The organism is Pseudomonas alkylphenolica (assembly GCF_000746525.1).
GTDB classification, from domain to species: Bacteria; Pseudomonadota; Gammaproteobacteria; order Pseudomonadales; family Pseudomonadaceae; genus Aquipseudomonas; species Aquipseudomonas alkylphenolica.
The window spans coordinates 2,898,664-3,349,076 of record NZ_CP009048.1 but is presented as its reverse complement, the minus strand read 5'-3'; the positions used below and the strand labels follow the sequence as shown (position 1 = coordinate 3,349,076).

The following is a 450,413-nucleotide window of genomic DNA, read 5'->3' as shown; positions in this document are numbered from 1 at the left end:
TCGCCGGGCTGTATGGGATCCGGAAAGCGACGAACAGAAGGCCGATCGGCGTGGCGATGTCTGCAAGCTCTGTCAGGTAGCAACCAGCTTCTTCGGTGATGTGTGCCGTGCTGATTTCCCAGCATCGGCTGTAGAAGCCGGTCTCAAAAGTCAGGTGCCGTACAACTTCCCGCGCGTCCTCAGCGGTGTAGGTATCGCCGATGTGGATGGGCTGCCGGGCATCGCCGCCGAGGACGGCGTAGACCACAGAGCGGACGATGCCTTCGGTTTGGCACTGTGCCTCAAGGTCGTCGCCGACCTCTTGGCCTTCCGTGATCAGCGCGAAGTCGTTGCACAGGATGCAGGGAAACTGCGCGATTTGATCGTCCAGAAGGTGTGCTTGGCTGGGATGAAGTTGCCGCCATACGGGCGGGCTGTCGTCCTCATAGGTGATGCAGAGAGTACGAACGACATGCAGGTTTTGGTAGCCGCGGATAAAAGGATTGGGAGTCTGAGACATGGTATTTCTCCAGCAGAGGTTAGGCGGAGCCCATCCCCAACAGGGGGGCGGGTCCCAGTGGGTGAATAAATGCAGGTGCTTCAGTCGAAGCACTCAGCGTCGGAGGTATCAAGCAGCAGCTGCGCAACGCGCGCTCGCAGGTTCGCTCGAATATGCAGGTCGGAGATGCCGACAAGCAGGCTCACCGTCTCGCGCTTGAGTAGGCACGATGTTTCATCGATCTGGTTCTGCAGCACGGCCTCGCGCAGTTGTTCGCCGAGATTCAGTGCCTGTGTTGAGTCGTGGGTGGAATATCACCTCGTTGCTGATGACGCAGCCATGGCCGCCGAACTCGAACAGTCGTGATTTGCTGCACAGTGCCATGGGAGCCTCCAGAAGACGATGCGCCATAGGCGCGGTGGATTGACTTCGCGTAAGCCGATACGACGGCAGTTCTGAACGGGGCAGTGCCATGCGCGAATGAAGAAACGCGGGGTTGCGCGGGAATGAAGAGCATCGGCGCTAGGTGTGGCGCACGTCCGCGTAAAACGATGCGTAGCGGACTGGATCGGTCTACGTGGAACCTCCACGTCGCAGCCTGGGGACCGTGGCTGCTGGCATGGTGCTGACCGGAGTTAGCAACAGATGGTGACAGAATGGCAAAGCGGCTTCATGGCGTCTGCCGACAATGGGCTTTTTGCGCGCCCCTGTTATTGCAAGACCTGTTGCAGGTGTCGTCCGAGCTAGGCCCAAGGCACGGCCATTGAGTTGCCAATGGCTTTGCAGCGAAGTGCACGCGATACGGCACCAGGGTGTAGTCGTCCGGTATGCCTTAAAGGCGGGGGCACTCCTTGGGCATCACCCGGCGCCCCCGTCATGGGTATCTGTCCGCTGTGCCGGGGTATTCCCGTAGTAGCAGAAATAGGGTTTCGTAGTTCGGCACCGGTATGGGGCTTTTGTCATCATTACCGGTGCTGACGCCTAATGTATGGCGACATGCCACTCTCCCTGTTCGGCGGCCAAGTTCATGACTTGGGTGCGGCGGCACACGCTGCCGTACCGAAGGTGTTGAAGGTGCATGTGTCCATCTTCTGTTCTAGTTGTGGCGAAGTCACCGGGTTCTGGACAGCCCGCAGGCAGACGGCGTTCAAGATGCGGAGAGGAACAAGGCGCTGGAGGCAGTACGCCTCCAGCGGGGGGATAGAGAAACCACCTGTGGCTGTCGCAGGGACGTGGCCGTCGTCAACGCCTGTCGCTGGAGCAGATCGCACCCGACCCGTTTCGTGGTTGGGGTCGATATCTTTCGGCGCACATCCGCGCACAAAAGGAGCCCGTTGTTTCACCGGCGGGCACCGGAGGCGAACACCGTCGTCCCCGAAGGGTCTCCTGGCATCTTGCGCGCAAGGCGCCAGGAGATCCTTCGGGCCGGACGTAGAGAGTGCCGATCAGCAGGCCGTGTATCTGGCCGGGCAGGAAAGCACCTTCAATCCTCCCGGCGACACGAGCCGCAGGAGAGGTACATGCCATTGCAGAAGGCGGGGACATGCTTGGGACGCCCCGCGGGTAGCGGGGCCATGCCTGACAACCGCTGGAAAACGCGGCTGGGGCAGGACGTGTCTGGCAGGCGTCAGGAAGCCCTGGGAGCGGTCCGCCGCTTGCGCGGAGCGGCTCGCTTGCCACCGGACGATTCGATCGCTACGGTGCCTTTACAGTCGGGATAACGGTTGCACGACCAAAAGGGACCGGTTTTGCCGGTTCGCTGGCGTGTAGCGCCGCCGCACAGAGGGCAGGCAGGGCCTTTCGGGATCTGGATAGCCAGGGTGGTGCCGCTGTACTGCTGGATCAGTTGCGTGATCCAGGCCGACTGTTTCGCAATGAAGGTGTCCAGGGTCAACTGCCCGGATTCGATCATGTCCAGTGCCTGTTCCCAGATAGCGGTCGTGCCCGGGTCGGCGATGGCCGCGGGAACAGCGTCGATCAGGGTGAAAGCCGCCTCGGAGGCGCGGACGGATCGACCTTTTTTGACCAGGTAGCTTCGGCCCAGCAGGCCGTTGATGATGTTTGCACGGGTGGCCTCTGTGCCGATGCCCGTGGTTTCCTTCAACTTCTGCTTCAGGCGTGGGTCGGTCACCAGTTTGGCGACACCCTTCATGGCTTTGATCAACTCGCCCTGCGTGAACGGCTTGGGCGGCAGTGTTTTCAGCGCTTTCAAATCGACCGGGCCGACCTGGCAATGTGTGCCCTCGGATAGCGGCGGCAGGATCTGGCTGCGTTGGGCGGGCTCGTCGTCCGCACCGTCGGGTATGTCCGGCCCGCTGTTGATTATCGCCAGGCGCCATCCCAGGACGGCAACCTGCTTACCCATCGCCTGCAGTGTCTGGCCGCTGGCTGACAACGTGGCGACTGTTCTGTCGAACTCATGGTGAGGTAGAAACTGGGCCAGGTAATGCGAACGGATGAGCCGATAAACGGCCAGCTCCTTCTCCGACATGGCAGAAAGGTTGGTCGGCTCCAGCGTGGGAATGATGCCGTGGTGAGCAGTGACTTTCGCATCGTTCCAGGCGCGTGAGCGTTGGGTGCGGTCGAGTTGGTCGATCAAGGGGCGCAGGCCGGGATCGGTGGCAAGCATGGCGTTGAGTACTGTCGGCACTTCGGCCAACATGCTCTCCGGCAGGTAGCCTGAATCCGAACGGGGGTAGGTGGTCGCCTTGTACGTCTCGTACAGCGATTGCGCGATGTCCAGTGTCTCCTGAACGTCAAGACCAAACTGGCGCGAGCAGACCTCCTGCAGCGTGCCGAGGTCGAACGGGAGAGGCGCGGCTTCACGAACTCGCTCGGTTTCAACGGACAATACCTGCGCCTCGCGAGTGCTGCCGATCCGGCCTGCTGCCTGCTGGGCAGTTCGTTGGTCCAGGCACCGACCTGCAGCATCGGTGGTGGAATCGGGCGGCGTCCAGTTCGCGGTGAAAGCATTGCCGGCGTGCGATAGCTGCACTTCGATGGACCAAAACGGAACAGACACGAATCGGGCGATCTCGCGGTCGCGATCAACCACAAGACGCAGCGTGGGCGTCTGCACACGACCGACCGACAGCACGCCTTGGTAACCGGCCTGGCGGCCAAGCAACGTGAACAACCGGCTGAGGTTCATGCCGATCAACCAATCGGCGCGAGAGCGGGCGAGCGCCGAGTAATACAGCGACAGTGTCTCGTTCGAAGGTTTGAGCGCATCCAATGCCTTGCGAATGGAGGCATCATTCAGTGCCGACAGCCACAGCCGTTGAATGGAACCACGGTAGCCGCACAGATCGATAATCTCGCGAGCGATCATCTCGCCCTCGCGATCGGCATCGGTGGCAATCACCAGTTCGGTGGCCTGGCCGAGCAACTGTTTGACGACCTTGAATTGCGCGGCAGTGGAGGCCTTGACCTCGCTGCGCCAGCGCTCGGGAAGAATGGGGAGCTGTTCGATCGACCAGCGTTTGTACTGTTCGCCATAGGCTTCCGGTGGTGCGGCTTCGATCAGGTGACCAATGCACCATGTCACGACAACTCCTGGTCCGTTGTAGCAGCCAGTTCCGCGCTGTTTCGCACCCAGCACGCGGGCAATGTCTTTGCCTTGCGAAGGCTTCTCGCACAGATACACGCGCATGTAGCCTCCCCGGAGTTGGCGTGGTGTTCATCGAATGAGTACCAGCATGTCCGGGGAGAGCGCGAGAGACAGCAAACAAGGTGGACTCGATAATGACCGGTTTTTTGAGCGGGGGATTAAGGTTGCGACAGTTGAGTCCAGGGTCGTTTAGGAGATCGTCAGAGAAGGCGCTTCGTTTTGGTCGCGCGCGGGGAGTTCAGTGGACGTCTATGGCGCTATACCCTGGGTATAGAGGTGTTTGATAGCGGCCGGTGCTTTTCTGGCCGACAGGCTCTGGCGCATTGAAGGCGACCATAGACTGCTACAGCCGCCCTCGGATCAAGCATCGGGTTCTTCACGCCACTTCAGATAGTCATCGCCAGGGAAGGCCCGGTGACGACCGGTGTGCCCGTCGGCTTCATCGAGGTCACCGTCTTCAAATTCGTAATAGGCAGAGCCCTCCTGGTCGTCAGCCTCCCAGGGTTTTGCGGTCCACAGGACATGAAGCTCTTCATCGCTCAGATCCTCGCGCAGCAAGTAGCACAGTGCGTCAGGATGGACCTCTTCAATCTGTACATTGAATAGCGTGGCGAATCGACGTCGTGCAGCCTCTTCGTCGGTCTGGGCTTTCTCATAGGCTTCGATCTCGGCCCAATACGTGGCCTCCTCCTCGTCGTACTTGATCTGCGCTGCGACACGTTGTGCTGTGTCAACCCGGTGCTGCGCCTCGATGAGCTTCTGGTCAGCCTCGGCACGTGTCAGTACCTCCGACCCAGTCGGGTGCCGGGGAGTCGGTGTCAGCCACAGTAAGAAGCGTGTTCTGGTAGTCGATGAAGGCCATGTTTTCGCCAGGAACCGGGTCGACGACGACAGGGTCGTTGCTGACATCTTCGATGGTAGGTGGAAGGCCGCGTTTCTCGCGACCGCTGCCGGCACGGCCGACCAGATAGCGTTCACGCCAGGCCTCGCCGCGCGCTCGCTTTCCATCGCCCTCCATGCTCGTGGTGTACTTCATCAGCCACAGGTGCATGTAGCGCTGGCGTTGCTCGCTATGCTGCAGCGCCAGGTCATGGAAACGCTGATAGAACGCTTCATCATGGCCGCAATCAAGACTGTCGCCTTCGTGGGCGACCTCGTGCTCGATGAGGGTAAAGATGTAGGCAGCGGCCCTGAGCGGACTCGATTTGAGCCGCTTCACAAGGGTGACGTCGATGGCGATGTAACTGCTGCCGTCGGTCCACGCCTCGGCGATGTTGGACTGTCCGAGCAGAATGTGAAGCGATTTACCCTCACGGACCTGTCCCCCGTATGCAGGCCGACCACTCGTGCACAAGGCGGCGTAGTGATGCAGGCACCAGCGCAACGCCGTCCAGGCGCGGCGTGTCTCGCGATCAAGCGCATCCTTTTCCGTCAAGATACGGGTCCGCTCAATGAACGTGTCGCGCAGTGTGGAGAAAGCCAGCAAGTCCGGAACGAAGAGGCCGTTGAGCCAGTACTGTGTGCCGTTCAGTTCCACGTCCTGTTTCAGGTTCGCATGGATTCGCACGATACAGTCGACGAAGTCCTGTGCGCTGTAGCAGCCGAAGCGGTCGAGTGTGGCGGGGTGAATGATCACGGCGATACCTTCGCGGGCGATGGCTTCACCCTTCGGGACCTCGAAGGCGTTATCGACCACCGCGAACCTGCCGCCTTGCCGCTGGTTATGGCTGTAGCGGCATTTGCGCAGAAAGCCCTCAAGCGACACGTGCCGCTTGCCGGGCAGAAGCGTGATGACCTCTTCCCGTGAGTATATCTGGACGATATTGGCATCGCCCGAAAGCAGCGCCCGCGCGGACTTTTCACGACGCGCTTCGGTCTTGCGATGATCGCCAAGGCGGGATGCGATCTGGTCAGCCATCTGGCCGAACTGTTTGGCAATGGCTTTCCACACCGGACAGGTCTTGCGCAGAATCTCGGTGCGAGAGACGTTCAGGCCTACGGCCTGCTTGGATACGATGAGGCCCCCGGCACCCCACATATGCGCGGGGTCGTGACGCACCAGTACGCCCTGGTTGTAGATGGAGACCGCGCCGTCCGCTTTCACGCGATACCAGGCGCACTCATCCTCGGCGTCCCAGCGCTCTATAAGGGGATCGCGGGTGATGCGCTGGCCATTCAAAACCACGCTGACGGGAGTGTAACGCACCAAATCCCGAACCTCCTGGATCGCCGACATCAGTTCTGCATCACTCAGGACTTCGTACCAGTTGCCGGAGATCGAGCAGCCCGGCGACGCGTCCTGGAGGTCGTCTAGGTCGTAGTGATAACCCATCGCACGGGTATCGACGGTCATCATCCAGGCATTGGAGCGCCAGACTGTCGCGGCATGGGCCATGATCTGGCCGCGCCCGAGGCGGAAACGGCCATAGGTCGCATCGCCTTCATCATGTGGCGTGCCGAACCGGCCGAAGTAGCAAACGACATCTTCGCGGCTGGCAAAGCCCTGGCCGTCGTCGCTGCAGCTGAAGCCGGTGCGCGACAGCGACAGATGCACGGCACTGGCGCTGGCATCGACCGAATTCATCAGCAACTCGATGAGGGCTTTGCCGATGGAGCCCGCCTGGCTGTAAATGATGTGGTGGATGATCTGCGGATCGAGCTCGAAGGGCAGACGCATGGGACCTCCTCATGACTTCAGGTCAACACTGGGATAACTGCACCGTCCCTGGGAGAGGAGGGACACGGGATCATTGATGCCTGCGATCAGCGTATGTGTCGAAAACCAAACCGAACCCCTGTTGCGCCGTATTCAGCGGGAGTGGGCGTGATCGGTCGACGTTTGCGCTATGAAAGGGTGTTTTCAGACGCGTCGAGCAGGTCGTACGTCAGAGCCGCGACCGTATCGTCACGCATCGCTTCAGCGACCGCAGTGGACGTCAGTGGAACAACTTGACATGATTCCGAGATAGTTAGGGCGCTATGCAACCGGATGAGCGTCAGTTCAAAAATGACCTGCAATGAGACTGAGGTGATGGCGAAGACGCTTACCGATGCATACCTGGTGCTGCTGTTGGCGGCGACTATTCACGGCACCGATGCAGCCGTGCGTGATACGGCGAAGCGTTGTGCGAAAACGTTGCCCAGAAGCAAGCGGGATGTGATGTACCAGATAGTCGACAGCAAGGAACCGCTCAAGCTTGTATTCCATATCGCGGAGAATCTGGACTGATGTGGCAATCGAGGAGAGTCTGCAAGAGTAGCTGGAAGCCATGGGGCAGCGAATGGAGGCCGTAGGTTGGTTCTCCGGGAGCTTCTCCATGTGCCGCGAACTGCGGATCTCAGTGGAACTCCATGGACGCTGGCTGTTGCCCGGTGAGCGACTGGTGGTTGGCGCAATCGCTCAACGGGAAAGGTGCACGCAGGGCGGGAATGATCACTCGTTCTCGGCTGGCTCCGCTGCAGGAGGCTTGGCCCCGAGCACGACAGACTCAATGCGATAAGGCAGGATGCCAGCGCGGCGCGCTTCGATCTTGAAGGTCACACGCTCGTTTTCATCCGCATCCTCCCAATCGTCTTTCACCGCCCGACCTTCGACCAATACGCGCATACCCTTCTGATACAGCGTTGCCCAGCGTTCGGCATCGCGATGCCAAATCTCGACCGGTGCCCAGAACCCGCCGCGATCTTCAAAGCCCTCCTTGGTAGGCACGGGGTTGTCGAAATAGACATTCAGGCGCAACAGCCGTCGCGGCTCGTTGTTGCCGTTCGAAAACTCGCGAAAATCTGGCGCAGAGCCGATATTGCCCTCGCCGTAGAAATGCGTGCTCATGAGTGTGACTCCTTGGGGGGGATGGCGTGGATACGCCGTTGGTAAGCCCCCTCGATGTGGACCAGTTTGCTGGCGCACTCCGAGGTTTGCCGGGCGATGCTGTGGGTGAGGCTGATTTGCAGGTTCAGCACGATGCGCTGCACCTCGATGGCGAAGAGATCGTCGATCAGCGATGCCGGTGTGCCGGGGCTGGCAAGCTGTTCCTCCCACAGCGTTGTGCCCATGCGCGAGCGATCGAGGTTGCGCCAGCGCAGAAAGGACGTGCCTGCGCCAGTGGTTTGCTGGGCCAGTTGCACGGGAAGGAGGTTGAAGGGGTGGCTGCGGGCCTGCGACAGCACTTTGCGCTGCGCCAGTCCGATCAGATCGTCCCGCAGCGCTTGGCACTGGCTGGCCCAGGTCGCGAGCTCCCCATTACCTTTAAAAGGCTTTAAAAGGCCTTTAAGGTAGCCTGCGTGTTCCAGCCGCTGGAAGTCCGCCTGTTCCAGTGCCAAGAAGCGGTTGGCTGCGGTCATGCTGGTTCATCCTCACTGTCGACAGGCGCAGGCGTGTCGTCGTCCTGGTTCTCCTCGTTTGATGCGGCTGGATCAACGGTGCCAGTGTCGTTGGCTGGCGTAACCTCTGAAACCGTCGACGTGCCTGGCGCCGATGCCAAAGGGGCGCGACGGATGAGCGGTGGCGCAAAGCGTGAACGGCGTGTGCCATCGAGCACGTCCTGCGGTAGTTCACCGTATTTCTCCAAGGCGGCACGCGCCGCGGCATTGTTGGCAGCGAAGTCGTCGCGCTGGGTACCGGAGTAGCGGTACTGCTGCGCCAGGCTGAAAAGGCTGCGCAACGCGTGCGCGCCTTCATTGAGCCAGCGTTCTAGGGTGCTGCGGTCGATCAGGGCGGTGTGGTGCGCCAGGATCAGACGCCGGGCTAGGTCGTCGTAGTCGGCGAGCAGATAGACCGCCATGAAGCCGAGCTGTGAGGCCACGAACAGCGGCAGCTTTACCGGCTGGACGTTGAGGTTCTCGCCCAGGCTGAGTGCAGCCGGCACATCGGCCAGCGCCTGATCAACCTGTTCGCGTAAGGCCTGAAGCTGTTCTTTGGTGGTGCTGAGCTTGTCCTCAATGCGCAGCATCCACCAGTCGGAGTAGGGATCATCCTGCTCGGCGCCGCGTTTGAGCTTGGTCATGATGGCGACAAAGCCGTTGAGCCCGACAATACCGGGTTTGCCCTCGGAGGGCGCGCGTCCGTGCCAGATGCGGGATGCATGATGAGTGTGCAGCGTCAGCGACATCGCGCTGCGCAATGAACCAATGTTCAACTGCAGCGAAGATTCGGGTTCGGTGGCCATCGTGACGACTCTCGGTAAGGAAACGGGTCGCCAGCATCGGCATTGACCGGAAGGGTGTCAGTCATCAAACCGCACCGCATGAATACCTGTTTAGGCGTTCACACGGCTGCCGTGAAGTCTTGCGCTTCGCCGGGGCTGATCGGCTGCGAGATGTATATCGTGACCATTGCCCTTCGCAGTTTCTGGAAGGCTGCGTGATCAACTATACCCGGGGTATAGGCGACCATGGCTTTCGGTGGACTTTTCCTGCAGTGGATCCAGGGGCTGCAGGTGATGCGTTGCAGGGAAGGCAGTCTGTTCAGCTATACCAGTGGTATAGGCGACCATGGCCTTCGGTGGACGCACGCGCAGGCCGCCGCAGCGCTTGGGCAGATCGAGCCATGGCATCCTGGACATCCAGAAGATCCGGGGCGGCTGCGTTCAGGGCAGGCGCATCAGTGCCCGCAGACGGGCGATATGCTCCTGTGCCACGGCGGGGTCCGCAGGTGGCGGTGATTTCGGGGGTTGCGACTCTGGTGCTGTCGTGACGCTGGCTGTCTTCTGTCCAGCCCAGGCGCGGAACTCGCCACGCATGGCTTTCTGGATGATGCCGAACAAGTACCCGGCGGGATTGTGTACCGTGCTGGCTTGGCAGCGGGCATCCCATTCGTCGAGGACAGCCTGATGCAACTGCGTATCCACGGGCTGTAGGGCGGCGAGTGCGCCTGATTGCTGCTCTGCTTTGAGTGACAGGAAGCGCTCGGGGAGCCGAAGCATTCCCAACTTGTGCGTGCGCGGTACAGTACGTACTTCTTTTATTTCTTTTTCTTTACGTACAGTACTATCGGTCCTCGGATTCCGAAGTGAGCCGGATTTACTGGGCTTTTCGCCTGCTTCGGATTCCGAAGTCGGGCGCGGCTGATTCCGAAGAAGGCTTTCTGGCCCTTCTTCGGAATTGTGGGCATCCCCAGGCTGTGGATAAGTCGCCGTCTGAACCCAACCCTGCGCGGCCAGGCGCTGCGACAGTACCTGTAACCGGGTGGGAAGCAGTTGGCCGCTGAGCAACGGATCTTCAGCCATTTCTTTCAGCACATGCACACCGACGCGCTGGATGGACTTGCTGGCGTGGGCCAAGGACCGGCTGAGCAGCCTCAGATAATCGGCGTCGAGCTGGATGGCTTCATAGGGCGTCAGGGGTTCATCGTGCAACACATAGAGGTTACCCAATATCCGTCCGGTCTTCGGGTCACGCCTGCGACGCACCAGGCTGATCCAGCGCGTCAGCCTTAGCAGGGTCAGCGCGCGGGCGACAGTTTCATGGGATGCGCGCGCCGTACACGGTATTGAGGCCAGCCAGGGAGCGAGCTGGTCATAAGTGGGAAAGGCCGTGACCCCGTCATCATTGAGCAGCAGACGGAAGACTTGCCAGGCGTTCCGTTCAAGCGGGGTCAGTCGATTGTCCAGCAACAACGCACGTGGCACGCTGTCATGACGATTGCCACTGAAGATAAATCCATCAGACGGAACTGGTGGTGCCGCTGCCATGGTAGGGGGAGGCGGCATGTGCTGCAGCGCCTGGTCGAACAACTCCCCCAGCGATACGGGACTGGGTGAATGGCGTGGACTGCCCATCAGATCAGTCCTTCATCAATCCACCCTCGGATAGCGCTCCAAATGACTGAGATGGGCAGGCCCGTAGACTCCGCAAGATCGGCTGTAATGGCAAGCATGGCCATGTCGTCGGTCAGCGCAGTGCCACGCTCTTTTACGGTTCCAGACCAGCGATGCCAGAGATCGGAGTCCTGCTCTTCTGTCAGAACCGGATGCCGGCCCTTGCGTTTCGGTAGCCCGATAACGTCGCGCCTGAGGGCGATTTCCTGATGGTTCAGGCCATAAAATCTGCTGATGAGTTCTGTGCTCGCACCCAGTCGCAGGAACCGATCGATCTCCTCGATTTCCCGTAAGAGATTGTCTACCTGGCTCAGAAGGCGTCGCAGCACTTCCGAATTCACGCTCACGGAACACCATGAGACGGTGGCGTTGGCCAGGAGGCTGGCCATGGCCGGATGCTTGAGTGCATCCAGAGCAGCATCGTCAAATCCCATGGACTTGGCCCGGCGCAACTGGCCATTGCGCAAATCGTGGAGCGCTTGCGCGATGACGGCCTGATTGAGCGGATGCGGTTCGGGCATGGTCGGCGCCCTCATGATCCGTTCAGGGTGGCATCGCCATCAGTGATGTCCGCCTCGATGTCCAGCAGTCGCCGGGCGAGTCGCACCAAGCGGAAAAGCTTCACCAGGCTCGTATCGCTCAATCTAGCGGTAGGTTGTGATGAAGGGCTGTGTTCCAGCCCCAGCAGAAGAGCGCCTAAATCCCCGGGCATCCGTAAAGGCGGAGTCCGGTCCGGCTGGTAGGGAACGCTCAGGCTATGCAGCAGCAGTAATGCACCACGGAGATTTGAGTGCGTGTTCTCATCGGTAGATATTCCCGCGCATTTGAAGCCGATGCCCTCGTCGCAGGCGACAATGGCCTCTTCCAGACCCGCTTCGTTGGCGATCTCACGCGCGAACTGAGCGATGTGGACGCGCAGCCGATCCGGCGTATCGAGGCCGGGATCGATGTACCAGACATCCGAGATGGGGTGGAGACCGCCTGCCTGAACAGGGATGGCCTGCAGCACGCTGGTTTCGAAATCAGGTGGCGTCTCGCCGACATGGTCGGTCACCAATCGTTGGATCGACTGTAGGCGCTCGGTGGTCTCGGCAGGTGAGACGATATGCTCCTGAAGTAAGGCCGAGTGATCGTCCTTAGCATATTGATCGTCATTCACGTCGGCCGGAGGATGTGTCGCAGGCCCCTCTTGAATCGAAAGGGTATGGCTTGCCGGTATCCTGGGTGCCTCTGTTACCCGCGGTGTGGATGATGACGTGGGCGGTGCGACTACGGATGGAGATGTTGGCTTGGTCGTGGAGACCGACCCTGTAGTCTCCGTACCTGGCGGTGTGTTCGGTTCACTAGTAAGCAACTGCCAGCGCTTTTCGGAATCGGTGATTTCGAACACCAGCGTGTCATAGTCCACCCCGAGCAACTCGGACATCTGGCCGATCAGCTCATCTTGCACCCGCTGCGCCGTAAAGCTCCCTGGGGAGTCAAATACCATCAGGACATCCTGGAACAGCGTTGCAAAATCAATGTTTAGACTGTTCTTGGTGACGCGCGCATCCCAGATCCTGGAACCGGCTCTACGCAGGTAGGTCAGTTGCTCGACTTGGGGGCGTCCCAAGCCGGCATAGAGCACGCTCGGTATCGCTGGCAGCAGGAACTGGATGGCCTCCTGCATGCGGCTGATGTGGGGCTGGGGTACGGGGTAGCCATCAGCCTTGAGGCGTCGGGCAAGCTCCGATTGCGAGAGCGATTTACCATCCTCCTGTTCATAGAGCTCACGGACTTTTTCGACACCCAGAGCTCGTTCGATAAACGATAGGCCACCGTGAAGTTCGTTCTCGGCCAAATGCCCTGTCAGGGCAACGATCTCGCCACGCTCAGGCCAGGGGCGGAACAGGCAGCCGATACGGAAGAACCGCTCGTCCTTGGTCACGCTCCACAGATCGCGCAGTATCGCCAGGCGCGTGTTCCCGCCGTTACGAATGATGTAGTGGTCGGCACCGGGACGACGGGTGATCGGTGGCGGAGCATCCAGTCCACGCTGGCGGATGGAGGCCTTGATTTCCTCGTACAGCGGATTACGCGTCAGCCTCGGATCCAGCTCGTAGGGGCGCAACTGGTCCAACGTCACCACCATCGCGGTATCGGTGATCGGGTCTGTCAAGGTTTCTGCAACAGGGCCGGTACGACTGAAACCGTCGCTCATCAGCTTGTTGGCCATCTCTTGCGGAGAGACATCAGTCATGGTCGGCTCCCTCTTGATCGGGGTGCTCGACCACGGTGGCGTGGCGTTGTGCGCGATGCAGCATGGCGCGTGCATTGCGTTCTGCCCGGTGATCGCTGGCTGTCGCGCTGGTATAAATCGGCGGTAAGCCCGGCTTGACGAATTTGAGGTGCCCGCCAGGTGTCCGGCAGACAGTCCAACCCTCGCTCAGGGCATGTTCAATCAGCGGAAGTAGTCGCTTGTGGCCACGGGCCAGTTCATGGGCGTTTGACATGAAAGTGTCTCCCCTCAAACTTCCCGGTGATCAGGGCGAACTGTTCCTGCCATTGCGGGCACAACTCGCTGGCCAACCCGCGCACAATGTTCAGTGCGGCTGCAGCGACTCGGCCAGTGGGTCGTCGGTACTCAACCCGATGGACCGGTAAACCACGCGTTGCCGCTCGAGGAAAAGCCTCTATCGCGGGGATCTCGGTACGCAGGACGTGAACCCCTTCCAGATCTCTGAAGATCAAACGCAGTGTCTGCTGGATCAGCTTGGCATTGGCTGACACTGCAGGTACGCGGTTGAGCAGGAGATGAAGGTATGGCGGGTTAATGCCCAGATGCCGATAGGGAGCGATGTCTTCGATCAGCTGCAGAGTGCCTCGGCGCATTTCACGCGCGGCGAGAATTTCGGGCGTGACGGGCGAGATCGCCTGCTCGGAGGCAAGTACGGCCATCTCCAGCAGTACGCTGCGAGCGCCTTGAGTATCGAGTAGCACCAGGTCGTAGTGGGGCTGAAACACCGGGAGCAGGTGCCGCAGTCGAAGCCGCCCATCCGGTGCATGCAGCAAGAGGGTGTTCAACTGCCGATGCTCGTCATTGGACAGAATGACGTCCAGACGGTCTATGACGGTGCGCGATACCAGTCGCGCAATGTCGCGTTCGTTGCATGCCAGCAGCTCATAGATCCCGCACGGCGCGCGACGGGTAAGCTCGTAGTACGAGGACAATGTGGGCTGCATATCCAGGTCGAGCAGCAGGACCCTCAGGCCGGCATCAGCAATGAAACCGCCGAGGTTGGCGGCGACCGTGGTTTTTCCTACGCCGCCTTTGGTCGAGATAACAGAAATCACCTGCATGGCTTGCTCCTCTTCGGCAAGGAATGGGGAGCTAAGTCAGACGCGTTCTTTAAGACGGTCAGTGATCCACTGGTCGATCTCTTCGGAGTCCCAACCAACGGCGCGGACGCCAAGTTTTATGGCTTTGGGGAATTGGCCCGCCTTCATGAGGCTGTAAAGATAGGCGCGCTTGAAGCCTGTCTTGGCCTCAACTTCCGGGCGGCGAAGGATGCGTCGCTCCGGGGCTGGAGCAGGGTTCTGTTCAGACATAGCGGTCACTCCTTAATGCTCAGTGGCACTTCTCGGGTTGACCCGTATTGAATCGCTGCCACCCCTGAAGCACATCAAACAATAGGACGGTACTGACCACCGTATTGATGTTCCGTCATCCGGCTGCGAGGCAAAGCATTACGGCCAACTCTATCCGTGGAACTGACACTGTTAAAAGGTTCGGCGTCTTGATAAATAGTCCGTCTGGCGGGCGCTCGCTGTTTAATCTATGCGCGAGTGAACGCGGCATTTTCTGTCATGCGGGCGACAAAAAATGTCCGTCAGTAACGGTAGGTTGCGATTGACAAGCGCTACAAGCTAGCGCTTGTGCATGAGCCGGTGCACACCAACTGAATTCAAAGGCTATCCCCTTTATCTCGCGACGATGAAGGGGATATTTGGGTCGTGCTCCAGACAAAAATGTATGGAACTTAATGTGAGCGTCCAGAACTGAGGATGGGGTGATCATTCTTGCTCACGCATCGGTCATGCTTCCCCGATTTGTTGCGCTCTTTTAATGAAGCGCTCCAGTTCTGCTGAAATTGGCCTGTCCGGTACAACGATGAATGTTGCGGTGTCGGGGATATCGTCGATAACCTGCCGAACAATGACGTCAGGGTGGTTGTAAATGGAAAGCTGCGATTCCAACCCGATACCAATGCCATAGCCAGCGGCCACCAGCATCATCATGGGCTCATGACCAGAAACATGTTCAGCAATGTTGGGAGAGGGCAGCGAGTCGTCCTCAAACCAATGATTAATGACATTGCGTCCGCCGGCGCAACGTTCAGGATGGCAAAGAATCAGGGGGTACCGGAGTGCTTCCCCAAGAGGCACTTTATCCAGGGAAAGCAGCGGATGGTGAGTGGGAATAGCAATGGCAGGGCGTTCGGCCCAAACCTTAAACTTTGTGAGGCCATTGGTGGCTACTGTGCTGTCGACAGTGAAACCCGCATCCATCTCGTCGTGTAAGAGCGCTTTGTGCATCTCGTTGACGGTCATTTCAACGATCCGAATCTCGGTGGCAGGCTCCTCTTCTCGGCATCGAGCCAGCAGCTGTGTCAGCCGAGGCTGAGCCAGGCTATCGGCGATGCCGGTGCGTACCCGGCCGCGATAGCCCTGAGACGCCGATTGCACTCGTGTCAAGGCGTTATCCATGAAGGCAAGTACGCGGCGAGCCTCTTCACGGAAAATCTCCCCTGGCCAAGTCAGCTGTATACGCCCCTTGGTGCGATGGAGCAGTCGGACACCGAGATAGGACTCAAGATCTCTTATGGCTCTCGACAACGGGGAAGGTTCGATGTGAACTCTGGCCGCCGCACGAGCAAAGCTTTGTTCTTCAGCGACGATAAGGAAATAGCGCAGGTGACGTATCCTCATGGTGCATCTTCCTTGTTGGTTGTTGACATGCTCTTTGACCGCGAGCAGTGCTCTGTTATTCGCGCACTGGTAGTGGTTTCGGTGAGCCGCTGTGTGATGCAGTCCACAAGTTTTGACGCCGCCGAAGTTGACACGCCGCAATCGTGTGACTGCTTCCTGAAGTGTTGATCCTACCGGCGTCGCTGCGTGAACCTGCAGTTGCGACAGGTTCTCGATCGATGGGGCGGCCCGCAGCCGTGCGCGTTGGTGCTTTGCAGAGCGCAGATCGCTGCTGGCAATCGCCGAGACGTTGCGTTACGAGCTGAGCTGGTCTGAGGATGAGGGCTGGCCTGTCATGGCGCCCTCACATGCACTGCCGAGCGACCGTCTCGTTGGGGCAACGAGGTCTTATTGCCCCTCTACGAACGACTCGCCTCAGGGGCGTGCGAAGGGTGAGTCATGGTTGTTGTTGGCTGTCTGTGGCCATCAATGGAAAAAAACTTGGTATAGGACTTGCCAATGGGCCAGAACAAGTCCAGAATAGCGTCCATTCCTGAGGTGGGAATCAAGGAAAACCTTTTTAAATCAAAAGGTTAAAGGCTAGATTCTAGTCCCGTTTCCCGCTCCAAATACAGATCTACAGGGTTCTATAGAAGTCTGTAAGTCCTAGAAAAAAGACGCTTAGGCGTCTTTTTTTCGTTCCAGTGCAGTCTGTCTGAATCCACTGCCAACCACGAATTTCAAGTACATTTTCAAGTACAGCGATTCCGGGTGATTGGCGTAGCGGATTGTTGGCAGAGCTTGGGCTCCGCTATCGATATACATCTCCTCGACCCTACGAGACCGGGAGATGTACATATGGCCTTGGCCGACACTACCTTCACCAGACCCGAAACCGTTGATACCCCGTTGACCAGGGGTCGAAGCGTTCGGGCATATTTCGCCACGCGGCACCCGAGCAAAGCACCCAGAGCACGCTATCAAGCATCAAACGGTCGCTCAGGCTTGGGCGCCCTCTGCCATGGATAGCAGTGAAGAGATCGGCGACCACACTCCAGTCCTCATCCGAGAGTTCGCAACGCTTTGCCATCACAGAATTCCTTTCCGTAAGTGGCTGGAAATTCTACAAAAACCCAGCATTCGAGAGGTGGCGACCGGGTTTCTCGGGGTTTCGCTCGGAACCTAGTATTTTTGCCAGTAGAGGCACTGAGCTGAGGGGCTTATTCTCATACCTCACTTATCAAGGAGGATTCACCCATGGCTGCTACAAGTATCCCTGGGGCTGGCCCCGCCAATGTGATCGCTTCATCCTCAAACGGTACCCAGAGCATCGATGATGAGCTGAAGGACTATGAGAAATACGTTGAGGGTAAGTATGGAAAACCCAAACCAACCGACCTTCCGCGTCCATATGTGTATGATGCCGTACATCCTGCAGCCAGTATTGATTTTGGTATAAGTGATGAACTGGTCGCCAATCAATCTGATAAGGTCACCATTCTCATACCCGCTCACCCATCGCTTAAACTAGGGGGGGGTGGGGGTGAAATGGGGCAAGAAGACGGCCTGGAGTGCGGTTCAGGCAGGGTCTTATACCACCATCGATTTTCAAGGCAAGGATATTCCGGAGGGCGAAGCGAGACTCTCTTATATGCTTTACTATACTGGAAACACCTCGGCCTCGGTCAAAACGCTATTCCGCAAGGGCCAGCCAGGTGTGCAAGGCAACCAGGGTGTAGGCTTGGAACTCCCGGCTCCAGACATCGACTTACCTGTATCTGGTGTGATCGGGCCCAAAGAAGCCAAGGCAAAGGTCAAGGTCACTATCCAGCCTTGGTTGAGCATGAACGAGCATGATGAACTCATCCTCTATTGGGGTGATCAGGAAATCGTGCATGTTGTTACCAACGCGGAACTCAACCAGCCCATCATCATCGAAGTCGACGAAAATACGATCAAGGCGGAAGGCGACAGCAAGACATTACCTGTTTATTACTACGTGGTGGATTTAGTAGGCAACGAGTCTGAATGGTCCAAAGATGCCATTGTCGAAGTCATGCTAACAATCAATACGCTGTCTGCGCCAAGCGTATTGGATTACAACGGCGCGATCATCAGTACAGGAGAAATTGACCTCGGAAACATCAGAGGTGATCATGCGATTGTTCAAGTAATTACGAATTTCCAGGCAACTGACAGTGTACTGTTACACTGGGTGGGTACCTCCCAACAGGGGCAGGCCATCAGCCTGAATTTTGGGCCGTTGGTGGTCACGGACCCCAGCAAGCCTTTGCAGTTCGAAGTGCCTTTCGACGAGTGGGCCAAGCTTGGCGGTGGTGGGGCACAGTTCAGTTACACATTGACGTCGAACAACACCACCCAAACGTCGCAGAAAGGGTATATCAATGTCAAAGGTATGCCGGCGTTGATGCCGCTGGTAGGCGTGCAGGAAGCGAGTCATGACTGGGTGGATGCGGATGAGAAGTTCGCGCATGTAAAGATCCCGCGCAGTACCAATCTGCGGGATGGGGACGAAGTCACGGTACTGTGTAAAGCGACCAAGGCGGACGGTTCGAGTCACCTCTTGCAGGCGCGGATGTTCCGTATCAGTAGCCAGTGGGTGAATAAGGACGTCAACATCAGACTCAGTGGTGCAACCTATCTCAAGCCCTTCGACGGGGGGCACGTCGAAATCTCTTATGAGGTCAAGCGTGGAAAGCGAACCTTTACCTCACAAGTGGGCATTTACTACATAGGTTATGTCACCGAGGTGTTGGCAGCGCCCATTGCAGATCCGCTATTGGTCAATGACCGCTTAGATCCAACCGATAGCCTTTACCAATACGGCCTGGACATCACGATTCCGGCAGGCGTCGAACAGCCTTCTCCGTGCACGATCACTCTGTACTGGGAAACAGACGACGGCGGTTATTATGAAGACACGCAGGTTCTGCAGGCGGGTGATCAGGCCAGTTATTTCACCGTCCCTGAAAGTGAGTTGAAACTCAACGCGAACGCACCTGTCGAAGTGACGGTTTATTACACCATCGAGTGGCCGGGCAAGCCAATTTTGGCGTCGTATGATTACATCTTTACAATGGCAACCGCCGCCATGTTGAAAAGCACCTTGCCCGCGCCGTTGCTACCGCAATCCAATGCAGGCACACTGAAGCTGGTTGACAGAAGTGACAATAAGATGTTGGTGCGAGTTCCGCGTTATTCGGTTCAAGAAATAGGTGATGAATTAATAATCATCGTCGGGAAGTATTCGAGTCAAATGCAGTTTATAACCGTGCTCGGACTCCAGGATGTGTCGCTGCCGCTGTCAACGGTGCTCCAGGCAAATCTACAAACTTCAATCAGCCCCACCGGAAGAACTATTCCTGTATCCTATCAGGTCATTCGTAATGGAACGACGCAGAAAATATACTCGGATGTCTTTGACTTGCAATTGGAAGGTGCGTGGACTTTCGAAGACTTCGAAGGCGAGACTTTGCGGCTTCTGCCGAAGGGAACTGTGTTTGACCTTTTAGGCAGCCGTGCAACGGTGGAAAATGACAACGCTGTGATTCTCAACTCCACTGATCCAAGGTGGTATCCCACTGTCGGTAAAGTGCTAGGTGTTTATCCGTCTGCCTGGGTCAGGTTCGATTTGCGTGGGTTGGCAAAAAGTGTAAGCTTCGATATATCTGATCATCACAAAATTCAAAGTGTCGTGCGTTTCTATACAGCTTCCGGTACTGAAATTGGGTCCATCACGACGCCAGATTTTAGTCACACTCCTGCGGGTTATACCGAGTATTCAACGCGTGTAACCTATACATCACCTAATGCTGCAATCGCGTCGTTCAGGTTAGAAACAGGTGCAGGCGGCTCGTATGTTGACAATATCAGCTATACACCACTGTAGTGGGGTGGCGTTGGTCCAGTGTTAGCGCTAGTCTGGCCTGAAGATAAAAAGCCGGTGTGTTGATGTTTTTGATTGCAACATACCGGCTTTCAATAATCTTCAGATAGCAACTTAAGGGGACCCTCGATCAGCCTCGGTGAAGACCCTCACGGTAGTGTGGTGGGCTTCATAGGCCGAGAACAGACGGCAATGCACTTTCAGCGCGTCATCGTTGATTTTCTGGTCCTCGACACGGATGTCGCCCCAGTCGCCACGGACACGGCGAACCAGCTGCCGGGCTCTGCTGCCCGACACACGAACGTCGAAACGCCGATATTCTGCGTTGTAACCGGGATCATTGATTGTCGCGATGTCGCAAGCAAGAAAGGACGCCCACGGTCCGGTGCTTATACCCATAGGGAAATCACCTTACAGGGAATGGATATTGTGATTTCCTGATCAAACAAAGGGGACTGAAGTAAAAAATTGGCTGTGGTTTCATTGCTTGCAATGGGAATATTCCATGCCGTTGCAAGGCGCAGCAGGGCTTTTACATCAGCGCTGTGCGGCAGGGTGCCCAAAGGGTCCCCAAAAAATATCAAGGTATCTATTTCACTCGCTGCTATGCGGGCGCCAATCTGTTGATCTCCTCCCATGGTGCCGCTCAGCATTTTGTTGACAGGGATGTCTGTGGCGTCTTCGATTAAATGGCCTGTTGTACTGGTTGCATAAAGTACGTGTCGATTCAGCGCTGCCTTATTGTCAACTACCCAGCGCAGCAACGTGCTTTTGCAGCCTTATGTGCAGCTAAAGCAATATTTTTCTGCTTTGAGGTTTTCCGGATAAGCGCTTCCATACGCGATACCCACAGTGTCAATGGTCGGTATGGGTGCACCAGTCAATGCTGAACAATGGCTGGCGACGGTGTTTCAACCTAACGGATGGAGATGGCTTTTCCTACTGGCAGAAATATCAGTAGCGTTGACCGCTGGGCTGATGTGACATGTGTTGCCAGTATGCTGTCACGAGCACAGTTTTCAACCGGGTAGTAGCTATCTAAGCACGCCTGACAACCCTCGAAGCCTAGGCTCGCGTCTTCAGTCATACAGAAGGCACGCGCCATGGAAACCAGCCACAGTCAGGAAGCCGCGGCAGCAGACACGCTCGCGACAGAACAAACCTATCAAGACAGCATTATCGGCAAACGCTTACCAGTCTGGCTGCGCAAGGCCAGTGCCGAGCAACTGAGCGCGCTTGGCGATGCGATGCGCCACAGCCTGGTTGTCCGCCAGCGGCTGAGCAAGGCCTTGACGCGTATTCAGAGTATCGACAGTTTCGCGATCGACGCTTTGGAAAAGGCCATGAAAGAGCGTTTCGCCGACGACTATAACGTACGGCGCTGGAAATTTATCAGCGGGCACCGGGAGCCGGTGATCAATCAACAGCCCGTCGGCGTTCATCTCACCGAAGTTGTGTATGAGGAAATTCCGCTGGTCGAGGCAGCGCTGCGCAATTTTACCGCCGCTGAAAGCGTGGCTGGCGGGCAGCCTAAGGGCAATCGTTTGAGCAACGCTCGAGCGGGCAACCTCCAGACACCCAGCGCCATTGAATTTGCCAGGCTGTGCCGTGATACCGACGTCGGGGGACAGTATCAGCGCCATCTGGACAGCGTCTTCCAGCCGCAAACCAGGAGTGGCACCGCCGATAGCGTAGCGCAGTTATTGGCCAGTTCGCATCGCTACACCATGCTCACCGATGCTTATGAGGCCAGGCTCAAGGGCGTATTGACCGAGAGCGAACTCCAGCTAGTGGCCGGGCTCTGCAGCGTGGGTAGGCTGGACCGTCTCGACGGCGATCCTGTCGTGGCCATGCAACTGAACCTGCTCGGCTGCGCACTGGAGCAGATTGTCGTGCTCAATGTCTTCGATGAAGGCGTGTTGAGCACTACCACCAAGTGCGTGCTGGTGCATATTCCCGGCGATCCGAACGGCGCCTGGACTGTCTGCAAAAGCCTGCGCTACCTCGCCAATGAGTTGGGCAGACGCCTTCGCTCAAGTCAGTATCAACGCTTTTTCAGCCGCTTTGTACGGCGGCGTGACAGCCAGCGTTTCTTCTCCGTGGTCATCCCTGCCTATGCGGACCTGGCAATCTGGGCCAACATCAGCCTCGAAGAACACGTGCTGGCTTATCGGCGGCCACTGTTCGAAAAACTGGCTGAAGCACGCATCCGCCAGATCAAGGACGACGCGGCGATGATTGCGGTGCCGGTGGCCGATCTGGATCGCGAGGTCCAGCACGCGCATGACCAGCGTCTGGCTGCCGAAGGCTGGGCGCTGCTCGGCCTGGCCGGTTTCTTCGTGCCAGCCATAGGCGCGGCGCTGCTGGCGGTCAACGCCTGGCAGCTGCTCGGTGAGGTCTACCATGGCATCGAAGCCTGGCATGCGGGCGATACCAGTGAGGCCTTCGACCATCTGCTGAATGTGGCCATCGATCTTGCGGTGATTGCTGCCACCGCCGTCGGTGTCAGCGTCGTGAGCAGGGTATGGCAGCGGTCCTCGGTGGTGGATGCTTTGGTCCCGGCGCACCTGGAGGACGGCAGCACAAAGCTGTGGAACCAGGACCTGACGCCATTTCGCAGTGCACAGCCAGTGCCGCAAGCGACGCGTGACAGCCTGGGGGTCCATCGTCTGGCCGAACAGTCCTGGATCGAGATGGACGGTCAGTATTATGCCGTGGTCGAGCGGGCCAGCGCTGGCCAGTGGCAACTGCGGCCGAAGGACGGTCACGGACCGCTGCTACGCCACAACGATGCCGGAGCCTGGCGGTTGTGGAGTGATCAACCGGCCGAGTGGGAAGAGACTCATCGCATGTTCCGCCGCCTGGGTGGAGCCTTCGGTGAGCTTGACGCTGAGCAGATCGATCTGGTTCTGAGCATCCATGGTCTGGGTAATGACGACCTGCGCGCTTTGCATGTGTATGCGCAGGCGCCGTCGGCCGAGCTGCAGGACAGCGTGATGCGTATCAGGCTGGACCAGCGTATCCGTGATCTGGTCCGCCGTTTGCGTAGCGGCGAATCGGTCGAGGACATCACCGTGCTGCACCATGCCCAGGGCTTGCCGGGCGCTGCCGGATTGTCCGATCAGGACCTGGCCGAGCTGACCTGGAACGAACGCCGACAGTTGTTCCAGCGCTTGTACGACAGCATGCAGGACAGTAACGGGCCCGGTATTGCGGCATTGCGCCGCGTGTTTCCGAGTCTGCACAGTAGCGCTGCAAACGTGCTCGTGGGCAGGGCAAGCACTGCTGATCGCCAGCGGCTGCTCGACACCGGGCGGGTGGCGTTGCGCCTGGCTGAAGCGGCCAGGGCCAGTGTCCAGCAGATCCGTATGGCCAGGGTCTTTGAGGCGTTCGTTATCGATACTTCGCAAAATGCCGACCTCGCTCGTGTCGCCCTGGGGATGTTCGAGCACCTGCCGGGCAGCGCAGATGTGCAGTGGCGCTTGATCGAAGGACACGCCGGCGGGCCACAGCTGTTAGTGACCGGGGAGGGCCCCCGGGTATTCAGTCTGATCCATCAGAATGGAACATTTCAGCTGCTCGATGGCGATGGTTCGAGCATTGGCGATGCGGGTGAGCTTTTCGAGGTCATGGCAATGGCTTATGACGAACCCCAACGCGAGGCCATGGGCATTGCTGATCCTTTCGCGCACAACGTGCGAGTGCTGCTTGGGCGGCAAGCTGTTCGGCGACGCGAGGAAGTGGCATCGCTACTGAACGCAAGCGGGCGCAATGGCTGGTTCCAGGCGCCGCAACGACTGGCCGATGGTCGAATCGGTTATCCGTTGAGCGGACGTGGCCCGTCGGGTATTACGCGCAGGGGCAGACCACAATCGCTGTTCGCTATGGTGCGCGCGCTGTACCCGACATTTACTGACGCGCAGGTCATTGCCTGGATCAACGATATGCAGCATGCAGGCGTACGGATCGAGACTGAACTGGCCAGGCTCAGCCAGGAACTGGAACAACTGAACAGTTCTCTGCAACGTTGGTCGAGTCTGCCCAACAGCGCCGTGGAGCGGGACGACCGTCGCTACTTCAGTGATTCCCTGGTTAATTGCTGGCAGCGCACGGCAAGCCTTGGGCCAAGTACCAGCGAGCATCTGGTGAACTATCGCTTCACCTTGTATGGCGCGCAGATCGGGGTTTTGCCTGAGCTACCTGCGCAAGTTAGTTTCCCGCACGTCTTTGAGTTAGCGCTATTGGGCATGGGGCTGCGGGAGTTACCCGATGGTTTCATGCGAGCCTTCAATCACCTGCGGATACTGGAACTCCCCGGCAATCGGCTGAACCGGGTGCCACAACAGTTGGCGCAACTCGAACACTTGCGGGAACTGGATCTGTTCAACAATCAGATTGTGCTGGATGAAGCACAGGGGACCATCCTGTCCAATTGTGAAGCCCTTGAGTACCTCAACCTGTCCTACAACCCGTTGGGACGTTCTTTTTCCCTGCGCAGGCTGATCAGGTTGCGTCGTTTACACTTGCGCCAAACCGGGATCAACCGGCTGCCCTATGCGATTCTGGATTGCCCCGATTTGCTGTTGGCCGATTTGCGCGAAAACCAGATCACTGAGTTGTCGGAGCACTTCTATCATTCCCCGCCATGGCTCAGGCGCATCATTTTGCTTGCGGACAACCCGCTGACTGCCCAGGAAGCCCTGCGATTCCAGGCATCACTGTCGGACACCGGAGCAGTTGCGCATCATGCAGCCGCTGCCGAAGATTTTGTGACCATTCGCCAGCGTTGGCTCGATGCGACCGGCAGCCTGACGCGCGATGAATGGTCTGCACGCTGGGAAGACCTGGAGAACCAACCCGGATCGAGTGACTTTTTCGACATGCTCAGGCGATTGCTGGAAACCGCCGATTTCCAGCAGAGCGGTCAAGCCCTGGCCAACCGGGTGTTTACCATGATCAGGGCGATGAACGATCATGCCAGCCTGCGCGAAGCGTTATTGAATCTAGTCACCCAGAATCTGACCTGTCAGGACAGTGTGGCGTTGTGTTTCAGCAACCTGGAGCTGCGCATGCTGGTGTGGCGAGCCGAGTCTTCGGCCGATAACCCGCAGGCCGCATTGCTGTATCTGGGGCGGCAGTTGTGGCGTTTGGACGAGGTCGATCGCATCGCCCTGGAAGATATCCAGGCACGCCGGGCCTCGGGCAGCGATCCAGACCAGATCGAGGTCGCACTGGCCTATCGCCTGGCCCTGCGTGACGCCCTCGACCTGCCGGCACAGCCCAGTGACATGCTGTTCGGCGACGTCGCTGGCCTGGATGCGCAGCGCATCGCACGCGCCCTGGCCCGAGTCGAGGCCGCTGAAACCCCCGAACAACTGGCCCACTCATTGGTGGCGCGGGAGTTTTGGCAGGAACATCTGTTGCGTACGCATAGGACACGTTTCGACACGATCGATGCGCCGTTCCATGACCGTCTCGCCGTGCTGATGGACGCCGAGACAGTTCCGGAAGGTGAGCGCGTAGCGCAGATGAACCGCATCCGGGACGCACGTCTGGCGGCTCAGCGGGCCTTGATGCTTGAACTCACGCTGACATTGCTGCGCGGGACCTCGGGGCATTCCATACCCTAATCAAGCCGGTGCTCCGGGCTGGTGATGTGTGTGAAGGGCGAAAAATAGGCTGCGGCCTGATGCAACTGTGCGCCTAGCAGCATCACCTGTTCCGCCTTCGCGTAAAACTCCTCGCGCGAGACGCTAGTGTGAGGGCGCAAAACACTCAAGCTGCTACGCGTTTGCTGGCTATGAATGGGTTGAACCCAGCCGTGGTGCAGGTCGTAGGCCTGCGCCGCAATCCAGATATCCTCTGCGCTGTCAAAGGTTTCAGCCGCCCACAACAAGGGCAAGCTGGAGGTCTGGCAAAGAGCGGGTATCGGATCCCGAGCGGCATAGCCGCAGCGGTTATAGTGTTCGAGCCAGGAAGCAGGGTAGTTGGTTGTGTAAGTCTGCTGATCGGGACTGATGAAGGTAAATGCGTAGTAGTCAAACCCCAGTTTCTTTACGAGCAACGGCAGGTTGTCGAGCAATCGCTGCGGTTGCGCGGCTGTCCGATTTTTCATCACACCTCCATGTAGGATGAATCAGGGTTCGCTGTAGGCGTCCGAGCCTCTGGCATTGAGCGCAGTATAGAGATGCACCGACAGCGCTTTGTGCTGAAGGTAATTGTTTTTTTCTACTGCGCAGTTGCACCTGATAGGACTGCACACCTGCATCCTTCAGTTTTTGCCTACGCGCAGCATTTCCCCGACCAACCACTCCAGGGCCCGATTCTGTCCGTGCTGTGCCAGGTGCACCAGCTCCAGCTCGAAAGCCTCCAGAGCAAACGGCAGGTCATACAGTTGCAAGGGCAGCAAGGTGGCGAAATACCGCGCCAGTTGCGTCGGCAACACCACGCAAAGGTCTAAAGCCACCACCAGATGTGCCGCCTGCAGGTAGCTGGGCGTGGTGTAGACGATCTGCCGCGCCAGCCCTTGTTCCCCCAGCCATTGATCGACCATGCCGCGGGTCTGCCCGCCGTGCACCCAGAGGTGGCGCAGGCGCAGGAAGGTCTCAAGGTCGAGTGTGCCATTGACCAGTGGATGGTCCTGGCGTACCGCAACCTGCAGGGTTTCGCTACGCCAGTGATGACGGGCGAAGCGCGCCGGGATTTCTTCAAAGCGCCCCAGCACCAGGTCAAGCTGGCCGCGGTCCAGCGCATCGACCGGCAGGCTGGGGGCCAGCGGGGTGATGTCCAGGCGCAGGTTGGGGGCACTGTCTTGCAGGTGCCGCAGCAGCTCGGGCATGCACAGTTGCTCGACAAAGTCGGTCATGGCGATGCGAAAAGTCTGTCGGCTCAAGCGCGGGTCGAAACTTTCGCCGACATTCAGGGTTTGTTCGATCTGCTGCAGCGCCGAGCGAATCGGGCCCTCAAGGGCCAAGGCCTTCGGCGTGGGTTGCATGCGCCGGCCAATACGCACCAGCAGCGGGTCTTCGAGCAGCTCACGCAGGCGTGCCAGGGCGTTGCTGACGGTTGGCTGGCTGAGGGCCAGGCGTTCGGCGGCACGCGAGACATTCTGCTCGCGCAGCAAAACGTCGAGGATGCGCAGCAGGTTGAGATCGAAGTTGGTTATATTCATTTCGCAAATATCACGCATATGAAAATGAAATTTCTCAAATAGTAGGCGGCTGCTTAGGGTGTCGGCAATCCTTCTTTGCTGATTGGGAGTGCCGCTGTGAGCGACGGATTCGAGATACAACAGGCTGCGGTGGTGGGGGCCGGCACCATGGGCCGGGGGATTGTCGTCAGCCTGGCCAGTGCCGGTATCCCGGTGTTGTGGCTGGACGCCAATGCGCAGATGCTCAGCGCTGGCCTGAAAATGGCGGCTGACACCTGGGCCCATCAAGTGACCAAGGGACGTATCAGCCAGGCGCAGGCCGAGCAGAATCTGGCCCGGCTACAGGCGGTGGACAGTTACGCGGCCCTGGCCGATGTCGACCTGGTGATCGAGGCGGTGTACGAGAACCTTGAGCTCAAGCAGGAGATTTTTCGCCTGCTGGACAGCACCCTCAAGCCTGATGCGATCCTCGCCAGCAACACCTCGGCGCTGGATATCGACGCCATTGCCGCCGTCACCTCGCGCCCCGCGCAGGTGCTGGGCCTGCATTTCTTCAGCCCGGCGCACATCATGAAACTGCTGGAAATCGTCCGTGGCGCACACACCTCAGCAGCGGTGCTGGCGCAGGCCAGGCAGCTCGGGCAACGCCTGGGCAAGGTCGCAGTGGTGGCGGGCAACTGCCGTGGCTTTATCGGCAACCGCATGCTCAAGACCTATGCCGACGAGGCGCGCAAGATGCTCCTTGAAGGCGCTTTGCCGCAGCAGGTGGACGCGGCGTTGCAGGCTTTCGGTTTTGCCATGGGGCCGTTTCGTATGTACGACGTGGTCGGCATCGATCTGGAGTGGCGCGCGCGGCAACTGGCCGGGCAGGGCATGGACAGTCCGCTGGTGCAGGTCGACAACGCCCTGTGTGAGCGCGAGCGCTTTGGCCAGAAGACCGGCCGCGGCTACTACCGGTATGCCGAAGGCAGCCGCGAAGCCGAGCATGATCCACAAGTCGATGCGCTGATCGAAAGCATTGCCCGCGACCTGGGCTATCGCCGCCGGGTGATCGACGATCAGGAAATTGTCGAACGCAGCCTGCTCGCCTTGGTCAATGAGGGCGCGAAGATTCTTGAAGAAAACATCGCCGCCAACAGCCAAGACATCGATCGGGTCTACCTCAACGGTTATGGCTTCCCGGCGCAAGTGGGAGGTCCGATGAACTGGGCCGACGCCCAGGGGCTGGCGACGATCGAACAACGTCTGCAGGCGTTACAGCAGCAACACGGTGAACACTGGAAGCCGGCCGCGCTGATTACCCGGTTGGTGGCAGCGGGCAGGGGCTTGGGCAATGTAGGGGAGGGGCGGGTATGAAGTATCAGGCACCATTGCGCGATATGCGTTTTGTTCTGCACGAGCTGTTTGACGTGAGCGGTCATTGCCAGCAACTGGGCAACGGCCTGGATCGCGAGACCATCGACGGCGTGCTCGAAGAGGCCGCGCGTTTTACCGCCGAGGTGGTGGCACCGCTCAACCGCAACAGTGACGAGCAGGGCTGTCACTTGCAGGATGGCGAAGTGACCACGCCTGATGGCTTTCGCCAGGCCTACCAGCTGTTCGTCGAGCAGGGCTGGGCGAGCATGACCGGGCCGGTGGACTTCGGCGGCCAGGGTTTCCCGCAAATGGTCTCGGCAAGTTTCCACGAGATGCTGATGAGTGCTTCGCTGGCGTTTCGGGTTTACTCCGGGCTGACCGAAGGCACCGTCGTCGCCCTGGACCGGCATGGCAGTGCCGAGCTCAAGCAGCGTTACCTGGCGCAGCTGGTCAGCGGCGAGTGGGCCGGCACCATGTGCCTCACCGAGCCTCAGGCCGGGACCGATCTTGCACTGCTGCGCACCCGCGCCCAGCCTCAGGCCGATGGCAGCTACCGGCTCAGCGGCAGCAAGATTTTCATCAGCGGCGGCGAGCAGGATTTAACGGACAACATCATCCACCTGGTGCTCGCCCGCTTGCCTGATGCGCCGCCCGGTGTCAAAGGTATCAGCCTGTTCCTGGTGCCCAAGCGGCTGGTCAACGCCGATGGCTCGCTGGGCGAACGCAACGCCGTGAGCTGCGGGGCGCTGGAGCACAAGATGGGCATTAAGGGGGCCTCCACCTGTGTGATGAATTTCGATGGTGCCAGCGGCTGGCTGGTGGGGCAGCCAAATCATGGCCTGGCATGCATGTTCACCATGATGAACGATGCGCGTTTTCAGGTCGGATTGCAGGGGCTGGGGATCGCCGAAGCAGCGTTCCAGGGCGGTCTGACTTATGCCCGCGAGCGCTTGCAGTCGCGCGCCATCAGTGGCCCGGTGGCGCCGGACAAACCGGCTGACCCGATCATCGTTCACCCGGATGTGCGGCGCATGCTGCTGACCCAGAAGACCCTCAGTGAAGGCTGTCGCATGCTCGCAGCCTACGCCGCCCGGCAACTGGACCTTGAACACAGCGCCAGCGCTGCGCCGCAGCGAGAAGCGGCGACCCGCCGCGCCGCATTGCTGATCCCACTGGTCAAAGCGTTCTTTACCGACTGCGGTCAGGAAGTCGCCAGCCTTGGCGTGCAGCTGTACGGCGGTCATGGCTATATCCGCGAGTGGGGCATGGAGCAACTGATGCGCGACAGCCGCATCACCCAGCTGTACGAAGGCACCAACGGCATTCAGGCGCTGGACCTGATCCGCCGCAAGCTGCTCGGCGACAACGGTGCCGAGCTCAATGCCCTGATCGACGAACTGGCCACCCAGGTGGCGCAAGCCACGTCGCACGCGGAGCTGGCCGAACGGGTCGGGCAGCGCCTGCAAGAGTGGCGGCTGCTGGCCGATTCGGTGCTGCAGGCCTGTCGCCGCGACCCGCAAGAAATCGGCGCGGTGTCGGTGGATTTTCTCGCTTACTCGGCCTATGTGTTGTTGGCGGCGTTGTGGTTGCAGGCGGCAGAGCGTGCCAGTCAAGCACTCGCGGCCGGCAGCGGGGAGCCGGCGTTCTACCGGGCCAAGCTGCAATCGGCGGATTTCTACCTGCGCCGCGTACTGCCACGGGCCAATGCCCATCGCGAGGCCTTGCTCGCCGGTGCCGATTGCTTGATGGCCATGCCGGAGGCTGATTTCGCCTTCTGATTCACGCTGCGGACATTCCAGGCCATGAGCCAACCCCTGCAGGCGGCATTGAGCCGTCTGCTTTGTGACTGATCCCGTTGGAGCACACGACCATGCAAGACGCTGTTATCGTTTCCACCGCCCGCACGCCAATCGCCAAAGCCTTTCGCGGTGCGTTCAACGACCTCAAGTCGCCGTCCATGAGTGCGCTGGCCATTCGTGCCGCAGTCGAGCGCGCGAAGATCGAACCGGGCGAAATCGACGACCTGGTGATGGGCACCGCCATGCAGAGCGGCACCGCATCGACCAACCTCGCACGTTTGTCGGCACTGGCTGCGGGCCTGCCGTTGTCAGTCAGCGGCCAGACCATCGACCGTCAGTGCGCGTCCGGGCTGATGGCCATTGCCATCGCCGCCAAACAGATCATGGTCGATGGCATGCAGCTGACCATCGGCGCCGGCCAGGAGCAGATCAGCCTGGTGCAGAACGCGCATATGCAGGCGGCGGCTGTCGCCGAAGATGCCACGGTGCTGCGCATGGCCGAACACGCGTATATGCCGATGCTGCAGACCGCTGAAATCGTTGCCCGGCGCTACAACATCAGCCGTGAGGCCCAGGACGCCTACAGCTTGCAATCGCAGCAGCGCACTGCGGCGGCGCAGGCGGCAGGGGTGTTCGCTGACGAGATCGTGCCGGTCAATGTGCGCAAGAAAGTCGTCGACAAACAGAGCGGCGCGATCACTTATGAAGACGTACGGCTGACCCAGGACGAAGGCAACCGCCCGCAAACCACCCTGGCCGATCTGCAAAAGCTGGCCCCGGTGCGCGAAGGCGGTTGCATCACCGCCGGCAACGCCAGCCAGTTGTCCGACGGCGCCAGCGCCTGTGTGCTGATGAGCGGCGCTCTGGCAGCGCGCTCCTCTGTGAGTCCGCTGGGCTTGTATCGCGGTATCGCTGTGGCTGGCCTGGCGCCGGAAGAAATGGGCATCGGCCCGGTACTGGCAATTCCCAGGTTGCTGCGTCAGCACGGTTTGCGCGTGGATGACATCGGCTTGTGGGAAATCAACGAAGCCTTTGCCTGTCAGGTGCTGTACAGCGCGCAAACCCTGGGCATTGATCCGGCGAAACTCAACGTCAACGGCGGTGCGATTGCCATCGGCCATCCTTACGGCATGAGCGGTGCGCGCATGGTTGGTCATGCCCTGCTGGAGGGCAAACGCCGCGGCGTCAAGTATGTGGTGGTGAGCATGTGTGTCGGCGGCGGCATGGGCGCGGCCGGTTTGTTCGAGGTGCTCTGAGTTTCCCTGGGGTGGGGCGCGGGCGCAATCCGGATGCCCGGGCCACCCTTCACGGGAGGGTACTGATCACTTTTCTTTGCATAAGCTAGCAATACCCGAGGCCGCCGAAGGCAACCGGGGTGAAGTGCATGCAAAGAAGAGGTGAATGTGGTGTATCGCAAGCTATTTTCAGTGACCGGCAGGCCGCGCCAGCTCGATGGCGGCGCGCTCTTCGGCACCACGCCGCGGCGCACCTGGGGCGAGTGGTTGAGCCCTGACAGTGACAATCAGGTCGAGATGGCTTCGCGTGTCCTGCTGGTGCAACAGGACGGGATGAATATCCTGGTCATGGCGGGCGCCGAGGCGTTGTTGGCACCGTTGCCGCCATCCTGCCGCTGTCAGCGGCCAGCTCCTGGCCTGCTCGACAGTCTGGCGCGGCTGGGGGTGGCAGAAGGGCAGATACACGCTGTGGTGCTCACGCACCTGCATGCGATGCTTGCGCCGGACGTGCGCCGGGCGGTCAACGATGGTGACAGCCCGCGGCTGTTGTTTCCGGCCGCCCGTTACCTGGTCGGCCGCCAGCACTGGATCCGCGCCAACCAACCGCACCCGCGCGATCGAACCCTGTTTGTTGCGCAGATCATCAACCAGCTGCAAAGCAGCGGACGTTTGCGTCTGCTGGACGAGCACGCCAACGACCTGTTGGGCGACGGCTGGCGCTTTCATCTCAGCGACGGCTACACCCCGGGGCAATTGCTGCCGGAAATCCGCATGCCCGGCGGTCCGCTGATTTTCGCCGGCGACCTGGTGCCTGCCATGCAGTGGCTCACCCTTGATCTGACCACGGCCTTTGACCGCAATCCGGAATGCCTGATTGATGAAAAAGAACGCCTGCTCGACCACCTGGTAGCTATCGGTGGACGACTGTTTCTGCCCCGCGACCCCAGTGTTGCGCTGATCAAGGTCAGTCGTGACCGGCAATCGCGTTATCAACCATTTGACCAGCAAGCCGTCCTGCATCGCCTGGACAGTTGAAACAACCCACTCAACAGGAGTGCTCCATGAAAGTAATGGCTGCAGTAAAGCGCGTGGTCGATTACAACGTCAAAGTCCGCGTCAAGGCGGACGGCACTGGCGTTGACCTCGCTAACGTGAAAATGGCGCTCAACCCCTTCTGCGAAATTGCCGTGGAAGAGGCGGTACGCCTCAAGGAACAAGGGATTGCCACTGAAGTGGTGGTGGTGACGGTTGGCCCGGCCACTGCCCAGGAGCAATTGCGTACCGCGCTGGCTCTGGGTGCCGACCGTGCCATCCTGGTCGAATCCGCCGAAGAGCTGAGCTCGCTGGCCGTGGCCAAGCTGCTCAAGGCAGTGGTCGACAAAGAACAGCCGCAGCTGGTGATCCTTGGCAAGCAAGCGATCGACAGCGACAACAACCAGACCGGCCAGATGCTGGCGGCCTTGAGCGGCTTCGCTCAAGGCACCTTCGCCTCCAGGGTTGAAGTGGCTGGCGACAAGGTCCAGGTTACCCGTGAAATCGACGGCGGCCTGCAGACCGTTGCGCTGAACCTGCCCGCGATCGTCACCACCGACCTGCGTCTGAACGAGCCGCGCTATGCGTCGCTGCCGAACATCATGAAAGCCAAGAAAAAGCCGCTGGAAACCGTTACGCCAGATGCGCTGGGCGTTGCCACTTCCTCCACCAACAGACTCCTGAACGTCGAAGCACCAGCTGCACGCAGCGCGGGTATCAAGGTCAAGTCGGTGGCTGAACTGGTCGAGAAACTGAAGAACGAGGCGAAGGTAATCTTATGACTATTCTGGTAATTGCCGAACACACCAACACACAGCTTGCCACCGCGACGTTGAACACGGTCGCTGCGGCGCAGCAGATTGGCGGTGAGATTCATGTGCTGGTCGCCGGTGTTGATATCGAAGGCGCCGTTGCTGCGGCGCAAGGCATCGAGGGTATCAGCAAGGTACTGGTGGCTAACGCCGAGGCCTATGCTCACCAATTGCCGGAGAATGTCGCGCCGTTGGTGGCCAGTCTGGTCATCGATCAGAGTGTGATCTACAGCCACATCCTTGCACCGGCCACCGCCAACGGCAAGAACATCCTGCCACGCGTCGCCGCGTTGCTGGACGTTGACCAGATTTCCGAGATCATTTCGGTGGAATCGGCGGACACCTTCAAGCGTCCGATCTATGCTGGTAACGCGATTGCCACGGTGCAGTCGAACGCTGCCGTCAAGGTGATCACCGTGCGTGCCACCGGCTTTGACGCCGTTGCCGCTGTGGGTGGCTCGGCTGCGGTCGAAGCTGTCGCTGCCGCGCATAATGCGGGCATTTCGCTGTTCGTCGGGGAGCAACTGGCCAAGTCTGATCGGCCGGAACTGACCGCTGCCAAGATCGTTGTCTCGGGCGGGCGTGGTATGCAGAACGGTGACAATTTCAAACACCTGTACAGTCTGGCCGACAAGCTTGGCGCTGGTGTCGGGGCATCCCGCGCTGCGGTCGACGCCGGTTTTGTTGCCAACGATATGCAGGTGGGGCAGACCGGCAAGATCGTTGCGCCGCAGTTGTATATCGCCGTTGGTATTTCCGGGGCAATCCAGCATCTGGCCGGTATGAAGGATTCGAAAGTGATCGTTGCGATCAACAAGGATGAGGAAGCGCCGATCTTTCAGGTGGCTGATTATGGTCTGGTGGCGGATCTGTTTGAGGCTGTTCCGGAGTTGGAACAACAGCTTTGATGCACCTGGGACGATTGGGTTTCGGGGGCTAAGATTTTTGGAGTGGGTTGTTGGGGCTGCTAGCTTATCCATTTTGTGTGGCGACGCTGCCGGCCCCTTCCGCCCTTACGGCGGCCTACTTTTTTCTTGGAAAAAGTAGGCAAAACCGCTCGCTCCTGCATCCGGCCCTACGCTGCGCTCCGGGTCCCTTCGCTCCAGCACCTTCCGGGGCCACGCGGCCTACGACTTGCTTCGCCAAGTCTACGGCTCGCGCTCTTCGGCTACGCCGAAGGTGCTACGCACTGGCCCCTACAGGCACCTCCACTCAGCCTCCTGAAGTCGCAGTCCGCGGCGCCTGAACTTGCGTGCATGAAGAGCAAGAGCAAGGCTTTGAAGCGGGGTTTTCCCGCGATGCGATGTAACTGGCAGGTCGATATCGCGGGGCAAGCCCGCTCCCACCGGGCGACCAATCAACCCGGTGGGAGCGGGCTTGCCCCGCGATAGCATCAGCCTGCCGCCGCCAGTATCTGATTTCGAAGATGCGCCCGTAAAGGCAGAAGGGGCCGGCAGCGTCGCCACACAAAATGGATAAGCTCACAGCCTCGGCTAATGGGGCGAAAAAATCCGTTGTACGCCAAGACCATCAAGCACTGCATCGATCAATGCACGCGCCGTCTCGATGTGCTGACCCGCGCCGCACACCAAAGAGCGGTCGTTGAGCGTGAGATGATCGACCGCATCGCTGACCGTAGCCTCGGCACATTGCAGCAGATGGCAAGCATGCAGCAGTGCTTCTTCGGCGGGAATGCCGGCGCGGACAGTGAACATGCGATTGGTGCCGAACGGGGTGTTGGCGGTGGTGGCGTTGGAAAGGTCGAGACTGGGGGATCGGGGACGAGTTTTTTCATGGTTGACCTCAAGTTATGAAGCAACCACACCTCGCTGCTAAACGAAGGGTGGCAGCTGTACGCGGGTTAGCAGACCGGTAACTCGAGAAACCCGGCGCACCCGAAGGTGCCCCACGTACAACCGCCATATAGCGTTGTGCCGTCGACATCGAGTATTGAACCGGACTGCTAAATCCGATCGCTGGATTTTCCAACGACGGCAGCAGCCTAGGTCCATGAAGGGCTTGGCACAACAGAGCAACGGCGCCGGGAGTATGATTCAGAACGGTCTGACAGAAAACACCTACAATCTCGCGATTTGTCGATGCTGGTTGTGGGGGTGTTCTTGTGGGCGCTATCGCGGGGCAAGCCCGCTCCCACCGGTTACCTCAAATCCCGGTGGGAGCGGGCTTGCCCCGCGATGCTTTCAGACATTAAGCCAGCGCCTTGCCCTCGGGTGCCAAGCGCGCAGCGGGTATGGCGATCAACAGCAACAGCGTGCCCACCACCAGCAGCACCGCGATCAGGTCAAAGGCCAGGTACAGGCTGCCGGTAGCGGTTTTCACCGCGCCGACCGCGGTCTGGCTGAGGACGCCGGCGATGTTGCCGAGGCTGCTGATAATGGCGATCCCACCCGCGGCACCGGACCTGCTCAGCAGTGCGGGCGGAATGGTCCAGAACAGCGGCATCGCCGCCAGCGCCGCCGCGGCGCCCAGGCTCACCAACAGCATCGACAGCACTGCGTGACCCTCGGCCAGGTCGAGCAGCCAAAAGCTCGCAGCCGCCGTCAACAAGGCCAGGCTCAGGTGCCAACGGCGCTCCATGTGCCGGTCTGAGCTACGACCGAGAATGTACATGGCGCACAACGCCGTCATGAACGGCAGGCTGGTCGCCAGGCCGATATGCTGCAAGTCCTGCAGGCCAAACCCCTGCACCAATGTCGGCAGCCAGTAAGAAACGGTATTGGACGCGCTGTAGATGCAAAAGCACACCAGCCCGGCCACATACAGCAGTGGATCACGCAATGCGCCGACGAATCCACTGCGCGCTGCACTAGGGCGTGATTCGCCCGCCAGGGCGGTGTGGATCTGCTGCTTTTGTTCATCGTCCAGCCAGCGTGCCTGTTCGGGGCGGTCAGTCAGCCAGAAACGACCGATCACACCGAGCAATACAGCAGGCAGACCGGTCAGGACAAACAGCACTTGCCAGTCACGCAGCCCCAGCCAGCCATGCAGGTGCGCCATGATGGTGCCGGACAAGGGCCCACAGATCATGCCGGCGACCATGCCGGCCATGAAAAACGAGGCGGTGATGCGGCCGCGTATCGCGGCGGGAAACCAGTAGGTGAGGTAAAGAATCAGACCCGGGAAAAAGCCCGCCTCGGCGATACCCAGCAAGAAGCGCGCGACGATCAGTTGGCCGGGGCTGGTGACAAAGGCGGTGGCCACGGTGATCAGGCCCCAGAGGATCATGATCCGGGTGAGCGTGGCACGCGCGCCGACACGCTGCATGTACAGGTTGCTCGGCACCTCGAAGAGGATGTAGCCCAGGTAGAAAACCCCGGCACCGATGCCATAGGCGGCATCGGTAAGGAGGATATCTTCGGCCATGCGCAGTTTGGCGAACGACAGGTTCAGGCGGTCGATGGCGTTGATGATGAAGGCCAGCATCAGATAAGGCATCAGACGCCAGATAACTTTGGAGTAGGTGCGTTTCAGCTCGGCTGCAGCGACGGAAGTCGCCGGGAAGGAGGGTATGGCGTCGCTCATTGAAGCGCTCCTGGGTTGCCCGATTATTGTTGTAGTGGCGCCGCGGTGGGCTGTTCAGGCGAGTATAAGGAGGTGTTGCCAGGGCAATGTTCCGGATTCGGTGATGCGCTCAACGCATTGGAATACAAGGGAAATAACTTGAGGACAGTGGTCGTCGGCAGGCGGGCTCCGCGTTTGGCGACGACCACGATGTACATAGCGCTTTGTTGCTTAGAAGACCTGCTGGTAAATGGCGTGAATGTCGTCCACGGTCAACTCGCGCGGGTTGTTGCCGAGCAGGCGGGTTTGCAGGCTTGCCTCCTTTGCCAGGATCTCCAGGTCATCCTCGCTGACGCCCACGTCGCGCAGGCGCGTTGGCAGTCCCAACCGGGCTGGCAAGGCCTGCAGATGGGCGATCAGCGCCATCGCCCGTTCAAGGATTGCACCACGGCCATGGGGCAGCAGAATGTCTGCCAGCTCGGCGTACAGCGGCGCTGCGGCTTCCAGGTTGAAGCGCATCACCGGCGCCAGCACCAGCGAATTGGACAGGCCGTGAGGCACATGAAAGCGCGCACCCAATGGATAGGCCAGGGCATGCACGGCAGCGACCGGGGCATTGGCGAAGGCCATGCCGGCAAGGCAGGCGCCGAGCAGCATGTTCTCGCGCGCTTGCGCATCGGCGCCGTGGTCACACACCCGCTCCAGGTTGTCGCCCAGCAGGCGCAACGCCTCGCGGGCGAGGCAGTCGGAAATAGGGTTCTTCAGGTGTCTGGAGGTGTAGGACTCGATGGCGTGGACCATCGAATCGATGCCGGTGGCGGCGGTCACGGCCTTGGGCAGTCCCAGGGTCAGGTCGGCGTCGAGCAAGGCAATATCCGGCAGCAGGGCAGGGGAGATGACCACGTTCTTCTGGCCCTCGCCGGTGGTGATCACCGATACGGCGGTGACTTCGGAGCCGGTGCCGGCGGTGGTCGGCACCAGGATCAGCGGCAAGCGGCGGCCGTTGGTGCGCTCGATACCGTAGATATCGGCCAGCGATTCTTCGCTGCGGGCCAGCAATGCGGTCAGTTTGGCCGCATCCAGCGAGCTGCCGCCGCCAAAGCCGATCACGCAATCGGCGCTGCATTGCCAGGCCGCTTGCACCGCGTCGAGGATCACCGATTCCGGCGGGTCGGCCTGCACCTCGCTGAACACCTGCAGGGCAATGCCCTTTTCTGCGAAGCTTTTTTGCACCGGGGCCAGCAGGCCGGTAGCCCATACCCCTGAGTCGGTGACCAGCAGCACGGAGCGGTGCCCCATGGTCTGGACCTGTTCGGCCAGGCGGGCAGCGGCGCCGCGTTCGATGATGATGGAGCGGGTGGTGTTGAACAGCAGGCGGCGCGTCATGGTGTGGTGTTCCCCGTTGATAGTCCGTTGGACCGGTGGCGTCCCGTGAGGTCAGGAGCCAACAGAGTAGGGAGGCAATGACGCACAGCCCCCCTCCCTTGACGGGGGGGCAAGTCGCCAGCCGCAGCCTTGCCTACCAGGCGTAACTGCTGTGCCTCGTGCACGTCTGACCATGGCAGACCCGGAATAACCCGCTCCGGTTATCGAAAGTAATCAGGAAAATATATATAAAACAGCAAGTTACTTTGATTTTTCGAGTTCCTGAATCCGGAAATGATTTCGCCCTCAAGCCCCCTAAACTGGGCCTGCCAAACAGGCCGTTGCCGCGTAACGGTCAGGGCGCGATCGAGTGAATTCCAGGAGACTGTCCCTTGAAAAAAACAACAGAAGAACAGGTCGAGCTGCTGCTCAGCGACCCGGCAGCCCTGGTCGGGCACAGCTTGCAGGACTGGAAGCAAATGCCTGCCGAGCAGATTGATGAACTGCAACTGGCAGGTCTGAAACGCCGCTTCGGCGAAATGCGCGAGCGTATTGCGGTGCTGAAAAAACTGGCGGACGCCGAAGGCATCGAACACATCGAACAGCTGGACGACGTAGTGCCTCTGCTGTTCGAACACACCTTGTTCAAGTCGTACCCGCCATCGCTGCTGGAAAAGAACAATTTCACCGCCATCAACAAATGGCTGGGCAAGCTGGTGATACCGGCATTGGCAGAAAAAATTGCGGCCGTTGACGTCAGCGCCTGTAAAGGCCTGGACGACTGGTTCGAAACCATGGATGCGCAAATCCCGGAGTTGTGCCTGAGCCACACCTCTGGCACCTCCGGTACGCTTTCGTTTCTGCCCTGCAGCGCCCGCGAGTTTGAAAAAGCCTCCGAAGTACGCAAGCTCTACGCCTGGAACATGAGCGGGCCGGACACCCCGAACCCGGACCTGCATACCGCCTACCCGTACTACCGCAAGGGCTACCTCAGCCATCTGCGCGGCATGGGCTCGCTGGCGCGCGTGCTGCTGCCGGATGCGTCGCATTTCCACCCGGCCTATCCGTCCACCCTGTCCAGCGATGTACTGCGCCTGGGCGCCAGGCTGCGTGCCGCGCACAACAACGGCACCCTCGATCGTCTTGTGGTAGCGCCGGAGCTGCTGGCCAAGAAAAAGGCCTTCGATCAGCAGCAGGCCGAGATGCCGCAGCATCTGGCGGCGTTTTTCGATGACATCGCCAGCCGCCTCAGGGGCAAGCGCGTATACATCGGCGGCACCTGGAACCTGTTGCACAACATGGCCAAGGCCGGTCTGGAGCGCGGCCTGGAATCTGTCTTTGATCCCGACTCCTACATCATCACCACCGGTGGCGCCAAAGGTGTAGTGCCGCCGCAGAACTGGCGCGAGGAAGTCATGCGCTTTACCGGGGTGAAGATGTTGCATGAGTCCTATGCCATGTCGGAGGTGGTCAGCGGCTCGCACCTCAAATGCGAGCAAGGCAACTACCACTTCTCGCATACCGCGATTCCCTTTCTGCTCGACCCCGAGACCAGCAAACCGCTGCCGCGCCACGGGCGCCAGACCGGGCGTGCGGCGTTCTTCGATCTGGGGGCGGACATCCATTGGGGTGGTTTCATCACCGGCGACGAAGTGACCATCGAATGGGATCAACCCTGCAGTTGTGGACGCCACAGTCGCTATGTCGTCGGGGCGATCCAGCGTTACAGCGAAAAGAACGGCGGCGACGACAAGATCACCTGCGCGGCGTCCGAACAATCCCATCGTGAAGCGATGGACTTCCTCAATACTCTGGAGGGCTGAATCATGACCCACCCCATTGCGCCGATGATCATTCGTGGTCAAGTGATCACCGACAACCTGATTGAAGTGGGTGGCCGCGGCGGTGACCTGAGCTTCCTCACCCCCGATGCCAACAAGTACATCGACCAGCTGCCGCTGGGCAATCCGGCCAGGCTTGCGGATCTGTACAGCTTGAGCTTCGAGGACATTCTCGATTTCGCCGTGGCGCTCGGCGAACGCCTGGCCCTGGACAAAAACCGGTACCTGCAGGAAGCCTGCGAGCTGTCGTACCTGACTGCGCCGACCACCCCGAGCATCGTCAAGGGCTCCTACATGGGCCTGCAGCACCTGCTGTCGCGTGAGTTGATCAGAGAGATGGCCGAAAGTACCGTCGGTATCAACTACCTGGAAGGCTGGGTGCCGCAAACCCTGCTCGACGGTACTCAACTTGAAGTGCGCTGCTTCGGTGCGCGTACCCTGCACATCGTCGCCGGCAACGCGGTGTCGTTGTCGCTGTGGACCATCATCCGCAACATGGTCCTGCGCAGCGATGCGATCATCAAGGCACCGTCCAATGACCCGTTCACCGCACTGGCCATCGCCCGCACCATGGTCGACATGGCCCCCGACCATCCGCTGACCAAACACCTGAGTGTCGCCTACTGGAAAGGTGGCGACGAGGCGTTCGAGCAGCGTCTGTACCAGCCGCAGAACCTCGAGAAAATTGTCGCCTGGGGTGGTTTTGCTTCGATGAAGCATGTCACTCGCTACATCCAGCCCGGCCTGGAACTGATTTCCCTGGACCCCAAACGCAGCGCCAGCATCATCGGCAAAGACACTTTCGACAGCGAGGCGAACATGCGCGAAGCTGCCGTGCGTCTGGCGGCCGATATCGGCGCGATCAATCAGAAAGGCTGTGTCTGCGCGCGCGTGGTGTACGTGCAGAGCGGCACGGATGAGCAAGGGCTGGAGCGCCTTAACGTCTTTGGCCAGTATGTCTACGAGGCCATGCTCGGCTTGCCCAACACCCTCAGTACCACGCCCAAGCGTTATGACCAGGGCCTGAAAGCCCATGTCGATGCGCTGCGCCTGGATGACGAGTGGTACAAGGTCATTGGCGGCAAGGCCGGTGAGGGCGCAATCATCTGTTCGCAGCTACCCGAGCCGGTGTCGTTTGCCGCCAGCCTCGATGACCGTACCGCCAACCTGGTGCCGGTCGATGACTTGAGCGAAATGATGAACGCGGTCGATGCCTACACCCAGACCGTCGGTGTCTATCCGGAAAGCATCAAGGACCAGCTCAAGGACGTATTGCCGCTCTACGGTGCGCAACGCATCGTCTCGCTGGGTTATGCCGCGGCGATGAAATTTGCCGCACCACAGGACTCCATCGAGCCGATGCGGCGCATGGGTAAATGGATCTCCAACCAGATCGCCGCGCCGGAAACCAGCGCCGCACCCTGGCTGCGCCCGTCGATCTCGTAAATACACCGACATTCCCCGTTGTGGGAGCGGGCTTGCCCCGCGATAGCGATCTTCCTGTCACATCGCATCGCGGGGCAAGCCCGCTCCCACCGGCCAATAACTGGAGAAACCACCATGACCACTTGTATCGGCTACGGCGCCCATGAAGCCAACGCGCCGCTTGAACCTGTGCGTTTCGAGCGTCGGGTGCTGCGTGACGACGATGTCGCCATCGACATCGACTACTGCGGCGTCTGCCATTCCGACATGCACTACGTGCACAACGACTGGAACACCACACGTTTTCCCTGTGTACCAGGCCACGAGATTGTCGGCCGGGTCACCGCCGTGGGCAGTGCCGTCAGCCGTTACCGTGCTGGCGATCTTGTCGCGGTCGGTTGCCTGGTCGACAGCTGCCAGCAGTGTGCGGCCTGCGAGGACCACCAGGAACCGCATTGCACCCATGGCATGACCCCGACCTATAACGGCCTGGACCGCATCAGCGGCGAAGTGACCCGCGGTGGCTACGCCCAGCACATCGTCGTGCGCGAGCAGTTTGTGCTGCGTGTGCCGCCGGCGCTGGACCCGCGCTTTACCGGCCCGCTGCTGTGCGCAGGCATCACCATGTGGACGCCAATGCGCGCGCACGGCGTCAAGGCTGGTACGCGTCTGGCGGTCATCGGCCTGGGCGGCCTGGGCCACATGGCCGTCAAGCTTGGCGTTGCGCTCGGCGCCGAGGTTACGGTGATCACCACCTCGCCCGGCAAGGCTGATGATGCCCGCGCACTCGGCGCCCATCATGTGCTGTTGTCCGGCGAGCCGCAGGCGATGAAAGCGGCGGCCAGCAGTTTTGACCTGGTGCTCGATACCATCCCGCGCCGCCACAACGTCAACCCCTACCTGATGCTGCTGGCCCGTAACGGCACGCTGGTGCTGGTGGGTGCGCTGGAGCCGCTGGAGCCTATTCATGGTGCATTGCTGGCGGTCAACAACCGCTCGATTGCCGGTTCGTTGATCGGTGGCCTGCAACAGACCCAGGAACTGCTGGACTTCTGCGCTGAGCACCAGGTGCTGCCGAGCTGCGAGATGATCGAGATTCAGGACATCAACCAGGCCTTCACGCGCATGCACAACAATGATGTGAAGTACCGTTTCGTGATCGACATGGCGTCGCTCAAATCCGTCGATATCCAGGACGCGGGGGAGAGCGCAAGGTAAAAAACTACACAGCTGCGCAGCCTTCTCTCGGGGGCTATGCATTGGTTCTGGCGGCGCATACACGCAAAGACTCCGTACTATCGCCGCCTTGAACGACTCCACTCACACCATTGCCTGTCGCCCACTCACCACCTGACCCTGACCCCGAGGTTGCCAATCACCCCGTTCAAATCATTGTCATCGACATCGCTGCTGTAGTCGGCGCTGACGAACAGGGCCACTTTGGGGGTAACGCGCGCCACCAGGCCCAGGCCCAGTTCAACGGTGGTGGAGTTACGCCCGCTGCTGATCTTGTCGACCTTGTCCAGGCTGACGGTGTCGGCGTTGGAAAAGTCGTGCCAGACGTTGGTACGCAGGAAGGGTTCGATGGGCATGCCGCGAACGTTGTAGCGCGCAGACAATTTGGCACCGACCCGGCCAGTCCAGTTTGGCTGTTGGTCGAAGGCTTGCTGGGTGTCGGTCTGGGTCTGGCTGCCGGGGAAGTACTGTTGGTTGATCAATTGCGCTTGCGGCTCGATCGTCCAGTTGGCGCCCAGGCTGATCGGGTAGCCACCTTCAACCGACAGGGTCAGCGCATGCCCGTCGCCATCCAGGCGCTGGCCGTTTTCGCTGCGGCCGTTGACGTCGAAACGGGTGCCCATGGCCACCGCATCCAAGTGCCAGCCCTGATCGTGGGTCATGCTCCAGTACATACCCAGGCTTTCACCTTCGAGGCTGACGTTGGATTTTCTGTCGCCGACCAGGGGTTTGCGCATACCGTCGAAGCCACTGTGCAGGCTGCTGTGACCGACGAAAAAACCGGCACGGTGAGTATTGCCGCTGCTGGTTTCACGGATAAACAGGTCCGGGCTGATCTGCAGGCTCTGGTTGTTGAGTTCCAGGCGCGAGGGCGCCGGTGCACCGTTTCTGATGGGGGTCGGAAAGAATGCGGCCCACTGGCTGGCGATGGTGCCAGAGGCTGACGAAGCATTGCGCTCGGCCAGGCGCTCGGAGAACGCGCTGAGGGTGTTCAGGCCCAGGCCACCGGCATGGACCGGCGTCAGCGAGAGCGCCGGCAAAGTCTGTACCTGCGCTTGCACCAGGGTGTTGTACGGGTCGTTATCCTCCAGGCCCAACGCATGGGTTTCCAACGGGGTTGCAAGAAGCAGCGACGTGGAAACCGCATAGAAAACATACTCAAAGCCAGCAGGATTCAGAGTTTTTTTCATGGCGGATCTCCTCTGTTATAACAGCCAAGGATTCTGGCCTGATGTCACGGGCTGTAAGGCAAAACCAGAGGGCGACCCAAACCAGCAAGACCGGTCTCTTTCGCGCGCTGAAAGGCGCGAGCTAGAGGCCCGGAAAGGAGTCTTGCAATGCTGCATTACATGTAGCTAAGGAGAGGAGTGGGCGTGCGTCAAGAATGTGTTAAGCAACACTTGTCAAGCTATTGGGTCGGGCAATTTGCTGAAATTAAACAATTATTTACATTCGATAGTCGTGATGGCGATTTCAGCCAAAGTGGCTATGCCGAATCATTGCTAAAGCTGCACTTCAACCGCCAGCGGCAGATGATCGGACAGATGACTCCAGGGCTTGTTACCCAGGATCCGAGGCGCATGGCTGTTGGCATTGCGCAGGTAGATACGGTCCAGGCGCAGCAATGGCAAGCGTGCCGGGTAGGTCCGCGCCAGCAGGCCGTGGTGACGCTCGAATGCTTCATGCAGACCCCGGTGCAGGCCCAGGGTGCGGTTGCCGTGCAGCTTCCAGTCATTGAAGTCACCGGCAATGATCACCGGGGCGCCAGCGGGCAGTGAGTCGAGCAAGCGGCGCAGCAACTGCAACTGCTTTTGCCGATGGCTTTCCAGTAGCGACAGGTGCACGCAGACGGCGTGCACGTGAGGCTGGCCAGGCACATCCAGCACGCAGTGGAGCAGGCCGCGGCGCTCGGGGCCGGTGATCGAGACGTCGAGGTTGCGGTGTTCGATGATCGGGTACTTGGACAACAGTGCATTGCCGTGGTGGCCATTGGGGTACACGGCATTGCGCCCATAGGCAAAGTCGGCCCACATGCTGTCGGCGAGGAACTCGTACTGCGAGGTGTGCGGCCAACCGGTGTGGCGCGCGGCGTGGCGGTCATGGCTGCCGAGCACTTCCTGGAGAAACACGATGTCGGCCTGGGTGCTGCGCACCGCCTCGCGCAGTTCGGGCAGGATATAGCGGCGGTTGAAGGCGGTGAAACCCTTGTGGGTGTTGACGGTCAGTACCTGCAGCCGGCGCACGGCCGGCGCCGTCTGGGTGCTTGCAAGGAGAGTGGCGTCCGGTTCGAGTTTCACGGTTGCTCCTGATGACCAAGCCTACTGCATGGGACCGGACCTGAAGGTGTCAGTTCCCGCTGTTCAACTGTCGTCTTCGGGTTGCAGCTCCAGCAGTACCAGCGAACGTCCCTGCACCTGCAACGGGCTGTCGAAGCCATGCCGTTCACCCTTGCGCAATTGTGGTCGATCGGTATCGATCAGGCAGTTCCAGTGTTGCCCCTCAGGGACCTGTGGCAGGGTGAAGGCCAGCGTGTCGTGATGGGCATTGACGATCAGCAATAAGGTGGCATCCGCCCCCGGGCGCGGGATACCGCTGACCTGGGCGCGACCATCCATCAACATGCCCAGGCAACGGCCCTGGCTGTCATGCCATTGCTCGACACTCATCTCGCTGGCGTCTGGCGCCAGCCAGGTGACGTCCTTGACCCCGATCGCCTCATTGTAGTCGCCGACCAGAAAGCGTGAGCGGCGCAACACCGGGTAGGCCAGACGCAGTTTGGTCAGGCGTTTGACGAACTTGAGCAGCGCCGCGCCCTCGTCATCCAGCTGCCAGTTGACCCAACCGATTTCGCTGTCCTGGCAGTAGGCGTTGTTATTGCCGTGCTGGGTGCGGCTGAACTCGTCGCCGGCGACGATCATCGGCGTGCCCTGGGCCAGCAGCAAGGTGGCGAAGAAGTTGCGCATCTGGCGCAGGCGCAGGGCGTTGATCTCGGGATCATCGGTGGGCCCTTCGACGCCGTGGTTCCAGGAAATATTGTGGTTGCTGCCGTCTTCGTTGTTTTCGTCGTTGTCTTCGTTGTGCTTGTCGTTGTACGAGACCAGATCGCGCAGGGTGAAGCCATCGTGAGCGGTGACGAAATTGACCGAGGCATAGGGCCGCCGCCCGCGACGGTTGAACAGTTCGCCAGATGCGGTCATGCGCGCGGCGAAGTCGGCCAGCTGGCCTTCATCGCCTTTCCAGAAGGCGCGCACGGTGTCGCGGAAGCGGTCGTTCCATTCGGCCCAGCCGGGGGCGAAATTGCCCACCTGATAGCCACCGGGGCCGCAGTCCCAGGGCTCGGCAATCAGCTTGACCTGGCTGAGCAGCGGGTCCTGGCGACAGGCCACAAGAAAGCTGTGACGCTCGTCGAAGCCTTCGTGGTAACGGCCAAGGATGGTTGCCAGGTCGAAGCGAAAACCGTCCACATGCATCTCGCCGGCCCAATAGCGCAGCGAGTCGGTGACCAGTTGCAGTACGCAGGGGTGGCTCAGGTCCAGGGTGTTGCCGGTGCCTGAATCGTTGATGTAAAAGCGCTTGTCGTCGGGCCTGAGCCGATAGTAGGAGGCGTTGTCGATGCCACGCATGGACAGGGTCGGGCCCAGTTCATTGCCCTCGGCGGTGTGGTTGTAGACCACATCGAGAATCACCTCCAGGCCGGCATTGTGCAGGTGCGCGACCATCTCCTTGAACTCGGCGATCTTGCCGTTGGCCAGGTAGCGCGGATGGGGGGCGAAGAAGGCGATGCTGTTGTAGCCCCAGTAGTTGTTCAGGCCTTTTTGCAGCAAGTGCTGGTCGTTGACGAAGGCATGGATCGGCAACAGCTCGATGGATGACACCCCCAGCTGCTTTATGTGCTCGAGCAACTCGTCGCACATCAGCCCGGCAAAGGTGCCGCGGTTACTTTCCGGCACTGCCGGATGGCGCATGCTGATGCCGCGCACATGGGCTTCATAGAGGATGGTGCGGTCCCAGGGCACGCCGACACGCTGGTCGCGGCCCCAGGTGTAGGCCGGGTCGATGACCTTGCACTTGGGCACGAACGGAGCACTGTCGCGCTCATCGAAACTGAGGTCGCCATCGGCGTGGCCAATGGTGTAGCCGAACAGCGCTTCGGACCATTTCAGACTGCCCACCAGTTGTTTGGCGTAAGGGTCGATCAGCAGCTTGTTGGGGTTGAAACGGTGGCCGTTCTGCGGCTCATAGGGGCCGTGTACACGGTAGCCGTAGATCTGTCCGGGATGGGCATCGGGCAGGTAACCGTGGAAAATTTCGTCGGTGTATTCCGGGAGCTCGATACGTTCGAGTTCAACCTCGCCGCTGGCGTCGAACAGGCACAGCTCGACCTTGGTGGCATGGGCGGAGAACAGCGCGAAGTTGACCCCCAGGCCGTCCCAGGTGGCGCCCAGCGGGAAGGGCAGGCCTTCACGGATTCGCGAGGGTTCGACGGCAGGGGCGGGCTTTTTCATGGGGCTCCTTGATCGGTTGGGTTAATCGCGGGGCAAGCCCGCTCCCACAGTTCACACCATTGCTCTGTGGGAGCGGGCTTGCCCCGCGAAAAAGGATCATGCAACCGGCGGTTTCTTCGGCGTCCGCGGTTTTTTCACCGCCGCCGGTTTGCTCGGCGGTGACGCCGGTGCAGCCGGTTTGGCCCTGGCCTTGCGCGGCGTCGCCTTGGGCGCCAGGGCTTCGGCTTCGGCGAGTTTGCGTGCCATTTCCCAGTGCCGGGACTCCTGGCCTTCGGGCTTACCCTCCGATTCCCAGATCTGGTAGGCGAACTCTCGAACACGTTTTTCTTCGATACTCATCTCGACGCTCCTGAGGGTTTAGGCATGATCAATCAACAGGTTGACCGGAAACTCCTTGAGTGCAGCGCTGAGTAACAGCTCCTTTGAGGCTGTGACTACGCTGCTGGCAAAAAGTCCCGAGCAATGGGCAGGTGACAAGGCGAACGGCAACAGCAGCCGGGTATCTTCCCAGTGCTGCGGTGCAATCAACGGAACCGGGGTATCACCAAGCAAGCCACAGGCCAGGCGCGGCACAATCACGATCGCTCGCGCAGCGTCACCGATCCGGGCGAAGGCCAGCACCTTGGCGGCGTGTCTACCCTGCACCTGCAGTGGCAGATAGCGGCCCTGGCTGAACAGTTCGGGGTACTGCTGGCGCTGTTCCAGCACCTGGCTGATCAGCGCCTGTTTGATCCGGCCGTTGCGCCAATCCTGGAGCAGCTGCGTCGTGTTGGTGCTGTCGTCCAGCGCCTGGCGCCGGGCAGCAAAGTCCACGGCGCGACGGTTGTCCGGATCGACCAGGCTCAGGTCCCAGAACTCATTGCCCTGGTACAGGTCGGGCACCCCGGGGACGGTCATGCGCAGCAGGCACTGGGCGAGGCTGTTCAGGGCCCCGGCGCAGGCGATCGATTGCGCTGCCTGGGCCAGGGAATGGCGCAGTTGCTGGCACTGCGGGTCTTGCAGCAGGCCATGGGTGAAGGCCTGGCACGCGTGTTCGTAGGCTTCGTTCGGCACGCTCCAGCTGCTGCGTAGTTTGGCTTCGCGCAGGGCCTTGCGTTGCCATTGCAACAGTCGCTCGGCATAGGCCTGCAGCGCCAGCGGATCGCTTTCGTTCAGGTCCAGGGGCCAGCTGCCCAGCAAGGTCTGGTACAGCAGCCATTCATCACCCGCGCTCGGCGCCATGCCATCGGCCAGGGTGCTGCGCAGCGGCGCGGCCAATTCACGCCAGTGCTCGACCCGGCTGACGAACCAGCGACTGCGTTCGCTCAACACCGCCAGGCGCGCGCGGTTGTCTTCACCACGCTTGTGGTCGTGGGTGGCGGTACACAGCAGGTTGTGCGGGAACTGTTGCAGGCGCTGCTCACAGGCCTGGTGAAAGGCTTCGGGCGGTGCGCTGAACTGCTCGGCATCGAAGCCCACGTCATTGCGCGAAAGCAGCAACGCCGAGCGGTAGAAGGCGGTGTCTTCGACGGCTTTGGCGGCTGTTGGCGCGGTCAGCTGCTGAAAGCGGATGCAGGCATGGCGCAGGTGTTTACGCGACGGGCCGGGTGGCAGGCTGCGCCAGGGTTGGCCGCCGAGCCAGCGCTGCAGGGCATCGAGCACCGGCCAGTCGCCTTCGCTGAGGTTTTGCCGGGCAGCCGCCATGGCGTGGCTGAAGAACGGCAGATCTTCGGCGCTGCGTCCGCCAGCATGCAGGTAAGTGCGGTACACCGGGTAATGCTCGACCAGCGCCTGCAGCGCCCGGCGAATCGCGCCCAGGGTCAGGTCGCGGCTCATCAGGTCGTCGCGGGCGACCTGCAACAACGCCTGGGCAACCGATTCGAAATCCCCGGCCAGGCTAGTGCTGAGCACCTGCTGGCGGGCCAGGCGTAGTTCTTCGGCAAAGGCCGGGCGCTCACTGAGGGCACTCCAGGCTTCGTTGAGGATGTCTTCGCCCTCCGGGTCATGCTGCAACAGGCTGACCTGGTTCATGAACTCGTAGCCGGTGGTGCCATCCACCCCCCAGTCACGGTGCAATTGCTCGTTGGCGCCGAGAATCTTCTCGACATAGATCGGCAGGTGCTCCAGCGCCGCATTCAGCGGGCGCTGAGCCAACAGGGTATCGACGCGCCGGCGCAGTTTGCGGCAATAACCACGCGGATCGGCCAGGCCGTCGATGTGATCGATGCGCAGGCCATCGACCAGACCGGTGCGGATCAGCTCGAAAATCTTCTGGTGAGTGGCTTCGAACACCTCGCTACGCTCGACCCGCAGGCCGGCCAGCTCGTTGATGTCGAAAAAGCGCCGCCAGTTGATGTCATCGGCGGCGGTACGCCAGCTGGCCAGGCGATAGGCCTGCTGTTCGAGCAGGTGGTGCAGGCGTTCGAAGCCTGTTGCTGTGCGCCCGTCAAAGGCATCGAGCAGGCTGTCGAGCGAAACTTTTGCGGCCAGCGCCTGCAATTGCTGGTGCAGCAACACGGCCTTGTCGGCGGCTTGAGCCTCGCTGTGCAAAGCCTCAAAGCGTTTGCCCAGGGCGTGCACTGCAGGGTGCTCGCTCAGGCAGAGGATCTGTCCGTAATCGGCCGGGCAGACAGGAAAGCGCTGCTCATGGTGACGGATGTGGAAGCTGCCATCGCTGGCCTGGAAGCTCAACGGGATGTCGCCGGCCTGCAAGGCTGCACCGTAGTCACTGGCGAGAAACGGCAGCAGCAGCTGGCCTTCGAGCAAGGGATCGCTGGAGTGCCACTGGATATCGAAGAACGTGCTGTAGCGGCTGCGCCGGCCCCAGCTCAGCAGGTCTTGCCACCAGGGGTTGTTGCTGCCGACCGCCATGTGGTTGGAGACGATGTCGAGGATCAGGCCCATGCCATGCAGGCGCAACGCCGCCACCAGTCTGATCAGTGCCGCTTCGCCACCGAGTGCCGGGTTGACGCGGGTCGGGTCGATCACGTCGTAGCCATGCAGCGAACCAGGCTGCGCACTGAGCAGCGGAGAGGCGTACAGGTGGCTGATGCCCAGCCGGGCGAAGTAGGGCACCAGCGCCAGCGCGTCATCGAGGGTGAAGCCGGCATGAAACTGCAGGCGCAGCGTGGCATTCAGGCTGATCAACGGTCGCGCTCCCAGGCCTGCTCACGGGCCTGGGCCAGAAGCTCCAGGCGCCTCGCGGCATCGGTATCGTCCAGCAATGTGGTGGCCGGCAGGGAAAAGCGTCGGCGCCAGTTGGGATGGCCGTCGATGGTGCCGGGCAGGTTGGGTTGTTCGTCGATGCCCAGCAGGTCTTCCAGCGGAATCAACACCAAGGGCGCGCGGGTATGTCCCAGATAACGGACGCAGGCGTCGATCAGGCTGTCAGGGTCGGGTTGTACCGCGTAATTGTGCTCAAGGGTCTGTTGCAAACCCTGACGTTCCTGCTGGCGGAGGTCGCGCCAGTGCCGTTCGCTGGTGGCGTCGATCAGCGCCAGGCGCTGGTTCCAGTCGATGTCGCGGGCCTGCAGCCAGCCGGCCAGAGGCGGCAGGTCATGGGTGCTGGAGGTGGCCAGGGCGTTATCGGGCCAGTCGAGGATGGGCTTGAAGTGTCCGGGGCGCTCTTGCTCGAATTGCAGTATGCGCATGCCGAGAATCGCCCGTTGGGCGAGTTTTTCCCGTAGCCCTTCGGGCACGGTGCCGAGGTCTTCACCCAGCACGATGGCCCGGTGGCGCACGGACTCCAGGCACAGCAAGCGCAACAGGTCGTCCAGCGGATAGTTCAGGTAAGCGCCTTCGCTGGCATGCGCGCCTTGGGGAACCAGCCACAGACGCTGCAGGCCCATGACATGGTCGATGCGCAAGCCGCCGGCATGGGCAAAATTGGCCCGTAGCATTTCAATGAAGGCGCGATAGCCATTGCGCCGCAAGCCCTCGGGTGAAAAGGCGCAGATACCCCAGTTCTGCCCCGCGCGGTTGAGGGCATCGGCGGGGGCACCGACATTGAGCCCGGCCAGCAGTTCATCCTGACGGCTCCAGGCCTGGCTGCCGGCACCGTCGGCACCGACCGCCAGGTCCGCGATCAGGCCGATGGCCATTCCATGGCTGCGGGCGGCGTCCTGAGCACGTTGCAGACTGCGTTCGATCATCCATTGGCAGAAGGCATGAAACTGGATCTGCTGTGCATTCTGTTCGGCAAAAACACGCACCTCGGGGCTGTGCGGGTCGTGCCAGGCAGCGGGCCATTGCCGCCAGTCCTGGCTTATCCCCCCAGCTTGCTCCTGCAGTGCTTCAAAACAGCAGTGTTGCTCAAGGGCAATGCCGGCCTGTTCACAGTAGCTGTCGAAATCGGCCCGAAGCGGATCATCGCCGTCGATGAAGTCTTCAAACAGCAGGCGTAGCAGCTGGTAGCGTGCAGCCGCAGCCGTGGGCCAGTCGATCAAGGGTTGCTGTTCGAGCTGCTGGAGTTGTTCCTCCAGCCCCAGGGTCTCGATCGCCATACGCACGGCGCGTTCACCCAACAGGGCGGCAGGGCTGGCGTACACGCTGTTGAGCCACAGGCGGCTGGACGGCGAATACGGACTGTAGCGCCGGGTATCGCTGGCGAACATGGCGTGCAGCGGGCTGATGGCCAAGGCATCGGCACCACGCTCGGCGGCGCTGCGGGCTAGTTGCTCCAGCGCCAGGCAGTCGCCGAAACCGCCATCACCGTTACGGCGCAGGCTGTAGAGCTGGGCGCTGATACCCCAGCACCGGGGTGTCGGGGTGTTCAGGGCGTCCTGCAGGCTGAAGCAGCGTGTCGGGGTGACGGCGAGGGTGAAGTGCCGGTCGCCGATCTCTACGCGGTGATAACCGATCGGTAGCCCGGCGGGGAACGCACTGTGGTCGTCCAGTTGCAGTTGTAGCTCGGTGCCGTCTTCTTGCTGCACTCGGCACGGGCTGGCTGCGGGAAAGTACGCCGACAGATCCAGCGCCTGTTCCACATCGACGGTAAACAGTGGCGGCAAGTGCCGGGCATCATGGGCAACCTTGAGTGCGTGCAGGCTGGCGCTGATCTGTTGGGCATCGTCGGCCGGATGCCCAAGCCCGGCCAGGACCTGGCGCAAGGCAGTATCACTGACGCGTTGCGCGCGGCCGTTGGTATCAATCCAGTCCACGGTGATACCCGCCAGTTCGGCCAGTTGCTGCAGAAGTGCATCAGTCATGGGCAGGCTCCGGCGTAAGGGGGGGAAGCAGGCTGACGAGGGCGGAATAAGCGCCCAGTTGATTGCGGCCCAAAGGGGCGTCTGTACAGAAGTAGAGGTGTGTCGAGGCTTCGGGCAGCTGGCAAGGCACGGCGCTCGCAGCGAGGTTCAGGTCGATGCGCAGCTCGCGGCCGTCGGCCAGACGCCAGCGGGCGGTCAGTGCCTTGTCGGCAATCACCTCGGCGCCCAGTGCACGGCAACCGGGCAGTTGTGCAGTGATGTGTTGTTGACGCAGGTGCAACAGCTGTTGGTAGAGCGCCTGCCACGTTGAGTGTGGGTCGTCAGGCACCTGCGGGCGCGAATCGGTGTAGGTGGCCAGGGCGTTCGGGTCGGGGATTGCCGCCCTTTGGCCGGCGTCGGCGTAGGCCTTGAATCCGGCAAACTCGGCCCGGCGTCCTTCGCGCACGGCATCGGCCAGGGCATCGTGGTGGTCGGTAAAGAACAGGAACGGCTGCTCGCTGCCCCATTCTTCGCCCATGAACAGCAGCGGGATCATCGGTGACAGCAACAGCAGGGTGGTGGCGGCACGCAGTGCCTGCGGCGGGCAGAGCCGGGTCAGGCGCTCGCCCCGGGCACGGTTGCCGACCTGATCGTGGTTCTGCAGGAACAGGACGAAGGCGCTGGGCGCCAGGTGAGCGCTGGGTTCGCCACGGGGACGGCCTTTGCGGTCAGGCTCACCCTGAAAGACGAAACCCTGGCTCAGGCACCTGGCCAGCTTGTGTACGGTCGCCCGGCTGTAGTCGGCATAGTAGGCTTCATCTTCCCCGGTCAGCAGCACATGCAAGGCGTTGTGGCCGTCATCGTTCCACTGTCCGTTGAACACCCCTTCGAGCAAACTCGCCTGATTGTGCTCATTTTCAATTGTCAGCCAGACGTGTCTACCCGCCGCGATGGTCCGACGCACAAGTTGGCTGAATGTATGGAGAAAATCCGCATCATCAATGGCGTGCACCGCATCCAGGCGCAAGCCGTCGAAGCGGTAGTCGTGCAGCCACATCAATGCATTTTCGATAAAGAAGTCACGCACCTGGCGGCGACGAAAGTCGATGGCGGCGCCCCAAGGGATACTCCGCTCCTGATGAAAGAACGCGCTTGCATAGTGATGGAGGTAATTGCCGTCCGGGCCGAAGTGGTTGTAGACCACGTCCAGCAGCACCATCAGCCCATGCCCATGGGCTTGGTCGATCAACTGGCAGAGTTGCTCCGGTGTGCCGTAACTGTGTTGCGGGGCGAAAGGCAGCACGCCGTCATAGCCCCAGTTGCGGTTACCGGGGAACTGGCCAAGGGGCATCAGTTCGATGGCCGTCACACCGAGTGCCGCCAGCCGTGGCAATTGTTCGATCACCTGGGCATAGCCACCCATGAGGCCGACGTGGACTTCGTAGATCACCGCTTGATGCCAGGGCCGGCCTTGCCAATGACGGTGCTGCCACGGGTAGGCAGCAGGATCGACGACCTGGCTGGGACCGTGCACGCCTTCGGGTTGAAAGCGCGACGCCGGGTCGGCCACCTGCAGTTCGCCGTCGATGCAATAGCGATAGCGACTGCCAGCCGTCGCCGGCCACCGCCCTTGGAACCAGCCATCGGCCCCGCGCTGCAACGGCAGGCGCCGGTCGGGCAGCAGGCAGACCTCGACGCTGTGGGCATCGGGTGCCCACAGCGCGAAGCGCACGGTGTTGCTGTCGAGCATCACGGCCCCGTGGGTCGCGAATTGATCTGACCTCAAGGGCATACCTGCCACCTCGTGCTCAGCGTCCTGTCACCTGCGCCCGCTCGACCAGTTCCTCGTACAACCGCGCATAGGGTTCCACCGCCTGGCACCAGTTGAACGGCTGGGTCATGGCCAGGCAGCGCATGGCGCCCAGCAGGTCCTTTTTGCCGTACACATAGAAGGCCCGGCTGAGCGCTTCGCGGTAGCTTTCGACCGTGGACTCGTCGAACAGAAAGCCGGTGACACCGTTTTCAATGGTGTCGGCCAGGCCACCGGTGTTGCGCGCGACCGGCAGCGAGCCGAAGCGTTGCGCATACATCTGGCTCAGGCCACAAGGCTCGTAGCGCGACGGCATCAGCAGAAAATCGCTGCCGGCGAACATGCGCCGGGCATCGGTCTCGTTAAAGCCGATACGCACGCCGATCTGGCCGGGGTGACGCAGGGCCAGTTCGCGCATGGCCTGTTCTTCTTCCGGCTCGCCACGCCCGATGATCGCGATCTGGCCACCCTGGCTGACAATGTAGTCGGCCACCCCCAGCGTCAGGTCCAGACCTTTCTGGTAGACCAGGCGGGAGACCACGGCAAACAGCGGCCCGGTGGAAGGTTTGAGCTCGAACAGCTCGCGCACCTGACGGCTGTTGACTGCCTTGCCGTCCCAGTCATTGAGGCTGAAGGGGTGAGCCAGGTGCGGGTCGCTGGCCGAATCCCAGCTTTCGTCGATGCCGTTGGGGATGCCACTGAGCAGGCCTTGTTGCGCCTTGCTGCCGAGAAATCCGTCTAGACCGCAGCCGAAGGCCGGGGTGGTGATTTCCCGGGCGTAGGTAGCGCTGACCGTGGTGATATGGCTGGAGTAGGCAAGACCGGCCTTGAGGAACGACAGCTTGCCGTAGAATTCCATACCTTCCTGCTGCAGGGCATGGGCGGGAATCGCCAGTTCCGGGCAGCAGGCGCGGCTGACCACGCCTTGATAAGCCAGGTTGTGAATGGTGAACAGGGTAGGGGTTTGCAGGCCGCGCCAGTGCATGTAGGCCGGTGCCAGGCCAGCGGGCCAGTCGTGGGCGTGCACCAGGTCGGGCTTCCAGTGCACCATACCTTCACCGGCAGCGATCTCGGCGGCCGCCAGGCCCAGGCGGGCGAAGCGAATGTGATTGTCCGGCCAGTCACGACCGTTGTTGGCACCATAGGGAGTGCCCTCGCGTTGATACAGTTCCGGGCAGATCAGCACATAGATGACCAGGCCGTCGGCCAGGTCCATGCGCCCGATCTTGCACGGCGGCAATGCCGCATGACCGCCCAGCTCACCGACCAGGTGAATGGGGTTTTCGCTTTCCAGTACCTGCGGGTAACCGGGGATCAACACGCGTACATCATGCAGGTGACGCATTGCTCGCGGCAGGGCGGCGGATACGTCGCCCAGGCCGCCGGTCTTGACCAGGTCAGCGATTTCCGAAGTGACGAACAAGACTTTGCGCTTGTTCGGATTGTGCCGGGAATCGGCGCCGGGTGCCTTGGCTGTCGTGTTGAAGTCCGTGCTCACAGGCGCACGGTTGTCCGGGGTGAAATGCTCTACATGAGGTTCGACAGCGGCACTGATCATACTTCTCTCCGTCCCTATGTGGCGGGTGTGGGCACCCGTTGTTGTGTGTCTGCCAAGCGTCTCTCTGTGTGTGGAAGCAACCTTGCGATCCATGCCCGTAAACCTTGCGCGCAAGCGCTACGCGATGCGGCGATCCAGCCGACGGCGTGGTGAAGCGAAATGGGGTATTTAGGCTTCGCCCGGATGTCCGGAAACGTAGGCCTCATAACTTGCTGACCTACTGCGATTTCAGAAAGTTCGACTTATTTCTGTCGTATTTTCCGGACAATCTCGTGGCCGAATACTGAGTGTAGGAGAGAAATTGTGAAAAATGTGACCCGCTGGTCACTTTACTTTCGCTCAGTGCCATACCGTACAATCGCCGGGCTGTCTCGGCGCTTGCTGGGCGGCACTTTTTGATTAGCCTTGAGGATGACAATGGACGTCGAACAGATCCTGGTGCTGCAAGCCAGCTACAGCAACCCGATGCATGCCGAGGCAATTGGCCTGGTGCTCGACCACTATGCGCGTGACCCCATGGGCGGCGGCCAACCACTCGACCCACAACTGCTTGCGCAATTACCGCAAGAGCTGGCCAGGCGGCCGCATGCGTTCAGCGTCCTGGCCTTTGTCGATGGCCAGCCAGCGGGGTTGGTGAACTGTTTCGAAGGATTCTCGACCTTTGCCTGCCGACCGCTGGTGAACATCCATGACGTGTCGGTGGTGCTCGCACATCGCGGTAAGGGCCTGAGTCACAAGATGCTGGCCAAGGTCGAGGAAATCGCCCGCCAGCGTGGCTGCTGCAAACTGACGCTGGAAGTGCTCGAAGGCAACCCGGCGGCTCAGGGCAGCTACCGCGGATTCGGTTTCGAGCACGCCTGTTTCGATCCGGCCTATGGCGCCATGCAGTTCTGGAGCAAAGCGCTTTAGACAGTCGTACAGATTGCTCAGGCGGGGGTAGCTGGGTTGCCCGCCTGGGCCTGCTGTAACTGTTGGCTCAACTGCGCCACTTGCTGCTGGAGGCGGTCGCGTTCTTCGCGCAAGCGGCGCAATTCATCCCGGTGTACCGTCACATAGAGGGTCTGGGGCGGCATTTTCGGTAGAAGGGTGGCCATTGCATACCTCGCGAAGGGCTGGGATTCGTTACAAGCGTAGCCGCTCGGTCGGGCGCGATTCTGAATTCTTTTCGCCGGTATGGGAACTTTTTTGTTTCGCGCTGTCTTGCCGCTTGTCGTTGAACCAGGCAGACGCAGGCTGGACTAACCTTGAAGGCCTGAACGGTCCATTTTCAACAGTCATGGGAGCATCGGCACATGCAACTGGGAATCGTGGGACTTGGCCGCATGGGCGGCAATATTGCAAGACGCTTGATGCGCGGCGGCCATAGTACGGTGGTGCATGACCGCGACCACAGTGCCGTGAAAACGCTGGAGGAAGAGGGCGCCAATGGCGCGCACGACCTTGGCGCGCTGGTGGCCAAACTGAAAAAGCCGCGAGCGGTCTGGGTGATGCTGCCCGCCGGCGAGCCGACCGAGCAGACCATCGCTCAGCTGGCAGACATGCTCGACGCCGACGATGTGATCATCGATGGCGGCAACACCTTCTACAAGGACGACATCCGCCGCGCCGCGGACCTGGGCAAACGTCAGTTGCACTACATTGATGTCGGCACCTCGGGCGGTGTCTGGGGTCTGGAGCGTGGTTACTGCATGATGATCGGTGGCGAGAAAGCAGTCGTCGAGCGCCTCGATCCACTGTTCGCCACCCTCGCTCCCGGCGTCGGCAGCATTCCCCGCTACCGCGTCCGCCACGGCCCGGCCGGGCGTGCCGGACAGGCTAGCATCCATGCCGGTCCCGCCGGTGCCGGGCATTATGTGAAGATGATCCATAACGGCATCGAGTACGGCTTGATGCAGGCCTATGCCGAAGGCTTCGACATTCTCAAGAGCAAGGGCAGCGAGGCCTTGCCGGTCGAGCAGCGCTTTGATCTGGATGTCGCCGAGATCGCCGAAGTCTGGCGCCGCGGCAGCGTGGTCACCTCCTGGTTGCTGGATTTGACCGCTGACGCGCTGGTCGCCGACCCGCAGCTCGGTGGCTACAGCGGCTCGGTGGCCGACAGTGGCGAAGGCCGCTGGACCATTGATGCCGCAGTGGAGCAGGCGGTTCCCGTACCGGTGCTGTCCAGCGCCTTGTTCGCCCGCTTTCGCTCACGCCAGCAACAGGGCACCTATGCCGACCGGATGCTCTCGGCCATGCGCTTTGGCTTTGGTGGTCACGTCGAGAAGAAAGCCGAATGAGCCATACTCCGATCGAAGCTGCGCCACCTTGCACCCTGTTTCTGTTCGGCGCCAATGGCGACCTGGTCAAGCGCCTGTTGATGCCGGCCCTTTACAACTTGAGCCGCGACGGGTTGCTGGATAAAAACCTGCGTATCGTCGGGGTGGACCACAACGCCGCCAGCGACGCCGAGTTCGCCGCACGCCTGGAAGCCTTCATGCGTGAGCGCGACAAAGCCAGCCAGGGCGCCAACTGTCTGGATGAAAAGCACTGGAGCCGGCTGGCCAAGCGCATCGGTTACCAGACCGGTGACTTCCTCGACGACGCCACCTATCAGGCCATTGCCCGGCGCATTGAGAAGAACCCCAGCGCCAATGCGGTGTTTTATCTGGCTACCTCACCACGCTTTTTCAGCGAGGTCGTCCAGCGCCTGGGCGCAGCCGGGCTGCTTGATGAAAGCACAGGCTTTCGTCGAGTGGTGGTGGAAAAACCCTTCGGCTCGGACCTGGCCAGCGCCGAGGCGCTCAACGCCTGCCTGCTCAAGGTCATGAGCGAAAAGCAGATCTACCGAATCGATCACTACCTGGGCAAGGAGACGGTGCAGAACATCCTCGTGAGCCGCTTCTCCAACGGTATCTTCGAGGCGTTCTGGAACAACCATTACATCGATCACGTACAGATCACCGCAGCCGAGACCGTCGGCGTGGAAAGCCGTGGCGCCTTCTATGACAGCACCGGCGCCCTGCGCGACATGGTGCCCAACCATCTGTTCCAGTTGCTGGCCATGGTCGCGATGGAACCACCGGCGGCATTCGGTGCCGACCCGGTGCGCAGCGAGAAAGCCAAGGTCATCGGCGCCATCCGGCCCTGGTCGAAGACCATGGCGCTGAAGAATTCGGTGCGTGGTCAGTACACCGCTGGCAAGCAAGGGCGCAAACAGTTGCCCGGCTATCGCGAAGAGCCGCGGGTCGATCCAGATAGCCAGACCGAAACCTATGTGGCGTTGAAGGTCATGATCGACAACTGGCGCTGGGTCGGTGTGCCGTTCTATCTGCGCACCGGCAAACGCATGAGCGTGCGCGACACGGAGATCGCCATCTGCTTCAAGCCGGCGCCGTATGCGCAGTTTCGCGATACCGAGGTTGAGCGCTTGCAGCCCAACTACCTGCGTATCCAGATCCAGCCAAACGAAGGGATGTGGTTCGACCTGCAGGCCAAGCGACCGGGGCCGGCGTTGGCGATGGAGAACATCGAACTGGGTTTTGCCTACAAGGACTTCTTCAAGATGCAGCCGTCGACGGGCTACGAGACCCTGATCTATGACTGCCTGACCGGGGATCAGACGCTGTTCCAGCGCGCCGACAACATCGAGAACGGCTGGCGGGCAGTGCAGCCGTTTCTCGATGCGTGGAAGGAGGGTGGGGAGGTTCAGCCCTATGCCGCCGGAGAAGATGGTCCGGCGGCGGCTGACGAGTTGCTGGCCCGCGATCGTCGGGTGTGGCACCCGATAGGGTGAGGGTGAAAAGCATCGCGGGGCAAGCCCGCTCCCACCGGGGTCTGTGGGAGCGGGCTTGCCCCGCGATAAGGGCTCTATAACCAGTAAGTCACCGCCCACCAACCCAACCCGCCCATCACTACGGTGTAAGGCAAGGCCATCCACACCATCCGCCCATACGACAGGCGAATCAGCGGCGCAATCGCCGAGGTCAGCAGAAACAGGAACGCTGCCTGGCCATTGGGGGTCGCCACGCTCGGCAGGTTGGTGCCGGTGTTGATCGCCACGGCCAGGGTCTCAAAGTGCTCGCGGCTCATATGGCCATTGAGGAACGCCTGTTTGACCTCGGTGATGTAAATGGTGGCGACGAACACGTTGTCGCTGATGGCCGAGAGCAAGCCGTTGGCAATGAACAGCATGCCCGGTTGCTGTTCAGTCGGCAGCGCCAGCACCCACTGGATCAGCGGGGTGAACAGTTGCTGGTCATGAATCACCGCAACCACCGCAAAGAACACCACCAGCAGCGCGGTGAACGGCATGGCATCCTGGAAGGCACGGCCCAGGCGGTGCTCGTCGGTGATGCCGGTGAACGCGGTGATCAGCACGATCACCAGCAAGCCGATCAGGCCCACCTCGGCAATGTGCAGGCCCAGGCCGACAATCAGGATCAGTGCGGCCAGGCCTTGTACCAGCAGCGCAGCACGTTGCTGCGAAGTACGCTGGGCATCGTCTTCAGCGGCATAGGCGGCCAGCACCTGACGCACGTTGTCTGGCAGCAGGGTGCCATAGCCGAACCAGCGCAGTTTCTCCAGCAACACGCAGGTCACCAGGCCGGCGGCCAGTACCGGCAGGGACACCGGGGCAACCTTGAGGAAGAATTCACCGAAGTGCCAGCCCATCTCGTGGCCAATCAGCAGGTTCTGCGGCTCGCCCACCAGGGTGCAGACGCCACCTAGCGCGGTGCCGACAGCACCATGCATCAGCAGGCTGCGCAGGAAGGCGCGAAACTGTTGCAGGTCGTCGCGTTGCAGTTGGGCGATGTTGTGATCGCTATCGAGGTTCGACTCTTCCCGCGGGTTGGTGCCCGAGGCAACCCGGTGGTACACCGAGTAGAAACCCACCGCCGCACTGATGATCACCGCGGTAACGGTCAAAGCATCGAGAAACGCCGAGAGAAAGGCCGAAAGAAAGCAGAACAGCAAGGCCAGCAACGCCTTGGAGCGCACCCCGAGAAGAATCCGCGAGAACACGAACAGCAGCAGATCCTTCATGAAATAGATGCCGGCAACCATGAACATCAGCAGCAGGATCACCGGGAAATTGTGCAGCAGCTCGTCATACAGCGCCTGGGGCGTGGTCATGCCCAGCACCAGGGCCTCGGCCACCAGCAGGCCGCCCGGCATCAACGGGTAGCACTTGAGCGCCATGCCCAGGGTAAAGATGAACTCGATCACCAGCACCCAACCGGTGACCACCGGCCCGAGGGTGATCAGCAGCAACGGGTTGAGCAACAGGAACAGGCACAGGGTGGCCTTGTACCAGCGGGGCGATTGCCCGAGGAAGTTATGGGCCAGGGCGCCGGCCAGGGAGCGGGACATGTAAATGTATCCTAATAATTCAACAGGAGCGCAAGGTGCCGGATACAGGCGTTCAGATCAAGGTAAAAGTCCCGGTTTTGGCACAAGCGCGGCCTTCGGCGATGCGGGTGCCTTGATATAGTCCTGCGATTATCCTCGCCGCCTTCAAGGAGAGCACTGTGACTGAGTACCAGGCATTCAAGGTCGAACTCAACGACAACATCGCCCACGTGCAGATCAACCGCCCGGAAAAGTACAACGCGATGAACGCGCCGTTCTGGAGCGAAATCGTCGAGATTTTCAAATGGATCGATGACACCGATGCGGTCCGCGCGGTGGTCATCAGCGGCGCGGGCAAACACTTCTCCGCCGGTATCGACCTGATGATGCTGGCGTCGCTGGCCAATGAGCTGGGCAAGGACGTCGGCCGCAATGCGCGCCTGCTGCGCCGCACCATCCTGCGTATGCAGGCCTCGTTCAATGCCGTGGACAACTGCCGCAAGCCGGTGCTGGCAGCGATCCAGGGCTACTGCATCGGTGGCGCCATCGACCTGGTCTCGGCCTGCGACATGCGCTACTGCAGCAACGACGCACAGTTCTCGATCAAGGAAATCGACATGGGCATGGCGGCCGACGTCGGTACGCTGCAGCGCCTGCCGCGTATCATCGGCGATGGCATCATGCGTGAGCTGGCCTACACCGGGCGTACGGTCGAAGCTGAAGAGGCGCAGCGCATCGGCCTGGTCAATCGGGTCTACGATGACCATCAGGCATTGCTCGAAGGAGTCTTTGCCATTGCCGCTGAAATTGCGGGAAAATCCCCCATTGCCGTGGCCGGTACCAAGGAAATGCTCAGCTATATGCGCGATCACCGAATCGACGATGGCCTGGAGTACATTGCCACCTGGAACGCCGCCATGTTGCAATCCACCGATCTGCGGGTGGCCGTTGCCGCCCACATGAGCAAACAGAAACCCGAGTTCGCCGACTGATTGCAGCGGCGGGCCCGCGCAAGGAACCGGAACATGGCTGTGCGTTGGACCACCGCGGTACTGGACACAAACCTCGCTGGCGGCTGGGCGGTCGCGCGCTGCAGCGAGGGTTTCCTGGTTGACGACAACGGTGCGCTGTTCCCGCGCGACTGGCTCAAGCGTCAGGAACTGGACGTGCTGTTCGAGCACGGCATCGGCCATTTCGATGGTCAGCCGGTGTACCTGCTTGAACTGCGCCAGCCGCAAGCGGTGGCCGGTTGCAGCTGGCGCGGGTTGCGTCAGTTCATGCTCGAAGGCGACTTCGACACCTACAAGATTCTCGGCTATGCGGCGCAGATCGCCACCTGGGCCCGCGAGCACCGGTTTTGCGGCAGTTGCGGCCAGGCCATGAGCCAGATCCACCTGGAACGGGCGATGTACTGCCAGCCCTGTGACCTGCGCAGCTACCCGCGTATTTCGCCGAGCATGATCGTGCTCATCACCCGCGGCGACGAAATTCTTCTGGCGCGCTCACCGCGCTTTGTCACCGGGGTCTACAGCACCCTGGCGGGTTTTGCCGAGCCCGGCGAGTCGGCCGAGGACTGCCTGGTGCGCGAGGTGCGCGAAGAGGTGGCGATTGAAGTGCAGAACATCCAGTACGTCGGTAGCCAGTGCTGGCCGTTCCCGCATTCGATGATGCTCGGTTTTCATGCCGAGTACGCCGGGGGCGAGATTGTCATGCAGGTGGACGAGATTGAAGATGCCCAGTGGTTCCGGGTCGATGCGCTGCCGCCGTTGCCGGCGGGGCGCTCGATTGCCCGGTACCTGATCGATCTCTACGTGGCGCGGCGCTTAGGCCTGGCCAAACCAGTGCTGCCACGCTAGGCGCACGGTCAGGGCCAGGACCACGGTGATGAACACAGGACGGATGAACTTGCTGCCGCCACTGATGGCGGTACGCGCGCCGAAAAAGGCGCCGACCATCAGTGCCGACCCCATCGACAAGCCGACCAGCCAGTCGACCTGCCCGGAAAAGATGAACACCGACAACGCCGCAGCGTTGCTGACGAAGTTCATGCTGCGTGCCACACCACTGGCCTTGACCAGGTCGATGGGGTAGAGCAGCAGGGTGCTGACGGTCCAGAATGCACCGGTACCAGGCCCGGCCACACCATCATAGAAACCCAGGGTCAGGCCCTGGGGCAGCTGCCACTTCTTTTTCACCGGCACATCGGCATCCAGCGGCGCCTTGGGCGTGCCGCCGAACAGCAGGTAGACCCCGCAGAGGAAGACGATGACCGGCAGCATCTTGTTCAGCCACTCAGCCGGCAGGTAGTGCGCGACCACCGCGCCGATCAGGGCGCCGACAAAAGTGCCGCCCAGTGCGTGGCGCCACTGGTCCGGGTGGAACAGTTTGCGCCGGTAATAGGTGAAACCGGCGGTGGCCGAGCCGAAGGTCGAGCTGAGTTTGTTGGTGCCCAGTACCAGATGTGGCGGCATGCCGGCGGTCAGCAGGGCGGGGGTGGTCAACAGGCCCCCGCCACCGGCGATGGCGTCAATGAATCCGGCAACAAAGGCAACGGCGGCGAGAATGGCGAGGGTGGTCAGATCTACGCTAAGTTCGAAAGGCATGGCATGGACTTAATCGGTTGGGCGCAGAAGGGGCTGCGCCCGAAGGCCGACATGGTAATGGAGATCAAGGCTGTCTGTCAGGGCATGCTGCGCTCAGCCGTAGGAGGCATGCATCGGTTTCAGGTTCTTGTCACATTCTGCGACAACGGGCCGCACCCCGAAAATAAAGGGATGCAGACGTACGGGGCAATAGGCGCTGGAACCTTGGCAGAGCGCCATGACAAAATGTCGCGCTTTCTCGACAGGCCTCGTGCGCGAGGCGCAACACCTTCCCGAAAGGATGGTTACATGACTGATTTACTGACCCGGCGCCAGGTCATGGCCGGGATCAGCCTGCTGAGCCTCGGTGTTCTGGCAGGTTGCGACCCCCGCTCCGGTGGTGCGCTCGATTTCAAATACGGCAAGGACATGAGCAACAAGATCCTCGGCCGCTCCTTCAAACTCAAGGACACCCAGGGCAACCCACGTACGCTGTCCAGCTTCTGGGGCTCGATGCCGATGGTGTTCTTCGGCTTCACCCAGTGCCCGGCGGTGTGCCCGACCACCCTGGCGCGCGCGGCACAGATCAAAAAGCTGATGGGCCGCGATGGCGGTTTCCTGCAGGTGGTGTTCATCAGCCTCGACCCTGAACGCGACACCCCCGAGGTGCTCGATGCCTACGTCAAGGCCTTCGACCCTTCCTTCGTAGCGCTGACCGGTACCCTCGAAGAGACCGCCGCGGCCGCCAAGGAATTCGGTGTGTTCTACGAGAAGGTGCCCAGTGGCGACACCTACACCATCTCGCACACCTCGACCAGTTACGTCTTCGATTCCCGTGGCCAGTTGCGCCTGGGGTTGTCCCATTCACTGACCGCCAAAGAGTGTACGGAAGATCTGCTCACGGTCATGGAGGTATGTTGATGCGCAATTCAGTCCAACCGTTCAAACGCACCCTGGCCGCGCTGGCCCTGATCGGCCTGGCGCTGCCAGCCATGGCCGACACCAGCGTCAAAGACGCCTGGGTTCGTGCCACTGTGCCGCACCAGCAATCAACCGGCGCCTTCATGACCCTCACCGCCAGCAGCGACAGCAAGCTGGTGGATGTGCAGTCGCCGGTGGCCGAAATCGTCCAGGTGCACCAGATGACCATGGATAACGATGTCATGGGCATGAAGCAGGTGCACAGCGTCGATTTGCCCGCCGGCAAGGCCGTCAGCCTCGACCCCAACGGTTATCACGTGATGCTGATGAAGCTCAAGCAACAGGTCAAGGAAGGTGAGCAGGTGCCTCTGACCCTGGTGATTGAAGACGCCAAGGGCCAGAAGCAGACCCTTGAGGTCAAGGCGCCAGTACGTGCCCTGAATGCCGAAGCCATGCACGGTCACGAGCACATGCATTGATCGAGCGCTAACCGGCTGCCAAAGCCAGGCTGCTGTCAAGGACGGCAGCCTGGCTTTTTTGTGCACGCCATCAAAATATTGCGTCGCATTAGTATTCTCTTCTCATTTACAAATCGTTACCATTTACATCCTTCTTTACAATCTTTACAAACAAGGAATTCATGGTGGCACTTTCGCGTATTCGCCCGGCTTCCCTTTCTGTGCTGAGCGTGCTGGTTGCTCCAGCGCTGCAGGCCGAAACCCTGGCCATTCCGGCGACCTCGGTCAACAGCAGTTACGAAGAGCAGAGCTACAAGGCCAGTGAAAGCAAAACCGCACTGAAGATCGATGCACCGCTGCGCGACATTCCGCAGACGGTCAACGTCGTGCCGCAAAGTGTGATCAAGGATCAGGGCGCGCAATCGATGGAAGACGTGCTCAAGAACGTGCCCGGCATTGGCCTGTCCAACGGCGACGGCCAGCGCGACCAGGTGACCATTCGTGGTTTCAGCGCCATTGGCGACATGTATGTCGATGGCCTGCGTGACGATGCGCTGTACTACCGTGACCTTTCCAACGTCGAGCGGGTGGAAGTGGTCAAGGGCCCGGCGGCGGTGCTGTACGGGCGTGGGTCGTCCGGCGGCCTGATCAACAGCGTGAGCAAAAAGCCTAACTTCAGCCCGGTACAGGAAGTCGGGGTGAGCTTCGACAGCGAAGGCAAACGCCGCACCCAGTTCGATGCCGGTTGGGCCGACCAACAGCAGGGCGACAAAGCGTTCCGTATTACCGGGGCCCTGGAAGACAGCGACACCTTCCGCGATGACGGCTACATCGACCGCAAGGCCATTGCGCCAACCGCTTACTTCAAGCTCTCCGACGACCTCGACCTGACCGTGGGAGCCACCTACCTATACGACAAGCGCCTGATAGATTTCGGTATCCCGGCCCTGGGCGATCGTCCGGTGGATGTCGACCGCGACAAGCGTTTTGGCGCTGCTGATCCAGACGATGACTACGCCCGTAGCGAAGTCTTCTCCTTTACCGCAGGCGTCGATTATCGCCTGAACGACGACTTCACCCTGAGCAATACCAGCCGTTACTACCACTACGATCTGGACCGTAACAACACCCTGGCTGACTCCAGCCCCACGCGTTTTGTCACCGGTAGCAATGGCGAACTGCTGGTCAAGTTGAACCGCGGCAACGTGCAGCGCACCGAAGACGGCTGGTTCAACCAGACCGAACTCAAGCACCAGGCGCAGTTGGCCGGGATGAACCACAACCTGTTGTACGGTGTGGAACTCGGTCGCCAGGTCAAGGACCAGTCGGTGTTCAGCCAGAACAACGTGGCCCGGGTCCCGGTATTCACTGATGGCCTGGTGGATGTGCCGTTTCAGGCAAATAAACAGACTGCTAAAGGCACCACTACCCAGGACACCGCAGGTTTCTATGTGCAGGACCTGATCGAACTGGCGCCGCAGTGGAAGGCTCTGGTCGGGGTGCGCTACGACGTGTTCGACCAGGAGTATGACGATGACCTCAAGGGTGCCGAGCTGTCGCGTACCGACACCACCTGGAGCCCACGCGTCGGCCTGGTGTACCAGCCGGATCAGATTCACTCCTACTACGTGTCGGTGAGCCGTTCCTACCAGCCGTCTTCCGAAGTGTTCGCCTTGAGCGCCGGCAACCAGGGCCTGGAACCTGAGGAAACCACCAACTACGAGGTGGGTGCCAAGTGGGATCTGCTCGACAGCCGCCTGGCGGTGACCGCTGCGCTGTTCCGCCTGGAACGCACCAACATGAAAACCACCGACCCGGCCAACCCGGCCAATCTGGTGCTGGCGGGTGAGCAACGTACCGACGGTTTCGAGGCCACGGTCAGTGGTCAGCTGACGGACAAGTGGCAGGTGTATGGTGGCTTCGCCTTCCTCGATGCGGAGATCACCAAGTCCAACAGCAAAACCAATGGCGTGCCGAACGAAGGCCAGACGCCGACCCTGACCCCGCGCACCAGCGCCAACCTGTGGCTGGTGCGTTCGCTGAGCGAAACCTGGCGAGTGGGCATGGGCGCCAACTATGTGGATGAGCGCTACACCGCGCTGGACAACGTGGTGGTGATGCCGTCGTACACCACGGTGGATGCAGCCTTGCTGTACAACCAGCCGAAGTGGGACGCGGCGCTACGCCTGCGCAACGTGTTTGACCGTGACTACTATGCCTCGGCCCATGGTTCGGTCGACCTGATCACGCCGGGCGCGCCTCGCACCCTGGAGTTGAGCACCAACTACCGCTTCTGATCGGTAGGAGCGGGCTTCTGTGGGAGCGGGCTTGCCCCGCGATGCGATTTGGCTGACAGACTGCAATCGCGGGGCAAGCCCGCTCTCACAGGTAAGGTGTATCTGTTTTCAGGGTTTGCGACGCCTGCCGGTGACCATCGACAACGGCAGGTTTTCCTTCAGGCGCAGGCTTTCGATCACGGCCGCGGCGATATGCACACAGACCAGCGCCAGCAAGGTGTTGGCCATGTACTCATGGATGTCCCGCGGCAGATCTTCGCCCCAGAAGTAATCCACTTCCTCCAGCAGAAACCCGCTCACACCCAGGCCGAACATCAGCGCCAGCATCAGCACCATGACCAGTGCGCCGAGAGGGGAGTGCCCCAGACGGTGGTAGTCCTCGCCGTTGAACAGGGCATGCAGATGCCGCTTCAGCCGCGCCGGCGTCGGCCAGAAGTCTTTCCAGCGCGCTGCCGGCGTACCGACAAAACCCCAGGCAGTACGAATCAGCACAATGGCCACGGCGTAATACCCCAGCCAGCGGTGCCAGCCATCGCCTTCTTCGGTAAAGAAATAACCACCGACAAAGGCCAGCACCAGCGACCAGTGACAGAACCGCACTAAAGGATCCCAGAGGCGCAGGGTGTCGTTGGTCACCTCAGTCCTCGATTTCTGACTTCACGACTTTGCCATCGACGGGGTTGAAGTAGATCTCGACCTTTTGCTTATCCTTGTTCCAACCGTAGATTTCGTAGCAGTTGCCATCGGTTACTTTGAACTTCTTGATGTCATAGCCTTGAGCCTTGAGGCCTTCCTGAAACTTGGCCTGATCCTGCCATTGGCTCTTGTCGGCAGTGGTGCATTCGGTTTTGGCGAGTGCCAGCGGGCTGGCGACGAGCAGTACGACAAGCAATAGGTTACGCATGACGAGACCTCGTGAGAGTGGGAACACGCGGCAGCACAGCCATGAAGCCTGATTGAGCTTATGTCAGAGCGGGTGACTTCGCGAATGTCTCGCCAATCCTTTCGAGCCTGCAGCCGTTACTCAACGAAACCGCGGCAGGGGGCGGTCAACCTTCAGCGATGTCAGGGTTTTCTTGACCAGGGCTTCGTCGGCTTCCACCGCCTTGAGGCTGGCGCGGATGCGGCCGGCGACCGGTACGTCGCCCTGACGGTCGATCCAGTCGGCAATTTCCTTGCAGGCCGAGGCCAGTGTGGCTTGCCGGTGGTCGATCAGGGTCAGTAGCGTGGTGATGTCTTTTTCGGACATGGTGCAATCCTCCTTTCAGCGAATTCAGTGTAGCAGCGCCGCTGAAATCTGCCCTCGTGCGCCAGGCCAATCGTCCGCAGCGCGGTTGTGACTGGCCGGGGCCTGACGTACTATCCTTGGCAGCAAGCGATACCCCGCATACTTATAACCAATTCCTCAGCGCACACGCTTCCACTCAGGCCCGACGGGCATGGGTGCTTCAGGCTGGGCGCAATGTTGTGCCTGGCGTCTGCAAACGATCTGGAGTAACACCCCCACCGATGAATACCCCCGTGGATACGCGAGCCGGTAGCTGGCTCAGTGTGATCGCCCTGGCCCTGGCGGCCTTTATCTTCAATACCACCGAGTTTGTACCGGTGGCCTTGCTCAGTGACATTGGCAGCAGTTTCGAAATGTCCACTGCCCAGGTCGGCCTGATGCTGACGATCTATGCCTGGGTGGTGGCCCTGGCGTCGCTGCCGATGATGCTGCTGACGCGCAATGTCGAGCGGCGCAAGCTGCTGATCATTGTCTTTGTGCTGTTTATCGTCAGCCATTTGCTGTCGTGGATGGCGCAGAGTTTCGCCATGCTGTTGTTCAGCCGGATCGGGATTGCCTTGGCGCATGCGGTGTTCTGGGCGATTACTGCCTCCCTGGCGGTGCGGGTGGCGCCGCCAGGGCAGCAGGCCAAGGCGCTGGGGCTGTTGGCGACCGGTACGACGCTGGCGATGGTGATGGGTATCCCGTTGGGGCGGGTAGTGGGCGAGGCGCTGGGTTGGCGTATCACCTTTCTGGCGATTGCCGGGGTGGCCTTGGCGACTCTGGTTTGTCTGGTCAGGTCGCTGCCGCTGTTGCCCAGTCAGAATTCAGGGTCGTTGCGCAGTGTGCCGGTGCTGTTCAAGCGCCCGGCGCTGGTGACGGTGTATGGGTTGGTGGCGCTGGTGATTGCTGCGCAGTTTACCGCTTACAGTTATATCGAGCCGTTTGCCTTGAATGTCGCGCAGATTGGTGGCGAGCTGACGACGGTGCTGCTGTTGCTGTTTGGCGGGGCCGGGGTGTTCGGGTCGGTGCTGTTCAGTCGCTACAGTGAACGTTTTCCCAACGGGTTTCTGCTGGCTGCCATTGCGATGCTGGCGGGCTGTCTGTTGTTGCTGCTGCCGATGTCGGGTGACTTTGTCTGGCTCGGTTCCCTGAGTGTGTTCTGGGGGATTTCGATCATGTGTTTCAGTCTGGCGCTGCAGTCGAAGGTGCTGATTCTGGCATCTGATGCGACGGATGTGGCGATGGCGATGTTTTCCGGGATTTATAACATTGGGATCGGGGCGGGGGCGTTGATCGGTAGTCTGGTGAGTGTGCACATGGGGTTGGGCAATATCGGGCTGGTCGGGGGGGCGGTGGCGGTGGCGGGGTTGGTGCTGTGTGGGGTGACCACTTATCGGTTTGCCCGGGCTGGTTGACTGCCAGTGGGAGCGGGCTTGCCCCGCGATGAGGCCCTCGGATTTGCAGGCATATCCATTTGCCAAGGTGGCGCTGGGTCACCTTTCCGCCCTTACGGCGGCTTACTTTGGCAGACGCCCCAAAGTAAGCAAAGGGCTTGCCCCGCCAGGGGCCCTACGCTGCGCTTCGGGTTCCCTCCTTGCGGTGTCGCTACGGGGCATTGCGAGCTACGAGTTGCAAGCAACTCTACGCTTCGCAACTTCGGCTAACACCGAAGGCGCTGCGCGCTAGCCCCTCCACAACACCTCCACTCGGCCCTACTGGTTAACGGGGCCGGTGGATCAAGATCAAAAGCAGATCAAAAGCAGATCAAAAGCAGATCAAGATCAAGATCAAGATCAAGATCAAGATCAAGATCAAGGGCACAATTCGCTGCGCTCTTGCTTTTTGTCTGTGGCGTTAGCCCGGGCGTAGGCCGCGTTCTTCGAAATAGTCTTCAAGTACCTGCGCATCGGCATTGCTGCGGGCCAGGGCAATGTAACCGTCCGGCCTTATGAGGTAGACGGCGTCGCGTACAAGACCCGCGGCTTCATGGGCTTCGCTCCAGATGAAGACGTCCACCGGTATGCCGTGACCACTGCACCATTGCACCAGGCTGGCGCTGACGGCACCGTATACCTGCACTTGCCAGCACATTCGGTTAAGGCAGTTGAAATTGTCACGGCCGCCTTCGGCTACCCAGGGCAGGCGATCGCCTCCCTGGACATGACCGGCATTGCCGGTGCTCAGGGGCATGTAGCGGTAGTTGAGGGTGACCTGTGAGATGGTCCGAAAGAGAAATTCGCGCGCCGTTTTGAATGCCACCAGCCGGGGGATCAGCCGCGGCGCCAGGCGGGTACGCAGCAGGGCGGCAACGCGGCCATCGGCGGTGATGAAGTTGAACACCTGGTCGGTGGTGGACACCAGGCGCTGGGCAAAGGCGCTGCGTTCGATTTCGTAAGTGTCGAGCAAGCCGGGCTGGGCTTTGCCACGCAGGACGCTGGACAGCTTCCAGGCCAGGTTGATAGCGTCACCAATGCCGGTGTTCATGCCCTGGCCACCCGCCGGGCTGTGGACGTGGGCGGCATCACCAAGCAGGAAGGCCCGCTGGCGGCTGAAGTGCTCCGCCACCCGATGATGTACACGGTAGGTGGAAAACCAGTTGACCTGCTGGATCTGGATCTTGAGGTGTTCGATGGCGCGCTGGCCGACGTCTTCGAAACGCAGTTGATCGGGGTGTTCTGCACGTTCGTCGCGTACGGTGCCGATCAGCCGCGCCCGGCCGCTCCCCGCCAGTGGAAAGACCGCGAGGAAGTCCGCTTCGTCAATGTCGACATGCAGCTCGCCATTGAGTGCAGGGCCTGAGGCCTGGACATCGGCAACATAAAACACCTGCTGGTAGGTGCCACCGGGAAAATCAATATCCAGGGCCTTGCGTACGGTGGAACGGGCACCGTCGCAACCGGCCAGGTAGTTCGCCTCACAGTGCTCTTCCAGACCATCGCCATGCCGCAGTTGGGCACTGACACCTTGCCCGTCCTGATTGAACCCCATCAGCTCGGTCTCGCGTTCGACCTCGACACCGAAGCCCTGCAATCTCTCGATCAGCAACTGCTCATGCTCATCCTGGGGAAAGATGTGCAGGAAGGGGTAGGGCGTAACGAACGCGCCGATAACGCTGAAGGGCAGATGCGCTGCGACCTGGCCTTTAACCCAGAGGTTGGCTGCCGGCACCCGGTGGCCGCGTTCGAGAACGGCCGCGGTCAGGTCCAGCTGTCGGTACAGCTCCAGGGTCCGGGCCTGCACGGCCAGGGCCCGCGAGGTCGTGCCGGGGCCGGAGGTCCTGTCGATGATGCGCACCTTGATGCCCAGTTTGCTCAGCCACAAGGCCAGTACCAGCCCGGTAGGGCCGGCGCCAACGATCAAAACCTCACAGCGCTTCATCGCACGCGCTCCTCAGCGCTGGGCGAACGCCAGGTTCAAACCCAGGCCGGCAAAGGATGCCGCAAAACTGCGGCGCAACCAGTCCTGCACCTGCGGCGATTCGATCACCGCACGGCGGAACAGGTTGGCCAGCAGACCGTACAACACGAACACCACAAAGGTCATGAGCATGAACACCCCGCTCAGGCTAAGCATCTGCCCGGTGACTGAACCACCTTGAGGCGTAATGAACTGAGGCAGGAAGGCTAGGAAGAACAGGGTCAGTTTGGGGTTGAGGATGTTCAACAGACCGGCGCGCAGCATCAGGCTGCCGGCGCTGCCGACCTTGGTGTTGCTGTCTACGGCGAACGCCGAACGGTCGCGCCAGGTGGCATAGGCCAGGTACAACAGGTAGGCGACGCCAGCGAACTTCAGCCCCTGAAAGGCCAGGGCGCTGGTGTGCAGAATAGCCGACAGGCCGAGGATCGAGGCCAGCAGGTGCGGGATGATCCCGGCCGTGCAGCCCAGTGCCGTATACAGGCTGGCACGCTTGCCGGCCACCAGCGCAGTGGAAATGGTCAGGATCACGCCGCTGCCGGGAATCAGCACGACGATCAGTGAAGTGATGAGAAAATCCAGGCTCGGCATTGTGGTGCGCTCCGTGCGGTCATGGGTTAGTTGAAGATCGGCTCCGCCGATCAGAAAAGCATAGTACTAACCGCTGTCTGCTGAAGGCAATATTCTGAAGCAAGGTATTAACACAGCTTTTTAATACCTTGGGTGCACATGTAAATGCTGTTTAAACCGTAGGTCGACAGTGCTTGCCTAACGTGGAAAGTGATCTAGGATCCAATATTAGCGGTAGAGTAAATCTTCTCGATATCCACTGTTGTGGCGCCGTTAGTGTAAAGCCTGTGTTACAGGGTATTGGAAAAGTCTGTTGTTTTCGCGGAATCAATAGCAGCTTCTGCTGTTGGTGTGTTTCTGTCTTCGTGTTCTTTTGTGTGGAGATATGTCGAAAGTGCTCGATGGAATGCGTCTTATTTGAATTCAAAGCGATGCCGGAGCACTGAGGAGCAAGGTTATGGATAATGAGCGGGATATAATAGAGCGGTTGCGCAATGGCGATGCTCTTGCATTGGAACGCTTGATCAAAATGCATCATGCGTTTCTTATCACGCTCGCAACACCCTTGGTGGGTCCAGACTCTGCAAATGATGTCGCTCAGGAAACCTGGCTGAAAGCGGTTGCGGCAGTTGATATGTTCGAGGGGCGTTCAAAGTTCCGGACATGGTTGGCGAGAATTGCGATTAATGAAGCCCATTCAATAAACCGAAGAAAAGGACGAGAGATTTCTCTGGACTGGTGGGATGAGGAGCACCGCTCAGTAACTGTTTCAGATTTTGATATTAATGATGGCGCTTGGGTGTCGGCGCCCAAGCAGTGGCATCACGATGGCCCTGAAGAGTTGTTGGCTGAAGTCGAGCTGCATGATTGTATTCGCAAACATCTCTATCGCTTGCCTGGGGCTCAGAGAAGTGTGGTGATCATGCGTGACCTGGGTGGGCTCGAGTACAAGGAAATTGCTACTACCTTGGGGCTGACGGAGGTGAATGTACGCGTGTTACTACATCGTGGGCGTCAACGTATGCAAGCGATGCTCAGTCATTTTCAGGAAGAAGGAAACTGTTGAGTAACTGCAGAGCGCCAGTCTTACTCTGCATCAGGGCACGTCCCTGTGCATTGGATACTTCATACTATTAGCGCACAGGCTCAGTGAGCGCTTCTATATTCTTCTCTGTCTCTGATGATGGGGGAGGTAAAGTTTGGTTCCGGTTCAGTCGTTTGTTGAAGTGGTTCACTTGTTGGCTTTACACCGGAAGCAGTAGGTTGTTCTTTTAACATTTGTACATAACGCTCGCCGGACGGTTGGTCTGGTTGATTCCTTACCAGTGCATTTTGTGAGTGATAGTCCATCAAGCGATCACTACCACCTTCTGCCAGTAGTAATAGGGATGGTTCATTTTTGGCTTGAGGATTGCTTGGGTTTACAGTTCCTGCCGCAAACGTAACGGTGCTAAAAATGGCAGCCGCAACTAGTCCCGACATCGGTAATGTCAGTTTCATGGTGATTTCCTCAGAATGCTCACGAGCTTGAGGCCTGCTATGCATAGACGAATGGCAGGGGGATTTGTTACAGCTATCCGGATTGATGGCATCCTCCCGCGGTATCCGACGGACGTACCTTGTCTACGGCAGGCCATATGCCTTATGGTGCCGACCGAATTAGGAGATCGGCCTGTAGGAACCAACGGTTATTAAGTGAGGTACTGCTTGATAAAACTGCATATCCTTATTTCCAAAAGCATTAAGTGGCCATTGAAGGTTTTTTCTGCTTGTCTACTCGGTTTGGGCGTTATGTGCGGGAGTGCTTTCGCTATACCGCTGTCGCAAGATATGCAGCAGAGCCAGGCGGGCGTGCAACGCGTTAGCGACTGGCGTGCTTTGGTTTCCGAATCGACTCAGCTTTCTGATAGCGAAAAGCTTCGGCGGGTCAATGCGTTTTTCAATCGTACGATCCGTTATGGCGAAGATGCGGATGTATGGCAGCAGGCTGACTATTGGGCATCCCCCCTTGAAACGCTAGAAAAGGGCAGGGGTGACTGTGAGGATTTTGCGCTGGCAAAATACTTTACGCTGCGGTTGCTGGGCATTCCTGAAGACAGCTTGCGTCTTGTCTACGCCACCCAGTCAAAAACCGGACAGGCGCATATGGTGCTCGGCTATTGGGCAGATGCTGGAACAGAGCCGGTATTGCTGGACAATCTTGAAAACGGCATTCGTCCATTCGTGCAGCGTGATGATTTAAAAGCAGAATTTGCTTTTGATGAGCTCAATCTCTACAAATTTGATCACGCAGCTTTACAGTTGGTTGGCAGTGTTGGCCAGTTGCCCAACTGGCTGGCGCTTGTGCAAAGAACCAAACGTGAAGCATCGGAATTAGCCGATGCCACCGCACATGGCGCGCAGTCCGGGCTGCTTCTCTCGGCTGTTAGCCTGGAGCACTGAGCAACATCGCGCCGGCTGCAAGCGCCGATCACTCGGCTTTGGCCCGCACGATACGCCCGCTCTTGATCTCGTCGGCATAGGCATGGAGTTTGTCCGAGTCCTTGTACAGGCGGTTCATCAGGTGCAGTACGGCGACCACATCGACACCGTCGATACGCTCGGCCAGTTTGCTGATCTCCCCGGCAGTGCGCTCCAGGTTGGAGGCGACGCTCTTCAGGTCACGCTTGAGTTCGGCGGAGGATTTTTTCAGGCCCATGGGGGTCTCCGAGGTGTGTACATTGAGTGGGGGCCTATCGCGGGGCAAGCCCGCTCCCACAGGGGCTATCCCCTGTGGGAGCGGGCTTGCCCCGCGATGCTTTCTTCAACCAGGAAACAGAAACGGACTGACCCCACTACGGCCAAACCCCTCACGCTCCACCTCGGCATCCAGCGCCAGGGAGGCAAGGTCGTCGGCCAGCAGTTCCTGGTCGCGGTTCTTTTCCGGGTAAAAGACTTTCAGGTAGCTGTGACAATCGTTGCAGCTTTCGGCTTTGACCGCGGCATCTTGGCGTTCCAGCGACCAGTAGTCCAGCGCGCCGGTGGCTTCGCAGTTACTGCACTTGACCCGGACCATATGCCAGCGGCACTCGCACAGGCTGCATTGCAGGTAGCGCAAGCCCGCCTGAGGACCGGTCATGACCACGCTGGCCACTGGCGCGCTGGCGCACACCGGGCAGTGCTGGCGCTGTTCGCCGAGCGAGGCGCTGGCCGATGCTGGCAGGGCATTGGCCAACTGGGTGAAGTACAGCGACAGTGCAGCCCAGAGGAACAATGCCTGACCGCTGCCAACCGGTTCATAGTCGGCAGCCAGCAATTTACTGGCCAGATGTTCCAATTGCTCTGAAGTAAGCCCGCGAAGGCTGTCCAGCGTCGCGCGTACGGCCGGGTTGGCATCCGGGTACAGCTGCTCGATCAAGCCCTGCAGCAGTTGTTGCCAGTAGCGGTCACGCGGGTAATCGGCACTCGCCAGCGGCGCCTGGCCACTGCTCAGTCGATCCGCGAGCCCGGCCGCCAGCGCCTGGGGCAATGGCACACGCTCAAGCAGTTGTTGCTGGGCCTCGGCCAGCTGTGCGCAGAAGCCCAGGTAATCGCCCATGGCATGCCCCTCGGCCAGCTGGCGCAGGCGCGCGGCGCGCTTGCTGTAGCGGTCTTTGAGCGACGGCAGCAGCACCGGCACGATCTCGTTGACCCCGCCTGTGGGCGTCTGCACCGGGGTCATCTGAATGCTGCTCATGGTTTGCTCCCGGTCTTGTCCTGCTTGTTGATCTGCCGGTACCAGCGATCATGGTGGGTCTTGGCCCAGGCGCGGCTGACGTAGCCTGTGACCATGCCGCGAATCGAACCTTTGACCCAGAACGCCAGGTAGGCATGGCCGATGATCAGCAAAATCAGGCTGATGCCGACAAGCGCATGCACCAACAAGCCGATACGGATGGTCGGGATCGAAAACAGCGGGGCGAAGTACGGGCGCCAGATCACCACGCCGCTGAGCAGCAACAGGGTGATCATGCTCATGATGCCCCAGAACAGGACCTTCTGACCGGCGTTGTATTTGCCGATGTTCAGCGCCGGGTCATGCTTGCCGGCCAGTACCTGTTTGAGGTTCTTGAACCACTGCAGGTCCTCGCGCTCAGGCAGGTTGTAGCGCACGAAGCGTACGAACAGAAACATCAGCAACACGAACACCACGACGCCGAAGAACGGGTGCAGGATACGCGCCAGCTGCGGCGTGCCGAACACCGCGTTAAGGCCGTTGAACGAGGGGAAGAACCACGACAGCCCAGACAAGGCCACGGCGAAGAAGCAGATCACCATGAACCAGTGGCAGGCGCGGTCGATGAAACGGGTGCGCAGGATCAGTTTGTCGGTGTTCATGCGTGGGTATCCTCCTCGCGTTTTTCGTCCTGTTCGTCGACTTCGTTGGGGCCGGTGCCAATGTAATGGAACAGGGTGCCGGCCAGGGTGGCGAAAAACGCCGCGGCGGCCACCGGTTTCATCCAGCCTTTCCAGCCCTGGATGGCACTGCTGATGCGCGGGTCGGTAGGCAACTTGTGGTACAGCTGCGGCTTGTCGGCATGTTGCAGCACGTAGACCACATGAGTGCCGCCCACACCTTGCGGGTCGTAGATCCCGGCCCCGGCAAAGCCGCGGCCTTGCAGCTCAGTGACCCGTTCCTCGGCCTGGTGCAGCATGTCCTGCTTGCTGCCGAAGTTGATCGCGCCGGTGGGGCAGGTCTTGACGCAGGCCGGCTCCTGGCCGACCGAAACGCGGTCTACGCAGAGGGTGCACTTGTAGGCCTTGTTGTCTTTCTGGCTGATGCGCGGCACATCGAACGGGCAACCGGCGATGCAGTAGCCGCAGCCGATGCAATGCTCAGACTGGAAGTCGACGATGCCGTTGGCGTACTGGATGATCGCCCCCGGTTGCGGACAGGCTTTCAGGCAGCCGGGATCGGCGCAGTGCATGCAGCCGTCCTTGCGGATCAGCCATTCGAGCTTGCCGCTCTCGTCTTCGACTTCATCGAAGCGCATCAGCGTCCAGGTTTCGGCGGACAGGTCGGCCGGGTTGTCGTACACGCCGACGTTGTGGCCGACCTCGTCACGCAGGTCGTTCCATTCGTTGCACGCCACCTGGCAGGCTTTGCAGCCGATGCAGATGCTGACGTCGATCAGCTTGGCGACTTGCGCCTGGTGGTCGCGGGTGTGCGGCGCCGGGGTCAGCACGCTGGTGGCCGAGCGGCGGACGATGTCTTGGGATTGCATGGACATGGTTTCGCCCTCAGACCTTTTCAATGTTCACGAGAAACGCCTTGTACTCGGGCGTCTGGGTGTTCGAATCGCCGACGCCCGGGGTCAGGGTGTTGGCCAGGAAACCCTTGCGGGTCGCGCCTTCGTAACCCCAGTGGCAGGGGATGCCGATGGTGTCGACATCCTGGCCATCGATGGCCAGACGCCGGATGCGTTTGGTCACCACCGCCTTGGCCTTGATGTAGCCGCGTTGGGTGCTGACCTTGACCGTGTCGCCCTGAACGATGCCTTTGTCGTTGGCCAGCTTTTCGCCGATCTCAATGAACTGCTCGGGCTGGACGATGGCGTTCAGCCGCGCGTGCTTGGTCCAGTGACGGAACAGCTCGGTGATCGAGTAGGTGGTTGCCACATAGGGGAAATCTTCACGTTTGCCCATGCGTTTGCGGTCGCTTTCGTACACGCGCGCCGTCGGGCTGTAGGTCACCTTCGGGTGCAGCGGGTTGTGCGCCAGCGGGCTTTCGGTCGGCTCGTAGTGTTCAGGGAATGGGCCGTCGTTCAGGGCACCGACCGAGAACAGCCGTCCCAGGCCTTCAGGCAGCATGATGAACGGATTGACCTTGCCACCCGGTGCCGCGGTAACGGCGAAGTCAGGCACGTCGACGCCGCTCCAGCGTTGACCGTCCCAGCCGATCAGTTTGCGTTTCGGGTCCCACGGCTTGCCCTGCGGGTCGGCCGAAGCGCGGTTGTAGAGGATGCGCCGGTTCTGCGGCCAGGCCCAGGCCCAGCCCGGGGTGCAGCCCAGACCACTGTCGGCGTTGTCGCGACGGGCCATCTGGTTGCCTTGTTCGGTCCAGGAGCCGGCGAAGATCCAGTTGAAGCACTGGGTGCTGCCGTCATCGCGCAGTTGCGAGAAATCGTCGAGCAACTGGCCCTTGCGCAGGATCAGCTTGCCTTGTTCGTCGTGCAGGTCGGCTAGCGCGCGACCGTTGGATTCCTTGGCCACTTCCTCGGGTTTGGGGTCGTACGGGTCGGCGTAGTCCCAGGCCATGTTGAGAATTGGCGCCGGGTTGGCACCGCCTTCTTTTTCGTACAGTTCACGGATTTTCATGAACAGATGGCCGAGGATCTTGCCGTCGTGCCAGGCCTCGCCGGGTGGTGCGGCACCGGCCCAGTGCCACTGCAACCAGCGTCCGGAGTTGACGATCGAGCCGTCTTCTTCGGCAAAGCAGGAGGAGGGCAGGCGGAACACTTCGGTCTGGATCGCGGCGCTGTCGACATCGTGCTGTTCGCCGTGGTTCTGCCAGAAACTCGAGGTCTCGGTGGCCAGCGGGTCGATGATGACCAGGAACTTGAGCTTGGCCAGTGCCGCCTGGGCCTTGTTCTTGTCCGGGAAGGCCGCCACCGGGTTGAAACCCTGGGCGATGTAGCCGTTGACCTTGCCTTCGTACATGCGGTTGCTGTAGTTGAGCACGTCGTAGCTGTCGTCCCACTTGGGCAGCCAGTCGAAGCCCCAGTCGTTGTCGGCAGTGGCCTTGTCACCCCAGAGGCTTTTCATCAGGCTGATGAAAAACTTCGGCGTGTGCTTGTAGTAGTTGACCTGATCTTCCAGCAGCGCCGTCGGCGTGGTCTGCTTGAGGTAGCTGGCCAGGGTAGTCTGCTGGTCGGACGGCAGGTTCATGTAGCCAGGCAGGCGCAGCGACAGCAGGCCCAGGTCGGTGTAGCCCTGGATGTTGGAGTGGCCACGCAGGGCGTTGACCCCGCCACCGGCCATGCCGATGTTGCCCAGCAGCAGCTGGATCATGCCCGAGCCACGGATCATCTGCGCGCCGTTGGTGTGGTGGGTCCAGCCCAGGGCGTAGAGGAAGGTGGCGGTGCGGTCCGGCACGCAGGTGCTGGCGAGGATCGCGCAGATCTGCAGGAAATCATCCTTGGGCGTACCGCAGATGTTGGTGACCACTTCAGGCGTATAGCGGCTGACGTGCGCCTTGAGCAGGTTCCACACACAGCGCGGGTGGCTGAGGCTCAGGTCGCGCTTGGCGTAGCCTTTTTCGTCGAGCTCGTAGGTCCAGGAGCTGCGGTCGTAGCTGCGCTTGTTCTCGTCGTAGCCGCTGAACAGGCCGTCGTCGAAGTGGTAGTCCTCGCGCACGATCAGGCTGGCATTGGTGTAGTGGCGCACGTACTCGTGCTGGACCTTGTCGTTGCTGATTAGGTAATTGACCACGCCCATCAGGAAGGTCACGTCGGAGCCGGCACGGATCGGCGAGTAGATGTCGGCCACTGCAGCACTGCGGTTGAAGCGCGGGTCAACGACGATGACCTTGGCGCCGTTGCGAATCTTCGCCTCGATCACCCATTTGAAGCCCACCGGGTGCGCCTCGGCCGGGTTGCCGCCCATGATCAGCACCACGTTGGCGTTCTTGATGTCGACCCAGTTGTTGGTCATCGCGCCACGGCCGAAGGTCGGCGCCAGGGCCGAGACGGTCGGGGCGTGGCAGACGCGCGCCTGGCTGTCGGTGCCGAGAATGCCCAGTGCGCGGGTAAAGCGCTGGTCCAGCGAGCCGGTTTCGCTGCTGGCGGCCGAGGAGCAGAGCATGCCGGTACTCAGCCAGCGGTTGACCGTGGTGCCCTTGGCGTTCTTCTCGATGAAGTTGGCGTCGCGGTCGTCCTTCATCAGGCGGGCGATGCGCTCGATGGCGTGGTCCCAGCTGATGCGCTGCCACTTGTCCGAACCCGGTGCGCGGTATTCGGGGAACAGCAGGCGCTGCTCACTGTGCACGTAGTCCACCAGACCTGCGCCTTTCGGGCACAACGAGCCGCGGCTGACCGGGTGATCCGGGTCGCCTTCGATGTGGAAGATGCGCGCCTTGGCGTTCTTTGCGCCGTCACCCAGGCTGTACATGAGAATCCCGCAACCCACTGAACAGTAGGTGCAGTTGTTGCGGGTTTCCTTGGCGCGCAACAGCTTGTACTGGCGCGACTGGGTGGCCTGGGCCATGCCGGGGGCAAAACCCAGGGTCGCGCAGGTGGCGGTGGCGACCCCGGCGGTACAGAGCTTGAAGAACTGACGTCTGCCAAGTCCCATGGTTATCTCCTTATTCTGGTGGCTGCACAAAGCAGCGGGCATAGGCATGCCCGGCAACAAGGCGTCGCAAGCGCAGTTGGCGTTGGTGAGATCACGATTGGTTGCAGGCCCTGTCTGGCGCAGGGCTCGGATAACGCGGATGAACGGTAGTGTATTCCCGTATGGAATGTAGGACTAATCAAGGGTGTTGATGGCGCTATCGAGCGCCTCTATCGTCAACTGTTTGACCTTGGCAGAGCCTTGTCCTACGCGCCTCGGGCATCGGGCGCTAGTGTCGGGGATTAGACGAAAGTAGCAGGCAGGCGAGGTGAGAGAGTGGGTAGCGTGCTTTCTTTATATTCACTATTGATCTAACAAAATGATTAATTATTCTTTTTTGTTTTTCTCCTGAGCGTGCACTCTGCACCTCAAGCACTGCGCCGCAGTGCATCCCGGAACGAGGAAGCAGAGCATGACCATCAAGGCGATCAACGTACGCAATCAGTTCAAGGGCACGGTCAAGGAGACCATCGAAGGGCCAGTGGTGTCGGAAATCGATGTGCAGACCTCCGCAGGTATTGTCACCTCGGTGATCACCACCCGTTCGGTGCACGAGCTGGAGTTGCGGGTGGGCAGTGAAGTGATTGCCTTCGTCAAATCCACCGAGGTGTCGATCGCCAAGCTATGAGGGTTTGCGCGTCAGCTCGAAGCGACACACCTGTCCACCGCGCAGCATGCATTCCAGGTGCTGCACCTTACCCCCGCCAAGGCTGCCGATCAGCGCCAGGTCGAGCTCACAGACTTCAGGGTGAGCTTCGGCCAGCTGATGAAATACGCAGTTGTGGGCGACGATTTGTGCAGGCGCGCCCCCGGAGCGGAAAAATACTTCGGATTCATAGCCGACATCTTTCATGTGCGCAGCGATCTGCTGTTCATCGAGCCGGGTAGCGCTCAGGTCCGCGGCCATTTTCTCGCCCAGACTGCGCATCAACTGCACCAGCGCTTCGTGGCCGATCAGGCTGGCGACTTCATCGATCAACAGGTTGGCCAGCAAGTGATAGTGGCGCGGGAACAACTCCCTGCCATGCGCGCTGAGGCGATACAACTGCTCGGGGCGGCGGCCAGTGGCGCGCAGATCGCCGCGCACCACCAGAGCGTCACGTTCCAGGGCCGCCAGGTGCTGACGCACCGCCGTGCGGGTGACCGACAGCTGGCTGGCCAGTTCTTCGATGCTCATGCCGGCAGCCGTATACAGCAAGGCTGAAAGCAGATCCTGTTGGGTACGTCCCAGACCTTCGAACATCGACAGACCTCGCTCAGAACTTGTCCGGGAACTGTTTGACCAGTGCCGCCGTCAAGGCATCGGCCAACCCGAGAATATGCTCGCGCATGTGTTGCCAGGTAGCCGCTTCTGCCTTGTAGTCCTTTTTCCCGAGTTCGTCGATCTGCGCAATATGGTGGCCGCCATGGGCGGCGAGCATCGTATTGAGCGTAGCTTCCGGCAAGTTGGGGTTGGCCGTAGCGAGGAATTTGGCCAGGGCCTTGGCATTGCTGCCCAAGTCGTTGACCGCTGCCTGTTTACCCGACGCCGACTGGCTGACACTGGCATCACTGTACTGTTTGACCGCGCCCCAGTGCCCGGCGAGCAGTTTCAGCAACTGGTCGGCGGCGGGCTGGCCGTAGAGTGGAGCGATGCTGTTGGCAATCGCAGTGGCATTACTGACCACCTGCTGGCTGGCGACATCGGCCTGTTGACGATTGCCGGCCTGATTGGCGATGGCGTAATCGCGAATCCAGAAAATATGCTCGACCCACAAGTCGCGCAGGGCCAGGCGCGTGGTCAGGGCGGCGGATTCGGCTTGCGGGGCAGGGGTTTGAGCCGCAGGGCTCAAGGTGGGAAGCGTACATAAAGCTGCAAGCAGCAGCACAACTGACAGTCTGATCTTCATGGCAGTACCCTCGGCGGGTTAAGTGGCCTACAAGATCAATTACAGCATGAAAATATGTCGTTATTGATTGAGGTGCCGAACGGTCGCTGGTGTGCATGGGGCCGGTGGTAGCGAGCGAGGCGGCCGTCGTGTTGCTGCTCTGCTACGCTGCAGCTTTTCAGCCTGAACAGCGGTTAAGCCCATGCCGGAAATAACGCCTGAACCTCAAGCGGTCTGCAGCCCGATCACTCGCAGCGCGATCTTCATTGTCGCCACGCTCAAGCCCGGGCCTGAAGCTGCCGAATGTGTACGCGGATGGTGTGCCGATGTCGCCGGGCTGACCCGTTCGGTGGGCAAGCGCGTGCCGGGCGGCAACCTCTCGTGCGTCTGCGGCTTTGCTGACAGCGCCTGGGACCGCTTGTTCGGTGATCCGCGTCCGGCGGCCTTGCACCCCTTTCGCGAGTTCGGTCCAGAGCAGCGCCGTGCCCTGGCAACGCCGGGTGACCTGCTGTTGCACATCCGCGCCGAACACATGGACCTGTGCTTCGAGCTGGCCACGCAATTGATGGCGGCGCTGGGCGGTGCGGTGACCGTGGTCGATGAAGTTCAGGGTTTTCGTTATTTCGACATGCGCAGCATCATCGGGTTTGTCGACGGCACGGAAAACCCGGTCGGGCGCAAGGCAGAGCACTTCACCCTGATTGGCGCTGAAGACCCGGCCTTCAGCGCAGGCAGTTATGTGTTGGTGCAGAAGTACCTGCACAACATGCAGGCGTGGAACGCGCTGACTGTCGAGGCTCAGGAAGGCGTGATCGGCCGTACCAAACTGTCTGATATCGAACTCGACGAATCGGTCAAACCCAGTAGCTCGCACAGCGCGTTGACGGTCCTTGAGGAGGACGGCGAGGAAGTGAAGATCCTGCGCGACAACATGCCGTTCGGCCGCCCTGGTGCCGGGGAGTTCGGCACCTACTTCATTGGCTATGCGCGTTCTCCCGAGCCGATCGAGCAGATGCTCGAAAACATGTTTGTCGGTAAACCTGCAGGTAACTACGACCGCTTGCTCGACTTCAGTACGGCGGTCACCGGTGGCCTGTTTTTCGTGCCTTCAGCCGATGTGCTCGAAGCGCTTGCCGAGCGCACCGGCTAATCGCTACATGCGCGTTGTCAGTGGCTGTCGAGCAGTGCTTTGACTTCGGCAAAGCACTTCTCCGCGAGGGCCGAGCGCGGTTCGCTACGGCGCAGCAGCAGGCCGATCGGAGCATGCACGCTGGCGCTGGCAATCGGCACGATACGAATGTGCTCGCTCAGTTCATCCAGGCCGCTGTGCAGCGGCATGATCGCGCAGCAGATGCCGGCGCAGATCGCCTGGATCAACTGGTAGGTGGAGTCGCTCTCCAGCACCGGTTGCGGGTGCAGGCCCCGGCTTCTGAAACTCAGGTCGACTGACTGGCGGTAGTGCATGCCCTTGGACAGCATCCCCAGGGGTATATCGCTGACTGCCTCCCACGGCAGTTCGGGCTGGTCAAAGTGGTAGTGGCGCGTGTCGTACAGCAGGCCCATGCTGGTAGCGCCCAGTTCGATGACCTCGAAGAAGCTGGTGTTGATCTGGTCCAGATAGCAGATACCGAGGTCGAGCTGGTTGCGGCTCAAACCATCGATGACCTGTTCCGAGCTCAGTGACGAGAGCTGGAAATGCAGCTCTGGGTAGCGCTGGGCCAGGGGCGTGAGGAAGCTCATCGGGTTGATGCTCGACAACGGCACCATGCCCAGGCGCAGGTTGCCGACGATCTGCCCGCGGCAGCTGGCAGCTTCGGCCTGCAGGCCGTCGTAGGCCGCCAGCAGGGTCCGGGCCCAGGCCAGAATGCGCTCGCCGGCTTCGGTGAAACCTTCAAAACGTTGGCCGCGGGTTACCAGCACCAGGTCCAGCTCGTCCTCCAGGTTGCGCAGGCGCATGGACAGCGTCGGCTGGGTGACGTGGCACAGCGCAGCGGCCTGGCCGAAGTGTCTGGTCTGATCCAGGGCGATGAGAAACTTGAGTTGTTTGATGTCCATGGCGCGGCCTGGCAAGTGGTATGGGGTTGAGCATAGTGTGGTTACGCAACCCTACGCGCAGGGCAAAAGTGCGTCCAATGAGTATGAGTGACCGGCTGATAAGTGCGGTCGATCAAGCGGGTGGTTGTGGTGTTTCGCCAATAGAGGGTGTCGATAGGCTGTTGTGAACTATCGATTGGACGGCTTTTGTTTTAGTCACTAGTTTCCCCGAAGATTACTCTTCGACCCTGAGGCTATTACATGAGTGTGAAAATGGATGCGGTTTTTGTACCGGTCAACATCGCCGTACTGACCGTCAGTGATACCCGCACTTTTGCGACCGACACCTCCGGCGAATTGCTGGCGACTCGCGCCGTGGAAATGGGCCATCGCCTGGTGGCCCGTGAGCTGGTCAAGGACGATGTCTACAAAATCCGTGCGCAGGTGGCGACCTGGATCGCCGACGACCAGGTGCAGGTGGTGCTGGTGACCGGTGGCACCGGTTTTACCGCCCGCGACAGCACCCCCGAGGCGGTGGCCTGTTTGCTCGACAAGCATATCGACGGATTTGGCGAGTTGTTCCGTGCCTTGTCGATCCTCGATATCGGTACCTCCACGGTGCAGACCCGCGCTTTGGCCGGGCTGGCCAATGGCACGCTGGTGTGCTGCCTGCCGGGCTCGACCGGTGCCTGCCGCACGGCGTGGGAAGGCATCCTGGCCGAGCAGCTCGATGCCCGTCACCGTCCCTGCAACTTTGTTGCCCACCTCAAGCCCGGCAATCTGTGTGGGTCGCGTCAAGAGCAATGAACAAGGGTGGGGGATGCCAGTGGGAGCGGGCTTGCCCCGCGATACGATTTGGCTGACAGACCGCAATCGCGGGGCAAGCCCGCTCCCACAGCAAGCCCGCTCCCACCCTATGCCCTCAACTGAGGACGAAGTCCACTGGCTGCAGGGGCGCGGGCAGGTCGGTGTGACCTGCTGCTGAGAGAATTTCCCGTTCGATCGTACGCACCATGGCATCGGTAGGCAGGTCGTTTTCATCGTGCCCGAACGGGTCTTCCAGTTCATCGCTGATGGCGTCCAGGCCGAAGAAGGTGTAGCTGACAATCGCCGTGAAGATCGGCGCCAGCCAACCCAGCGGCTGGGCCATGGCGAACGGCAGCAGCACGCAGAAGATGTAGATCGTGCGGTGCAGCAGCAAGGTGTAGGGGAAGGGCAAGGGTGTGCTTTTGATCCGCTCACAAACGGCCTGGGCTTCGGACAGCCCATGCAAGCGCTGCTCAAGTGCCATGTAGCGCCATTCACTGATGGTGTTTTCTTCGGCCAGACGCGAACAGATCCTGCCTGTCTCTTGCAGGATTGCATCGCTGATGTTGTGAGCGGGCAGGGCGGATACACCAGGCACCCATTTGCGCGCGACGTGCTGTTCGTCTTCGCCTCGTAACCTGGCGTTCAGCGCATGGGCATAACCGCACAGATTCAGCAGCAGGCTTTCGCGCAGTTGCCGATCGGTGATGATGCAGCTTTCGCGAATGAACGAGCGTATTTCGATGATCACCTGACCCCAGGCTTTGCGGCCTTCCCACCAGCGCTCGTAGCAGGCGTTGTTGCGAAAGCTCATGAAAATCGACAGCGAGATGCCGAGCAACGTGAAGGGCGTGGCGTTGACCCGGGAAAACAGCGCCGGGTGCAGGTTCTCGATCAGGACGATCAGCGAAGCCAGTGCGGTGACCATGACAGTGCGCCGGGCGATGCGCTTGGCTATCGAACCTTTGAGGGAGATCAGGACGTTGAGCAGGTTGGGTTTGGGGTGAACGATCATCAGGGTTCCGTTAGCCGCCGGTCATGTTCATGAAGCGCAGGATCTGCACGTCGCCGTTGATGTCGAAGTGGTGACGGTAGGGCTTGAGGGTCATGGCGTCGCGAATGGCCTTGTCCAGCCGGGCGCTGTCGCCGGGGTGCGCGCGCAGCACCTGCTTCAGGTCGCTGGCGTGCTCGTTGCCCAGACACAGCAACAAACGGCCTTCGACGGTCAGGCGCACGCGGTTGCAGCTGCCGCAGAAGTTATGGCTGTGGGGCGAAATGAAACCGATGCGAATCTGCGGCGCTTCGGCCAGGCGCCAGTAACGTGAAGGGCCCTGGGTGGATTCAGCCGATTCGATCAAGGTGAATTGTTCCGCGATGCGCGCGCGGACTTCATCGCTCGAGCAGTAGGACTCGCTGCGCTGGTGCTCACTGATGACCCCCAGAGGCATTTCTTCGATGAAGGAAATGTCCAGCTCGCGGTCGATGGCAAAGCGCACCAGGTCATTGATTTCGCCGTCGTTGCGGCCCTTGAGCACCACGCAATTGAGTTTGGTGCGGCGAAAGCCGGCTGTGTGTGCGGCGTCGATACCAGCGATCACCTGATGCAGATCGCCGGTGCGGGTAAGCGCTTTGAAGCGCTGCGGGTCGAGGCTGTCGAGGCTGATGTTCAGGCGCGACAGCCCGGCATCGAACAAGGGTTTGGCCAGGCGTCCGAGTTGTGAGCCATTGCTGGTCATGCACAGCTCGCGCAACCCCGGCAGCGCCGCGACGCGTGTGCACAGCTCGACAATGCCGCTGCGCACCAGTGGCTCACCGCCGGTCAGGCGGATCTTGCGGGTGCCCATGGCGACGAAACGCTCGGCCACTTGATACAGCTCTTCAAGGGTCAGAATGCGTTGGCGCGGCAGGAACTGCATGTCTTCAGCCATGCAGTAGACGCAACGGAAATCGCAACGATCGGTCACCGACATCCTCAGGTAATCAATCTTTCTATTGAAGCCATCGACCAATGTAGTGTCGTTTGCATTCACGGTTGCGATTACCTCTTTTAATTTCATGTCGGTTATTGCGGTGAACGCATGGGGTGCAAATAAATTAAATAATCAGGGTGTCTTGTATCGAGCATAGGGAGCTGCGGGGGGGACGTCAAATTGCTTTTAGTGACTAATTGATAAGTGTCGTCTATCACTGCTGTGAGCCCCGTATTCTGTGGCTTGTGGCTGTGATAGAGGGTTTTGATCGGTCTGTAATTACTTTCGATTGGACGCGTAGGAATTGGCTCAATAGCCTGAAAGGGTAAATGAAACGGGAAGGCAGTTAGTGTCCGGCTGATTGTTGTTTATATGGCAGCTTGATTTAGCCGTATAGCGGCCCTTGCCTTGAGATTAATTAATCTCTGCGTGCATATTGAGGAATACCCTGATGAGTCAAGACGAACACATCAAAAATTATAATGCCCCGGCAGCCGGTTGGGGCGCGCTGAAAAGCGTTACCAAGAGCTGGCTGGGCAGTGAGAATGCTTTCAAGAACCTGCGGGTGATGCTCAAGACCAACCAGAACGGCGGCTTCGATTGCCCGGGTTGTGCCTGGGGCGAGTCGCCTGACGATGGCATGGTCAAGTTCTGTGAGAACGGTGCCAAGGCGGTCAACTGGGAGTCCACCGGTCGCGCTGTCGACCCGACGTTCTTCTCGCGCTACAGCGTCAGCGCGCTCGCCGGGCAGAGCGACTACTGGCTCGAATACCAGGGCCGCCTGACACACCCGATGCGCTATGACGCGGCCACCGATCATTACGTCGAAACCTCGTGGGAGGAGGCCTTTACCCTGGTCGCGCAACACCTCAACGGCCTCGACTCGCCCGACCAGGCCGAGTTCTACACCTCCGGTCGCGCCAGTAACGAGGCGGCGTTCCTCTACCAGCTGTTCGTACGGGCCTTCGGCACCAATAACTTCCCCGACTGCTCGAACATGTGCCACGAGGCCAGCGGCGTAGGGATGGGCGAAACCCTCGGGGTAGGCAAGGGCACTGTGGTGTTCCACGACCTGGAGGAGGCGGACGCGATTTTCGTCATCGGCCAGAACCCCGGCACCAACCACCCGCGCATGCTCGAACCGCTGCGCGAAGCGGTCAAACGTGGCGCCCAGGTGGTCTGCTTCAACCCGCTCAAGGAGCGCGGCCTGGAACGTTTTCAGCATCCGCAGCATCCTTTCGAAATGCTCAGCAATGGCTCCGAGCCGACCAACACCGCGTACTTTCGGCCTGCCTTGGGCGGCGACATGGCGGTAATGCGCGGTATCGCCAAGTTCCTGCTCAAGTGGGAGCGTGAGGCCCAGGCCAATGGCGAACCGGCGGTGTTCGACCATGCCTTTATCGCCGAGCATACCTCGGGCGTGGATGCCTACCTGGCGCAGGTCGATGCCACCAGCTGGGCGCATATTGTCGAGCAATCCGGCTTGAGCCTGGCCGAGCTGGAACTGGCGGCGCGCATGTACCGGCGTGCCGAGCGGGTGGTGATGTGCTGGGCGATGGGCGTTACCCAGCACCGCCATTCGGTGCCCACCGTGCAGGAAATCATCAACCTGCAACTGCTGCGCGGCAACGTCGGCAAACCGGGGGCCGGGCTGTCGCCGGTGCGCGGTCACAGCAACGTACAGGGAGACCGCACCATGGGCATCGACGAGCAACCGCCCGCGCGGCTGCTTGATGCCCTGGAGCAGCGTTTTCGCTTTCAGGTGCCACGCGCGCATGGCCATAACGCGGTGCTGGCGATCCAGGCGATGGAGGAAAAACGTGCCAAGGTGTTCATCGCCCTGGGCGGCAACTTCGCTCAGGCTACGCCGGATACGCCGCGCACTCACGACGCCTTGCGCAACTGCGAGCTGACCGTGCACATCGCCACCAAGCTCAATCGATCGCACCTGGTCACCGGTCGTGATGCGTTGATCCTGCCGTGCCTTGGGCGCACCGAAATCGATGTGCAGGCTGAAGGCCCGCAGGGCGTTACCGTGGAAGACACCTTCAGCATGGTGCATATCTCCTACGGCCAGCTCAAACCGAGCTCGCCGCTGCAACGTTCGGAGCCATCGATCATTGCCGGTATTGCCAAGGCCACCTTGGGCGACCGGCCGATCGATTGGGAATGGGCCGTGGCCGACTACAGCCGTATTCGTGACCTGATCGCCGACACCATTCCAGGCTTCGAAGATTTCAACGCCCGATTGCAGCATCCCGGTGGCTTCCATCTGGGTAACCCCGCCGCCGAACGGCAGTGGAACACCGCCTCTGGCAAGGCCCAGTTCACCCCGAGCCTGTTGCCGGAGCAGTTGATCAATGAGGCGGTGCTGGCGCGTGGCGACAAGCCTGATCTGGTGCTGCAGACCCTGCGCTCCCATGACCAGTACAACACCACCTTGTATGGCCTGGATGACCGTTATCGCGGCGTGTTTGGCCTGCGTGAAGTGATCTTTGCCAATGAGCAGGACATTCGCCGCCTGGGCTTCAAACCCAACGAGAAGGTCGACCTGGTGTCGCTCTGGGAGGATGACCGCGAGCGCCGTGTAAGCGGCTTTACCCTGGTGGCCTACGACATTCCCTGCGGCCAGGCCGCAGCGTACTACCCGGAGACCAATCCACTGGTGCCGCTGGAAAGCTACGGCGACCGCACATTCACGCCAACCTCGAAGTTCATCGCCATCAAGCTTGAGAAGGCGCGGGACAACAACCGGATTGCGTCGGCGAACCTCTGATCGTTACGCCGTTTGCGTTATTTGACTTGAAGCGTTGAGCGCCCACGGCAGCTCCAGCGGGCTGCCGTGTCCGGGCGTGCGCGCGTCTGCAAGGATTTCCTCATGAACACTCTGGGTGCGTTGGACCTGGCGCGGATTCAATTCGCGTTCACCGTCTCGTTCCACATCATCTTCCCGGCCATCACCATCGGCCTGGCCAGTTTTCTGGCCGTGCTCGAAGGTTGCTGGCTGAAGAGCAATAACCGGGTCTACAAAGACCTCTACCATTTCTGGTCGAAGATATTTGCCGTCAATTTCGGCATGGGCGTGGTCTCGGGGCTGGTCATGGCCTACGAGTTCGGCACCAATTGGGCGCGCTTCTCTGACTTCGCTGGCAGCGTCACCGGGCCACTGCTGACCTACGAAGTACTCACCGCGTTCTTCCTCGAGGCCGGATTCCTCGGGGTGATGCTGTTTGGTTGGGACCGGGTGGGGCGGCGCCTGCATTTCTTTGCCACGGTGATGGTGGCCATCGGTACGCTGATCTCGATGTTCTGGATCTTGTCGTCCAACAGCTGGATGCAGACACCGCAGGGGATCGAGATCATTGATGGCCGGGTGGCACCGGTGGACTGGTTCAAGATCGTCTTCAACCCGTCGTTCCCTTATCGCCTGATGCACATGGCGCTGGCGGCGTTTCTGTCCACCGCGCTGTTTGTTGGCGCCTCGGCGGCCTGGCACCTGCTGCGCGGCAACGACTCGGCGCAGATAAGGAAAATGCTGTCGATGGCCATGTGGATGATCCTGATTGCCACGCCGGTGCAGATCGTCGTCGGTGATGCCCATGGTCTGAACACCCTCAAGCATCAACCGGCGAAAATCGCGGCAATCGAAGGCCACTGGGAGAACAAGCCCGGCGAGCCGTCACCGCTGGTGCTGTTCGGGTTGCCAGACATGGACGCCGAGACCACGCACTACAACATCGAAATCCCCTACCTGGGCAGCCTGATCCTCACCCACAGCCTGGACAAACAGATCCCGGCGCTCAAGAACTTTGCCAAACAGGACCGGCCCAACTCCACCATCATTTTCTGGAGTTTCCGGATCATGGCCGGGCTCGGCATGTTGATGCTTGGCTGCGCACTGCTGGCCCTGGTGCTGCGGCGCAATGGTGCTCTGTATCGCAACAGGCTGTTCCTGCGGTTCGCCCTGCTGATGGGGCCCTCCGGTCTGATTGCCCTGCTGGCCGGCTGGTTCACCACCGAAGTGGGGCGTCAGCCCTGGGTGGTCTACGGCCTGATGCGCACCACGCAAGCGGCGTCCAATCACAGTGCCATGCAGATGAGCGTGACCCTGGCACTGTTCGTGGTCATTTACTTCTCGGTGTTCACCGTTGGCATTGGCTACATGATGCGCCTGGTCCGCAAGGGCCGAAGGCCTGTGCGGCGCATGACGTCACACCTACCGAGACCCTGCTAGCAACTTCCCGCAGACTGCTGTCTGCCGCCGACTGAGAGGGACTGGAACATGGCAATTCAAGGTATCGACCTGTCGATCATCTGGGCAGTCATCATCGCCTTCGGCCTGATGATGTACGTGATCATGGATGGCTTTGACCTGGGGCTGGGCATCCTTTTTCCGCTGATTTCCGACGCCAGCGAGCGCGATGTGATGATGAATACCGTCGCGCCGGTCTGGGATGGTAACGAGACCTGGGCGGTGCTCGGTGCGGCGGCGTTGTACGGAGCGTTTCCGTTGGCCTATTCGGTGATCCTCGAGGCGCTCTATCTGCCGTTGGTGCTGGCGCTGGCCGGGCTGATCTTTCGTGGCGTGGCGTTCGAGTTTCGCTTCAAGGCGAGCGCGCAAAAGCGTCACTGGTGGGATAAAGCATTTATTGGTGGTTCGATCCTGGCGACTTTTTTTCAGGGGGTGGCAATCGGTACCTACATCAGTGGCATCCCGGTGGTCGACCGTCAGTTTGCCGGCAGCGCCCTGGACTGGCTGGCGCCATTCCCGCTGTTCTGTGGCCTGGGCCTGATCCTGACCTACGCACTGTTGGGCAGCACCTGGCTGCTGATCAAGACCGAGGGCATGCTCGAGTCGCGCATGCGTCACTACAGCCGTCCGCTGGCGTACCTGCTGGCACTGGTCATTGCGATCATCTGTGGCTGGACGGCAATGATCCATGACGATATCGCCCAGCGCTGGTTCGCTGGCAGTCACTGGCTGCGTTCTGCTGCCATTGCCGTGCTGGCCGTGGCTGCAGTGCTGGTGATCCAGAAGAGCTTGCGCAAACGTCACTCGCACTGGCCGTTCATTGCGGTGGTTGCCTTGGTGTTCCTCGGCTATCTGGGACTGGCCATCAGCATCTGGCCGAACATCGTGCCGCCCGCGATCAGCCTGTGGCAGGCCGCATCGCCAGCGTCGAGTCAGCTGTTTGCCTTGATCGGGGCGCTGTTCATCATTCCGGTCATCCTCGTCTACACCTTCTGGAGCTATCACGTGTTTCGCGGCAAGGTGAAGGTGGGGGACGCCTATCACTGAGGTCGTTCAGGGCCTTCGCATCGCGGGGCAAGCCCGCTCCCACAGAGGCATGCGCTCCCACCTGAAAATGTCTACCCTGTTGCGAAATATTACAAAACAGGATGGGGAACATGCCGTTAAAGGACTTGCTGCTGGCACTGGTGGTGATCGTTGTCTGGGGCGTCAATTTCGTGGTGATCAAGGTGGGCCTGGACGGCCTGCCGCCGATGTTGCTGGGGGCATTGCGCTTCGCCTTGGTGGCGTTCCCGGCGGTGTTGCTGGTCAAACGACCACAGTTGCCCTGGCGCTGGTTGATTGCCTATGGCGCAACGATCTCGCTGGGGCAGTTCGCCTTTCTCTTCGAGGCAATGAACAATGGCATGCCACCGGGGCTGGCTTCGTTGGTGCTACAGTCCCAGGCCTTTTTTACCCTGTTTTTTGCCGCGGTCTTTCTGGGCGAGCGGCTGCGTGCGGCCAGCGTCCTGGGGCTGCTGGTCGCGGCAGGTGGATTGGCCCTGATCGGCAGCGAGAACGGCGCCAGCGTGCCGTTCTTTGCGTTGCTGTTGACGCTGTGTGCAGCGTCGATGTGGGCCATGGGCAATATCATTACCCGGCGCTTCGGCAATATCGATCTGGTCGCTCTGGTGATCTGGGGCGGGCTGATTCCACCGCTGCCGTTCTTCGCCTTGTCCTGGTGGCTGGAAGGGCCGGCGCTGATCGAAAGCGCCCTGCGCGGGATTGGCTGGAGTTCGATCCTGTCTCTTGCATACCTGGCATTTATCGCCACCATGCTTGGCTATAGCTTGTGGGGGCAGTTGTTGTCGCGCTATCCGGCCGGCAAGGTGGCACCGTTTTCGTTGCTGGTGCCGGTGGTGGGCTTGAGCTCGTCGGCGCTGCTGCTGGGTGAGCGCCTGACGCCCATGCAGGGCTGGGGTGCGCTGCTGGTCATGGCCGGGTTGCTGATCAATGTCTTTGGCCCGCGTTTGCTGGCTGCCCGAATCGCGGCGCAAGGCAACGCCTGAACAGGGCAGCAGCTTGTGCATTGCCCGGTGCAGTCCTAATATCCAAGCTTCAACTTGTGTATTGGGGCTGGCAATCAAATGGATTTGCACACCTCCCTGTGGCTGTTTCAGGCCATCCTCGCGTCGGGTTTGAGTCTCTGGCTGTGTATTGCGGTACTCAACAATCTTCAGGCCTTTCGCGCATCCGTCGGTGCAGTAGGGGCGACCATGGCCATGGCGCCCTTGCGTCAGGAACCGGCCATTGACATCCCGTTGCTCGGCCGCGCCCTGCATTCACCTGGCTGGCACCGCATCGCCTTGCTGCTGGTGCTGGTACTGCAGGTCCTCGCTGCAGGGGCCGCGCTGACCGGCAACTACCTGTTGCTGGTCGAGACCGATCTGATGCAGGCCCGCCCATGGTTGAACCTGGCGCTGAGCGCGTTTCTCGGCTTTACCTTCAGCATGTTGTTGGGTGGCCTTTGGTTCGGTTACTGGATTCGTCAGGAAGGCTTGCAGCTGACCCATCTGGTGCTGGTGCTCTGGGCCTTGCTAGCCTTTGTGGTGTTCAACCTGCCGTGGGCGTAGGGGAATGCCGTGGGCTGACCCGATACACACAACGGCGTTGGCCCGACAGCAGATGTTCACAACGTTCGACCAGCGCCTGTTCGCCGAGCACCGTTTGAAACACCTGCAGCTCCGAGCGGCAGAAACCCTGACAGCGGCTGGCGGCGACGCAAATCGGGCAGTGGTTCTCGATGATCAGCCAGCCGTTGTCGCAGGCCTGCATTTCGGCCATATAGCCGGCCTGTTCGCGCAACTGCACCAGGGTGCGCACCTTGTCTTCCAGGTTGTGCAGTTGGCTGCAGGCCTGTTGGTATTCGGCGCGGTGGGTCGCTTCCATGCGCTGGATCAGTTGCTCGACACCGTCGCTGCCGAACACCTGTTCGACGCTTTCGATCAGTTGCAGGGTCAGCACACTGTGCGCATCCGGAAAGCGCCGTTGCGCGGTCTCGGTCAGTAACCATTTCTGGGAGGGCCGACCGGCGCCGTTGGCTGGCGCGCTGATGCCGCTGATCAGTTGCGCCGCCTGCAGCTTCTGAACGTGTTGGCGCGCGGCCTCGAAGCTGATCTGCAGCAGGCTGGCCAGGTCGGTGGTCTTCAGCGCGCCGCGGGTCTTGAGCAGAAACAGGATGCGCTCGGCGGTGGAGTTGCTGGCGTCGGTGGCGGTCGGGGTCATGGAAGGGCGGTCGTCATGCACATGGAAAGTCCAGGATTGTATTGAATGAGCGCTGAAAATGCCGCTCTGCGCCGCGCATCAGGCCAGGGCCAGGCCGCGGCTGCCGGTGATGCGCCGAACCAGTATCAGGGTCAGCACGGGGGCCAGGGCAAATACGCCGAACAACCACAACGCAGCGTGCTGGGCACCGACCACGCCACCGGGATCGACCAACCCGGCGCTGTTGCTCACCAGCCCGGCCAACGCCGCAGCCAGGGCCGTGGCATACAGCTGCACGGTGGTGATCGACGCCGAAGCGAGGTTTTCTTCGCCAGGGCGTGCGGCGCTCAGTACCCGGCTCAACAGGTGCGGCCAGCCAAGCCCAATACCCAGGCCAACGCCGGCCAGGGCCAGGCAGTAACTGGCAACGCCGAGCACGCTGGTCAGCCAGTGGATCTGGGCGGTCATCCAGGCCAGCGCCAGCAGCGCCGCGACGATCACCGCCGGCCCCAGGCGAATCAGCCGCTCGGCCGCATCGCCCGTGCGGCTGGCGCTGAGCAGGGCGGCGAGGGTCCAGCCAGCGGCCATGGCGGCGGTCATGTAGCCTGCGGCGAGGGGGCCGAGACCATGGATCTGCTGGAGGAAATAGGGCACGAAAATCTCGGTGGTCATGGCCGCAATCAACAGACACATCACCCCATACAGCACGCCCAGGCGGGTGCCCAATGAGTAGGCCCCGGTGGGTAGCAGGCGACGTTCGGGATCTCGGTCAAGGCGGGCGATCAGCACGGCGATGGCAAGACCGGCAGCGATGCCGAGCAGGTTCCACAGCAGGTGACTGGACAGGCTGGCCGCCGAAATAGCCAGCACCGAGGCCACCAGGCAGGCGATCAAACCATAGGGTGGGCGTGAGCTGCTGGAGGTGCCGGCGAGGGTGTTGTTCAGCTGAGTGATGACGATTACCGCCAGCAGCGCAATCACTGGCAGCAAGGCCCAGAATGCCCAGCGCCAATGTCCGCTCTCGGCAAACACGCCGCCGATGGCCGGGCCGCAGAGGGTCGCCAGGCCCCACATGCCGGAAACCATGGCCATGGCGCGCGGCCATAGGCGTGCATCGAACACCAGGCGGATCAGGGCATAGCTCAGGGCAAACAGAATACCGCCACCCAGGCCCTGGACGCTACGGCCAGCCAGCAGCACCGGCATGCTCGGGGCTGCCGCGCAGAGCGCTGAACCTGCTGCGAACACGGCCAAGGCCAGGAGGAACGCGCGCCGTGGTCCAAGGCCTTCGAGCAGCCGCGCCGAAAGGGTCGAGCCGATGATCGAGGTGACCACGAACAGCGTCGTGCTCCAGGCATAGAAGGCCAATCCACCGATGTCGGCAATCACGGTCGGCAGGATGGTGGTGACGATGTAGACGTTGATCGCATGCAGCGCCACCCCGCCGGCCAGCGCAATCGAACGCAGGGCGTTGCGGCCATGCAGCAGTTCGGCCCAGGAGGCGTTTGCCGGCGTAGGCGGTGAGGGCATGTGCGGTTCCTTCGCAAGGTGATGAGTGCCTGGAAGTCTAGGTGCGCCTCTCGTATTACACAAATGATTGCTTGGATAAATAGCCGGTGGACGATCTTCGGCATTTGTTACCATCGGTTTTTTGCCGTGGTCCGGATGGGCTCGGCGTACAACCTGCAAGACCGAAGGGAAGGAGAGCAGCATGATTATCACCACTACAGGCACTGTCGAGGGTCGGCAAATTGCCGCCTACCTGGACGTGGTCAGCGCCGAATCGGTCCAGGGTATCAACGTGGTGCGCGACGTGTTCGCCAGCTTTCGCGACTTTTTCGGGGGCCGTTCGCAAACCCTGGAAAGCGCCTTGAAAGAAGCCCGCGAGCAGGCCACCGATGAAATCAAGGCCCGTGCCCGCAGCCTGCAGGCCGATGCCGTGGTCGGCCTGGATTACGAGATCAGCATGCCGTCGGCCCGTGGCGGGATGGTCGTGGTGTTCGTCACCGGCACCGCGGTCAAGCTTCGGTAGGAGCGGGCTTGCCCCGCGATTGCGGGCTGTCAGCCACAACGCATCGCGGGTCAAGCCCGCTCCTACCGGGTGCGACAAAATGTCCCGGCCATTGGTCGGGCTTTTTTGTTATCCGCCTGCGTGGTCCACAAATGACCGGCTAGTCTCAGAATCACTTGAGCCGATACTTATCTGGGCAATCATCTGCTTGCCGGTATGGGCTCGCTGTCAGAGGGAGACAGGGCATGAGTGAGTTCTACCACGAGGACAATGGCGACGAATTTCCCATCAACAGCCAGGTACGTTGCGGTCAGGCGGATTTCCGTCTGGGTTTTGCCCATATGACCCGGGACGACGCCGAACACGCCAGACCGAGCCATCTGCAGCGCGCCAAGAAAGGCCGCTTCATGCCCAGGGTCCCGCTGAAAAAGTGAACCGGTTCACATCACCCCGCACATTGTTGCGGGGTTTTTTCTGCATTGTTTGACCTTGCTCAACGGTTAGGGCTTGGGCGCTCGCCTGTAGCGCACTTGTATGTCTTACTTGTCCGGCTGCTATCAATACAGGGGGTAACCGATGCGCATCAGGGAAGAAACTTACTGGAGATGGGCGGACGCGCAGCTGCACAGTCGCAGCCACGACGAACAACTCAGTGACGGTACCAGCATTGATGTTCAGGTCAGGTTGTCGCGCACCGGCGCTACACAATTGTTCATCGGTGTATACGCCCGCCATGGCAAGGCGATGGTGGAGGAGTACTACGACAATCGCCCGGGCGAAACCATGACCCGCGCCATGGTCTGGGGTGTGGACCGGGCCCGGGCGTTGCTCACCGGTGACTTTCCCATGGAGCAGGCGCCATTGCGGCGTCAGGCCTGAGCGTGACGGTTGCGGCTGGCCTGGACAATGCGCTGGGCCGGCACGCGCAACTGGCGCAGCAAGTACTCGGCAAACGCCGGTGAGTAACCTTGCAGAGCGATGGCCTGCGCCATGCAGTTCAACCAGATCTCACTGTGGGATTCATCGATCGGCCAACGGGCATGGAAAGCCGGGATGGCGATCGATCCATAGCGTTCGCTGAACAACGCCGGGCCGCCGAGCCAGCCACTGAGAAAACAGGCCAGTTTGTCCCGCGAGCTGTCGAGGTTGTCCGGGTGCATCTGACGCACCGCGCGGGCGCTCGGGTCCTGATCCATGAACCGGTAGAAATCATCGACTAGCCGACGCAGGCCATCAATGCCGCCTGCGGCCTGGTAGGAGGCATCGCCGGTGCCGAATGCGGGAGTGTTCATGCGTGGGCTCCAGGCTAAAAGAGGGCATTGTAGCCGGGTAGGGCGCGAATGAAAAAAGCCCGATCCTTGCGGATCGGGCTTCAATGTATTGCCTGTTGCCTTTTGTTGTTCTCAGCAGAGGCGGTCGATTACCGCAACGCCTGGTTTGTCCTGCAGCTCGGCCCACTCATGTTGCAGGGTCTGCAGAACGCGACCGACATACTGGGTGTCGGCGGCGGCTTTCTTGCCGACGTAGCCCTGGCCGCGACGGTACATCTTCAACCGGGCGCGCATGTTCGGCGTGCGTTGCTCGAACTGCGCTTCATCGGTCAGTGGCCCCAGCTTGTCCAGGCGCACTTCACCGGCTTCGCATACCCAGAGAATGTGGCTGTCGAGTGTGTCCTTGCGCGCGGCGAACAGCCGGGCCAGTTCGTCAACAGTCGGTTGATTGTTCAGATTCATCATAAAGCCCCCTTGACCATTCGTAGTTGAGTTCAAACTCGGCGCACGTCATGTAGCGTAGAAAGAAAGCTGCTACAGCAGCGTCACAACTGGGGGCTTTTACACGCTGCCTTTTGGGCAGTACCCATCCGCATACAGCTCATGGATCCTTCGAGCTGCCTGGAACACCCTTGCCAGTGTCCCCGATCGGGGAGACGGCCTCATCATGCAAGGGCCGACGAATGGCGTCAATAGGTTTTGTAGTGATTTTTTTCGAGCACTACATTCTTGTCCGACAATACTTGATTCGCCGCTGTTGATACGTATCAGTTCGCCGCCATGGCAACTGGCCGATCATGTTCACACATGCATAGTAGGGAGATTCCCATGAGTTCGTCGGCTAGCGCACCGGGTGCACAATCCACCCGGGTCAAGGTTCCGATTGGTTTGTTGTTGGGGATTGCTGCCCTGATTGGCGTGTTGTTACTGCCGCTGCCGGCCGACTTGCCGGTGGCCGGGCAGCGGGTTCTGGCGATTCTGGCGTTTGCCGTGGTGGTGTGGATCAGCGAGGCGGTGTCGTACGAAGCCAGCGCGATCATGATCACCTCGTTGATGGCTTTCCTGCTCGGCACGGCGCCGACGGTGGCCGATCCCTCGGTAACCTACGGCTCCTCCGCAGCCATCAGCCTGGCGCTGACCGGGTTTTCCAATAGCGCCCTGGCGCTGGTGGTCGGTGCCTTGTTCATTGCTGCGGCCATGACCCATACCGGGCTGGACCGGCGTATCGCCCTGGTGACCCTGTCCCGCGTCGGCGTCAGCACCCGGCGCATTTTGCTCGGCGCGGTGGTGGTGACGATCCTGCTCAGCCTGGTGGTGCCCAGTGCCACCGCCCGTAGTGCCTGCGTGGTGCCGATCATGATGGGGGTGATTGCCGCGTTTGGCGTCGACAAGCGCTCCAACATTGCCGCCGGGATCATGATCATCGTGGCCCAGGGCACCAGCATCTGGAACATCGGTATTCAGACTGCGGCGGCGCAGAACCTGCTGACCGTGGGCTTCATGGACAAGATGCTCGGTGCCCGGGTGTCGTGGATCGACTGGCTGATTGCTGGTGCGCCGTGGGCGGTGATCATGTCGGCGGTGCTGATTTTCATCGTGCTCAGACTGTTGCCGCCAGAGAGTGACAGCATTCCTGGTGGTAAGGAGGCCGTGAACAAGACGCTGGCCGAGCTTGGGCCCATGAGCGGAGCGCAGAAGCGCTTGCTCGGGGTGTCGGTGCTGTTGCTGCTGGCCTGGGCCACCGAGGGCAAGCTGCATAGTTTCGATACCACTTCGACCACCTATGCCGGGCTGGTGATTCTGTTGCTGCCGCGCTTGGGGGTGATGACCTGGAAAGATGTGCAAGCACGGATTCCATGGGGCACGGTGATTGTCTTCGGGGTCGGGATCAGTCTGGGGACTACCTTGCTGACTACCCAGGCGGGGCAATGGCTGGGCGCACAGGTGGTGGCCAATACCGGGCTGGATCAGTTGGGCACGCTGGGGGTGTTTTCGATCCTGGCGGCGTTTTTGATTCTGATCCATCTGGGGTTTGCCAGTGCGACGGCGCTGACTTCGGCGCTGTTGCCGATCCTGATTGCGGTGTTGCAGACCTTGCCCGGGGATTTCAGTCGTCTGGGGATGACCATGGCGTTGGGGTTTGTGGTCAGTTATGGCTTTATTCTGCCGATCAATGCGCCGCAGAACATGGTGTGCCTGGGGACTGAGACGTTCAGTGCCAAGCAGTTTGCGCGGGTGGGGATTCTGGTGACGGTGATTGGCTATCTGTTGATGCTGGTGTTTGCGGCGACCTGGTGGCACTGGTTGGGGTGGATGTAAGAGCAAGGGCTGGGAGCGGGCTTGCCCCGCGATGAGACCCCCGAATTTGTAGGCATATCCATTTGCCAAGGTGGCGCTGAGTCACCTTTCCGCCCTTACGGCGGCTTACTTTGGCAGACGCCCCAAAGTAAGCAAAGGGCTTGCCCCACCAGGGGCCCTACGCTGCGCTTCGGGTTCCCTCCTTGCGGTGTCGCTACGGGGCATTGCGAGCTACGAGTTGCAAGCAACTCTACGCTTCGCAACTTCGGCTAACGCCGAAGGCGCTGCGCGCTAGCCCCTCCACGACACCTCCACTCGGCCCTACTGGTTAACGGGGCCGGTGGATCAAGATCACAAGCAGATCAAGATCAAAAGCACAATTCGCTGCGCTTTTGCTTTTGTCAGAAGTTTGCCGGGGTGTTGGCGCTGATGATTTCTGCTTCGTCCGGGCCGATGTTTTTGAAGCTGTGCGGCAGGGTGGTCGGGAAGTAGTAGCCGTCACCGGAGTTGAGGATGCTGACCTGGCCATCCACCCGCAGTTCGATGGTGCCACGGGTCACCAGGCCGCATTCTTCGCCTTCGGCATGGACGATCGGTTCGTCGCCGGAGTCGGCACCCGGTGCGTACAGTTCACGCAGCATGCGCATCTGCCGACCTTCGACGCTGGCACCGACCAGCAGCAAGCGCAAGCCGCTGTTGCCCAGGTCGGGTTGTTCGGTGGAGCGGAACACGAAGCGCTCTTCGCGCGGCGGCTCGTCGAAGCTGAAAAACTCCGCGAGGGACATGGGAATGCCTTCGAGCAGTTTTTTCAGGGAGCTGACCGAGGGGCTGACGCGATTTTGCTCGATCTGGGAAATCGTCGAGTTTGTCAGCCCGCTACGACGGGCCAGCTCCCGCTGGGAGAGTTTGTTGCGTTCACGCACCAGTTTGAGTCGTGTCCCCGTGTCCATAGCCGCCTTATATATCGAAAATTTTTTGGCGGAGCATTAAAGCACATTCCGTGATGCTTTAGCGGCCCGCCTGTACGGACGACTGACGCGGGTGTGGCCACAGTCCGACCAGTAGCAGCAACGCCGCCACGATCAGGTAGGGCAGGCGCGGATCGACGGCGTAGATCAAGGTCCCGGCCAAGGGGCCGATGACTACTCCCAGGCCCTGCGCCGCACCGATGGAACCGGCCGTGGCGCCTTGTTCGGAGGCGTCCATGGCATTGGCGGCCAAGGCCGAAAAGGCCGGGAACACCCAGCCCATGCCGCAGGCCGAAACAAAAAAGCTGGCCCAGAGCATTTCGGCGCTGGTGGCAAAGGCGGCAGCGGCAAAGCCCAGGGCCGAGAGGCTGGCACCGACGCGGATCATCCGCAGCGGCGGCCACTGCAACGCGCGGACCAGCAGTTGCGCCAGGATCAGTGCCACGCCGACCATGGTCAGGGCAATGCCCGCGGCCTGCGCCGCGTCCGCCGGGTTCATGCCCAAACGATCCAGAGCGAAGAAGCCGACGGTGATCTGCGCGACGGAAACGCTGAGCATGGCCACGAAAGCCACCAGCAGCGGTCGGCGCAAGCGCGGATCGGCCAGGCGCACGGGACGCGGCGGTTGCTTGAGGTGTAGCTCCTGGCGCTTGAGTTTGCGCAATAGCACTACAAACGCCAGCATCGGCAGGAGCGCCATCGCATAGAACGGCAGGCTCAGGCTGTGGCGCGCCAGCAGTGCCGCCAACGCCGGGCCGAGCACCAGGCCGATTGCGTTGGCCGCACCCAGCGACGCCAGGGTGCGGGCGCGATGCTGTGGCGGGATGTTGTCAGCGATCAGCGCAGCGCCACCCACCGGCAGGGCGGCGTAGAACGCGCCAATCAAACCGCGGCCGAGCATCAGGCCAATGAAGGCCAGGGTGGCGCCGGGCAGCAGATTCAAGGCGGTATCGATGAACAGGCACAAAGCCCAGTACGCCAGGGTAAAGCCAGCGGTGCCGAGCAACAGCACCCGCCGCCGGCCGAGGCGATCACTGGCCTGGCCCCAAGGCCGCGCCAGCAACATCCAGATCACCCCGGCTACGGTCACCGCCGCCCCGGCCTGCCAGGTGGCCAGGCCCAGGGTGCGGGCAATCGGGCCGATCAAGGAAACAAACGCCATCATCGCCATGGTGCAGGCCATGTTGGCAAACAGCAGCGGTCGCAGGTCGAAGCTGCTTTGCGTGGCGGCAAGCGGGGCGGGTCGGGCAGGGTCCTGTGCGCTGTTCATGGCTATCCAAGGCTTAGAGGCAAGCGTTGCATTGTGCCGCAAATGGCTCGCTGACAGCATCCTTTGATAATAAGAATCGTTAGTCCTGGTCGTTGGCCTGGCGGTTGCGCAAGGGGACCGGCCACATACTGCGCAATACCCCGTCGCGCCGTACCAGGCCATGTACCAGCGCCGCGCCCAGGTGCACCAGCACGGTCGCGAACAGCACGTAGGCCAGCCAGCCATGGGCCTGGCGTAGCGCTGCGTACAACTGCAGGTCATGAGGCAGCAGGGCCGGCAGGTGCAAGGGCAACGGGTAGCCACCGGCCGACAGCATGCCCCAGCCGATCAAGGGCATGGCCAGCATCAGTCCATACAACAGCAGGTGTGAAGCCCCGGCAGCCAGGCGCTGCACCGTCGGCAGATCAGCAGGCAGCGGCGGGTGGGGCACGGTCAGGCGCAAAACAATGCGCACCAGCACCAACAACAGCAAGGCCAGGCCGATAGCCTTGTGCAGGCTGAGCAGCCAGGTGTGGCGCGGCGACAGGTCGCTGATCATGCTCACGCCGACGAACAGCATGGCCAGGATCAGCACCGCCATCAGCCAGTGCAGCAGGCGCGCCAGGGGATGGAAGGCAACAGGGACAGTGCTCATGGTCGTGCTCCCAACTGCGCCGCTTCGCGGCTGCGGCGGTTGAAGGACTCGGCGTACGCGGCCGAACGGGCGGCGAGGATCGGGTCGGCGGAGGGTTCGATGCCGCTGGGCAGAATCAGCGGGTCGAAGTTGAGGTCGCGGCAGGCGCCTTGTTCAGGGCCGTCGACCTGCTCGATCACCAGGGTGCCGGCATCGACGCTGCGGCGCTCTGCGGGCCAGGGCTGGCTCGGGTCGTCGACCGCATCAGCAGCTTGTGCCAGGGTCAGGCGCAGGGTCCAGCGCAGGGGGCCTTGGCGCAGGCGCTGTTGCAGGTCGTGTTGCAGGTAGTCACGGTCGTCGACCTGGCCCTGCAAAGCGGCGAACGGCGTCTGTGGTAACAGGCTCCAGCGCACATATTGGCGATTGCCGGCGCCATCGATCAGGGCAAAGGCATTGATGCTGTTGAAGCTGGAATTGGCAAAACTGTCCGGGGCTTTGTAGTCCTTGGCCCATTGGCGAAATGCTGCACTTTCCGGGTGGGCGGCGAAAAACGCCTGGACCCGCGCCGGGTCCGGTTTGCCGGTCGCCGGGTCCGGGGTCATCGCCAGCACCTGCTGATAGAAGGCTTCAGGGGTGCTCACCGCCAATACCGGTGGGGTGTTCATGCCGGTGCGCCAGACCTGGCCGTCGTCGCTGCTCAACTGCAGCGCCAGGCTGCGGGTCGGCACGCTGGTATCGGCGCTGTAAGGGTTGCTGCCACCAATCGCGAAGCGTCCGATCACCGGCACCCGTTGCTGGCTGAACACCCGCGCCCGGGACAACGATGCGGCCTGGTTACTGCTGAGGAAGTAGCCAGTGACGCATAGTCCCTTGGCGTGATTTTTACGGTAGCCGGGGTAGTGCCCGGCCTGGGCTTCGAAGGTGTCGATGATGCGTTTCGGGGTCAGGCGTTCGCTGCCGATCCAGCCGGCGGCATAGGCAAAACCTGCGGCCAGGGCGCTCAGGCCGAAACCGATTGCAGCCAGGCGCAAGGCGCGGGGACGACCGTGTAACGGAGTGCTCATGGCGGCGATCCGGGTCAGTGAATGAGCCGGTACGACGTTCGGGGCGAAAATTTATTCCTGACCTCGTGGAATAATTTTTTCTCAGCAGCGTCTGCCTCGTACACTGATCGCCTACAGGCCAAGACCCTGGCAATGAACGAACTCGATGACGACCAATTACGCGAGATGCTCGAGCGCCTGCGCCGCTTCGCCCTGTGGCTGACCCGTGAGGCGAGCAGCGCTGACGACCTGGTTCAGGCCACGGTCGAGCGTGCCCTGAGCCGCCGCGGCCAGCAGCGCGAGCACGACAGCTTGCGGGCCTGGCTGTTCTCGATCCTCTACCGGCAATTTATCGACGGCAAACGCCGTGAGCGTCGCCATGCCCGCTGGCTGGCCTGGTTCGGACGCGGCGAAGAGGCCGGCAACGCTACCGAGGACATTGTTCTGGCCCAGTCTGGCCTGGATGCCTTTGCCCGCTTGCCCACCGAGCAACGTGCCTTGTTGCTGCTGGTCAGTGTCGAGGGCCTGAGTTACAAGGAGGCCGCCCAGGCCCTAGGGGTGCCGATTGGCACGGTGATGTCGCGTTTGTCGCGGGCGCGCGTGGCGCTGCGCGAACTGGCCGAGGGCACTACCGCGTCCCCGGTGTTGCGGAGGTTGAAATGAGTCAGTTGATCCCGTCCGAAGACGAGCTGCACGCCTATGTCGACGAGTGCCTGGACCCGGAACGGCGGCGGGCGGTGGAGCTGTACCTGGCCGCCAATCCCGAGCAGGCCTGGCAGGTCGAAGGCTGGCGCCGGGACGCCCGGCAACTGCGCGCGGCTTTGTCGGGCTTTGCCGGGCAGGCCGCCAACCCACGGCTCGATCCGGCCCATGTACGTCGTGAACTGCGTCGGCGTCGGCAGCGGCACTGGGCCAACGCCGCGGTGCTGTTGCTGACGCTGGGTATCGGTGGTCTGGGTGGCTGGCAGGTGCGCGAGAGCAGCCTGGTGGCCAGCAACCTGCCTATGGCCGATGCGCTGCAGGCCCATCGGCTGTTCGCCGATGCCAGCGCTCTGGACCTTAGCGCGCGTGATCCGGCGCGTCTGCAGGCCTGGCTTGGCCAGCATTTCCGCCATGTCGGCAATCTGCCGGACTTGTCGGCCTATGGTTTCACCCCGCTGGGCGCACGCTTGCTGAGCAACGAGCAGGGGCCTGCCGCCTTGCTGGTATTCGAAGATGCCCAGGGTCAGCGGATCAGCCTGTTCCTGCGTTCGCCGAGCGAACAGTTCACCCGCATGCCCAGTGGCGAGCGCACCGATGGCCAGTTGCAGGCCCGTTACTGGTCGCGTGGCGACTACAACTATGCGTTGATCAGTGCCGCCGCCGACAACCGTGGCACCCAACTGCGCAAGGCGCTGGATATCGCTTTGTAGCCGGTCGCCACCAGCAGGCGTAAGCTCGAACTGTTTGACCCGGTAGTTCGTTCCATCACCTGTGAGGTAAGGCGAAATGAAGCGCAAGCAAGGTTTGGTACTGGCAGCCCTGGTGCTGCTGACCGGCCAGAGCGCGCTGGCCTCGGCACCAGAAGTGAAGGATGCGCGTCTGGTTGCCCATGAGCAGGCAGTGCAGGCCTATGCGGCAAGAACCGGCAAAACCGTCCCGGCTGTTCAGGACTACCGCTACGGCACATCGATCGATGTCGCCCGGCTGATCGAACAGACCCCCATGGCCCGCGGCTGCGAAGCGGCGCCGATGTTGATGACCTACGAAGATACGTCCGGGCAGCTGGTAACCCTGCGTTATCGGCTCGAAGGACAGTGCCCGCGGTTTCAGGCCACGCGTTGATACACCGCCGGCAGCGGCGTGGGGGCGTCGCTGCCTGGTATCAAATAAAGCGTGCAGGTCCGCTGATAGCACTTGGCTTGCTCAAGGGTATTAAATAGTATCAATCTCATTTGGTACTTTTCCCGTGCAGGCGCGTTGATGAGTGAAGCAGTGGTCCGTTGCGAACGATGAAGCGTACGAGTAGCCCCGAGTTGCCGCCACTGGCCTGTGCGCGGGCCAATCGCCGCACCTTGCTCAAGCGTGGCCTGGCCTTGACCATGCTGGTGCCTGGTGGCTGGTTACTCAGCCAGCAGTCGCCGCTGGCGGTGTGGTATGCAGACTTGCGCACTGCTGTCGGCGAGCGGCGCGGTGTGCGTCTGGTCGATGGCAGCCTGCTGCAGCTGAACACCGCTACTGCGGTGGATCTGGAGATGGCTGAGCATCGATTGACCCTGGTCGAAGGCGAGATTGCCCTCAGCGTCAATCGCGCACAGCCGATTGACGTCGACTTCGACCTGGGCCGGGTGAGTACGGGGCAAGCGCAGATCAGTCTGCGCCGCGACGCCGACAGCTGCCGGATTTCGGTGCTCTCTGGCACGGTGAGGGTGCAGCCGGTGCAGGGCGTGGAACTGGCGCTGGATTACGGCGATCAACTGACCCTGTATGCCGATGGCAGCGGCGCCATGGGGCGCTTCGATCCGCATATGCCTGACTGGCGTGACGGTGTGCTGAGTGTCAACAAGCAGTCCTTGGGTCTGTTCCTGCGTGAAGTCGCCCGCTATCGTCCGGGCATCCTGCACTGGGAGCCGGGGCTGGAGTCGCTGAAGGTCACCGGCACTTTCCAGTTGAACGACACCGACCGGATCCTTGCCTTGCTGGCTGCCAGTTTGCCGCTGACCGTGCAATCGCGTAGCCGTTACTGGGTCACGTTGGTTCCACGGCAAGCGCCAGTTTGAATCCTTCGGTGGGAGCGGGCTTGCCCCGCGATGCTATGTGACTGACAAGCCGCTATCGCGGGGCAAGCCCGCTCCCACAAGCTCGCCACACCGGCCAGAGGTTCTTGTCCAGTGCCCAATGTCCTTGCCCGGCCAGCAGGCGCACACCGCCGACCCAGCGCTCGGGCGCGTGCTGATCCAGCCAGTAAGCCAGCCCTGCCAATACCTGCTCGCCCAAGGCCGTCAACGTCAGTGGCCGTTTAATCCATTCCAGGTCTGCCCGGGCTTCGGCGATCAACGGAGTCGGCGAATCAATCAACGGTCGCAACAACGCATGAAACATCATGTCGCCCAGATACGGCAGCGGCTCACGCTTGGCCATCAGTTCGGCAAATACCCGTCCGAAGGGGACTTCGCCAAACTCGCCAATTATCTGCAATGACAGGCGCTCGCTCAGCGACAGCCCATCACCCAGTCCGGGTAATTCCTGCAACTGTCGTAACAGGGCACGCGCCAGGAAGGGCAGGGCAAGGTCCTGGCGGTGTGCCAGTTGCGCCCAGGTTTCGGGGGACGGTGCGCAGTACGCCGTCCAGGCCTGTCGCGCCAGTTGCAACATCGGTTCGCTGACCGCCTGGCGTTGCGGCCATAGCCAGGCCAGTACATCCGGCGCCAGCTGGCCGATGCCGATAAAACGCTGGACACCGGGCATGTCGCCGATCTGGATCACTTCCAGGCGTTGTGGCAACTGCTCCAGGCTCGAAAGCAGGCGAATCAGAAACAGTTGATCGTAGGCGTCCGCTTCGCACCAGAGTACGGCCCGCGGACAATCGCCCATTAACGGCAGGTGACTGTATTCATCGAACATCTTGCGCTGCACTTGCTCGCGGTCAAGAGCGTAGGCCTGGCTGATGTAGTCGATGCGCATCGCCTGATATTGCTCGCTCGGCAGGTCGCGTACCGGGCCCATGCACAGTGGATCGGTGAACATGTGAAACGCGCCGGTAAAACCGGCCAGGTGCAAGCTGTGCTCGATGTCATTGCCACAGCGCCAATGCTGGGTGCGGGCTTCATCGTCGGCGACGAACTGAGGGTGGCGTGCGGCAAAGTCGATGGCGTCGATATGCGCCTTGAGTTTGGGCCAGCTGGCAAACCCCAGATCGCGGGCAATCAGCCATTGGGCATCAGCCAGACGTGGTGTGAGGGGCGAGGATTGCAGTTGCGCCAGTTGTTCAGGCGCTGTGCCCGAGCTCAGGCGCTGGAGCAGTTCCTTGGCGCGCTTGCGCTGTTGTTCAAGGTTGATGCGGCCATCATAGGACGGCGACGACAGTCGAGCAGACATACGAACTCCTTGTGCGAGCCTTGTCCGCTGTCAGGCCGGGAGTCGTAGTGAGAATTCCTGGAGTGCTGTCCTGGGCGCAGCCCTTTCCGCGGACGGGTGGCGTGGATGACGCCGGCTGCGACTATAGGCCCGGCCTTGGACAAAAGGCAATCGTCGGCATGGCTGAGCGCACAACTCAATGAAATACCTGAACCACCAGGCCTTCGACGGCATAGCCCTGTTCCACGGACCTGGCCTTGAGGATCAACACGGCATTCGGTGCGCTTCTGAGCACGGCGATCAGGAACAGCTCATCGTCCTTGTCGTTGCCCACCAGCGTCGGTAATTCCTGTGCCCGCGGCGGTACCAGCAATGAGCGCCAGGTTTGATCGTCGGCGGTGATAAAGCCCTGCGCATCGCCAAGGAATTTTTCCGGAGCAAACTCAGCGTCGTCGGCCAGGCCGCGATCGCTCATGCGCAAGCGCAGCAACCTGTCGATGGATTGATCTGCGAGCGTCATCGGGCGGCCGCCAAAAAATGGCGCCAAAGTCTGTGGCAGTTGTTCTGGCGGGCTGGTCAGCCAGGCCTGGAGAAACGCCATGGCCCATTGTCTGGCCTGCGGTGACGACTTGACCGCAAGGCTGCCCAGTGTCGATTGCAACAGCGCATCGGCCTCGGCATCCAGCTGCCAGCCGGTGGTTTGTCGTTCGTAGTCAGGCACAGTGGTTGGCGTCACCGGCTGCTGAGCGGGCGCCGGGCGCAAGTCGATGGCGGGACTCCCCCCAAAGCGTTGTTCACCATCGGACAGGCTGGTGTTGCCGGCAATCGCTCGGGCCTGCGGCACGCTGTGGGTTTGCAGCCATTGAGACTTGGCGGTTCTGGTCTTCAACTGGCAGAAGGCGAACACCTGTGGTTCCAATACCGACCAGTCTTTGGCCGTTGCTGTCAGGTTCATCGCTTGCCGATAGCGGCGCAGAAAGCCGTAGCTCGATTTTGCCGCCTCACGGCAGTCAAAGGGATAGACATAGGTGCGGTCGGCCTGATGCTTCAACGCACCACCGCGATCGATCGCGTGAGTCCAGACCCATTGTTCAGGGCAGGGCGCGCGGTGGTCCGACACGCCATGGTGAGAAAACGAATCCTGCCAGCCATGCAGGGCCTGGCCGAGCTTGAGCAGATGCGCTTGCGGGCTGTGATCCGGCTCGGCGAGCACGCTGTTGATCTGACCCTGGGCAAAGACCTCGGCGTTGTCCACCGGCCGAGCGGGCGGTAATGCCGGCGGCGGGTTCTGGGCGCGAAAGTGCAGGTAGCGGGTGAGCTTGCTGGCGTCTTCCTGGCGCTTGATGCACAGCTGCCAGATGATCGCGTGCTTGGCGTCGAGCAGGCCTGTGTCGGTGAGTTCGTCACCGCGGGCGATGTCGTGGCTCTGTTGATGATCGAAGCCGGCCTGGATCGCCAGCCAGTAGGTCAGACCGAAATGAAAGTCGGATTCGTAGGCGAGGGCGGGCAGGCTGGGTGCCAGCAACAGGAACGGCAAGGATGCCAAACGCACAAGTGCCATGATCGAGGTTGCCAAGGTAGCCGGATAGCAGTGTTCAGTGTAGCGGTTAGTGGCCAGGTGCCATCAAATTTTTGAGACGAACATCAGGCCTGCATACTAAGCTTTATGACCTGATTCTCGAGCCAGATTGATGAAACTGATTGCTGCCTGTTTGCTGGCCTGTTTGCCCGTTAGTGCGCTTGCTGGAGAGCTGCGCTTGCTCACCGATAATCATCGGCCCTTGCACTTCCAGCAGGGTAACGAGTTGGTCGGGTTTGCCGTGGATGTCGTACGCAGCCTCAGTCAACAGAGTGGCGATGTCATCGTACTCCAGCAGATGCCCTTGCGCCGTGGGCTACGCGTAGCGAGCAGCGCCCCGGATACCGCGGTGTTCACCATCTTGCGCAGCCCCGAACGCGAAGCCAGCTATCAGTGGGTAGGCCCCTTGATGGAGGTGCAAACCGCGCTTTACGCGGCGCCAGATAGCCAGCTCGAAGTGCGCGACCTGCAGCAGGCCGCAGCCCTTAAACAGATTGTCGTGCCGCGCAAATGGCAGGCCTATCGTTACTTGCAGGAGCACGGGATGAACAATCTTTATGGCGTGGAAACGCCCGAGCAGATGATGCGCCTGCTGCGTCTGGGGCGTGCTGATCTGGTCGCCGTCGATAATCTCAGTGTGGCTGCCCAGGCCCGTGAGGCCGGACTTGGCCCGTTACGTTATCAGATGCCGTTGACCCGTCAGGGGGCCTACATTGCCTTCTCGCCGCAAACCGACAGCCAACGGGTACAGCGTTGGCAACGCGCGCTGGAGAAAATGCGTCAGGATGGTCGTCTGAAACAACTGGAACAGCACTGGTTGGGGGATGAGCAAAAGCCGTGAAGCGCTGAGAGCAGTAGGCTCCCCTGTCACTGCACGCCGTTGGCGTTTACAGGGTAGCCTTGCGTTCAGGTGTTGTCCTTGATCGTCTTGCTGCTGCCGTTGGTTTTCACTGAAGCAATGCCTGCATCACGCGATTGTGCGGTGGCATACATCTGGCTGCTGCCGATGATCTGGTGGTTGGCGGCTTTGAGGTTGAAGTGAAATTTGCCATTGCTGGCCTCTTTCTTTTCGTAGCGCTCATCCGTGCCGCTGTTGGCCTGGACCGAGGCAATGCCACTTTCGGCAGAGGCCTTGGCCTTGTACAACTCACTGGTAAGAATGACCTCGCCATTGCCCGCCTTGAGAACGAAGCGGAACTGGCCGTCACTGCTGTTACTCAACTCAAACCATCCTGCCATAGGAACTCCTGATTACGCAGATAAGCCTGGGTGCGCTGCTAGCGTGCTCGCTTGCAGTGACAAGTCAGTATGGTGGGCTTTATGCGCTTGTCCAATCGCGGGGGCCGTCCACCCAGCGCAATCCTGACTGCACATGCACATGCTTGTGCCGCACAGGCTCGAACGGTGTGTCCAGTGTCCCCAGCGCGACACTGACCCAATCGGCAAATTTGCCCGCCGCGTCGCTCCAGAACAGATTCGTGCCACAGGTTGAACAGAAGCTGCGACTGACACTGGGCGACGATTTGAAGACGCGTATCGCCTGGTCAGGGTCGCAGACCGTCAGGCTTGTAGCCGGCACGCTGCCATAACTGGCAAAGGCCGCACCATGCGCCTTGCGGCATTGGCTGCAATGGCAATGGCTAACGGCCTTGATCGGCCCGTCAATGCGAAAGGTGACGGCGCTACACAGGCAACTGCCGTGGTACGTCGATGTGCTATCCATCCGTTGATGCGCCCAAAACAGAAAGGCTGAAGATCATACACGCGGCAATTCGCTAGCGTTGCGCGACCGCATGCTGGACACACTGCTCGTAGTAGGTCTGTTTGATCGCTGCCGGCTTGAGCCGCGACTGGCTGTTGTAGGTTTGCTCGGTGATGCCCATGGCGGTCATGCGCATCCACGGTTTGGGGAACTTGCGCACCTGCAGCTTTTTGCGTGCCGAGTACAAGGTCACGCCAGACAGCTTGGACTGTTGTGCGCCAGCGGCGATATCCGATCCCCAACTGCACACATAGCGATCATTCTTGCCGAGTGCTTTGGCCTGTGCACCAAGGGCAAAAGTGGCGAGAAAAAACGTTGCAAGGGTCAATCCATAAGCCCGCATAGTGTCAACCTAAGCTGTTGAAAGGAAAGCAAGTTTGCCAACGAAGGTTGTGGCGGGGGGCCAGCAGTTTGCCTTATTTATCACCTGGCTTTCGGTGTGCCTTGGCAGGTGAGGTTGCGGTGGGCGTCAAGCGGGCCTATGGTCGAAACGAAGCATTGTCCGGGACGGATGCGCTGACCTGGCGCAGGTCGCTTCCCGTTGCGAGGTGCCACCATGTCCAACGATTCCCGCCCAGCCGTACTCGAACTGATCGGCAACACGCCCCTGGTCCGCGTCAGCCGCTTCGATACCGGCCCCTGTACCCTGTTTCTCAAGCTCGAGTCGCAGAACCCCGGCGGTTCGATCAAGGACCGCATCGGCCTGGCCATGATCGATGCGGCCGAGCGCGATGGCCGGCTGCGGCCCGGTGGCACCATCGTCGAAGCCACCGCGGGCAACACCGGTCTGGGTTTGGCGCTGGTCGGCCGGGCCAAAGGCTACCGGGTAGTGCTGGTGGTGCCGGACAAGATGTCTACCGAGAAGGTCTTGCACCTCAAGGCGATGGGCGCCGAAGTGCATATCACCCGCTCCGATGTCGGCAAGGGGCATCCGGAGTATTACCAGGACGTGGCGGCGCGGCTGACCACGCAGATCCCCGAGGCGTTCTTCGCCGATCAGTTCAACAACCCGGCCAACCCGCTGGCCCACGAGTGCAGCACGGCGCCGGAAATCTGGGCGCAGATGCACCATGACGTGGATGCCATCGTCGTCGGTGTCGGCTCGGCGGGCACCTTGACCGGCTTGACCCGCTTCTTTCGCCGGGTGCAGCCGGACCTGGCCATGGTGCTGGCCGACCCGGTCGGCTCGGTAGTGGCCGAGTACAGCCGCAGCGGCGCCCTGGGCACCCCCGGTTCCTGGGCGGTGGAGGGCATCGGTGAGGATTTCATTCCCTCGATTGCCGATCTGTCCAGCGTGCGCCAGGCCTACTCGATCAGCGATGAAGACAGCTTCGATCATGCCCGCCAGTTGCTGCGTGCCGAAGGCATTCTCGGCGGCTCCTCGACCGGGACCTTGCTGGCGGCGGCACTGCGCTATTGCCGCGAACAGACCGAACCGAAACGGGTGGTCAGCTTTGTCTGCGACACCGGCACCCGTTATCTGTCGAAGGTTTACAACGACCAGTGGATGACTGACCAGGGCCTGCTGCAGTTCAAGCACTATGGTGATTTACGCGACCTCATTGCCCGGCGCTTCGAGGATGGCCGGGTGATCAGCGTCGGCCCCGGCGACACCTTGCTCACCGCGTTCCAGCGCATGCGCCTGGCCGATGTCTCGCAATTACCGGTGCTTGAAGACGGCCAGCGGTTGGTCGGGGTGATCGACGAGTCGGATATCCTCGTCGGCATGCACGCCGACCCCACACACTTTCGCCTGCCGGTTGCCAGCGCCATGACCGACAAGCTGCAAACCCTGCCGCCGAGTGCCAGCCTGACTACACTGCAAGCGGAACTCGACCGTGGGTTGGTGGCGATCATCGCCGACGCCTCGGGCTTCTATGGCCTGATTACCCGTGTCGACATGCTCAACCACCTGCGCAGGTCCTTGCCATGAGCCAGCACGACGAAACCACCGCGCCACGCGCCTTCGCCACCCGCGTGATCCACGCCGGGCAAACCCCGGACCCGTCCACCGGGGCCTTGATGCCGCCGATCTATGCCAACTCCACTTACGCCCAGCAGAGCCCCGGCGTGCACAAAGGCCTGGATTACGGGCGCTCGCACAATCCCACGCGCTGGGCCTTGGAGCGTTGCGTGGCGGATCTTGAGGGCGGCACCCAGGCCTTCGCGTTCGCCTCGGGGCTGGCGACCATTGCCAATGTCCTCGAGTTGCTCGACGCTGGCTCGCACATCGTTTCTGGCAATGATCTCTACGGGGGGACGTTCCGTCTGTTCGACAAGGTCCGGCGGCAGAGTGCCGGGCATCGTTTCAGCTTTGTCGACCTGACCGACCTGGAGGCTTTCGAGGCGGCATTGGAAGACGACACGAGCATGGTCTGGGTCGAGACCCCCAGCAACCCCTTGCTCAGATTGACTGATCTGGTCGCCGTTGCCGACATCTGTCGTCAGCGCGGCATTCTCTGTGTCGCCGACAACACCTTCGCCAGCCCCTGGGTGCAGCGGCCACTGGAGCTGGGTTTCGATATCGTCCTGCACTCGACCACCAAGTACCTCAACGGCCACTCCGACGTGATTGGCGGGATCGCCGTAGTCGGCAATCCCGAACTGGCCGAACGCCTGGGCTTTTTGCAGAATGCGGTGGGCGCGATTGCCGGGCCGTTCGACGCCTTTCTCACCTTGCGCGGGGTGAAGACCCTGGCCTTGCGCATGGAGCGCCACTGTAGCAATGCCCTGGAGCTGGCACACTGGCTGGAACGCCAGCCGCAGGTGGCGCGGGTCTATTATCCAGGGCTGGTCTCGCACCCTCAGCATGGTCTGGCACGGCGGCAGATGCATGGTTTCGGCGGGATGATTTCCCTGGACCTCAACAGCGACCTGGCCGGCGCCCGGCGCTTTCTCGAAAGCGTGCGCATCTTTGCCCTGGCCGAAAGCCTGGGCGGGGTGGAGAGCCTGATCGAGCATCCGGCGATCATGACCCATGCCAGCATCCCCGCCGAAACCCGCGCGCAGCTGGGGATCGGCGATGGACTGGTGCGCCTGTCGGTAGGGGTGGAAGACGTCGAAGATTTGCGCGCGGACCTGGCCCAGGCGCTAGCGCGCATCTGACAGGTTCATGACGCTTGTAGGAGCAACTGTCTTGTAGGAGCGGATTTATCCGCGATGGGTCGCAACGCGGTCCCAAAAGATGGGACTTCTGCGCCCCATCGCGGATGAATCCGCTCCTACAGGTTTCGCCGGTGCACAGAATGCCCGCGTGGGACCACACCGGAACACCGCGCCATTTCCACTCCTCAAGTACCTCGGGGTCGGCCTGGTGGATGAGTCTGCGTACCTGGGCAAGGGTTGCCCCGCGCCAGTCGTTGAGCGCGTTGCTTCTGGCCTCGATCAATGCGCCGGCGGATGACTCGGACGTTGTCATGGTTGGGTCTCCTGCTGCTGGTATTGGTCAGCGCTTTTGTAAACAATAGCGCCCGCGAAAAACGCGCTACCCGTTTATTGACCGAGATCCCCATGCCTTCGATCCCTTTCACTGTCGAACTGCTGCAAACCGGCCCCGACCAGGCTGAACTGATCCGCAACCTGTATCAGTTCTATGCCTATGAGTCTTCGGACTGGGAGCAAGAGGATGTCGAAGTGGACGGCCGCTTCTACATTCACGAAGAGCACCTGATCCGCTACTGGCAGGAGCCGCAGTGGAGCGCCAACCTGATCCTGGTCGATGGCTTCATCGCCGGTTTCCTGTTGATCGAGCGGAGCGAGTTCGCGGCACTCAATGCCCTGGAGCTGGCCGACCTGTTCATCCTCAAGCGTTACCGGCGCAAAGGCATCGGCCGCGCAATCGCCAGCCAGGTGCTGATGAGCGGGGAGAGTGACTGGCTGGTGCGTTTCTATGACCAGGACGAAACCGCCCAGGCGTTCTGGCGCGCGGTGCTGGACAACCTGCCGCGGCCGGTGCGGACCATTGAACTGGATGATGAGCCTGAGCTGCTGAGTTACCTGGTTACGCGTGCGGTTCACTAAGCAGGGACTTATCGCGGGGCAAGCCCGCTCCCACTGGGTTCTCCCTGAGCCGGTGGGAGCGGGCTTGCCCCGCGATCAGACCGTCCGTCGCAGCACCCTACCAACCCTGTTGACGTCGAGACGTGCCTGCCTGATTATTTATCAATCGCATGCGATTTAATCGCTAGCGAGACAACTCAAGCAAATCCAGAGGAACTCCCCCATGAGCAAGATCGAAAAAGTCCTGTTGACCGGCAAAACTCAAACCACCCTCAGTGTCGCCGGTACCACCGCGCGTGGCCTGAATATCCAGCTGTCGTCGTCGGGTGCCAGCAAGCCTGCCCACGAATTCAACGCCATCCAGCCGCACCCGACCGCCGAGCAACTGTTCTCCGGGGCATGGTCGGCCTGCTACATCGCGGCGGTGGAACTGGTCGCCAAGGAAATGAAGGTGGCATTGCCAGAAGGTCTGGCGGTCGAGATCGAAGTCGACCTTGGCCAGACCGGCAAGGACTACTTCCTCCAGGCTCGACTGACTGCGCGCTTGCCCGGCCTGGACCCTGAAGTTGCCAACGCCCTGGTGCATGCCGCCGACCAGGTTTGCCCATACTCCAAGGCCACCCGCGGCAACATCGAGGTAACCTTGAAGGCGATCACCGAGTAACGCGACAGGTGGCCAGGCACCTGCTGTCTTGACATCGAGACGCCGGGAAAGGACCATCATCTAGGTCGCATACGATTAAATCGCATGGGATATCAAGCGGGAGAGGCCAGGTGAACGTTTTATACGATCACCTGGCCGTCCCTCGTCCTGCTCTGGTCAACAAGGAATAGCCATGAAACCCACCGACACCGCGATGCCTGCCGGCCTGAAACTCTCGGAGTTTCTGTGTTTTGCCGTCTATTCGAGCAACCTTGCCTTTGGCAAAGCCTACAAGCCGAAACTTGAGCGATTGGGTCTTACCTACACCCAATACATCACCCTGGTTGCGCTCTGGGAGCAGGACGACCAGACCGTCGGCAGCCTCGGTGAAAAGCTGTTTCTCGAATCCAACACCCTGACGCCGATCCTGAAAAAACTCGAAGCCATGGGCTACGTGCAACGCCAGCGCGACCCGGAGGATGAGCGTCAGGTACGTATCCGGCTGACTGACGAGGGCAGGCAGTTGCGCGACGAGGGCTCGGACGTGGACCTCTTCGAGGCCACCGGCCTGACCGCAGAAGAGTTCACCCAGGTTCAGCGGGCGGTGGTCAAGCTGCGCGACAACCTGATCCGCTCGTTCAAAGACAGGGAGTGACGAGCAGTCCAGGCAGTTGAGCAACTGATTTTGCGCAGCCGAGTGAACGAACGGTTCACCCAAAGCCGCAGCTCGGCGGGCATCCGCCGTGGCCGAGGAGAGGCACGCAATGAAATCATCCACCGTCTGGCTGAATAAGGTCCCGGAAGTGACGCTGTCCTTCTGGATCATCAAGATAATGTCCACGACAGTGGGCGAAACCTTCGCCGATTTTCTCGCCGTAGATGTCGGCTGGGGGCTTGGTATCACCAGTGTGGTGATGGCCGTGTTGCTGGCTGGCGCGTTGTTCATACAACTGGGTCTCGTCGACAGGCAACAACGGCCTGGCCCACAACGACGCGGCAAACAGTACGGCCAGAGGTAGGTCGGCGTCAGGCTAAACGTTTTTTCTGATCTGCAAACTGTTTATTTCGTTTGTAACCTGGCAGCCTCAATTGCCGATGAGGCTAGTTTTATATGAGTTTATTACGCACAAACAGGGCTGTTTCTTATCGCTGACGCACGCTGAAACGGTACTGCTAAGTCTCAACTATCGGTGTCCGGTACAGTTTCAACTGTGTTGAAAACCTGCGCCGACGACTTACTGTCTAGATGTCCCGGTGTCGCTTGTAACGCCAGTCGACCATAAAAGGCCAGGGCAGTTACCCAGGTGGTCAGCCAGACAAAAATACCGGCCCAGAATGTATGCGACATGTAGTGCCAGCCCTGCAGCACCCGGGTTGTTCCGTAGACGAAACCGATCAGCAGGATAGCCGCCAGAAGTTTGCGCGCATGTAGCCAGCGGTGGCGCAGGGCTACAAAATACAGGGCCAATAGTGTGAAGCCACTGGAGGCGTGGCCTCCTGGCCAGCAACGGCCGTCCTCGGCCTTTTCCAGCAGGTTGAAGTTGCTAAACCACTCCAGATGCGGATGCGGCCCACCATACAACGTGGTCTCTACGGGACAATACACACCGGTGTGGCTCTTCAGGTAGTGGATCACCCCGGTGGACAAGGCGAAGGCAACGATGATGAACAGGAAGTCACGGCGATAGCGTGTGGTAAAACGCAAGACCGGTGCGATCCGGGTCGCGACCAGCAGACGGGTCAGAGGCGCTTGGGGGGTGCCGGCAACACGGGGCCATACGAACGATAACAGCGCACCGATGATCGACAACTCGCCTGTCCAGTCAGGCAATATCCTGGGCCACTTGTGCGTGACCTTTTCAAACCATTGATCATGCAATAACGGGAATTGTCCCGTCGCCGGGTCAAGCAGCATATTGCTGATCAAAAGGTCCGCTTCTGTGAGGTCAAAGAGCACAAAGGCCGCCAGAGCCAACAGCAGCGGCAAGCCCAGATTGGCCAAATAAAAGCGGGCGCGAGAAGCGGGGGGCATGTTCAGTTCCCTGAGTGAGTGACAAGGTTGCGCAAATTGTCGGCATTTATTTGCCCGAGAACCCGAGCCTTGCCGCTGTTATCCATGGCGAGAAACAGAGCACTGGCGTAGGCGCTTGAGCGTTCGCTGTCGCGAACCTGTAACGTTTGTTCAAGTTGTTCGATACAGCTGCTGTGGGTGATCAGTACCAAGTTGTGCCCAGGCTGTTTGTGGCTGAAGGCATTGCTGGCGAAGCTGCCATCACATTGGTTGAGCCAGTCTTGTACGGGAATGGCCATGCCGAACATGAACCGTGCTGTTTGCTGTGCACGCACCTCTGGGCTGCTTAGCAGGTGGGCTTTGTTCAAACCCAACGACTGAAAGCCTTTGCCCGCCTCTGTCGCTACCTGGCTACCGACAACGGTAATGCCAGCGGGGTCGTTCAGGCAGGTGTTGTGTGAGTGGTCGCAGCGCTCTGCGTGGCGAATCAGGATCATGACATTACCTTTGGCCCATTCCGCGTAGATCCCGCTGCTGACAATCTGCTGTTCACTGACCAGTTGCAGGGCACCTGCCCGCGTGGAGTTCCATGTGCAGAAGAGTACAAACACAGTCACGGTACAGATTGCGATGACCAGAACCTTGGCTGGCAACCCTACATGCAACTTTAAGTGTTTCGACACCATGGGGTGCCTGATGAGCTCCTGCAGCATATGTTCACTCCGAACACAGGATGAGTGCTCGCGGCACAGAGTGACGGCACTGTAGGGAGCGGTGTGTCGGGGAGGGGTGAAATAAATGTAAAAAAAGCCTTAGTAACCGCTTAAAGGTTCATTGGAACTCAACACTCAAACCCATGAACCTGATTGGCCAGGTTGGCACGTTGCCTGCCAGCGCAACCCGCCAAGCCCTGGTCTTCCAGGCCAAACCATGAAAAAAGAGCAGACGCAGCAATGGCCTGCTCTTTTTTCGGCTGTGTGTCGGTCAGGAGAGCTGCGCAACTGTGCGCTCGTTTCGCGCTTTAGGGCTTTAGGGAAACGCCGAACACGTCAGCACGGGTTGCTTGACCTGTGCTGAAAAAACTCTGTGTTCAGACACCTGCAGTAAGCCCATGCCATGAGCCAGATGAGCTTTTCTGACTCGCGTATCCGCCAGACCATTGCCACGACCCAGATAACCCCGTCCGGGGCACTGACCATTTCCATCGGGGTCGCCTGCCGAAGCGCTGAAACACCGAGCCCTGAGTCAATCCTCAAGCGCGCCGACGAGCACCTTTATCACGCCAAGCAGACAGGCCGTAACCGGGTGGTGGCATGACGATTGTGCCGGCTGTTGAGGTCGCTCAGAAGGTTGCCTAGAAGTGTCGGTGTCTCGCCGCTGAGCTGGCACAACCGCGCGCTGATCTCCTCGCCATTGACCGTGCCCTGGGCATGCAGAAACTGTGCGACAGCGCTGACCATCGCCCAGTATCGATGTACCAGGCAGCTGGCACGGGCAATGGCCTGAGGCTCAGCGTCGGGCACCATGCGTGCCGGAAGCAGGCGGATCAATTCCATACTGCGCTGGTGGTCGCCGGCACCGCTACGCTGCAGGCACCTGTCGACCGGGCAGTGTCTGTAAATCGCTTCGGCCATAGGGCCTGCGAAGCAATCCACCAGGTCGCGCTCAATGGCGCTGATCATCGAAGGCAGGTGTTCGGCGATGCCAGGCGGCTCGAAGGCGGGGAGCGGCACCAGGTAGTCGGCTTCGACCAGGCCCTTGACCGCCTGCAGGTTGCCACGCAGATCCACCATCGGGCCGATCAGTGCTTCGGCGCGGGTGCGTACGGTCACTCGCTTGATGCGCTGGCCATTCCACCAGAAGGCCAGGACGTGGCCTGCTTCATGGAAGGCAGTGCAGCGCGGGCGAGTGTTCATGATCCGGGCCTTGTTCGTGCAGGTCGCTGATCACACCATCTTCCTCCCGCCAGGGGTTCGTACAAGAGATTTTTACTATCAGCTGGCAAGAGTGCGGCTATGAGCGGGCGAGGAGAGGGGTTACGCCTCAAAACGCCCGCTGGCGTCTCGATCACGCTGGTAGCGTCTGCTCAGTGCAAACGCCGGCAACCAGGATTCGCGGCGGATAATCCAGCTTTCGTAGGTGGGTATCAGTTGATCCGGGGCATCCAGAGAGCCCAGGTGCACTTCGATTTCGTCGGCGCTGCGGGCGAACACCGAGGAGCCGCAACGGGGACAGAAATGACGGCCGGCGTAGTGCTGCGTCTCGCCTTCGATGGTCACCGCATCCTGAGGGAATATGGCCGAGGCGTTGAACAGCGCACCATGATGTTTTCGGCAGTCCAGGCAGTGACAAAGGCCGACCCGATAAGGGCGTCCCGAGGCGACGATTCGTACGTTGCCGCAGAGGCAACTGCCGGTGAACCGGTCCATGCTGCACCTCCTTTGAAACAGTACTGTTGCAACAGTAGCAATGTGGGAGCGGGCTTGCCCCGCGATTGCGGTTTGTCAGTCGCATCGTATCGCGGGGCAAGCCCGCTCCCACAGAAGCCCGCTCCCACCGGGTCAAGCGAGCCCGGGCGGGTGCATGCAGGCAGCGAGGTCTTCGAGGAAGGCGTGCAGGATCGGTGGCGGTGATACGCCGCGACGGGTGACGACATCGAACGGCGAGGTCAGGTCCAGCGCGCTGGCACCCAGGCGGCGCATCTCGCCGGTCTTGACCCACTGCTCGGCGAAGTGCACCGGCAGGAAACCGATGTAGGCGCCGGAGATGATCAGAATCGCCGCCGCCTCGATGTTCTCGACGGTGGCAGCGGCCTTGGTCATACCCAGTTGCTCCAGGTCGTACTCATTCATGTAACCGCGCACAACGATACGGCAGGCGCGAACGTCCTCGAGCAGACGACCGTTCGAGGCCTTGCTGGCAAACAGCGGATGGCGGCGCCCACAGTAGAGTCCCAGGGCTTCGTTGTAGAGCGGCAGGTAGGACAGCCCCGGTACCCGCAGGGGAAAGTGACCGATGGCCAGGTGCAGGCGACCGTCCAGTACGCGTTCCTCCAGCTCCGCGGGGGCGCCGATGTAGATGTGCAGATGAGCGTCGTGGCCGCGTGAGACAAAACGCTGGGTGGTACGCGGCAGCGGCGAGTCGGGATCGGTCAGGGTGGAGTCGATGATGCCCAGGTTGAGCTTGCCGCTGATGTGCTGTTTGAGCACGTCGGCGTCCAGGCAGAAGCTCTCCACTGCGCTGAGCAGGCGCAGCGTGGCCTCATGGATCGCCACGCCTTGCTCGGTCAGGCGAAAGCCGCTGCGCCCGCGTTGGCAAAGCTTGACCCCGAGGCGGGTTTCCAGGTGCGTCATCTGCTCGCTGATCGTCGACTGGCCAGCGTTCAGCGCGGCCTGCGCGGCGGAAAAACCACCGCATCTGACAATGGTGGTGAAAACCCTGAGCAGTTTCAGGTCGACATCGTGGAGCTGGATCACCATGGCCTCCCGGACGGGCGTCACATCGTGGCGGCTGATATGAACGCACGGGCATTGTTGTTTTTTTCCAAGCTAACCATGTGCATGTTTCAACCGCAATGCCTGGCGTTTCGAAATACAGCCAGGTCGCAGTGGCGCTGTTTTGCGGGCGACTGACATCCGTACGGATACTTCGGCTCCGACGATGTATGCATCTGCACTTGCGCATTTTTCCCTGACCGGCCTGCCGCCATAGTGGCTGCAACGGTGGTCGAGCAGTCGCCCCGTCTCCTGACCAGAACAATAACGTGGAGAAACTCGAACATGGCAAAGCACGGTTATGAATCCGGCCGTCTGAACCTGCCCTTCGTGGGCCATTGCACCTTCGCCAAGTCGCCCATTTGCACCGACTGGGCTGCCATCAATGCTGACGTGGCGATCCTTGGCGCGCCCAACGACATGGGCACCCAATGGCGCTCAGGGGCGCGTTTCGGACCCCGCGGCATCCGCGAGGCATCGACGCTGTTCTCCTTCGGCCATGCCGGCGCCTACGACTTCGAAGATGACGCCACCTACCTGACCGAAGACCAGTTGCGCATGGTCGATGTCGGCGATGCCGATATCGTTCACACCGACATGGAAAGCAGCAACGCCAATATCGAGTCAGCCGTGCGCCAGATCCTCGCGGCAGGCGCCATGCCGGTGGTGCTGGGCGGTGACCACTCGATCCACGCCCCGGTGATCAAGGCCTTTGAAGGGCGCGGGCCGATCCATATCGTGCATTTCGATGCGCACCTGGACTTCGTCGATGAACGCCACGGCGTGCGCTACGGTCACGGCAGCCCGCTGCGCCGCGCTTCGGAGCTGGACCATATCGTCGGCATGACCCAGATGGGCATCCGCAACGTGTCCTCCTCCAACCGCGACGACTACGATGCCGCCCGCGAAGCCGGCTCACAGATCCTCTCGGTGCGCGACGTGCGCCGCCTGGGCCTTGAAGGTGTGATGGCGAAGATCCCCGAGGGCCGCGATTACTACATCACCATCGACATCGACGGTTTCGACCCGTCCATTGCCCCGGGCACCGGTACACCGAGCCATGGCGGTTTCTACTACTACGAAGTGCTGGAAATCATCCAGGCCCTGGCCCGACGCAGCCAGGGCCGGATCGTCGGCATGGACCTGGTGGAAGTGGCGCCGGCCTACGACCCGGCCGGTGTCACCTCGATCCTCGCCGCGCAACTGCTGATGAACAGCATCGGCTTCATCTTCCACGCGCGCGCCAACGCTCGCTGATCCGGAGAATCCCCGTGGACAACAAGGTTAAAGCCTACCTGCAGGCCTTCGGTGTTTCCGAGGCCACCCAGCGTTTTCTCTGCAAACCCCAGCGCATGTTTATCGGTGGGGCGTGGCTTGAGGCCAGTGACGGTGCCAGCGCCGAGGTCATCGAGCCGTCCACCGAGGGCGTGCTGACGCGCATCCCGATGGGCACTGCTGAAGACCTGGACCGTGCCGTGCGTGCCGCACGTGCGCAGTTCGACGGCGGCCCCTGGAGCCAGCTCAAGCCGCTGGAACGCGAGCGTCTGATTCATCGCCTGGCCGACCTGATCGACGCCAATGCCGAGGAACTGGCGCAGATCGAGTCCATCGACATGGGCAAGTCGGTCGTCCAGGCGCGTGCCGTGGATATCCAGGGCACCGTCGATACCCTGCGTTACTTCGCCGGCTGGGCCAGCAAGATCCATGGCCGCACTGTCGAACCCTCGCTGCCCGGCAATTACCTGGCCTACACCCGCAAGGAGGCGGTGGGTGTGGTCGGCGCCATCGTGCCGTGGAACTTCCCGTTGCAGACCATGGCCTGGAAGCTCGGTGCGGCGCTGGCGACCGGTTGCACCGTGGTGGTCAAACCGGCAGAACTGACTTCGCTTTCAGCCCTGCGTTTTGCCGAGCTGGTGCAGGAGGCGGGGATTCCCGACGGCGTGCTGAACATCGTCAGCGGACGCGGCAGCGTGGTCGGCACGGCGATGTCCAGCCACCCGGGCATCGACAAGCTGAGCTTTACCGGCTCCACCCCGGTGGGTTGCTCGGTGGGCAAGGCGGCGATGGACCAGATGAAGCGCCTGACCCTTGAACTTGGCGGCAAGTCGCCGGTGATCGTGTTCGCCGACGCCGATATCGAGGCGGCGGCCGAGGCAGTTGCCAACGGTGTGTTCTTCAACTCGGGGCAGGTCTGCGATGCCGGTACCCGTGCTTATGTCGAGCGCAGCATCTATCCCGAGTTCCTCGCCGCGCTGGCCAGGTACACGGCCACCCTGAAGATCGCTCCGGGCCTGGATCCGGACTGCTTCATCAGCCCCATGGTGTCGCGTCAGCAACAGCAGCGGGTGCTGGAGTACATCGAGCTGGGCAAGGCCGAAGGGGCGCAGTTGTACTACGGTGGCGAGCTGGTCGAGGGCCCGGGTTTCTTCGTGCAGCCGACGATCTTCGCCGACTGCAACAACGCCATGCGCATCGTGCGCGAGGAGATTTTCGGCCCGGTCCTGGTGACTGCTGCGTTCGACACCCAGGAGCAGGCCCTGGCCCTGGCCAACGATTCGGCGTTCGGCCTGGCGGCGGCGATCTACTCCAATGACCTGGGCCGGGTCCACGGGCTGATTCCGCAGCTGCGGGCCGGCACGGTCTATGTCAACGCCCATAGCACCCTGGACCCCTCCATGCCGTTCGGTGGCTACAAGCAATCGGGCTATGGCAAGGACATGGGTGCCGAACAACTGGAGTTTTTGCTGGAGACCAAGGCGGTCTGGATCACCTTGCCCTGAGGTACAGGGCAAACCTGCGTCGCTGACGGTTGGCGGGCGGCGCAGGTTTCACATGCATCGTATTTCAAGAACAAGAACCTATCGAGGTGATGCCCATGAACAGCCAAGTGGATGTAGAGCGTGCGCAAGACCTGGACAGGCGCATACGCGCCTATGAAGAACTGGAGAGCAGGGCGGACTGGCCCGGCGCATTGAGCGCTGGCGATTTTATCGCGCTGACCCTGCTGACGCTGGTGATGGTTGCCGGGGCTTACTTTCTCGGAGGCCATCCATGAGCCAGTCCAGAGAGCAGGAATTTCGCCTGAGCGCCGAACGTGGCGATACGCCGTTGCTGCCCAGCGAACGGGTGTGGGGCTTCTGGGGCTTCGCCTATGCCAACTCGGCGTTGGCGGTGGCCACCTGGGTGTTCCTGATCGGCGGCGCCACCGCGCTGTTCGTCGGGCCTTTGCAAGGCATCAGCGCGATTGTCATCGGTAACATCATCGGCGTTATTCTCGCCGCGTCGTCCACCTGCCTGCCGTGTGGCAAGTACGGTGTCGAGCAGTTCACTTACCTGCGCAGCATGTTCGGCATCAACGGCAGCCGCCTGGTCTATGTGCTGTCGGTGGTGGTGCTGACCATGGGCTGGCTGGCGGTGCTGGGGCTGATGTGCGGGCGGGCGCTGGACAACCTGGAAACCCTGGTGCAGCACAGCCAGCCCGACGGCGACGGCTGGCTGGTGACGGCGGGCGCTTTGCTGGCCATCGTCCTCGCGGCGCTGGTGGCCATGCGCGGGCCGGACATGATCCGGCGGTTGAGCGCGGTGATCGCGCCCAGCCTGATCCTGATCATGCTGGCGCTGATGTACTTCATTTCCCAACGCTTCAGTTTCGCCGAGCTGCTGGCCATGCCACCGTTGCAGCCGCCGTTTACCGATCAGCGCATCAACTTCATGATCGCCGTGGAAATCAACATCGCCGCCGGCTTCTCCTGGTGGCCGTACATCGGCAACCTGTCGCGTTTGTGCAGCAACCAGCGCACGGCCTTCTGGCCCAACCTGGTGGGCATCTTCGGCGCCGCCGCGCTGGGCGAAACCGTCAGCCTGTTCGCTGCCTCCACTCTGGGCAGCAGCGACCCTACCGCCTGGATGCGTCTGGCCGGTGGCGTGGGCTTCGGCGTGGTGGCGTTGGGTTTCCTGGCGCTGGCCAACCTGACCGGCATGGTCAACATCCTCTACACCGCCGTCATCGGTCTGCGCCAGCTGGCCGGAGAGCGCTTGCGCAGCGTGCGCTGGGGGGTATTGATCGGGCTATTCTGCGTGATTCCGGTGCTCATCGTGCTGTGCTTCCCGGGTATCTACGACGGCTTCTTCATCTTCCTGGTCTGGACCTCGGCGCTCAACAGTGCACTGGCCGGTATCGGCATCGCCGATTACTTCTTCCTGCGTCACCAACGCGTCAACCTGCGCCATGTCTATGCCGCGCAAGGTGCGTCGCCGGTGCGGTTCTGCAAGGGTTTCAACCCCATCGCACTGCTGGCGCTGGTGGCGGGGTTCGCGATCTACGTGGTGGTGTTCAACCCGCAGACGCTGGCCAACACCAGCTTCTTCACCTTCGCCAGCGCATCGCTGCCGTCCTGCCTGCTGGCCGGGCTGGTTCACTACGGGCTGACCCGTCTGCTGGCCGCGCGGCTGGGCTGGGGCGCCTACTCCAAAGGCAATGAACGCAACATCGAGGCCGCAGGCTTCGGCGCAAAGGACTAAAACCATGAACAAGCGATACGACTACATCATCATCGGTGCGGGCTCTGCCGGCTGCGTTCTGGCCAACCGCCTGACCGAGGACGCCGGTACTTCGGTGCTGGTCCTGGAGTTCGGCGGCAGCGACCGCAGCGTGCTGATCCAGATGCCCAGTGCGTTCTCATTGCCGATGAACACCAAGAAGTACAACTGGCGCTACGAGACAGTCGCCGAGCCGCACCTGGACGGCCGGCGCCTGCACTGCCCACGGGGCAAGGTGCTCGGCGGTTCATCGTCGATCAACGGCCTGGTGTATATCCGCGGCCATGCCTGTGACTTCGACGAATGGGAAAGCCTGGGCGCGAAGAACTGGGGCTATCGAAATTGCCTGCCGTATTTCAAGCGCGCCGAGACCTACAAGTTCGGTGGCGATGACTATCGCGGTGGCGCAGGCCCGCTGGCCACCAACAACGGCAACAACATGCAGAACCCGTTGTACGGCGCCTGGGTCGAGGCCGGTGCCGAGGCGGGCTACATCAAGACCGACGACTGCAACGGCTACATGCAGGAAGGCTTCGGCGCCATGCACATGACGGTCAAGGACGGCGTGCGCTGGTCCACCGCCAATGCCTACCTGCGCCCGGCGATGACCCGGCCCAACCTGACCGTCGTCACCCATGCCATGACCCGGCGCATCCTGCTCGAGGGCAAGCGTGCGGTGGGCGTGGAGTACGACGAAGGCGGCCTGACCCACAAGGTCTATTGCAACCGCGAGGTGCTGGTGTCGTCCGGCCCGATCGGCTCGCCGCATCTGTTGCAGCGCTCGGGGATCGGCCCGCAGGAAGTGCTGAAAAAGGCCGGTATCGAGGTGCGCCACGACCTGCCAGGGGTCGGCGAAAACCTTCAGGACCATTCGGAAATCTACATCCAGTACGCCTGCAAGGAGCCGGTGACGCTCAACGGCAAGATGAACCTGCTGGGCAAGGCGCTGATCGGCCTGCGCTGGTTGTTGTTCAAGGATGGCCTGGGAGCCAGCAACCACTTCGAGGCGGGCGGATTCATCCGCTCGTCGAAGGGCCTGCGCTGGCCGGACATCCAGTTCCACTTCCTGCCGGCAGCGATGCGCTACGACGGTGACAAACCGTTCAAGGGCCATGGTTTCATGGTCCTGACCGGGCCGAACAAGCCCAAGAGCCGTGGCCATGTGCGGGCGCTGTCGGCCGACCCTTACCAGCACCCGGAAATCCGCTTCAACTACCTGGAGAGCGAAGAGGACCGCGAGGGCTTCCGCCGCTGCGTGCGCCTGACCCGGGAAATCATCGCGCAACCGGCCATGGACCGCTTCCGTGGCGAGGAACTGGCACCAGGGCCGCAGGTGCAGACCGATGAACAGATCGACGCCTTCGTACGCGCCAACATGGAAAGCACCATGCACCCCTGCGGTTCCTGCCGCATGGGTGAGGATGACATGGCGGTGGTCGACTCTTCACTGCGCGTACGGGGGCTGCAGGGGTTGCGGGTGATCGACTCGTCGGTATTCCCCAGCGAGCCCAACGGCAACCTCAACGCGCCGACCATCATGCTCGCCGAACGTGCCGCCGATCTGGTGCGCGGGCGTGAGCCGCTGGCGCCGGCGCAAGTACCGGTCGGTCTGGTCGAGGGTTGGGAAGAAGAACAGCGCAGCCGCGCACCGAAGCGCAAGGTAAGTGCCTGACGACCCAGTGGGAGTAACTGCCTTGTACGGTGGGAGCGGGCTTGCCCCGCGATTGCGGTGTGTCAGCCACATAGCATCGCGGGGCAAGCCCGCTCCCACCGGGCGGGGCGGCACAAACCAGGCCGGACTGAATGCGTTCCATTGGAGCGAAACCGCTACAGTGGGACCAAGCGCAGGGTTTACGACGCTTAAGCGCCAGTGAGCAGCCCGATTAACGCCTTTTCATGGAGTGACTTCATTACAGCCAATCAACACAACCCCGGATAAAACAACGCTTTTTCGCTTGGCATAGACCTTGCTCTTTCATAGGCACTCCGCCGCACTGGCTGAGGTGTTTGAACTTGTGACGTTATAAAAACAATTAAACTAGCAAGGTAAAGCCTAATGAAAAACTCGACGCTGGGTCCGCCTGACAGCGAAGCGCACGAACTCCAACGTAATCTCTCCAACCGCCATATCCAGTTGATCGCCATCGGTGGCGCCATCGGCACCGGCCTGTTCATGGGCTCCGGCAAGACCATCAGCCTGGCGGGACCTTCGATCATCTTTGTCTACATGATCATCGGTTTCATGCTGTTCTTCGTCATGCGGGCAATGGGCGAGTTGCTGTTGTCCAATCTCAAGTACAAGTCATTCATTGATTTCTCCGCGGATCTGCTGGGACCCTGGGCAGGGTTCTTCACCGGCTGGACTTACTGGTTCTGCTGGATCGTGACCGGCATCGCCGATGTCATTGCGATCTCCGCCTATTCACAGTTCTGGTTCCCGGATATTCCGCAATGGTTGCCGGCACTCAGTTGTGTAGGCCTGTTGCTTTCACTCAATTTGCTGACCGTGAAGATGTTCGGTGAACTGGAGTTCTGGTTCGCCATGATCAAGATCGTGGCCATTTGTGCCCTGGTCTGCACCGGCCTTTACATGGTGGTCGCGGCCTATCAGTCGCCTGCCGGCGATGTCGCGTCTCTGGCCAACCTGTGGAATGACGGCGGCATGTTTCCCCATGGCGCCATGGGCTTCTTCGCCGGATTCCAGATTGCGATCTTTGCCTTTGCCGGGATCGAGCTGGTGGGTACCACCGCCGCAGAAACCAAGAACCCGGAACGCAACCTGCCACGGGCGATCAACTCGATTCCGCTGCGCATCATCGTGTTCTATGTGTTCGCGCTGATCGCGATCATGGCCGTTACGCCCTGGCGTGATGTGGTTGCCAACAAGAGCCCGTTTGTCGAACTGTTCGTCCTGGCCGGTCTGCCGGCGGCGGCCGGGATCATCAACTTCGTGGTCCTCACCTCTGCTGCTTCTTCGGCAAACAGTGGGGTGTTTTCCACCAGCCGCATGCTCTACGGCCTGGCGGTGGATGGCGATGCACCTGGCAAGTTCAAGGCGTTGTCCAGCCGCGCCGTGCCTTCCAATGGCCTGATCTTTTCCTGTGTCTGCCTGTCGGCGGGGGCGCTGGTGATCTACCTGGTGCCGAACATGCTCGATGCCTTCACCCTGATCACCACGGTGTCGGCGATCCTGTTCATGTGCGTCTGGTCGATGATCCTGCTGTCGTACCTGGCGTATCGCAAGCAGCGCGAGCACCTGCATCGCACCTCGAAATACCGCATGCCGGGCGGCATCTTCATGAGCTGGGCCTGCCTGGTGTTCTTCGTCGCCATGCTGGCCTTGCTGGCGCTGGAAGAAGACACCCGCAAAGCGCTGGTGTTCGTGCCGGTCTGGTTCGTCATCCTCGGTCTGGCTTACCGCTCGATGCGTCAGAAAAAGTCGGAGGGCGTGCAGTTGTCCTACGACGCGGACTGATAAGCACATTCACGCTTTCACGCGGGGGGACGGCACAAGGGGCCGTCCCCCTGTCGTCTTTGCACAAACAGGGAGTCGTCATGCGCATTCACGTCACCTTTATCGACCGCGTAGGCATTACCCAGGAGATCCTGGCCTTGCTGGGCGCGCGCAACCTCAACCTGGACGCGGTGGAAATGATCCCGCCCAACGTCTATATCGATGCACCGGCGTTGTCACAGGCGGTGCTGGACGAACTTCACCACGCCTTGCTGCGGGTGATCGGGGTCCAGGCGGTGGAGCTGGTCGACTTTCTTCCCGGCCAGCGCCGGCACCTGCAACTGGAAGCCTTGCTCGCGGCGATGAGCGATCCGGTACTGGCGGTGGACCCCGGTGGCCATGTGCTGCTGGCCAATCCGACGCTGGTCAGCCTCGTTGGTCGCGAGCCAGCCGGTGAGCCGTTGTCCAGGCTGTTCGCCGAACCCGATCTGGCGCAGACCCTGATCGACAAAGGCTTTCGCCTGCCGATGTGCGAGGTGAGCCTGCAGGGCCAGGCGCTGTTGCTGGAAGCCACGCCGATCAGCGGCGGTGCCGATGCCTTGGTCGGTGGCCTGCTGACCCTGTATCCGCCAAGCCGTATCGGCGAGCGCCTGGCTTCGCTGCTGCACGATCATGCCGAGGGGCTGCAGGCGCTGCTGGGCGAATCGGCGCCGCTCAAGGATCTCAAAGCACGCCTGCACAAGGTGGCGAGCCTGGAGGCGCCGCTGTTGATCCAGGGCGAAACCGGCACCGGCAAAGAGCTGGTGGCGCGTGCCTGCCATGCATTGAGCGTGCGCCGCGATGCGTCCTTCCTGGCGCTCAACTGCGCGGCGCTGCCGGAGAGCCTGGCCGAGAGCGAGCTGTTCGGCTACGCCGCCGGCGCCTTTACCGGTGCCCAGCGCGGCGGCAAGCCGGGCCTGCTGGAACTGGCCGACGGTGGCACGGTGTTCCTCGACGAAGTGGGCGAGATGTCGCCTTACCTGCAGGCCAAGCTGCTGCGTTTTCTCAGTGACGGCAGCTTTCGCCGGGTCGGCGGTGGCGGCGAAGTGCGGGTGAATGTGCGGGTGGTCTGCGCGACGCACCGCAACCTGGAAAACATGGTGGTCGAAGGCAGTTTTCGCGAAGACCTCTACTACCGCCTCAACGTACTCAATCTGCTGGTGCCGCCGTTGCGCGAACGCGGCAGGGACATCCTGCTGCTGGCCGAGCACTTCCTGCGTCAGGCCTGCGCGCAGATACAGCGCTCACCGTGCCGGCTGGCGCTGGCCACCCATCCGCTGCTGCTGGGCAATCGCTGGGCGGGTAATGTGCGCCAGCTGCAGAACGTGATCTTCCGTGCCGCGGCCATCAGCGAAGGGGAGGTGATCGACTGTGACGACCTGGAACTGGCCGGTACTGCCCTGAACAGCCAGCAGCCCGATACCCCGCAAATCACCAGCCTGGAAGCGGCGGTGCAGGGCTTCGAAAAGTCGCTGCTGGAGACGATGTACGCGGCCTATCCCTCGACCCGGCAACTGGCGGTGCGCCTGCAGACTTCCCACACCGCCATCGGCCAGCGCTTGCGTAAGTACGGCATCGCCAGCCGGGTCTCGTAACCTGGTTCGAATACGCTCCACTGGAGTGATTGTGCTCCAGTCGGGCGTGAGCCGCGGCTTCATTGGCCCGTCCTGTCAGGGCTGGCTGCCGGGCCCGGGCAACGGAGCGATTTCGCTCCAGCGCAGCGTCTTGATGTCGAGCGATTATGTTACGCAACCTGTTGAAATATAAAGGTTTTAACAAGTTGGCATTGCCCTTGCTCTTGTATCAATCAGTCCTGCACCAGGACCCACCTGATAACAAGAGAGGAAGATCCATGACCACGCTGCGTTTTACTCCCGAACACGAATGGCTGCGCCTGGAAGCGACTGGCGAACTGACCGTCGGCATCACCACCTACGCCCAGGAAGCCCTCGGTGACGTGGTGTTCGTGCAGTTGCCGGAGCCGGGCGAATACGGCGAGGGCAATGAAGTCGCGGTGCTGGAATCGGTGAAGGCCGCCAGCAACATCAGCATGCCCCTGAACGGTACCGTAGTGGCGGTCAACCAAGCCCTGGCTGACGACCCCGAACTGGTCAACGCCTCGCCGATGCAAGACGGCTGGTTCTTCCGCATCCAGGTGGCCAACCCTGCCGACCTCGACACCCTGATGGACCAGGACGGCTATGACCGTTTCCTGGCCGACAACGCCTGAGCCAGGGGGCCGACATGAGCAATGCATCCATCCCGCTGACCACCGACAACGAATTCATCGCCCGTCACATCGGCCCGCGCGAGGACGACATCGACGCGATGCTGGCGCTGATCGGCCATGACAGCCTCGACGGCCTGATCGACAGCGTCATCCCGGACAGCATCAAGGGCACCAGCGTGCTTGAGCTGAGCAAAGGGCAGGGCGAAGCCGAGGCGCTGGCCTCGCTCAAGGCCATCGCGGCGAAGAACCAGTTGTTTCGCAATCACATCGGCCAGGGCTATTACCCGTGCCACACACCGACGCCGATCCTGCGCAACCTGCTGGAGAACCCGGCCTGGTACACCGCCTACACACCGTACCAGCCGGAGATTTCCCAGGGCCGTCTGGAAGCGCTGCTGAACTTTCAGACCTTGATCAGCGACCTGACCGGTATGGAGATCGCCAACGCCTCGTTGCTCGATGAAGCCACCGCCGCCGCCGAAGCCATGACCTTCTGCAAGCGTCTGGCGAAGAGCAAGGCCCCGGCGTTTTTCGTCTCCCACCATTGTCATCCGCAAACCCTCGACGTGCTGCGCACCCGTGCCGAGCCGCTGGGTATTGAAGTGGTCATCGGCGATGAGTTGGCACTGCTGAACCAGAGCCTGGAGGGCTATTTCGGCCTGTTGCTGCAATACCCGGCCAGCACTGGTGCTATCGTCGACCATCGGGCTTTGGTGCAGCACGCCCATGCCGCCGGGGCGCTGGTGGCGGTGGCCGCCGACCTGCTGGCCCTGACCTTGCTGACCCCGCCGGGTGAATTCGGTGCCGACGTGGTCTTGGGCAGTGCCCAGCGTTTTGGCGTGCCGCTGGGTTTTGGCGGCCCGCACGCGGCGTTCTTCGCCACCCGCGACAGCTTCAAGCGCGACATGCCCGGGCGTCTGGTCGGCGTGTCCATCGACCGCTTCGGCAAGCCGGCCCTGCGCCTGGCCATGCAGACCCGCGAGCAGCACATTCGCCGTGAGAAAGCCACCAGCAACATCTGCACCGCGCAGGTCCTGCTGGCCAACATCGCCAGCATGTATGCGGTTTACCACGGTCCGCAGGGCCTGGCGCAGATCGCCCGGCGCGTGCATCGGTTGACTGCGATTCTGGTACGCGGGCTGCAGCAGCTCGGGCATCAGGTCGAGCAGCAACATTTCTTCGACACCGTCAGCGTGGTGACTGCACGCCCTGTGGCCGAGGTGCTCGCTGCTGCCAATGGCGCACAGCTGAACCTGCGGCTGATCGACGAGCAGCGGATCGGCTTGTCGCTGGATGAAACCTGCGAGCAGGCCGCCGTCGAGGCCTTGTGGCAAGTCTTCGCCGCGTCCGGGCAGGCGCTTCCAGACTTCGCCGCGCTGGCCGTCGACACGGGTGATTGCCTGCCGTTGCCACTGCTGCGCGAAACGCCGTTCCTGCAGCACCAGGTGTTCAACCGCTACCATTCGGAAACCGAGCTGATGCGCTACCTGCGGCGTCTGGCCGACAAGGACCTGGCCCTGGACCGCAGCATGATCGCCTTGGGGTCATGCACCATGAAGCTCAATGCCGCCAGTGAAATGATCCCGATCACCTGGCCCGAGTTCGGTGCCTTGCATCCGTTCGCACCGGCCGGGCAGTCGTTGGGTTACCGGCAACTGACCGACGAGCTGGAGGCCATGCTCTGTGCCGCCACCGGTTATGACGCCATGTCCCTACAGCCCAATGCCGGTTCCCAGGGCGAGTACGCCGGCCTGCTGGCGATCCGCGCCTATCACGCCAGCCGTGGCGAGGCGGGGCGCGATGTCTGCCTGATTCCGTCGTCGGCCCATGGCACCAACCCGGCCACGGCGCAGATGGCCGGCATGCGGGTGGTGGTGGTCAACTGCGATGAGCGCGGCAACGTCGATGTCGCGGACCTGCAAAGCAAGGCCGAGCAGCACCGGGACAGCCTGGCGGCGTTGATGATCACCTATCCCTCGACCCATGGCGTGTTCGAAGACGGTATCACCCGCATCTGCGACATCATTCATGCGCACGGCGGCCAGGTGTACCTGGACGGCGCCAACATGAATGCCATGGTCGGCCTCTGCGCCCCGGGCAAGTTCGGTGGCGACGTCTCGCACCTGAACCTGCACAAGACGTTCTGCATCCCTCACGGCGGTGGCGGCCCGGGTGTCGGCCCGATCGGCGTCAAGGCGCACCTGGCGCCGTTCCTGCCGGGTCACGCGCACATGGACAACAAGCACGGCGCGGTCAGTGCAGCGCCGTATGGCAGCGCCAGCATCCTGCCGATCACCTGGATGTACATCCGCATGATGGGCGGCGAAGGGCTCAAGCGTGCGTCGCAGCTGGCGATCCTGAGTGCCAACTACATCGCCCGGCGCCTGGAAGAGCACTACCCGGTGCTCTACACCGGCGAGAACGGCCTGGTCGCGCATGAATGCATTCTTGATCTGCGCCCGCTCAAGGACAGCAGCGGCATCAGTGTCGAAGACGTGGCCAAGCGCCTGATCGACTTCGGCTTCCATGCCCCGACCATGTCCTTCCCGGTGGCTGGCACCTTGATGGTCGAGCCGACCGAGAGCGAGTCGAAGCAGGAGCTGGACCGCTTCTGCGACGCGATGATCTGCATCCGCGAAGAAATCCGCGCGGTGGAAAACGGCAGCCTGGACAAGCTCGACAACCCGCTGAAGAACGCACCGCATACCGCCAGCGAGCTGGTCGGTGAATGGCCGCACCGCTATGGCCGGGAGTTGGCGGTGTATCCGCTGGCCGATCTGCGCGAGAGCAAGTACTGGCCGCCGGTGGGGCGCGTGGACAACGTCTACGGCGACCGCAACCTGGCGTGTGCCTGCCCGCCGATGTCGATCTATCAAGACGCTTGATTGCGGTGGGTGGGAGCGGGCTTGCCCCGCGATGCGATGTGACTGACAAACCGCAATCGCGGGGCAAGCCCGCTCCCACCAGAACTATTGCTCCCACAGGTAGCTGTTTCCATTTGCTTGAGCGCTAATAACAAGGAAAACCACCATGTTCCATAAAAGCCTGACCCTCTCCGATTTCGACCCTGCGCTGTCCGCCGCCATCCACCGCGAGGCACAACGCCAGGAAGACCATATCGAGCTGATCGCCTCGGAAAACTACACCAGCCCGCAGGTGATGCAGGCCCAGGGCACCGAGCTGACCAACAAGTACGCCGAAGGCTACCCGGGCAAGCGTTACTATGGCGGTTGCGAGCACGTCGATGTGGTCGAGCAACTGGCCATTGACCGTGCCAAGCAGTTGTTCGGTGCAGGCTATGCCAACGTCCAGCCGCACTCCGGCTCCCAGGCCAACGCGGCGGTCTACCTGGCCTTGCTGCAGGCTGGCGACACTCTCCTCGGCATGAGCCTGGCCCATGGCGGCCACCTCACTCACGGTGCCAAGGTCAGCTCCTCGGGCAAGCTGTACAACGCCGTGCAGTACGGCATCGACGCCAATGGCCTGATCGACTACGACGAGGTCGAGCGCCTAGCCGTGGAACACCAGCCGAAGATGATCGTCGCCGGGTTCTCGGCCTACTCGAAAACCCTGGACTTCCCGCGCTTCCGTGAGATCGCCGACAAGGTCGGGGCTTATCTGTTCGTCGACATGGCCCACGTCGCCGGCCTGGTTGCGGCGGGCCTGTACCCCAATCCGCTGCCCTACGCCGATGTGGTCACCACCACTACCCACAAGACCCTGCGCGGCCCGCGCGGTGGGTTGATCCTGGCCAAGGCCGATCCGGAGCTGGAGAAGAAACTCAACTCGGCAGTGTTCCCGGGCGGGCAGGGCGGGCCGCTGATGCATGTGATCGCCGCCAAGGCCGTGTGCTTCAAGGAAGCGCTGGAACCGGGCTTCAAGGATTACCAGTTCCAGGTCATCAAAAACGCCCAGGCCATGGCGGAAATCTTCCGCCAGCGCGGTTACGACGTGGTCTCCGGTGGCACCGACAACCACCTGTTCCTGGTCAGCCTGATCCGCCAGGGCATCACCGGCAAGGACGCCGATGCCGCCTTGGGCCGCGCGCACATCACCGTGAACAAGAACGCCGTGCCCAACGACCCGCAATCGCCGTTCGTGACCTCGGGCCTGCGCATCGGTACCCCGGCGGTGACCACCCGGGGTTTCCAGGTGCCGGAGTGCCGCGCCCTGGCGACCTGGATCTGCGACATCCTCGACCACCTCGGCGATGCCGACGTCGAGGCCCAGGTGGCCCGGCAGGTGGCCGAGCTGTGCAAACTGTTCCCGGTTTATCGGGCCTGATCCCTGGGTGTGATGGCGGAGGCCTGTATGTCGCTGAGTGTTTTTGATCTGTTCAAGGTGGGCATCGGCCCGTCCAGCTCCCACACGGTCGGGCCGATGCGCGCCGCGGCGCGCTTTGTCGAAGGGCTCAGGGAGCAGGGGCTGCTGGCCCAGGTGGAGGGCGTGCGCGCCGAACTGTACGGCTCGCTCGGGGCCACCGGCAAAGGCCACGGCAGCGACAAGGCGGTGCTGCTGGGGCTTGAGGGTGAGCACCCGGATACCGTCGAGACGTCGCTGGTGGCCGATCGTCTGGGGATGATTCGCCAGAGCGGGACGTTGTCGTTGCTCGGTGAGAAGCGCATCCGCTTCGTCGAGAAAGAACACCTGGCGATGATTCGCAAGCCCTTGCCCTATCACCCCAACGGCATGATCTTGCGCGCCTTCGACGCGGCCGGGCTGCAGCTGTGCAGTCGCGAGTATTACTCGGTGGGCGGCGGTTTTGTGGTGGACGAGGCGGCGGTTGGCGTCGATCGCATCGTCGAAGACCGCACGCCGTTGCGCTTCCCGTTTCTGAGCGGACGCGAGCTGTTGGCGCAATGCGCCCAGCACGGCCTCTCGATCAGCCAGTTGATGGCCGAGAACGAGACCGCCTGGCGCAGCCCGGAGCAGACGCGCCAGGGCTTGCTGCACATCTGGCAGGTGATGCAGGACTGCGTCAAGGCCGGCTGCCGCACCGAGGGCATCATGCCCGGCGGGCTCAAGGTCAAGCGCCGTGCCGCGGCGTTGCACCGGCAGCTGGGCGCCAGCCCTGAAGCCGGCTTGCGCGACAGCCTCTCGGTGCTCGACTGGGTCAACCTTTACGCCCTGGCGGTCAACGAGGAAAACGCCAGCGGCGGGCGGGTGGTCACCGCACCGACCAATGGCGCGGCCGGCATCATTCCGGCGGTGCTGCATTACTACACGCGTTTCGTGCCGGGGGCCAACGAGGACGGGGTGGTGCGCTTTCTGCTCACGGCCGCTGCGATCGGCATTCTGTACAAGGAAAACGCTTCGATCTCCGGGGCCGAAGTCGGCTGCCAGGGCGAGGTCGGGGTGGCCTGCTCGATGGCGGCCGGGGCCTTGTGCGAAGTGCTTGGCGGCACTGTGCAGCAAGTGGAAAACGCCGCCGAAATCGGTATGGAGCACAATCTCGGGCTGACCTGCGACCCGATTGGCGGGTTGGTCCAGGTGCCGTGCATCGAGCGCAACGCCATGGGGTCGGTCAAGGCCATCAATGCCGCGCGCATGGCCCTGCGCGGCGATGGCCAGCACTTCGTCTCCCTCGACAAGGTGATCCGCACCATGCGCCAGACCGGCGCCGACATGAAAAGCAAATACAAAGAGACTGCCCGCGGCGGGCTGGCGGTCAATATCATCGAATGCTAGGAGTCACCCATGTCCACAGAACAACTACAACAAACGCCGTTGCATGGTCTGCACCTGGAACTCGGTGCACGCATGGTGCCGTTCGCCGGCTTCGCCATGCCGGTGCAGTACCCGCTGGGCGTGCTCAAGGAGCACCTGCACACCCGTGAACAGGCCGGCCTGTTCGATGTTTCGCACATGGGCCAGATCCGCCTGCGTGGCGCTGGTGCTGCCAAGGCGCTGGAAGCACTGGTGCCGGTCGACATTATCGACCTGCCGCCGGGCATGCAGCGCTATGCGTTGTTCACCAACGACGAGGGCGGCATCCTCGATGACCTGATGGTCGCCAACCTGGGCAACGACGAGCTGTTCCTGGTGGTCAACGCCGGCTGCAAGGACCAGGACCTGACCCACCTCAAGCAGCATCTGGAAGGGCAGTGCGACGTCGAGTCACTGTTCGACAGCCGCGCCTTGCTGGCGCTGCAAGGCCCGGCGGCGGCCAGGGTGCTGGCGCGTCTGGCGCCTGAGGTCGGCCGCATGACTTTCATGCAGTTCGCCAAGCTGAGGTTGCTCGGTGTCGACTGCTACGTCAGCCGCTCCGGTTACACCGGTGAGGATGGGTACGAAATCTCCGTGCCGGCAGAGGCTGCGCCAATGCTTGCCCGTTCGCTGCTGGCCGAGCCCGAGGTCGAGGCCATCGGCCTCGGTGCCCGTGATTCGCTGCGCCTGGAGGCCGGGCTGTGCCTGTACGGCCATGACATGGAACTGCGCACCACGCCGATCGAGGCCAGCCTGACCTGGGCGATTTCCAAGGCCCGGCGTGCCGATGGTGTACGCGCCGGTGGCTTCCCCGGTGCCGAACGGATTTTTGCCCAGCAGCGTGAAGGTGTGGCCAGCAAGCGCGTCGGCCTGCTGCCCAAAGAGCGGGTGCCGGTGCGTGAAGGGGCGCTGATCGTCGATGCTGACGAGCAAGTGATAGGCCGTGTTACCAGCGGCGGATTCGGCCCGAGCCTGGCTGGACCGCTGGCGATGGGTTATGTGCAGAGCGGCTATGCGGCGGCGGACACCGAAGTCTTTGCCCTGGTGCGCGGCAAGCGGGTGCCGATGGTTGTCACCCGTACGCCGTTCGTGGCGCAACGTTACTACCGTGGCTGATGGCCAGATTGTCGGAGCATGAGCATGAACGAAACCCAAGCTGTCGCCACTCGCCCACAGCCGCTGCAGGCCGGGGTGAAACTGCGCGGCGCCGAGAAGGTGGCGCGTATCCCGGTGAAGATCCTGCCCACCGAAGAAGTGCCGCGCAAGCCCGAGTGGATCCGCGTAGAGATCGCAACGTCACCGGAGGTGGCGCGGGTCAAGGCGCTGCTGCGCAAGCACAAACTGCACAGTGTCTGCGAGGAAGCATCGTGTCCGAACCTGGGCGAGTGCTTCTCCGGCGGTACGGCGACGTTCATGATCATGGGCGACATCTGTACCCGCCGTTGCCCGTTTTGCGATGTCGGTCACGGCCGGCCCAAGCCGCTGGACGTCGATGAGCCGAAGAACCTGGCCATTGCCATCGCCGACCTGCGCCTGAAGTACGTGGTCATCACCTCGGTCGACCGCGACGACCTGCGCGACGGTGGCGCCCAGCATTTTGTCGACTGCCTGCGCGAGATCCGAAAACTGTCGCCGGGTATCCGTCTGGAAACCCTGGTGCCCGACTACCGGGGGCGCATGGACGTGGCCCTGGCGATCACCGCGCAGGAGCCGCCGGATGTCTTCAACCACAACCTGGAAACCGTGCCGCGCCTGTACAAGGCGGCACGGCCGGGCTCGGATTTCGAGTGGTCGCTGGATTTGTTGGAAAACTTCAAGCAGCGCGTACCTGCGGTGCCGACCAAGTCCGGGCTGATGCTGGGGCTGGGCGAAACCGATGACGAAGTGATCGAGGTGATGCAACGCCTGCGCGAGCACCAGGTCGACATGCTGACCTTGGGGCAGTATCTGCAACCTTCGCGCAGCCACCTGCCGGTGCAGCGTTTCGTCCACCCCGATACCTTTGCCTGGTTTGCCGAACAGGCCTTGGCGATGGGCTTCAGGAATGTGGCGTCCGGGCCGCTGGTGCGGTCCTCCTACCATGCCGATCAACAGGCTCAGCTGTCGGTCCCGTAGGGGCGGTGGTTTATTCGCAAGGGCTATATGCATGTATCCAACTGATCTTGCTCCGCATACGCGGGCCCTTGCCGGTTGACCGGGTTGGGTTTTAGCTGGACGCAGGCGCGGGCGCGCATCCTCGGCCCGCCGCCGCAACGTGAACAACCCAAAAGACCAAGGCGCGTTGACCGCCGTAGAGGCTGACGGCCGCGCGGATAAATCAGGTGCAGACAATGAGCACACCTCTGGATTTGAATGCCTTGAAGGCACGCCAGCAGACGGCGTGGGCCAGCGGCGATTACGCGGTGATCGGCACGACCCTGCAACTGGTCGGCGAACGCCTGGCCGAAGCCTGCGACTTGCGCTGGGACGAAAAGGTCCTGGATGTGGCTGCCGGCAACGGCAATGCTACCCTGGCCGCGGCACGGCGCGGCTGTCAGGTGACCTCCACGGACTACGTGCCCGAGCTGTTGAAACGCGGTGAAGAACGCGCACGGGCCGAGCATCTGAACGTAGTGTTTCAAACCGCCGATGCCGAGGCGCTGCCGTTTGCCGACGGCGCCTTTGATGCGGTGATATCGACCTTCGGCGTGATGTTTGCCCCGGATCAGGCTCAAGCGGCGAGGGAGCTTGCACGGGTCTGCCGCTCAGGCGGGCGGATCGGCCTGGCGAACTGGACGCCACAGGGTTTCATCGGGCAGATGTTCAAGACACTCGGCCGCCATGTCCCGCCACCCGCCGGGGCGCTGCCGCCTTCGCGCTGGGGTGACGAAGAACAGTTGCAGCAGCTGTTCGGCGGCAACGTCGGGGTTATCAATGTCAGCCGTCAGCAGTTCAATTTTCGCTACCGCTCGGCGGCGCATTTCATCGACGTGTTCAGGACCTGGTATGGCCCGGTGCACAAAGCCTTTGCCTCATTGCAGAGTGACGCCGCCTACGCATTGGAGCGCGATCTTACTCAACTGCTGAACGACAACAACGTGGCCGGCGCCTCGTCGCTGGTGGTGCCCAGCGAATACCTGGAGGTGGTCATCAGCCGCCGCTGAATCCAGGCCACTGTTCCCCCTGTGGGAGCGGGCTTGCCCCGCGATTGCGGGCTGTCAGCCAATTCGCATCGCGGGGCAAGCCCGCTCCTACAGGGAACTGCTATCCTGCGGCGTGAACCATCAACCGGGGGCCTGCATGTCATTGTCGATCAACACCGAAGTGCTCTGGATAGACACGCCGCAAGGACGGCTGTTCTGTAGTCGATGGTTCCCCGCAGATGGCCCGGGCAATCCGGACAAGCCAGCTATCGTCCTGTTTCATGACTCACTGGGCTGCATCGCCCTGTGGCGAGATTTTCCCCAGCAGTTGAGCCAGGCCACCGGACGTGAGGTGATTGCCTATGACCGGCTCGGCTTCGGCCAGTCCGATGAGTATCCGGGACGCCTTTCGCCGCAGTTCATCCGTGAAGAAGCCGAGTACTTTTTTGCCCATCTGAAGACAGCACTTCAGGTCGAGCGCTTCGTTGCCCTGGGCCATAGCGTCGGAGGGGCCATGGCTGCAACCTGTGCCTCTTTGCATCCGCAAAGCTGCATGGCATTGATCACCATCGCTGCGCAGGCGTTTGTCGAAGAACGCACGCTGCAGGGGATTCGCGCCGCCGAGGTACAGTTCGAACAACCCGAGCACATGGCGCGCTTGAAAAAATACCATGGTGACAAAGCGCCCTGGGTGCTGACGGCCTGGACCCGGACATGGCTTGCAGAGGCTTTCGGCGACTGGACGATCGAAAGCACAGTGGATGCCATTCACTGCCCGGCACTGGTTCTGCACGGTGAGCATGATGAGTACGGTTCGGCGCTGCACCCGGAGCGGATAGCCAGGCTGTCGCAGGGCCCCAGCGAGTACCTGATCCTCGAAGATTGCCACCATGTCCCGCACCGCGAGGCGCCTGAAACGGTGCTGGGGGAGGTGGTTCGTTTCCTGGATGTTGACCATTGAGTGTAACCGGGCACATTCAGGGCGTTCCTAGTGCTGCTCGGTATCCGGCGGTTTAGGGCATTCAAGGGATGCTGAGCATTTGACGTACCAGGTAGCCGCGATCGCCGCCAGAACGACCGCGATAGAAATGGAGTGGAACACCCTGATGCAACAGGGAGAAACAGTCCGGACCACCAGTTTCTTGCCGACCGGGCCGCTACTTTTTGTGGCCAGTTTCACGGCGTCGCTGAACTGCTTGAGCTCCTTCTGGGACAAAACAATGATCCATTGATTGGCGACGGCAAAGAACAGGTAGCTCAGGAATATCAACACATAGGTTGACGTGAACCAGTGTGCCTTTTCGGCGCCAACCGTGTAGCCCAGCACCGCAAGAGACACCGCCTGAAAATAAGTCCAGAGTTTGTGCAGGTTGTCGCTCTGTTTCTGGTAGATGTCAAAAGCTTCTTTGAGCGATACATCGCTGATCGCGTCTTTGGGCTCGGTTGTCGCCGGTTCATCCGCCATCTCAGGGCCACTCGATCTTCAGCGCCCGGGCGGTCGCCGGGCCGACAATGCCATCGGCGACCAGACGGTGAGTGGCCTGGAAGGCAATCACCGCAGCGGTGGTATGCGGCCCGTACTCGCCGTCAATTTTTCCGGGGTCGATGCCCAGGGCCTTCAGGCTGTTCTGGATTTCCTTGACCTTCGCACTTTTGATGTTCGGCTCTTGCAGCCGGATGAACTGCGGTTGCGGCTTGAGGCGCGGCGCCCGTGCTTCGCTGCTGTAGGCGACGTTCGGTACCCTGCAGATATGGTCCCAGACCCGGCCGCTGACATTGCCGGCGCGAACGCCCAGGTTGGTACCGGCTGCCTCCATGGTCTTGCCGTGGCCATCGCTGATGGCAACATGGCCCATCCGCCCGGGCAGGGGCGGTTTGCGGATCAGAATGACCCCGGCGGTGAGCATCGCATCGGATTCATCGCTGGCGATCAGGGTGCCATCCTTTGCGTCCCTGACCCAGGCGCCGGAATACGCTTCAGTGATCGCCGGGTTGCCCTTGTTGTCGATGCAGCCATAGAGCTTTTTGAGCTTCTGGAACAGCACCCAGGAGACGAACTCTGCACAGTCCCACGGGCCGTTCCAGTTCGGGTTGTCCTTGGGGACCAGGACATTGACGTATTTCTGGCCTTTCTTGGTCGCAGCGAGTGCGAACAGCTCTTCTCCGGTGACCATGGCATGACCCTCTGATGACAGTGCAGATAGCCCAGTCGAGTTGCACCGTGTGCGGCGCTGCACCTTCTCCAGCCGGGACATCAAGGGGTAGATCCACGGGTTTGTCGTACTTCAATTGACGGTAGCTTTGGCGGTAAAGGTTGTCCAATAGTGCACGGCACTATTGCCCCCTCTGTGGGAGCGGGCTTGCCCGGCGATGCCCGCCGTTCCCGGACCGCGCAAACCCGATCTTGATGGCCACCAGAATCGGCGCCGCCACTGCGAACAGCAGGGTCACGGCCATGAACGCGGTGTCGAAGGCAATCACTGTGGATTGCCCCACAACCGCTCGGCCCAGCAGGCTGGTCGCGGCACGGCCAGCGCTGACAGCGTCGATGCCTTTGCCTGCCAGCAGGGTGGACAGGCTCGTGAGTCGTTCGATCACCGCGCCTGTACCTGCAGTGACATGGCTGCCGTAGCTGCTGCCTGGATATTTGCGGCGCGCTACTGCAGGCATGGCGCGTCTGCGCCCGACGCCGCTAAAAGCTCAGCAATGGCGCTGCGCAATGCCCCATGGGCTTGCTCCGAGTAAGCGATCGCCGTTTTCCAGTCGTAAAACCACACGGGCATCTGGCGATTGTGTTCCGGCTCTGAGGCGTAGCGAGGGAAAATGTGGCAATGCAGTTCGGGCTCTGTGTTCCCGAGAATTTCGTAGTTTATGCGAACCGCCCCGGTGGCCTTTAAAACGGCATCACCGATGCGGGCCATGTCGAGCAGGTAGGTCGCTCTGGCCTCAGCGTCCAGATCATTGAGGCTCGCAACCACCGGGTCGGGTAGCAACAGGCAGTATCCCGGCAGGAATTGCACATCGCCCATGACCGCCCAACCCGATGCCATGCGGCAAATGACTTTATCGTTGGCGCCAGTGCGTGCCAGCGCTACACGTTGCAAGATCAGCGGCATTCATAGTCCTTGATGATGGTGTGCGTAGCGAGTGGATCGTGACTACCCTTGCACTGGCCTCTACGCAGGTTGGTCAATGTGCGCCACGCTGGCGATCTGATTCAGCTTTTATTGATTCGGATCGGAACCCGCAGTGGGCAAATCGTGATAATGCTTTTTTCAGATTAGAGGAAGGCGTTGATGACCTCCCAGCTTTTCCCGGTTCACGGTCTCGTGAGCTTTACCCTTGCGATCCTCCTGCTGTTCCTCGGCAAAACCCTTGTCCAGCACAGCACCTTGCTGCGTCAATACTGCATTCCCGAATCGGTTGTCGGCGGCTTCGTCTGTGCCGCGGTTACCAGCCTGCTGTACTTCGGTCTGAATATCCAGATCGAATTCGATCTGCAGGTTCGCGACACCTTGCTGCTGTATTTCTTCGCTGGCATCGGCTTGAAATCGGATGTCCGCCAACTGCTCAAGGGCGGACGCCCGCTAGTGATCCTGCTGGTGCTCGCCAGTGTCTTCATCGTCCTGCAAAACACCCTGGGCATGGGCCTGGCCGAGGTGTTTGGCCTGGATCCCAAGGCGGGCTTGATGGTGGGCTCGATTTCCCTGACCGGCGGGGTGGGCACAACATTGGCCTGGGCTCCGCTGTTCGTCGAGAAGCTCGGCATCAGCAATGCACATGAACTGGGCATCGCCAGCAACACTGTCGGCCTGATTGCCGCGTGCGTGATCGGCGGCCCGATCGCCAACCAGTTGATACGGCGCCATAACCTGACGCCTTCCAGGGATGCCGCGCTGGAAATCGGCATTCTCGAGCATCAGCCGAACCAGGGCGTGAACTACTACGACGTGCTCTGGGCATGGATGTGGCTCAACCTCACGCTGATGCTCGGCTATGGCCTCAACCTGCTGCTGGTCGATGCTGGCATCACCCTGCCAAAATTCGTCAGCTGCCTGTTCGCCGGCATCGTCATCCACCACATCGTGCTTGCCGTTGTCGGTGAGAAAAAGCTGAAAAGCTGGAGCGGCGCGAGCCTGGGCCTGGCGTTGATCTCCGATATCTGTCTGGGCATGTTTTTGACCATGGCCCTGATGGGGCTGCAGTTATGGCAGCTCAGCGGGGCGTTGATGTTCATTCTGTGCGCCTTGACCCTGCAGGTGCTGCTGACGGTTCTCTATACCTACTTTGTGGTGTTCCGCTGCATGGGGCGTGATTACGAAGCCAGTGTGGTTGCGTCCGGATTCGGCGGGATTACCCTCGGCTCGACGGCGACGGCGATCGTCAACATGACCACCGTCACGCAAAAATACGGTGCGGCCCACCAGGCTTTCCTGATCGTGCCGCTGGTGTGCGGCTTTTTCATTGACCTGGTCAATGCCGTGATCATCGGCATGTTCAGCGGTCTATAGAGCCCCCGGGGTCTTGAGGGGCTCGCTGGACGACCGGGTTAGCCGAGAATGAAGTAGGTCTTGCGAACCTTCTCGATAATCTCCCATTCACCCTGGGTGTGGGCGGCAAAGTACAGCGAATCACCTGCCTTGAAGTGTAGGGTTTCGCCGCCCTCCGGGGTGAAGCTGCCTTTACCTTCGATGATGTAGCTGAACTCAGCTTGCATGATTGCGCGGCGCAAACGGCCGGGTGAGCATTCCCAGAAACCACTGCAGACGTTCTGCCCGGCGATGTCATGGTGTACAGCGGTGCGCGTCATCGGCACCGGTTCGCCGACGGGCAAGCCCGCAGGCTCTGGCGCGGAGAATTGAGCTTCGTTTTCAAGACGGATCAGAACAGGGGACATGGCGTTTCCTCAGGATTTGTCTTCAAGACCAGCAGGGGCGAAACCGGCCATCATCACGTCGAGCCGGTTTGCCTTGTTGTTACGCAGTTCCGCGCGTTCCTTGCGCAGCACCGAAGCACGGACCATGGCGCCACCGAAGTAGCGCAGCGGCTCGGGCGGGAAGGCTTTGCAGCGGCGGCCGACCAGCGCGCAGCGGCTCCACGGTGGCGTTGCTGCGTTCGAACACCCCCGCCAGGTGCACGGCCGAGCCGGTGCGCCGGGCCACTTCCTGGCGTGACAGGCGCTCGAAAGGCTCGGCACCTACGCGCTTGCAGGCGGCCAGGGTGCCGTTCCAGGCGTCGATATGGGCTTCGCAGGTGGCGGTCCACAGCCAGCCTTTTTGTTTGAAGGCAGCGTCGATGTTGTGTTGCAGGCAAAACTCGCCCAGCTCGCTAATGGCCCGCTCGGCACTGTTGGCCAGAAACAGCGCTTGCTCCGGGGAGCAGAATGAGCCGAGCGATTGAATTTTCGGCCACCACGACATCACGAAACCGCCATTGCGTCCCGAGGCGCCGCCTCCGCAGACGTCCTGCTCCAGCACCATGACCCGGCAATCGGGTTCGTGCTCCTTGATGGTCAACGCCGTCCACAAACCGACGAAGCCGCCGCCGACAATGACGATGTCAGCCGTATGCGTGCCTTGCAGGGCGGGCGAAGGCTGCAAGGAAGGTTCGGCGCACTGCAGCCAGAAACTGCGCTTCAACGGCGCAACGGCGGGGAATTTCATCGGGGTGCTCGTGCGTTGCACGGTCTGGCCCACTGTCATCGAGGTCATGGTGATCTCCAGGGCGTTTGTTTTTATGCCGTCGAAGCTATCGCCAGAAATGTAAAAAAACAACAGTATTTTTTACTGAGAGAAAATATTAACAAGATTTCTTAATTTTGCAGATTTCTCCTGTTTATCGTCATTTTCTTCCTAGCCTGCTGCCCGCGACTGGCCACAGACTTTTCGCCGAAGTCCGGCACAGTACCCGTACAGCCCCCATAACAATGACAAGAGAGGTCGGCGTGAACCTACAACGATTGGGCGGCAACGCCCGCTACAGCCAATGCGTGATCAGCGCAGACAGGATCGAAACAGCTGGCATCGTCGCCCGTGATTTGCGCCAGGACATCGGCGCCCAGACCCGCGACGTGCTGCAGCAACTGGAAGACATTCTGGCCATGGCCAAGGTCGACAAGTCCCACCTCACCCGGGTGCAGATCTGGCTCGCCGACATGGCCGACTTCGATGCCATGAACGCGGTCTACGACGCCTGGGTCGATCAGCAAAACCCGCCGGCGCGTGCCTGCGTGGGCGCAGCGTTGGCCGACAGCCGATACCGCCTGGAAATCCAGGCGTGCGCCGTCAGCTGATGGAAAAAACAAAAACAATAGATGCCTTCAGGAGGTGTCCATGCTGCATGACGTTGTATTCCTCGACCGTGACGGCTTCGCCGAAAGCGTGCGGATCAAGGAGCTGCCTTTTCCCCATCGCTGGACCCTTTACGACTACACCGCACCCGAGCAGATGGTTGAACGCCTGACCGGCGCGACCATCGCCATCACCAGCGGCGTGCCGATCTCGGTGGAGCATCTGGAGCAATTGCCGGCGCTGCAGATGATCTCCCTGGCCATGACCGGCACCGACGTGGTCGATCTCGATTATTGCCGGCGCCGCGGAATTCATGTCAGTAACGTGCCCGGCTACGGTACCCATGCGGTGGCCGAACATGCGCTGGCGATGATTTTTGCGTTGCTGCGCAACGTCGGCCGTTATCACCAGTTGCTGATGGACGTGCGTGCTGGCAAGCGGGCGTGGAGCGGTACCTATTTCGACTATCCGATCCGCGACATTCGCGGCAAGGTGCTCGGCATCATCGGCCATGGTCCGATCGCCCAGCGATTGGCGGAGCTGGCAGGCCGCCTGGAGATGGACGTCTACTTCTTCGATCGCGATGGCCACTACCAGGGTGAGCGCTACCTGACGCTGGAGCAGTTGCTGCGCCGCAGCGATGTGGTCTCGATCAACTGCCCGTTGACCGCACAGACCCGGCACATGATCGGCCGTGAGCAATTCAGCTGGATGAAGCATGACGCGGTGCTGATCAACACCGCACGCGGCGCCGTGATCAACGAGCCGGACCTGATCCATGCCCTGGAGTCGGGCCAGATTGGCGGCGCAGCGCTCGATGTGCTGAGCAACGAGCCGATCACCCTCGACGAGCCGCTGCTGCACCTGGCCGCCACTCACAACCTGATTCTCAACCCGCATATCGCCTGGAGCAGTACCGAGGCCACGCAAGGGCTGATGGATACCGCGCTGGACAACGTTAGCGCTTTCGTTTCGCACGCGTCCTGATCACCGATCCCGCTTATAAAAACAACAAGAGGTAGGTCATGCAAAACGTCGACATAGCCAGTACCCGTTCGTTCGATGAATCACCTGTTCGGCCCCTGCACATCAAGGCGGCCATCGGCGGTGTCGGTGGCCAGTTCTGCGACGGCTACGTGCTCGGCATCATCGGTATCGCCATCAGTCTGGCGACCACGCCGCTGGGCCTGGACGCGCTGTCGCTGGGCTTGCTCGGGGGCGCCGCGCTGATCGGTTTGTTCCTCGGCAGTCTGCTGACCGGGCCGATCGCCGATCGCCGACCGCTTTGGCCGCAAGCATATCTATCGCTGGAACATGGCGCTGTTTTGCGTCGTCTCGGTGGCCCAGTTCTTCGCCCAGAACGCCGAACAACTACTGGTGTTGCGCCTACTGCTCGGGTTTGCCCTGGGGTCGGATTTCGTTGTCAGTGTATCGCTGGTCGCGGAATTGGTGCCGCGGCGTTTCCGCGGGCCGCTGCTGGCGCTGATGGCCGTGGCCTGGACCCTCGGTTTCACCGTGTCCTACATCATCGGCTACCTGATGCAGTCCATGGACGACGATGCCTGGCGCTGGATCCTGTTCAGCAGTGCGGTGCCTTCGCTGTTGGTGCTGCTGGTGCGGCAAGGCACGCCGGAGTCGCCGTTGTGGTTGATGAAGAAGGGCCGCGAGCGGGAAGCGCGCGAGGTGATCGATCGCCTCGGCGGTGGTGATCTGCCGAAGGTAGAGAAGGGCGGGGCGAAAGCTTCCTGGAGCCAGTTGTTCAGCCGCCAGCATCGGCGTAACACCCTGGTGGGTGCGGTGTTCTACACCTGTCAGGTGATCCCTTACTTCGCTATGAGCACCTTCATCCCGCGCATCTTCTCGGCGCTGAAGGTCGAAGATAGTTACACCGGTGGCCTGGTCTACAACATCTTCCTGCTGGCCGGTTCGGTTGTCGGGCTGATGCTGATCAACCTGCTGACGCGCCGGGCGTTTCTGATCGGCACTTTTACCATCAACGCCATCGCACTGTTCGTGCTAGCCACCTGGAGCGGCATGCCGGCGGTCTATGTGGTCGGAGTGTTCGCCGTGTTCGCCTTTGTCATGGCCGGCTCCGGGGTGCTGGAGTTTGCCTACACCTCTGAGTTGTTCCCCACCGAATTGCGCGCATCGGGGGGCGGCCTATCGGTGGCGGCCAGCCGCATCGGCGCGGCGTCCTGTACGTTTCTGCTGCCGGTGGTGATGGAGCGTTTCGGTACCTCGGTGGCGATCGGTACTTGCGTGGCCGCTGCAAGCGCAGCTTGCGCCAGTACTGGGCGGGCGGCTGGTCGGTGTTGAGCTGAAACGCGCGATGCAACTGACGTTCACTGCAATCCAGGCTGATGGCCAGTTCTTTGAGTGTGCAGTGGCTGTCCAGATGCTTGCGCATGTAGTCGATGGCGCGCTGCACCAGCGGGTCCTGGTAGACATGGGTGATGTCGGCGCCAGTGCTGCGCTGGACTTCCTCGTCATCGACCAGCAAATACTCCAGGCCTTTCTGCGCCCGGCGTTTACCGCAGTGACGGCTGATGATCTCTGCCGCCAGCTCGAACGCCGTGCCACCCGGGCAGGTGAATATGCCGTTGTCTTCCACGTAAGCCTTGTCGACAACGATCTGGGTCTCGGGGAACAGCGCCGCAAATTCATCCCGCACCGTGAAGTGCACCGCGCAGCGCCGGCCCTTGAGCAAACCCGCCAGGCCAAGGGTGAAGTAGGAGGCACACAGGGCGATGATCGGGACCTTGCGCTGGTGCAGTTGCTGGATGTAATCGAGCAGCGCGGGGGCAGGGTTCATGACCCCTGACAACAGGCCACCGGCGAGCACCACATAGTCGTAGTGGGCATCCGGGTCCAGGCGCTGGGTCGGGGCGATGGGCAGGCTACAGCTGACGCTGACCGGCTCGCCGCTCACACTCAGCCAGTCCCATTGGCAGAGGATCTGCCGGCTGTCGAAGGAGCGGTCTGCAGCAAAGCGCAACGAGTCGACGAAACCGGCCACTGGCGTCAGGGTGAATTGATCGATGAGCACGAAGGCAACCCGCAGGTCGGGCTTGAGGTGCTGGGCCGGGGTATCGTGCGGGGCTTCGAAATGGCTCTGGGTTTTCACGGTACTGCTCGGGCTATGCAGGACGAAAACGATCCTACGCTGAGCCATTACCCAAGTACAACACAGGCCTGGTGCCAGCATGGACGTTGGTGGCGCTGCGGCTTGCCCGCGATGGCAGGCCTGAACTGCGGATCTGCATCAAGTACTCACATCGTCAACTACTATGGTGGGGCGCAAGAAAACAACGACTGCCGGTGAATCCGCTCAAGCCTTATGCGCAGTTTCGTTGAAACCGATGGAACAGGAGTGTGTACTGTGAGCGAAGATGCAAAAGTCAAAGGACCCGCTTCGTACTTTCCTTCGATTGAAAAAAAGTACGGGCAACCCATCACGCATTGGCTGGAGCTGCTTAAAACCGTCAGTGGTAAAAAACACATGGAAATGGTGGCGTGGCTGAAGATTGAGCATGGTCTGGGGCATGGTCATGCCAATGCGCTGGTTGCCCATTATCTGGCTGCCGGCAAAAACACCTGATCGTTCCCGGTGGGAAAGTGCCTGCCGGTGGGAGCGGTGGTGCGACGACTCGACTTGCCCCGCGATTACGGTATGCCAGGCACATCGCATCGCGGGGCAAGTCGCACCGCCGCTCCCACCGGCAACCTCTTCCTCTGAATCTCTGCTATTCCTAATAGTTGAACCTGTAGTTTCAGGCGTGGTTGGCAAGGCATGAACACACCTGTATGGCAGCCGCCTGCTGTGGCCTCGGCGCCCTGCAGCCAGGCGTGGCGAGCAGGCGCTGATCCCGACCGGGAGGTGCCCCATGCTGTACATCATTCACTGGACCATCACTGCGGAAAACCGCAACGCTGCCTTGGCCCGCTTCGTTCAGACCGGCGGCGTTCCACCCGCTAAACTCAAAGTCCTTGGCCGCTGGCATGCCGTCGGTAGCCGCCAGGGCTTTGCCGTGGCCGAAACCGATGACCTGAGCCTGGTGCTCAAGTGGGTACTGGACTGGAGCGACCTGATGGACATGCAGGTGCTTCCGGCGATGACTGACGAGCAAGCTGCGCCCTTGCTGAAGGCGGTGGTGAGTCAGATGAGTATTTGAGTTTCGCAGGTATTGTTGCGGCAAGAGGACCGGAGGGGGCGGTCCTCGTTGGTGGCCTGGCCAACGGTAAGCTGGATAAGCAGATCGTCTTTGCCGAACTCAGCAGTTGTCCGGTAGAGGGCAAGATTTACGTAGGCCCTTGTAAAAATCGGCTATTTGCCGAGTTCCGCGTAAATGCACGACAGGAACATGGGGCCCGACAGCCAGTCGCATCGCCTCGATAGAGGGGCGATAGTCACGATCAAAAGTCCACACATAGTTGAGAAAGGTCAGGAACGCCCTGTCCAGTTTCTCGCTGCAGCCGGCTGGCATATCGGCGCGCGGCCGGTTCAACACACTGCGCACAATTACCCGGCGAAAGCAGGTAGTGCGTGGTGTATCCAGCCAGATGATCAACTGCGCGCGTGGGAGCCTCAAATCAAAGGTTCGCCGAGAGTAGTTGCCCTCGCAGATCCACGCGTCTGATGAAATTGCGTGGCCAACGCGTTGACGGAACTGTTCGGCATCGGGCTCGATCCAGCCGGGTTCCCAGAACAGTTTATCCAGGTGCACGACAGGCACATCCAGGCGCTTGCCCAACGCGCGCGCCAGGGTTGATTTGCCGCTGCCGGCGTTGCCCAGAATTACAATGCGTTGCATGAAGAAGTCCTTTTCGGCGAACCGGTAATTGTGCAGGTTTTCTGTGGGCAGTAACAGATCACTGCACAAGCGGGTGGTGAGCGGAGCTATTACAAATGAGTAGCTATGCTTGATCTGTTGCCAGGCGCTGGCAGCAACATCGTGAAAGGAGGCGTTTGCAATGCAACTCATCACGTTGAAAATCGATAAGCCGGATGTGACAAACTTCATTTTGGGGCAGACGCACTTCATCAAGTCCGTCGAGGACATCCACGAAGCGTTGGTCAATACCGTGCCTGGCATCCAGTTTGGCGTGGCCTTTTGTGAGGCCTCTGGCCAATGTCTGGTGCGTTGGTCTGGCACCGATAGCGCAATGATTGACCTTGCACAGAAGAATGCCAAAGCCATCGCCGCCGGCCATAGCTTCATCATTTTCCTGGGCGACGGTTTCTATCCGCTGAATGTGTTGAACAGCCTCAAAATGGTTCCGGAGGTCTGCCGTATTTTTTGTGCAACCGCCAATCCAGTTGAAGTGATTCTCGCTGAGACAGAACAGGGACGAGCAATCCTGGGTGTAGTGGATGGCTTCTGTGCCAAGGACATTGAAGGCGACGATGACATCCTGTGGCGCAAGAACCTGTTACGGCAGATCGGCTACAAGCTGTGAACTGCAGCGGGTCAGGCATGCTCCGGGTCGCCCAGAAGCGCTCGAAGGACAGATGCATCGATCCGTTTATGTTCCTGAGCGGCTAAAAACCAGGCTGGAACTGATACCATTCAAGCAGTAAACATCCGAGTAAAAAGAATGAATCGTCAAAAGAAAATCAAACAGCTATTAAAGGCTCACGCCAAAAAGGCCAGCGCCAAGCTGGCGCCGAAAAACAAGCCTAAATACATCAGCAAAGCTGACCGGTTGAAACTGGCCGCTGAATCGACTGACGACTCAAACACGCCTTCTGAGTGAATCGCCACGCATCCCTCAATATTTTTGCACCCACCCCTCAGTTTTTTGAATTACCACCCCCGCATTCATCCCCGTCAAAATCCCCCCAACGCATCATCCGCAAGCCCAGAAAATTCCATCTCCACGGACGGAGCCCATTAGGTATTGCCCCTCGCGATACTCAGCCCAGCCCTTTTGGCCGGGCTTTTTTTACTGCCAGGTAGCTGATTTCCCCATGTCTTCCCGCCGTATGAACAACTGGTTTACCCGGCTGATGCCGGCCCCGCTGAACATCCCTCCTAAAGAATGGCTACGCGCAGGCGTAGGTGCACTGCTTGGCCTGTTTCTGGCTGGCGTCGCCTGCAGTTATGCCTTTGGCAGTAGCGTAGCGCTGCACCTGCTCGGGCCGTTGGCGGCTTCGGCGGTGCTGTTGTTTGCCGTGCATTCCGGGGCGCTGGCGCAGCCTTGGCCGTTTGTTGGCAGCTATGCCTGTGCCACGCTGGTCGGGCTGGTGCTGCATCACTGGTTCGGTTCGGCGTTGTGGGTGGCGGCGCTGGCACTGGGCCTGGCATTGGTGGTGATGTGTATGCTGCGCTGCCTGCACCCACCGGGTGGCGGGGTGGCGGTCAGTGTGGTGCTGGCGGATTCGTCGCTGACGGCGCTGGGCGACAAGCTGTTTGAACCGATCATGCTCAATGCTTTGGTGCTGGTGGCTGTGGCGGTGATCTATAACCGCCTCACCGGGGTGCGCTATCCGAAGACCGCCGCACCGCGCAAGGATCTGCACCACACTGCCGATGTGATTCCCAGTGAGCGGGTCGGGGTCAGTGGCGCGGACCTGGATCAGGCGCTGGAGGAACTGGGTGAGTTTGTCGACATCACTCGCGATGAACTGGAACGGATCATTCTGGCGACCGAGCAGCATGCATTGCAGCGTAGCCTCGGCGGCATTACCGCTGCTTCGGTAATGTCGCGGGATGTGCAGCAGGCAACGCCTGACAGCACCTTGCAGCAGGCCTGGAAGCAGCTGTCGAGTCATCATTTGAAGGCGTTGCCGGTGCTCGATGAAGCGCGGCAACTGGTCGGTATCGTAACCCTCAGCGACCTGGTCGGGGCCGCCATGGCTCAGGGGCGATTCAGTTGGCGCGGGCTGTTTCGGCGCCGCCAGGTGCGGGTCGAGCAGATCATGAGCCGGCCGGTGATTACCGTGCGCAGTGACGAACCTGCGGTGGCGTTGATTCCGTTGCTCAGCGAGCAGGGGCTTCATTGCCTACCGGTGCTGGAGGGGCAGCAACTGGTCGGGGTGATCACCCAGACCGACCTGATCGCCGGGCTCAAGCGGCATCTGCTCAGTGCCGCGTCGCGCTCAGATGACCGGGTCCCAGCGTTGTGACCAGTCGCTGTCACCGTCGGCCACTAGCTGGCGCAGAATTCTGAAGGCCTGCTGCAGGGCTTCGGTGTCGCGCTCGCGGGCGTGTACCAGGTAGGTCGGGTAGGTGAACTCTGGCGCTTGCGGCACGCGTTCGAAAATCCCGCTGTCCAGGTAGCTCTGCACCACGCGGGTGCGAAAGTAGCCGCTGCCACCGTTTTCGAGGATGAACTGCAACGCCAGCGGGCCGAGGTTGAAGCTCAGGGCAGGGCGGGCGCACTCGGGCAGGGCAGCGTCGTGCTGGCGGCGAAAGGCCTGGCCCCAGTCGATGTAAATGTACGGTTCGGGTTTGTCTTTGCGGCGGATGCGGATGAGCTTTTCTTCCATCAACTGCTCGACCTGCAGGCCCGGCCCATAGGTGGGCTGGTAGACCAGCACGGCATCGAGCACACCCATTTCCAGTTTGCGCAGTAAAGACTCGCCATCGCTGACTTCGTTGCGGATGGCATGGCTGGGCATGCTGCGGTGCAGGGCGCTGACCCAGTCGAGCACCATCGGGTTGCCCAGGCTCACTTCACCGCCGATGTGCAGCACCTGGTGACAACCCTCGGGCAGCGGCAGGTCGCGGCGGGCGGCTTCCCAGGTTTGCACCAGCTGATTGGCATATACCACGAAGGCTTCGCCGTCGGCTGTCAGGCTGGCGCCACTGCGGCTGCGGATGAACAGCTGGCAAGACAGTTGCTGCTCCAGCTTCTGCACCCGCGCGGTGATTGCCGTCTGGGTCACGTGCAGACGTTCGGCGGCGGAGACCAGGCTGCCACTGCGGACGATTTCAAGGAAAGTGCGGGCCAGCTCGATATCCATGGAGGTTGCCGGATGGGGAAGGTTGCCCATTCTAGTGGGTTTGCACTGAGTTGGGGCGAGCCGCTGTCTATAGTGAAAGGACATTTTCAGCGAGAGCCTTGCCCATGGAGCTGATCAGCCGCGAACCCTGGTGGCGTACGCCGCCACAGCCCGGTCAACGGGAAGAGGACCTGGAGTGGGGATACCTGGAAATCTACAAGGACGGCCATGCAGTGTTCGTCGAACAGCGTCCCAGCGACAAAGAGCTGGCCGAACGCAAGAGTTGTCGAAACTTCCCCGACGCCGAAGATTAGTTCACTGTGGGAGCGGGCTTGCCCCGCGATTGGGTGTCTCAGCTACATCGTATCGCGGGGCAAGCCCGCTCCCACAGGGTGGATGCTTTGCAGCACTTTCAGGCCCGCCGGCCAAAGGCTGTGCCGAGTTCGTCACCGCAACGGGCTAAAGCGATCAAGCCGGTAAGGCAGGGGTCGGGCAGGCTGGACAGTCTGCTCAAGGAGATGACCATGATCCAACTGACCCTGTCCGAAGCGCGAACGCTTGCCCATTCGATCCTCTTGCACAATGGCTTCACGGCTGACCACGCCCAGGCGGTGACCGACACCATTGTTGCCGGTGAGCGCGACGGTTGCGCATCCCATGGCCTGTACCGGGTGCTGGGTTGCGTCAGCTCGCTTAAGGCCGGCAAGGTGGTAGCCGACGCGCGCCCCGAGGTGATTGATCAGGCACCTTCGATCGTGCGTGTGGACGCCGCCGGCGGGTTCTCGCAGCTGGCGTTCCAGGCCGGCTTGCCGCTGCTGCAAGCCAAGGCACGGAGCAACGGCATCGCGGCCCTGGCGATCAATCGCTGTGTGCACTTTTCTGCCTTGTGGGTCGAGATCGAGCAACTGGCCGAGGCTGGCCTGGTTGCCTTGGCGTTTACCCCGAGCCATGCCTGGGTTGCTCCGGCCGGCGGCCACCAGCCGGTGTTCGGCACCAACCCCATCGCGTTCGGCTGGCCGCGGGTGGGCAAGCATCCTTATGTGTTCGACTTTGCCACCAGCGCCATTGCTCGGGGTGACATTGAACTGCATCGGCGCGCGGGCAAGGCGATCCCTGAAGGCTGGGGCGTGGACGAGCATGGCCAGTCCAGTACTGATCCCAACGTGGTACTGGACCGTGGTGCGATGCTGACCTTCGGTGGGCACAAGGGCTCGGCCTTGGCGGCGATGGTCGAGTTGATTGCCGGGCCGTTGATCGGCGATCTGACCAGTGCTGAGTCGCTGGCCCATGCCGATGGCAGCAAATCTTCGCCCTATCATGGGGAATTGCTGATTGCCCTGGACCCGAAACGATTCCTCGGTGACGCTGCCGATCAGCATCTGGCTCGCGCTGAAACGGTGTTCGAAAGCATCGAAGGGCAGGGCGCGCGGTTGCCTTCACAGCGTCGTTATGCCGCGCGGGCGCGCAGCCTGGTAGAGGGTGTAGAGATTCCAGAAGCCTTGTACAACGATCTCAAGGCGTTGCTGGCATAACGAAAGGACCTTCACGGAATCCTGGGGCGCATGATTTTTGGGTTGGGCTTCGAATGCGAGCTTATCCATTCGGTGTGGTGAGGCTGCCGGCCCCTTCCGCCTTTACGGCGGCCTACTTTCCTCTTGGGGAAAGTAGGCAAAGCCGCCTGCTCCTGCATACGGCCCTACGCTGCGCTCCGGGTCCCTTCGCTACGGTGTCCTCCTGAAGTTGCAAAGTTACGGGCGGCGCCTGTGCTGACGTATCTTCGAAATCTGATTCTGGCGGAGCCAGGATGTCATCGCGGGGCAAGCCCGCTCCCACCGGGTTAATTGGTCTCCCGGTGGGAGCGGGCTTGCCCCGCGATATCGACCTGCCAGTTACCTCGCATCGCGGGAAAATCCCGCTTCAAAGCCTTGCTCTTGCTCTTCATGCACGCAAGTGCAGGCGCCGCGGACTGCGACTTCAGAAGGCTGAGTGGAGGTGCCTGTAGGGGCCAGTGCGTAGCACCTTCGGCGTAGCCGAAGAACGCGAGCCGTAGACTTGGCGAAGCAAGTCGTAGGCCGCGTGGTCCCGGAAGGTGCCGGAGCGAAGGGACCCGGAGCGCAGCGTAGGGCCGGATGCAGGAGCGAGCGGTTTTGCCTACTTTTTCCAAGAAAAAAGTAGGCCGCCGTAAGGGCGGAAGGGGCCGGCAGCGTCGCCACACCAAATGGATAAGCCCGCATTCGAAACCCAGCCCAATCCAGCCCAACCCAGAATCATAGACCCTACAACGCGCGGCGGCTGCTCTGACCGTCCACCAGGCGGGCAATGCCCAATGGATTGGCGTCCTGCAACGCTTCAGGCAACAGCGCATCCGGGCAGTTCTGGTAGCACACCGGGCGCAGGAAACGATCGATGGCCAGGCTGCCAACCGACGTCCCACGCGCATCCGATGTCGCCGGATACGGCCCGCCATGCACCATCGCATCGCAGACTTCGACGCCGGTCGGGTAGCCGTTGAACAGTACGCGGCCGACTTTCTGCTCCAGCAGCGGCAGCAGCTCGGTATGGGCCTGCAGGTCTGTTGCTTCACCGATCAGTGTCGCGGTGAGCTGGCCATGCAGGCCGTTCAGGGCCTGGTGCAGCTCGCCGACATCGGCCACTTCGACCAGCACGGTGGCCGGACCGAAGACCTCTTCCTGCAACAGCGGATCACCCTCGATCAGCAGCTTTGCATCCGCCTTGAACAACTGCGGTTGGGCCTGGTTGCCCTGTTGCGCACGGCCCGCCAGGTGGGTGATGCGCGGATGTGCAAGCAGTGCCTGCACGCCCCTGGTGTAACTGGCAAGGGTGCCGGCATTGAGCATGGTCTGCGCCGCGTGTTCGGCCAGTTGTCCCGCGAGTTGCTCGCTGAAGGCGCTGAACGCGGGGGAGCGCAGGCCGATGACCAGCCCCGGATTGGTACAGAACTGCCCGCAGCCGAGCACCACCGAGGCGGCCAGTTCGCGGGCGATCTGCTCGCCACGGCTGGCCAGCGCCTGTGGCAGTACCAGCACCGGGTTGATGCTGCTCATCTCGGCAAATACCGGAATCGGTTGTGGCCGTGCGGCGGCCATGTCGCACAGCGCGCGTCCGCCCTTGAGCGAACCGGTGAAGCCGACCGCCTGGATCGCCGGGTGCTTGACCAGCGCTTCGCCGACCCCGGCGCCGTAGATCATGTTGAACACACCCTTGGGCATGCCGGTCTGTTCGGCGGCGCGGATGATCGCGTCGGCGACCACTTCGGCGCTGGCCATGTGGCCGCTGTGCGCCTTGAACACCACCGGGCAACCGGCGGCCAGCGCGGCGGCGGTGTCACCGCCAGCGGTGGAGAAGGCCAGCGGGAAGTTGCTCGCCCCGAACACCGCGACCGGGCCGACGCCGAGGCGGTACTGGCGCAGGTCGGCACGTGGCAATGGTTGCCGGTCCGGCTGCGCACGGTCTATCCGTGCCCCCAGGAAGTCACCCCGGCGCAGCACCTGGGCGAACAGGCGCATCTGCCCGCTGGTGCGCCCGCGTTCGCCCAGAATACGGGCATTGGGCAGCGCCGTTTCGCAGGTCACCAGTTGGATGAAATCATCACCCAGGGCATCCAGTTGTGTGGCGATGGCTTCGAGAAATGCCGCGCGCCGCTCCGGTGACAGGCTACGGAACGCTGGATACGCCTGTTGCGCGGCGCGGGCGGCAGCGTCGACTTCTTCGGGCGTGGCTTGATGGAAACGATAGGGCAGGGCTTCACCGCTGCTCGCCGCATGGCTTTGCAGGGTGACAGTGCCAGCGGCGCTGCGCGCGCCGCCGATGTAGTTGTGGCCGATGATGTCCGGCATGGAGCACTCCATATCAAAGGTGGGGTCAGGCCAGCGAACTGCCCTGGCGAACAGGTGCGGCTTGCCCGGCGGCAATGCGCGCGGCAGCTTCGGCGTCGACCGCGTGCAGCGACTTGCCACGAGTCTCGCGGGTCAGGCCGACAGCGACGATCGAGATCAGCGCGGCGCCGACCAGGTACCAGGCGATCGGCGTCGAGCTGTGGTACTTGTTGAGCAGGGTGATGGCGATCAGCGGTGCGAGGGAGCCGGCGAAAATCGGCGCGACCTGGTAGCACAGCGACAGGGCGGTGTAGCGCACATGGGTCGGGAACAGCTCGGCCATCAGCGCCGAGTAAGGCGCGTAGGTCATCGATTCGATGGCCAGGCCGAGGGTGATCGCCGCCATGATCAGCCAGTTGTTGCCGGTGTCCATCATCGGGAAGCCGATAAAGCCCCAGAACGCTGTGAGCACCGCGCCGGTCAGGTAGACCGGTTTGCGTCCGACCAGGTCGGACAGGTAACCCATCAGCGGAATCAGGAAGAAGTGCAACAGGTGCGCACCGAACATCAGCAGGAGGATCTGCGAGGTGTCCTTGTGCACCACCAGCTTGAGGTAGGTGATCGAGAAGGTCACCACGGTGTAGTAGAGGATGTTCTCGGCAAAACGCGCACCGATCCCCACCAGCACTGCCCGCCAGTGATGGCGCAAGACTTCGACCACGCCCAGTTGCTGTTCGGCCTTCTGTGCCTGGCGAGCCTGGGCCTCCTTGAAGATCGGCGCGTCGTCGACGCTGGTGCGGATCCAGTAGCCGATCAGCACCACCACGGCTGAGAACCAGAACGCCACACGCCAGCCCCAGGCGAGGAACTGCTCTTCGGCAAGGGTGCTCGACAGCAGGAGCAAGGCCAGGGTCGCGATCAGGTTGCCCGCCGGCACCCCGGCTTGCGGCCAGCTGGCCCAGAAACCGCGACGGTTGTCCGGGCAGTGCTCGGACACTAGCAGGATGGCACCGCCCCATTCGCCGCCAAAGGCAAAGCCCTGGATCAGCCGTAACAGCACCAGCAACACCGGTGCGGCATAGCCGATGCTGTCGAATCCGGGCAGGCAACCCATCAGGAAGGTGGTGATGCCGACTACCACCAGGCTCAGTTGCAGCAGGCGCTTGCGGCCGAATTTGTCACCGTAGTGACCGAACACCAGCCCGCCCAGAGGACGGGCGAGAAAGCCCACGGCATACAGGGCGAAGGCGGCGATGATGCCGTCGATGGGGCTGTCGGTCTGGCGGAAGAACAACTGGCCGAAGACCAGTGCCGAGGCGGTGCCGTAAAGGAAGAATTCATACCATTCGGCGACGGTCCCGGCCATGGCCGCGGCGACGACACGTTTCAATCCCGCAGGGGTGGTTGCGCTGGAAGGGTGACTGGACATGCTGGCGGTTCCTGTATGGGCGCAAAACAGGCGGGCCGGCCTCCACGTCGGAGCCGGCCCGGTCATCACATCAGAGGCCGACGTCCGGCAGCTGCGGACGGTTGGCCAGGGCCTTGGCCATGATCTGCTCGACGAACACCCGATCCGCTTCCGGCAGGGCCAGGCGCGGCGGACGGGTCAGCGCGCTGCCGCGACCGGCGATGGCTTCGCACAGCTTGATGCACTGCACGAGATCTGCGCGGGCATCCAGGTGCAGGATCGGCATCAGCCATTCATAGATCGGCAGGGCCTCGGCGAAGCGACCGGCCTTGGCCAGGCGGAAGATCGTTTCGCCTTCTTTCGGGAACACGTTGGACATGCCCGAGACCCAGCCCTGGGCGCCGACGGCGATGCTTTCCAGGACCACGTCGTCGAGGCCCGCGAACAGCACGAAGCGGTCGCCGACTTCATTGCGCACGTCGATAAAGCGCCGGGTGTCGCCGGAGGAGTCCTTGAAGCACACCACGTTGTCGCAGTCGGCCAGGGAAATCAGGATGTCCGGGGTGACGTCGTTTTTGTAGATCGGCGGGTTGTTGTAGACCATCAGCGGCACGTCGGCGTGCTTGGCCACGTAGCGGTAGTGCTCGGCAGTCTCGAACGGCTTGGAGCCGTAGACCAGCGCCGGCATCAGCATCACCCCGTCGACGCCGGCCTTGTGCACCGCGTTGGCCACCTTGGCCGCCTGTACGCTGGTGAACTCGGCGACGCCGCAGATCACCGGAACCCGGCCGCGCGAGGCGTCGACGGCGACTTCGGTAACGGCGATCTTTTCTTCGGCGGTCAGCGAGGTGTTTTCACCCACCGAACCACACACCACCAGGCCCGAGACGCCATCGCGGATCACGTTGGAAATCACCTCGTGGGTTTTCTCCAGGTTGATCGAGAAGTCGTCGTTGAATTGAGTGGTGACTGCAGGGAAGACGCCGCTCCAGTTTACGTGCTTGCTCATGGTGTTCTCCGGTTGTTTATTGTATTTCGTATACGATATTAAAAGTGTGTGATGTCGACCAGTGTTTTTTTCGTGTGTCGCGGATCGGGTTTTAAGGGTGTTTGTAAATCAATGGGTTAGTGATCAGGCACCGGGCCAGGTGTCCGACAGCCGGTAGCCTTGTGGCCATGGATCGCTCGGATCGAGGAGCAATTGGTGGGTGCCGGTGATCCAGGCACGCCCGGAAATGCACGGGTAGATGGCTTCCCGCCCGGCAATTTCGGTCTGCGAATCGATGCGGCAGTGGAACTCCGAGCCGATGATCGAGCGACCGATAAAGCGATCGCCGACCTTGAGCAAGCCTTTGGCCTGCATCACCGCCATGCGTGCCGAGCAACCGGTGCCGCAGGGCGAGCGGTCGATCTTGCCAGGACGGATGACCACGGCGTTGGCGCCGGTGGCGACACCGTTCTCGTACTCGACGGGCGCGGCGATCTGGCAGAAGGAGATGTGCGACCAGTCCGGGTTCAGCGGGTGACGAAAACCCAGCTGCTCGTTGGCGGCGTGGGTAATCTTCAGGCCGATCTCGACAATCTCCCGGGCTTCGTCCGGGCGAATGGCGAAACCCAGTTGCCGGGCATCGGCGATGACGAAGCTGTCGCCGCCGTAGGCCGTGTCGACCTGCAGCGAGCCGTAGCCTTCGACTTCGATCCAGGCGTCGAGGCGGTCGGCGAACGACGGCACGTTCTTCACTTCCACCCGCTGCACTTTGCCGTCACGGCATTCGGCGACCGCTTCGATCAGACCGCCAGGGGCTTCGAGCACCAGGCGGGTTTCCGGTTCGGTCATCGGCAGGATGCCGCTGTCGAGCAACACGGTGGACACGCACAATGAATTGGAACCGGACATCGGCGGGGTGTCGGCCGGCTCCATGATGATCCAGGCCATCTGCGCGCGTGGGTCCTTCGGCGGGACCAGCAGGTTGACGTGGCGGAACACGCCGCCGCGCGGCTCGTTGAGGACGAAGTTGCGCAGGGTCTCGTCGCGGGCGATCCAGCGCGATTGCTCCCAGACGGTGGCGCCGGGCGGCGGGGCGACGCCACCGACGATGACGTCGCCGACTTCACCTTCGGCATGGCAATTGACGATGTGGATGATCTTTGATGAACGCATACACGGGACTCCTTGTGTTTGATTGGAGGGCCTTATCGCGGGGCAAGCCCGCTCCCACAGTGTGACCTCGGTGGGAGCGGGCTTGCCCCGCGATGCTGTTATTTCACCGACTTGAGGAATGCCGCCGTCTCCGGCTGCAACGGGTTGCCGATCACCTGGTCCGGCGCGCCGATCTCGTGCACCAGGCCGTTACGGAAGAACGCCACGCGGTCCGATACATCGCGGGCAAAACGGATCTCATGGGTCACCAGCACCATGGTCATGCCGTCTTCGGCGAGCATGCGCATGGTGTCCAGCACTTCACCCACCAGCTGCGGATCGAGCGCCGAGGTGGCTTCGTCGAACAGCATGTAATCCGGCGACATCGCCAGCGCCCGGGCAATCGCCATGCGCTGTTGCTGCCCGCCCGACAGCTTGCCGGGGAAGGTCTTGAGCTTGTCGCCAAGGCCGACGTGGGTCAATTGCTTGACCGCCAGTTCTTCGGCCTGCTCTTTGCTCTTGCCCAGCACCTTGCGCGGCGCCAGCATCACGTTTTCCAGCACCGTCAGGTGCGGAAAGGCGTTCCACTGCTGGAAGACGATGCCGATCTTCTGCCGCAAGCGGTTCAGGTCGGTGGCGCGGTCGTGCACCTCGACGCCGTCGACGCGGATGCTGCCTTTCTGGATCTCCTCAAGGCCGTTGATGCACATCAGCAAGGTCGACTTGCCGGAACCCGAGCCGCCGATGATCGACACCACTTCGCCCTTGTCCACGGTCAGGCTCACGCCCTTGACGACTTCGAGGTTGCCGAAGGATTTGTGTACGTTCTGGATCTCAATCATTTTCTTGCCACCTTCTTTCCAGACGGGCGCCAAGGCGGGCAACCACCAGGCTCATGACGTAGTAAATGAGGCCTGCGATGCACAGCACCAGCAGGGGTTCCTGAATCCGTGTAACGATGGTTTGCGAGGCGCGCAGCAGTTCGACAATGCCGATCCACATCACCAGCGCGGTGTCTTTCATCACCCCCAGCACCAGGTTCAGCCATCCGGGAAACGCCACCCGGGTGGCCATCGGCAGGACGATCCAGCGCAAATCCTGCAGGTAGCTCATGCCCAGCGAGCGGCTGGCTCGACGCACGCTCAGCGACACCGCCAGCACACCGCCGCGGACGATCTCGGTGAAGTACGCGGCGGTGTACACGCCGAGCACGATGCAGCCAACGCTGAAGGCGCTGATGTTCAGTCCGACGATGCTTTTGAACGAGTTGAACAGCACGAACTGGATCAGCAACGGCACGCTGCGAAACACATCCAGCACCCACGCCAGTGGCAGGCTGAGCCGTGGCCAGAGGGCGCGGGCGAGGCCGAACAGCAAGCCGGCGAAGGTGCCCAGGAGGATGGCCCAGAAGGTCAGTTGCACGGTGACCCTGGCCCCGTCGAGCAGGAACATGAAGTCGTTCCAGGTAAAGCTGGTAGAGAACATGCCGGGCTCCTCAGTAGCGGAACAAGCGCCAGGCCATCAGCCGCGCAACTGCGACGATCGCCTTGGCGATCACGTAGTAGAGCGCCGCCGCCAGGGCGAAGTATTCGAAGGTGCGGAAGGTCTTGACGTTGTAGTCCTGGGTCACGCCGGTGAGGTCGTTGTTCAGGCCGACGATCACCCCCAGCGAAGTCATCAGCACCGCCCAGACCATCTGGTTGGTCAACGGGTAGAACACCACCCGCAGCAATTGCGGAATGACGATCATCCGGTAGGTCTGGAAGGCGCTCATGCCCAGCGAGCGCGCCGCACGCATCTGCGTGGTCGGCACGGCCTTGAGGCCGCCGCGAAAGTTCTCCGCCAGGTACCCGGCGTTGTTGAAGGTGATCCCCGCCAGCAGGGCGATCCACGAACTGACATGCAGGCCCATCGAGCCGAGGCCGAAGTACAGGATGTAGATCTGGAACAGCGAAGGGGTGTTGCGCGCGATCGACACCCAGCCATTGGCAAAGCCGCGCAGCAACGGCTGTTTTCCTTCGCGCATCACGGTCAGGGCCAGGGCAATCAACACCCCGAAGATCATCGACAACGCGGCGGTCTCGAAGGTGACCCAGGCACCGCTCAACATGTCCGGCAGGGCGCGCAGGGCCGAACGCCATTGGAAGGTGTAGTCAAACATGCGCGGGGCTCTCCTTGCAGGCGGCAGGTTGCAGCCAGGTTGGCAGGCGACCGCTGGCCTGGCCGCTACAGGCCGATTCGACACATTCGGCGAGGCTGGCGAAATGCACCGGGCGACCGGCCAGGCCCGGCCCGTAGTGGGCGTATTTGCCCGAGTTGGTCATCAGCGTGCGCGCCGCCGGCGGGATCACCGGCTCACCGAGCATGCACCAGCAAGTGTCGGTCACCAGGGTCACGCCGAAGCGTTCGAGCCCGGCGATATGGCCGGCGGCGCGGGCCTGTTCGAGCACTGCGCGACCGCAAGTGATCGCCACCACTACGTCCGGGTGTTTGTGCCGGCCCTGGCACAGGCGGGCAAGTGCGGCGAACTCGCTGAGCGAGAAATGCGGATTGCCCAGCGACACCACATCGACCTGCGGCTCGCGGGCGCTGTTGAGCTCGCGCCAGCTGTGCAGCAGATCCTTCAGGTGCAGGCGCTCGGTCGGCAGGGTTGCGCCGGGTTCGAGCACTTGCGCCGGGTCCAGGGCTTCGGGTGTAACCCCGGCGATATGAAACAGCGGCGCGGCAGAGGTGGTGGCAAAGGCGGCGCCGAACGCCTTGAGATCGTCCAGGCTGGGTTGCGCCTGTTCCAGCCCGCGCACCAGAGGAATCCGCGAACCGGAGAGGGCGCCGATGTGGTAGCCGAGCAGGGGGTAGAAGCTGTCGTCGAGGCCGTCCAGCGGCGGCACTTCAACAATCAGTTGGGCCTTGCGCTGGCTGTCGAGGTGACAGCCGATGCTCGGAGCCCGACCGGTGAGGGCGATGCAGATGTCGAGGTAGTCCGGGTACTTGAGCGTGCGCGCCCCCAACACACTGTTGGCGTAGACCACCGCGTTGGATTCGGCCCAGACCACCTGTTCGCCCAGGGTTGGCGCGCTGTCGAGCAGGTAAGGCGCGCAGGTGAAGCTCAATTGCGCGCCCATGGCCATGTAGGCATCGCCCAGGGCACTGGCCGGCTCGCCGAGCGCCGGGTCGATGCCCAGTTCGCGCCAGCGGCGCTGGTCGACCGAAATGGAATTGAGCGTGGTCGGTACCCGTACCTTCGCGCCCCACTGTACCAGCTGTTCGGCAAAGCGCAGGCTGGCGGGGCCGGTGTAGATGCAGCCGTCGATATGCGCCTGGGTCACGTCCAGCAACTGCTCGGCGCCTTGCAGCTCGGCCATGCGCAGGACGATCTGCATCGCCAGCTGCGCCGCTTTGCCATGGCTGCCATCAAGTAGCGCCTGGTCCTGCGGGCTCAGGTTCAGGGCGCTGTTGAATGGCCGGTCAGCCGGGGTAAACGACGGGGCTTGCCAGTCGGCGGCGGGCGCCTGGGCAAACAGGCTCAGGCGCTCGCCTTCGACCCGCGCAAAGCCTGCGCCGCGCAATCCGGCGAAAGCCTCCTTGCCGATGCACAGCACCGGCAAGGAGCGCCCGAACAGGGTCTGCGCGACCAGCACGCCGAGGGTCAGGATTTCGTCGGCCTCGGCCAGCACCAGTGCTGCCGGTGCGTGGCCGTTGCTGATCAGTTCCATCATCACGCTGCTGCCGGTGCACGAGCCGCGTCCGCTGGGGATCGCCAGCACACGCCCGGCGATGCACTGGCCGCTGAGCGGATGATGGCGGTCGATCACTTCGCCGCTGAACGGGTCGACCCCGCCCCAGAAGCTCAGCCCGGTGTCGGCGAACAGCAGTTCGCCCTGGGCCGCGCCCTCGACCAGGCTACGCCCGGCCAGGGGTTTGGGAGTGCTGGTCATGCTGCCCACCTCAGTAGTAAACCTGTGGCACGGTCAGGTCGGTCGGGGCGATTTCGGTGCCCACCCACTTGGTGAACAGCTCCTTGTAGCGCCCGGTGCGCACCTGCTGGTTGACGAACAGGTCAAGGTAACGCAGCAGACCGTACTCGTTGCGCTTGGCGCCCAGCGATACGTAGTCGATCACGTAAGGCGCATTACCGGCGACCTTGAGGTTCTTGTACTTGCCGGACTTGAGGGTGGCAGCGGCAACGGTGTTGGTGACCACAGTGGCGTCGATATGCCCTTGGGCGACTGCGAGCAGGGTGTCGTTCTGCGACTGGTAGGCGCGGAAGGTGCCGCTGCCCCAGCTCTTCACGTCTTTCTCCAGGGCGATGGCTTCATAGGTGCCGCTGGTGTTGCCCAGCGCCTTGCCCTTGAGGTCCTCGAAGCTGTTGATACCGGTGTTGTCGCGGGTCAGTACGACCATCTGGAAGGCGAAGTACGGCACGGTCAAACCGACCGTCTTGGCCCGCTCCAGGGTGTCGGAGGTGGACGCTACGATCACGTCGGCGCGCCCGGAAACCAGGGCCGGGATGCGATCAGGGAAGGGCGTTTCGACCACTTCGGGCTCGACCCCGAGGATCTTAGCCAGGTCGTTGCAGTAGTCGACGTCGAAGCCGGCGGGCTTGTTGGCTTCGTCGCGAAAACCCATCGGTGGGAAGTCCAGGGTTACGGCGCAGCGCAGCTTGCCGGAGCCGATGATGTCGTCGAGTTTGTCGGCCTGGGCGTTGGCAATAAAGGTGGTACTGAGAACAGCGCTGAGGGCTACGGCAAATGTGCGGTTTTTCATAGATGCCTCGTGGTGGGTGAGTGCTGTTAAATATCGTAGCTGAGATTTCGTATACGATATTTTTAAGTGCAATGGCCGTGCCTGTTTTTGTGTTGTTGCAGGAATTGTTCTTCAGCCCTTGCACTAGGGCGTCTGACAGAAAGGACGGCTGCTGTGGGAGGTTTCAGCGTGCCTGGCCGGGTGTATGACGGGTGTTACATATGGGAGCACTGCGCGTGCGCAGCGCCCCGGAAAGGAACACTCAGCGCTGGCTGTCGCGGTACTGGCTCGGCGAAAGCCCGGTGAGGGCGCGGAACTGGCGGCTGAAGGCGCTGTGGTCGGTGTAACCGCAGCGCAGGGCGATGTCGGTGATCGGCAGGTCGAGGTCCTGCAGCAAGCGCGAGGCTTCTTCCAGGCGTGCTTTGTGGATCATCTGCCGCGGCGTGAGCTGGAAGATCCGTTTGCAATGGCGCTCCAGTTGCGCGATCGAAAGCCCGGCGATGGCGGTCAGTTCGGCAAGGCTGATGGGGCGGCTGAAGTGGCTGCGGATATGCGCATCGACGGCGGCGAGTTTCTGGAACGCCGGGTGGTTGGACTGCGGCAATTGCAGGTCACGAGAGATCCCGGCGAGGCCAACGATGCTGCCGTCGGCATCCTTGAGCGGGCGTTTGTGGGTCAGGCACCAGACCGGCTGGTTGCCGAAATAAAGGTGCAGTTCAAGCTGGTCGGCCAGTTCCCGGCCACTGCTCAGCACGCGGCGGTCCTGCTCGGTGTAGAGCGGGCCGAAACGGGCGGGGAATACGTGTTCGGCGGTAAGCCCGAGCAGCTCGTCACAGTGCTTGCGGCCGCAGCGCCGGGCCAGGGTCTGGTTGACGAAGGCGTAACGCGCTTCGCGGTCCTTGATGAAGAACACCACGTCGTTGAGGGTGTCGAGCAGCGGCGCGATCGGCTGCAGGCTGCTCAGCAGGGTCGGCAGATCGCAGGGGGCGAAGTGGTTGAGCGTGGCGTGCATGGCGCTGACGGTCCGGGGGCGACCGTCGGGATCATAGAGTGTCCCCGGCGCTTATCTCAAGCGCCGGGCGTTTCGTCCAGGCACAGCAGGGTTTCGATGCGCGCCGGGCTGAACGGCGGGCGCGGCGCCGAGGGTTGCCAGCCGAACAGGTGGCGGGTGGCCGCGCCGCAGACCCGGCCCTGACAGGCGCCCATGCCGCAGCGGCTGGCGAGCTTGGCTTCGCGCCAGCTGCCGTGTCCGGCGAGGGCGGAATAGGCGACATCTTCGCAGCGGCACACCAGGGTGTCGGCAGTCGCCAGCGACTTGAGCGCCGGGTCGAGGGCGAAGGCTTTGTTCAGGGCATCGGCGAACCCATGCCAGCGGGCGCGTTGGCGCAACAGCCGCTGCGCCGCCTGGCGATTGCCGACTGCGGCATGGCCAGCAATCGCACCTTCCACCAGGGCCCGCTCGCTGCCGCCGAAGCCGGTGCATTCACCTGCGGCGTAAACGCCGGGCAGCGTCGTCTCCTGCCAGTTGTCCACGGCAACTGCGTCATGCGCCATGGCGCAGCCCAGGGCCTGGGCCAGCTGGATGTTGGGGATCAGGCCGAAGCCGCAGGCCAGCCGGTCACAGGCGATTTCCACGAGCTTGCCGTTTTGCATCAAGCGCACACCCTCCAGGCGATCGCTACCCAGTGCGGCAAGTACATGGCTGGCGCTGCGGTACTGGCGGTCGAACAGGCTGAAGGACTGCAGGAGTTTTTGCGGCCAGCGCGGCAATTGTGCGGCGAAGCCGGCGACGGCGGCGGGCGAAGCCTGTTCGGCAATGCGCAGCACCCGGGCGCCGTTGGCTTTGGCGGTGGCGGCACTGGCCAGCAGCAATGGCCCGCTGCCGGCGATGACGATACGTTGGTTGCGCACCGGCAGGCCGGCCTTGATCAGTGCCTGCAAACCGCCGGCACCGGTGACGCCGGGCAGGGTCCAGCCGGGGAAGGGCAGCAGCAGTTCTCGGGCGCCGGTGCAGAGAATCAGCCGGTCGTAGCGGATCTGCCAGCCACGCTCGGCGTCTTCCACCAGCAGGGTGTCTGGGCCTGGCTGGGCGATCACCCGTGTGCCGCTGTAGCAGTGCACATTGCGGCAGGCGAGTACCTGCTCGCGCAGTTGACGCGCCTTGGCAGGCACCTTGGCCTGCGGGCCGTCGCGCCAGATCTGTCCGCCTGGCAGCGGGTTGTCGTCGAGCAGCACGATGCGTGCGGCACGGGGGGCGGCGGCCAGTGCAGCGGCCAGGCCGGCGGGACCGGCGCCGATGATCAACAGATTGGTGTGTTCGCTCATGGCCGGGTCTCCACTTGCATGCCGTCGCGGCACAGGGTCTGGCAGGCCAGACGCCGGCGGCCGTCGATGTGTACCCGGCATTCCTGGCAAATGCCCATGCCGCACAGCGGTGCGCGGCGCTGGCCGCTGACCGAAGTGCGTGAGCTACCGTCGCCGGCCAACGCCAGGGCGGCGGCCACGCTGGTGCCGTCGGCCACATGCAGCGGGCGGCCATCGAGGGTCAGGTCAGGCATGGGCAAGTGCTCCGAGGAAGCGTTCAGGCAGATAGGGTTGGGCCGCCAGCGGTGGCGTTTCGTCGAACAGTTGCGCGGTCAGCAGGTCGGCGGTCGCCGGGGCGGTGGTGACGCCGAGGCCCTCGTGACCGACCGCGAGCCACAGGCCATCCTGCTGCGGATGGCGGCCCACCAATGGCAGGCCGTCGGGGCTGGCGGCGCGAAAGCCGGTCCAGGCGCGGATGCCGTTCAAGTGGGCGAGGTCTGGCATGTATTCAGTGGCGCGCTTGAGCATGCGTGCCAACATCCAGCCTTCAACGGCCGGGTCGGTGGTGCCGAACTGACGCGAAGCGCCGATGAACAGCTGGCCGGTCGGGCGCGGCTGGATATTGCAGGCGGTGGATGGGCCGCTGGCGTTATGCGCGCTGGTGACATAGCCCAGTTCCACCAAGGTATGGGTGACGGTGCCGGGGTAGCGGTCGGTGATCAGCAGGTGGCCTTTTTTCGGCTCGATCGGCAGCTCCGGGCACAGGTCGGTGGCCTGGATGCCGTTGGCCAGCACCACGGCATCGGCGCTCAGCCACTGGCCGTCGTCCAGGCGCACACGGTTGCCTTGCACCGTGGTGACTTGCGCCCGGCGCTGTTCGATACGCGGCGATTGCAGCATCCAGCGGGCGGTGGCCGGGGCGTAAAGGATGCCGTCGCCGTTGATCAGCAGACCACCTTCCAGCCCCTCACGCAGCGCCGGTTCGCGCTGGCGCAGGGCGTGTCCGGCAACCAGCTCGCAGGCCACGCCCCGGGCTTGCAGCACGTTGAATTTGTGTTCGGCCACGGCCATCTCTTCAGCGTTGGCCGCCAGCCACAAGGTGCCGTTGCTGCGGTAGGCGCAGTCTTCGGGGAGCCGGGGGGCCAGTTCACGCCAGCGTTGCAGCGAATGCTGGCTGAGCGCCAACTCTGCGGCATTGTCGTCGAGCACCAGCAGGTGGCCCATGCCAGCGGCCGTGGCACCGTGCAGACCGGCATCGAGCACCAGCACTTGCAGCCCCCGCGCAGCCAGCGACTGCGCACAGGCGGCACCGATGATCCCGGCGCCGATCACGATCACATCGGCCACGGCACCACGGTTCACGGGCGGATGCCCCAGGCGAACGGGTCGTCTTCCTGCAGGATCAGCGTGGCTTCGGCGCTGATGTGCGCGCGGCCGCGAATGGTTGGCACGATGCGCTCGCCGTCGGCCTCGAACGAGCCTTCGAACTGGCTACCGATCACGCTGGCCTGACGCCACACCTGGCCGGGTTGCAGCTTGCCGTCGGCGGCCAGACACGCGAGCTTGGCGCTGGTGCCGGTGCCGCAGGGCGAACGGTCGTAGGCTTTGCCGGGGCAAAGCACGAAGTTGCGGCTGTCGGCGTCGGGGTCGTCGGCGAACAGTTCGATATGGTCGATCAGGCCGCCATCTTCGCCGCGAATGCCTTGGTTCTCCAGCGCCTGTTGCACGGCGTAGGTATAGGCGGTCAGCGCCTCGATGTTGTCGCCGGCGACGTTCAGGCCGTGATCGGCGATCAGGAAGAACCAGTTGCCGCCCCAGGCGACATCGCCGACCACCCGGCCGATGCCCGGCACCTCCAGTGTCAGGTCCTTGCGGTAACGGTAGGCCGGTACGTTGCGCACGCTGACCGAGTGGTCTTCGTGCAGGGTCGCCTGCACGGTGCCGACCGGGGTTTCGATACGGTGCACACCCGGCCCGATGCGGCCCAGGTGCGCCAGTGACACCACCAGGCCGATGGTGCCGTGGCCACACATGCCCAGGTAGCCGGTGTTGTTGAAGAAGATCACCCCGGCACAGGCGCCGGGATCGACCGGCTCGCACAGCAGCGCGCCAACCAGCACGTCACTGCCACGCGGCTCCAGCATGCAGGCGCTGCGCCATGGATCGTGTTGCTCGGCCAGGCGCTGGCGGCGTTCGGCCATGCTGCCGTTGCCGAGTGCTGGGAATCCGTCGGTGACCAGGCGGGTGGGTTCGCCGCCGGTGTGGGAGTCGATCACGCTGATGCGTTTCATGGGCAGGCCGCGTCCGTTCAGGGAAGTGAACGACAGAGTGGCTTGTCGCCTGGCTTGCAGGCTTGATGCCTTTAAGCCATGAGAACGACGAAATCAGCACAGCGACCGAACCCCGGTGGGAGCGGGCTTGCCCCGCGATGCGATGTGACTGTGAGTCCGCAATCGCGGGGCAAGCCCGCTCCCACCGGGTTCCCGTCACTTGCTCTGCGGCAGGTGCTCGAAGAGGGTCTTGCAGACGCCGGCGATGTGCTCGTCGAGCAGCGTGACGGCACGTTCGACATCCTTGGCCCGGCAGGCATCGAGGATCTCGCGGTGTTCATGATCGGCGCGTTCCTTGCCCGCCGACAGGCTCATCTGCATGCGCAGGTAGCGCTCCAGCTTGTCGTTCACCGAGCGGATCATATTGACCAGAAAGGGCCGCTGCGCCGGCTCGTACAAACAGGCGTGCAGCTCCCAGTTCAGCTCGGCCCAGCGCCCGACGTCGTTCTCGCCGACGAACTCCTGGCAGATCCGTTCGGCACGCGCGAAGGTTGCTTCGGTCATGTTCGGGATTGCCAGACGCAGCGCCTTGTCTTCGAGCAGCATGCGTACTTCGAACATCTGCGCCAGCTCCGGTTCGGAGATGCGCGTGACCATCGCCCCGCGATTGCGCTGGAACATCACCAGCCCCTCGGCCTCCAGGCGCTTGAGCGCCTCGCGCACGGGGATCTTGCTGACGTTGAACTGGCGGGCGATGTCGTCCTGGCGGATCGGTTCGTCTTCGGCGAAGTGCCCGGCAATGATCGCATCGCGCAGGTGATGGGTGATGATTTCCGAGGTCGAAGGCGTATTGCCCAGATCCGGGGCGTTGAGGCGAGGTACGGTCACGGTGGCGTCGTCCGAAGTTCTTTGTGGATATGGTATACGAATTTCGCGGGGCAAGCCCGCTCCCACAGACACCCGGTGGGAGCGGGCTTGCCCCGCGAAAAGCGACTACTTGCGAGCTTCCAGAATCAAATTGAAAGGCGTCTCCGTGGCCCGGCGAAAATGTTTGAAGCCAGCCTCCGCGAACACCGCGCGCAAGCGCGCTTCCCCTGCCTGGGCACCGAGCCCCAAACCGACTTCCTGGGACAGCGAGTTGGGCGTGCAGATAAAGGTCGAAGCGGCATAAAACAGCCGACCAACGGGTGTGCTGTTTTCATCCAGACTGTCGTTGGCAAAGGGCTCGACCAGCAGCACCGTACCGTCGGCCTTCAGCGCGTTATAGGCATGGCGGGCAGCGCCAACCGGGCCGCCCATGTCGTGCAGGCAATCAAAGTAGCAGATCAGGTCGTAATCCTTGCCGGGGAAATCCTTGGCACTGGCCTGGATGAACTGCGTGCGGTCGGCCACACCGCCTTCGGTAGCGCGCTGGTTCGACACCGTGATCGACGGCGCGTGGTAGTCGAAACCGTAGAACTGCGAAGCCGGAAAGGCCTGGGCCAGGATCACCGTCGAGGCACCATGCCCGCAACCGACGTCGGCGACCTTGGCCCCGGCCTGCAGTTTATCGAGCACTCCGGTCAGGGTTGGCAGCCATTCGCTGACCAGATGGGCGCGATAGCCGGGTCTGAAGAAGCGCTCAGTGCCACTGAACATGCACGGATGATGATCGCCCCAGGCCAGGCCGCCATCGCCGCGCATGGCGGCTACCAGTTTGTCTTTGTCGTGATACAGGGCGGCAATCACCGAAGCACCGCCTGCCGCGTACACCGGTGAGTCCTCGATAGCCAGGGCCATGGCCTGTTCCTCGGGTAGGCGAAAACGGCCGTCCTTGTGCTCCATATAGCCCGACGCGGCCTGGGCGCTGAGCCATTCGCGCAGCAGCCGGGCATTGCAGCCGGTCTTTTGTGCCAGTTGTTCGGGGCTGATGAATTGACTGTCGGCCATGGCCCGGTACAGGCCCAGTTCATCGCCGAGGATCAGGTTGGCGAGCAGGGCGGCGGCGCCCATGTCGTTGACCAGCTTTCCCATGAAGTCGTTCAGCTTGGCTTCGTCCATTGCGTGTTCTCCTGCAAGAAGTCCAACGTCAACGGGGTCGTCACGCCAGGCGACGACCTCGGGCCATTTCTCGTGGGGCAATCATTAAGTCTAGTTCAGCGTGCCTGGCCGGATGAGCGTTCGCGCAGGGCTTTGCTGACTTTCGACTGGATCTCGTAAGCCGGTGCCTCGACCGCATCGAAGTCGCGCGAGTAGCGCCGGGCGAATTCTTCCACGCCCCATTGCTGGTATTGCTGCACGTGGTGCAGTTCATGGGCCCAGAGCGCGGCGTTGTCCTGGGCATCGGTTTCGTTGCGAAAGACGATGATGTCGATCAGGGTCACGGCATTGACGTCGGGGTTCTGCAGCAGGGCGTTGGCGCTGTCCAGGGCCTGCTGGTCGCCGACTTTGTAGCGCGCCGCATCCAGCACCTGGAAGTCGTAGTACGGCTCAAGCTGGGCGCGGATGTGCAGGGGAATCGGCAGCACCGTACCGGCCGCCGCGGTGTCGCGTGCCTGTTGCAGGGCCATGGCCAGGGAACTGCTGGCGATGCGTCCGAGATCGTCGAGCACGCTACGGGCCTCGCCCGGATCGATCGGCGAGCAGATGCAACTGCCCAGGCAGATTTCGTACTGGCCAGCAGGGCAGGCGGCGAGGGCGTTGAGCGGGGCGAGCAGGGCCAGACCAAGCAACAGCGGTTCAAGGACTCTCATGCAAGGCCCCGGCGAGAAACTCACGGGAGGCCTTGAGCACTTCCTGCTGGCTGGATGGGTTGGCCAGCATGCGCGCGATCACCAGCGCACCCACGCACTGGCTGAGCAGGGCCCAGGCCAGGTCCGGGTCTTCGAGGGTGTCGGCCCAGGCTTGTTGCAGGGTGCGCAGCCAGTGTTCGGCCTCTTCACGCACCGGCAGCGGCGCCTGGGCGATCTCGGCACCCAGGGCTGGAATGGCGCAACCGCCTTCGGGGTTGTGCACGTGGGCCAGGCTCAGGTAATGGTCCAGGCAGCGTTCAAGGCGCTGGCGGTTCATCGGTTGCTGGGCCATGGGGCTCAGCGACAGTTCGCGGCGCACCACTTCGGTGAACAGGTCGTCCTTGGACGGGAAGTGGTTGTAGAACGCCCCCCCGGTCAGGCCGATGGCCTTCATCAGGCCAGCGACGCCAGTGGCATTGAAGCCGCCGCGCTTGGCCAGGGCGCCGCTGCTCTCCAGCAGTTTCTGCCGGGTTTGTTCCTTGTGGGTGGTGGAGTAGCGCACGCCGACCTTCTCCGTAGCACTGACTTGACGAAGCCTGGATCATAGCATAGCGTTCGTTTACTAAATGATCGTTTACCAATGGAGGCGATGGATGACCCAGGGCAAGAAAGTGGTGTTGGTAGTAGGGGCCGGTGATGCCACCGGCGGAGCGATTGCCAAGCGTTTTGCCCGCGAGGGCTACATCGCCTGCGTGACCCGGCGCAGCGCCGACAAGCTGCAGCCGCTGGTGGACGAGATTCGTGCCGCGGGTGGCGAGGCGCATGGCTTTGCCTCCGATGCACGCAAGGAAGAGGAGGTGGCGGCGCTGGTTGAACAGATCGAAACTACCCTCGGCCCGATCGAGGCGTTCGTGTTCAATATTGGCGCCAACGTGCCGTGCAGCATTCTCGACGAGACCGCACGAAAGTACTTCAAGATCTGGGAAATGGCCTGCTTCGCCGGCTTCCTGACCAGTCAGGCCGTGGCCCGGCGCATGGTGACCCGTGAGCGCGGAACCATTCTGTTCACCGGCGCTACCGCCGGCCTGCGCGGCGCTGCCGGCTTTGCCGCGTTCGCCGGGGCCAAACATGGCATTCGCGCCCTGGCGCAGAGCATGGCCCGCGAGCTTGGGCCGCGTAATATTCATGTCGCCCATGTGGTGGTGGACGGCGCCATCGACACCGCGTTCATCCGCGACAGCTTCCCCGAGCGTTATGCGCTCAAGGAGCAGGACGGCATCCTTGACCCCGCACACATTGCCGACAGCTACTGGTTCCTGCACGCACAGCCGCGTGATGCCTGGACCTTCGAACTCGATCTGCGGCCGTGGATGGAACGCTGGTAAGCCTCCGATAACAACAAGGACTCTGAACCATGAGCAAAACCGTCGAATTCTTCTTTGACCTGGGCAGCCCGGCCAGTTACCTGGCCTGGACCCAACTGCCGGCGCTGTGTGCCCGCCACGATGCGCAACTGCTGTACCGGCCGATGCTGCTGGGCGGGGTGTTCCAGGCCACCGGCAATGCTTCGCCAGCAATGGTGCCGGCCAAGGCGCGCTACGTGTTTGCCGATTTTCAGCGCTATGCCAAGCGCTATGGCGTGACCCTGGCGTTCCCGCCGGGCTTTCCGGTCAATACCCTGGGGCTGATGCGCGGCACCATGGCTGTGCAATTGTTTCAACCTGAGCGCTTCGAGGCTTACCTCGATGCGCTGTTTCCGGCGATGTGGGTGCAGCAACGCAACCTGGGCGATCCGCAGGTGTTGGCAACGGTGTTGCGCGAAGCAGGCTTCGATCCCGAGCAGTATCAAGCCTGGAGCGCAGATCCAAAGGTCAAGGCGGCACTCAAGGAGGCCACCGAAGAGGCCGTGCGCCGTGGCACGTTCGGCGCACCCACATTCTTTGTCGGTGAGCAGATGTTCTTCGGTCAGGACCGCCTGGAGTTCGTTGAAGCGGCATTGGCTTGAATGGGTACAGTCAAGTGATACGGTATTATTTTCAGTAACTGTATGGTCGGCCTAGAGCAGGACTCCGCTAGTGTCAGTGCAGCCCACAAGAAAAAATCTGGATGCCTGCCATGCTCAGCTCAATCGACCTGATAACCGCCTTCGTGCTGTTCGCCTTCGTGTCTTCGATCACCCCGGGGCCCAACAACACCATGTTGCTGGCCTCCGGGGTGAACTTTGGCGTGCGCCGTTCGATTCCGCACGCCTTGGGCATCAGCGTGGGCTTCATGGTCATGGTGCTGGCGGTGGGCTTTGGCCTCGGTGAAGTGTTCAAGGCCTATCCGCCGATCTATACCGTGCTGCGCTATGTCGGCGCGGCCTACTTGCTGTACCTGGCGTGGAAAATCGCCACCTCCGGGCCTTTGTCGGTCAGCAACCCCGAGAGCCGCAAACCGCTCGGCTTCTGGGGCGCGGCGGCGTTTCAATGGGTCAACCCCAAGGCCTGGGTCATGGCGGTGGGGGCAATCACTACCTACACGCCAGCCCAGGGCTACGTCACCAACGTAATCGTCATCGCCACCGTGTTCGCCCTGGTCAACCTGCCCAGCGTGTGCGTCTGGGTGATGTTCGGCAGCGCTTTGCGTACAGTGCTGCAGAACCCGCGCTGGTTAATGCTGTTCAATGTCCTGATGGCGGCGTTGCTGGTGATATCCCTTTACCCACTGCTCTTTGTAGAATCGAGTTTTTCCTGAATGAGTACGCTGGCACATGCAGTTGATTCCCTGGTCCCATGACACAAGTGCCGGCTTTACCTTGCGCGGCTGGCGCTCACCCGCCAGCGGCAAACCCTTGCTGCATTTTCTCCACGGCAACGGCTTTTGCTGTCTGGTCTACCAGCCAATGCTGGCGCGCCTGGCAGAACACTTCGACCTCTGGCTGTGTGATGTCCAGGGCCACGGCGACAGTGACCATGGCGGCCCGTTTCAGGGCTGGAACCGTACCGCAGAACTGGCTATCGAGGCCTTCGAGGCGGGCCGTGGCGAATACGCCGAGGTGCCGCGCTTTGCCGTCGGCCACAGTTTTGGCGGGGTGCTTACAGGGTTGATGCTGGCGTATCGGCCACAGTTGTTCCAGCGCGCGGTCCTGCTCGATCCGGTGCTGTTCAGCCGCTCGATGATGGGCATTATGGGCGCCGCTGCGCTGGTTGGCCTGCACCGTCGTCACGCCTTGGCGCGCAAGGCCGCGACCCGCCGCAGTCATTGGCCGGACCGTAGCGCCGCACGTGCCTCGCTGGAGGGGCGGGGGATCTTCAAGGGCTGGAACGAGCATGCGTTGCAGTCGTATATCGAACATGCCATCGGCGATTGTGGCGAAGGCGTGGTGCTCAAGTGCAGGCCAAGCCGTGAAGTGGAGATTTTCAGTTCATTCCCGCGGCGCATGTGGGCTTCGCTGACCCGGGTGAAGACCCCGAGCCAGGTACTCTACGGCGAAACCACCTATCCCTTCGTGCCACAGTCGGTGCAGCGCTGGGCGCAGGACAATCGGCAGGTCAGCGCCGAGCAAGTGCCGGGCGGACACTGCTTCATGCAGGAAGATCCTGCGGCCTGCAGCGAGCGGGTCACGGCATTCTTGCTGCAGCAATAGGGTGAGGCCGATCGCGGGGCAAGCCCGCTACCACCGGGTTAGATGTCATATATCGGACGGATTTATTCGCCGTAGATGTCAAATTTGAAGTAGTGATCCTGAATACGTTTGTATTCGCCGTTTTCGCGGATGGCTAGCAGAGCCTTGTTGAAACGCTCGACCAAGGTTTTGTCGCCCTTGCGGACTGCAATGCCGACGCCGTCACCGAAGTATTTAGGGTCTCTTAAGGGGTGGCCTGCAAAGGCATAGCCCGAAGCGCCGGGGGTGTCGAGAAATCCGAACTGAACGGCGACGTCGTCACCCTGAACTGCTTCGAGACGGCCGGCAATCAGGTCCAGGTAGGCTTCGTTGAGTGATGTGTAACGGACCACCTCAGCGCCTGCGGGCGCGAGGACTTGCGTGGCAAACCGGTCGTGAATTCCCGCGCGCTGTACACCAACTCGTTTGCCAGCCAAGCCCGAGAAATTGCTACCCAGGTCGGCACCTTCGCGCATCACCAGGCGGCCAGCTGCCTGATAGTAACGATTGGTGAAATCGACGGACTTTTTCCGTTCCTCACTGATGGTCAGCGAAGAAATGATGGCGTCGACTTTCCTCACCCTCAGCGAGGGGATCAGTCCATCGAATTCCTGCTCGATCCACTGGCATTTGACCTGCATTTGCGCGCACAGCGCGTTGCCGATGTCGTAATCAAATCCGGTGATGTCACCGCTATCGGTTTTTGAGGCGAAGGGCGGATAAGCCGCTTCGATGCCTATTCGAAGGCTGTCGACGGCGTTTACTTGTGAAGACAGCAGAAGCGCAAATGCAGTGCTGGATAGCAGAACGGAAAGCTTTTTTATTTTCATGATTTCGCTCCGGGTGATGCACATCTCGCACACTCGCAGTGGCGGCGCGAGAGCAGGGGAGAATCAGGTGATTAGCCTTGCATTGATGCCAGAGCACAGCTGGAGATCTGTGCATCCTGTACAGCCACACCGGTCAGGTCGACCAGCGTGATCTGCTCGTCGTTGTCACGGCCCTGCGCGCGGCCGGCCAGCAAGGCGCCAAGCTCGGCCAGCTGGCTGTCGCGGATCAAACCTGCTTTCAGAGCATGCGAGATCTCGCCGTACTGACTGCACTGATAGAGGGAGTCGACGACGATACGGTCGGCACGTGCGACCAACGCTGCGTCCAGTTCTTGCTTGCCCGGTGCGTCAGCGCCTACGGCCGTAATGTGGGTGCCAGGCTGGACCCACTCGCTCTTGATTAGCGGCTCACGCGATGGAGTAGCGCAGACAATCAGGTTGGCGGCCCGGGCAAGATCTTCCGGGTTACGGGTCTTCTGGACTTCATAGCCCAGAGCACTGGCAAAGGATTGGTATGCTTGAAGTTCGGCATCGTCACGACCCCACACAACGACTTCGCGGCAGTCCGTGACAGCCTGCAGATGCTCAAGCTGCATACGGGCCTGCATGCCGGCACCCAGGATGCCAATTGCCTTCACATGGCGAGGCGCCAGCAGGCGGGCGGCGATCCGCCCGGTCAGTGCCGTGCGGATACAAGTCAGCCAACCCTCATCCTGCAGCAGTGCCAGTGGCTGCCCAGTGGTGGCAGACAACACCATCATCAAGCCGTCGTTACTTTCCAGACCTTTGGCTGGATTGTCATAGAAGCCCGTGGAGATTTTCACGGTGAAAGTATCGCTGCCCTGGACATAGGCAGATTTGACGCAGCAGTCGCCGTTTGCTTCAGCAAACGAAAATGCCTGTACAGGCGGTACCTGCACCTTGCCGTTGGAGAAAGCGATAAAGCCTTCTTCCAGGCGCTTTACCGCCAGTTCCAGGTCGAGCTGTGAAACGATCTGCTGCTTGCCGAAGACTTTCATTGAATGGCTCCGAGGAATTTTTCGAGGAGGATGTTGCGACCGCAAATGACCACCGCCACACGCTTGCCGCGGTATTCCTGCGCCAGTTTCTTCATGCCGGCCACCGCGACACCGGCGGCGCCCTCGATGATCCAGCGTTCGCAGGCTGCGACATCGCGCATCGCCGATTTGATCTCTTGCTCGCTGACCAGCACCGTGCGGGTCAACAAGGCTTGGCAAAGCGCAAAGGTGATGCTGCCTGGCTCGATGCCACCGGCCGTGCCATCGGAGATAGTGTCTTTTTCTTCGATCTCGATGATTTCGCCGGCTTCGAGAGAGCGTTGCAGGGTCGGCGCGTTCGCTGGCCAGCAACCGATGATGTCGATCTTGGGGTTCAGGGTTCGCAGCGCTGCACCAATGCCGGAGATCATGCCGCCGCCACCTACCGCCACGAAAACCGCATCAAGGTCTGGGGCCTGTTCGAACAGTTCGATCCCTATGGTGCCCTGGCCGGCAATGATGTCTGCGTCGTTGTAGGGGGAAACGAAGGGTTTGCCTTGCACAGACGCCTGGCGTGCGGCTTCCAGTTCCACACTCAGCGGATCAAGGTCCAGGCTGATTACTTCTGCGCCGAGGGCGCGCATGGCATCCAGCTTGTAAGCAGAGGCTGAAGTTGTGGTGTAGACGGTTACGGGAACCCCCAGCACCTTGCCGGCAAGCGCGAGGCCTTGGCCGTGGTTGCCAGAGGAAGCCGTGATTACCCCCAGCTGACGCTGCACTTGCGGTAGCAGGCGGATCTTGTTGCTGGCACCGCGGAACTTGAACGAGCCGGTATGTTGCAGGTGTTCGCACTTGAGGTAGACCTCGCACCCTGTCAGGGCGCAAAGCCGTGCGCTGTAGGTCAGAGGCGTAACCGCTACTTCGGGACGCAGGGCCTTATGCGCTTGGGCGATTGCTTCATACAACGACGGCAGACTGTTGGCATCAACGGACATATCGAATCTCCTTGGTGAATCAGAAGTGATTGAGAAGCTGGCCGGATCGGCGATTGGGTAGCGGTTCAACGCCAGCGAGCAGTCCCACGCGTTGTCCCGCGCGAACCAGCTTGAACAGCGGCTGAACCACGACCACCCCATCCACATCACTGAAGATGGGCACTCGAGGTGTGCCGATTGCTGCATCCACCGGCACCAGCTCAGCGATCAATTCCCCTTTGGAAATCGACTCGCCGGGCCGCTTCTTCCAGACCAGCAGTCCATGCCCTGGAGACGGCAAGTGACTTGCTCCCTCTAGCGGATACACCTGTGGCACGCACCGCGCGCGTACCGGGGCGTCGAGGCGAAGCAATCCCTCGCTGGCGAGGAAATCGAGAATGCCCAGGGCATCTTCGCGGGCGAGTTGATCATTCACATCCGCTTGCCCTCGCAACTCGATGCTTGCTGCAAACGGCCGCTCCTCAGCGCTGCACAGGCCTTTCTCAATGAGCCAGTCCCACGGGCGATTGCACGATTCATCGAACGGCTGGCCACCTGCTGACGCCTCAAGAAACACGACCTTGATGTCCATGCACTCGGCCAGCTTCAGGGCTTGATTGCGCTGGGCCTGATTGGCGTAGAGGTGAAGTACACCGGCTGTGTCGCAATGCAGGTCCAGGACCAGGTCGTGCTGCAGTGCTTCGCCCAGCAACGACTGGCGAACGGCGCTCACCGTATCGGACGGTGTCAGTGCTGCCAGAGCGTGTTTGAGCCGTTGTGCAGGTGTCTTCGCCGCAGTTTCAGGGGCGCTGGACTGTGCTTCCAGCAAGGGCACCAGGTCCGGGAAGTTGCGGTTGAAGTTTTCACCGTTTGCCAGGTTGAAACGCCCTGTCCAGAACCCCAGCACGTTCTGGGTCATGCCGACCGGGTTGGCAAATGGACACAGCACGATGCGGCCGAGAATCCTGCCCTGCTGGTGAAGTTCCACCAGCATCTCCTGGAGATGCTGGATGACCAGCAAGCCGGGATGTTCATCGGCGTGCAGGCCTGCCTGGATGTAGGCGCTACGCCGACATCCAGCCCCGCTGAATTCATGGGTGTGCAGGCGGACCGTGTTACTCGGCCCGAGCGGCGGCAAGTCCGTGAAGCGGGTCTGAATAGGCATGGGTGTAGCATCACATTTGTGGAATTGGTGTCTACCGTAGACTTAATATCTCCTTGTGGCAAGAGAACGTACTGAGCCGTAAACCGCCAACTTGCTGGGAGTCAGAGGCACGTAAAAACAGAGAAAAGGCTCTAAATCGCTGGCTGAGTGGAGGCTGGGACTGCCGGGGCAGGGGGTAGACTAAAATTCTTGTGTGGAAAAAATTTTGTCTACCAATGTTGTAGAAGTGAGTAACTCCTTCGGCTGCTGCGGTGTGCGCTAGCCCCGTAGCGCTTTCAGATACTTGTAAACGGTCGCACGCCCCATGTTGAGTACATTGGCGACGTAATCGGCGCCGCTGCGCCCGTCAAACGCACCTTCGGCAAAGAGCGCTTCCACCAGGTTGCGCTTGTCCTTGATCTTCAGGGTGCGCAGCGACAGGTTGTGTTGTTGAAGCCAGGCATGCAGGAAGGTATTGATACGTTCCTGCCAATCATCCTTGAACAGCGTGTCGGGCTGCGGAATCAGGCGGTGAACCTGGAAGAATGCTTCCAGCGCCAGGTGTGCCTGTTCCAGAACAGAGAAATTCAGGTTGATACAGAGCAGATACTCAGCGTTGCCCTGCTGGTCATAGAGCACACTGGTGATGGAGCGGATTTTCTGCCCGTTCCAATTGATTTTTTCATAGGGGCCGATGCTTGGCGTGCTGCGAAAATCGCCCAGCTCCTGGTCCAGTGCCGAGTCATCGCCGAGTTTACGCTTGGAGAAATTGTTCGCTATGTGCACGACCGTCTGGCTCTGCACTTCATGAACGATGACTTCCGCATGGGGGAACAGCAACGTTGCAATACTGTCAGCCACAACCTTGTAGTTTTCGATGTTCTTCATTAGTTAGCTGACTGATTGATTCAGATAGTTGAGTGGCTGTGCACTGAAGACGATTTGAGGTCGCGACGTCGTAGCTGGATTGTCCATGGTGGACTCAAAAACTACGCATTTCAAGGTGTGAGCGAGCACCCGGTGGGGGGGCTCGCCCCGCGATATCAGGTGATATCACTGACCTCAAATTCTTTCGCCAGAAAATCCAGCAAGCTGCGCACGCCTGGCAGCAACCCCCGGCGCGAGGCGAATACCGCGTGCAGCACGCCGCACTCCGGTGCCCACTCAGGAGTGACCCTGACCAGTTGGCCGCTATCGAGTTCATCACGCACCACCACCAACGGCACATGAACCACACCAACGCCAGCCACTGCTGCCTCGCGCAACATCAGCAGATCGTCGGTAACCAGTCGCGGTTGATGGCGCAGGCTGGCGCGAGCGCCATCAGGACCGACCAGCTCCCAGTGATAGTCCCGCTGCGGTTTGCCCCAGTGCAAACTCGGCAGGCTGGCAAGGTCGGCTGGTACCGGACGTGTCGGCAGGCGCTCGCGCAGCTCGGGTGAGGCCACCAGGCACTGGGTGCTGTGGGCCAGGGTTTTCATCACCAGGTCACTGCTTTCCAGCGGCGGCACGCGCACCCGCAAGGCGATGTCGATGCCTTCCTGAATCAGGTCGACCTGGCGGTTGGTGCTTTCAATGTGCAGTTGCACCAACGGGCACTGGACCATGAAGCGGGTCAGCATGGCGCCCACCCAGAAATCCAGCAGGGCAGTCGGGCAGCTCAGGCGCACGATGCCCTGGGGTTCGGCACGGTTGCGCTCGATCAACTCGGCGGCGCCTTCGGCTTCCACCAGCATCGCCACACAGTGGCGGTAATAGGCCTGGCCGATTTCGGTGACCGAAAAGTGTCGGGTCGAGCGCTGGATCAGGCGCACGCCGAGACGTTCTTCCAGCCCGGCGATACGCCGGCTGAGTTTTGACTTGGGCATGTCCAGGGCACGACCAGCAGGGGCAAAGCCACCGTGATCGACGACCTGGGCAAAGTAGTAAAGGTCGTTGAGGTCTTCCACCAGTGTTCTCCATATGGAACGCTGAAGACAGTTTAACTGATCTACCGCCGATGTCGTTGCGCTCGTATGGTTATAGCCATCCACGAGAGGAGACATCTCATGAAAAAGATCCAAGGCGTCTACAGCAGCCCCAACCCGCACTGGGTCGGCGATGGCTTCCCGGTACGCAGCCTGTTCACCTACGACAACCTGGCTCAGCACATCAGTCCGTTCTTGTTGTTGGACTATGCCGGCCCCCACGACTTCACCCCGACCACGGCGCGTCGTGGTGTCGGCCAGCACCCGCATCGCGGCTTTGAAACCGTGACCATCGTCTACCAGGGCGAACTGGAGCACCGCGACTCTACCGGTGCCGGTGGCCTGATCGGCCCGGGCGATGTGCAGTGGATGACCGCGGCCAACGGCATCCTCCATGAAGAGTTCCACTCGCCGGCGTTCGCCGCCAAGGGCGGCACCCTGGAGATGGTCCAGCTGTGGGTCAACCTGCCGGCCAAGGACAAATCGGCAGCAGCCGGTTACCAGACCCTGCTCAGCAGCGACATTCCTGTCGTGCCCCTGGGCGCCGGTAGCGGCAGCCTGCGGGTGATCGCCGGTGAATTCCGTGGCCACCAGGGCCCGGCGCAGACCTTTTCGCCGATGGACGTCTGGGACCTGCAGCTCAAACCTGGCGCACCGGTGCGCCTGCCCAGCGCGGCAGGGCGCAGCACGGCATTGGTGGTGTTGCGCGGCAAGCTGCTGGTCAATGGCGAGCGGGCCGTCGGCCCGGCGCAGCTGGTGCTATTCGACCGTGCCGGTGACGAACTGTTGCTGGAAGCGCAGACCGAAGTGTCGGTGCTGCTGCTCAGCGGCGAGCCACTGGACGAGCCGATCGTCGGTTACGGCCCGTTCGTGATGAACAGCGAGGCGGAGATTGCCGAGGCCTTCGACGACTTCCGTGCCGGTCGTTTCGGCCAGATGAATGGGTCGGGCGGTTCTCGTCACGACAACTAGTATCAATAACCCGAAGGTCGCCCGACGGGTGGCCTTCGACCCGGCTGCGAGCACAACTTGCAGCCAGCCCCCAAGGAGAATGTGTCATGAGTACATTTGCCAACGTTGCCAATTTCAATGGCCAGGTCCCGCGTATCGATCCTGATAACGCCGCGATGCTGCTGATCGACCACCAGAGTGGTCTGTTCCAGACGGTCAAGGACATGCCCATGACTGAACTGCGGGCCAACGCCATTACCCTGGCCAAGGTCGCCAGCCTGGCCAAGATCCCGGTGATTACCACGGCCTCTGTGCCGCAAGGCCCCAACGGCCCGCTGATTCCGGAAATCCATGAAGCTGCGCCGCATGCCAAATATGTTGCGCGCAAAGGTGAAATCAACGCCTGGGACAATCCGGAGTTCGTCAAGGCGGTCGAGGCTACCGGCAAAAAGCAACTGATCATCGCTGGCACCATCACCAGTGTGTGCATGGCCTTCCCGAGCATCAGCGCGGTCAGTGCCGGTTACCAGGTATTTGCGGTGATCGACGCCAGCGGCACCTATTCGAAGATGGCTCAGGAAATCACCCTGTCGCGCATCATGCAGGCCGGTGTAGTACCGATGGACACCGCTGCGGTGTGCTCGGAAGTCCAGCGCACCTGGAACCGCCCGGACGCACAACAGTGGGCTGAAGCCTATAGCGCAGTGTTCCCGCACTACCAACTGCTGATCGAAAGCTACCTCAAGGCGCAACAGGTCGCCAAAGAAAACGAACAACTGGATTCGGCACGCTGATCCCTCATGTCCGGTGCCACTGGGTGCCGGTCTACCCACGCAAGGAGTAACACCATGAGCAAGCCCTACGTTCGTCTGGACAAAAACAACGCTGCTGTTTTGCTGGTCGATCACCAGACCGGTCTGCTGTCGCTGGTGCGCGACATCGATCCGGACAAGTTCAAGAACAACGTGCTGGCTGTGGGTGACCTGGCCAAGTATTTCAACCTGCCCACCATCCTCACCACCAGCTTTGAAACCGGCCCCAACGGCCCGCTGGTACCCGAGCTCAAGGCGCAGTTCCCGGAGGCGCCGTACATCGCCCGTCCAGGCCAGATCAACGCCTGGGACAACGAAGATTTCGTCAAGGCGGTCAAGGCCACCGGCAAGAAGCAACTGATCATCGCTGGCGTGGTGACAGAGGTGTGCGTGGCCTTCCCGGCACTGTCGGCCCTGGCCGAAGGTTTTGAAGTATTCGTGGTCACCGACGCTTCGGGTACCTTCAACGCGCTGACCCGCGATTCGGCCTGGGACCGCATGTCGCAAGCCGGCGCCCAGCTGATGACCTGGTTCGGCCTGGCCTGTGAGCTGCACCGCGACTGGCGCAACGACATCGAAGGCCTGGGCACGCTGTTCTCCAACCACATCCCGGACTACCGCAACCTGATCACCAGCTACAACACCCTCACCAACGGCAAGTAACGCCGTTTCACCTGTCAGCGGCCGGGCACTTGCGTTGCCTGGCTGTTGTCGTTTCTGCCTGCTGAAATCGATACTGGCAAAGCCTGCGGCAATCGGGCGATGATCCACCAATGAATCATGTCCCTGCCATGCACGGTTACCGGCGCCGTTTACGGCCCGACTGTTTGCTGACTTTCTGGCTGAACTACCAGCCGCCTTTGCACTGGCCTTCGCTGCTGGGATTTCTGTCTGCACGCTGTATTGCCGGTATCGAGACGGTGCAAACCGGTGTGTATGCGCGCAGTGTCGTCGTGGCTGGTCGCCACGCGGTGATTCAGGTCAGCAAGGCGCGCGGGCATCGCTTGAAACTGACGCTTAGCGGTGTGCCTGCAGCGGCGCTACCCGGTTTGATCGCCCGGGTGCGGCGGGTGTTTGACCTGAATGCGCAACCTGCGCGGATCGAGGCGCAACTGGGCACGGATCCGTTGATGGCGAGGCTGATCGCTGTTCGGCCAGGATTGCGTGTGCCCCAGGGTTGGGACGGTTTCGAGCAGGCCATGCGTACCGTATTGGGTCAGCAGATCAGCGTGGCCGGGGCGATGACCCTGGCTGCGCGGATGGTGGCTCGCTATGGCCAGCCGTTGTCGTCGCCGGTCGCTGAAGCAGCAGGGCTGAGCCATGTGTTTCCGGTACCTGCAGCCGTGGTCGATGAGGATCTGAGTGTTCTCGGCATGCCCCGTTCGCGCGCCGTGACATTGTCGACCCTGGCCCGGGCATTACTCGATGAACCGAATCTGTTGCGCCCGGGCGCCGACCTGGACAGCTGGGTGCAGCGCCTGTGCCAATTGCGCGGGATCGGCCCGTGGAGCGCTCAGTACCTGGCCTTGCGTCAACTGGGTGCCAGCGATGCCTTGCCGTTGGGTGACGTCGCTCTGGTCAAGGCCTTGCGCCTGCTGGAAGGGCCCGAAGTGCAACTGGCGGATCGCGCCCGGGCCTGGCGCCCATGGCGTGCTTATGCGGCCCAGCACCTGTGGGCGTCATTGAGCTGATTCAACTGGACTGGCGCCATTTAACTTCGGTAATGCCATGACGTTCGGCCAGCGGCTGACTGACTTTCTTCACCTTCTCGCGCCCGTAGCGACCGATACGGCCAACCCCGGCGTCGCAACTTGCCCAATGCCAGGCTTCGGCGCTGTCCATCGTTTCGGCGCGGATGATGAATGACTTGTGATCGCCGTGCAGTTGATAGTCGATGACGAAAAGTTTTGCGTTGTTCATAAGGCTTTAAAGATCCTTTCAGTGCAGTGACCGAGAACATCCCTTCAATGTTGTTAGTGAGTCCTACAAGGCTGGAAAAATTCCATCGGATTGCAACCGCTGGGGCGTTTAACTTCGCTCCAGGTAAGGCTCAAGGCAGTTAGCCTCTGGTTGATTGCTGCACTGCATGAAGGTGCTGGCGCCGGATCAGCATTTTCAATTGGCGGTGAGGGCCCGTTCGGTAGTAACTGAGCAGTCGGAGCCTCCGACACGAGGATCGAACGATGTCACTGATTGGCGTTTCCAACCTTGAATTACGCCAGCTTATCGAGCAGGCGTTTCTGCCTGACCGTTGTGTGGTGTCCTGCACCGACGGTGAACACTTGACCATCCAGTTAGGGCAGGGGGACAGCCTGGATGATTGCCTGACGGTCACCGGCATTGGTGTGCATAGCCTGACCACTTGTCACGAACTGGCGGCCCTGGTTGCGCAGGTGCGTGAAGAGCAACGCCTGGGACGCAGTCACATTCCGTTCCAGTCCCAGACTACTGCCTGAACCGTTGCTGTTGCCCGACCCTGACTGGCCGGGCTCAGCTGTATCCGTTCGCCGTCGAGGTTGATAGAGAAAGCAATAAGCGAACTCAGGTTTGCAGCAACTGCAAGGTCCTGGGATCGGGTTGCGCGTCATAGAACTGCTCCAGCGCGGCCTTGAACAAGGGATGATCGGGTTCGACGCTGGCAAACAAGGTGAGGCAGGAGCGCAGCTTCAGATCGTCAGTGTGACCAAGGATTTGCACAGCGCTTTTGTCCGTGTGCTGCAAGATTGCGGCGATGCATTGTTCCAGGCGGGCACGTAAAACCTCATGGCGCAGATACGCACGGGCTTCGTCAGCAGATTGCAGGGCATAGCGTTCGGCCATTTCGCTGTGACCCAGGCCCTCCAGTTGGGGAAAGATGAACCATATCCAGTGGCTGGTTTTCCGCCCGGCCTGGAGTTCAGCCAGGACCCGGTCAAGGAAAGGGTCCTGGGCGTCGACGAAGCGCTGGAGGTTGAAGAGGGCTGGCATGCTGGTCTCCTGAAGGCGAGGTCGAGACGGATCTGTTCACGCTCTGTGCCTGGGCAGTGGCTACGATCTGTCTCGAAGCGCTTGCCCGCTATTGCAACTCAAGCTGCAACTGCAATCCGCCGTCTTCACATCGTCTGTGATAGTGAATGATCCCGCGATAAGTACGACCTTCCCAGACAAACGCCACGCTATGCGAGCGCTCAAGCTTGGCCGGTACTGGCGCCCGGACTTGCATCCGTAGGCCAGGCAGGCCATTGAGGTTCAACGGCGCCACTTGCACCTGGCACTCGGCACTATGGGCGACAGGGCCGAACAATGTGTCCTGGACAAAATCGAGCCGCAGGCAGGTCGGGCACGCCGGGCTGACCTTTCTCATGTCAGACACCTCCTTCAGTGCTTGCGGTGCGTGTTCTGTAGTTGCCTGGCCACTTCGAGGTGATGCTGCAGGTTCGGCAACTGATTGGTTTTAGTGTGATCCTTGATCATCTGCTCGGCAAACGCCTTTACCGAAGTGGGCGTTCAATCGGCTTGTCCGAACCGCCTCATCCGCGGTTGAGCAAGCGCTGCAAGTGCTGTTTCACCGCTGGCCATTCCGAGTCGATGATGCTGAGCTACTGATCCGCCATGAGCGGATCGGTAGTCAGCAGCGCGAGTCCTGGTCAGCCCGAGGTTTGTCTTTCACGTTCGCGCAGCGCTGTCACCGTCTCACCGCCGACCCCCCAGTTGTCGGTCGGCACTTCCTCGATTACCACAAAGGTCGAGGCCGGTGGCTTGTTCAGCACCTGAAACAACAGCTCGGTAGTTCCTTCGATCAGTGCGCGCTTTTGCTCGGCGCTGACGCCTTCCTGGGTGACCCGAATATGAACATAGGGCATGACGGTTTTCCTCCGATTGCTTACCAGACACCTGTAGCCGAACCACCATCCACCGCCATGACGGTTCCGGTGACGAAACGCGAGTCGCTCAAGTAAAGCACAGCATCGACAACGTCCTGAGGAGTACCGATCTGTCCGGTCGGGGCCAGGGCCTTGAGCGCGTTGCGCACCTGCGGGTCATCGCCATGCAGTGGGGTATCGATGATCCCCGGTGCCACGCCATTGACCTGTACTTGCGCAGACGCCAGTTCCAGCGCCAGGGCGCGTACCGCCTGGTTCAAGCCGCCCTTGATCAGTACCGGCAGCAGCGCCGGTACCTTGGTATTGGGTTGCAGGGCGATGGAGGCGGTGATGGCGATGATCTGCCCGGCGCCGTTTTGAGTCATGTGCCGTGCAGCCGCCTGGGCGGGATAAACGAAGCCTTTGAGGTTGGTGTCGACGATGGCCTCGATGTCAGCCGGGGTGTACTCGGCCACCGGCTTGGCGATGAAGATACCGGCATTGTTGACCAGCACGTCGACCTTGCCGAAGGCTTCAATGGCCTGGGCGAACAGTCTTTCGGCCGTTTGCGGCTGGGAAATGTCGCCTTCCACCAGGAGGAAATTTGCCGGATTGCCCAATTTATCCGCGGCTTCCTGCAAGCGCGCCAGGGTACGGGCGTTGCCGACTACATTGTCGCCGCGCTCAAGGTAGGCTTTGGCGATGGCGAAACCCAGACCGCTGGAAGCGCCGGTGACGATGACGGTTTTGCTGGCTTGCATGATCGATGTCTCCAAAAGGCCGGGCGGTAGGCCCGGTAGGTGGAGCTCACTGTAATTGGCAAGCATCACTTGAAAAATGCTGCTCATGGAACTTGAATAGATACTCCATGTAACTAATCGAGCGACCATGACGCGCCTTTTCGATGATTTTCAACTGGGCAGTATCGAGCTGTTCTGTCTGGCGGCTGAAACCAGCAGTTTCACCGGTGCCGCAACCCAGGCCGGGATCACTCCGGCGGCGGTGAGCCGCTCGGTGGCGCGTCTGGAAGAACGGCTGGGCGTGCGTCTGTTCGTACGTACCACCCGCCAGATGCGCCTGACCGAAGGTGGGCGCGGATACTACGAACAATGCCGTCAGGCCCTGACGCAACTGGCCGATGCCGAGCGAGAGGTCAGCGGTTCGCAGGTGGTGCCGTCCGGTTTGTTGCGCATCAGCATGCCGACACCCTACGCCCATTACCGACTGCTGCCGCGCCTGCCATTGTTTCGTCAGCGCTATCCGCAGGTGCGGATCGATGTGCACGTCAGCAACCGCAACATCGACTTTGCCGATGAGGGCTATGACCTGGCGATCCGCGGGCGCGAACCTGCCGATTCGAACCTGATCGCCCGCCGCCTGGAGGATGCCGAGCTGGTGGTGGTGGCGACACCCGACTACCTGCGCCGCGCGGGGACGCCAGGGACGCCGCAGGACTTGCTCGATCATCAATGCATCCAGTTCGAGCTGCCCAGCAGCGGTCGTCCCAGCACCTGGTCTTTTCGCGTTGGCGGTAAACCGATGGAGCTGCAAACCTCAGGTAGTTACACCTGTCTGGAGGACTTTCTGGCAACCGTCACCCTGGTGAAAAGCGGCGCCGGGTTGATGCAGGCCTATCGATTCACCGTGCAACAGGAACTGGACAACGGGCAGTTGGTGGAGGTGCTCAGCGACTTCGGCGGTGCCTCGCGACCGTTCATGCTTATCTATCCGCATGCCCGGCATGTGCCGTCGCGGGTCAGGGCAATGATCGATTTCCTGTTGCACAACGACGATACGCACTCATCACGCCCGCAGCCATGAACCGGCAAGCCTGCTTTAATGAATCAGACCTTCGTGCCCCTGACTCACTTCACAGAGCATGCGCCCATGGAACGTCTCACTGCCAAAGACTTTGCCCCTGAACTGCTCGAACTCTATGACTACTACGCCCACGGCCAGATCAACCGCCGTGAGTTTCTCGACCGCGCAGCGGCGTTCACCCTGGCGGGGATGACCGCCAGTGCCTTGTTGGCCTCCTTGAGCCCCAACTACGCGCTGGCCCAACAAGTAGCGGCCAACGATCCGGACATCATCGCCGAATATGTCACTTATCCTTCACCCAGGGGCCATGGTCAGGTCCGTGGTTATCTGGTGCGCCCGGCCAAGGTACAGGGCAAAGTGCCGGGGGTTGTGGTGGTGCATGAGAATCGCGGCCTGAACCCCTATATCGAAGATGTCGCACGGCGTCTGGCCAAAGCCGGTTTTGTTGCCTTGGCGCCCGATGGACTGACCTCGGTTGGCGGCTATCCGGGCGATGACGACAAGGGCCGTGCACTGCAGGAAAAGGTCGACCCGCAAAAGCTGATGAATGACTTCTTCGCCGCCATCGAATGGTTGATGAAGAACGAATACACCACCGGCAAGGTCGGCATCACCGGCTTTTGCTACGGCGGTGGTGTGGCCAACGCGGCAGCGGTGGCCTATCCGGAGCTGGGGGCGGCGGTGTCTTTCTACGGACGTCAGCCGGACACCAAGGATGTCGCGAAGATCAAGGCGCCGGTGTTGCTGCATTACGGCGAGCTGGACACCCGCATCAATGAGGGCTGGCCAGCCTACGAGCGGGCGCTGAAAGCGACGGGCAAGACCTTCGAAGCCTATTTTTATCCCGGCGCCAATCACGGCTTTCACAACGACACCACGCCGCGCTACGACGAAGCGGCGGCGAAGCTGGCCTGGGAGCGGACCCTGGATTGGTTCCGGCGCTACCTGGCATAGCGGCTGACAGCTACACATCTGGATACAGTCGACGCTTTGCCAAGCCCTCATCGTTCTGCTGGCATGTCCGCCTCAAACAGCAAGCCACGTCAGGAGACAGGCGATGAGAACCATGGTGGTAGGTGCCAGCAAAGGCTTGGGCAAGGCGTTGATCGAGGGCTTGGGAGAGGTGGGCGACACCCTGATCGGCGTGTCGCGCAGCAAGCCGCAAGGGCTCGACGCCCAACCCGGAGTGCAGGTTCAATGGGTTGCGGCCGACCTGACCCATCCCCGACAAGCCGCGCAGCAGCTGGAGCAGGCGGTGGCTGAACAGGGACTGGACACCTTGATCTACAACCTGGGGATCTGGGAACAGCGTGCTTTTGGCCCCGACTACGACTTTCTCGAAGATGACGAGGAGCAGATCGAAGCCATTGTCAGCTGCAACATCACCGCGACCCTGCTGGTCATCAAGCGCCTGCTGCCGACCCTGCTGCAAAGCACCCGCCCGCGTATCATTCTCACCGGCTCAACCTCTGGACTTGCCCGCAGCGGGCGTCCGGAAGTCACTTTCGGCGCGTCCAAGTTCGCCCTGCGAGGCATTGCCGATGCCTTGCGCGAGGGCTATCGCCAGCAGCACCTGGGGGTTACCTGCCTGAACCTGGGTTATCTGAACACCGATGACGCCCTGGCTATCCCGCGTGAGGTGGCTGAGCAGCAGGGTGAGGGGCAGTTGATCCCGGTACACGATGTGGTCCAGGTGGTGCGCATGGCCCTGAGCCTGTCGTCGGCCAGTTTTGTCAGGGAACTGACCTTGCCGGCGATACTGGACGAGCGCTTCTGACCTGTAGGAGCGGGCTTGCCCCGCGATAGCGGTTTGTCAGTCATATCGCTATCGCGGGGCAAGTCGAGACGTCGCACCGCCGCTCCCACAGGAGATCACCACTGATCCGCCCCTGCGCTCGCCAGGGCACGAAGCACTATCATGGATTGTTGCAACGCTACCAACGAGCGGGCCCCTTACCACTTAATGCAGTCATCCCGTGGCGTCGGACACGCTCGCCGCCCACTTTGCGGGAGACTCTGCCATGAAAGTCGTTGTGATCGGCGGTACCGGCCTGATCGGTACCCAGTTGTGCAACAACCTGCGTGCGAAGGGGCATGCGGTGCTTGCCGCATCGCCGCAAACCGGCGTCAATGCCCTGACCGGCGAAGGCCTGGAGCTGGCACTGGAAGGCGCTGATGTGGTGGTGGATGTGGCTAACTCGCCGTCGTTTGAAGACAGTGCAGTGTTACGGTTCTTCGAAACCTGCGGGCGCAATCTGTTTGCCGCCGAAAAGGCCCGCGGGGTGAAGCATCACATCGCACTCTGCGTTGTGGGCACCGAGCGCATGCTGGAAAGCGGGTACTTCCGCGCCAAGATGGCTCAGGAGGAGCTGATCAAACACGCCGGTGTGCCCTATACCATCCTGCGGGCCACGCAGTTTTTCGAGTTCATGGGCGCGATTGCCTACTCCGGTGCCGACGGCAACTGTGTGCGCGTGACCACCGCTGCACTGCAGCCGGTGGCCTCATCCGACGTTGCCCAGGTACTGGCCGACCTTGTCGACAAGCCTGCGGCCAATCGCACTTTCGAGGTAGCGGGGCCTGACCGTCAGCCGCTGGACCAGTTCGTGCGCAGTTATCTGCAGCACCAACAGGATCCCCGCGAAGTGATCGCCGATCCCCAGGCCGCTTATTTCGGCGCACCGATTGATGATCGCTCGCTGACGCCCGACGTCGATGTGATCATCGGCGGTCTGCATTTCCAGACGTGGTTGAAAAACACACCTGTCCAACACTGACACACAAGACCAGGAGAGCCCTATGCGCATCCAGTCATTGCTTGTGCTTGTACCTTTGATGGGCGTCACGGCTGTTCATGGCCAATCCCCGACAACCAGCGCGCCGCCGCCCACCGTAACCCCGGTGATGACCCAGGCGCTGCCCGACTACCCGGGCAAGGAAGTACTGATCCTGGAGGTGGCGTATCCGCCAGGGGGCGCCGACCCGGTGCACCGTCATGACGCGCATGGCTTTGTCTATGTGCTGGAGGGCTCGGTGGTCATGGGGGTGAAGGGTGGCAAGGAAGTCACCTTGATGCCTGGTCAGACCTTCCATGAAGGCCCGGCCGATATTCACACGGTCGGGCGCAATGCCAGCCAGGACAAACCGGCGAAGTTTGTGGTGTTTCTGCTCAAGGATGCCGACAAGCCGGCGGTGTTGCCGGCGCAGGAGCATCGCGGGGCAAGCCCGCTCCCACAAGGTTGGGTTAACACTGTGGGAGCAGGCTTGCCCCGCGATCATCTCAACGCCGCCAGCGCTGCAGCAGATTATCCAGGCTCAGTTTCCCGGCGCCATTGAGCATCAGCGGCACCAATGCCACCAGGTAGATCAACGGCAGCTTGTAATTGCCAAAGCCATGGTCACTGATCGAGTAGCCCTGCGCCAGCTCTGCCAGTCCCGACCAGTGCGCCGGCCAATGTACCGCGGCAATGGCCACCACGGTGACGATGAACAGCACCAGCGCAGAGAAGCGCGTCGCCAGGCCGATCAACAGCAACAACGCGCACAGCAATTCTGCCCACATCGACAGCTGCCAGTTGAAGCTGGCCGACAGCTGGTTGAACGGGAAAGGAAAGGCCGACTGGAGTTGTTCGAACCAGTTCGCGCCATTCCATTTTTGCCAGCCTGATTCGAAAAATTCCCAGGCCAGAAACACTCGCAAGGCGAGGTCGGCGCTCCAGGCGCCAAGACGGTCCAGGGGCGCGAACGGGGTAGTGATAGCGGTCATGACAAGTTCCTCGATCAGGACGCAAAGGCCACTGCTGCGCGGCGCACACGCAGAGCCAGCTTGGCGGTGAGTTTGAGGGCAATGGCGGCGAACATTGTCGAGAAAGCCAGCACATACCAGGCGCCCATGGGAATGCGTTTGTAGAACGACAGGCAGAACACCAGGGCAATGACCCAGGTACCGACACTGTGCAGTTGCTTCCAGGCCCGCGACCCGAGCAGGCGCATCGGTGCTTTGAACGAGGTCAAGGTCAGCAACAGGATGAACAGGTAACCGAAGGTGCCGGGCAGGCTTGAAGTGACCGTGCGCCCAGCCCAGAAAAGCGCTGGAAACTGCTGCGAATAGCGGTAGATCAACATCCCGTGCACGGTGTGCGAGAAGGCAAATGCCAGGCCCAGGTAGCGCCGCTCGCGCAGCAGCCGACGCGTTGCGTCACCCGGCAGCAGAATGGCCAGGGACGAGGCCAGGAAGGTCAGCAGGAACAAGGCGAACGAGCTGCGGGCGGTGGCGCGGATAGCACTGCGCAGGCCGTCCGCGGCCAGCGGCTGGGCGGCCAGGATCAGCGTGGTCATCGCCAGGGTCAACACGGCCAGCAGGCCGAACAGTTTCCAGCCGGAGGGCAAAGGGGGCAGTTTCATCAAGGGCTCCAGAGGCAGAGGGCACCGTCGGGGTGGCGGCGCCTTATCTGTCCGGGAGTGTTGCAAGGGCAGTTATCTGCAGTGTGTCGTCCACCGCCACTTATGTATCGCTATGTACTGAAAGCTTCAGACGCCACGCGCGGGCAACTCGATCTGTGCGCACAGGCCACCGCCGTCGCGATTGCTCAGGCTCAGACTGCCGCCGATGGCCTGGGTCAGTTGATGGGCGATGGCCAGGCCCAGGCCGGTGCCGCCGGTAGTGCGGTTGCGTGAGCCTTCGACACGGTAGAACGGCTTGAGCACCTCCTCAAGTTCATCGACGGGAATGCCGGGACCATTGTCCAGCACCCGGATCAAGGTACGCCGGCCTGCACCTGACTCCACTTCCAGTTGCGCGGCACCAGCGAACTTGAGGGCATTGTCGATCAGGTTGACCAGCACGCGGCGCAAGGCATGCGGGCGGGTGTCGATCACCGCGCCGGTGCTGGCCTCAAGCAGTACCTGCTGACCGCTGTCCTGGTAGTCGAGCACCAGGCTGTCGAGAAAGGCGTCGAGGTTGACCCGGCAACTGGCTTCGGTGCTGCCGTCGATGCTGCGGGCATAGGCTACGCCCTCGCGCACCAGGTGCTCCATGGCTTCCAGATCGCTCCAGAGTTTGTCTTTCTCGTGCGATGGGTCCATCACTTCGACCCGCAGCTTCATGCGCGTGATGGGGGTTTGCAGATCATGGGATATCGCCGCCAGCAGCTGCATGCGCTCCTTGAGGTAGGCGGCGATGCGCGCTTGCAATGAGTTGAAGGCCACGGCGGCGTAGCGCACTTCGCGCGGGCCGCTTTCATCCAGCAGCGGGCCCGGTGCATTGGGGTCGAGGCTGTCGACGGCGTGGGCCAGGCGGGTCAGCGGGCTGATGGCGGTCTTCACCGCCAGCCACGTGCACAGCAGCAACAGTGCCAGTTGAATCAGCAACACCACCGGCAACCAGGTCGATAACGGTATCGGCGCCGGCGTGACATCCACTGTCAGCGGTTTGCCGTCGGTCAGGCGCAGGTGCACCTGAAAGTGCGGATTCGCGCCGGGGAGGTTGTTGAAAATCAACGGGTACTGATGGCCGATGGCTTTGTCGATGGACTGGGCCGCCATCGGCGCGTCGGCCAATGACAGCGGCTGCCCCGGCTGGCCTTCATCTAGCCGGTAACGGTAGGTACGCCGCTCCAGGCGCGGCAGCCAGGCCTCGCGTTCCGCGGCGGGCAGGCGGTCGAGGATGGCTACCGAGGTGGACACGTCCTGCTCCAGGTTACCGAGCATCATCGAGCGTGAACTGATGTAGCGCTCGTAGAACTGAAAGCTGAACGACAATCCATAGGCCAGCACCAGCCCGGTGAAAAAGATCAGTGCCAGGCGCGAGGCCAGGGTGCGCGGCCAGCGCAGTGTTGCACTCATGACTGCGGCTCGACCATGTGTACGGGCAGCGAGAACACATAGCCCTCACTGCGCACGGTCTTTATATAGGCCGGCTCGCGGGCATCGTCCTGCAGGCGTTGGCGCAGGCGGCTGACCAGCAGATCGATGGAGCGGTCGAAGATATCCGCTTCGCGGCCTTGAGTGAGGTTGAGCAACTGCTCGCGGCTGAGTACTCGCTGTGGGTGGTCGAGGAACACCCGTAGCAAACGGTACTCGGCACCACTGAGGGCCACCAGGGTGCCGTCGCGGTCGAGCAGGTGACGGGCGGTGGTATCCAGGCGCCATTGGCCAAACGCGATCAAACGGCTGCTTTCGCTGAGGGTCAGGTTCGGCGGCAGCATCCGCGTACGGCGCAGCACGGCATTGATGCGTGCCAGCAGTTCGCGCGCCGAGAAGGGTTTGGTCAGGTAGTCGTCGGCGCCCATCTCCAGGCCGATGATGCGGTCGGTTTCGTCGTTGCGCGCGGTCAACATCAGCACCGGGGTAGCCTTGTGTTTACCGGCACGCAGCTCGCGACACAGCAACAGGCCGTCGTCGCCGGGCATCATGATGTCGAGGACGATCAGGTCGACCACGTTGGATTCCAGAAAGGCGCGCATCTGCCGACCGTCAGCAACGATGCTGGTGCGCAGCCCGTTCTTCTTCAGGTAGTTGCCTACCAGTTCTCTGATTTCGCGATCATCGTCGACGATCAGCACATGATCGATATGATCCATGCCCGGCTCCTGTTCAAGCGCATTGGCCTGAAGTGTACAGAGCCCGGTGGCGCTTGCCTGCCGGGGTTTGTATTGCAGTGTATCTGTTGTGCCGGCAGATACCTGAAGAGGCAATCCGGCGTGATCCGGACATATCGGCGATACCTTGGGCGCCTCAAATAGGTCTCAACGGGGAGGGCCCTTCCTCTCCGGCAGAGGGTGAGATTTTCACCCGGGAGACTCGACATGACTATCAAGACCCTGGCTCGCATCAGCCTGTTCGCCCTTTTCGGTTTCGGTGCCTTCAGTGCCTTTGCCGACAGCAGCATACCCGTGCAGAACTATCATTACGGCCAGCATCTGGACGTGAAGAAAGTCCTGTCCATCCACGAAAACAACAATGGCGAGGCCTGTGGCGTGGTCACCGCGAAGATGGACTACCTGGACTCCAAGGGCCAGCCGCACAGCCTGCAATACCAGACCTACGCCACCGGTGCCTGCCACGAAGGCGGTTAAGCACCCTCACGCAGAGAGCCGAGCATGTCATTGTCCACAACGCTGGGCGGCGCCTTGCGCCGCCTGAATCCAACCCGGCGCAAGGTTGGCATCGCCGCTGCGCTGGCCCTTTCCCTGATTGCTGTAGGCCTGGGCGGCCGCTTGCTGGCCGGTCCTTCGCAGCTGGACACCCTCGGACCCATGCCTGAATTGAGCGGCGCAGTGCAGTGGCTCAACTCGCCAGCGCTGGATCGCGAAGCGCTCAAGGGTAAGGTGGTGCTGGTGGATTTCTGGACCTACGACTGTATCAATTGCCAGCGTAGCCTGCCGTACGTCAACAACTGGGCCAAGCGCTACGCTGACCAGGGCCTGGTGGTGATCGGCGTGCACACCCCGGAGTACGACTACGAAAACGACATCGACAACGTGCGAGGGCAAGTCGCCAAGCTGGGCATCGAGTACCCGGTGGCCATCGACAACCGTTATGCCATCTGGAATGCCTTCGGCAATCAGTTCTGGCCGGCGCACTACTTTGTCGATGCCCGGGGCCAGGTACGCTTTGTGCATTTCGGCGAGGGCGCCTATGACACCCAGGAGCAAGTGATCCAGCAGCTGCTGGCAGAGCAGCGCGGGCTTGCCCCTTGATGCCGCCCAGCAATCAGGAGAGGAAGCCGCCGTCCACGTTCAATGCCACACCGGTGGTGTAGCTCGAGGCGTCACTGGCCAGGTACAGCACTGCACCGGCCATCTCTTTCGGGTCGGCTACGCGCTTGAGCGGGATCTGCTGCAGCGCGGTGTTGAGGATGGCGTCGTTCTTGACCAGTGCCGAGGCGAATTTGGTGTCGGTCAGGCCAGGCAGCAGGGCGTTGCAGCGAATGCCGAAGGGTGCGCATTCCTTGGCGAAGACCTTGGTCATGTTGATCACCGCTGCCTTGGTCACCGAGTAGATGCCCTGGAACACGCCTGGCGATACGCCGTTGATCGAAGCGACGTTGATGATGCTGCCGCCGCCGTTTTCGCGCATCAGCTTGCCGGCTTCGACCGACATGAAGAAGTAGCCGCGGATGTTCACATCGACGGTCTTCTGGAAGGCGCCAAGGTCGGTGTCCAGCACGTTGCAGAACTGCGGGTTGGTCGCGGCGTTGTTGACCAGGATATCCAGGCGCCCGAACTGCTCGCGGATAGCTGCAAACACGGCGTTGATCTGTTCCATCTCGCCGATATGGCAGGCAATCGCCGTGGCCTGGCCGCCGGCGGCGACGATGGCGTCGGCGACTTGCTGGCAGCCATCGAGCTTGCGGCTGGAAACGATCACATGGGCGCCTTGCTGGGCCAGCAGGTGGGCAATCGCCTCGCCGATGCCGCGACTGGCACCGGAAACAAAGGCGATCTTGCCGTCGAGGTCGAACAGTTGGGTCTTGGACATGGTCTTTTCCTTGTTGTAGTCGTCAGAGGCTGGACTTGGCGATGACCTGCAGGCTCATGTGCTCCAGCAGTTTGTTCATGTGAATGAACTGGGCGAAGCGCTTGTCCTGGGTCTGGCCGTGGAAGAAGCGGTAGTAGATCTGCTGGACGATACCGGCCAGACGGAACAGGCCGTAGGTGTAATAAAAGTCGTAGTTGTCGATGCTGATTCCGGCGCGTTCGGCGTAGTAGTCGACAAACTGCTGGCGGGTGAGCATGCCCGGGGCGTTGCTTGGCTGACGGCGCATCAGCTGCACCGGTGCCGGGTCGCTGGCTTCGATCCAGTAGGCCAGGGTGTTGCCCAGATCCATCAACGGGTCGCCGATGGTGGTCATTTCCCAGTCGAGCACACCGATGATGCGCATCGGGTTGTCGGCATCGAGGATGACGTTGTCGAAGCGATAGTCGTTGTGCACGATGGCAGGCTTGGGATGATCGGCCGGCATCTTCTCACGCAGCCAGGCGATGACCTTTTCCCAGCGCGGCGCGTCCGGGGTCAGGGCCTTCTCGTAGCGACTGCTCCAGCCCTCGATCTGGCGCTGCACGTAACCTTCCGGCTTGCCCAGGTCGCCCAGGCCGCAGGCGTTGTAGTCCACCTGGTGCAGTTCGACCATGCGTTCGATGAAGCTCTTGCACAGCGCCTCGGTATGTGTGGCATCCAGGCCCAGCTCCGGTGGCAGGTCCGAGCGCAGGATGATGCCCTTGACCCGGTCCATGACGTAAAACTCGCCGCCGATCAGCGCCTCGTCGGTGCAATGCACGTAGGCCTTGGGGCAGTAGGGGAAGCCGCTGTTGAGCTGGTTGAGGATGCGGAACTCGCGCCCCATGTCGTGGGCCGACTTGGCCTTGTGGCCGAACGGCGGACGGCGCAGGACGAACTCGCGCTCGGGGTATTGCACCAGGTACGTCAGATTGGACGCGCCGCCGGGGAACTGGCTGATGTGCGGCGTGCCGCTGAGGCCGGCAATATGCGCCTTCAGATAAGGGTCGATGACAGCGGCATCGAGTTCTTCGCCGGGGCGGACCTGGGTGGACTGATCGGTGAGCGTCATGCTTTTCCCTTATGATTGAAGCCAGTGACTATTGGCTAATCTAATTCTCGCGACAGACCCGAACAAGTCTGGCACAGCCTTATAGGCCAGCGTGTTGCAGGTCGATCAACGCCCCTGATGGGTGACAGCCAGTGGGAGCGGGCTTGCCCCGCGATCGTGATCTCTCAGTCACATCGCATCGCGGGACAAGCCCGCTCCCACCGAAGAGCAGACGAAAAAAAACCGAAGCCGTTCAAGGCTTCGGTTTTGTCTGGCATCAGCGCAGGGCTCAGGCCGGGAACAGCTCGCTCAGCTTCATCGACAGCATCATGTCGCCTTCAACGCGCAGCTTGCCGCCCATGAATGCTTGCATGCCATCGGTGTCGCCGCTGACGATACCTTTGAGGGTTTCGCTGTCCAGTACCAGGGTGCAGTTGGCGTCGGCGTTTTCGCCTTCCTGGATTTCGCAGGTGCCATCCTTGACGATCAGGGCGTAGTGCTTGTCTTCGTCGGTGATGTTGAAACCGAACACCAGGTCAAGACCGGCAGCAGCGGCTGGGTTGAACTTGGCTTTCATCGCTTCGACGGCTTTTGCTACATCGCTCATGGTGTGTTCCTTATTAAGTGATTACGGCAACCGGTGAAGGCTGCCACGGGCCGGGGCTCAACGGTAGGTGATGAGCTCCGGCACCTTCAGCAGCTGCACATGCGCTTGGCTGTTGAAGGAAGCCAGGGCCACCTCGCGGCCACGAAACTTCAGTTGGCTGAGCGAGGTGTTGATGATCTGCCAGTTCAGCTCGAAAGCCTGGCTGGCAGTGATACGGGTAACCAGGTGGAGCAGGGCGGTGATCGTGCCGCCCGAGGTGAAAATCGCAATGTTGTCGCCGTTGCCGGCCTGTTGCAGCACCCGCTGCAGGCCTGCGTCGACACGCTCGACAAACCCCTGCCAGGATTCCAGGCAGTCACTTTGGTGCTCGCCGCCGTGCCAACGCTGGATAAGCAGCGCGAACAGGCGCTGGAACTCGGCGCGGTTTTGCGCCCCGTTGCGCAGGATATGCAGCGCTTCAGGCTCTTGGGGCAACAAGCCGGGCAACAGATTGCGGATTACGGCGTCGGCATCGAACTCGTTGAAAGCGGCATCGGTTTCCAGCTGCGGCACGTTGCCGCCGGCGTTGTGCATGGCTGCCAACGCCAGGCGCGCGGTATCTTGCTGGCGGCGCAAGTCGCCAGCCAGGCAACGATCCAGGCGTACTCCCAGCTGGGCCAGGTGTTCGCCGAGTGCTTCGCTCTGGCGCATGCCCACCGGCGAGAGGACGTCGTAGTCGTCTGCACCGAATGAGGCCTGGCCATGTCGAATCAGGTAGATACTGCCCACGTCGTGCGCCTGCGCTAAGAATGAGGCCGAGGTTAGGATGCCGCTGGCGGGCTGTCAACGAAAAAACATACAAGCGTTTGAAAAGAGCGTTTGAACTGCATTGCTGGAGATTTCCTACGCTGGCAGGGGCAAGGCCGCGTCGGTATGCTTGACTATCGGTTCGCGCCGTTCGGGCGCCGGCATGTTAAGGAGTTACTGTGGAGTTTCTTGCAGAGTACGCAAGCTTTCTCGCCAAGACCGCGACCCTGGTGATCGCGATTCTGGTTGTTCTTTCGGCGATTGCCGGTTTGCGTGGCAAAGGCCGGCGCAAGGCTGGCGGCCAGTTGCAGGTCAACAAGCTCAACGAGTTCTACAAGGACTTGCGCGAGCGTCTGGAAAGCAGCCTGCTGGACAAAGCCCAGCTCAAGGCCCTGCGCAAGCAGCAGGCCAAGGCGCAAAAGCAGCAGAAGAAAACCCCCGAAGACAAACCGCGGGTGTTCGTGCTCGATTTTGACGGCGACATCAAGGCTTCGGCCACTGAAAGCCTGCGTCACGAGATCACCGCCGTGCTGAGCCTGGCGACGCCGCGCGATGAAGTGGTGCTGCGCCTGGAGAGCGGCGGTGGCATGGTTCACAGCTACGGTCTGGCCGCTTCGCAGTTGGCACGTATTCGTCAGGCGGGCATTCCGCTGACCGTCTGTATCGACAAAGTCGCTGCCAGCGGCGGCTACATGATGGCCTGTATTGGCGACAAGATCGTCAGTGCGCCTTTTGCCATTCTCGGTTCGATCGGCGTGGTGGCGCAGTTGCCTAACGTCAACCGTCTGCTGAAAAAGCATGACGTCGATTTCGAAGTGTTCACTGCCGGTGAATACAAACGCACCGTGACGGTGTTTGGCGAAAATACAGAAAAGGGCCGGGAAAAATTCCAGGAAGATCTGGACGTCACCCACCAGCTGTTCAAGGACTTCGTCTCGCGCTATCGCCCGCAGCTGCATATCGACGATGTGGCCACCGGCGAAGTGTGGTTGGGCGTCGCCGCACTGAACAAGCAGTTGATTGACGAGCTCAAGACTAGCGACGAGTACCTGGGCGACCGCGCACGTGAGGCGAATCTGTACCACCTGCACTATGCCGAACGCAAAAGCCTGCAAGAGCGGGTAGGGCTGGCGGCCAGCGGTTCGATCGAAAACACTTTGCTCGGGCTCTGGAGCAAGCTCGGCCAATGGCGTTGAGCAATATGTAACACCACTGCATGGGGGTAACTCGGGTTTCCTGTGGGTCCAATTGACCACAGGAACCCCCCCATGCTGACTTCTCAATCGATCGCGGTCCCTGGCCTGCATGGCCGCTTTTTAGTCGACCGCCTGCCGGACTGGCTCAAGCATGCCACGGTCGCCGACCTCAAGCGCTGGCGCGAAAGCCTGCGTCCGGCCCAGTTGAATCCCTCCGGTTCCAGCGCCTGGTTTTTTGACGCAAGCGAAGACGCCCGCCAGGCGTTGCTTGACGCCCAGCAAAGCAGCCGCCGCTCAGTGCGGGCCTTGGCCACGGCATTGAAAGATTTTCAGGGCCTGGGCGCCTTCGCTGAGCCCTTGCTCAAGGCCAAACTGAAAGCCGACCTGGATGTCGAACTCGACGTCAACACCACCGAGCTGGTAGAGATTCATGAAGAGTCTGTACTGCTGGGTAGCATGCTACGGATCAAGCCACGCCAGCAAAGCCTGCTCCAGGCGGCATTGCAGAATTTTGCCGCCGACAGCGAATTTCTGTCGGGCAGTGCCTTGGCCGCCAAGGGGGATTTTGTGCTGGAGCTGGCACCTGGGCAGGAAGGTGCTTACCCGCGCTTTCAATACCGCTATATCCGTCAGCTGGACATCGAACCCGCGCGCTTTGCCGCCTTGTGTCATGAGCTGGATCTGGGCGGCAAGTATCAGACGCACTTGGGCGAAGTGTTCGAGAGTCCTTCGACTCGGGATGCCGTTCGTACGTTGTCGATCAACGCCTACAAGGACAATTTGCGCCTTGTTGCGCAAACAGCACTGATGAAGGGCGAAATCTCTGCCCCGGCTCAGCAGATGTTCAACGACTTGCTCAAAGGCGAGCGAGCCCCGCTTCTGCATGGCAAGCCTGTCATCTGCCAATCACTGAGCATGTTCCAGTCAGCGCTTGACGGCGTACTGGTGTTCAGTGCCAATCGGGTTGTCAGCGACGAGGTCGAGCCGATTGTCGTCTACTTGCCAGGTGCACCGCTGTACCCGCTCAAAGAGTACGCTTCAGTGGCGGCGTTCAAGCAAGACCTGCGCATAAACCTGCTGACGTCTACTTACCTGGAGCTGTTTCGATCTTTCGTGCCCAGGCATGAGCAAGAACATTTCTTCAAGCGGCTTGATGAGGCGCTGTATGACCGCAGCCTTGATGCCGGTGGCCAACTCAAACCCGAGGCCAATCTGCACCTGCGTGATGTGGCGATTGAAAGTGAGTTGTTTGGCTATGTACAAGACCAGCTGCTCAAACGAATCAAGGCCAATGCCCGCGACCTTGCCGTACCCAGTGCGCAGGCGGATGAAGCGGCGAAGAAGCAACGCCTGGCTTACTGGGAAAGCATTGGTTTCAATCTGCTCAACGCCGCTGCGTTCTTTGTGCCTGTGCTCGATGCAGTAATGGCGGCGGTCGCCGCTGGGCAACTGGTCAAAGAAATTGTCGACGGGGCTCATGCCTGGGAGGCTGGTGAGCTGGATGAGGCGTTGGCGCATTTTGAGTCGGTGGCTCTGAATGTCGTCCTGGCTGTCGGTTTGGGTGCCGCAGGCCATGTTGCCGCACCGTTGCAGGCAAGCGAGCGTGTGGACAGCCTGGTGCGTGTCACCTTGCCCAGCGGCGAGCAGCGCTTGTGGAAGCCTGACCTGACACCCTATGCCCGCAGTGTCGAACTGACAGACATCGCCCCGAATGCTATGGGGGTGTACCGCCTTGATGGCAAATCCTACATCCGCATCGACGGCCAGGTCTTCGAAGTGTTCGAAGACGCTGACGGTGCCTGGTCGATCCGCCACCCGGATGACCCGGATGCCTATCAGCCGACCCTCAAGCATAACCAGGAGGGCACCTGGCAAGCAGTCGGTGAGCAACCGATGCAGTGGAGCCATGAAACGTTGCTCAGCCGCATTGGCGTTGCAGCAGATGGACTACCTGCTGAGGTGCTTGAGCAGGCCGTGCGCATCAGTGGCGTTGACGACGACGTTCTGCGACGCATGCATCTGGATCAGCTAGCGGTGCCGCCATTGCTCAAAGAAACACTGCAGCGTTTTCAGATTGACCGCCGGGTGACCCGCTTGATCGACAGCTTGAAAGAAGGTGTACCCGGTGTGCACGGCTTGGGCCTGGAGCCAAGCCTGAGCCAGGAATTGCCTCGCTGGCCGCAACGGGTCATCGAAGTCTTTGACGAGATCATGCCGGACCGAGCGCCTGTTCGCTATGGTGCCAAGCGCTGGCCCAGCGGGCGGGTGATTCGCATATCGGAAAAGGAGCTGTATGCCAACAAGCTGGCTGAAAAAGTGTTGGCGGATTTGAACGAGACCGAAGCGCTCGAGCTGTTTGGGTCCAGTGTCGAGCCAGATAAGCGACTGGAGGTTTTGCGTGCCCTGATTGCAGATCAGGCGATAAAACGCCGCGCCAATATTTTCAAGATCATGTACGAGCATCAACATCCGCCTCGCTCGACTGAACAGCAACGCCTGCTGCGCGACTTTCCAATGCTGACCGACGCCGCTGCACAGGAGATAGTGGACGCTGCGGACTCTGCAGAGCGTCTGCAATTGCAAGCCAGTGATGGCCGGGTGCCGTTACGTTTGGCCGAAGAGGCTCGGGTGTATCAACGTCAGATTGTCTTGAGTCGGGCAATACAGGGCGTGCATAAAACCACCCTGGCAAGTCTGGACAGCGACCGCCTGGCCTTGGGGCTGTTGACTGAACTGCCTGGCTGGACTAACACGGTTCGTGTGGAAATGCGCGAGGAGGTGTTGTCCGGTCGCTTGCTGGCCAGCGCCGGCGAACCTGGCGGCGAACTGAAGGTGCTGGTGCGCCTGAGAGGGCGCTATACCGTCTATGACGCTCAGGGGCTTGAGCTGAGCAAGGATCAGGAGATTATCGTCTCTCTGCTCAAAGCCCTGCCCGATAGCGAGCGAAGGGCGTTGAACCTCGATATCCATGCCACACAATCCTTGCGTACCGCCCTGTATGCGCTTGCTGTTGAGGATCGTGTGAGGGCGGCGAAACTGCTCGGCCAGCAGCCCATCAGACCGTGGTTTCGCTCACCCTTGCGCCTGGCCGATGGCCGTGTTGGGTACCCCCTGGGCGGATCAGTGCGAAATTGGGCCCTCAAGGCAAAGCTCGGGGCAATGTTCCCGGAGCTGGAGAGCGCGGAGCTTGACGAGTTCATTCGGTCCTATCAGCAGCGCAATCAGACGTTGGGGGATGTTGTTCTCAGGCTAGAGACCGAACAAAGAGTGCTCCAGACAACCCTTGCTGAGTGGGTCGAGGCCAGTGAAGGCCCCTTTCAGCGCGTTGCTCGCGCAAGAACCAGGGGGCAATTGGTGGACGCCTGGCGTCGACTAGGTGGTCGCCGAAGATCGGAGTTGAATCTGCAAGAGCGGGATGCTGGGCATCTTCCTGTATTGACGGCGCGCTTCGAGCATATCCGAAGCTTGAACATGAGCCGAATGAACCTGCAGCAAATGCCCACAGTGTTCCTGCAGTGCTTTCCAAGGCTGCAACGCCTGTCGTTGGAAAGTAACCCGTTGAGCATTATTCCGCCTGATATCAGCGCATTGGTTGGCCTGCGCAATTTGAATTTGAGAGAAGTCCCCCTGAACAGCAGCGATACAATGTTTGATGCGTTGAGGCCATTGGTAAACCTGCGGCGGCTGGAGTTGCAAAGTAACGGACTGGTCAACATCCCGGATGCAGCCCTGGAAACGCTGGCCACATTGCCTGCATTGAGCCATCTGAACTTGCGCTACAACGAGGTGAGTTTGACTAGCGAAGGCTTGGCAATCCTGGCTCGTTTACCCCTGCAGGAGCTGGACTTGAGCAGGACTGGGCTGGAGCTGGATGAAGCAGGCGCCCAGGTCTTCTCAAGGTTTGTCCGCCTGCAGCGTTTGAGGTTAAGCGGCAACTACTTGAGGCGGTTTCCCGAGCTTGGCAACCTTGTGCAGCTGCGGGATTTGGATCTTCAGGGGTGCGGGGTAAGTGAATGGCCCGCCGAGTTGACCACGCTGATGAACCAGAATCCCTATGAGCTGCGAATAGTCGACCTCAGTCGCAACCAGATCATTGAGTTGCCGGACCTGGCTGCCACGCGTTTTGGCGCTGGTCTGCGCGATAATTCACATGCTGCGCAGGGGCTGAATCTGTACTTCAACCCGCTGGACGTCGCGAGCATCGCCCGCCTGGAAGTAATCAGGGTAGGGTTCGAGCCTGAAATCGTCGTACAAGTACAGCCTGAAATTGCCGTACCCGTACAACCTGAAGATCCCTGGCTGCAGGGCGCAGATCAGGCGCAACGCGACCTGTGGCATGACCTGTTCCAGAATGACGGGCACGAGGCGCTGCGTGAAATGCTTGACCGGCTGGCCTCGTCCCGGGAGTTTCAACGCAATGGGGCGGATGTGCGCGAGCGGGTGTGGTCAATGCTCCAGCTTGCCTCGCAGCACACGCAGCTAAGAGAGGAACTGCTCGAAATTGCCGAAGCTTTTCCGGTCACTTGTGGCGATGCCGGTGCCGATGCTTTCAGCGCCCTGGAAATTGCGGTGCTGGTGTTTGAACGAAGCCAGGAAGCCATCACCGGTGAGCGCAGTGCCGAATTGCTGGCTTTGTACAAACAGTTGTTCCGTCGCCATGAAGTCCAGCGTATGGCCGATGTACTGTCATTGGCCCGCAAGCAGCGGCGTCGAGCCTTGAGGGCGAACGGTGCGCTGACCCCGCTGGATCCGCTGGATGACATCACTGATGTCCTGTTGAGGCGTGACGAAGTCGATGACATCGAAATTCGACTGGCCTTGCGCCAGCAGCTGGCGAGTGAGCTGGATTATCCGGAGCCTTCCAGGGGCATGCTTTATCAAGCCACTGCCAATCTGTCGCCGCAGACGGCACAGCGGGTTAAAAGTGCAGTCTTGGCGCGTGATACGGTCGCCAACCGGCAAGCATGGATGGTCGAGGATATCAATTGGACGCGTTACCTGGAGCAGCGTTACGTGTCGCAATTCGATAGTTTCCGGGAGATGTGGGCTGAGGGGCAGGAGTACCTGGACTTCTGCGTTGGTGTGTTCAACGAGGGACCTGAAGCGCTCGATAGTGAGGTGTTGACGTTCCTGCGCACTGCGTTGGGCGCAGAACCCATGAACGCAGAGGGTACGTTGCACAAGATTGAAATCAACGATGGGCAGTATCAGCAGGCGAGCGATGCCCTGAAAAGCGCCAGGAAAGTTGCTGAGGACGCGCTGGTACTGAGGTTGACACAGGCTACAGAGGTTGAACCTGAGGTGTGACAAAAAACAAGGCCCCGCATGCGGGGCCTTGTTTGTTCAACGGCGACGGAACAGCGGTTGCGGTTCGTCGGTTGCGGCCTGGTAGGTCACCGAGAAGTCCTTGAGACTTTCCAGCGCTTCAACCGGGTCTTTGTCGGCCCGCAGGGCGAAGGCGTCGAAACCGCAGCGTTTCATGTAGAACAGCTGGTCGCGCAGCACGTCGCCAATGGCGCGCAGCTCACCGGTGAACTTGTAGCGATCACGCAGCAGACGCGCATTGGAGTAGTTGCGTCCGTCAGTGAAAGCCGGGAAGTTCAGGGCGATAACCTGGAACTCGTTGGCGACGTGGCCGATCTCTTCGGCCTCTTCGTCGGCGTCCAGCCATACGCCCAGGCCGCCGTCGCGGGCCTTGAGCATATGGCCGTGTTCACGCCACAACTGCAATGGCACGATGTAGTCGTCGCAGTTGGTCACTTCGTCGATGTTGAAGTCCTTGGGCAGCAGGTGCCAGGTTTCGTCGACGATTTCGTTGTTCTTAATGATTCGCTGCATAGACGCGTTCCTTGAAAGGGTCGATGCCAATACGCTGGTAGGTGTCGATGAAGCGCTCGTCTTCGGTACGTTTTTCAACGTAGACGTCAATCAGCTTCTCGATCACATCCGGCATGTCGTCCTGGGCAAAGGAAGGGCCGAGGATCTTGCCCAGGCTGGCGTCGCGGCTGGCGCTGCCACCGAGGGAGACCTGGTAGAACTCTTCGCCTTTCTTGTCCACCCCGAGAATGCCGATGTGGCCGACGTGGTGGTGACCACAGGCGTTCATGCAGCCGGAGATGTTTAGGTCCAGTTCGCCGATGTCGAACAGGTAGTCCAGGTCGTCGAAACGGCGCTGGATGGATTCGGCAATCGGGATCGACTTGGCGTTGGCCAGGGAGCAGAAGTCACCGCCAGGGCAGCAGATGATGTCGGTCAGCAGGCCGATGTTCGGCGTGGCGAAACCGTTTTCACGCAGCTCCAGCCACAGCGCGTGCAGCTGGCTCTGCTCGACATCGGCGAGGATGATGTTCTGTTCGTGCGAGGTGCGCAGCTGGCCGAAGCTGTAGCGCTCGGCAAGATCGGCGACGGCATCGAGCTGTTTGTCGGTCAGGTCGCCAGGGGCGACGCCGGTAGGCTTGAGCGACAGGGTCACGGCAACGTAGCCCGGCTTTTTGTGCGCCAGGACGTTGCGGGTGCGCCAGCGGGCGAAGCCTGGGTGCTGTTGCTCGAGTTCGCTGAAGTCGAGGTTGTCCAGCGCCTTGTAGTCCGGGTCGACGAAGTGCTTGGCCACGCGCTGCACTTCGGCTTCGGTCAGCGTGCTGCTGCCGCCGCGCAAGTGGACCATTTCGGCCTCGACCTTCTCGGCGAAGACTTCAGGCGTGAGCGCTTTGACCAGGATCTTGATCCGCGCCTTGTACTTGTTGTCGCGACGGCCATAGCGGTTGTAAACCCGCAGGATCGCGTCCAGGTAGCTGAGCAGGTCCTGCCACGGCAGGAACTCATTGATGAAGGCACCGACCACCGGGGTACGGCCCAGGCCGCCACCGACCAGGACGCGGAAACCCAGCTCGCCGGCGGCGTTGTACACCGGCTCCAGGCCGATATCGTGCACTTCGATGGCCGCACGGTCGCTGCTCGAGCCGTTGATCGCAATTTTGAACTTGCGTGGCAGGTAAGCGAATTCGGGGTGGAAGGTGGTCCACTGGCGAACGATCTCACACCATGGGCGTGGGTCGATCACTTCATCGGCAGCGACACCGGCGAACTGGTCGGTGGTGACGTTGCGCAGGCAGTTGCCGCTGGTCTGGATCGCGTGCATCTGCACGGTGGCCAGCTCAGCCAGAATTTCCGGGATGTCTTCCAGGGCAGGCCAGTTGTACTGCACGTTCTGCCGGGTGCTGATGTGGGCATAGCCCTTGTCGTAGTCGCGCGCGATCTTCGCCAGCATCCGAGTCTGGCGCGAAGTCAGCTGGCCATAAGGCACGGCGACCCGCAACATCGGGGCAAAACGTTGGATATAGAGGCCATTTTGCAGGCGCAGGGGGCGGAACTCTTCTTCGCTCAGCTCACCGGCCAGGTAGCGGCGGGTCTGATCACGGAACTGCTTTACGCGGTCCTCGATGATCCGCTGATCGTACTCGTCGTATACGTACATAGGGGTCCTGTTCTCAAGCTGCTTGCAGCTAATCGCGCGCACGGCCGCGCACTCCCTAAACGGAGCGAAGGAAAGATAGCAGTTTGCGTTTATGCGCAAAAGTGATGTTTTTGCATATGAAAAGAACCATTCGGACTAAGTGAGACTGACTGGCATTTCGCCGTTCGAGCCTCTGCGGTGTTTATAATCAATGGTTTGAATAGCAGGAGCGAATCCGCATGCTCAAGGCCTTGTGCCAAAGCCTGTGCCTGAGTCTGCCGCTGGCTGCCAGCGCGCAAGCCGCGTCGGTGGTTTTTCTCAATCCGGGGTATTCCAATGAAACTTTCTGGGTCAGCTATTCGAACTTCATGCAGGCCGCCGCCAAGGATCTGGGCATGCAGTTGCGCATCGAATACAGCGAGCGGCAACCGGAGCTGGCGCTGAATCAGGCGCGGCAAGTGCTTGAAGGCAAGCAGCGTCCTGATTATCTGGTGCTGGTCAATGAGCAGTACGTGGCCCCCGAAATCATTCGCCTGTCACGGGGGAGCGGGGTCAAGCTGTTTCTGGTCAATAACGGTCTGACCCAAGACCAGGCCGAGTTGATTCGCGCTAACCCGGACAAGTACCCGCCAATGCTTGGCACGTTGGTGGGTAACGATGAACAGGCCGGTTACCAGATGCTCAAGGAACTGATTGCCCTGCACCTGCGTGAAGGCTCGCAGCAGCCGATCGAGTTGCTGGCGTTTTCCGGCCTCAAGACCACTCCCGCCGCGCAGTTGCGCGAGCAGGGTATGCGCCGGGCCCTGGCCGAACATCCGCAGGTACGCTTGCGTCAGGTGGTGTATGGCGGCTGGGGTCAGCAACGGGCTTATGAGCAGGCGCAGCAATTGTTGAAGCGCTACCCGAAGATCGAACTGGTCTGGTCGGCCAACGACGAGATGGCCTTTGGTGCCATGCAGGCGTTTGTCGAAGCCGGCCGCACGCCCGGCAAGGATGTCCTGTTCAGTGCCGTCAACAGTTCCCCGCAAGCACTGCAGGCGCGAATCGACGGGCGTCTCAGCGTGCTGATGGGCGGGCACTTCTCTCTGGGTGGCTGGGCCATGGTGTTGCTGCACGATGATGCGCTGAATCTGCCAATTGATCGGGATGGGCAGCGCGATCACCAGGTGCCGGTGCTGCAGTTGATTGATCCGGTGCGTGCCCGGCGCTGGTTGGCTCTTCACGGCCAGGCCGACTACGGGCTGGACTTCAACCGTTTCAGCGCTCAGGGCCATCCTGCCGAGTACCGCTATCCATTCTTGAGTGCACCGGTCAAATATTGAAATAGCCCTGCTTGAGCAATGGGCATTGCTGGACTTAACTGCTACGGGTGACATGCATTCCCATAACCACCAATAAGAGGCAATGCAATGGGAAACTCGACCAAAGCGGGTAAGAGTGACAGCAGTGTCGACGCCTGGGCGATACTCTGTCTGATCGTCCTGGTTGTTGTGACCGCGGTGTATTGGGTCAGCCACCAGTAATATCACGCGATGGGCAATCATGAACCGCCCGCAGAATGGACATCTGCGGGCGGATTGCGTTTCAGCGCGCGGTGAGGTGCATGGCCAGTTGCACCAGCCCCACCAGTACCAGAATGAAGATCAAGGTGAAGACGGTGCCCAGCGCAATGAAATGGCTGGCCTTGCCGTAGGTGAAGTCGCGGGCGCGGTTCTTGCCGCTTTGCACGCCGAACGCCGCCGCCAGAATGCTTTGCAGCATCTGCCAGAAAGTTGGGGGTTTGCCTTGGGCTGGGTCGTCCATGAGGGGCTCCTTGGGATAGGCATCCTCCTCAGTGTAGACCGGATCGCGGGGCAAGTCGGGTCGCCGCACCGCCGCTCCCACAGGGTTTAGGATCTCCCTGTGGGAGCGGGCTTGCCCCGCGATTTCAGTTAGTTGTCATACCCAAGGTTAGGCGCCAACCAGCGCTCACTTACGCTCAGGTCCTGGCCTTTACGCGCGGTGTAGCTCTGCACCTGATCCTTGTCGACCTTGCCCACGGCAAAGTACTGCGCCTGCGGATGAGCGAAGTACCAGCCGCTGACCGCCGCCGCCGGGAACATCGCGAAGTGCTCGGTGAGGAACACGCCGCTGGGGCCGGTTTCGCCAATGGCGGTGCCATCGAGCAGGCGGAACAGGGTTTCCTTCTCGGTGTGGTCCGGGCAGGCCGGGTAGCCCGGGGCAGGGCGGATACCCGAGTACTGCTCCTTGATCAGCGCTTCGTTGTTCAGGTGCTCGTCCTTGGCGTAACCCCAGTAGTCTTTACGCACCTGTTCGTGCAGCCACTCGGCGCAGGCTTCGGCAAGGCGGTCGGCGAGGGCTTTGACCATGATCGAGTTGTAGTCGTCGCCCTTGTCCTGGTAAGCCTTGGCTACTTCTTCGGCACCGATGCCTGCGGTGGTGATGAAACCGCCGACATAGTCAGTGATGCCGGTTTCCTTTGGCGCGACGAAGTCGGCCAGGGAGAAGTTCGGCTTGTTGTCCGGCTTGATGGTCTGCTGGCGCAGGTGGTGGAGCTGGGCCAGCGGCTGGCCGTCGGCACCATAGACTTCGATGTCGTCGTGGTTGACCTGGTTGGCCGGCCAGAAACCGAACACCGCCCGGGCGCTGATCAGCTTCTCGTCGATCAGCTTGGCGAGCATTTCCTGGGCATCCTTGAACAACGCGGTGGCCGCTTCTCCGACCACTTCGTCGGTGAGGATGCGCGGGTACTTGCCGGCCAGGTCCCAGGAGATGAAGAACGGCGTCCAGTCGATGTATTCGGCCAGCACCTTGAGGTCGATGTTCTCCAGGACCTTGACCCCGGTAAAGCTCGGCACTGCCGGCTGATAACCGGCCCAGTCATATTTCGGCTTGGCCGCAATCGACTGCTCGTAGCTCAGGCGTTCGGTGCGCGCGCTGCGGTTGGCAGTGCGCTCGCGTACTTCGATGTAATCCAGGCGGGTTTTCTCGACAAAGCCCGGCTTGAGTTCCTTGGACAGCAATTGTGTGGCAACGCCCACTGCACGCGAGGCGTCAGTGACGTAGACCACCGCGTCATTGCTGTACTTGGGCTCGATCTTCACCGCTGTGTGCGCCTTGGAGGTGGTCGCGCCACCGATCATCAGCGGCAGGTGGAAGTCCTGGCGCTGCATTTCGCGGGCGACATGGACCATCTCGTCCAGCGACGGGGTGATCAGGCCGGACAGGCCAATGATGTCGCACTTCTGCTCGCGGGCGGTCTGCAGGATCTTCTCGGCCGGGACCATCACGCCGAGGTCGACGATGTCGTAACCGTTGCAACCGAGCACCACGCCGACGATGTTCTTGCCGATGTCGTGCACGTCGCCTTTGACCGTGGCCATGAGGATCTTGCCCTTGGCTTCGGGCTTGTCGCCTTTTTCCAGCTCGATGAACGGAATCAGGTGGGCTACCGCCTGCTTCATCACCCGCGCGGACTTGACCACCTGGGGCAGGAACATCTTGCCGGCGCCGAACAGGTCACCGACCACGTTCATGCCGCTCATCAGCGGGCCTTCGATGACTTCGATAGGACGTGCGCACTGCTGGCGGCACTCCTCGGTGTCTTCGACGATAAAGGCGGTGATGCCTTTGACCAGCGCATGCTCCAGGCGCTTGCCGACCGGCAGCGAACGCCACTCTTCGTTTTCGACTTCCTTGACCGCGCCGCCGCCCTTGTAGTCGTCGGCAATCGCCAGCAGGGCATCGGTGCCTTCCGGGGTGCGGTTGAGTACCACGTCCTCGACCTTCTCGCGCAGGGCAGGCGGGATCTCGTCGTAGATCTCCAGCTGGCCGGCGTTGACGATACCCATGGTCAGGCCATTCTGGATCGCGTGGTAGAGGAACACCGAGTGAATCGCCTCGCGCACCGGGTTGTTGCCGCGGAACGAGAACGACACGTTGGACACCCCGCCCGAGCTCAGCGCGTAGGGCAGGTGATCGCGAATGTAGGCGCAGGCTTCAATGAAGTCGACGGCGTAGTTGTTGTGCTCTTCGATGCCGGTGGCCACGGCGAAGATGTTCGGGTCGAAGATGATGTCTTCCGGCGGGAAGCCGACTTCGTTGACCAGGATGTCGTAGCTGCGCTTGCAGATCTCACGCTTGCGTGCGGCGGTATCGGCCTGGCCGACTTCGTCGAAAGCCATCACCACCACCGCGGCGCCGTAGCGCTTGCACAGTTTGGCGTGATGCTTGAAGGCCTCGACGCCTTCTTTCATCGAGATCGAGTTGACGATGCCCTTGCCCTGGATGCACTTGAGGCCGGCTTCGATCACTTCCCACTTGGAGGAGTCGATCATGATCGGTACGCGCGAGATATCCGGCTCACCGGCGATCAGGTTGAGGAACTTGACCATGGCCGCCTGGGAATCGAGCATCCCTTCGTCCATGTTGATGTCGATCACCTGGGCACCGGCCTCGACCTGCTGCAGGGCGACTTCCAGTGCTTCGGTGTAGTTCTCTTCACGGATCAGCCTGGCGAACTTGGCGGAACCGGTGATGTTGGTGCGCTCGCCGACGTTGACGAACAGCGAGTTGCGATCGATGGTGAACGGTTCAAGGCCCGACAGGCGACAGGCCTTGGGAATGTCCGGAATCGCCCGTGGCGGGTGCTTGGCCACCGCTTCGGCAATCGCCCGGATGTGCCCCGGGGTGGTGCCGCAGCAACCGCCGATGATGTTGAGGAAACCGCTGGCGGCGAACTCCTCGACCACCACGGCCATCTCGGCCGGGGTTTCATCGTATTCACCGAAGGCGTTTGGCAGGCCGGCGTTCGGGTGCGCAGACACATGGGTGCCGGCCTTGTCCGACAACTCTTCCAGGTACGGGCGCAGATCCTTGGCGCCGAGTGCACAGTTCAGGCCCACCGAGATCGGGTTGGCATGCCGCACCGAGTTCCAGAAGGCTTCGGTGGTCTGCCCGGACAGGGTGCGGCCGGAGGCGTCGGTGATGGTCCCGGAAATCATGATCGGCAATTCGACGCCGTCTTCCTCGAACACCTGCTGCACGGCGAAGATCGCTGCCTTGGCGTTGAGGGTGTCGAAGATGGTCTCGATCAGGATCAGGTCGGCGCCGCCCTCGATCAGGCCGCGGGTAGCCTCGATGTAGTTTTCTACCAGCAGGTCGAAAGTGACGTTGCGGTAGCCGGGGTCGTTGACGTCCGGGGAGATCGAGCAGGTACGGCTGGTCGGGCCGAGTACGCCGGCAACGAAGCGCGGCTTGTCCGGGGTTTCCAGAGTCTTGGCATCGGCGACCTGGCGGGCGATGCGTGCGCCTTGCACGTTCAGCTCATACACCAGCGCTTCCATGCCGTAGTCGGCCTGGGAAATCTGTGTGGCGTTGAAGGTGTTGGTTTCAAGAATATCGGCGCCAGCGTCCAGATAGGCCTTCTCGATGGCGGCGATGACATCCGGGCGCGAGAGCAGCAGCAGGTCGTTGTTGCCTTTGACATCGCTTGGCCAGTCGGCGAAGCGCGTGCCACGATAGTCGTGTTCCTCTAGGCGGTAGCTTTGGATCATAGTACCCATGCCGCCATCGAGAATCAGGATGCGCTCTTTGAGTGCTTGCTGAAGTGCTTGGAAACGAGCGCTGCGGTCAGACATAGGACTACCTGGTCGGGCGAAAACAAAAGTTGCGGAATAATAACAAAGCTGCGCGGTTTTTAGACGTGTCGAGCATTTACATGAATTTCATTCATGTTGGCGCGCCGCCAGCACCGGTAGAATCGTGAAGCTATCAATACCCAGGACATTCGGCACATGGTGCATCGCTTACTTGCCGGCGCTTTCGCTCTGTTCATCAGCGGCGTGGCGTTGGGGCAAGCCCCTCAATCGAGCTCGGCTATTTCGTATACCCGGGACATCCAACCGATCTTCACCGAGAAATGCGTGGCCTGCCACGCCTGCAACGACGCGGCCTGCCAACTGAACCTGGGCAGTGCCGAGGGCGCTTCGCGGGGCGCGTCCAAGGTCCCGGTGTACCAAGGTGATCGCAGCAAGGCCGTGGCCCCGACCCGCTTGTTCTACGACGCCACCAGCACCGAGGCCTGGCAGCGCAAAGGCTTTTACTCGGTACTCGACAACCAGGGCAGCCAGGCGGCGCTGATGGCGCGGATGCTCGAACTGGGCCACAAGACGCCGCTGACACCCAACGCCAAGTTGCCTGAAGAAATCGTGCTGGGCCTGAACCGCAACAACCTGTGCCCGTTGCCCGGCGAATTCGACGCCTATGCCGGCGCACATCCCAAGGAGGGCATGCCGCTGGCGGTCACCGGCCTCACCGATGCCGAGTACCAGACCCTGCAACGCTGGCTTGCCGCCGGTGCGCCGGTGGAACACAACCCGATCCAGCCGAGCGCCACGGAAGCTGCGCAGATCGCCGACTGGGAAGCGCTGCTCAACCGTCCGGGCTCGACCGAGGCGCTGGTCGGGCGCTGGCTGTACGAGCACTTGTTCCTTGCGCATATCCATTTTGTCGGCGGCGAACAGGGGCACTTTTTCCAGTGGGTACGCTCGCGTACGCCCAGCGGCCAGCCCATCGACCTGATCGCGACACGTCGCCCCAACGATCCACCGGGTACCGACTTCTATTACCGGTTGATGCCGGTGCAGGGCGTGATCGTGCACAAAACCCACATCACTTACCCGATGGGCCCGCAGAAGCTCAAGCGCGTCAAGCAGCTGTTCTACAGCGGCGACTGGCACGCCAAGGCGCTGCCAGGCTACGGCCCGCGTCACCGCGCCAATCCTTTCGAAACCTTCGAAGCGATCCCGGCCGTGGCCCGTTACCAGTTCATGCTGGATAACGCCGAGTACTTTGTGCGGACCTTCATCCGCGGCCCGGTGTGCCGGGGTCAGATCGCCACCGACGTGATCCGCGACAACTTCTGGGCGCTGTTCCAGGAGCCGGCTCACGACCGCTACCTGACCGATGCCGAGTACCGTGGCCAGGCCACGCCGCTACTGGCCATGCCTGGGCAGATTGATGACGTGGGCAGCATCCTGAGCCTGTGGCATGCCTACCGCGACAAGCGCAACGAGTACGAAAGCCTGCGCCGCGAAGCCTATGCCGACATGCCGGCGCCGAGCTGGTCGACCCTGTGGGCCGGTAACGACAACGCATTGCTGACCATCTTCCGCCACTTCGACAGCGCCTCGGTAACCAAGGGCCTGATCGGCGACGTGCCGAAAACCATGTGGCTGTTCGACTACCCGCTGTTCGAGCGCACCTACTATCAGCTGGCGGTCAACTTCGATGTCTACGGCAACGTTTCGCACCAGGCGCAGACGCGCTTGTACTTCGACCTGATCCGCAACGGCGCCGAGGTCAACTTCCTGCGCCTGATGCCGGCCGAGCAGCGCGGCGCGATTCTCAGCGACTGGTACCAGAACAGCGGCAAGGTGAAGATGTGGATGGACTACGAGGAGATCGACACCGATACCCCGAGCGCATTGCAGCTTGCCGCCAATGATCCCAAACGCGATTTCGGCCTCAAGCTGATCCAGCGCACCGGAAGCCTCAATGCCGCGCCCGACCCGATCAACCGTTGCCAGGGTGCCTATTGCTCGCGCCCGCAGATGAACGAAGAGTTCCGTGACGTCGAGCAGACCCTGAGCCGTCTGGTGTCGCGTCCGGCTGCGGGGCTGAAGGTCATCAGCCAGTTGCCTGAGGCGACCATGCTGCGGATCGAAGGGCAGGGCGGTCAGCGTCAGGTCTACAGCCTGTTGCGCAACCGGGCGCACAGCAACGTGGCCTTCATGCTCGGCGAGGCGTATCGCTACCAGCCGGGTCTGGACACCCTGACCCTGGTCCCTGGCGTGCTGAGCAGTTACCCGAACTTCATGTTCAACGTCCCCGTAGCCGATGTTCCGGAGTTCGTCGAAGACCTGGAAGCGGCCCGCGATGACCCTGACCGCTTTGAACGCGTGGTCATGCGTTGGGGTGTGCGGCGCAGCCATCCGCAGTTCTGGCAGTATTTCCACGACCTCAACAGCTACATCAAGGAAACCGATGCAGTGGAGGCGGGCGTGCTTGACATGAACCGCTACGAAAACCTCTGAGCCGGGTCGCCGGGAAGGTCGCCTGACCTTTCCCGGCGCTGCCAGGCTTTCCCGACAGAATTACTAGGACTTTGTTCGGCGGCCAGGTTGGCGTAAACTGCCGACAAGTCTGTGAGGAACTTCCATGAGCGCCATAACTATTACCGACGCCGCGCATGATTACCTGGCTGATCTGCTGTCCAAGCAGAACACCCCGGGTATTGGCATTCGCATCTTTATCACCCAGCCGGGCACCACTTACGCCGAAACCTGCATTGCCTACTGCAAGCCGGGCGAAGAAAAGCCGGAAGACACTGCTGTGGGTCTGGCCAGTTTTACTGCCTACCTGGACGCGGTCAGTGTGCCGTTTCTTGAAGATGCAGTCGTCGACTACGCCACCGACCGCATGGGTGGCCAGCTGACCATCAAGGCGCCGAACGCCAAAGTGCCGATGGTCAACGAAGACAGCCCGATCAACGAGCGCATCAACTACTACCTGCAAACCGAGATCAACCCGGGACTGGCCAGCCACGGCGGCCAGGTGAGCCTGATCGAAGTGGTTGAAGACGGTATCGCCGTACTGCAGTTCGGTGGCGGCTGCCAGGGTTGCGGCCAGGCCGACGTGACCTTGAAGGAAGGTATCGAGCGGACCTTGCTCGAGCGTATTCCTGAGCTCAAGGGTGTGCGTGACGTGACTGACCACAGTCAGAAAGAGAACGCCTACTACTAAGGCGTTTTATCGCGGGGCAAGCCCGCTCCCACAGGAGCTACTGTGGGAGCGGGCTTGCCCCGCGATGCATTTCAGCGCCACGGTGCACCATTAGCGAACTGCCGCTCGATCCACTGCTTGAACACAGTGGTTGCCGCGGTATTGAAACGAGCACCGGGACGAACCAGGTACACGCCCGCATCACTGTCCAGTTGCCACTCTGGCAACACCCGCTGCAGGCTGCCGCAGTCCAGGTCCTTCTTCATCATCCAGTCGCCACCGGCGATGATGCCGACGCCGGCCCGGGCCACACCAAGCAACGCTTCGTTATCGTTGCTCTGCATCGAACCCTGCACCCTGATGGTCTGCAGCTCACCCTGGCGATACAAATGCCACTGCGGATAAGAGCGCAGTCCGCTAAAGCCCAGGCAATTGTGTGCGCCAAGTTCGGCCGGTGACTGCGGCTGCCCGTGTCGTTCAAGGTAAGCGGGAGCGGCGCAGAGAATGCGCTGGTGATCGCAAAGCTTGCGCGCCACCAAACGACTGTCGCTCAGTTCACCGATGCGGATTGCGGCATCGAAGCCTTCGCCGATCAGGTCGACAAAACGCTCCGAGTACTCGGTTTCCACCGTCACCTGCGGGAAGGCCAGGGCAAACTCGGCGAGCATCGGGCTGAGCCAGAGCCTGCCCATGGAAGAGGGCAGCGCCAGGCGCAAGCGGCCTCTGACCTCAACGGCGCCCCGGGCGGCTTCGCGTTCGGCGTCACTGATCAGGCTGGCGGCATGCTGCAAGCGTTCTACCAGTCGCAAGCCCTCATCGGTAAAACGCAACTGGCGGGTAGTGCGTTCGACCAGGCGGATACCCAGGCGCTGCTCCATGGCGCCGAGGCGTTTGGACAGCACCGAAGGATGGCGTTGCAACTGCCGGCCTGCCGCGGCAAAGGAGCCATGGCTGAAGAGGGCCAGGAGGGTGGCCAGCTCATCGGCCTGGCGACTGTCGAACGGATCCATGTCGGTGCTGCGCCTCGCAGAGGTTCGGTCAGGGGGTGAGGATGATCGCGCCTTGGGAACGTCCTTGCTGCAGGTCGTCGTGGGCGCTGGCCACGTCGGCCAGGGCATAGCGTTGCCAGATCCGCGGCTGGATGATACCTGCCGTCACCGCTGCCAGCACGTCCTGCGCACGTTGCTGGTACTCCTGCGTGCTGGCGGTATGCGCAGCGAGCGATGGCCGCGTGACAAACAGCGAGCCCTTGGCATTGAGGGTGCTCATGGCCAGCGGTTCAGGCGCGCCGGAGGTTGCGCCATAGGACACCAGCACACCGCGCGGCCGCAGGCTGTCGAGCGAAGCCTGCAGCGACACCCGGCCAACCGAATCGTAGACCACATCCACCTTCAGTCCCTGGGTCACCTCCAGTACCTGTGCCGCCAGCGTATCGGCGTCGAACACCAGCACCTCGTCACAGCCAGCATCCCTGGCCCTGGCCAGGCTTTGCGGCTTTGACACCACGCCGATCACAAACGCGCCCAGGTGCTTGGCCCAAGGCACCAGCAATTGACCCAGCGCGCCAGCTGCGCCGTAGATCAACACGCGGGTGCCAGGGCCGACCGGGTAGGTGCTCTTGAGCAGGTACTGGGCGGTAATGCCTTTGAACAGTACCGCTGCAGCGTCTTCAAACGACAGGCTGGCTGGCAGTTTTACCAGGCGTTCAGCGGGAAACAGGCGGGCGCTGGCGTAGCCACCCAGGGGGCCGGTGGCATAGCCCACGCGGTCACCGACTTGCACCGTGGTCACCCCGGGGCCGATTGCAGCTACGGTTCCGGCGCCCTCCAGTCCCAGTCCCGAAGGCAGCGCAATCGGCACATCGCCCTTGCGCTGATTGACGTCCAGTGGATTGACGCCGATCGCCGCTTGTTCCAGCCACACCTCGCCGGGTCCGGGGGCTTGCGGATCGGTGTTGGCGAGCTGCATTACTTGCGAGTTGCCTGTTTGCTCCAGGCGCACGTGCATGACCATGTTCAGTGCCTCGGATCAGTTGTAGGTGGCTGCGAGGATATTTACTGATGGCACGCTCAACAATTACCTGAAAAGGCAGATCAGTGCTGCACACAGTGCAGTAATTGACTCGCGGTGGGAGCGGGCTTGCCCCGCGATGCAATGTGACTGAGAAAATGCAATCGCGGGGCAAGCCCGCTCCCACCGAAGCCCGTGCCCACCACCGGATGTCGGTTGGCCCGCTATGTGCTTTACCCCCTTGAACTGCATGTTTACAGGGATCCGCTGCATGACGCTTGCTCAACCACTCGACCTCGCTGCCCGCGATACCGGCTGGAGTGCCGAGTTGAGACTGCGCTTTGTCCGCCGTGCAGCGAAGACCTGTATTGGTGCGCGGCGGCATTTCGGTCCTCTTTTGGTGCAGCGGCCGTTCTACCCCGAAGGCGCGCCGTGTCACGTCTATGTGCTGCATCCGCCCGGTGGCGTGGTCGGCGGCGACAAATTGGTGCTCGATGTACACCTGGAAGCAGGCAGTCATGCACTGCTGACCATGCCCGGGGCGACCAAGTTTTACCGCAGCGGCGGCGCCACCTCGACCCTGACCCAGCACTTTCATCTGGCACCCGACAGCGTGCTGGAGTGGTTGCCCCAGGGCAGCATCTGTTTTCCGGGTGCCCGTGTTCGCCTGGAAAACCGCTTCAGCCTGTCGCCGGGTGCGCGCCTGCTGGCCTGGGAAACCCTGTGCCTGGGACGACCGGTGATGAATGAGCCGTTCAGCCATGGCGCGCTGGACAGTCGCCTGCAGATCGATGTGCCCGATGACCCCGGTCTGCACGAACGCCTGCGCATCGAAGGTGGCCAGCTGCAGAAGCTCGGCGGCTACCCGTTGCAAGCCACGTTCTGCGCTTACCCGGCCAGCGAAGCACTGCTCGAACAAACCCGCGCCCTGATCGACGACTTAAGCGTACCCGCCGCAGCGACCCTGCTCGGCCAACTGCTGGTAGTGCGTCTGCTCGATGACGATAACCAACGCCTGCAATCCACCCTGCAGCGGCTCTGGCATGCCTTGCGACCGGCCGTGGTCGGTCTGGCGCCATGCCCGCCGCGTATCTGGGCTACCTGAGAGAACGTAATGGAGCTGACCCCGAGAGAGAAAGACAAACTGCTGCTGTTCACCGCCGCACTGCTTGCCGAGCGCCGCTTGGCCCGTGGCCTGAAGCTCAACTACCCGGAAGCGGTCGCGCTGATCAGCGCCACGGTGATGGAGGGCGCGCGTGATGGACGCACGGTCGCCGAGCTGATGAACCTGGGCCGTGAAGTGCTCAGCCGCGAGCAGGTGATGGACGGCGTGAGCGAAATGATTCCCGACGTGCAGGTCGAAGCGACGTTTCCCGACGGCACCAAGCTGGTGACCGTGCACGACCCGATTGTCTAGGAGCCCAGGATGATTCCCGGAGAAGTACAGGTCGCCGAGGGCGACATCGAACTCAATGCCGGCTGCCCGCGCCTCAGTGTCACGGTGGCCAACCATGGCGACCGGCCGGTGCAGGTCGGCTCGCATTATCACTTCTATGAGGTCAACAACGCCCTGGTGTTTGAGCGTGAGCCCACCCGCGGCATGCGCCTGGACATCGCCGCCGGCACTGCCGTGCGCTTCGAACCGGGCCAGGCGCGCACCGTGACCCTGGTGCCGTATGCCGGCAAGCGCGAGGTCTATGGCTTCCAGGGGCGGGTGATGGGCAAGCTGGAGGCGCAAGGATGAGCCGGATTTCCCGCAGGGCCTACGCCGACATGTTCGGCCCCACCGTCGGCGACCGGGTGCGCCTGGCCGACACCGAGTTGTGGGTCGAGGTGGAAAAGGACTTCACGATCTACGGCGAAGAGGTCAAGTTCGGTGGCGGCAAGGTGATCCGCGACGGCATGGGCCAGGGCCAGATGCACGCCGCCGAGGCCATGGACCTGGTGCTGACCAACGCGCTGATCATCGACCACTGGGGCATCGTCAAGGCGGACATCGGCATCAAGAACGGGCGCATCCATGGCGTCGGCAAAGCCGGTAATCCCGATGTGCAGCCCGGGGTGACCCTGCCTGTCGGCGCGGGCACCGAAGTGATCGCCGCCGAAGGCAAGATCGTCACCGCTGGCGGTATCGACTCGCACATCCACTTCATCTGTCCGCAGCAGGTGGAGGAGGCGCTGACCTCGGGCATCACCACTTTCATCGGTGGCGGCACCGGGCCTGCCACCGGCACCAACGCCACGACCTGCACCTCGGGGCCCTGGTACCTGGCGCGCATGCTCCAGGCGGCCGATGAGCTGCCGATCAACATCGGCCTGCTCGGCAAGGGCAACGCCTCGCAACCACAAGCCTTGCGCGAGCAGATTCATGCCGGCGCCGTGGGCCTCAAACTGCATGAGGACTGGGGCTCGACCCCGGCAGCCATCGACTGTTGCCTGACGGTGGCCGAAGAGCTCGATGTGCAGGTGGCCATTCACACCGACACCCTCAACGAGTCCGGCTGTGTCGAGGACACCCTGGCAGCCATCGGTGACCGCACCATCCATACCTTCCACACCGAAGGGGCGGGCGGCGGCCATGCCCCGGACATCATCCGCGCGGCGTCCTTTGCCAACGTGCTGCCATCGTCGACCAACCCGACCTTGCCCTACACCATCAACACCGTGGATGAGCACCTGGACATGCTCATGGTCTGCCACCACCTGGCCCCGAGCATTGCCGAAGACGTGGCCTTCGCCGAATCGCGCATTCGCCGCGAAACCATCGCCGCCGAAGACATCCTGCATGACATCGGTGCGTTCTCCATGACCTCATCCGACTCGCAGGCCATGGGCCGGGTCGGTGAAGTGGTGCTGCGCACCTGGCAGGTCGCCGACCAGATGAAGCGCCGCCGTGGCCCGCTGGCGCCAGACAGCAGCTACAGCGACAACTTCCGGGTCAAGCGCTACATCGCCAAATACACCATCAATCCGGCGCTGACCCATGGCATCGCCCATGAAGTGGGTTCGGTGGAGGCCGGCAAACTGGCCGACCTGGTGCTCTGGGCCCCAGCCTTTTTCGGGGTCAAGCCAGCGTTGGTGATCAAGGGCGGGATGATCGCCATGGCACCGATGGGCGATATCAACGGCTCGATCCCGACCCCGCAGCCGGTGCATTACCGGCCGATGTTCGGTGCCCTGGGCGCTGCGCGCAATGCCACGCGCATGACTTTCCTGTCGCAGTCGGCGCATGAACGCGGCGTCCATCAACAGTTAGGTTTGCGCAGCCTGATCGGCGTGGTCGATGGCTGTCGCACGGTGCGCAAGGGCGACATGGTGCATAACGGCCTGCTGCCGCTGATCGAAGTGGATTCGCATACCTACGAGGTGCGTGCCAACGGTGAACTGCTGGTGTGTGAACCGGCCACGGTGCTGCCGATGGCGCAACGTTATTTTCTGTTCTGAAGGAGCGAGCATGATTGTCTTCACGCGTCGGCTGAATGAGGCCGAGGAGGTAAGCACCACGGTGACCCTCACCCTGGACACCCGGATCAAGAGCCGGGTACGCGTCACCCTCGACGACGGTCGCGAGGCCGGCCTGATGCTTGAACGCGGCCAGTTGTTGCGCGGCGGTGAGCTGTTGGGTGATGAGCTGGGGGCTGAAGTTGTTCGCGTGGTGGCGGCGGCCGAGCAGGTTTCCACCGTGTGCTGCGATGACCCACTGCTGTTGGCGCGCGCCAGCTATCACCTGGGCAATCGCCATGTGCCGTTGCAGATCGAAGGCGGCTTTTTGCGCTATCAGCACGACCACGTACTTGATGAGATGGTTCGCGGCCTGGGCTTGCAGGTGGCGGTGGAGCAAGCGCCGTTCGAGCCTGAAGCCGGTGCCTACCAGAGCGCGCCGCATAGCCATGTGCATAGCGACCATCTCTTTGTACGTGTGGCACAGCACTGATTTTTGATAAGGAGCATCACCATGAAAAACACCCTGGCCCTCGCTTTGTTGCTGGTTGCCGTACCGGCTTTCGCTCACCCCGGGCACGATGCCAATCCGCTGCAGGATGGTCTGCTGCATCCGCTGACCGGCCTTGATCACCTGTTGATGCTGCTCGGTACCGGTGTCCTCGCGGCCTTGACCGGGCGCACCCTGGCGCTGCCGCTGCTGACCCTCTGCGCCATGTTCGGCGGTGCGCTGCTCGGACATCTGTTCGGCGGCGTAATCGGTATGGAACAGATGATCATCGGCTCGCTGTTGGTCGCCGCTGCAGCCTTGTTGTTGCCTGGTCGGCAACTGATGCTGGCCTTGGCCATGCCGCTGTTCGCGCTGTTCCACGGTTGGGCCCATGGTGTTGAAGCCAGCCCCGGCGCGTTCTGGATGTTCAGCGCAGGCTTTGTCACGGTCAGCGGCCTGTTGCTGCTGGCAGGCTTTACCGCAGGCTGCCTGCTGCGCCGGCACCGAGGCCTGCAAAAAGCCTTCGGCGGCGGCCTGCTGGCAGGCGCTGCAGTGGTGCTGGCCGGTTGATGAGCAGCGATCTCAAGCTGCTGCGCCTGCTGCAGCTGGCCAGCCCGAACCTGCCGGTGGGTGGTTTCACCTACTCACAGGGGCTGGAATGGGCGGTGGAAGCCGGCTGGGTGCAAGGCGCCGAAGGCTTTCGCAACTGGCAACGCCAGCAACTGGAGGACACTCTCGGTTACCTCGACTGGCCATTGTTGGCGCGCCTGTACCAGGCGTGCCGCGACGATGATGCCGAGGCGTTCGCGCGCTGGAGCCAGTTCTTGCTGGCCAATCGCGAAACCGCCGAGCTGCGCCTGGAAGAACGCCAGCGAGGCATGGCACTGGCGCGGCTGCTGGACGGCTGGCAGTTGTGCCAGGCGCCTGAGTGGCGAGCCCGTCTGGGTTTGAGTCAGTTGGGCGGTATGGCCTGGCTAGGCGTGCATTGGGATATCCCGCTGCGCGATCTGGCGCTGGGCCATGGTTTCGCCTGGCTCGAAGGCGCAGTGATGGCCGGGGTCAAGCTGGTGCCTTTTGGTCAGCAGGCGGCCCAGAGTCTGTTGCGCGACCTGTGTGAAGCACTGCCCGAGGTGCTGCAACGTGCCCTGCAACTGCCCGACGAGCAGTTGGGCGGTGGCTTGCCGCTGCTGGCGATTGCCTCGGCCCGTCACGAAACCCAATACACCCGATTATTCCGATCCTGAGGAACGCTCCATGCAAAGCTATCAGCAACCCCTGCGCGTCGGTGTCGGCGGCCCGGTCGGCTCCGGCAAGACCGCGCTGCTCGAAGCCCTGTGCAAGGCCATGCGCGATCACTATGAAATCGCCGTGGTGACCAACGACATCTACACCAAGGAAGACCAGCGCATCCTCACCGAAGCCGGGGCCCTGGCCCCCGAGCGCATCGTCGGTGTGGAAACCGGCGGCTGCCCGCACACCGCCATACGCGAAGACGCCTCGATGAACCTGGCGGCGGTGGAGGATCTGGCGCGCAAGTTCGGTAGCCTCGAAGTGATCTTTGTCGAGAGCGGCGGCGATAACCTCAGCGCCACCTTCAGCCCCGAGCTGGCCGACCTGACGGTCTATGTGATTGATGTGGCCGAAGGCGAGAAAATCCCGCGCAAGGGCGGACCGGGGATCACCAAGTCGGATTTTCTGGTGATCAACAAGATTGACCTGGCACCCTATGTGGGAGCGTCACTGGAGGTGATGGAGAAGGACACCCAGCGCATGCGTCCCGAGCGGCCCTGGGCGTTTACCAACCTCAAGACCGGGCAGGGTTTGCAGCGGGTGATCGATTTCATTGTCGAGCGTGGAATGCTCAAGGCTACTCAAGGTTAAGTAGCGCGGCGGTGGGGCCATGTCGATGGCCCCGTTCCTGCCTTCTGTCAATAATCAAGCCACTCAATCGGTCCGATGAGCTGTTTGTTGAGGATGCGCATCAGCACAAAGGTGAGCACCTCAATGTTGTTGTCGAAAGAACCATGGGTCGAGGGTATCTGCTGACCATCCCGGGTGTTGCGCACCCAGGGTTTAGGCCAGATGCGCAAGCGATCAGGCTTCGTCGGCCAGTTGGCCAGCCACCGTTGAATCGCCGGCAGCGTACTGGCGTCCCATTGGTCCTTGTCGTTGGCATACTTCGCATCCAGGGCCCGGGCCATGCCCAGCAGGGGCTGCTTGCGCACATCTTCCAGCGCCCGCGACACCAGATAGAGCAGCGACTTGCCATACGCGGGAAAGTCGGGGGTCGGCAGGCCATCGGCCTTTTCATCGTCATCGCTCAGGACATCGAGCCAGAGCTGCTCCAGGCTGAGTACGCCGTTGGCATGTGCGTTGAGGTAATGCTTGAGCGCAAAGTCACTTGAGCAGGCGGCGGCAAACAACTCGCAGCTCTGCACTTTCAGTAGCGGTTGCTCGGTGGTTTTACCGAGCAGGTCCAGCAGATGGCCGAGCAGAATCGAGCCGGCAGAGTGGCCGAGCAAATGCAGCTCCAGTTTGCCACCTTGGCTTTGCAGGTCCCCAGCGAGCGATTTCAGGGACTTGCTCAGCAGGTCGAGCCCGTGTCCAGGCAGGCTGCTGTCACGGGCATTGCTGCGCATCTGCGACCAGATGCCGGTACCCAATACATGGCCGAGCGCTTCTACGGCGCGGTCCCTGGCGTCGCCGAGGGTGTCGTCCAGGCCGCTGACCCGCAGGTCCAGGGGACCAAAAAGCTTGTGCAGCCAATCCTCTGCCATATTGGCCAGCGTCTCTCCCGGCCCGGTTTTCCAGGTCATGAACAAGGGGTAGATACCGTTGGCCAGGAAGTAGGGCGCCAATACCCGGATACGCTGAATCGACTCGTCTTCGGCGTTCAGCCCGCCGTGGGCGTAGAGCACCAGCCGCAGGGTCTTTTTCTGCGACTGTGTCTGCAGCCAGGCCAGCGGCCGATCATGCACCACCTCTTGCACCAGGCCGGCGCGATCCAGCGGACTACGGGTGAAATCCGTAGGCACGATCTCGCCATCATTGCCGGTGACCAGGGTCAGTTCGTAGGCACGGGGTGTGCTGATCGGCTGATAACGCGGTTCATTGAAGGGGTGGTCGAAAGGCCACGGGTCGTCAACCGGATTGGCCGGCACCCGCGCCGAGCGATCAAGCCCGGTCAGCGAACGCCCCGAGCCGACGCGAAAGGCCGAGGACACCTGATTGAGCAAATCGACCTTGCCGGGTTTGAGTTTGCCCGGGTCTGAAAGCTGCAGCGGCACACCCAGTGCGCAGGCCCAGGCGTCCGTGCCGTGGACTACCCAGTCTTCATAGGGCAGCACGGCGAAACCCGAACGTCCCCAGCGGGTCCCCCAGGAATTCTGCACTACGAATCCGCGGTGGTCGTAGCCAACGATGGCGAACGCGTGCCCGCCGAGCGAACCTGGCGATTGTGGCGGCGGGATCACGGGCAGGCTGTCGAGATTTTTTGGCAAGGCCGTCGCCCGCTTGTGCATGAGGGTTTCCCAGCCGTCATGCACGCTGGCTGAAACGTAGACCGCGCCAATGTTCAGAATCGCCGCTTGCAGGTCCACCACGGCGTTGCGGTTGATTCGGTAGTAAACCCCCAGAGGCCTTGTGGCCGCGTCGGCATCCCAGCGGGGTCGGGGGCGGATGAAGCCCTTGGTGGAAAACGGCCAGTGTTGCTCGCTGCACACGCCGTGCTTGTGCCAGCCTTTGAGGGCGCCGCGGCAACTGGAGCCTTGATAGTCGTCACCAGGCCATTCATCGTAGCGACGCGCCAGTTCGTAGAGCATGCGCGGGCTGACCGCTTCGAAGGCACTCGCGCTGCCTAGCGCCAGGTGCTGGAGCCAGAGCAGGTAATTGACCACGCAGGCCAAGCCGAATCCGGTACAGGCGCCTTCGCTGCCTTGATCTAGCACCAGCCCTTGGGCGACGTAACTCTTGAGGTATTTCGCCAGGTCAGCCTGTGCCGGCGAACACGGCGGCAGAGAGCGCAACGGTGGCAGGTACGGCAGGTCGCGAAAGTCCAGGCGATCGGGGCGGGCGTCGAACAACCGGCCTGCGATCGGGGTGCGGTTGATGGCGGGCTTGGCTTTGGGGAGCTTGACGGCGCCGGCTTTGGTTTTGCTCATGCGCTTCTCCTTGAAGAGGCTTTTGATGGCTAGCAGGGATTAGCGTAGCCCCGGCAGCCGATCGCGGGGCAAGCCCGCTCCCACCGGAATTCAACCCTCACCAAAATGCACCGCCAGCCACACCGTCGCTTGCTGGCTATCGGTCCATTCGACCCGGTGTTTGCAATGCGCCGGAATCTCGACAAAGTCACCGGGCTTCAACACCCGCTCAGCGCTTTCATGTTCAAGCCGCAGCCCGGCCGAGCCACTCAGTACCAGCACCCATTCCCCCTGCGGCTGGTCGTACCAGAAACCTGCAGGGCTCGCCTGGCCATGGGAGACGATGCGTTCTATACGCAAGCCTGGGCGGGCCAGCAATTGATCGAAGTGTTCCTGCGTGGCGGCGGCGGGAAGGGGATTGAACAGGTTGTTGAACATCGCTGCATGACCCTCGTCTGGCATCTCATTGTGGTTTAAGGTGACGTCTGCCACTCATGATAGGGAATCATCATGAAACACCCGCTTTTGCAGCCCCTGTGTGTCGCGATGCTGATGAGCACTTGCCTGCCTGCCTTGGCCGCATTGCCCGGTGCGCCGTCCTACATCGATGATAGCGGCTACCCGGCGGCGGCCAAGCAGCGCATCCTGCCGCCGATGTTCGAGCAGACCCTGGCCAGCACCCGCTATATCGCCAAGGCGGACAACCCGCTGATCACCCAGGCCGAAGCCAGCGGCTTCACCCAGACCAGCGATTACCAACAGACGCGCGATTACCTGAGCAAGCTGGTTGCGGCGTCCGGGGGCAGTATCGTGCTTCACGATTTGCCGGAGAAAAGCGCCGAAGGCCACCCGATGGTCATGGCCATTGCCTCGCTGGAAGTCGACAAGTCGCCGGCTGGCTTGAACGAGTCGGGCAAGCCGACAATCTTCGTCGAGGCTGAGATTCATCCCGGCGAGGCCAACGGCAAAGACGCCATGTTCATGCTGCTGCGCGACATGACCACCGGCGACAAGCCACTGGCCAGCGTGCTGGAGAAGGTCAACATTCTCTTCATTCCCACCGTCAACATCGATGGCGACCTGCGTCGCAGCGCCTACGGGCGGATCAACCAGAACGGTCCGCAGGAGAGCGGTTGGCGGGTCAACGGCCTGAACTACAACCTCAACCGTGACTTCACCAAGCTCGACAGCGCCGAGATCCGCAACGTCGCCTGGGTATTCAACACCTACGACCTGAGCTTCTTCGCCGACACCCATTCCACCGATGGCGCCATGTACCCCTACGACAGCTCCTATTGCCACAACGGCAATGGCTGGTCGCCAGCCAGCAGCGCGTGGATGGATAACGTCATGCGTGCGCCGGTATACAAGGCGCTGGAGGCCGACGGCCATGTGGTGCATGAGTGCATCAGCCTCAACGACAACCAGGACCCGAGCCAGGGCTACTACCCGTACCGCACTGACTACGCGCGGTTTTCCAACCAGTACGGTGACATTCGCAACGTCCCCTCGATTCTCATCGAGCAGCACGCCTTGCATCCCTACCAAACCCAGGTACTGGGTAACTATGTGATGCTCAAAAGCATGTTCCAGGTGATTGGCGAGCAATCGGTATCGCTCACGGAAGCCATCCGCCAAGACCGTGAGCGGCTGGAGAGCCAGCAGGAGGTGATCCTCAGCTGGAAGCCGGGCAAGGCCCAGACCACCCCGTTCAGTGTCGGCGACTACCGTTATGAACAGTCACCGATCACCGGTGCCAAGACCATTGTCTGGAGCAACAAACCCAAGCAACTGACCGTTCCGGTGACCGGTAACACCGAGCCGGACCTGGTGACCAAGCGTCCACAGCAGTACGTCGTGCCCGGCCAGTGGCGCGAGGTCATCGCCCGGCTCAAGGCCCACGGCATCCAGATGACCACCCTGGACAAACCCAAGGCGATAGCGGTCACCCTGTACCGCATGGACGAGGTCAAGGTGGCGGGCGGATTCGAGCCTGATCGAGCGCAAGCCAACCAGATCCCTGGCTACGAAGGACGCCTGCTGGTCAGCGGGGTAGCCAAGCCATTCGAACGGTTGCAGACCTTCCCGGCAGGTTCGATGGTGATCGACCTTGATCAACCGTTGGGTGTGCTGGCGGTCAATTTGCTGTATCCCGAAAGCCCTGATTCGTTCTGGGCCTGGGGGTTCTTCAACTCGACCCTAGTGGTGGCGGAAGAGCCTGAGGAATACGTGATGGAGCCCATGGCGCGCAAGATGCTCGCCGAGAGTCCTGAACTGAAGGCCGAGTTCGACAAGAAGCTCAAGGCCGACAAGACCTTTGCCGCCAGCCCCAGCGCGCGCTTGCAATGGTTTTACCAGCGCACGCCGTTCTATGACGTGAATGCCTTTGTTTATCCGGTCGGGGCGGTGTTCTGAGGAGCATCGCGGGGCATAACCAGTAAGAGAGGGAACAATGGTGGCGGTTGAAGTAAATGGACCACAGCTGTCGATGGCAACGCTCGAAGCGTTCAATCAGTGTGTTCTGCAGCTGGCCAGCCTGGCCCGTGAGCAAGGCAGCTCGCATTTCATCGCCGATGGCTTGCAGGCTTTCCGCCAACTGGTGCCATTTGCCTCGGCCTGGTGGGGGGAAATGTCTGCGAGCGTTTCCAGTGCGCCACTGCAAAGCTGGATGCACGGGCGCATCGACCTGCCGGCATCCTTTGCTACCGAGTGGCGCCACGTCGCAGGCCTGGACAGCTTCGCCCACGACACCCTGGCCAAGCCGGGCAGGGTGATTCGCGACAGCGAGTTCACCGATCCGGTCGAGGCGGTCAACGACTTTGCCCGCCGCTACGACCTCTATCACCTGATGTGCATCACCTTCGAACTGCCGGAGAGCGGTCTGAGCTTTTTCGTCTGCTTGTACCGGGGCGAGGAAGAGCAAGCGTTCAACGCCAGTGAGGAGGGGCTGTTTGCCGCCTTCTGCGCCCACCTGCTGCAATTGTGGCGTTTCCAGGTACAGGACATGATCCGCCTCGACACCGGCAACGGCGCCAGCGATTTCGGTGTCGCCCGTCTGGATGGCAGCCTGCTGTATGTCGGGGCACGGCTGTGCGCGGCGATACAGCGTGAGGTGCCGGGCTGGAGCGGCTCGGTGTTGCCGGCCGAAGTCACCGCGCAGTTGCACCAGGTGCCCTGTGTGATGCGCCTGGGGCGCTGTGCGCTAACCCTGAGCCCCAACGCCGAACATGTAATCCTGTCACTTGAAGCACCGCATCCTGGCGTTGTGCTTGCGCCCCGTGAACGCACGGCGGCGATGTTGTTCGCCGCTGGCCATTCCTACAAGGAAATCGCCCGGATGCTGTCGCTGAGCCCGGCCACGGTGCGTACCTACCTGCGCAATTGCTATGCGCAACTGGGGGTCAAGAGCAAGGTGGAGCTGGGCTCGGCCTTGCGTTCGGCAGCACCGGTGGTGGAAAAATCGTCTGACCCTCCTCATTTGCGGAGGTCCGTTCTTTTGTCGCGCGCTATAGGGTGTGCCCAGAGCCGATAAAAACAAGAGAGCGTTCCGATGCAACGAGTGATCCCCAACCTGTTGGCCGCGACCCTGGCCTTCTCTTCCTGGCAGGCCATGGCCGCCGCTGACCTCGTGTTGGTCAACGGCAAGGTATACACCGCCGAGCCCGGCCAGGCCCTGATGCAAGCGGTGGCGGTCAAGGATGGCAAGATTGTGCAAGTGGGCACTGACGCGCAGATCAATGCGCTGGCCGATGCCCACACGCAACGCATCGACCTGGCCGGCAAGGTGCTGATGCCGGGCATGATCGATACCCACAGTCATCCGGTAGCGGGCGCCTTCGCCACGCTGGGGGCTAACCTTGAGGATCAGGTCAAACCGCTGGCGGAACTGGAGCAATGGATACTTGCCGAGGTCAAGGAGGGGCGCGGGCGTGCCGCTGATGTCATCAGTATCGCCAACGTGAGTTCGGCCTATTGGGAGAAAAGTCGCGAGCTGGGCCAGCTGTTCAACCAGGGCCGCTGGGCGGATCAGCCGTTGGTGCTCAACGGCATCGATGGCCACACCGGCTGGGCCAACAACGCCATGCTCAAGCGGCTGAAGATTGACGCCGCACGGGTCAAGGGCATGTCAGAACAAGACCGCAGCTATGTCGGTCACGAGGCTGACTTCACGCCGAACGGCTATTTTTCCGAATCGCAATGGGACCAGGTGCGCAGCCAGATTCCTGCCGCCAGTGAAGAGGTCATGCTCAAGGCCGCCCGTGAAGCGGTGCGGATCAACAATCAGTACGGTGTGACCGCCTGGATGGACGCCGCCGCCAACGCTGGCAGTGACGATTCGCTGTTTGATTTCAAAGCCACCGAGCAGAGCTACGGCGTCCTGCCGCTTTATCGCACGCTGGCCGAGAAGGGCGAGCTTAGCGCGCATGTTGCCGCCTTGATGATTGCCAACCCCAAGAGCCGGCCAGCGGACCTTGAGGTATTGGCCAGCGTGATGAACAAGTTTCAGGGCGTGCCCAACTTGAGCTTTCCGGGGATCAAGGTCTTCGTTGACGGTGTGCTGGAGTATCCCGGGCAGACTGCCGCGGTGCTTGCGCCCTACAAGAACAGCCAGAAAAACGGCCAGTTGCTGATCGAGCCCGAACACTTTGGAGAACTGGTGGCTGCGGCGGAACAGCGCGACTGGATCGTGCATATGCACGCCGTTGGCGACCGGGCGGTGCGCGAGTCACTGAACGGTGTCGAGTACGCGCGCAAGCTCAACAGCAGCGCCAAGGCGCACAGCATCAGTCATCTGCAACTGGTCGACCCCAAGGACTTCCCACGTTTCAAGCAACTGGGGGTGATCGCCTCGATGCAGCTGCTTTGGGCCACAGGGGAGAGCTACACCGTGGAGCTGGTCAAACCCTACATCAGTGCATCGGCGTACAGCTATCAGTACCCGGCCAACTCCCTGCAACACGCCGGGGCAATGATTGCCGGCGCCAGCGACTGGCCAGTGTCCAGCCCCAACCCGTGGAATGCCATTGCCCAGGCGATTACCCGCAAGGGGCCGTTGGGGGTGCTCAACGCCAAGGAAAGTGTCGACCGTCAGGTCATGTTCCAGGCCTATACCCTCAATGCCGCCAAGACCCTGCGCCTGGACCAGCAGATCGGCTCATTGGCGCCCGGCAAGCAGGCTGACCTGATCGTCCTCGATCGGGATGTGTTCAAGGTCAGCAACGATGAGTTGTTCGACACTCAAGTGCTGAAGACTTTCTTCGCCGGCAAACAGGTCTACGCCCCCGCGTCCTGACCGCTCTCTCTGACGAAGCCTGGTTCCTTGCACCGCGAGGGGCCCGGTTTCGCCTGCACGAATCTACCCGCACATCGATAACAACAAGGGTTTTGTATGAACGCACGTGCCATTTTTTCCCTCGCCAGCTTGTTGCTGGCCCCTTTGAGCAGTCAGGCGCTGACGCTGAGCGAAGACTTTTCCCTGGAGCTGGAACTCACCGCTGCCAGCGACTATCGCAGCCGGGGTGTTTCGCAAACCCTTGGCGATCCGGCCCTGCAGGGCGGCGCTACGCTGATCCACAGCAGCGGTTTGTATCTGGGCAGCTGGACGTCCAACGTCGATTTCGGCGACGACTTCAAGACCCGTCAGGAGCTGGAGTACTACGCGGGTTGGTACTGGCAGGCGAGCGATGCCATCAGCCTTGATCTGGGCTACATCAAATATGATTACCCCAAGGAAGGCCAATTCAACCTGAGTGAGGTGTACGCCATCCTCGATCTTTACGGGGTGCAACTGGGCGCCTACTACTCCAATGACACGCCGAACGTCTTTGGTGAGGATCAGGACACGCTCTACACCTACCTCGGCTATACCTTTGCGCTGCCGGGCGAAGTAGGGCTGGCGTTGCGGGCAGGGCGCAACGATGTGAAAGATCCGGCGTTCTGGTCGGCCACTGGTGATGACCGTAAGGCTTATTACGAGTGGGAGGCGAAGCTTAGCCGTGAGTTTGTCGGGGTTACCTGGGGGGTGAGCTATGTCGACACTGATCTGTCGAAAAGCGAGTGCTTTGGGTGGTATGGGTATGATGATTTGTGCTCGGCGACGGTGGTGGTCAGTGCCAGCAAGACGTTTTGATGGCTGTTGGGGGATCTGTGGGAGCGGGCTTGACCCGCGATGAGGCCTTCGATTGCCCCGCATTTTTTGAACATATCCATTGGCGACGGTGGCGCTGAGTCACCTTTCCGCCCTTACGGCGGCTTACTTTGGCAGACGCCCCAAAGTAAGCAAAGGTCTCGCCCCACCAGGGGCCCTACGCTGCGCTCCGGGTTCCCTCCTTCCGGTGTCGCTACGGGGCATTGCGAGCTACGAGTTGCAAGCAACTCTACGCTTCGCAACTTCGGCTAACGCCGAAGGCGCTGCGCGCTAGCCCCTCCACGACACCTCCACTCGGCCCTACTGGTTAACGGGGCCGGTGGATCAAGATCACAAGCAGATCAAAAGCAGATCAAGATCAAGATCAAGGGCACAATTCGCTTCGCTCTTGCTGTTCGTGAGCGACGGCAATAGCGGCTTTAATCATGTATTGTTCCAAACTACTGCTTTCAGAAGACTGTTCATGCCCCTCAACCACGATCGCAGCCCTTTGCAGGTCTTTCTGGTTTTCCTGCGCCTGGGTTTGACCTCTTTTGGTGGGCCGGTTGCCCATCTTGGCTACTTTCGCGATGAGTTCGTCTGCCGTCGCGGCTGGTTGAGTGAGCGCAGTTATGCCGATCTGGTGACGCTCTGCCAGTTTCTGCCCGGCCCGGCCAGCAGTCAGGTCGGTATCGCGCTGGGGCTGGCGCGCGCGGGTTACCCTGGCGCGCTGGCGGCCTGGCTTGGTTTCACTATGCCTTCGGCCTTGGCACTGATGCTCTTTGCGCTGGGTATCGCTAGCTTCGGTGAGGCCATACCCGCGGGCATTTTGCAGGGGCTGAAAGTGGTGGCGGTGGCGATTGTGGCGCAAGCAGTCTGGGGCATGGCGCGTAACCTTTGTCCGGATGCGCCACGCATATCGCTGATGGCTGTTGCGGCCTGCCTGGTGCTGTTGGTGCCGTCGGCCTGGGCGCAGGTGGGGGTGATTGTCGTGGCCGGCATTGTCGGTTTGTTCATGTTCAAACCGGTACAAACCCTGGAGCACGATCCGCTGTCGATCAGCATCAGCCATCGCGCAGGCGTGTGCTGGCTGACGCTGTTTTTTGTCCTGCTGCTGGGCTTGCCGCTGCTGGCTGAACTCTGGCCCAGCCAGACCTTGAATATGCTGGACGCTTTCTACCGCACAGGCTCGCTGGTGTTTGGCGGCGGCCATGTCATCCTGCCATTGCTCCAGGCTGAGGTCGTGCCCTCGGGCTGGGTCAGCAATGAGACGTTTCTGGCCGGTTACGGCGCTACCCAGGCCATGCCGGGCCCCTTGTTCACGTTCGCGGCTTTTCTCGGTGCATCAATGCACGGGCCGCAGTCCGGCTGGCTCGGCGGTGTGCTGGGACTGATCGCGATCTTTGTGCCGTCGTTCCTGCTGGTATTTGCCGCGCTGCCATTTTGGGAGCAACTGCGGCGTAATGTGCGCATGCAAGCGGCGATGCTGGGCATCAACGCGGCGGTGGTTGGCCTGCTGCTGGCGGCGCTGTATCGACCGGTATGGACCAGCGCCATCTTGCAGCCAATGGACTTCGCCTTGGCACTGGTTGCGCTTGTGGCGTTGATGGCCTGGAAGCTGCCGCCATGGCTGGTGGTGATCGGGTGTGGCGCTGCCGGCTGGTTGCTGTAGGCGCGGGCTTGGCCCGCGATAAGGCCTACAACCCAACTGCCAGATCTGACTCAGCGCTCATCATTTCTAGCAGATAAGTTGAACATATTCGAAGCTCTTGTCTGTTACCAATACCGGAATGGATCTATGACGGTAAATGGTACTGAATACATTACCTGCAGGATGTCCATGACCGTTGGTGGTACCTACCGCGATCGGACAAATTACGGGGTGTTGCAACAATGCGCCGGCATGAAAGCAAGCGCTTGCACCATGATGTGGAATTTGCAGGGTGCCTACATGATCCCAGACACGGGAAAACACCTGCTGTACCGCGACGCTGTTCAGGTCACCGTCACCCGTATAAAGACAGCCAGGCTTATTGAAACTCCAGTGCCAGGGGTATAGCAGCGAAGGGAAATCAATGGTTCGCGGTTCATGGGACTGTGGAGGATGAATGAAATCAGCAAAGCCATTGAACGGTAATACGGGAAGGTGATTCAGATTTCGAGGAGGTGTGCTGGACAGTGCTGAGAATTCGCGTCTTGCCACCCAGTAAGAAATGAGCTTCAGCGATGTTGTCGTCTGCTCCGGGCCAGAGTACACAAAAAGCGAGTTCTGGTTTATGCCACCTGGAAGACCGTTGTAAATTGTTTTGAGTTGAGCGCGATTGTATATCGCTCTGTCCAGGGTGTAACCCGGGTTTGTTCGCAGGCTGGTCGGGTCGTAATGGGCGGCGACCAGTGCTGTTTCCAACGCGTTTCGGCGGGAGGCGCAACGGTGGTTGTGAGGGATGAAGGTCCAGTCATGCCCAGCAGGTGCCGAAGGCAGGCCGATTCTGATACGGGTACCACTGGGCAGTTGCCCGGACGGTGTTTGATCGGTGAATGTAATGGGGTCCCGAGGGTTACCGTCAACGCCATCAGAGGGTTCGATCTGAATGATCCGGGTGTCTGGATCAAAGAACTTCTGCGGATGGTTTATCAAGGTGAGAATGTTGTGGCCCAGCGCACGAAAAAGATTGGTCAGTAATATCCTTTCGTCGTCATGTAGCAGCGGCAGTACCACTTTTTTGATTTTCCTGACATGGTCTTTGAGCACGCTCAACATGCTCACATGGTCTGAATCAAAGTGCGAAATAAAGAGTATATCGATGTCCAGGAGATCCGGATGCTGGACAACATAATCGCGATCCCTGCGGTTACCTCTAACGCCGCAGTCATAAACGATCGTAAAGCTATCGCCGCCGGCGAACAGATGCTGTTCGGTGAAGAATCCCCCTTGGCCGATAGGGTGGAATGTCCTTTTGATTTGCATACGTAACAATCCTTTGTGCAGGTGCTCAACCAGGGGCGGGCAGTCTACGGATCATATCATTTTGATATTGTTCAGGCAGGTTGTGTCACGCATGCGCCTGTGGGTTTCTGCCTCAGAAGTTGCTCGATCTGTGCCATCTCCCAGGTGCTAAGCAGGCTGACCGGGTTGGTGCCATAGCGTTGCCAGGTGTCCAGCGAGCCCTCTCGGCCATCCGGGTGCCTGCAGTGTTCGCAGTGGTGCAGGCGATCACCTTCAAAATCCAGCAGCAGTTGCCAGCCATCGATATCGACCCATCGCTGTCCGTCGAGCTGATGCTGTTGCACAAGCTGCAGGGTGCGCACGCCCATGGCCGCGTCGCGCAATTGTTGGTAGACCTCACGAGAGAGCAGGGTGGGCATCGGTAATAACTCGGTAAATGCAAAGTGTACCGTGGCAGCCCTTCAGGCATCATGCAGCAAATCCTGGGCATCCAGCAGCCGGTAGGCGATCTCCGGCTGACGCTCCAGCGCCCGGCGGATGGCGGCGGGGATGCTCTGCCGGGTCTTGCGGCACAGACCTGGCAGTTCTTCGATCTGGATGTTGAAGCCGCGCACTCTCAGTCAAGATGGCGATAAGCCGTTTATTGACCGCAAACCTAGTATGGTTATTCTACGGCCCTCATAAATGGATTTGACTTGTGCAGAGGACCGATAATGCCCCAGAAACTGTCTGAGGAAAGTGATGAGTCACTCAAACGCCGAGGATTGATACGCTCCAAGGAATGGCCGTACGTCATCGGCATATTGCCCCGCAGCACACCGACTACGACTACCAGATTGCAAAATGCTCTGCACAATCAGCAGGCGCAAGAGGAAGAGATACGCCGATATCAAGCAGCTCAAGAGGCCGACCGTGCTCGACAAGATGAAGGCTATCGCCGATATGAAGAACGCGAAAAAGCCGAACAGTTAAAATCACCTGCTGTCCAGGATTGCACATTTGCCAAATCCATTAGCGTGGTTAGTGGGCAGGTCTGCCATCCCGATGGCCAAGCGCCATTTGAGGGGTTGGGTAATTACGGCACCTACGCCGTGCTCAGCACCAGTGAGGCCATCACCTCGGCCGGTACACCACTTCAACTGATCGGTGGCTCAACGACGGCACTGACCTTGGCTGGACGAGTTGGTGGCTCGTTGTCGCTGGGTTTGTCCGGTTCTGCGGTCAGCGCAGGCGTTGTCGCAGGTGGCATTGCGGGCTCCGTCGCTATGCTCTGGCCCAATACCTTTGCGTCGGACACCGCGTTTTACAGCATCGAGGAGTTCGCCAATCTGGCTGTGGCCAACATCGGTGTACGAGTCAACGTCAAACACCTACCCGGAGAGTCGGTCAGCGCGTTCGGGGTGTACACCGGCAACAACTCCGCGTGGCGAAGTGTCCCAGTGATTGCTGCCACCGTACGCGGTGATCAACTGGTCGCAGATCTGGGCGACGGCGTAGAGCTGATCTGGACACCTGCCGTCGATACCAGCAGGTTGCTAGGTATTCCAGCGCTGGAAGGTGCCCCGCAATTACCTGCGGTGTTTGTCTTTCCCGAAGCCGAACAGGCCGAGCAACGCTATGATCATCCGGCAAACCCACCCGACTTCCGGGACGCCATTATCTGGTTCCCGAGTCAGCCGCAAATCCTGCCGGTCTATATCTCGCTTAATGTGCGTGGTGCGCCGGGCGTGGTCACAGGGGTTGGTCAAGACGTGACGGGGATTTGGCTTGCTGGGGCAGGTGTCGGACTGGGTTCCCCAGTCCCAACGCGCATTGCCGACCAGCTCAGAGGGCTTGAGTTTTCTAGCTTCGATGCGTTCAGGAAGGCGTTTTGGCAGGCCATCGCTGCCGATCCAGAATTGAGCCGACAATTCAAGTCACGCAATCTCTCAGACATGGCGAAAGGTTTTGCCCCGGCGGCACCTAAGAGCGAGCATGTAGGAAAGCGTATCTCCTTCGAGCTGCACCACGTCGAATTGATTAAAGATGGTGGTGCGGTGTACGACGTGGACAACCTGAGAGCGGTTACATCCAAGCACCATATAGACATACATCGAGGGATGAAGTGATGAAGCTGAAGACCAACCTTGCGGATTACACTGAACAGGAGTTCAAGGCCCTGATCAAAGCTATCGACGATTCGGGAACTGAGGAAGAACGAGACGCGTTAGTAGAACATTTTAATAAAGTAGTCCCTCACCCCGCAGGATCGGATCTTCTTTATTATCCAGAAGACGGTACTGATGAGTCACCTGACGGTGTCGTGCAGATAATTCAGGCTTGGTGCTTGGCCAACGGCCTATCGGGCTTTAAGCCGCGCTTTTGATCGCCTGTTTAGGGAGAGGGTCTAGTTTCGCGCCCGCGAAATTCCCCGCCTGGGGTTTTCGGGCAGGCACTGGGTTTAAGCGTGCCACGATAAGTCCTTCAATAGCGTGAATGGCCACTCAAGCATCACGCAGCAAATCCTGGGCATCCAGCAGCCGGTAGGCAATCTGCGGCTGACGCTCCAGCGCCCGGCGAATCGCGGCAGGGATGCTCTGCCGGGTCTTGCGGCACAGGCCTGGTAGTTCTTCGATCTGGATGTTGAAGCCGCGCATGGTCCGCACTTCGTTGTCGCTGGGGCTGATCTGCAGGCGTATGCCGAGGTTCTCAAAGAGCTTGCGCTGCATGTGCTCCAGGTCTGCCAGGCTCTGCAGATTTTCCAGACGCTCGAGCAGGCGCTTTTCTTCCTCGCGGGTCAGCAGCAGGATGCGCATGTCCTGCAGCGTTTCACGGCCGCAATTGCAGGCGCCGGGCGGGCAGGGGGAGCGGGTGGGCAAGGAGGCGTTCATGACCTCCAGCATAGCGACGCTAACCGGCTTTTGCCCAGAGGCGAGCCGCAGTCTGTCGTCGGGCAGGCTCGCCTGCTGTCGCTTAATCCTGCTTGAGTTTCCAGGTGCCCGGCAACGACAGGTTCCCGGAGCTGATGTCCCACACGCTGCTGACACACAGAAACGGGTCGTGCAGGTCGGCGTTGACCTTCAGCGCAGCGGTTACACCGTCGTAATTGAAGCTCTGCGGGAAGCCTACAGCCGCCAGCGGTACGCTGATCTGTGCAGCGTTCTTGTCCACGCTCAGTGCGTAACCGGGAGAGTCGATGTAGATCGGCGCACCCGGCCAGGTGGCGGGCAATTTCGGTTTTGCCCCTTTGGGTATGTCGCGCACCTTGAGCCCGCTCGGGCCGCAGCTTTCATCTTTGCTCAACACCACCCAGTGGGAGTGCCACAGGCCACCGTCGTTGTCGGTCTTGCCATCGCGGTTTTCATCGAGCTGCGGGGTGTCATCGAAGTCCGGGTGCGAGGTCAGGGCCAGGGCCAGAATACCGGCCTTGGCTTCGAAGCCGACGCTGCTGCTATCCAGGCTGGTGGGCCAGACATAGCTGTAGACCTCGGCCCCGGCAAACGAGCCCTTGGCGCTCGGCAGGCGGCTGCCGGCCTTGCCGTCGACCAGTTGTTCGAACACCAGATTATCGCCTTGCTTGAAGACGCGGGTCTGGACCAGGTCGAAGGCGGCTTCGGCATTGCCTTTGGCACTGCTGATGCCAGGGTTTTCATGGGCCCAGACCTGGGTGGCGAACAGGCTGAGGGTGAAGGCCAGGGTACGTTTCATTGGATGGCTCCTGCTGGGTTTATGGTTTCGAATCGATACCAAATAGCCTAAGCTTATCCTGGTCTTTGTCAATATAGTTTTTATTCGATACTATCTATCGACGTGATCAACCGAGGCTACACACCGTGCTATTCGACCTGTTGGAAAGGCTGTCGAGCCTGACCCGCGTGTGGTTTCGCCAGCACCCGTTGTTGGCCGATCTGCAGCCGATTCAGCTCAGCGCCTTGCTGTACCTGGCGCGCTGCAACCGTTATTCCAATACCCCGCTGGCGGTAACCGAGTACCTGGGGCTGACCAAGGGCACGGTCTCGCAATCGCTCAAGGCCCTGGAGGCCAAGGGCTTGATCGTCAAGACCCAGGATGCTGCGGACAAACGCAGCGTGCACCTGAGCCTGACCGAACCCGCCCGGGCCTTGCTCGATGCAGTGATGCCGCCGGATTTTCTCGCGGCGGCGAGCGCGCGCATGGGCACGCGTGCCCAGGATCTGGAAAACCTGCTGGCTGACCTGCTGCGTACGGTCCAGCGCAACGAAAACGTGCCGGGATTCGGCTTGTGCAAGACCTGCCGGTTTCATCGCAAGACTGCCAGCGGCGGCTTTTGCGAGCTGACCCAGGAGCCGCTGACTACAGGCGAGCGCGATCTGATTTGCCGCGAGCATCAACTCGCCGAACCGACGGAGTAATGCCGATGAAGCTTGAAGCTGTTTTGACCGGTAAGGCCGTACCCTTCACCCGGCCAGGTTCCAGTAGTGCTATCGCCAAACAGCCACGCAACGGCGAACTGGCCGTGACAGAGCTCGGCCTGGCTGGCGACGAACAGGGTGATCTGCGGGTGCATGGCGGCAAGGAAAAAGCGATTCATCATTACCCGCGCGAGCACTATGCGCTGTGGGCTGAAGAGCTGGGCGAGCACCCGTTGCTACAGGCGCCCGGTGCTTTTGGCGAGAACCTCAGCACCTACGGCTGGACCGAGCAGAGCGTGTGTCTGGGCGATCGTTTGCGCGTGGGCACGGCGGTGCTGGAAGTTTCCCAGGGACGTATGCCGTGCTGGAAGCTCAATGATCGCTTCGGGGTCAAGGACATGTCGTTGCGCGTCCAGCAAAGCGGTCGTACCGGTTGGTATTACCGGGTGCTGGAGGAGGGCGTGCTGGCAGCGGGGATGGCCTTCGAACTGCTCGAACGGCCTCATCCGCAGTGGTCGGTAGCGCGGCTGTCGTCAGTGTTGTTCGACAAGCGCGTGGATCGTGAAATCATTCGCCAGTGCCTGGAATTGCCGCTGGTGCCGAACTGGCAGCGAACCCTGGCGCGGCGCCTGGAGCAGGCTGAAGTGGAGGACTGGGCCCCGCGTCTGCAGGGGCCACAGGTGTAAGACTGATCGCGGGGCAAGCCCGCTCCCACCAGGATTGTGATAACCCGGTGGGAGCGGGCTTGCCCCGCGAAAAGACTCAAGGCGTAATCGCGACTTTCATCACCCCATCACGCTGATGCGCAAACAGCTCATAAGCGGCCTCGATATCGTCCAGCTTGAAGCGGTGGGTGACCAACGGCTTCAGATCAACGCTGCCACTGCCGACCACTTCCATCAACCGGCGCATGCGCTCCTTGCCACCGGGGCACAGGGTGCTGACGATGCTGTAGTCGCCCAGCCCTGCGGCAAACGCCGACAACGGGATGGTCAGGTCGGACGAATACACGCCCAGGCTCGACAAGGTGCCGCCCGGACGCAGGATGCGCAGGGCCGATTCGAAGGTCGACTGGGTGCCGAGCGCTTCGATGGCGACATCTACACCGCGGCCATGGGTCAGGGCCATGATCTGCTCCACCACATTGCCCTGCTTGAAATCGACCACATGCGTGGCCCCCAGCTGACGTGCAACGGTCAGTCGCGCAGCAACGGTGTCGACACCGATGATAGTGGTTGCGCCCATCAGCCGGGCACCTGCCACGGCGCACAGGCCGATAGGCCCGAGGGCGAACACCGCGACCGTATCACCGATCCGCACGCCACCGCGTTCGGCCCCGGAAAAGCCGGTGGACATGATATCCGGGCACATCAGCACCTGTTCATCACTCAGACCGTCGGGGATTGGTGACAGGTTGGCCATGGCGTCTGGCACCAATACATACTCGGCCTGGCAGCCATCGATGGTATTGCCGAACTTCCAGCCGCCTGCGGGGCGAAAACCGTGTGGCGTGCCTGGACCGTCCTGGGAGGCGCAGCCGCACAGGCAGGCGTAACTGTGGCCGCTGGGGGTGATCGCCCCGGCGATGACCCGTTGACCTTCAGTGAAGCCTTGAACCTGGCTGCCGAGCTTTTCAATGATGCCGACCGGTTCGTGACCGATGGTCAGGCCTTTGGCGACCGGGTACTCGCCGCGCAGGATGTGCACGTCGGTGCCGCAGATTGTCGTGGTGGTTACGCGCACCAGCGCGTCGGAAGGCCCCACTTCGGGGATGGGTTTTTCATCCAGAACAATGCGGTTCTTTTCAACGAAGATTGCCGCTTTCATGCGGGACATGGCCATTTCTCCTGAACAGGTGTGCGTGGCTGGGGCGTGCAGTCTGCGTTCAGGGTGCGCGTTTGGCGGGCGTAAGGCCAGTGATCAGGATCAATATGAAGGGGGAAACGCATCGCGGGGCAAGCCCGCTCCCACAGGTTTTACCTCAACCTGGTAGGAGCGGGCTTGCCCCGCGATGGTATTGAGCTGACGAGCTAGATCAGGCCGCCGAGCTCAGTTTGTTGCCACCATGAGCCTTGACCATCTGCTTGCGGCAGGCGTCGCCAAAGGCCTGGAACATCTTCACCGAATCCGGGTTCTTCGCTGCTTGCCATTCCGGGTGCCATTGCACGGCGAACAGGAAGGGCGACAGGCTTGGCGCGTGGATAGCCTCTACCAGGCCATCTTCAGCGTGGGCCAGCGGCTCGATGCCTTTGCCGAGGTTTTTCAGGCCCTGGCCGTGCAGCGAGTTGACACGGATCTCGTCGCTTTGCAGCAGCTTCTGCAACCAGCTGCCTTGCGCCAGACGCACGCTGTGAACAGCGCTGTATTGCACGTCTACCGGATCTTCGGAGTTTTCCCGGTGATCGTTGAAGCCAGCTTCTGCGTAGACCTTCTGGTAGATGTCGCCACCCAGGGCTACGTTGATTTCCTGCATGCCACGGCAGATGCCGAAGATCGGCAGGCCACGGGCGATGGCGGCTTTCACCAGGGGCAGGTCGAACAGGTCGCGGTCACGATCCTGGGCTTTGCCCGGGGTCTGGTTTTCCTGGCCGTAGAGCGCTGGGTCGATGTTGCTGCCAGCACCGGTGAGGTACACACCGTCAGCCATGTCCAGGTAGGTTTCGAGGTCTTCGATGCCGCAGCAGGTCGGTACCAGGACGGGTACGCAACCGGCATGTTCAACCAGCGGCACGATGTATTTGTGGGTCATGACCTGATAGTCGTGACCTTTGCGCTCCTGGGCGCCCATGGTCATCAGGACGACGGGTTTGCGAAGGGTTTGTTTCTTATTGCCAATGTTGCTGTTGGGCATATGTCACCTTGGGACAGGCGCGGCCTGTCATTATTGTGCAGGCGCGCTGCTGAAACCTTTGCGCTACCTGAGGTTTCGAGCACTGCCGGAAGGGCGCTGAGGGCCCGTATTTCCGGTCGAAACCTGTCATACAGCTTGCCAGAGCCGTTTAATATGTCAAACGACTTCAGATTGCGCGGGCGAAGCTTGTCATTGCTTCGGTGCAATTATCGCTGTGCATGCCTTGCCAGCCGGCACTGTGAGGGTTTTTCCGCGGTTAATTATATTTGACAGTCAGGCGGCCACTGGCCACCTATACTTGATGCCATCGGCAACAGCCTGCTGTCGTTGACCGGGTCAAGACGCCTCTGATCCTGTGGTCGTGCCTTTGTAGTCGTCGGATGCGAGTCGTCCTCTCTCAACGCTGCAAGGGGTACAGATCATGGATATTGTCAGTCTGGTGGTTCAGATCATTGCCGGGGTAGTGGGCGGCAATGCCGTCGGCATGAGCAAACAAAGCATGGGGCCTGGGCTCAACTCGATCGTCGGTGGTATCGGCGGGGTAGTGCTCGGGCAGATTATCGCGGCGGTAACCGGTGAGCCTGCGGCTGCGGCCGCCGGGGGCGGAGTGGACCTGGCAGCGCTGATCAGCAGCATTATCGGCGGCGGTGCCGGGGGCGCGGTGCTGACCTTCATCATTGGCTTGATCAAGTCGAAGATGCATCCGCAATAGGGGTGAATCTATCGCGGGGCAAGCCCGCTCCCACCGGGTGTTCACCATCCCTGTGGGAGCGGGCTTGCCCCGCGATTGCATCAATGCAAAATCTGCGCGAGAAAGCCCTTGGCCCGCGCAGTCTGCGGGTTATTGAAAAACGCCTCGGGGCTGGCATCTTCAATAATCTGCCCGCCATCGAGAAACAGCACCCGCTCGGCCACCTGACGGGCAAAGCCCATTTCGTGGGTGACGCAGAGCATGGTCATGCCGGTGTCCGCCAGTTTCACCAGCACATCCAGCACTTCGGCGACCATTTCCGGGTCGAGCGCCGAGGTCGGCTCGTCGAACAGCATGATCTTCGGTTTCATGCACAGCGCCCGGGCAATCGCCACACGCTGTTGCTGGCCGCCAGAGAGCTGGCTGGGGTATTTGTTGGCCTGGCTCTCGATACCCACCTTGTTCAGGTAGAAGCGCGCACGTTCCTCCGCTTCCTTGCGCGACAGACCGCGCACACTCATCGGCGCCAGCGTGCAGTTGTCCAGCACGCTCATGTGCGGGAACAGGTTGAAGTGCTGGAACACCATGCCGATTTCACTGCGCACATCGGCGGCCTGGCGGGTGGTCAGGGCCAGGTCCGTGTCGTTGACGCGGATGTGGCCCTTCTCGGCGATTTCCAGGCGGTTGATGCAGCGGATCAGCGTGGACTTTCCCGAACCCGAAGGCCCGCACAGGACAATGCGCTCGCCTTCGCGCACATTCAGGTTGATGTCGTGCAGCACATGATAGGCGCCGTAGTGTTTGTTCAAACCCTCGATGCTGACCACGATCTTGCGCGGGTCGGCGTGCGGGGCAGGGCTGGTTGCTGCAAGGCTCAGTGAAGCGGTCATATTGTTATTCTCCCGCGATCAATTGAAGCGTGCCGCGCTGTAGGGCGCGGGGTCGGTAAAGGTCGCCTCGCCGGTGATCATCTCGGCCAGCAGGCGGCCGCTGACCGGCCCCAGCGTCAGACCATGATGGGCGTGGCCGAAGTTGAACCACAGGCCCTTGTGCCGCGCCGCCGGGCCGATCACCGGGCGCATGTCCGGCAGGCAAGGGCGTCGCCCCAGCCACGGCTGGGCGTCGAGGCGCTGGCCAAGGGGGAAAATCTTGCGCGCCAGGGCTTCACAGCGCTTGAGCTGAATCTCGTTGGCCGCGTCACCGCTGGCAGCGAATTCGATGCCGGTGGTCAGGCGGATACCCTGGGCCATCGGCGCGAGTACATAGCCGCCCTGGCCATCGCAGATCGAATGCTTGAGTTCGGCACCGTCACGGCCCTGGTAGTGCATGTGGTAGCCGCGTTTGATTTCCAGCGGAATGCGATAACCCAGCGGCTTGAACAGGTCAGCCGATTGCGGGCCGAGGGCAACTACCACCTCGGGGGCGGTGATCGGGCCCTGGCGGCTGTCGACCTGCCATTCGCTGTCGATCTGGCGCAGGGTGCGTGCATCGCCATGGATGAACTGGCCGCCGCGTTTGACGAACAGGGCGGTGTAGCCACGGGTCAGGCCGCCGGGGTTGGTGACGGTCTTGGGGTCGAGCCAGTGGATGCCACCGACCACGTTGTCGCTAAGGTCCGTTTCGCGTTGATGCAGTTGCTGGCGATCAAGCACCTCGTAGCTCAGGCCGTAGGGCGCCAGGGCATGGGCATCGGCTTTAGCTTTGCTGAAGGCGTCGTCGTTGCGAAACACCTCGATCCAGCCATTGGCCTTGACCAGATCGCCAAGCCCGGCGGCATCGATCAGGGCGTCGTGTTCTTCCACGCAACGCTGCACCAGCGGCAGCATGGCCTGGGTGGCAACCTGCAGACCGGCGGCCGAGGAGTTCTGCCAGTACTTGAACAGCCAGGGCGCGATCTTCGGTACATGGGTCAGGCTGTAGCGCACGTCGGACTGGCGATTGAGGCCGTAGCGCAGCAGGCTCGACAGCTCCCGCGGAAAGGCATAGGGAATCACGCTGGAACGCTCGATCAGACCGGCGTTGCCATGACTGGTGCCGCTGCCGGGCTCGTCGCGGTCGATGAGGATGACCTTGCGACCGCGGGCCTGCAGGTGAAGGGCCGTGCTGACGCCGACGATACCGGCGCCCAGAACGATGGTTTGACAATGCATTGGAACGGTCCTCACGGCAGGCTATCAGTGCAGATGGCGGCCCAGTCGGGCTTCTATGTGTTTCAGGCTACGGCGCACGATCTCGACGATCAGCAGGTAGAGCACGGCGGCCCACAGGTAAATCTGGAAATCGAAACTGCGCGAGAAGGCCAGTTTGGTCACGCCCATCAGGTCGTAGATGGTCACCAGCGAGGCAATCGCGCTGGCCTTGATCATCAGGATCAGTTCGTTGCCCAGCGGGCCGATGGCGACGATCATCGATTGCGGCAGGATCACCTTGAAGAAGGTGGTCGAGCGCTTCAGGCTCAGGGCCTTGGCCGCTTCATACTGGCCGGGGGCGACTGCCAGCAGGGCACCACGGAAGATCTCTGCCTGGTAGGCCGCGGTGTTGAGGACGAAGGCCAGCAGCGTGCAGTACCAGGCTTCGCGGAAGAACCACCACATTCCCACGTCCTGCCAGAAGCTTTTCAGCGATCCAAGGCCGTAGTACAGCAAGAACAGCTGGGCCAGCAGTGGCGAGCCACGGAAGAAGTAGATGTAACCGGCACTCAGGCGTTGCAACAGCAGGCTGTTGGACAGCCGCGCCAAGGCCAGCAGCATGCCGAGCAGGGCGCCGAGGGTGAAGGAAATCGCCACCAGCTTGCCGGTTACCAGCAGGCCGTCGACAAAACGCGGGCCGTAGCGTTCCAGCAGGTCGGGATCGAGAACCAGTGCCAGCAATTGATCGAAACTCATGTCCGGGCACTCCGCAGGTGACGACTGAAGTACTGCTCGATAAACACGAAGACCCGTCCCGACAACGCCGAGAACAGCAGGTAACCGAGGCAGGCCACGCCATAGAAGAACATCGGTTCCTTGGTCACGCTGACCGCGAGGTTGGTCTGGCGCATCAGGTCGACCAGGGAAATGGTCGAGACCAGCGAGGTGTCCTTGAGCAGCGACAGCCAGTTGTTCGACAGACCCGGCATGGCAATGCGCACCAGTTGCGGGAAGATCACCTTGCGAAAGGTCGTGGCCTTGCTCAGGCCCAGGGCCTGGGAGGCTTCGTACTGGCCCTTGGCGACGGTTTTGAACGCGCCCAGCCAGATTTCGCTGGAGAACGCGGCAAATACCAGGCTGAAGGCGATCATTGCGGCGAGGAAGGTGTTGATCAGTACTTCGCCTTCATAGCCCATGGCAGCGAGGATTTTCTGCGCGGCGATCTGGCAGCCGTAGTAGATGATCAACAGTGTCAGCAGCTCAGGCAGACCGCGGAACACCGTAGAGAAGACGGTGGCCACGGCGCGGGGAAAGCGCTTGCGCGAGCGCGCCATCAAGGCCACGCCCAGACCGAGGGGCAAACCGATGGGCAGGCAGGCCAGGGCCAGGGAAATGGTCACCAGCGCGCCGGCCAGCAGGGCCTGGCCCCAGCCGCCGCTGGCGAAGGATAACAGGGACAGTTGTTCGAGCATGGGCGAACCCTCTCGGTTCAAGAGTGTGTGGTGCTTGTGAGGGCGTTATCGCGGGGCAAGCCCGCTCCCACAGTGGCAATTCATCACCTGCGGGAGCGGGCTTGCCCCGCGATCAGTCACTGATAGATATCGAAGTCGAAGTAACGACTGGCGATCTTCTGGTAGGTGCCGTTGGCAACGATTTCGTCCAGGGCCTTGTTCAGGCGCTCGCGCAGCGCCTGGTCTTCCTTGCGCACGGCAATCGAAGCATCGGCCTTGGTGCCGTTGACGTCGCCAAGGATCTTGCAGCAGTCCTTGCCGGCCTTGCCCAGCCATTCAGTCAGCGGGAATTTGTCGGCGATCACGCCATCCAGACGGCCGGCGGCGAGGTCAGCGTTGGCTTCGTCGAGGGTCGGATAGAGTTTGACGTCGGCACCGGCCTTGCCGTAGACGTCCTCGGCGTAGATTGCCTGGGTCGAAGAGGCCTGGGCGCCAACCGTGAAGCCTTTGAAGTCGGTCTGTGCGTCGGTAATCTCGCTGTCTTTAGGCACGGCCACCGACAGTGGGGTCTTGTAGTAGTGGTTGGTGAAGGCGATTTTCTTGCGCCGCTCTTCGGTGTTGATCATCGACGCCACTACCGCGTCGTATTTCTTCGCCATCAAGGCCGGGATGATGCCTTCCCAGTCCTGGGCTACCAGGGTGCATTCCACCTTCATCTGTTCGCACAGGGCTTTGCTGATGTCCACATCAAAGCCGTGTAGCTGGTTATCCGAATCGACATAGTTGAACGGCGGGTAAGCGCCTTCGGTAGCAATTTTCAGGGTTTCGGCCTGAGCCATGGTTGCACCGGCCAGCAGCAGGGCGCACGCACCTGCAAAGCGGATAACGGGTTTCATGTCACACCTCGATCTGTTGTTTGCACTCTTGCTATTGTTTGCTCGCTGACGTGTAGCCAACGAATTCATTGTGTAGAGCGGCAGTTGCTTCCAAGCGTTTTTCAACATCCGGCCCAAGCTTCTTGCAGACCTCGTTGACCATCAGGTGTACCCACGACAGCATCGTCGCGGTGGACTCCCAGAACAGATTGAATTCGGTGGGGATACGAAACACCTCAGCGGCGTTGGCATCAGCCCAGTCACAGAAGGTGTCGGTAACCAGCGTTACCGGGATGCCCGCTTCGTGCGCTTTGTGGCACAGGGTCAGGGCATGGCGTGAATAACGGCGTGCTTCGAACACCACCAGGGCGCAGTTGGCCGGGTCGCTGAGCAACACCTCGCCAAAATGCCCGGCGCTGCCATCGACCACCTGCACACCATCACGCAGGTATTGCAGCAGGTGGGCCATGCACTGGGCGATGCCGCGCTCGGTCTGAAACCCTGCGACAAACACCTTGCGCCGCTGCGCCAGGCGCTGGCTGACCACTTCCCAGGCCGGGGTGCGGCTGTATTCGTAGACCCGCACCAGCGCCCCGACTTCCTGTTCGAGGCTGCGCGCCAGGCCAGCGGCATCTTTACCATGCTGTTGGCGGAATTCTTGCAAACGATCACCGACCAACCAGGGGCCATCGCCCAGGTCGTCCTTGAGATCGTGTTTGAGTGCCTTGAGGTGTTCGTAACCCAAGGCCCGGCAGAAACGCCCGACACTGGATTCGCTGACGCCGATTTTCGCCGCCAGACTTGCCGAGGTTTCGAACGGCAGGTCGGTGAGGTTGGCGAGCATGTAGCTGGCGATCTTGCGCCCGGAAGCCGCGGCACTGTGCAGGCTGTTTTCCAGGCGTTGTTTGATCGGTTGGCTCACGGCGATTCTCGAAGGCGGTTGCACGTTGAAACAGAAAATGAATGTTTTCTGTCATCAAGTCAACATTTGACAGTTTGCTGTCACAAGAGGAAAGTTTCGCCATTGCTCATCGCTGTTGCCCATTCCAAATCCAATAAGGGAGCTTCAGATGTCCGCACGCCCCGACACCGCTGCCGCGCACATTGCTTTTGCCGAGCTGCAGGCCCTGTTGCAGCGTATTTTCATCCGTCATGGCACCAGTGAAGCGGTGGCTCGCGCCCTGGCCTTCAACTGCGCCAGTGCCCAGCGCGACGGCGCCCATAGCCATGGTGTGTTCCGTATTCCCGGTTATGTGTCGACCCTGGCCAGTGGCTGGGTCGACGGCAAGGCCGTGCCTGAAGTAGCCGATATTGCCAGTGGTTACCTGCGGGTTGACGCCAAAGGCGGTTTTGCCCAGCCGGCCCTGGCCGCCGCACGTGAGCTGCTGGTGGAAAAGGCCCGCAGTGCCGGGATCGCCGTGCTGGCAATCCACAACTCGCACCATTTCGCGGCCCTGTGGCCGGACGTCGAGCCCTTCGCCGATGAAGGCCTGGTGGCCTTGAGTGTGGTCAACAGCATGACCTGCGTGGTGCCGCATGGTGCCCGCCAGCCGTTGTTCGGCACCAACCCGATCGCTTTTGCCGCGCCGTGCGCCGGGAGTGATCCTATCGTCTTCGACATGGCCACCAGCGCCATGGCCCACGGTGATGTGCAGATCGCGGCGCGCAAAGGCGAGCAACTGCCCGATGGTATCGGTGTCGACAGCCAGGGCGCGCCGACCCGCGATCCGCAGAAGATTCTCGATGGCGGCGCATTGCTGCCGTTCGGCGGGCACAAGGGCTCGGCCCTGTCGATGATGGTCGAATTGCTGGCAGCGGCGCTGACCGGAGGCAATTTCTCCTGGGAGTTCGACTGGTCGCAGCACCCGGGCGCGAAAACCCCCTGGACCGGACAGTTGATTATCGTGATCGACCCGAGCAAGGCTGAAGGGGGCCGCTTTGCCGAGCGTAGCTATGAGCTGGTACGGCAGATGCAGTCGGTGGGCCTGCAGCGGATGCCGGGTGAGCGGCGTTATCGTGAGCGCGAGTTGTCGGCGCGCCAGGGGGTGACGTTGACGGTGCAGGAACTGGAGCAGTTGCAGGCGTTGGCTCAGTAAAAAGTCATCGCGGGGCAAGCCCGCTCCCACAGGGCTCTGTAGGAGCGGGCTTGCCCCGCGATGGCATGACTGTGCATCCATGCACTAATCAGTTGCAGCATCGGTAATGTTCCTCTACCTCAGGTACAGGTATCCTCAGCACAGCATTTAGTCCGAACTGCCCAGACCCAAGGAGCTGCACGCTGTGTTCAAACATGTCGATGCCTATGCCGGCGATCCGATTCTCTCCCTGATGGAAACCTTCAAGGCCGACCCGCGCGCCAACAAGGTCAACCTGAGCATCGGTCTGTATTACGACGCCGCAGGTGTGGTGCCGCAACTGGCCGCGGTCGGCGAAGCCGAGAAGCGCATGGCCGGCCAGCCGCATGAAGCTTCGCTGTACTTGCCGATGGAAGGTCTGAACAGCTATCGCCAGGCAATCCAGGCGTTGCTGTTCGGTGCCGATCATCCGGCGGTGCAGGGCGGCCGTGTAGCCACCGTGCAGACTGTGGGTGGTTCTGGCGCGCTGAAAGTCGGTGCCGACTTCCTCAAGCGTTACTTCCCCGAATCGCAGGTATGGGTCAGCAATCCGACCTGGGACAACCACCGGGCGATCTTTGAAGGTGCCGGCTTTAAGGTCAACACCTACCCGTACTTCAACCAGGACACCCGTGGCCTGGACTTCGACGGCATGCTCGCGACCCTGCAGGGCCTGGCGGCCAACAGCATTGTGCTGCTGCATCCGTGCTGCCACAACCCGACCGGTGTCGACCTGAGCCAGGCGCAATGGCAGCAGGTAATCGAGGTGGTCAAGGCGCGCAACCTGATCCCGTTCCTCGATATCGCCTATCAAGGCTTCGGCGAAGGTCTGGTCGAGGATGCCTATGCCATCCGCGAAGCGGCCCGCGCCGGTGTGCCGTGCCTGGTAAGCAACTCGTTCTCGAAGATCTTCTCGCTGTATGGCGAGCGGGTAGGGGGCCTGTCGGTGGTCTGTGACGATGCCGACACCGCGCAAAGCGTACTCGGCCAGCTCAAGGCCACGGTGCGCCGCAACTACTCCAGCCCACCGGCTTTCGGTGCACAGCTGGTGGCCGCAGTGCTGGGCGATGCGCTGCTCAATGCGCAGTGGGCGGCTGAAGTGGAGCAGATGCGTCTGCGCATCCTCGACATGCGTCAGGGGCTGGTCGATGCCCTGGCGGTGCTGCTGCCGGGCCAGGACTTCTCGTTCTTCCTGAGTCAGCGCGGGATGTTCAGTTACACCGGTTTGAGCGTCGCGCAGGTGCGTCGCCTGCGTGACGAGTTCGGGGTATACCTGATCGACAGCGGCCGGGTGTGCATGTCCGGGCTGCGTCCGGACAACCTGCAGCAGGTGGCTGAGGCGATTGCTGCGGTTCAGTAAGCAAACCTGATCGCGGGGCAAGCCCGCTCCCACTGGTGTTAACCCTGTGGGAGCGGGCTTGCCCCGCGATGCTTTGGTAAAGGTGCAACCGCTCCGTCGGACAGGGCTTCTCAAGTGCAACCAATCGGCGCACAATCGCGCCCCTCTTTATATGGTTGAGGGGCGGTGATGCGTCTGTTTCGCCACTCTCAGCCCTGTTGCAGTCTTGCGAGTGGAGTTGCACCCGGATGAATGAGCAGGCCCCGAGCGTTGAACAACGCTTCGAATCGACCCCAGCCGCCCTCGGCAGTTGGTCCCGTCAGGACACCACCTGGATGCTGGGCCTGTTTGGCACGGCCATCGGCGCCGGAACCCTGTTCCTGCCGATCAATGCCGGGTTAGGTGGCTTCTGGCCTCTGCTGATCCTGGCGTTGCTGGCGTTCCCGATGACGTACTACGCCCACCGTGGGCTGACCCGCTTTGTACTGTCCGGGCGCGATGGCGCCGACATCACCGACGTGGTCGAAGAGCACTTCGGCATCCAGGCCGGTGCCCTGATCACCTTGCTGTACTTCTTCGCCATCTTCCCGATCCTGCTGATCTACAGCGTGGCCCTGACCAACACGGTCGGCAGCTTCATGGAACACCAACTGCACATCGAGCCGCCACCGCGCGCCGTGCTGTCGTTCGTGCTGATTCTCGGCTTGCTGGCCATTGTGCGCTGCGGCGAGCAGGCCACGGTCAAGGTCATGAGCCTGCTGGTCTATCCGTTCATCGTGGCCCTGGCGTTCCTGGCGGTGTTCCTGATTCCGCACTGGAGCGGCGGTATCCTCAGCACCGCCACTGAAGTACCGTCGGGTTCGGCCTTCCTGCACACCCTGTGGCTGGCGATTCCGGTCATGGTGTTCTCGTTCAACCATTCGCCGATCATCTCGGCCTTTGCCGTTGACCAGAAGCGCCAGTACGGCATGCACGCCGACGAGCGCAGCGGGCAGATTCTGCGCCGCGCCCACCTGCTGATGGTGGCGATGGTGATGTTCTTCGTGTTCAGCTGCGTGCTGACCCTGACCCCGGCACAACTGGCCGAAGCCAAGGCGCAGAACCTGTCGATCCTGTCGTACCTGGCCAACCACTTCAGCAACCCGACCATCGCGTTTGCCGCGCCGCTGATTGCGTTCATCGCCATTGCCAAGTCGTTCCTCGGCCACTACATCGGTGCCAGCGAAGGTCTCAAAGGCTTGATCGTCAAGACCGGCAAGCGCCCTGGCGCCAAGGCGCTGGACCGCATGACCGCAGCCTTCATGCTGGTGATCTGCTGGATCGTCGCCACCCTCAACCCGAGCATCCTCGGCATGATCGAGACCCTTGGCGGCCCGGTGATCGCGGCGATTCTGTTCCTGATGCCGATGTACGCCATCCGCAAGGTTCCGGCCATGCGTAAATACAGCGGGCAGATGTCCAATGTCTTCGTCGTGGCCGTTGGCCTGGTAGCGATCTCGGCGCTGGTTTACTCGCTGCTGAGCTGATGGATTGACGGGTCACTCGCAAGCAGGATTGTCTGCTTTCGGGTGGCCGCTTTGTCCACAATAATTGTCTGGCAATACAACAATTTGTTGCTCCCCCATAGGTGCCCGGGCACTTTCATGATTAACTCTGGTCCTTTACCACTCACCCCGCAAAAGGACTCAGCTCATGGCTCAAGTGACTCTCAAAGGCAATCCTGTTCAGGTCAACGGCGAACTGCCGAAGGTCGGCTCGAAAGCGCCAGCGTTTTCCCTGGTTGGTGCAGGCCTGGCTGACGTGACCCTGGCCAGCCTGGCCGGCAAGCGCAAAGTGCTGAACATCTTCCCAAGCGTCGACACCCCGACCTGCGCTACCTCGGTGCGTACCTTCAACAAGAAGGCCAACGAGCTGAACAACACCGTAGTGCTGTGCATCTCTGCTGACCTGCCGTTCGCGCAAGCACGCTTCTGTGGCGCTGAAGGCCTGGAAAACGTCCAGAACCTGTCGACCCTGCGTGGCCGCGAGTTCATCGAGAACTACGGCGTTGCCATCGCCGACGGCCCACTGGCCGGCCTGACCGCCCGTGCCGTGGTGGTACTGGACGAAAATGACAACGTCCTGCACAGCGAGCTGGTTGGCGAAATCGCCGACGAGCCGAACTATGATGCTGCTCTGGCAGTGTTGAAGTGATCTGATTGCCCCTGTGGGAGCGGGCTTGCCCCGCGATTCGATGTCACTGACAGCTCGCAATCGCGGGGCAAGCCCGCTCCCACAGGTGTTAGCAATTGTTACGGCCTGGACATAGTCCAGGCCGTTTTTATTTATAGTTCATTGTCTTAGCAACGTAAGCTCAAGGTAAATTGCCGGTAAAGGCGCTTTGCTTATCCCGCTGCAGTGCTTATCGTTCAGCCTCCTCAAAAGAATTCTTTCCAGTCCAATGGTCGATCAACCGATGCTTTCTCGTTCCCGTTCCCCTCGTCGCTGGCTTGTCGGCCTGCTGATCCTGCTGCTGGTTGCCGGCCTGTGCTGGTGGCTGTGGCCGTCTCCAGCGGCGCACAAGGCTGCCGGCGCACCCGGTGGCAAGGGCGGGCGACCAGGCTTCGGGGCCTTTGCCGGGCCGGTGCCGGTGCGCGTCGAACCGGCTACTGTCGGCAACTTCCCGGTCTACCTCAAGGCCCTGGGCACGGTGACCGCGACCAATACCGTCAACGTCCGTAGCCGGGTAGGTGGCGAGCTGGTCAAGGTCAACTTCCAGGAAGGGCAGAAGGTCAAGGCCGGCGACCTGCTCGCCGAGATCGACCCGCGCAGCTACCAGATCGCCCTGCAACAGGCCGAAGGCACCCTGGCACAGAACCTGGCGCAGCTGAAAAACGCCCAGATCGACCTGGAACGCTATAAAGGCCTGTACGCCGAAGACAGTATCGCCAAGCAGACCCTCGACACTCAGGTGGCGCTGGTCGGCCAGTTCCAGGGCACCATCAAGACCAACCAGGCGGCGGTCGGCGATGCCAAGCTGAACCTGGATTTCACCCGTATCCGCGCACCGATCACCGGCCGCCTGGGCCTGCGTCAGCTCGACGTCGGCAACCTGGTGGCAGCCAACGACACCACGGCACTGGTGGTGATTACCCAGACCCAGCCGATCACCGTGGCCTTTACCTTGCCCGAGTCGGAGCTCAGCACCGTGCTGGCCCGCTACCGCAGCGGCGCCAAGTTGCCGGTTGAAGCTTGGGACCGCGGCGACCTCAAGCAGCAGGCCGTCGGCGAGTTGCGCAGCCTCGACAACCAGATCGACACCACCACTGGCACCCTGAAGTTCAAGGCGTTCTTCGAGAACCAGAACGAAGTGCTGTTCCCCAACCAGTTCGTCAACGTGCGCCTGCTGGCCGACACCTTGACCAACGTGGTGCTGGCGCCTTCGGCCGCCATCCAGTTCGGCACCGACGGCTCCTTTGTGTATGTCATGGAAGGCGAGAACAAGGTGCGCATCCGCAAACTCACCCTCGGCGCCAGCGACGGCGACCACACCGTGGTCACCGCAGGCCTGGCCAAGGGCGAGCGGGTGGTGCTTGAAGGTACCGACCGCTTGCGTGACGGCAGTGAGGTAGAAGTGGTCAACGACAGCTCGCAAGTCCCGGAAACCCCTGGCCAGCACCTGCAGGGGCAGGACAACAACGATGCTTCCGCTGCCGCGGACCGCAAGGACAAGGCCGGCGCATGAACCTCTCGCGGCTGTTCATCCTGCGCCCGGTGGCGACCACCCTGAGCATGCTGGCCATTGTCCTGGCCGGCCTGATCGCCTACACCTTGCTGCCTGTGGCGGCGTTGCCGCAGGTCGATTACCCGACCATCCGGGTCATGACCCTGTATCCGGGTGCCAGCCCGCAAGTAATGACCAGCGCAGTCACTGCGCCGCTGGAGCGCCAGTTCGGGCAGATGCCGGGCCTGACCCAGATGGCCTCGACCAGCTCCGGCGGCGCTTCGGTGCTGACCTTGCGCTTCAGCCTGGACATGAACATGGACGTTGCCGAGCAGCAGGTCCAGGCGGCGATCAACGCCGCCAGCAACCTGTTGCCCAGCGACCTGCCAGCACCGCCGGTGTACAACAAGGTCAACCCGGCCGACACCCCGGTGCTGACCCTGGCCATTTCGTCGAAAACCATGCCGCTGCCCAAGCTCAACGACCTGGTCGACACCCGCGTGGCGCAGAAAATCGCGCAGATCAGCGGCGTCGGCATGGTCAGCATCGCCGGCGGTCAGCGCCAGGCGGTGCGGATCAAGGTCAACCCTGATGCCCTGGCGTCTGCCGGACTCAACCTTGCGGATGTGCGCACCCTGATCGGCGCCTCCAACGTCAACCAGCCGAAAGGCAACTTCGACGGCCCGACGCGGGTGTCGATGCTCGACGCCAACGACCAACTGCGTTCCCCCGAGGAGTACGCCAACCTGATCCTGGCGTACAACAACGGTGCGCCGCTGCGCCTGAAGGACGTCGCCGAGATTGTCGACGGCGCCGAAAACGAGCGCCTGGCGGCCTGGGCCAACCAGAACCAGGCAGTGCTGTTGAACATCCAGCGTCAGCCGGGCGCAAACGTTATCGAGGTGGTTGACCGGATCAAGACCCTGCTGCCGTCGATCACCGACAACCTGCCGGCCGGCCTTGATGTCAGCGTACTCACCGACCGCACTCAGACCATCCGCGCCTCGGTCAAGGATGTTCAGCACGAACTGCTGCTGGCCATCGCCCTGGTAGTGATGGTGACCTTCGTGTTCCTGCGCCGCTTCAGCGCGACGATCATTCCGTCGGTGGCCGTGCCGCTGTCGCTGATCGGCACCTTTGCGGTGATGCACCTGGCCGGGTTCTCGATCAACAACCTGACCCTGATGGCGCTGACCATCGCCACCGGTTTTGTCGTCGACGATGCGATTGTCATGCTGGAGAACATTTCCCGGCACATCGAGGAAGGCGAAAGCCCCATGCAGGCGGCGCTCAAGGGTGCCCGGCAGATTGGTTTCACACTGATCTCGCTGACTTTCTCGCTGATCGCGGTGTTGATCCCGCTGCTGTTCATGGCCGATGTGGTAGGGCGCCTGTTCCGTGAATTCGCCATCACCCTGGCGGTGGCGATCCTGATTTCCCTGGTCGTGTCGCTGACCTTGACGCCGATGATGTGCGCGCGCCTGCTCAAGCGCGAGCCCACCGAGCAGGAGCAGGGGCGCTTCTACCGTGCCAGCGGTGCCTGGATTGACTGGATGATCGCCTGGTATGGCCGTGGCCTGCAGTGGGTGCTCAAGCGCCAGCCGCTGACCTTGCTGGTAGCGGTGGCGACCCTGGCCCTGACCGTGCTGTTGTACCTGGTGGTGCCCAAGGGCTTCTTCCCGGCACAGGACACCGGGGTGATCCAGGGTATTTCCGAAGCGCCGCAGTCGGTGTCTTTTGCCGCCATGAGCGAGCGCCAGCAACAGCTCAGTGCGGTGATCCTTCAGGATCCGGCGGTGCAGAGCCTGTCGTCCTACATCGGCGTCGACGGTGACAACGCCACGCTCAACAGCGGGCGTCTGTTGATCAACCTCAAGCCCCATGGCGAGCGCGACCTGACCGCCGCCCAGGTGATCGCCCGGCTGCAGCCGCAGGTCGACAAGCTGGTCGGCATCCGTCTGTTCATGCAGCCGGTGCAAGACCTGAGCATCGAAGACCGGGTCAGCCGCACCCAGTACCAGTTCAGCCTGTCGTCCCCGGACGCCGAACTGCTGGCGCTGTGGAGCGGCAAGCTGGTCGATGCCCTGCAACAGCGCCCGGAACTCACCGATGTCGCCAGCGACCTGCAGGACAAGGGCCTGCAAGTATTCCTGGTGATCGACCGGGATGCCGCCAGCCGCCTGGGCATCAACGTCGCCGACATCACCAACGCCCTGTACGACGCCTTCGGCCAGCGCCAGATCTCGACCATTTACACCCAGGCCAGCCAGTACCGCGTGGTGCTGCAGGCCGAAGCCGCTTCCAGCCTGGGGCCACAGGTGCTCGAGCAGATCCACGTCAAAGCCACCGATGGCGGCCAGGTGCGGCTGTCGAGCCTGGCGCGTATCGAACAGCGTCAGGCGCAGCTGGCAATTGCCCATATCGGCCAGTTCCCGGCGGTGATGATGTCGTTCAACCTGGCCGAAGGCGTGGCCCTCGGTGAGGCGGTCAAGGCGATCGAGCAGGTGCAGCAGGAGATCGGCATGCCGGTCGGCGTGCAGACCCGCTTCCAGGGCGCGGCCGAAGCGTTCCAGAACTCGCTGTCGAGCACCTTGCTGCTGATTCTGGCGGCGGTGGTGACCATGTACATCGTGCTTGGCGTGCTCTACGAGAGCTACATCCATCCGGTCACCATCCTCTCGACCCTGCCGTCGGCGGCGGTGGGCGCCTTGCTGGCGCTGATCCTGTCCGGCAACGACCTGGGCATGATCGCCATCATCGGCATCATTCTGCTGATCGGTATCGTCAAGAAGAACGCGATCATGATGATCGACTTCGCCCTCGAGGCCGAGCGCAACCAGGGCATGGCACCGGAAGCGGCGATCTACCAAGCGGCGCTGCTGCGCTTCCGGCCGATTCTGATGACCACCCTGGCGGCCCTGTTTGGCGCCATCCCGCTGATGCTCGCCACCGGTTCCGGCGCCGAGCTGCGCCAGCCGCTGGGTCTGGTGATGGTCGGCGGGCTGCTGGTCAGCCAGGTGCTGACGCTGTTCACCACGCCGGTCATCTACCTGTACTTCGATCGCCTGGCGCGGCGCATGCGCCCGCAACCTGACGCCGCGGTGCAGGACCTGTCATGAACCTCTCCGCACCCTTTATCCGCCGCCCGGTGGCGACCATGCTCCTGAGCCTGGCGATCATGCTGCTGGGTGGTGTCAGCTTCGGCCTGTTGCCGGTGGCGCCGCTGCCGCAGATCGAGTTCCCGGTGATCGTGGTCCAGGCCAACCTGCCGGGGGCCAGCCCCGAGGTGATGGCCTCAACCGTGGCGACTCCACTGGAGCGCTCCATGGGCGCGATATCCGGGGTCACTACGCTCACCAGCAATTCCAGCCAGGGCTCGACCCGGGTGATTCTCGGCTTTGACCAGGGCCGTGATATCGATGCGGCCGCGCGCGAAGTGCAGGCGGCGATCAACGCCTCGCGCAACCTGTTGCCCAGCGGTATGCGCAGCATGCCGACCTACAAGAAGTTCAATCCGTCGCAGGCGCCGATCATGGTCCTGGCGCTGACCTCCAGCGTGCTGCAGAAGGGCCAGCTCTACGACCTGGCCTCGACCATCCTGTCGCAGAGTCTGTCCCAGGTGCCGGGGGTAGGCGAGGTGCAGATCGGCGGCAGTTCGCTGCCGGCGGTGCGCATCGAACTCGAACCGCAATTGCTCAATCAGTACGGCGTGGCGCTGGACGATGTGCGCCAGACCATCGCCAACGCCAACCAGCGCCGGCCCAAGGGTTTTATCGAAGACCCTCAGCGCAGCTGGCAGGTGCAGGCCAACGACCAGCTGGAAAAGGCCAAGGACTACGAGCCGCTGGTGATCCGTTACCAGGACGGTGCGGTATTGCGCCTGAGCCATGTGGCCAAGGTCACCGACGCGGTGGAGAACCGCTACAACAGCGGCTTCTTCAATGACCAGGACGCGGTGCTGCTGGTGATCAACCGCCAGTCTGGCGCCAACATCATCGAGACCGTGAACAAGATCAAGGAGCAGCTGCCGGCCCTGGAGTCGCTGATGCCGGCCAGCGTCAAGCTGGACGTGGCCATGGACCGCTCGCCGGTGATCAAGGCGACCCTCAAGGAAGCCGAGCACACCCTGATCATCGCCGTGGTGCTGGTGATCCTCGTGGTGTTCCTGTTCCTCGGCAACCTGCGTGCCTCGCTGATTCCGACCCTGGCGGTGCCGGTGTCGCTGGTCGGCACCTTTGCGGCCATGTACCTGTGCGGCTTCTCGTTGAACAACATGTCGCTGATGGCGCTGATCCTTGCCACCGGCCTGGTGGTGGACGACGCCATCGTGGTGCTGGAGAACATCTCCCGGCATATCGACGAAGGCGTGCCGCCGATGCGCGCTGCCTACCTGGGCTCCAAGGAAGTTGGCTTCACCCTGTTGTCGATGAACCTGTCGCTGGTGGTGGTGTTCGTCTCGATCCTGTTCATGGGCGGTATCGTCGGCTCGTTGTTCCGCGAGTTCTCCATCACCCTGGCGGTGGCGATCGTTGTCTCGCTGGTGGTTTCCCTGACCCTGACACCGATGCTTTGCGCGCGCTGGCTCAAGCCCCAGGCACAAGAAGGGCAGACGCGCCTGCAGCGCTGGAGCGAGCACCTGCACCAGCGCATGATGGCCAGCTATGGGCGCAGCCTCGACTGGGTACTGCGTCACAGGCGCCTGACCCTGGCCAGCCTGCTGGTGACCATTGCGGTCAACATCGCCCTGTACGTGGTGGTACCCAAGACCTTCCTGCCGCAGCAGGACACCGGTCAGTTGATGGGCTTTGTCCGCGGTGACGACGGCCTGTCGTTCCAGGTCATGCAGCCGAAGATGGAAATCTACCGTCAGGCCCTGCTCAAGGATCCGGCGGTGGAAAGCGTCGCCGGCTTTATCGGTGGCAACAGCGGCACCAATAACGCCATGGTGCTGGTGCGCCTCAAGCCGATCAGCGAGCGCAAGATATCCGCGCAGAAGATCATCGAGCGTTTGCGCAAGGAAATGCCCAAGGTGCCTGGTGGACGCCTGTTCCTCATGGCCGACCAGGACCTGCAGTTCGGCGGTGGCCGCGACCAGAGCACCTCGCAGTTTCTCTACACCTTGCAGAGCAGCGAGCTGTCCGCTTTGCGCGAGTGGTATCCGAAAGTGGTCGCGGCGTTCAAGGCCCTGCCGGAACTCACTGCCATCGATGCCCGCGAAGGTGGCGGTACCCAGCAGGTCACCCTGGTGGTCGATCGCGAACAGGCCAAGCGTCTGGGGATCGACATGAGCATGGTCACCTCGGTGTTGAACAACGCCTACAGCCAGCGGCAGATTTCGACCATCTACGACAGCCTGAACCAGTATCAGGTGGTGATGGAGATCAACCCCAAATACGCCCAGGACCCGCGTAGCCTCGAGCAGGTCCAGGTGATCACCGCTGACGGCGCCCGGGTACCGCTGGCGACCTTTGCCCGCTATGAAAACAGCCTGGCCGACGACCGGGTCAGCCACGAAGGCCAGTTCGCCTCTGAAAGCATCAACTTCGACATCGCCGAAGGCTACAGTCAGGACCAGGCACTGGCTGCAGTTGAGCGGGCAGTGGCCAAGGTCGGCTTGCCCGAGGACGTGATCGCCAAGCTCGGCGGCACCGGCGATGCCTTTGCCGAAAGCCAGAAGGGCCAGCCGTTCATGATCCTCGGGGCGCTGCTGGCGGTGTATCTGGTGCTGGGGATTCTCTATGAGAGCTACATTCACCCGCTAACCATTCTCTCGACCTTGCCGTCGGCCGGGGTAGGGGCCTTGCTCACCCTGTATGTGGTGGGTAGCGAGTTCAGCCTGATTTCCCTGCTCGGCCTGTTCCTGTTGATTGGCGTGGTGAAGAAGAACGCCATCATGATGATCGACCTGGCCTTGCAACTGGAACGCCATGAACAGCTGAGCCCGGAGCAATCGATCCGCCGTGCCTGTCTGCTGCGTCTGCGACCGATCCTGATGACCACCATCGCCGCCATTCTCGGCGCCTTGCCGTTGCTGCTCAGTCATGCCGAGGGTTCGGAGATGCGCCAGCCGCTGGGCCTGACCATCATTGGCGGGCTGGTCTTCAGCCAGGTCCTCACGCTTTACACCACCCCGGTGGTTTACCTCTATCTGGACCGCTTGCGCCATCGTTTCAACCACTGGCGTGGCGTGCGCACCGACGCTGCTTTGGAAACCCCGCTATGACCCGACGTCCGTTTCTCTCCGACCGCTCCCTGCAGCAACTGCTGGGCGCCCGTGGCTCGCGCCTGCTGGCCTCCAGCCTGTGCCTGGCGATGCTCAGCGCCTGCACCCTGAGCCCGGACTACCAGCGCCCGCAAGCGCCGGAACCGGTGGCGTTCAAGCATGCTGCTGGCTGGACCCAGGCCAATCCTTCCGACGCCCTGGCCCGTGGCGCCTGGTGGCAGCTGTACGGTGATGCCCAACTGAACGACCTGGTCGAACAGCTCAACGCCAGCAACCAGACAGTCGCCCAATACGAAGCCCAGTACCGTCAGGCCCAGGCGCTGGTGCGCAGCGCCCGTGGTGCGTTGTTCCCCAGCGTCGACCTGAGCGCCGGCAAGAACCGCTCCAGTCAGGGCACCGGCAGTTCCAGCTCGAGCCTGAGTAACTCCAGCAGCGGCATCCGCGACACTTACAGCACCAGCCTTGGGGTCAGCTGGGAGGCCGACCTGTGGGGCAAGCTGCGGGACGGCCTGGCCGCCAACCAGGCCAGTGCCGAGGCAAGCCTGGCCGACATGGCGGCGATCCGCCTGAGCCTGCAATCGGAGCTGGTGCAGAACTACCTGCAACTGCGGGTGATGGACGAGCAGAAACGCCTGCTCGAAGCCACGGTCGCGACCTATCAGCGCTCGCTGACCATGACCGAGAACCAGTACCGCGCCGGGGTGTCTGGCAAGGATGCGGTAGCCCAGGCGCAAACTCAGCTGAAAAGTACCCAGGCCGACCTGATCGACCTGGTCTGGCAGCGCGCCCAGCTGGAAAACGCCATTGCCGTGCTGCTGGGCAAGGCACCGGCCGATTTTGCCCTGGCCGACAGCAAAGACATCCCGGCATTGCCCCAGGTGCCTGTGGCCTTGCCTTCGCAACTGCTGGAGCGTCGCCCGGACATTGCCTCGGCCGAGCGCAAGGTGATGTCGGCCAACGCCAGCATCGGCGTGGCCCGTGCTGCGTACTTCCCCGACCTGACCCTGAGCATGAGTGGCGGCTACAGCAGTAGCAGCTTCAACGACTGGATCAGCCTGCCCAACCGCTTCTGGTCGGTGGGCCCGCAACTGGCCATGACCCTGTTCGACGGCGGCCAGCGCTCGGCCGAAGTCGACCGTACCGTAGCGGTCTATGACCAGACCGTGGCGCAGTACCGTCAGGCGGTGCTCGATGGCTTCAAGGAAGTGGAAAACTACCTGGTGCAGCTCGACGTCTACGAGGACGAAGCCAGGGTGCGCAGCGAAGCCCTGGACGCCGCACGCGAATCACTGCGCCTGACCAGCAACCAGTACAAGGCGGGGCTGATCGCCTACCTGGATGTGGTCAACGTGCAGACCACCGCGCTGAGCAACGAGCGCAGTGTGCTGACCTTGCTGCAGGGGCGGCTGGTGGCCAGCGTGCAGTTGATAGCGGCACTGGGCGGCGGCTGGGATGCGCAGGCGGCGTTTGCCGAGTCGCCTTGAGTTTTCTTATAAAAAATGAATAAAAACATGTAGTTGCATAGCATTGTTAATGTTTGCTGTCGCTTCATGAGTGTGTTGCTGCAAATTGCATGAATAAGCAAAATCAGACATTAGATTTGCTATGCAACTACATGATTTATAACGATATTTGTTGTTTGAGTATTGGGCTTTTGGCAATTCAGTTGTCATCGCTAAATGCCATCGAAAACTCCGTGCGTTTCGCCAAAGGTTGAGTACAATCATCGGCTTTTACCCGGGCCGCACCAGTGCCCGGTTCCAAGGGTTGTGGAAGGCCAAATGCTGATCGGTAGTTACTCTTCTTCGTTGGTGTTGATTTCGCTCTGTGTGGCCATTCTTGCTTCCTATACCGCACTCGACCTGACCGGACGCATCGCCACCGCCAAGGGCCGGGCGGTGTACCTGTGGATCAGCGGTGGCGCGCTGGCGATGGGGTTCGGTATCTGGTCGATGCACTTCATCGGCATGCTCGCTTTCAGCTTGCCGATCCCGTTGGGCTACGACCTGACCCTGACGCTTTTGTCGCTGCTGATCGCCGGGTTGTCTTCCGGCTTTGCCCTGTGGCTGGTCAGTCAGCCGAGCCTGCCCTGGACCCAGTTGGGCCTGGGGGCGCTGATCATGGGCGCGGGTATCAGCAGCATGCATTACACCGGCATGGCCGCGTTGTTGCTGCAGCCAGGCATCGACTACGACCCGTTGCTGTTCGGCCTGTCGTTGGTAATTGCCGTGGGGGCTTCGGCGGCAGCCTTGTGGATTGCCTTCCGCCTGCGTCAGCAAACCCTGTATGTCCGGCAGATCCGTGGCGCTGCGGCGGTAGTGATGGGCGTGGCGATTGTCGGCATGCACTACACCGCGATGGCGGCGGCCAACTTCCCGGAAGGCAGTTTCTGTGGCGCCCTGGGCACTGGCCTGAGTGGCAACGGCCTGGATTACCTGGTGCTGATCACCACCCTGGCGGTATTGGCGGTGGCGCTGCTGACCTCGGTGCTCGACGCGCGCCTGGAAGCCCGCACGGCGGAACTGGCGCGTTCGTTGACCCGCGCCAACCAGGAGCTTACCCAACTGGCCCTGCACGACACCCTGACCGGTTTGCCCAATCGCACGCTGCTGGCCGATCGCATCGACCAGGCGATCAACAAGGTGGCGGAGCAGGGTGGCTGTTTCGCCCTGATGTTTATCGACCTGGACGGCTTCAAACCGGTCAACGACGCCTTTGGCCACCATATGGGCGACTTGCTGCTCAAGGAAGTGGCACTGCGCCTGCGCGGCCATCTGCACAGCCAGGACACCCTGGCCCGTATCGGCGGCGACGAGTTCGTGTTGCTGGTGGAAATGCAGGAGCCTGACGACGCCCTGGGCGTTGCGGCCAAGCAGGTCAACCTGATTTCCCGTGCCTTCCGCGTGGCGGAGCAGAGCCTGCAGATCTCGGCGAGTATCGGCATCGTCCTCTACCCGGGCAATGGTATCGACCAGCATGAACTGCTGCGCAACGCCGATGCGGCGATGTACCACGCCAAGAGTGCCGGCAAAAACGGTTACAGCTTCTTCGACGTGTCGATGAACAGCAATGCGCGCCTGCAGCTGCAACTGCTCCAGGACCTGCGGGTGGCGCTTGAGCAAAAGCAGTTCCGCCTGTTCTACCAGCCCAAGTTCGATGCCCAGGACTGCCAGCCCATCGGCGCCGAAGCGCTGTTGCGCTGGGAGCATCCGCAGCATGGTCTGCTGCTGCCGGATCGCTTTATCGCCCTGGCAGAGAAAACCGGGCTGATCATTCCGATTGGCGAATGGGTGCTGGATGAAGCCTGCCGGCAAATGCGTGCCTGGATTGACCAGGGCTACAGCGACTGGCGGATAGCGGTCAACCTCTCGGCCATCCAGTTCTGCCACAGCGGGCTGGTCGACAGCGTTGCCAAGGTACTGGCGCGTCATCAGTTGCCGGCCAACAGCCTGACCCTGGAAATCACCGAAACCACCGCCATGCACGATGCCGACGCGAGCATGGCGGTGCTGCAGCAGCTTTCGGACATGGGCGTGGATCTGTCCATCGACGACTTTGGCACCGGCTATTCGAGCCTGATGTACCTCAAGCGCCTGCCGGCCAACGAGTTGAAGATCGACCGCGGTTTCGTCCGCGACCTGGAGCAGGACAGCGATGATGCCGCGATTGTCTCGGCGATTGTCGCCCTGGGTCAGGCCCTGGGCTTGCGCATCGTTGCCGAAGGGGTGGAAACCGACCGCCAGCAGAACTTCCTCACCCGCCTGGGGTGCGACTCGCTACAGGGTTACCTGCTCGGCCAGCCGTTGCCGGCCGAGCGGTTTATCGTCGATATCGAGCGCGCCCGCCAGTCACTGGCACTCAGCTGAGCTCAGCCTGCGGCGCGCAGGTTGCAGGACGGCTCGAAGGCGTCGAGTTCGGCTTCGACGGCTTCGATGATCCGTTCGACATCGGCAGCGGGCATGAGGGTGGCGCAGGGAATTCCGGCGATAGCCAGCAGGGTTTCACCGGTGGCCCGGTCAAACAGCCGAGCAACCATGCTGCGCGGGGCATCCATGCTGGCCTCGAAGCCCAGCGGATGAAAATACCAGCGCATCACCTGGCAGGCGTTGGGAAACGTCAGTTTGTTCATTCCGGCCTCCATGTAGGGGTGAACAACAGGGCGAGCGGAGCAAGCTGTGCTTCAAGACTTGGCGAACATTCAAGAAACCTAAACATAGCACCGCTACCGTGAATGTCCGCCCGCGGTCATGACAGTTTTCCGGTTCTTTCAAGCTGGCCATTGGCGACTGCAAAATCCCCTGAAAACAAAGACCGGAACGGCAAACGTTTGCCGGCAACATTTCCCCGCTGCGGGCAATGGCGCTCTGCTATTTTTACCGACAGTCGGCTGGGATGCCTGCCTGGGATTTTCGGACCAATGGCTCCCCCGGGTTCAGTCAAGGAGACCGCCATGCGTTATTCCACGCTCACCCAACGTATCGCCGGTGACGGTGCTGCTGCCTGGAACATCCACTACCGCGCGCTGGAACTGCGCGAGCAGGGGCGCGAGGTGTTCCTGCTGTCGATCGGCGACCCGGATTTCGATACGCCGCAGCCTGTTGTCGAGGCCGCTGTAAACAGTCTGCGTGCCGGTAATACGCACTACTCCGACGTGCGTGGCAGCCTTGGCTTGCGCCAGGCCATTGCTCGCCAGCAAACGCGTCAAAGTGGCCAGCGGGTCGATCCGCAGGAAGTGGTGGTGCTGGCCGGCGCGCAATGTGCCTTGTATGGCGTGGCCCAGTGCCTGTTCGATGCCGGTGACGAGGTCATCGTCGCCGAGCCGATGTATGTCACCTACGAGGCTGTGTTTGGTGCCTGCGCAGCGAAGGTGGTACCGGTGCCGGTACGTCCCGAGCAAGGCTTTCGCGTCGATCCGGCCGACGTCGCCGCGCGGGTTACCTCACGCACACGGGCGTTGCTGCTCAACAGCCCGCACAATCCTTCCGGAGCCAGCTTGCCCAGGCACAGCTGGGAGCGTCTGGCGCAGATCTGTATCGAGCAAGACCTGTGGCTGATCTCTGATGAGGTCTATAGCGAGCTGCTGTATGAAGGCGCGCATTTCAGCCCGGCTAGCCTGCCGGGCATGGCTGCGCGCTGCGCGACCATCAACAGTTTGTCCAAATCCCACGCCATGTCGGGCTGGCGGGTCGGCTGGGTCATTGCTCCGCAGGCGTTGTGCGACCATTTGAGCAACCTGGCGCTGTGCATGCTCTTCGGTCTGCCGGATTTCATCCTCGATGCCGCCCAGGTGGCACTGGAACAGGAGCTGCCGCAGGTGCGGCAGATGCGTGACAGCTACCGCGAGCGGCGTGACCGGGTGTGTGCCAGCCTCGCCGATTGTCCGGGTATCAGCGTGCACAAGCCGGACGGCGGGATGTTCGTGATGGTTGATATCCGCGCCACCGGCCTGGGGGCGCAGGCTTTTGCCGAGCGCTTGCTGGAGGAACACGGGGTGGCGGTGCTCGCCGGTGATGCCTTCGGCCCCAGTGCGGCGGGGCACTTGCGCATTGGTCTGGTGCTCGACAGTGAGCGTCTGGAGCAGGCCTGCCAGCGCATCGCCCGGTGTGCTGTGCAGGTGCTCGAAGGCCGGCTTTCACTTGATCAGTGTGGCGGCCATGTTGATGGTAAAACCCAGAATGGCGGTGTTGAAGATAAACCCTACCAATGAGTGGGCCAGCACCACCCGGCGCATTGTCCGCCCGGCCACGCCGACATCGGAGGTCTGTACCGCGACGCTCAAGGTGTAGGAAAAGTAGTGAAAGTCCCAATAGTCGGGGTGACGTTCGCCATCGCTGAAGCGTAGCAGCGGCGTGTGCGCCTGGGCGGTGTAGAACAGGTGGGCATAGTGTAGGCTGAAAATCGCACCGATCAGCAGCCACGAGCCGGCGACGGTGAAGGCGGTAAAGGTCAGCTGCAGCGCCGTCGGCCCATCTTCGAGCTGAGCGCCGGCCGCCAGTTGCAGCACCACCGCGACCAGACTGGCAATGGCCGCGATGCTGACCGTGAACAGCACCAGCCCGGCGTTCTCGTCCTCGATACTGGCAACCTTGCGGACCTTTTCTGCGTTGGCGCCCAGCGTCAGCCACAGAATCAACAGCAGGTAGAGCCAGACGCCGCTGTTCCAGCCGATCAGCACATGCTCGACCCAATCGTTCGCCGGCAGCAGCCAACCGCTCAGGAGCCCGACGAGGGCGGCGATACTCAAGCGCGGGTGGCTGCGGCTCAGTCGATGAAATGCCATGTTGTCTCGGGGCTATGGGGACCTTGAGCAACTGTAGCCGCAAGCCGGGGGCAGGGCACGCCATGATATTGCCTTCAATCGATCCGAACGGGTCGGATGAGGTACTATCGGCATCCGTACCGGGTGTAAATGGCTTGCCAATCAATGACCTGGTCATGACATGGGGCATTTGCCCCCAGCTTCGTTCTACAGGATTCCCGGTTTGTCCGATTCACTGCAAAACCCCCTGCTGCAATACCTCGCCCGCCTGGCGCCTTCCAGTCAGCTGACCATGAAGTACATCCTCCAGGATGCCGCCGACCGCCTGGATTTCGAGGATTGCGACATCAGCGATATACCTTGGCACCAGCTTGAACCTGGCCATGTCACCGCCTTGGTGGCGGCCTTGCGCGCCGATGGTTATGCGCCCAACACTTCGTCGCTGTACGTCAATGCGGTGCGTGGGGTGATGAACGAGGCCTGGCGTCTGGGCTTGATCAGCCAGGATCAGCTGCTGCGCATCCGCAGCGTCAAACCGACCCAGGGCACACGACTGGCCAGCGGGCGCAACCTCAAGCGCAGCCTGATCCGTGAACTGATGGACGCCTGCGCTGCCGACCCGCGCCCGCAGGGGTTGCGCGATGCGGCGGTGATCGCCTTGCTCTATGGCACCGGCATGCGCAAATCCGAATCGGTCAACCTCGACCTGAGCCAGGTCGATTTCCACGAGCGCAGCCTGCAGGTGCTGGGCAAGGGCAACAAGCAACTGATCAAATACGCGCCGACCTGGGCGTTCGACAAACTCAACGCCTGGCTGGCCTTTCGGCGCGAGCAATTGCCAGAAGGCCAGGCCGATGATGACTTCCTGTTCAACCGCATTCGCCGCGGCAGCCACATCACCCGCGAGCGCATCACCAAGCATGCGATCTACTACATTGCCCGTCAGCGCGGCACTCAGGTCGGGGTAAAGATCATGCCCCATGACTTCCGTCGCTCGTTCATCACCCGGGTGATCGAAGAGCACGACCTGTCGATTGCGCAGAAACTCGCACACCACAGCAACATCCAGACCACCGCCAACTACGACATGCGTGACGACAACGAGCGGCGCCGGGCAGTGGATCGCTACGACTATTAGCAACTGCTTTCCCTTATTGTGAAGCGTTTCGAGGTGCCCCACACCCCGCTGATATTGTGAGTTGACGCCCATATATGGGGCAACCCCGGTCATGTCAAAGCGCGCGGGCATTTGCCTGCTCTCTGTGTTTGAACTGCCCCTAAAGGTTGGATGGGTGTCCAGCTTTTAGGGCGCAGTTCAGTTTACAATGATTTATACAAACCAAAAGTCATCGAGCATGTAGGTAGTGTTCGAGCTTTCATGGAGGCGAGAGAATAAAATTTTCTTTATTTTCTTGCCTTTGCCACTAAGCCAGTTCCTGTGTAGCACCGAATTAGTACCGTGGTCTTTATCGACGTTAGATTCATCGCTGGCGTAAGCCCTGAAAAGTAAGCCCTTATTTACATCGCCGGAGGCTGAAAAGCTAAAGGCGAAGAGGCTGATTTCTGTATCAAATATGACCTCTAAGTTACTCCTGTTAGCTGTACTAATGGATTTGTTAGTAAGGCCATTATTGATGATGTTTGCACCGCCGCTTAGTACCTTGATTGTCATGCCTGGACGTTTGAGCTCTGTAAATGCCCCTAATGGAGCATCCTCAAAATCGTCATGAATCAGGCCTGGCCCCTGGCTTATCGGTCCGATTTTCAGGGCAAGCGGCTGGGACAAGCTTGGAACTCCATCCTTGATCACGATGTAGGTGATCTGCACAGACATTTCTGCGCTGGCAATCACAATATAGGCGGGAACCGCGATATCCAGCGGGTTGTTATTTCCTACTTTCGTAGGTAAGGACGACCATTGCGATGATTCATTCTCTCCTTCCCAGTTCACCACCACGGAGTCGTTGGCGTCCATCTCCGAATAGCTAATACGCACCGTTGCACCGAGCAGCGGGTTGAGGTTGCCGTCAGGGGCCTCAATCACCGTAGGTGGGGTATGCCTGGCTGATCCTTTGCCTCTTTTTGCAAATGCCTGTACCTGCGTCTTGTCGAACGGGTCAAATGGCGTTGCTGCCGGAGCTGGTGACGAAGAGTTCATTGTGAACACCCAATTGGTTGGAGGTCGCATCGGGATGTTCAACCTTTCACTAATTGTTGTCACCTGACAAAAATACCAGGGTGAAAGGCCTTGGGTGTTTGTTTCATGCTCGAAAGATAACTCGCCACTATCCTCGACAAGTAGGCAGGTATAAAAAACACGCTGCCACCTAGCATTTTTGTCAGTTACCTGAAGCTCTAGTTCTGCGCAGAATACCCAGTAGCACGCCAACCCTGCACCATTCACTTTCAGGAGCCGTACATGACCATCGCCAATGGACTCGGCCAGAATACTCAGGCCATCGTCGGCCTGCAGAACCTGATTCTAGATCCCGGCGAAGTTCCCAATGGGACCAACGCAAACATTCCCCAGTACCACGGCAAGGCGGTAGGCGACGTAATAACCTTTACCTGGCAAAGCGCAGCAGGTCCCAGTTTCACCACCACCATTCCCGTGAATGCAGGCAACGTCGGTGCTCCGATTCCAGTCAGGATCGCCTATGATCCGTACATCATCGGCAACCTCGATAACCGTGTGTCGGTGAGCTATGAGGTCAAGCGCAAGGACGGCCAAGACGCTAAGTCGCAGCCACTCTCGTTCCTGATCCAGTGGCAGCGGGGAAAGGAAGACTTCCAAGGAATTGCGCCCACAGAGCTGAGAGTGGGCCAAAATTTGACAACCCCCTTGGGCACTGTCATCAGGCTCCTATCTCAAGGTGGGGGTGACAAGGATTGCAAGATCGAAAATGGTCTGTTGAGGCTTACCTCCTCGTCACGCGTAAGGCTAACCATTGCCTTTCCCGCCAAGACCCTCAAAGCCTATACCATTAGCTCTGTCGACAGGCTTGGGGTTGCCAAAATAAGTTACTACAACGCGTCCAGTCACCTGGAAACGCTGCAAGTCGCCCGAGAGCAAGTCGCAGTTACAACGTACACTGCACCCGAGGGCGAAATGATCCACTACATAGAAGTAGATGGCGTACAAACTGGTCAGGGTTACGTGCTTATTAACGAGCTCGCGTGGGAGCTGAAATGACCAGGCTTAAAAACTTTCGAAGCAATTTGACACCCCACGGACAACAGCAAGAGCGAAGCGAAAATTTCAGTGCTCACTAGTTGGTCGCTTCCTGCAAACTGCTGGTTGAGCGTGCGGTATCGCAGCATGCTGATATCTAATGGCAAGTCTCTGGCGCTGACCAGCGATTAGTAAACTTTCACAGGTGTCGCCTTAGGCCCCCCCGCTTTTTCGACTGCTCCCCCCGGTCCGGGAGGGGGGGCTGCGCGGTAGCGAGTGTATATCGTGATAGCCCAGGCTCGTCTGCACACGAGCGGACACTATCAAAATACTCGTATGAGGTTTTTCCTATGCTTGCGACGGAATCCAGTACCAACCACAGTGCCGCCAATCCGCTGGAGGTGCTATGAGCGAGAAGGCCTACCGTCCCCGTCGCGAAGACTTTCGGCGTTTCTACACCCTCGGCACGCGCTGGGGTGACCATGACTCTTATGGGCATGTACAGAACGTCGTCTACTACTCATTCTTCGATTCGGCGATCAGCCAGTTCCTGGTGGCGCAGGGGACGCTGGATATCGACAGCAGCCCGGTCATCGGCCTGATTGTCGAGTCGAGCTGCACCTTCTTTTCGTCGATCACCTTTCCTGATCAGGTGACCGTGGGCCTGCGTATTGCGCACCTGGGTAGCAGCAGTGCCCGTTATGAACTGGGGATCTTCCGCAATGACGAGGCTGAAGTGTCAGCGCTTGGTTACGTTGTCTATGTGTATGTAGACCGGGCCAGCAACAAGTCGACCGCCATTCCTGAATTGGTGCGTGCTGAATTGCGTAAGTTGACTGACTAGCTGCGTCATCGCGGGGCAAGCCCGCTCCCACCGGGCTACCACCATCCCGGTGGGAGCGGGCTTGCCCCGCGATGCTTTTAAAGCGGATTCAACTCGCCATCCTCAAGGGCATCGAGCAGAGCCTCAGCCAGCCCCTTGGCCATCTCCACCGAATGCAGGGTGGACCAGAGAAAGCCCTTGGATGATTCATCGATTCCATCGAAAGCCTTGTTGCCCGTGTCATACGCGCAACGCAGGTACAGCGAGATATGCACCAGGGCGTCGTGCGGGGCGAGGCCGGCGTTGACGGAGAACAATTGCGGGTGACCGGCGGGGCAGTCGCCGAACGGTTTTTCGAGGGTGGGATAGAGCGAGGGTGGATCGGGGACAATCTTCTTCATGGCACAGCCTCACGAGATTGAACTACGACCGCTCGTTTCCACACGAAGGGTGGCAGTTGTACGCGGGGTGGAAAACCAGGTCGTGAGTAACCCCGGCAGGCCCTGAAGCCTCCCGCGCACAACTGCCATAACGACAGCACTCACGATATACCCGGGTTTCCACACCCGATCACTGAACCGACAGTGACCAAGCAAGCCTATTAGGGCTGGTTTCCCAGAGCAATCAGAAGGGCATCGACAGACCGCGTAGGTTATTTCCTAGGACCTGAAATGACCAGACTTAAAATCTTTCGAAGCAATTTGACACCCCCCGCACCAAAGCAAGAGCGAAGCGGAAACTTGGTGCCACCTAGTATTTTTGTCAGTTACCGGATGCCCGGATTTTCCGCACACTACCCCGCAACACACTCGCACCGCGCTGATCACCTTCCGGAGCCCATCATGACCACGCTCAGTGAATCCCGAGCAGACAGCCGCATTGCTGAAGCCATAGTCGGCCTCAAAAACTTTATCCTCGATCCTGACGAGGTTCGCAACGGGACCAAGGCCAACATCCCCCAGTACCCGGGCAAGACCGAGGGCGATTCAATAACCCTCAGGTGGCTAGGCGGTGCTGGCTTCAATTTCACCATCAAAGTTGAAGTCGATAAGAGTAACGTCGGATTTCCAATTGCCATCCATATCGACTATGAGCCGTACATCATTGGCAACCTTGATACCAGCGTATCGGTGACCTATGAGGTCACACGCAAGAGCGGCAGGGTCGACACGTCGCCGGCACTGACGTTCCGGATCGAGCGCCAACAGGGGCTGATTCTGGATAAGCCTACGGTGAGAGAGGCGCTGGGCGGTACGCTCGATCCGAACAATGCGCGAAACGGCGCCACCGTGCGGGTTGACTATGTCGGTATGTTGGCAACCGATATCCTGGCCGTGGACTGGCGCGGTGAAGGTGTAGCGGACTCACACCAAACCGAACAAAAAAATGGCAGCCTTTTCGGTTATGTCGACTTTGATATCCCGGTCTCCGTGGTCGCGGCCAGTCAGGGCAAGACTATCAGGGTGCTTTATGCCGTTATCCGCGGCGCCAACCCCGCCGTGCTGTCCCAGCCTTTGGAGCTACCGGTAAGTGTACTCGGCCAGCAACATTTGCCTGTGCCGGTGGTACCTCAGGCCAGCGGCGGCACGCTGGACCTCAGCCGTTTCGCGGGCGATGCCAGCGCCACGGTCGAGGCCTGGCCGTTGATTGCCCAAGGGCAGCGCTATTGGATCAGCGCGCAGGGCACATTGGTGGATGGTACCCCGCATACGTTCTACGTGGCGCGAGGGCAACTGGTCGGCGATTTGGTGGGTGTGACCGAAACCGTATTGCGCAGTGAACTTGAGCGCTTCAAGCATGAAAGCGCACTGAATGTGTTGGTCAAGGTGACGTTCGATGGCGTTACAGATGAAATTAAGGCATACCCGTTTCCGACTTTGGCACTCCAACTGTTCAACAGAATCTTCCTGGCGCCGACCGTGCCAGAAGCGACGAATGGGGTAATCAGAAATCGAGATGTCCCTGCGCATATCGTTGTACCCGCTTCAGTGGGATTACGCACTGGAGAGCAGGTGCGCGGGGTAACTGGCGATCTCTTCACCAGTGCTGTGCCAGTGAGTCGGCCTGGAGAGGAATTAAGGGTCCCAGTCCCAGTACAGCAACTTATGGCACTGGACCGTCAAGGTGTAAAAACTGGCAGTATGAGGTGATGGGTGAGGCCGAGTATAGCTCGGCGATAACACCGATAGCAGTACGACTAAACGGGTATGAAAATTGGAGCACTGTACCAGATCAATATCTCTATATTGGTCGTCCTGTAACTGTTGCTTCTCGGATTACACTTGAACTACTTCGTTCAGGCTCGGCTGGGGATCCGGCTGCTCTAACCAGCATACGGCCCAGTGGTATTAGGAGAATCCTATTGATTGAACAGTCAGCTAGAGTTAAATGGTCCTTCGATGGCACTGTCGACTACTTGAGGTTTCATGCTTACGGCGTTCAGGTTGGGGCCCCGACAATAGCGTTTTATGACGATTTGGGTTTGGTTGCTCAGCAACAATTACCTCTTGTTCATGAGCAAACCTTCGAATATACCGCTCCTGCCGGAAGAAATATTCGCTGGGCAGAGATTACCGCTTCACACCTCGATTACTCTTTTGCGATTTACGATGTGAGTTGGCGTTACGCAGACATTGCCATTCGTTAAAACATCATGGATGCAACCGATGTGTACAGGCGTTTGCTAAAAGGGAATCGTTGTAAGAAAGGGGGCTTAGTGCCCCTTTCTTACAGCGGATAAGTCCACAGCGATCAAAGCCTGCACTAATGCGGCGGAGTAGTATCAGCTAGAAAGCGTCGACTGCATCGCTGGCAATGCCAGCTCCTACAGTCAAACAGCATCCAACCCCATCTGCCAAAAATCTGCTTCCAGCCGCGAAGCCTGGGCAAACACCTTGACCAGCTCAGCAAACCGCCGCTCAGTCATCGTCCGCGCGGCCAGATCATCCAGATGCGCCCGCGCTGCCGTAGCAACACCCTGATACCCAGCGCCAGCATACTCGGCAATCCAGTCCCGATACGGATGATCCCCCAGCGCATCGACCCCTTGCGGCGTCAGGTTACGCCCAATCTCGGCATAACCGATCACACAGGGCGCCAACGCCACATGTAGATCCAGCAGATCCCCAGCCGCCCCGCAGTCCAGCACAAAGCGCGTATAGGCAACCGTCGCCTGATGCTCCGGCGTCGCGGCCAGGTCCTCAGGCGCCAAGCCCCAACGCTGGCACAAGCGCACATGCAACTCGGTCTCATCGAGAATCGCCGCCAACCCTGCCTGCGCCGCGCGGATATCGTCCAGCGTGCGGCTCTTGTAGGCGGCCAGCGCCCAGGAACGGGCGAACTGGATCAGGAACAGGTAATCCTGCACCAGGTACTTGCGAAACGCCGGCTGGGCGAGGGTGCCCGCGCCCATCTGACGGACGAAGTCGTGGTCGACGTAACTGTTCCAGTCGGCAGCGGCGGCCTGTTTCAGGCGGTCAAAGATGTCCATGGCTTATCCCTTGATATCGTAAGCAGCGTCGAAAAAGGCGTGTTCCAGCGCAACTGCACGCAGGAAGAAATCGGTACTGATCTGCGCTTGCGCCGGCCCCACCCGGTCCAGTTCCGCACGTAGAAACGCCACGAAGCTCTGGAAGTCCGGATTGTCGTGCAGGGTGATCCACTCAGCATGCTCGAAACGCGGAGGCAGTTGCTTTGGCGCGCGCAGGGCCCAATCCAGATACAAGCCTTCGGCAACGTTCAGCACCGCCAGGGCCGCAGCATAGGAACGGGTGGCCGCCGCCTCACGCATGATCGCCTTGAAGCCCGCGGTCGGCACTGAATCGGGTGCCTCAAGGCGTTGCGCCTCAGTGACCCCGAGCGCCTCGAAGGCGCGCAGGAAGTAGGTGTTCTCCTCACCCGAAATCACCCCGGTGAAGCGCCCCAGGCGGATACGCGCCTCGAAGGTGTCGGCACTGGCAATGGCCGCGCCGAGCAAGGTCAGGAAGGCGTCAATGAAGCGGTGGTCCTGGATCAGGTAATTGACCAGCACCGCATCGTCGAGGGTGCCGTCGAGCAGTTCGTTAACGAAACGGTGCTCGATCGATTGCGTCCAGCTCGGCTCACTCTGGCGGCGAAGGGTATCGGTGAAGCGTTCGGTCATTGGGCTGTCCTCAAAGATGGCGACAGCGAGACCGGGTAAAGCTGACATGGGCGGCCTCGCAGTGAGACCGGCAAAAAGGCAGGTTGGCAATCCCCATCCCTTCGCCGGCATGATCCGGATCAGGTTCGAAGGGTCACCGCGCTGCAGCTGTCAGCGGTTTCTCAGCCCGTTGCCGGGCTCCCCTTGGTGGCCGAATCTATACAGCAAGCGGGCAGGATTGTCACGTTGGCTGCTAGTGAATGCTGGAAGCCAACTCGAAGATCGGCATGTACATCAGGATCACGATCAAGCCGATCAACAGGCCGATGAATGTCATCAGCAAGGGTTCGAACAGACGCACGAACCACTCGATCCAGCGGCTGATTTCTTCGTCGTAGAAGTCGGCGCTGCGCTCCATCATCTGCCCGAGATTGCCCGATTGCTCGCCAGCCCGCAGCAAGCGCAGGGACACCGGCGTCACCAGTTGCCCGGCCTCCAGCGCCGCCGACAATGACAGGCCTTCGCGCACCCGCTCACAGGCATGTTCCAGGCGTTGCTTGGCAGCGACGCCGAGCAGGCCGCGGGCCATTTCCATGGCGGTGAGAATCGGGATGCCGCCTTGCAGCAGGATCCCCAGCGAGCGGTAGAAACGCGCCAGTTCATACATCACCAGGCGCCGGTGCAGGGCAGGCAGGCGCTCCATCTGGCGGTTCAGCCAGCGCCGTACCCGGGGATCACGGCGCAGTACAAACAAACCCGCCATCGAGCCGAGAAAGCCCAGGCCCAGCGGAGCCTGGTGAGCATGCAGGAACATCCCGGCCTGCATCAGCCAGCGCGACAGCCACGGCAGTTCGGTGCCCAGGCCTTCGAACACCAGGCTGAAGCGCGGCACCACATAGCCGAGCAGAAACAGCACCACGCCACCGCCGACCAGCAACAGCAGCAATGGATAGATCGAGGCGCTGACGATCTTCTGCCGCACTTCGTCCATGCGCTTGCGATAAGCGACGTAGCGCCCCAGGGCATCCCCCAGCGCGCCGGTCTTCTCGCTCGACTGTACCAGGGCGATATACAGCGCCGGGAACACGCTGGGTAATTGCCCCAAAGCCTGGGAGAAGGATTTGCCTTCATAGAGCAGGCGCACCAACTCGCCGAGGGTCTTGCGCGCCTGTGGCGCCGACTCTTTTTCCGCCAGGCTTTCCAGCGCATCGATCAGCGGCAGGCCGGCATTGAGCAGGGTGGTCAGCTCCTGGCTGAACAGCACCAGGTCGAAGGTTTCTGCGCGCCGCCATCGCAACTTCGCAAAGCGCTCGCAGTTACGCACGCTGACCACCCGCAAGCCTTGTTGCTCGGCCTGCAGGCGGGCCTGGCCGGCGTCCTGGGCGTCCAGCGTGAGCAGGACCACACCGGATTTCCCCAATGCCTTGAGCTCGTAGCGCATGTGTCGATCCTCCGCTTATTGCCAGCTGGTGATCTCGGCGTTCTCGCCGTCGCCGCCAGGCTGGCCGTCCTTGCCCATGGAGAGCAGGTCGTACTCGCCGTTTTCACCGGGTTGGCGGTAGATGTAGTTACGCCCCCAAGGGTCCTGAGGGACTTTTTTCTGCAGGTAAGGGCCAGACCAGCGGCTCTCATCGCTGGGCGCGGTGACCAGCGCCTGCAGGCCTTGCTCGGAATTGGGGTAATGCCCCACTTCCAGGCGATACAGGTCCAGCGCCTTGCTCAAGCCTTCAATCTGCGCCCTGGCCACCTTGGCCTCCGAGCGTCCCAACTGACTGAAGTACTTGGGGGCAACGATGCCGGCAAGCAGACCCAGTACCACCAACACCACCAGCAGTTCGAGCAGGGTGAACCCTTGTTGCGAGTACTTTTTTTTGTTCATGACAAGGCCCTCCGTAGTGCGCCTGCAAGGGCTTATGCAATTGCCGTGCGCGTCTGCGCCGAGCCTTTGCGCCACGGGCCCGGCAAGGCGGCACAGTGCTTGCGTCAGTGGATAAAAGCCTCGGCAATCGGGGCATATCCCCCACTTTTCGGGGAACGCAAACGGGGAGGGCGTGACGATGCACTGGCTCACTGCAGGACTCTTTGTATGGCTGGCGTGGACCCACCAGGTCCAGGCCGATGTGTATATCTCCATCAAGACCGACGGCAGCTACGTGCTGTCCAACGTCCACCGACCGGGTCGCACCTATCAACGGGTGATCAGCGAACCCGGGGTAAGCCTGGCCGGCAGCGGCCAGGCGCAACTGATCACCGGTATGCCCTATGCCGAGCTGGTGGCGGCGGCGGCCGAGGCCAACGACTTGCCGGCGGCACTGCTGCATGCGGTGATCCAGGCCGAGTCGCGCTACAACCCCAATGCGCGCTCGCCCAGTGGCGCGGTCGGGCTGATGCAACTGATGCCTGACACCGCGCGGGAATTAGGGGTGAAGAACTCGCTGGACCCGGCCTCGAACCTGCAGGGTGGGGCACGCTACCTCAAACGCATGCTGAATCTCTTCGATAACGACATCACTCTCGCCGTGGCCGCCTATAACGCCGGCCCTGATGCGGTGATGCGCCGTGGTCGGGTGGTGCCGCCTTATGCCGAGACCCAGCGTTATGTGCCGAAAGTGCTGCGTCAGTACCGGCGCTTGCAGGGCTTGGCCATGGATGCGCCGCTATGAACGCTCGGAAGACCCGGTGGGAGCGGGCTTGCCCCGCGATTGCGGGCTGTCAGCCACATCAGATCGCGGGGCAAGCCCGCTCCCACCCACACACCCACAGAGGCACCCCCGAATAGTGGGGAATAGCGGGGGATAACCCCCAATTGAGATTCATTCAGTAGTTTAAGTGACTGAAAAACAACAATAAAAAACAATGGCACGAGGCTTGCTCATGCCTCTCCAGAGTCCACTTGCACCACCCGAGGCACGCCATGATGACTCCGATCAAAGGCTCAGTCCTGACTTCACTGCTGATCACCGCCGCCACCTTTGGCTGGCACACCGTCAGCGAAGCCGCCGTGCGCTGCGAGCGCAATCTGGTGGCCAACGTGGTGGCGCTCGATCAGCCACTGATGTTCAACCGCCTCGGTGCGCAAAATGCCAACGGCATGATGTTCGCCCTGCGCCGCGATGTAGTCGACGTGAACCAGGTGTCTCTGGACAACGGCGGCGCCGCAGTGCCGGGCCAGGTCACCCTGCGCCCGGACAAGCGGCCGCGGCCGATCGTGCTGCGGGTAGCGGCCGGTGACTGTCTTACCGTGAACCTGCAGAACCTGCTGGCCTACCAGGCCAACCCGAACAAGCACGGTATCGATCACGAAGAAGAAATCGAAGGCGAAGAGAACGAAGCCGAGGAAAACGAAGGTGCCGAAGGTAATGAAGCCGGTGGCGAGCACGGTTTCGTGGTTGATGACCAAGTCACCGACCGCCATGTCGGTTTTCAGGTCAATGGCATGCAGGCGGTCAACAGCATCGGCGACATTGCCGCCAACACCGGCCGTAACGGCAACTTCCTGATCGCTCCCGGTGGCACCCGCAGCTACACCTTGTACGCCGAGCGCGAAGGTGCGTTCGCCGCCACCAGCCAGGGCGCCACTTTCGGTGGTCAGGGCGGTGCCGGCAACGTCGCCAACGGCTTGTTTGGCCAGGTGGTGGTGCTGCCGAAATATGCCCGCACCTACCGCAACACCCTGACCGAAGAAGAGATGCGCCTGGCCACCACTGGCCGTGCACCGACCGGTCAGCCGATCGTCGACTACCAGGCGCGCTATCCACAGCGCGAACCCTGGATCCGCGAAGGCAAGGCCGGTTCGCCGATCATTGCCATGGTCGATGGCAACGAGATCATCAACAGCGAAACCGACGCGGTGGTCATGGGCCCGAATGCCGATGGCAGCTTCCCGCCCTCGACGTACCCGCTGGAAAGCATCGGCAAGCGCAATCCGGCGATACCCAATCGCCTGGAGCCGTTTCGCGACTTTGCCGCGCAGTTCACCGATGAGGCCGCCGCCACCCAGGCGTTCCCCGGTTATTGGGCTGACCCGGTAATGGGGCATGTGCTGGAGCCGACACGCGACTCGTTCATGATCAACTACGGTTCCGGCGGCATGGGTGCAGAAGTGGTGGCCAACCGCCTGGGCGTGGGGCCGATGCATGACTGCCTGTCATGCGCCTACGAGGAGTTTTTCCTCAGTTCGCACACGGTGGGCGACGTGGCCATGCTGGTGGACGTGCCAGCCAACGTCGGCCTTGAGAATATTCGCCCAGGGCAGACGCCGAGCGCCGACCAGGTCGGGGTCAAGGCCAGCATGGCGCTGTTCCCGGCAGAACCTGCCAACGTCAACCACAGCTACATTGGTGACTTCGTCAAATTCCGCAATACCCACAATGGTCATGAACAGCACATCTTCCACCTGCACGGGCACCAGTGGCTGTTCAACCCCAACGACGACAACTCCGATTATGTTGATGCCCAAGGCATTGGCCCAGGCGTCGGTTACACCTATGAAATCGCCAACGGCGGCTCGGGCAACCGCAACCGCGTAGCGGGCGATGCGATCTATCACTGCCACTTCTATCCGCACTTCGCCCAGGGCATGTGGAGCATGTGGCGGGTGCACGACGTGTTCGAAGAGGGCACCCGGCTTGAAGTCTCAAACCAGGGCGCGGACGGTTATCACACCGCGCCGTATGCCCTGCGTAGCGGTAAACCCGCCGCTGGCGCTCGTGCCTTGCCAGATGGGGAAATCATCGCTGGCACCCCGATTCCGGCAATTGTTCCGCTGCCAGGCAAGGCCATGGCGCCGATGCCCGGTAAAGTTGCGGTGATTCCTAAACTGGCTGAAACCCTGGTCGCTGCAAACGATGATGACGACGAGGAGGAAGGCGATGACGATTCCGGCCAGCATGATGCTGCACCTCGGGCGGTCGGTTCGGTGGCATTGGTTGACCGTACCGACGCCAACCGTAATCTCGATGGCAGCCTGAAAAACCCCGGCTATCCGTTCTGGATTGGCGGCATTGAAAGCACCGTGGGCCAGCGTCCGCCGACCCCGCCGCTGGATATGCTCGACCCGGACAAGGCACGAGAGCTGAAAAAAACCGGCAAGGCCCTGTGGGCCAACCTTGATCCGGCCCAGGTCGGCGGTTGGGACGGCGGCTTGCCACGCCATGCACTGGACGGTATCTCGGCCGGTGGTGAAGTTGACGTGACCACCACTGCGCTGGACTTCACCAAGCAGATCACCAAGGCCAAAGCGGTGTTCCTGCCGGAAGAGGGCACCGATGTCGAACAGGCCGCGATGAGCTTCCATTCCAAGCTCGAACACCCCAGCTACGCGGTATTGCCGGGCAACCAGACCGTGGCGCGCAACTTCCGCACCAATGGCGCGGCGCCTACTGCCGGCGCGCCGTTCTTCGAACCGTGCATGGATGACCGTGCCAAGCGCCTGACCCTGGCCGCCGGCGTCGGTGAATTCAACAGCGGCGAGCGCCTCGATGGCATGAGCTTCACCGGCTCCTCGACCTTTACCGCCGACCGCCCACGGATCTACAAGGGCGCCAACATCCAGTTCGACGCGGTCTACAACAAGGTCGGCTACCACTTCCCGCAGGCGCGCATCATTGCCCTCTGGGAAGACGCCTGGTCGGTGATCAACAAGCAGCGCCCACCAGAGCCACTGGTGATGCGCATGAACACCTTTGACTGTGTGATGTACCAGCACACCAACCTGATTCCATCGTTCTACGAGATGGATGACTATCAGGTGCGCACGCCGACCGATGTCATCGGCCAGCATATCCACCTGCCAAAATGGGACCTGACCGCGGCGGATGGTTCGGCCAACGGCTGGAACTACGAAGACGGCATTCTCTCGCCCGGCACCGTGGTCGAACGCATCCACGCCATTCGCGAGTACAACAAATGCTCCAGCGGTGACCTGCGCGAAGGCAGCGCCGAGTGCCCTGTGGCCAAACCGCATCCGTACTTCGGCCGCTACGGGCGCGCGGACTGGATGGGCGCCCGCACCGCGATGCAACGCTGGTTCGCCGACCCGGTGGTCAATGTGCACAACGTCGACCGTGGCCTGGGGACCATTTTCACCCACGACCACCTCGGCCCATCGACACACCAGCAACTGGGCCTGTACGCCACCGTACTGGCCGAGCCAGCCGGTTCGACCTGGTTCCACGCCGAAACCGGCGAGCAACTGTACAACCCGGCGCTGCGTGAAGACGGCGGGCCGACCTCGTGGCAAGCCGTGGTGAAAACCGGCGACCACGACGGTGACGGTCGCAACGACAGCTATCGCGAGTTCTTCCTGGAGTACAGCGACTTCCAGCATGCCTACGAGGCTGGGGTGTATGTCGGTGCCGGTCCTGACGGTATTCCCAATGGACAGGCGTTCCCGGCAACCGCTGATACCTTCCGCTTTGCGATCAACCCGCCTGTGCGGCAGAAAGCCTCGAACTTGCTAGAAGCAGTGGTCGAGTCCCGCGGTGGCCTGTTCCCGGGATGCCCGTCGCGGCCTTGCCCGCAAGCGATCTCGGTGGATGACCCGGGCATGTTCGTCGTCAACTACCGTAACGAACCGCTGGCCCTGCGCGTATACGACCCCTACAAGGTCGCACCGGACGGCAAGCGCGGCATGCAGGCCGACGGCTACGGTGGTGACCTGGCGTTCGCCATGCAGAGCCGTACCGACCGTGCCATCCCGGCGATGAATATGTCGCCAGCGGCAATCACCTCGGCGGTTGGCCCCACTGGCGGCACTACGCTGTTCCCGCCGCACATCAACAAGGCGGGCGCCGAACCTGGGGACCCGTTCACGCCGATGTTGCGTACGTATTCCGGTGACAACGTGCGTCTGCGCATGCATGCCGGTGGCCATGAAGAGGAACACAACGTGACCCTGCATGGCGTCAAATGGCTGCAGAACGGCTCGGGCTTCGGCAACAGCTCCAACTCGGGGTGGAAGGCCTCGCAGATGGTGGGCATTTCCGAGCAGCTGGGGTTCATGGCGCCGGTATCGATGATCTCCAGTTCGGCGGCGCCCAACGGTGATTACCTGTACTCGCTCGATGCCGCCCACGAAGGCTACTGGAACGGTATCTGGGGGGTGATGCGCAACTACACCAGCAGCCGCAACGACCTGTTCGCCTTGCCGAACAACCCAATGCCCATGGCGGCGCGCAACACCGTGGCGTTTGACGGTATCTGCCCGCGCTACACCACCAACGCCAACGGTATTGGCACCCGGCCAACCGTGCAGCGCAGCTATGAAATAGTCGCGGCCCTGGCCAACGACATCCTCAGCAATCCGCTTGGAGTGAGCATCAATGACCCAAGTGGCGTTGGTCAGCACGTCGGCGGCCCGCTGAAGGCCGATGGCGGTACCCTGGTCTACAACAGCCGGCGCACCAGCATCCCGCAGGTGACGGTGACCGACCCCGAAGATGGCGAGACTTTCACCATCGGTGGCCACGCCGGTCCGCTGCATGACCCGACCGCGATCCTCTATGTGCGCAAGGCCGATCTCGACCCAGTCAGCGGCAAACTCAAGCCCGGCGTGCCGATCGAGCCGCTGGTACTGCGAGCCGCTGCCGGCGACTGCCTGAAAGTCACCCTGGAAAACCGCCTGCCGATGGTGATGACGGACCTGCCGAGCACCGCGGTGATGCAGAACGTGGTCAAGCGTGACCGTCAGGGCAGCGAAGGTTCGACCGCCTTCAACAACAACCTGATGCGTCCGTCCAGCCATGTCGGCCTGCATACCCAACTGCTGGCCTATGACATCACCAAGTCGGACGGCGTCAACGTCGGCCAGAACCCGGTGCAGACTGTACCGCCACGCACCGGCAGCAGTGGTGCCTACCCGAGCAAGGTGTTCCAGTACTACGCCGGGCACCTGGAGCGTGAAGGCAAGCCGGTGATGCAGACGGGGCGTTCGGTGGACAACATCAACACCACGGCCATCGAGTTCGGCGGCCTCAACATCACTCCGGCCGACGTCATCAAACAGGGGCAGAAGGGCCTGATCGGTGGCATGAGCATCCTGCCGCAGACCGCTACCTGGACCGAAGACAGCGCCAGCCGTGCCTCGGCCACCGTGCAGGTGCCCGGGCAGCCGGCCTATCGCGACTTCGCCACCCTCTGGCAGCGGGCGCTGAACATGCGCTGGGCCGATGGCCGGCCGGTGGAAGGTATCGCCACTGAAGGCAATGGCGTACCGGGGGACCCGAAAGACAACTCCAACATGGCCATCAACTACAAGACCGAGCCACTGTGGTTCCGCTTCGGCCTGGCCCCGGATGCACCGTTCGGGCATGCCGATGGCAATGGCTGGGCGGATGTACCCAACGCCCATATGGCGTACAGCAACGCCCTGGTTGGCGGCGACCCGCAAACCCCGGTGCTGTGGGCCAAGCCGGGCCAGCCGTTCCGCAACCATGTGCTGATGCCTACCGGTGGCAGCCGCGGCATTACGTACCAGCTCGATGGCCACCTGTGGCCGCTGCATAACTACCAGGCTGAGAAGTCTGATGTCAGCGGCTACCCTTTGAACTTGCCAGGTATCGGCTCGGTGCGCTTCGGCTACAACCCGCAAGCGATGTTCATCGGCGCCCAGGAAAGCGTACTGCCGGCTGCGCACTTCAGCTTCATGGTGCCCAGTGCCGGGGGCAGCAACGCCGTACCCGGTGACTATCTGTTCCGCGACTATGCTGCCTACGGCAATGCCTCGGGACTGTGGGGGCTGCTGCGGGTCAGCGAAGAGGCACCACCGACCACAGCGCCAGCGCAGTAAGGGAAGGGGGAGAGGTCATGAACAAGAAAAATAGACCGTTGTACCTGGGCCTGATGGCAGGTTTGACGCTGATCGGCCTGGGGGTCAGTTACGAGAGCTTGTGGTGCGACCCGCGCAGCGAGTTGGGCGGTGTGGCCGAGAGCGATCCGCAGGCACTGCACCGGCTCAGCCGCGACGGTGTCACCGTCGAGTTCGAAGCCCGGCCATTGGGCAGCGATGGGGTGCTTACCGAGGGGGCGTTTGCCAGTGTGCGTTTCAAAGTCACCGACCAGAACAGTGGCCAACCCCTGTCGGGCGTATCCCCTGGCGCCTGGCTGGACCCGGCGCTGACCGGCGACGCCGCCAAGGACCGTAACAAAAGCTGCAAGGCACGGGTGGCGCTGTTTCTCAAAAGCAGCATCGGCGCGCGGCCGTTGCTCGACCTCAACAGCTACTTTTTGCTGGTGCTGAACAAGGATGCCAGCCTGACCGTGATCGATCCGTCGGTCTCGGTCGGCGGGGTCACCAGCACCCTGGCGCGCATCGAGCTGCCTGGCGTGCCCATGGACTGGGTCGCCAGCAACGACGACAAACAGGTGTTCGTGTCGATGCCCGAGCGCGATGAAGTGGCGTTGATCGACACTGAGACCTTCCAGCGTGTGGGCAACATCGCAGCCGGCAAACAGCCGCTGCGGGTGGCCTTGCAGCCGGACCAGCGCCTGCTGTGGGTCGGCAACAACGCCAGCGATCCGGCACACAGTGGCGTTACGGTGATTGATGTCAGCAGCCGCAAGGCCATGAAGTTCTTTGCCACCGGTAGCGGTCATCACGAGATCGCCTTCAGTGCCGACTCGCGCTACGCCTTTGTCAGCAACCGCGACAGCGGCACCTTGAGTGTGATCGATGCCAGCGAAATGCGCCTGGTGAAAACCCTCAAGGTCGGCTCGCATCCACTGTCGGTGGCCTATTCGGCGCTGTCACAGGCGGTTTATGTGGCCGACGGACGCGACGGCAGCATCAGTGTGATCGATGCCCGCAGCCATGAGCTGCGCCACCGGATCGAGGGTAAGCAAGGCCTGGGGCCGATGCGCTTCAGCAGCGACGGGCGCTTCGGCATCGTCCTCAATACCCTGGAAAGCCAGGCGCTGGTGATCGACGCCAGTACCGACCGGTTGATCCACAGCCTGCCGGTAGCCGCCGAACCCTACCAGCTGACCTTTACCAAGGCCTATGCCTACATCCGCGGGCTGGCTTCGCCGAAGGTCACCATGGTTAACCTGAGCAGCCTCGGCGAGGGCCGCCAGCCGATCGTCCAGGGCTTCGAAGCCGGACCTGCCGCACCGCGCCAGGCGGGTGACCTGCCACTGGCGCAAGGCTTGACTGCGGCGCGTGATGAGAACTCGGTGTTCGTGGTCAACCCGGTGGACAACACCACCTACTTCTATGCCGAAGGCATGAACGCACCGATGTCCGGTTACGCCAACCGCGGCCACAATGCCCGCGCGGCCTTGGTCGTCGACCGCAGCCTGCGCGAAGTGGCGCCGGGGGTCTACAGCTCGACCATCAAACTGCCTGCTGCCGGCACCTTCGATGTGGCTTTCCTGCTCAACCAGCCGCAGATCATTCACTGCTTCAGCACCGAGGTGGCCGCTTCATCCACCGCACCGCACCGGTTGCTGCCGCAGGTGGAGTTCATGCTTGAACCCAAGGTGGCAGTGCAGGGCAGCCCGTTCACCGCGCGCTTTCGGATCGTCGAAGGTAATGGCAGCCCGCGCAACGGCATCAAGGATCTGAGTGTGCGCTACTTCCTGGCACCGTCGTCACGGGCCCGTGACAGCCGCGTGCATGAGGTCGGCGATGGCGTCTATGAGGCACCGCTGGAGCTGGCTGAGGCCGGAGCCTGGTATTTGCATGTGCAAGCGCCGTCGCTGGGCAGCGCCTTTGCCGAGAAAAACTACACCAGTCTGCGGGTACTGCCTGCCGCGGCTCAACAAGCGTCCGATTCGGGATCAAGGAGTGTGCGATGAAAATGCTCGATCGCTGCAGACTGTTCAGCCTCTGCCTGTTGGCCGCCAGTTGTGGTTTCGCCCAGGCCCATGGCGGTGTCGATCACGGCAGCCATGATGACCACAGTGGCCACACCGCACCCGCCGCTCACCAGGAAAAGACCTCGGTGCGCTTTGCCGATGTCCAGCTGCTGGACCAGAACGGCATGCCGGTACGCCTGGAGAAGGACCTGGTGGCCGACCGCCTGGTAGTCATGGGCTTTATCTACACCAGTTGCACCACGGTGTGCCCGGTGGTGTCCTCGATCATGGCCAAGGTGCAAAAACAACTGGGCGGACGGGTCGGCGATGAAGTGCAGCTGGTGTCGATCAGCGTTGACCCGCAGCGCGATGACTCCAAGCGCCTGCAGGACTACGCCAAGGCCTTCCAGGTCGGGCCGGGCTGGAGCTGGCTGACCGGCTCGCCTTACGCGGTCAATGAAACCCTCAAGGGCCTGGGTAGTTTCAGTGCCAACCTCAGCGAGCATCCGCCGCTGATCCTTGTCGGCGACGGTCGTAGCGGCAAGTGGACGCGGTTCTACGGCTTTACCGATCCAGCGCTGCTGGTCAGCGAAATCGATCGTCTCAGTGCCCGTCGTGTACATGCCAAGCACACGGCCATCGCCCAGGAGGTGCAACCATGAGCGCCGCTACTGCGCGCAAATCGCCGATGCGCACGGTCGACTGGCTGAGCCTGGTAGCCTGCCTGTGGATCTTGAGCTCGGTGGCGTTTGCCCACGAAGGGCATGGCCCCCAAGCCAGCCCCAGTCCAAGCCCTGGCGCCAGCGCCGTCACACCGACCGCGGGCACCCATGATGCCCAGACCTACTTCACCGACAGCCTGGTGCAGGACCAGAACGGTCGCAGCCTGCGCTTCTACAGCGATGTGCTGAAGGACCGGGTGGTGCTGCTCAATGTCATCTTCACCCACTGCAACGATGCCTGCCCATTGATCACTCGCAAGTTGCGCGAGGTGCGCGAAGCCATGGGGGAGGAGGCGGCGAGCAAAGTGACCTTCGTATCCTTGAGCAGCGACCCTACCAACGACACACCGCAAGTGCTCAAGGCATTCGCCGAAAAACAAGGTGTTGACGGCCCCAACTGGCTGTTCCTGACCGGTGACAAGGCGCAGATGGACCTGGTGCTGATGCGTCTTGGTCACCTGATCCCCAGCCCCGAGCAACATTCCACTCAACTGATCGCTGGCGACGTGGCCAACAAACGCTGGAGCAAGATCCGCCCCGACGCACCGCCCGTGGCTATTGCCCAGCGCCTGCAACTGCTGTCTGAACCGATGGCCGGGCGTTGAACATCATGACGAGTGCCCTGCGTACCGGGACCTTGCTGCTGATGCTGATCGCCAGCAGCCTTGCCCAGGCCCTGGACCTGACACCGGCGGAACTGGCAGGCAAACGTTTGTACCGCGAGGGCCTGTCGAGCAGCGACGCCCAGGTATCGGCACGGGTCGGTGCCGCCGACATGCTGGTGCCGGCCAGCGTTGTGCCCTGTGGCAGTTGCCACGGTGCCGATGGTTTGGGGCGCGCCGAGGGCGGGGTACGCCCACCGCCGCTGAACTGGCAACGCCTGGCGCTCGGGCAGGGATTACGCAGCAGCAATGGCCGGGCCTATCCGGCCTACACCGAGTCGAGCCTGGCGCGAGCGATTCAGCAAGGCCGCGACCCGGCGGGCAACCGTCTGGATCCGGCGATGCCACGCTTCGTTTTGAGCATGGCCGACCAGCGCAACCTCACGGCCTACCTCAAGCGTCTGGCCGATGATCGCGATCCTGGTGTGGAGGCGCAGACCCTGCGCCTGGGTACGATGCTGCCGGGCGAAGGTGCTCTGGCTGGGCCGGCACGGGTGGTGGCGGCAGTGCTTGAAGACCAGATCAAGCAACTCAACCAGCAAGGCGGTATTCATGGCCGCCAGTTGCAGTTGATCAACGTCGATCCCGGACCCGATCTGGCCAGCGCCGAGCGGGCGCTCACACAGATGCTCGAACAGGAGCAGGTGTTCGCCTTGATTGCGCCGCTGGCACCCGCGCTGGATGCGACGCTGGCCTCCCGCCTGGAGCAGGCCCGTATGCCGATGATTGGTACGGCGCCGTTACTGACCGGCAGTACCCAGATCTTCGACCCATTACCGGGGCTGGATGAACAATTGCTCAGCCTGGCCGACTATGCCCAGAGCAACCTGATGTTGCAGCAGGCCGGTACGCAGATAGTCTATGTCGACCCGGCTCAGGCGAGCCTCGCCCGGCACCTTGAGCAGCAACTGCAAAACCGCGGCTGGCGTGAGGTCAAGGCCCGGGCCCTGACCGAGCAGGCGCCAGAGGGGCAGGCGCTGTTCTTTCTTGGCCAGGGCGAAGATTTCGCCCGCCTGACTACACAATTGCAGCAGGTCGGTCGCACGCCCTACCTGTTTGCCGCCGCCAATCAGGTCTCCAGCCAGTTGCCGCAAGTGCCTGACGCCTGGTCGCGGCGGGTGTTTCTGGCCTATCCCTTCGTACCCGATGACTGGACGCCAGCGGGGCGTCAAACGCTGAGCGACATGCGCCGACGCCAAGGGCTGGATGGTCGCCAGGGTGTTTTGCAGGTCAGCACCTGGTGTGCCGTGCAACTGCTCGGTGACGCGCTCAAGCGCGTCGGGCGTGATGCCAGCCGCGAAAAGCTGATCCAGGCACTGGAGGGCCTGCACGATGTGCAAACTGGCCTTACACCGCCACTGAGCTTTGGTCCGGGCCGCCGCCAGGGGCTGGCCGGGGCTCATGTGGTGACCCTGGAAATGCCCGGCCCGGTGTTTTATCCGGTGGCTGCCTATCGTCCTGTCGCGGAGGTGAATGCGCCATGAAGCTGCTCACTCTATTGCTATGCCTGGTAGCGCTGCAGGTGCAGGCCCAGGAGGGACCGCCGGCAGCCCAGGTCAACGGCGTGGCGATCAGCCAGATGCGTCTGGAGCGCTATTTTACCGACTACCTGCAAGCCCAGGGTCGGGCCCTGACCAGCATTCGCAACCCCAGCGTGTACAAGCGCTTGCGTGAGCAGGCGCTCAACGACCTGATCGACAAGGAACTGCTCTGGCAGGAAGCCCAGCGCCAGGGCATCAAAATCAGTGACAGTGAGGTGGACGCGCAGATCGACCAACTGCGTCAGGCGCTGGGCACGGGCAAAAGCTTTGAGCAGCGCCTGGCCGATGCCGGTTTCGACAGCGACAGCTTTGCCGACTACACCCGCCATGAACTGGCTGCGCAGCAGGTATTCATGCAGGCCTCTCAGGTGCCGGAGCCCGATACGGCCGAAGTCCGCGCTTTCTACCTGGCAAATGCGAATTCTTTGCAACAGGCACAGAACCAAAGTGCTACTACCTCTGTCGAAGATGAGCAGGGGCTGGAACTGGCAAGACGTCTACTGATCGATCAGCAACAGTCGCAAGCGCGTCACGCCTTGCTGCAGCGTCTGCGTGACGCCGGGCAGGTGCAGCGACTTGACTGACGACTCATCTGCCCCCCAATGTTGGGGATACCAGTGGAGGCAAAACGCCAGCCGGCCCCCAGGATTGGGGGAGGGGCCTTGGCCCATTTGCGTCTACTCTTAAAGAATCAACGACATAGCACATTGATAAGCGGTGTTTCTGGTTTGGCACGAAGCATGCGTAAGCCTATACAAGGTCGCACTTCGCCAGACCGGGAAACCGGGCCTGTGGTGCTTGAAGGAGTCGATCTTGGTTAACACAGTATTGGTAGTCGATGACGAACAGACCCTTGCGGGCAATATCCAGGCTTACCTGGATGCGCAAGGCCTGAACGTCCATGTTGCCTACGACGGAGTCAGTGCCATCGGTGAAGCCGAGCGCACCCAACCCGACGTGATAGTGCTCGATTATCGCTTGCCCGACATGGAGGGGTTTCAGGTACTGGAGGCTGTACGCAAGAACAGGAACTGCCATTTCGTGCTGATCACTGCCCACCCGACCGCCGAGGTCCGTGAGCGTGCCAACCAGCTGGGCGTCAGTCATATCCTGTTCAAGCCTTTTCCGCTGGCGGAACTGGCCCGTGCAGTCAACGACCTGATGGGCATCAAGCGAGAGACCGGGAGCGAGGGCAACACGGACACAGGGTTCGTCGAACGGCGCCAGAGCAGGAGTGAGAGTTTCCCCCTGCAGTTGTTCGACGGTAGTTGGGTCCTGGCAGATCGCCGACGTAAAGGTGAGAGGCAGGCGGAACCAGACGACGATCAACTGCTCACCGGGGAATAACGCGCGAGCAAACCTGAACATGGCTTGCCGCGCCCCGCGCTGGAGAGCAAGTCATGGAAACCGTGTCGCTCGCTGTTGTCTCCCCCCAGGAATGCGTCCCCGCAGCCCTCGGGCGTGAATTGCTGGCCCAGGCACGCGTCACCGCCGAACAGAGCGCAGAGCGCCTGCTCGATACTCTGCAACGTTTGAGTGGCCTGAGCCCTGCCGAGTTTGTCTGCCGTCTGGGCGCCACCCTGCATTACCCCGTACTGGACAGCCAGGCGCTGTTCGCCGCCACGCCACTGTTCGACCGGGTCAGCCTGGCCCAATGCCTGAAGCGCGAATTCCTCTTCCTCGAACATGACGGCCAGGCCCTGGGCGTGTTCGCCGACCCCTTCGACACTGCACGCCTGGCCTGGATCGATGACTGCCTGCAAGGTGCACCGCTGTACCTAGTCGAGGCCGCCGACCTGGCCGGCTTCCTTGCCCGTCACGAAGAAAGCTTTAACGCCGTCGATTCGCTGGACACCGAAAGCGAAGCCGTCAACGAACTCGACACCCTGCAAAGCCTGTCGCTGGCTAGCATCAGCGAAGACCAGAGCCGGGTGGTCAAACTGGTCAACTCGACCCTCTATGACGCCCTGAAGATGCACGCCAGCGACATCCACCTGGGGGTGACCGGTACTGGCCTGGTGATCAAATACCGCATCGATGGGGTGCTCAACAGTATCAGCAAGGTCAGCGGCAGCGAGTTCGCCGAACAGGTGATCTCGCGGATCAAGGTCATGGCCGAGCTGGACATCGGTGAAAAGCGCGTCCCTCAGGACGGTCGCTTCAAGATCGGTATCAGCGCCCGCCAGATCGACTTTCGTGTCTCGATCATGCCGAGCATTTTTGGTGAAGACGCGGTGCTGCGGGTGCTCGACAAACAGGACCTGGCCGATCGTGTCAGCGGCGTCCAGCTGCAAGCCCTGGGTTTTGAGGACCAGACCCTGCGCAGCCTGCGCCGCCTGGCCAACGAGCCTTACGGCATGATCCTGGTTACCGGCCCCACCGGCAGCGGCAAGACCACCACCCTCTACGCCATGATCAGCGAGATCAACCACGGCGTGGACAAGATCATCACCATCGAAGACCCGGTTGAATATCAACTGCCGGGGGTGCTGCAGATTCCGGTCAACGAGAAAAAAGGCCTGACCTTCGCCCGCGGCCTGCGCTCGATCCTGCGCCATGACCCGGACAAGATCATGGTCGGCGAGATCCGTGACCCGGACACCGCACAGATCGCCGTGCAGTCGGCGCTGACCGGGCATCTGGTGTTCACCACCATCCACGCCAACAACGTCTTCGATGTAATCGGTCGCTTCAGCCAGATGCAGGTCGACCCCTACAGCTTCGTTTCCGCGCTCAACGCGGTGCTGGCCCAGCGCCTGATTCGCCTGGTCTGCCCACACTGCGCCAGCCCCCACCAGCCCAGTGATGAAGAGCTCAGCCTTTCCGGCCTGGAAGCGGGGCAGGTGGACCACTACCGGTTTGTGCACGGCAGCGGTTGCGGCCAGTGCCGCGGCAGCGGTTATCGCGGGCGTACGGCGATCGCTGAACTGCTGCACCTGGACGATGAACTGCGGCAAATGATTGTTGAACGTCGGCCCCTGGCGCAGATCAGGGCCCTGGCCTGTCAACGCGGCCTGCGCCTGCTGCGCAGCTCGGCACTGGAACTGGTGCGCGATGGCCGGACCACTCTGGAGGAGATCAATCGTGTCACATTTGTCGCCTGATCGTTTTATCGCCGTGCTCGGCGCCCAGGGAGTCGGCCTGTGCCAACGCCTGGGAACGGAACAACACTGGCTGGGCAGCCTGGGCTTTATCGCCGAGCGCAGCCAGGCCGCCACCCTGGCCCTGGATACGCTGCGCAGCCTGCTGGCTGACCATTCGTGCAAGGGCGGCGAACTGCAGCTGTTGCTGTCGGCGCAGTACTGCCGCTTCTGCCTGGTGCCCTGGAGCGCTGCCATCGGCCGCCCTGATGAGCTGCACCACTACGCCCGCGCCTGCTTCGAGGCCCACTACGGGCAGAGCCTGGATGGCTGGCGTCTGGTGGTGTCGCCGGAGGCCGCTGGCGCTGCGCGGATCGCCACGGCGGTGCCAGAGGCGTTGTTGCAACGGCTGCATGACCACTGCCGTGAGCTTGGTTTGCGCCTGCGCTCGGTACGTCCGTATCTGATGGCGGCCTATAACCGCTTTGCCGAACAGCTGGGGCAGAGCGACTTCCTCTTCGTGCTCGCCGAGCCTCAGCGCACGGTCTGTCTGCTGGCACAGAACGGCGTCTGGCAACAGATCAGTACCCAGGGTGGCAGTGACAGTGACGCCGCTCTGCAAGCACTGATCGCCCGCCAGTGCGAGCTCAATGCCCAGGACCGCGAACTGCCGGTGTTCCTGCATGCGCCGGGCCGTCAGGAGCAACCGCCGGCGCTGGACGGTGTGCAATTGTGCGAGCTGGGCGGCGACACAGCCGATGTGCTGTGCCGCATGACCCGGGCGGTGGCCTGAAATGCGCCGCCTGGAGCTGGACTTTCAGCCACGGCGCACGGCGCTCTCGGCCTGGGTGCTGCTGGCGGCCGGTGTCGGTCTGCTGGCTGGCGCCCTGGTCCTGGCACAAGGTTTCGGCCAGCAACAGGCGGCGCTCGATCAACAGCTGGAGGCGTTCGAGCGGCAACTGGGCAAGCGCCCTGAGCACGTCGCGTCGCTGACCCCGGCGCAGAGCCGCGAGCAAGCCGAGAAGCTGGCGCAGATGCGCAGTGTCTCGCAGCAGCTGCAGCGGCCCTGGGAACGTCTGTTCGACATGCTTGAAGCCCTGCCGCAGGACGACGTGGCGCTACTGACCCTGACCCCCGATGCACGTAAGGGCCAGGTTCGTATCAGCGCCGAGGCCCGCGACCTGGAAGCCATGCTGACCTTCCACAAGCGTCTGGAAGCCAGCGGCGAGCTGCGCGATGTGTCGTTGCTCAATCACGAAATCATGGCCAAACAGGCCGAGCATCCTGTGCAGTTCAACCTGTCCGCCACCTGGGAGATCGGCAATGCGCATCCATAGCCTGATTCTTCATGAGCGTGCACGGCAGCTGGGTGTGGTTGGCCTGGCGGGCGGTGCGCTGGTCCTGCTGGCCTTGCTGTATGGCGCAGCGGTGGTGCTGCCGCAATGGCAGCAGTTGCAACAGCAGCAGCTGCGTAGCGAAGACGCTCAAGCGCAGTTGCAGCAGTTCAAACGTGGTGACCTGAAACTGCCGCAGGTGCCTCAGCGTGAACTGGAAGACTTCCACAAACAGCTGCCGGCCCAGCCTCAGGCCACCGTGGCCATCGACCGCATCTACAGCCTGGCCAAGGCCGAGCGCATCAGCCTGGCCCGCGGCGAGTACGCCCTGGGCGTCGATCCTAAGACCCAGCTGGCGCGCTACCAGATTCTCTTGCCGGTACGCGGCAGCTACCCGCAGATCCGCCGCTTCGTGCATGCCTTGCTCGGCCAGTTGCCGGCCCTGGTGCTTGAAGACGTCGACCTGCAGCGCAAGAAAATCGGCGACAGCGAGCTGACCGGTCGCCTGCGTATGACCCTTTATCTGTCGAGGTCATGATGAATACTCAACGCCGTCTGGCCTGGCTGGCCTTTCTCGGAGCTGCCGCCGTACTGGCCTGGGCACCGGGATACTTCTTCGACGACGAGTCGGCCGACAGCCAAACCGCGGTCGCCGCCGCCGACAAGACCGCCGTCGCCGCCAGCGAAGCCGCTGCCCAGGCGGCCAAGCCTGCGGCACTCAAGCTGCGCGACCTGTTCCCGAGCAAGAACTGGAAGCCGGCGGCACAGATGGCCACGGTCACCGAACAACCGGTTGCCGTTGCGCCAGTGGCCTTGCCTCCAGCCGCACCGGCACTGCCCTTTCAGTTTGTTGGCCGTCTGGATGATCGCGACGATCAACGCGTGTTCCTGCAAAGCGGCGAGAAACTCTACGTCGTGCGCCGTGGCGACGTGATTGATGACATTTACCGGATCGAGCACATCTCCGCCACGGAGCTGAGCCTGGTCTACCTGCCGTTGCACTTGTCCCAGACTTTGTCTGTAGGGAGCGCACCATGATTTCGTCCAGGCACTGCAACAAGGCGCCATACCTGATGCTTGCACTTTGCGTTGCCCTGGCCGGTTGCGGCACCAGTGGCGTGCGCAAGGATGGCCAGGCGTTGATCGCTGAAGGGCAATACGAAGCAGGTATCTCCATGCTCGAGGAGGCACTCAAGGAGAATCCACGCGACACCGAGCTGAACATCGCCGTGATCCAGGGGCGTCGCCAGTCGGTTGAAGCCTTGCTGACCCAGGCCGACAGCGACCGCAGCCGCCATGATTTTGCGGGGGCGCGCATGGGCTACGGGCGAGTGCTGACCCTGGAACCCAACAACCGCCGCGCCCAGGAAGCGGTACGCCAGATCGAACAGATCGGCAACATCAATGAGCGCGTGGCCCTCGGCCAGGCGGCACTGCGCCAAGGCGATCTGTTTGGCGCCGAGCGGCACATGCGCGAAGTGCTCCTGCTCGATCCGCAGAACCAGGATGGCCTGGCCCTGCGCAAGGACATCGAGTTGGTACAGAGCCGCACCGCGCAGCCCAACCCGCAACTGCGGACCAAGATGGAACGCCCGGTAACCCTGGAATTTCGTGACGCCAACCTGAAAACCATCTTCGAGGTGCTGTCGCAGGTGGCCGGGCTCAACTTCATCTTCGACAAGGACATGCGTCCGGACATGAAGGCCACCATCTTCGTGCGCGATGTGCGCATTGAAGATGCCGTGGCGCTGTTGCTGGAGCAGAACCAGCTGCACCAGAAAGTGGTGAACGACAACACCTTGCTGATCTACCCGGACTCGCCGCAGAAGACCAAGGATTACCAGGAACTGGTGATGCGCACCTTCTACCTGACCAGCATCGATTCCAACACCGCGCTGAACATGGTCAAGACCATGCTCAAGACCCGCGATGTGTTCGTCGATGAGCGCCTCAATACCCTGACCATGCGCGATACCCCCGACGCCGTGCGCATGGCCGAGAAACTGCTGCAGTCGCAAGATCAGTCCAACCCGGAAGTGGTGCTGGAAGTGGAAGTGATGGAGGTAGCCCGCTCGCGGATCCTCGAACTCGGTCTGCAGTGGCCCAATACCTTCGGGGTGCTCAACGAAGACGGCAAGTCCGTGGAAACGCTCGATCAGTTGCGCGGCATCAACTCCTCGCGCATTACCATCTCGCCGTCGCCGCAGGCCAAGATCAACGCCCAGGACAACGACATCAACACCCTGGCAAGCCCGGTGATCCGCGTCAGCAACCGCGAGCAGGCGCGTATCCACATCGGTCAGCGGGTGCCGATTGTCAGCGCCACGTCGGTCCCTTCGACCCAAGGACCGGTGATCACCGAGAGCATCACCTACCTGGATGTCGGTCTCAAACTCGAAGTCACCCCGGTGGTGCACCTGAACAACGAAGTAGCGATCAAGGTGTCCCTGGAAGTCAGCAACGCCAAGCCGCTGGAACCGACTCGCCAGGGCACCATTCCGGTTCAGGTCGACACCCGCAACGCCCAGACCAGCCTGCGTCTGCATGACGGCGAAACCCAGGTGCTGGCGGGGCTGGTACGCAATGACGACGGTGCCAGCGGCAACAAAATTCCGTTGCTCGGCGACATCCCCGGGCTGGGACGGCTGTTTGGCAGCAACCGTAATGACAAGAGCCAGTCGGAGCTGGTGCTGTCGATTACCCCGCGCATCGTGCGCAACCTGCCGTACCAGAGCCCGTCGGACATGGAGTTCCCGTCCGGCACCGAAACCAGCATGCAGATCCGCAACCTCAATCGCCCGATCGAGGTCGACGACGAGCAGCCGCTGGCCGCTGCGCCTACTGCGGTGAGGCCTTAAATCATGAAACGCTCGATGGCAGGTTTCAGCCTGATCGAAGTGATGTTGACCCTGGCGCTGCTCGGGTTGCTCGCCTCGATTGCCGCACCGCTGACCGAAACCCTGGTACGCCGGGGCAAGGAGCAGGAGCTGAAAACCGCGCTGTATCAGCTCCGCGATGCCATCGACGCCTACAAACGCGCCTTCGACGCCGGCTACATCGAGAAATCGCTGAATGCCACCGGTTACCCACCGAGCCTGCAGGTGCTGGTGGACGGTGTGCGCGATGTGCGCAGCGCCAAAGGGGCCAAGTTCTATTTCCTGCGGCGCATCCCCCACGACCCGTTGCTCAGCCACAAGAAAGACGACGAAGGGGGTTGGGGGCTGCGTGCTTACGACAGTTCGGCGCAAAGCCCGCGTGAAGGGGAGGACGTCTTCGACGTTTACTCCAAGGCGCCGGGCAAGGGCCTTAACGGCATCGCCTACGGACAATGGTGACCAGCATGCGACGCAACCAAGGCTTTACCCTGATCGAGTTGCTGGTGGTGATGGCGATCATCGCCACGCTGATGACCATTGCCATGCCGCGCTACTTCCAGAGCCTGGAAACCTCGCGCGAGGCCACCCTGCGGCAAAGCCTGGCGGTGATGCGCGAAGCCCTGGATCACTACTACGGCGACACCGGGCGATATCCCGAGTCGCTGGAGCAACTGGTCGAACAGCGTTATCTGCGCAACGCCCCGCTGGACCCGATCACCGAGCGCCGTGACGGCTGGCAGGTGGTAGCGCCACCGGAAGGTGTGGGTGGTTCGGTGGCCGATATCAAGAGCGGTGCAACCGGGAGGGCGCGTGATGGCAGCTTATATGCCGAGTGGTAGCGCCGCCGAGGCGGGCTTCACTTACCTGGGAGTGCTGTTGCTGATTGCTGTGACCGGCATCGCGCTGGGCTCGACCGTCACCCTGTGGTCGACCCAGGCCCTGCGCGAACGTGAACGCGACCTGCTCTGGGTCGGTAGCCAGTATGCTCAGGCGCTGCGCAGCTACTATCGCGATTCGCCAGGCCTGGCCCAGTACCCGCAGACCCTGGACGAACTGCTCGAGGACCCGCGCTATCCCAACCTCAAGCGCCACCTGCGCCGCTTGTACCCCGACCCGATCACTGGAAGCGACGACTGGGGATTGCTGCGCTCCATCGACGGACGTATCACCGGAGTCTATAGCCGGTCCGATCTGACGCCGCTGAAACAGACCGGCTTTGCCGCTCAGTGGTCGGACTTTGAAGGCCTGGAACACTATTCCGACTGGCAGTTCGTGGCCGAGAAAGCCTTCTCCGAATCCGCCGCCGGTGGTCGCAAGGGCCTGACCCAGGGAGCAGGGCAATGAACCGCCAACTGACCGCCTGCGCCCTGGCTCTGGTGCTGCTGGCCGGCACTGCCCGGGGCGGCGCCGAGGACGAGATGATGGGCTTTATCGTCGACAACACCATCTCGCACATCGGCCACGACTTCTATTACAGCTTTGCCGAGCGGCTGCGTGCCACCAGCCGCCTGGATTTCAACCTGGTGGTACGGGAACGGCCGGACGCACGCTGGGGCAGCCTGGTGACGGTCGAGTATGAACAACGCGTGGTCTACCGGCGCTTTCTGCCACCCAACACCACCGAGCTGAAGGACGCCGCGTATGAGGCGGCTGACCTGGTCAAGGAGCAGATCATCCAGCGCAAGCTGCAGATGCTGCTGCAGGACACCACCGATCTTGAGAGGGACGAGCTATGAATAACAACAATACCCGCCGCCTGGCCTCCCTGGTTCTGCTGACTGCCCTGGGCAGCCAGGCCGGTGCCACCGAACTTGTGTACACCCCCATCAACCCCGCATTTGGCGGCAACCCGCTGAACGGCACCTGGTTGCTCAACAACGCCCAGGCCCAGAACGACCACGAAGACCCGGCGATCAAGGACCGTGCCTCGGCGCTTGCCGGTACGTCATCCCTGGAACGCTTCACCAGCCAGCTCGAGTCGCGGCTGCTGTCGCAATTGCTCAACAACATCAATAACGGCACCACCGGCAGCCTGCAGACAGACGCCTTTATCATCAACGTGCTCGATGACTCTGGGGCCTTGACCATCCAGATCACCGACCGTGCAACAGGCGAAATTTCAGAAGTTCTGGTGAACGGCCTGAACCCTTGAAGGGTGGGGCAAAGGGGAGTGACAACCATGAAACGAATTCTGACCGCACTGCTGATCTTCGCTGTTCTGCAAGGCTGCAACCTGCGCAAACCGATGCCGGCCGAGCAGGACAGTGAAAGCCCGACGCTGACCCCGCGGGCTTCGACCTACTACGACCTGCTCAACATGCCGCGGCCCAAAGGCCGGCTGATGGCGGTGGTGTATGGTTTCCGTGACCAGACCGGGCAATACAAGCCAACCCCGGCCAGCTCGTTCTCGACCAGCGTCACCCAGGGCGCGGCGAGCATGCTGATGGACGCCCTGCAGGCCAGCGGCTGGTTTGTGGTGCTGGAGCGCGAAGGGCTGCAGAACCTGCTGACCGAGCGCAAGATCATCCGTGCGTCGCAGAAAAAACCGGACACGCCGGTGAACATCCAGGGCGAACTGCCACCGCTGCAGGCGGCCAACCTGATGCTTGAAGGCGGCATCATCGCCTACGACACCAACGTGCGCAGTGGCGGCGAGGGCGCGCGCTACCTGGGTATCGATATCTCCCGCGAGTACCGGGTCGATCAGGTGTCGGTCAACCTGCGGGCCGTGGATGTGCGCAGCGGTCAGGTGCTGGCCAACGTCATGACCAGCAAGACCATCTACTCGGTCGGCCGCAGCGCCGGGGTGTTCAAGTTCATCGAGTTCAAGAAACTGCTCGAAGCCGAGGTCGGCTATACCACCAACGAACCGGCGCAGCTGTGTGTGCTGTCGGCCATCGAATCGGCGGTGGGGCATCTGCTGGCCCAAGGTATCGAGCGGCGCTTGTGGCAAGTGGCGGGCGACGATAGCGGTGACAAGGCGACCCTGGACAAGTACCTGAGCCAGTATCAAACCCCATGAGCGGAGCAGGCAACACGGGTGGGAGCGGGCTTGCTGTGGGAGCGGGCTTGCCCCGCGATTGAGGCCCGTCAGCCACATCGCATCGCGGGGCAAGCCCGCTCCCACCAGGGGTATCTGCCCCACCCAATTGTCAGTGGGTCGGGCAGCCTTGTTCCTTGACGATCCGTTTACTCGACGCCGGATACTTCACCAGCTTCTCTGCCGCCCGTGACGGTCGCCTCACCAGTTCACCACCACAGTTGGGGCACTGGCCCTTGAGCTGACGCTCATTGCAGTCCTTGCAAAACGTGCATTCGAACGAGCAGATCAGTGCATCCTGGCTGTCGCCGGGCAGGTCACCACCGCAGCATTCACAGTTGGGGCGCAATTCGAGCATGGTCAGGTCCTCTGTCAGGGGCGATAGAGATGGGCATGGCTGGCGCGGTACAGCGCCGACTCGGAAAAGCTGTCACTGGCCAGTACCCGGCCGACCAGGATCAGTGCGGTACGGCGAAAACCCTTGGCCTGCACCTGCTGGACAATACCATCAAGGGTATCCAGCACCCAGTCCTGGTCCGGCCAGGTAGCGCGATGGACCACCGCAATCGGGCAGTCACCGCCGTAATGCGGGCGCAGTTCTTCGACGATCTTCTCCAGGTGCTTGACCCCCAGGTGAATCGCCAGGGTGCTGCGATGGCGGGCGAGGTCGGCCAGTTGCTCACCTGCGGGCATTGGCGATTTGTCGCCGTAGCGGGTGAGAATCACGGTCTGGGCGATGTCCGGCAGCGTCAGTTCGCAGCCGAGCAGGGCGGCGCTGGCGGCCACGGCGGTAACCCCCGGGATGATCTCGTAGGGAATACCCAGTTCGCGCAGGTAGCGGATCTGTTCACCGATGGCGCCGTATAGGCTGGGGTCGCCGCTGTGTACCCGGGCCACATCCTGGCCCCGCTCGTGCGCCTGCTTGATCGCCTCGATGATCTCGGCCAGATGCAGCTCGGCACTGTTGATGACTGTCTCGGCGCGATGCCCTTCGAGCACCGCCGCCGGTACCAGGGAGCCGGCATAGATGATTACCGGGCAGCGATGGATCAGACGCTGGCCCTTGACGGTGATCAGCTCGGGATCGCCGGGGCCGGCACCGATGAAATAGACGGTCATGCGGAGTCCTTGAAGAGAAAGCGCGGATTATCCGCCAAAGCCTGTGGTTGTAGCCAATGCCAGGCTGGCGTCGGCCAATAGGGTACGGGTAACGCGCAATTGTGCCGGGCCTGCGAGGTGCTCGGCCAGCGCCAGTGCCGCGCTTTCGGAGGCGCCATAGCAACCGCTGTGCTGGTAGGCGACGGCCGAGCGATGGCTCAGGCGCGGCTCGTAGGCGGCCAGTTGTGTGGCGCTGAAGAATAGCAGAGGCACCTTGAGGCGCCGGGCCAGTTGTTGCAGCCCGGGTTCGTCGTGCTTGAGGTCGATACTGGCAAGGCCCGCGACTGCGCTCAGCGGCAAGTCGTGGGCCTTGAGGGTCTGCTCCAGCAGGTGGCCCAGGGTGTCGGCGGGGCAACCCCGTCGGCAACCCAGGCCGACGAACAGGTGCATGTCAGGCCTGGTTCGGGCGACGGAACAACCAGGCACTGATCAGGCCCAGGGCCAGCCAGAACGCGGCGTTGGTCAGCAGGGAGGCGACCTTGAATTCGGCTTCCAGCGCCTCTGGGGCAAGCATTTCGTGCACTTCAGGTTGCGGTGCGCCAATCACATGAGGCACCACCAGCAGTACCACGCCCAGCGCTTTAAGCAGCCAGTTGTGGGCGAACACGATCAAGCCAAGCCCGACGGCGGTGGCTGCTGCGGTACCTACCCACCAGGCCTGGCGCTGGGCCAGATCGGCTGCAGCAGTACCTGGCAGTTCTGGTGGCAGGCCCAGAGTAGGCGCCAGGCAGAACACGGCAAAGCCACCCAGGCCCCACAGTGCGCCACTGACCACGCTGTTTGGCGCGCGCAGGGTATACAGCGCAGCGAGGATCAGGGCAAAGCCGACGGCGACCACCAGGTTACCACCCGTGGTCGACAGTACCCGTTGCCAGCCGTCTTCCGGTGCCCAGGCTTCGCTGTCGTGGTGGTGATCGGCAGCCACGCCAGGGGCATGTTCATGCGCTTCAACCGCAGGCGCTGCGCTTTCATAGGTTTCCGCCTGGAGAATCAGCGGCGCGACCCAGAAGCTTTGCAGCAGGGTCAACAGCAGGGCGGCCAGCAGGCCGGCAAACCCTGCGGTACTGGCAATACGCTTGATCATCGCAGGGCACTCAGTGGCAAGGGAAGGCGGCGCTGTGGCGGGTATCGTGGGCGGCATTGTGCACCGCTTCGATGTGCGAGAAACCGGCAAAGTAGACCAGGCACAGGCCCAGCAGCGAGGCACCGACGGCAACCAGCAGGCGCTGACTGAGGCTTGACGGGGTAACGGCGGAGTGACTGGCGGTACTGATAGGCATGGCGCTTTCCTCTTGGTGTTGTTCGGCAACAGGCAAGCGCAAGAAACCCCTGCACGGAACTCGCCCAGGGGTTGCAACAGCGCCCGCCCACCGCGGGTTTGTCAGGTTCAGCAGCGCATTCGCGCACTGTAAGTTGCGGGCCGGTCTCCGGGCTCGCGAGGGGTTGGCATTAACCGACCTGCAAGCATCACCTTCCCATGCCGCACTGGCACAGTGGATCTGACGCTTCACTCGCTTACCGTTGCGGGGGCAGCACCGGACTGACATGGCTTTAGAGTAAAGCACATGGTTCACCGGCTTCCCGTTTCACCCTGTGAAGGGCACCCGTAACAATCTGTGTAGGAGAGCATGGGCGCGGGACTTGAGTCAATCGACGACTAACGCATTGCTAGCAGAACGTACACGCCCAGCGCGATGAGAAAGGCGTAGTAGGGCTTGAGCCGCGTGCGGCTCAGTAGCCAGGCCAGGGCCACAGGCCAGATCCACAGCGTCGACGGGGTCTGCTGACTGGCCAGCGGATAAAGTGATCCCGCCAGCAGACTGATCAGCATCGCAACCGAGGTGTACTTGCCGAGGCGGTCGATGAAGGCGCGAACGCCGCTGGGCAGCCGCTCGATTTCCACCGCCAGCGGTAACAGCCGGCAGACGGCCGATATCAGCGCGCAGATCAGCACATACAGCCAGAACGTACTAGGTTCGGTCATAGGCATAACTCGCCACCATGGTAACGGCGAGGACCAGCATCAGACTGATCTGCCCCAGCCACAGCAGACTCGCGGCAGTGGTCAGCCCGGCGATCCATTGGGCGTGGAAGCTGTGGCGCTCGCGGGCCATCTTGCCCAGCGAGGCGCTGATGAAGATCGCGATCACTACGCTGACGTCATCCATCAGCGCACTGTCGGCCAGACTGGCGAAGCAATAACCGGCCATGGTGCCAAGTAGCGCGGCGGCGTACAGCGTGAAGCACACAGTGTTCGCGTAGGGGCGGCTGATCGGCTGCAGTTCCTTGCGTATCGACATGAGGGTGAAGGCCGCATTGGCCATCACCGCCAGTGCCGGAACGAACGCTGTTTTTGCACCTTTGAGGCTGGACTTCAGGCTCAGGGTGAAGATCAGAAACCGCAGATTGATACTCAGCGCCGATACCAGAACGCCAAACGCGTTCAACAGATGCGCAGGTGTCTCCAGCAAAGTGAGCTGCAGCGGCGAAGCCATCACCGTGCCGCTGAACACCACCATCGCCGGTAGATCCAGGCCATGGCGCCGCCCGAGCATGCCGATCAGGGTGAACGTCAGCGACAGCGAGAACACGAACGGCAACGCATCGCGGATGCCAGACGCAATCTCGCTGCGTGGCGCACGTTCGAGTCGTGCAGGCTCAACCGGCATGGATGTTTTGCTGAGCCCTGGCGAGCAGGTGTTGCATGCCAGCTTTGTAGGCCAAGGCCTTTTCCAGATAGTACGCGGTGGAAAAGCGCGGAATGAACTCTTCCACCACTGCCACACCGCGATAGCCGTTGAGCGCGAAGCGGTTCAATACATCGCTCAAGGGCAAATTGCCTTCGCCAATTGGCAAGTGCTGGTGGTGGGTGTCGTTGAGGTCGGCAATGTGCAGGTGGCGGGTGACCGGCGCCAGTGTCGCGATGGCCTCAAACAGGCTCTGTCCATAAGGCAGCAAGGAACATAAATGGGTTACATCTATGGTCACGTAGCAGCCGGTCTGCTGATGGAAGTACACATGCTCTTCGACGGTGAACACCGGAAACTTCGGACGCTGGCCCCCCATGTTTTCCAGACACAGCGCGATATCCCCTGTGTCACAACGCGCCGTGACCTGCTTGATGGCCTCGATCAGGTTCGTCATCAGCACGTCGTTGCCCAGCTGGTCCTTGTAGCCGGGATGAAATGTGACGCTGGTCGCGCCGGCTTGACGTGAAAAGTCCACCGCCGCGCTCAAGCAGTCCACTGCTTGTGCACGCTCATCCAGATCACTGGCGCAGAGGTTGTACTGACGCCCCCACCAACCGGCATGAACCGTCAGGGTGATCTCATTTTGCTCGGTAAACTGACGGATCTGCCGGGCCAGCGTCTGTCGTTCATCGTTGCTCAAGGACCAGAATACAGTTTCGGCGTCTTCACCGATTTCGAATTCGACCGCCTTGAAGTGCCTGGCCAGGTCGGTGATCGAGCCAAGAATGTCCGCTGGGTTGTCGTATACATTCGTGGAAAAGGAGATCTGCGGGAAATCCGCACTGATCGGGCCATCGATGTGATACAGGGTCTCTTTCGTGGTCATTGCGCCTGTCCTTGGGTGTTGAGCAATGGGTGGGAGATGGCAGCGTTGAAGGCTTTTCGGTCGTCATCGGCGCCACAGGCCAGCAATACATAACCGTGCCGGTCGCAAGAGCTGTGGATGGGCTGTCCAAACTTGTCGTGATTGAGCGACGCGTGCAGTGCAAACGGGTGTCGCAGCAAGTGCGCGTGCAGGTGTTGCGGGTCGGTTGCGTCATCCGCTTCGATGTGGCGGATCGCCATTTGCACGTATTGGCGTTCGGGCACGGGTAATGGGACGCCGGTCATTGCCGCGATGGTGCTAGCAGCAAGATGCACGCCTGTGGTTCGCCAGACCATTTCCCAAATCTGGTCGCCGCCGAAACGGGTCTGGGTTTCGATGAAGTGCAGGCGTTGACCGTCGATCTTGATCTCGGTGTGCGCCGGGCCCCAGCGGTTATCCATGCGATCGAGCAACCACAGCACCGCATCCTTGATCTGCGAACGGCGGGTGTCGTCCAGATCGGCGGGGAAATCATGTCCGGTTTCGACGTAACCCGGAGCACCACTGGTGTGCTTGCGGGTGATGCCGAGAATCTGGTGCTGGCCGTTCAGGCTCAGGGACTCAACGCTGTATTCATCGCCGCTGGCGAACGCTTCGATCAGGTTGTGCCCCTGCAGAGACAGGTCGTCGGTATCCTCTGGCTTGCTGATTGCGTAGACGCCTTGGCTGCCCGAGCCGTTGACGGGTTTGACAATCGCCGGGCCGTGGCGGGCTACAAAGACGCGGGCATCATCGGCACTGTCGATGGCGGCGCAGGGCAACTCGTAGCGACTGCCTTGCAACAGTTGACGGAACAGTAGTTTGTCGCGGCTGACCTCGACACTGTGCAGGTTGTTGTGCGCAATACCCAGCCGCTCTCCCAGCTGTGAGGCAGGTATCAGACCCTGTTCCGAAAATGACAGCACGGCATCGAACGGCCGTTGCCGATGAAGCCGCATGATCGTTTCGCTGTAAGCGGCTAGATTGGCGATGTCGGCGGTCAGTACCAGGGACGCGTGTTGACGCTGGTAGTCCGACAACTGATCGGGTTGTTGTACGAGGGTGAAGCGAAAGCGCTGCGCTGTATCCCAATCCAGCCCCGAATCCCGTCCACCGATCAGCAGAATGTGTTTGGCCTGCGCATCTCCGGGGCTTTCGGCGTACACGTCGACGTCGGCAACAGCCAGCAGGGACGCGCGCAGGCTGGCGGTATCAGGTTGGCGGAATTCAATGTACAGGTAATTCTGAAAACCGTTGCTGACCGGCCCGATACGCTCACCCGGTCTGACATAGGCATACCAGCGCTGGAAACCCGGAAGGTCGCGGATGCGATCGACCTGATGCACACCGTCGTAGGTCCTGTCTGCGCGGGCAAAGGGCGTGACGATTCCGAACGAGCGTTGGGGCGTGCCGGACTCGGCCTGGGGCAGTGGTTCACCGGAAAGGGCGCGGTGGTAGCAGACGTCCAGCGGCATCCGCCATGCCTGGCGTATCACGTGAATTCGGCTGCCTCCAGGCCGTGCGCCGACTTCCAGAATACGAGGCCCGTGTGCGGTGAGAATGAATTCGACATGGGCAAATGTGCCTTTGAGCCCCAGGGCTTTCACGGCGTCGTGGGCTAGACGATGGCAGCGCCCCTTCAACGCAGCGTCGGATTCCAGTATCGAAGGCGTGTAGCGGGCGAAGTGCTGAAAGTCGCTCTGGCCGATATCCACCCCGGAAATCACATCGACCATCGGGAAACTGCTGATGGTCCCGTCAGGGCTGATGGCACAATCGATGGAGTGGTTGGAACCTTGCAGGTACTCCTCAAGCAGTAACTGATCGGTTTCCCGGTGTTTGCCGTTCACATAGCGTTGCAGCGCCGGCCATTCGTGTCGTTTGTAATCCAGCAGTTCCTGAGGGTCGTGGATGCAGCGTACGAACAGGCTGCTGTAGAGGTTTGTCGGTTTGAGGATGAACGGGTAGGGCAGTTCGTCAGGGCGCGTGAGCAGGTCATCGATGCGCACCGCCAGCGACATCACTTGCAGGTCCGGATTGGACGACTGCTGGAAGCATTGGCGTTGCAGGGCCTTGTCGAGAGTGTTTTCCACGTTTCGATGCAGGTGCGCCAGCGCCGGCAGTGCAGCGCACAGCCCGGCCGTGATCGCAACATACCCCTCACGAAAGTTCAGCACGCTAGTAAAGCTGTGCTTGTCCAGGAGCCGCCGGGTCAAATCAATCAGTTCTGCAGTGAGGCCCTTGGAAAAATCGTAATGGGCCGTTGGCGGAATCTTTGCTGCATCGGCGATTTTGCGGGTTGCACGGCTGTCGGCGATGAGCAGCGGTGTGATGCCCTCGGCAATTAGGCCTTCGTATTCGCCATCGCGAATGTTGCCAACTATCAGGCTGCTTGGCGTATTCATCGGCAGGGCTCCTGGTCGAAGCTATAGTGAATCCGGTTCAGACGGTGGCAAATGTGCGTCAGGCAGATTCGCTCTGTGCCGTTCGTCCCGCCGGTCAAAACGTTGCGCAAGATGTGTGCAAGGGCGTCCAGATCCTCGTTGGTGATACCCAGCCGAGTGATTTCCTGAACGCCGAATCGCAGGCAGTCACGGCCATTGATGCGCTTGTTGTTGACCCGGATACCAAGCTCGTTGAGCTGTTGGGCTGCATGCGAGCTGAGGGCGCTTTCGAGCAGCAGTAGATGGGTGTCTGTCGGGGGAACTGTCCACCCGGGAAGGTCGGCCAGTGCGTTGTGCAACTGGCGGGCGTTGGCGCACATGCGTTGGGCGTAAGCCTGGCCATAGCGTTCCATTTCCACAAGGAACAGTTGAAGCAGTCCCGGCAGGTTGGGCGAGGACACGAGTGCAGCGCTGACGTTCTGTTCGATCTGCCTGGCGAGGTCGGCACGCCGGCAGACAATCAATGCCCGGTGCGGGCCGGGTAGTGACTTGTGGGTGTTGCCCTGAAGGATGTCGGCGCCCTCATCGAGCGGGTTAGCAAATGCCTGACCGGCGATAAGGCCCAGGGTGTGGGAAGCGTCGTAAATGATCAGCGTCTGGTGGTAGCCGTGGCGGTTGAGCAGATTTCGCAAAGGTTTGACGGGGATCGCATGTGTGGTCAGACCGTGGTCGAGGAGCACGGCAGACGGTTGATGCCCGAGGGTCTGGAGCTGTTTGTCGAAATCGGCCAGATCTATTTGCCCGTCGATGCTCAGTCTGAAGAACAGGCTGAGCCTGCCGATCTTTTGCACCATTGGCCCGGTAGCGAAATGTCCGCCGCTCCCAGGTGACAGGGACAGAACGGTTTTCCCTGGTTCCGTTAATGCCGCCAGCACGCTCAACGTGCAATGGACGCCGGAAAGCAAACGGTACTCAACGAATTCGGCGTTGAACATGAACCGCACAGCCTGGGTCGCGAGTGCCTTGAGCTTTTCGACTTCCGGAAAGTGTTCGACCTGCATGCCGTTGAAGTCGGCAGCATAACGGTGGCCAGCAGTTGTTTGGACATTAAATAAATAACGGTCGTAATGACGGTTTTGTCCAAGTGTGCGAGCAGTCTCGGACAATACATTCTCATTGGCGGTCAGGGATAGTGTGGAAGTCCGTCGTGCGCGTGCCTGATCAAACTGCTCGATAATGTAGTTTTGTACATTGAGGGTGGCGGCCGGAAGTGCGTGAGTGGAATGATTCATTAGTGCTCCGTTAAGTCGAAGTCAATAATCAACATGTCACGAGTGCCTGGATTTGAACTGGCATGAGGCTTTTGCAACGGAGAAACTTCGTGCAGAAGTGTCCGGTCATTCAAAACGACGGTTTCCATGTAATCTGTCAGGGTTGCACTGAATACGGTTTCGCCATTTTCGTGAAACACCCGACTTTCTCCGCCAATGACTAGCTGGCGTTGAATCAGGTGTTGAAAGACAAAGTCATGCCCGTCGCGGTGTCGGCCTTCGGGCGTGGCCTGGCCCGCACTGTGCTCATCGCACGGGATCCGGAACTGATGGCAGGTGACCAGCCAGTCGCGATGGCCGACGGTCAGATCCAGGAGTGCCAGGTCAGCTGCCAGTAGCGTTTGCAGCACGGGCGAGCCGGTAAAGGACGTTTCGCTGCGCGCATAGGTGCGCTGAATGCCACCCAGTAGCGGGTTATGGGCCTGGGTCTGAAAGAAGTGGCAGTTTTCGAGCGTCTTCCAGCGCCTGTCCCGCTGGCGGTACTCGAACTTGCAGATGCGACGCTCGCGAGTGCCGTTGCCGACGCTCAGATAGTTGTCCGGCTGCAGGTTGTTCCAGGTTGCATTGAATGCGCGACACGCTTCGTTACCCAGTTGAGCAACCAGTCGGGTGGGAACTGACCATTACTGGCCAGTTCCCCCCTAAGAACCGTACGTGCGCCTTTCAGCGCATACGGCTCAAGCCTTTACGAAGCTCCCAGAGGGAGCCGGTTTGCTCACGTGCAGACCACGCGTGTGGAGCTGGTTGTGACAGTTGGGGTGCAAGAGTACCCGATTGCCTAGTTCATCGCCACCGCCCAAAGAGCGGTGATTGATGTGGTGGTCGTGCCACCCTGTTTCCCTAGTGATCGGTTGCCCACATAGCTGACATAGACCGCTTTGGCTGGCGAATAGAGTGCCGATTTGTTTCCGGTATTTCAGCTGTTTCAGCATCCGGTCGGTCCTCAGTTTCTCGCCTATAGCTTCCATGGCCGGATCGTAGGGATTGTAATCCCCACTCACCTTCTTATGTCGCTCGATCGGTGTACTCGCAAGCGTGTACAGCTCGACCTCCCGTTTTGTTCCAGCTTCATCAGTCACCGTGGTGGCGAACACCCAGTTCCTATCGCCTAGGGATCGGAAATATTTCTTCCTTACCCAATCGAGGGTCTTGTTTGGGTGTCGCCTTTTCGCCCAACGCCAGAGTTTGATAAACACCCTGTAATCCATTCGGCTATACGCCTGCTTCGCGACTACTGGTTGGTGGTACAGCGCCCAGCCTCTCAGTTTTAGGTTGAGCATTCGGATCAGATCCTCCTGCTTGGCCGTCTTGTGAGAGTCGATCGCCTCTCTGATCTTGCTGTAGAACGCCTTGACGTTCTTCTTGCTCGGCTTGATCAGTAACGTTCCATCGTATTTCCGGAAATTCCATCCAAGAAAGTCGAAGCCTCCGTCGATGTGAACGATCCGCGTCTTTTTGAGTGAAAGCCGCAGTCCGCGCGTTGCGAGGAACTGCTCTACCCAAGGTTTTACTTCGTTTTCCAGCACCTCCGGGGAGGTGCCGGTGATTACGAAGTCGTCGGCGTATCGCACCACGTTCACCTTCAGCTTCTTCGCCCTTGACATCCCCAAGTGTTCCTTGAGGAGTGTTTCCAGACCATCCAGTGCCAGATTTGCCAGCGTCGGGGAGATAATTCCCCCCTGCGGCGTGCCTGCGTCCGTTGCGTGTAACTGCCCCTTGTGAATGACTCCAGCCTTTAACCACTGCCGAAGCATCCGTGTATCCGTGGGGGCGTTCCTTAATAGCCATTCGTGGTTGATGTTGTCGAAGAATCCCTCGATGTCCGCGTCCAATACCCAGCAAGCCGAGGCCCGCTTGGATAGGCACAAGAACAACTGCGCCATCGCATCCGCCGTACAGCGTTCGATCCTGAAGCCGTAGCTGTTCGGATCTCCTCGGGTTTCGGCGATGGGAGATAGGGCCAGCATATACAGCGCTTGCATGGCCCTATCCGTCATGGTCGGTATGCCCAAAGGGCGTTCCCGTCCATCCGATTTCGGGATGTAGACACGCCGTAATGGCCGAGCCTTGTATCCCCGCGTCTTCAATTGATCAACCGCATTCCATTTTGCGTTGGGTGTATCCCAGAGTTGCCTATCGACTCCCGCCGTGCGGCTTCCCTGATTTTCCGTGACTCTCCGTACAGCCAAGTATCTGGCCGACTTTGAGCGGGTAAGCATCCGTTGCAGGGACTTAACCTTGCGCCATTTGCTTTCCCGACAAGCCTTCGCAATTCGCAGCTGCATTTCCCGAACGTTCCGCTGAACTCGACGCCAATCGACGTCGTGCCACTGTTGCGGCTCGCTGGAAAGCGCAGACTCCGAGCATTGATGCTTGAGCGCTATCATGCTGCTTTCCTCTCATTGTTGAATCCACCCATGGAGAGGAGTGCACGTACTACTACCCCTGGTGGGGTCGAGTGCACCCCGCCAGGGCGGAAAAGCAAGGGTCATGGACCCAAGGGTTAATGAGACAGCTTCCTGTCAGTGTAATTGCGACGAAAGACCACGCAGAAGTCTGCCCGGTTTCCCGTGAGGTGATGTTTCAACCTCTATCCAGACTATTACGGTCTGGCATTCGCTTTTTCTGCGATCCCATACCCGCATAACTAACAGTGTTCCTTACGGTCCACCTGCCCTAAGGGCAGTTATACGGGCTTACCACGTTCCCTGTCTGTCACACGACTGGGTTAGGCCCCGCCTTTTCACCGGAGGTTATGATGGCGACGTACCCCCACATCCCACAGGGATATCCAACCTCGTACCATTTTGGTTCATGCCTAACAGCAGTTTTGGCATGGTTATCCTTACGGTGTTTATCAGCGATTCACTTGTGTTGGCCGTACCAGCCAGCCTAGCGCCTCAACCCGGTACTGCTCCGAGTCTCTGCATTCCTCCTCGCGGAAGAGATGCACCCATATGGGGGCTACGTTGTCTGACGGGCTTCACACACCACCGTTGCCAGTGATGCATGCCGTCGTAGGCTACCGTTGGTCGCACAACGAGTCCGCTACTGCTCCATAGAGGCGGCAGTTGGACAATGACAGACAGAGCTTTCGCTCATGTCTCCTGGAAGACCGAACCAAGACAGCAAGATAGCCGTTGGTCGGAAAGTAGATGCCTCCTGATTCAAAATGAGCAGGAGGAGACCCCTGCGGGGGTCGAATCCCCCGCTTGGGTTGGTATGTAGAGGGCTCTCCAAAACCGGATGCTGCTGGTTTTGCGGTCGTGCTACCGAGAGCTGAACGACCTTGGGTTTTGCCATCCGCCGCAGCGGTAAGTTCTTGAAGGCAATGAACTTCTGGGCGGTTTTGTTTCTTGGGGATGGATACCCAAGTATTCGATTTCCTCCCGGAAATCCCATCAAGCTGACCATACAGCTTGGTGGAGGAGACACGCTACGCGTGTCGCACGAGACGCTGGATAATGAGCGCTGCTGGCGTAGTGGTGGCTATTTAGTGATTCGGAAAGTTCATACAGTGCGCTTTCGTCCGAATACCGTATTGCAGTGCTGGAACTCATGTTGCGAACACGCTTTTGGCGTTTGAGGAAAAAGCTCGCAGCGGACTTTGATGGTGGCCGATCATGCAAGAGTTCCTTTCTGGTGTGGTTGGCTCTTCCTGTTGTTGGCTCATGGTTTCTTTGTTGTTTTTATTTATCAATTCGGTTTTTGTAAGAAGATGTAAGTTTGCGGGTTAAGGTCACTATTCTGTGGCTGTTGAGCAGGGGTTGTTATGGGGTGTTAAATTGTAGGAAGTAACTTGCAAATAGAATTTTAAATAATGAGTGTCTGCGGAAAATGCATGAATAAACAATGTCGTTACAACGATAATGCGACAAACGTTGACCCGCCTCCCAAGCATGCGTAGCCTTGCGCTTTCGAGGTTCTTCGGCGCGTGCCGAAGCTAAGAAGGGAACGCGGTTCAAGCCGCGGCTGCCCCCGCAACTGTGAACGGTGATGTTTACTGCCACGCCACTGTCAGCGCTGTCGAAGGCGCTAGCGGGAAGGCGCAGCGAATGCCAGGCCTAAGGCCTGAACACCGTCAGCCAGGAGACCTGCCTCGAACAGTTTCCGACATAAACCGGGCGGGGTGATCCGGTGGCGAACGCGCCCAGGTAGTGATGCCTGCGGCTCTCGTCCCGCATGCCCGCCATCCTGCCAAGGGCATCGACATGAAAACACTGGCCAAACTCCCCGTCACCATCGTTACCGGCTTCCTCGGCTCGGGTAAAACCACGCTGCTGCGGCATATGCTCGACAACGCTCAGGGGCGGCGCATTGCGGTGATCGTCAACGAGTTCGGCGAGCTGGGCATCGACGGCGAGATCCTCAAGCAATGCAGCATCGGTTGCACTGAAGAAGAGGCCAGCGGCCGCGTCTATGAACTGGCCAACGGCTGCCTGTGCTGCACCGTGCAGGAAGAGTTCTTCCCGGTGATGCGTGAGCTGGTTGCCCGTCGCGGCGATCTCGATCACATCCTCATCGAAACCAGCGGCCTGGCCCTGCCCAAGCCACTGGTGCAAGCCTTCCAGTGGCCAGAGATCCGCAACGCCTGCACGGTTGACGCGGTGATCACTGTGGTCGACAGCCCGGCCGTGGCCGCAGGCACCTTTGCCGCCTACCCGGACCAGGTCGATGCCCAGCGCAAACTCGACCCGAACCTGGATCACGAGTCGCCGCTGCACGAACTGTTCGCCGACCAGTTGGCCAGTGCCGACCTGGTGGTGCTGAACAAGGCTGACCTGATTGCCGCCGATGACCTGGCCAAGGTTCGCGCCGAAGTGCAGGAAGAGCTGCCGCCAGCCGTCAAGGTGATCGAAGCCAGCAGCGGCCGTCTGCCACTGGAAGTGCTGCTGGGCCTGGGCGCCGAATCGGAAGCGCATATCGATGGCCGGCGTACTCACCACGACTCGCACCATGACGGCGATGACCACGACGATCACGACCACGATGCCTTCGACTCGATCTCCATCGAGCTGCCGGAAGCCGACGAAAGCCTGCTGCTCGACGCCCTGACCCAACTGGTGGTGCAACACGGCATCCTGCGGGTCAAAGGCTTTGCGGCGATCCCCGGCAAGCCGATGCGTTTGCTGATTCAGGGCGTGGGCACCCGCTTCGACAAACACTTCGACCGCGCCTGGCGCAGTGAAGAGCCGCGCACCACGCGCCTGGTGCTGATCGGCCAGGAACTGGATGCGGCCCAACTGGAAGCGGGCCTGCGCGCCGCCTTGAGCGTCTGATCCATGCACCTGCTGCGGACCCAGCCCGGTGGTTTTGTACCGGACGACAGTATTGCCGATCTCGGCCAGACCCCGGCCGAGCTGGTCATTCTCTGCAGCGGTGACTCACACCTGGCGCTGCTGGCCGAAACCGCCCAGCAACTGCCCGAGGATTTCCCCAGCCTGCGTCTGGCCAACCCGATGCAGGTGCAAAACCATGCCTCGGTCGACCTGTATGTCGACGAGGTATTGCGTCATGCCAAGGTGATTCTGGTGTCGTTGCACGGTGGCGTCGGCTATTGGCGCTACGGTGTCGAGCAACTGCTGGAGCTGGCAGCCCGTGGCGTGCAGCTGATCCTGGTGCCGGGTGATGATCGCCCCGATCCGGAACTTACCAGCCTCAGTACCGTGTCGGCAGAGCAGGCCGAGCGGCTCTGGCACTTCTTGCGCCAGGGTGGCAAGGCCAATGCCCTGAACCTGTTCAATTGCCTGGCCAGCCAGTGGCTGCAGCGCGATTACCCCTGGAGCGAGCCGCAACAGCTGCCACGCACGGCGGTGTATCACCCGCGCAAAGCCAGTGCCGAACTGGCGGACTGGTTTGGCGAGTGGCAGGTTGAACAGCCGGTGGTGCCGATCCTGTTCTATCGTTCGCACCTGCAGGCGGCTAACACGGCCTTTATCGATACCTTTTGCGAGCGCTTGCAACTGGCCGGGCTCAACCCTTTGCCAATTGCAGTGGCCAGCCTTAAAGAGGCCGGTTGCCTGAGTCAGGTCGAAGACTGGCTCGATCAGGTCGACGCCGCATTGATCATCAATACCACCGGCTTTGCCCAGTCCAGCCCCGAGCAACCGCACTTGCGCCCGTTTCGCCGGGATATCCCGGTGCTGCAAGCGATCTGCGCCCAGGACAACGAGCCGGGCTGGCAGGCCAGCGAGCAAGGCCTGGGCGCCCGTGACCTGGCCATGCACATCGTCTTGCCGGAGCTGGACGGGCGCATCATTACCCGGCCGATCAGCTTCAAGGACCTGGCCTGGCGCAGCGAGCGCAGCCAGTCGGATGTGGTCTGTTATCGCCCGCATGCCGAGCGTATGGACTTTGTCGCTGAACTGGCGCGGCGCTGGTGCGCACTGGCGCAGTTGTCCAACCAGGACAAGCGCGTCGCCTTGATCCTGGCTAACTACCCGACCCGTGACGGGCGCATCGGCAACGGCGTCGGCCTGGATACGCCAGCGGCAGCCTTGAACATCCTTCGTGCCCTGCAAGCGCAAGGCTATCCGCTGAGCGCCTTGCCCGACAGCGGCACGGCGCTGATCCAGGCACTGCTCGGCGGCGTCAGCAATGATCTGGACAGCCTGGACCAGCGCCCCTGCCTGCAAAGCATGGCGCTGGAAGATTATCGTGCCGCCTTTGCCGCCTTGCCCCAGGCCAATCAGGACGCCGTGCGCGAGCGTTGGGGCGAGCCGGAGCAGGACCCGATGTTCCGCAACGGGCGGATGATGGTTGCCGGTCTGCGATTTGGCCTGACCTTCGTCGGTATCCAGCCGGCTCGTGGCTATCAACTGGATCAGAGCGCGGTGTACCACGATCCCGATCTGGTACCGCCGCACGGCTACCTGGCGTTCTATTTCTGGCTGCGCCACGGCTTTGCCGCCGACGCCTTGGTCCATGTCGGCAAGCACGGCAACCTGGAATGGCTACCGGGCAAGGGCGTCGGCCTGTCCGCCAGTTGCTGGCCGGACGCATTGCTCGGGCCGTTGCCCAACATCTATCCGTTCATCGTCAATGACCCGGGTGAGGGCGCCCAGGCCAAGCGGCGGACCCAGGCGGTGATTATCGATCACCTGATGCCGCCGCTGACCCGCGCTGAAACCTACGGGCCGCTGCGTCACCTTGAAGCGCTGGCAGACGAATATTACGAAGCGCAACTGCTCGATCCACGTCGAGCCCGTGAGTTGCAACGGGATATTCTCGAGCTGGTGCGCGATAACCACATTGACCGCGAGCTGCAACTGGAAGGCGCACTGGACGATGCTGCCGTCTGGTTGCCGCGTCTGGACACCTACTTGTGCGACCTCAAGGAGTCGCAAATCCGCGACGGCCTGCATGTGTTTGGCGAGTCGCCGAGCGGGCGCTTGCGCATCGATACCTTGCTGGCGCTGTTGCGGGTCGAACGTGGTGATGGCCGCGGCGCCAATGCCAGTTTGCTGCGGGCCCTGGCCAGAGCGCTGGCGCTGGGGTTCGACCCACTCGATTGCGACCTCGGCGAGCCCTGGAACGGCCCGCGTCCGGCGCTGTTGCAGGCGCAGGATGAGGCGTTGTGGCGTACCACGGGAGACACCCGTGAACGCCTGGAACTGCTCGCCGCTCATTACATTGCACACACGTTGGCTGGTACCGCTCAGGTGCCGCAGGCGCCGCAGTGGTCAGACGTGCGCGCCGTGCTCGAGGCGTTGCAACAAACTGTCGCGCCACAACTGGATGCCTGTGGCCCGGCTGAACTGCAAGGGCTGCTGGCCGCCTTGCAAGGCCGCTTCGTTCCGGCCGGCCCCAGTGGCGCCCCCAGTCGCGGGCGTCTTGATGTGCTGCCGACCGGGCGCAACTTCTATACTGTCGATGTGCGCAACCTGCCGACCACCACAGCGTGGCGTATCGGTTTTGCCTCGGCCAACCTGATCCTTGAGCGCCACCTGCAGGACCACGGCGATCACTTGCGCCAGCTCGGCCTGTCGGTGTGGGGCACGGCGACCATGCGTACCGGCGGCGACGATATCGCCCAGGCCATGGCCCTGCTTGGGGTACGCCCGGTATGGGCCAGCGGCAGCCAGCGGGTCGACGACTTCGAGATCCTGCCGTTGAGCCTGCTGGATCGGCCACGGGTCGATGTGACGTTGCGGGTGTCGGGGTTCTTCCGCGATGCCTTCGGCAACCTCATCAAGCTGTTCGATGCGGCGGTGCAGGCGGTGGCCGCGCTGGACGAACCTGATGACCTCAACCCGCTCGCCGCCAGGGTGCGCAGCGAACGTGCCGAGTTCGAGCGTCAGGGCATGAGCCAGGAGCAGGCGGCGCGGCAGGCCGGCTGGCGGATTTTCGGCGCCAAGCCCGGTGCCTATGGCGCCGGCGTGCAGAACGCAATCGACGGGCACTTGTGGCATGAGCGCAAGGACCTTGCCGAGGTCTACCTCAACCACGGCGGTTATGCCTACGGTGCCGCAGATGAAGGCACACCGGCGCGCGCCGACTTTGCCCGGCGCTTGAGCCAGGTGCAGGCGGTGATTCAGAACCAGGATAATCACGAGCACGACTTGCTCGATTCCAACGACTATTACCAGTTTCAAGGTGGCATGCTGGCGGCGGTGGAAAGCCTGGGCGGCAAGCCGGCGGCGAGTTACCACGGTGACCACAGTCAACCGGACCGCCCGCGTATCCGCACCTTGAAAGAAGAGCTCAACCGGGTAATCCGCGCCCGTGCGCTCAATCCGAAATGGATAGACGGGGTCAAGCGTCACGGCTACAAAGGTGCCTTCGAGCTGGCGGCCACCGTCGATAACCTGTTCGCCTTCGATGCCACCACGCACCTGATTGACGATCACCATTACCAGTCGCTGGCCGAGGCTTATGTGCTTGACGCGGCGACCCGCGACTTTATCCGTCAGCACAACCCCCAGGCCCTGCGCGAAATCACCGAGCGCCTGCTCGAAGCCCAGCAGCGCGGCCTGTGGGAGCAACCGGGGGACTACCGAGAGGCCCTCGAAGAGCAATTGCTGGACGGTGAAGAAGAGACTTGAGATGACTGAACCTGCACATTTTCCGCTGTCTGCGGTGGTCGGCGCCGAAGCGTTGAAGCTCGCGCTGTGCCTGACCGCCATCGATCCGAAAATCGGTGGGGTATTGATCGAAGGCCCACGCGGTATGGCCAAGAGTACGCTGGCTCGCGGCCTGGCCGATCTGCTCGGTGAAGGGCCGTTCGTGACCTTGCCATTGGGCGCCAGTGAAGAGCGCCTGATTGGCACGCTTGACCTGGACGCCGCGCTGGCCCAAGGCAAGGCGCAGTTTTCTCCAGGCGTACTGGCCAAGGCCGACGGTGGTGTGCTGTATGTCGACGAGGTCAACCTGCTGGCCGACCATCTGGTCGACCTGCTGCTGGACGTCGCGGCCAGCGGTACCAACCGGGTCGAGCGCGATGGCATTTCCCACCGCCACAGTGCGCGGTTCGTGTTGATCGGCACAATGAACCCGGAAGAGGGCGAACTGCGCCCGCAGTTGCTCGATCGCTTTGGTCTCAATGTCGCCCTCGACGGCCAACCGGCGCCCGAGGCCCGTGGGCAGATTATCCGTCGGCGGCTGGACTTCGACGCCGACCCTGAGGCTTTTTGCCTGCAGTGGGCCGAGGCGCAAGCGAAATTGCGCGCCCGTTGTCAGGCTGCCCGTGAGCAGTTGACGCAGATTGCCCTGGACGATCAGGCCCTGGCGCAAATCACCGAGCGCTGCTTTGCTGCCGGGGTCGATGGCTTGCGCGCCGACCTGGTGTGGCTGCGCGCCGCCCGCGCGCATGCCGCCTGGCGCGGTGCCGGGCAGATCGAGGCAGAGGATATAGAGGCAGTGGCCGAGTTTGCCTTGCGCCATCGGCGTCGCGAGGCGCCACAACCGCCTGCGCACAGCCCGGCACCGGAACCTCAAGGTGGCAATGGCTCGAATACCCGGCAAGGGCAGGGCGCCTGGGGCGAAATGCCGCCGCAAGCGACAGCAACCGGTGCCCGCCGCGAGGTGCCGAACTGGGCAAAAAAGCCCTGAGCATCCGTCGCCCCCGGACGGCGGATGCCAAGCCCCGCCCGGGTACGATCAAGCAAGGGCCACGCGGGCGTGTGCGCGAGGCTGCACAGGGCACGACCGTGGCCTGGCCGGCTACCCTGCTCAAAGGCCGTCCGCGTCAACGCCGTGATCTGTGCTGGCAGCAACGCACGGCCAGCGCTCATGAACTGTGGTTGGTGATTGTCGATGCCTCGGCCTCGACCCGGCGGTATCAGGCCTTGAGCCAGGCCAAAGGCCTGCTGGCCGGATTGTTCGATCAGGCTTACCGGCAACGCGCGCGCCTGACCCTGCTCACTGCCAGTGGTCATGCGCCACGCTGGCAGCGCCATGGCCTTAAAGCCTCGGCAGCTTTGCAGCCTTGGCTCGACAGCCTCGGTGCTGGTGGCGGGACGCCCTTGCTGGCCGCTTTGGAGCAGGCGCGGCACTGGCTACAGGCGCGCCAGCGTCAATATCCGCATGAGCAACAGCGCTGCCTGGTGCTGACCGACGGTCGGCTTAACGCCTGGGAGCCGTTGCAACCGTTGCCATGCCCGAGCCTGTTGGTGGATATCGAACGTTCGCCTGTGCGTTTGGGACGCGCGCGTTTATTGGCGCAGCAGCTACAGGCCGACTACCGGTCGATTGAAAGTTTCAAGGTGCTTGGATAAATAAGGCGCGTACAGAAACTGTACGGAAGTGTCGCTGCGACCTGATGTCGCAGTATAACTTTTGAAACAATTAACTTGCTTGCCGCGCATCAAGAAGATGCGCGGCCATCATAGTAAGCAGGTATCGGTGATACTTACTTAGGCATCGACCAGGGTTGCAGGTGGCAACCTTGTTTTTGCAACTCGGCGCGCATTTCTTCAATCAGGCTGGCCAGTTGGTCGGGGTCGGAATAGGTGCTGCATGGCACCTGCTTGCCACCAATGCGGGTGCTGGTCCGGTCGATCACTGCCAGACTCAGTTCACCTGTACCGTTAGGCGAATCCCAGGCAACACACTGGAAGGGTTCGAAGGCGTGGTCGGCAATCAGCAGTGCTTCGTTGACACGGAGCGGGGCGTTCATGGGTTCGGTCTCTCTGTGGGCCCAAACAAGATAATAAACAACCGCATTAGCGGTGAGTTACTTGTACTGATGCACGCAGTACTGGGTTGAGTCACACGTATTTTGAAGTTTTTTTGATTGAGTGCAAAAAAAGCGCTGACAAGTGCCGGGTGAGACGCTGAAAGTTCAAGGAAATTCCCTGGCGCGCCCAAGTCTTGACACTTTGCGGACAGACGGTAGTGGGCGTTTGACGCATCGTTGCTACTGTTACAGACGGGCCCGCCAACTTGCTGTTTCTACATAAATTTCCAACAATTGGCGCCAAGGAAAGGTCATGCTTGAACCTGCATCCAACCGCCGCCTGCTGATCGTCGATCCTTGCGATGATTGTCACCGTTTGTTGCCGGGCCTGCGTAATGTCGGCTGGGACGTTCACAGTTGTACCTTGTCTTCGGCCCCGGAACATCCGTGTGATGTCGGCCTGCTTCGCCTGCAGGCCATGCACCTGCAGCGTCCGGATGCGGTGAAAGACCTCATCAGCCGCAGCAATACCGAATGGATTGCGGTGCTCAGCCCCGAAGAGCTGCGCATGCAGAATGTCGGTGACTTCGTCTGCGAATGGTTCTTCGATTTCCATACCCTGCCGTTCGATGTTTCGCGGGTGCAGGTCACCATTGGCCGGGCCTTCGGCATGGCGCGCCTGCGTGGCAAGGGCAACGTTCATGCGGATGAGCTTGAGCACGAATTGCTGGGTGACAGCCGTCCGATTCGTGAGTTGCGCAAATTGCTCAGCAAACTGGCACCCACCGAGTCGCCGGTGCTGATTCGTGGCGAGAGTGGCACTGGCAAGGAGCTGGTGGCGCGAACCCTGCACCGCCAGTCGCAGCGCCATGACAAACCCTTTGTGCCGATCAACTGCGGGGCGATTCCCGAGCACCTGATACAGTCCGAGCTGTTCGGTCATGAAAAGGGCGCGTTTACCGGGGCGCACCAGCGCAAAATAGGCCGCATTGAGGCTGCCAACGGCGGCACCCTGTTTCTTGACGAGATTGGTGACCTGCCACTGGAGTTGCAGGCCAACCTGCTGCGTTTCCTCCAGGAAAAACACATTGAACGGGTCGGTGGTGGCCAGCCGATCAGCGTCGATGTGCGGGTACTGGCGGCAACCCACGTGGACCTGGAAAACGCCATCGCCCGCGGGCGCTTTCGTGAGGACCTGTATTACCGGCTCAATGTCCTGCAAGTGGTCACTGCGCCATTGCGTGACCGGCATGGCGACCTGTCGATGCTGGCCAACCATTTTGCCCATTTCTACAGCCTGGAAACCGGGCGACGCCCGCGCAGTTTCAGCGAGGACGCCCTGGTGGCGATGGGCAAACACGACTGGCCAGGCAATGTGCGCGAACTGGCCAACCGGGTCAGACGTGGCCTGGTGCTGGCCGAAGGCCGGCAGATCGAAGCTCAGGATCTGGGGTTGCTCAGCCAGCATGCTTTCACCTCGAGCATGGGTACCCTCGAAGATTACAAACATCGGGCCGAGCACCAGGCGTTATGCGATGTGCTCAATCGGCACAGCGATAACCTGAGCATTGCCGCCAAGGTACTCGGGATTTCCCGGCCTACCTTCTACCGCTTGCTGCATAAGCATCAGATTCGCTAGGTGGGAGCGAGCTTGCCTCGCGATGCGATGTGTCTGGCAGATCGCATCGCGAGGCAAGCTCGCTCCCACAACATCAGAAGTAGTAGGGAAATTTCAGGCTGAAGGAGAAGTCTGGCGAGTCTTCGGTCAGGCCAATGGCGAGGTTCGGGACGATTGTCAGGTTGTCGGTTGCGGCAAGGGTCATGCCGATGTTGAAGTTCGCCGAGTTGTAGTCGCTGTTGGTGATCGACTGCCACTCACCACCATCGGGCTTGATTTTGCTTTTGCTGGCAAACTGGTCGGTGAACGAAAACGACATACTCATCTTCTCGTTCAAGGCAAATGCAATACCGGCCCCGACCTGCCAGGAGTTGCCGAGTTTTACGTCACCTGGCACTTTGCTGTTGATCGTAGGGCTGATGTCGCTGAACGAATCCTCCATGTTGTAGGTATACGACAGGCTGCCGAAAAGCACTGCGGGGTCAAAGGTCTTGACCAGCGAGACACCCGGTGTGATCGCCCAGACACCATTGCCGGTAGGCAGATCTTCAGGTACCGACAAGTTGTTGTTGTTCGGGTCATTGACCAGTTTGATGCCATAGGGATCTTCACCGGTTGGTGCCTTGACGCGCAGGGTGAAGACCGCGTCGGGCAGGTTCTCCGACTCATCGAGGAATTTGTAGGCAACGCCGACGTTGATATCGCCGATGGCTGGGTCGCGGGTGACGGTCGCGTCAGAGGTGACCGGGCCGGCGCCACCGGCACCGCCAGAGGAATACGTGGATTCACGGTAGACCACCGGGACGTTGATATCGAACTGCCAGCGTTGGTCCAGGTTGTAGCGGGCGGTCAGATCCAGCGTCCAGTTATCGGCCTTGATTCGGTCGAGGTTGATGTTACCGAGGAAAATCGAGTCCAGTGCCAGGAAGCCGTTGAGCACCAGGGCGCGGGTATCGTAGTGGGTGTAGGTCAGGCCGGTTTCGACGCTGAACTTGCCGCCACCGAAGAAGCCACTGGCTTCGTCATACAGGTTGGAAACGCTTTGTGCCGGTTCCGAATCCTCTTTGAGCGATTGGCCGTAGGAGCTGCCGGTGGTTCCGGGCGCACCTGCGGCCACTGTCTGGCCACCCCTTACCGTTTCGGCGGGGGATTTGGTCAGGCGTTTGGGAGACGGTGCCGCAGGTGTTGCTTCGACCTGGCGAACGCGCTGCTCAAGTACCATCAGCGCGTTCTGTTGTGCTTCGTAACGTTGTTTCAACTCCATGAGTTCTTGTTTTAATGCTTCGACCTGAGGGTCCGGTGCTGCGTAGAGCATTGTCGCCGGGGTCAGACTACTCAAACAGACGATAGCTCTGAACGTTAACGATCGGTGCATGGGGTTAGCCGTCCCTTCTGACTACATTTGATGAGACTGAGCGTAGATCAGAATCCGAGAGTGCGAATTCCTTTGAGCTGGTCCAGGCTGCCGTTCAGCGACCCGGCGGTCGGGACGTTTTCACGTAGTACGACATTCAGGGAGGTGAGGTTTCTGACCTGGTTGCCGCCGCCGAGCAATGTTGTGTTCTGCATCAGCCCACCCTGGGCCAGGCGTTGCACAGTGCTGCCCTGGTTGTTGTTGGCGGTGATGTTCAGTTGTACACCGGTACCGGTTGAGGAGATGCTCAGCGAGCCCGCGCCATTGGCGCCGACCAACGTCGAGCCTGCGGCCAGTGCCTGGCCCTGCTGTTGCGTGGCGGGTGCCTGGTTAGCCTTGGTGACGTTGATATCAACGTTGTTGTAGGCAGTGTTATTGTCGCCGGCAGCCCGCACGACCTGAGTGACGCCTTCGGTGCTGTTGAGGCCGCTGCCGCCAGTGATGGTGCCGGTGCCGGTGTTTTGCGTACGCGCCGAGCCACTGCCTTTTTCGTCGATCATCGACACATAGAACTGTGGTTTGATGGTCGACTGCTGGATCTGCATCGAGGAGGTTGCCCCGATCACTTCACCGTTGGCATTTTGCCAGGTGCTGGTCATGACGACGCCGAAACTGATGATCCGCCCCGGCATGACATAGCGGCCTCGCAGGTTCGCCAGTTCCTGATCCTTAAGTTCGATGGGTTTGAAGGTCTGTGCCTGGGTCGGCAGGCTGGCGGCCAGGCACGCTACGACTAGCCACAGTGGAGTCTTCATTGCATGCTCCCGGAGCGTCGTGCTCCCTTATCATTAGAAGAGTCATTAGAAGAAGTCGCTTTGGATGAATCCGAAATCCATCAACTCTGCGTCTTGCACCGGGCTGAAGGTGTTGACGCGGTTCTTGGCGGTCAGCGGCATGGGCGGGTCGAGCAAGGCATTGGTTTTGTCGTAACCCTTGCCGATGACGGCGAAGATAATGCCGTTCCAGCCTTTGACGAAGTCGTCGAGCGAGTAGCGTTTATGACCGAGCACCGGATCACCGATATACACCCAGCCATTGTGGACTTTCTGCATGACCACAAAGTGTTTGTAGCCACGGACATCCATTAACACCACCACCGGAATGCGGATACTCTGCAAGGTGTCGGTTGCCACCCGGTAACCACGGGCACGCATGCCCAGGCTCTCCACGTAGCGCTTCATGTCGAGCATAGAGAAGCCTTGAACGCGGACGAGATCCTGATCGGCGTGTGCCAGCATGCCCTCGATGATCTGTTCTTCATTTACATCCAGCCAGTAGGCTTGACGCAATATGGTCGCCAGCGCCGCAGCGCCGCAACTGAAGTCAGTTTTCTGTTGCACCAGGTCGGCGAATTTGCGCTCACGTACACTCTGGATGGGCTTGTATATCACCGCACCACCCGGCAACACGGCAAGTGGCATCTGGGCCGCTTCGCTCTGGCTGGCCAGGCAAAGCAAAAACGCCAAGGCGATAATACGCATGATCGGACGCCTTCTGGTTCGGTTGAGAAAAGGCCCCCCGAAGGGGGCCTCCAGGCCACAACAATCAGAACGATTGGTTGGAAATGGCCAGCGAGTTGCTTTGTTGGTTGCCTACACCGGCAGCCACGTTGACGCCGAGGTTGCCGCTGCCGCCATTCACCGAACCACTCAGGGTTGCAGTGTTGGTCACAGGGTTTGCCCAGCCAGTTGGGGTCAGCACTTGGTAGGAGTAGGTGTTGCTCAACTCGAAGGAGCTGCTTTCAGCAAACTTCTTCTCTTTCTCGTACTCGGACTCTTGCGATTTGCTGCCCGATTTTGCGAACTCAGACTTGTACGATTTATCAAAGTTGGAGTTGTACTCCTTCTCGAACGAGGACTCCGACTTTTTCTCCCAGCTTTTTTCGACATCTACGTCAAGTTTTGCGTTGAGCTCGGCTTCGAACGACTTGGTGCGACTACCGTCGTGATAGCCATGTTCCCAGGAAACGGTCTTGCTGGCATCCGCATCCACGTGCAGGGTAGCGAGCAGATGAGCTTCGGAGGATCCACTTGCTTCATGTTTCTTGGAGCCGTTTGCGTCGAAGTGATTGCTGCCTTCAGCGCTCCAGCTGTTTTTGCCTTTGACTTCAAACTCCGACGAGGAGCTCTGGCTGCCGCTGGCGTTGAACTGCTTCTCGTAACGGGACTCGCCACTGGCCGTTTTGGTAAACGTCAGGGTATCCACACGGTAGGTCCGATCAGCGTCGTTGATCACCACCAGGCCAGGACCGGTCTGGGTGGCAGACGCGGTGGCTGTTGCGTTACCGAGCGGGGCATTGGTGTTGGCAATTGCCATGGTGTTTTTCTGCTGGTTAAGGTCGCCGCCAGCAATGTTGATGCCCATGTTGCCGCTGCCTTCACTGCCCGATCCGCTCATCACCGCAGAGTTTGTAGCGCCGTTGTTGTAGACCTTGTTGTTGTCGCTGTATTGCGTGACTCTGGCGGTGGCTTCGGAGGTACCGAAGACGAAGCTGTTATCGATGGCGCTGGAGTCGGAGCCAGCGTTGGCGATAGCGGCTGCGTTGTCTTGCTGGTTGCCGGCGCCTGCAGCGACGTTGACGCCGACGTTGCCGCTGGTACCAGAGGCGGAGTCGCTCATCTCGGCTTCGTTGATGGTGCCGTTGTTGACGATTTTGTTATCGGTACTGCTCTGCCTGTCGTACGCATTGGCAGTGGCGTCGACATAGAACGCTTTTGGAGGAGGGTTGTGGTGGCCATGATGATGGCCGTGGCCACGCCGATCGTTCTGTTCAGCTTGTACAGCAACAGCCATGACCGCAGCAATTGCGAAAACCAGAGGCTTGAGTGCCATCGAGGGTTTCATGGTGATTCTCCGTACTTTATTTTAGGTTAAGTGTTGTTCTTACCTGTTTGGGTCAATCCACGACCCGTACGCTCAGGGTGTTGGCCATTCGGTTTCCCACCCCGGCGCTCTGATTCAACTGAATCACCCCACGGCTACCGGTGAATGCCTGGTCACTGGTAGTGACCTGGCGATGGCCGGGTGCAGAGTCAGCTGGATCGGAGCCATTGATCAGCGCCACGTTCTGTTGCATGAGGACGCTGTCGTCGATACTTTGCGGCTGAGTACTGAGGCTGATACGCAGTGCGTTGGCTTGCTGGTTGCTGGCGCCGGTGCTCTGGTTGACGCCCAGCGCGCCGCTACCGTTGCTGAAGGCGTCGCCCTGGATGCTGGAATGGGCATCGATGGCGGAGTCGACACGGGTGCGCAAGCGTTGGCGAACCTCGGTGGTCGCGCTGGCGCTATGGCCAACAGCGAACGCCCGTACGTTGGCTTGCTGCTGTAGATCGCCGGCAGCCTGGTTGACGGTGAGGTTGCCCTGGTACTGCTTGCCGGAACTGTCGATGTTGGCGTTATTGATCACAGGGGGTTGGGCGAAGGCCGGTGCACTGCAAAAGGTGGCCAGAATCAGCAGCGTGTGCCTCATCTCACTTGCCTCCAGTCAGGATTTGCAGGGGCGCCAAGCCCTTCTGGACACTTGAGTTGACCATGTTGGAGATGCCGTTGCCGCCGCCTGTGGAACGTCCGCCGGCGAGATTGGGCAGTTGGGTCTGGTTGCTGATATGACCGCCCAGGTTGTTGGTCTGTTGCGTGACCAGTGAGCTAATGCCTGCGCCGCTGCTGATACCGGCGAAATCGCCATCGCTCAACTCGTTTGTCTGCTTGAGGATATGTGCGGATGGGTTGGTATTGACGGTGACCGGGCTTGGATCGGGAACCAGCGGTGCGCGGATTGCCATGCGCGGCTGCACATCTCGGGTAATGACGACGATCCCGTTCTCGGCCTGGACAGGCAAGCTGAAGCCTGATCCCAACGCGCATCCGACCAGCAGGACGCGATACATGCCTTTATTGAATTTCTCCACGGCGGCAATTCCTTCTTTTGTGTGCTGGCCCGTTTCAGCGTTGCGAGGAAGACAGCAGAAGGTGTGCCGGTTTTTGTTATTGATTAGGAATCAATAGGTTGAAGGCGTTATCGGCGCGTGTCGGGATTTTGTTGTATCAATCATGAGACACAAGCTTGCCAAATACCTGCTTGGCAGGCCGTCGGCTGCGCCGGAAGGGTTTTTCAGGGGTTGTATCAGCGGATTAACACCACCAACGATTTTGGGGAATGTCGCGCAAATACGGGGCATTTGACCCAGTGAGGTGTATCAGTGGTCTAACACTCGGTGGCGCATACCGGGGATTTGCCATTGAGTAACTGCTGCACGGCTTTGAGGGCTGCCGTGCTGCGCTGGGGCCAGTCGCCGCCAATGACCTGCACAGGCTGGTGATTGCGCTGCAGCCAGTCGAGGCTGTCAGCAAAAAAGGCCTGACGTTGTTCCAGTGCGGGTTGGCAGCGCTGACCATCACCGACCCAGCCGACACCCGCAGGGTCGAGCAGCAAGTGTAGGTCATAGCGGCGCGTCAGCAGGGCCTGTTCGATCCAGGCCGGGCAATCACCGAACAGTACCCGGCTCCAGAGCAGGTTACTCAACAGGTGCGTGTCGAGAATCAACAGTTCGGGCTGGTGGGCACGGGCGGCGTCTTCCCAGGCCAGCTGGCCGCGAGCGATTGCCGGAATATCGGCATAACAGGTGTCGCGGCGGTGTTCGTCGATAAAGTGACGTACATACTCATCGACCAGTTCCCCACCGAAGTGGGCCTGGATTTCATGGCTCAACCAGCTCTTGCCGCTGGACTCGGGACCACTCAGGACCAGGACTTTCATGCGTTGACCAACGCCGGATCGCGGCGCCAGGCACGCCAACCCTGCACGGCGATCAAGGTGAACAGGGCATAGAGGGCTGCAGTCAGGAAGAGCGCTTTGTAGAGGAACAGGCCGACGAAGATCACGTCCAGCACGATCCATAGCGGCCAGCACTGCACGCGCTTCTGTGCCATCCACAGCTGCGCAACCAGGCTGAAGCCGGTCAGCGCCGCATCCAGCCAGGGTTGCGCGGCATCGGTCCAGCTGGCCATGGCTGCGCCCAGCGCCAGACTGCCCAGCAGACCCAGGCCGAGTCCGAACAGCACCGCCTGGATACCCAGGTGGGTTACCTGACGGGCTTCGCGCTGGCTGTCCGGGCGCGTCCATTGCCACCAGCCATAGAGCTGCAGCACGGCATAGACCAGTTGCAGAAGCATGTCCGAATACAGGCGTACTTCAAAGAAGATCCAGCTATAGAGCAGCACCATCACCAGGCCGATAGGCCAGCACCAGGGGTTCTGTTTGGTCGTGAGCCACACGGCGATAACGCCGAGCACGGCGGCGAACAGTTCGAGGCCGGACATCGGCATTCCTTGGCAGGTTCGGGAGGAGGGCGGGGATTGTACCTTGTGGCACGGCAGATACCACAGCTCTGGCAGTGGGAGGGGACTTGCTGTGGGAGCGGGCTTGCCCCGCGATTACGATCTGTCAGGTACATCGCATCGCGGGGCAAGCCCGCTCCCACAGCAGAGGCTGCTTTCAAAGCATCAGGGCTCGCACTACACCCGGAACTGCCCCAGCAACCGGTCCAACTGCTCACGCAACTGGTTCAGCGCCACCCCGGCGCTGCTCGACTGCTGCGCCGCTGCTGCGGTCTGGCGCGACAAGTCAGCAGTTTCAGTGACGTTGCGGTTGATCTCTTCGACCACATGCGACTGTTGCAGTGTGGCACTGGCTATCGAGGCGTTGAGGGCAGTGAGGTTGTGCAAGGCCTGACTGATGGCGTCCAGACTGACGCCTGCCTCGTTGGCCTGTTCGATGGTCTGGCGCGAAGCCGTGCTGCTGGCATCGATAGCCTTGACCGCCGCCTCCGACTGCCCCTGCAAATGCTCGATCATGCTCTGGATTTCGGCTGTCGATTGCTGGGTGCGCTGGGCCAGCAGGCGCACTTCATCGGCCACCACGGCAAAGCCACGGCCTTGCTCGCCGGCCCGGGCCGCCTCGATGGCAGCGTTCAGGGCCAGCAGGTTGGTCTGTTCGGCAATCGAACGAATCACTTCCAGGACGCTGCCGATCCGTGTGCTCTGGCTGGCCAGGGTCTGGATCACCCTGACCGCTTCATCGATGGTGCCTGACAGCTGATCGATCTGCTGCAGGCTGCCATGGATACTTTGCTGACCCTGTTCGGCACGGTGCTGGGCGTCGCGCATTTCGTTGGAGGCCTGCTCGGCATTCCTGGCGACATCCTGCACGGCGTAGGTCACCTCATTGATTGCAGTGGCTACTTGCTCCATCTGTGCAGACTGCTGTTCGCTGTGTTGTTGAGCCTGGTTGGCGTTGCTGCCGACATCTACAGCCGATTGCCCCAAGGCATGTGCTGCGCCCTGCAGTTGGCCGATCACCCCCTGCAACTTGCCGGTAAAGCGGTTGAAGTGTTCGCCCAGCTGGGTCACTTCATCGCGGCCATGGGTGTCCAGCCGGCGGGTCAGGTCGCTCTCGCCGCTGGCGATCATGGCCATGGCGTCCACCGCTTCCTGCAAGGGACGAGCGATGCTGCGGGCAATCAGCAGCACCAGCAGGGTCATGACCAGGGCAATGCCAAGCCCCAGCAGCGAGGCGTCGCGCAACTGGCGCATGAATTCGCTTTGCATGTCATCGATATAGATCCCCGAGCCAATCACCCAGCCCCAAGGCTTGAACAACTGGATGTAGGAAGTTTTCTCGACCGGCTCGCTGGCACCGGGCTTGGGCCAGCGATAGTCGATGCTGCCAGCCCCGCGGGCGTTGGCCAGCGCGGCCATTTCGTTGAAAACGGCAAAGCCGTCCGGGTCACGGATCGCGGAGAGGTCCTGGCCATCGAGTTTGGGGTTGGTCGGATGCATGATCATCCTCGGCCCCAGGTCGTTGATCCAGAAGTAGTCGTTCTGGTCGTAGCGCAAGCTGCGCACGGCGCTCAAGGCTTGCTGCTGGGCGGCTTCGCGGGTCAGGGTGCCGGCCGCCTCGAGGCCTTGATAGTAGGCCAGTACGCCGGCGGCGGTTTCTACCACATGTTGGGTCTTTTCGGCCTTGGCCTGATACAGGTCGCCGTGGATCTGCCTGAGCATCAGCAAGCCCAAGGTCAGCAACATCACCACGGCCAGTACCAGAATCAGCCACAAGCGGCGGCTGATCGACATATTTCGTAGAGTCTTCATGCAACGGTCACCCCGGATTCTTTTTATTGTCTAGCGCATCCCAGCATGCTTTTTGCCAACCACCTACTCGACCAAGGACTAAGTGCCTTGTCCAGCAAGGTGTGTAGTGCCAACCAGCAGCGTTTATACAAGAGGTCTGATAGGATTTCGGCCCGGTCGGGACATTCCTGAAGGGTGACTGAACTTTTCTGTCGACTGTGCCACCAACTGTCGCGGTAAAACCACCGGGCATTCGAATCGGCTCTGGCTTTTGCAAATTACAACGGGGGCATGCCATCGGCATCGCTTCGTGGGGGAATAATGGATCTTTGGACTGGCCTGCAGGCCGTCATTTTGGGTGTTATTGAAGGCTTGACCGAGTTCTTGCCGATTTCCAGTACCGGTCACCAGATCATTGTCGCGGACCTGATCAATTTCGGTGGTGAGCGGGCGATGGCCTTCAACATCATCATTCAGCTGGGCGCGATCCTTGCCGTGGTCTGGGAGTTTCGCCGCAAGATCTTCGATGTGGTGCTGGGCTTGCCCAAAGAGCAGCAGGCGCAACGTTTCACCGCCAACCTGCTGATCGCCTTTATGCCCGCAGTGGTCCTGGGGGTGCTGTTTGCCGACCTGATTCACCATTACCTGTTCAACCCCATCACCGTAGCTGCCGCCCTGGTAGTGGGTGGGGTGATCATGCTTTGGGCCGAGCGTCGACAGCATGTGATCAAGGTCGACCAGGTCGATGACATGCGCTGGTCCGACGCGCTGAAGATCGGTTTTGTCCAGTGCCTGGCGATGATCCCGGGGACTTCGCGTTCCGGCTCGACGATCATTGGCGGCCTGCTGTTCGGTTTGTCACGCAAGGCGGCGACCGAATTCTCGTTCTTCCTGGCCATGCCGACCATGGTCGGTGCAGCGGTGTACTCGGGCTACAAGTACCGCGATCTGTTCCAGCCTGGCGACTTTCCGGTATTTGCCATTGGCTTCGTGGTCTCGTTCATCTTTGCCATGATCGCTGTACGCGGGCTGCTGCGTTTCATTGCCAACCATAGCTATGCCATGTTCGCCTGGTACCGGATCGTCTTCGGCTTGATCATCCTGGCGACCTGGCAGTTCGGCTGGGTCGACTGGGCCACGGCGCAAGGTTGAGTCCGATGAGCCGCTCACAACCCTCCGCCCGGCGTGCGAATAGCGCAAGTTCCGCCGTTCAGCACCCGCGTAGCAAACTGTTGGTCTTCGTCGGTCTGTGCCTGTTGCCACTGGGTGGGGCGTTGCAGATGCTGATCAGTGGGCAGTCCTGGCTGCCAGCAGTGGCTTATCCGCTGGCCAGCCTGGTGAGTTTTGCGCTGTATTGGCGTGACAAGCAGCAGGCACGCACTCAGGGCTGGCGCACCCCGGAAAAGGTGCTGCATGCCAGCGAGTTGTGCGGCGGCTGGCCCGGGGCGCTGCTGGCTCAGCAGGCTTTTCGGCATAAAACCCGCAAACTGTCGTTTCAGCTGAGTTTCTGGGCTATTGTCGCCCTGCATCAGTTGTTCTGGATTGACCACCTGTTACTCGGTGGCCGCTGGCTGGGCAGCGCCCTGGCGCCGCTGCTCAAATAAGCAGGCCCGGCTGCAGGCGCTTTGGCAGGCGCCTGACCACCAGTTGGTGGGAGCGCTGCAGCAGGTCGCAGAGTTCCTCGTGGCCCATAGGGTAAGGGGGCGTCATACTGATCCAGTGAGCCCGCGCCAGGTACGGCGCCGGGCGCACGCCGGGGCGGTCGGCGTAACCAAGGAACAGGTCACTGTCGACTTTGAATGACAAGCCGGCGCCGGCCAGATCCAGTACCGCAAACATCTTGTTGCCGGCGATCGAGAACACCCGCACACCGCCCCATTTGTAGTCTTCCCGTGCACCGGGCAGGCTCAGGCAAAAGTCCGCCACCTGCGCTTCACTCATCTTGCCCTTAGACATAACGTTCCCCACAGTCGGCAAACGCCGTCACCAGATGGTCGATCCATACCCGCACAGCAGGCAGCAGGCCGCGCCGATGAGGATAGACCGCTTGCAGATAGCCCCCGGGCAGTGACCAGTCTGGCAGCAGCCGCACCAGCTCGCCACGGGCCAGTTCCTCCTCACAGTGCATGATCGGCAGGGCGGTAAAGCCCAGGCCAGCCACTGCTGCCGCCTTGCGCACGAGAAAGTCGTCAATCGCCAGGCGTGCTTCCATGGCCAGCTCGTGCTTGTGGCCACGGCTGTCGAGCAGGCGCAGGTGAACCAGGCGGTCGGCGTCCACAGCACCGAGCATCGGCAGGCCGCTGAGGTCTTCGGGCGTGACCGGGGCATGGCGAGCGGCAAACGCCGGCGCTGCCACCAGGTACATTTGTGCCTGGCGCAGGCGGCGGGTGACCAGGGCCGGGTCTTCATCGCCCAGATCGCGCACACGCAGGGCCACGTCGATGCCTTCGGTGATCAGGTCAACGCGGCGGTTGAGCAGGACCATGTCCAGCTGCACCTGCGGATACAGTTCGAGAAATTGGCTGATCACCTGCGGTAAAAGCGAGTGCGCCAAACCCACCGGGCACGACACCCGCAGACGGCCTCGGGGCTCGCTGGTCATGCTGGCTACCGCCTCGTCGGCCATCTCCGCTTCCAGCAGCATGGCCTGACAGTGACGCAGGTAGCGCTCGCCCACCGCCGTCAACTTTAGCTGGCGAGTGGTGCGCTGCAACAGGCGTGTGCCCAGGCGTTCTTCCAGCTCGGCGATACGCCGCGACAGCCGTGATTTGGGGATCCCGAGCAAGCGTCCGGCGGCGGCAAAACCACCGGCTTCGACCACCCTGGCGAAGTAGAAGAGATCATTGAGGTCTTGCATGGCCGTCACCTTTAACTCGAAGCCATTTCAATGGCACAAGAAGGCGGAGGATATCCTAGCCTCAGTGGCTCTTGCAGTACGAGCGATGGGTTAGTGATTTTCAGTGGTACTTCTGAAACACCACACTAACGCTGATAGGGGGCACTGGATTGATTGGGGGCTTGGGCAGCAGAGGAGTAGGCAGGGGCCATGAACTGTTATTTTTGACAGTATACGGGGCGAGGGTTTGACGCGAATATCTTGCTTTATCCGTGCCTGATATTTTGAGACCTGATCATGCTCACCTACCTGTATCAGCACACCCCTTCGCTAACGGTCATTGATCCACGCGGCTTGCCTGCGCGCACCATTGCTTACCATCGACGGGATGTTGAGGAGGACATCGCTGCGCATGTCCATCGCCAGGTGTTCAATGCCATGGGTCACCTGAGCCAACAATGGGATCCGCGTTTGCTTGAGCTGAGTGAGATTGCGGTCGGGGTTCAACCCAATCAAACCACACTGCATAGCCTCAGTGGGCAAGTGCTGCAATCAGAGAGTGTTGATGCCGGCTGGCGGGTTACCTGTTATGACGCTGCAGGGTTGTTGTGTGATAGTTGGGACGGCCGCGAAATCCATAGGCGCTATCACTACGATGAGCGCATGCGTCCTGTGAGCGTGTTTGAGCATGCCCTTGAGCAATGTGTGGAGCGTTTCACCTATGCGGGGTCTGACGAGGAAGACGCCCGTAATAACCGCAGCGGCCGACTGATTCGCCATGACGATCAGGCGGGCAGCTTATGGTATGAGCATTATGGCTTATTGACCCAGCCGCTGACTGAAACACGTCGCTTCTGCAAATCGCTGACGCCTCCCAACTGGCCAGCGTCCGAAGCGGATCTGCAAGACAAGACGTATACCACGCACTGGCGTCACGATGCTTTAGGCGCTGTAGTCGAGCGAACTGATGCGCTCGGTCATGTGCAGCGTTTTGAAGTCAATATTGCGGGCCAGCCCTTTGCTTGCCGTCTGGACGGTGTAGCGTTACTCAAAAGCACGACCTACAACGCTTTTGGCCAGGTTGAGATCGAGCGGGCAGGCAATGATGTGCTCAGCACGGCTTGTTACTCGCCGGTGGACGGTCGGCTGTGTCGCCTCAACGCTGAAAAGGCGGGTGGCAAAATGCTGCAGGACTTGAACTACCAATACGATCCAGTAGGCAATATCGAGCGTATTGAAGACCTCGCTCAGCCGGTTCAATGGTTTGCCCAGCAGCGTATTCAGGCACTGAGTACTTACACCTATGACTCGCTGTACCAACTGACCAACGCTACTGGCCGTGAAAGTGCCAGCCAGATTATCGGCCCCGGCCTGCCGTGGCTGGAGATCTTTGGTGCGGTGGATGACAGTCGTTGGCGTAATTACAGCCAAACCTACACCTACGACAGCGGCGGCAACTTGACTCGACTCAAGCACGAGGCCGGGGCTGGCAACGTCTACGCCCGTGAGATGGTGGTCGACGAGTGCAGTAATCGCAGCATTTTCAAGGATGATTCACCCATTGAATTTGACAAGGCATTTGATGCCAACGGCAACGGGCAGGCCTTGACGCCGGGACAGCTCATGAAGTGGGATAGCCGCAACCAATTGTGCCAGGTCACCCAAGTACAGCGTGATGAACCAGATGGCCAAGACGACGATGTTGAAACCTACGTCTATGACGGCAGCGGTCAGCGTGTGCGCAAAGTGCGTCGCGCCAAAACCCGTGGCGGCGAGCAGGTCAGTGAAGTGCTCTACCTGCCCGGGTTGGAGATTCGTACACGCACATCGGGTGAGACGATGCATACAGTCGTTGCCCAGGCAGGCCGCAATGATGTGCGACTTTTGCACTGGGAGGATGGGCTACGTAAAGGGATTGATAACGATCAATTGCGTTACAGCCTCAGTGATCACCTGGGCAGCAGCGCGCTAGAGCTGGATCAAAATGCCGAATTGGTCTGCCAGGAAAGTTACTACCCTTATGGCGGCACGGCCTGGTGGGCGGCGAAAAGTGCAAGCGAGGCGAAATACAAAACGGTGCGTTACTCTGGAAAAGAGCGAGATGCAACGGGGCTGTATTACTACGGCTTCCGTTATTACGCGCCATGGTTGCAACGCTGGATTAATCCAGACCCGGCGGGGGATATTGATGGGCTTAACCTGTATCGGATGGTCAGGAATAATCCGGTGAGTTTGCAGGATGAAAATGGATTTAGCCCTGATGTCGATATTCTTGAGAAATTTGAAAGTCCCGGTGCTTTTTATGAAAGAACCGGTCGGGAATTTTTGTATCGCGCGATTCGTACTATGGAAAGCGAGAAACTACACCCGGAGACTGGGGATAAGGGAAAATTACCTCCTGATGGAGACGCTTTTCCAGAGCTTAAAGATAAACACCTTGAACGTGCTGCAAAATATAGATCAATGAAAACCTGGGAGGGAGGTGACATAGTATCTACAGGTCCTGAGCTAAAGCGGCTGCCTCTTCAGCATGTATCTGGGGATAATCAGCAGTCACAATATATATCAACAGGCACCCGAGGAGCCGCTGCATATAACACAGTGTATAATTGGAATTCAAAGGGTGTGGGCAAGGAACGACGTAAAAGACCAGAAAAAGACTGGGATCCAATTATAAAAATTGATGTCAAGAAGTTGGATTCAGGAACTAAAATTTATGATATGCAGCAGGAGGGCTTAAAAGACCGTGATAGGTCAGATATCGGCCAGCTTGCTGAGGCGGATGCGGAAGTTCTTATATCAAATAAAATAAATGCCTCAGCCATTGTTAGCGTATTTACGAACAGCGCAGATTATAATAAATTTTTAGAAGAGTATTTTCCGCCCGCCAAGTCGGATGGCGCTGCAGCTTCTCCGCTAGTGAATAAAATTAAGCGATCTGAAAGGGGGGGGTCAAGGCGAACTGTCAGTGAGAGCGTTGCTGATGCACCTGTCGAAGTATTTAAGAAAAGAGCGCCTATCAAACCTCAAAGTTTCCGAAAGCGTCGGTTGAGTTCTTGAATAGCGGGTCGCTTCGGGGGAGGGCAGTTGCCACAGCCCGCGATGGGGCGCGACAGCGGCCCTGCTGCTAAATGGTAGTCAGCACTGTCCTGTCAGTAGGACAAACTAACGCATTTTTGCTGACTTATCAGCTATTCGCTGCCCCGGTAGGATTCTCCCCATCGTGATCGCCCAGATGCGGTCTTCAATCAGGAGAGTCCCATGAAACTGTTGCATATCGATTCGAGCATCCTGGGCGACAATTCCGCCTCCCGTCAGCTGAGCCGCAGCGTAGTCGACGCCTGGAAAGCCGCCGATCCATCGCTGGAAGTGGTTTACCGTGATCTGGCTGCCGACGCCATCAGCCATTTCTCTGCCGCCACCCTGGTTGCCGCCGGTACCCCGGAAGCACTGCGTGATGCTGCACAGCAGCACGAAGCCCAGCTGAGCAGCGAAACCCTGCAGGAGTTTCTGGCTGCCGACGCGGTGGTGATCGCTGCGCCAATGTACAACTTCACCGTCCCGACTCAGCTCAAGGCTTGGATCGACCGCGTTGCGGTAGCCGGTCAGACCTTCCGCTACACCGAAGCCGGCCCTGAAGGCCTGTGTGGCGACAAGAAGGTGATCCTGGTGTCCACTGCCGGTGGTTTGCACGCAGGTCAACCGACCGGTGCCGGTCACGAGGACTTCCTCAAGGTGTTCCTCGGCTTCATCGGTATCACCGACCTGGAAATCGTGCGTGCCCACGGCCTGGCCTACGGCGAAGAGCATCGCGCCAATGCCCTGAGCGCTGCCCAGGCACAGATCAGCAACGAGCTGTTCGCTGCCGCCTGATCAGTACCGGCGCGTGACCCGAACCGACAGCAGGCTAAGTCTGCTGTCGGTTTTTTCATTGAGCTTTCATCCGCGCCGTCATGCCTCGCTCTATGCTTGACCGGTACCTGGCAGCTGACCCGCCGGGCAGGGTGAAAGCAGATGGGCAAATTCGCGCTGTTGTGGATGCTGTGCTGGCTTGGCATTGCAGGCATGGCGCAGGCTGAGCCGGCGCAACACTGGAGCGTCGGCTTGCACCGGCTGGTGTTCGCCGACCCGCTGGATGGGCGAGCGATGCACGCACTGGCGTTCTATCCTTCCAGCGGCCCCGCGCGCATCAGCCGCATTGACGGTTATCGGGTTGATGGCAATGAAGGTGCGCCGATTGCCATTGGCCGCTACCCACTGTTGATGCTGTCTCACGGCAATACCGGTACGCCGCTGGCCTTGCATGACCTGGCCAGTGCATTGGCGCGTCGCGGTTTTGTGGTGGTGGCGGTCACCCATCCGGGCGACAACGCCCACGATCACCGTCGCCTGGGCACCTTGAGCAACCTTTATGGGCGGCCACTGCAAATCAGTGCCGCGATTACCGCAAGCCTTGCCGACCCTTTGCTGGCTCCCTATGTCAGTGGTGACCAGGTGGGCATGATCGGTTACTCGGCGGGGGGTGAAACCGCCTTGATACTGTCCGGCGCTCAACCCGACCTTGAGCGCCTGCGCCGATATTGCCTGGAGCGTCCGCTGGACGCCGATGCCTGCAAGACCAATGGTGTGCTGATCGCCGATCGTGCCGATCTGAGCGCCGAGGCGGACCCGCGTGTTCATGCATTGCTGCTGATGGCACCGTTGAGCTTGATGTTCGGCCGTCATGCCCTGGCCCAGGTGAAGGTCCCTGCATTGATCTACAGTGGCGACAAAGACCAGCTCCTGGCTATCGACAAGAATGCCCAGGCACTGGCGCGCAAACTACCGGTGACACCCAACTACCGGCTGCTGGCCGGGGCCGGGCATTTCGTCTTCATGGCACCGTGCGACGAGGAACAGCGTGAGCACATGGCAGCGCTGTGCAATGACCCCGACGGCGTCGACCGTGAAGGTATTCACTTGTCATTGCAGGCTGAAGCCGCGCACTTCTTCAGCCGCACCCTGGGTCGTGCCGGCCGCCTCAATACTGCCGATCAGTAACTGCGAGCACGACGTGACAGTACCAGCGTCAGGCCTACCCCGGCCAGCGACAGCAGCGCGGCGATGCAGAAAATCCAGGCATAGCCCAGGTGCAGGGCCACCGCGCCCATCAGCGGTCCGGCGATGGCCAGGGCCAGGTCGAAGAACACCGCATAGGCACCCAGGCCAGCACCGCGGCTGGCCACCGGCACTTGCTTGATGGCTTCCACACCCAGCGCCGGATACACCAGCGACAGGCCGAAGCCGGTCAGTCCGGCGCCGACCAGCGCCAACGACGGGCTGGGTGCCAGCCACAGCAAGGTCAGGCCCAGGGCTTCGGTGCTCATGCAGACAATTGCTACCTGATAGCCGCCGAAGCGGTTGACCGCATTGACGAACAGCAGCCGCGAGAGAATGAAGCACAGACCAAAGGCGCTCAGGCACCAAGCCGCGCCGTACCAGCCTTGTTCCAGGTAGAACAGGGTGACAAAGGTGGTCAGCGTGCCGTAGCCGATCGAAGCCAGGGTCAGGCCCATGCCGCAAGGCGCGACCCGGCCGAATGCCGCCCAGAATGGCAGACGCTCGCCACGCACCACCGGCATTGAAGGCTTGTTGCGAATTACCAGCAGGGCCAGCGAGGCCAGTACCGTCAGCATCAGGCCGAGGGTGGCAAAGTTGACTTGGTCCACCAGCATCACACCCAGTGGCGCACCGATGGCAATCGCGCCGTAGGACGCAATGCCGTTCCAGGAGATCACCCGGGCCGTATGTTCAGCACCCACCGCGCCGATGCCCCAGCTCAAGGTGGCGACACCGATCAGGCCTTGGGCAATCCCCAGAAACAGACGTCCGCCGAGCAAGGCCAGCAGGCTCAACAGCGGCACAGTGACTGCCAGCGCCGAGACGAAGGTCAGCACGCCGCTGACCGCAATGCCGAGCAAGCCGTAGATGATTGCCTGGCGGGTGCCTTTACTGTCAGCCACACGTCCGGCGAACGGACGACTGAGCAACGTCGTCAGATACTGCAGGCCAATGGTCAGGCCGGCGATGACGGCGCTAAAGCCCAGTTGGTCATGCACATAACCCGGCAACACCGCAATCGGCAGGCCGATGCAGAGGAAGGCAATAAAGGTGTAGAAGACGATCGCAAGGATCTGCAGGGTGATCGAGAGGGTACTGGCAGGAGCCGGTGCTGACGCGGACATTTGCTCGTTCGCTGGCGGGCGGTGGAAGAGGGCCCATGATCGCTGGCGGCGAGGATAAAAGAAAGCAGGCTAACGGATTTTCCAAGCATCGCGGGGCAAGCCCGCTCCCACAGGAGTAGTCACCATCCCTGTGGGAGCGGGCTTGCCCCGCGATAGCTTTAAACTACTACACCCTGACTACGCAGGTAGTCATCGTAGGTGCCGCTGAAGTCCACCACACCGCTCGGGCTCAGCTCGATGATGCGCGTGGCCAGCGACGATACGAACTCACGGTCGTGGCTGACGAAGACCAGCGTACCCGGGTAGTTCTCCAGCGCCAGGTTCAGCGCCTCGATCGATTCCATGTCCAGGTGGTTGGTCGGTTCGTCCATGATCAGCACGTTAGGCTTTTGCAGGATCAGTTTGCCGAACAGCATACGGCCTTGCTCACCACCGGAAATCACCTTGACCGACTTGAGGATCTCGTCGTTGGAGAACAGCATGCGCCCCAGGGTGCCACGGATCATCTGCTCGCCCTGGGTCCACTGACCCATCCAGTCGAACAGGCTGACGTCTTCTTCGAAGTCGTGAGCGTGGTCCTGAGCGTAGTAGCCAAGCTCAGCGCTTTCGGTCCATTTGACCGCACCGGCGTCCGGGCTCAGCTCACCGACTAGGGTGCGCAGCAGGGTGGTTTTACCGATACCGTTAGGACCGATGATCGCCACGCGCTCGCCGGCTTCGACGGTGAAGCTGAAGTTCTGGAACAGGGTCTTGCCTTCGAAACCTTTGGACAGCTTTTCGATGGTCACGGCCTGACGGTGCAGCTTTTTGGTCTGCTCGAAACGGATGAACGGGCTGACCCGGCTCGACGGCTTGACTTCGGCCAGCTGGATCTTGTCGATCTGCTTGGCACGCGAAGTGGCCTGCTTGGCTTTCGAGGCGTTGGCCGAGAAGCGGCTGACGAAGGTCTGCAGTTCGGCGATCTGGGCTTTCTTCTTGGCGTTGTCCGACAGCAGTTGCTCGCGCGATTGGGTCGCAGCGGTCATGTATTCGTCGTAGTTGCCCGGGAACAGACGCAGCTCGCCGTAGTCCAGGTCAGCCATGTGGGTGCACACGCTGTTGAGGAAGTGACGGTCGTGGGAAATGATGATCATGGTGCTGTTACGCGCCGTGAGAATGCTTTCCAGCCAGCGGATGGTGTTGATGTCCAGGTGGTTGGTCGGTTCGTCGAGCAGCAGCACTTCAGGATCGGAGAACAGCGCCTGGGCCAGCAACACACGCAGCTTCCAGCCCGGTGCCACTTCGGTCATCGGGCCAAAATGCTGTTCCAGCGGGATACCCAGGCCCAGCAGCAGCTCACCGGCGCGGGATTCGGCGGTGTAGCCGTCCATTTCGGCGAACTCGGTTTCCAGTTCGGCAACGGCCATGCCGTCTTCTTCGGTCATTTCCGGCAGCGAGTAGATACGGTCGCGCTCGGCCTTGACCCGCCACAGCTCCTCGTGGCCCATGATCACCGTGTCGATCACGGTGAATTCTTCGTAAGCGAACTGGTCCTGGCGCAGTTTACCCAGGCGCACGTTCGGCTCGAGCATGACCTGGCCGGCGGAAGGCTCCAGGTCGTTGCCGAGGATTTTCATGAAGGTCGACTTGCCGCAGCCGTTGGCGCCGATCAGGCCGTAGCGGTTGCCGTTGTTGAACTTGACCGAGACGTTCTCGAACAACGGCTTGGCGCCGAACTGCATGGTGATGTTAGCGGTAGAAATCAAGTGCTTATCCTGCGGGGGTTCCAGAGGTGTGTTTTAGGTGCCGTCGTCTGTTTTTGGCCAACTTTGGGCCGTTCAGACTCTAGTCGGCAGCTTCTCCAGCTCCCTCCAATCCGAGGAGGAGCTGATCCATTGTGCGTAAGTAGAGAGCAACATCTCGACGCTATGGCCGAGCTGGTTCGCGATGAACGCGGGGTTCATCCCAGCCATGAGGCACAGGGTTGCGTAGGTGTGGCGCGTGTCGTACTGACGACGTTCACGGATGCTCAGCGCCGTGAGCGCGAGCTTGAAGGGCGCGATTGTACCACTTGGCGCTCTGATCCACATCCCGCCTTTTCCAGGTTGAAACATAAAAGGGCTGGTCGGGGGGCGAGCATTACTTGAAAGACTGCCGGTCTGGCCCAGGCGGAGTAGAGCGGCGCCGGGAGTAGCCAGCGCCACGATTCGCGCATGCGCCGTTTCGTGGCGCGGATATCTCGCTTCGTTGGGTTGCCTTAACTGGTGCACCAACGGAATTCAGTGTTCATCTCTCTGCATTGTTCTTCTGCTTCTGCCCTGCTCGAATAGCTCGGTTTGAGTCGCAACTTCTTGGTGTTGTCGTAGATGTCAAAACCACCCGATACGGTTGTGGCGTAGAAGCGCACCCCCGATCGAAAAGATTGTTCTTCGATGGGCACAGCCGGAACGATAACAAATCTTGATTGCATATTTCATACCTCCCCAGGTAAGACTTTAGTAGTAGCTATCTGTTTGGTTAGCTGCAACAAAGCATTTAGCGGGGCGACCGGTGGTATCGAGTGCCGCTTCCTCGACTGGTCGGGCTGCTCGGGCGCCGAGGTGGTAAAGGCCGTCAACAACCCAGGTGCAGGACTGATCAAGGCTGTGGATTGATCTGTCTGTACCAGCTACTTTGAGGATTCACGCAAGGAGTTCGGACATGGCAGATAAATATGTTGGAAAAATAGTTGGAATTGGCACTGATAATCTGAATTACGTGATTAACATTTATCAGGATGAAACCGTTGAACGCTCGTCAAGTGGCATGATTCGACATGAAGGCCTGAAGCATTTCGAAATGCAGTTCGGTGGTGCCGTGAACAAGATTTCCGAAACTGAGTACGAAATTGTGGCTACGGGCGTGAGGGTCACTGTGCAGGATGGTCCAGGCTAAAGGCTCGGCCTTTGATGCGAGCACATGGATCAGGGGGCGGCACGCCAGGCCGGATGAGGCACTGTGCAGGTAGTCGTCCAGGTGCTTGAACTCTCCTGCGTTGTGTTAATTCAAACCAACACTTACAACCCACCAAATACCTGACCTCAGCATTGGCGCCCGCAGCCAGCGTGCACTAGCGTTCACCTATCATCCGGCGACAATCACTGTGCCGGACTACCGGGTTTCGCTGTTAGCCACGTACCGACCCTGCGGAGCAAACAAAAACATGCCGGATCTGCGCCCAATCCCGACGCTGAGCCTGGAGTATCGTGCCGAGCGCCCGATATTCCACGACTTTCTGCAACAGGCAAAACATTCGCCTGATGCAACGGCCATCATTGCCCAGGACGTTACCTGCAGCTATCGCCAGCTTGAACAGATCAGTCAGGGTATCGCTGCGAGGCTGATCGCAAGCGGCGCCAGCCGATCCGGGCGGGTGGTGATTATTTCGAGCCGCTGTGCGGGCCTGGTGTATGCCATGCTCGGTGTGTTGCGCGCCGGATTGACCTTCACCATTGCCGACGTCGCCTATCCGCCTGCCCGTGTCAGCCAGATCATCGCCACACTTGAACCTGCCTTTGTATTGCTGTGCGGGGACGCCAAGGCCGAGTTCAATCTCGTACACCCGGCGCCGGGTGCAGGCCATGCGGCGGCGCAGGTCGTCAGGGTGGCAGAAGCACCCGACGAAGCGCAGCAGCAATTTGCCAGTGAGCAAACCGTACTGCCCGAAATCGACCCCGGCAAGCCGGCCTACATCACCTTCACCTCAGGCAGCACCGGCGAACCCAAAGGGATCGTGACCCATCACGCACCACTGGTGCATTTCATCGAATGGCATGTCAGCCGCCATGGTTTTACCCGCGACGACTGCTTTTCCCTGCTTTCCGGGTTGGGACATGATCCGGTGTACCGGGATGTGTTCACGCCGCTGTCGATTGGCGCGAAAATCATCTGTCCGACCCAGGCGACCCTGACCAACCCTTCGGCCTTGGCGGAATGGATACAGCGCCATGCGGTCTCGGTCATCCACCTCACGCCGCCGCTGGGCAAACTGATTGAAACCGGTGCGCGGATCAATGCACTGGCATTCAATCACCTGCGCTATCTGTTCTGGGGCGGCGATGCGCTCAGTCAGACGCTGTACGAACAGATGCGCGAAGTTGCTCCGGATGCCGTCAGTGTGAACTTCTACGGCACCACGGAAACCCCGCAGGCCATGGCGTTCCATCAGGTCGATGAGCACGCCGACAACACCAGAATCCCGCTGGGCAAGGGCATTGATGGCGCGCAATTGCTGATCGTCAATGATGCTAATCAACTGGTCAGTGAAGGCGAAGTTGGGGAAATACTGATCCGCAGCCCCTATCTGTCTTTGGGCTACTGGGGTGATGCAGCGCTGACCGGGGAAAAATTCGTGGTCAACCCGTTTACCGGTGCCGCGAACGACATCTGTTACCGGACCGGTGACCTTGGCACCTACCTTGCCGATGGCAGTGTCAGTTTTCTGGGGCGCGCTGACAGTCAGGTGAAGATCCGCGGCCACCGGATCGAACTGGCTGAAATCGAAAGCGCCATCGTCCGCCATCCGCAGATCAAGCAATGCGTTGTGCTGGCCAACCATGACAGCGCGATGGTGAGGCTGGTCGCCTATTGCGTGTCAGAACAGCACGTGTCGACGGCTCAATTGCGTGAGGCGCTCGCAGGCCAACTGCCGGACTACATGGTGCCGGCAATATTCGTTTTCCTCGAAGCCATACCGCTGACGCCCAATGGCAAGATCGACAAGCGGGCCTTGCCTGCGCCGTTCGACAATACGGCTGCAAGCGCTGCCAGTACCCGTCAGGACCTGTCCCCGTTGACGCTGAAACTGACCGAGGCCTGGGCACAGATACTCCAGGTACGGGATGTCGATGCCAACCTCAGCTTCGTCGAACTGGGTGGTGACTCTCTGTCCTTTGTTCAGGCTTCGATGGTGCTGGAAGAGCTGATCGGCCATTTGCCGGATCGCTGGGAAGTCACGCCGGTACGGGAGTTCGCCGAACTGGCCAACCAACCCAGGCCTTCGAAGTGGTCTCTGCGGGCCATGGAAGTTCCGGTGTTCCTGCGGGTGACCTCGATCATCCTGATTGTCGTCGGGCACTTGCATGTGTTTTCCAATTGGCTGATCAGCGGCGAGACGACGGTGCTGTTCCTGATCTCCGGCATCAGCCTGGCACGCTTTCAGTTCCAGGCCATCGAAGAACGCGGTGACGCGCGCATGCTGCTCAAATCCGTTGCCAGCATCGCGGTGCCGACCATTCTCTACACCGTGCTGATCCAGGTGGTGTTCGACAAGCTGCGCTGGCAATCGCTGTTGCTGATTTCCAACTGGTTTACGACCGATCGTGTCGGCATTTTTCACTATTGGTACATCGAAGTGCTGGTGCAGATGATCCTGATCATCGGGCTGGTCCTGTCGTTCAAACGTGTGCGCGCAATAATCAGCACCGATCCGTTTCGTTGTCTGGTCGTGGCTGCATGTGCTCTGCTGGCGGCGGATGCGCTGCTCAAGCTGTTCGTATTCGACGCTGCGCCGTTGTACAACCGGGTGCCACAGCATTACCTGGCGGTTATGGTGCTCGGCATGGCCGTTCATTACGCCGAGACAACGGCGCAGAAGTGGGGCGCCAGTGCCATGGCTGTTCTGATCGTCGGCGGGCTGGAGCTGATGACTGTCGCCGAACTTGGCTGGGACGAATTTATGCTCAGAAAGCACATCGATATCGCCCTGCCTGCGGTCCTCGCGCTGATCTGGCTCAGGTCCGTTCCCGTGCCTGGCACTATCGCGCGAGCGGGCGCAGCGATCGCCTCGTCAACCCTCTACATCTATTTGACGCATTTCCAGTTCCACTCCGTGGCCCGGCGCATCAGCGATCAGCCGGTGCTCGCGGTGGTTCTCGCCATCGTAGGTGGCGTCGTGGTGGCCTATTGCTGGAACAAGGTCGTTCAGATTGTGCTGATGCGCTGGAACAGAGGGCGCAAGAAAGGCGCGGTGGATACGCTCGAGCGTGTTGCGTAACGGGGGGTGCGCTCGGTTGTATGAGCGCTTGCCTGCGACTGTGATCATTTATGACTTACAGCCATCCGAATAGATTTGCGCGATATCATTATGATATCGCGCAAGGCGTTCACCGAGGCAGCGACGGTAGTGCTGACCGCGCTGGTGATCATTCTGCTGCTGACGATCATTGCCATCCTGCTGACCCGTAGCATCGTCGCCCCCATGGCCGAGGCGGTTGAGGAGGCCAAGCGCGTAGCAGCGGTGGAGCTGACCCAGGAAATCCATGTTACCGGCCACGACGAACCGGCCATGCTCCTGACTTCGCTGCGTACGATGCAGCACAGCCTGCGCGACACGATCCGGCAGATATCCAGCGCGTCTGACCAGTTGGCCTCGGCGTCGGAAGAACTGCACGCAGTGACCGAAGACACCAGCCGCGGCCTGCACCAGCAGAGCGCCGAGATCGATCAGGCGGCGACGGCGGTGAACCAGATGACTGCCGCCGATGAAGTGCGCGCGCTGGCCCATCGCACCCAGGAGTCGACCAAGTAAATCGGCCAGATGATCGGCGGCATACAGTCCGGCTCGGAGCGTGCGGTCGGGGCCATACACAGCAGCCAGAACCGCGCCAACAATACCCTGCAGGTGGCTCAGGCTGCAGGTGACGCACTGGAAGTGATCGCCAGTTCGATCTCCTCGATCAACGAGCGCAACCTGGTGATCGCCTCGGCTTCCGAAGAGCAGGCCCAGGTCGCCCGGGAAGTGGATCGTAACCTGGTGAACATACGCGACCTTTCGACCCAGACATCGGCAGGTGCCAACCAGACCAGCGCCGCCAGCCAGGATCTTACGCGCCTGGCGGTGGAGCTCAATGCGATGGTGTCGAAGTTCAGGACTTGAATTGCGCGACTTCTGACGGGCAGCGATGGGCAGCCTTGCACCGCGGGACGTGATACGCCCCGCGGCTTGCCAAGGTGCATCGGCACGCTGACTTGCTCCGTCCTACCTTGAGGATCCTGAGCGCACGCTTTGCCGAGGAATTGCACAGCGCCTCGTCCCCGTCTTTCTGCGCTTGCCTGGCGCAGCGGACAAGCTGCTACGCAGCCAGGGTCAGACGAAAGCCTGACCGTGAAAGCCGCGGGGCAGGCGCTGCAATCCGGGCAGGGCGCTCAGGCGTTCGATCCAGGCGCTGCGCCAGTCGTTGGCGGCATGTTGCGTCCTCGCCTTGCGCGCGGCGCGGCGAGCGGCGTTGCGTTGCTCGCGACGGGCTTCCTTGTAGGCATCGGTGTTGCGACAACTGCGGCATTTGACGCGATTGAGTTCGCGGGTCGAAATCAGGTTGTTGCCGTGGTGGCCGCAAGCCAGGTGGCCGGCGACCTTGTAGTGAGTGACCATTGGAATCATCCTCTGCACAGTTCACACAGGTTCAGACTGCCAGGCGAGCCAAACAGTTCAGGAAGAGGTCGGGCGCTGTACGCCAAACTGTTTGCGGAACCACTCTTCGAGCATGGCTTTTTCCGCATACAACCGGTCGCTGGTGGCACTACGGCCTGGACGCTGCAGGTAGAACTTGTCTGTCAGGTGAGCATCGGCCTGGTTTAACAGCTGACCTTGTTGCGAGAGTACGTAGTGCAGGTCAATACTGGGCCAGGTGATGTCGCGCATGAAACGTATCGTGTAGGCCTGGGCGTGCCAAGGTTCGTAGCGGCCGGCCAGGTCGATGTCGCGGATGTCGATGCGCAGTGTCTGGCCGGGTGGCAGATAGCGCTTGCCCAGTGTCTGCAGATAACTGCGCAGCTCTTTCATGACATGCTCGTCGGCGCCGCGTTCATAGCCATTGGAGTCGAGGCTGGCATCACGAAAGTGTTCGGGTTTGTCGTAGTTGACCTCGACCGAGGCGGCCGGTGGCGTTTGAGCCAGGCTGCTTGAAGCCAACAGGCTCAGGGCGACAAAGGTCAGGGCAGGGCGCATGATTCACCTCCACGTGCAGGTGTCTGCACAGCTTTTATTGTACCCCTGCCAAGGCTGGCGGGTCAGGAGAGAGCAGCTTGAGCAGGGTTGAGCGGTTTGCCATCAACAAGCGGGGACGCGATTATGCCGTGGGTGATATTCACGGACATTTTCAGCGTCTGCAGGTACAACTGGCGGCCATCGGTTTCGATCCCGCCGTCGATCGCTTGTTCAGCGTCGGCGACCTGGTGGACCGCGGCCCGGAGTGCCCGCAGGCGTTGCACTGGCTGGAACAGCCCTGGTTTCACGCGGTGCAAGGCAACCACGAGGCGCTGGCGGTGACGCATGTCAGCGGTGGCTGGCTGGATTACGGTCAGTACCGGGCGGCGGGCGGCGGCTGGTTTCTTGACCTGCCCGCCAGCGAGCAGGCACGTTTCGCCGAGCGTTTTGCGCGCATGCCGTTGGCGCTTCAGGTCGAGACGTCCGCCGGGCTGGTCGGTCTGGTACACGCCGATTGCCCTTGTGCCAGCTGGTCCGAGTTGTGCGAGCAACTGCAGACGCAGCCAGCGTTCGAGCTTCAGGACTATTGCCAGTGGTCGCGGCGTCGGCTGCAAGTGGATGATGAGCGGCCGATTGCCGGCCTGCGCGCATTGATCGTGGGGCACACCCCCCTTCATGCAATGCGCGTGCTGGGCAATATCTGGCATATCGATACCGGCGGCTGGTCCCGTGGCCATTTCAGTCTGTTGGCGCTGGACACGCTCAGCCTAGTCAACGCCACAACGGGTGAATGATCACCGTCACGGCCAATGCAATCAGTCACAGTCGGGTTTGCCCCTGGCCTGTATCGCTGAACAGGCTGCTGCCCTGGTTGGGTTGGGATGTTTAGGCTGCGAGCTTATCCATTTGGTGTGGCGCCGCTGCTGGCCCCTTCCGCCTTTACGGCGGCCTACTTTTCTCTTGGGAAAAGTAGGCAAAACCGCTCGCTCCTGCATCCGGCCCTACGCTGCGCTCCGGGTCCCCTCGCTACGGCACCTTCCGGGGCCACGCGGCCTACGACTTGCTTCGCCAAGTCTACGGCTCGCGTTCTTCGGCTACGCCGAAGGTGCTACGCACTGGCCCCTACAGGCACCTCCGCTCGGCCTCCTGAAGTCGCAGTCCGCGGCGCTTGAGCTTGCGTGTATGAAAACCAAGATCAACACGTTGAAGCGGGATTTTCCCGCGATGCGATGTAACTGGCGGGTCGATATCGCGGGGCAAGCCCGCTCCCACCGGGAGATCAATTAACCCCGGTGGAGCGGCTTGCCCCCGCCGATGACATCCTGGCTCCGCCAGAATCAGATTTCGAAGATGCGTCAGCACAGGCGCCGCCCGTAACTTTGCGACTTCAGGAGGCCGTATGCAGGAGCCAGCGGTTTTGCTGGAACTGTCCCTTGGCAGCGGACGCCAAGAAGCTGGGTGTTAGGGTTTCTGCTTCAAGCCCTTTGCATAAGCGTTCGGTGAACGATAACCCAACGCCGAATGCAGCCGACTGCTGTTGTAGAAACCATGGATGTAGCTCGCGATTGCCCCATAAGCTAGCCTCTTGCTCTGATAGACCCCGCTTGCTTCTTCCTTCTTAAGCGTAGCGAAAAAGCTTTCAGCGACGGCATTGTCCCAGCAGTTTCCTTTGCGGCTCATGCTCTGCGTAAAGCCTTTTTCGGCCAATGCTTGGCGAAATTTGCTGCTCGTATATTGGCGTCCCTGGTCGGAATGGAACACAACCCCAGAAGGCCCCAAACTGGCGTTCCAAGCGTTGATAAATGCGCGCTCAACCAAATCATCCGGCATCCTGTCCGCCAAGCTGTAGCCCAGCACCTGGCGGGTCTGGATGCTTAAGACCACCGCCAGGTACAGCCAGCCTTCTCGGGTTGAAATGTAGGTGATGTCGCTCACCCAGGCTGGATTGGCGCTCTGTACCGAAAACTGACGGTCAAGCACATTGCGTGCGACAGGCTGGAAGTGGCGACTGTCCGTGGTCTGGGGCCGGAAGCGAGCCTTGGGTTTGCCATGGATACCTTCCTCGTGCATCAGCCGCGTAACCCGTTTGTGGCCGACTCGATGAGGTATCTGACGCAATGCCTCGACCAACCGTGGCCGCCCATAGGTGCTTCGACTGGCGGCATGGATCCTGCGCAGATCAATTCGAATCTGTTTGTCTGGATCTGGGCGAACCGGGCGGTTTAGGTAATCGTAAAATCCTGAAGCTGACACGCCCAACACCCGGCACAACAAACGCACCGGGAACTGAGCCCGCTCTTTAGCGACGAAGGCGTATCTCACCTGGACTCTTTGGCAAAGAATACCGCCGCCTTTTTTAGGATTTCACGCTCCATTTTGAGTTCAGCATTCTCGGCCCGTAATCGCGCCAGCTCGCTGCTCTCCTTGGTAACAGGTTGACGCTCTGGTGAACTCAACGGAAGACCTTTGCGTGACGCATCGACCCAGTTATCCAGCGTCTTAACAGACATCTCTAGCTGACGAGCGGCTTCGGTTCTGCCGACCGTTTCAGCCAGTGCAACAGCTTGGGCCTTGAATTCGTCGGTGTAGCTACGGCGATTTGGTGGGTACATGGGAACCTCCAAGTTAGCGATGTAAGTATCGCTTCTTGGCGTCCGTTGTCATGGGACAGTTCCATGCCTACTTTTTCCAAGAAAAAAGTAGGCCGCCGTAAGGGCGGAAGGGGCCGGCAGCGTCGCCACACCAAATGGATAAGCTCACAGCCCAACAATCCATCCCAAGGACCATACCCCCGGAATTCCGTGAAAAACCAATTTTTTTGCCCAACTGTACCTTGACGCTTGAACGCTTCTGACCCGAATCTGCCGGTCCCAGCTGCCGGAGAACCCCGATGGACCTTTCTTTACTCGCACTGTTCGTTCCTGCCTGTTTCGCGCTGAACATGGCGCCGGGGCCGAACAATCTGCTGTCACTGAACAATGCCAGCCGCTACGGCCTGCGCATTGCCTGTGTGGCCGGCGTCGGGCGCTTGCTGGCGTTTGCCGGGATGATCGTGCTGGCGGCCATGGGGCTGGCGGTGGTGCTGCATACCAGCGAGTACCTGTTCCTGACCATCAAGCTGCTCGGCGCCGCCTATCTGTTCTACATCGCCTGGCAACTGTGGCACGCACCGGTGGCTGCTGCGAGTGTCAGTGCCGAGCGCCAGGCCGCCGGTACGCTGCGTCTGGCACGTCAGGAGTTTCTGGTCGCCGCTGGCAATCCCAAGGCGATACTGATCTTCACCGCGTTCCTGCCGCAGTTCGTCCAGGTTTCCAGCCCTATGCCGGTTTCCGAGCAGTTTGCCTGGCTGGGCGGTTTGTTCCTGGTCCTGGAGTGGCTGGCGATTGCGATCTATGCCTGGCTTGGCGCCTATCTGCAGCGCTGGTTCAACCAGCCGGGGCCACGGCGCTTGTTCAACCGGGTCAGTGCAACCCTGCTCGGTTGCGCCGGGCTCGGTCTGTTGGCGGCGCGCCGGGCCTAGTGTGGCGGTTGGTGCTTATAGAGAAAGGATCTGAGGCTGTCGGGGACATATCCTAGGCTTATAGCTGGACCGGGCACACCGGAACCGCTGCCCGCCATCTGCCAAGGAGATGTACCGATGCTCTCGACCCTGGAATTGCGCAACATCATCGAAAGCAGTTTCTTACCCACTCGCTGCCAGTGCACGCAGGCTGCCGACCGTTCGTTGACCGTCAAGGTGTTCGATCGCAGTTGCGAGCGGGTCGACTTGCTGGTGACCGGTATTAGCGCCGAACAGCTGACCAGCAGCCGGGCGCTTTCCAACCTGATCGTCGGCTTGCGCAACAACCTCGCTGACCAGCGCCAGCTCCACGCCGGGCGACGCAACGATAGCCTTTAGTCGCGGTAGAACACCTGAACCAGGTGATAGCCGAACTTGCTCTTGATCGGACCGTGCACGACGCGCAGCGGTTTCTTGAAAATCACCTGGTCGATGGCGCCGACCATCTGCCCTGGACGCACTTCGCCCAGGTCACCACCGCGCTTGCCCGACGGGCAGGTCGAGTACTTTTTGGCCAGCACGTCGAACGCCTCACCTTTGGCGATCCGTTGCTTGAGCTGTTCGGCTTCTTCGGCGGTCTTGACCAGAATATGCCGGGCCTGTGCTTTCATCTCGAGGTACCTTCGCAAAACGCTAAAACCGCGCATTATGCCTGATCACGCAGCTCCGGGCGGTCACGAAATTGTTCGAGGGCCTCGGGGTTGGCCAGGGCGTCGGTGTTTTTCACAGGCTCTCCATGCACCACGTTGCGAATCGCCAGCTCGACGATCTTGCCGCTGATGGTGCGGGGGATATCGCTGACCGCAGCGATCACCGCCGGTACATGGCGCGGGGTGGTATTACTGCGGATCACCTGGCAAATCCGTGTCTTTAATGCCTCGTCCAGTTGCAGGCCTTCACGCAAACGCACGAACAGCACCACGCGTACATCGTTTTGCCAGCGTTGGCCAATGGCGACGCTCTCCAGCACCTCGTCGATTTTCTCTACCTGGCGGTAGATTTCCGCAGTGCCGATACGCACGCCGCCAGGATTGAGCACCGCGTCCGAGCGGCCGTGAATGATCATGCCGCCTTCAGGCGTCTGTTCGGCATAGTCGCCCTGGGCCCAGATACCCGGGAACTGGCTGAAATAGGCAGCATGGAAGCGCTCGGCCTGCGGGTCGTTCCAGAAGCCCAGGGGCAGCGCCGGGAAATGCCGGGTGCAGACCAGCTCGCCTTTTTCGCCAACCAGGGCATGACCGTCATCGTCCCAGACCTCCACGGCCATGCCCAGGCTCTTGCACTGGATCTGCCCGCGCCGCACCGGCAACACCGGGTTGCCGATGACAAAGCAGGAACAGATGTCGGTACCGCCAGACATCGAGGCCAGGCACAGGTCGGCCTTGAACTCACGGTACACGTAGTCATAGCTTTCCGGTGACAGCGGCGAACCGGTAGACAGCAACAACTTGAGAGAGTCCAGGCGATGACTCAGGCGTGGCTGGATATGCGCGTGTTCCAGCGCCGCCAGGTACTTGGCGCTGGTACCGAAGGCGCTGATCCGTTCGCTGTCGATCAGGTCGAGCAAACGCTCGGGGCCGGGATGCAACGGCGAGCCGTCGTAGAGCACCAGCGTGGTGCCTACCGCCAGGCCACTGACCAGCCAGTTCCACATCATCCAGCCGCAGGTGGTGTAGTAGAACAGCACGTCGTCCGTGCCCAGGTCGTTGTGCAGGCCGTGTTCCTTCAAGTGCTGCAGCAACACACCGCCGGCACTGTGCACGATGCACTTGGGCACGCCCGTGGTGCCGCTGGAGTAAAGAATGTACAGCGGCTGGTCGAAGGGCAGCGGGGTGAACTGCGGTTCACCACCGGCTTGATAGAAATCGTCCCACAGACTGACGCGGGCAGTACTGTGAAATTCGTCGGTGCGCGTACCGGCACGGCTGTACGGCACTGCCAGCAAGTGTTCAAGGCTGGGCAACTGCGCCAGCACCTCGTTGATTTTGTCGACCTGGTCGATGTTTTTGCCAGCGTATTGATAACCGCCACAGGCTATCAGCAGCTTGGGCTGGATCTGGCCGAAGCGGTCAATGATGCCGTGGGTGCCGAACTCCGGTGAGCAGCAAGACCAGATGGCCCCCAGGCTGGTACAGGCGAGCATGGCCACCAGGGTTTGCCAGGTGTTGGGCATGCAGGCCGCCACGCGATCGCCAACGCCAATGCCTGCAGCCTGGAAGCTGCGCTGCAGGCCTGCGACCTGTGCGGCCAGCTCGGCATGGGTGATGATTCGCCGCTCGCCATCTTCACGTACCGCGACCAACGCCGGATGCGCATCGCGGCGACGCAGCAGGTGTTCGGCGAAGTTCAGCGTGGCACCGGCGAACCAGCGCGCATCGGGCATCTGCGGGCCTTCGTCGAGGACCCGGGCGGCAGGCTGATGCCAGCGCACCCGGAAGAAATCGGCAAGGGTCTGCCAGAACGCGGCACGCTGGTCGATGCTCCAGCGATGCAACTGCTCGTAGTCGGTCAAGCTCAGACCGTACTTGCGGTTGATCTCACGGCGAAAGGCATCCATGCGACTGGCCTGAATACGCGCCTCGCTCGGGCGCCAGAGCACTTGGTTCATGCCGCGATCCCCAGGTTGGTAGGGCAACTGCTTGACTGTCTGTAGGAGCGGGCTTGCCCCGCGATTGCGAACGGTCAGTCACATCGCATCGCGGGGCAAGCCCGCTCCCACCCACACACAGCCTTTATTCCACTATAGCTTTCTTGACTTCGTCAGAGGCGGACCAGATGCGGTAACGCACTTCAACGCCTTCTGGTACATAGACCACGACGGGCAGCTTGCTGTTGTAACGCAGCAGGAAACCGTCACCGACTACCGGCACGAAAGCTTCTTTCTTGGTGGTGTCCGGGCAGGCCATCAGCGTCGAAGCCGGGCCCATGACTTTTTCCAGGCGGTAGTAGTTGTAGCCCCAGCCTTCGAGGTTTTTCTCTTCGAGGGTGCCACCCAGGCGCTGGCGGTTGCAGTCGACCAGTAGTTGCTTGCCGGCCAGGACTTCCAGTTTGAACGCCGACTCATCGGCTTGCTTCGGCAGGTGGATGACCTGGCGGGTAAAGCCTTTTTCGGCCTCGGGATAAGGCGCGACATCCTTGAGGCTGGCAGCCTGTACGGACGTACCGGCCGCCAGGGTCAGGGTGAGCAGCGCAGTGAAAGGGATTGGGCGCATAAGGCCTCCTTGCAGGTAAAAAAGACGATGCCGCAGCCAGATCCCGGGCCGCCCGTCATTGGGCCAGCCAGCCGCCATCGATGTTCCAGGCGGCGCCACGAACCTGACTGCCAGCCTCGCTACAGAGGAACAATACCAGCTCACCCAGATGTTCGGGAGTGACAAAGGCCAATGACGGCTGCTTCTCGGCCAGCAGATCGTGCTGCGCTTGTTGTGCATCAATGCCCTTGGCGGCGCGGTCATCAATCTGTTTTTGTACCAACGGCGTCAGTACCCAGCCCGGACAAATAGCATTGCAGGTGATGTTGCTGGTGGCGGTTTCCAGGCCCACCACCTTGGTCAGCCCGACCACCCCGTGTTTGGCGGCAACGTAAGCCGCCTTGCCAGTGGAGCCGACCTGGCCATGCACCGAGGCGATATTGACGATCCGGCCCCAGTTTTTCTGGCGCATGCCTGGCAGCACCAAACGGGTGCCGTGGAACACCGCAGACAGGTTGATGGCGATGATCGAGTCCCAGCGTTCCACCGGGAAATCTTCGACGGCGGCGACGTGCTGGATACCGGCGTTGTTGACCTGAATGTCGACGCCGCCAAAGTCCCGCTCGGCGTACGCGAACAGGTCTTCGATCTGTTTCACATCACCAAGATCGGCCGGGTGATGGCCGACCCGGGTACCGTGGTGGGCGACCTCGGCGATGGCCGCACTGGCGTCGCCGAAGCCGTTGAGGATCAGGTTGGCGCCGGCCTTGGCCAACACATGGGCAATACCCAGGCCGATGCCGCTGGTGGAGCCGGTAACCACTGCTGTTTTGCCTTTGAGTTGCATGAGTAGCTCCTTAAACGATGCCGGTAGCATAGAAGGTGGCGATGACCACGAACACGGCCAGGGTCTTGATCAGGGTAATGCCGAAAATGTCCTTGTAGGCCTCGCGGTGGGTCAGGCCGGTGACCGCCAGCAGGGTGATGACCGCGCCGTTGTGCGGCAGGGTATCCATGCCGCCACTGGCCATGGCCGCTACGCGGTGCAGCACTTCAAGCGGAATGTTGGCGGCATTGGCGGCGGCGATGAAACTGTCGGACATCGCTGCCAGGGCGATACTCATACCGCCGGACGCGGAACCGGTGATGCCGGCCAGCAATGTCACGGTAATCGCTTCATTGACCAGCGGGTTGGGGATCGCGCGCAAGGCATCGGCCAGCACCAGAAAGCCTGGCAACGAGGCGATCACCGCACCGAAACCGTATTCCGAGGCGGTGTTCATCGCCGCCAGCAGTGCGCCGCTTACCGCACTTTTACTGCCTTCGGCCAAGCGATGCCTGATCGCGCCAAAGCCGGCCACCAGCACCAGCAAAATGCCCAGCAGCAGCGCCGCCTCGACCGCCCAGATGGCGGTGAGCTTGGCGATATCGGTCTGTACCGGCGCGCTCATGCCCGGCAGGCTGAGGCTGTGGGTCTTGCCGTACCAGGCCGGAATCCAGTGGGTGAACAGCAGGTTCATCACCCCCACCAACAGCAGTGGCGAGAGCGCCAGCAGCGGGTTAGGCAGTTTCAGGTCGACGGCGGTTTCCGGTTCGTTGCGCAGGTCTGAACCGTAGCCTTCGCCGGCGCGTTGGGCCTTGTTGCGCTGGCGCTGCAGGTAGAGCATGCCGGTGCAGAACACGAACAGGGTGCCGATCAGCCCCAGCCAGGGCGCCGCCCAGGCGGTAGTGTTGAAGAAGGTGCTGGGGATGATGTTCTGGATCTGCGGGGTGCCGGGCAAGGCATCCATGGTGAAGGAAAACGCACCCAGGGCGATGGTCGCCGGAATCAGGCGCTTGGGGATATTGCTCTGGCGGAACATCTCGGCAGCAAACGGATAGACCGCAAACACCACCACGAACAGTGACACCCCGCCGTAGGTCAGCAGTGCACAGACCAGCACGATCACCAGCATGGCCTGACGGGTGCCGAGCAGGCGGATGGCGGCGGCGACGATCGAGCGGGAGAATCCGGACAGTTCGATCAGTTTGCCGAATACGGCACCGAGCAGGAACACCGGAAAGTACAGCTTGATAAAACCGACCATCTTTTCCATGAATACGCCGGTGAAGGCCGGGGCCACGGCAGAAGGGTCGGTGAGCAGTACCGCGCCGAGGGCGGCGATGGGGGCGAAGAGGATAACGCTATAACCACGGTAGGCAGCCAGCATCAGCAGCGCGAGGGCTGCCAGGGCGATGATCACACTCATCGAGTGTCTCCTTGGGTGCATCTTGTTTTTGTTGGGTTGCAGGAGATAGCGGGAATCGTGCCAAAAACCTAAATCATTGAAATATATAGATATTTATTTGTTTTTTGAGGTTGTTTGTCTCTAGTTTGAGACAGGCTTTCGCGGGGCAAGCCCGCTCCCACCGGGCCCTGTAGGAGCGAGCTTGCCCCGCGATAACAATCTCAATAAAGAAACGCGAGTCTCGTTATTGAGACGAGAGCCCCAGCGCGACCAATTTCTTGTACAGGGTAGAGCGCCCCAACCCCAGCTGTCGCGCAGCTTCTGGCACATTCCCGGCACAACGAGCGAGGGTATCGGCCAATAACTTCCGCTCGAATTCGGCACAGGCCTGTTTATAGCTCATTGGTGCCGCTACCACGTCCAGTGGCGCCAGATTGCCCAGCGCTGCCTGTAAGTCGCGAGCACCCAAACGCGACTGATCGGCAAGCAAGGTGGCGCGTTCGAGCACATTACGCAGCTCACGGATATTACCCGGCCAGGCATGCCGGGCCAGCAACGCCTGGGCTTCGTCATCCAGTTCGTGCTGGCTGCCCAGCTCTTCGAGAATCGCCTCGCTCAGCGCCGGCAGGTCATCCAGGCGTTCACGCAGTGGCGGTACCTGGATCGGCAATACGTTGAGCCGGTAGTACAAGTCGGCGCGAAACTCGCCGCGGGCCATGGCTGCGGTCAGGTCAGTGGAGGTCGCGGCAATGATCCGCACGTCGCTGCTCATCATCTGGTTGGAGCCCACCGGCTCGTATTCCTTTTCTTGCAGCACGCGTAGCAATTTGCTCTGCAACGGCAGCGGCATGTCGCCGATTTCGTCGAGAAACAGGGTGCCACCCTCAGCCAGTTGCAGCTTGCCTGGGCGACCTTTGCGATCGGCGCCGGTGTAGGCTCCCGGAGCGGTGCCAAAAAACTCGGCTTCAAGCAAGGTTTCTGGAATGGCGGCGCTGTTGATGCTGACAAACGCCTTGTGCGCCCGTGACGAGGCGGCATGAATTGCATGGGCCAGCAGCTCTTTGCCGGTGCCGGTTTCGCCTAGCAGCAACACCGCCGAGTCACTGCTGGCGCCACGCCGGGCCCGGCGCTTGACTTCAAGGCTGGCAGCGCTGGTGCCGATGAACTGGGCAAAGCTGTACTTGGCCTGGCGGGCACGCAGCAGCGAGCGGGTCGAGGCCAGCTCTTGCTGCATGCTGGCGTAGCGCTTGAGCAGTGGCGACAGGCTGCGCAGTTCGTCGAACAGGGCAAAGCCGATGGCGCCGATCAACGCGCCGTCAGCGTCGTGCACCGGCAGGCGCATGACCACCAGCGGTTCTTTGGGCGTGTCGAGCATGTCCAGCAGAATCGGCCGGCCGTTGTTGACCACCTCGCGCATCAGGCTGCCGGGAATCACGCTTTCACAGGGCTGACCAATGACACGGGTGGCATCTTCAAGGCCAAAGCGCCGGGCATAGCGCTGGTTCATCCAGACAATGCGCGCATCGCGGTCAACGATCAGGGTGCCTTCGCTGGACTGCTCGATGATTTCGAACAGCGAACGGATCGCCAGTTGGCGCACCTGCTGATAATCCTTGAGGCTGTCATTGGCAGGCATGGGCCGCTCCCTGAAAATCAAAGGCTGCGATTATGCCCGTGGATCGAAGGCTTCGCGCAAGGCATCGCCGATGAACACCAGCAGCGAGAGGATCAAGGCCAGGGCAAAAAACGCGGTAAAGCCCAACCAGGGCGCCTGCAGGTTCTGCTTGCCCTGGTTGACCAGTTCGCCCAGCGAAGCGCTGCCGGCCGGCATGCCGAAGCCGAGAAAATCCAGGGCGGTCAAGGTGGTGATGGCGCCGGTGAGAATAAACGGCAGGTAGGTGAAGGTGGCATTCATGGCGTTGGGCAGAATGTGCCGCAGGATCACGCCACTGTCCTGCAGGCCCAGGGCCCGTGCAGCTTGCACGTATTCGAGGTTGCGCCCGCGCAGGAACTCGGCGCGTACCACATCCACCAGTGCCAGCCAGGAAAACAGCGCCATGATCCCCAACAACCACCAGAAGTTAGGTTCGACAAAACCGCTGAGGATGATCAACAGGTAGAGCACCGGCAGGCCGGACCAGACTTCCAGCAAGCGTTGCCCGATCAGATCGACCCAGCCACCGTGGTAGCCCTGCAAGGCGCCGGCGGCGATGCCGATCACGGTGCTGATCAAGGTCAGGGCCAAGGCAAACAGGATCGACACCCGCGTGCCGTACAGCACCCGCGCGAGCACGTCGCGGGCCTGGTCATCGGTGCCCAGCCAGTTCACTGCCGACGGTGGACTGGGCGTCGGTTGCTGCAGGTCATAGTTGGGCGTGTCGGCGCTGAATGGCACCGGCGCGAACAGCATCCAGCCGCCCTGGTCCTTGATCAGCTGTTGCACATACTGGCTGCGGTAGTCCGGCTGGAACGGCAGCTGGCCGCCAAAGGTCTGTTCGGTGTAGCGCTTGAACGCCGGGAAATACAATTGCCCCTGATAACCCATGAGCAGTGGTTTGTCGTTGGCCACCAGCTCGGCGCCCAGGCTCAGCACCAGCAGCACGGTAAACAGCCACAGCGAGATCCAGCCACGGCGGTTGCGGCGAAAACGCTGCAGGCGTCTGCGTGAAACCGGCGACAGGCTGAACATCAGTGAGCCCTCGTGGCAAAGTCGATGCGTGGATCGACCAAGGTGTAGCACAGGTCGCCGACCAGGCGGATCAGCAGGCCGAACAGGGTGAAAATGAACAGCGAGCCAAATACCACCGGATAGTCTCGCGACACGGCCGCCTCATAGCTCATGCGGCCCAGGCCATCGAGGGAGAAGATCACCTCGATCAGCAGGGACCCGGCGAAGAACACACTGATCAACGCCTGGGGGATGCCTGCCACCACCAGCAGAATCGCATTGCGAAACACATGACCGTACAGCACCCGACGTTCGCTCAGGCCCTTGGCCCGGGCGGTGATGACGTATTGGCGGGTGATTTCGTTGAGAAAGGCGTTTTTGGTCAGCAAGGTCAGGGTCGCAAAACCGCCGATCACCAGCGCACCGACCGGCAGCACCAGGTGCCAGAAGTAATCGGCCAGCTTGCCCAGCAGGCTCAGCTGGTCGAAGTCTTCTGAGACCAGGCCGCGTACGGGAAACCAGTTCAACGAAGTGCCACCGGCAAACAGCACGATCAGCAGCAAGGCAAACAGGAACGAGGGCAGGGCGTAGCCGATCACGATCAGGCTGCTGCTCCAGGCATCGAACGCCGAGCCGTGACGTATTGCCTTGCGAATGCCCAGGGGGATCGACACCAGGTAGGTGATCAAGGTCGCCCAAAAGCCCAGCGACAGCGTTACCGGCATCTTTTCCAGGATCAGGTCGGTGACCTTGGCACCCCGAAAGAAGCTGTTGCCGAAATCCAGGCGGGCATACTGGCTCAGCATCAGCCACAGCCGCTCGGGGGCCGACTTGTCGAAGCCATATTGGCGCTTGATGTCTTCGATAAGCTTGGGGTCCAGGCCGCGGCTGGCCCGCGAGCTGGCATGCAGGGTTTCGACGCTGGCGCCCGGTGCACCGCCGCCGATGCCTTGCAAACGGGCGATCGCCTGTTCCACCGGCCCGCCTGGCGCGGCCTGGACGATGACGAAGTTGACCAGCAGGATGATCAGCAAGGTCGGCACGATCAGCAACAGCCTACGCAGAATGTACGCGGTCATGGCTGCTCCTTGAGGCGCTCTGCCATCTGTACGTTGGTCAGCGCGGTCGGGCTGACTTCCCACCAGCTGTCCAGGCCTTCGTCGTTGCTCGGCTGCACCTTGGGCAGGCCGAAGCGGTTCCACCACACAGTCGACGAACCTGGCGGGTAATAGTTGGGAATCCAGTAGTAGTTCCAGCTCAGGACCCGGTCCAGAGCATGCGCGTGGCGGAGCATGTCGGCTTTGGTTTCAGCTTTGACCAAGCCGTCGAGCAAGCGGTCGACCGCCGGATCCTGCAAGACCATGTAGTTGTTCGAGCCCGGGTCGTTGGCTGCGGCTGAGCCAAAGAAGTTGTACAGCTCAAGCCCCGGCGACGGCGACACCGGGTAGCCGGTGACGATCAGGTCGTAGTCGCGGGCCATCAGCCGGTTGACGTACTGCGAGGCGTCGATGCGGCGGATCTCCAGGGTGATGCCGATTTGCGCCAGATTGCGCTTCCACGGCAGCAGCAGACGCTCGAAACCGGCCTGGCCGTTGAGGAAGGTAAACCGTAGCGGCTCGCCCTGAGCGTTGACCAGTTGATCGTCTTTGGGTTTCCAGCCGGCCGCTTGCAGCAGCGCCAGGGCTTGCAGCTGTTTGTCGCGAATGAGCCCCGAACCGTCAGTACGCGGTGCCTCGAATACCTGGCTGAACACTTCGTCAGGCACTTGCCCGCGCAGCGGTTCGAGCAGCTTGAGTTCCTGCGCATCCGGCAAGGCGCGGGCGGCCAATGCGCTGTTGGCGAAAAAGCTCTGCTGGCGGATGTACATGTTGCGCATCATCTGCCGGTTGCTCCATTCGAAGTCCCACAGCAAGGCCAGTGCCTGGCGCACCCGACGGTCCCTGAACACCGGGCGCTGCAGGTTGAACACGAAGCCCTGGGCAGTCTGCGGTGCGTCTTTGGCCAGGTGCGCCCGCTGCAATCGGCCATCGTCCAGGGCCGGGCTGTTGTAGCCGATCGAATAGCCGGTGGCGGAGAACTCGCGGTTGTAGTCGAAGCCACCACCGCGTAGTACCTGACGCGCGACTTCAGTGTCGCCGAAGTATTCGATGCTCAAACGATCGAAGTTATAGCGCCCGCGGTTGACCGGCAGATCACGCCCCCACCAGTCGGCGTTGCGCTCGAAGGTGACGCTGCGGCCATTGTCGATCTTGCCGATACGGTAGGGGCCACTGCCCAGTGGCGCTTCGAAACCGCCGCCGCTGGCGAAGTCGCGGTCTTTCCACCAGTGCTCGGGCAACACGGGCAGGGTGGCCAGATCCAGCGGCAAGGTGCGGTTTTGGTTGTTCTTGAAGTGAAAGCGGATCTGGCGCGGGCCCTCGATCTCGACTCGTTCGACATCGGCGAACTGGGTGCGGTACTTGAGGTTGCCCTCACGTATCAGCAGATCGAAGGTGAAACGTACATCTTCCGCGCGGATGGGTTGACCATCGGCAAAGCGGGCGCGGGGATCGAGGTAGAAACGCAGCCAGTGTCCTTCAGGATCCCGCTCCAGTTGACGGGCGACCAGCCCATAAACGGTGTAGGGCTCATCCTGGGCGCGCACGGCCAAGGGGGCATATAACCAGCCATCGACCTCGGCCACGCCGATGCCCTTGTCGATGTACGGCAATACATGGTCGAACTGGCCGATCTCGATAGCCGAGCGGCGCAGGCTGCCGCCTTTGGGGGCGTCGGGGTTGGTGTATTCGAAGTGTTGGAAACTGGCAGGGTAGCGTGGCGGTTCGCCATAGACGGTCAGTGCGTGCCCGGGTGCGGCACGCAGGCCCGGGCACGTCAGCAACAAGCAGGCCAGCATCAGGCCAGGAGAGGTCACCCGGCGCATCAGGGCCGCAAGCCGCATTGGCAGGACTCAGTCCTGGCGGCTGGTCACTTCCAGCAGGTGGTAGCCGAACTGGGTCTTGACCGGGCCTTGCACCACATTCAGTGGGGCGCTGAACACAACGGTGTCGAATTCCTTGACCATCTGACCCGGGCCGAACGAACCCAGGTCGCCACCCTGACGGCTGGACGGACAGGTGGAATTGGCCTTGGCGACTTCAGCGAAATCGGCGCCGCCTTCGATCTGTGCTTTGAGCTCGTTGCACTTGGCTTCGCTGCTGACAAGGATGTGGCGGGCAGTGGCTTTAGCCATGGGAAAGTCTCCTGATTAATGAACCGCAAGCCTAGCGCAATTATCCGCGCAATGCTCCTGCTTACTGGGCTTTACAGCGTTGTGTTGAGGTTTGTCACCTGACAATTCTGCCAGTTGTGGCCTGGGCTTGGTCTGCTTTTGAATGACCCTTCAGGATGCCCCTCAGGCGAGTCGTCATGGTGACATACCGGCGTTTGATTCCTTTGTGCTTGCTGCTACTGCTGCTCCTGGCTACGTGCGTCCAGGCCAGGGACACGTCCAGCTTGCGCACGCAGGTGCGCCAGACCGGTGCGCAGACCGCGCAAGTGCTTAATTTTCGTCTGGGCAGAACGGTGGATGAGTGCCCCGGCGCGAATCCTTTGTTTGCCTGCAGCGGTGTATTGGTGCAGTCCGTGGCGGCGGGTAATCCGGCGACCTTCTGGAAGCTTGGCGCCGGAGCGCAGCAAACTTTCCTGTTGCTGCGTAACGATGCCCCGCAAGTGAATCCGCCGGGCAAGGTCGGCTTTGTATTCCAGGATCGTTTCAGCGCCATCGCCCAGGATAGACCCTACACCGCCAAGCAAGCCGACGGTGGCTGGGAGGTGGCGATCGATAACTGGAACGACCAAGCACCCGCGGGTGTGGCAATCGAGGCGGTGTACTACGACATTGCCGATCCCAAAGCGCTGTTACGGGCTCACAATGCGCAGCGGGCGTTCTTTGACGTTACCGGGGAGTGGTTACCAGTGCTGCGCTTTTCCAGGACCGAAGCTGGCCAGGTGAGCTTTGGCTTCAACCAGATGGAACAGCTGTACTACGGCTATAGCGTAGCTGCGCGGCTCAATGCGCGGTATACCGCTACCCCGCCGAGCTGCCCGGGCAATCCGGGTGAAGCTGATAATCCGTCTTACTATTGCAGTGGGTTGCTGACGCGAGGGACTGCTGTGGGTAGCTTCCATGCGTGGAATCCAAGCCCAAGTTCAGATGCGGGTGGGAGTGTTTCGTTCACTTGGCTACGCAAAGACTACAACACGCCCCAGGTCGTCTGGCCTCAAGGGTTTGTAATGGCGCCGATGTCCACACCTGCAGCCTACCGCCTGAAATTGAACTGCATTTATCCCTTTGACGGCGGCACCACCGGCTTAAGTGGTATGTGCGTTGATCGAGGTGTATGCAATAGCGCTCAAGAGGCGCTGGCAACCTATCGAGTGGGTAAACTTTGCGCTATTCAGCCAGACAAAGAGGGTTTCGAGGCCAGCATTACCATTCGCCAGGAAATCCCTGGGCATGCCTGGAATGAGTGGATGATCGATACCTGGCCACAAAACATCGGCAAGCAGCTTCAGCTCGAGGCTTTCTTCCATACCAGTACCAGCTTGTACAAAGGAGAAGGGCTTCGGGACTCGCAGATCTTTCAACGCGACTTACTGAATACGGACAGCCGCTATCTACCCATTCTGGACCTGAACGCAACTGCTGCTGATGGCCAGGTGTTTACCTATTCACCCCAGGATCAGAGCGTTGACTGAGGCGCTGACAGTCAGCGCTGATCATGGGGACTCTGCTGTGAACGGTATCAGAGCAGCCGCTCTAGTGTCGCGACAGTGCTTCGCTGGCCTGCTGCAACAGCCGCTGCGTCGCCGCCCAGCCCAGGCAGCCATCGGTGATCGACACGCCGTAACGCAGAGGTTCCTTACCCAGCGTCTGGCAACCGTCGAACAGATGCCCTTCAAGCATCATGCCGACGATTGAGCGATCACCTTGCAGGCGCTGGCGCAATACATCTTCGAACACCGCCGGTTGGCGCAGTGGATCTTTGCCGCTGTTGGCATGGCTGCAATCGACCATGATCCGTGGCGCCAGTCCTGCTTTGAGCAAGCCCTGACGAGATTGCGCGATGCTGGCCTGGTCGTAGTTCGGGCCCTGATGGCCGCCACGTAATACCAGGTGAGTGTCGGGGTTGCCCAGGGTTTCGATAATCGCCGGGTAGCCCTGCGTATCCATGCCGAAGTGGCGGTGCGGATGGGCCGCACTGCGCATCGCGTCGCAAGCGATGGCGACGCCGCCGTCGGTGCCGTTCTTGAAGCCCACGGGCAGCTCCAGGCCGCTGACCATCTCACGGTGGATCTGCGACTCGGTGGTGCGTGCACCGATGGCAGCCCAGCTCAGCAGGTCGTCGAAGTAACCGGCAGCCATTGGCTGCAGCAGCTCGGTGGCAATCGGCAGGCCGCGTTCGAGCATACCCAGCATCAGGCCGCGGGACAGGGCGATGCCGGCGTGCATGTCATCGCTGCCGTCCAGGTGCGGATCGTAGGCCAGACCTTTCCAGCCTACCGTGGTACGCGGTTTTTCAACGTAGGCGCGCATCACCAGCAGCAACTGATCGTTGACCTCTTCATTGAGCGCTTTGAGGCGATCAGCGTATTCCAGCGCCGAGCGCGGGTCGTGGATCGAGCATGGGCCGACGATTACCAGCAGGCGCGAATCACGGCCTTCAAGAATGGCGCGCACGGCCTGGCGATGGTTTTCGACCTGATGGGCAAGGGCGGCGGTCAGCGGCATCTGCTGTTTGAGCAGGTGCGGGCTGGGCAGACGTTGGCTGACCGCAGAGTTGGCGGCTTGAGGCTGGGTCAGGGGCAGAGCGAGCGAAGACGATTGCATGGCGATTATTTCCCTGGGCGGACGGCGGGTTCAGGCCCGCGCGGTCGGCCCTATCGAGGTGTTCGACAAAGAGCCGGATTGAGATTCTGTGTGGTGCTGCCACCTGTGCTGGACCGATCGGAGGCGGCAAGCTGGCCCGAACGGGATTGGCTAAATCGCCAGGCGGTAAAGCTTGGGTAACGGTGGTAAGTGGCGTAGTTCATGGGGTAATCCTCGTTATCTGTTCGGTTGTCTGGGGGCTGAAAAAACAAAACCCCCGGTCGGGGGGCCGACCGGGGGTTGAGTATTCTCGTGTTCGGCGGCCCCTTGAAAGTGGGCGCCGGTGTGGGTATCAGCGGCGCCTGTGGCTAAACCAATACCCAAAATAAAACGCAGCAGGAGCGGCAGTCGCACACTCGGCCACAGCCAGCACGGGACGCGATGGGCGACCTGCGTGTTGAGTGTGAATGAGGGTGGATGGCGACATGGGACTCTCCAGTTGATGAAACTGAGCTTACTTCAGGCTTTGCTGTGGTTTCAATGGCTAATTTGCATTAGTGCGATTGGGTACGACTATTGTCGCGGGGCAAGCCCGCTCCCACAGTACCACCCTGTGGGAGCGGGCTTGCCCCGCGATCAACGGTTACAGCGCGTAGTGCTTGAGCTCCCGCGCAATCAGCATGCGCTGGATTTCGCTCGACCCCTCATAGATCTGGGTGATCCGCGCATCGCGGTAATAACGCTCCACCGGGTAATCTTCCAGATAGCCGTAGCCACCATGCACCTGGATCGCCTTGGAGCAGACTCTTTCGGCCATCTCCGAAGCGAACAGCTTGGCCTGTGACGCTTCGCTCAAACAGGGTTTGCCAGCACTGCGCAGGCGTGCGGCATGCAGGATCAGCAGGCGCGCGGCATTGATCTGCACCTGCATGTCGGCCAGCAGGTTGGCGATGCTCTGGTGCTCGTTGATCGCTTTGCCAAACTGGATCCGCTCACGCGAATAAACCAGCGCCGCTTCGAAGGCTGCGCGGGCAATCCCCAGCGCCTGCGCGGCGATGCCGATACGTCCACCTTCAAGGTTGGAGAGGGCAATGGCCAGGCCCTTGCCACGCTCGCCGAGCAGGTTGGCAGCGGGAATGCGGCAGTTGTTCAAGGTCACCGCGCAGGTGTCGGAAGCGCGGATGCCCATTTTGTGTTCGCTGCGATCGACGACAAAGCCTTCGTTGTCGGTCGGCACCAGGAACGCCGAGATACCTTTCTTGCCAAGCTCCGGATCAGTCACCGCAAAGACGATCGCAAGGCCCGCACGACGTGCGTTGCTGACGAACTGCTTGGCGCCGTTGATGACCCAGTGATCGCCCTGCAACTCGGCACGGGTGCGCAGGTTGTGCGCTTCGGAGCCGGCTTGCGGCTCGGTCAGGCAGAAGCAACCGATCACCTGGCCAGTCGCCAGGCGCTCCAGCCAGGTCTGTTGCTGTTCGGCGCTACCATAGGCGAGCAACGGGCCGCAGCCGACGGAGTTGTGGATGCTCATCAACGCACCGGTAGCGCCATCGCCAGCGGCGATTTCTTCAACCGCCAGGGCATAGGCGACATAGTCGGTGTAGCTGCCGCCCCATTGTTCCGGTACGACCATGCCGAGCAGGCCCAGCTCGCCCATCTTCTTGACCACTGCATCATCGATCCAGCCGGCTTTTTCCCAGGCCTGGGCATGGGGTGCAATCTCGCCACGGGCGAAATCGCGGGCCATGTCGCGGATCATGATCTGTTCTTCTGTCAGTTCCAGGTCTTGCATCTGCGTACTCCAGGCCTTACAGGCCTTCGAAGAATTGATCCACGCGCTGACGGCTGAGGCCGGCGAGGGTCGGAGGGTTCCAGCGCGGTTGTTTGTCCTTGTCGATGATCAGTGCGCGCACGCCTTCGATCAGGTCACCATGCTCGAACCATTGCTGGTCCAGATGCAGTTCCATCTTGAAGCAGTCTTCCAGGCTCAGGTGACGGCCCCGGCGCAGCATCTCCAGAGTCACGGCCATGGCCAGGGGCGAACGGGTTTCCAGCAGATCGGCGGTTTTCAGCGCCCATTCGTGGCTGTCGGCCACGGTCACTGCCCGTAGTTGTTCCACGATACTGCTGACGTCGGACAGGGCAAAGAAGTGATCGATGGCCGGACGCAGTCTGGCCAGAGGGGCATCGTCGAGCACCTGGGTACCGAGCTTGCTCAACACACCTTGCAGGTCTTTGAGCGGGTGTTCGCTAAAGTTCAGGGTATCGAGACGTTCATCCAGCAGCGCCAGCTTGCTGCTGTCCAGGTACCAGTCGGCCAAGCCGCAGTACAGCGCGTCGGCGGCCTGCACCTGGACGCCGCTGACGCCCAGGTAGGTACCCAGCTCGCCGGGAACCCGCGAGAGGAAGTAGCTGCCGCCGACATCCGGGAAGTAACCGATGCCGACTTCCGGCATGGCCAGGCGGCTGCGCTCGGTGACTACCCGCAGTTCCGCGCCTTGTGCCAGGCCCATGCCACCGCCGAGGGTAAAGCCGTCCATCAACGCCAGGACCGGTTTGCGGTAATGGTGGATGCACAGGTCGAGGGCGTATTCCTCGACGAAGAAATCCCGGTGCAGGCTGTCACCGGCCTTGTAGCTGTCGTACAGCGAACGGATGTCGCCGCCGGCACAGAAGCCCTTCGGGCCTTCACCGCGCAGGACCACGGCGTGGACCAATGGATCGCCGGCCCAGGCATCCAGCTGCTGCTGCAGGCTGCGCACCATGTCCAGGGTCAGGGCATTGAGGCCGGCCGGGCGATTGAGGGTCAAGTGACCGATATGATTGCGAACCTGGGCCAGAATCGGCGCCCCGGTCGGCGTTTGAGCGTGCGCGGTCATCGCTGTCTCCCTGCTTTGTTATTGATTTTCCACGTGAAATATCACGATCTGGGTAGGCGCTAGAGGATCGCTGGATCCTATCAGTGCAAATTTGCTCAATACAATCGACAAAACTGCAGGCTGAATCTGCATTTTTGCATGAGTCCATGGGGGAACAATTGTCTTCCCCGGTGGGAGCGGGCTTGCCCCGCGATACGATATGACGGACAGATCGCAATCGCGGGGCAAGCCCGCTCCCACAGCAAACCCGATTCTACAGAGGGTGTGATCAGCGTGGCAGGCGACCACTGACGAAGTGCGCGACATCGTTGTAACCGTGAGTCGAGGCGTGTCCTGGGGTTACCAGTGAGTCAATGAACGCTTCATCTTCAGCGCTGATCTTGACCTGCAGTGCTCCGCTGTAGGTGTCCCACTGCGCTTCGGTACGTGGCCCGACAATGGCCGAGCTGATCAGCTGATTATTGAGCACCCAGGCAATCGCGAACTCGACCATGCCGACGCCCTTGTCCTGGGTATAGGCGTGGATCTTCTGGGCAATGGCCAGGGATTCGGGGCGCCACTCGGTTTCCAGGATGCGCTTGTCCTGACGCCCGGCACGGCTGCCTGCATCAGGCGCGGCATTGGGTGCGTATTTGCCGCTGAGCACGCCGCGCGCCAACGGGCTGAAGGGCACAATGCCCAGGCCGTGATGCGCCGCCGCCTGGAACTGCTCGGGTTCGGCCTGGCGATTGACGATGTTGTACAGCGGCTGGCTGACCACCGGTTTCGGCACGCCCAGACGCTCGGCCAGGTTGCAGATTTCGGCAATACGCCAGCCACGGAAGTTGGACACGCCCCAGTAACGGATCTTGCCCTGGCGGATCAGATCGCCAATGGCGGCAACGGTCACTTCCAGCGGGGTGTTGTGGTCTTCGCGGTGCAGGTAGTAGATGTCCAGGTAATCGGTGCCCAGGCGCGTCAGGCTGGCCTCGATCGCATTGAAGATGTGCTTGCGGCTCAAACCGCTGCGGTTGGGCACGCCGTCAGCCGAACCAAAGCCGACCTTGGTCGCCAGCACCCATTCATGACGGTTGCGGGCAATCGCTTCGCCGACGATCTCTTCGCTGCGTCCGGCGCTGTACACGTCCGCGGTGTCGATGAAGTTGATGCCCTGGTCCCAGGCCTTGTCGATGATATGCAGGGAATCTTCGGCGCTGGTGGGCTCGCCGAACATCATGCTGCCCAGGGTCAGGGCGGACACTTGCAGGCCGCTGCGGCCCAGTGGACGATAGATCATGATCGAGAATCCTTGGCGGGTTGGATCCGATCTGTTTTACACAGTTCTAGCGGGGTTTGAAAGCATCGCGGGGCAAGCCCGCTCCCACCGGCTTATCACAATCCTGGTGGGAGCGGGCTTGCCCCGCGAAAGGGCCGTCTCAGTTCACCGGTTCAGCCACCGAGCCGGTAACCCGCGCGCGCGAAACCCGCAGGGCCACCAGGCTACCGAGCACAATCAAAGCGGCCAGCGAATACAGTGCGGCATCGGTCGAACCGGTCTGGTCCTTGATGAAACCCACCAGGTACGGGCTGAGGAATCCGGCCATCTGCCCGACCGAGTTGATGATCGCCAGGCCCGCCACTGCGGTACCGGCACTGAGCAGCGCGGTGGGCATCGGCCAGAACATTGGCAGGCCGGTGAGGGCGCCCATGGTGGCGATGCTCAGGCCGGCAATGGCAATCGCCGGGCTGTGCGCGAAGTTGACCGCAATCAGCAGGCCGACCGCGCCCATCAGCATCGGCACCACCAGATGCCAGCGCCGTTCGTTGCGCAGGTCCGCCGAACGGCCCACCAGCAGCATGAACACACCTGCGAGCAAGTAAGGAATCGCGCTCAACCAGCCAATCAGCAGGGCATCGCTGAAGCCCAGGCTCTTGATGATCGACGGCAGCCAGAAGTTGATCGCGTACACGCCGCTCTGGATGCAGAAGTAGACGAAACCGAAGGTCCAGATCATCGGGTTGGTGAACACAGAAAGCAGGCTGTCACTGGCGGTGACCGGCTTGCTGGCGGCATCGACAGCCAGGTCGTGCTTGATCATTTCGCGCTCTGCCGGGCTCAGCCATTTGGCTGTGGCGTAGCCGTCACTGAGCAGGAACACTGCCATGAAGCCCAGCAATACGGTTGGCAGCCCTTGGATCAGGAACATCCACTGCCAGCCGGCCAGGCCATGTTGACCGGCGGCGAAGTGGTTGAGAATCCAGCCGGAGAATGGCCCGCCGAGCAGCCCGGAGACCGGGATCGCCGACATGAACAAGGCCATGATCCGCCCACGGCGCGTGGCCGGGAACCAGCGCGAGAGGTACAGCACGATACCGGGGAAGAAGCCCGCTTCAGCCGCGCCGGTGAACAGGCGCAGCACGTAGAACTCCATCGGCGTGGTGACGAACAGCAGGCACGTCGACAAGGTGCCCCAGACGATCATCATCAGCGCGATCCAGCGTCGCGGACCGAAGCGATTGAGCGCCAGGTTGCTGGGCAGGCCGCACAGCACATAGCCAATGAAGAAGATACCGGCACCGAGGCCGTAGATGGTTTCGCTGAACTTCAGTGCATCGAGCATCTGCAACTTGGCGAAGCCAACGTTGACCCGGTCCAGGTAGTTGAACAGGTAGCAGATAAAGATGAAGGGGATCAGCCGCAGGGTGATGCGCCGATACAGCGCATTGCGGGTGTCGTCTTGGCCTTGGTCAGGGGCAGGGCTGTATGACATGATTTGCTCTCTTCGTTTATTTTTATCGCCGCAGCCTGCGTCGAGGCGGCTGCTGCGATGAGTCTCGGTGAGCGGACCGTGGCTGTCTTTGTGCTTTTGCACAGCATTTTCGGCGGCCTGCTGTGCCGCGGACCAATCATTGCGACAACAAGGATCCTCCCATGTTCGAACTGGACCATGACCTGGCGCAAGATATTGTCGATCGGGCAATGGCGATTTTGCCGTGCAACGTCAACGTCATGGACAGTCAGGGGCTGATCCTCGGCAGCGGTGAGCCGGAGCGCATCAACACCCGTCATGAGGGGGCGCAATTGGTTCTGGCCAACGGCCGAATCGTCGAGCTGGACGTCGAGGCAGCCAAATGTCTGAAAGGTGTGCAGCCGGGGATCAACCTGCCGTTGTTGCTCGACGGACGCTTGATGGGGGTGTTGGGCCTGACCGGCGACCCGCAGCAACTGCGTACCTATGCGCAACTGGTACGCATGACCGCCGAGATGCTCCTGGCCCAGCGCCATATGCAGGTGGAGCAGCAATGGCGGCGCCAGCGTTGCGACGATTTGCTCGCCTTGTTGCTGGGCGGCTCGGGAGACTCACCACGTTTGGTCGACGAAGCCCGGCAATTGGGCCTCAAGCCGCAGTTGCCGCGGGTGCCTTGCCTGTTCGAGCTGGATACCGGTCCGGCTGCAGAAACCTTGGCCAGCTGGTTGATGAGCCGCTATCCGGACAGCTGGTGCGTAAGCCCTGCACGCCAGTCGCTGCTGTGGTGCCGCCCGGCCAGCGTGACCCTGGACGAACCGCGCTTGCTAGAGAAACTCCAGCGTCATGGCTGGCAGGTGCAGCGCCTTGCTACAGGTTCGCCCGCCCAGAGCCTTGAGCAATTGCGCCGTGGTTACCGGCGTGTCCGCGACTTGCAGGCCTATGGCCGCGAAGTGCTGCCGAACGAGCGAATCCTCACCCTTTCCCGCTACCGGCTGCCGGCGCTGCTGTGGCGTCACCGCAACGATGATGCCCTGGACGAGCTGCTCGAACCCTTGCAGCGCATTCGCGCCAAAGACAACAGCGGACAACTGCTGGCGACCTTGCGCGCCTGGTGTGCTCACGATGGCCAGAGCCAGGCCTGCGCCGACGCCTTGGGGATTCACCGCAACAGCTTGCGCTATCGCCTGGAGCGCATAGCCGAGTTGAGTGAGGTCGACCCCTTGCGTCTGGATGGCATGCTGAGCTTGTACCTGGGGTTGCAGTTACTGCCTGCTGGCGCCTGATTGGGCAAACTGACCAACCCAGGGGCAGCGCTTTTGTGCATCCGACAGAAGCCCGCGCGTTGCCTAGCTGTCAGCATGCAACGATCTGGACCAGGAGAATTCCCATGAAAATCGTCATCGCCCCCGACTCGTTCAAGGACAGCCTCAGCGCCGAAGGGGTGGCCGATGCTATCGCCCTGGGCCTGGCTCAGGTCTGGCCGCAGGCGCAGTTGCTCAAGTGCCCGATGGCCGATGGTGGCGAAGGCACGATGGAAGCGATCATCGCCGCCTGCAGCGGTGAACTGCGCCGCGAGCAAGTACAGGGTCCGCTGGGAGAACCCGTTCAGGCTGGCTGGGGCTGGCTGGCCGAGAGCCGCACGGCGATCATCGAGATGGCCCAGGCCAGTGGCTTGCAGTTGCTCAGCCTGGCGCAACGTGATGCCTGTCGCAGCAGCACATTCGGCACCGGACAGTTGATCGCGGCCGCCCTTGATGCAGGCGCACGGCGAATCATTCTGGCCATCGGCGGCAGTGCCACCAATGATGCTGGCAGCGGCATGTTGCGGGCACTGGGTTTGCGCCTGTTCGATGCTCAAGGACAGGCACTGGCCGAAGGCGGCCTGGCCTTGACCCAGCTGGCACGCCTGGATGCCAGCGGGCTGGATCCGCGTCTGGCCGAGGTGCAGCTGGAAGTCGCCGCGGATGTCGATAATCCGCTGTGTGGCAATAACGGTGCTTCGGCTATCTTCGGACCACAGAAAGGCGCCAGCCCCGAGCAGGTTCAGGCCCTGGATCAGGCACTGGGACATTTCGCCGAACATTGCGCGCGGTTGCTGGGTGAAGACGTACGCGACTTCCCCGGTTGCGGTGCCGCCGGCGGCATGGGCTTTGCCGCCAAGGCGTTCATGCAGGCCACATTCCGCCCCGGTATCGATGTTGTCGCCGAGTTGGCCGGGCTGGAGCAGGCAGTGCAGGGCGCCGACCTGGTGATTACCGGCGAAGGGCGCTTCGATGCCCAGACCCTGCGCGGCAAAACCCCGTTCGGTGTTGCCCGGATTGCCCAGCGCCAGGGTGTACCGGTGCTAGTGATCGCCGGGACCCTTGGCGAAGGCTACGAGCAACTCTATGCCCACGGTATCGATGCCGCCTTCGCCCTGACCAATGGCCCGATGAGCCTGGAGCAGGCCTGTGCCCAGGCTGCGCCGTTGCTGCAAGCCCGGGCGCGGGATATCGCGCGCCTATGGCGTTGCGCGCAGACGACTCAGGGCTGAGCCAGCCGCGCTGGGAGGGTGAGGCTGGTCGCGCTAAGCTATCCGAACACTATTGTTTTGAAAGGAGAAGCACAGGTGACCATCGATTGGCTCAACTTCACACCCTGGACCGCGTTGTTAGGTGGCATGTTGATTGGTCTGGGCGCCAGCTTGTTTGCAGTGATGAACGGGCGTATCGCCGGTATCAGCGGCCTGCTCGGCAGCCTGCTACAAAAACAGCGCGAGGGGCGTGGCGAGACCCTGTGGTTTCTCGCCGGGCTGTTGTCTTCAGCCGTGATATGGTGGTTGTTTGCCGGAAGGCCGCTGGTGCAATTCCAGACTGGCTGGCCGGGCCTGCTGACGGCCGGGCTGCTGGTCGGCGTGGGCACCCGCTATGCCGCAGGCTGTACCAGCGGTCACGGCGTCTGTGGCCTGGCACGGCTGTCACCGCGCTCATTGACGGCAACCCTGTGCTTCATGGCCAGTGGTTTTGCCGTGGTGTTCATCGTCCGCCACCTGTTGGAGGGCTGAGCATGCGTGGGCTGATGGCATTTATTGCCGGGTTGGTTTTCGGCTTGGGGTTGCTGTTGTCCGATATGGTCAACCCGACCAAGGTTCTTGGTTTTCTCGATCTGGCAGGGCGCTGGGATCCGTCAATGGCGCTGGTGATGATCGGCGCCATTGGTACCGCGCTGCTACCGCTGCAGTGGAGCCGCAGGCAGACACGCTCACTGCTCGGCTTGCCGATGCGCATGCCGGTGGCGCGAGAGCTGGATCGGCGGCTGATCGTCGGCAGTCTGGTTTTTGGTGTCGGTTGGGGCATCGCCGGTATCTGTCCGGGGCCGGCGCTGGCCATGATCTTCAGCGGATACTGGCAGGTCCTGCTGTTTGTGCTGGCGATGCTGCTAGGAATGGGGCTGTTCAGCGTGCTGGAAAGCCGCACGCCGAAGTAGTCAGTCCTTGAGTTTCTTGTACAGCGTGGTCCGTGAGATGCCCAGCTGGCTGGCAGTCGCCGAGACATTGCCACCGTTTGCCTGCAACGCCGATTCAATCGTGCGCCGTAAAGTGGCTTGCAGATCGCCAGGCTCAGGCGCTGAGCCGCTGCTTTGCAGGTCTGCCAGCAAATGGCAGGGCAAGGTCATGGGCTCGCCACTGGCCAATGCCGCGGCCAGGCGCAGTGTCTGCTCCAGCTGGCGGATGTTGCCCGGCCAGTTGTGATGTTGCAGCCGCTGAACCACGTCGGGGTGCAGCGGCGGCGCACCATGACGCAGGCGCAGGCGTTCGATCAGCAGGGGGAGGTCGCTGCGCAGGCGTAACGGCGGCAGGTTGATGGTCAAGCCATTCAAGCGGTAGTAGAGGTCTTCGCGAAACAGCTGCGAAGTCATGCGTTGCGCCAGGTCGCAATGCGTGGCGCTGATCACCCGCACATCCAGTGGTCGGCGTACGGAACTGCCGAGGCTGGTGATCTCGCGTTCCTGCAGCACCCGCAGCAGCCGGGTCTGCAAGGTGGCTGGCATGTCGCCGATCTCGTCGAGCAGCAAGGTGCCGCCATGGGCTGCCGCCAGCTGGCCACTGGAGCCGCCCTTGCGTGCACCGGTGAAGGTGCCTTCGGCATAGCCGAACAACTCGGCCTCGATCAGGCTTTCCGGAATGGCCGAGCAGTTGATCGCGACGAAGGGTGCTTGCGGGTTCCATTGCTCGTGCAAGGTGCGGGCGAAGACCTCTTTGCCGGTGCCGGTCTCTCCCAGCAACAGAATCGGTACGCCAGCAGCGAAAGCCTTGTGGGCGTTAGCCAGTTGCTGGTTGAGCAGCGCATCGCTGCCCTGGGCCGTGTTAGTACGGGTGAGTCGCGCGGGTGCCTGAGCAGGTTTGCGGACAGCGGGTTCGATCAACTGGCCGTACAGTTTGGAACCGTCGGTGAGGATCAGCTGTTGCGCCACCGGTCGAGCGTCCAGCAGGTTGTTGGCATCGAACAGATGTTCAAGCTTGAGGTGGTCGTGGTTGTAGCCGTTGAGCCCCAGCAGCCGTTGGGCAGCACGGTTGGCGCAGCGGATGCTGCCGTCGGCGGCCACCGCCAGCAAGCCCTGCAACGCGGTGCCGAGCAGGTGCGGGTCGTGTTGCAGCGAGAGTATCCGGCAGTCGCTCAAGCCCGCGAACAGGCGATTCTCAACCGCCATGGCAGCATGGTTGAGTTGTTCTAGCACAGCGCCGGCCTGGCGATCGCCGATGCCGGTGATGTCCAGGGCGCCAAGCACCTCACCGCGCAGACCGCGTAACGGCACGCTGACACAGAAAAACCGCTCGAAATCGTTGAGGTAGTGCTGGTTGCCGGTGAGGATGATGGGCTTGTCTTCGGCCAGGGTGCAGGCGGGCGCCGTGGTACCCAGGTCCTGTTCCTGAAGCCGTCGACCGACCTGCAATGGCGACAGCGGGCTGAGCAGGTCATAGGCCTGGCGGGCATGCACCAGCACGCCGTCGGGGTTGACGCAAAACAGGGCCCAGGAAGCGCCGCCGATGTGTTCCCACAGGCGGTCGATTTCCGGTTGTACGCAACTGGCCAGTTGCAGGTCCTGCTCGGCCAGTGGCTGCAAGTCATCATCGGGTCGTGCCTGCCAGCTGTCTGAAGGCTGTATGCCGGCAGCCCGCGAGCGTACCCAGGAGTCTACGACGGCATCGGGCAACAGGTTTGCCGGCAGGTTTTCGCCTTCAGCAAAGCGTTGCCGGGCAATGGCCAGGCGTTGCTGATAGGCGGGCATTCGGGCATCCATCGAGACACCTGTGTTAAGAGTGGAGGCATGCCGTCTGGCCCTGGAGGGCTGACGGCCGCCTTTGGTTATACGCCGGTCTTGTTCAGCGTCAAGCCTAGAACAGCAGCACGGCGCGAAGGTTGACGCCTATCTCTTCCTGAAAACCGCCCTCGGTTTTAACGTCATGGGTCAACTGAGTGCTGAACTGCACCCGCGGCGTCAGCATTTGCTGGAACTCCAGGCGCACTTGCTGAACCTCGGTCTTGGTGCCGTTGTAGTTGCCGTCCAGATACTGCTTGCCGCCGGTACTTGCGCTGTAACCCAGCGCCAGACGCTGGCTGGGGTTGAAGTCGTAACGCAGATTGGCCTGCAGCTGGTAGGTCTTGTCCTGTTCGAGGGTTTGCTGGCCAGCCTGCTGGTTGTCGCCATAGATGACCGCATCGGCATACCACTCCATCGCAAGCTTACCCCACAAGGGTTCGATCCAGCCCAGTTGCAGGTCGAGCTTGTAGCGATTTTCGCCAAGGTTGATCGCCTCATTGCGGTCATATTGGCCCCAGGGCAGGTACACCAGCGGGATGATACCGAGGAAGCGACCACTGACACCGGCGTGCGGCTGATTGATCAGCCAGAAGGTTGCGCCAATGATCGGGTCGGCCATGCCGCTGTTACTGCCCAGCGACTGGCCGCCAATTCGTGCATCGTAGACGTGACCAAACGGCAGGAGGATCTGCGGCGCAAAGGTAGTGCCGCCGATATCGACGTAGTGGATCAGACGCAAAATGCTGATGTTGGACCTGATCCCGGTGTCCTGCTTGGCATCGGGAGCGCCGTCTGCGTTGTAGCGCTCGGCGCGGCCATATTGCTGGTACCAGGCGGCGAGGTTGGTGCCGCTGGGAAAGGCGATGTAGTCACCGGAGTTGACGTCAACGGCCAATGATTTTGTCGAGGCGAGCGCCAGCGCCAACAGGCCCAGGCGGGGTCGGGAAAGTGTGAACACAGAGCGATACCTTTTTTTGTTGTTATTAGCAGGCGGGGCGCTCGGCGCCCCGGGTCTGTCAGTTAGTTGTGGATGCGGATGACCGGTTTGAGGGTCAGGCCTTTTTCGCTGTCCTCAGCGGCCTGGTTGATGTCCTTGAAGCTGTAGAACTTCACCAGGCGATCGAACGGGAAACGGCCTTGCAGGTAGAGCTCGACCAGTTCGGGGATGAACTTTTGCGGCACGCTGTCACCTTCGACGATGCCGCGAATGCTCTTGCCGCCGAGCAACAGGTCGTTGACGTCGAACTCGGCAGTGACGCCCAGCGCTGGTGCGCCGACCACCCCCAGGGCGCCACGGCTTGCGAGCGCATCGACGGCCTGGCGCAACACAGCTGGCCGTCCGGTCGATTCCAGGGCGAAGTTCACCCCGCCAGCGGTGATTTCGCGGATTGCCGCCACCGGATCGACGTCCTTGCTGTTGACTACATGGGTGGCGCCCAGCTCCATGGCCAGGGCCAGGCGTGACGGCACGACATCGACGGCAATGATGGTTGTCGCCCCCGCGACACGCGCGGCGAGTACGGCGCTAAGCCCGACTGCACCGCCACCAAATGCGGCAAAGCTGCTGCCCGGGGTGACTTTCAGCGAATTGATCACCGCGCCCGCGCCGGTCTGGATGCCGCAGCCCAAAGGCCCCAACAGTTCCAGCGGTGCTTTCGGGCTGACTTTGACCGCATTGTTCTCCCGCGCCAGTGCCAGGCTGGCAAAGGACGACTGGGCGAAGAAGTGGTCGTTCAGCCGCTGTCCGCTTTCATCGCTCAGAGCACTTTCGCCCTGGGGATCGGCACCGCTGAAGTTGCGCCCGAAGAACTCCTGACAGTACGCCGTATGACCGCCGCCACAGGACAGGCAATGGCCGCAGTGGCCATAGCTGAGCACCAAATGGTCACCGACCTGCAGCCCTTTGACCTGTGGGCCGATGGCCTCGACCACACCGGCGCCTTCATGGCCCAGCACTGCAGGCAGCGGCACCGGATAGTACTGGTCGCGCACGATCATGTCGGTGTGGCACATGCCTGTTGCGACGATGCGTACCAGTACTTCGTCCGCGCGCGGTGCACGGATACGCGCGGCTTCCAGGGTGAAGGGGGCACCTTTGCCACGGGTGACGGCAGCGGTGACGGGATAGTAGGCAGTTGTACTCATTGTTATTGTCCTTTGCCGGTTAAAGAGGGTAGGCCGGGGCTTCGCCCTTGACCGTCAGCCATTGCCACTGGGTGAACTCTTCCCAGTTCGCCGGGCCGCCGATGCTGGCGCCATTACCCGAGGCGCCGACACCGCCAAACGGGTTGACGACCTCGTCGTTGACGGTCTGATCGTTGATATGCAACAGCCCGACACGCAGTTGTTCACCCAGCTTCAACGCCCGGCCGACGTCCCGCGACAGCACGGCGGCGGAGAGGCCATATTCGGTGTCGTTGGCCAGGGCCACGGCATCGGTATCGGTGTCGAACGGCACCACTACCGCTACAGGGCCGAAGATCTCCTCGTTGAACGCCGGGTTGTCGCGGGTCACGCCGCTGAGCACGGTGGCCGGGAAAAACAGCCCCTGAGGTTCGCCGCCGACTTCCAGTTTCGCGCCTGCCTGTTGCGCGGCCTGCACGATGCGTTGGGCGTTCTCGCATTGCTGGGCATTGATCAGCGGTCCTAGGTGCACCTGGCCCTTGGCCGGATCGCCGACGGTGAGGCTGCGGGCTTTGGCCACCAAGCGTTCAAGGAAGCGCTCGTAGATACCGCGCTGCACCAGCAGGCGGCCGGTGGACATGCAGATCTGCCCCTGGTGCAGATAAACGCCCCAGGTGGCGTTGGCCAGTGCGAGGTCAAGATCGGCATCATCAAGAACGATCAGCGAGTTTTTCCCGCCCAGTTCCAGCGAGACTTTCTTCAAGTGGCGGCCGGCCGCTTCGCCAACCTTGCGCCCGGCACCGGTGGAACCGGTGAACTGGATCATCGCCACATGCGCATCGCTGGTCAGCGCCGCACCGGCATCGGCCCCGCCGGGCAGCACGTGCAGCAGTCCGGTGGGCAGCCCGGCCAGTTCAAACACTCGGGCGATAACGAAGCCGCCGCACACCGCCGTGCGCGGGTCAGGCTTGAGCACCACAGCGTTGCCGGTGGCCAGCGCCGGTGCGACCGCACGGATGGCCAGGTACAGCGGAAAGTTGAACGGTGCAATCACCCCGATCACACCGAGCGGGCGGCGACGGGCCAGGCTCAAGCGGCCAGGCACCGAGGGCAGCACTTCACCTTGGCTGCGCGAAGGCAGGCTGGCGCTCTCGTGCAACACCTTGATGCTAAGGCGGGTTTCGAACTCGGCTTTTTCCCGCGTGGAGCCGCTTTCACGCATCAGCCAGTCGGCAATTTCATCGGCATGGTTTTCGGCGACCAGGGCAGCTTTGCGGAATACGGCAGCGCGCTCTTCATAGGACAGCTGAAACCATTTGGCCTGGGCCTGGTGAGCAGCCTTGGTGCTGCGTGCGACCTGATCGGCGTCGGCGTTGGCCAAGGTGCCGAGTTTAGTGCCGGTGGCCGGTTCCAGTACCGCTGTCGTTGGCGCTTGTCCGGCTTGCCATTGGCCGGTGAACAGGCGCTCGTTCCAGAGTTCGGCGGGTAGCAGAGGTTGCAGTAAGGTAGAGGTAGTCATCGCAAGTGTTCCTGTTTTTTGTAGGAGCGTGACGATGGACAGAGCAGAAGCTGTGCCAATCGGTCACACCCGCGAAAACAGGGGCTGTTGACGAGAACTACCGGTGTTCGATGTTCAGTTTCTGGACAGCGCCGGTGGCTGGGCTGTGCAGAAACTGGACGGTGTACGCGGTGGGCTCACGAACGGCGAGCCCGCCGCGCATACCCGGTCACTCCGCCAGTTGCAGTTCCGGCAGATTCAGACGGAATGCTCGGGTAATCCCGACCAGGCAAATGAACCCCAGCGCCATCCAGCTCAGGCCGATCATGAACGACATGCTCGACAGGCTGGTCCACAGCCAGATGGTACTGAGGAAGCCGAGCGCCGGTATGGCGCCATACTTCAGGTAGTTGGCTGTGCCACGCAGTTTCTGGTCGACCAGGTAATGCTTGACCACGGCCAGGTTGACCATCGAGAAGGCGAACAGTGCGCCGAAGCTGATCATGTTGGCGACGGTGTCCAGGGTGATGAACAGGGCGATCAGCGAGAGCACGCTGACTAACATGATCGCGGTGGCCGGTACGCGTTTCTTCGACACCAGCCGACCAAACACCCGCGGCAGCGCGCCATCGCGGCCCATGGCGAACAGCACCCGCGATACGCTGGCCTGGGACACCATGGCCGAGGCGAAGCAGGCCGCCACGTAGGTGGCGGTAAACGCGGTCACCAGCAACTCACCGCCGACACGACGCATGACGTCTACCGACGCCGAGTCCGGGTCGGCGAAGGTGTTCCATTCCGGAAACACCAGCTGGGCGAAATACGACACCAGCACAAACAGCAGGCCACCGATCAGCGACACCACCATGATCGCCAGCGGGATGCGGAATTTCGGGTTGGTGGTTTCCTCAGCCATGGTTGAAACGGCGTCGAAGCCGAGGAAGGACAGGCACAGCACGGCGGCACCGGTCATCACCAGCGGAACGCTGAAACCTTCATGATGGAAGGGTTGCAGCAGCGATACCGGCTCCGACTGTGCGCTCAGGTTGTGGATCGACAAGGCGACGAAGACCACGATAAACACCAGCTGGACAACCACCATGATCCAGTTGACCCGTGTCACTGACTCGATGCCGATCAGGTTCAGGAAGGTTACCAGCGCAATTGAACCGAGCACCCACACCCAGGCGTGAATCGTTGGGAAGTACTCGGACATGTAGATGCCGATCAGCAGGTAACTGAGCAGCGGCAGGAAGATGTAGTCGAGCAGCAGGGTCCAGCCGGCCATGAAGCCGAAGTAGCTGCCAAAGGCCTTGCGGGTGTAGGTGTAGACGGAGCCTGAATACGGGTGGGCCTGGACCATGCGCCCGTAGCTGTAGGCGGTCAGCAGCATGGCGGCGAGGGTCAGCAGGTAGGCGGTGGGCAAATGCCCCTTGGTCATCTGGGTGACCAGTCCATAGGTGGTGAACACGGCCAGTGGGACCATGTAGGCGAGACCGAAGAGCACCAGTGCGGTGAGGCTCATGGATTTGCGAAAGTGCCCCGAAGCGCTGGCTTGCAATGGGTCATGGTGGGGGTGAGTTTCTGCTGTGTTTGTTGTTGTATGCATTGCGAACTCCTGGAAATCGAATACAGGGCGCTGCGGCAGGCGAGGAGGCTCGCTACCGTTGATAAAGCTTCTTTGCAGGACATGGGGTTAGCCGCTTGCAGGCTGCCCTGGGTCAAACGCTGTGCACGCAAAGCGCCCACGCCGGTCGGCGTGGGCGTTCAGGTCAGCGTTTGCCGACCAGCCGCGCGGTGCGGTCGACGGCGATGCGGGTCTTCTCGACCAGCTCGTCGAGTTCCGCGCGAGTGGCGACCAGGGCGGGCGCCATGATCATGCGGCCGAGGGTAGAGCGGATGATCACGCCTTCTTCGAAACCGAAGGTGCGGCACTGCCAGGCCAGGTCGTTCTCATTGTCGAAGCGCTTGCGGGTTGTCTTGTCTTCGGCAAACTGCAGGGCGGCCAGCAGCCCGGTGCCTTGAATGTCGCCAATCAGCGGATGCTGGGCGAACACTTCGCGCAGGATCTGCTGCAGGTACGGCCCGGTGTCGTCCTTGACCTGGCGGACGATGCCCTCGTCACGCAAGGCTTTGAGGTTGGCCACCGCCACCGCTGCAGCCACCGGGTGTCCGGAGTAGGTCAGCCCGTGAGCGAAGACACCGCCGCGCTCGACCAGCGCTTCGGCGATGCGCTTGCTCAGCACCAGGCCGCCCATGGGCACATAGCCGCTGGTCAGGCCTTTGGCGATGGACAGCGTGTCCGGCTCGAAGCCGAAGTGCTGATGGGCGAACCACTCGCCGGTCCGGCCAAAGCCACCGATCACTTCGTCCGCGCACAGCAGCACATCGTACTGGCGGCAGATGCGCTGAATTTCCGGCCAGTAGCTTTCAGGCGGGAAAATCATGCCACCGGCGCCCTGGAAAGGCTCGGCGATGAATCCGGCAACATTCTCGGCACCCAGTTCGAGGATCTTCTCTTCCAGTTGCAGGGCGCAGCGTTTACCGAATTCGGCCGGGGTCAGGTCGCCGCCGTGGGCATACCAGTACGGCTCGTCGATGTGCGCGATGTCCGGAATCATCCCGCCCATCTCGTGCATGAACTTCATCCCGCCCAGCGCGGTGGCCGCCAGGGTCGAGCCGTGGTAACCATTCCAGCGGCCGATCATGATCTTCTTTTGCGGCTTGCCGACCACCTGCCAGTAACGGCGCACGGTGCGGATCAGCACCTCGTTGGCCTCGGAGCCGGAGTTGGTGTAGATCGCGTGGCTGTAGTGCCCTGGCAGCAGGCTGAAGAGCAGCTCGGAAAGCTCGATCACTGCCGGGTGAGTGGTGTGGAAGAACATGTTGTAGTACGACAGTTGATCCATCTGCGCGGCAGCGGCAGCGGTCAGGTCCCGGCGGCCGTAGCCGAGCTGGGTGCACCACAGGCCGGACATGCCATCCAGGTAACGGTTGCCGTCGTTGTCCCACAGGTTCAGGCGCTCACCGCGGACCATCACCCGTGGCCCTTCGGCATTCAGTGCCTTCTGATCGAGAAACGCATGGATATGGTGGGCGGCGTCGGATTTCTGATAGTCCTGGGTGTCGCGTTGCGGGGCAAAGGGTGCATTCATGGCTCTGTTCTCTTTCTTGATAAGCACGTGAGAGGGGAAGGCCGCGCTGATCCAGTGCGCATACTGGCGCCTGTCCTGGACGCCGGGGTTGGAGAAATGCTCCCACACTCCCGGCGCCCCCGAAATCACCCGTTTTGGTGACATCACCCCGCCGATTCCCGAGTCGGCAAGGTGCCGGACTGCAGAGCTTTTTCGTATGACTGGAGAACATTTTTACTAATTTGCCTTGCTTCGATAGTGGCGCACCATCGACCCACATGAATAACAACAGACCGTGTCCACGGTCGATGTGGGAGTGCAGCGTGTTCGACCTTAACTTCTGGCAGCAGCGGGCCAAGCGCCAAACATTCATCGATACCGCCCTTATTGGTGGTCATCAGGTGAAGCCTTCCTCGGGGGCAACCTTCGATGCGATCAACCCCGCCACCAATCAGCTGCTCGCTCGCGTTGCGGCCTGTGGCGAGGACGAGGTCAACCTGGCTGTGCGCACCGCGCGCCGCGCATTTAACGAAGGTCCGTGGGCGCGCATGGCACCTGCGCAGCGCAAGAAGATCCTGCTCAGGCTTTCCGAACTGCTGCTGGAACACCGCGAAGAGCTGGCCCTGCTCGACTCCCTGAACATGGGCAAGACAGTCATGGATGCCTACAACATTGATGTTCCGGGGGCGGCCGGGGTGTTCGCCTGGTACGGCGAGGCGCTGGACAAGGTCTACGACCAGGTCGCGCCAACGGCTGCCAATGCATTGGCAACCATCACCCGCGAAGCATTGGGGGTCGTCGCTGCAGTCGTGCCATGGAACTTCCCGCTGGACATGGCGGCCTGGAAACTCGCCCCGGCGCTGGCCGCAGGAAACAGCGTGGTATTGAAGCCCGCTGAGCAGTCACCGTTCTCTGCCCTGCGCCTGGGCCAGCTTGCGCTGGAGGCCGGTATTCCGGAAGGCGTGCTTAACGTTGTGCCAGGGCTGGGCGAGAGCGCCGGCAAGGCCCTGGGGCTTCACCCGGACGTCGATTGCCTGGTGTTTACCGGGTCGACCCAGGTGGGCAAATACTTCATGCAGTATGCTGCCCAGTCGAACCTCAAGCAGGTCTGGCTGGAGTGCGGTGGCAAAAGCCCGAACCTGGTGTTCGCCGACTGCCAGGATCTCGATCTGGCTGCGGAAAAGGCGGCGTTCGGCATCTTCTTCAATCAGGGCGAGGTGTGTTCGGCCAACTCCCGGCTGTACGTGCAGCGCTCTATCCATGACGAGTTCATCGAGCGGGTGATCGCCAAGGCGCAAGCCTGGATCCCGGGTGATCCTCTTAACCCGGCCAGCACCGCAGGGGCGATCGTCGATAGCGAGCAGACCGCGCGCATCATGCGTGCGATTGGCCAGGCGAGTGAGGAGGGCGCGAAGCTGCTGAGCGGTGGCGAGCAGCTGACCTTCAATGGTTCCTCCAACTTCATCCAGCCGACCCTCTTCGGCAACGTGAAGAGCGACAGCCGCCTTGCCCGTGACGAAATCTTCGGCCCCGTGCTTGCCATCAGCGCCTTCGATAGCGAAGAGGAGGCAGTGCAGCTCGCCAACGACAGCATCTATGGCCTGGCCGCTTCGGTATGGAGTGACGATCTCAATCGCGCCCATCGCGTTGCCAGGGCGCTGAAGGCCGGCACCGTCTCGGTCAATACCATGGACGCACTCGATACTGCCGTTCCGTTCGGCGGGGGCAAGCAGTCCGGGTTCGGTCGCGATCTTTCGTTGCACTCGTTCGACAAGTACACACAACTGAAAACCACCTGGTTCCAGCTGCGTTAAAGCCTGGCGCCAGCCGGCGCCTCAATAACAACAAACACACAACTATAAGTCGTGAGGGCGTTTCCATGCGTACTTTCACCGCGTCGCTCAGCTTTGCAGTGCTTACCGCTGTCAGTCTTCCTGCGCTTTCCAGTACCTCCAGTCTGACGGTGATCTCTTTTGGTGGCGCTACCAAGGCCGCTCAACAGGCCGCCTATTTCCAGCCCTTTGAAAGCAGCGGGGCAGGGAAGGTGGTGGCTGGCGAATACAATGGCGAACTTTCAAAGATCAAAGCCATGGTCGACGTCGGCCATGTGTCCTGGGACGTGGTGGAGGTAGAAAGTCCTGAACTGATTCGCGGTTGTGAGGAGGGACTGTTCGAACGGATCGATCCGGCGCTGCTCGGCGATCAGGCCAACTACCTGCCCGGTACCGTGAGCGAATGCGGTGTGGCCAGCTATGTGTGGTCCATGGTCATTGCCTACAACACCCAGAAGCTCAGCACTGGGCCTGCGTCATGGGCTGATTTCTGGGATACCCAGCGTTTTCCAGGCAAGCGCGGTCTGCGCAAAGGTGCCAAGTACACCCTTGAGGTGGCCTTGCTCGCTGACGGCGTCTCCCGCGAGGATCTCTACAAAGTGTTGGGCACTCCGGAAGGGGTGAACCGCGCATTCCGCAAGCTCGATGAGATCAAGCAGAACATTCAGTGGTGGGAGGCCGGCGCGCAACCTCCGCAATGGCTGGTTGCCGGCGACGTGGTGATGTCCGCCGCCTACAACGGTCGCATTGCATCGGCCCAGAAGGACGGCTCCAAGCTCGGCATTGTCTGGCAGGGCAGCCTGTATGATCCTGACCACTGGGCAATCGTGCGCGGGTCCGGGAACAAGGCGCTGGCAGAGAAATTCATCACCTTCGCCAGTCAGGCCGAGTCGCAAAAAGCCTTCTCCAGCCAGATTCCTTATGGCCCCGTGCGCACTGAAGCGCTCGCTCAATTGCCTGCCGATGTCCAGCATCAGCTACCTACCGCTCCTGCCAATCTCGCCGACGCGCAACTGGTGGACGCAGCGTTCTGGGTCGACCACGGCGAAGAGCTGGAACAACGCTTCAACGCCTGGGCTGCACGCTGAGCGATAAAGAGTGATGGTGAGCCCGTCGCGGCAATGGAACAATGCTTCAGCGCCGATGCTGTATAACCTCGGCATCCCCGATGCAGGAGGTGAAACGCAAGATGGGCAGTAACCGGCTTCAATCCGAAGAGTGGTTCCAGCAGATCGCTCATGTGGTCGACTGCATCGGGACGTCAGGGTTTGTCGAGTCGTTGTTCGCAGCGCTCAACTCCCTGGCGCCCGCCCATGCCATCACCGTGTTCCTGTTTCCTCATGAAGGCCTGCCTTCGGCATTGTTCGAGCGGGACGAGGAGGGGCCATGGATGCCAGAAGGCAATGTGCGCAAGTACCTTGAGGGCTTCTACCTGCTGTGCCCGTTCTACCGGGCCAGCATGGAGGGCATCGCGCCAGGCTGTTACCGGCTGAGCGATGTCGCACCGGACCACTTCAAGCGCAGCAAATATTATCTGTCGTTCTACCAGCATGCGCGTCTTGAAGACGAGCTCAACTACATCGTGCCGCTCGGGCCGAAACTGACGATCGCCGTTGCCTTGGCGAGCACCTGCCGCATGAGCCGGCAACAGGTCGACGAACTCAAGCGCATTGCCCCCTGGGTGCTGGCGGTAGTACGCCGGCATTGGGGCGATCTTGATGCTGATTCGCTCGGCGGCCGCTTTGAAAGCGCGCTTGGCCGGCAGATCAACGCAGCGCTGACCAAGTTCGGCTCTTCCTTGTTGACCGAGCGTGAGTGCCTGGTCGCTCAATACATGCTCCGCGGTCATTCCATCCGCTCACTCGCCGAACGCCTTGGTATCAGCGAGGACACCGTCAAGACCCACCGCAAGCACCTCTACGCCAAGCTTGATATCGCCAAGCAGTCGGAGCTGTTTTCGCTGTTCATCGACTCGGTGGCCCAAGCCCAGGAAGGGTTGAGCAAAGACCCGCTGGAAAGCTACCTGCGCCGCAGGCGCTGACATTCTGTTCAGCGATACCTCGAACGCCGCGAAAATTGCATCTCAGATGCGATAAGCCGTGATTATTTAATCTCTTAAATCACTTTCAAAAGCATTCTTTTAGGTAATGAGATACCATGTAAAAACATAGTATGTACCACATTACGTAATAGTAGGAGCAACCATGGCCCGTGGCGGAATCAACAAGGCTGTCGTGCACAAGGCACGGCAAGCGCTGCTGGCCCGTGGTGTACATCCCAGTATCGATGCGGTACGTATCGAACTCGGCAACACCGGGTCGAAAACCACCATTCACCGCTACCTGAAAGAGCTGGACAACCAGTACCCGGCGCAGCCATTGAGCACGCCGAATCTCAGCGATGCGCTGGCAACACTGGTCGAGCAACTGGCCGAGCAGTTGCGTGAGGAAGGGGAGGCGCGAATCGAGGAAGTGCGCAGCACGTTCGAGGCGGAGCGGCAAACGCTGCTGGCCCAGGTACAGATCAGCCAGCAGGCATTGGCAGCGCTGCAACAGCAGCATGAAATCCAGGCCGCAGCCTTGGCCGGTGAGTCCGCCGCGCTGGCCACCACGCGCAGTACTTTGCAGACCGAACAGACCCGCAACGCCACACTCAATCAGGCCGTTGGCGAATTGAACCTGCGCCTGGCCGACAAAGACGAGCAGGTGCAGCAGCTTCAGGTCGAACTGCGGCAGTTGCAGCAGACCTTGATCGTCAAGCAGGACGAACTGACGCGCCTGAACCGTGACAACGAAGGCTTGCTGGTACAGATCCGTACGTTCAAGGATGCCCAGCGCACGCTCAAAACCCAAAGCGAGCGGCGCCAGGTGCAAATCCAGGGGCTGGAAGTGAACCTGGCGCAACTCAATGGTTCGCGGGGCGAGCTGGAAAAGCAGAACCAGAACCTGGCGCTGAGCCTGGCCGAGCGGGTCACCGAATTGCGTCAGCAGTTGCAGCTGATTGGCAAGCTGGAGGCACAGCTACGTCAGGCGGAAAAACAGGCGCAGCAGCTTCAGGGCACGCCCTGAAGTTTCAGGCGCATCGCGCACCGATCAGTCAGCCCGTGAGCCTGTTCGGCAGCTAGTTGACGTTGCAGGAAATCGCTGCAGCTTTGCGCATCAAGCCGCTCAAAGCCCAGGCGTGCATAGAAGGGCGCATTCCATGGCACGCTGGCGAAGGTAGTCAAGGTCAGCCCGGTAAAGCCTTGCGCTTGCGCCCAGGCGCTGACCGTGGCGATCAACCGGCGACCTTGTCCTTGGCCTTGCAGCGCTCGCGCCACCGACAGCTCAACGATGTGCCAGTCCTCGCCACAGGCCTGGCCACAGAGAAAGCCCTGTGGACGATCCTGCTCGTCAGCCACTACCCAGGTATGACCGGCAGCGATGAATGCGCGATGCTGCGCGGTTCCGAGCACGTCTTCGCTGGCGATCCACTGCAGGCCTTCGCAGGCAAGGAAGGCTTGCGCGGCAGAACGTTCGATAGCCGGCAGCAAGTCTGCGTCGTCGTCGCGGGCGCAACGGAGGGTGGTGAGCATGGTTGTACTGTCCGATACAAAAGGTGAGGCAAGCCGCAAGGCCTGCTTTATCCGCCTCTGCTATATCCACAATTCACAAACAATATTGGCAGTCTCTACTGATGGATTGTATATATTGCAGCGGAATTCAATGTTAACAACCCATGCCCGAAAAAGTTAAGCGCTCCTGTTCAGGAGGGATTTAATCATGGGTATTCACAAGGTAAAACTGCGGCTCACCCCTGATAAATGGGGAGCTGATTTTTTAGCGTTGGTGCTGCTTGTTTTTGTTTTCTTTTCGCCAGCCGCGCAATCGGCGGACTGCATCAAACTGTGCGAAGGCGGTAAGCATGACTGCCTGAACGTCTGTTCAAACGCTCCATCTGCCTCAAAAATCGCCGCTTGCAGTAATGCCTGTTACTCGACGTACGACTGTCCAGCGCGGTGCGCCAACCCGAAATCGCCAATTCCGCAATCGCAACCTTCTGCACAGAAAAACCCGACGACCCAGTGCAATAGTGCATGCAATCAGCAATATTCACAGTGCGCGATGACGTGCCAAGGAATAACGTCGTGCTTTGAAACCTGTGGCAGCATGGCAAAAAACTGTTTTAGCGCCTGCGGAGGATTGTCGAACAGTACATCCTCTTCGCAATCTCAAGGGCAGTCAAAAACTCAGGAGGTATTAAATAAAGTTGATTCCTTGAACAAAGCGGTCCAAGGGATATTTGGAGCAGGAGAGTAAATTTCCGCGCATTTCAGCCGCCGCGGGGCTACTGCATTGTCAGCACCAACCCCCGGCAACCGCCCTGGATCAATGAAATTTCCGGCGTTGCAGCTTTTTGCTTGCCAGCAACCACAAAAATCATAATTTCGTCATTTCCATCCTTTGCACAGAATGCGACCTACACCCACCCACGACGATCCGCGTGGGAAACCTCAGTAGGGCGCAGCGATGACAAACAATAAAACAGCAATAGACACGCTCGTAGTCGGCGCCGGTCAAGCCGGTGTGGCGATGAGCGAACACTTGAGCCGACTCGGCGTGCCGCACCTGGTTCTGGAACGCAACCGTATCGCCGAAGCCTGGCGTACCGGGCGTTGGGATTCACTGGTTGCCAATGGCCCGGCCTGGCACGACCGCTTCCCCGGCCTGGAGTTCGACGGCCTCGATCCCGATGCTTTCGCCGGCAAAGACCAGGTGGCCGATTACTTCGAAGCCTACGCGAAAAAATTCAACGCCCCGGTACGCACCGGTGTCGAGGTGACCAAGGTAGAGCGCAATGTCGGTCGCCCTGGCTTCACCGTGGAAACCTCCGACGGCGTGATTGAAGCCAAAAATGTCGTGGTTGCCACTGGCCCGTTCCAGCGCCCGGTGATTCCGGCGATCGCGCCTGCAGACGGCAAGGTTTACCAGATGCACTCCGCCGAATACCGCAATCCTCAGCAATTGGCCGAAGGGGCTGTGCTGGTGGTGGGTGCCGGTTCTTCAGGTGTACAGATTGCCGATGAGCTGCAGCGTGCCGGCAAGCAGGTCTACCTCTCGGTCGGCGCCCATGATCGTCCGCCACGCGCCTATCGCAACCGCGACTTCTGCTGGTGGCTGGGTGTACTCGGCCTGTGGGACGCTGAAGGCGTACAACCCGGCAAAGAGCACGTCACCATTGCCGTCAGCGGTGCGCGTGGCGGTCATACCGTGGACTTCCGCCGCCTGGCCCAGCAGGGCATGACCCTGGTTGGCCTGACCAAGGCGATCAACAACGGCGTGGTGAGCTTCGAATCGAACCTGGCGGAGAACATTGCCCGCGGCGACGAAAACTATCTGGCCTTGCTTGATGCCGCCGACGCCTACATTGCCGCCAATGGCCTGGATCTGCCGCCAGAGCCGGAAGCACGGATCATGCTGCCGGACCCAGACTGCATCAGTAACCCGATCCTGGAGCTGGACCTGGCCAAGGCCGGCATCACCACGATCATCTGGGCCACCGGTTATTCGGTCGATTACAACTGGTTGCAGGTCGACGCCTTCAAGGCCGACGGCAAGCCGCAGCACCAGCGCGGCGTTTCCAGCGAACCGGGCATCTACTTCGTCGGCCTGCCATGGCTGGCACGTCGTGGCTCGGCCTTTATCTGGGGTGTGTGGCACGACGCCCGGCATATCGCTGAACACATCATCAAGCAACGCGCCTATTTCGATTACCGCGATGCCTCGCAACGCCAGGCCGAAACCCCTGCAAGCCACATTCAGTCCGCCAGCCTTATGGAAGTCCGTTGATGCCTACTCATACTCGTATCCGCATGTTCAACACCAAAGACACCTACCCAAACCAGACCCTGGACAACGACCTGTGCCAGGCGGTCCGCGCCGGCAACACCGTGTATGTGCGTGGCCAGGTCGGTACCGACTTCAACGGCCAGTTGGTGGGTCTTGGTGATCCACGGGCCCAGGCCGAGCAGGCCATGCGCAACGTCAAGCAACTGCTCGAAGAGGCCGGCAGCGACCTGAGCCATATCGTCAAGACCACCACCTACCTGATCGACCCGCGCTACCGCGAGCCGGTGTACCAGGAAGTCGGCAAATGGCTCAAGGGTGTGTTCCCGATCTCTACCGGTCTGGTCGTCAGCGCCCTGGGTCAGCCGCAGTGGCTGATGGAAATCGACGTGATCGCAGTCATCCCCGAATAAGGAGCGTGCCATGACCTTTTCCATCGTCGGTCGCTGCGCCGAAACCGGCCAGCTGGGGATTGCCATCAGTTCGTCGAGCATTGCCGTCGGTGCCCGTTGCCCCTGGCTGCGCTCCGGTGTCGGTGCGGTTTCGAGCCAGAACATCACCTTGCCGGCCCTCGGGCCGCAAGTGCTCGATGCCCTGGGTGAAGGGCTGGCGCCGCACCAGGCGCTGGACCACGCACTGACCCGCAACGGCTACAGCCAATACCGTCAGGTAGCGGTGGTTGATGCACAAGGGCGAACTGCGGTGTTCAGCGGTAATCATGCCCTGGGCACGCACAACGCCCTGGCCGGCGAGCAATGTGTGGCCGCTGGCAATCTGCTGGCCAACAGCGCGGTGATCGAGCGCATGGTCGAAGCCTTTGAGAACAGCGAAGGTTGTCTGGCGGCGCGCTTGCTGAGCGCACTGCAAGCCGGGCAGGACGCTGGCGGGGAGGCGGGGGCGGTACATTCGGCGGCGCTGTCGGTGGTTGGCGAGCTGGTCTGGCCGATCGTCGATCTGCGCGTGGACTGGGCTGACGAGAACCCCATCGGCGAACTGCAGAAGCTCTGGAGCGCCTATGAGCCACAGCTGCAGGACTACCTGACCCGCGCCCTGAACCCGACCCTGGCCCCGAGCTATGGAGTGCCGGGCGATGAGTGAGCTGCGCAGCCGCGCCTTGCTGGCCAGGCTGATCGGTTTTGCCACGGTCAGCCGCGACTCGAACCTGCAGTTGATCGAGTTCGTGCGCGACTACCTGCAAGGCCTTGGGGTGGGTTGCGAGCTGATCTACAACGCCGAGCGCAGCAAAGCCAACCTGCTGGCCAGTATCGGGCCGGCAGTGGCGGGCGGCGTGGTGCTGTCGGGGCATACCGATGTGGTGCCGGTGGACGGTCAGCCCTGGACGGTTGAGCCGTTCGCCCTCAGCGAGCGCGATGGCAAACTCTACGGCCGCGGTGCGGCAGACATGAAAGGCTATCTGGCTTCGGTACTGGCTGCGGTGCCGGTGTTTCTTGCCAGCCCGCTACGCCGCCCCGTGCACCTGGCGTTTTCGTATGACGAAGAGGTGGGGTGCCTGGGTGTGCGCAGTCTGCTGGAAGTACTGCCGCAACGTATCCCACAGCCGGCCCTGTGTCTGATCGGCGAGCCGACAGAACTCAAGCCGGTGCTGGGTCACAAAGGCAAGCTGGCGATGCGTTGCCATGTGCATGGCGCACCGTGCCATTCGGCCTATGCGCCGTATGGCGTGAATGCCATCGAACAGGCGGCACGCCTGATCGGTCGCCTGGGTGAGATCGGCCAGCGCCTGGCCGCACCAGAGCATCACGATGAACGTTTTGATCCGGCGTTCTCCACGGTGCAGGTCGGGGTGATCCAGGGCGGTACGGCGCTGAACATCGTGCCGGCGGATTGTCGCTTCGATTTTGAGGTGCGTGCCTTGCCAGCGTTCGAGCCGCAAGCGGTGGTCGACGAATTGCAAAGCTACGCCGAGCAGACGCTGTTGCCGGCCATGCAGGCGGTCAAGGCCGACACGGCGATTCGCTTTGAACCGATTTCGGCTTATCCGGGCCTGGCCACCGCGCCTGAAAGCGCCGCCGCGCAGTTGGTCGCGCAACTGTGCGGCAGCAATGATTTCAGCACCGTAGCCTTTGGCACCGAAGGTGGTTTGTTCGACCAGGCCGGGATTCCGGCGGTGGTCTGTGGCCCCGGCAGTATGGATCAGGGCCACAAACCCGACGAATTCGTCAGTGTCGAGCAAATGGCGGCCTGCGACCGCCTGATGGACCGCCTGGCCGAGTACCTCTGCAGCAATTGATAACAAATGATCGCGGGGCAAGCCCGCTCCCACCGTGGGCCTCGGTGGGAGCGGGCTTGCCCCGCGATGCTGCTGATGCTTATACCAACCAGGCCGCAAACTGCTCCTTGCAGTAATCGACAAACAACTGCGCAGGCTTGGTCAGCTGCGCACGTTTCAACCAGCCAGCCACCAGGCCGGAGCCGGTAACATCTTCAGCCAGCTCGACGCAGACCAGCTCCTGCCCATCATAGGTGCTGGTGGTGTGTGGCCGGGTAACCAGCAGCGCAAAACCAAAGCCCTGGCCGACCATGCCGCGCACCATTTCAATTGAAGGCGAGCTGAAGATAATGTTCGGGCTCAGCCCCAGCTCTTCGAAAATGCTCACGAAATAGGTACGGCTGGGCTGCACATCCAGCAGGATCATCGGCTCCAGCGCCAGATCACGCAGCGACACCTGCGCCTGCTCGGCAAAGCGATGCCCGGCCGGCAACAAGGCGTAGGGCCGTTGCGGCGCCATCAACGCTTCGGTCTCGATGGTGCTGTCCAGGTCATGATCGTAGAAGATCGCCAGGTCGTAACGCCCACCCGTCAGGCCTTGCACCAGCTCCTGCTGCTCGCCGTCCTGCAGGCGGATCTCGACCCCCGGAAAGCGCTCGCGAAAGCCCTTGATCAGGCGGGGCAGGTAGAGTGGGGCGACAGTCTCGAAACAGCCGATATCGATCTGTCCGCAAACCACGTCGTTATCGGCCAGGGCGTTCTGTTCGAACTCGCGGGCCATGCGCAGCAGTTCCAGGGCTTTGCGGTAGAAGCGTGCGCCACCGGGCGTAAGCGATACGCCCTGAGCATGATGGCGGATAAACAGCTGCACGCCGAAGCTGTCTTCCAGGCCTTTGATTGCGGTTGAAATCGACGGTTGCGCAATGTACAGCTTGCGCGACGCCTCGGCGACGCTGCCGCATTCCACGGTGGTGACGAAATACTTCAACTGACGCAAGGTATAGGACGCCACAGTGCACCTCTGGCTGATTATTTTGCTACAGGTTACCCCTTTGACGCCCGGCGGCTGCAGCGGATTTTGCTCGCCATTGAGCATATTTTCGCTGTGCAGCCGCTGCGTGCTTGCGATTAATCGGCCGTAATCTCGTGTACCTGCCAGCGCACGGAACTGACACCTTTTTCCAGGCTCACCCGGCTGACCAGGCGTTCCAGCTGGGTCGGCGCGTCGGGGCTGCCGAGCAGTTCGGCGCGCACTTCCAGTTTCGCCGGGTTGGCCAGGTCTTCGCTGTGCAGTGACTGCAGGCGCAGACCGCCACTGCCGAAGCTGTGCAGCATCAGGCTGCGCACCTGGATTTCGTCTTCGGCGCGGCAGGTGATGCGCACCTCAAAACGCTGCTCGGCTTCATTGGCCGGCAGCACCTCTTGATGGTTCAGGCGCTGGGCAATGTCGCGCAACAGGATGTTGGCACAGAGCACCACACAGCTGCCGACGGCCGCCTCCAGCAACAGCCCCATGCTGCACAGCACCCCGACCGCAGCGGTGCACCACAGCGTCGCGGCCGTGTTCAGACCGCGCACATTCAGGCCATCGCGCATGATCACGCCACCGCCGAGAAAACCGATGCCCGACACCACATAGGCGGCAATACGCGAAGCATCGGTGGCGGCCATGTCCGGCACGGCCTGGGTCATCAGCACAAACAGGCAGGCGCCAGTACTGACCAGGGCATTGGTGCGCAGGCCGGTCAGGCGTTGGCGCAGTTGACGTTCAGCGCCGATCAGGGCACCGAGTACGAGCGCGACGGTGACGCGCAGGAGAAATACTTTCCAATCCATGACAAACCTCGAATCCACGGCGCAAGGCCGCAACGCATCGAATACGGTCGATGCCGGTATGAATAAATGGATTGCGCAGGGTCACAGGCCAGGGCCACGAACAATCGTGTCGGGCTTGCAGGAAGGGAGAATGAAGCGTCGCATCCACTGGGGATGCGAGACACCACTGACCACCATGTACGGCGGGGCAGTGGCAGAAAGAGTCTGCTGAACTAGCGCGCCGTATGAACCTGTCGCAATCGACTAGAGCTACTGTCCAATGCAGGACTCCTGTATAGGCATGCAAAAATGCGGGCGAGAAACTAACGTTCAAAAGCAGCAGGGTCAAGGTTGTTTTCATGACAATTGCTTCCCCAACCCACTGGATCGCCACTGTTCCGGATTTGCAACGCTGTAGTGTGTGAACGCCGCTTCCGCCGGCCCGCCGCTGTGGCTAAGGTAAGCATCACGGCGCGGCGAGGGAGCGGTATGCAGCCACTGATCAATTATTTCAAGATGGTCCTGCATCCGGGGCCGGACACCTTCCGTTTTGCCCTGCGGACCATCGTTGCCTGCCTGCTGACCCTGTACCTGGCCTTCATCTTCGACCTCGACCAACCGAAATGGTCGATCATGGCGGTGTTTATCGTCAGCCAGCCCTTGGGCGGCATGACCTTGCAACGCAGCTTTGCCCAGGTGGTGGGTACCGCCGTCGGGGCCGCGGTGGCGGTGCTGATCATGGCGCTGTTTCCCCAGGCGCCGTTGCCGTTCATTGTCACCCTGGCGCTGTGGCTGGCCTTGTGCACCGCGGGCGGCACCTTGCTGCGCTATACCAGCTCGCATGCCTTCGTGCTCAGCGGCTTTACCGCCGTGGTGGTAGCCATGCTGGCAATCCCCGAGCAGGACAATACCCTGATGCTGGCCATTACCCGGGTCACCGAAACCCTGCTGGCAGTGGCCTGCGTGTGCGCCGTCAGCCTGCTCAGTGCCCGGCCGCAGGCGGTGGCCACGGGCTACTTCGGTAAAGTCGACAACCTGATCAAGCTGATGGCCGCGCATGCTGCTGCAGCCATTCGCGGCGAAGAAAGCGCCGCAGCCTTCAGCCAGCGACAGATGCAGATTCTCGGTGAGATCAGCGCGCTGGAAGGGCTGCGCCGCCACCTGTATTTCGATGCCCCCCACCTGCGCAGCGCCAACGACCTGGTGCAACTGCTGGGCAACCAGCTGGTGCTGCTCAGCTCGCGGCTGACCGTGCTGCGTAATCAGAAGCTGATGATCGCTGAACGTTGGCAGGGCGCGTATCCAGACTTCATCAACCAGTTGCTCAGCGACGAACTGATGTTTCTCGATCAACTGGCGCAACAGGGCAGGGCCATGCCCGCCAGTGCGCGGGAACACTTCAGCGCCCTGCAACGGCGTTTTGACCAAGCCGCCCTGCAAGCCGAGCAACTGGCGCCCGATTTGCCGCCGACCTTGCGCTCTCTGGCGTGGGCATTGCGTTGGGAGCAGGCGCGGTTGCTTGAGCAACTGAGTGAAATGCTCGAACTCAGTGACGCGATTCAGGACGGTCGAGCAGGCGACTGCCTGTACCGACAGGCCCGGACCAACCCGCTGCATCTGGATTTTCGCCTGGCGGCGATGAACGCCAGTCGTGCGTTTGTTGCCTTGCTGGTCGCCGGGCTGATCTGGATCGAGACGGCGTGGGACGGAGCCCGCGCCGGGGTCATTCTGGTAGGCATTCTCTGTTCACTGATGGCGACCTTTCCGCGTCCGTTGATGGCGGCACAGAACTACGTGCGCGGTTTGGGCATGGCCTTGCTGGTCTCGGCGCTGTATCAGTTCTGGCTGATCCCCCAGGTGGTCGATTTCGAGATGCTCGCGCTGTTGTTATTGCCGTTGCTGTACGTGGTTGCGGTCGGGCTGTCGACGCCAATGACTGCGGGGATCGGCATGGGCCTGGGCTTGTCCAGTTTCCTGATGTTCGGGCCGCAGAACATCGGCGCCTGGCAGAACACTGCGATTCAGTGGTTCGAGTTTGCCGGCGCCTATGTATGTGGTGGGGTACTGTCGTTGCTGGTGTATGCCTGGCTGTTTCCGTTCAACCCGCAGTTGCGTATCGAGCGGTTGTTCCGCGAGACCCGTGAACAGGTGTATGCCTTGCTCAAGGGGCCGAGCTCCGATGAGCGCCAGTTTGCTTTCGAAAGCCGCATGGTTGACCGCCTGACGCTGATCATCGGCCTGTTGCCCGCCACACAGGACGCCCGTTCAAAGGGACTGTTCGAAGTCAACCTGGCGTGCATGGCCCTGGGTGTGGCGTTGCGCCAGTTGCAGGAGCAGGGGCGGGCTAACCTGTTGCTTACCGACAGCAGTCGCGCGCGTCTGGAACAGGTGTTGCGTGACACCGGTCGCTATGTGACCGGGCGCACCCGGGGGCAACTGACGGTGCTGCTCGATACCCTGCAAGCGCTGGGTGAAGACCTCGACGCCCTGCACAGTGAGCAATTCACGGCAGCGGCTGAGCAGTTGCGTTCGCTGTTTCGCATTCGCGTCGCGCTGTTGGTGATCGCCGGCTTCCTGCGTCACTACAACCGCTACCTTGATCCCGCCGCCGAAGGAGAGCCAGCCCTTGCCCATTGATTTCGAAATCGGCGGTGTTTACCTGCCGCCGATTGCCCAGGCGCTGTTGCTGGCCATGCCGCTGTTGTTTGCCCTGTTGTGGTTGTTGCAGCGCCTGGGCGTGATGCAGCGGGTGTGGCACCCGGCCTTGTTCGAGGGCGCGTTGTACACCTGTATTTGTGCCTTGATCATCCTGTTCATGGGGAGCTGAAACGGTGAAGAAACTTGTGGCCCAGGCGTCGACCCTGGTAATCGTGGCACTGGCGCTGATCCTTGGCTGGTTCGCCTGGGAGCACTACACCCGTGCCCCCTGGACTCGCGATGCGCGGGTACGAGCGGACGTAGTGACACTGTCGGCCGATGTCGCCGGGCGCATCGTCGCCCTGCGGGTCGCCGACAACCAGCACGTGGACAAGGGCGAGCTGCTGCTGGAAATCGACCCGGACCGTTATGCCCTGGCGGTCGAACATGCCCGTCGCGCCATCGAAGTCGCCCGTGCCAGCGAAGGTCTGGCCCAGGCGGCGATTATCGCCAGTCAGGCCTCGCTCAAGCAGCGTCAGAGCGAAGAGCTGCGACGGCGCACCTTGAAGCAAACCGCAGCGATCTCCGGCGAAGAGTGGGAAAAGGCCAGCACCGATGTTGCCGTTGCCCAGGCCGAGCTGATGCGCGGGCAAGCCAACCTGAGCCTGGCCAGCGCCAACGTGCAACTGGCCACATCGGCATTGACCCAGGCGGAACTGGACCTGCAGCGCACGCGTATCTACGCACCGGTCAGTGGCTACGTCACCAACCTGTTGACTCGTCAGGGCGACTACGCCAGCGCCGGTGGTCCGTTGCTGGCCCTGGTGGACAGCAGTTCGTTCTATGTCAGTGGCTATTTCGAGGAAACCAAGCTGCCGCGCATCCAGATAGGCAATTCGGTGCAGATCGCACTGATGAGCGGTGAACACTTCGAAGGCAAGGTGCAAAGCATCGCCTACGCGATCACCGACCGCGAAAATGCCCCGGGCAGCCGCCTGCTGGCCAACGTCAACCCCAGCTACACCTGGGTCAAACTGGCCCAGCGCATACCGGTACGGATCGAAATTGATCCCGGCTATGCCGGCAAGGACAACCTGCGTGCCGGCACCACAGCGACGGTGACCGTGCGCCAATAGCGTGACGAAATGCCTCCTGCCGGGCGGGTCAAAATGGTAGGCTCTTGGCCGTTTGTGCCCACCAGTCGATAGATGTCGCCATGATCCTCAACCTCGCTGTTTTTCTCTGCACCCTGACGGCCATGGAGGGCATCGGCTACCTGGCGCATCGCTACATCATGCATGGCTGGGGCTGGTTCCTGCATCGCTCGCACCATGAGCCGCACCTGGGGGCGCTGGAAACCAACGACGTCTACCTGCTGGCCCTGGCGCTGATTGCCTTCGCCCTGGTGGCCATCGGCCGCGCCGGGCATGCGCCGTTGCAGTGGGTCGGGGCAGGGGTGGCGGCGTTCGGGGTGATCTACGTGATCGTGCATGACGGCATCGTGCACCGGCACTGGCCGTTCAAACCGCGACCGCGTAACCGATACCTCAAGCGTTTGTACAAGGCGCACTTGCTGCACCATGCGTTGAAGGGGCGGGATAACAGTGTGTCGTTCGGCTTTCTGTATGCGCCGCCGATGCACAGGTTGAAGCGGCAGTTGCGCGAACGACGCCGCCAAAGCTGACAACTATCTGGAATACCCTCCGGTGGGAGCGGGCTTGCCCCGCGATGCAGTGTGACTGACAAACCGCAATCGCGGGGCAAGCCCGCTCCCACCGGCCATCAAAGCTTGAGGTTCGGGGGAATGCGCAATTTTGTACAAGATCGCCCGGCGTGATCAGCGTACGCTGGCGTTGTTCCCTACATGGAGTTAGCGCATGAGCCTGCATATCGAAACCCCGCTGCTGGCATCCCGCCCGCTGAGCCTGGCCAGTGGCCTGGACGTCTGGCTGAAACTGGAAGCCTTGCAGCCTTCGGGCTCGTTCAAGTTGCGCGGTATTGGCGCTGCCTGTGAGGCCTATGCCAAACAGGGCAAGCGCCGTTTCGTGTCGTCGTCAGGCGGTAATGCCGGGATCGCCGTCGCCTACGCCGGTCGCTGTCTGGGCCTGGCAGTTACTGTGGTGGTGCCGGAAACCACCACCGAGCGGGCCAAACAGCTGATCCGCCAGGAGCAGGCCGAAGTCATTGTCCACGGCAAAGCCTGGCATGAGGCCAACGCCCTGGCGCTGTCGTTGCTGGGTGACGACGATGCCTACATCCATCCCTTCGATGACCCGCTGCTCTGGCAGGGCCATGCCAGCATGATCGATGAAGTCGCCGCCAGCGGCTTCAAGCCGGATGCCGTGGTGCTCTCGGTTGGCGGGGGCGGGTTGTTCTCCGGCGTTTGTGAAGGCCTGGCCCGCAATGGCTGGGGGCAGGTGCCGGTGTTCGCGGTAGAAACCGCAGGTGCCGCCTCGCTGGCTGCCACCATGGCGCAGAAGCAGCTGGTCGCGCTGGACAGCGTCAACACCGTGGCCACGTCCCTGGCAGCCAAGCAGGTGTGCCAGCGTGCGTTCCAGTGGACGCAGGAGCGTCCGGTGCATAGCCACGTGATCAGCGACCGCGAGGCACTCGATGCTTGCGAGCGGTTCCTTGCTGACCAGCGCATTCTGGTCGAGCCGGCCTGCGGTGCGGCGTTGGCCTTGGCTTATGCGCCAACAGAAGCGCTCAAGCAGTATCAGAAGGTGCTGGTGATCGTCTGTGGCGGCGTCACCGCGACCATCGATCAGATCCGCCAGTGGCGGGCGGCCTGCTAGTTGGATAGCGTCATCCATCAAGCCCCCGGGCATCCAGGCGTACGCCTGATCGATGCGCGCTACCAGCAATTTGCCTTTCCGCGGCACTTTCACCTGGAGTATCACATCGGCCTGATGGTCGCCGGCCAGCAGCGCTATGCCGCGGGCGGCGAGCATCAGCTGGCCGGGGCAGGGGACATCCTGCTGATGGCGCCGGAGCATGTTCACGACGGCGCCAGTGCCAACGACCAGGGCTATGGCATTCGCATCCTGACCCTTGACCCGGTTTGGCTGGCCGAGGTCAGCCGTGACTTCAGCGACGGCCGCCAGGGCTTGCCGACCCTCAACGCCGCGCAGTTACGTCATCCGCAGCTGCAACAGCTGCTCAATGGTTTGCACCGGCAGCAGGACTCGCTGGCATTTCAGAGTCAGCTGTGGGAAGCCCTGGCGTTGTTGCTCGGGCTGGGCTCCACGCTCAAGGTCAGTGAGCCTGGCAACGGCTTCGATCCGCAGCGATGGCGACAGCTGCGCGACTGGCTGGAATCACGCCTGGATCAGCCGCCAGGTCTTGAAGAAATGGCCATGTTCGTTGATTTGAGCCCCTGGCAACTACTGCGCCGCTTTCGCAATCATTGCGGGCTGCCACCCCAACAATGGCTGACCCAGCTACGCCTGGAACGGGCCTTGCCACGGGTGCTGGCGGGCCAGTCACTGAGCGCGATTGCCCTGGACCTGGGCTTCTACGACCAAGCGCATTTCAGCCGTTTGTTCCGCCGCACTTATGGCGCGCCGCCGCGTGCTCTGCAGGCGAAAAAAGCGCCCGGCAATATTTTTTAAGGTCTGAGGGAACATATTTAGTAATTTTCCTGGCTTCGCGCATTGCTCATGATCACTCCTACAAGAAAGCGCCTTTCGTGCCGGCGCGATCGAAGTACGCCCACGTACTCATCCTTGCCTTGGAGTTCGTCATGACCACCGCAACATCCGCTCCGCTTATCGAAAAACACACGATCGGATACGTGCCCCCACAAGATCGCCATGGAAAGGTGAGAGACCTGTTTACCCTCTGGTTCGGCGGCAACATCGCGCCGCTGCCGATTGTCACCGGCGCCCTGGGCGTGCAGCTGTTCGGGCTGAACCTGGTCTGGGGCATCATCGCCATCCTCGTTGGCCATCTGGTCGGCGGCGTGCTGATGGCCCTGCATTCGGCGCAAGGCCCGCAGATGGGCATTCCGCAGATGATCCAGAGCCGGGCCCAGTTCGGCTCCTTGGGTGCGCTGCTGGTGGTGGTGATTGCCGGGGTGATGTACATCGGCTTCTTCGCTTCCAACATCGTCCTGGCCGGCAAGTCGCTGCATGGCGTGGTCGACAGCGTGCCGGTGCCGGTAGGTATCGTCATCGGCGCCCTGGGCTCGGGGATCATCGGCATCATTGGCTACCGCTTCATCCATGTGCTCAACCGTATTGGCACCTGGGTGCTCGGCGTGGGCATCGTGCTGGGCTTCGGCTACATCCTGACCCACATCCAGACCGCTGACTTCCTCACCCGTGGCAGCTTCAACATCTCTGGTTGGCTGGCGACGGTATCGCTGGCGGCGCTCTGGCAGATCGCCTTTGCCCCGTATGTCTCGGACTACTCGCGCTACCTGCCGCAGGACGTTGGTGTGGCGTCGACCTTCTGGGCCACCTACCTGGGTTCGGCGCTGGGTTCGAGCCTGTCGTTCGTGTTCGGTGCGGTGGCGGTGCTGGCCACTCCGGCGGGCATGGACACCATGGATGCAGTGAAACTGGCCACCGGCAGCATCGGCCCGTTGATGCTGGTGCTGTTCCTGCTCAGCGTGATCAGCCATAACGCCCTCAACCTGTATGGCGCGGTGCTGTCACTGATCACCCTGGTGCAGACCTTCGCCCACCGCTGGATCCCTACGGCCAAAAGCCGGGCGGTGCTGTCGCTGGTGGTGCTCAGCGGTTGCTGCGTGGCGGCGGTTGGCGCCTCGGCGGACTTTATCGGGCACTTTGTCGATATGGTCCTGGCCCTGTTGGTGGTGCTGGTGCCGTGGACGGCGATCAACCTGATCGACTTCTATGCGATTCACAAGGGCAAGTACGACATCGGTTCGATCTTCCGGGTCGATGGCGGTATCTATGGGCGCTACAACCCGCAGGCATTGCTGGCTTATGCCATCGGTATCGTGGTGCAGATTCCGTTCATGAACACACCGTTGTATGTCGGTTCGGTCTCGGCGTATATCGATGGTGCCGACTTGTCCTGGCTGGTTGGTTTGCTGGTGACCTCGCCGCTGTATTACTGGCTGGCAAGCCGGGATTCGGCGTATCGCCGCCGGCAGATGTCGATGCAGTTGGCCATGCGTTAACACACCCTACGGTGGGAGCGGGCTTGCCCCGCGATTGCGATTTCCAAGTCACATCGCATCGCGGGGCAAGCCCGCTCCCACAGACATACAGATACACACATCACAGCTCAAGGCGGAGAAACAGTGATCACCGTGGAGCCGGAAAACGGCCCCGGGGTCACTGTTCCGCGGGTACTCAAGGTCGAGGTGATATCCAGCGGGGTGTTCCGGCCGTCTGCAACCGCCACATTGACGCCCGCTGTGGCGTCCTTGCCGTTGACAGTGATCTTCGAGTACAGGCTGCCGTCGTCCCTGAGGCGTACGCCAAAAGTGTTTGTTCTGGAGGCCGAGACGGTCACGCTGGCCGGGCCCCGGCATTGCAGACTGAGCTGGGTCGAGGCTTGCGCCCGGTCCAGCGCATTGTCGGGCAGGTTTTTATGGTTGATGTTGTTATCGCCCTTGATCTCGCACATCAGCCTCGGTGCAACGACTCGGGTGCAGGGGCCGAACGGATCAACTGCGCCACCAAGGTTGGGGCCGGTCGTCGAACGGCCGAACGCGATGCAGACTGCATCTTTGACGGAATTATTCGGGACCAGAATCGATCCGCTGTGGGGTATTCGAAAACCTTCACGCTCCATATCCCATAGCAGGTTGGTCATCGACTCGCTGCCTCGGCGAACCGGCACATGCCAAGTTGTGTCGTAGGATCCTACTGCGGCGGAGCTCCCGGCACCTTTGTACGCGCTTATCGAAATGTTACAAATGGTTTTACGATAGTCGTCGGATACGCACGGGCTCGGCATTCCTGCCGCGCCCGAACTCCAGCCGCTTACTGTGAAGTGATAGCGTACGCCCCCCGGTTCATACTGACTTTCCGTTGTTGTAATGATGATAGCGTGTGCCTGGAGTGCGGTAGCGCCGAACAGGACCGCTGCCAGGGCGCTGCGCAGCACCGTTGGGTAAGGCTTTTTCATGGTGATCACTCGTAACTCAAGGCAAAGGTCATGGAGGCTTCGAAGTCGCCCAGTCCGAGGCTGCGATTGGCTAGCGCCTCGGGTTCGCCTTGCAGGTAGGCATTGAAGTTGAGCAGATTGTCGCCGCTGCTCAGTTCGCCCATGCGGTGGCTCTTGTTCAACGGCAAGGCCGTGCCGGCGGTCGTCTCCAGCCCCACCAGCAGGCCTTGGACGGTCGCGCTTTGCAGCACCAGCAGCCCGGGTGGTTCGCTGCTTTCGTTACCACTGAAGGTGATGCTGACTATGCGTTTACCGACGTCCAGATCGCAGTTCTTCAGGCGCAGCTCGATGGGGCGGCCCTTGGTTCTGCCGTTGAGGTAGAGGTCGTTGTCGATCACGCTTTTGAAGTCCAGTTTGATCAGCTCATTCTCCTCGGCCAGCACGCAAGGTTCATTCACCAGGGTGCCGGAGAAGTACAGGTTGTCTTCTGCTGCCTGTAGCGCAGGCAACCAGAGGCTGGCGGCGCCCCAAACGCTCAGGGTCATGGCCCACTTGCCCATAGATCCTCCTAGTAGAGTTCGGCCATCAGTAGCGCCGAAGCGGTAAAGTCGGTGCTGGGCAGCGCCGCCCCGGTAAGCTTTACTGGTACGGCTTCCAGCACTGGCGGTGTCGATGCGTTGACATCGATCTCTCGGGGTTGATTGGGAATCAGTGGGGTACCGCCAAGCAGTACCTTGATGCCCAGGTCGTTCACCGAGGTCTTGAGCGCGGCAGGGTCGAAATGGGCGTCAGTGCCCTTGAGGGTCAGGCGCATGTGCCATGTGATGCCTGCGTTGGCGGCACCCGGGCATTCGATCTGGTAGGGAATCGCCTGGCGGTAGAGCTCGCCATCGATGCGGTTGACGGCGATATTGCTCTGAAAGCGCACCTCGATACGCCCTCCCTTGTCGCTGACGGTGCAGCCGGGCGGAGCCAGCAGCGTGCCGCTGAATTGCAGGTTGTCTGCGCCAATGCATGGCAGGGGCAGGGCGGCGACTGACAGTATTGCCAGCTTGCGATAGAGGGTATTCATCGATAGTCCACCACCAGGGTTGCGCTGGCCTTGAACGCGCCGGCTTTGATTTCTCTGTTTTCACGCTTGACCAGAACGGCTTGCAGCACGGGCTGTTTGCGGGTGTCGAAGTCTGCCCAGGTGTTGACCGCAAGCCGCGCACCGTCCTTTTTAAGGGCGATGCCGAGGCTGTCATAGCCGGGTACCACCAGCAGCGCCGGATTGAAGGCGGAGGCGGGGGTACCGCGCACCTGCATGCGCAGTTCATTACTCGTCGAGCGGCTGCAATCGAGTGTGTACTCCAGGGTGATGGTCTTGTAACTGCCATCGATGCCAGCGGTTTGCACATCGCCAAACGGTGCGCTGATGGGGGCGTTTTTATTGATCACGCAAGGAATCGCTGCATAGACAACACCTTTGATCGTCACCACCTGCTGCTCGGCAGCATCGGTCGAAGATGCGCTACCCAGCAGCACGGCCAGCATGGCAATACGTGTGACAGTCATCCTGCAAGCCTCAGTCATATGCCAGGTTCACATTGAGGCTGGCGCGAAAGGCGCCCGGGCGCAGCGGCGCGGACGTGCGCTCAGGCCGGATGTAATAGGTCAGCTGGCTATTACCGGGCGAGACGAACCAGGCCGGAGCTATGCGGCCCAGGCGTACATTGTTGCCTTGCACATCGACCAGACGCAGCCCGAAACCCTCGGCACCGACCACCTTGATCAGATCGGGGGTATCGGCATCGGCCACCGCGTTGAAGGCCAGCGCTGCCACCGGCTCGATCGCGCTCCAGACCAGGGTGCCCTGTTGCTCATCACGGCGGCCGCCGTCGCTGCGCACACAGCCTTGCAGCTTGAGATGCAGGGCCACCGGCGTGCCCTGATCACCCATGCGTGACAGCCGGGCGGTGCTCAGTTCGCCTAACGACAGGGTCTGATAGGCGGAGCTGAGGTCCAGGTAGCAGGCGCTTTCCAGCAAGGTCCCGGTCACCTGGAACTCGGCCGACTGCACAGGGCTGCCAGCGGCGTGAGACAAGGTCGAGACACTGGCGCTGCAGAGCAAGACTGCCAGACAGCTACGGGTTCCAGGCATCATGATTTGCCCTCGGGTGAATGAGTCATCGGATGTCAGCGTTTGCTGGCAACGGGGCTGGCGGTGCAGGTGGCTGTAACACAGCTGAACTGCAGCTGCGGTCGGCCGCCATAGTCATTGACGTAGGTGAGCACCGGCTTGTCGCCCAGCGCCTTGCTGCTGACGCCCAGATCGAGCTGGCCCCGCGGGGCGACCATCAGGGGTTTGAAGTCGGTTGCGCTGGCGGCCTTGAGGTTGGGCGTGGCGTCGATTAGCGTGACGTAGTAGGGCGTCGGGTTGTTGACCAGGTAGCGGTCGTTCTGGCGGGTCAGGGTCAGTTTTTCCTGCCAGGGGGCTTGGTTGACACCGGCCCTGGGGGCGATTGCCGCAGGGCGATAGAACAGCTTCACCCGCGTCTGCAGGGCGATCTGCAAGGTGTTCGGCTTATCGCTGCGTGGTGGAATCTCACGCAGGTTGAAGTAGAACAGCGACTCGCGGTCCTGCGGCAACTGGCCTAGTTCAGGCAGGCCCTGAATCTTCACCTGGCTGTTGGTCCCGGCTTCCAGACGCTGGATCGGCGGCAGCACCACCAGGGGGCTGGTGATCTTCTCGGCCTGTTCGTTTTCGATCCAGGCCTGGGCCAGGTAGGGCAGCTGGGTGTTCTGATTGCTGACGCTGAGGCTGACCGATTTCTCGCTGCCGGTAAAAATCACCCGGGTGCGGTCCAGCGACACGGCGGCCAGGCTGGTTTGTGTCGTGCACGCGCCGATCAGGGCGAGCAGGGGCAGGGTGTTGCGCTTGAAGCTGGTGTTCATAAAGGTACCTGTTGCAAATAGATTAAGCGGCGCTGTTGTCCGCCTCGCTGACGGGCTGGCACAGCAGCTCCAGTTGTCGTTCCGGCGATTGCACCTGGTCGGGCAGGGTGAAACGGCAACGCGAGCTGCCACCCCAATGCAGCGACATGCTTTCGCCCGGCTTCATGCCGCTCAGATAAGTCGATCCGTCTTCGCCGACAATGCCGGTTTCCTGGCCGCGGCGGTTCTGCGCGGTGGCGCCAAAGGGCGGCGCGCTGCGGTCAGCCATGCGAATGACGACCATGGCTTTGTGTCCGGCGATCACATCGAAACGGCGATAACCAATCGCACCCTCGGTCAGGGTTGCCTGGGTAATTGACTGGGTGGCTTCGACATCGTCGGCCAGGCTGTCCAGGACGATGCTGGCCTGGTTGCGGTAGTAGCTGTTGACGTCGGTCACCACCGCCTTGCCGAAACGGTTGGTACGGGTGACCCCACCGTTGCCGCGCACCGGCACGCCGGCCACGCCCTGGGTATCGAGCAGCAACCGGGTGCCGCCCATGACGCTGCTGCGGTGCAGCGCCGCACCTTGACCGGTCAGGGTCGCGCCGCCTTGCAGGGACAGGCCGGCCGAGGTGTACTCACCGGCCTGGTAGCTGGCGCTGGCCACCACCTGGGCCTGATCGCCATCATGGGAGAGGAAGCCGCTGGCGGTTTCGCCGCTTGAGGACTTACCGGCGCTGAGCATGTAGTGGTTACGCTCATCGATGCGGTCGTAGTAACCCAGGCTATGCCTGCTTTCGCCACGATTGACCGATGAGTTGTAGCTGAATGAACCGGTGTTGCCCCAAGGAATACTGACCGACAGGTAGGCACCGTCATCGGAGGTGCCGTTGGCCTTGTTCTGGTAGGTGGTCAGCGACAGGCTGAGGTTCTTCAGGCCGCCGACATCGAAGTAGCGCGACAACGACAGGCTGTAGCGATCACTGGCCTGGCTGTTCCAGTAGGTCTGGTGGTTGTAGTTGAAGTACAGGCTGAGCCCGGAGTCGCGAAACTGTTTACTCACCGTCGCGGTGTACAGCTCCTTGCTCTGGTTCAGCGCCTCGCTGCCGCGCCGGGCTTCGATGAACTCGTTCATGCTCAGGTAGTTTTCCTCCGAAAACCGGTAGCCAGCGAAGGTGACCTGGCTGTCGTACTCATCGAAGCGTTTGGAATAGCTGGCACGGTAGGACTTGCCGCTCAGCGTGTTGCGCTCCGGCAGGGTGGCCCGCGACTGGGTGACGTCGAATGACAGCGCACCGAACGCCATCAGGTCGCGGCCCACACCCACGGCCAGGGAGCCGTAGTCCTTGGCGCCGAGGCCGCCGCCATACAATGACCAGCCATTACTGACACCCCAGGAAAACTCACCGGTGGCGAAGGCCGGGCCATCCATCTGATGCTCCCAATCGGAGGGTTTACCGGCGGCCAGCTTGTAGCGCACCGTACCCGGACGGGTCAGGTAGGGAATGCTGGCAGTGTCCATCTGGAATTCCTGGACGCTGCCGTCCTGTTCTTCGACGCGCACGTCCAGTTGGCCAGAGACCGCATCGTTGAGGTCCTGGATTCGAAATGCGCCTGGCGGCACCTGGGTGTCGTAGAGCACCCGGCCTTGCTGGCGAATCACCACGCGCGCGTTGGTGCGTGCCACACCCCTGACTTCCGGGGCATAACCCCTGAGGTTGGGTGGCAGCATGTTGTCGTTGCTGCTGAGGTTGCCGCCGGTGTAGCGAAAGCTGCCGAACAGGTTGGAGTCCAGATAGTCTTCACCGACGATCAGGCTCGAGCGCAGCGACGGCACGGCGCGCAGCGCATAAAACCGGCTCCAGGCAAATTGCTGTAGTGACGGCTGGTCGTCACTTCGTTGCACCTGGGTCTGCCAGTCGCCGCGCAAGCGCCAGGCGCCCAGGTTGATACCGGTGGTGCCATTGCCACTGAGGTTGTCGCTGCGACCTTTACCCTGCTTGCGCTCGGTGGTCTGGGCGTTGAAGTTGTAATCGAACAGCACCCCGGCAATACCGTCATCCCAGCGCGAAGGCGGGTCCCAGTTGGCCGCGGTGTATTCCAGCTGGTCCTGGGGGATGCTCAGGTACAGCCCCGCAGTGCCCAGGTTGCCACGGGCCTGCATGCCGGGAACGCTGCCCAGGTCCAGGCAGTCACCGGCGTGCCACCAAGTCAGGGATTTGATCACCTGTTCTTTCAAGCCCAGTTCATTGACCAACGCCGGCGACAGGCAGGCAACGCTGCTTTTTGGGTCGTCCTCGGCGGGGAAATAGTCAACCGGGAACTCCGTCAATGTATCGCGGTTCACGTGCACCATCAGACTGTATTGGCCGGGCATGATGAAGTTGGCCGAAGCAAACACCCCAAGATCAAGGTTCTCGCGATCCTTGAGGTCCAGTACATCGGTGTTGAATTGGAATTCTTCGGCTGCACTTGCCCACGTCGCGGCACAGCACAACGCCGTGGTAGCCAGTACCTTACGGTGATCCACGTGATTAAATCCTTGAACGACACTGCACACTGAGTGTCTGCAGTTCAGAAGTGCTGAATGCTCAGCTTGATCGTGGCGTGATAGTCGCCTGCTTCCAGTGCATGACCGCTACCGACGAGTGACAGCGAGTAATTAAGCATCAGGCTGTCGCTAGACAGTGAACTGTGCTCAAGTAACATGCCGGGTGAAATCAACTTTCCTTGTTCATCTTTTATCTGTAATGCAATGCCTTGTGCGCCGCCTTGAATACCGAAGTATTTACCTTCCGCTTCACCTTCGAACGCCAGCTTGAAACGCTGTGCAGGCTCGCTATTGCTGGACGCACTGGAACTGATGCAATCGCTGATATGGATGCTCAGGGATTGTTGAGATGAACTATCGCCGCTCACTAACCCATTAAGTGCGGTGGGTTTAAACGCCACGGTCTGATTGTCATTACCCACGCGGATGCTGCAGGCACTATCGACAATGCTCCCGGCCAGTTGCACGCGCCCCTTGAGTGCGCCGCCAATCGGCGCCTCAGCAGCACTGGCGGGCTGGCCCCAGGCGTACAGGAACAGCGGCATCAGCAGCAGCGCGGTTGAACGAATCATTTAGACCTCCGCTAGCTCCCCCGCAGTACGCAGTTTGTGCGTACTGCGGGGTACTTCAGTGACGGTAGCCGTTACTGATAAGCGAGGGTGAAGTTGGCGAAGGTCTCGAAGTCGCCCGGTACGATTTCGGCCGCAGTGCTTTCGCCGCCGCCTTCCGGGGCAACCATGTCGCCTTGCAGGTAGGCATTGAACTGCAGATAGGTGTCGCCATTGGACAGCGTCTGTGCAGGCGAAGCAGTGCCAAGCTTGATCAGCGCGCCGGTGTGGTCGGCGATGGCCAGGCTGGCACCTTGGGCAGTACCTTTGAGCGCCAGCAGGTCAGGGTTGGATGAAGGCGAACCGCTAAAGGTCGCGGTGGCCGCCTTCAGGGCGCCCAGCTCACAGCCGCGCAGCTCGATCTTGAAGGGGGTCGGGTTGGATTTGCCGCCGTTTTTCAGGGCAACGTTGGCAATCTGATCCATGTCGACAGTCTGGTATTGCGACTCTTGAGCGATGGAGCACGGTGCATCAATAATCGCGCCCTTGAAGGTAATCACACCGTGCCCCTGATCTTTGGCAACACTGACAGCAGAAGTCGCTGCAAGGGAAACCGCCATGATCGCGCCGGCCAACGTACTAAGTTTCATTTCACACTCCTAGTTATAAATTGATGTCCTTGAAGGGGACTCAATGGAACACTCTCTCAGCTGCGGTATCTGTGCACCGTTGAGCTGGGATAAGTCTAGGAGTGAGCAGGGAAAAAGTGAGTAGGACGTTGCCGACGCAGGCCTAGGAAATTTCCTACGTGATCATTGAGTGTCGCTCAGGGAGTCAATGCATTGCGTTTGGCGAACTCGGCCAGATCGACCAATGAAGTAGCGCCCAGTTTTTGCAAAAGCCGGGTTTTGTAGGTGCTGACCGTTTTATTGCTGAGAAAGAGCATTTCACCAATCTGCTTATTGGAGTAACCCTGAGCCAGATACTGCAATACCGTCACTTCCCGGTCGGTCAGCGATTGAATCTGTTCACGTTCAGTCAGTTGCTCCGCCGGATTGACACTGTCAAAGGTCAGGGCGGGAAAGAAGGTATAACCGGCGTCCACGGCTTTGATCGCAGTGATCAGGCTGCCGAGGTCTTCTTCTTTATTGACGAAACCGCGCGCCCCCAGCTGAATACAGCGTCGGCACACCGAATCGGCCGGTTGCGAAGTCAGTATCAATATTTCGCTACGCACATTCAGGGCTTTGATACGAGAGATAACAGTAAACCCGTCCAGTTTCGGAATACCAATATCGAGAACGACCACTTGTGGGGCCAGGTCGCGTACCAGCTGAACAGCATCGAGTCCATTGTCTGCTTCACCCACCACGCGCATGCCGTGCTTTTCCAGCAGGACCCTGACGGCAAGTCGAATGACCGGATGATCGTCAACTATCAGAACGCTATGCATAGTGTGATTTTTACCTTGAGAAAACGCTTGTTACGGAACGGTACAACCTGGGCTGTAAAAGGCTAACACTCATTAGCCGAACAGGGCGGAGCTGTACATTCGTGTAGTCTACCTTAGGAAATTTCCTAGGAAGCATGAGAAATCTCCCATGGAGATGTCGGAAGTGGGTCTCGCACACTGCTCCCCCCCCATTTGCGTGTAGACCTGCAATGCAAGACTTGACAGTTCTGGTCCTGGAGGATGAACCCTTCCAGCGCCTCGTCACCGTGACCGCCCTGGAAAAACACCTATCGAGTCCTGTCTTGCAAGCGGCGGACGGTGATCAAGCAATGGCGATGCTGGCAACCACCAGCTTTGTCGATATTGTCCTTTGTGACCTGAATATGGCGGGTATGGACGGCCTGGCCTTCCTGCGTCATGCCAGCAGCAGTGGCAAAGTCGGAGCGGTGGTGCTGTGCAGTGAGCTCGACCCGATCTTGCGTCAGGCCACTGTCGCAATGATCCACTGCCTTGGGCTGACCTATCTCGGTGATCTGGGCAAGCCGTTCCACCTGGAGGGTTTCCGCCCGTTGGTCAAACGTTACCACGAACACTGCAAAGCCGCGCCAAGGTTGCTGTGCCCTGCAGAACTGCCATGCCTGGGTGACGTACAGCGGGGCTTGGATAACGGCGAGTTCGAGGCGTACTACCAACCCAAAGTCACCCTTGAGGGGCAGCTATTGGTCGGAGCAGAAGTGCTGGCGCGCTGGAATCATCCGCAGTGGGGCGTGCTGTCACCTGCGCATTTTTTATCGGTGATGGAACAGCACAACCTGATCGACAGGCTGTTCTGGCATCTGTTCGAACAGGGGCTGGAACTGCACCAGCGCTTGGCGGCACAAGGGCGCGTGGTCAATCTGGCGTTCAACCTGCATCCTGGGCAATTGGCCTGCAATGCGCTGACCGAGCGCATTCCGCTCCTGCTCAAGCGCGCAAAAGTGCCACCGAGCAAGGTTATGTTCGAGATTACCGAATCCGCGCTGATCAGTGCGCCTGCCAGTAGCCTGGAGAACCTGGTACGCCTGCGTATGCTCGGCTGCGGCCTGGCCATGGACGATTTCGGTGCTGGTTACTCTTCGCTGGATCGACTCAGTGAGCTGCCGTTCAACCAGATCAAGCTCGACCGCACGTTCGTGCACAAAATGCAGAGCCAACCCAGAAGTGCCGCGATCATCAGCTGTTCAGTAGCGTTAGCGCGAGCGCTGGATATCTCGCTGGTACTCGAAGGCGTAGAGACCGTCGAGCAACAGGAGAGGCTCATCGAGTTGGGCGGCAACCTTGCGCAGGGTTATCTATTTGCCCGGCCTATGCCGGAAAACCACTTTTTCGACTTCTGCCTGCAGCAGACGGCCGCAAAGGGTGGGGCAAGTACGAATGATTGAATGCCGGCAACGGCTTTGAACTATTATTGCGCCAGCCATGAGGGCTATCCAGCATCGCGCTGTGTTGCTGGATGAACAGCCTTCACATAACAGGTTCCCGTACCCCAGGCACTTTCGGTCTCTGATCTCGCATGTATTTACGTTCTTTCTGCCTGTCCATCTGCCTGCTGCTGACCAGCACCCAGACAGTAGCTGCATCGTTACCTCTGGCCCCGCAGGTGCTGTCCAGCCAGTTGCGTGTCGATCGCCACGACATCGCAATTTCTACCGAAGACTGGCATTGGCTGCGGCACAAGGCCGAGCTCAGGGTTGGCGTGTCGCCCAATGAGTCAGCGCCGTTTTCCGTCAATGCCGAAGACAACCAATACGAGGGCATCAGCGCCGATGCAACCGCCTTGGTTGCGCAGTTACTGGGTTTACAAGTAAAGATCATTCCATTTGGCAACGAAAACGATGCCGGGAGGGCCTTGCAAGAGGGGCGTGTGGACGTCATCAGCCGTCACGGTAGCCTCGCGCCGCGCGAGGATCTGCTGCTCAGCAAGCCCTACGCCCGGGACCGGTTGGCGCTGTTCAAGCGCAGTACTGAACCCCGGCATTCATCCGTGGACCTTGCAGGTTTGCGCGTAGCGATCACCACTGAACACAGTACCGAGTTGAAACAACGCTACCCCAGGGCCGACCTACGGGTGTATGCCGACCATGACAAGGCGATTGCCGCAGCCGCCTTCGGCCAAGCCGACGTTTATCTGGACGACCTCTACAGCGCCTACTACCGCATCAATCGTGCGTTCTATGGCTACTTGCGCTTTGAGCGTTTCAGTGACCTGGCAGTAGGCGGCTACAGTTTTGCTTTGCGCACGGACAACACACGCCTGCAGCGCCTCATCAATGTCGCCATCGAGGCAATCGGCGATGATCAGTTGCGTAACCTGGCCAAGCGCTGGGTCGGCAACAGCTTCATTCCCAGTGAAGAACCCGTAGACCTCACCGTAGAGCAGTTGCGCTGGATCCAGCGCAACCCGGTAGCGCGCCTGGTGATCAATGACGACATGGCACCGGGTGCCTACTTCGACTCGAACGGTGTTTTTTCCGGTGGGGTCGCTGACCTGCTCGAAGTGATAACCCTCAGTACCGGCCTGCATTTCGAGATCGTTCTGCGTAGCGGCGGCTACCCGCAAATGATCGAAACGCTGCATAAGAACGAGGCTGATCTGGCCTTGATGACCGCCAGCCCCGAGCGCGAAGCGTACCTGCGTTTTTCCAGGCCAGTGATCGATAGCCCCTTTGTGTTGCTCAGCAGCCGGGAGCAGCAAGGCAAGCTGGAGAGTCTGATCGACAAGCGGGTGGCGATTCCGTCCGGACATGTGGCAATACAACAGCTACGCAAGCGCTACCCCGAAGCAACGGTGATCGAAGCCGGCACCACGCTGGATACGATGAACATGCTCTACAAGGGCGACGCCGATGCCGCCATGGTGGCGTTGCCGGCAGCGCGTTATTACATTGAACGCTTGTTTCGCGACAAACTGGTGATCAACCGGGTGCTTGACGTCGGGCCGTCTACGACGAACTTTGCGATGCGTCGCAGCGATGTTGAACTGCAATCGATCATCAATAAAGTCATGCAAAGCATTGCTCCGGATGAGCTCAATGCGATTTCCAACCGCTGGCGCTCGCCCCCGGGAATGAGCGGCCAGACCTGGATAAATTACCAGCGGGTGATCGTTGAAGTTGTCGCCGGTGCCGCGTTGTTGCTGCTGCTGTCGCTGGTCTGGGTGGTCTACCTGCGTCGGCAGATCAAGGCGCGGCTCAAGGCCGAACGCATGCTCAACGATCAACTGCAGTTTGTCGAAACACTCACCGACTGCATGCCGCCGCCGCTGTATGTGCGTGATCTCAAGGGACGCATGCTGTCGTGCAACCGCAGCTACCTGAAAAGCGTCGGCCTGAGCGCCGAGCAGGTGCTGAACAAAACGGTGCGCCAGTTACCCAAGGAGAATTTCGAGAGCCTGCCGGACTTTCATCGCAACTACCTGCAGGCCATGCGCGACGGCCAGACCATCGAGTCGGTGCATGCCATCCAGTTGCAAGGCCGGGAAGTGTGGATCAACCACTGGGTGCAGCCATTCCAGGATTCGCAAGGCGTCACCAAGGGCGTCATCTGCGGTTGGCTGGATATCACCGAGCACCGCCAGTTGATTGAACAGCTACAGGAAGCGAAGAACCTGGCCGACGACGCCAGCCGTGCCAAGACCAGCTTCCTGGCGACCATGAGTCATGAAATTCGCACGCCTATGAATGCCGTCATCGGCATCCTTGAACTTGCACTCAAGCGTGCCGATAGCAAACCGATCGACCGCGCCAGCATTGAAATCGCCCATACCTCGGCAAAAAGCCTGCTGGAGCTGATCGGCGACATCCTCGACATCGCGCGTATCGAGTCCGGACGCCTGAGCCTGTCGCCCAAGCGCGCCAACTTGCGCGAACTGGTCGAGTCGGTGGCCAGGGTGTTCGAAGGGCTGGCCCGGCAGAAGCGCCTGAATCTGATCCTCGATATCGACTCAAGCATCAACTGTGATGTGTTGGTCGATGCCCTGCGTTTCAAGCAGATCCTCTCCAATCTGCTCAGTAACGCGATCAAGTTCACTGAAGAGGGTTCGATCAAGATCAGTATTTCCGGGCTCCTCATCGATGCCAGCCTGCTCAATGTCAACCTCAGTGTCGAAGACACTGGCGTTGGCATCAGTCCTGGCGATCAACAGCGCTTGTTCCGGCCGTTCGTCCAGGCACAGCGCAATGTGCAGCAAACCGAAGGTACCGGCCTGGGTCTGGTGATCTGCCGCTCCCTGTGCGAAATGATGGGGGGCAGGGTGACCCTGACCAGTACCCTGGGGCATGGCACCCGGATAGATGTTGAAATGCGCCTGCAAGTGCTTGAACACATCGAAGTGCACCAGGTGCCTGCGTTGATCCAGGCGCGGCCGAGGTACCAATTGCAAGTGCTCGTGGTGGATGATCACCGGATCAATCGCCAGGTGTTGCGTGAGCAACTGAGCTTTCTCGGCCATGAAGTCTGCGAAGCGGAAAATGGCCAGATGGCGTTCGAGCGCTGGAGCGAGCAACCCTTCGATATCGTTATCACCGACTGCCACATGCCGGTGATGAATGGCGCCGACTTCACCCGGGCGGTCCGTAGCAGCGAACAGGAACGGGGGCTGGAAGCGACGGTGATCATCGGCCTGACCGCCGATGCGCAACCTGAAGAGATCGACCTGTGTCTGCAGGCCGGCATGAACGATTGCCTGATCAAGCCGCTCGGCCTGGATGAACTGGACGCCCGTCTGCTGGCGCTTCAGCCAGGGTACGAGTCGGACACTTGCGAACTTGTCCATTTACCGAAAGAGCCGTTGCTGCTGGCGCCTGAAACGCTGCGCCTGGTCGATCTTGGCCCGCTGGAGTTGCTGATCAGCAGTGAACCGGTGAAGTTTCGCCAGATCCTCAACGAGCTGATCAACAACAACCGCAAAGATTGCCAGGCGTTGAAGGCCTTGCTGCAACAGGGCGATACCGAAAAACTCAGCCAGCTGGCGCATCGAATCAAAGGCGCGGCGAAAGTGGTCAAGGGCGAGCAACTGGTTGAACGCTGCCGACAACTGGAGAGCGCTTGCCTCGACCCTCAGGTTTCGTTTGTGCAACTCGAGAACGCTGTGTTCCAGGTTGAAGCAGCCATTGGCGCGCTGGAAGACGCATTGCAAAACCTCTAACGGAGCCACCCTGTAGGAGCGGGCCTTGTCCCGCGATCGGGCGCGTAGCGGCCGCAAATACCGAGTTCGCGATACTCCTGAGACACCGCATTGCACGGGTTTACTGCCGCTTTGCGGCAGATCGCGGGGCAAGGCCCGCTCCTACAGGTTTTCTACTTCAGCGGCTGGGCACATCGCCGACAACCGTGGTGCGGTACATCTCGCGGCGCATGCCGTGGTAGTCGGCGATCGGCAGGTGCCAGGTGCAGCGGGCCAAGGTTCCCTGGCGCCAGCGCATGCGGCAGGTGAAGGCGGGTGCGGTGGCCAGGTTGAACAGGTAGTCGAGCAGCGGCTTGGCTTCTTCGGTGCGCAAGCCCTGGATACCTGTGGTGTAGGCGGGGTTGATGAACAGCACCTTCTTGCCGGTCTCCGGATGGCGGGTTACCAGTGGGTGGCTGCGCAGGTCCTGTGAGGTATCACTGCCATAGTGGATCGCCATGTTTTCCAGCAGGGCGTTGTGGTTGGCGCCAACTCCGTAGGCCCGCTCAGGACTGTGCAGCGCATCGAGGTTGTCCAGCAGCGCCTGCATGCCCGGTGACAGCCATTCATAGGCCAGCGCCAGGTTGGCGTAGCAGGTATCGCCACCGTAAGGCGGGATGTCGTGGCCGTAGAGCAGGGTGAAGGCCGGCGGGCGTTCCTGGAAAGTCCAGTCGCTGTGCCAGGCACCGCCGAACACGAAGGGCGCCTTCTCGTCGGCTTCCTTGATCACGTGCACCACGTGTGGATGGTCCGCCATGGTGGTCACGTAGGGCTCGCGGCCGAATTCGCCGAACTGCAGGGTGACCCGCTCGAGGTCCGCGATACTCAGGTTCTGCTCACGGATAAACAGCACCTTGTGCGCAAGCAGCGCCTGGCGCAACTCGGCGAAGCCGGCGGCGTCCAGGCGGTTCAGGTCGAGATCCTCGACGTCGGCGCCGAGGGCCCCGGTGCTGGGCGTGACGCGAATGTGGCGGTAGTCGGCTGCGCGGTTGTGGCTGGGATGGCAGTAGATGAATTCGCTCATGGCGGAGACTCGTGTGGGGCAGGTTGTGGCGCTACTTGATGCATTGCACGATGGTTGATCCTACAGGTGCTCGCGGGGCAAGCCCGCTCCTACCGGGACGGTTTCATGTCCGCGGCTCACCCACCAGCCGAAGCCCGCTGCGGTGAAGAACATGATCAAACTGTAAATCGCCGCCGGAATCGCCATGGTCGAGTTGTTCAGCAAGCTCGGCGCAAGTGCCAGGGCAATGGCCAGGGTGCCGTTGTGGATGCCGATCTCCATGCCGATGGCAATCGCCTGGCGTTTGGGGATCTGCAGCAAGCGCGGCAGCCAGTAGCCGATGCCCAGGCTCAGCAGGTTGAACAACAGTGCCGCACCACCCACCACCGGGGCATAGTCAACGACCGTCTGCCAGTCCTTGACCATCGCCAGGACGATGGTGAACACCAGAAACAGCGCGGCAATGATCTTCATCGGCCGCTCCATGCGCGCGGCAAACCCCGGCGCCAAGCGGCGGATCAGCATGCCAATGGCTACCGGTACCAGGACAATGGCGAACACCTGCAGCACCTTGGCAAATTGCAGGGGAATAGCCTGGTCGGCGGTCATGAAGTAGGCCAGTGACAGGTTTACCAGCAGCGGCATGGTCAGGATCGCAATCAGCGAGTTGACCGCAGTCAGGGTCACGTTCAAGGCCACATCACCATGGGCCAGGTGGCTGAACAGGTTGGCCGTGGTACCGCCGGGGGAGGCCGCCAGCAGCATCAGGCCCACTGCCAACGCGGGAGCCAGGCCGAAACCTTTGGCGATCAGAAAGCAGATAAAAGGCAGGAGCAGTATCTGGCAGGCCAGGCCGATGAGTACCGGTTTGGGGAATTTCACCACGCGGGCGAAATCGGCGAGGGTCAGGGTCAGGCCCAGTCCCAGCATGATGAAGCCCAGGGCAATCGGCAGAAAAGCACTGAGCAGTGGCGATGCAGTCATGTCGGAGGCTCGCAAAAAAGGGATGAACGGCAGTGTAGGCGAGGATTCTGAGCCGTGTAGTCCGCTCCCCGCTGATCCTTGTGGACCCAGGCGCCAGGCAGTAGCATTCACGCTTTACCTAAGGATCCGATCACCAATGCAATTCCAGCCAGGCGTTCTCGCCGCCCCGATTCCAGCACAAGCCCGTCACCTGTTCTTCACCTTGCACACGTCGGCCGCGCTGCCAGGTGTGCTTGACGTATTGCAACAGCAGGTCGATGGCAGCCGCGTGGTGGCCGGGTTCGGTGCGCCGCTGGTGCAAGCGCTGGGTCGTAGCATCGAGGGCTTGCGTGCGTTTCCGCAGCTGACGGCTGCGGTGGACAACCCGTGCACCCAGCACGACGTGTGGCTGTGGTTGCGTGGCGACGACCGCGGCGACCTGTGGTTGCTCAGCCAGGCCCTGGAAAAACTGCTGGCACCGGCCTTTAGCCTGGTTGAAGCCACCGATGCCTTCCGTCACAAAACCGGCTTCGACCTGACCGGTTATGAAGACGGCACGGAAAACCCGGTGGAAGACGCCGCAGTCGACGCCGCTATCCTGGCCACTGACGTCCCTGGCCTGAGCGGTTCGAGCTTTGCCGCCTTCCAGCTGTGGCGCCACGACCTGGACTGCTTCAAGGCGCTGCCGCAGGAAGAGCAGGACGACATAATCGGTCGCCGCAAGGCCGACAACGAAGAACTGGATGACGCGCCGGAGTCGGCTCACGTCAAACGCACGGCCCAGGAAAGTTATGAGCCCGAGGCGTTTATCGTGCGTCGTTCGATGCCGTGGGCCGATGAGCGCGGTGCGGGCCTGGCGTTTCTGGCCTTCGGTCACTCGTTCGATGGCTTTGAAGTGCAACTGCGGCGCATGAGCGGCCTGGAAGACGGTGTGGTAGACGCTTTGTACCGGTTTAGCCGGCCGCTTACCGGTGGTTACTACTGGTGCCCACCGCTCAGCGCCCAAGGGCTCGACTTGAGCGCGTTGCTGGGCTAACTCAATCGCGGGGCAAGCCCGCTCCCACAGACAACCACTGTGGGAGCGGCGGTGCGACGACTCGACTTGCCCCGCGATATAAAGTTAATTGTTAAAAAAAATTACGGACTCTTTACGAAGGCTCGTTACGCATAAAGGGATACTGGCAGCGTTATCAGACCCTCCGTTCCGAGATGTCCTATCGTGAGCCAAGCCGCATCCTCCGCAACCGCCCATTCCCCCGTAAAGAACTCATCAATCAGCCTGCTCATCGCCGCCGTCGGCGTGGTTTATGGCGACATCGGCACCAGCCCGCTATACACCCTCAAAGAAGTCTTCGCCGGCCATTACGGCGTGCAAGCCAACCATGACGGCGTGCTGGGCATTCTGTCGCTGGTGTTCTGGTCGCTGATCTGGGTGGTGACGATCAAATACGTACTGTTCGTGCTGCGTGCCGACAACCAGGGCGAGGGCGGCATCATGGCGCTGACCGCTTTGGCTCGGCGCGCGGCGGCACCCTATCCGCGTTTAAGCCGGGTGCTGGTGTTGCTCGGTTTGTTTGGCGCGGCGCTGTTCTACGGCGACAGCATGATCACCCCGGCAATTTCGGTGCTGTCGGCAGTGGAGGGCCTGCAACTGGCGTTTGATGGCATCGGGCATTGGGTAGTGCCGATCGCCGTAGTGGTGCTGGTAGCCCTGTTCCTGATCCAGAAACACGGGACCGCACGTATCGGTATCCTGTTCGGGCCGGTCATGGTCCTGTGGTTCAGCGTGCTGGGTGCACTGGGTGTCTACGGCATCGTCCAGCGCCCGGAAGTGCTGCTGGCTATGAATCCAGCCTGGGCGGTGCAGTTCTTTGTGGTGCACCCGGGTATCGGTGTGGCGATTCTCGGCGCCGTGGTGCTGGCCCTGACCGGTGCCGAAGCGCTGTATGCCGACATGGGCCACTTTGGCCGCAAGCCGATTGCCCGCGCCTGGATTCTGCTGGTGTTGCCAGGCCTGGTGCTGAACTACTTCGGCCAAGGCGCACTGATCCTTGGCAACCCCGAGGCGGTGCGTAACCCGTTTTATTTGCTGGCCCCGAACTGGGCGTTGCTGCCGATGGTCGGGCTGGCCACGCTGGCGACCATCATTGCCTCCCAGGCAGTGATTTCCGGCGCCTTCTCGCTGACCCGCCAGGCCATCCAGCTCGGCTATGTGCCACGCATGTTCATCCAGCACACCTCTAGCCAGGAACAAGGGCAGGTCTACATCGGCACGGTGAACTGGGCGTTGATGGTCGGTGTGGTGCTGCTGGTGATCGGCTTCGAATCCTCCGGTGCCCTGGCGGCGGCTTACGGGGTGGCGGTGACGGGCACCATGTTGATCACTACCTTGCTCTCGGCGGCAGTGGTGCTGCTGTTGTGGAAGACCCCACGCTGGCTGGCAGTGCCGCTGTTGCTGGGTTTCCTGCTGGTCGACAGCCTGTACTTTGCCGCCAACGCGCCGAAGATCTTCCAGGGCGGGGCGTTCCCGGTGATCGCCGGTATCGCGCTGTTCATCCTCATGACCACCTGGAAGCGCGGGCGCAAGATCATTGTCGAGCGCCTGGATGAATCGGCCTTGCCACTGCCGTTGTTCATCAGCAGCATCCGCTCGCAGCCGCCGCACCGGGTGCAGGGCACAGCGGTGTTCCTCACTGCCCGGGCCGACGCCGTGCCGCATGCCTTGCTGCACAACCTGCTGCACAATCAGGTGCTGCACGAGCGGGTGGTGCTATTGACGGTGGTGTCCCAGGATCGTCCGCGGGTGCCGGTATCTGAGCGCTTTGAAGTGCAGGACTTTGGTGATGGTTTCTATCGGGTGAATCTCAACTTCGGCTTTATCGAAGAGCCCGATGTGCCGGCTGCATTGCAGCTGTGCCATGTACCGGCGCTGGACTTCAGTCCGATGGGCACGACCTATTTCCTCAGCCGCGAGACGGTGATCCCGACCAAGCGTATCGGCATGGCGCGTTGGCGTGAGGGGCTGTTTGCGTTCTTGCTGAAGAACGCCAACAGCAACCTGAAGTACTTCAACCTGCCGCTCAACCGGGTGATCGAGCTGGGGACACAAGTGGAGATGTGATTTATCGCGGGGCAAGCCCGCTCCCACCGGTCATTAGTACCACTGTGGGAGCGGGCTTGCCCCGCGATTGCTTACACCGCTGTTTGCGCCCCTGCAGCTGCAACCTGTGCATTACTGCGCACCAACCGGTGCATCAGGCTGGCCACCACAAAGCCGATCACCGCCAGCCCCATCATCGCCATGAACACATAGTTGTAACCCTGCTGCCCCGGGAAGTGATCAAGAATGGCGCCGTAGCCCACATAGGCAAACATGCCCGGTGCATAGCCGATCAGGCAGCCGATACCGAAGGCTGAGCCAGTAATGTGCGGAGCGATCCCCACTTCGCCCATAGGCGCCCAGAACACCCCGCGCATCGAGAACACGATAAAGGCGAAGGACAACGTCGCGGCCATCCCTGCATAGATGTAACCCGGGCTCTTGGGCACCATGAGGATGATCACCATCAACGGCAGCAGTGCCAGAAATGCCCATTTCAGGTAACGGCTGGGGCTCTTGAACTGTTTGTCGGCAATGAAACCACCGGCCGGACCGCCAAGAATCTTCAGCATGTACTGGTTGATGATGCCGTAGGCACCGACCAGCGCAACCGGCAAGCCATAGACTTCCTTGAGGTAAGGGATGAAGTAGGTCAGGCCGCAGTAAACGATGTAGACCATGAACACGTTGCAGCTGACCACCCAGATCGCCGGGACCTTGATCGCTTCCAGCAGGTTGGCCAGCGGGTTTTTCTTCGGGCCGATGATCGGTGCGCTGTGGTTGCCCTTGAGCAGGAACCAGGTCAGCACGCCTGCGGCGATGTCGATGACCGAATAGAACACGATGGCGGCTTTCAGACCCGCTTCAGCAGCGCCCATGGCAATGAACACACCGAGCGCCGAGAACGCCACCAGAGTGTCGACCACCCCGCGACCGCCTTCGAGCAGGCCGAACAGGCGCCCCTGTTCCTTGTCATTGCCCAGCCCGCGAATGGCCTTGAGCAGCGCCGGCCAGTAGATGCAGTCGGCACACACCGCCAGCAGGCAAAAGACGATCATCAGGCTGCTGAACGGCGGGAAGGTCGCCAGATACAGGCCCAGCGCGCCGGTGCCAAGCAGGCCGACAGGAATCAGTTTACGGGTGTCGAAGCGGTCGGCAAGCAGGCCGCCGACCACGAACAGGCCGGTGGCAATGATGGCGTTGGCACTGAGCAGCAAACCGATCTCGGTATGGGACAAGCCCATGAACGTCTGCATCGGTACGTAGAACGCGTCCTTGAGGTTGGCCAGCTTGTAGATGGTGCCGCCACCGAGGATCAGGATCAGGAATTTGAACCATTTGGCCTTGTCTTGCGCAGTCATTGTTATTCTCCAGGCGTAGTGGGGGCAGGGTGTCAGGCGCTGGTGGCCAGGCTCAGTTCGGCCAGGGTGCGCAGTTCGGCGAGCAGGCCTTTGACATAGCTGACCTGGTTGTTCGCCCAGCGCTGTTCGCCGGCCAGCATCTGTTCGAGGGTGAAACCTGCAGGCAGCGGTGTGTCGCTCATTTCGCGGTAGGCGATGAAGGGATCGGCAGGCTCGTTGGTTTGCCGGAACGCCGGGGCGATGTAGTGGTTTTCCTGCTCAAGGATGAAGGCGATCACCTGCGGGTGCTGTTCGCCGAGCATCAACAGTTCGTACACCATGCGCGGGCTGGGCAGGTCGTCTTCGGCGCTACCCTGAAGCACACCGTAATGGCCAAAGCCCAGTGCTTCCGGGACGACCCGCACGCCTTTGAGGTGTACCTGGCGAATGTGCGGGGCCAGGTTTGCCAAGGCCTCCAGCGGTTGCTCGCAAGCGTTGATCATGTTGCCGAAGTCGAACAGCGCATGCAGACGCGGATGATTGGCCTGCTTGAGCAACCGGGCGATTTCATCGCTCTTGAGCTCTTCATGCTGCTCGAAGTCGAAGTTCAGGTTGTGCAGGTCAGCTTGCTGGCCGAGGTAGTGCAGGTCGCCGGCGATGGTGTCCATGACCTGCGACAGCGTGCCTTCGTAGCGCGAGTATACGCGGATGTTGCGGGTGCCGATGGCATTGGCCACGGCGATCACCGCATCAACGTCCGGCTTTAGTGTGCTGCTGATTTCAAGGTGTACTTCAAGTTCGAGCTGGCGGGCCTTGTCGGCGAAGGCGCGCAATTGCCCCGCATTCATCTGCGAGAGGCTGTTGTGCTCGCCGTCGAGCATGTGCAGGCTCAAACCCTTGAGCTCATGGCGATAGGCAAAGTCGAGCAGGTCGAAGGGCGTCAGGCGCCCGTGGGTGAGGTTGGTCAGTAACGGATAGGCATGGGCAAACAAACGCACCTGATCAATGCGTTCGATCAGGCGGGTGGCCAGTTCGCGGGTCAACAGCACCGGCGCTGCAGCGCCTTTAGTCTTGTTATCGAGCAACCGGGTGAAGCGTTCTTGGATAGCATTCATTCGAGTCGTTCCTGGTGCGGGCACCGGTTCTACCGGCGCGTTCTTTATCGCGCCGCTGGGGAACGCTCGATAGATCCATTACGAAGCAAATGATAAGGCCACTGGCCGACGGCTATACTGGCTGCCCCATGGCCTTGAGCGCCTGCACCAGGGCCTCGACCTTGGTTTCGGCCTGCTCCTGTGCGGTGCCGGCAAAACCAATCAACAGGGCAGGGGGCAGGTAGCGCTGCAGGCAGTAGTCACTCAAGGCGTAGGTGTGGACGCCGTGCTGGGCCAGTTGGCGGGCGATTTCCTGGTCGTCCAGGTGCTGCGGCAGCCAGGCAATCAGGTGCATGCCGGCTTCAACCGGTGCAATCGTGAAGAAGTGCCCAAGCCTGCGTTCAAGTACTTCCAGCAGGCACAGCTGACGGGCCTGGTAAAGCGCACGCATGCGCCGGATATGCCCGATGAAATGACCTTCCGCCATGAAGTCCGCAGTGACTGCCTGCAGCAGGGTGGGCGGACTGCGGTCCATCACCGCGCGAATGGTGCAGAACGGCTCGACCAAGGCCTGCGGCAGAATCACATAGCCCAGACGCAGCGACGGGAACAGCACTTTGCTGAAGGTGCCGACGTAGATCACCCGATCGCTCTGGTCCATGGCATACAGCGCCGGTAATTGCCGCCCGCTGTAGCGCAGTTCGCTGTCGCAGTCGTCTTCGATGACCCAGCGCTGGTTGGCCGCGGCCCATTCGATCAGCTCCAGGCGTCGGCCGTGGCTCAGGGTCACGCCCAGCGGGTGCTGACGCGAGGGGGTGGTGAACACCAGGCGGGCGTCGGGGCTGTCGGCGATGCCTTGCTGGACATCGATGCCCTGGTCGTCGATACGTACCGGCACGACCTGGCAGCCGTGGGCCTGGAAGGCGATGCGTGCGGCGATATGGCCGGGATCTTCCATCCATACCGGATCGTCGGGGTTAAGCAGCAGCATGGCCAGCAGGTTGAAGGCTTGCTGGGCGCCGGAAACGATCACCACCTGGTCGGCACTGCAGTCGATGCCGCGGGCATCGAACACATAGTCGGCGATGGCCCGACGCAGATCCTCCAGGCCCTGCAACTCGCCATAGCCGAGCATCGCCTTGCTCGGTTTTTGCACATGTCGGCTGATCAGACGCTTCCAGACAAGCTGGGGAAAGGCTTCGAATGCGCCATGGCTGGGCAGAAAGGAGGTTGGCGTATCGGGGCTGTAGTGCGAGTAGGACACACCGCGAAAATGATGACTGCGCAACGACAGCATCGATTGGCTGAGGTCAGACAGCCGCGGCGCTGCAGCTGTTGGCGGCGTGCTGCCCTGGCCTGAGCGCTCCCACTCGTCACCGACATAGGTCCCGGCACCGGTGCGCGACACCAGAAAGCCTTCGGCGATCAGTTGATCGAAGGCATTGAGCAGGGTGATGCGCGAGAGATTCAGCTCCTGGCTCAAGGTGCGCGTCGACGGCAGGCGGATGCCGCCTTGCAGGCGCCCGGTGAGGATCTGTTTGCGGATCTGCAGGTAGAGCTGGCGGTAAAGCGGGGTGGCACTGTCGCGATCCAGCTCAATACCCGATAGCAGCAAACCGGAGGGGGACTTCATTGGGTGCTCGTTGGCAGGTGAAAAAGGCCTGGTAATCGTACGAGAAACCCTTGCTGGCAGCCAGCGGCGCACGCTGTGTCATCAAATGAAAACACCTTGTCGCTGGATGCGAAGCACCCTGCAGGCGTTGCGCATAGAGTCCAATCAACAAAAACAGACGCAACGCGTCCGAATGGATGATTGGAGTGACAAGCATGGCCAAAGTCGTACGCTTCTATGAAACCGGTGGTCCCGAAGTATTGCGCTATGAAGACGTCGAAGTCGGCGAGCCTGGTCCGGGGCAAGTCCGCCTGCGCCAGGTTGCAGTCGGCCTGAACTACGCCGACACCTATTTCCGTAACGGTACCTACCCGATTCCGATGCCCAACGGCATGGGCGTGGAAGCGGCCGGTGTGGTCCAGGCGGTAGGCGAGGGGGTGACCAACGTGGCGGTCGGCGACCGCGTGACCTACACCGGTTTTCTCAACACGCTCGGCGCTTATTGCACCGACCGTCTGATCGGTGCCGCGGCGCTGGTCAAGCTGCCGGAAACCATCGCCTTTGAAACCGCAGCGGCAATGACCATGCGCGGCCTGACCTCGGCCTACCTGATGCGCCGCCTGTATGACTTCAAAGCAGGTGACACGATTTTGCTGCACGCCGCTGCCGGTGGTGTCGGCCTGATCGTTTCGCAGTGGGCGCGCCTGCTTGGCGTCAACGTGATCGGCACCGTGTCCACCGAAGCCAAAGCCGAAGTGGCCAAGGCCCATGGCTGCACCCACACGATCAACTACAGCCATGAAGATGTCGCCAAACGCGTACGCGAGCTGACCGACGGTGTAGGCGTCAACGTGGTGTTCGACAGCGTTGGCAAAAGCACCTTCATGGCCTCGCTTGACTCGCTCAAGCGCCGTGGTCTGATGGTTTGCGTCGGCACTGCGTCCGGCACCATCCCGCCGTTCGATCCGCAGATCCTGGCGATGAAAGGCTCGCTGCACCTGACTCGCCCGGCGCTGGCTGACTATATCGCCGACCCGGCGGAGAAGGCCGACCTTGCCGGTGAGCTGTTCGATCACGTCAGCAGCGGCCGCATCAAGATTGAAATCAACCAGCACTACGCCCTGCAGGATGCAGTCCAGGCGCACCGAGACCTGGAAGCACGCAAAACCACCGGTTCTTCGATCTTCGTCATCTGAAGAGGGCTGTAGCATGCACATCGAACAATTGACCTGCGCCATCGGCGCTGAGGTGTCCGGGGTTAACCTGGCGGATGCGGTTCACGATGACGACCTGTTCGACCAGCTCCGTGCGCAATTGCTCAAGCACCGGGTGCTGTTTTTGCGCGACCAGAACATCAGCCGCGCCGAGCACGTGGCCTTTGCCCGGCGCTTCGGCGAGCTGGAAGACCACCCGGTAGCCGGCAGCGACCCGGACCACCCGGGCCTGGTGCAGATCTACAAGCGCCCGGACCAACCTGCCGACCGTTACGAGAACGCCTGGCACACCGATGCCACCTGGCGCGAAGCGCCGCCCATGGGCTGTGTGCTGCGTTGCGTGGAGTGCCCGCCGGTGGGTGGCGATACCATGTGGGCAAACATGGTGCTGGCCTACCAGAACCTGCCGGATGAGGTGAAGCAGAAGATCGAAGGCCTGCGCGCCCGGCACAGCATCGAAGCCAGCTTTGGTGCGGCGATGCCGATGGAAAAACGCCTGGCGCTCAAAGCCCAGTTCCCCGACGCCGAACACCCGGTGGTGCGCACCCACCCGGAAACCGGGGAGCAGGTGCTGTTCGTCAACGCCTTCACCACCCATTTCACCAACTACCACACCCCGCAGCGGGTACGTTTTGGCCAGGACGCCAACCCGGGTGCAGGCGATCTGCTGCGCTACCTGATCAGCCAGGCGTACCTGCCCGAATACCAGGTGCGCTGGCGCTGGAAGCCCAACAGCATCGCGATCTGGGATAACCGCAGCACCCAACACTACGCGGTCATGGACTACCCGGCCTGCCATCGCAAGATGGAACGCGCCGGGATCAAGGGCGACCGAACCTTCTAAGCATTAGCCATCCGCTACCTGGCGGAGCAAGACAATAACAAGACCGAGGACCATAGAATGCAATTCTTCGATGATTCGTTGCACCCGGAAAACATGGAAAAGGTGGTAATCACCGTTGCCCCTTACGGCCCGGAATGGATGCCTGAGGACTTTCCCGAAGACATTCCGCTGACCATGGACGAACAAGTCCAGAAGGCCGTTGACTGCTATGAAGCGGGCGCCACTGTGCTTCACCTGCATGTACGCGAACTCGATGGCAAAGGCTCCAAGCGCCTGTCCAAGTTCAATGAACTGATTGCCGGTGTGCGCGAAGCGGTACCGGAAATGATCATCCAGGTGGGCGGCTCGATTTCCTTCGCCCCTGAAAGCGACGGCGAAGCGGCCAAATGGCTGTCTGATGACACCCGCCACATGCTCGCTGAGCTCACGCCAAAGCCTGACCAGGTCACCGTGGCGATCAACACCACGCAAATGAACATCATGGAGCTGCTGTATCCGGAGTACCTGGAAGGCACCTCCCTGGCCAACCCGGCGATTCAGGCCGCCTACAGCGAAATGACCGTACCGGCCGGCCCGGCCTGGGTCTGCGAACACCTGCGCCGCCTGCAGGCGAGCAACATCCAGCCGCACTTCCAGCTGACCGGCATGCATGCCCTGGAAACCCTCGAGCGCATCGTGCGCCGCGGCGATTACATGGGCCCGCTGAACCTGACCTGGATCGGCATCGGTGGCGGCTTCGACGGCCCTAATCCGTTCAACTTCTTCAACTTCATCCACCGCGCGCCGGATGGCTGCACCTTGACCGCAGAATCGCTGCTCAAGAACGTGCTGCCGTTCAACACCATGGCCCTGGCCATGGGCCTGCACCCACGCTGCGGCAACGAAGACACCATCATCGACCACAGCGGCAAGCGCTTCGGCTCGGTCGAGCAGATCAAGCAGACCGTGCGCGTTGCCCATGAACTGGGCCGTGAAATCGCCAACGGTAAAGAAGCCCGTGCTATTTACCGCATCGGCCAGCAGTACAGCAGCATCGAAGAAACCCTCAAAGCCAACGGCATGGCGCCTAACCGCCTGCCGGGCCAAAAGGGTGTACCGCAGCGCGGCTGACCGGACAGGGTCGGCCTGTGACGGCGGGTCGACCCATCCCAGCCCAAAGCGCTGTCAGTCAGGCTTCTGATAACAACAAGACTTACGCCAGACAACAGAGGAGGCAGCATGGCCGCCTATATCGCCAGCGCCGCAGATGACGGTGCCGACACTTCACGTGGCATTCCACGGCGTTATGCCTGGATTGTCTTCGCCTTGACCTTTGGCCTGCTGATTTCCGACTACATGTCGCGCCAGGTGCTCAACGCGGTATTTCCCCTGCTCAAGAGCGAATGGGCTCTGAGTGACAGCCAGCTCGGCCTGCTCAGCGGTATCGTTGCGCTGATGGTCGGGCTGCTGACTTTTCCCCTGTCTCTGCTGGCCGACCGTTTTGGCCGGGTCAAAAGCCTGGTGCTGATGGCCGTGCTCTGGAGCCTGGCCACCCTGGGGTGCGCCCTGGCGGAAAACTACCAGCAGATGTTTGTTGCCCGCTTTCTGGTGGGTGTTGGCGAAGCGGCCTATGGCAGCGTCGGCATCGCCGTGGTGGTCGCGGTGTTCCCGCGCGACATGCGCGCAACCCTGGCCGGTGCCTTCATGGCCGGTGGCATGTTCGGCTCGGTGCTGGGCATGGCCCTGGGCGGGGTCATGGCCCAGCATCTGGGCTGGCGCTGGGCATTTGCCGGCATGGCGTTTTTCGGCCTGATGCTGGCGTTGTTGTACCCACTGCTGGTCAAGGAGGCGAAGATCTCGCCGCCACGCTCGACGGTACCCTGCAAGGTAAGCCGTCCGTTGCGCACCTTGTATAGCAGCCGTTCGGTGATTGCCGCTTATGTTGCCAGTGGCCTGCAACTGTTTGTAGGTGGCACGGTAATCGTGTGGATGCCCAGCTACCTGAACCGCTACTACGCCATGGGCACCGACAAGGCCGGGGTAGTCGCCGCGATCATCGTGCTGTGCAGCGGAATCGGCACGATTCTCTGCGCGATGCTCTGCGACCGCCTGGGCCGCCAGCGTCCGGACCGCAAAATCAGCCTGGCGATCGGTTATTGCCTGGGCAGTTGTCTGTTGCTGTCGGTGGCCTTTGCGCTGCCCTCGGGCACTGGGCAATTGGTGTTGATCTGCCTGGGGATGATGATTGCCGTCGGCACCAACGGGCCGTCCAGCGCCATGGTCGCCAACCTGACCCACTATTCGGTGCATGGCACCGCTTTTGCCACCCTGACCCTGTCCAACAACCTGTTGGGCCTGGCCACCGGGCCGCTGATTACCGGTCGGGTGTCCGATCTGATAGGCCTGCATGCCGCGTTCCAGTTGGTGCCGCTGATCAGCATCGGCGCCGCTGCGGTGTTTTTTATTGCCAAGCGCCACTACCACAGCGACATGGCTCGCCTGGAGGGGAAGGTGCAACCAGCACCTGACGCGGGGCAGATCCAAGAGGTAAAACCGTGAAACAAACGTTATCCATCGATGTGTTCTTCGACTTCATCTGCCCCTGGTGCCTGATTGGCCAGCGTCATTTGCAGCGTGCGCTTGAGCAGTTGCGCCTTGAACAGCCTGAAGTTGAGGTCGACCTGCGTTGGCGGGGAGTGCAACTGCTGCCGGATATGGCCAGGACTGGCCAGCCGTTCGAAGTCTTCTACCGCAAGCGCCTGGGCAGCGAAGAGGCGGTGCGTCAGCGTCAGGCTCAGGTACGCGCGGTCGCTGAAGCTGCGGGCGTAAACATCGATTTCTCCCGTATCAGCCGCATGCCCAATACCGCCGATGCCCACCGCCTACTGCAACGTGCGGTGGCCTTGGGCGAACCGGAGCGTGTCGAGGCGTTGTTGGCAGAACTGTTTGCGGCTTACTTCCAGCAGGGCAAGGACCTGGGCGATCCGGTCACCTTGCTGCAGATCGCTCAGGACTGCGGCTTGAGTCCGGCGCAGGTCGCCGATTGCCTGCGCGGTGACGCCAGCCCGTTTATCGGTGCAGACGACTACACAGGCGAGGGTGTGCCTTGTTTTCGCTTCAACCGGCAGTTGGTGGTGAGCGGTGCTCAACCCGCCGAAGTGCTGCTCGGCTGCATGCGTGAAGCGCTGGGCCAGGCGGCATTGGCATGAGTTACCGATACCCCGTACCGCTGGCCAAGGTGCCGGCGCGCGGCAGCCGTGTGCTGCTGAATTTTGATAACAAGAGCCTGGCGCTGTTCAACGTCGCCGATGTGTTTTATGCCATCGACGACAGCTGCCCGCACCAGGGTGCGTCTTTGTGTGGCGGGCGCCTGGATGGACGGGTGATCCAGTGTTGCGCGCATGGCCTGCGTTTCGATCTGGCCAGTGGTTATCTGCTCAATTCCACCCAGCTCAAGGTTGCCAGTTACCCGGTCGAGTGGCAGGGCGAGCAGCTGTTTATCGTGATCGAGTCCGAGGAGTCCGGCCAATGAGCACCATGGCAATTGCCGCCGTTAACAACCGGGTGCGAGCACTTGCACCAGGTTTCGTCGTGAGCCTGATCGCGGCGGGTGCGGCGAGTTTTCTCAGCGAGCATTACGATGCGCCGGTGATGTTGTTTGCCCTGTTGCTGGGCATGGCGTTGAACTTTCTCTCTGCTGACGGCAGCTGCAAGGCCGGGATCGAATTTACCGCGCGCACGGTGCTGCGCATCGGTGTGGCGCTGCTGGGCATGCGTATTACCCTGGAGCAGATCGCCAGCCTTGGCTGGAAGCCAGTGGCGCTGGTGGTCATTATTGTGGTGGTGACCATTGGTGTGTCGATGGTGGTTGCCAAGGCCATGGGCTTCAATCGGCTGTTCGGTATGCTCACGGGCGGCGCGACGGCGATCTGTGGCGCGTCGGCGGCGTTGGCGCTGGCTGCGGCGCTGCCTGCGCACCGGCAGAAGGAGCATGCGACGCTGTTCACGGTGATCGGGGTGTCGGCGTTGTCGACCCTGGCGATGATTCTTTATCCGATGATTGCTGATTGGTTGCAGTTGTCACCGCCGCAGGCCGGGGTGTTTCTTGGCGCCACTATTCATGATGTGGCGCAGGTGGTGGGGGCGGGGTATAGCATGTCCACCGAGACGGGGGACATTGCCACGGTGGTCAAGCTGATGCGGGTGGCGATGTTGCTGCCGGTGATTGTCTGTGCGGCGATGATTACCCGGCGGGCAGGGGATGATGCCTCCGGGCAGCGGCCGCCGCTGTTGCCGTGGTTTGCGGTGGGGTTTGTGTTGCTGGCCTGTCTGAATAGTACGGGGTGGGTGCCTACTGTGGTCCAGGGCGGGGTTAATGATCTGTCGCGCTGGTGTCTGGTGGTGGCTATCAGTGCTCTGGGGATGAAGACGCAGCTCAAGGAACTGGCCAAGGTCGGGTTCAAGCCCATTGCGTTGATGGTCGGGGAGACGGTGTTTCTGGTGCTGTTGGTGTTGGCGTTGATGCACTGGGGGCTGTAACAGGGTGGGAGCGCCTATCTTTTGTAGGAGCGGATTTACCGGAACGCCGGACCGCCGCGAAGGGTCGCAGCGCGGCCGCAGAAGATGGGACTGCTGCCAGTCCATCGCGGATAAATCCGCTCCTACAGCAGCCTGATCAACCTGGCATCTGTCGCTCTTCCAGCCCATCCAGCAACGCATCAAGCAACGCATCAAGCAGGGCCATGGCCATCTCCACCGAATGCTGGGTGGACCAGGCCAGGCCTCGTCCTACCATGTTGGTGTGGCGGACGGCTTCGATAACGGTGGTACGGGCGCACTTGAGGTAAAACGAAGCATGCACCAGCGCATCTTCAGCACTGACGCCGGCACGTACGCTGAACAGGGGTGGATGTTCCGGGCAACAGAGGACGTCGGTCTCGAGCGTTTCAATGAGGTGCAGGCTGGGAGGGTCGGGGACGGGCTTTTTCATGGTCAACTCCGAGTGTAAAAGGAGCTGCCACGCTTTCGTCGCCAAACTAATGGGTGGCAGCTGTACGCGGGTTGGCGAACCGGAACACTCGGAAACCCGGCAGGGCCGAAACCCTCCCGCGCACAGCCGCCATAACACATGACGACTTACTGGGAACTACACGAGTGCTTGTCCGGGTCGCCAAACCCGATCACTGAACATTCAGTGACCGAGCGAGCCTAGTGTGAAGACCTTCCCCGGGCAAGCTACTGAGGCCGACAGATTGCGTAGGATAGGTCCTAGGACCAGGTGCTGGCTAGTCAGTGGAATCTGATCTGCCCGGTGGGAGTGGGCTTGCCCCACGATGAGGCCCTCGGATTTGCGGGCATATCCATGGGCGGTGGTGGCGCTGAGTCACCTTTCCGCCCTTACGGCGGGTTACTTGGTCGCAGCGCGGCCGCAGAAGATGGGACTGCTTCCAGTCCATCGCGGATAAATCCGCTCCTACAGCAGTCTGATCAACCTGGCATCTGTCGCTCTTCCAGCCCATCCAGCAACGCATCAAGCAACGCATCAAGCAGGGCCATGGCCATCTCCACCGAATGCTGGGTGGACCAGGCCAGGCCTCGTCCTACCATGTTGGTGTGGCGGACGGCTTCGATAACGGTGGTACGGGCGCACTTGAGGTAAAACGAAGCATGCACCAGCGCATCTTCAGCACTGACGCCGGCACGTACGCTGAACAGGGGTGGATGTTCCGGGCAACAGAGGACGTCGGTCTCGAGCGTTTCAATGAGGTGCAGGCTGGGAGGGTCGGGGACGGGCTTTTTCATGGTCAACTCCTAACTTGTGGAGCCGCCACACTTTCGTCGCCAAACAAAATGGGTGGCAGCTGTACGCGGGTTGGCGAACCGGTAAGTTAGGAACCCGGCAGGGCCGAAGCCCTCCCGCGCACAGCCACCATAAAGCGTCATGGTGATGTCTTAACTTGTCCGGGTCGCCAAACCCGATCACTGAATATTCAGTGACCGAGCGAGCCTAGTGTGAAGACCTTCCCCGGGCAAGCTACTGAGGCCGACAGATTGCGTAGGATAGGTCCTAGGACCAGGTGCTGGCTAGTCAGTGAAATCTGATCTGCCCGGTGGGAGCGGGCTTGCCCCGCGATGAGGCCTTTGATTGCCCCGCATTTTCTGAACATATCCATTTGCCAAGGTGACTCAGCGCCACCGCCGCCAATGGATATGACCACAAGTCAGAGGGCCTCATCGCGGGGCAAGCCCGCTCCCACCCTCAACGCTGCTGAACCCCATGCTGCACCCGCCACGCAGCCGGCGGCATCCCAAACTGCGCAATAAACCAGCGGGTAAACGAGCTAGGCATCGAATACCCCAGCATATCCGCAATCCGCCCCAGTGAATAACTGGGATTCTCCAGATAACGAATCACCAGATCCCGCCGCACCCCGTTGATCAAATCACTGAACGTCACCCCACATTCCTCCAGCCGCCGCTGCAAGGTCCGCACGTTCATCCCCTGGGTCTGCGCCACTTGCTCGATAGTGGCCCGCCCCATAGGCAGCAACAAATAAATGGTCTTGCGCATCTCCAGCTCCAGCGACAGCTTGCCCCCGGCCTGCAGCGTATCCAGATAACGCTGGGCCAGGCGCGCCATCGCCTCATTGGCCAGCGGATTGGCCGCATCCAGATCGGCCGCAGGGCAGACAATGCCGTTGAACTCACTGCCAAACACCAGCTTGCAACCAAATATCCGCCGGTGAATGGCAAGGTCAGCCGGAGGATTGTGGGTGAAATTGGCACTGATCGGATGCCAGTGAGCCCCCAATACAGCCGCACACAGACGCCGCATGACCCCGATCGCAAGCTCCGTAGCCTGACGACTGCCGCGCGGCAGGTCGCTGACCACTTCTTCACGAATGATCACCGTTTTGCCCGCGTCTTCGATATGAATCGCCAGCGCATCATTGAGCAAATGCCGGTACTGCACGATCACCAGCAAGGCATCACGCAGCGTGCGCTGGTGACTGAGCAACAGGCTGATCTCGCCAAAGTCCGACAACTGACGCAATTCGGCCATCCGCAGGCCAAAGGTCTCACAACCACTGACCCGCGCCGATTCCTCCAGCAGCGTAATCACGCTTGAAACCGCAAGACGTTGGTTCGGATCATCGAGCAATGCGGCACTCAGGCCGACCTGGGCCAGCAAGGCGTGCGGGTTCAACCCCACGTGGCGCGACACTTCGAGGTAGTTGGTCAAGCTTGCAGCACGGACGAGGGCGGTCATTTTATTGTTTTCCACGCATTTCTCATTAGGCGTCCCGCTTCTGTGGCGGGTCGCTTTTTATAGCCTGAGTGTCATCAAATGAAAAGCCGTTTCCTGCCCCTCTCCCGGAGCGATCTGCCCACTGTTCAAGCGTAGCGGACGGCTGCCCGCATCGGTGTCATCAAATGAGAAGTCACTGACGTTCAATGTAAAGCACCCGGGGGTAGGGGTGATTACTGTGACTCTCAAGCGCTCCCCCAACGTGGTGAGCTGACTGACTTGAGCATAGGTGCTGACGTGGAAAGATTGCATACCGCCGCTACCGTCCTGATCGTCCCCGGCCTGCGTGACCATGTTGCCGAGCATTGGCAGACCCTGCTCCAGGCGCGCCTGGCCAATGTGCGCTCAGTACCGCCCTTGCAGGTCAATGGCCTGGACTGCAACGCCCGGGTCGAAGCGATCCAGCGCGAACTGGAGCAGATCGACGGCGAAGTCGTGCTGGTGGCGCACAGCGCCGGTGTGCTGATGGTCGCCCATTGGGCCGCCCGCTACGACCGGCCGATCAAAGGCGCGTTGCTGGCGGCGCCACCGGACCTGAACGCTCAATGGCCTGCTGCCTACCCAAGCCCGGACACCCTGCGCGCCAATGGCTGGGCGCCGCTGCCGATCACACCGTTGCCGTTCTCGAGCATTGTTGCTGCCAGCAGCAACGATCACCTGGCCAGCCTCGAGGCGGTTACCGCCATGGCCGAAGGCTGGGGCAGCGACCTGGAATTGCTCGGCGCGGTCGGTCACTTGAACCCGGCTGCCGGGTTCGGTCCCTGGCCCCAGGCCGAAACCTTCATTCAAATGCTGGACTGTTAACCCTGCCGTCGCGCACGGACGCTTGACCAACGCCCGCACAAGTCGGGCGGCGATAACAAAAATAACAATTCGTGGAGTCATCGTAATGCCAAAACACCGCATTCAATGCGCTGTGCCGTCGCAGCGCCGTCTGCTGGCCTGTGCCATCAGTTTGCTCGCTTTGCCTGGCGCGCATGCGTTCGAAGTCGATACCGGTAACGAAGACTGGGCCGTGCGCCTGGACAACACCGTCAAGTACAACTACGGCGTACGCACCGAAAGCGCCGACAAGCGCATGCTGGCAACGCCGAACAACAACGACGGCGATTACAACTTCCGCAAGGCCGGTACCAACATCACCAACCGCGTCGACCTGCTGACCGAGCTGGATGTGATCTACCAGGGCAGCATGGGCTTTCGCGTCAGCGCCGCCAGCTGGTATGACAAGGCTTACGAGAACACCGGTTCCAATTCCAACCCGTTCGTCAACGGCAATGGTGACAGTTCCGGCATCGTTCCAAGCCTTAATGGTTTGCCGGGTACCGGCACCCCGCTGGGTAGCCCACACCTGAGCAATTATGCCCAACGCTATTACACCGGCCCGTCTGGCGAAGTGCTCGATGCGTTCGTGTTCATGAGCACCGAAGTCGGCGAAAGCTCGCAACTGAGCGGCAAGCTGGGTCAGCACAACCTGTTCTGGGGCGAAACCCTGCTCAACCCGGTGCACTCGCTCAGCTATGGCCAGTCCGGCCTCGACCTGGCCAAGCTGGCAGCGTCGCCTGGCACTGAGGCCAAGGAACTGTTCGTACCGCGCAACCAGCTGTCCACCTCGTTTCTGGTGAACCCGGAACTGACCATCGGCGCGCAGTATTTCTTCGAATGGGATGCCGCCCGGTTGCCGGAAGCGGGCACCTATTATGGCGGCTCCGATGTGGTGGGTGAGGGCGCCCAGAGCTTCCTCCTCGGTCACACCGGCACGCCCGGGCTGATCCCGGTACGGGGTGCGCTGACCAGCATTCGCCGCGGCGAAGACCTGAACCCGGAAAAACGCGGTGACTGGGGCGTGATGGCCAAGTGGTCGCCCGAATGGCTGGGCGGCACCATGGGCTTCTACTACCGCAAGACTTCGGAAATCCTCCCGCAGGCTTGGCTCGATACCCGCGGCCTGACCGTGTCCCGTGGCCCGTTCGGCAACCCGCCTGCCGGTCGCCAGGGCGCCGTCGGCAACCTCTACAACTCGCTGCAAAGCGCCTCTTACCAGTTTGCCTACGCCGATAACATCGATGTCTATGGCCTGAGTCTGTCCAAAGACGTGGCCGGCATCAGTGTCGGCAGCGACCTGAACATCCGCCACAACATGCCGCTGGCGAGCATTCCGGCCATCGTCAGTGCCCCGGGCCAAGGCGGCCTGGCTGGCGGCTTCGGTCTGTTGCCGCCACGCCTGCCGAGCAGTGGCGTGATCACTGACGTGCCCAGCGACGGCGACGGCCTGAGTGCCACCGGCCAGACGCTGCACTGGACCCTCAACGGCCTGATGACCATCGCCGATACGCCGCTGTTCGATAGCGCGACCCTGTTGGGCGAGTTGTTCTACAGCAACCTGCTCAAGCTCGATGGCCACAACGAGGCCTTGTACAAGGGCAAGAGCAGCTACCGCGGGATCGACAAACCGACCCGTGACAACTGGGGCATCGCCGTCAACTTCACCCCGACCTGGTACCAGGTCATGCCCGGCGTCGACATGAGCATGCCGCTGTCGGTCAACGTCGGTATCGATGGCGTCTCGCCGGTGCAGGGCGGTGGCGCCGAAGACACCGGCAACTACGCGGTAGGCGTCAGCGCCGCGGTTTACAACCAGTATTTCGTCGACCTCAAGTATGTCGACAGCTTTGGCAAGACGCAGTCGTGCAAGAACGGCCAGACCGATGGCACGACTCCCAATGCCCTGGACGGCGAGCAGGATTACACCTGCTACGGCGGAGGCTATGCCTCTTTCTCTGGCGGCGGGGCGACCACTGAGGACCGTGGCGCGCTGTACCTGACCGTAAAAACCACTTTTTGAGTCACGTCTTCCTTCAGACATCACGCAGGAAAACAATCATCATGAATTACATGCGTACACTTTTAGCCACCTGCCTGTCACTGGCAGCAATCCATTGCGCCCAGGCCGCAGTATCCAGCGACCAGGCAGCCCGCCTCGGCACCAGCCTGACCCGTATCGGCGCCGAAAGCGCCGCCAATGCCGACGGTTCCATTCCTGCTTATCAGGGCGGACTGGTCACCCCACCCGCCAGCTTCAAGAGCGGCGACAGCATGCGTCCCGACCCGTTTGCCGGCGAAAAGCCGCTGATGGTCATCAATGCCAAGAACGCTGATCAGTACAAAGGCCAGCTGACGGCGACCACCCAGGAGTTGCTCAAGCGCTTCCCGACGTTCTCGGTGGATGTCTACCCGACCCATCGCACCGTCGCGCTGCCCCAGCCGGTACTGGACAACACCGCAAAAAATGCTGTCGGTGCGCACAGCAAGGAAGGCGGTACCGCGGTTGAAAACGTGCTGCCAGGGATTCCGTTCCCGATCCCGCAGACCGGTGCCGAGGCCATGTGGAACTTCCTCCTGCGCTACCAGGGCGTGAGCATGGCGGCCAAGTACGACTCATGGAACGTCGATTCCGCTGGTGTGCCGACCCTGTCCACCACAGGTCAGGCCAACATCAGCTACCCGATCTACGAGGACATGAGCAAAACCATCGGCTCCAAAGACACCTACTACCAGATGAAACTGGTGTACACCGCGCCAGCCCGGCGTGCCGGTGAAGCAATGATGCTGCGTGACGCCGCCAACCCGCTGGTGCAACCACGCAGCGCCTGGCAGTACCTGCCGGGGCAGCGCCGGGTCAAGCTTGCACCGAACCTGGCGTATGACACCCCAAACCCCGGTACCTCGGGCTCGGGTACCTATGATGACGTGTTCGTCTTCAACGGCGCTCTGGACCGTTACGACTGGACTCTGGTGGGCAAGCAGGAAATGTTTGTGCCCTACAACACCTACAAGCTCACCTACAACACCGACATCAAACAGCTGATCACCCCCAACCATCTGGCGCCGCAGTTCGTGCGTTGGGAGAAGCACCGCGTGTGGGTGGTCGAAGGCAAGCTCAAGGACGGCGCCCGTCACATCTATCACAAGCGCCGCTTCTACCTCGACGAGGACAGTTGGATCGCTCTGGCCTCCGACCAGTATGACGCCCGTGGTCAGCTGTACCGTGGCTCGTTCGCCTTCCTCAGCCAGAGCTATGACAAACAGACCCCGGACGCCACGCCTTTCATGATTTACGACCTGATCGGCGGCACCTACAACCTCAATGGCGTGGTCGGCGCTTACGGCGGCATTCGCTACATCGACCCGCTGTCCAAGACCCAGTGGTCGCCTGAGTCCCTGGCTGGCGCCGGCATTCGCTGAGTTCGCAGGCAAGGTAGGTACGGTCCGGCATCGCCCCTCGATGCCGGATCGTTGGTTGAGCAGCCTGCTGCGTGCAGCGGCGATCCGGAGGACCCGGTATGTATTCTCTCAAGCGCTGTACCGCGTTGATGCTGACGTGGGCCGCCCTTCAAGGTGCGGCACAGGCCGCACCTTACATGGATGTGCTGGATCTGCCGGCCATGCCCAGCGCCCTGGCAGCGGCCAGCCCGTTGCGTGATGTAACCAGCGTCGGCGCGCGCCTGGTGGCTGTCGGTCCGCGTGGGCACATTCTGTATTCCGATGACAACGGTGGCCATTGGCAGCAGGCCAGCGTGCCGGCCAGTGCCGACCTCAATGCCGTGAGTTTCCCCAGCGCCGAGCAGGGCTGGGCGGTGGGCAATGACGGCGTGATCCTGCACAGCGGCGATGGCGGTGTGAGCTGGCAAAAGCAACTGGACGGCCGCGTGCTGGGCGAACAGGTGCTGGCCTACTACCGCGCCCAGGCCCAGGCCGCACCGCAGGACGAACGTTGGCCGACGCTGATCGCGGAAGCTGAACGGCTGGTGCAAGAAGGCGCCGACAAACCGTTTCTGGATGTCTGGTTCGCTGACGAACAGAACGGCTTTGCAGTCGGCGTTTTCAACCTGCTGCTGCACACTCGCGACGGCGGCCAGCACTGGACGCCATGGCTGGAGCGCAGCGACAACCCGCAAGGCCTGCACCTGACCAGCCTGGCCAGCGTCGACGGCACGCTGTACATCACCGGCGAGCAAGGCCTGCTGCTCAAGCTCGACGCCGATGGCCAGCGCTTCACCCGCCTGACCACGCCTTACAGCGGTACGTTCTTTGGCGCCGTCGGCAAGCCGGGGGTGCTCCTGGTCTATGGCTTGCGTGGCCATGTGCTGCGCAGCACCGATGGCGGCCAGAACTGGCAGCCGGTGAACACCGGTCTTGCCAACAGCATCACCGCGGCAAGCCTGGACAGCAGCGGAAAGCTGTGGCTGCTGAGCCAGGCCGGGCATGTGCTGCTCAGCCGCGACGACGGCGCCAGCTTCGCCCAGATCAGGCAAACGGCACGCACACCGATCAGCGCGGCGGCATTCGATGCCGCGACCGAGCTGGTGCTGGTGGGCGAACGTGGCGTACGCACGCTCGCCGTTGAATAACTGCCGTCCCCATAACAAGAGATAAACCTGATGGCCAATATCCAACAAGACACCTTGCCGGTGATCCGCACCCTCGGCGAATTCGACACCCGTTCCGGCAACTGGCTGGAACGTCTGGTGTTCAACCATCGACTGCCGTTCATGCTGATGATGCTGCTGGCGACCCTGGTGCTGGGGTTCATGGCCGTAACTCGCCTGGAGCTGCGGCCCAGCTTCGAGAAGATGATTCCGCAGAGTCACCCCTATATCCAGAACTACCTGGAAAACCGCCAGTCGTTGCGCGGCCTGGGCAACTCGTTGCGGGTGGTGGTGGAAAACACCGAGGGCGACATCTTCGATCCGGCTTACTTGCAGACCTTGCGGCAGATCAACGATGAGCTGTTCCTCAGCCAGGGCGTCGACCGCGCCTGGATGAAGTCACTGTGGAGCCCGGCGGTACGCTGGACCGAAGTCACCGAAGAAGGCTTCCAGGGCGGCCCGGTGATGCCCGACAGCTATCAGGGTTCGGCAGACGACATCGAGCAACTGCGCCAGAACATCGAGCGTGCGAATATCGTCGGCAGCCTGGTCGCCCGCGACTTCAAGTCGAGCATGCTGATCGTGCCGCTGCTCGACCAGGACTCGGCCACCGGTCGTGGTATCGACTACCACGCGTTCTCGCAAAAGCTTGAGCAACTGCGCAGCCAGTACGAAGCGCAGGGTACCTACAAGATTCATGTGATCGGCTTTGCCAAGCTGATGGGCGACCTGATCGACGGCCTGATCCAGGTCATGCTGTTCTTTGCCCTGGCGGTACTGACCACGCTGGTGATCATCTACCTCTACACCCGTTGCGTGCGCAGTACCTTGCTGGTGGTGGTGTGCTCGTTGACGGCGGTGGTCTGGCAACTGGGCATTGTCGCCTGGCTGGGTTATGCCATCGACCCTTATTCGATCCTGGTGCCATTCCTGATTTTCGCCATTGGCGTGTCGCACGCCGCGCAGAAAATGAACGGCATCATGCAGGACATCGGCCGCGGCACCCATCGCCAGGTCGCCGCCCGCTATACCTTCCGGCGCTTGTTCGTGGCCGGTGTCACCGCGCTGCTCGCCGATGCGGTGGGCTTTGCCGTGCTGATGCTGATCGACATTCCGGTGATCAAGGACCTGGCCATCACCGCCAGTATCGGCGTGGCGGTATTGATCTTCACCTCGTTGCTGCTGATGCCGGTGGCGCTGTCCTATGTCGGTGTCGGGCGCAAAGCCGCCGAGCGCGCCTTGCGCATTGACTCGCGGGCCGCCGAACACCGTGGCTTCGGCAAGCTCTGGGACCTGCTCGACCGTTTTACCACGCGTAAATGGGCGACTGCGGCCTTGCTGGTGGCCTCAGTCCTGGGGGCAGGGGGCTTTGCCCTGAGCCTGCAATTGAAGATCGGCGATCTCGACAGCGGCGCCCCGGAGCTGCACGCCGATTCACGTTACAACCGCGACAATGCCTACATCACTGGTCATTACGCGCTGTCCAGCGACACCTTCGCGGTGATGATCAAGACCGCTCCCGAAGGTTGCCTGCGTTACCAGACCCTGGTGCTCGCCGACCGCCTGGCCTGGGAGCTGCAACAGCACGCCGGGGTGCAGACCACGCTGTCGTTGACCAACGCGGTGCGCCAGATCACTGCCGGTACCTACGAAGGCAACCCCAAGCTCAACAGCATCCAGCGCAATCAGGACGTGCTCAACTACGCGGCGCAACAGGCCTCGGTCAACGCCCCGGAGCTGTTCAACAACGATTGCTCGCTGATGCCGGTGATCGCCTACCTCAAGGACCACAAAGCCGACACCCTGGATGAAGTGGTCGCGGTGGCCGAGCGCTTCGCCCAGGCCAACAGCAGTGAAGACCGTCAGTTCCTCCTGGCCGCCGGCAGTGCCGGTATCGAAGCGGCGACCAACATCGTCGTGCGCGACGCCAACCGCACCATGCTGTTGCTGGTGTACCTGGCGGTCACGGTGTTCTGCCTGATTACCTTCCGCAGCTGGCGCGCAACCCTGGTGGCGGTGCTGCCGCTGATGCTCACTTCGGTGCTGTGCGAGGCGCTGATGGTGATGATGGGTATCGGGGTCAAGGTCGCCACCTTGCCGGTAATCGCCCTGGGCGTGGGGATCGGCGTCGACTATGCGCTGTACCTGCTCAGCGTCCAGCTGCACTACCAGCGCAAAGGCATGCCGCTGTCCGAGGCCTATGAGAACGCCGTGGCCTTCACTGGCCGGGTGGTCGGTCTGGTCGGCATCACCCTGGCTGCCGGCGTGGTCGGCTGGGCCTGGTCGCCGATCAAGTTCCAGGCCGACATGGGCATCCTGCTGACCTTCATGTTCCTGTGGAACATGCTTGGCGCGCTGATCCTGATTCCGGCCCTGTCGTATTTCCTCCTGCCTGGCAACAAGGCCGAGGTTACTGCTCCCGGCACCGTCGCTGACGACCGGTTAAAACACACCAGCCAAGAAGTAGAGTGTTCGCAAAATGTCTGATTACCTTCCACCTTTGCGCGATATGGATTTTCTGTTCAACGAGGTCTTCGACATTCCGGCCATCTGGTCACGGATACCCGCGTTGGCCGAACAGGTCGATGCCGACACCGCCAAGGCGATTCTCGAACAGGCCGGCAAGCTCATTGCCCAGGTGGTGGCGCCGCTTAACCGCAGCGGCGACGAGCAGGGCTGCCGCTGGGAAGCGGGCCGGGTGATCACTCCGGATGGCTTCGCCGAAGCCTATCGCCGCTATGCCGAGGATGGCTGGGTGGGTGTGGCGGGCGCGGTGGAGTACGGTGGCATGGGCATGCCCAAAGTGATTGGCGCCCAGGTCGAGGAAATGCTCAACGCCGCCAACCTGTCCTTTGGCCTGTACCCGATGCTGACCGCAGGCGCCTGCCTGTCGCTGCTCAACCACGCTAGCGATGAGCTCAAGGCTCAGTACCTGCCGCCCATGTACGAAGGGCGCTGGACCGGCTCGATGTGCCTGACCGAACCGCATGCCGGCACCGACCTGGGTTTGATCCGCACCCGCGCCGAGCCTCAGGCCGATGGCAGCTACCGCATCAGCGGTACCAAGATCTTCATCACCGGTGGTGAGCAGGACCTGACGGAAAACATTATCCACCTGGTGCTGGCCAAGCTGCCGGATGCGCCGCATGGCGCCAAGGGTATCTCGCTGTTCCTGGTGCCGAAGGTAATGGTCGAGGCGGACGGTTCGCTGGGCCAGGCCAACGCGGTCAGTTGCGGTTCGATCGAACACAAGATGGGTATCAAGGCCTCGGCCACCTGCGTGATGAACTTCGATGGCGCCGTCGGTTACCTGGTCGGTGACCTGAACAAGGGCCTGAACGCCATGTTCACCATGATGAATTACGAACGCCTGGGCGTTGGTATCCAGGGCCTGGCGCTGGGCGAGCGTTCTTATCAGAACGCCATCGAGTACGCCCGTGAGCGTCTGCAAAGCCGCGCACCAACTGGCCCGGTAGCGGCCGAACAGCCTGCCGACCCGATCATCGTGCACCCGGACGTGCGGCGCATGCTGCTGAGCATGAAAGCCCTGAACGAAGGTGGGCGGGCGTTTTCCACTTATGTCGCACTGCAACTGGACCTGGCCAAGTACAGCCAGGACCCTGCCGAGCGCAGCCGTGCCGAAGCACAAGTGGCGTTGTTGACGCCCGTGGCCAAGGCATTCCTGACCGATATGGGCCTGGAAACCACCGTTCATGGCCAGCAGGTGTTCGGCGGCCACGGATACATCCGCGAATGGGGCCAGGAGCAGTTGATTCGCGATTGCCGCATCACCCAGATCTACGAAGGTACCAATGGCATTCAGGCCATGGACCTGCTGGGCCGCAAACTGGTCGCCGACGGTGGCCGGGCTTATGCGGTGCTCTCTGCGCAGATCAAGGCATTCGCCGAATCGCTCGATGCCTCACGTAGCGAATTCAGCGCACCGCTGCTGGCCGCAGTCGCCAACCTGGACGAATTGACCGCCTGGGTGCTCGACCGTGCGCAAGGCAACCCGCAGGAAATCGGTGCGGCGGCGGTGGAGTACCTGCATGTGTTCGGCTACACGCTGTATGCGTACATGTGGGCGCAGATGGCCGATGTCGCCCTGCAGCAAACACAGCAATCAGGCTTCTACGCCAGCAAACTGGGCACTGCGCGGTTCTATTTCGCGCGCCTGTTGCCGCGCATCCAGTCGCTCAGCGCCACCGTCAAAGCCGGCAGCGCCAGCCTGTTCCTGCTCGACGCCGATCAACTGTGAAGGTCCCTGCGATGATCAATACCCGCGTCATTGCCCCGGCACCCGGGGCCTATAGCTATCCGCTGCTGATCAAGCGCCTGCTGCTTTCCGGCGTGCGCTATCAACCCGGCCAGGAAATCGTCTACGCCGACAAGCTGCGCTATACCTACACGACCTTGATGGAGCGTATCCAGCGCCTGGCCAATGTGCTGGTCGAGGCCGGGGTCAAACCTGGCGATACCGTGGCCTTGCTCGACTGGGACAGTCACCGCGCACTGGAGTGCTTCTTTGCTGTGCCGATGATCGGTGCCGTGCTGCACACGGTCAACGTGCGCCTGTCCGCCGAACAGATCCGCTACACCATGAACCATGCCGAGGACCGTCTGGTGCTGGTGCATGATGATTTCCTGCCGTTGATGGAACAGTTGCAGGGCGAGCTGCAGACGGTCGAAGGTTTTGTCCGCTTCAGCGATGCCGAGCCCTGCGCCACTGAGTTGTCGGTGCTGGGTGAGTACGAGGCATTGCTCGCTGCGGCCGACAGTCAGTACGAATTCCCCGACTTCGATGAAAACTCGCTGGCGACCCTGTTCTACACCACCGGCACTACCGGCAACCCCAAAGGCGTTTACTTCACCCATCGCCAGCTGGTGCTGCATACGCTCAACGAGCTGGGCACGCTTGCTGCCTGTGGCGGCGAACCTTTGCTGCGTTCGGGCGATGTGTACATGCCGATTACGCCGATGTTCCATGTGCATGCCTGGGGCGTGCCATATGTCGCCACGGCCCTCGGGATCAAGCAGGTCTATCCGGGCCGCTATGAGCCCAACCAGCTGGTGCGCCTGTTCCGTGAAGAGCAGGTGACCTTCTCGCACTGCGTACCGACCCTGCTGCAGATGATGCTCGATTGCGAAGAGGGCCGCAAAACCGACCTGGACGGCTGGAAAATGGTCATCGGCGGCAGCGCCTTGACCCAGGGCATGGCCACCCGGGCGAGTGCGCGCGGAATCCAGATCTATTGCGGCTACGGCATGTCCGAAACCTGTCCGCTGCTGTGCCTGACCAGCCTCAGCCGCGAAGACCTGGCACTGCCCCTGGAGCAGCAGGTGCCGCTGCGGATCAACGCCGGTGTGCCGATTCCGCTGGTGGACCTGCGCATTGTCGATGAGCAAGGCCATGACGTAGCCCACGACGGTGAAAGTCTGGGCGAGGTCGTGGTACGCGCGCCCTGGCTGACCCAAGGCTACCTCAAGGAGCCCGAACAAGGCGCCGCGCTGTGGGCCGACGGCTGGATGCACACCGGTGATATGGGCTGTATCAACCACCGTGGCGTGCTGCAGATCCGTGACCGGATCAAGGACGTGATCAAGACCGGTGGCGAGTGGATCAGCTCGGTGGCACTGGAAAGCTTGATCAGCCAGCACCCCGGCGTTGATTCGGTGGCGGTGGTGGGGGTTGCCGATGCGCAGTGGGGCGAGCAACCGCTGGCCCTGGTGGTCTGCGTCGCGGGCGTGCAACTGGATCAAAAGTCCCTTGCGCAGCACCTGCAGCAGTTTGTCGACAATGGCAGTTTGAACAAATGGGCGGTGCCACGGCACGTGCGCTTTGTTGACGAGATACCGAAAACCAGCGTCGGCAAGATCAACAAAAAGCTGATTCGCGAAACTCACGCCCTGTAGGTACGGCGGTTTAATCCCCGTGGGAGCCGGCCTTGCCGGCGATGAGGCCAGTGTGGCGGCAATCGCCGGCAAGGCCGGCTCCCACAGGTTTACCAAGTGACAGCCAGTTGCTCCCATAAGGGACGGTCAGACGGTACAATCGTCCTTCCACGCTCAAGGACGAAAGGACGCTTTTGATGACCGCCACGCTGTGCAAGTCGTGCAACCACCCCGTAGACAACGATGCCAACGTCTGCCCGAACTGCGGCGAGCACAACCCGACGGTAAACACGGCAAAACAGCTTAAAGTGATTGCCGGCGTCGTGGTCGTGATGGTCCTGTTTCTTGCGGTATTTTCGGGATGGAACAACACTGCACTAGCCCCTATCCCCCCTATCTTCGCCGTCGACGAGTCGGTGGAGGTCCGTGCACCTCGCAGCCCGGTGAAGGTACAGAACGGTCAATTGGTGTATTACGTGACGCTGGGGATGACACCCAAGCAGTACGCCGATCGCGTGAACGCAACGTTCAAAGCGCTCGACAAGCCTTTTGCCATTGACCCGACAGACATAGAAACAGGGGAGGTCCTTGATTTTCTCGACACAACGCTTGGTTCTTACGTTGGCCTGATCGGCTCTGTGGACAAAGAAACCGGTTACTTGACCAGTATCAACCTGTTTGCCTCCGGCGATGATACGCGGGCCTCAGGGGAAGAAATTCTGCTCGTGGCCAGCGTCGCGCTGGCGGGCGCATCGCCGGGTGCCGATCCCCAGGAAATCTACAAGCGCTTCAACGACATGGTCCTCAAACAAGAACGCTACCGGCACGGCCATGTGGAGTTCCAAGCCGCGACCACTGAACTGATGGGTTCCTGGTTTTCCGCCGATCCGATCCAGCCTGATTGAACGTTTCGTAGCCTGGTTAGCCTGCATGTAGAGCGTTTCGTAGCTGCGAACGCTGAGGTTGTAGGCCCCCATCTGCAGCTTGCCCACCGGCAGCGCCACACCGGCCAGTAGGTCGACGGTGGCGCAGCCTTCGATCTTGCGTGAATCCCTCATCAAAGCTTTCCGGGCGCAAGGCTTGCAGGCGCAGGTTGTAGCTTTGGTTATCGCTACGGCGAAACAGTGGAACGCTGGCGTTGGGATACCGGTTTATTGAGTGTTGCTTATAGCTGTTGTCGCTCCACTTTAAACGCAAGCCAGAATCCCTGCTACTGATAAAAATGTCAGTTGAGCTAGGCGAATATTTGTACTTATCTACCAGCACTGAATCATGACCAATCTGTGTATTTAAACTACCAGGTAGAATGACATGGAAGATATTGAGCTGACGTTTGATAACCAATGGCTAAAACAATGGTCATTGTCCCAATCACCCGCATTGCAGTCAGTTCTTTCTGAAGCAGGGTCATTCACCGCCCTGGCGAATGCATCAACAGAAGAGCTGCTGCAAAAACACAGTCAACTGCATATCACCGATGCACGCATTCTATCTGGCATGGCGCGCAGCGTCGGCATCGCCGTGGCACGTCAGTTCAGGGAAAACGCACTGAGCGGTGGTGTCCGGCGTGCTTTCAGGCAGCGCCACGGTCTGTCGGCGCTGGTGGGCGGACCTACCTACAACAACTGCTTTCTGATCGATTGGGATGCGATGGCGTTACCGCGCTCGATTGAAGCCTCCACATCGCCGGTGGCTTACTTGCGAGCGCTGTACTGCAAGATACTGAAGCTTGAACGGGAAGGTAGCAACGCGGGTTCAAAACTTGTTATTTCCGATCGTAGAGATGACCTGCCCAGCAAAATGATAGATACGCCGGCAATGAATGAGTTGGTGCCAACGCTGGATATTGTCAGCGATGTATTGGAGCGTGCGATACATAAATATCTGCAGGGCAAACAAGAGGGGGAGGATGTTGATGTTGCGCTGGCGCAAGCGCGTTATCCTTTTTTGTTACCCTATGAGCGCTGGCAAGATCAAATCAATGGGATTCTGACGTCCGCGGTGCCCGCGTTAACACTGGGCGAGATCGGCCGGCATGTTGATGGTGACTATCCGTATTTTATTCGTAAAGGCAAACATTCGCCTGTATCGGATATAGCCATGCAACAAAGTGCCGGGCTTGGCGCGCGCAAAAGAGCCTTGCTTATCGAATCGCCAATTTTTGTAGGTGGCAACAGTCGGCGTCGCAGTGACCCGCGTACTCACCAGCTGCATCCTGTCGACGTTGCTGAAGAGCAAGCCGACTTTTTTGCCA

At 61.2% G+C, this 450,413-nt stretch carries 415 protein-coding genes, 10 pseudogenes and 3 riboswitches (2 of these 428 only partly in view); of the genes and pseudogenes, 205 read left to right on the top strand and 220 right to left on the bottom strand.

Annotated elements, in window-relative coordinates; genetic code table 11:
* From PSAKL28_RS15220 to PSAKL28_RS15210, 5 genes are all read right to left on the bottom strand, one after another.
* On the bottom strand, nt 1-499 hold the 5' portion of the coding sequence (locus PSAKL28_RS15220) for a DUF5983 family protein (RefSeq protein WP_038612004.1). The gene continues 215 nt to the left of window position 1, outside the view; only the first 499 of its 714 coding nucleotides appear in the window; it begins with the start codon at nt 497-499; the stop codon falls past the left edge of the window.
* Between the two features lie 80 nt (nt 500-579).
* Nucleotides 580-735, bottom strand: coding sequence for a hypothetical protein (locus PSAKL28_RS27695; RefSeq protein WP_157687037.1), 156 nt, complete (start codon nt 733-735; stop codon nt 580-582).
* A 1,370-nt stretch (nt 736-2,105) separates the two neighbouring features.
* Nucleotides 2,106-4,130 carry a DNA topoisomerase III gene (locus tag PSAKL28_RS15215; RefSeq protein ID WP_038612001.1) on the bottom strand — a complete coding sequence of 675 codons (2,025 nt, stop codon included), beginning with the start codon at nt 4,128-4,130 and terminating at the stop codon, nt 2,106-2,108.
* A 318-nt stretch (nt 4,131-4,448) separates the two neighbouring features.
* Nucleotides 4,449-4,646 carry a hypothetical protein gene (locus PSAKL28_RS28025; protein ID WP_218918506.1) on the bottom strand — a complete coding sequence of 66 codons (198 nt, stop codon included), beginning with the start codon at nt 4,644-4,646 and terminating at the stop codon, nt 4,449-4,451.
* Between the two features lie 205 nt (nt 4,647-4,851).
* Nucleotides 4,852-6,765 (bottom strand): ATP-binding protein, encoded by a 1,914-nt coding sequence (locus PSAKL28_RS15210; RefSeq protein WP_051939401.1) that lies wholly within the window; start codon nt 6,763-6,765, stop codon nt 4,852-4,854.
* A 354-nt stretch (nt 6,766-7,119) separates the two neighbouring features.
* Here PSAKL28_RS15210 and PSAKL28_RS15205 point away from each other — a divergent pair, with 354 nt between their 5' ends.
* Nucleotides 7,120-7,317, top strand: a complete 198-nt coding sequence (locus PSAKL28_RS15205) for a DUF7740 domain-containing protein (RefSeq protein ID WP_033050350.1) — start codon at nt 7,120-7,122, stop codon at nt 7,315-7,317.
* A 204-nt stretch (nt 7,318-7,521) separates the two neighbouring features.
* On the opposite strand, the gene PSAKL28_RS15200 is transcribed toward PSAKL28_RS15205, so the two are convergent.
* The 11 genes and pseudogenes from PSAKL28_RS15200 to PSAKL28_RS15150 all read right to left on the bottom strand — a co-directional run.
* Nucleotides 7,522-7,917, bottom strand: coding sequence for a single-stranded DNA-binding protein (locus PSAKL28_RS15200; RefSeq protein WP_038611997.1), 396 nt, complete (start codon nt 7,915-7,917; stop codon nt 7,522-7,524).
* A complete protein-coding gene (locus PSAKL28_RS15195; RefSeq protein ID WP_038611995.1) occupies nt 7,914-8,429 on the bottom strand; it encodes a DUF3158 family protein in 516 nt (171 codons plus the stop codon). The genes PSAKL28_RS15200 and PSAKL28_RS15195 overlap by 4 nt, the downstream gene beginning before the upstream one ends.
* Nucleotides 8,426-9,253, bottom strand: coding sequence for a PFL_4669 family integrating conjugative element protein (locus tag PSAKL28_RS15190; protein ID WP_038611994.1), 828 nt, complete (start codon nt 9,251-9,253; stop codon nt 8,426-8,428). The genes PSAKL28_RS15195 and PSAKL28_RS15190 overlap by 4 nt, the downstream gene beginning before the upstream one ends.
* A 420-nt stretch (nt 9,254-9,673) precedes the next feature.
* Complete coding sequence (locus PSAKL28_RS15185) at nt 9,674-10,864, bottom strand: STY4528 family pathogenicity island replication protein (RefSeq protein WP_038611992.1); 1,191 nt, start codon at nt 10,862-10,864, stop codon at nt 9,674-9,676.
* Nucleotides 10,864-11,424, bottom strand: coding sequence for a DUF2857 domain-containing protein (locus tag PSAKL28_RS15180; protein WP_038616713.1), 561 nt, complete (start codon nt 11,422-11,424; stop codon nt 10,864-10,866). Before PSAKL28_RS15180 ends, PSAKL28_RS15185 begins: the two co-directional genes overlap by 1 nt.
* Nucleotides 11,425-11,435: 11 nt before the next feature.
* A complete protein-coding gene (locus tag PSAKL28_RS15175; protein ID WP_038611990.1) occupies nt 11,436-13,142 on the bottom strand; it encodes a ParB family protein in 1,707 nt (568 codons plus the stop codon).
* Entirely contained in the window at nt 13,135-13,395 is a 261-nt protein-coding gene (locus PSAKL28_RS15170; RefSeq protein WP_038611987.1) for a hypothetical protein, read from the bottom strand. The genes PSAKL28_RS15175 and PSAKL28_RS15170 overlap by 8 nt, the downstream gene beginning before the upstream one ends.
* Nucleotides 13,379-14,242, bottom strand: coding sequence for a ParA family protein (locus PSAKL28_RS15165; RefSeq protein ID WP_038611984.1), 864 nt, complete (start codon nt 14,240-14,242; stop codon nt 13,379-13,381). Before PSAKL28_RS15165 ends, PSAKL28_RS15170 begins: the two co-directional genes overlap by 17 nt.
* 36 nt (nt 14,243-14,278) lie before the next feature.
* Nucleotides 14,279-14,491, bottom strand: a complete 213-nt coding sequence (locus tag PSAKL28_RS15160) for an AlpA family transcriptional regulator (protein ID WP_038611981.1) — start codon at nt 14,489-14,491, stop codon at nt 14,279-14,281.
* A 486-nt stretch (nt 14,492-14,977) separates the two neighbouring features.
* A complete protein-coding gene (locus tag PSAKL28_RS15155) occupies nt 14,978-15,871 on the bottom strand; it encodes a LysR family transcriptional regulator (RefSeq protein WP_038611978.1) in 894 nt (297 codons plus the stop codon).
* A gap of 862 nt (nt 15,872-16,733) precedes the next feature.
* Nucleotides 16,734-16,940, bottom strand: a pseudogene (locus tag PSAKL28_RS15150) (IS5 family transposase); the annotation flags it as partial.
* Between the two features lie 453 nt (nt 16,941-17,393).
* Between PSAKL28_RS15150 and PSAKL28_RS15140 the strand changes: the two are divergent.
* Nucleotides 17,394-19,760, top strand: coding sequence for a hypothetical protein (locus PSAKL28_RS15140; RefSeq protein WP_157687035.1), 2,367 nt, complete (start codon nt 17,394-17,396; stop codon nt 19,758-19,760).
* Nucleotides 19,761-19,871: 111 nt separating this feature from the next.
* Here the strand turns inward: PSAKL28_RS15140 and PSAKL28_RS28565 are convergent, their stop codons facing one another.
* Nucleotides 19,872-20,156, bottom strand: a complete 285-nt coding sequence (locus tag PSAKL28_RS28565; protein WP_038611970.1) for a DUF3577 domain-containing protein — start codon at nt 20,154-20,156, stop codon at nt 19,872-19,874.
* Nucleotides 20,147-20,521, bottom strand: coding sequence for a methylglyoxal synthase (locus tag PSAKL28_RS27010; RefSeq protein WP_257011801.1), 375 nt, complete (start codon nt 20,519-20,521; stop codon nt 20,147-20,149). The genes PSAKL28_RS28565 and PSAKL28_RS27010 overlap by 10 nt, the downstream gene beginning before the upstream one ends.
* Nucleotides 20,522-20,860: 339 nt before the next feature.
* Between PSAKL28_RS27010 and PSAKL28_RS15130 the strand changes: the two genes are divergently transcribed.
* On the top strand, nt 20,861-25,387 hold the full coding sequence (locus tag PSAKL28_RS15130) for an NEL-type E3 ubiquitin ligase domain-containing protein (RefSeq protein ID WP_038611967.1): 4,527 nt from the start codon (nt 20,861-20,863) through the stop codon (nt 25,385-25,387).
* On the opposite strand, the gene PSAKL28_RS26525 is transcribed toward PSAKL28_RS15130, so the two are convergent.
* Together PSAKL28_RS26525 and PSAKL28_RS15120 are read right to left on the bottom strand one after the other, a co-directional pair.
* Entirely contained in the window at nt 25,384-25,872 is a 489-nt protein-coding gene (locus PSAKL28_RS26525; RefSeq protein WP_051939395.1) for an autoinducer binding domain-containing protein, read from the bottom strand. The genes PSAKL28_RS15130 and PSAKL28_RS26525 overlap by 4 nt on opposite strands.
* 156 nt (nt 25,873-26,028) lie before the next feature.
* Nucleotides 26,029-26,928, bottom strand: coding sequence for a LysR family transcriptional regulator (locus PSAKL28_RS15120; RefSeq protein WP_038616704.1), 900 nt, complete (start codon nt 26,926-26,928; stop codon nt 26,029-26,031).
* A 96-nt stretch (nt 26,929-27,024) separates the two neighbouring features.
* Here PSAKL28_RS15120 and PSAKL28_RS15115 point away from each other — a divergent pair, with 96 nt between their 5' ends.
* From PSAKL28_RS15115 to PSAKL28_RS15090, 6 genes are all read left to right on the top strand, one after another.
* Nucleotides 27,025-28,263 (top strand): 3-hydroxyacyl-CoA dehydrogenase, encoded by a 1,239-nt coding sequence (locus PSAKL28_RS15115; RefSeq protein WP_038611965.1) that lies wholly within the window; start codon nt 27,025-27,027, stop codon nt 28,261-28,263.
* Entirely contained in the window at nt 28,260-30,041 is a 1,782-nt protein-coding gene (locus tag PSAKL28_RS15110) for an acyl-CoA dehydrogenase C-terminal domain-containing protein (protein WP_038611962.1), read from the top strand. Before PSAKL28_RS15115 ends, PSAKL28_RS15110 begins: the two co-directional genes overlap by 4 nt.
* Before the next feature lie 92 nt (nt 30,042-30,133).
* Entirely contained in the window at nt 30,134-31,318 is a 1,185-nt protein-coding gene (locus PSAKL28_RS15105; protein ID WP_038611959.1) for an acetyl-CoA C-acyltransferase, read from the top strand.
* Nucleotides 31,319-31,468: 150 nt separating this feature from the next.
* A complete protein-coding gene (locus PSAKL28_RS15100) occupies nt 31,469-32,332 on the top strand; it encodes an MBL fold metallo-hydrolase (protein WP_038616701.1) in 864 nt (287 codons plus the stop codon).
* Nucleotides 32,333-32,358: 26 nt separating this feature from the next.
* Nucleotides 32,359-33,111, top strand: a complete 753-nt coding sequence (locus PSAKL28_RS15095) for an electron transfer flavoprotein subunit beta/FixA family protein (RefSeq protein ID WP_038611956.1) — start codon at nt 32,359-32,361, stop codon at nt 33,109-33,111.
* Nucleotides 33,108-34,049, top strand: coding sequence for an electron transfer flavoprotein subunit alpha/FixB family protein (locus PSAKL28_RS15090; protein ID WP_038611953.1), 942 nt, complete (start codon nt 33,108-33,110; stop codon nt 34,047-34,049). The genes PSAKL28_RS15095 and PSAKL28_RS15090 overlap by 4 nt, the downstream gene beginning before the upstream one ends.
* 585 nt (nt 34,050-34,634) lie before the next feature.
* Here PSAKL28_RS15090 and PSAKL28_RS27005 read toward each other — a convergent pair.
* From PSAKL28_RS27005 to PSAKL28_RS15075, 3 genes are all read right to left on the bottom strand, one after another.
* Entirely contained in the window at nt 34,635-34,856 is a 222-nt protein-coding gene (locus PSAKL28_RS27005) for a DUF6124 family protein (RefSeq protein WP_084589122.1), read from the bottom strand.
* Nucleotides 34,857-35,349: 493 nt separating this feature from the next.
* A complete protein-coding gene (locus tag PSAKL28_RS15080) occupies nt 35,350-36,684 on the bottom strand; it encodes an MFS transporter (RefSeq protein ID WP_038611947.1) in 1,335 nt (444 codons plus the stop codon).
* Between the two features lie 210 nt (nt 36,685-36,894).
* On the bottom strand, nt 36,895-38,049 hold the full coding sequence (locus tag PSAKL28_RS15075) for an iron-containing alcohol dehydrogenase (RefSeq protein WP_038611944.1): 1,155 nt from the start codon (nt 38,047-38,049) through the stop codon (nt 36,895-36,897).
* A gap of 371 nt (nt 38,050-38,420) precedes the next feature.
* Between PSAKL28_RS15075 and PSAKL28_RS15070 the strand changes: the two genes are divergently transcribed.
* The 3 genes from PSAKL28_RS15070 (at nt 38,421) to PSAKL28_RS15060 (ending at nt 42,512) form a co-directional block, all read left to right on the top strand.
* Nucleotides 38,421-39,851 (top strand): hypothetical protein, encoded by a 1,431-nt coding sequence (locus tag PSAKL28_RS15070; protein WP_038611941.1) that lies wholly within the window; start codon nt 38,421-38,423, stop codon nt 39,849-39,851.
* Nucleotides 39,852-39,854: 3 nt separating this feature from the next.
* The gene (locus tag PSAKL28_RS15065; RefSeq protein WP_038611938.1) at nt 39,855-41,315 is read left to right on the top strand and encodes an acyl-CoA reductase; all 1,461 of its coding nucleotides are present in this window, start codon (nt 39,855-39,857) and stop codon (nt 41,313-41,315) included.
* Between the two features lie 114 nt (nt 41,316-41,429).
* The gene (locus PSAKL28_RS15060) at nt 41,430-42,512 is read left to right on the top strand and encodes an NAD(P)-dependent alcohol dehydrogenase (protein ID WP_038611935.1); all 1,083 of its coding nucleotides are present in this window, start codon (nt 41,430-41,432) and stop codon (nt 42,510-42,512) included.
* A gap of 125 nt (nt 42,513-42,637) precedes the next feature.
* Here the strand turns inward: PSAKL28_RS15060 and PSAKL28_RS15055 are convergent, their stop codons facing one another.
* From PSAKL28_RS15055 to glgA, 8 genes are all read right to left on the bottom strand, one after another.
* Nucleotides 42,638-43,720, bottom strand: a complete 1,083-nt coding sequence (locus PSAKL28_RS15055; protein ID WP_038611931.1) for an autotransporter domain-containing protein — start codon at nt 43,718-43,720, stop codon at nt 42,638-42,640.
* Nucleotides 43,721-44,032: 312 nt separating this feature from the next.
* Complete coding sequence (locus tag PSAKL28_RS15050; protein WP_038611928.1) at nt 44,033-44,827, bottom strand: endonuclease/exonuclease/phosphatase family protein; 795 nt, start codon at nt 44,825-44,827, stop codon at nt 44,033-44,035.
* Between the two features lie 63 nt (nt 44,828-44,890).
* Entirely contained in the window at nt 44,891-47,035 is a 2,145-nt protein-coding gene (gene glgX, locus PSAKL28_RS15045) for a glycogen debranching protein GlgX (protein WP_038611924.1), read from the bottom strand.
* Nucleotides 47,036-47,131: 96 nt separating this feature from the next.
* On the bottom strand, nt 47,132-47,374 hold the full coding sequence (locus PSAKL28_RS15040; protein ID WP_038611921.1) for a DUF2934 domain-containing protein: 243 nt from the start codon (nt 47,372-47,374) through the stop codon (nt 47,132-47,134).
* 18 nt (nt 47,375-47,392) lie between these two features.
* On the bottom strand, nt 47,393-50,161 hold the full coding sequence (locus PSAKL28_RS15035; RefSeq protein WP_038611918.1) for a malto-oligosyltrehalose synthase: 2,769 nt from the start codon (nt 50,159-50,161) through the stop codon (nt 47,393-47,395).
* Nucleotides 50,158-52,221 carry a 4-alpha-glucanotransferase gene (gene malQ, locus PSAKL28_RS15030; RefSeq protein WP_038611915.1) on the bottom strand — a complete coding sequence of 688 codons (2,064 nt, stop codon included), beginning with the start codon at nt 52,219-52,221 and terminating at the stop codon, nt 50,158-50,160. The genes PSAKL28_RS15035 and malQ overlap by 4 nt, the downstream gene beginning before the upstream one ends.
* Nucleotides 52,214-53,992 (bottom strand): malto-oligosyltrehalose trehalohydrolase, encoded by a 1,779-nt coding sequence (treZ, locus tag PSAKL28_RS15025; RefSeq protein ID WP_051939393.1) that lies wholly within the window; start codon nt 53,990-53,992, stop codon nt 52,214-52,216. Before treZ ends, malQ begins: the two co-directional genes overlap by 8 nt.
* 16 nt (nt 53,993-54,008) lie before the next feature.
* Nucleotides 54,009-55,568: a glycogen synthase GlgA gene (gene glgA / locus PSAKL28_RS15020; protein ID WP_038611908.1), complete on the bottom strand. Its 1,560-nt coding sequence runs from the start codon at nt 55,566-55,568 to the stop codon at nt 54,009-54,011.
* Between the two features lie 417 nt (nt 55,569-55,985).
* Here glgA and PSAKL28_RS15015 point away from each other — a divergent pair, with 417 nt between their 5' ends.
* Nucleotides 55,986-56,477 carry a GNAT family N-acetyltransferase gene (locus PSAKL28_RS15015; RefSeq protein ID WP_038611905.1) on the top strand — a complete coding sequence of 164 codons (492 nt, stop codon included), beginning with the start codon at nt 55,986-55,988 and terminating at the stop codon, nt 56,475-56,477.
* Between the two features lie 17 nt (nt 56,478-56,494).
* Here the strand turns inward: PSAKL28_RS15015 and PSAKL28_RS27875 are convergent, their stop codons facing one another.
* Nucleotides 56,495-56,662: a DUF6026 family protein gene (locus PSAKL28_RS27875; RefSeq protein WP_167335124.1), complete on the bottom strand. Its 168-nt coding sequence runs from the start codon at nt 56,660-56,662 to the stop codon at nt 56,495-56,497.
* A gap of 198 nt (nt 56,663-56,860) precedes the next feature.
* Here PSAKL28_RS27875 and gnd point away from each other — a divergent pair, with 198 nt between their 5' ends.
* Both gnd and zwf read left to right on the top strand, forming a co-directional pair.
* Nucleotides 56,861-57,844: a phosphogluconate dehydrogenase (NAD(+)-dependent, decarboxylating) gene (gene gnd / locus PSAKL28_RS15010; RefSeq protein WP_038611902.1), complete on the top strand. Its 984-nt coding sequence runs from the start codon at nt 56,861-56,863 to the stop codon at nt 57,842-57,844.
* A complete protein-coding gene (gene zwf, locus PSAKL28_RS15005; protein WP_038611899.1) occupies nt 57,841-59,340 on the top strand; it encodes a glucose-6-phosphate dehydrogenase in 1,500 nt (499 codons plus the stop codon). The genes gnd and zwf overlap by 4 nt, the downstream gene beginning before the upstream one ends.
* Before the next feature lie 74 nt (nt 59,341-59,414).
* Here the strand turns inward: zwf and nhaB are convergent, their stop codons facing one another.
* On the bottom strand, nt 59,415-60,917 hold the full coding sequence (nhaB, locus tag PSAKL28_RS15000; RefSeq protein ID WP_038611896.1) for a sodium/proton antiporter NhaB: 1,503 nt from the start codon (nt 60,915-60,917) through the stop codon (nt 59,415-59,417).
* A gap of 158 nt (nt 60,918-61,075) precedes the next feature.
* Between nhaB and PSAKL28_RS14995 the strand changes: the two genes are divergently transcribed.
* A complete protein-coding gene (locus PSAKL28_RS14995; RefSeq protein WP_038611893.1) occupies nt 61,076-61,888 on the top strand; it encodes a crotonase/enoyl-CoA hydratase family protein in 813 nt (270 codons plus the stop codon).
* A gap of 33 nt (nt 61,889-61,921) precedes the next feature.
* Nucleotides 61,922-62,752, top strand: a complete 831-nt coding sequence (nudC, locus tag PSAKL28_RS14990; protein ID WP_038611890.1) for an NAD(+) diphosphatase — start codon at nt 61,922-61,924, stop codon at nt 62,750-62,752.
* Here nudC and PSAKL28_RS14985 read toward each other — a convergent pair.
* On the bottom strand, nt 62,720-63,499 hold the full coding sequence (locus tag PSAKL28_RS14985) for a TSUP family transporter (protein WP_038611887.1): 780 nt from the start codon (nt 63,497-63,499) through the stop codon (nt 62,720-62,722). The genes nudC and PSAKL28_RS14985 overlap by 33 nt on opposite strands.
* A 288-nt stretch (nt 63,500-63,787) precedes the next feature.
* Between PSAKL28_RS14985 and PSAKL28_RS14980 the strand changes: the two genes are divergently transcribed.
* The 3 genes from PSAKL28_RS14980 (at nt 63,788) to PSAKL28_RS14970 (ending at nt 67,154) form a co-directional block, all read left to right on the top strand.
* Complete coding sequence (locus tag PSAKL28_RS14980; RefSeq protein ID WP_038611884.1) at nt 63,788-64,399, top strand: SCO family protein; 612 nt, start codon at nt 63,788-63,790, stop codon at nt 64,397-64,399.
* Complete coding sequence (locus PSAKL28_RS14975; protein ID WP_038611880.1) at nt 64,399-64,878, top strand: copper chaperone PCu(A)C; 480 nt, start codon at nt 64,399-64,401, stop codon at nt 64,876-64,878. The genes PSAKL28_RS14980 and PSAKL28_RS14975 overlap by 1 nt, the downstream gene beginning before the upstream one ends.
* A gap of 161 nt (nt 64,879-65,039) precedes the next feature.
* Nucleotides 65,040-67,154, top strand: coding sequence for a TonB-dependent receptor (locus PSAKL28_RS14970; protein ID WP_038611877.1), 2,115 nt, complete (start codon nt 65,040-65,042; stop codon nt 67,152-67,154).
* 108 nt (nt 67,155-67,262) lie between these two features.
* On the opposite strand, the gene PSAKL28_RS14965 is transcribed toward PSAKL28_RS14970, so the two are convergent.
* From PSAKL28_RS14965 to PSAKL28_RS14955, 3 genes are all read right to left on the bottom strand, one after another.
* A complete protein-coding gene (locus tag PSAKL28_RS14965; RefSeq protein ID WP_038611874.1) occupies nt 67,263-67,790 on the bottom strand; it encodes a cytochrome b/b6 domain-containing protein in 528 nt (175 codons plus the stop codon).
* A 1-nt stretch (nt 67,791) separates the two neighbouring features.
* On the bottom strand, nt 67,792-68,058 hold the full coding sequence (locus tag PSAKL28_RS14960; protein ID WP_038611871.1) for a PepSY domain-containing protein: 267 nt from the start codon (nt 68,056-68,058) through the stop codon (nt 67,792-67,794).
* A 120-nt stretch (nt 68,059-68,178) separates the two neighbouring features.
* Entirely contained in the window at nt 68,179-68,403 is a 225-nt protein-coding gene (locus tag PSAKL28_RS14955) for a hypothetical protein (protein WP_038611868.1), read from the bottom strand.
* Between the two features lie 260 nt (nt 68,404-68,663).
* Between PSAKL28_RS14955 and PSAKL28_RS14950 the strand changes: the two genes are divergently transcribed.
* On the top strand, nt 68,664-69,839 hold the full coding sequence (locus tag PSAKL28_RS14950) for a sugar transporter (protein ID WP_038611865.1): 1,176 nt from the start codon (nt 68,664-68,666) through the stop codon (nt 69,837-69,839).
* Between the two features lie 439 nt (nt 69,840-70,278).
* Here the strand turns inward: PSAKL28_RS14950 and PSAKL28_RS14945 are convergent, their stop codons facing one another.
* On the bottom strand, nt 70,279-71,802 hold the full coding sequence (locus tag PSAKL28_RS14945) for an FAD-dependent monooxygenase (RefSeq protein WP_038611862.1): 1,524 nt from the start codon (nt 71,800-71,802) through the stop codon (nt 70,279-70,281).
* A 12-nt stretch (nt 71,803-71,814) separates the two neighbouring features.
* Nucleotides 71,815-72,429: a LysE family translocator gene (locus tag PSAKL28_RS14940; protein WP_038611859.1), complete on the bottom strand. Its 615-nt coding sequence runs from the start codon at nt 72,427-72,429 to the stop codon at nt 71,815-71,817.
* A 436-nt stretch (nt 72,430-72,865) separates the two neighbouring features.
* On the opposite strand from PSAKL28_RS14940, the gene PSAKL28_RS14935 reads away from it, so the two are divergent.
* Nucleotides 72,866-73,474, top strand: a complete 609-nt coding sequence (locus tag PSAKL28_RS14935) for an RNA polymerase sigma factor (protein WP_038611856.1) — start codon at nt 72,866-72,868, stop codon at nt 73,472-73,474.
* 80 nt (nt 73,475-73,554) lie between these two features.
* On the opposite strand, the gene PSAKL28_RS27685 is transcribed toward PSAKL28_RS14935, so the two are convergent.
* Nucleotides 73,555-73,908 (bottom strand): hypothetical protein, encoded by a 354-nt coding sequence (locus PSAKL28_RS27685; RefSeq protein WP_157687034.1) that lies wholly within the window; start codon nt 73,906-73,908, stop codon nt 73,555-73,557.
* A gap of 207 nt (nt 73,909-74,115) precedes the next feature.
* Between PSAKL28_RS27685 and PSAKL28_RS26520 the strand changes: the two genes are divergently transcribed.
* On the top strand, nt 74,116-74,850 hold the full coding sequence (locus tag PSAKL28_RS26520; protein ID WP_157687033.1) for a transglutaminase-like cysteine peptidase: 735 nt from the start codon (nt 74,116-74,118) through the stop codon (nt 74,848-74,850).
* A 28-nt stretch (nt 74,851-74,878) separates the two neighbouring features.
* Here the strand turns inward: PSAKL28_RS26520 and PSAKL28_RS14925 are convergent, their stop codons facing one another.
* From PSAKL28_RS14925 to fdnG, 5 genes are all read right to left on the bottom strand, one after another.
* The gene (locus PSAKL28_RS14925; protein WP_038611853.1) at nt 74,879-75,106 is read right to left on the bottom strand and encodes a hypothetical protein; all 228 of its coding nucleotides are present in this window, start codon (nt 75,104-75,106) and stop codon (nt 74,879-74,881) included.
* A 105-nt stretch (nt 75,107-75,211) separates the two neighbouring features.
* The gene (gene fdhE, locus PSAKL28_RS14920) at nt 75,212-76,123 is read right to left on the bottom strand and encodes a formate dehydrogenase accessory protein FdhE (protein WP_038611850.1); all 912 of its coding nucleotides are present in this window, start codon (nt 76,121-76,123) and stop codon (nt 75,212-75,214) included.
* The gene (locus tag PSAKL28_RS14915) at nt 76,120-76,764 is read right to left on the bottom strand and encodes a formate dehydrogenase subunit gamma (RefSeq protein ID WP_038611847.1); all 645 of its coding nucleotides are present in this window, start codon (nt 76,762-76,764) and stop codon (nt 76,120-76,122) included. The genes fdhE and PSAKL28_RS14915 overlap by 4 nt, the downstream gene beginning before the upstream one ends.
* A complete protein-coding gene (fdxH, locus tag PSAKL28_RS14910; protein WP_038611844.1) occupies nt 76,761-77,657 on the bottom strand; it encodes a formate dehydrogenase subunit beta in 897 nt (298 codons plus the stop codon). Before fdxH ends, PSAKL28_RS14915 begins: the two co-directional genes overlap by 4 nt.
* Before the next feature lie 10 nt (nt 77,658-77,667).
* Complete coding sequence (gene fdnG, locus PSAKL28_RS14905; protein ID WP_075226541.1) at nt 77,668-80,718, bottom strand: formate dehydrogenase-N subunit alpha; 3,051 nt, start codon at nt 80,716-80,718, stop codon at nt 77,668-77,670.
* Nucleotides 80,719-81,169: 451 nt separating this feature from the next.
* Here fdnG and PSAKL28_RS14900 point away from each other — a divergent pair, with 451 nt between their 5' ends.
* The gene (locus PSAKL28_RS14900; RefSeq protein ID WP_038611841.1) at nt 81,170-81,385 is read left to right on the top strand and encodes a TOBE domain-containing protein; all 216 of its coding nucleotides are present in this window, start codon (nt 81,170-81,172) and stop codon (nt 81,383-81,385) included.
* Here the strand turns inward: PSAKL28_RS14900 and PSAKL28_RS14895 are convergent.
* Both PSAKL28_RS14895 and PSAKL28_RS14890 read right to left on the bottom strand, forming a co-directional pair.
* Nucleotides 81,380-82,000 (bottom strand): helix-turn-helix transcriptional regulator, encoded by a 621-nt coding sequence (locus tag PSAKL28_RS14895; protein ID WP_038611838.1) that lies wholly within the window; start codon nt 81,998-82,000, stop codon nt 81,380-81,382. The genes PSAKL28_RS14900 and PSAKL28_RS14895 overlap by 6 nt on opposite strands.
* Nucleotides 82,001-82,013: 13 nt before the next feature.
* Nucleotides 82,014-82,646: a hypothetical protein gene (locus PSAKL28_RS14890; protein WP_038611835.1), complete on the bottom strand. Its 633-nt coding sequence runs from the start codon at nt 82,644-82,646 to the stop codon at nt 82,014-82,016.
* A gap of 181 nt (nt 82,647-82,827) precedes the next feature.
* Between PSAKL28_RS14890 and PSAKL28_RS14885 the strand changes: the two genes are divergently transcribed.
* Complete coding sequence (locus tag PSAKL28_RS14885) at nt 82,828-83,775, top strand: Dyp-type peroxidase (RefSeq protein WP_038611832.1); 948 nt, start codon at nt 82,828-82,830, stop codon at nt 83,773-83,775.
* 17 nt (nt 83,776-83,792) lie between these two features.
* Here PSAKL28_RS14885 and PSAKL28_RS14880 read toward each other — a convergent pair whose 3' ends face one another.
* Nucleotides 83,793-84,680 (bottom strand): LysR family transcriptional regulator, encoded by an 888-nt coding sequence (locus PSAKL28_RS14880; RefSeq protein WP_038611828.1) that lies wholly within the window; start codon nt 84,678-84,680, stop codon nt 83,793-83,795.
* A 240-nt stretch (nt 84,681-84,920) separates the two neighbouring features.
* On the opposite strand from PSAKL28_RS14880, the gene moaB reads away from it, so the two are divergent.
* Nucleotides 84,921-85,466 (top strand): molybdenum cofactor biosynthesis protein B, encoded by a 546-nt coding sequence (gene moaB, locus PSAKL28_RS14875; RefSeq protein WP_038611825.1) that lies wholly within the window; start codon nt 84,921-84,923, stop codon nt 85,464-85,466.
* A gap of 115 nt (nt 85,467-85,581) precedes the next feature.
* Here moaB and PSAKL28_RS14870 read toward each other — a convergent pair whose 3' ends face one another.
* A complete protein-coding gene (locus PSAKL28_RS14870) occupies nt 85,582-86,481 on the bottom strand; it encodes a bestrophin family protein (RefSeq protein ID WP_038611823.1) in 900 nt (299 codons plus the stop codon).
* A gap of 10 nt (nt 86,482-86,491) precedes the next feature.
* Nucleotides 86,492-87,523, bottom strand: coding sequence for a GTP 3',8-cyclase MoaA (gene moaA / locus PSAKL28_RS14865; protein ID WP_051939388.1), 1,032 nt, complete (start codon nt 87,521-87,523; stop codon nt 86,492-86,494).
* A 364-nt stretch (nt 87,524-87,887) separates the two neighbouring features.
* On the opposite strand from moaA, the gene PSAKL28_RS14860 reads away from it, so the two are divergent.
* The 5 genes and pseudogenes from PSAKL28_RS14860 (at nt 87,888) to PSAKL28_RS14840 (ending at nt 94,300) form a co-directional block, all read left to right on the top strand.
* Complete coding sequence (locus PSAKL28_RS14860; protein ID WP_038611817.1) at nt 87,888-90,212, top strand: FdhF/YdeP family oxidoreductase; 2,325 nt, start codon at nt 87,888-87,890, stop codon at nt 90,210-90,212.
* 102 nt (nt 90,213-90,314) lie between these two features.
* Nucleotides 90,315-91,622: pseudogene (locus tag PSAKL28_RS14855) on the top strand (cytochrome ubiquinol oxidase subunit I); the annotation flags it as partial.
* A 96-nt stretch (nt 91,623-91,718) separates the two neighbouring features.
* Nucleotides 91,719-92,735, top strand: coding sequence for a cytochrome d ubiquinol oxidase subunit II (gene cydB, locus PSAKL28_RS14850; protein WP_038611812.1), 1,017 nt, complete (start codon nt 91,719-91,721; stop codon nt 92,733-92,735).
* 110 nt (nt 92,736-92,845) lie between these two features.
* Nucleotides 92,846-93,736, top strand: a complete 891-nt coding sequence (locus PSAKL28_RS14845) for an EamA family transporter (RefSeq protein WP_038611809.1) — start codon at nt 92,846-92,848, stop codon at nt 93,734-93,736.
* Between the two features lie 78 nt (nt 93,737-93,814).
* Nucleotides 93,815-94,300: a DUF2165 family protein gene (locus PSAKL28_RS14840; protein WP_038611807.1), complete on the top strand. Its 486-nt coding sequence runs from the start codon at nt 93,815-93,817 to the stop codon at nt 94,298-94,300.
* Here PSAKL28_RS14840 and PSAKL28_RS14835 read toward each other — a convergent pair.
* Together PSAKL28_RS14835 and PSAKL28_RS14830 are read right to left on the bottom strand one after the other, a co-directional pair.
* Nucleotides 94,281-94,952, bottom strand: coding sequence for a helix-turn-helix transcriptional regulator (locus PSAKL28_RS14835; RefSeq protein ID WP_038616693.1), 672 nt, complete (start codon nt 94,950-94,952; stop codon nt 94,281-94,283). The genes PSAKL28_RS14840 and PSAKL28_RS14835 overlap by 20 nt on opposite strands.
* 78 nt (nt 94,953-95,030) lie before the next feature.
* Nucleotides 95,031-96,461: an MFS transporter gene (locus PSAKL28_RS14830; RefSeq protein WP_038611804.1), complete on the bottom strand. Its 1,431-nt coding sequence runs from the start codon at nt 96,459-96,461 to the stop codon at nt 95,031-95,033.
* 181 nt (nt 96,462-96,642) lie between these two features.
* Between PSAKL28_RS14830 and PSAKL28_RS14825 the strand changes: the two genes are divergently transcribed.
* The 3 genes from PSAKL28_RS14825 to PSAKL28_RS14815 all read left to right on the top strand — a co-directional run bounded on the left by PSAKL28_RS14825 (nt 96,643) and on the right by PSAKL28_RS14815 (nt 97,821).
* Entirely contained in the window at nt 96,643-96,963 is a 321-nt protein-coding gene (locus PSAKL28_RS14825) for a YbjQ family protein (RefSeq protein WP_038611801.1), read from the top strand.
* A 224-nt stretch (nt 96,964-97,187) separates the two neighbouring features.
* A complete protein-coding gene (locus tag PSAKL28_RS14820; RefSeq protein WP_038611798.1) occupies nt 97,188-97,376 on the top strand; it encodes a hypothetical protein in 189 nt (62 codons plus the stop codon).
* 142 nt (nt 97,377-97,518) lie between these two features.
* The gene (locus PSAKL28_RS14815) at nt 97,519-97,821 is read left to right on the top strand and encodes a hypothetical protein (RefSeq protein ID WP_038611795.1); all 303 of its coding nucleotides are present in this window, start codon (nt 97,519-97,521) and stop codon (nt 97,819-97,821) included.
* Here the strand turns inward: PSAKL28_RS14815 and PSAKL28_RS14810 are convergent.
* On the bottom strand, nt 97,812-98,234 hold the full coding sequence (locus PSAKL28_RS14810; protein ID WP_038611792.1) for a group II truncated hemoglobin: 423 nt from the start codon (nt 98,232-98,234) through the stop codon (nt 97,812-97,814). The two genes, PSAKL28_RS14815 and PSAKL28_RS14810, sit on opposite strands and share 10 nt — an antisense overlap.
* A gap of 111 nt (nt 98,235-98,345) precedes the next feature.
* A complete protein-coding gene (locus PSAKL28_RS14805; protein ID WP_075226539.1) occupies nt 98,346-98,678 on the bottom strand; it encodes a hypothetical protein in 333 nt (110 codons plus the stop codon).
* Between the two features lie 363 nt (nt 98,679-99,041).
* On the opposite strand from PSAKL28_RS14805, the gene PSAKL28_RS14800 reads away from it, so the two are divergent.
* Nucleotides 99,042-100,532 carry a DASS family sodium-coupled anion symporter gene (locus tag PSAKL28_RS14800; protein WP_038611787.1) on the top strand — a complete coding sequence of 497 codons (1,491 nt, stop codon included), beginning with the start codon at nt 99,042-99,044 and terminating at the stop codon, nt 100,530-100,532.
* A 380-nt stretch (nt 100,533-100,912) separates the two neighbouring features.
* On the opposite strand, the gene PSAKL28_RS14795 is transcribed toward PSAKL28_RS14800, so the two are convergent.
* The 4 genes from PSAKL28_RS14795 to PSAKL28_RS14780 all read right to left on the bottom strand — a co-directional run bounded on the left by PSAKL28_RS14795 (nt 100,913) and on the right by PSAKL28_RS14780 (nt 104,426).
* On the bottom strand, nt 100,913-101,461 hold the full coding sequence (locus PSAKL28_RS14795) for a cupin domain-containing protein (RefSeq protein ID WP_028941688.1): 549 nt from the start codon (nt 101,459-101,461) through the stop codon (nt 100,913-100,915).
* Between the two features lie 58 nt (nt 101,462-101,519).
* Nucleotides 101,520-102,749 carry an MFS transporter gene (locus tag PSAKL28_RS14790; protein WP_038611784.1) on the bottom strand — a complete coding sequence of 410 codons (1,230 nt, stop codon included), beginning with the start codon at nt 102,747-102,749 and terminating at the stop codon, nt 101,520-101,522.
* A gap of 79 nt (nt 102,750-102,828) precedes the next feature.
* Complete coding sequence (locus PSAKL28_RS14785) at nt 102,829-103,383, bottom strand: cytochrome b (protein ID WP_038611781.1); 555 nt, start codon at nt 103,381-103,383, stop codon at nt 102,829-102,831.
* Complete coding sequence (locus PSAKL28_RS14780; protein ID WP_038611778.1) at nt 103,380-104,426, bottom strand: catalase family peroxidase; 1,047 nt, start codon at nt 104,424-104,426, stop codon at nt 103,380-103,382. The genes PSAKL28_RS14785 and PSAKL28_RS14780 overlap by 4 nt, the downstream gene beginning before the upstream one ends.
* Nucleotides 104,427-104,558: 132 nt before the next feature.
* Here PSAKL28_RS14780 and PSAKL28_RS14775 point away from each other — a divergent pair, with 132 nt between their 5' ends.
* From PSAKL28_RS14775 to PSAKL28_RS14760, 4 genes are all read left to right on the top strand, one after another.
* Entirely contained in the window at nt 104,559-105,068 is a 510-nt protein-coding gene (locus PSAKL28_RS14775) for a sigma-70 family RNA polymerase sigma factor (RefSeq protein ID WP_038611775.1), read from the top strand.
* Entirely contained in the window at nt 105,065-105,817 is a 753-nt protein-coding gene (locus PSAKL28_RS14770; protein WP_038611772.1) for an anti-sigma factor family protein, read from the top strand. Before PSAKL28_RS14775 ends, PSAKL28_RS14770 begins: the two co-directional genes overlap by 4 nt.
* 76 nt (nt 105,818-105,893) lie before the next feature.
* Nucleotides 105,894-106,229 carry a DUF2790 domain-containing protein gene (locus PSAKL28_RS14765; protein ID WP_038611769.1) on the top strand — a complete coding sequence of 112 codons (336 nt, stop codon included), beginning with the start codon at nt 105,894-105,896 and terminating at the stop codon, nt 106,227-106,229.
* A gap of 167 nt (nt 106,230-106,396) precedes the next feature.
* Entirely contained in the window at nt 106,397-107,164 is a 768-nt protein-coding gene (locus PSAKL28_RS14760) for a FecR family protein (RefSeq protein WP_075226537.1), read from the top strand.
* Nucleotides 107,165-107,216: 52 nt separating this feature from the next.
* Here PSAKL28_RS14760 and PSAKL28_RS14755 read toward each other — a convergent pair whose 3' ends face one another.
* On the bottom strand, nt 107,217-108,482 hold the full coding sequence (locus tag PSAKL28_RS14755) for a DUF1835 domain-containing protein (protein ID WP_038611766.1): 1,266 nt from the start codon (nt 108,480-108,482) through the stop codon (nt 107,217-107,219).
* Between the two features lie 175 nt (nt 108,483-108,657).
* Nucleotides 108,658-110,022 carry a hypothetical protein gene (locus tag PSAKL28_RS14750; protein ID WP_038611764.1) on the bottom strand — a complete coding sequence of 455 codons (1,365 nt, stop codon included), beginning with the start codon at nt 110,020-110,022 and terminating at the stop codon, nt 108,658-108,660.
* Nucleotides 110,023-110,152: 130 nt separating this feature from the next.
* Here PSAKL28_RS14750 and PSAKL28_RS14745 point away from each other — a divergent pair, with 130 nt between their 5' ends.
* Nucleotides 110,153-110,881, top strand: coding sequence for a substrate-binding periplasmic protein (locus tag PSAKL28_RS14745; protein ID WP_038611761.1), 729 nt, complete (start codon nt 110,153-110,155; stop codon nt 110,879-110,881).
* Nucleotides 110,882-110,946: 65 nt separating this feature from the next.
* Here PSAKL28_RS14745 and PSAKL28_RS14740 read toward each other — a convergent pair whose 3' ends face one another.
* The 3 genes from PSAKL28_RS14740 to PSAKL28_RS14735 all read right to left on the bottom strand — a co-directional run bounded on the left by PSAKL28_RS14740 (nt 110,947) and on the right by PSAKL28_RS14735 (nt 112,145).
* Nucleotides 110,947-111,279, bottom strand: a complete 333-nt coding sequence (locus PSAKL28_RS14740; protein ID WP_038611758.1) for a YegP family protein — start codon at nt 111,277-111,279, stop codon at nt 110,947-110,949.
* Between the two features lie 79 nt (nt 111,280-111,358).
* On the bottom strand, nt 111,359-111,763 hold the full coding sequence (locus PSAKL28_RS27000; RefSeq protein ID WP_075226535.1) for a GFA family protein: 405 nt from the start codon (nt 111,761-111,763) through the stop codon (nt 111,359-111,361).
* A gap of 52 nt (nt 111,764-111,815) precedes the next feature.
* Nucleotides 111,816-112,145 (bottom strand): hypothetical protein, encoded by a 330-nt coding sequence (locus PSAKL28_RS14735; protein ID WP_038611755.1) that lies wholly within the window; start codon nt 112,143-112,145, stop codon nt 111,816-111,818.
* A gap of 213 nt (nt 112,146-112,358) precedes the next feature.
* Between PSAKL28_RS14735 and PSAKL28_RS14730 the strand changes: the two genes are divergently transcribed.
* Together PSAKL28_RS14730 and PSAKL28_RS14725 are read left to right on the top strand one after the other, a co-directional pair.
* A complete protein-coding gene (locus PSAKL28_RS14730; protein WP_038611752.1) occupies nt 112,359-113,735 on the top strand; it encodes a pyridoxal-phosphate dependent enzyme in 1,377 nt (458 codons plus the stop codon).
* Nucleotides 113,732-114,907 (top strand): cystathionine gamma-synthase, encoded by a 1,176-nt coding sequence (locus PSAKL28_RS14725; protein ID WP_038611749.1) that lies wholly within the window; start codon nt 113,732-113,734, stop codon nt 114,905-114,907. Before PSAKL28_RS14730 ends, PSAKL28_RS14725 begins: the two co-directional genes overlap by 4 nt.
* A gap of 112 nt (nt 114,908-115,019) precedes the next feature.
* Here PSAKL28_RS14725 and PSAKL28_RS28200 read toward each other — a convergent pair.
* Nucleotides 115,020-115,220: pseudogene (locus PSAKL28_RS28200) on the bottom strand (DUF1801 domain-containing protein); the annotation flags it as partial.
* Here PSAKL28_RS28200 and PSAKL28_RS14720 point away from each other — a divergent pair.
* From PSAKL28_RS14720 to PSAKL28_RS14705, 4 genes and pseudogenes are all read left to right on the top strand, one after another.
* Nucleotides 115,202-115,822 carry a GNAT family N-acetyltransferase gene (locus tag PSAKL28_RS14720; protein ID WP_051939387.1) on the top strand — a complete coding sequence of 207 codons (621 nt, stop codon included), beginning with the start codon at nt 115,202-115,204 and terminating at the stop codon, nt 115,820-115,822. The pseudogene PSAKL28_RS28200 and the gene PSAKL28_RS14720 overlap by 19 nt on opposite strands.
* Nucleotides 115,823-116,024: 202 nt before the next feature.
* Nucleotides 116,025-116,465 (top strand): Ohr family peroxiredoxin, encoded by a 441-nt coding sequence (locus PSAKL28_RS14715; RefSeq protein ID WP_038611746.1) that lies wholly within the window; start codon nt 116,025-116,027, stop codon nt 116,463-116,465.
* Between the two features lie 172 nt (nt 116,466-116,637).
* A complete protein-coding gene (locus tag PSAKL28_RS14710) occupies nt 116,638-117,099 on the top strand; it encodes a MarR family winged helix-turn-helix transcriptional regulator (protein WP_038611743.1) in 462 nt (153 codons plus the stop codon).
* A 109-nt stretch (nt 117,100-117,208) separates the two neighbouring features.
* Nucleotides 117,209-117,397, top strand: a pseudogene (locus tag PSAKL28_RS14705) (hypothetical protein); the annotation flags it as partial.
* Between the two features lie 227 nt (nt 117,398-117,624).
* Here the strand turns inward: PSAKL28_RS14705 and PSAKL28_RS14700 are convergent.
* Together PSAKL28_RS14700 and pmrG are read right to left on the bottom strand one after the other, a co-directional pair.
* Complete coding sequence (locus PSAKL28_RS14700) at nt 117,625-118,476, bottom strand: phosphatase PAP2 family protein (RefSeq protein ID WP_038611737.1); 852 nt, start codon at nt 118,474-118,476, stop codon at nt 117,625-117,627.
* Between the two features lie 2 nt (nt 118,477-118,478).
* Nucleotides 118,479-119,138, bottom strand: coding sequence for a lipopolysaccharide core heptose(II)-phosphate phosphatase PmrG (pmrG, locus tag PSAKL28_RS28410; protein WP_306452868.1), 660 nt, complete (start codon nt 119,136-119,138; stop codon nt 118,479-118,481).
* Between the two features lie 442 nt (nt 119,139-119,580).
* Between pmrG and PSAKL28_RS26990 the strand changes: the two genes are divergently transcribed.
* Nucleotides 119,581-119,772: a diguanylate cyclase gene (locus tag PSAKL28_RS26990; RefSeq protein ID WP_257011800.1), complete on the top strand. Its 192-nt coding sequence runs from the start codon at nt 119,581-119,583 to the stop codon at nt 119,770-119,772.
* Here PSAKL28_RS26990 and PSAKL28_RS14690 read toward each other — a convergent pair.
* The 3 genes from PSAKL28_RS14690 to PSAKL28_RS14680 all read right to left on the bottom strand — a co-directional run bounded on the left by PSAKL28_RS14690 (nt 119,733) and on the right by PSAKL28_RS14680 (nt 121,931).
* Complete coding sequence (locus PSAKL28_RS14690) at nt 119,733-120,371, bottom strand: hypothetical protein (protein WP_038611735.1); 639 nt, start codon at nt 120,369-120,371, stop codon at nt 119,733-119,735. The two genes, PSAKL28_RS26990 and PSAKL28_RS14690, sit on opposite strands and share 40 nt — an antisense overlap.
* A gap of 120 nt (nt 120,372-120,491) precedes the next feature.
* Nucleotides 120,492-120,884, bottom strand: a complete 393-nt coding sequence (locus PSAKL28_RS14685) for a GFA family protein (RefSeq protein WP_038611733.1) — start codon at nt 120,882-120,884, stop codon at nt 120,492-120,494.
* 132 nt (nt 120,885-121,016) lie between these two features.
* Entirely contained in the window at nt 121,017-121,931 is a 915-nt protein-coding gene (locus tag PSAKL28_RS14680) for a LysR family transcriptional regulator (RefSeq protein WP_038616682.1), read from the bottom strand.
* A gap of 303 nt (nt 121,932-122,234) precedes the next feature.
* On the opposite strand from PSAKL28_RS14680, the gene speB reads away from it, so the two are divergent.
* The 15 genes from speB (at nt 122,235) to PSAKL28_RS14605 (ending at nt 142,000) form a co-directional block, all read left to right on the top strand.
* Nucleotides 122,235-123,206, top strand: a complete 972-nt coding sequence (gene speB, locus PSAKL28_RS14675) for an agmatinase (RefSeq protein WP_038611730.1) — start codon at nt 122,235-122,237, stop codon at nt 123,204-123,206.
* Between the two features lie 14 nt (nt 123,207-123,220).
* On the top strand, nt 123,221-124,729 hold the full coding sequence (locus tag PSAKL28_RS14670) for an aldehyde dehydrogenase family protein (RefSeq protein WP_038611727.1): 1,509 nt from the start codon (nt 123,221-123,223) through the stop codon (nt 124,727-124,729).
* Nucleotides 124,730-124,824: 95 nt separating this feature from the next.
* Complete coding sequence (locus tag PSAKL28_RS14665) at nt 124,825-125,004, top strand: hypothetical protein (RefSeq protein WP_038611724.1); 180 nt, start codon at nt 124,825-124,827, stop codon at nt 125,002-125,004.
* Entirely contained in the window at nt 125,001-126,470 is a 1,470-nt protein-coding gene (locus tag PSAKL28_RS14660; RefSeq protein WP_038611722.1) for a cytosine permease, read from the top strand. The genes PSAKL28_RS14665 and PSAKL28_RS14660 overlap by 4 nt, the downstream gene beginning before the upstream one ends.
* A gap of 4 nt (nt 126,471-126,474) precedes the next feature.
* Nucleotides 126,475-128,160: a choline dehydrogenase gene (gene betA, locus PSAKL28_RS14655; RefSeq protein ID WP_038611720.1), complete on the top strand. Its 1,686-nt coding sequence runs from the start codon at nt 126,475-126,477 to the stop codon at nt 128,158-128,160.
* 384 nt (nt 128,161-128,544) lie between these two features.
* Nucleotides 128,545-129,963: a D-serine/D-alanine/glycine transporter gene (gene cycA, locus PSAKL28_RS14650; protein ID WP_038611717.1), complete on the top strand. Its 1,419-nt coding sequence runs from the start codon at nt 128,545-128,547 to the stop codon at nt 129,961-129,963.
* An 80-nt stretch (nt 129,964-130,043) separates the two neighbouring features.
* Nucleotides 130,044-131,576 carry a transcriptional regulator GcsR gene (gene gcsR, locus PSAKL28_RS14645; protein ID WP_038611714.1) on the top strand — a complete coding sequence of 511 codons (1,533 nt, stop codon included), beginning with the start codon at nt 130,044-130,046 and terminating at the stop codon, nt 131,574-131,576.
* Nucleotides 131,577-131,833: 257 nt separating this feature from the next.
* Nucleotides 131,834-132,211, top strand: a complete 378-nt coding sequence (gene gcvH / locus PSAKL28_RS14640; protein ID WP_038611711.1) for a glycine cleavage system protein GcvH — start codon at nt 131,834-131,836, stop codon at nt 132,209-132,211.
* A 14-nt stretch (nt 132,212-132,225) separates the two neighbouring features.
* Nucleotides 132,226-135,096, top strand: coding sequence for an aminomethyl-transferring glycine dehydrogenase (gcvP, locus tag PSAKL28_RS14635; RefSeq protein WP_038611708.1), 2,871 nt, complete (start codon nt 132,226-132,228; stop codon nt 135,094-135,096).
* Between the two features lie 145 nt (nt 135,097-135,241).
* A complete protein-coding gene (gene glyA, locus PSAKL28_RS14630; protein WP_038611706.1) occupies nt 135,242-136,495 on the top strand; it encodes a serine hydroxymethyltransferase in 1,254 nt (417 codons plus the stop codon).
* A 27-nt stretch (nt 136,496-136,522) separates the two neighbouring features.
* Nucleotides 136,523-137,899, top strand: coding sequence for an L-serine ammonia-lyase (locus PSAKL28_RS27380; protein WP_038611703.1), 1,377 nt, complete (start codon nt 136,523-136,525; stop codon nt 137,897-137,899).
* A gap of 9 nt (nt 137,900-137,908) precedes the next feature.
* Nucleotides 137,909-139,033 (top strand): glycine cleavage system aminomethyltransferase GcvT, encoded by a 1,125-nt coding sequence (gene gcvT, locus PSAKL28_RS27375; RefSeq protein WP_038611700.1) that lies wholly within the window; start codon nt 137,909-137,911, stop codon nt 139,031-139,033.
* 24 nt (nt 139,034-139,057) lie between these two features.
* Nucleotides 139,058-140,032 (top strand): lipoyl synthase, encoded by a 975-nt coding sequence (gene lipA, locus PSAKL28_RS14615; protein WP_096335674.1) that lies wholly within the window; start codon nt 139,058-139,060, stop codon nt 140,030-140,032.
* 215 nt (nt 140,033-140,247) lie between these two features.
* On the top strand, nt 140,248-141,060 hold the full coding sequence (locus tag PSAKL28_RS14610; RefSeq protein WP_038611695.1) for a class I SAM-dependent methyltransferase: 813 nt from the start codon (nt 140,248-140,250) through the stop codon (nt 141,058-141,060).
* 136 nt (nt 141,061-141,196) lie between these two features.
* Nucleotides 141,197-142,000 carry an alpha/beta fold hydrolase gene (locus PSAKL28_RS14605; protein WP_038611693.1) on the top strand — a complete coding sequence of 268 codons (804 nt, stop codon included), beginning with the start codon at nt 141,197-141,199 and terminating at the stop codon, nt 141,998-142,000.
* Between the two features lie 27 nt (nt 142,001-142,027).
* Here PSAKL28_RS14605 and PSAKL28_RS14600 read toward each other — a convergent pair whose 3' ends face one another.
* The 4 genes and pseudogenes from PSAKL28_RS14600 to PSAKL28_RS14585 form a co-directional block, all read right to left on the bottom strand.
* Nucleotides 142,028-142,504 carry a hypothetical protein gene (locus PSAKL28_RS14600; RefSeq protein ID WP_038611690.1) on the bottom strand — a complete coding sequence of 159 codons (477 nt, stop codon included), beginning with the start codon at nt 142,502-142,504 and terminating at the stop codon, nt 142,028-142,030.
* 1 nt (nt 142,505) lies between these two features.
* Nucleotides 142,506-143,213 carry a peptidoglycan-binding domain-containing protein gene (locus tag PSAKL28_RS28190; protein ID WP_051939385.1) on the bottom strand — a complete coding sequence of 236 codons (708 nt, stop codon included), beginning with the start codon at nt 143,211-143,213 and terminating at the stop codon, nt 142,506-142,508.
* A 160-nt stretch (nt 143,214-143,373) separates the two neighbouring features.
* Nucleotides 143,374-143,667 (bottom strand): annotated as a pseudogene (locus tag PSAKL28_RS14590) (MFS transporter); the annotation flags it as partial.
* A 29-nt stretch (nt 143,668-143,696) separates the two neighbouring features.
* Nucleotides 143,697-144,155 (bottom strand): HIT family protein, encoded by a 459-nt coding sequence (locus tag PSAKL28_RS14585; RefSeq protein WP_038611684.1) that lies wholly within the window; start codon nt 144,153-144,155, stop codon nt 143,697-143,699.
* A gap of 180 nt (nt 144,156-144,335) precedes the next feature.
* Here PSAKL28_RS14585 and gltS point away from each other — a divergent pair, with 180 nt between their 5' ends.
* Nucleotides 144,336-145,550, top strand: a complete 1,215-nt coding sequence (gene gltS / locus PSAKL28_RS14580; protein WP_038611681.1) for a sodium/glutamate symporter — start codon at nt 144,336-144,338, stop codon at nt 145,548-145,550.
* 38 nt (nt 145,551-145,588) lie between these two features.
* Here the strand turns inward: gltS and PSAKL28_RS14575 are convergent, their stop codons facing one another.
* Together PSAKL28_RS14575 and PSAKL28_RS14570 are read right to left on the bottom strand one after the other, a co-directional pair.
* On the bottom strand, nt 145,589-145,936 hold the full coding sequence (locus PSAKL28_RS14575) for a cupin domain-containing protein (protein ID WP_038611679.1): 348 nt from the start codon (nt 145,934-145,936) through the stop codon (nt 145,589-145,591).
* Between the two features lie 193 nt (nt 145,937-146,129).
* A pseudogene (locus tag PSAKL28_RS14570) lies at nt 146,130-146,741 on the bottom strand (NAD(P)/FAD-dependent oxidoreductase); the annotation flags it as partial.
* 242 nt (nt 146,742-146,983) lie between these two features.
* Here PSAKL28_RS14570 and PSAKL28_RS14565 point away from each other — a divergent pair.
* Entirely contained in the window at nt 146,984-147,331 is a 348-nt protein-coding gene (locus PSAKL28_RS14565) for a RidA family protein (protein ID WP_232478182.1), read from the top strand.
* A gap of 40 nt (nt 147,332-147,371) precedes the next feature.
* A complete protein-coding gene (locus PSAKL28_RS14560; protein ID WP_084589119.1) occupies nt 147,372-148,316 on the top strand; it encodes a D-2-hydroxyacid dehydrogenase in 945 nt (314 codons plus the stop codon).
* A gap of 80 nt (nt 148,317-148,396) precedes the next feature.
* Here the strand turns inward: PSAKL28_RS14560 and PSAKL28_RS27490 are convergent, their stop codons facing one another.
* Nucleotides 148,397-148,624, bottom strand: a complete 228-nt coding sequence (locus PSAKL28_RS27490) for a hypothetical protein (protein WP_096335673.1) — start codon at nt 148,622-148,624, stop codon at nt 148,397-148,399.
* Nucleotides 148,625-148,643: 19 nt separating this feature from the next.
* On the opposite strand from PSAKL28_RS27490, the gene PSAKL28_RS14555 reads away from it, so the two are divergent.
* Nucleotides 148,644-149,645 (top strand): MFS transporter, encoded by a 1,002-nt coding sequence (locus PSAKL28_RS14555; RefSeq protein ID WP_096335672.1) that lies wholly within the window; start codon nt 148,644-148,646, stop codon nt 149,643-149,645.
* A gap of 286 nt (nt 149,646-149,931) precedes the next feature.
* Here PSAKL28_RS14555 and PSAKL28_RS28185 read toward each other — a convergent pair.
* Nucleotides 149,932-150,258 (bottom strand): annotated as a pseudogene (locus PSAKL28_RS28185) (DJ-1/PfpI family protein); the annotation flags it as partial.
* Nucleotides 150,259-150,273: 15 nt separating this feature from the next.
* On the opposite strand from PSAKL28_RS28185, the gene PSAKL28_RS28180 reads away from it, so the two are divergent.
* The 3 genes from PSAKL28_RS28180 (at nt 150,274) to PSAKL28_RS14535 (ending at nt 151,501) form a co-directional block, all read left to right on the top strand.
* A complete protein-coding gene (locus PSAKL28_RS28180; RefSeq protein WP_038611671.1) occupies nt 150,274-150,651 on the top strand; it encodes a hypothetical protein in 378 nt (125 codons plus the stop codon).
* 57 nt (nt 150,652-150,708) lie between these two features.
* The gene (locus PSAKL28_RS14540; RefSeq protein ID WP_038611668.1) at nt 150,709-150,927 is read left to right on the top strand and encodes a DUF4287 domain-containing protein; all 219 of its coding nucleotides are present in this window, start codon (nt 150,709-150,711) and stop codon (nt 150,925-150,927) included.
* Between the two features lie 286 nt (nt 150,928-151,213).
* Nucleotides 151,214-151,501 carry a DUF3303 domain-containing protein gene (locus tag PSAKL28_RS14535; RefSeq protein WP_038611665.1) on the top strand — a complete coding sequence of 96 codons (288 nt, stop codon included), beginning with the start codon at nt 151,214-151,216 and terminating at the stop codon, nt 151,499-151,501.
* A 99-nt stretch (nt 151,502-151,600) separates the two neighbouring features.
* On the opposite strand, the gene PSAKL28_RS14530 is transcribed toward PSAKL28_RS14535, so the two are convergent.
* Nucleotides 151,601-152,140, bottom strand: a complete 540-nt coding sequence (locus PSAKL28_RS14530; protein ID WP_038611662.1) for a P-loop NTPase family protein — start codon at nt 152,138-152,140, stop codon at nt 151,601-151,603.
* 160 nt (nt 152,141-152,300) lie between these two features.
* Here PSAKL28_RS14530 and PSAKL28_RS14525 point away from each other — a divergent pair, with 160 nt between their 5' ends.
* The 3 genes from PSAKL28_RS14525 to PSAKL28_RS14520 all read left to right on the top strand — a co-directional run bounded on the left by PSAKL28_RS14525 (nt 152,301) and on the right by PSAKL28_RS14520 (nt 154,455).
* The gene (locus PSAKL28_RS14525; RefSeq protein WP_038611659.1) at nt 152,301-152,786 is read left to right on the top strand and encodes an adenosine-specific kinase; all 486 of its coding nucleotides are present in this window, start codon (nt 152,301-152,303) and stop codon (nt 152,784-152,786) included.
* A gap of 138 nt (nt 152,787-152,924) precedes the next feature.
* A complete protein-coding gene (locus PSAKL28_RS26975; protein WP_075226529.1) occupies nt 152,925-153,083 on the top strand; it encodes a DUF2986 domain-containing protein in 159 nt (52 codons plus the stop codon).
* 214 nt (nt 153,084-153,297) lie between these two features.
* Nucleotides 153,298-154,455, top strand: a complete 1,158-nt coding sequence (locus PSAKL28_RS14520) for an HPP family protein (RefSeq protein ID WP_038611657.1) — start codon at nt 153,298-153,300, stop codon at nt 154,453-154,455.
* Here the strand turns inward: PSAKL28_RS14520 and PSAKL28_RS14515 are convergent.
* Nucleotides 154,429-155,295, bottom strand: a complete 867-nt coding sequence (locus PSAKL28_RS14515) for a LysR family transcriptional regulator (protein WP_038611654.1) — start codon at nt 155,293-155,295, stop codon at nt 154,429-154,431. The two genes, PSAKL28_RS14520 and PSAKL28_RS14515, sit on opposite strands and share 27 nt — an antisense overlap.
* A 104-nt stretch (nt 155,296-155,399) precedes the next feature.
* Between PSAKL28_RS14515 and PSAKL28_RS14510 the strand changes: the two genes are divergently transcribed.
* Both PSAKL28_RS14510 and PSAKL28_RS14505 read left to right on the top strand, forming a co-directional pair.
* The gene (locus PSAKL28_RS14510; protein WP_038611651.1) at nt 155,400-155,588 is read left to right on the top strand and encodes a hypothetical protein; all 189 of its coding nucleotides are present in this window, start codon (nt 155,400-155,402) and stop codon (nt 155,586-155,588) included.
* A gap of 210 nt (nt 155,589-155,798) precedes the next feature.
* Nucleotides 155,799-156,806, top strand: coding sequence for an Ldh family oxidoreductase (locus tag PSAKL28_RS14505; protein WP_038611648.1), 1,008 nt, complete (start codon nt 155,799-155,801; stop codon nt 156,804-156,806).
* Between the two features lie 744 nt (nt 156,807-157,550).
* Here PSAKL28_RS14505 and PSAKL28_RS14500 read toward each other — a convergent pair.
* From PSAKL28_RS14500 to PSAKL28_RS14415, 18 genes are all read right to left on the bottom strand, one after another.
* Nucleotides 157,551-159,131 (bottom strand): aldehyde dehydrogenase (NADP(+)), encoded by a 1,581-nt coding sequence (locus PSAKL28_RS14500; protein ID WP_038611646.1) that lies wholly within the window; start codon nt 159,129-159,131, stop codon nt 157,551-157,553.
* A gap of 25 nt (nt 159,132-159,156) precedes the next feature.
* A complete protein-coding gene (gene abaF / locus PSAKL28_RS14495) occupies nt 159,157-160,539 on the bottom strand; it encodes a fosfomycin efflux MFS transporter AbaF (RefSeq protein ID WP_038611643.1) in 1,383 nt (460 codons plus the stop codon).
* A gap of 70 nt (nt 160,540-160,609) precedes the next feature.
* A complete protein-coding gene (locus tag PSAKL28_RS14490; protein WP_038611641.1) occupies nt 160,610-161,527 on the bottom strand; it encodes a dihydrodipicolinate synthase family protein in 918 nt (305 codons plus the stop codon).
* A 123-nt stretch (nt 161,528-161,650) separates the two neighbouring features.
* The gene (locus tag PSAKL28_RS14485; protein WP_038611638.1) at nt 161,651-162,679 is read right to left on the bottom strand and encodes a trans-3-hydroxy-L-proline dehydratase; all 1,029 of its coding nucleotides are present in this window, start codon (nt 162,677-162,679) and stop codon (nt 161,651-161,653) included.
* Nucleotides 162,680-162,777: 98 nt separating this feature from the next.
* Nucleotides 162,778-163,500 (bottom strand): amino acid ABC transporter ATP-binding protein, encoded by a 723-nt coding sequence (locus PSAKL28_RS14480; protein WP_038611635.1) that lies wholly within the window; start codon nt 163,498-163,500, stop codon nt 162,778-162,780.
* On the bottom strand, nt 163,493-164,143 hold the full coding sequence (locus PSAKL28_RS14475) for an amino acid ABC transporter permease (protein ID WP_038611632.1): 651 nt from the start codon (nt 164,141-164,143) through the stop codon (nt 163,493-163,495). The genes PSAKL28_RS14480 and PSAKL28_RS14475 overlap by 8 nt, the downstream gene beginning before the upstream one ends.
* A 10-nt stretch (nt 164,144-164,153) precedes the next feature.
* Nucleotides 164,154-164,819, bottom strand: coding sequence for an amino acid ABC transporter permease (locus tag PSAKL28_RS14470; protein ID WP_038611630.1), 666 nt, complete (start codon nt 164,817-164,819; stop codon nt 164,154-164,156).
* Entirely contained in the window at nt 164,812-166,593 is a 1,782-nt protein-coding gene (gene lhpI / locus PSAKL28_RS14465) for a cis-3-hydroxy-L-proline dehydratase (RefSeq protein ID WP_038611627.1), read from the bottom strand. The genes PSAKL28_RS14470 and lhpI overlap by 8 nt, the downstream gene beginning before the upstream one ends.
* Nucleotides 166,594-166,603: 10 nt before the next feature.
* The gene (locus PSAKL28_RS14460) at nt 166,604-167,422 is read right to left on the bottom strand and encodes an ABC transporter substrate-binding protein (protein ID WP_038611625.1); all 819 of its coding nucleotides are present in this window, start codon (nt 167,420-167,422) and stop codon (nt 166,604-166,606) included.
* A gap of 241 nt (nt 167,423-167,663) precedes the next feature.
* Nucleotides 167,664-168,413 (bottom strand): AraC family transcriptional regulator, encoded by a 750-nt coding sequence (locus tag PSAKL28_RS14455; protein WP_038611622.1) that lies wholly within the window; start codon nt 168,411-168,413, stop codon nt 167,664-167,666.
* A 56-nt stretch (nt 168,414-168,469) separates the two neighbouring features.
* Nucleotides 168,470-169,726 (bottom strand): NAD(P)/FAD-dependent oxidoreductase, encoded by a 1,257-nt coding sequence (locus PSAKL28_RS14450; RefSeq protein ID WP_038611619.1) that lies wholly within the window; start codon nt 169,724-169,726, stop codon nt 168,470-168,472.
* On the bottom strand, nt 169,723-169,959 hold the full coding sequence (locus tag PSAKL28_RS14445; RefSeq protein WP_038611616.1) for a 2Fe-2S iron-sulfur cluster-binding protein: 237 nt from the start codon (nt 169,957-169,959) through the stop codon (nt 169,723-169,725). Before PSAKL28_RS14445 ends, PSAKL28_RS14450 begins: the two co-directional genes overlap by 4 nt.
* Nucleotides 169,952-171,067, bottom strand: coding sequence for an NAD(P)/FAD-dependent oxidoreductase (locus PSAKL28_RS14440; protein ID WP_038611613.1), 1,116 nt, complete (start codon nt 171,065-171,067; stop codon nt 169,952-169,954). The genes PSAKL28_RS14445 and PSAKL28_RS14440 overlap by 8 nt, the downstream gene beginning before the upstream one ends.
* Complete coding sequence (locus tag PSAKL28_RS14435; protein WP_038611610.1) at nt 171,064-171,996, bottom strand: 4-hydroxyproline epimerase; 933 nt, start codon at nt 171,994-171,996, stop codon at nt 171,064-171,066. The genes PSAKL28_RS14440 and PSAKL28_RS14435 overlap by 4 nt, the downstream gene beginning before the upstream one ends.
* A 195-nt stretch (nt 171,997-172,191) precedes the next feature.
* Complete coding sequence (locus tag PSAKL28_RS14430) at nt 172,192-172,863, bottom strand: GntR family transcriptional regulator (protein WP_038611607.1); 672 nt, start codon at nt 172,861-172,863, stop codon at nt 172,192-172,194.
* A gap of 105 nt (nt 172,864-172,968) precedes the next feature.
* Nucleotides 172,969-174,015 (bottom strand): class I SAM-dependent methyltransferase, encoded by a 1,047-nt coding sequence (locus PSAKL28_RS14425; protein ID WP_038611604.1) that lies wholly within the window; start codon nt 174,013-174,015, stop codon nt 172,969-172,971.
* A gap of 95 nt (nt 174,016-174,110) precedes the next feature.
* Nucleotides 174,111-174,707 carry an eCIS core domain-containing protein gene (locus PSAKL28_RS14420; RefSeq protein WP_038611602.1) on the bottom strand — a complete coding sequence of 199 codons (597 nt, stop codon included), beginning with the start codon at nt 174,705-174,707 and terminating at the stop codon, nt 174,111-174,113.
* Nucleotides 174,694-175,248: a TetR/AcrR family transcriptional regulator gene (locus tag PSAKL28_RS14415; protein ID WP_038611600.1), complete on the bottom strand. Its 555-nt coding sequence runs from the start codon at nt 175,246-175,248 to the stop codon at nt 174,694-174,696. Before PSAKL28_RS14415 ends, PSAKL28_RS14420 begins: the two co-directional genes overlap by 14 nt.
* A gap of 91 nt (nt 175,249-175,339) precedes the next feature.
* Between PSAKL28_RS14415 and PSAKL28_RS14410 the strand changes: the two genes are divergently transcribed.
* The 4 genes from PSAKL28_RS14410 (at nt 175,340) to PSAKL28_RS14395 (ending at nt 178,314) form a co-directional block, all read left to right on the top strand.
* Entirely contained in the window at nt 175,340-176,071 is a 732-nt protein-coding gene (locus tag PSAKL28_RS14410; protein WP_038611598.1) for an SDR family oxidoreductase, read from the top strand.
* Between the two features lie 29 nt (nt 176,072-176,100).
* Entirely contained in the window at nt 176,101-176,691 is a 591-nt protein-coding gene (locus tag PSAKL28_RS14405) for a 2-hydroxychromene-2-carboxylate isomerase (protein WP_038611596.1), read from the top strand.
* Nucleotides 176,692-176,792: 101 nt separating this feature from the next.
* Nucleotides 176,793-177,422, top strand: coding sequence for a LysE family translocator (locus PSAKL28_RS14400; protein ID WP_174446942.1), 630 nt, complete (start codon nt 176,793-176,795; stop codon nt 177,420-177,422).
* 16 nt (nt 177,423-177,438) lie between these two features.
* Nucleotides 177,439-178,314, top strand: a complete 876-nt coding sequence (locus tag PSAKL28_RS14395) for an alpha/beta fold hydrolase (RefSeq protein WP_038611594.1) — start codon at nt 177,439-177,441, stop codon at nt 178,312-178,314.
* Nucleotides 178,315-178,376: 62 nt separating this feature from the next.
* Here the strand turns inward: PSAKL28_RS14395 and aotJ are convergent, their stop codons facing one another.
* The 6 genes from aotJ to PSAKL28_RS14365 form a co-directional block, all read right to left on the bottom strand.
* Nucleotides 178,377-179,156, bottom strand: a complete 780-nt coding sequence (gene aotJ, locus PSAKL28_RS14390) for an L-arginine-binding protein AotJ (RefSeq protein ID WP_038616669.1) — start codon at nt 179,154-179,156, stop codon at nt 178,377-178,379.
* 77 nt (nt 179,157-179,233) lie between these two features.
* A complete protein-coding gene (locus tag PSAKL28_RS14385) occupies nt 179,234-180,181 on the bottom strand; it encodes an ornithine cyclodeaminase family protein (RefSeq protein ID WP_038611592.1) in 948 nt (315 codons plus the stop codon).
* Nucleotides 180,178-181,155, bottom strand: coding sequence for a threonine/serine dehydratase (locus PSAKL28_RS14380; protein WP_038611590.1), 978 nt, complete (start codon nt 181,153-181,155; stop codon nt 180,178-180,180). The genes PSAKL28_RS14385 and PSAKL28_RS14380 overlap by 4 nt, the downstream gene beginning before the upstream one ends.
* A gap of 19 nt (nt 181,156-181,174) precedes the next feature.
* Nucleotides 181,175-182,299, bottom strand: coding sequence for a succinylglutamate desuccinylase/aspartoacylase family protein (locus PSAKL28_RS14375; protein WP_038611587.1), 1,125 nt, complete (start codon nt 182,297-182,299; stop codon nt 181,175-181,177).
* A 258-nt stretch (nt 182,300-182,557) separates the two neighbouring features.
* Nucleotides 182,558-183,166 (bottom strand): helix-turn-helix transcriptional regulator, encoded by a 609-nt coding sequence (locus PSAKL28_RS14370; protein ID WP_038611584.1) that lies wholly within the window; start codon nt 183,164-183,166, stop codon nt 182,558-182,560.
* Nucleotides 183,167-183,321: 155 nt separating this feature from the next.
* Nucleotides 183,322-184,230 (bottom strand): LysR family transcriptional regulator, encoded by a 909-nt coding sequence (locus tag PSAKL28_RS14365; RefSeq protein WP_038616666.1) that lies wholly within the window; start codon nt 184,228-184,230, stop codon nt 183,322-183,324.
* A gap of 96 nt (nt 184,231-184,326) precedes the next feature.
* Here PSAKL28_RS14365 and PSAKL28_RS14360 point away from each other — a divergent pair, with 96 nt between their 5' ends.
* The 4 genes from PSAKL28_RS14360 (at nt 184,327) to PSAKL28_RS14345 (ending at nt 187,699) form a co-directional block, all read left to right on the top strand.
* On the top strand, nt 184,327-185,217 hold the full coding sequence (locus tag PSAKL28_RS14360) for a pirin family protein (protein ID WP_038611581.1): 891 nt from the start codon (nt 184,327-184,329) through the stop codon (nt 185,215-185,217).
* Between the two features lie 86 nt (nt 185,218-185,303).
* On the top strand, nt 185,304-185,990 hold the full coding sequence (locus PSAKL28_RS14355) for a hydrolase (RefSeq protein WP_038611578.1): 687 nt from the start codon (nt 185,304-185,306) through the stop codon (nt 185,988-185,990).
* Nucleotides 185,991-186,044: 54 nt separating this feature from the next.
* Entirely contained in the window at nt 186,045-186,671 is a 627-nt protein-coding gene (gene ycaC / locus PSAKL28_RS14350) for an isochorismate family cysteine hydrolase YcaC (protein ID WP_038611574.1), read from the top strand.
* Between the two features lie 110 nt (nt 186,672-186,781).
* Nucleotides 186,782-187,699 (top strand): DNA-3-methyladenine glycosylase family protein, encoded by a 918-nt coding sequence (locus PSAKL28_RS14345; protein WP_084589118.1) that lies wholly within the window; start codon nt 186,782-186,784, stop codon nt 187,697-187,699.
* 1 nt (nt 187,700) lies between these two features.
* Here PSAKL28_RS14345 and PSAKL28_RS14340 read toward each other — a convergent pair whose 3' ends face one another.
* Nucleotides 187,701-187,928 (bottom strand): DUF6555 family protein, encoded by a 228-nt coding sequence (locus PSAKL28_RS14340; RefSeq protein WP_038611571.1) that lies wholly within the window; start codon nt 187,926-187,928, stop codon nt 187,701-187,703.
* Nucleotides 187,929-188,191: 263 nt separating this feature from the next.
* Between PSAKL28_RS14340 and PSAKL28_RS14335 the strand changes: the two genes are divergently transcribed.
* Nucleotides 188,192-188,464 carry a DUF1652 domain-containing protein gene (locus tag PSAKL28_RS14335; RefSeq protein ID WP_038611569.1) on the top strand — a complete coding sequence of 91 codons (273 nt, stop codon included), beginning with the start codon at nt 188,192-188,194 and terminating at the stop codon, nt 188,462-188,464.
* A gap of 85 nt (nt 188,465-188,549) precedes the next feature.
* Here the strand turns inward: PSAKL28_RS14335 and PSAKL28_RS14330 are convergent, their stop codons facing one another.
* From PSAKL28_RS14330 to PSAKL28_RS14315, 4 genes are all read right to left on the bottom strand, one after another.
* Entirely contained in the window at nt 188,550-188,975 is a 426-nt protein-coding gene (locus PSAKL28_RS14330) for a DUF1810 domain-containing protein (RefSeq protein ID WP_038611566.1), read from the bottom strand.
* An 88-nt stretch (nt 188,976-189,063) separates the two neighbouring features.
* Complete coding sequence (locus PSAKL28_RS14325; protein WP_038611564.1) at nt 189,064-189,351, bottom strand: hypothetical protein; 288 nt, start codon at nt 189,349-189,351, stop codon at nt 189,064-189,066.
* A 283-nt stretch (nt 189,352-189,634) separates the two neighbouring features.
* Nucleotides 189,635-189,850, bottom strand: coding sequence for a tautomerase family protein (locus PSAKL28_RS14320; RefSeq protein ID WP_038611561.1), 216 nt, complete (start codon nt 189,848-189,850; stop codon nt 189,635-189,637).
* A gap of 20 nt (nt 189,851-189,870) precedes the next feature.
* Nucleotides 189,871-190,611: an SDR family NAD(P)-dependent oxidoreductase gene (locus tag PSAKL28_RS14315; protein ID WP_038616661.1), complete on the bottom strand. Its 741-nt coding sequence runs from the start codon at nt 190,609-190,611 to the stop codon at nt 189,871-189,873.
* A 127-nt stretch (nt 190,612-190,738) separates the two neighbouring features.
* Between PSAKL28_RS14315 and PSAKL28_RS14310 the strand changes: the two genes are divergently transcribed.
* From PSAKL28_RS14310 to PSAKL28_RS26970, 5 genes are all read left to right on the top strand, one after another.
* The gene (locus tag PSAKL28_RS14310) at nt 190,739-191,671 is read left to right on the top strand and encodes a LysR family transcriptional regulator (RefSeq protein ID WP_038611558.1); all 933 of its coding nucleotides are present in this window, start codon (nt 190,739-190,741) and stop codon (nt 191,669-191,671) included.
* A 66-nt stretch (nt 191,672-191,737) separates the two neighbouring features.
* A complete protein-coding gene (yghX, locus tag PSAKL28_RS14305) occupies nt 191,738-192,625 on the top strand; it encodes a YghX family hydrolase (protein ID WP_038616658.1) in 888 nt (295 codons plus the stop codon).
* 103 nt (nt 192,626-192,728) lie between these two features.
* Nucleotides 192,729-193,448: an SDR family oxidoreductase gene (locus tag PSAKL28_RS14300; protein WP_038611555.1), complete on the top strand. Its 720-nt coding sequence runs from the start codon at nt 192,729-192,731 to the stop codon at nt 193,446-193,448.
* A gap of 244 nt (nt 193,449-193,692) precedes the next feature.
* Nucleotides 193,693-194,448: an SDR family oxidoreductase gene (locus tag PSAKL28_RS14295; RefSeq protein ID WP_038611552.1), complete on the top strand. Its 756-nt coding sequence runs from the start codon at nt 193,693-193,695 to the stop codon at nt 194,446-194,448.
* A gap of 22 nt (nt 194,449-194,470) precedes the next feature.
* Entirely contained in the window at nt 194,471-195,007 is a 537-nt protein-coding gene (locus PSAKL28_RS26970; RefSeq protein WP_084589117.1) for a cupin domain-containing protein, read from the top strand.
* Here the strand turns inward: PSAKL28_RS26970 and PSAKL28_RS14285 are convergent.
* The 4 genes from PSAKL28_RS14285 to PSAKL28_RS14270 form a co-directional block, all read right to left on the bottom strand.
* Nucleotides 194,952-195,437: an HvfX family Cu-binding RiPP maturation protein gene (locus PSAKL28_RS14285; RefSeq protein ID WP_038611546.1), complete on the bottom strand. Its 486-nt coding sequence runs from the start codon at nt 195,435-195,437 to the stop codon at nt 194,952-194,954. The genes PSAKL28_RS26970 and PSAKL28_RS14285 overlap by 56 nt on opposite strands.
* A gap of 14 nt (nt 195,438-195,451) precedes the next feature.
* Entirely contained in the window at nt 195,452-196,075 is a 624-nt protein-coding gene (locus PSAKL28_RS14280; RefSeq protein ID WP_038611543.1) for a ferric reductase-like transmembrane domain-containing protein, read from the bottom strand.
* A gap of 126 nt (nt 196,076-196,201) precedes the next feature.
* Nucleotides 196,202-197,503, bottom strand: coding sequence for an ATP-binding protein (locus PSAKL28_RS14275; protein WP_038616656.1), 1,302 nt, complete (start codon nt 197,501-197,503; stop codon nt 196,202-196,204).
* Nucleotides 197,504-197,511: 8 nt separating this feature from the next.
* Nucleotides 197,512-198,252 carry a response regulator gene (locus tag PSAKL28_RS14270; protein ID WP_038611541.1) on the bottom strand — a complete coding sequence of 247 codons (741 nt, stop codon included), beginning with the start codon at nt 198,250-198,252 and terminating at the stop codon, nt 197,512-197,514.
* 225 nt (nt 198,253-198,477) lie between these two features.
* On the opposite strand from PSAKL28_RS14270, the gene PSAKL28_RS14265 reads away from it, so the two are divergent.
* Together PSAKL28_RS14265 and PSAKL28_RS14260 are read left to right on the top strand one after the other, a co-directional pair.
* Entirely contained in the window at nt 198,478-198,747 is a 270-nt protein-coding gene (locus tag PSAKL28_RS14265; RefSeq protein ID WP_038611538.1) for a DUF2790 domain-containing protein, read from the top strand.
* A gap of 24 nt (nt 198,748-198,771) precedes the next feature.
* The gene (locus PSAKL28_RS14260) at nt 198,772-199,371 is read left to right on the top strand and encodes a thioredoxin family protein (RefSeq protein ID WP_084589116.1); all 600 of its coding nucleotides are present in this window, start codon (nt 198,772-198,774) and stop codon (nt 199,369-199,371) included.
* Nucleotides 199,372-199,384: 13 nt separating this feature from the next.
* Here the strand turns inward: PSAKL28_RS14260 and PSAKL28_RS14255 are convergent, their stop codons facing one another.
* From PSAKL28_RS14255 to PSAKL28_RS14240, 4 genes are all read right to left on the bottom strand, one after another.
* Nucleotides 199,385-200,152, bottom strand: coding sequence for an SDR family oxidoreductase (locus tag PSAKL28_RS14255; RefSeq protein WP_038611535.1), 768 nt, complete (start codon nt 200,150-200,152; stop codon nt 199,385-199,387).
* 22 nt (nt 200,153-200,174) lie between these two features.
* Nucleotides 200,175-201,242, bottom strand: a complete 1,068-nt coding sequence (locus PSAKL28_RS14250; protein ID WP_038611532.1) for a phosphotransferase family protein — start codon at nt 201,240-201,242, stop codon at nt 200,175-200,177.
* A 268-nt stretch (nt 201,243-201,510) separates the two neighbouring features.
* Nucleotides 201,511-201,828: an SCP2 sterol-binding domain-containing protein gene (locus tag PSAKL28_RS14245; protein WP_028941938.1), complete on the bottom strand. Its 318-nt coding sequence runs from the start codon at nt 201,826-201,828 to the stop codon at nt 201,511-201,513.
* 57 nt (nt 201,829-201,885) lie between these two features.
* Nucleotides 201,886-202,596: a histidine phosphatase family protein gene (locus tag PSAKL28_RS14240; RefSeq protein ID WP_038611530.1), complete on the bottom strand. Its 711-nt coding sequence runs from the start codon at nt 202,594-202,596 to the stop codon at nt 201,886-201,888.
* A 197-nt stretch (nt 202,597-202,793) separates the two neighbouring features.
* On the opposite strand from PSAKL28_RS14240, the gene sohB reads away from it, so the two are divergent.
* Both sohB and PSAKL28_RS14230 read left to right on the top strand, forming a co-directional pair.
* On the top strand, nt 202,794-203,810 hold the full coding sequence (gene sohB, locus PSAKL28_RS14235; RefSeq protein ID WP_038611527.1) for a protease SohB: 1,017 nt from the start codon (nt 202,794-202,796) through the stop codon (nt 203,808-203,810).
* Nucleotides 203,811-203,882: 72 nt separating this feature from the next.
* On the top strand, nt 203,883-209,117 hold the full coding sequence (locus tag PSAKL28_RS14230; RefSeq protein WP_038611523.1) for an NEL-type E3 ubiquitin ligase domain-containing protein: 5,235 nt from the start codon (nt 203,883-203,885) through the stop codon (nt 209,115-209,117).
* Between the two features lie 36 nt (nt 209,118-209,153).
* Here the strand turns inward: PSAKL28_RS14230 and PSAKL28_RS14225 are convergent, their stop codons facing one another.
* Both PSAKL28_RS14225 and PSAKL28_RS14220 read right to left on the bottom strand, forming a co-directional pair.
* Nucleotides 209,154-209,648, bottom strand: coding sequence for a DUF934 domain-containing protein (locus PSAKL28_RS14225; RefSeq protein WP_038611520.1), 495 nt, complete (start codon nt 209,646-209,648; stop codon nt 209,154-209,156).
* Complete coding sequence (locus tag PSAKL28_RS14220) at nt 209,632-211,284, bottom strand: nitrite/sulfite reductase (protein WP_038611517.1); 1,653 nt, start codon at nt 211,282-211,284, stop codon at nt 209,632-209,634. The genes PSAKL28_RS14225 and PSAKL28_RS14220 overlap by 17 nt, the downstream gene beginning before the upstream one ends.
* A 218-nt stretch (nt 211,285-211,502) precedes the next feature.
* On the opposite strand from PSAKL28_RS14220, the gene PSAKL28_RS14215 reads away from it, so the two are divergent.
* Nucleotides 211,503-212,585 carry an ABC transporter substrate-binding protein gene (locus PSAKL28_RS14215; RefSeq protein WP_038611514.1) on the top strand — a complete coding sequence of 361 codons (1,083 nt, stop codon included), beginning with the start codon at nt 211,503-211,505 and terminating at the stop codon, nt 212,583-212,585.
* 262 nt (nt 212,586-212,847) lie between these two features.
* Here the strand turns inward: PSAKL28_RS14215 and PSAKL28_RS14210 are convergent, their stop codons facing one another.
* Together PSAKL28_RS14210 and metH are read right to left on the bottom strand one after the other, a co-directional pair.
* A complete protein-coding gene (locus PSAKL28_RS14210; RefSeq protein ID WP_038611512.1) occupies nt 212,848-213,066 on the bottom strand; it encodes a DUF2970 domain-containing protein in 219 nt (72 codons plus the stop codon).
* 128 nt (nt 213,067-213,194) lie between these two features.
* Nucleotides 213,195-216,902 (bottom strand): methionine synthase, encoded by a 3,708-nt coding sequence (metH, locus tag PSAKL28_RS14205; protein ID WP_038611509.1) that lies wholly within the window; start codon nt 216,900-216,902, stop codon nt 213,195-213,197.
* 156 nt (nt 216,903-217,058) lie between these two features.
* Here metH and PSAKL28_RS14200 point away from each other — a divergent pair, with 156 nt between their 5' ends.
* Both PSAKL28_RS14200 and nfuA read left to right on the top strand, forming a co-directional pair.
* Nucleotides 217,059-219,359 carry a fatty acid cis/trans isomerase gene (locus PSAKL28_RS14200; protein WP_038611507.1) on the top strand — a complete coding sequence of 767 codons (2,301 nt, stop codon included), beginning with the start codon at nt 217,059-217,061 and terminating at the stop codon, nt 219,357-219,359.
* Between the two features lie 124 nt (nt 219,360-219,483).
* Nucleotides 219,484-220,068: a Fe-S biogenesis protein NfuA gene (gene nfuA / locus PSAKL28_RS14195; protein WP_028941949.1), complete on the top strand. Its 585-nt coding sequence runs from the start codon at nt 219,484-219,486 to the stop codon at nt 220,066-220,068.
* A 71-nt stretch (nt 220,069-220,139) separates the two neighbouring features.
* Here the strand turns inward: nfuA and PSAKL28_RS14190 are convergent, their stop codons facing one another.
* Together PSAKL28_RS14190 and PSAKL28_RS14185 are read right to left on the bottom strand one after the other, a co-directional pair.
* Nucleotides 220,140-221,057, bottom strand: a complete 918-nt coding sequence (locus PSAKL28_RS14190) for a LysR family transcriptional regulator (protein WP_038611504.1) — start codon at nt 221,055-221,057, stop codon at nt 220,140-220,142.
* Between the two features lie 28 nt (nt 221,058-221,085).
* The gene (locus tag PSAKL28_RS14185) at nt 221,086-222,060 is read right to left on the bottom strand and encodes a quinone oxidoreductase family protein (protein WP_038611501.1); all 975 of its coding nucleotides are present in this window, start codon (nt 222,058-222,060) and stop codon (nt 221,086-221,088) included.
* Nucleotides 222,061-222,328: 268 nt separating this feature from the next.
* On the opposite strand from PSAKL28_RS14185, the gene PSAKL28_RS14180 reads away from it, so the two are divergent.
* From PSAKL28_RS14180 to ureG, 8 genes are read left to right on the top strand one after another with little or no spacing between them, the layout of a single operon-like run.
* Nucleotides 222,329-223,162, top strand: coding sequence for an urease accessory protein UreD (locus PSAKL28_RS14180; protein WP_038611498.1), 834 nt, complete (start codon nt 222,329-222,331; stop codon nt 223,160-223,162).
* 9 nt (nt 223,163-223,171) lie between these two features.
* Nucleotides 223,172-223,474 carry an urease subunit gamma gene (locus PSAKL28_RS14175; protein WP_038611495.1) on the top strand — a complete coding sequence of 101 codons (303 nt, stop codon included), beginning with the start codon at nt 223,172-223,174 and terminating at the stop codon, nt 223,472-223,474.
* A gap of 9 nt (nt 223,475-223,483) precedes the next feature.
* Nucleotides 223,484-223,801: an urease subunit beta gene (locus PSAKL28_RS14170; RefSeq protein WP_038611492.1), complete on the top strand. Its 318-nt coding sequence runs from the start codon at nt 223,484-223,486 to the stop codon at nt 223,799-223,801.
* Nucleotides 223,798-225,501, top strand: coding sequence for an urease subunit alpha (gene ureC, locus PSAKL28_RS14165; RefSeq protein ID WP_038611490.1), 1,704 nt, complete (start codon nt 223,798-223,800; stop codon nt 225,499-225,501). Before PSAKL28_RS14170 ends, ureC begins: the two co-directional genes overlap by 4 nt.
* Before the next feature lie 10 nt (nt 225,502-225,511).
* Entirely contained in the window at nt 225,512-225,991 is a 480-nt protein-coding gene (ureE, locus tag PSAKL28_RS14160; RefSeq protein WP_038611487.1) for an urease accessory protein UreE, read from the top strand.
* Nucleotides 225,992-226,012: 21 nt separating this feature from the next.
* The gene (locus PSAKL28_RS14155) at nt 226,013-226,558 is read left to right on the top strand and encodes a HupE/UreJ family protein (RefSeq protein ID WP_038611484.1); all 546 of its coding nucleotides are present in this window, start codon (nt 226,013-226,015) and stop codon (nt 226,556-226,558) included.
* A complete protein-coding gene (locus PSAKL28_RS14150; RefSeq protein WP_038611482.1) occupies nt 226,558-227,232 on the top strand; it encodes an urease accessory protein UreF in 675 nt (224 codons plus the stop codon). Before PSAKL28_RS14155 ends, PSAKL28_RS14150 begins: the two co-directional genes overlap by 1 nt.
* Nucleotides 227,233-227,242: 10 nt before the next feature.
* Entirely contained in the window at nt 227,243-227,869 is a 627-nt protein-coding gene (ureG, locus tag PSAKL28_RS14145) for an urease accessory protein UreG (protein ID WP_038611480.1), read from the top strand.
* A gap of 47 nt (nt 227,870-227,916) precedes the next feature.
* Here ureG and PSAKL28_RS14140 read toward each other — a convergent pair whose 3' ends face one another.
* Nucleotides 227,917-230,148, bottom strand: a complete 2,232-nt coding sequence (locus PSAKL28_RS14140; protein ID WP_051939383.1) for a C1 family peptidase — start codon at nt 230,146-230,148, stop codon at nt 227,917-227,919.
* Between the two features lie 90 nt (nt 230,149-230,238).
* Nucleotides 230,239-230,565, bottom strand: a complete 327-nt coding sequence (locus PSAKL28_RS14135; RefSeq protein WP_038611478.1) for a cupin domain-containing protein — start codon at nt 230,563-230,565, stop codon at nt 230,239-230,241.
* 72 nt (nt 230,566-230,637) lie between these two features.
* Between PSAKL28_RS14135 and PSAKL28_RS14130 the strand changes: the two genes are divergently transcribed.
* From PSAKL28_RS14130 to chrA, 5 genes are all read left to right on the top strand, one after another.
* Nucleotides 230,638-232,542, top strand: a complete 1,905-nt coding sequence (locus tag PSAKL28_RS14130) for a M14 family metallopeptidase (protein WP_051939381.1) — start codon at nt 230,638-230,640, stop codon at nt 232,540-232,542.
* 73 nt (nt 232,543-232,615) lie between these two features.
* Nucleotides 232,616-233,659 carry a helix-turn-helix transcriptional regulator gene (locus PSAKL28_RS14125; RefSeq protein ID WP_371261975.1) on the top strand — a complete coding sequence of 348 codons (1,044 nt, stop codon included), beginning with the start codon at nt 232,616-232,618 and terminating at the stop codon, nt 233,657-233,659.
* Nucleotides 233,660-233,677: 18 nt separating this feature from the next.
* A complete protein-coding gene (locus tag PSAKL28_RS14120; protein WP_038611476.1) occupies nt 233,678-235,420 on the top strand; it encodes an amidohydrolase in 1,743 nt (580 codons plus the stop codon).
* A 96-nt stretch (nt 235,421-235,516) separates the two neighbouring features.
* Complete coding sequence (locus PSAKL28_RS14115) at nt 235,517-236,257, top strand: TorF family putative porin (RefSeq protein WP_038611474.1); 741 nt, start codon at nt 235,517-235,519, stop codon at nt 236,255-236,257.
* A gap of 481 nt (nt 236,258-236,738) precedes the next feature.
* Nucleotides 236,739-237,926 (top strand): chromate efflux transporter, encoded by a 1,188-nt coding sequence (gene chrA, locus PSAKL28_RS14110; RefSeq protein WP_038611471.1) that lies wholly within the window; start codon nt 236,739-236,741, stop codon nt 237,924-237,926.
* A gap of 66 nt (nt 237,927-237,992) precedes the next feature.
* Here chrA and PSAKL28_RS27680 read toward each other — a convergent pair whose 3' ends face one another.
* The 3 genes and pseudogenes from PSAKL28_RS27680 to PSAKL28_RS14095 all read right to left on the bottom strand — a co-directional run.
* Nucleotides 237,993-239,222, bottom strand: a complete 1,230-nt coding sequence (locus PSAKL28_RS27680; RefSeq protein WP_157687032.1) for a ComEC/Rec2 family competence protein — start codon at nt 239,220-239,222, stop codon at nt 237,993-237,995.
* Nucleotides 239,223-239,293: 71 nt separating this feature from the next.
* Nucleotides 239,294-239,620, bottom strand: coding sequence for a DUF7693 family protein (locus PSAKL28_RS14100; protein ID WP_038611466.1), 327 nt, complete (start codon nt 239,618-239,620; stop codon nt 239,294-239,296).
* A gap of 42 nt (nt 239,621-239,662) precedes the next feature.
* Nucleotides 239,663-239,791: pseudogene (locus PSAKL28_RS14095) on the bottom strand (hypothetical protein); the annotation flags it as partial.
* A gap of 123 nt (nt 239,792-239,914) precedes the next feature.
* Between PSAKL28_RS14095 and PSAKL28_RS14090 the strand changes: the two are divergent.
* Both PSAKL28_RS14090 and PSAKL28_RS14085 read left to right on the top strand, forming a co-directional pair.
* Complete coding sequence (locus PSAKL28_RS14090; protein WP_084589114.1) at nt 239,915-241,309, top strand: pyocin-S2/colicin E7-DNase domain-containing protein; 1,395 nt, start codon at nt 239,915-239,917, stop codon at nt 241,307-241,309.
* Nucleotides 241,309-241,566 (top strand): bacteriocin immunity protein, encoded by a 258-nt coding sequence (locus tag PSAKL28_RS14085; protein ID WP_038611463.1) that lies wholly within the window; start codon nt 241,309-241,311, stop codon nt 241,564-241,566. The genes PSAKL28_RS14090 and PSAKL28_RS14085 overlap by 1 nt, the downstream gene beginning before the upstream one ends.
* A gap of 118 nt (nt 241,567-241,684) precedes the next feature.
* Here PSAKL28_RS14085 and PSAKL28_RS14080 read toward each other — a convergent pair whose 3' ends face one another.
* Together PSAKL28_RS14080 and PSAKL28_RS14075 are read right to left on the bottom strand one after the other, a co-directional pair.
* Nucleotides 241,685-242,071, bottom strand: coding sequence for a hypothetical protein (locus PSAKL28_RS14080; RefSeq protein ID WP_038611460.1), 387 nt, complete (start codon nt 242,069-242,071; stop codon nt 241,685-241,687).
* 82 nt (nt 242,072-242,153) lie between these two features.
* Entirely contained in the window at nt 242,154-242,888 is a 735-nt protein-coding gene (locus tag PSAKL28_RS14075; RefSeq protein ID WP_038611459.1) for a hypothetical protein, read from the bottom strand.
* 125 nt (nt 242,889-243,013) lie between these two features.
* On the opposite strand from PSAKL28_RS14075, the gene PSAKL28_RS14070 reads away from it, so the two are divergent.
* Together PSAKL28_RS14070 and PSAKL28_RS14065 are read left to right on the top strand one after the other, a co-directional pair.
* Complete coding sequence (locus PSAKL28_RS14070; protein WP_038611456.1) at nt 243,014-243,571, top strand: MarR family winged helix-turn-helix transcriptional regulator; 558 nt, start codon at nt 243,014-243,016, stop codon at nt 243,569-243,571.
* A 5-nt stretch (nt 243,572-243,576) separates the two neighbouring features.
* On the top strand, nt 243,577-244,257 hold the full coding sequence (locus PSAKL28_RS14065; protein ID WP_371261974.1) for an MOSC domain-containing protein: 681 nt from the start codon (nt 243,577-243,579) through the stop codon (nt 244,255-244,257).
* 76 nt (nt 244,258-244,333) lie between these two features.
* On the opposite strand, the gene PSAKL28_RS14060 is transcribed toward PSAKL28_RS14065, so the two are convergent.
* Together PSAKL28_RS14060 and PSAKL28_RS14055 are read right to left on the bottom strand one after the other, a co-directional pair.
* A complete protein-coding gene (locus PSAKL28_RS14060; protein WP_038611450.1) occupies nt 244,334-245,407 on the bottom strand; it encodes an NAD(P)-dependent alcohol dehydrogenase in 1,074 nt (357 codons plus the stop codon).
* 199 nt (nt 245,408-245,606) lie between these two features.
* A complete protein-coding gene (locus PSAKL28_RS14055) occupies nt 245,607-246,422 on the bottom strand; it encodes a gamma-glutamyl-gamma-aminobutyrate hydrolase family protein (RefSeq protein WP_038611447.1) in 816 nt (271 codons plus the stop codon).
* 421 nt (nt 246,423-246,843) lie between these two features.
* On the opposite strand from PSAKL28_RS14055, the gene PSAKL28_RS14050 reads away from it, so the two are divergent.
* Entirely contained in the window at nt 246,844-247,134 is a 291-nt protein-coding gene (locus PSAKL28_RS14050; RefSeq protein WP_038611444.1) for a hypothetical protein, read from the top strand.
* An 80-nt stretch (nt 247,135-247,214) separates the two neighbouring features.
* Here PSAKL28_RS14050 and PSAKL28_RS14045 read toward each other — a convergent pair whose 3' ends face one another.
* The 6 genes from PSAKL28_RS14045 to PSAKL28_RS14020 form a co-directional block, all read right to left on the bottom strand.
* The gene (locus PSAKL28_RS14045; protein WP_038611441.1) at nt 247,215-248,003 is read right to left on the bottom strand and encodes an amino acid ABC transporter ATP-binding protein; all 789 of its coding nucleotides are present in this window, start codon (nt 248,001-248,003) and stop codon (nt 247,215-247,217) included.
* A gap of 18 nt (nt 248,004-248,021) precedes the next feature.
* Nucleotides 248,022-249,263: an NAD(P)/FAD-dependent oxidoreductase gene (locus PSAKL28_RS14040; protein WP_038611439.1), complete on the bottom strand. Its 1,242-nt coding sequence runs from the start codon at nt 249,261-249,263 to the stop codon at nt 248,022-248,024.
* A 24-nt stretch (nt 249,264-249,287) separates the two neighbouring features.
* Complete coding sequence (locus PSAKL28_RS14035) at nt 249,288-249,998, bottom strand: ABC transporter permease (RefSeq protein ID WP_038611436.1); 711 nt, start codon at nt 249,996-249,998, stop codon at nt 249,288-249,290.
* A complete protein-coding gene (locus PSAKL28_RS14030; protein ID WP_038611434.1) occupies nt 249,995-250,714 on the bottom strand; it encodes an ABC transporter permease in 720 nt (239 codons plus the stop codon). Before PSAKL28_RS14030 ends, PSAKL28_RS14035 begins: the two co-directional genes overlap by 4 nt.
* A 116-nt stretch (nt 250,715-250,830) precedes the next feature.
* Nucleotides 250,831-251,589: a transporter substrate-binding domain-containing protein gene (locus PSAKL28_RS14025; RefSeq protein ID WP_038611431.1), complete on the bottom strand. Its 759-nt coding sequence runs from the start codon at nt 251,587-251,589 to the stop codon at nt 250,831-250,833.
* A gap of 31 nt (nt 251,590-251,620) precedes the next feature.
* Nucleotides 251,621-252,490, bottom strand: coding sequence for a MurR/RpiR family transcriptional regulator (locus tag PSAKL28_RS14020; protein ID WP_038611428.1), 870 nt, complete (start codon nt 252,488-252,490; stop codon nt 251,621-251,623).
* Nucleotides 252,491-252,638: 148 nt separating this feature from the next.
* Here PSAKL28_RS14020 and PSAKL28_RS14015 point away from each other — a divergent pair, with 148 nt between their 5' ends.
* The 9 genes from PSAKL28_RS14015 (at nt 252,639) to PSAKL28_RS13975 (ending at nt 268,813) form a co-directional block, all read left to right on the top strand.
* Nucleotides 252,639-253,664 (top strand): Ldh family oxidoreductase, encoded by a 1,026-nt coding sequence (locus PSAKL28_RS14015; RefSeq protein WP_038611425.1) that lies wholly within the window; start codon nt 252,639-252,641, stop codon nt 253,662-253,664.
* A 184-nt stretch (nt 253,665-253,848) separates the two neighbouring features.
* The gene (locus PSAKL28_RS14010; protein ID WP_038611422.1) at nt 253,849-255,042 is read left to right on the top strand and encodes an amino acid aminotransferase; all 1,194 of its coding nucleotides are present in this window, start codon (nt 253,849-253,851) and stop codon (nt 255,040-255,042) included.
* A 227-nt stretch (nt 255,043-255,269) separates the two neighbouring features.
* On the top strand, nt 255,270-256,547 hold the full coding sequence (locus tag PSAKL28_RS14005; protein ID WP_038611420.1) for a serine/threonine transporter: 1,278 nt from the start codon (nt 255,270-255,272) through the stop codon (nt 256,545-256,547).
* Nucleotides 256,548-256,713: 166 nt separating this feature from the next.
* On the top strand, nt 256,714-257,214 hold the full coding sequence (tpx, locus tag PSAKL28_RS14000) for a thiol peroxidase (protein ID WP_038611417.1): 501 nt from the start codon (nt 256,714-256,716) through the stop codon (nt 257,212-257,214).
* A gap of 247 nt (nt 257,215-257,461) precedes the next feature.
* Nucleotides 257,462-258,745 carry an MdtA/MuxA family multidrug efflux RND transporter periplasmic adaptor subunit gene (locus PSAKL28_RS13995; protein ID WP_038611414.1) on the top strand — a complete coding sequence of 428 codons (1,284 nt, stop codon included), beginning with the start codon at nt 257,462-257,464 and terminating at the stop codon, nt 258,743-258,745.
* The gene (locus tag PSAKL28_RS13990; protein ID WP_038611412.1) at nt 258,742-261,843 is read left to right on the top strand and encodes an MdtB/MuxB family multidrug efflux RND transporter permease subunit; all 3,102 of its coding nucleotides are present in this window, start codon (nt 258,742-258,744) and stop codon (nt 261,841-261,843) included. The genes PSAKL28_RS13995 and PSAKL28_RS13990 overlap by 4 nt, the downstream gene beginning before the upstream one ends.
* Nucleotides 261,840-264,947 (top strand): efflux RND transporter permease subunit, encoded by a 3,108-nt coding sequence (locus PSAKL28_RS13985; RefSeq protein WP_038611409.1) that lies wholly within the window; start codon nt 261,840-261,842, stop codon nt 264,945-264,947. Before PSAKL28_RS13990 ends, PSAKL28_RS13985 begins: the two co-directional genes overlap by 4 nt.
* Nucleotides 264,944-266,431 carry an efflux transporter outer membrane subunit gene (locus tag PSAKL28_RS13980; RefSeq protein WP_038611406.1) on the top strand — a complete coding sequence of 496 codons (1,488 nt, stop codon included), beginning with the start codon at nt 264,944-264,946 and terminating at the stop codon, nt 266,429-266,431. Before PSAKL28_RS13985 ends, PSAKL28_RS13980 begins: the two co-directional genes overlap by 4 nt.
* A 297-nt stretch (nt 266,432-266,728) precedes the next feature.
* On the top strand, nt 266,729-268,813 hold the full coding sequence (locus PSAKL28_RS13975) for a putative bifunctional diguanylate cyclase/phosphodiesterase (protein ID WP_038611403.1): 2,085 nt from the start codon (nt 266,729-266,731) through the stop codon (nt 268,811-268,813).
* Between the two features lie 2 nt (nt 268,814-268,815).
* Here the strand turns inward: PSAKL28_RS13975 and PSAKL28_RS13970 are convergent, their stop codons facing one another.
* Entirely contained in the window at nt 268,816-269,076 is a 261-nt protein-coding gene (locus PSAKL28_RS13970) for a DUF1652 domain-containing protein (RefSeq protein ID WP_038611399.1), read from the bottom strand.
* Nucleotides 269,077-269,397: 321 nt separating this feature from the next.
* On the opposite strand from PSAKL28_RS13970, the gene PSAKL28_RS13965 reads away from it, so the two are divergent.
* Nucleotides 269,398-270,654 carry a pyridoxal phosphate-dependent aminotransferase gene (locus PSAKL28_RS13965; RefSeq protein ID WP_038611396.1) on the top strand — a complete coding sequence of 419 codons (1,257 nt, stop codon included), beginning with the start codon at nt 269,398-269,400 and terminating at the stop codon, nt 270,652-270,654.
* On the opposite strand, the gene PSAKL28_RS13960 is transcribed toward PSAKL28_RS13965, so the two are convergent.
* Nucleotides 270,580-271,227, bottom strand: a complete 648-nt coding sequence (locus PSAKL28_RS13960; protein WP_038611393.1) for a DUF1345 domain-containing protein — start codon at nt 271,225-271,227, stop codon at nt 270,580-270,582. The two genes, PSAKL28_RS13965 and PSAKL28_RS13960, sit on opposite strands and share 75 nt — an antisense overlap.
* Before the next feature lie 160 nt (nt 271,228-271,387).
* On the opposite strand from PSAKL28_RS13960, the gene PSAKL28_RS13955 reads away from it, so the two are divergent.
* Entirely contained in the window at nt 271,388-272,344 is a 957-nt protein-coding gene (locus tag PSAKL28_RS13955) for a site-specific integrase (protein ID WP_371261973.1), read from the top strand.
* Nucleotides 272,345-272,536: 192 nt separating this feature from the next.
* Here PSAKL28_RS13955 and PSAKL28_RS13950 read toward each other — a convergent pair whose 3' ends face one another.
* On the bottom strand, nt 272,537-273,364 hold the full coding sequence (locus PSAKL28_RS13950) for a hypothetical protein (protein ID WP_157687030.1): 828 nt from the start codon (nt 273,362-273,364) through the stop codon (nt 272,537-272,539).
* 261 nt (nt 273,365-273,625) lie between these two features.
* Here PSAKL28_RS13950 and PSAKL28_RS13945 point away from each other — a divergent pair, with 261 nt between their 5' ends.
* Together PSAKL28_RS13945 and PSAKL28_RS13940 are read left to right on the top strand one after the other, a co-directional pair.
* Nucleotides 273,626-274,399 (top strand): hypothetical protein, encoded by a 774-nt coding sequence (locus PSAKL28_RS13945; protein ID WP_038611383.1) that lies wholly within the window; start codon nt 273,626-273,628, stop codon nt 274,397-274,399.
* 385 nt (nt 274,400-274,784) lie between these two features.
* Nucleotides 274,785-275,222, top strand: a complete 438-nt coding sequence (locus PSAKL28_RS13940; RefSeq protein ID WP_038611380.1) for an acyl-CoA thioesterase — start codon at nt 274,785-274,787, stop codon at nt 275,220-275,222.
* Between the two features lie 77 nt (nt 275,223-275,299).
* Here PSAKL28_RS13940 and PSAKL28_RS13935 read toward each other — a convergent pair whose 3' ends face one another.
* Complete coding sequence (locus PSAKL28_RS13935) at nt 275,300-275,602, bottom strand: DUF3077 domain-containing protein (protein WP_038611377.1); 303 nt, start codon at nt 275,600-275,602, stop codon at nt 275,300-275,302.
* 441 nt (nt 275,603-276,043) lie between these two features.
* Between PSAKL28_RS13935 and PSAKL28_RS13930 the strand changes: the two genes are divergently transcribed.
* Together PSAKL28_RS13930 and PSAKL28_RS13925 are read left to right on the top strand one after the other, a co-directional pair.
* Nucleotides 276,044-277,351: a hypothetical protein gene (locus PSAKL28_RS13930; protein ID WP_038611374.1), complete on the top strand. Its 1,308-nt coding sequence runs from the start codon at nt 276,044-276,046 to the stop codon at nt 277,349-277,351.
* A 212-nt stretch (nt 277,352-277,563) separates the two neighbouring features.
* Nucleotides 277,564-277,848, top strand: coding sequence for a hypothetical protein (locus tag PSAKL28_RS13925; protein WP_038611371.1), 285 nt, complete (start codon nt 277,564-277,566; stop codon nt 277,846-277,848).
* A gap of 183 nt (nt 277,849-278,031) precedes the next feature.
* Here PSAKL28_RS13925 and PSAKL28_RS13920 read toward each other — a convergent pair whose 3' ends face one another.
* The 4 genes from PSAKL28_RS13920 to gspG form a co-directional block, all read right to left on the bottom strand.
* Nucleotides 278,032-278,691 (bottom strand): TenA family protein, encoded by a 660-nt coding sequence (locus tag PSAKL28_RS13920; protein WP_038611368.1) that lies wholly within the window; start codon nt 278,689-278,691, stop codon nt 278,032-278,034.
* Nucleotides 278,692-278,694: 3 nt separating this feature from the next.
* The gene (locus PSAKL28_RS13915) at nt 278,695-279,342 is read right to left on the bottom strand and encodes a TenA family protein (protein ID WP_038611365.1); all 648 of its coding nucleotides are present in this window, start codon (nt 279,340-279,342) and stop codon (nt 278,695-278,697) included.
* A gap of 79 nt (nt 279,343-279,421) precedes the next feature.
* A riboswitch (TPP riboswitch) is annotated at nt 279,422-279,536 on the bottom strand.
* 38 nt (nt 279,537-279,574) lie between these two features.
* Nucleotides 279,575-280,762, bottom strand: coding sequence for a type II secretion system F family protein (locus tag PSAKL28_RS13910; protein ID WP_038611362.1), 1,188 nt, complete (start codon nt 280,760-280,762; stop codon nt 279,575-279,577).
* A gap of 15 nt (nt 280,763-280,777) precedes the next feature.
* On the bottom strand, nt 280,778-281,200 hold the full coding sequence (gene gspG, locus PSAKL28_RS13905; RefSeq protein WP_038611359.1) for a type II secretion system major pseudopilin GspG: 423 nt from the start codon (nt 281,198-281,200) through the stop codon (nt 280,778-280,780).
* Between the two features lie 178 nt (nt 281,201-281,378).
* Between gspG and PSAKL28_RS13900 the strand changes: the two genes are divergently transcribed.
* From PSAKL28_RS13900 to PSAKL28_RS13805, 20 genes are all read left to right on the top strand, one after another.
* Nucleotides 281,379-281,984: a lytic transglycosylase domain-containing protein gene (locus PSAKL28_RS13900; RefSeq protein WP_038611356.1), complete on the top strand. Its 606-nt coding sequence runs from the start codon at nt 281,379-281,381 to the stop codon at nt 281,982-281,984.
* Between the two features lie 251 nt (nt 281,985-282,235).
* Nucleotides 282,236-288,109: a manganese-oxidizing multicopper oxidase MnxG gene (gene mnxG / locus PSAKL28_RS13895; protein ID WP_038611353.1), complete on the top strand. Its 5,874-nt coding sequence runs from the start codon at nt 282,236-282,238 to the stop codon at nt 288,107-288,109.
* Nucleotides 288,110-288,126: 17 nt separating this feature from the next.
* Nucleotides 288,127-290,115, top strand: coding sequence for a cytochrome D1 domain-containing protein (locus tag PSAKL28_RS13890; protein ID WP_038611350.1), 1,989 nt, complete (start codon nt 288,127-288,129; stop codon nt 290,113-290,115).
* A gap of 2 nt (nt 290,116-290,117) precedes the next feature.
* Nucleotides 290,118-290,777 carry an SCO family protein gene (locus tag PSAKL28_RS13885; RefSeq protein WP_096335706.1) on the top strand — a complete coding sequence of 220 codons (660 nt, stop codon included), beginning with the start codon at nt 290,118-290,120 and terminating at the stop codon, nt 290,775-290,777.
* Nucleotides 290,774-291,442, top strand: a complete 669-nt coding sequence (locus tag PSAKL28_RS13880) for an SCO family protein (RefSeq protein WP_038611345.1) — start codon at nt 290,774-290,776, stop codon at nt 291,440-291,442. The genes PSAKL28_RS13885 and PSAKL28_RS13880 overlap by 4 nt, the downstream gene beginning before the upstream one ends.
* Before the next feature lie 5 nt (nt 291,443-291,447).
* Nucleotides 291,448-292,983 (top strand): cytochrome c/ABC transporter substrate-binding protein, encoded by a 1,536-nt coding sequence (locus PSAKL28_RS13875; RefSeq protein WP_257011799.1) that lies wholly within the window; start codon nt 291,448-291,450, stop codon nt 292,981-292,983.
* Nucleotides 292,980-293,624: a SurA N-terminal domain-containing protein gene (locus PSAKL28_RS13870; RefSeq protein WP_038611342.1), complete on the top strand. Its 645-nt coding sequence runs from the start codon at nt 292,980-292,982 to the stop codon at nt 293,622-293,624. Before PSAKL28_RS13875 ends, PSAKL28_RS13870 begins: the two co-directional genes overlap by 4 nt.
* 229 nt (nt 293,625-293,853) lie before the next feature.
* Complete coding sequence (locus tag PSAKL28_RS13865) at nt 293,854-294,387, top strand: response regulator (RefSeq protein WP_038611340.1); 534 nt, start codon at nt 293,854-293,856, stop codon at nt 294,385-294,387.
* Nucleotides 294,388-294,440: 53 nt separating this feature from the next.
* On the top strand, nt 294,441-296,144 hold the full coding sequence (locus PSAKL28_RS13860) for a GspE/PulE family protein (RefSeq protein ID WP_038611337.1): 1,704 nt from the start codon (nt 294,441-294,443) through the stop codon (nt 296,142-296,144).
* The gene (locus PSAKL28_RS13855; RefSeq protein WP_038611334.1) at nt 296,125-296,913 is read left to right on the top strand and encodes a hypothetical protein; all 789 of its coding nucleotides are present in this window, start codon (nt 296,125-296,127) and stop codon (nt 296,911-296,913) included. Before PSAKL28_RS13860 ends, PSAKL28_RS13855 begins: the two co-directional genes overlap by 20 nt.
* A gap of 1 nt (nt 296,914) precedes the next feature.
* Complete coding sequence (locus PSAKL28_RS13850) at nt 296,915-297,457, top strand: PilN domain-containing protein (RefSeq protein WP_038611331.1); 543 nt, start codon at nt 296,915-296,917, stop codon at nt 297,455-297,457.
* The gene (locus tag PSAKL28_RS13845; protein WP_038611328.1) at nt 297,444-297,992 is read left to right on the top strand and encodes a GspMb/PilO family protein; all 549 of its coding nucleotides are present in this window, start codon (nt 297,444-297,446) and stop codon (nt 297,990-297,992) included. Before PSAKL28_RS13850 ends, PSAKL28_RS13845 begins: the two co-directional genes overlap by 14 nt.
* A complete protein-coding gene (locus PSAKL28_RS13840) occupies nt 297,992-298,492 on the top strand; it encodes a hypothetical protein (protein ID WP_038611325.1) in 501 nt (166 codons plus the stop codon). Before PSAKL28_RS13845 ends, PSAKL28_RS13840 begins: the two co-directional genes overlap by 1 nt.
* Nucleotides 298,489-300,312 (top strand): secretin GspD/PilQ domain-containing protein, encoded by a 1,824-nt coding sequence (locus tag PSAKL28_RS13835; protein ID WP_038611322.1) that lies wholly within the window; start codon nt 298,489-298,491, stop codon nt 300,310-300,312. Before PSAKL28_RS13840 ends, PSAKL28_RS13835 begins: the two co-directional genes overlap by 4 nt.
* A gap of 3 nt (nt 300,313-300,315) precedes the next feature.
* Nucleotides 300,316-300,789 (top strand): prepilin-type N-terminal cleavage/methylation domain-containing protein, encoded by a 474-nt coding sequence (locus tag PSAKL28_RS13830; protein WP_038611319.1) that lies wholly within the window; start codon nt 300,316-300,318, stop codon nt 300,787-300,789.
* A 5-nt stretch (nt 300,790-300,794) separates the two neighbouring features.
* Nucleotides 300,795-301,169: a type II secretion system protein gene (locus PSAKL28_RS13825; RefSeq protein ID WP_038616643.1), complete on the top strand. Its 375-nt coding sequence runs from the start codon at nt 300,795-300,797 to the stop codon at nt 301,167-301,169.
* Nucleotides 301,144-301,674: a type II secretion system protein gene (locus PSAKL28_RS13820; protein WP_038611317.1), complete on the top strand. Its 531-nt coding sequence runs from the start codon at nt 301,144-301,146 to the stop codon at nt 301,672-301,674. Before PSAKL28_RS13825 ends, PSAKL28_RS13820 begins: the two co-directional genes overlap by 26 nt.
* A complete protein-coding gene (csgE, locus tag PSAKL28_RS13815) occupies nt 301,671-302,066 on the top strand; it encodes a curli production assembly/transport protein CsgE (protein ID WP_038611313.1) in 396 nt (131 codons plus the stop codon). The genes PSAKL28_RS13820 and csgE overlap by 4 nt, the downstream gene beginning before the upstream one ends.
* Nucleotides 302,063-302,482, top strand: a complete 420-nt coding sequence (locus PSAKL28_RS13810) for a curli assembly protein CsgF (protein ID WP_038611310.1) — start codon at nt 302,063-302,065, stop codon at nt 302,480-302,482. Before csgE ends, PSAKL28_RS13810 begins: the two co-directional genes overlap by 4 nt.
* A gap of 27 nt (nt 302,483-302,509) precedes the next feature.
* The gene (locus PSAKL28_RS13805; RefSeq protein WP_038611307.1) at nt 302,510-303,352 is read left to right on the top strand and encodes a CsgG/HfaB family protein; all 843 of its coding nucleotides are present in this window, start codon (nt 302,510-302,512) and stop codon (nt 303,350-303,352) included.
* A 130-nt stretch (nt 303,353-303,482) separates the two neighbouring features.
* Here the strand turns inward: PSAKL28_RS13805 and PSAKL28_RS13800 are convergent, their stop codons facing one another.
* From PSAKL28_RS13800 to ltrA, 12 genes are all read right to left on the bottom strand, one after another.
* On the bottom strand, nt 303,483-303,728 hold the full coding sequence (locus tag PSAKL28_RS13800; protein ID WP_038611304.1) for a DUF1272 domain-containing protein: 246 nt from the start codon (nt 303,726-303,728) through the stop codon (nt 303,483-303,485).
* A 14-nt stretch (nt 303,729-303,742) separates the two neighbouring features.
* On the bottom strand, nt 303,743-304,489 hold the full coding sequence (gene cobM / locus PSAKL28_RS13795; protein WP_038611301.1) for a precorrin-4 C(11)-methyltransferase: 747 nt from the start codon (nt 304,487-304,489) through the stop codon (nt 303,743-303,745).
* 27 nt (nt 304,490-304,516) lie between these two features.
* Nucleotides 304,517-304,918, bottom strand: coding sequence for a cobalamin biosynthesis protein (locus PSAKL28_RS13790; protein WP_038611298.1), 402 nt, complete (start codon nt 304,916-304,918; stop codon nt 304,517-304,519).
* 1 nt (nt 304,919) lies between these two features.
* The gene (locus PSAKL28_RS13785; RefSeq protein WP_038611295.1) at nt 304,920-305,612 is read right to left on the bottom strand and encodes a CbtA family protein; all 693 of its coding nucleotides are present in this window, start codon (nt 305,610-305,612) and stop codon (nt 304,920-304,922) included.
* Between the two features lie 10 nt (nt 305,613-305,622).
* Nucleotides 305,623-305,808 (bottom strand): CbtB domain-containing protein, encoded by a 186-nt coding sequence (locus tag PSAKL28_RS13780; RefSeq protein WP_038611292.1) that lies wholly within the window; start codon nt 305,806-305,808, stop codon nt 305,623-305,625.
* Between the two features lie 121 nt (nt 305,809-305,929).
* Nucleotides 305,930-306,151, bottom strand: a riboswitch (cobalamin riboswitch).
* Between the two features lie 34 nt (nt 306,152-306,185).
* Nucleotides 306,186-306,512, bottom strand: coding sequence for a hypothetical protein (locus PSAKL28_RS13775; protein WP_038611290.1), 327 nt, complete (start codon nt 306,510-306,512; stop codon nt 306,186-306,188).
* On the bottom strand, nt 306,499-307,197 hold the full coding sequence (locus tag PSAKL28_RS13770) for an AzlC family ABC transporter permease (RefSeq protein WP_038611287.1): 699 nt from the start codon (nt 307,195-307,197) through the stop codon (nt 306,499-306,501). Before PSAKL28_RS13770 ends, PSAKL28_RS13775 begins: the two co-directional genes overlap by 14 nt.
* Nucleotides 307,187-308,104 (bottom strand): sugar phosphate isomerase/epimerase family protein, encoded by a 918-nt coding sequence (locus tag PSAKL28_RS13765; protein WP_038611284.1) that lies wholly within the window; start codon nt 308,102-308,104, stop codon nt 307,187-307,189. The genes PSAKL28_RS13770 and PSAKL28_RS13765 overlap by 11 nt, the downstream gene beginning before the upstream one ends.
* The gene (locus PSAKL28_RS26510) at nt 308,101-310,527 is read right to left on the bottom strand and encodes an ATP-grasp domain-containing protein (protein WP_051939379.1); all 2,427 of its coding nucleotides are present in this window, start codon (nt 310,525-310,527) and stop codon (nt 308,101-308,103) included. Before PSAKL28_RS26510 ends, PSAKL28_RS13765 begins: the two co-directional genes overlap by 4 nt.
* A complete protein-coding gene (locus PSAKL28_RS13755) occupies nt 310,524-311,798 on the bottom strand; it encodes a PLP-dependent aminotransferase family protein (RefSeq protein WP_038611281.1) in 1,275 nt (424 codons plus the stop codon). The genes PSAKL28_RS26510 and PSAKL28_RS13755 overlap by 4 nt, the downstream gene beginning before the upstream one ends.
* Complete coding sequence (locus tag PSAKL28_RS27370) at nt 311,798-312,430, bottom strand: 2OG-Fe dioxygenase family protein (RefSeq protein WP_257011906.1); 633 nt, start codon at nt 312,428-312,430, stop codon at nt 311,798-311,800. The genes PSAKL28_RS13755 and PSAKL28_RS27370 overlap by 1 nt, the downstream gene beginning before the upstream one ends.
* An 84-nt stretch (nt 312,431-312,514) precedes the next feature.
* Nucleotides 312,515-314,224, bottom strand: coding sequence for a group II intron reverse transcriptase/maturase (gene ltrA, locus PSAKL28_RS13750; protein ID WP_038606054.1), 1,710 nt, complete (start codon nt 314,222-314,224; stop codon nt 312,515-312,517).
* 1,516 nt (nt 314,225-315,740) lie between these two features.
* Nucleotides 315,741-315,953, top strand: a riboswitch (cobalamin riboswitch).
* A 95-nt stretch (nt 315,954-316,048) separates the two neighbouring features.
* Between ltrA and cobW the strand changes: the two genes are divergently transcribed.
* The 4 genes from cobW (at nt 316,049) to PSAKL28_RS13730 (ending at nt 322,552) form a co-directional block, all read left to right on the top strand.
* Nucleotides 316,049-317,116, top strand: a complete 1,068-nt coding sequence (gene cobW / locus PSAKL28_RS13745; protein ID WP_038616639.1) for a cobalamin biosynthesis protein CobW — start codon at nt 316,049-316,051, stop codon at nt 317,114-317,116.
* 3 nt (nt 317,117-317,119) lie between these two features.
* The gene (gene cobN / locus PSAKL28_RS13740; RefSeq protein WP_038611278.1) at nt 317,120-320,881 is read left to right on the top strand and encodes a cobaltochelatase subunit CobN; all 3,762 of its coding nucleotides are present in this window, start codon (nt 317,120-317,122) and stop codon (nt 320,879-320,881) included.
* Nucleotide 320,882: 1 nt separating this feature from the next.
* A complete protein-coding gene (locus PSAKL28_RS13735; RefSeq protein ID WP_038611275.1) occupies nt 320,883-321,887 on the top strand; it encodes a magnesium chelatase ATPase subunit I in 1,005 nt (334 codons plus the stop codon).
* A gap of 71 nt (nt 321,888-321,958) precedes the next feature.
* Nucleotides 321,959-322,552: a vWA domain-containing protein gene (locus PSAKL28_RS13730; RefSeq protein ID WP_038611271.1), complete on the top strand. Its 594-nt coding sequence runs from the start codon at nt 321,959-321,961 to the stop codon at nt 322,550-322,552.
* A gap of 134 nt (nt 322,553-322,686) precedes the next feature.
* On the opposite strand, the gene PSAKL28_RS13725 is transcribed toward PSAKL28_RS13730, so the two are convergent.
* Nucleotides 322,687-322,953, bottom strand: a complete 267-nt coding sequence (locus PSAKL28_RS13725) for a DUF1652 domain-containing protein (protein WP_038611268.1) — start codon at nt 322,951-322,953, stop codon at nt 322,687-322,689.
* A gap of 313 nt (nt 322,954-323,266) precedes the next feature.
* Between PSAKL28_RS13725 and PSAKL28_RS13720 the strand changes: the two genes are divergently transcribed.
* Nucleotides 323,267-324,592, top strand: coding sequence for a sigma-54 dependent transcriptional regulator (locus PSAKL28_RS13720; RefSeq protein WP_038611265.1), 1,326 nt, complete (start codon nt 323,267-323,269; stop codon nt 324,590-324,592).
* Nucleotides 324,593-324,665: 73 nt separating this feature from the next.
* On the opposite strand, the gene fapF is transcribed toward PSAKL28_RS13720, so the two are convergent.
* The 10 genes and pseudogenes from fapF to PSAKL28_RS28555 form a co-directional block, all read right to left on the bottom strand.
* Complete coding sequence (gene fapF / locus PSAKL28_RS13715) at nt 324,666-325,946, bottom strand: fibril amyloid transporter FapF (RefSeq protein ID WP_038611262.1); 1,281 nt, start codon at nt 325,944-325,946, stop codon at nt 324,666-324,668.
* 47 nt (nt 325,947-325,993) lie between these two features.
* A complete protein-coding gene (fapE, locus tag PSAKL28_RS13710) occupies nt 325,994-326,740 on the bottom strand; it encodes a fibril amyloid subunit FapE (protein WP_038611259.1) in 747 nt (248 codons plus the stop codon).
* A 45-nt stretch (nt 326,741-326,785) separates the two neighbouring features.
* A complete protein-coding gene (fapD, locus tag PSAKL28_RS13705; RefSeq protein ID WP_038611256.1) occupies nt 326,786-327,466 on the bottom strand; it encodes a fibril amyloid maturation endopeptidase FapD in 681 nt (226 codons plus the stop codon).
* A gap of 64 nt (nt 327,467-327,530) precedes the next feature.
* Nucleotides 327,531-328,829, bottom strand: a complete 1,299-nt coding sequence (fapC, locus tag PSAKL28_RS13700; protein ID WP_038611253.1) for an amyloid-like fimbrin subunit FapC — start codon at nt 328,827-328,829, stop codon at nt 327,531-327,533.
* Nucleotides 328,830-328,881: 52 nt separating this feature from the next.
* Nucleotides 328,882-329,454: a fibril amyloid subunit FapB gene (gene fapB / locus PSAKL28_RS13695; protein ID WP_038611250.1), complete on the bottom strand. Its 573-nt coding sequence runs from the start codon at nt 329,452-329,454 to the stop codon at nt 328,882-328,884.
* Nucleotide 329,455: 1 nt separating this feature from the next.
* Complete coding sequence (gene fapA, locus PSAKL28_RS13690) at nt 329,456-329,893, bottom strand: functional amyloid chaperone FapA (RefSeq protein ID WP_038611247.1); 438 nt, start codon at nt 329,891-329,893, stop codon at nt 329,456-329,458.
* Between the two features lie 296 nt (nt 329,894-330,189).
* On the bottom strand, nt 330,190-330,741 hold the full coding sequence (locus PSAKL28_RS13685) for an AAA family ATPase (RefSeq protein ID WP_038611245.1): 552 nt from the start codon (nt 330,739-330,741) through the stop codon (nt 330,190-330,192).
* Nucleotides 330,738-331,304, bottom strand: coding sequence for a nicotinamide riboside transporter PnuC (gene pnuC, locus PSAKL28_RS13680; protein ID WP_038611243.1), 567 nt, complete (start codon nt 331,302-331,304; stop codon nt 330,738-330,740). The genes PSAKL28_RS13685 and pnuC overlap by 4 nt, the downstream gene beginning before the upstream one ends.
* A 195-nt stretch (nt 331,305-331,499) precedes the next feature.
* On the bottom strand, nt 331,500-332,234 hold the full coding sequence (locus tag PSAKL28_RS28560; protein ID WP_371262000.1) for a methyl-accepting chemotaxis protein: 735 nt from the start codon (nt 332,232-332,234) through the stop codon (nt 331,500-331,502).
* A gap of 123 nt (nt 332,235-332,357) precedes the next feature.
* Nucleotides 332,358-333,044: pseudogene (locus PSAKL28_RS28555) on the bottom strand (cache domain-containing protein); the annotation flags it as partial.
* A 390-nt stretch (nt 333,045-333,434) separates the two neighbouring features.
* Here PSAKL28_RS28555 and PSAKL28_RS13670 point away from each other — a divergent pair.
* Entirely contained in the window at nt 333,435-334,265 is an 831-nt protein-coding gene (locus tag PSAKL28_RS13670) for an undecaprenyl-diphosphate phosphatase (RefSeq protein ID WP_038611240.1), read from the top strand.
* Between the two features lie 5 nt (nt 334,266-334,270).
* Nucleotides 334,271-334,717, top strand: coding sequence for a DUF1294 domain-containing protein (locus PSAKL28_RS13665; protein ID WP_038611238.1), 447 nt, complete (start codon nt 334,271-334,273; stop codon nt 334,715-334,717).
* Here the strand turns inward: PSAKL28_RS13665 and PSAKL28_RS13660 are convergent.
* Entirely contained in the window at nt 334,710-335,069 is a 360-nt protein-coding gene (locus PSAKL28_RS13660; protein ID WP_038611237.1) for an MmcQ/YjbR family DNA-binding protein, read from the bottom strand. The two genes, PSAKL28_RS13665 and PSAKL28_RS13660, sit on opposite strands and share 8 nt — an antisense overlap.
* Nucleotides 335,062-335,970: a LysR substrate-binding domain-containing protein gene (locus PSAKL28_RS13655; protein ID WP_038611236.1), complete on the bottom strand. Its 909-nt coding sequence runs from the start codon at nt 335,968-335,970 to the stop codon at nt 335,062-335,064. The genes PSAKL28_RS13660 and PSAKL28_RS13655 overlap by 8 nt, the downstream gene beginning before the upstream one ends.
* Before the next feature lie 276 nt (nt 335,971-336,246).
* Between PSAKL28_RS13655 and PSAKL28_RS13650 the strand changes: the two genes are divergently transcribed.
* The 3 genes from PSAKL28_RS13650 (at nt 336,247) to PSAKL28_RS13640 (ending at nt 340,989) form a co-directional block, all read left to right on the top strand.
* On the top strand, nt 336,247-339,009 hold the full coding sequence (locus PSAKL28_RS13650; RefSeq protein WP_051939377.1) for an RHS repeat domain-containing protein: 2,763 nt from the start codon (nt 336,247-336,249) through the stop codon (nt 339,007-339,009).
* A 201-nt stretch (nt 339,010-339,210) separates the two neighbouring features.
* A complete protein-coding gene (locus tag PSAKL28_RS13645) occupies nt 339,211-339,822 on the top strand; it encodes an FMN-dependent NADH-azoreductase (protein WP_038611233.1) in 612 nt (203 codons plus the stop codon).
* 141 nt (nt 339,823-339,963) lie between these two features.
* The gene (locus PSAKL28_RS13640) at nt 339,964-340,989 is read left to right on the top strand and encodes an alpha/beta hydrolase family protein (RefSeq protein WP_051939375.1); all 1,026 of its coding nucleotides are present in this window, start codon (nt 339,964-339,966) and stop codon (nt 340,987-340,989) included.
* On the opposite strand, the gene PSAKL28_RS13635 is transcribed toward PSAKL28_RS13640, so the two are convergent.
* The 4 genes from PSAKL28_RS13635 to PSAKL28_RS28175 form a co-directional block, all read right to left on the bottom strand.
* Complete coding sequence (locus tag PSAKL28_RS13635) at nt 340,983-342,173, bottom strand: MFS transporter (RefSeq protein ID WP_038611228.1); 1,191 nt, start codon at nt 342,171-342,173, stop codon at nt 340,983-340,985. The genes PSAKL28_RS13640 and PSAKL28_RS13635 overlap by 7 nt on opposite strands.
* Before the next feature lie 158 nt (nt 342,174-342,331).
* Nucleotides 342,332-343,918, bottom strand: coding sequence for an ABC-F family ATPase (locus PSAKL28_RS13630; protein WP_038611224.1), 1,587 nt, complete (start codon nt 343,916-343,918; stop codon nt 342,332-342,334).
* Between the two features lie 72 nt (nt 343,919-343,990).
* Entirely contained in the window at nt 343,991-344,266 is a 276-nt protein-coding gene (locus PSAKL28_RS28405) for a site-specific integrase (RefSeq protein WP_096335670.1), read from the bottom strand.
* 143 nt (nt 344,267-344,409) lie between these two features.
* On the bottom strand, nt 344,410-344,622 hold the full coding sequence (locus PSAKL28_RS28175) for a hypothetical protein (protein ID WP_075226525.1): 213 nt from the start codon (nt 344,620-344,622) through the stop codon (nt 344,410-344,412).
* A gap of 230 nt (nt 344,623-344,852) precedes the next feature.
* On the opposite strand from PSAKL28_RS28175, the gene PSAKL28_RS13620 reads away from it, so the two are divergent.
* The 3 genes and pseudogenes from PSAKL28_RS13620 to PSAKL28_RS27365 all read left to right on the top strand — a co-directional run.
* A complete protein-coding gene (locus PSAKL28_RS13620; protein ID WP_038611221.1) occupies nt 344,853-345,086 on the top strand; it encodes a hypothetical protein in 234 nt (77 codons plus the stop codon).
* A 268-nt stretch (nt 345,087-345,354) separates the two neighbouring features.
* Nucleotides 345,355-348,186, top strand: coding sequence for an amino acid adenylation domain-containing protein (locus tag PSAKL28_RS13615; protein ID WP_038611218.1), 2,832 nt, complete (start codon nt 345,355-345,357; stop codon nt 348,184-348,186).
* Between the two features lie 114 nt (nt 348,187-348,300).
* A pseudogene (locus PSAKL28_RS27365) lies at nt 348,301-349,068 on the top strand (methyl-accepting chemotaxis protein); the annotation flags it as partial.
* Nucleotides 349,069-349,278: 210 nt separating this feature from the next.
* Here the strand turns inward: PSAKL28_RS27365 and PSAKL28_RS13605 are convergent.
* Entirely contained in the window at nt 349,279-349,563 is a 285-nt protein-coding gene (locus PSAKL28_RS13605) for a hypothetical protein (RefSeq protein WP_038611215.1), read from the bottom strand.
* A gap of 57 nt (nt 349,564-349,620) precedes the next feature.
* Complete coding sequence (locus PSAKL28_RS13600) at nt 349,621-350,139, bottom strand: DUF3016 domain-containing protein (RefSeq protein WP_038611212.1); 519 nt, start codon at nt 350,137-350,139, stop codon at nt 349,621-349,623.
* A gap of 77 nt (nt 350,140-350,216) precedes the next feature.
* Here PSAKL28_RS13600 and PSAKL28_RS13595 point away from each other — a divergent pair, with 77 nt between their 5' ends.
* Nucleotides 350,217-350,912: a metallophosphoesterase gene (locus PSAKL28_RS13595; protein ID WP_038611209.1), complete on the top strand. Its 696-nt coding sequence runs from the start codon at nt 350,217-350,219 to the stop codon at nt 350,910-350,912.
* Between the two features lie 667 nt (nt 350,913-351,579).
* On the opposite strand, the gene PSAKL28_RS13590 is transcribed toward PSAKL28_RS13595, so the two are convergent.
* Both PSAKL28_RS13590 and PSAKL28_RS13585 read right to left on the bottom strand, forming a co-directional pair.
* On the bottom strand, nt 351,580-352,440 hold the full coding sequence (locus PSAKL28_RS13590) for an IS3 family transposase (protein WP_051939191.1): 861 nt from the start codon (nt 352,438-352,440) through the stop codon (nt 351,580-351,582).
* Nucleotides 352,437-352,730 carry a transposase gene (locus PSAKL28_RS13585; protein ID WP_038608001.1) on the bottom strand — a complete coding sequence of 98 codons (294 nt, stop codon included), beginning with the start codon at nt 352,728-352,730 and terminating at the stop codon, nt 352,437-352,439. The genes PSAKL28_RS13590 and PSAKL28_RS13585 overlap by 4 nt, the downstream gene beginning before the upstream one ends.
* A gap of 278 nt (nt 352,731-353,008) precedes the next feature.
* On the opposite strand from PSAKL28_RS13585, the gene PSAKL28_RS13580 reads away from it, so the two are divergent.
* Complete coding sequence (locus PSAKL28_RS13580) at nt 353,009-353,638, top strand: LysE family translocator (protein WP_038611206.1); 630 nt, start codon at nt 353,009-353,011, stop codon at nt 353,636-353,638.
* A 117-nt stretch (nt 353,639-353,755) separates the two neighbouring features.
* A complete protein-coding gene (locus tag PSAKL28_RS13575) occupies nt 353,756-354,016 on the top strand; it encodes a DUF1652 domain-containing protein (protein WP_038611204.1) in 261 nt (86 codons plus the stop codon).
* Here PSAKL28_RS13575 and PSAKL28_RS13570 read toward each other — a convergent pair.
* The 10 genes from PSAKL28_RS13570 to PSAKL28_RS13525 all read right to left on the bottom strand — a co-directional run bounded on the left by PSAKL28_RS13570 (nt 354,013) and on the right by PSAKL28_RS13525 (nt 364,996).
* Nucleotides 354,013-354,288 carry a peptidylprolyl isomerase gene (locus tag PSAKL28_RS13570; RefSeq protein ID WP_038611202.1) on the bottom strand — a complete coding sequence of 92 codons (276 nt, stop codon included), beginning with the start codon at nt 354,286-354,288 and terminating at the stop codon, nt 354,013-354,015. The two genes, PSAKL28_RS13575 and PSAKL28_RS13570, sit on opposite strands and share 4 nt — an antisense overlap.
* Before the next feature lie 35 nt (nt 354,289-354,323).
* On the bottom strand, nt 354,324-356,285 hold the full coding sequence (locus PSAKL28_RS13565; RefSeq protein WP_038611199.1) for an acetoacetate--CoA ligase: 1,962 nt from the start codon (nt 356,283-356,285) through the stop codon (nt 354,324-354,326).
* A 124-nt stretch (nt 356,286-356,409) separates the two neighbouring features.
* Complete coding sequence (gene eco, locus PSAKL28_RS13560; protein WP_038611197.1) at nt 356,410-356,889, bottom strand: serine protease inhibitor ecotin; 480 nt, start codon at nt 356,887-356,889, stop codon at nt 356,410-356,412.
* A 55-nt stretch (nt 356,890-356,944) separates the two neighbouring features.
* Nucleotides 356,945-357,715, bottom strand: coding sequence for a 3-hydroxybutyrate dehydrogenase (hbdH, locus tag PSAKL28_RS13555; RefSeq protein ID WP_038611194.1), 771 nt, complete (start codon nt 357,713-357,715; stop codon nt 356,945-356,947).
* Between the two features lie 10 nt (nt 357,716-357,725).
* Nucleotides 357,726-359,117: a GntP family permease gene (locus PSAKL28_RS13550; protein WP_038611192.1), complete on the bottom strand. Its 1,392-nt coding sequence runs from the start codon at nt 359,115-359,117 to the stop codon at nt 357,726-357,728.
* A gap of 223 nt (nt 359,118-359,340) precedes the next feature.
* A complete protein-coding gene (locus tag PSAKL28_RS13545) occupies nt 359,341-360,732 on the bottom strand; it encodes a sigma-54 interaction domain-containing protein (RefSeq protein WP_038611189.1) in 1,392 nt (463 codons plus the stop codon).
* 30 nt (nt 360,733-360,762) lie between these two features.
* Complete coding sequence (locus PSAKL28_RS13540) at nt 360,763-361,785, bottom strand: ABC transporter permease (protein WP_038611186.1); 1,023 nt, start codon at nt 361,783-361,785, stop codon at nt 360,763-360,765.
* Nucleotides 361,785-362,843: a microcin C ABC transporter permease YejB gene (locus PSAKL28_RS13535; RefSeq protein WP_038611183.1), complete on the bottom strand. Its 1,059-nt coding sequence runs from the start codon at nt 362,841-362,843 to the stop codon at nt 361,785-361,787. Before PSAKL28_RS13535 ends, PSAKL28_RS13540 begins: the two co-directional genes overlap by 1 nt.
* Nucleotides 362,840-364,687, bottom strand: coding sequence for an extracellular solute-binding protein (locus tag PSAKL28_RS13530; protein WP_084589154.1), 1,848 nt, complete (start codon nt 364,685-364,687; stop codon nt 362,840-362,842). The genes PSAKL28_RS13535 and PSAKL28_RS13530 overlap by 4 nt, the downstream gene beginning before the upstream one ends.
* A 27-nt stretch (nt 364,688-364,714) precedes the next feature.
* Nucleotides 364,715-364,996, bottom strand: a complete 282-nt coding sequence (locus PSAKL28_RS13525; protein WP_038611180.1) for a peptidylprolyl isomerase — start codon at nt 364,994-364,996, stop codon at nt 364,715-364,717.
* Between the two features lie 263 nt (nt 364,997-365,259).
* Here PSAKL28_RS13525 and PSAKL28_RS13520 point away from each other — a divergent pair, with 263 nt between their 5' ends.
* Nucleotides 365,260-366,504, top strand: coding sequence for a hypothetical protein (locus PSAKL28_RS13520; protein WP_157687029.1), 1,245 nt, complete (start codon nt 365,260-365,262; stop codon nt 366,502-366,504).
* 61 nt (nt 366,505-366,565) lie between these two features.
* Here PSAKL28_RS13520 and PSAKL28_RS13515 read toward each other — a convergent pair whose 3' ends face one another.
* The 5 genes from PSAKL28_RS13515 to PSAKL28_RS13495 form a co-directional block, all read right to left on the bottom strand.
* Entirely contained in the window at nt 366,566-367,636 is a 1,071-nt protein-coding gene (locus PSAKL28_RS13515) for a 3-deoxy-7-phosphoheptulonate synthase (RefSeq protein WP_038611173.1), read from the bottom strand.
* Nucleotides 367,637-368,258: 622 nt separating this feature from the next.
* Nucleotides 368,259-369,410 (bottom strand): acyl-CoA dehydrogenase family protein, encoded by a 1,152-nt coding sequence (locus PSAKL28_RS13510; RefSeq protein ID WP_038611171.1) that lies wholly within the window; start codon nt 369,408-369,410, stop codon nt 368,259-368,261.
* A gap of 16 nt (nt 369,411-369,426) precedes the next feature.
* Nucleotides 369,427-370,497, bottom strand: coding sequence for an enoyl-CoA hydratase/isomerase family protein (locus tag PSAKL28_RS13505; protein WP_038611168.1), 1,071 nt, complete (start codon nt 370,495-370,497; stop codon nt 369,427-369,429).
* A 268-nt stretch (nt 370,498-370,765) separates the two neighbouring features.
* Nucleotides 370,766-371,773 (bottom strand): aldo/keto reductase, encoded by a 1,008-nt coding sequence (locus PSAKL28_RS13500; protein WP_038611165.1) that lies wholly within the window; start codon nt 371,771-371,773, stop codon nt 370,766-370,768.
* A gap of 139 nt (nt 371,774-371,912) precedes the next feature.
* Nucleotides 371,913-373,247 carry an MFS transporter gene (locus PSAKL28_RS13495; RefSeq protein ID WP_038611162.1) on the bottom strand — a complete coding sequence of 445 codons (1,335 nt, stop codon included), beginning with the start codon at nt 373,245-373,247 and terminating at the stop codon, nt 371,913-371,915.
* 161 nt (nt 373,248-373,408) lie between these two features.
* On the opposite strand from PSAKL28_RS13495, the gene PSAKL28_RS13490 reads away from it, so the two are divergent.
* The 4 genes from PSAKL28_RS13490 (at nt 373,409) to PSAKL28_RS13475 (ending at nt 376,691) form a co-directional block, all read left to right on the top strand.
* The gene (locus PSAKL28_RS13490) at nt 373,409-374,509 is read left to right on the top strand and encodes a sugar diacid recognition domain-containing protein (RefSeq protein WP_038611159.1); all 1,101 of its coding nucleotides are present in this window, start codon (nt 373,409-373,411) and stop codon (nt 374,507-374,509) included.
* 104 nt (nt 374,510-374,613) lie between these two features.
* Nucleotides 374,614-375,759, top strand: coding sequence for a glycerate kinase (locus PSAKL28_RS13485; protein ID WP_038611157.1), 1,146 nt, complete (start codon nt 374,614-374,616; stop codon nt 375,757-375,759).
* Nucleotides 375,760-375,834: 75 nt separating this feature from the next.
* On the top strand, nt 375,835-376,269 hold the full coding sequence (locus tag PSAKL28_RS13480) for a YeeE/YedE family protein (protein ID WP_038611154.1): 435 nt from the start codon (nt 375,835-375,837) through the stop codon (nt 376,267-376,269).
* Nucleotides 376,270-376,271: 2 nt separating this feature from the next.
* Nucleotides 376,272-376,691 carry a DUF6691 family protein gene (locus PSAKL28_RS13475; RefSeq protein ID WP_038611151.1) on the top strand — a complete coding sequence of 140 codons (420 nt, stop codon included), beginning with the start codon at nt 376,272-376,274 and terminating at the stop codon, nt 376,689-376,691.
* Here the strand turns inward: PSAKL28_RS13475 and PSAKL28_RS13470 are convergent, their stop codons facing one another.
* The 6 genes from PSAKL28_RS13470 to PSAKL28_RS13445 all read right to left on the bottom strand — a co-directional run bounded on the left by PSAKL28_RS13470 (nt 376,692) and on the right by PSAKL28_RS13445 (nt 385,304).
* The gene (locus PSAKL28_RS13470; protein ID WP_038611148.1) at nt 376,692-378,494 is read right to left on the bottom strand and encodes a sigma-54-dependent Fis family transcriptional regulator; all 1,803 of its coding nucleotides are present in this window, start codon (nt 378,492-378,494) and stop codon (nt 376,692-376,694) included.
* Nucleotides 378,495-378,600: 106 nt separating this feature from the next.
* Complete coding sequence (locus PSAKL28_RS13465; RefSeq protein ID WP_051939369.1) at nt 378,601-379,485, bottom strand: transporter; 885 nt, start codon at nt 379,483-379,485, stop codon at nt 378,601-378,603.
* 62 nt (nt 379,486-379,547) lie between these two features.
* Nucleotides 379,548-380,672 (bottom strand): NAD(P)-dependent alcohol dehydrogenase, encoded by a 1,125-nt coding sequence (locus PSAKL28_RS13460; protein ID WP_038611145.1) that lies wholly within the window; start codon nt 380,670-380,672, stop codon nt 379,548-379,550.
* 19 nt (nt 380,673-380,691) lie between these two features.
* Entirely contained in the window at nt 380,692-382,170 is a 1,479-nt protein-coding gene (locus PSAKL28_RS13455) for a benzaldehyde dehydrogenase (RefSeq protein ID WP_174446941.1), read from the bottom strand.
* A gap of 208 nt (nt 382,171-382,378) precedes the next feature.
* Nucleotides 382,379-383,758: an APC family permease gene (locus tag PSAKL28_RS13450; protein WP_038611142.1), complete on the bottom strand. Its 1,380-nt coding sequence runs from the start codon at nt 383,756-383,758 to the stop codon at nt 382,379-382,381.
* Between the two features lie 163 nt (nt 383,759-383,921).
* Nucleotides 383,922-385,304: an aspartate aminotransferase family protein gene (locus PSAKL28_RS13445; protein ID WP_038611139.1), complete on the bottom strand. Its 1,383-nt coding sequence runs from the start codon at nt 385,302-385,304 to the stop codon at nt 383,922-383,924.
* A 302-nt stretch (nt 385,305-385,606) separates the two neighbouring features.
* On the opposite strand from PSAKL28_RS13445, the gene PSAKL28_RS13440 reads away from it, so the two are divergent.
* From PSAKL28_RS13440 to PSAKL28_RS13425, 4 genes are all read left to right on the top strand, one after another.
* The gene (locus PSAKL28_RS13440) at nt 385,607-387,097 is read left to right on the top strand and encodes an aldehyde dehydrogenase (RefSeq protein ID WP_038616625.1); all 1,491 of its coding nucleotides are present in this window, start codon (nt 385,607-385,609) and stop codon (nt 387,095-387,097) included.
* A 65-nt stretch (nt 387,098-387,162) separates the two neighbouring features.
* Entirely contained in the window at nt 387,163-388,203 is a 1,041-nt protein-coding gene (locus PSAKL28_RS13435) for a gamma-aminobutyric acid-binding protein (protein ID WP_038611136.1), read from the top strand.
* A gap of 101 nt (nt 388,204-388,304) precedes the next feature.
* The gene (locus PSAKL28_RS13430; RefSeq protein ID WP_038611133.1) at nt 388,305-389,156 is read left to right on the top strand and encodes a helix-turn-helix transcriptional regulator; all 852 of its coding nucleotides are present in this window, start codon (nt 388,305-388,307) and stop codon (nt 389,154-389,156) included.
* Between the two features lie 163 nt (nt 389,157-389,319).
* Nucleotides 389,320-390,183, top strand: a complete 864-nt coding sequence (locus PSAKL28_RS13425) for a DNA-binding protein (RefSeq protein ID WP_038611131.1) — start codon at nt 389,320-389,322, stop codon at nt 390,181-390,183.
* Here PSAKL28_RS13425 and PSAKL28_RS13420 read toward each other — a convergent pair.
* Entirely contained in the window at nt 390,168-390,689 is a 522-nt protein-coding gene (locus tag PSAKL28_RS13420; RefSeq protein ID WP_038611128.1) for a GNAT family N-acetyltransferase, read from the bottom strand. The genes PSAKL28_RS13425 and PSAKL28_RS13420 overlap by 16 nt on opposite strands.
* A gap of 187 nt (nt 390,690-390,876) precedes the next feature.
* Here PSAKL28_RS13420 and PSAKL28_RS27675 point away from each other — a divergent pair, with 187 nt between their 5' ends.
* The 5 genes from PSAKL28_RS27675 (at nt 390,877) to argE (ending at nt 395,191) form a co-directional block, all read left to right on the top strand.
* Nucleotides 390,877-391,413 (top strand): hypothetical protein, encoded by a 537-nt coding sequence (locus tag PSAKL28_RS27675; RefSeq protein WP_157687028.1) that lies wholly within the window; start codon nt 390,877-390,879, stop codon nt 391,411-391,413.
* Nucleotides 391,414-391,623: 210 nt separating this feature from the next.
* On the top strand, nt 391,624-392,943 hold the full coding sequence (locus tag PSAKL28_RS13415) for a flavin-containing monooxygenase (RefSeq protein ID WP_038611125.1): 1,320 nt from the start codon (nt 391,624-391,626) through the stop codon (nt 392,941-392,943).
* Complete coding sequence (locus PSAKL28_RS13410) at nt 392,943-393,353, top strand: RidA family protein (RefSeq protein WP_003201555.1); 411 nt, start codon at nt 392,943-392,945, stop codon at nt 393,351-393,353. The genes PSAKL28_RS13415 and PSAKL28_RS13410 overlap by 1 nt, the downstream gene beginning before the upstream one ends.
* A gap of 10 nt (nt 393,354-393,363) precedes the next feature.
* Nucleotides 393,364-394,038: a DUF1028 domain-containing protein gene (locus PSAKL28_RS13405; RefSeq protein WP_038611119.1), complete on the top strand. Its 675-nt coding sequence runs from the start codon at nt 393,364-393,366 to the stop codon at nt 394,036-394,038.
* A complete protein-coding gene (argE, locus tag PSAKL28_RS13400) occupies nt 394,031-395,191 on the top strand; it encodes an acetylornithine deacetylase (protein WP_038611116.1) in 1,161 nt (386 codons plus the stop codon). The genes PSAKL28_RS13405 and argE overlap by 8 nt, the downstream gene beginning before the upstream one ends.
* Nucleotides 395,192-395,270: 79 nt before the next feature.
* On the opposite strand, the gene PSAKL28_RS13395 is transcribed toward argE, so the two are convergent.
* Both PSAKL28_RS13395 and PSAKL28_RS13390 read right to left on the bottom strand, forming a co-directional pair.
* A complete protein-coding gene (locus PSAKL28_RS13395; RefSeq protein WP_038616624.1) occupies nt 395,271-396,182 on the bottom strand; it encodes a LysR family transcriptional regulator in 912 nt (303 codons plus the stop codon).
* 116 nt (nt 396,183-396,298) lie between these two features.
* Nucleotides 396,299-397,006, bottom strand: coding sequence for an MgtC/SapB family protein (locus tag PSAKL28_RS13390; protein ID WP_038611113.1), 708 nt, complete (start codon nt 397,004-397,006; stop codon nt 396,299-396,301).
* Between the two features lie 468 nt (nt 397,007-397,474).
* On the opposite strand from PSAKL28_RS13390, the gene PSAKL28_RS13385 reads away from it, so the two are divergent.
* From PSAKL28_RS13385 to PSAKL28_RS13355, 7 genes are all read left to right on the top strand, one after another.
* The gene (locus tag PSAKL28_RS13385) at nt 397,475-399,622 is read left to right on the top strand and encodes an FUSC family protein (RefSeq protein ID WP_038611110.1); all 2,148 of its coding nucleotides are present in this window, start codon (nt 397,475-397,477) and stop codon (nt 399,620-399,622) included.
* Nucleotides 399,612-399,812 carry a DUF1656 domain-containing protein gene (locus tag PSAKL28_RS13380; protein ID WP_038611108.1) on the top strand — a complete coding sequence of 67 codons (201 nt, stop codon included), beginning with the start codon at nt 399,612-399,614 and terminating at the stop codon, nt 399,810-399,812. Before PSAKL28_RS13385 ends, PSAKL28_RS13380 begins: the two co-directional genes overlap by 11 nt.
* A 4-nt stretch (nt 399,813-399,816) precedes the next feature.
* Nucleotides 399,817-400,758, top strand: a complete 942-nt coding sequence (locus PSAKL28_RS13375; protein ID WP_038611105.1) for an HlyD family secretion protein — start codon at nt 399,817-399,819, stop codon at nt 400,756-400,758.
* Between the two features lie 80 nt (nt 400,759-400,838).
* Nucleotides 400,839-401,306, top strand: coding sequence for a sterol desaturase family protein (locus PSAKL28_RS13370; protein ID WP_038611102.1), 468 nt, complete (start codon nt 400,839-400,841; stop codon nt 401,304-401,306).
* A gap of 193 nt (nt 401,307-401,499) precedes the next feature.
* Entirely contained in the window at nt 401,500-402,417 is a 918-nt protein-coding gene (locus tag PSAKL28_RS13365) for a pyridoxal-phosphate dependent enzyme (RefSeq protein WP_038611099.1), read from the top strand.
* Nucleotides 402,418-403,233, top strand: a complete 816-nt coding sequence (locus tag PSAKL28_RS13360; RefSeq protein WP_038611096.1) for an AraC family transcriptional regulator — start codon at nt 402,418-402,420, stop codon at nt 403,231-403,233.
* A gap of 131 nt (nt 403,234-403,364) precedes the next feature.
* Complete coding sequence (locus PSAKL28_RS13355) at nt 403,365-404,771, top strand: purine-cytosine permease family protein (RefSeq protein WP_038611093.1); 1,407 nt, start codon at nt 403,365-403,367, stop codon at nt 404,769-404,771.
* Between the two features lie 107 nt (nt 404,772-404,878).
* On the opposite strand, the gene PSAKL28_RS26495 is transcribed toward PSAKL28_RS13355, so the two are convergent.
* The 10 genes from PSAKL28_RS26495 to PSAKL28_RS13305 all read right to left on the bottom strand — a co-directional run bounded on the left by PSAKL28_RS26495 (nt 404,879) and on the right by PSAKL28_RS13305 (nt 413,177).
* Nucleotides 404,879-405,727 carry an MrpH family fimbial adhesin gene (locus PSAKL28_RS26495; protein WP_157687027.1) on the bottom strand — a complete coding sequence of 283 codons (849 nt, stop codon included), beginning with the start codon at nt 405,725-405,727 and terminating at the stop codon, nt 404,879-404,881.
* A 5-nt stretch (nt 405,728-405,732) separates the two neighbouring features.
* Nucleotides 405,733-406,266: a fimbrial protein gene (locus tag PSAKL28_RS13345; protein WP_051939366.1), complete on the bottom strand. Its 534-nt coding sequence runs from the start codon at nt 406,264-406,266 to the stop codon at nt 405,733-405,735.
* Nucleotides 406,267-406,274: 8 nt separating this feature from the next.
* Nucleotides 406,275-406,778, bottom strand: a complete 504-nt coding sequence (locus PSAKL28_RS13340) for a fimbrial protein (protein WP_038611091.1) — start codon at nt 406,776-406,778, stop codon at nt 406,275-406,277.
* Nucleotides 406,775-407,263: a fimbrial protein gene (locus PSAKL28_RS13335; RefSeq protein WP_038611088.1), complete on the bottom strand. Its 489-nt coding sequence runs from the start codon at nt 407,261-407,263 to the stop codon at nt 406,775-406,777. The genes PSAKL28_RS13340 and PSAKL28_RS13335 overlap by 4 nt, the downstream gene beginning before the upstream one ends.
* Before the next feature lie 10 nt (nt 407,264-407,273).
* On the bottom strand, nt 407,274-407,852 hold the full coding sequence (locus tag PSAKL28_RS13330) for a fimbrial protein (protein ID WP_075226521.1): 579 nt from the start codon (nt 407,850-407,852) through the stop codon (nt 407,274-407,276).
* Nucleotides 407,853-407,884: 32 nt separating this feature from the next.
* Nucleotides 407,885-408,643: a fimbria/pilus periplasmic chaperone gene (locus tag PSAKL28_RS13325; protein ID WP_038611082.1), complete on the bottom strand. Its 759-nt coding sequence runs from the start codon at nt 408,641-408,643 to the stop codon at nt 407,885-407,887.
* 22 nt (nt 408,644-408,665) lie between these two features.
* Entirely contained in the window at nt 408,666-411,155 is a 2,490-nt protein-coding gene (locus tag PSAKL28_RS13320; RefSeq protein ID WP_038611079.1) for an outer membrane usher protein, read from the bottom strand.
* Between the two features lie 44 nt (nt 411,156-411,199).
* The gene (locus PSAKL28_RS13315; protein ID WP_038611076.1) at nt 411,200-411,748 is read right to left on the bottom strand and encodes a fimbrial protein; all 549 of its coding nucleotides are present in this window, start codon (nt 411,746-411,748) and stop codon (nt 411,200-411,202) included.
* 71 nt (nt 411,749-411,819) lie between these two features.
* On the bottom strand, nt 411,820-412,374 hold the full coding sequence (locus tag PSAKL28_RS13310) for a fimbrial protein (RefSeq protein WP_038611073.1): 555 nt from the start codon (nt 412,372-412,374) through the stop codon (nt 411,820-411,822).
* Nucleotides 412,375-412,550: 176 nt separating this feature from the next.
* Nucleotides 412,551-413,177 carry a response regulator transcription factor gene (locus PSAKL28_RS13305; protein ID WP_038611070.1) on the bottom strand — a complete coding sequence of 209 codons (627 nt, stop codon included), beginning with the start codon at nt 413,175-413,177 and terminating at the stop codon, nt 412,551-412,553.
* Between the two features lie 209 nt (nt 413,178-413,386).
* On the opposite strand from PSAKL28_RS13305, the gene PSAKL28_RS13300 reads away from it, so the two are divergent.
* Both PSAKL28_RS13300 and PSAKL28_RS13295 read left to right on the top strand, forming a co-directional pair.
* Entirely contained in the window at nt 413,387-414,598 is a 1,212-nt protein-coding gene (locus tag PSAKL28_RS13300; protein WP_038611067.1) for an EAL domain-containing response regulator, read from the top strand.
* A 131-nt stretch (nt 414,599-414,729) separates the two neighbouring features.
* Nucleotides 414,730-418,362, top strand: a complete 3,633-nt coding sequence (locus PSAKL28_RS13295) for a transporter substrate-binding domain-containing protein (protein ID WP_038611064.1) — start codon at nt 414,730-414,732, stop codon at nt 418,360-418,362.
* Between the two features lie 157 nt (nt 418,363-418,519).
* Here PSAKL28_RS13295 and PSAKL28_RS13290 read toward each other — a convergent pair whose 3' ends face one another.
* Entirely contained in the window at nt 418,520-419,404 is an 885-nt protein-coding gene (locus PSAKL28_RS13290; protein ID WP_038611061.1) for a TauD/TfdA dioxygenase family protein, read from the bottom strand.
* 60 nt (nt 419,405-419,464) lie between these two features.
* Nucleotides 419,465-420,367, bottom strand: a complete 903-nt coding sequence (locus PSAKL28_RS13285; RefSeq protein WP_038611058.1) for a bile acid:sodium symporter family protein — start codon at nt 420,365-420,367, stop codon at nt 419,465-419,467.
* A gap of 136 nt (nt 420,368-420,503) precedes the next feature.
* Here PSAKL28_RS13285 and PSAKL28_RS13280 point away from each other — a divergent pair, with 136 nt between their 5' ends.
* Both PSAKL28_RS13280 and PSAKL28_RS13275 read left to right on the top strand, forming a co-directional pair.
* On the top strand, nt 420,504-421,382 hold the full coding sequence (locus PSAKL28_RS13280) for a Dyp-type peroxidase (protein WP_038611056.1): 879 nt from the start codon (nt 420,504-420,506) through the stop codon (nt 421,380-421,382).
* A gap of 183 nt (nt 421,383-421,565) precedes the next feature.
* Nucleotides 421,566-423,467: a potassium transporter Kup gene (locus tag PSAKL28_RS13275; RefSeq protein WP_051939361.1), complete on the top strand. Its 1,902-nt coding sequence runs from the start codon at nt 421,566-421,568 to the stop codon at nt 423,465-423,467.
* 71 nt (nt 423,468-423,538) lie between these two features.
* Here the strand turns inward: PSAKL28_RS13275 and PSAKL28_RS13270 are convergent, their stop codons facing one another.
* The 3 genes from PSAKL28_RS13270 to pdxR form a co-directional block, all read right to left on the bottom strand.
* Nucleotides 423,539-424,807: an MFS transporter gene (locus tag PSAKL28_RS13270; RefSeq protein ID WP_038611054.1), complete on the bottom strand. Its 1,269-nt coding sequence runs from the start codon at nt 424,805-424,807 to the stop codon at nt 423,539-423,541.
* A gap of 32 nt (nt 424,808-424,839) precedes the next feature.
* A complete protein-coding gene (locus PSAKL28_RS13265; RefSeq protein WP_038611051.1) occupies nt 424,840-425,901 on the bottom strand; it encodes a sugar phosphate isomerase/epimerase family protein in 1,062 nt (353 codons plus the stop codon).
* 112 nt (nt 425,902-426,013) lie between these two features.
* Complete coding sequence (pdxR, locus tag PSAKL28_RS13260; protein WP_038611049.1) at nt 426,014-427,513, bottom strand: MocR-like pyridoxine biosynthesis transcription factor PdxR; 1,500 nt, start codon at nt 427,511-427,513, stop codon at nt 426,014-426,016.
* A gap of 194 nt (nt 427,514-427,707) precedes the next feature.
* Between pdxR and PSAKL28_RS13255 the strand changes: the two genes are divergently transcribed.
* The 7 genes from PSAKL28_RS13255 to PSAKL28_RS13225 all read left to right on the top strand — a co-directional run bounded on the left by PSAKL28_RS13255 (nt 427,708) and on the right by PSAKL28_RS13225 (nt 434,068).
* The gene (locus PSAKL28_RS13255) at nt 427,708-428,688 is read left to right on the top strand and encodes a quinone oxidoreductase family protein (RefSeq protein WP_038611045.1); all 981 of its coding nucleotides are present in this window, start codon (nt 427,708-427,710) and stop codon (nt 428,686-428,688) included.
* Nucleotides 428,689-428,701: 13 nt separating this feature from the next.
* Nucleotides 428,702-429,550: a TauD/TfdA dioxygenase family protein gene (locus tag PSAKL28_RS13250; RefSeq protein ID WP_038611043.1), complete on the top strand. Its 849-nt coding sequence runs from the start codon at nt 428,702-428,704 to the stop codon at nt 429,548-429,550.
* Nucleotides 429,551-429,607: 57 nt separating this feature from the next.
* Nucleotides 429,608-430,660: a beta-keto acid cleavage family enzyme gene (locus tag PSAKL28_RS13245; protein ID WP_038611040.1), complete on the top strand. Its 1,053-nt coding sequence runs from the start codon at nt 429,608-429,610 to the stop codon at nt 430,658-430,660.
* A 108-nt stretch (nt 430,661-430,768) separates the two neighbouring features.
* Entirely contained in the window at nt 430,769-432,088 is a 1,320-nt protein-coding gene (locus tag PSAKL28_RS13240; RefSeq protein WP_038611037.1) for an MFS transporter, read from the top strand.
* Nucleotides 432,085-432,738 carry a DsbA family oxidoreductase gene (locus tag PSAKL28_RS13235; protein ID WP_038611036.1) on the top strand — a complete coding sequence of 218 codons (654 nt, stop codon included), beginning with the start codon at nt 432,085-432,087 and terminating at the stop codon, nt 432,736-432,738. Before PSAKL28_RS13240 ends, PSAKL28_RS13235 begins: the two co-directional genes overlap by 4 nt.
* Nucleotides 432,735-433,061, top strand: coding sequence for a Rieske (2Fe-2S) protein (locus PSAKL28_RS13230; protein ID WP_038611034.1), 327 nt, complete (start codon nt 432,735-432,737; stop codon nt 433,059-433,061). The genes PSAKL28_RS13235 and PSAKL28_RS13230 overlap by 4 nt, the downstream gene beginning before the upstream one ends.
* Nucleotides 433,058-434,068, top strand: coding sequence for a YeiH family protein (locus tag PSAKL28_RS13225; protein WP_038611032.1), 1,011 nt, complete (start codon nt 433,058-433,060; stop codon nt 434,066-434,068). The genes PSAKL28_RS13230 and PSAKL28_RS13225 overlap by 4 nt, the downstream gene beginning before the upstream one ends.
* Nucleotides 434,069-434,204: 136 nt before the next feature.
* On the opposite strand, the gene PSAKL28_RS13220 is transcribed toward PSAKL28_RS13225, so the two are convergent.
* The 3 genes from PSAKL28_RS13220 to PSAKL28_RS13210 all read right to left on the bottom strand — a co-directional run bounded on the left by PSAKL28_RS13220 (nt 434,205) and on the right by PSAKL28_RS13210 (nt 436,799).
* Nucleotides 434,205-434,519, bottom strand: coding sequence for a DUF6124 family protein (locus tag PSAKL28_RS13220; protein ID WP_038611030.1), 315 nt, complete (start codon nt 434,517-434,519; stop codon nt 434,205-434,207).
* A 497-nt stretch (nt 434,520-435,016) separates the two neighbouring features.
* On the bottom strand, nt 435,017-435,331 hold the full coding sequence (locus tag PSAKL28_RS13215) for a DUF6124 family protein (protein WP_038611030.1): 315 nt from the start codon (nt 435,329-435,331) through the stop codon (nt 435,017-435,019).
* 457 nt (nt 435,332-435,788) lie between these two features.
* On the bottom strand, nt 435,789-436,799 hold the full coding sequence (locus PSAKL28_RS13210) for an AraC family transcriptional regulator (RefSeq protein ID WP_038616616.1): 1,011 nt from the start codon (nt 436,797-436,799) through the stop codon (nt 435,789-435,791).
* Nucleotides 436,800-437,075: 276 nt separating this feature from the next.
* On the opposite strand from PSAKL28_RS13210, the gene PSAKL28_RS13205 reads away from it, so the two are divergent.
* From PSAKL28_RS13205 to PSAKL28_RS13165, 9 genes are all read left to right on the top strand, one after another.
* Nucleotides 437,076-437,642, top strand: a complete 567-nt coding sequence (locus PSAKL28_RS13205; protein WP_038611027.1) for an RBBP9/YdeN family alpha/beta hydrolase — start codon at nt 437,076-437,078, stop codon at nt 437,640-437,642.
* 85 nt (nt 437,643-437,727) lie between these two features.
* Nucleotides 437,728-439,683, top strand: a complete 1,956-nt coding sequence (locus tag PSAKL28_RS13200) for a DUF1302 domain-containing protein (RefSeq protein WP_038611024.1) — start codon at nt 437,728-437,730, stop codon at nt 439,681-439,683.
* 41 nt (nt 439,684-439,724) lie between these two features.
* Entirely contained in the window at nt 439,725-441,083 is a 1,359-nt protein-coding gene (locus PSAKL28_RS13195) for a DUF1329 domain-containing protein (RefSeq protein WP_038611023.1), read from the top strand.
* A gap of 98 nt (nt 441,084-441,181) precedes the next feature.
* Nucleotides 441,182-442,249: a WD40/YVTN/BNR-like repeat-containing protein gene (locus PSAKL28_RS13190; RefSeq protein WP_038611021.1), complete on the top strand. Its 1,068-nt coding sequence runs from the start codon at nt 441,182-441,184 to the stop codon at nt 442,247-442,249.
* Between the two features lie 30 nt (nt 442,250-442,279).
* A complete protein-coding gene (locus PSAKL28_RS13185) occupies nt 442,280-444,754 on the top strand; it encodes an efflux RND transporter permease subunit (protein ID WP_038611019.1) in 2,475 nt (824 codons plus the stop codon).
* Entirely contained in the window at nt 444,747-446,525 is a 1,779-nt protein-coding gene (locus PSAKL28_RS13180) for an acyl-CoA dehydrogenase C-terminal domain-containing protein (protein WP_038611017.1), read from the top strand. Before PSAKL28_RS13185 ends, PSAKL28_RS13180 begins: the two co-directional genes overlap by 8 nt.
* A gap of 11 nt (nt 446,526-446,536) precedes the next feature.
* Nucleotides 446,537-448,180, top strand: a complete 1,644-nt coding sequence (locus PSAKL28_RS13175; RefSeq protein ID WP_038611014.1) for a fatty acid--CoA ligase — start codon at nt 446,537-446,539, stop codon at nt 448,178-448,180.
* A gap of 176 nt (nt 448,181-448,356) precedes the next feature.
* Entirely contained in the window at nt 448,357-449,064 is a 708-nt protein-coding gene (locus tag PSAKL28_RS13170; protein ID WP_038611012.1) for a zinc ribbon domain-containing protein, read from the top strand.
* Between the two features lie 406 nt (nt 449,065-449,470).
* Nucleotides 449,471-450,413, top strand: the start of a protein-coding gene (locus tag PSAKL28_RS13165; protein WP_038611010.1) for a Tc toxin subunit A. 1,976 nt of this gene lie beyond the right edge of the window; the window shows 943 of its 2,919 coding nt (coding positions 1-943); the start codon lies at nt 449,471-449,473; its stop codon lies off the right edge, out of view.

Excerpts from the sequence above, each read along its gene's own strand:
- PSAKL28_RS15215 (WP_038612001.1), bottom strand. The coding sequence starts at position 4,130 with ATGCGCGTGTATCTGTGCGAGAAGCCTTCGCAAGGCAAAGACATTGCC.
- PSAKL28_RS15210 (WP_051939401.1), bottom strand. The coding sequence starts at position 6,765 with ATGCGTCTGCCCTTCGAGCTCGATCCGCAGATCATCCACCACATCATT.
- PSAKL28_RS15205 (WP_033050350.1), top strand. The coding sequence starts at position 7,120 with ATGGCGAAGACGCTTACCGATGCATACCTGGTGCTGCTGTTGGCGGCG.
- PSAKL28_RS15200 (WP_038611997.1), bottom strand. The coding sequence starts at position 7,917 with ATGAGCACGCATTTCTACGGCGAGGGCAATATCGGCTCTGCGCCAGAT.
- PSAKL28_RS15195 (WP_038611995.1), bottom strand. The coding sequence starts at position 8,429 with ATGACCGCAGCCAACCGCTTCTTGGCACTGGAACAGGCGGACTTCCAG.
- PSAKL28_RS15190 (WP_038611994.1), bottom strand. The coding sequence starts at position 9,253 with ATGGCCACCGAACCCGAATCTTCGCTGCAGTTGAACATTGGTTCATTG.
- PSAKL28_RS15185 (WP_038611992.1), bottom strand. The coding sequence starts at position 10,864 with ATGGGCAGTCCACGCCATTCACCCAGTCCCGTATCGCTGGGGGAGTTG.
- PSAKL28_RS15180 (WP_038616713.1), bottom strand. The coding sequence starts at position 11,424 with ATGCCCGAACCGCATCCGCTCAATCAGGCCGTCATCGCGCAAGCGCTC.
- PSAKL28_RS15175 (WP_038611990.1), bottom strand. The coding sequence starts at position 13,142 with ATGACTGATGTCTCTCCGCAAGAGATGGCCAACAAGCTGATGAGCGAC.
- PSAKL28_RS15170 (WP_038611987.1), bottom strand. The coding sequence starts at position 13,395 with ATGTCAAACGCCCATGAACTGGCCCGTGGCCACAAGCGACTACTTCCG.
- PSAKL28_RS15165 (WP_038611984.1), bottom strand. The coding sequence starts at position 14,242 with ATGCAGGTGATTTCTGTTATCTCGACCAAAGGCGGCGTAGGAAAAACC.
- PSAKL28_RS15160 (WP_038611981.1), bottom strand. The coding sequence starts at position 14,491 with ATGTCTGAACAGAACCCTGCTCCAGCCCCGGAGCGACGCATCCTTCGC.
- PSAKL28_RS15155 (WP_038611978.1), bottom strand. The coding sequence starts at position 15,871 with ATGAGGATACGTCACCTGCGCTATTTCCTTATCGTCGCTGAAGAACAA.
- PSAKL28_RS28565 (WP_038611970.1), bottom strand. The coding sequence starts at position 20,156 with ATGGGTATAAGCACCGGACCGTGGGCGTCCTTTCTTGCTTGCGACATC.
- PSAKL28_RS15130 (WP_038611967.1), top strand. The coding sequence starts at position 20,861 with ATGGAAACCAGCCACAGTCAGGAAGCCGCGGCAGCAGACACGCTCGCG.
- PSAKL28_RS26525 (WP_051939395.1), bottom strand. The coding sequence starts at position 25,872 with ATGAAAAATCGGACAGCCGCGCAACCGCAGCGATTGCTCGACAACCTG.
- PSAKL28_RS15120 (WP_038616704.1), bottom strand. The coding sequence starts at position 26,928 with ATGAATATAACCAACTTCGATCTCAACCTGCTGCGCATCCTCGACGTT.
- PSAKL28_RS15110 (WP_038611962.1), top strand. The coding sequence starts at position 28,260 with ATGAAGTATCAGGCACCATTGCGCGATATGCGTTTTGTTCTGCACGAG.
- PSAKL28_RS15105 (WP_038611959.1), top strand. The coding sequence starts at position 30,134 with ATGCAAGACGCTGTTATCGTTTCCACCGCCCGCACGCCAATCGCCAAA.
- PSAKL28_RS15095 (WP_038611956.1), top strand. The coding sequence starts at position 32,359 with ATGAAAGTAATGGCTGCAGTAAAGCGCGTGGTCGATTACAACGTCAAA.
- PSAKL28_RS15090 (WP_038611953.1), top strand. The coding sequence starts at position 33,108 with ATGACTATTCTGGTAATTGCCGAACACACCAACACACAGCTTGCCACC.
- PSAKL28_RS27005 (WP_084589122.1), bottom strand. The coding sequence starts at position 34,856 with ATGTTCACTGTCCGCGCCGGCATTCCCGCCGAAGAAGCACTGCTGCAT.
- PSAKL28_RS15080 (WP_038611947.1), bottom strand. The coding sequence starts at position 36,684 with ATGAGCGACGCCATACCCTCCTTCCCGGCGACTTCCGTCGCTGCAGCC.
- PSAKL28_RS15075 (WP_038611944.1), bottom strand. The coding sequence starts at position 38,049 with ATGACGCGCCGCCTGCTGTTCAACACCACCCGCTCCATCATCATCGAA.
- PSAKL28_RS15065 (WP_038611938.1), top strand. The coding sequence starts at position 39,855 with ATGACCCACCCCATTGCGCCGATGATCATTCGTGGTCAAGTGATCACC.
- PSAKL28_RS15060 (WP_038611935.1), top strand. The coding sequence starts at position 41,430 with ATGACCACTTGTATCGGCTACGGCGCCCATGAAGCCAACGCGCCGCTT.
- PSAKL28_RS15055 (WP_038611931.1), bottom strand. The coding sequence starts at position 43,720 with ATGAAAAAAACTCTGAATCCTGCTGGCTTTGAGTATGTTTTCTATGCG.
- glgX (WP_038611924.1), bottom strand. The coding sequence starts at position 47,035 with ATGAAAAAGCCCGCCCCTGCCGTCGAACCCTCGCGAATCCGTGAAGGC.
- PSAKL28_RS15040 (WP_038611921.1), bottom strand. The coding sequence starts at position 47,374 with ATGAGTATCGAAGAAAAACGTGTTCGAGAGTTCGCCTACCAGATCTGG.
- malQ (WP_038611915.1), bottom strand. The coding sequence starts at position 52,221 with ATGACTGATGCACTTCTGCAGCAACTGGCCGAACTGGCGGGTATCACC.
- treZ (WP_051939393.1), bottom strand. The coding sequence starts at position 53,992 with ATGCCCTTGAGGTCAGATCAATTCGCGACCCACGGGGCCGTGATGCTC.
- glgA (WP_038611908.1), bottom strand. The coding sequence starts at position 55,568 with ATGATCAGTGCCGCTGTCGAACCTCATGTAGAGCATTTCACCCCGGAC.
- PSAKL28_RS15015 (WP_038611905.1), top strand. The coding sequence starts at position 55,986 with ATGGACGTCGAACAGATCCTGGTGCTGCAAGCCAGCTACAGCAACCCG.
- PSAKL28_RS27875 (WP_167335124.1), bottom strand. The coding sequence starts at position 56,662 with ATGGCCACCCTTCTACCGAAAATGCCGCCCCAGACCCTCTATGTGACG.
- gnd (WP_038611902.1), top strand. The coding sequence starts at position 56,861 with ATGCAACTGGGAATCGTGGGACTTGGCCGCATGGGCGGCAATATTGCA.
- zwf (WP_038611899.1), top strand. The coding sequence starts at position 57,841 with ATGAGCCATACTCCGATCGAAGCTGCGCCACCTTGCACCCTGTTTCTG.
- nhaB (WP_038611896.1), bottom strand. The coding sequence starts at position 60,917 with ATGTCCCGCTCCCTGGCCGGCGCCCTGGCCCATAACTTCCTCGGGCAA.
- nudC (WP_038611890.1), top strand. The coding sequence starts at position 61,922 with ATGGCTGTGCGTTGGACCACCGCGGTACTGGACACAAACCTCGCTGGC.
- PSAKL28_RS14985 (WP_038611887.1), bottom strand. The coding sequence starts at position 63,499 with ATGCCTTTCGAACTTAGCGTAGATCTGACCACCCTCGCCATTCTCGCC.
- PSAKL28_RS14980 (WP_038611884.1), top strand. The coding sequence starts at position 63,788 with ATGACTGATTTACTGACCCGGCGCCAGGTCATGGCCGGGATCAGCCTG.
- PSAKL28_RS14975 (WP_038611880.1), top strand. The coding sequence starts at position 64,399 with ATGCGCAATTCAGTCCAACCGTTCAAACGCACCCTGGCCGCGCTGGCC.
- PSAKL28_RS14970 (WP_038611877.1), top strand. The coding sequence starts at position 65,040 with ATGGTGGCACTTTCGCGTATTCGCCCGGCTTCCCTTTCTGTGCTGAGC.
- PSAKL28_RS14960 (WP_038611871.1), bottom strand. The coding sequence starts at position 68,058 with ATGCGTAACCTATTGCTTGTCGTACTGCTCGTCGCCAGCCCGCTGGCA.
- PSAKL28_RS14955 (WP_038611868.1), bottom strand. The coding sequence starts at position 68,403 with ATGTCCGAAAAAGACATCACCACGCTACTGACCCTGATCGACCACCGG.
- PSAKL28_RS14950 (WP_038611865.1), top strand. The coding sequence starts at position 68,664 with ATGAATACCCCCGTGGATACGCGAGCCGGTAGCTGGCTCAGTGTGATC.
- PSAKL28_RS14945 (WP_038611862.1), bottom strand. The coding sequence starts at position 71,802 with ATGAAGCGCTGTGAGGTTTTGATCGTTGGCGCCGGCCCTACCGGGCTG.
- PSAKL28_RS14940 (WP_038611859.1), bottom strand. The coding sequence starts at position 72,429 with ATGCCGAGCCTGGATTTTCTCATCACTTCACTGATCGTCGTGCTGATT.
- PSAKL28_RS14935 (WP_038611856.1), top strand. The coding sequence starts at position 72,866 with ATGGATAATGAGCGGGATATAATAGAGCGGTTGCGCAATGGCGATGCT.
- PSAKL28_RS27685 (WP_157687034.1), bottom strand. The coding sequence starts at position 73,908 with ATGAAACTGACATTACCGATGTCGGGACTAGTTGCGGCTGCCATTTTT.
- PSAKL28_RS14925 (WP_038611853.1), bottom strand. The coding sequence starts at position 75,106 with ATGGGCCTGAAAAAATCCTCCGCCGAACTCAAGCGTGACCTGAAGAGC.
- fdhE (WP_038611850.1), bottom strand. The coding sequence starts at position 76,123 with ATGAGCAGCATTCAGATGACCCCGGTGCAGACGCCCACAGGCGGGGTC.
- PSAKL28_RS14915 (WP_038611847.1), bottom strand. The coding sequence starts at position 76,764 with ATGAACACCGACAAACTGATCCTGCGCACCCGTTTCATCGACCGCGCC.
- fdxH (WP_038611844.1), bottom strand. The coding sequence starts at position 77,657 with ATGTCCATGCAATCCCAAGACATCGTCCGCCGCTCGGCCACCAGCGTG.
- fdnG (WP_075226541.1), bottom strand. The coding sequence starts at position 80,718 with ATGGGACTTGGCAGACGTCAGTTCTTCAAGCTCTGTACCGCCGGGGTC.
- PSAKL28_RS14900 (WP_038611841.1), top strand. The coding sequence starts at position 81,170 with ATGACCATCAAGGCGATCAACGTACGCAATCAGTTCAAGGGCACGGTC.
- PSAKL28_RS14895 (WP_038611838.1), bottom strand. The coding sequence starts at position 82,000 with ATGTTCGAAGGTCTGGGACGTACCCAACAGGATCTGCTTTCAGCCTTG.
- PSAKL28_RS14890 (WP_038611835.1), bottom strand. The coding sequence starts at position 82,646 with ATGAAGATCAGACTGTCAGTTGTGCTGCTGCTTGCAGCTTTATGTACG.
- PSAKL28_RS14885 (WP_038611832.1), top strand. The coding sequence starts at position 82,828 with ATGCCGGAAATAACGCCTGAACCTCAAGCGGTCTGCAGCCCGATCACT.
- PSAKL28_RS14880 (WP_038611828.1), bottom strand. The coding sequence starts at position 84,680 with ATGGACATCAAACAACTCAAGTTTCTCATCGCCCTGGATCAGACCAGA.
- moaB (WP_038611825.1), top strand. The coding sequence starts at position 84,921 with ATGAGTGTGAAAATGGATGCGGTTTTTGTACCGGTCAACATCGCCGTA.
- PSAKL28_RS14870 (WP_038611823.1), bottom strand. The coding sequence starts at position 86,481 with ATGATCGTTCACCCCAAACCCAACCTGCTCAACGTCCTGATCTCCCTC.
- moaA (WP_051939388.1), bottom strand. The coding sequence starts at position 87,523 with ATGAAATTAAAAGAGGTAATCGCAACCGTGAATGCAAACGACACTACA.
- PSAKL28_RS14860 (WP_038611817.1), top strand. The coding sequence starts at position 87,888 with ATGAGTCAAGACGAACACATCAAAAATTATAATGCCCCGGCAGCCGGT.
- cydB (WP_038611812.1), top strand. The coding sequence starts at position 91,719 with ATGGCAATTCAAGGTATCGACCTGTCGATCATCTGGGCAGTCATCATC.
- PSAKL28_RS14845 (WP_038611809.1), top strand. The coding sequence starts at position 92,846 with ATGCCGTTAAAGGACTTGCTGCTGGCACTGGTGGTGATCGTTGTCTGG.
- PSAKL28_RS14840 (WP_038611807.1), top strand. The coding sequence starts at position 93,815 with ATGGATTTGCACACCTCCCTGTGGCTGTTTCAGGCCATCCTCGCGTCG.
- PSAKL28_RS14835 (WP_038616693.1), bottom strand. The coding sequence starts at position 94,952 with ATGACCCCGACCGCCACCGACGCCAGCAACTCCACCGCCGAGCGCATC.
- PSAKL28_RS14830 (WP_038611804.1), bottom strand. The coding sequence starts at position 96,461 with ATGCCCTCACCGCCTACGCCGGCAAACGCCTCCTGGGCCGAACTGCTG.
- PSAKL28_RS14825 (WP_038611801.1), top strand. The coding sequence starts at position 96,643 with ATGATTATCACCACTACAGGCACTGTCGAGGGTCGGCAAATTGCCGCC.
- PSAKL28_RS14820 (WP_038611798.1), top strand. The coding sequence starts at position 97,188 with ATGAGTGAGTTCTACCACGAGGACAATGGCGACGAATTTCCCATCAAC.
- PSAKL28_RS14815 (WP_038611795.1), top strand. The coding sequence starts at position 97,519 with ATGCGCATCAGGGAAGAAACTTACTGGAGATGGGCGGACGCGCAGCTG.
- PSAKL28_RS14810 (WP_038611792.1), bottom strand. The coding sequence starts at position 98,234 with ATGAACACTCCCGCATTCGGCACCGGCGATGCCTCCTACCAGGCCGCA.
- PSAKL28_RS14805 (WP_075226539.1), bottom strand. The coding sequence starts at position 98,678 with ATGATGAATCTGAACAATCAACCGACTGTTGACGAACTGGCCCGGCTG.
- PSAKL28_RS14800 (WP_038611787.1), top strand. The coding sequence starts at position 99,042 with ATGAGTTCGTCGGCTAGCGCACCGGGTGCACAATCCACCCGGGTCAAG.
- PSAKL28_RS14795 (WP_028941688.1), bottom strand. The coding sequence starts at position 101,461 with ATGGACACGGGGACACGACTCAAACTGGTGCGTGAACGCAACAAACTC.
- PSAKL28_RS14790 (WP_038611784.1), bottom strand. The coding sequence starts at position 102,749 with ATGAACAGCGCACAGGACCCTGCCCGACCCGCCCCGCTTGCCGCCACG.
- PSAKL28_RS14785 (WP_038611781.1), bottom strand. The coding sequence starts at position 103,383 with ATGAGCACTGTCCCTGTTGCCTTCCATCCCCTGGCGCGCCTGCTGCAC.
- PSAKL28_RS14780 (WP_038611778.1), bottom strand. The coding sequence starts at position 104,426 with ATGAGCACTCCGTTACACGGTCGTCCCCGCGCCTTGCGCCTGGCTGCA.
- PSAKL28_RS14775 (WP_038611775.1), top strand. The coding sequence starts at position 104,559 with ATGAACGAACTCGATGACGACCAATTACGCGAGATGCTCGAGCGCCTG.
- PSAKL28_RS14770 (WP_038611772.1), top strand. The coding sequence starts at position 105,065 with ATGAGTCAGTTGATCCCGTCCGAAGACGAGCTGCACGCCTATGTCGAC.
- PSAKL28_RS14765 (WP_038611769.1), top strand. The coding sequence starts at position 105,894 with ATGAAGCGCAAGCAAGGTTTGGTACTGGCAGCCCTGGTGCTGCTGACC.
- PSAKL28_RS14760 (WP_075226537.1), top strand. The coding sequence starts at position 106,397 with ATGAAGCGTACGAGTAGCCCCGAGTTGCCGCCACTGGCCTGTGCGCGG.
- PSAKL28_RS14755 (WP_038611766.1), bottom strand. The coding sequence starts at position 108,482 with ATGTCTGCTCGACTGTCGTCGCCGTCCTATGATGGCCGCATCAACCTT.
- PSAKL28_RS14750 (WP_038611764.1), bottom strand. The coding sequence starts at position 110,022 with ATGGCACTTGTGCGTTTGGCATCCTTGCCGTTCCTGTTGCTGGCACCC.
- PSAKL28_RS14745 (WP_038611761.1), top strand. The coding sequence starts at position 110,153 with ATGAAACTGATTGCTGCCTGTTTGCTGGCCTGTTTGCCCGTTAGTGCG.
- PSAKL28_RS14740 (WP_038611758.1), bottom strand. The coding sequence starts at position 111,279 with ATGGCAGGATGGTTTGAGTTGAGTAACAGCAGTGACGGCCAGTTCCGC.
- PSAKL28_RS27000 (WP_075226535.1), bottom strand. The coding sequence starts at position 111,763 with ATGGATAGCACATCGACGTACCACGGCAGTTGCCTGTGTAGCGCCGTC.
- PSAKL28_RS14735 (WP_038611755.1), bottom strand. The coding sequence starts at position 112,145 with ATGCGGGCTTATGGATTGACCCTTGCAACGTTTTTTCTCGCCACTTTT.
- PSAKL28_RS14730 (WP_038611752.1), top strand. The coding sequence starts at position 112,359 with ATGTCCAACGATTCCCGCCCAGCCGTACTCGAACTGATCGGCAACACG.
- PSAKL28_RS14725 (WP_038611749.1), top strand. The coding sequence starts at position 113,732 with ATGAGCCAGCACGACGAAACCACCGCGCCACGCGCCTTCGCCACCCGC.
- PSAKL28_RS14720 (WP_051939387.1), top strand. The coding sequence starts at position 115,202 with ATGACTCGGACGTTGTCATGGTTGGGTCTCCTGCTGCTGGTATTGGTC.
- PSAKL28_RS14715 (WP_038611746.1), top strand. The coding sequence starts at position 116,025 with ATGAGCAAGATCGAAAAAGTCCTGTTGACCGGCAAAACTCAAACCACC.
- PSAKL28_RS14710 (WP_038611743.1), top strand. The coding sequence starts at position 116,638 with ATGAAACCCACCGACACCGCGATGCCTGCCGGCCTGAAACTCTCGGAG.
- PSAKL28_RS14700 (WP_038611737.1), bottom strand. The coding sequence starts at position 118,476 with ATGCCCCCCGCTTCTCGCGCCCGCTTTTATTTGGCCAATCTGGGCTTG.
- PSAKL28_RS26990 (WP_257011800.1), top strand. The coding sequence starts at position 119,581 with ATGAGCTTTTCTGACTCGCGTATCCGCCAGACCATTGCCACGACCCAG.
- PSAKL28_RS14690 (WP_038611735.1), bottom strand. The coding sequence starts at position 120,371 with ATGAACACTCGCCCGCGCTGCACTGCCTTCCATGAAGCAGGCCACGTC.
- PSAKL28_RS14685 (WP_038611733.1), bottom strand. The coding sequence starts at position 120,884 with ATGGACCGGTTCACCGGCAGTTGCCTCTGCGGCAACGTACGAATCGTC.
- speB (WP_038611730.1), top strand. The coding sequence starts at position 122,235 with ATGGCAAAGCACGGTTATGAATCCGGCCGTCTGAACCTGCCCTTCGTG.
- PSAKL28_RS14665 (WP_038611724.1), top strand. The coding sequence starts at position 124,825 with ATGAACAGCCAAGTGGATGTAGAGCGTGCGCAAGACCTGGACAGGCGC.
- PSAKL28_RS14660 (WP_038611722.1), top strand. The coding sequence starts at position 125,001 with ATGAGCCAGTCCAGAGAGCAGGAATTTCGCCTGAGCGCCGAACGTGGC.
- betA (WP_038611720.1), top strand. The coding sequence starts at position 126,475 with ATGAACAAGCGATACGACTACATCATCATCGGTGCGGGCTCTGCCGGC.
- cycA (WP_038611717.1), top strand. The coding sequence starts at position 128,545 with ATGAAAAACTCGACGCTGGGTCCGCCTGACAGCGAAGCGCACGAACTC.
- gcsR (WP_038611714.1), top strand. The coding sequence starts at position 130,044 with ATGCGCATTCACGTCACCTTTATCGACCGCGTAGGCATTACCCAGGAG.
- gcvH (WP_038611711.1), top strand. The coding sequence starts at position 131,834 with ATGACCACGCTGCGTTTTACTCCCGAACACGAATGGCTGCGCCTGGAA.
- gcvP (WP_038611708.1), top strand. The coding sequence starts at position 132,226 with ATGAGCAATGCATCCATCCCGCTGACCACCGACAACGAATTCATCGCC.
- glyA (WP_038611706.1), top strand. The coding sequence starts at position 135,242 with ATGTTCCATAAAAGCCTGACCCTCTCCGATTTCGACCCTGCGCTGTCC.
- PSAKL28_RS27380 (WP_038611703.1), top strand. The coding sequence starts at position 136,523 with ATGTCGCTGAGTGTTTTTGATCTGTTCAAGGTGGGCATCGGCCCGTCC.
- gcvT (WP_038611700.1), top strand. The coding sequence starts at position 137,909 with ATGTCCACAGAACAACTACAACAAACGCCGTTGCATGGTCTGCACCTG.
- lipA (WP_096335674.1), top strand. The coding sequence starts at position 139,058 with ATGAACGAAACCCAAGCTGTCGCCACTCGCCCACAGCCGCTGCAGGCC.
- PSAKL28_RS14610 (WP_038611695.1), top strand. The coding sequence starts at position 140,248 with ATGAGCACACCTCTGGATTTGAATGCCTTGAAGGCACGCCAGCAGACG.
- PSAKL28_RS14605 (WP_038611693.1), top strand. The coding sequence starts at position 141,197 with ATGTCATTGTCGATCAACACCGAAGTGCTCTGGATAGACACGCCGCAA.
- PSAKL28_RS14600 (WP_038611690.1), bottom strand. The coding sequence starts at position 142,504 with ATGGCGGATGAACCGGCGACAACCGAGCCCAAAGACGCGATCAGCGAT.
- PSAKL28_RS28190 (WP_051939385.1), bottom strand. The coding sequence starts at position 143,213 with ATGGTCACCGGAGAAGAGCTGTTCGCACTCGCTGCGACCAAGAAAGGC.
- PSAKL28_RS14585 (WP_038611684.1), bottom strand. The coding sequence starts at position 144,155 with ATGCCGCTGATCTTGCAACGTGTAGCGCTGGCACGCACTGGCGCCAAC.
- gltS (WP_038611681.1), top strand. The coding sequence starts at position 144,336 with ATGACCTCCCAGCTTTTCCCGGTTCACGGTCTCGTGAGCTTTACCCTT.
- PSAKL28_RS14575 (WP_038611679.1), bottom strand. The coding sequence starts at position 145,936 with ATGTCCCCTGTTCTGATCCGTCTTGAAAACGAAGCTCAATTCTCCGCG.
- PSAKL28_RS14560 (WP_084589119.1), top strand. The coding sequence starts at position 147,372 with ATGCTGCATGACGTTGTATTCCTCGACCGTGACGGCTTCGCCGAAAGC.
- PSAKL28_RS14555 (WP_096335672.1), top strand. The coding sequence starts at position 148,644 with ATGGCGCTGTTTTGCGTCGTCTCGGTGGCCCAGTTCTTCGCCCAGAAC.
- PSAKL28_RS14535 (WP_038611665.1), top strand. The coding sequence starts at position 151,214 with ATGCTGTACATCATTCACTGGACCATCACTGCGGAAAACCGCAACGCT.
- PSAKL28_RS14530 (WP_038611662.1), bottom strand. The coding sequence starts at position 152,140 with ATGCAACGCATTGTAATTCTGGGCAACGCCGGCAGCGGCAAATCAACC.
- PSAKL28_RS14525 (WP_038611659.1), top strand. The coding sequence starts at position 152,301 with ATGCAACTCATCACGTTGAAAATCGATAAGCCGGATGTGACAAACTTC.
- PSAKL28_RS26975 (WP_075226529.1), top strand. The coding sequence starts at position 152,925 with ATGAATCGTCAAAAGAAAATCAAACAGCTATTAAAGGCTCACGCCAAA.
- PSAKL28_RS14520 (WP_038611657.1), top strand. The coding sequence starts at position 153,298 with ATGTCTTCCCGCCGTATGAACAACTGGTTTACCCGGCTGATGCCGGCC.
- PSAKL28_RS14515 (WP_038611654.1), bottom strand. The coding sequence starts at position 155,295 with ATGGATATCGAGCTGGCCCGCACTTTCCTTGAAATCGTCCGCAGTGGC.
- PSAKL28_RS14510 (WP_038611651.1), top strand. The coding sequence starts at position 155,400 with ATGGAGCTGATCAGCCGCGAACCCTGGTGGCGTACGCCGCCACAGCCC.
- PSAKL28_RS14505 (WP_038611648.1), top strand. The coding sequence starts at position 155,799 with ATGATCCAACTGACCCTGTCCGAAGCGCGAACGCTTGCCCATTCGATC.
- PSAKL28_RS14500 (WP_038611646.1), bottom strand. The coding sequence starts at position 159,131 with ATGCCGGACATCATCGGCCACAACTACATCGGCGGCGCGCGCAGCGCC.
- abaF (WP_038611643.1), bottom strand. The coding sequence starts at position 160,539 with ATGTCCAGTCACCCTTCCAGCGCAACCACCCCTGCGGGATTGAAACGT.
- PSAKL28_RS14490 (WP_038611641.1), bottom strand. The coding sequence starts at position 161,527 with ATGAGCAAGCACGTAAACTGGAGCGGCGTCTTCCCTGCAGTCACCACT.
- PSAKL28_RS14485 (WP_038611638.1), bottom strand. The coding sequence starts at position 162,679 with ATGCGTTCATCAAAGATCATCCACATCGTCAATTGCCATGCCGAAGGT.
- PSAKL28_RS14480 (WP_038611635.1), bottom strand. The coding sequence starts at position 163,500 with ATGATTGAGATCCAGAACGTACACAAATCCTTCGGCAACCTCGAAGTC.
- PSAKL28_RS14475 (WP_038611632.1), bottom strand. The coding sequence starts at position 164,143 with ATGTTCTCTACCAGCTTTACCTGGAACGACTTCATGTTCCTGCTCGAC.
- PSAKL28_RS14470 (WP_038611630.1), bottom strand. The coding sequence starts at position 164,819 with ATGTTTGACTACACCTTCCAATGGCGTTCGGCCCTGCGCGCCCTGCCG.
- lhpI (WP_038611627.1), bottom strand. The coding sequence starts at position 166,593 with ATGACCAGCACTCCCAAACCCCTGGCCGGGCGTAGCCTGGTCGAGGGC.
- PSAKL28_RS14460 (WP_038611625.1), bottom strand. The coding sequence starts at position 167,422 with ATGAAAAACCGCACATTTGCCGTAGCCCTCAGCGCTGTTCTCAGTACC.
- PSAKL28_RS14455 (WP_038611622.1), bottom strand. The coding sequence starts at position 168,413 with ATGCACGCCACGCTCAACCACTTCGCCCCCTGCGATCTGCCGACCCTG.
- PSAKL28_RS14450 (WP_038611619.1), bottom strand. The coding sequence starts at position 169,726 with ATGAGCGAACACACCAATCTGTTGATCATCGGCGCCGGTCCCGCCGGC.
- PSAKL28_RS14445 (WP_038611616.1), bottom strand. The coding sequence starts at position 169,959 with ATGCCTGACCTGACCCTCGATGGCCGCCCGCTGCATGTGGCCGACGGC.
- PSAKL28_RS14435 (WP_038611610.1), bottom strand. The coding sequence starts at position 171,996 with ATGAAACGCATCAGCGTGATCGACTCCCACACCGGCGGCGAACCCACC.
- PSAKL28_RS14425 (WP_038611604.1), bottom strand. The coding sequence starts at position 174,015 with ATGGACGAAGCCAAGCTGAACGACTTCATGGGAAAGCTGGTCAACGAC.
- PSAKL28_RS14420 (WP_038611602.1), bottom strand. The coding sequence starts at position 174,707 with ATGAGAGTCCTTGAACCGCTGTTGCTTGGTCTGGCCCTGCTCGCCCCG.
- PSAKL28_RS14410 (WP_038611598.1), top strand. The coding sequence starts at position 175,340 with ATGACCCAGGGCAAGAAAGTGGTGTTGGTAGTAGGGGCCGGTGATGCC.
- PSAKL28_RS14405 (WP_038611596.1), top strand. The coding sequence starts at position 176,101 with ATGAGCAAAACCGTCGAATTCTTCTTTGACCTGGGCAGCCCGGCCAGT.
- PSAKL28_RS14400 (WP_174446942.1), top strand. The coding sequence starts at position 176,793 with ATGCCTGCCATGCTCAGCTCAATCGACCTGATAACCGCCTTCGTGCTG.
- PSAKL28_RS14395 (WP_038611594.1), top strand. The coding sequence starts at position 177,439 with ATGCAGTTGATTCCCTGGTCCCATGACACAAGTGCCGGCTTTACCTTG.
- PSAKL28_RS14385 (WP_038611592.1), bottom strand. The coding sequence starts at position 180,181 with ATGAAAGTCTTCGGCAAGCAGCAGATCGTTTCACAGCTCGACCTGGAA.
- PSAKL28_RS14380 (WP_038611590.1), bottom strand. The coding sequence starts at position 181,155 with ATGTCCGTTGATGCCAACAGTCTGCCGTCGTTGTATGAAGCAATCGCC.
- PSAKL28_RS14375 (WP_038611587.1), bottom strand. The coding sequence starts at position 182,299 with ATGCCTATTCAGACCCGCTTCACGGACTTGCCGCCGCTCGGGCCGAGT.
- PSAKL28_RS14370 (WP_038611584.1), bottom strand. The coding sequence starts at position 183,166 with ATGAAGAACATCGAAAACTACAAGGTTGTGGCTGACAGTATTGCAACG.
- PSAKL28_RS14360 (WP_038611581.1), top strand. The coding sequence starts at position 184,327 with ATGAAAAAGATCCAAGGCGTCTACAGCAGCCCCAACCCGCACTGGGTC.
- PSAKL28_RS14355 (WP_038611578.1), top strand. The coding sequence starts at position 185,304 with ATGAGTACATTTGCCAACGTTGCCAATTTCAATGGCCAGGTCCCGCGT.
- ycaC (WP_038611574.1), top strand. The coding sequence starts at position 186,045 with ATGAGCAAGCCCTACGTTCGTCTGGACAAAAACAACGCTGCTGTTTTG.
- PSAKL28_RS14345 (WP_084589118.1), top strand. The coding sequence starts at position 186,782 with ATGAATCATGTCCCTGCCATGCACGGTTACCGGCGCCGTTTACGGCCC.
- PSAKL28_RS14340 (WP_038611571.1), bottom strand. The coding sequence starts at position 187,928 with ATGAACAACGCAAAACTTTTCGTCATCGACTATCAACTGCACGGCGAT.
- PSAKL28_RS14335 (WP_038611569.1), top strand. The coding sequence starts at position 188,192 with ATGTCACTGATTGGCGTTTCCAACCTTGAATTACGCCAGCTTATCGAG.
- PSAKL28_RS14330 (WP_038611566.1), bottom strand. The coding sequence starts at position 188,975 with ATGCCAGCCCTCTTCAACCTCCAGCGCTTCGTCGACGCCCAGGACCCT.
- PSAKL28_RS14325 (WP_038611564.1), bottom strand. The coding sequence starts at position 189,351 with ATGAGAAAGGTCAGCCCGGCGTGCCCGACCTGCCTGCGGCTCGATTTT.
- PSAKL28_RS14320 (WP_038611561.1), bottom strand. The coding sequence starts at position 189,850 with ATGCCCTATGTTCATATTCGGGTCACCCAGGAAGGCGTCAGCGCCGAG.
- PSAKL28_RS14315 (WP_038616661.1), bottom strand. The coding sequence starts at position 190,611 with ATGCAAGCCAGCAAAACCGTCATCGTCACCGGCGCTTCCAGCGGTCTG.
- PSAKL28_RS14310 (WP_038611558.1), top strand. The coding sequence starts at position 190,739 with ATGACGCGCCTTTTCGATGATTTTCAACTGGGCAGTATCGAGCTGTTC.
- yghX (WP_038616658.1), top strand. The coding sequence starts at position 191,738 with ATGGAACGTCTCACTGCCAAAGACTTTGCCCCTGAACTGCTCGAACTC.
- PSAKL28_RS14300 (WP_038611555.1), top strand. The coding sequence starts at position 192,729 with ATGAGAACCATGGTGGTAGGTGCCAGCAAAGGCTTGGGCAAGGCGTTG.
- PSAKL28_RS14295 (WP_038611552.1), top strand. The coding sequence starts at position 193,693 with ATGAAAGTCGTTGTGATCGGCGGTACCGGCCTGATCGGTACCCAGTTG.
- PSAKL28_RS26970 (WP_084589117.1), top strand. The coding sequence starts at position 194,471 with ATGCGCATCCAGTCATTGCTTGTGCTTGTACCTTTGATGGGCGTCACG.
- PSAKL28_RS14285 (WP_038611546.1), bottom strand. The coding sequence starts at position 195,437 with ATGACCGCTATCACTACCCCGTTCGCGCCCCTGGACCGTCTTGGCGCC.
- PSAKL28_RS14280 (WP_038611543.1), bottom strand. The coding sequence starts at position 196,075 with ATGAAACTGCCCCCTTTGCCCTCCGGCTGGAAACTGTTCGGCCTGCTG.
- PSAKL28_RS14270 (WP_038611541.1), bottom strand. The coding sequence starts at position 198,252 with ATGGATCATATCGATCATGTGCTGATCGTCGACGATGATCGCGAAATC.
- PSAKL28_RS14265 (WP_038611538.1), top strand. The coding sequence starts at position 198,478 with ATGACTATCAAGACCCTGGCTCGCATCAGCCTGTTCGCCCTTTTCGGT.
- PSAKL28_RS14260 (WP_084589116.1), top strand. The coding sequence starts at position 198,772 with ATGTCATTGTCCACAACGCTGGGCGGCGCCTTGCGCCGCCTGAATCCA.
- PSAKL28_RS14255 (WP_038611535.1), bottom strand. The coding sequence starts at position 200,152 with ATGTCCAAGACCCAACTGTTCGACCTCGACGGCAAGATCGCCTTTGTT.
- PSAKL28_RS14250 (WP_038611532.1), bottom strand. The coding sequence starts at position 201,242 with ATGACGCTCACCGATCAGTCCACCCAGGTCCGCCCCGGCGAAGAACTC.
- PSAKL28_RS14245 (WP_028941938.1), bottom strand. The coding sequence starts at position 201,828 with ATGAGCGATGTAGCAAAAGCCGTCGAAGCGATGAAAGCCAAGTTCAAC.
- PSAKL28_RS14230 (WP_038611523.1), top strand. The coding sequence starts at position 203,883 with ATGCTGACTTCTCAATCGATCGCGGTCCCTGGCCTGCATGGCCGCTTT.
- PSAKL28_RS14225 (WP_038611520.1), bottom strand. The coding sequence starts at position 209,648 with ATGCAGCGAATCATTAAGAACAACGAAATCGTCGACGAAACCTGGCAC.
- PSAKL28_RS14220 (WP_038611517.1), bottom strand. The coding sequence starts at position 211,284 with ATGTACGTATACGACGAGTACGATCAGCGGATCATCGAGGACCGCGTA.
- PSAKL28_RS14215 (WP_038611514.1), top strand. The coding sequence starts at position 211,503 with ATGCTCAAGGCCTTGTGCCAAAGCCTGTGCCTGAGTCTGCCGCTGGCT.
- PSAKL28_RS14210 (WP_038611512.1), bottom strand. The coding sequence starts at position 213,066 with ATGGACGACCCAGCCCAAGGCAAACCCCCAACTTTCTGGCAGATGCTG.
- metH (WP_038611509.1), bottom strand. The coding sequence starts at position 216,902 with ATGTCTGACCGCAGCGCTCGTTTCCAAGCACTTCAGCAAGCACTCAAA.
- PSAKL28_RS14200 (WP_038611507.1), top strand. The coding sequence starts at position 217,059 with ATGGTGCATCGCTTACTTGCCGGCGCTTTCGCTCTGTTCATCAGCGGC.
- nfuA (WP_028941949.1), top strand. The coding sequence starts at position 219,484 with ATGAGCGCCATAACTATTACCGACGCCGCGCATGATTACCTGGCTGAT.
- PSAKL28_RS14190 (WP_038611504.1), bottom strand. The coding sequence starts at position 221,057 with ATGGATCCGTTCGACAGTCGCCAGGCCGATGAGCTGGCCACCCTCCTG.
- PSAKL28_RS14185 (WP_038611501.1), bottom strand. The coding sequence starts at position 222,060 with ATGGTCATGCACGTGCGCCTGGAGCAAACAGGCAACTCGCAAGTAATG.
- PSAKL28_RS14180 (WP_038611498.1), top strand. The coding sequence starts at position 222,329 with ATGACGCTTGCTCAACCACTCGACCTCGCTGCCCGCGATACCGGCTGG.
- PSAKL28_RS14175 (WP_038611495.1), top strand. The coding sequence starts at position 223,172 with ATGGAGCTGACCCCGAGAGAGAAAGACAAACTGCTGCTGTTCACCGCC.
- PSAKL28_RS14170 (WP_038611492.1), top strand. The coding sequence starts at position 223,484 with ATGATTCCCGGAGAAGTACAGGTCGCCGAGGGCGACATCGAACTCAAT.
- ureC (WP_038611490.1), top strand. The coding sequence starts at position 223,798 with ATGAGCCGGATTTCCCGCAGGGCCTACGCCGACATGTTCGGCCCCACC.
- ureE (WP_038611487.1), top strand. The coding sequence starts at position 225,512 with ATGATTGTCTTCACGCGTCGGCTGAATGAGGCCGAGGAGGTAAGCACC.
- PSAKL28_RS14155 (WP_038611484.1), top strand. The coding sequence starts at position 226,013 with ATGAAAAACACCCTGGCCCTCGCTTTGTTGCTGGTTGCCGTACCGGCT.
- PSAKL28_RS14150 (WP_038611482.1), top strand. The coding sequence starts at position 226,558 with ATGAGCAGCGATCTCAAGCTGCTGCGCCTGCTGCAGCTGGCCAGCCCG.
- ureG (WP_038611480.1), top strand. The coding sequence starts at position 227,243 with ATGCAAAGCTATCAGCAACCCCTGCGCGTCGGTGTCGGCGGCCCGGTC.
- PSAKL28_RS14140 (WP_051939383.1), bottom strand. The coding sequence starts at position 230,148 with ATGAGCAAAACCAAAGCCGGCGCCGTCAAGCTCCCCAAAGCCAAGCCC.
- PSAKL28_RS14135 (WP_038611478.1), bottom strand. The coding sequence starts at position 230,565 with ATGTTCAACAACCTGTTCAATCCCCTTCCCGCCGCCGCCACGCAGGAA.
- PSAKL28_RS14130 (WP_051939381.1), top strand. The coding sequence starts at position 230,638 with ATGAAACACCCGCTTTTGCAGCCCCTGTGTGTCGCGATGCTGATGAGC.
- PSAKL28_RS14125 (WP_371261975.1), top strand. The coding sequence starts at position 232,616 with ATGGCAACGCTCGAAGCGTTCAATCAGTGTGTTCTGCAGCTGGCCAGC.
- PSAKL28_RS14120 (WP_038611476.1), top strand. The coding sequence starts at position 233,678 with ATGCAACGAGTGATCCCCAACCTGTTGGCCGCGACCCTGGCCTTCTCT.
- PSAKL28_RS14115 (WP_038611474.1), top strand. The coding sequence starts at position 235,517 with ATGAACGCACGTGCCATTTTTTCCCTCGCCAGCTTGTTGCTGGCCCCT.
- chrA (WP_038611471.1), top strand. The coding sequence starts at position 236,739 with ATGCCCCTCAACCACGATCGCAGCCCTTTGCAGGTCTTTCTGGTTTTC.
- PSAKL28_RS27680 (WP_157687032.1), bottom strand. The coding sequence starts at position 239,222 with ATGCAAATCAAAAGGACATTCCACCCTATCGGCCAAGGGGGATTCTTC.
- PSAKL28_RS14100 (WP_038611466.1), bottom strand. The coding sequence starts at position 239,620 with ATGCCCACCCTGCTCTCTCGTGAGGTCTACCAACAATTGCGCGACGCG.
- PSAKL28_RS14090 (WP_084589114.1), top strand. The coding sequence starts at position 239,915 with ATGCCCCAGAAACTGTCTGAGGAAAGTGATGAGTCACTCAAACGCCGA.
- PSAKL28_RS14085 (WP_038611463.1), top strand. The coding sequence starts at position 241,309 with ATGAAGCTGAAGACCAACCTTGCGGATTACACTGAACAGGAGTTCAAG.
- PSAKL28_RS14080 (WP_038611460.1), bottom strand. The coding sequence starts at position 242,071 with ATGAACGCCTCCTTGCCCACCCGCTCCCCCTGCCCGCCCGGCGCCTGC.
- PSAKL28_RS14075 (WP_038611459.1), bottom strand. The coding sequence starts at position 242,888 with ATGAAACGTACCCTGGCCTTCACCCTCAGCCTGTTCGCCACCCAGGTC.
- PSAKL28_RS14065 (WP_371261974.1), top strand. The coding sequence starts at position 243,577 with ATGAAGCTTGAAGCTGTTTTGACCGGTAAGGCCGTACCCTTCACCCGG.
- PSAKL28_RS14060 (WP_038611450.1), bottom strand. The coding sequence starts at position 245,407 with ATGTCCCGCATGAAAGCGGCAATCTTCGTTGAAAAGAACCGCATTGTT.
- PSAKL28_RS14055 (WP_038611447.1), bottom strand. The coding sequence starts at position 246,422 with ATGCCCAACAGCAACATTGGCAATAAGAAACAAACCCTTCGCAAACCC.
- PSAKL28_RS14050 (WP_038611444.1), top strand. The coding sequence starts at position 246,844 with ATGGATATTGTCAGTCTGGTGGTTCAGATCATTGCCGGGGTAGTGGGC.
- PSAKL28_RS14045 (WP_038611441.1), bottom strand. The coding sequence starts at position 248,003 with ATGACCGCTTCACTGAGCCTTGCAGCAACCAGCCCTGCCCCGCACGCC.
- PSAKL28_RS14040 (WP_038611439.1), bottom strand. The coding sequence starts at position 249,263 with ATGCATTGTCAAACCATCGTTCTGGGCGCCGGTATCGTCGGCGTCAGC.
- PSAKL28_RS14035 (WP_038611436.1), bottom strand. The coding sequence starts at position 249,998 with ATGAGTTTCGATCAATTGCTGGCACTGGTTCTCGATCCCGACCTGCTG.
- PSAKL28_RS14030 (WP_038611434.1), bottom strand. The coding sequence starts at position 250,714 with ATGCTCGAACAACTGTCCCTGTTATCCTTCGCCAGCGGCGGCTGGGGC.
- PSAKL28_RS14025 (WP_038611431.1), bottom strand. The coding sequence starts at position 251,589 with ATGAAACCCGTTATCCGCTTTGCAGGTGCGTGCGCCCTGCTGCTGGCC.
- PSAKL28_RS14015 (WP_038611425.1), top strand. The coding sequence starts at position 252,639 with ATGTCCGCACGCCCCGACACCGCTGCCGCGCACATTGCTTTTGCCGAG.
- PSAKL28_RS14005 (WP_038611420.1), top strand. The coding sequence starts at position 255,270 with ATGAATGAGCAGGCCCCGAGCGTTGAACAACGCTTCGAATCGACCCCA.
- tpx (WP_038611417.1), top strand. The coding sequence starts at position 256,714 with ATGGCTCAAGTGACTCTCAAAGGCAATCCTGTTCAGGTCAACGGCGAA.
- PSAKL28_RS13995 (WP_038611414.1), top strand. The coding sequence starts at position 257,462 with ATGGTCGATCAACCGATGCTTTCTCGTTCCCGTTCCCCTCGTCGCTGG.
- PSAKL28_RS13990 (WP_038611412.1), top strand. The coding sequence starts at position 258,742 with ATGAACCTCTCGCGGCTGTTCATCCTGCGCCCGGTGGCGACCACCCTG.
- PSAKL28_RS13985 (WP_038611409.1), top strand. The coding sequence starts at position 261,840 with ATGAACCTCTCCGCACCCTTTATCCGCCGCCCGGTGGCGACCATGCTC.
- PSAKL28_RS13980 (WP_038611406.1), top strand. The coding sequence starts at position 264,944 with ATGACCCGACGTCCGTTTCTCTCCGACCGCTCCCTGCAGCAACTGCTG.
- PSAKL28_RS13975 (WP_038611403.1), top strand. The coding sequence starts at position 266,729 with ATGCTGATCGGTAGTTACTCTTCTTCGTTGGTGTTGATTTCGCTCTGT.
- PSAKL28_RS13970 (WP_038611399.1), bottom strand. The coding sequence starts at position 269,076 with ATGAACAAACTGACGTTTCCCAACGCCTGCCAGGTGATGCGCTGGTAT.
- PSAKL28_RS13965 (WP_038611396.1), top strand. The coding sequence starts at position 269,398 with ATGCGTTATTCCACGCTCACCCAACGTATCGCCGGTGACGGTGCTGCT.
- PSAKL28_RS13960 (WP_038611393.1), bottom strand. The coding sequence starts at position 271,227 with ATGGCATTTCATCGACTGAGCCGCAGCCACCCGCGCTTGAGTATCGCC.
- PSAKL28_RS13955 (WP_371261973.1), top strand. The coding sequence starts at position 271,388 with ATGGGGCATTTGCCCCCAGCTTCGTTCTACAGGATTCCCGGTTTGTCC.
- PSAKL28_RS13950 (WP_157687030.1), bottom strand. The coding sequence starts at position 273,364 with ATGAACTCTTCGTCACCAGCTCCGGCAGCAACGCCATTTGACCCGTTC.
- PSAKL28_RS13945 (WP_038611383.1), top strand. The coding sequence starts at position 273,626 with ATGACCATCGCCAATGGACTCGGCCAGAATACTCAGGCCATCGTCGGC.
- PSAKL28_RS13940 (WP_038611380.1), top strand. The coding sequence starts at position 274,785 with ATGAGCGAGAAGGCCTACCGTCCCCGTCGCGAAGACTTTCGGCGTTTC.
- PSAKL28_RS13935 (WP_038611377.1), bottom strand. The coding sequence starts at position 275,602 with ATGAAGAAGATTGTCCCCGATCCACCCTCGCTCTATCCCACCCTCGAA.
- PSAKL28_RS13930 (WP_038611374.1), top strand. The coding sequence starts at position 276,044 with ATGACCACGCTCAGTGAATCCCGAGCAGACAGCCGCATTGCTGAAGCC.
- PSAKL28_RS13920 (WP_038611368.1), bottom strand. The coding sequence starts at position 278,691 with ATGGACATCTTTGACCGCCTGAAACAGGCCGCCGCTGCCGACTGGAAC.
- PSAKL28_RS13915 (WP_038611365.1), bottom strand. The coding sequence starts at position 279,342 with ATGACCGAACGCTTCACCGATACCCTTCGCCGCCAGAGTGAGCCGAGC.
- PSAKL28_RS13910 (WP_038611362.1), bottom strand. The coding sequence starts at position 280,762 with ATGCGCTACGAGCTCAAGGCATTGGGGAAATCCGGTGTGGTCCTGCTC.
- gspG (WP_038611359.1), bottom strand. The coding sequence starts at position 281,200 with ATGAACAAAAAAAAGTACTCGCAACAAGGGTTCACCCTGCTCGAACTG.
- PSAKL28_RS13900 (WP_038611356.1), top strand. The coding sequence starts at position 281,379 with ATGCACTGGCTCACTGCAGGACTCTTTGTATGGCTGGCGTGGACCCAC.
- mnxG (WP_038611353.1), top strand. The coding sequence starts at position 282,236 with ATGATGACTCCGATCAAAGGCTCAGTCCTGACTTCACTGCTGATCACC.
- PSAKL28_RS13890 (WP_038611350.1), top strand. The coding sequence starts at position 288,127 with ATGAACAAGAAAAATAGACCGTTGTACCTGGGCCTGATGGCAGGTTTG.
- PSAKL28_RS13885 (WP_096335706.1), top strand. The coding sequence starts at position 290,118 with ATGCTCGATCGCTGCAGACTGTTCAGCCTCTGCCTGTTGGCCGCCAGT.
- PSAKL28_RS13880 (WP_038611345.1), top strand. The coding sequence starts at position 290,774 with ATGAGCGCCGCTACTGCGCGCAAATCGCCGATGCGCACGGTCGACTGG.
- PSAKL28_RS13875 (WP_257011799.1), top strand. The coding sequence starts at position 291,448 with ATGACGAGTGCCCTGCGTACCGGGACCTTGCTGCTGATGCTGATCGCC.
- PSAKL28_RS13870 (WP_038611342.1), top strand. The coding sequence starts at position 292,980 with ATGAAGCTGCTCACTCTATTGCTATGCCTGGTAGCGCTGCAGGTGCAG.
- PSAKL28_RS13860 (WP_038611337.1), top strand. The coding sequence starts at position 294,441 with ATGGAAACCGTGTCGCTCGCTGTTGTCTCCCCCCAGGAATGCGTCCCC.
- PSAKL28_RS13850 (WP_038611331.1), top strand. The coding sequence starts at position 296,915 with ATGCGCCGCCTGGAGCTGGACTTTCAGCCACGGCGCACGGCGCTCTCG.
- PSAKL28_RS13845 (WP_038611328.1), top strand. The coding sequence starts at position 297,444 with ATGCGCATCCATAGCCTGATTCTTCATGAGCGTGCACGGCAGCTGGGT.
- PSAKL28_RS13840 (WP_038611325.1), top strand. The coding sequence starts at position 297,992 with ATGAATACTCAACGCCGTCTGGCCTGGCTGGCCTTTCTCGGAGCTGCC.
- PSAKL28_RS13835 (WP_038611322.1), top strand. The coding sequence starts at position 298,489 with ATGATTTCGTCCAGGCACTGCAACAAGGCGCCATACCTGATGCTTGCA.
- PSAKL28_RS13830 (WP_038611319.1), top strand. The coding sequence starts at position 300,316 with ATGAAACGCTCGATGGCAGGTTTCAGCCTGATCGAAGTGATGTTGACC.
- PSAKL28_RS13825 (WP_038616643.1), top strand. The coding sequence starts at position 300,795 with ATGCGACGCAACCAAGGCTTTACCCTGATCGAGTTGCTGGTGGTGATG.
- PSAKL28_RS13820 (WP_038611317.1), top strand. The coding sequence starts at position 301,144 with ATGGCAGCTTATATGCCGAGTGGTAGCGCCGCCGAGGCGGGCTTCACT.
- csgE (WP_038611313.1), top strand. The coding sequence starts at position 301,671 with ATGAACCGCCAACTGACCGCCTGCGCCCTGGCTCTGGTGCTGCTGGCC.
- PSAKL28_RS13810 (WP_038611310.1), top strand. The coding sequence starts at position 302,063 with ATGAATAACAACAATACCCGCCGCCTGGCCTCCCTGGTTCTGCTGACT.
- PSAKL28_RS13805 (WP_038611307.1), top strand. The coding sequence starts at position 302,510 with ATGAAACGAATTCTGACCGCACTGCTGATCTTCGCTGTTCTGCAAGGC.
- PSAKL28_RS13800 (WP_038611304.1), bottom strand. The coding sequence starts at position 303,728 with ATGCTCGAATTGCGCCCCAACTGTGAATGCTGCGGTGGTGACCTGCCC.
- cobM (WP_038611301.1), bottom strand. The coding sequence starts at position 304,489 with ATGACCGTCTATTTCATCGGTGCCGGCCCCGGCGATCCCGAGCTGATC.
- PSAKL28_RS13790 (WP_038611298.1), bottom strand. The coding sequence starts at position 304,918 with ATGCACCTGTTCGTCGGCCTGGGTTGCCGACGGGGTTGCCCCGCCGAC.
- PSAKL28_RS13785 (WP_038611295.1), bottom strand. The coding sequence starts at position 305,612 with ATGATCAAGCGTATTGCCAGTACCGCAGGGTTTGCCGGCCTGCTGGCC.
- PSAKL28_RS13780 (WP_038611292.1), bottom strand. The coding sequence starts at position 305,808 with ATGCCTATCAGTACCGCCAGTCACTCCGCCGTTACCCCGTCAAGCCTC.
- PSAKL28_RS13775 (WP_038611290.1), bottom strand. The coding sequence starts at position 306,512 with ATGACCGAACCTAGTACGTTCTGGCTGTATGTGCTGATCTGCGCGCTG.
- PSAKL28_RS13770 (WP_038611287.1), bottom strand. The coding sequence starts at position 307,197 with ATGCCGGTTGAGCCTGCACGACTCGAACGTGCGCCACGCAGCGAGATT.
- PSAKL28_RS13765 (WP_038611284.1), bottom strand. The coding sequence starts at position 308,104 with ATGACCACGAAAGAGACCCTGTATCACATCGATGGCCCGATCAGTGCG.
- PSAKL28_RS26510 (WP_051939379.1), bottom strand. The coding sequence starts at position 310,527 with ATGAATACGCCAAGCAGCCTGATAGTTGGCAACATTCGCGATGGCGAA.
- PSAKL28_RS13755 (WP_038611281.1), bottom strand. The coding sequence starts at position 311,798 with ATGAATCATTCCACTCACGCACTTCCGGCCGCCACCCTCAATGTACAA.
- ltrA (WP_038606054.1), bottom strand. The coding sequence starts at position 314,224 with ATGATAGCGCTCAAGCATCAATGCTCGGAGTCTGCGCTTTCCAGCGAG.
- cobW (WP_038616639.1), top strand. The coding sequence starts at position 316,049 with ATGAAAACACTGGCCAAACTCCCCGTCACCATCGTTACCGGCTTCCTC.
- cobN (WP_038611278.1), top strand. The coding sequence starts at position 317,120 with ATGCACCTGCTGCGGACCCAGCCCGGTGGTTTTGTACCGGACGACAGT.
- PSAKL28_RS13735 (WP_038611275.1), top strand. The coding sequence starts at position 320,883 with ATGACTGAACCTGCACATTTTCCGCTGTCTGCGGTGGTCGGCGCCGAA.
- PSAKL28_RS13725 (WP_038611268.1), bottom strand. The coding sequence starts at position 322,953 with ATGAACGCCCCGCTCCGTGTCAACGAAGCACTGCTGATTGCCGACCAC.
- PSAKL28_RS13720 (WP_038611265.1), top strand. The coding sequence starts at position 323,267 with ATGCTTGAACCTGCATCCAACCGCCGCCTGCTGATCGTCGATCCTTGC.
- fapF (WP_038611262.1), bottom strand. The coding sequence starts at position 325,946 with ATGCACCGATCGTTAACGTTCAGAGCTATCGTCTGTTTGAGTAGTCTG.
- fapE (WP_038611259.1), bottom strand. The coding sequence starts at position 326,740 with ATGAAGACTCCACTGTGGCTAGTCGTAGCGTGCCTGGCCGCCAGCCTG.
- fapD (WP_038611256.1), bottom strand. The coding sequence starts at position 327,466 with ATGCGTATTATCGCCTTGGCGTTTTTGCTTTGCCTGGCCAGCCAGAGC.
- fapC (WP_038611253.1), bottom strand. The coding sequence starts at position 328,829 with ATGAAACCCTCGATGGCACTCAAGCCTCTGGTTTTCGCAATTGCTGCG.
- fapB (WP_038611250.1), bottom strand. The coding sequence starts at position 329,454 with ATGAGGCACACGCTGCTGATTCTGGCCACCTTTTGCAGTGCACCGGCC.
- PSAKL28_RS13685 (WP_038611245.1), bottom strand. The coding sequence starts at position 330,741 with ATGAAAGTCCTGGTCCTGAGTGGTCCCGAGTCCAGCGGCAAGAGCTGG.
- pnuC (WP_038611243.1), bottom strand. The coding sequence starts at position 331,304 with ATGTCCGGCCTCGAACTGTTCGCCGCCGTGCTCGGCGTTATCGCCGTG.
- PSAKL28_RS28560 (WP_371262000.1), bottom strand. The coding sequence starts at position 332,234 with ATGGAGCAAGTAGCCACTGCAATCAATGAGGTGACCTACGCCGTGCAG.
- PSAKL28_RS13670 (WP_038611240.1), top strand. The coding sequence starts at position 333,435 with ATGGATCTTTGGACTGGCCTGCAGGCCGTCATTTTGGGTGTTATTGAA.
- PSAKL28_RS13665 (WP_038611238.1), top strand. The coding sequence starts at position 334,271 with ATGAGCCGCTCACAACCCTCCGCCCGGCGTGCGAATAGCGCAAGTTCC.
- PSAKL28_RS13660 (WP_038611237.1), bottom strand. The coding sequence starts at position 335,069 with ATGTCTAAGGGCAAGATGAGTGAAGCGCAGGTGGCGGACTTTTGCCTG.
- PSAKL28_RS13655 (WP_038611236.1), bottom strand. The coding sequence starts at position 335,970 with ATGCAAGACCTCAATGATCTCTTCTACTTCGCCAGGGTGGTCGAAGCC.
- PSAKL28_RS13650 (WP_051939377.1), top strand. The coding sequence starts at position 336,247 with ATGCTCACCTACCTGTATCAGCACACCCCTTCGCTAACGGTCATTGAT.
- PSAKL28_RS13645 (WP_038611233.1), top strand. The coding sequence starts at position 339,211 with ATGAAACTGTTGCATATCGATTCGAGCATCCTGGGCGACAATTCCGCC.
- PSAKL28_RS13640 (WP_051939375.1), top strand. The coding sequence starts at position 339,964 with ATGGGCAAATTCGCGCTGTTGTGGATGCTGTGCTGGCTTGGCATTGCA.
- PSAKL28_RS13635 (WP_038611228.1), bottom strand. The coding sequence starts at position 342,173 with ATGTCCGCGTCAGCACCGGCTCCTGCCAGTACCCTCTCGATCACCCTG.
- PSAKL28_RS28405 (WP_096335670.1), bottom strand. The coding sequence starts at position 344,266 with ATGTTTCAACCTGGAAAAGGCGGGATGTGGATCAGAGCGCCAAGTGGT.
- PSAKL28_RS28175 (WP_075226525.1), bottom strand. The coding sequence starts at position 344,622 with ATGCAATCAAGATTTGTTATCGTTCCGGCTGTGCCCATCGAAGAACAA.
- PSAKL28_RS13620 (WP_038611221.1), top strand. The coding sequence starts at position 344,853 with ATGGCAGATAAATATGTTGGAAAAATAGTTGGAATTGGCACTGATAAT.
- PSAKL28_RS13615 (WP_038611218.1), top strand. The coding sequence starts at position 345,355 with ATGCCGGATCTGCGCCCAATCCCGACGCTGAGCCTGGAGTATCGTGCC.
- PSAKL28_RS13605 (WP_038611215.1), bottom strand. The coding sequence starts at position 349,563 with ATGGTCACTCACTACAAGGTCGCCGGCCACCTGGCTTGCGGCCACCAC.
- PSAKL28_RS13600 (WP_038611212.1), bottom strand. The coding sequence starts at position 350,139 with ATGCGCCCTGCCCTGACCTTTGTCGCCCTGAGCCTGTTGGCTTCAAGC.
- PSAKL28_RS13585 (WP_038608001.1), bottom strand. The coding sequence starts at position 352,730 with ATGTACCCACCAAATCGCCGTAGCTACACCGACGAATTCAAGGCCCAA.
- PSAKL28_RS13580 (WP_038611206.1), top strand. The coding sequence starts at position 353,009 with ATGGACCTTTCTTTACTCGCACTGTTCGTTCCTGCCTGTTTCGCGCTG.
- PSAKL28_RS13575 (WP_038611204.1), top strand. The coding sequence starts at position 353,756 with ATGCTCTCGACCCTGGAATTGCGCAACATCATCGAAAGCAGTTTCTTA.
- PSAKL28_RS13570 (WP_038611202.1), bottom strand. The coding sequence starts at position 354,288 with ATGAAAGCACAGGCCCGGCATATTCTGGTCAAGACCGCCGAAGAAGCC.
- PSAKL28_RS13565 (WP_038611199.1), bottom strand. The coding sequence starts at position 356,285 with ATGAACCAAGTGCTCTGGCGCCCGAGCGAGGCGCGTATTCAGGCCAGT.
- eco (WP_038611197.1), bottom strand. The coding sequence starts at position 356,889 with ATGCGCCCAATCCCTTTCACTGCGCTGCTCACCCTGACCCTGGCGGCC.
- hbdH (WP_038611194.1), bottom strand. The coding sequence starts at position 357,715 with ATGCAACTCAAAGGCAAAACAGCAGTGGTTACCGGCTCCACCAGCGGC.
- PSAKL28_RS13550 (WP_038611192.1), bottom strand. The coding sequence starts at position 359,117 with ATGAGTGTGATCATCGCCCTGGCAGCCCTCGCGCTGCTGATGCTGGCT.
- PSAKL28_RS13545 (WP_038611189.1), bottom strand. The coding sequence starts at position 360,732 with ATGCCTGCCAATGACAGCCTCAAGGATTATCAGCAGGTGCGCCAACTG.
- PSAKL28_RS13540 (WP_038611186.1), bottom strand. The coding sequence starts at position 361,785 with ATGTTCAGCCTGTCGCCGGTTTCACGCAGACGCCTGCAGCGTTTTCGC.
- PSAKL28_RS13535 (WP_038611183.1), bottom strand. The coding sequence starts at position 362,843 with ATGACCGCGTACATTCTGCGTAGGCTGTTGCTGATCGTGCCGACCTTG.
- PSAKL28_RS13530 (WP_084589154.1), bottom strand. The coding sequence starts at position 364,687 with ATGCGCCGGGTGACCTCTCCTGGCCTGATGCTGGCCTGCTTGTTGCTG.
- PSAKL28_RS13525 (WP_038611180.1), bottom strand. The coding sequence starts at position 364,996 with ATGGCTAAAGCCACTGCCCGCCACATCCTTGTCAGCAGCGAAGCCAAG.
- PSAKL28_RS13515 (WP_038611173.1), bottom strand. The coding sequence starts at position 367,636 with ATGCAATCGTCTTCGCTCGCTCTGCCCCTGACCCAGCCTCAAGCCGCC.
- PSAKL28_RS13510 (WP_038611171.1), bottom strand. The coding sequence starts at position 369,410 with ATGCAAGACCTGGAACTGACAGAAGAACAGATCATGATCCGCGACATG.
- PSAKL28_RS13505 (WP_038611168.1), bottom strand. The coding sequence starts at position 370,497 with ATGACCGCGCACGCTCAAACGCCGACCGGGGCGCCGATTCTGGCCCAG.
- PSAKL28_RS13500 (WP_038611165.1), bottom strand. The coding sequence starts at position 371,773 with ATGATCTATCGTCCACTGGGCCGCAGCGGCCTGCAAGTGTCCGCCCTG.
- PSAKL28_RS13495 (WP_038611162.1), bottom strand. The coding sequence starts at position 373,247 with ATGTCATACAGCCCTGCCCCTGACCAAGGCCAAGACGACACCCGCAAT.
- PSAKL28_RS13490 (WP_038611159.1), top strand. The coding sequence starts at position 373,409 with ATGTTCGAACTGGACCATGACCTGGCGCAAGATATTGTCGATCGGGCA.
- PSAKL28_RS13485 (WP_038611157.1), top strand. The coding sequence starts at position 374,614 with ATGAAAATCGTCATCGCCCCCGACTCGTTCAAGGACAGCCTCAGCGCC.
- PSAKL28_RS13475 (WP_038611151.1), top strand. The coding sequence starts at position 376,272 with ATGCGTGGGCTGATGGCATTTATTGCCGGGTTGGTTTTCGGCTTGGGG.
- PSAKL28_RS13470 (WP_038611148.1), bottom strand. The coding sequence starts at position 378,494 with ATGCCCGCCTATCAGCAACGCCTGGCCATTGCCCGGCAACGCTTTGCT.
- PSAKL28_RS13460 (WP_038611145.1), bottom strand. The coding sequence starts at position 380,672 with ATGAGTACAACTGCCTACTATCCCGTCACCGCTGCCGTCACCCGTGGC.
- PSAKL28_RS13455 (WP_174446941.1), bottom strand. The coding sequence starts at position 382,170 with ATGACTACCTCTACCTTACTGCAACCTCTGCTACCCGCCGAACTCTGG.
- PSAKL28_RS13450 (WP_038611142.1), bottom strand. The coding sequence starts at position 383,758 with ATGCATACAACAACAAACACAGCAGAAACTCACCCCCACCATGACCCA.
- PSAKL28_RS13445 (WP_038611139.1), bottom strand. The coding sequence starts at position 385,304 with ATGAATGCACCCTTTGCCCCGCAACGCGACACCCAGGACTATCAGAAA.
- PSAKL28_RS13435 (WP_038611136.1), top strand. The coding sequence starts at position 387,163 with ATGCGTACTTTCACCGCGTCGCTCAGCTTTGCAGTGCTTACCGCTGTC.
- PSAKL28_RS13430 (WP_038611133.1), top strand. The coding sequence starts at position 388,305 with ATGGGCAGTAACCGGCTTCAATCCGAAGAGTGGTTCCAGCAGATCGCT.
- PSAKL28_RS13425 (WP_038611131.1), top strand. The coding sequence starts at position 389,320 with ATGGCCCGTGGCGGAATCAACAAGGCTGTCGTGCACAAGGCACGGCAA.
- PSAKL28_RS13420 (WP_038611128.1), bottom strand. The coding sequence starts at position 390,689 with ATGCTCACCACCCTCCGTTGCGCCCGCGACGACGACGCAGACTTGCTG.
- PSAKL28_RS27675 (WP_157687028.1), top strand. The coding sequence starts at position 390,877 with ATGGGTATTCACAAGGTAAAACTGCGGCTCACCCCTGATAAATGGGGA.
- PSAKL28_RS13415 (WP_038611125.1), top strand. The coding sequence starts at position 391,624 with ATGACAAACAATAAAACAGCAATAGACACGCTCGTAGTCGGCGCCGGT.
- PSAKL28_RS13410 (WP_003201555.1), top strand. The coding sequence starts at position 392,943 with ATGCCTACTCATACTCGTATCCGCATGTTCAACACCAAAGACACCTAC.
- PSAKL28_RS13405 (WP_038611119.1), top strand. The coding sequence starts at position 393,364 with ATGACCTTTTCCATCGTCGGTCGCTGCGCCGAAACCGGCCAGCTGGGG.
- argE (WP_038611116.1), top strand. The coding sequence starts at position 394,031 with ATGAGTGAGCTGCGCAGCCGCGCCTTGCTGGCCAGGCTGATCGGTTTT.
- PSAKL28_RS13390 (WP_038611113.1), bottom strand. The coding sequence starts at position 397,006 with ATGGATTGGAAAGTATTTCTCCTGCGCGTCACCGTCGCGCTCGTACTC.
- PSAKL28_RS13385 (WP_038611110.1), top strand. The coding sequence starts at position 397,475 with ATGCAGCCACTGATCAATTATTTCAAGATGGTCCTGCATCCGGGGCCG.
- PSAKL28_RS13370 (WP_038611102.1), top strand. The coding sequence starts at position 400,839 with ATGATCCTCAACCTCGCTGTTTTTCTCTGCACCCTGACGGCCATGGAG.
- PSAKL28_RS13365 (WP_038611099.1), top strand. The coding sequence starts at position 401,500 with ATGAGCCTGCATATCGAAACCCCGCTGCTGGCATCCCGCCCGCTGAGC.
- PSAKL28_RS13355 (WP_038611093.1), top strand. The coding sequence starts at position 403,365 with ATGACCACCGCAACATCCGCTCCGCTTATCGAAAAACACACGATCGGA.
- PSAKL28_RS26495 (WP_157687027.1), bottom strand. The coding sequence starts at position 405,727 with ATGAAAAAGCCTTACCCAACGGTGCTGCGCAGCGCCCTGGCAGCGGTC.
- PSAKL28_RS13345 (WP_051939366.1), bottom strand. The coding sequence starts at position 406,266 with ATGGGCAAGTGGGCCATGACCCTGAGCGTTTGGGGCGCCGCCAGCCTC.
- PSAKL28_RS13340 (WP_038611091.1), bottom strand. The coding sequence starts at position 406,778 with ATGAATACCCTCTATCGCAAGCTGGCAATACTGTCAGTCGCCGCCCTG.
- PSAKL28_RS13335 (WP_038611088.1), bottom strand. The coding sequence starts at position 407,263 with ATGACTGTCACACGTATTGCCATGCTGGCCGTGCTGCTGGGTAGCGCA.
- PSAKL28_RS13330 (WP_075226521.1), bottom strand. The coding sequence starts at position 407,852 with ATGATGCCTGGAACCCGTAGCTGTCTGGCAGTCTTGCTCTGCAGCGCC.
- PSAKL28_RS13325 (WP_038611082.1), bottom strand. The coding sequence starts at position 408,643 with ATGAACACCAGCTTCAAGCGCAACACCCTGCCCCTGCTCGCCCTGATC.
- PSAKL28_RS13315 (WP_038611076.1), bottom strand. The coding sequence starts at position 411,748 with ATGATTCGTTCAACCGCGCTGCTGCTGATGCCGCTGTTCCTGTACGCC.
- PSAKL28_RS13310 (WP_038611073.1), bottom strand. The coding sequence starts at position 412,374 with ATGAAACTTAGTACGTTGGCCGGCGCGATCATGGCGGTTTCCCTTGCA.
- PSAKL28_RS13305 (WP_038611070.1), bottom strand. The coding sequence starts at position 413,177 with ATGCATAGCGTTCTGATAGTTGACGATCATCCGGTCATTCGACTTGCC.
- PSAKL28_RS13300 (WP_038611067.1), top strand. The coding sequence starts at position 413,387 with ATGCAAGACTTGACAGTTCTGGTCCTGGAGGATGAACCCTTCCAGCGC.
- PSAKL28_RS13295 (WP_038611064.1), top strand. The coding sequence starts at position 414,730 with ATGTATTTACGTTCTTTCTGCCTGTCCATCTGCCTGCTGCTGACCAGC.
- PSAKL28_RS13290 (WP_038611061.1), bottom strand. The coding sequence starts at position 419,404 with ATGAGCGAATTCATCTACTGCCATCCCAGCCACAACCGCGCAGCCGAC.
- PSAKL28_RS13285 (WP_038611058.1), bottom strand. The coding sequence starts at position 420,367 with ATGACTGCATCGCCACTGCTCAGTGCTTTTCTGCCGATTGCCCTGGGC.
- PSAKL28_RS13280 (WP_038611056.1), top strand. The coding sequence starts at position 420,504 with ATGCAATTCCAGCCAGGCGTTCTCGCCGCCCCGATTCCAGCACAAGCC.
- PSAKL28_RS13270 (WP_038611054.1), bottom strand. The coding sequence starts at position 424,807 with ATGACTGCGCAAGACAAGGCCAAATGGTTCAAATTCCTGATCCTGATC.
- PSAKL28_RS13265 (WP_038611051.1), bottom strand. The coding sequence starts at position 425,901 with ATGAATGCTATCCAAGAACGCTTCACCCGGTTGCTCGATAACAAGACT.
- pdxR (WP_038611049.1), bottom strand. The coding sequence starts at position 427,513 with ATGAAGTCCCCCTCCGGTTTGCTGCTATCGGGTATTGAGCTGGATCGC.
- PSAKL28_RS13255 (WP_038611045.1), top strand. The coding sequence starts at position 427,708 with ATGGCCAAAGTCGTACGCTTCTATGAAACCGGTGGTCCCGAAGTATTG.
- PSAKL28_RS13250 (WP_038611043.1), top strand. The coding sequence starts at position 428,702 with ATGCACATCGAACAATTGACCTGCGCCATCGGCGCTGAGGTGTCCGGG.
- PSAKL28_RS13245 (WP_038611040.1), top strand. The coding sequence starts at position 429,608 with ATGCAATTCTTCGATGATTCGTTGCACCCGGAAAACATGGAAAAGGTG.
- PSAKL28_RS13240 (WP_038611037.1), top strand. The coding sequence starts at position 430,769 with ATGGCCGCCTATATCGCCAGCGCCGCAGATGACGGTGCCGACACTTCA.
- PSAKL28_RS13230 (WP_038611034.1), top strand. The coding sequence starts at position 432,735 with ATGAGTTACCGATACCCCGTACCGCTGGCCAAGGTGCCGGCGCGCGGC.
- PSAKL28_RS13225 (WP_038611032.1), top strand. The coding sequence starts at position 433,058 with ATGAGCACCATGGCAATTGCCGCCGTTAACAACCGGGTGCGAGCACTT.
- PSAKL28_RS13220 (WP_038611030.1), bottom strand. The coding sequence starts at position 434,519 with ATGAAAAAGCCCGTCCCCGACCCTCCCAGCCTGCACCTCATTGAAACG.
- PSAKL28_RS13215 (WP_038611030.1), bottom strand. The coding sequence starts at position 435,331 with ATGAAAAAGCCCGTCCCCGACCCTCCCAGCCTGCACCTCATTGAAACG.
- PSAKL28_RS13210 (WP_038616616.1), bottom strand. The coding sequence starts at position 436,799 with ATGACCGCCCTCGTCCGTGCTGCAAGCTTGACCAACTACCTCGAAGTG.
- PSAKL28_RS13200 (WP_038611024.1), top strand. The coding sequence starts at position 437,728 with ATGCCAAAACACCGCATTCAATGCGCTGTGCCGTCGCAGCGCCGTCTG.
- PSAKL28_RS13195 (WP_038611023.1), top strand. The coding sequence starts at position 439,725 with ATGAATTACATGCGTACACTTTTAGCCACCTGCCTGTCACTGGCAGCA.
- PSAKL28_RS13190 (WP_038611021.1), top strand. The coding sequence starts at position 441,182 with ATGTATTCTCTCAAGCGCTGTACCGCGTTGATGCTGACGTGGGCCGCC.
- PSAKL28_RS13185 (WP_038611019.1), top strand. The coding sequence starts at position 442,280 with ATGGCCAATATCCAACAAGACACCTTGCCGGTGATCCGCACCCTCGGC.
- PSAKL28_RS13180 (WP_038611017.1), top strand. The coding sequence starts at position 444,747 with ATGTCTGATTACCTTCCACCTTTGCGCGATATGGATTTTCTGTTCAAC.
- PSAKL28_RS13175 (WP_038611014.1), top strand. The coding sequence starts at position 446,537 with ATGATCAATACCCGCGTCATTGCCCCGGCACCCGGGGCCTATAGCTAT.
- PSAKL28_RS13170 (WP_038611012.1), top strand. The coding sequence starts at position 448,357 with ATGACCGCCACGCTGTGCAAGTCGTGCAACCACCCCGTAGACAACGAT.